This window comes from Sorangium sp. So ce693 (assembly GCF_051521375.1).
GTDB classification, from domain to species: Bacteria; Myxococcota_A; Polyangia; order Polyangiales; family Polyangiaceae; genus Sorangium; species Sorangium atrum.
This window is the reverse complement of record NZ_CP150347.1, coordinates 5,965,001-6,426,373: the sequence shown is the minus strand read 5'-3', so window position 1 is coordinate 6,426,373 and position 461,373 is coordinate 5,965,001. Positions and strand designations below refer to the sequence as shown.

Sequence of the window (461,373 nt, the reverse complement as noted above, 5' to 3'; positions counted from 1 at the left end):
GCGGCCCGAGGGCGCTCGCGAGCTTGTAGGCGCACTCCTCCTCGATCTCCTCGTCGATCCCGAGGGCGCGGCTGCGCTCTGCGAGCTGCGCGCGGAGCGAGAGCAGGTGGCGCACGTCGTCGGCCAGGTAGCGCAGCTCGGCGTCCTCGATCGGCCTGCGCCCCCAGTCGTGCTGCTGGAGCTGCTTGTCGACCTTCACGTGGAGCTCCGACAGGAGCAGCGCGGCGAGCCCCGTCGCCGCGCACCCCAGCATGCGCGCGGCGACCGAGGTGTCGTGCGCGCCCGCGAGCGGCGCGCCCGCCTCGGCGAGCATGCGCGCGTCGAAGGTGAGGTCGTGCAGCACCTTGGGCGGACCAGCGGCCCCGAGGAGCGGCGCGAGCGGCGCGACAGGCACCCGGAGCGCGTCGACCACCCCGATCGCGATCTCGTCCCCCTCGCGAAAGGCGAGCTGGACCGTGCAGAGCCGCGCCCGGTACGCGAACAGCCCGTTGGCCTCCACGTCGACCGCGAGCGCGTCGGCGCGGGCGGCGCGCTCGACCAGCCGGGCGAGCTCGCCTTCGCGCTCGACCAGGACGGGAGGGCTCTGGCTCAGCAGGCCTCCTCGCGGCCCGCCCGCGAGGCCGCGCCGCGCCGGGCCCGCGCGACCACGCCGACCAGCGCGAGCGCGGCGAGGACGAGCCCTCCACCGCGCCCGTCCTGGCCAGCGTTGCCGCGCGGCGCCGCGGCGCAGCCGCCCGACTCCTTCACCGCGGGCTGATCCGCGGCGCACAGCGAAGAGAAGCCGTGGCGCGGCGTGGGGTCGCAGCCCTCGATCGGCTCCCCGGGCGGGTACACCGCGCAGATCCCGTCGCGGTCGTCCTGGGAGAGGTCGCGGAGCGAAGAGCGGTAGTTGGCGAACATGGTCGCGTCGTGCTCGATCGAGTGCGAGAGCCCGAGGAAATGGCCGGCCTCGTGGGTGGCGATGCTCAGGAGGTCGAACGCGAGGCCGTCGGCTCCCTGGGAGAGCGCCAACGAGTTGATCTCCATGTCCGCGTCGTAGATCTCGCCGGTCTTGAGGTGGTAGGTGACGGTCGTGAGCGCGAGGGTGTTCCCGCTGTCGGCGTACGGCCACCCGTCGTCCCGGAACATGATGATGTTCGCGTTCGCCTTGGCCTTGTTGTACTCGTGCGCAGCGCACGCGACAGGGCCCAGGTAGGTGACCTCCATGCGCGGGGTCTCCCCGTCGCCGCAGTCGGCCTCCGTCCACGCCGCGAACGCCTGCTCGAAGATCGCCTCCGCCTCCTGGAGCGACACCTGGGCGGAGGCGTCCTCCTGGAGGGAGTAGCTCACGCACGGCGCAGGCCAGGCGAGCGGGGTGCCACAGTCGGTGCCCTGCGGCGGCGTGCAGACCGCCGCGGTCTCCGCCTTGCCCGACGGCGTCTTTTCCGGCGGACAGACGCTCGTGCGGCAGTAGGCCAGGGCGTCCCCGGGGTAGGCGAGCGCCGCGGCGACGAGCGCGCTGCAGGCTGCGGCGATGGCGCTGGCCCGCGCGGGGTGGCGCGCGCCCGCGGGGCGGGGCGCGAGGTCACTTCTGCGCATGCTTCGCCTTCCATGCCTGGTTCACCGCGTCGATCGCCGTGTCGAGCGTCGCGCCGACGAGCCGCTCGCTGGCCGAGATCGCGGGGCCCGGCCGGGGCAGGACGGTCCCGCTGTCGGGGCTCGCGGCGAGCCGCCGCACGGCGACGCGCCGCGCGCCGGAGCTGCCGGCGACGCTCGGCTTCTCCTCACCGTCGACGACGGGGTAGTGGCCCTGGGCCATCCCGGAGACGACCAGGGCTGATCCCACCCTGGAGACGAAGACCATCGCCTGCGCGCCGATCGCGATCTGCGCGTCGCCCGACACGTGCTGTCCGACGTCCCCGACCACGCCCCCGAGCGTCCTGACCCAGACCTCGCCGTCGGGCTGCCCGGCCACGGTCCGGTCGATCGACAGGCGGGTATAGGTGACGATCCTCCTGGCCCCGCCGAGCTCTTCCCACTGGCTGCGCTGCTCGATCGCGGTCGCGACCACGACGTACGAGGCCGCGGCGACGAGCTCGTCCAGCGAGAGCTGAACGGCCACGGCCGCCTGCGCCGCGCGCGGACCGGACAGCAGCGCGCGGCGGCTCACCCCGGCGCCTCCCTGGTCGGCCTGCGCGCGGCTGTCCGCTGTCGGGAGGGGCGTGAGCGTGAGCGCTGGAGGCAACGCGACGAGGAGGGCTATGCCAAAAGCTCTGGGAGACATGGGCGCAAAGATACCATGCTGCCGAGCGCGGCGCGCCGGGAGCGCCGGTTTTCGTCGACGCGCTGGACCCTGTGTCCCGGTCCGACTAGCAGATCGTCTGGGTCGAGACCCGAGGAGCCTGCGATGACGAGCGACGCGTTGACGATCGGCAGACACACGTTCACTTCCCGCCTCTTCGTGGGGACGGGCAAGTACAAGGACCTGGATGAGACCCGTCGCGCGCTCGAAGCGTCCGGCGCGGAGGTGGTCACGGTGGCCCTCCGCCGCGTCAATTTGAAGGAGCGGGGCGAGGGGTCGATGATGTCGCTGCTCCAGCAGGGACGCGTCACGATCCTGCCGAACACGGCCGGTTGCTATACCGTCGAGGACGCGGTCCGCACCTGCCGGCTCGCGCGCGAGCTCGGCCTGTCCGATCTCGTGAAGCTCGAAGTCATCGGCGACGAACGGACGCTGTTCCCGGACAACGAGGCGACGCTCGAGGCGGCGCGGATCCTCGTGAAGGAGGGCTTCACCGTGCTGCCCTACTGCATGGATGACCCGATCGTCTGTCGTAAGCTGGAAGACATCGGGTGCGCGGCCGTGATGCCCCTGGCGGCGCCGATCGGCAGCGGGCTCGGCATCCGCAACCCGTACAACCTGATGATCATCCGAGAGACAGCAAAGGTGCCGGTGATCGTGGACGCGGGAGTCGGGACAGCGAGCGACGCCGCGGTGGCGATGGAGCTCGGGTGTGATGGGGTATTGATGAACACGGCCATCGCGGGCGCGCGGGACCCGATCCTGATGGCGCAGGCGATGAAGGACGCGGTGAGGGCCGGTCGGATGGCGTATCTCGCGGGGCGGATGCCGAAGAAGCTCTATGCGACGGCCTCGTCGCCGGAGCAGGGCAAGATCGCCGCGCTGTAGCGCGGCGCTGCGGGTGTGGCCCCGCACCTCAGAGCCCCGCGAGCTCGCGTTCCTGGCGTATTCCACAGATGCGGGAGCCCTCGCGGGCGCGATGAGGGATGATGAACGAGCAACTCCGACGTCCAGCACGGCGCTGCCGCGACGCCAAGTCAAGCGAACAGCATCCGCATGTCATGATACGCTCACCTACCTGAGCCAAATTGACACGGAACGCTCATCGCACGGTCGACACGCTGTCGTGGCGCGTCACGGCGCTCCGACGACGACCGCGGCGACCTGACGGTCCGCTCAGGAGACTATGAGCAAGCCCAACGTCTGCATGGTCGTGAACAACCTCGAGGTCGGCGGGCTCGAGAAGGTGGTGCTGAGCCTCCTCGATCGCCTCGGCGATCACGGCTTCGACCTCTCGCTGATCTGCCTCGACGGCGAGGGGCGGCTCTTCTCGGAGGTCAAGCTCCCCCGCTCGAAGTGCCTCGTGATCACGAAGGATCTGCGGCCGGTGCTGCCGGGCCTCAAGAGCGATCCGGAGGCGCTGCTCTGGATCCGGCGCTTCTTTCACCAGCGCTCGGTCGATATCGTCCATGTCCACAACCGTGCTCCGCTCATCTTCGCTGGCTTCGCCGCGCGCCTGCTCCGGAATCGGCCGGCGGTCCTTTACTCGGAGCACAACCAGATCAACCGGGCGAAGGGCTTCGATCGGCGCAAGTTCGGCTACTACGCCTACCTCGCCGACGAGATGGTCGCGGTGTCGCACGACCTCAGGCGCATCCTTGTCGACGACGTGAAGGTCCGCGCGCCCGTCCGGGTCATCCACAACGGCATCGACGGGGCGCGCTTCGCCCGCGCCCGCGAGAGCGGCGCGGGCGCGCGCATCCGCGCGGAGCTCGGCATCGGCGAGCGGGAGTTCGTGTTCGGGTGCGCCGTCGTGCACATCGAGCAGAAGGGCCTCCGCTACCTCCTCGAGGCGGCGCCCGAGGTGCTGCGGCGCGCGCCGGAGGCGCGCTTCGTCATCGCCGGCGACGGCCCGCTCCGGGCGGAGCTGGAGCAGCGCGCCAGGGACGCGGGGCTCGGCGACCGGGTGATCTTCCCCGGATATCGCTCGGACGTGCCGGAGCTGGTCTCCGCGTTCGACGCCTACGTGCTCCCGTCGCTCTGGGAGGGGCTGCCGCTCGCGCTGCTCGAGGCGCTCGCGCTCGGCAAGCCGATCGTGGCGAGCCGCGTCGGCGGCGTCCCCGAGATCGTCGAGCACGGCGTCGACGGGTTCCTCGTCCCGTCGAAGGACCCTGGCGCGCTGGCCGAGCACCTCTCGCGCGTCGCCCGCGACGGGGAGCTCCGCGAGCGCGCGCGCGCGCGCGGCCCCGCGAAGTTCACCGAGCAGTTCAGCCTGGAAGCGATGGTCGACGCGCACGTCCGCCTGTTCGACGAGCTCATCGCCAGGCGGCGCGGGGGCGACGCCCCGTCCCGGGCGCGCGCGTGGTCGACGCCCGCGGGGGCCTCCGGGCTGGCCGCTGGACGGGACGACGGGAACCAGCGGGTCGGTCATCGAGCCGGTCTGGACGTGTAACGACATACGGTACCAGGTGAGACCGAATCGATGATGACCAGGCCGAATACGATGCTGAGCGAGGCAAATTGGGACACCGAGCGATGCTGAGCGAGGCAAAATGGGACGCTGAACGTGGCTGAGCGAGATGGGCGAGATGGGCGAGATGGGCGAGGCTGAGTGCGGCTGGCGGGATTGACGAGACTGAGCGAGACTGGCTAGACCGAATGCGAGACCGAGCGCGAACGACGTCCTTTTTAGAGGCGCTCGCCGACTCGGCTCGCTCGGAGAGGAGGTGCTCTTGCGGCGGATGCGCGTTTTGCTGATCACGAAGATCTTCCCGAACGCGGTTCACCCGGACGAGGCGCCGTACAATCGGCGGCAGTTCGCCGCGCTGTCGCGCTACTGCGACGTCCGGGTGCTCGCGACGATCCCGTGGTTCCCCGGCATCGAGCGCCTCTCGAAGTGGCCTGTCGGCGCCAGCGCGCCGCGCGAAGAGGTGATCGAGGGGCTGCCGGTCCGGCATCCGCGGTACCTCTATGTGCCGAGGGTCGCGCCCGCCCTGAACGGCCCGCTGTATGCGGCGTCGATGCTCCCGGAGCTCATCGGGCGCGGTCCGTTGCCCGACGTCATCGTCGGGGCTTTCGCCTACCCGGACGGCTTTGCCGCGGTCTGTCTGGGGCGATTGCTCGGGGTGCCGGCCGTGATCAAGACGCACGGCTCGGACATCGACGTGATCCCGCGCGACCCGCGGATGCGACGGCCGCTCGGCTGGGGGCTCACGCGCGCCGCCCGGGTGGTCACGGTCAGCCGCAAGCTCGCGGACGGGGTCGCGGCGCTCGGCGTGCCGCGCGATCGCATCGACATCGTCATGAACGGCGTCGACGTGAAGACGTTCCAGCCTCGCAACCGCGCCGAGGCGCGCGCCGCGCTCGGCAAGTCGCCGAGCTCGCGGCTGATCGTCTTCGTCGGCCACCTGAGCCGCGACAAGGGCGTGCTCGATCTGATCGAGGCGTTCGAGCGGCTCGCGCCTGTCCATCCGGACATCGAGCTGGCGCTCGTCGGCAGCGGCGCCGAGGAGCAGGCGTGCAGGGCCGCCGCCGCCCGGCTGGGCGGGCGGCTGACGGTGACCGGCTACTTGCCGCACGACCAGGTGTCGCTGTGGCTCGGCGCGTGCGACGCCCTGGCGCTGCCGAGCAAGCACGAGGGGACGCCCAACGTCCTGCTCGAGGCGCTCGCCTCGGGGCGCCGCGTGGTCGCGACGAGCGTGGGGGGCATCCCCGACGTCCTGTGCAGCCCCGAGCTCGGCGAGCTCATCCCGCCGGGGAACCGGAGCGTGCTGATGGATGCGCTGCTCCGCGCCGCCCGGGCCGACTACGACCCGGCGCGGATCGCGGAGCTCGCCGGCAGGCGCGACTGGGATGAGAGCGCGCGCGCCCTCCACGAGTCGCTCCTGCGCGCCCGCGGCGAGCCCCTGTCGAGCACCGGCGCTCAGGAGACGGGCGACGCGCCCTTCGGCGCCCCGGCCTCGAAGGGCGGGTTCGAGAACGGCGCCGCCCGGACGGGCGTCTCCCTGAACTAGCCTCCTTCCCGACCGCGCGGACGGGCGGGCCCGCGCGGCTCGGCCGGAGGAGCGGCGTCGCCGCGACGGCGGCGTCCTCTTGACGCTCGCGCTCGTTCATCGGCGAATGCCGCTCGTGTTCACCGGCTTCCGCGCGGCCTTCGGCTCCATCGCGATCTTCGCCGCCGTCGCGCAGGCTCCTTACCAGTGCGCGAGCGAGGTCGACCCGGATCGCCGCGTGTACGAGGACCCGAGCGAGGCCCTGTACACGCTGGCCCAGCGCTTCGAGGCGAGCGGTGATCGCCGTGCCCGGGTCGACACGCTGCGTTTCCTCGTCGATCGGTATCCTGCGAGCCGGTTCGCCCGGATGGCCCGGCAGGATCTCGAGGCGCTCGGCGAGGCGGTCGCCCCGGCAGAGCGCCCTCCGGGCGACGGAGCGCGATGAGGCGCCGCCGCCGGCGCGCTGGAGGACGGCCATGCTGACCCCGAAGTTGACCCTGATCACCCAGGCGGCGGACGTCCCGGAGCCGGTCCTGCTCGCGCGGCTCTCGGCCTTCGGCGCCCTGCCCCCCGAGGCCCGCGCCCGCGTGGCGGTGCAGCTCCGCGATCCCGAGCTCTCCGGCGCGGCGCTCCACGCGCTCGGCAGGCGGCTGCGCGACGCCACCGCCGCGCTCGGCGCCTCGTTCGTCGTCAACGATCGCGTGGATCTGGCGCTCCTCCTCGGCGCGGACGGCGTTCACCTGGGCCGCCGCTCGGTCGCCGTGGCCGACGCGCGCGCCCTGCTCGGGGCCGGCGCGTTCGTCTCCGTCGCGTGCCACAGCGTCGACGAGGTGCTCCGGGCGGCCGAGGCCGGCGCGGACGCCGCGGTGCTCTCGCCGATCTTCGCGACGCCAGGCAAGGGCTCGCCGCTCGGCCTCGCGGCGCTGCGCGAGGCGCGGGCCCGCCTGGCCGCGGCCTCGCGCGGCGTCGCGCTCCTCGCCCTGGGCGGCATCGACGCGGCCTCGGCGCCGGCCTGCCTCGCGGCGGGCGCGGACGGGGTGGCCGCCATCCGCGCCGACTTCGGCGGCGCGCTGCCCGCGCCGCTCACGGGGTGAGCTGCGGCTCTGCGCCGTCCGGGCCGACCGGCGGTTACCGCGCCCAGAGGTCGGCGAGCGGCAGCTCGATCGCGTCGAACGGCTCAGGCCGCACGATCTCGTCGCCTTCGTACGTGTCGAGCAAGGACCACCGCCCGTCGTCGAGCCTGTAGACCTCGAGCGTCTGCGCGACCGGGTTGAGCAGCCAGGCGTGGCGGACCCCCTCGCGCCGATAGATCCGCATCTTCTTGCCCCGATCGACGCGCTCGGTGCGCGGGGAGATCACCTCGCAGACCCAGTCGGGTGCGATGTCGTAGTGCGCGGGGGCGTCCTCGGGCCCGACCGCGTCGGGCATGCGCTCGCGGCGCCAGGCGGCGAGATCGGGCACGACCTTGTCGGGCCGCGGTCCCACCTGGAGCTCGGGCTGATCGAGGATCACCCATCCGCCAGGCTCGCCCGGATCGTCATCGAACGGCGCGAGGATCGCGCCCAGCCGCGACGCCGCGCGCGTGTGCGGCCGCGCCGGCCTCGGGAAGGTGTAGAGCTCCCCGTCGAGGAGCTCGGCGACCATCTCGTCCGGCACAGCCTGGAACGCGGCCTCGACCTCGGGCGCGTTGCGGGGCAGCAGCGGGGGCCGTGCGCTCATCCTCGGATCGTACACCCATCCCGCCGCCGCGGCCCCGCTGCCAGCCCAGCGCTTCCCTCGACGCTGGCAATGGGCCTTGCTACTAGGCCGGGCCATGTCCGAAGCGTCCTCGAAGAAACCGACCGACGGCCCGCACGAGCCCCTGTTCGACAGGGTGGCGACCGAGCTGAACTTCCCCGCCGACGAGGCGAAGATCCTCGCCTTCTGGAAGCAGCGCCGCATCTTCGAGAAGACGCTCCGCGCCGAGACCCGCGCCACCGGCCCCTCGCGGGGCACGTTCGTCTTCTACGAGGGCCCGCCGACCGCCAACGGCATGCCGCACAACGGCCACGTGCTCACGCGCGCCGTGAAGGACGTCTTCCCCCGGTACAAGACCATGCGCGGCTACGACGTGCCGCGGAAGGCCGGCTGGGACACGCACGGGCTGCCGGTCGAGGTCGAGGTCGAGAAGGAGCTGCGCATCCACGGCAAGGCCGACATCGAGCGGTACGGCGTCGAGCCGTTCATCTCGCGCTGCGTCGACTCCGTGTTCCGGTACACCGAGGCGTGGGAGAACCTGACCGACAAGATCGGCTTCTGGGTCGATCTCGACAGCGCCTACGTCACGTACCACCGGAGCTACGTCGAGAGCGTCTGGTGGGCGCTCTCCCAGCTGCACCGGAAGGGGCTCCTCTACCGCGGCCATCGCGTCTGCTGGTGGTGGCCCCAGGGCGGGACGGCGCTCAGCGCGGCCGAGGTCGGCTCGAACTACAAGACGGTCGACGACCCCAGCGTCTTCGTCGCGTTCCCGCTCGTCGACGAGCCGGACACAGCGCTCTGCGCCTGGACGACGACCCCGTGGACCTTGCCTTCGAACGGCTACGCCGCGGTCCGGCCCGAGTTCGACTACGTCGTCGTGGACGCGGGCGCGCCCGCGGGGGGCGCGGCGCCCGTGGCCGGCAAGCTCATCGTGGCCGCGGCGCTGCGCGAGGAGCTCGCCAAGAAGTTCAAGCGGGACCTGCCCGTCCTCCGCGAGCTCAAGGGGAGCGAGCTCGTCGGCAAGCGCTACCGCCCGCCGTTCGATAGCTTCGCGAGGTCGCTGTTCGACACCCCCCTGCGCAGGAAGGACGGCAAGGCAGAGCCGCTCTACTGGGTCGTCCTCGGCGCGGATTTCGTCACGCTCGACTCCGGCACCGGCATCGTCCACGTCGCGCCCGCGTTCGGCGAGGACGACTTCAACGCGCACAGGCGGCGGATCGCGGAGCTCGCCGAGCCGGGCGCCGACGTCCCGATGCTCTGCGCGGTGCGGCCGGACGGCACGTTCGAGCCGGGGCTCACGGCGTTCTCGGGCCTCTGGGTGAAGGACGCCGATCCGCTGATCATCAAGGATCTCGCGGCCCGCGGGCTGCTCGTCCACGAGGAGAAGTACCGCCACGACTACCCGTTCTGCTGGCGCGCGGACGACGACCCGCTGATCCAGCTCGCGCGGCCGGCCTGGTACATCCGGACCCGGGACAACATCGACAAGGCGATCGCCAACAACCGCGCGGTCCACTGGCACCCGTCCCACATCCAGGAGGGCCGCTTCGGCGACTTCCTCGCCAACAACGTGGACTGGGCGCTCTCGCGCGAGCGGTACTGGGGGACGCCGCTCAACGTCTGGGTCTGCGCGAACGACGAGGAGCACCAGCTCGCCCCGGCCTCGGTCGCCGAGATCGAGGCGCTGAACCCGCGCGCCTTCGATCACTTCCGCGAGGCCAAGAAGGCCGACCCCGGCCTGAACGATCACCTCATCGTCCACAAGCCGTGGATCGACAAGGTGACGTTCCCCTGTCCGACGTGCAGCGGCGAGATGCGCCGCGTGACCGAGGTGATCGACGCCTGGTTCGACAGCGGGAGCATGCCGTTCGCGCAGTGGGGCTACCCGCACGCGGAGGGCTCGAAGGAGCTGTTCGATCGCGCGTTCCCGGCGGACTTCATCAGCGAGGCGATCGATCAGACGCGGGGCTGGTTCTACTCGCTGCTGATGGTCTCGACGCTGGTCTTCGACGAGGCCACGCAGGAGAAGCTCGGGCTGTCGCGGATCCGGAGCTACCCGCACCCGTACCAGACGTGCGTCGTGCTCGGGCACGTCTGCGATCGCGAGGGCAAGAAGGAGAGCAAGTCGAAGGGCAACTACACGCCGCCCGAGGTCATCCTCGAGCGCGTCCGGATGGAGTTCGCGGCGGCCGTCGGCGCGGAGGCCGGCATCGGCGCGATGAAGGATGGAGTCGCCTACATCGCGCGCGAGGACTACGAGGGGCTCGATCTCACGGGCGACTCGGCGAAGGTGCAGGTCTACCGCGCCGATCGCGAGGGCTCGGCGCTGACGCTGGAGCTCAGGCCCACGACGGGCAACAAGCGCCTCCCGCGCCGCATCGTCGCGCTCTCCCGCGGGGACCTCGATCGCCTGGGCCTCTCGCCGGCCGACAAGGCGCTCTCGGTGATGCCCAACGACGTGCCCAGGCTGCCGCAGGACCAGCGCGTCTTCATCGAGGACCCGGCGACGCCCGCGCCCGGGGCCGACGCGTTCCGCTGGTTCTTCTACGCGTCCTCCCCGCCGTGGACGAACACGCGCCACTCGCTCACGAACGTGCGCGCGTACCAGAAGGAGTTCGCGGTCAAGCTGCGGAACGTCTACTCGTTCTTCACCATCTACGCGAACATCGACGGCTTCTCGCCCGCGGAGGGGAACCCGGGCGCGGCGGACACGTCGCCCGCGGCGCTCGCGGCGAGCGCCGGTTACCGGCCGGCGCGGGAGCGATCGCTCCTCGACCGGTGGATCCTGTCGGAGCTCGCGCTCTCGACGCGGGAGGTGACGGCGCACCTCGACGAGTACCGGCTGTACGAGGCGGCGCAGCGCCTGGTCGATCTCGTGGACGCGCTCTCGAACTGGTACGTCCGCCGGAGCCGCGCGCGCTTCTGGGCCCCTTCGATCGTCGATACTTTGGAGGTTGCGCCGGGGACCGTGCGCGCGGCGCAGGACAAGCGCGACGCGTACTTCACGCTGTACGAGGTGCTCGTCGCGATCGCCAAGCTGAGCGCGCCGTTCACGCCGTTCCTCGCCGAGGCCATGTACCAGAACCTGGTGCGGCGGCCGTGGCCCGCGTCGCAGCCGGAGAGCGTGCACCTCGTGGCGTTCCCCGAGGCGGACGCCGCCGCGGTGGACGAGCCGCTCGCGGTCGAGATGCGCGCGGTGCGCGAGCTCGTCTCGCTCGGCCTGCAGGTGCGCACGGCGAACAAGCTCAAGGTGCGGCAGCCGCTCTCGCGGGCCGACATCGTGCTGTCGCAGCAGGGGCTGGCGGCGGCGCTCGCCGAGCACGTGCCGCTCATCGCCGAGGAGCTCAACGTCCACGAGGTGCGCTTCCTGAAGCCCGGAGAGGAGGGGAGCGCGGTCCGCTACGTGCTCAAGCCGAACTTCCGCGCGCTCGGGCCGAAGCTCGGCAAGAAGGTGCAGCTCGCGAAGCAGGTCCTGGCGAAGGCCGACGCGGCGGCGCTCCGCGCGGCGCTCGCGACCGAGGGCAAGATCGCGATCGCGCTCGACGGCGAGCAGGTCGAGCTCGGCCCCGAGGAGATCGACGTCGCGGTCGAGGCGGGCGAGGGGTTCGCGGCGGCCGGCGGCCGCGCGGGGGTCGTCGTGCTGCACACGGCGCTCACGGACGCGCTCCGCGACGAGGGGCTCGGCCGGGAGATCCTCTCGCGGGTGCAGGGGATGCGGAAGGAGCTCGACCTCGGCTTCACCGAGCGGATCCGGCTCGCGCTCGACGGCGGCGAGCGGGCCCGCAAGGTCGCCGAGGCGGCGCGCGAGATGCTCATGCAGGAGGCGCTGGCGGCCGAGCTCGTGCTGGGCGCGGCGCCCGCGGCGTGGGGGCAGGCCGAGCGGCGCGAGGTCAACGTCGACGGCGAGGCGCTCGCGATCACGCTCGCGCGGACGGCGTGACGGCGCCGGGGGGGAGGCCCAGCTGCGATGATCACGAAGGTTTGCGCCCGTAACTTTCGCAGCATCGGCGAGCGGATCGAGCTCGAGCTCGGGGCGATGACGGTCCTCGTGGGGCCGAACGCCTCGGGCAAGAGCAACATCGTGGACGTGCTGCGGTTCCTCGCCGAATGCGTGACCGCGACGCTGCCCCACGCCATCCGCGCGCGGAGCGGGTTCCGGGCGTTGCAGCACGGGGGGCCGTGGGAACCTGGCGATGTGACCATCGAGGTCTGGGTAGAGCGCGAGGAGGGCAGGGGCACCTGGGGATTCACGCTCAGGGGAGATGAGGGGGACGCCGCGCGCATTGCGCATGAGCACGGCGTTTGGTTCGCGGGATCTGCGCCCGACGCTGCATCACAGCGGCGCCTGCTGGACCTTCTCGGCGGCTCCGCTCGGATGCCGAACGAAGCGGAGATCAAGGCAGCGGCCGGCGAGGACACCTACGCCTTCTCGAGCGACGGCGCGGTGACGAGCTCGAACACGTTGGCCTTCCCCTTGGCGCTCTTCGGGGACCGCACCCCGATCCTCCCGCTGATGCACGGGGGGCCGTTCGCTTGCATTGTGGAAGAGCTGAGGCGCATCGCGGTTTACGGGCTGTTTCCGAGCTTTTTGCGCGAGCCGCAGCGCCCCGATCCCTCGAGGCCCATGAGCACGTGGGGGGACAACTGGGCATCCGTGCTGGAGTCGCTGTCGAGCGACGGCGGGGGCAGCGAGCTCCTCGCGGCGCTCGGGCGCCTCGCGACCGACATCGACCGGTATCGGGTCATCCATGCGGGCGGCTTCCTGGTGCCGGAGTTCCGGCATGGCCTGGATGCGCAGGGGCGCGAGCGCTGGCTCGGAGCTGCTCAGGAGTCGGATGGAACGCTGCGGGTGGCAGCGATGCTCACGGCGCTCTTCCAGGAGCCCGCGCCAGCGCTCGTCGGCTTCGAGGAGCCCGAACTCGGCGTGCATCCTGGCGCGATCCCGCTGCTCTTCGACTTCTTGAAGGAGGCGACGACCCGCAGCCAGATCCTGCTCACGACGCACAGCCCCGACCTCCTGGACCTGGTACCCATCGACGACATCCGCGTCGTGGAGCGGCGCGACGGCGCGACCACGGTCGCGCGCGTCGAGGAGCGGCAGCGCGAGCTCGTTCGCAAGCGTCTGATGTCGACGAGCGACCTCCTCCACGCCGAAGGCCTCCGCCCCGAAGGCTCCACGAGCGATGGCTAAGGCCTACCTGGTCGTCGAGGGCCACGGCGAGATCGAGGCGGCGAAGAACCTGGTCATCCGGCTGTGGGCCGACCTCGGGCTGCCGCACGCCGTCTGGGGAGCTCCCAAGCGCGGCAAGGCGCTCAACACCCGCGCCGGCGTGCTGCAGGCCTGCGAGCTCCTGCGCAGCGAGCGCGACTGCGCGTTCGCGCTGCTGCTCCGTGACGAGGACGACGGATGCCCCGCCACCGCCGGCCCCGAGACCGCGGCATGGATGGCGGCCGCGAGCCTTCCGTTCCCGGTCGCCGTGGTGCTGGCGCACCGGGAGTTCGAGGCGTGGTTCCTGCCGTGCATCCACCTCATGGCGGGACGGGAGATCCGGCCTGGCGTGCGCATCGCCGAGGGCACGACGTGCCCGGAAGATCCCGAGGGCATCCGCGACGTGAAGGGGTGGCTCTCGAAGCATTTCCCGAGAGGCAAGGCGTACAAGCCAACGCTCGATCAGCTCAAGCTCACCCAGTGGATCGATTTCGGCGTGCTCCGCACCTCCGGGGCAAGGTCGTTCCGCACGCTCGAGAACGCGCTGCGGTTCCTCGCCGCGCCCGCCGCTCTCAAGGTCTACCCGCCTCCGCGGTCCTAGCACCCAACGCTCCGTACGAGCGTCCCCACCCGGGCGGTCGGCGCGTGCTCAGTACCGCTCGCCGTCGTTCTTCGGCGCCATCGGCCACGCCGGCGCGCTCTCGCCGTTGATCGTCGTGCCGCCGTTCATGAACGCGCCGGCGAGGCGCAGGAAGCCGGCGGGGAAGTCGAGCGCCGGCGCCGAGAGCGCGTCGAGCGCGGCCACCTGATCGGGCGCGAGCTTGACCTCCAGGGAGGCGAGGTTGTCGTCGAGCTGCGCCAGCGTGCGCGCGCCGATGATGGTGGACGTGACGCCCGGCCGGGCCACCACCCAGGCGAGCGCCACGCGCGCCGGCGTGGTGTCGAGATCCCTGGCGATCTCGACGAGCTTGTCGACGATCGCGTACGCCTTGTCGGTGAGCGCGGAGAGCACGAACGGGCCGCGATCGGTCTTGTGCTTGCCGGCATTTTCCCGCGTGTACTTCCCGGTGAGCACGCCGCTCTTGAGGGGCGACCAGGGCGTGACGCCGAGGCCCAGCTCGCGCGCCATGGGGATGAGCTCGCCCTCCACCGTGCGCTCGAGGAGCGAGTGCTCGATCTGCAGCGCGATGAACTGCGCCCACCCGCGGGAGCCCGCCAGGACGTGCGCCTGCGCCACCTTCCACGCCGGCGTGTCGGAGACGCCGACGTAGCGGACCTTGCCGGCCGCCACCAGATCGTCGAGGGCTCGCAGCGTCTCCTCGATGGGCGTGTGCTTGTCCCAGACGTGCATCCAGTAGAGATCGATGTAGTCGGTCTGCAGGCGGCGCAGCGACTGCTCGCACTGCGCGAAGATGGCCTTCCTTCCCGCGCCGCCGCCGTTGGGGTCGCCGAGGTAGAGGTTGGCTGTGAACTTGGTGGCGATCACCGCCCGGTCGCGCTTGCTCGGGTGGCGGCCGAGGTGGTCGCCGATGATCTTCTCGGAGTGGCCCCTGGTGTAGGCGTTGGCGGTGTCGATGAAGTTGCCGCCGCGCGAGAGGAAGCGATCGAGGATCGCCTCGGACTCCTTGACGCTGGATCCGAAGCCGTGGTCCTCGCCGAAGGTCATGGCGCCGAGGCACAGGGGGCTGACGCGCAGGCCGGAGCGGCCGAGGGTGACGTAGTGATCGAGGTTCATCGTGGTCCTCCTGGGGCCCCGTCTGAAGAGCCCTCGCTGGACCGCACCGTGCGCCCGTGCCGGCGTTCAATCTTGGAGGAAACGGCCGGGACGGGGCCGGGTGGGTTGATGGCGGCCCGGGGCGAGCGCACGATCGCGTCGTGCTGGGATCGATCGAACAGGCCGTCGCGCGGCGCGCCCCGCGCCCGGACGTCGGCGCGCCGGCGTCGCGCGTGCTCCGCAATTTCGTCGTCGCCGTCCGCGCCAGCGCGCCGCCGATCACGAACCTCGACCTGCTGCCCGACGGCACGACGTCGCTGGTCTTTCGCCTGCTCGACGCGGACCGCGCCGACATCGTCGTCCTCGGGCCCAAGACGCGCGCCGTGTACAAGCGCGTGCCGCGCTTCCTGCTCGCGGTGCAGGTGATCTTTCGACCCGGCGGCGCGTACCCCTTCTTCGGTGTGCCGATGGACGAGCTCGTCGATCGCATCGTCCCTGCGCGCGATCTCTGGGGCCGAGGCGCCGACGCCCTGCTCGAGCAGCTGGTGGCGGTCGGGACCGGCGTCACGCTGGACCCCGCGCGAGCTCGCCTGGAGGCGATCGAGCGCGCCCTCGAAGGCCGCATGCTCGGTCCCGACGTGTTCGAGCCCGCGTCGGCGGCCGTGGCGCGCGCCGCGCTCCGGAAGCTCTCGCTCGGAGGGGTCACCGTCGAAGAGACGGCGAGCGCGCTCCATGTCAGCCCGCGGAACCTGCGGCGCGCCTTCGTTGCGACCGTCGGCGTCTCGCCGAAGCAGTACGCGCGCATCGCCCGCTTCCAGCGCGTCGTCTCGAACGCGCAGGTCGCCCGGGGGTCGTGGTCGGAGCTCGCCCTTGCGAGCGGGTACTGCGATCAGCCGCACCTGGTCAGGGAGTTCCGTGAGCTCGCGGGGCTCTCGCCGGTGGCGTTCATGAAGCGACGCTCGACCGGCGAGGTCAGCGGCTCAGGCGGAAGCCGCGGGTGAACGCTCCAAGGGCTCCATGGCGTTCGGTGCGAGCGCGCGGATCGCGGGGCGCCGGCGCGATTACGTGCCGGGCCTTACGATCCTGCGGGGGCGATCGCCTCGCATCGCGGGGCGGTGCTCCTTCCGCAAGGATCTTGTTGCGGACATCGCTGGCGAGGCGTTCGATGATCCTCGTCGGGTGGGGCGCATCGGAGATTTTCAGGACGGTACCGAGACCGACGGCCGCGTATCGCCGGCCCTTGACGGGCGATGGCCTGCTCGGACGGGAGGCTCTCTCCGTGGCGCGAAGGACGTAGCGTTCCAGGGACCTCTCCCACGCCGTCCGGGTGTCCCTGGAGCCCGACGTGACGTCCCTGGAGCTCGACGTGATGTCCCTGGAGCTCGGCGCCATGTCCCGACAGCGGGGAGCCATGTCCCGGAAGCGCGCTGCGACGCACCCCGGGAGCGCGGCGGCGTGTCCCTGGAGGTCGTTCTGGGGTTCCCGGAGGTCGTTCGAGCGTCCCGGAGGGGCTCTCTAGCCACCCAGACCGTTTCTCTCGCGTCCCGGAGGGTCTTTCTAACGCCCCGGAAGGTCTCTCCATCGTTCCGGAAGGTCTCTCCCGCGTCCCGGAAGGTCTCCCCGGCGCCCCCGGGCCGCGGACCCGTAGCGCCGGCAGGGGGGTGGACGTCGTCGAACCGAGGCTCAGGGCCGCGATGATCACCCACGTCTACGTCAGCAACTACGGCAGCGTCGGACCCGGGCTCGAGCTCACGCTCGGGTCGCTGACCGCGCTCGTCGGTCCGCCCGGCTCGGGGAAGGGCTGCCTGCTCGATGCGGTGCGGTTCCTCGCCGAGTGCGCCAACGGGGCGTTCGATCTCGCGGCGGCGAACCGGCGCAGCGGCGGCGCGCTGGCGGGCGCTCGCGGCGACGGCGCGCTCACCACGCTCGGGGTCGCGGTCTCCAGGACCGAGGGCCACGGGTTCTGGCTCGTGCAGCTCGCGCCGGGCGAGCGGGAGGGCGAGGCGCGCGTCAAGAGCGAGACGGCCGCGTGGTGGCAGCGCAGCGCGCTCACGCGGCTGGTCAAGCCGGGGCTGCGCGAGGTCTTCGACGCCGGCAGCGACGCGCCCGAGGTCTCCTTCGATCGGCTGAAGGGCAGCCCGAAGGGGTTCTCGCGCAAGGACAAGGGGCGCAGCGGCACGCTCGCGTACCGCGGCGTCGCCCCCATCGCCGTGAGCGGCACGAAGCTCGTCCTGCCGCTGCTCTCCGATGGACCGCTCACGCCGATGCTCGACGAGCTGCGCCGGGCGGTCCTCTACTCCCTCGCGCCGCGCACGCTGCGCTCGCCCCAGAAGCTCAGCGCTTCCCGGCGCCTCAAGGCGAGCGGCGACAACTGGGGCTCGGTCCTCCGCGCGCTCGCGAAGGAGCGATGGCAGGAGCAGTTCCTCGCGGGGCTGTCCCAGGTGATCGGCGACGTCGACGGCGCCCGCGCGTCCTCGTCCGGCGGGTACCTGGTCCCGGAGCTGCGCCACGGCGTCGACGGCGACGGGCGCGAGCGCTGGCGGGCCGCCGCGGAGGAGCCGGACGCCACGCTGCGGCTCGCCGCCATGGTCACGGCGCTCTCGCAGGAGCCCCCGCTCGTGTTCGCGGGCTTCGAGCACCCGGACGCGGGCGTCGATCGCGCCGCGCTCCCCGCGCTCCTCGAGTACCTGCGCGGCGCGTCCGCCCAGCGTCAGCTCCTGCTCACGACCGAGAGCCCCGCGCTCCTCGACCTCCTGCCGCCCGACGCCGTCTACTCGGTGGAGCGCCGCGACGGCTCGACCGCCGCGTCGTCCATCGACGAGCCGCGGCGGAGGGCGCTCTGGGAGCGCCTCGGCGGCCCGGAGAGCGAGCGCTCCCTGGCGGCGCGCGCGGGGCGCCCGCCCGGTGTCTCCTGAGCCCGCCCGGGCGCCGTCACGACGCGAGCCGCTCCCCCGGCGGCGCGAGCGGCGACGCGCCGTAGCGCGCGAGGAGATCCTCCGGATCGAGGTAGATCGCCGCGCACCCGGCCTCGAGGAGCTCCATCTCGGGGAAGCCTCCGCAGAGGAGCCCCACCGAGAGGAGGCCGAGCTTCGCCGCGGCCTCGGCGTCCGACGGCGCGTCGCCGACGAGCACGACCTCGCGAGGATCGACGCTGCCGAGCCGATCGAGCGCGGCCTCGAGGACGTCGGGGCGCGGCTTCGATCTGTCCGCGTCGTCGGCCGATACCGTCCACGAGACCAGATCGCCCACCCGGGCGAGCTCGACGCTCGCGTCGAGCTCGCCGCGCGGCGTCGGCGAGGCGAGCACGATCCGGCGCCCGTCGCGCGCGACGCGCTGGAGCAGCTCGCGCACACACGGGAACGCCCGGGCGCCCGGGAGGAGCTCGCGCCCGTAGATCTGGTCGCGCAGCGACGAGATGCCGGCGCCGATCCAGCCGAGCTCCTCGGGCGAGAGGAACGTCTGCAGCAGCTGGTCCGCGCCCTTGCCGACCTGGCTGCGCAGCTTCTCCCGCGGGACCTCGCGGCCGAACCGCCGGAAGGCCTGCTGCCAGGCGGCCGCGTGCAGATCGACGGTGTCGAGGATCGTGCCGTCGACACCGAAAATGACGGCGCTGACGCTGACCATGGCGCGACACGTGGCGCAGGGCGGGACGCACCGCCATCGGAGGGCTCCCGACGGCCCCATCGCGCCGCGCCGGCTGCGCTCGGCCGGAGTCGCGATAGACTGGCCGGGGAGGGCGAGCGGGCAGGGCGATGACGACATGAATGGGCGGCTGTCTGCACTCGCGATCCTCCTCGGCGGGCTCCTCGGCCCGGCCAGCGCCCGAGCGGCCGAGCCCGCGCTGGTCGCCGTCGATCTGGACGACGACGACGCCGACGGCGTGCCGGACGGCGAGCAGCCTCGAGTGCCGCCCGCCCCGGAGCTCCTCGCGCTGCGCGCGCCGCGCGGGGCGAGCCAGGCGCCCGCGGCGATCCCCGCGGGCCTGCGGCTCCTCGTCGACGGCAGCCCGGTCAAGCCCGGCGCGGCGATCCCCGCGGGCGCCCGCCGGGTCGAGATCCAGGCGGTCCGCGCCGGGCGCAGCGAGATCGCGCTCTTCGGCGAGGCGCGGACGATCAGCGCGTTCGAGGTGCGCGCGATCGACGGCGCCGGGCGGCGCATCGACATGGCGCGCTCCCACGCCTCGCTTCAGCGGACGCCGCCGGACCGGCTCGGCGACGATCCGTTCGCGAACCTCGACGATCCCGACGCGATCCGGCTGCTCGTCATCGGCGCGCCCGAGGATCTGCCGCTCACCCTCGACGTCCACTCCGCCGCGCCGTCGGGCGGGGTGATCGATCGCCTGCCCGACGTGCCGCTCGGCCACGTGCGGTGCCCGGACGACGTGCCGCCGGGCCTCGTGTGCGGATCGACGCGCCCCCTGCGGGCGGTCGCGGACGACATCGATCGCAACCACCCGATGATCGTCGATCGCTCCGTGAAGGGCGAGGTCGGCGGGGCGCTCGTCGTCGCCCTGCCCGGCGGGCCGAAGGTCCAGATGATCCGCATCGCCGGCCCGCGCTCCTCGCCGCTCGGGCCGCTCGGGCGCACGCGCGCGCGCCTCCGGATCGTCATGGTGCGCCCCCGCGCCGGCGGCCCGCCGCCGATGGGCGGGGACGACGCCGGCGCGCTCGCCATCGCGCGCGCGGAGGTCGAGCGGGCGAACGCCCTCTGGGGCGCGTGCGGCGTGAGCTTCGGCCCGCCCGAGGCGCTCGACGTCACCTTCGTCGATCCGCCGCGCCCGCACCTGCTCGCGATCGGCTGCGACCACGGCCTGCCGGCCAGCGGCGGCGCGATCCGGGTGCGCGTCGACGGCCACGAGGTGACCGCGGCGATCGCGCCCCGCGCGCGCCCCGACGCGGCGGCCCGGGCCGTCGCCGCGGCGATCGGCGCGGCGGGGTTCTCGGTGCGGCTCTCCGACAACCCGGCGATCGGCGCGGGCGCCTACGGGACCACCGACGTGCTCGTGCGGCGGCCGGGCGGCGCGCTCGCGACCATCGAGCCGCCGGCGGCGGGAGCGCTGAGCACCGACGCGACGCTCACGGCGTGCATCGGCGCCGTGGATCTCGACGACGGCCTCCAGCACTTCAGCGACACGGACGCCATCGCCGGCACGGTCGAGGAGCGGGCGCTGCTCAAGGCGTTCGACGACGGCGACCCCGCGACCGTGGACGTCGTGATGGTCCCGAGCTTCGCGGGCGGCGGGCGGATCGGCGAGTCGTTCATCTTCGCCGACGGCGGGGCGATCCGGAACACGATCATCGAGGATCGCGCCGGCCTGCGCGCGGATCGCGCGTCGTTCGCGCTGGCGCACGAGCTCGGCCACGTGCTGCTCGACGAGCCGGGGCACCCGGACGATTTCGGGATCGACACGCCGACCCGGCTGATGGACGCCGACGCGGCCAACGCCTCGGCGTACGGGCCGCGCCGCCTCACCGTCGACGAGTGCGCGCGCGCGATCCGACAAAGCGGCGCGGCAGACCCGCGCCTGGGTCACCAGAGCGGCGCGGCAGCGCCGCGACCGGGGCAACAGAGCGACGCGGCGGACCCGCGCCCGGGCGGGCCCCCCCCGCGCGGCGGGGGGGCGCCTCCGGCGGGGGCCGCGGCGGAAGCGCCGGGCGGCGCGCCCGGGTTCCGGCCGAGCGGCCCCGTGCCGCTGCTCGCGCCGTGGCCGCTCGCCCCGCTCGGTCGAGAGAGGTGAAAGGCCGCTTCGCGCTGTGGTAGGAGCGGGCCCATGCGGGTCCCCCAGCGGAGCGGCCTCTTCAGCGGCGTCGCAGCCCTCGCGTGCGCCTCGGTCCTGCTCGAGATCTCGCTCGCGCGGATCTACGCGGCGCTGTTCGGCGAGGCCCACGCGTTCCTCGCGCTCTCGCTGTCGCTCGTCGGCGCGGGCGTGGGCGGCGCGCTGCTCTACGTCGTCCCGTCGCTCGCACGCCCGCCGGCGCTCTTCGCCCGCATGGCGATCCTCGCCTCGCTCGCGTCGGGCGCGACCCTCGCCACAGTCATCCTGCTCGCGCACCGCGAGCCCCTGTCCGTCCCCGCGCCGGGGTCGCTCCCGTGGCTCGCGCTGTGCTACGCGGCCTCCACGGTCCCGTTCGCGCTCGCGGGCCTCGCGCTCGCGGCCGCGATCCGGCACGCGGCGCGCGAGATGCCCCGGCTCTACCTGCTCGATCTCGCCGGCGGCGCGCTCGGCGGGCTCGCCGCGGCCGGCGCGCTCCGCGCAGGCGCGCCCCGCGCCGCGCTCGCGGCGGCGATCTTCTTCGCCGTGGCGGGCATCTTCTTCTACCTCGGGTCGCGCTGCTGCGAGGGCGAGGAGCGGGCGCCCGGCGGCCTCGTCGCCACGTTCGTGCTCGGCTCCTTCGTGCTGCTCGCAGGCGACGTCGGCGCCCCGTGGCTACGGCTCGCCGGCATCCGCCGGGCGTCGCCCGACCGGACCGAGCTCGAGGCCTGGACCGAGCGCTCGCTGATCACCGTCGATCGACCGAAGGCCGGCGCGGCGCTGATGCGGCTCGGCGGCGCCGCGGCGAGCCCGATCCTCGACGCGAAGACGACGCCCCCGCCGCAGCCCGAGGACATGGCGTACGCGCTGCACAAGGACCAGGGCCCCGCGCTCGTCGTCGGCGCCGGGGGCGGGCGCGACGTGCGCGTCGCGCTCAAGGCCGGGCAGAAGGACGTTGTCGCCGTCGAGGGCGACCGCGGCGTCCTCGAGGTGATGCGCGGGAAGTACGCCGCGTTCAGCGGCAACCTGTTCGACAAGCCCGAGGTCCACCTCGTGGTGAGCGACGGGCGGAGCTTCGCCAGGCGCACGCCGCTGCTCTTCAGGAACATCGTGATCCCGTCGACCGACACGGTCGAGGCGTCGACGACCGGCGCGCTCGCGCTCTCGGAGAGCCGGCTCCTCACGCTCGAGGGCGTCGGGGACCTCTTCTCGCGCCTCCTGCCCGAGGGCACGCTCGTCCTGGTCCGCGCGGACGCGGACTTCGATCGGCTGCTCTCCCTCGCGGCCGCGGCGCTGCGCCGCGCGGGCGTCGCCGCGCCGAAGGACCACCTCTTCGCGTGCAGCGCCGCGCAGAAGACCGCGCTCCTCGCCCGGCGCACGCCGCTCGCGCGCGAGGACGTCGACGCCCTGCGCCGCCACTGCCGCAAGCACAAGTTCTCGGAGGTCCTCGCCCCCGACCGCCCGGCGACCCCGGTCCGCAGCCTGCTCGTCGCGGCGGCCGCGCCCTCGGCCTCCGCGGTGGCCGCGCGCGGCGCCGAGGGCGCGGCCGCCGAGGGCGCGGCCGCGGAGGCCGATCTGACGCCGCCCACCGACGACAGGCCGTTCTTCGCGTACACCGTCCCGGCGCGCCGCCTGCCCGCGGTGCTCGGCGACGTCGGAGCCCTCCGCGCCGGGCAAACGGCGCTCTTCGCGCTCGCGCTGCTGCTCGCCGTCGGCGCGGCGCTCTTCGCGCTCGGCGTGCTGCTCCCGGCGCTCGCCGCGCGCCGTCTGCGCGCGCGCCTCGCGCCCCACGACGCCGCGGCCCTCGCGTCGTCGTCGGCGCCGCCCGCCAGAGCGCTCGCATTCTTCGCCGCGATCGGCGCGGGGTTTGCGCTCGTCGAGCTCGCCGTGCTCCGGCATGGTCTCCTCCTCCTCGACCTGCCCGCGCACGAGCTCCCCGCCGTCCTCGTGATCCTCCTTGTCTCGGCCGGCGTGGGCGGCTTCCTCACCGCCCGGGTGCCCCCGGGCGCCGCGACGGCGGTCTCCGGGAGGGTGGCGGAGGCGCTCGCCGTGGCCGCGGCGCTCTCGGCGGTGGGGCTCGTGCCGCTCGCGCGGTGGGGCCTCGGGCTCGGGACCTTCCCGCGCGCGATCCTCGCCATCGCGATCCTCGTTCCGTTCGGCGTGCTCGCGGGCTCGCTCGCGCCGCTCGGGGTCAAGATCGTGGACTCGGTCTCGCCGGCGCTGCTGCCGTGGTGCTGGGCGCTCTGCGCCCTCGCGGGCGCGACCGGGATGGCCCTCGGGGCGCTGTGCGCGCTGAACCTCGGCTACAGCGCCCTGCTGCTCGGCGCGGGCCTCGCTTACCTCCTCGCCGCGGCGACCGTGCCGCCCGCCGCGGCCGGGGCGACCGCCGCGGGCGACGACGAGCGAGCGGCGCCGTCCGGAGGCGCCGCCGCGAGCGATCCGCCGCCCCGGGACGCCGCAGGGCCGCGGCCCGAGGCCCTCGAGGCGGCGCCGATCGCGTGAGCGTGCGGCGTCGCCGGCGCCGGCGTCACCGCCGCGCGGCCAGCAGGAGGTGCGCGAGCAGGCCCGCGATGTTGTGAGCGTCGTCGACGCCCCGGTGGTGCGTGCCCGCGAGCGGCAGGCCAGCGCGCTCCAGGGCCTCGGCCATCCCCACCTCGCGCGACAGCGCGTGCGTCACCGCGAACAGGCTCTTCACGTTGAGGTGGCTCGGCCCGAACGGGAGCGGCACGCCGCGCGACTGGCACTGCCGCTCGAACATGCGCCGGTCGTAGTCGCCGTAGCTCGCCCAGAGGCGATCCTGCGCCTTGAGCTCGCTCCGGAGCGTCGCGCACGCGTCCCTGAACGACACGCCCGCGTCGACATCCGCCTGCGTCAGCGTCGTGAGCGCCGTACAGAACGGGCTCACGCGCGAGCGCTCCGGGCGCACCAGGATCGAGCGCCGCTCCCGGCGCCGGCACGAGGCGACCTCCAGCGGGCACACGCCGATCTCGATGATCTCGTTCTCCTCGCCCGGCGGCGGGTCGCCGTCCCAGCAGGTCGATTCCACGTCGATCACGAGAATGAGATCAAGACGCTTCGCCACGTCGTCGTCCTCGGCATGTAGTGATGAGTGCGCTGCGAAGGTAACGGGGATCGGGACGCAATTTCCTTCAGGATTTTCCCGACCGTCCGGAAACGCCTTGGGCGGTTCGCTTCGTCCGGGCAAAAACTGAGTAGAAACGGGACATAAGCCGGAGGTGCACCCACACGTCGTTGGTCGTTTAGGCACCCAATCCGCTTGCTTGGCGGGCCTGGTCCATGGACACTCGTCAGGTAATTTCTGACGAGGTTCTCTACGTGAATCCTGGCTCCCAACTGCGTTGCTCCTCCGGTTCGGCCAGGGAGAGGTCCATGATCGCTGAGGCGCTGCCTGACCCTGCCGACGCGGGCCGCGATCCGGCCGAGGAGCGACAGCTGCCTCGTTCCGGGATCGTCCGCCACGCCGGCCGCGAGCGGGGGGCGCCGAAGGGGCTCCCGGCGGGGCGTGGCGCCGGGGCGGTAGGCGGGATCACCACGGGGGCCCCGGCGTGTGGGCGGCTGGCGGTCGACCCGCTCGTCGGTCGTACAGAGCACGGACTGCACATCGAGCGGCTCATCGCCGAGGGGGGCATGGGCGCTGTGTACGCGGCCCGCCGCGTCGCGACGGGGGAGCCGGTCGCCCTCAAGGCGCTCCGGCGCGTGCACGCGGGGGACTCCGGGATCGAGGGCCGGTTCGCCCGCGAGGTGCGGCTCGCCCGCCGCATCGACCACCCGAACGTCTGCCCCGTGCTCGGCGAGGGGCGCCTCGAGGACGGGCGGCCGTTCTTCGTGATGCCGCTCTTCGACGGCGTCACGCTGAGCGAGGAGGTCCGGCAGCGCGGGCCCTTGCCGATCGGCCGCGCGCTCGCCCTCGCGGATCAGATCCTCGCCGGGCTCGCGGCGATGCACGCGGCGAAGGTCGTCCACCGCGACCTCCAGCCCGGCAACATCCTGCTCGTGCCCGGGGCGCGGGGCGCAGGGGCAGGGGAGGGCGCGACGACGGTCAAGCTCATCGATCTCGGCTTCGCGCACGAGCCCGGCGTCGACACGGGCGACGGCGTGACGCCGGACAGCCCCGGGTCGCTCGTCGGCACGCTGCTCTTCATGTCGCCCGAGCAGGCGATGCGGAGCCGCGCGATCACCGAGCGGAGCGACCTGTTCGCGGCCGCGCTGCTCATCTACTACGCGCTCTCGGGCAAGCTCCCCTTCCGGGGCCGGGGCGATCTCGACGTGCTCGTCGCGATCGTGCGGTCCGCGCCCGTGCCCCTCCGGCGGGAGCGCCGTGACGTCCCGCGCGTGCTCGACGAGGTGCTCTCGCGGGCCCTGTCCAAGCACCCCGACCACCGCTTCCCCAGCGCCTCGGCGATGCGCGACGCCCTCGCCGGCGTGCCGGTGTAGCCAAGGCAGCGCCCGCGCACCGCGCGCCCCAGCGCCGGCCCGCTCCTTGCCACGACGGTGCCGCCTGCACCGCGCCGCCCGGCACCGCGATCCGGGGCTGTGCACGCGCTGCTCAAGCGCGGCGGCGCGAGGCGGTGAGCTTCACGCGAGGGGAACCCCATGGACGCACTCGATCTCTTGGAGCAGCAGCATCTCGAAGTCAGCGCCCTGATGGCGCGCATCGCCGCCGAGCCCAGCCCGGGCCTCCGGACATCGATGGTCGCGCAGCTCTCCCGGATGATCGATGCGCACGTACGCATCGAGGAGACGTACCTCTACCCGGTGTGTGCCGAGCGGATGGCCGGCGACAGGAAGCCGCTCCACGACGCGTACGAGAAGCACGGCCTCGCGCGCTTCGCGGCGGACAACCTGCTGCGCACGCGCGTGACCGATGTGCGCTTCGAGGCGCGGCTCCGGCTCCTGCGGGACATTTTCGCCCACCACGCCGACGAGGAGGAGGACGTCCTGTTCCCCAAGGCGAAGCGGGGCCTGACGGACGAGCAGCTCGACGTGATCGGCAGCGATCTGGAGCGCGCTTACGAGGTGCTGCTGCGCGTCGGCGTGCCCGCGGGCACCCCGCTCGCGCGCTCGCAGCGCGGCTGGCCCCGGCGCGGCGCCCACGCCGTGCGCACCCTGCGCCCGGTGTCGCGGCGCCGGGGCGAAGCGCTCCGCGTCCGCGGCTGCTAGAGAGCGACGGTCACCCGCTTCGGATACGGACCCATCTCGACGTTTTCGGTGCTCAGCGCACCGGAGTGCGCTTCCGCGCCGAAAACGCCGATCTGGGCCCGTCTCCTGTGCGGGTGACCGCCGCTCTGCGCGGCATGGGGGCGACGCGGTCGGGCTTGGCTCTACACAGGGACGGGGCCGCCGAACGCGCCGAAGAAGCGCGCGATCCAGACGGTGAGCATCAGGATCGCGAGCGCGATGCCGAGCCGCGTGACCCACGCGCCCTGCATCCCCTCGGCGGCCGCGATGCGGCCGTCCTTCACGTAGATCGCCGCGTTGTACGCGAGCGCGGCGATCACGAGCGGCGCCATGACCGGGGAGAGGGGGTGGAGCCGCAGCGCGTCCGCGAGGTGGCCCTGCGCGAGGGCGAGCGTCGCGCGCGTGAGCCCGCAGCCGGGGCAGGGGTGGTGGGTGACGATCGCGAACGGGCAGAGCGGGGCGCCGCACGCGACGAGGATCCCGAGCACCGCCGCCACCGTGCCTAGTCGCGCGGCGCGGCCGCGCGCGTGCGCCGCGCTCCATCGGGACAGGGCCGACGGAGCGGGCGGACTGGCTTCGGTCGAGCTGGACGGCGACACGGCGGAGGACCGCGGCGCGGGTCAGCCGGCGTTCGGGTCCCAGACCTCGTTGAGGTCCTTCGCGAGCGCGTAGAGCGGGAGGAAGACGTAGAGCACGATGCCCTCGGCCTGCTGATTGCGCGAGCCAGCCATCTGCTTGGCCCGGGTCACCTGCTCCGGCACCTTCACCCAGAGGAAGTAGTAGTTGAGGAACGGGATGAAGAGGTACCAGGGCTTGAACTCGGGGTCCTTCGTCGCCTGCTGGAGCTCGTTGAGCATCGCCCACATCTGCCAGATGGCGTAGAGGAAGCAGACCATCCCGATCACGCACACGGTGACCGGGTTGCGGGTCTCACCCTTCGCGCCCGGGGCCATCGAGCCGCCGCCGCCGTACACGCCCAGGTTGCTGGCCGCCTGGCCGAACTGGCCGGGCGCCGACATCTGAGCGCCGCCGGGCGACCCGCCGTAGCCGGGATCGCTCACGCCCGGAGGGCTGCCGTAGCTGCCGCCGGGCGAGCCGCCGTAGCCGCCGCCCGGAGGGCTGCCGTAGCCGCCAGCCGGCGAGCCGCCGTAGCCGCCGCCCGGAGGGCCGCCGTAGCTGCCGCCCGGAGGGCTGCCGTAGCCGCCGCCCGGAGGGCTGCCGTAGCCGCCGCCCATCGGGTCCTGGCCCGGAGGCGGACCGTACCCGCTGGCGCCGTGCTGCGGAGGCTGCCCGTAGCCGGGAGGCGCGCCGCCGGGCGGCTGCCCGTAGCCGGGAGGCGCGCCGCCAGGCGGCTGCCCGTAGCCGGGCGGCTGCCCGTAACCGGGCGGCTGCCCGTAGCCGGGCGGCTGCCCGTAGCCGGGAGGCGCGCCGCCGAGGCCGCCCATCGGGTCCTGGCCCGGGGGCGGTCCAAAAGGATTCCCGGCCGGGCCGCCCTGCGGGGGCTGCCCGTAGCCGCCGGGCGGAGGAAACGCGCCGGCCGGCGCGCCTGCGCCCCCGGGCGGCTGGCCCGGGGCGCCGTATCCGGGCAGCTGGTCGATCGCCATGGTGCCGCCGAGCGGGTTGACGCCCTGGGGCTGCTGGCCGAACGGCGCATAGCCGCCGGACGGGCTCGCGGCCGCGCCGCCGAAGGCCGGGCCAGACGGCTGCTGCCCGCCGGGGGGCGGCGAGCCGTAGCCCATCCCGGGAGGCGGCGGGGCAGGGGGAGGCCCCGCCGAAGCGCCGAGCCCCGCCGGCGGGACACCGACCACCGTGCCCGCGAGGCCCTGCGGCGGGCTCGGGATCGCGGCCATGCCCGGCGGCGCTCCGGCCGGAGGCGCCGGAGGCGGAGGCGCCCCCGGCGCGCGCGGACCCGCCGCGCCCGCCCCGGAGGACGGCTGACTCATCAGCATGGTGCCCTTGAACTTCGGCGCGGCCGCGCTCTTCAGGTTGTAGCCGCACTTCGTGCACGTGGACGCCGTTTCCGAGTTTTGCGTCCCACAATTCGGACAGAACACGCACCACCTCCGGCGGGGGGTTCGCTGCTACGGATATCCGCGCCCCTGCGCGTCGTAATGGGCGCCGAGGGTAGTTGAAGCGCGTTCCGGTTCTCAAGTGAAAGACGAAGAACGCTGCGGACTTCTCCGCAGGCTACGCGGTCTTCGTCAGAAAACCCAGGGAGTACCGCGTGGCCACGTGCTCCAGGAGGGGGGCGGGGCGGGGCGGGGGCTGGCGGGGCGGGGCGGGGCGGGGCGGGGGGCCGCGTCTACGACCACGTCCGCGTCCACGTCCGCGTCCACGACCACGTCCACGACCACGACCACGACCACGACCACGACCACGACCACGACCACGTCCACGGCCACGGCCACGGCCACGGCCACGGCCACGGCCAGGAGCACGTCCGCGGCCACGGCCGTGGACGCGAACGCGGGCACGGCCACGATTGAGGGCACGAGCACCTCGGGGGGGAGCGGTCCGGTTTCTGGGCAGCGGCAGGCTTTGTGTGGTCCGCTTTATGTTTCCCCCCGGCGCGCCTTGACAGTGACCACCGTCGCTCACTAGCGTGCCCGCGCCTCGGGACGGCTCCGTACGACGGACAACCGAATGCCCGGCCGCCGGTGCGCGGGGCTGTCCGCCTCCGGCAGGCGCCTCCAGATCGGAGGCGCACGAGGTAGCGCCCGGTCTGCCGGGCGGACCCTCGTTGAAAGGGACCCGCGTTGCGGGGTCCCGACTGCATGTGGAAGCGGGCACGCCGCGAGCGCGGCGCGCCCAGGGAGCCAGCGGACCGTGCCAACAGCCGACATGACCGAACAATTTGCTCTGACCGCCGAGCGGCGAACCGAGCTCGAGAAGATCCTCGCGCGCTACCCGAACCGCCAGGCCGCGTGCATCCCCGTGCTCCACCTCTGCCAGGAACAAGAGGGGTGGGTCTCCGAGCGGGTGCTCCGCTGGGTCGCCGAGCAGCTCGGCCTCTCGGCGGCGCACGTCCAGGGGGTCGCGACCTTCTACACGCTCTTCAACAAGGAGCCCGTCGGCAAGCACCAGGTCTGGGTGTGCCGGACGCTGAGCTGCGCGCTGAACGGCGCGGACCAAGTGCTCCACCACTGTGAGAAGCGGCTCGGGATCCACGCCGGCGAGACCACGAAGGACGGGAGGATCACGCTGCGCACCGCAGAGTGCCTCGCCTCGTGCGGCACCGCCCCGATGATGCAGGTCGATCGCGACTACCACGAGGGCCTCACGCTCGAGAAGGTGGACGCGATCCTCGATCGGTTGACGAGGTGACGAGATGCTCCGGCTGACGCGCTATCTGACCAAGAACTACGACACGCCCGACGGCCACAAGCTCGCCGTCTACGAGAAGGGCGGCGGCTACCAGCAGGCGAAGCGCGCCCTCGGGATGACGCGCGAGGCGCTCGTCGAGGAGATGAAGGCGGCGAACATCCGCGGCCGCGGCGGCGCGGGCTTCGCGATGGGCGTGAAGTGGAGCTTCATGCCGTGGCCCCCGAAGCCCGAGCGGCCGCACTACCTCGTCATCAACGCGGACGAGGGCGAGCCCGGCACCTTCAAGGACCGCACCCTGATGGAGAAGAACCCTCACGCGGTCGTCGAGGGGTGCATCATCGGGTGCTTCGGGATCGGCGCCCACGCCGCGTACATCTACGTGCGCGACGAGCTGCACCTCTCGAAGGCGCGGCTCTGGGGCGCCATCGAGGAGGCGCGCGCGAAGGGCTACCTCGGCAAGCGCCCGTTCGGGATCGACTACCCCGTCGAGGTCTACGTCCACACCGGCGCCGGCGCCTACATCTGCGGCGAGGAGACGTCGCTGCTCAACTCGCTCGAGGGCAAGCGCGGCGAGCCGCGGCTCAAGCCGCCGTTCCCCGCCCAGTTCGGCGCGTTCGGGATGCCGACGACCGTGAACAACCTGGAGACGATCGCGGCCGTGCCCACGGCGCTCGAGCTCGGGGGGGAGAACTTCTCGAAGCTCTCCTCGCTGCACCACCTGAAGGACGGCGGCTGCCGGCTCTTCGGCGTGAGCGGCCACGTGAACAACCCCGGGATCTTCGAGGCGGCCGTCGGCGTCACGCTCCGCGACCTCATCTACGAGTACGGCGGCGGCGTGAAGCACGGGAAGCTCCTCGCGGTCATCCCGGGCGGCTCGTCGTGCCCGATCCTGCGCGCCGACGAGGTCGTCAACGCGCCGAGCGACAAGTCGCCGCTCCACCCGTGGCACGGCCAGAGCGTGCTCGACGTGCCGCTCGGCGTGGACACGTTCCGCGCGCTCGGGACGATGCTCGGGACCTGCTGCGCCATCGTGCTCAGCGACAAGGCGTGCCCCGTCCTCGCGATGCACAACCTGATGCGCTTCTACCGCCACGAGTCGTGCGGCCAGTGCACGCCGTGCCGCGAGGGCAGCGCGTGGATCCACCGGATCCTCGATCGCATCGTGCACGGCGAGGGGACGCTCGAGGAGCTCGATCGGCTGCACGAGATCGCCGACAACATCATGGGCAACACCATCTGCGCCTTCGGCGAGGGCACGGCGATGCCCGCGCTCGGCTTCCTCCGGAAGTTCCGCAAGGAGTTCGAGGCGTACATCCAGACCAAGGGCCGCTCGTCGACAGGGGTGCTCACGCCGTGAAAATCTTCGAGTTCGCCTTCTTCGGGCTGGCGTCGCTGCTCGTCCTGCTCGGCGGCCTGGCCACGGTCGCGGCCAGGAACCCGATCCGCGGCGCGATGGGCCTGCTCACGTCGATCGTCGGCATCGCGGGGCTCTACCTGATGCTCTCGGCGGAGTTCCTCGCCGCGATCCAGATCCTCGTGTACGCGGGCGCGATCGTCATCCTCTTCCTCTTCGTGATCATGCTCCTCGGCCCGTCGGCGACGTCGCCGCGCGACGCCCGCACCGCGGTGCCGCGCTACGTCGGCGCCGGCGTCCTCGGGGCGAGCAGCATCGGCGCGCTCGCCCTGGTCGCGAGCGCGTCGAAGCCCGGGGTCACGGCCATCCCGGCCGCCCCCGAGTCGCTCGGGACCATCGAGGCGCTCGGGCACGAGCTCTTCACGAAGGGGATCGTGCCGTTCGAGCTCTCGGGCGCGCTGCTCCTCGTCGCCGTGATCGGCGCCGTCGCCGTCGCCCGCGGCAAGCAGGTCGACCCGACGCTGCTGCCCGCCGGCGAAGGCCCGGACACCGCGTCGCCGGAGCCGGGCGATCAGGGGGCCGCGCAGCCGGGCGCCCTCGCGGGGCACGCCACCCTGTCGGCGAAGGAGCCGCACTGATGATCTCCGTCCCCATCGATTACTACCTCGTCGTCGCGGCGGTGCTGTTCGTGATCGGGTCGATCGGCTTCCTGCTGCGCAGGAACCTCCTGGTCCTCCTGATGAGCATCGAGCTGATGCTCAACGCCGTGAACCTCACGCTCGTCGCGTACAACCGCGTGCACCCGCACGATCACGCCGGGCAGATCTTCACCTTCTTCGTCATCGCCATCGCGGCGGCGGAAGCCGCAGTCGGTCTCGCGATCGTGCTCGCGTTCTACCGCATCCGGAAGACGATGCGCTCGGACGACGCCGATCTCCTGAGGAGTTAGCGTGGAAGCCCTGAGAGTCTTATTCCCCGCGTCCGAGTTCGCGCTGCTCGCGGTCATCCTCGGCCTGCCGGCGCTCGGCGCGTTCGTGAACGGCCTCTTCGGCAAGCGGCTCGGCAAGGACGCGGTCCGGCTGATGGCGCTCGCCGCGCTCGGCGGCGCCTTCCTGGCGGCCGTCACGACGTTCCTGATGCTGCCGCACGAGGGCGGCAAGCTCACCTGGACGGCCTGGCGCTGGTTCTCGATCACCGGCCGGATGGGCCAGTCGATCGCGATCGACGCCGCCTTCAGCGTCGACGGGCTGAGCGGGACGATGATCCTCGTCGTCACCGGCGTCGGCTTCCTCATCCACCTCTACTCGTCCGCGTACATGCGCGAGGACCCGGGGTACTACCGGTTCTTCGCGTACCTGAACCTGTTCATCTTCTCGATGCTCGTCCTGATCATGGGCGACAACCTCGCCGTCCTCTTCGTGGGATGGGAGGGCGTCGGCATGTGCAGCTACCTGCTCATCGGGTTCTGGTTCAAGGACGACAAGAACGCGAGCGCGGGCAAGAAGGCGTTCGTCGTGAACCGCATCGGCGACTTCGGCCTCCTCGTGGCGATGGCGATGCTCGCCTACTACACGGGCACGCTGAACTTCGACGGCATCGCGGCGAACGCGGGCAACCTGCTCTCCGCGGTGAAGATCTGGCCGATCGGCAACATGTCGGTCGACACCGTGCCGGGCTTCCTGAGCTTCCTCATCCCGTCGCAGCCGGTGCTCGTCTACGCGGGGACGCTGGCCGCGCTCGCGCTGTTCCTCGGCTGCGCCGGCAAGAGCGCGCAGATCCCGCTCTACGTCTGGCTGCCCGACGCGATGGCCGGCCCGACGCCGGTCTCCGCCCTGATCCACGCCGCGACGATGGTGACCGCGGGCGTCTACCTCGTGGCGCGGCTCTCGGCGGTGTTCGTGCTGTCGCCGTTCGCGATGGCGGTCGTCGCGGTGACCGGCGTGGCCACGGCGCTGTTCGCGGCCTCGATCGGGCTCTTCCAGAACGACCTGAAGAAGGTGCTCGCCTACTCCACGGTGAGCCAGCTCGGGTTCATGTTCATCGGCGTGGGCGTCGGCGCGTTCGCGGCCGGCTTCTTCCACGTCCTCACGCACGCCTTCTTCAAGGCCTGCCTCTTCCTCGGCGCCGGCTCGGTGATCCACGCGATGCACGCCCGCATCCACGACACCGACCAGTCCCAGGACATGCGCAACATGGGCGGCCTGAAGAACTACATGCCGCTGACGCGCTGGACCTTCCTCCTTGCGTGCCTCTCGATCGCGGGCTTCCCCGGGTTCGCCGGGTTCTGGTCGAAGGACGAGATCCTGTGGCGCGCCTTCTCGGGCCGGATCGAGTCGGTCTCGACGCGCGGGCAGCCGGTGTGGCAGTGGCCCGAGTGGCTCGGCCCGGCGATCTACTGGGTCGGCATCCTGGCCGCGACGATGACCGCCTTCTACATGTTCCGCGCGTACTTCCAGACGTTCCACGGCGAGTTCCGCGGCTGGACGATCGTGCGCGGCTGGAAGGACCCGCACCCGCACGGCCACCACGACGATCACCACGGGCACGCGCACGGCGAGAAGCTCGAGGGCCCGGAGCCGCACGAGTCGCCGCTGCCGATGACGATCCCGCTGATCGTGCTCGGGGCGCTGTCGGTCTTCGCCGGCTTCCTCATGGCGGAGCCGCTCGTGCACCTCACCCACAACCACGCGTTCGCGCCGCTCGCGCACCTGCTCGAGCCGGTCTTCTCGCTGACGGAGCGGGCGGTGACGGTGCGCGAGGGGGTGGAGGGGCTGCTCTTCCCGATGATGCTGCCCGGCGTCGCGGCGTGCTTCACCGGCATCGGCCTGGCGATGCTCGTGTACTGGAACAAGCGCGGCGAGCCCGAGCGGCGCTTCGCCGAGAGCGTCCCTGGGCTCTACCGGCTCATCTACGACAAGTGGCGGATCGACGAGCTCTACAACGCCACGGTGGTGGGCATGGTCGACGCGATCGCCGACATCTTCACGATGGCCGACAAGTGGATCATCGACGGCATCATCGCGAAGCTCTCGGCCGCGCTGGTCGGGTTCTTCGGCACGGTGCTGCGCGCGCTCCAGACGGGCCGCGTGCAGGTCTATGCCGCGTCGATGGTCGTCGGCCTCGCCGGCGTCGGCTGGTTCCTCGTCAAGCCGCACGCGGACGCGAACGTCGACGACGCGGAGCTGCGCCGGTCCGGCGAGGTGAGGCTCTCGGCGGCGCCGGGGCTCGGCTACCGGTACCGCTGGGAGGCGCCCGGCCTGCCGGCGCGCGAGTTCTCCGAGGCGGCCGACGTCACGGTGAAGCTCGAGCCCGGCGAGACGAAGGACGTCGTCCTCCGCGTGCGCAACGCGTTCGACCGCGAGGCGACCGAGACCTTCTCGTTCTCCAGGCCGGCGAGCCGCAAGACCCCCGCGGGTCCGACCACCCTGCTGGGCCCGGACGTGCCCGCGCTGCCCCCGGGGGCGACCCCGGCGGAGCAGATCCATGACCTGATCAAGCCGAGAGGCCTGCAATGAGCGCGCTCGACCTCGTAACGCAGTACTGGCCGGCGGTCGCTGCCGGCGTCGTGGGGGCGATCCTCCCGCCGGGCGGCGGGCAGGGCGCCCACGCAGGCGACGATCACCACGACGGCCATGGTGACGACCACCACGGCGACGACCACCACGGCGACGAGCACGGCGAGGCCCACGCCGCCGCGGGGTACACCCCGTGGCAGCGGGTCGGCCTCGGGCTCATCGCGGCGCTCACGGTGCTCTTCGTGCAGTGGCTCTGGCCGTCCGGCGCCGCGGCGGAAGCGACGGGTACGACCGACGAGTGGCCGTCGCTGCTCAACGTGCTCATCGGGCTGCCGTTCGTTGGCGCCGCCGCGGTGCTGTTCGTGCCGCGGCAGCTGCTCTCGCTGCTCCGGGGCTTCACGCTGGCCGTGCTCGGCGCGGGCTTCCTCGCCTCGCTGTGGCTGCTCACCGTGCCGATGACCGTGGGCTGGCACTTCCAGTCGATCAAGGAGTGGATCCCGGCGCTGGGCATCCGGTGGCACGTCGCCATCGACGGCATCAGCCTCTGGCTCGTCCTGCTGACGACGTTCATCGCGCCCATCGCGGCGTACGCGTCGTTCGGCTCGATCAAGAGCCGGATCAAGGAGCTCTGCTTCTGCCTCCTGTTCCTGCAGGGGGCGATGCTCGGCGCGTTCGTCGCGCTCGACCTGTTCCTGTTCTTCCTCTTCTGGGAGCTGATGCTGGTGCCGATGTTCGTGATGATCGGCATCTGGGGCGGCGTCGAGAAGATCAAGGCGGCGATCAAGCTCTTCGTCTACACGATGGCGGGCTCGATGCTGATGCTCGCGGGCATCGTGTACCTCGTCTGGGCGAACCAGAAGCTCACGGGCGCCTACACGTTCGACTACCTCGCGCTGTCGCGGGTGGTGCTGCCCCGGGGCGCGCAGATGCTCTGCTTCTGGGCGTTCTCGATCGCGTTCTTCATCAAGGTGCCGATGTGGCCGGTGCACACGTGGCTGCCGGACGCCCACGTGCAGGCGCCGACCGGCGGCTCGGTGATCCTGGCCGCGGTGATGCTGAAGATCGGGACGTACGCGTACCTGCGCTTCTCGATGGGCCTCTTCCCCGGCCCGGCCTCCAGCCTCGCGGCCAACCTGGCCGGCATCGCGATCCTCGGCGGAGTGATCTACGGCGCGCTCGTCGCCTGGAAGCAGTCCGACGTGAAGCGCCTCGTGGCGTACTCGTCGGTCGCCCACCTGGGCTACGTGATGCTCGGGCTCTTCGGCGTCACGCCGAGCGGGATCCAGGGCGCTGTGCTCCAGATGGTGAACCACGGCGTCTCCACCGGCGCGCTCTTCCTCCTCGTCGGCGTGATCTACGACCGCCGCCACACCCGGGAGGTCGCGGAGTTCGGCGGCCTCGCCAAGGTGATGCCCGCCTACGCGACGCTCTTCCTGATCGTGACGTTCGCCTCCGTGGGCGTGCCCGGCACGAACGGGTTCATCGGCGAGTTCATGATCATCATGGGGACCTACGCGTCCGAGCGCCTCGGGACGTTCAGCGGGATCCACACGATCGGCGCCGCGGCGGGCGTCATCCTCGCCGCCGTCTACATGCTGAGCGTCGTGCAGAAGATGTTCTTCGGGCCGCTCACGAACCCGAAGAACAAGCACCTGCCCGACGTGACGCCCCGCGAGGGTCTCGCGCTCGCGCCCCTGATCCTCATGATCTTCGTGATCGGCCTGTTCCCTGCGATCTTCCTCGATCGGATGAAGGAGTCGGTCCTGTCTACTTACAACCAGTTCAAGGTCGTCTCCGGGCAGGCGATCCTCTTCGCGGACGAACGGAACGCGAAGCTCCTGCCCGAGGACACGTTCTCCCCCGCCTTCCTGAAGGGGGCGCCCTCGGTGGGATCCGGTCAGGGCGCGGCGGGGGCGGGTGAAGACGAGCAGGCTCGGCGCGATCGGGGCGCGCGCCGAGGAGACGGCGCGCTCGCGGCGCGCGCGGAGGAGGCGGCGCGATGATCCTCGGACCGTACATCGCGGTGTCGCCGCTCATCGTCGTCTCGCTCGGCGGCGCGCTGCTGATGCTCGCGGAGGCGTTCTCGCACCGCCGCGAGGAGTCGCACGATCGCCGCTCCGGCCCCTCGTCCGACATGGCGCTCGGGACCGCGATCACGCTCCTCACCGGGGCGGTGTTCTCGGGCGCTGTCGGGTTCGTCGGCCCCGAGACGCTGGAGGGGTTCGACTCGCTCGCCCCGTACCTGGTCATGGACCGGTTCACGCTGTTCTTCTCCTTCGTGCTCTGCCTGGGCGGCGCGCTCGCGGCGCTGCTCGCCGGGGGCTACCTCCCGGAGCACCGGCTCGATCGCGGGGAGTTCTACCCGCTGCTGACCTTCTCGACGATCGGGGCGATCATCCTCGCCGGCGCGGGGGATCTGCTGACGCTCTTCCTCGGCCTGGAGACGATGTCGCTCGGGGCGTACGCGCTGACCGGGTTCCGCAGGACGTCGCCGCGCAGCACCGAGGCGGCGATCAAGTACTTCCTGCTCGGCTCGTTCGCGGCGGCGCTGCTGCTGTACGGCGGCGCGCTGATCTACGGGGCGACGGGGCACACCGACCTCGCGGGGATCGGCGAGGCCATCGCGGGCGCGAAGGGGGCCGCGGCGCCGAACCCGGCGCTGCTGCTTATCGGGGCGGCGCTGATGCTCGTCGGGCTCGCGTTCAAGGTGAGCGCGGTGCCGTTCCACATGTGGACGCCGGACGCGTACGAGGGCGCCCCGACGCCGGCCACGACGTTCATGGCGGTCGCCGTGAAGGGCGCGGCGTTCGCGACGCTCCTGCGGGTGCTGCTCGGGGCGTTCGGTAGCCCGGCGCTCTCGTCGTGGGCCGCGGGCTGGCCGCCGGCCGTGGCGGTGATGGCGCTGCTCACGATGACGGTCGCGAACCTCATCGCGGGCCGGCAGGAGTCGGTGAAGCGGATGCTCGCGTACTCGAGCATCGCGCACGCCGGGTACCTGCTCGTGGGCGTGGCGGCGACGGTGCGGGCGAGCGAGGACGCGCAGGCGAGCGTGATGTTCTACCTGCTCGCCTACACGGTCTCGACGGTCGGCGCCTTCGGGACGCTCATCCTCTGCGGCAGCCGCGGGGCCGAGGCGGTGAGCTACGAGGACCTCTCCGGCATCGGCAAGCGGCACCCGGTGGCGGCGCTCGCGTTCTCGCTCTTCCTGCTGTCGCTGGCCGGGGTGCCGCCGACCGCGGGCTTCTTCGGCAAGCTCTACATCGTCAAGGCGGCGATGGGCGCGGAGCTGTACACGCTGTCCGTGGCGCTGCTCCTCAACAGCGTGCTGTCGGCGTACTACTACCTGCGGGTGCTCGTTTACATGTACATGCGCGAGCCGGCCCCGGGCGCTCCGATCGCGCGGCCGATGCGCTCGGGCTACGTCAACGCGGCCCTGGTAGTGTCCGCGGTGCTCGTGATGGTCCTCGGCATCTGGCCGACGACCTCGCTCGGGATCGCAGTACGCGCGGTCCTCGCCTCCCGCTAGAGCTGGGGTCCACCCGCTTCGGATACGGGCCCACCTCGGCGTTTTCGGTGCTCGGCGTACGGGAGTACGCCTGCGCGCCGAAAACGCCGATCTGGGCCCGTCTCCTGTGCGGGTGAACCCCCGCTCGGCAACGCGGGTGCTGGCCTGAGAAGAGCGCTGCCAACTCGTATGGCAACGGGGCGCCGGCGCTCGTGGCGCTCGCAGTTCGTTCGGCGGTGAAACCGCGGTGCTGCGCGGGGCGCGCGAGTTGCTAGAGTCGGCGCCGATGCGAACCGGCGAGAAGCTGCAGAGAAGAGCGGGGGATGGATGGATGCGAGCGGCGTGCGTCGCGCTGCTCGGGGCGCTCGGGTGTCAGGGAGGGAACGCGAGCGGCGGCGCGACCGCAGGGAGCGCTGCACCGGCGGGGAGCGCGGCGCCAGTGGCCGCAAGGACCGCGGCGGCGGCGGGGAGCGCGAGCGCGGCGCCGGTGGCCGCAGGGACCGCGGCGGCGGTGGGGAGCGCGAGCGCCGGCGCTGAGGGGAGCGCGCAGGCCGGGGCGGGCGCGGCGCACGAGATCTCGCTGACCTCCGAGGAGGTCGCGAAGGTGATGAACCCGAAGCGACAGGCGCCGTACAGCGGGCCCACGGGGACGCTGCGAGGACGCGTCACCATCAAGGGCGACCCGCCGCCCGATACAGGGCTCAGCTTTCCGATCGGCAAGTGCGGCGAGGCCGCCGCGACCTACGGGCGGCTGTTCCGCGTGGGACAGCAGAACGGGGTCGCCGACGCGCTCGTCACCGTCGTCAACTACAGCGGCTACGTGCCGGAGCGCGAAGAGGCGGAGAAGGTGACCATCCACGGGTGCGCGTTCTCGAAGCGGACCGTGGTCATGTCCTATGGTCAGCGGCTCGAGGTCGCGAACCTCGATCCCCTGGAGCCGTACATGCCGAACCTCGAGGGCGCCCCCTTCATGGCGGTCCTCGTCGCCGTGCCCCAGGGCGACCCGGTGAAGTTCTACCCGCCGCAGCCAGGCTACTACCACCTCGTGGACAAGCTGCCGAAGCCGTTCCTCAAGGCCGAGGTCTTCGTGCTCAAGTTCGCGACACACGACGTGACCGGGCTCGACGGCAAGTTCGAGATCAAGAACATCCCCGTGGGCAAGGTGCTCACCGCCGCCCTGCTGCCGGCCATCGATCAGGACGTGAAGAGGGAGATCGAGATCAAGGAGGGCGATAACACGCTCGATTTCGAGCTCAACTTCGACCTCAAGAAGTACAACGAGAAGCCGCACACCAAGCCCTCGCCTTGAGGTACACGGCCGGGGCACGCGCCCCCGCCGCCACGATCAGGGCGCGCCCACGAGCTCTCGGCGGACGCGCCGCTCGACCTCCTGGGACAGCGTGTCCGGGGCGCCGAGCGCGGGGGGCGGCGGGCCGAGCCAGGTGAGCGCGGCGTCGCGTCCCACGCGACGGAAGAGCAGCTCGGCGAAGAGGAGACGGGCGAGCCGCGAGGGGGCCACCGTGGGGCCGCCCGCCGCCGTGGACAGGTCGAGGGCGTCGCAGGCCCGGGTCAGCGCGTCGAGATCGCCGCTCAGATCGGCCGCCACCGCGAGCGCCACGAGCGCCGAGGCGCTCGCCGGATCGGCCGCCGAGACGAGCTCGGCCTGCTCGCGGGCCTCGCCGAGGCGGCCCAGCGCGGCCGCGCGCACCGCGACCTCGGCGGGCGTCAGATCCGCGTCGCGCGCCAGGCGGCGGGCGCGGCGGAGCTGGCCCAGGACGAGCGCCTCGTCGACCTCGGCCAGGTGCCCGCCTGACGACACCCGCCGCCCCGGGACGGCTGCCCCCGGCGCAGCCAGCTCCCTCAGGCGCCGCGCAGCCTGCTCGGCCACCGCGCGATCGCCCGCCTCGAGGGCCGCCGCGTGCAGCGCGCGCCACGCCTCCGTCGACCACGGGCGCCGCACCACGAGCGCCCGCAAGGCGAGGCGCGCGTCGCCCGTTCGGCCCAGGCGCCGCAGGATCTCGGCCCGGAGCAGGGCGCCGTCGTCACGCTCCGGATCGAGCAAGATCGCCCGATCGATCCGCCCGAGCGCCGCCTCGAGCCGCCCCGCGGAGAGATCGCAGCGCGCCTGCTCGCGGTAGGCCGGCTCGTAGTCGGGCTCGATCGCGCGGGCGCGCTCGAAGGCGGCGCCCGCCGCCTCCCCGCGCCCGAGCCGGCAGCGCACGGACCCGATACGCGTCCAGATGTCCGCGCTGTCGGGGTCTCCATCCTCCGCCAGCTCGTACGCCTCCAGCGCCGTCGCGAGATCGCCGCGCGCCTCGGCCTCGGCGCCGATCGCGTACAGCGCATAAGCTTGCGCCGCGATGAAGCGACCCTCGATGATCTGGCCGTCGATCGAGCGTGCGACCCGGGGCGCGGCGCAGCCGGCCATGGACGTGAGCGCCGCGAGCGACGCGATCGCTGCGAGGAACACACGCGGCGCGCGCCGCGCGGCGGAGGGCGGCACGGCTACGCGCACGCGGCGATCTCGGCGAGGAGGCGATCGTTCTCCTCCGGGAGGCCGACGGTGATGCGGAGCCGGTGCGCTAGGCGTCCGCCCGCCGCGTGGAAGCTGCGCACGAGGACGCCGCGCGCGGCGAGCGCCTCGAAGACCTCGCCGGCAGGGCGGCGCGTGCCGATCCAGAGGAAGTTGGCGTGGCTCGGCGCGACCGTGAGGCCGAGCTCGGCGAGCCCGGCCGCGAGGCGCTCGCGCTCGGACGTCACGGCGGCGGCGGCGCGGCGGAGCTCGCCGCCGAGCGCCCGCAGGGCGAAGGCGGCCGCGCGCTGCGACGGGGTGGGCAGGTTGTAGGGCTGGCGGACCTTGTCGAGCTCGGCCACGAGCTCCCGGGCGCCGATGAGCCAGCCGATCCGCAGCGACGCGAGGCCGATCTTCGAGAGCGTCCGCAGCACGGCGACGTTCGGGTGCTTGCGCAGGAGGGCGAGCTGGTCGCGCGGGGCAAAGTCGATGTACGCCTCGTCGACGATCACGAGGGCGTCCCTCGCCGCGGCGACGACCGCCTCGAGCCGGTCCTCCGACATGAGCGCGCCCGTCGGGTTGTTCGGCGAGGCGATGAAGACGACGTTGGGGTGCGCGAAATCGACGGCGCGCGCGAGGCCCGCCACGTCGAGATCCCAGCCGGCGTCGAGCGGGACCTCGACGACGCGCATCCCGCGCGCGCGCGCGCTCAGCTTGTACATGACGAAGGTGGGGCTGACCGTGACGACGCTCGGCGCGTCCGCGCCCTGCCGCGGGCGGCTGAGCGCAGTGAGCACGATCGAGATCACCTCGTCGGAGCCGACGCCGGCCACGATCTCGTCAGGATCGGCGCCGCAGTGGGCGGCGATGGCCTCGCGGAGATCGAGGGCGCGCGCGTCGGGGTAGCGGCCCCAGTCCTCGGGCGCCGCGGCCCGCGCGAGGGCCGCCCGCGCCTCGGCCGAGAGCAGCGGCGGGCTCTCGTTCGCGTCGAGGCGCACGGGGAAGTGCCCCGCGACCGGGGTGTAGGCGTGGAGCTCGGCGAGCTCCGGACGAAGCAGCGCAGGGAGGAAGTCGGGCAGCGGCATGGCTCGGTCCACGATCGTCGCGGGCGCGGCGATGAGAGAGGAGGAGAGCGGTATACTACCCGCCTCCTTCCAGGACCAGAGGACCTCATGCCCACGATGAGCCGCGCGACCGTGCTCGTGCCGTCGCTGTCGTCCCCCGTCGCTCGAGACCAGAGCCTGATCTTCTCGCCGGACTTCCCGCTGGAGGAGCGAGCGGGAGAGGCGTCCGCCGTGCCGCGCGCCGCGGGGTCGCCCTGGTCGGTCGCACGCGTCGGCGCCGCCGCAGAGGCGTTCCGGGAGGTGGCGCAGGAGAGCGCGCGCAGGTTCGGGCCGCTCCCTGAGGGCGCGCTGCCGGAGAGCGCGTCCGGAGACGCCGTCGGGGCGTACGCGTTCTCGTTCGTGCGCCCGTCGTTCGCAGCGCCCTTCGCCAGCCGGCGCGAGGGCGTCCTCTTCGGCGAGCGCGTCCTGCCCGCGTTCGGGCTCTGGAACGACGTCGACGACGCGACGTGGTCGCGGGCCGCAGCGCAGCTGACGGTGCATCGCCACGGCGGCCCTGACGACTTCGTGATCGAGGTGGAGGCCAGGGGTGATGAGCGCGTGGTTGTCGCGCGATGCCCGCAGCCCGAGACGCTCGGGGCCGCCGTCGCGGAGGTCGTCGCGACGGCGCGGAGGCCGAGGGGGTGGCTCGGGAGATGGTTCGGCGTGAAGCCTTTCGACCGGCGCTGCGCGCTGAAGATCCCCCTGCTCGACCTGTGCGCGGCCCGTGTGCACGAAGAGCTCGTCGGCAAGCCGCTCGCGGGCGGGGAGGGGCGCCGGATCGGAGACGCCCGCCATACCGTCTGCTTCCGCCTCGGCTGGGACGCGCTCCCGCCGACCGAGCCCGGGCCGCTCACCCTCGGGCGCGGAGATATGTACGAGCGCTACTTCGTGTGCGACGGCCCGTTCCTCGTCGTCGTCCTGGGCGCGCCGCCGCAGGACGAGGTGCGGCTGGCCGCCTGGATCGGGTCGCCGGAGCCGCTGCAGGGCGCGGCCGCCGGCGCGCCCTGAGCGGCGGGGCGCCCGTCACTGCCCGAACGTGTACCAGCGCGGCTTGATGTCCTTGATCAGGTGCCCGCCGCCGCTGACGTGCAGGCCACCCGGGGCGTTGCCGGACCCGAGTCCCGTCGGCATCCCGCTGACCAGGCCGGAGGCGCCCGCGTTGCCCATCGCCCCGGCGGAGGCCACGCCCGGGACGCCCTTCGCTGTCGCGCCGGACGTGGTCGCTCCGGTCCGGTCCGCGACCGCCTGGGCGACGCTGCGGCCCATGAAGTTCGGCTTCGTCCCGCCGTTGCACGTGACGACCTCGACGCGCGCTCCGGGCATCTTCCCGTTGAACCCGGCGGCGTTCAGCTTGTCCGCGAGCTGCGCCCCCGAGATCTTCTTCCCCCCCCACTCGACGCTGCCCGGCCAGCCGTGGGTGTCGACGACGACATCGGTCTCCCCCTTGAGGCTGCCAGGCACGACCTGGTTCGGCTTGAGGATCGTCGCGCCCGGGTACTTCGCCGCGTACTGCGAGTAGTACGCGTTGTGGAGCTTGGGATCGTTCGAGGCCGTGATGATCGTGAGCAGCCCGAGCGGGTCGATGAAGAGCGTCGGGTTCGGGACGAAGCCGATCTCCTGCAGCGAGCCCGAGACGCCGATGGGATCCGGCGAGATGAACACGCGCAGGTCGGGCGCGTAGTAGCGGTACCGGTTGTAGTGCAGGCCGGTGAGCTCGTCGGCGCGCTGCCCGGCGAAGCGGAGCGCGCCCGGCTCGCCGCGCTTGTGGGCGACCTCGCCCCAGGTGGTCAGGTCGATCTCGGTGATCTCGCCGGCCGCGTCGAGGGTGAGCCACGGCGTCCCCGCGGCGTCGGTCGCCACGAGGCGGAAGCCCGCGCCGCCCTGCGACTCGAGCAGCGGCGTGTGACCTGACGCGTCGAAGACACGGCGCGTGACCTGCCCGCCCGAGGCGCGCTCCTCGACGATGCTGTCGCCGTCCCAGCCGAACCACGTGCTCCCCTGGCCGACGATCTCGGCCACGCGGCGGCCGAGCGCGTCGTAGATGTACTGGACCTTCAGCCCGTCGCCGCGCACGGCCTCGGTCAGGCGATCGTTCTCGTCGAAGGCGTACCGCCACGTGCGCTGCGGATCGGGCGCGTCCCGGCCCGAGAGCCGGCCAAGCCGATCCCAGTACAGGACCTGGTCGCCCGCCGCGCGCGGCCGTCCGCCGGCGCCGACCGATCCTTCGCCGCGCGCGATCGCCGTGCCGTGCGGCGAGTAGGAGAACGCCTCGGTCGCGCCGAGCCCGCGCACCTCCACGGGCCGCCCGTGCGCGTCGAGCTCGTAGCGGCGCTCGCCGCGCTCGCTGTCGATCACGGCGGCCAGCGCCCCGGTCGGGTGCCAGCGGTACGCGCGGGACCGGACGACCTCGCCCGGCGCGCCCTCCACCTGGATCTCCAGGGGGAAGCCCTCGGCGTTGCGCCGGGTCAGGATGGCGCCGGCGCCGCCGTCGCGCCGGCGGGCGCGCTCGCCGTCCTGCTCGTCGCGCTCGAAGACGAAGCGCTCGGCGGCGTCCGGATGGCCGACGCCCATCGCGGCGACCCGCCCGTACGTGTCGTGCTCCAGCGCCACGCGCCAGCCGGACGAGTACCGGCGCCCCACGAGCTGGCCGCCCTCGTCGTAGTCGTAGCTCGTGACGAACTTGAAGCCGCCGCACGTCTGCGTGTCCCGCAGGATCGCGCCGCGCTCGTCGTACGCGAGCTCCGTCGTGCAGGCGCCGTTCGTCGCGCGCGCGACGCGCCCCAGGGCGTCGTACTCGAAGCGCTCGACGAGGCCCGACGAGTACTCCCGCGCGACGACGTTGCCCGCGCCGTCGCGCGAGAGCCGCACGATCGACTCGTCGGGGCGGAGGATCGACACGAGCCGGTCCGCGCCGTCGTACTCGTAGCGGTACTGGAGCCCCGTGAACGTCGTCTCGCGGACGAGGTTGCCGGCGGCGTCGTACTCGAACGAGCGCCGCTCGCCCGCGGCGTTCTGCATCCAGCTCAGCCGGAGGAGCGCGTCGTAGCCCATGGTCCAGCGCGAGCCGTCCGGCAGCACCTGCTCGACGAGCGCGCTGGCCACGTAGCGGTACTGCGCGCGGCCGCCGCCGGGGTACGAGGTCGCCGTGCACAGCCCGAGCCCGTCGAACGCGCGCTCGGTGCGCTGCCCGGTCGGCCCCACGGCGCTGACGATGTTGCCCGAGGAGTCGACCTCGAGCGTGGTCGCCGCGCCGCCGGGCGACTCGATGCGCACGGGCATGCCCAGGAGATCGTAGACGTAGGTCCACACGCGCTCGCCCTGCGCGTACCGAACGAGGTTGCCGTGCGCGTCGTACTCGAGCGTGTCGACGAGGCCGCTCGGGTACGTGATCTTCGTGTTCTTGCCGCGCGCGTCGTACTCGGCCGTCGTCTTGCCGCGCGCGTCCTCGATCTCGACGACGCGCCCCCGGCTGCGCCGCACGGTGGAGCGGTGGCCGTTCGGGGCGATGGTGGTGACGCCCTGTTGCTCTTCGTCCGTCTGGTACCGGACCGTGCCGCCGCCGTCGCTGATGGAGATCAGCTGCCCGGCGAGATCGTGGCGGCGCCGCTGCGTGGTCCCGGCGCCGTCGGTGACGGCGATGAGGCGCCCGACCCCGTCGTACGCGAACAGCATGGCGTAGCCGCGCGGGTCGACGTAGCGCTCGACGAGGCCCAGCGCGTTGCCCTGGTAGCGATGGACGTGGCCGAGCGCGTCCGTCACCGTCGTCTGGTGAGGCTCGGGCCCGTACGCGACGCGCGTGTGGAAGATGCCGCGGGGGCCGCCGGCCACGTGCGCCTCGGGGGCGCCGAGCGCGGCGAGGAGGTCGCCGCCGGGCAGCTCGCCCCACGTCTCGACGCAGCGCCGCTCGCCGCCCACGTCCTGGTACACGAAATGGAAGACGACGCCGTCGGCCCGCGTCTCCGAGCGCAGGTAGTGCTCGTCGTCGTAGCTGAACCGGGTCTCCGCGCCGCCCACGTCGATGACCCGGACGAGGTCGCCCCGCCCGTCGAGCTCGTAGGTCACGAGGCGCCGGCGATGCTCATTGCCGCCTTCGTCGGCGACCGCGACGGACCAGATGCGCAGGTTCCCGTCGCGGGAGACCTCCGCGCGGCGGCCGACCGAGTCCGTGATGGCCACGATCTCGTCCTGATCCCAGTCGATCGTGGCCCTGTTGCCGAAGGCGTCGCGCAGCTCCGAGAGCGCGTACGCCCGCGGATCGGCGGTGGGCCGGAGGACCCGCTCGAGGTCGTCGTCCAGGTCGACGACGATCGCGTCCCCGTCGAGGTGCACCTTCCGGCCGTGGGGGAGGAGCAGCGTTTCACCGGCCCCGGGCAGCCGCATCTCGGTGCGGCGCTGCTGGTCGTCGACGAGGACGAGGCGATCGCCGCTGCGCTCGGCGCGCCAGGCGAGGCTGTGCGACCAGCCCCACCCGAGGCCGCAGCGGTGGCCCACGGCCGAGGTGCTGTAGGTGCGGATCCACTGGACCCAGAGGAACCCGGTGAGCGTGAAGTCGGCTGACGGGATCGTGAACAGCGTCCCGGTCACGACATCGATGGGGTGGCCCGCGGCCGCCTGGCCCTCCGCGCCCGGCGGCGCAGGCGGGCTCGGCGGCCCGGCGCCGCCGTTGCCCCCGCCGCCGCCCCCGCCGCCGTTGCCGCCGCCTTGCGGGCTGCCGCCGCCCGGGCCCCCGGCGCCGCCGCCACCGCCGCCTCCACCGCCGCCGCCCCCGCCTGCGCCGCTCGCGCTGGCGCCGGCGCCGACGGTGATGCTCTTGTTCATCTGGCCCATGCTGCCGGTGATGCCGGCCATGCCGAGCTCGATGATGACGTTCGGCGCGCCGAGCCACGGGAAGCAAGGCCCGCCGGTGTTGAGGCTGACCACCTCCTTGAGCGTGCCCGGCTCGTTGCCGTGGCACGCCTTCATGCAGCCGCCGACCGTGAGGACCTTCGCGCCCTCGATCTTCGTGCGCATGCACGGGTCGATGATCCCCTCGGAGACCGTGCCCATGGTGGGGTAGGGGATGGGCAAGGGGCTGGGCGCGGCCGGGGTCAGACACACGCTCACCGCCATACCGGTCATCTGATGACCGGATTTCTCGGTGATGGTGTCCATGTGGAGGGCAGTGACCTTTCCCATGGTGGGTAAGGATGCTCTCACGCCCCTGAAGGGGTCCGCAACGGCGAGCACGTCCTCAGCGCGCCGCGAGGCGCGACGGCGGGATCAGCGCGTCACGAGGCGGATCAACGCGCGACGAGGTGCACCGGGGGGCGGCTGCGCTGGATGTGCTCGGCCTCGAGCTATCCGAGCTTGCCGCGCTGGGCCGAGGTGCCGCTACGGCAGCCAGCGGCCCACCTCCGCGATCGCGGCGGCAGCGCCGACGATCGCCGCCGAGCCGCCCATCCTGCACAACAGCGGCGCGAAGTCCGTGAGCCCTCCCCAACCGATCAAGAGGCCCTCGAAATCCTGCTGCCAGCGGTTCCCCAGCACATCGCAGAGCACGCGCGCCGCGTCGTCCAGCGCCATCCACGGCGCACATGCGAGCACGGAGCGCAGCGTGTCGTCGTCGCCATGCTGCCAGTAGGCGTCCATGACCTCGGCCACGGCTCGTCCGCGGAGCGCTTCGGGCAGGTTCGGCACGATCGCCGCGAAGGCGGTGACGCGAAGGACGCCCTCCGTCCTGTCCGCCAGGCGCAAGGCTTCTTCCGGCTCAAGCCCCGCACACGCGGCCGCAGCCGCCTGATGAGGACCGGAGAGCAGAGACCCGAACTCGTTGGGAGCGGCATCGCGCAGCCGGCGCGTGAGCTCCGGATCGGCTCCTGTTGGGACGCCGGAGAACGAGGGGATCGGACATGGCACAAGCTCACCGACCTCATCGAGCGCGGCCCGCGCCTCATCCGCCCACGCCTCCACCACCTCGCGTTCGGCCCGGGTCAGGGCGCCCGCCAGCGTGACGAGCGCCACCGCCCGCGCGCGCGCCGCGCCGGTCGGCTTCGCGAGATCCACGCTCGGCTCGCTGTAGGGGTGGGCGCGATCGTCACGCGGTCCGTGCCGGCTCCCCTCCTTGGCGAACAGCGCACCCTCGACGACGGCGCACCGCATGAGTTGGTTCAACGCCGCCGCGCGCTCCGGCTCGGTGGACGCGCCGAGCAACGCGTCTTCCGCGGCCGTGCGCGCGCGGCGCGCGTCCGTGACGAACCCCACGAGCCCTCCTGGTCTTTCCATCCAGGCGGTGAGCCACGCCGGCGAGACCAGATCCATGAAGGCGGACAGCGCAGGCGGTCGCCGCGTCATGTGGGCCCCCAGGTACTCGACGAGGTAAGCAGGCCAGGCGATGGCGCTGCCCTCGGGGGTCCTGGCCGCGCGCAGGGCGGCGAGGCCTCGAGCGACGATGCCGTCTTCGAGGGACGCGATATCCACCGACGCAGCCCAGCGCGCGCGCGTCGCGTCGTCGCGGAAGCGGCAGGTCCCGTCCTCCGCGAGGACCACGAGATCACGCATCGCGCGCGGCGCGCGGTGGAGCGCCGCGAGCGACCCGCTGGACAGCCCGAACGCCGCGATCAAGTCGTCCTTCGATACCGGCGCGAGCGCCGCCGCCAGGGCGTCGAGGCACCGCTCCGCCGCGCGTCCTTCGTCCCGGCTCTCCGCCAGCGTCTCCTGCGCCAGCCCTCGCGCCGCTTCCGCTGCGGCGGCCTCCCCTGGCAGGTGGAGCACGGCGGAGCGCTCCTCCGTCCACTCGAGAGCATCACGCCAGTCCGAGCTCCGGGCGGAGGGCCCTTGCACGTCCACAGACACGAGGATCCGCACCCTGTCGCCGGCTTCATCCAGAAATGGCACCCCCCTGTCAGGCGCCCAGTCCGCCGCGCGCTCGAGCCCGTCGACGATCACGAGCAACACGGGATCTTCCATGTCCAGATCCCACCGCAGCCCTTCTGCGATCGACCACCGGAGCTCGTTGGGGCCCCGTGGCCGAGAGAACGCCGCTGACGACGAGCTGCGAAACAGGCCGAGCAGCACCTTGAGCGCCTCGCGCTCTACCGCTGTCCCGAAGCACGGGCTCACCGGAAGGAAGAGCACCTCTGCGCTGTTCCGCGCCGCCATCGACAAGGCCCATTGCGCGAGCGCCGCGGTGCGCCTCGTCTGATCTGCGCCGACGACGAGCGCGCAGGCCGGCCCTTCCGTGAACCACCTGTCGAACGCCGTCCGGAGATCGGCGTCTCGGTCGGACGCGGATCGTGTAAGGACATCGCCTTCGAGCCATCGCCAGAACTCGGCCAGGCCGGCGTGCGACCGCGCGTACCCGCCGTCCGGTCCGCGCAATCGATCCACGGCACCTGTTCGCATGTGGCCATCCTCGACGGCGCGACGCGAAAGTACAGCGGAGTTTGAGGCGCAGCGCGCGCTCCGTCGCCGCGCGCCAGCGCCGCCGATCCGCGCCCCTCAGCGCACCACGAGGCGCATCGGGGGGCGGCTGTGCTGGATGTGCTCGGCCTCGAGCTCCTCGAGCTCGAACGCCCTGTCCATGTCCATGTCGAGCTCCGCGAGCTCGCGCTGCGTGCTCTCGCCGTTGTCGAGATCGTCGAGCTCGCGCATGAACCGGTCGATCTCCACGCACGTCGCCGGCGAATCGACGGGCGTCATCGACTGCTCGTGCATGAGCTGGATGAGCTCCAGGATGGTGGCGAGCTTCTGCGACACGACCTCGAGCCCGTCGCGGGTCTGGCTCCAGCACTCGGCGCGGCGGTAGGCGATCGTGAGGCGCCGCTCGGACAGCCCGCGGGTCCGCCCCGCGGACGTGCTCCGGACCGCCTCGAGCGAGCGGATCGTGTCCATGAGCTCGCCGTGGTTGGTCATCGCGAGCGACTCCTGGCCGGCCTTGTGCGCGATCGCGAGGCGGATGTAGCTCATGATGAGGCGGCTCAGGCCGAAGCCCTCGTCGAGCAGGGGCGGGATCGCGCCGCCGCGGCGCCGGATGTTCTCGCGGGTGCGATCGATCAGCCGATCGAGCCGCGCGAGCTCCTGCTGGTGCCGGATGTCCATCTGCCGGATGAGCGACTCGCGCGCCCTCGACCAGGCCGCCCGATCCACCTCGTCGAGCTGCGCGTCGATGCTGCGCCGGAAGAACCCCCGCCAGGGGACGACGCACAGGATCACGAGCTCCGCCCCGAGCCCGAGCAGCAGGAGCAGCGGGCTCCAGCCGATGAAGCTCAGGAGGAGCGCGCTCCCCACGACGAGCAGGTTGTACGGGTGGACCAGCACCCGTCCCAGGTACGTGCTCGCGGTGCGCCTCCGCAGCGGTGCGACCTGGACGCCGAACGCTGCCAGCATCGCCCTCGACTCGGCCATGCTGGCGCCAAGCACATCCTCCAATCGGCAAAGCTCTCGATCGCACGTCGTCATGGAGCCCCCCTCCTCACCTGGTCCTGTGGTCCTCGTGCCACCTCACCCCGTTCACCACCCCCCGCGGCCGAACCGCGACCGACGGTCGGCGGTCCGGCGCGCCTGCGCGCGCCCCGCGCCGATGCGTCTCAGCGCGCTGTGAACGCAGGTCACGCCCGCCGAGCCCGCGCTGGCAGCCACCTGCCCGCGGAGCCCGCCTCGGAGGACGCGGCGCTCACCGCGCTCATCGGCCGTCCAGACGGTATCACCATGAAAACTCAAGCTTTCACGGCGGCGCCGCAGCCTCGCCAGCTCCACGAAGTCCATGCTTTCCCTGCTGTTCGCGTCCCGAAGGCCTCATGGGGGACCGCGGTGCGTCGCCCGAGCGCAGCGCCGCGGTCGATCCGGGAGCGAGCAGAGCGGGCTCCGTGCCAAGCGCTCCGGCACCGCGCGGCGCACGATCGACGAGGGGGCGCGCTCAGGCGCGGAGCGGGCGGGCTGCGTCCAGCACGTGGACGCCAGGGGCGCCGAGCGACATCGGCACGCGCTCGAGGCCCGCTTCGCGCGCCGCGGCGAGCCATGCCGTCGAGGGCGGCGCGCCGCCGACGAAGAGGGAGACGTCGCCTCCGCCCGCGCCGCTCGGCGCGAGCGCTGCCCCCTCGGCGGCCGCGGCAGGGCGGAGGCGCCTGAGCGCGGGGGTGACGATCGGCGCGCCCGCGCGGTCGCCGAGCTCGCCGAGCGCGTCGACCTGGCGATCCAGCGCGGCCACGAGCGCGCGGGCGTCCGCGGCCGCGACTGCGGCGCGTGCCCCCTCGGCGGCTGCGCCGAGCAGCGCGCGGTGCGCCTCCGGCTCGCGGGCGGCGAGCGCGCGCACGCGCTCGAGCATGGCGCTCGTGCGCGCCGAGGCGTCGCTGGCGAAGACCTCGATCACGAGCCCGCCCGGCAGGGCGTGCGGCGCCACGTCGAGCTCGCCGCCCGGCCCGAGCCGGCAGCAGAGCACGCCGCCGTAGACGCTCGCCGCGACGTCGACGCCGCTGCCTCCGCCCTGCGCGCGCCGGTGCGCGGCGAGCGCGTCGAGGAAGAGCGCGCGGGGGTCCCACGCGGGCGCGCGCTGGTCCTCGCTGAACGCGCGCGCCGCCCGCGCTTCCGAGGCCGCCGCGGCGCGCGCGGCGAGCGTCGCGACGAGGATGGCGGCGCTCGAGCCGAGGCCCAGCTTGCGGCTCGCCTCGCGGGGCGGCGCGCCCGGGGAGGCCGGAGGCGGCTCCGGCGCCGCCGAGCGGAGCGCGGACGCGTCGAACCACGCCGCCGCGTCGAGCGCGCCGGCGTCGATCGCTGCCTGGACCTCCTCGGTGACGAGCGCGGCGGGCCGCGCCGGGTCGGCGAGGACGTACCGATCGACGGCGGCCACCAGCGCGGGCGCGCCCTCGAGCACGGCGTACGCGCCCGAGAGGACCAGCTTGCCAGGCGCGCGGACGATCACGCGCCCCCGGACGAGGGCGCGAGGCGGGCTCCGCCGCCGGGGACGGCCGTGATGGTGCGGAGGACGCCGGGGACGGCGAGCAGCGCCGCGCCCACGGCGGCCTGCGCCTCGGGCGTCGTGAAGACCTTCACGTGCGGGCCGGCGTCGATGGTGAAGAACGCCGGCGTTCCCTGGGCGCGGAGCCTCCGCACCGCGGCGATCACCTCGACGGTGGCGCCGGTCCAGTAGAGCAGGCCCGGCGAGGCGGCGATGCTCGAGGCGTGCATGCACAGGGCGCTCGCCTCGGCCGCGGCGCCGAGCGCGGCGAGGTCGCGGGCGAGGACCGCGGCGCGGACCGCGTCGAAGAGCGACGGCGCGGCGTCCACCCACGCGGGGAAGTAGGGGCTCGTCATCGCGGTGTGCCGCATGCCGTCGCTGGAGCCCACGTCCTTCGGGCCCTCGCGCGTCACCGCGATCACGACCGCGAGCGGCCAGTGGTCCTCGGGCGCGAGCGGCGTCGCGGCGAGCGCCTCGTCCCCGGGGCGGCCGGCGCGGAGCTCGACGAAGCCGCCGAACGCGGAGCGCGCGGCCGATACCGAGGTCTTCCTGGCGAGATCGCTCACCAGCGCAGGCGCGGTGGGCAGGCCGGCGGCGGCGCTCGCGGCGAGCGCGAGCGCGGCGAACGCCGACGCGCTCGATGCGAGGCCCGCCGCGGTGGGGAAGTCGTTCCGGCTGACGACGCGGGCGCGCTCGCGCCGCCCCGAGGCCGCGCGGACCCGGTCGAGGAGCCCTGCGACCCGGCGCGTCGCCTCCGCGTCCGGCGGCAAGGCCGCGCCGCCGAGGTGGAGCTCGTCGCGATCGAGCGAGGCGTCGAAGGCGACCTCGGTCGTCGTCGCCATCCCGGCGAGCGTCACCGAGAGGCTCGGGACGGCGGGCAGGTTGTGGCCATCGGCCCGCTTGCCCCAGTACTTCGCGAGGGCGATGTTCGGATGGGCGATCGCTGTCGCCCGGCTCACGACGGTCATGCTTGCTCCTGTGGCTCCGTCCTCGTCACGCCCGCCTTCACCCGGGTGACGAAGCCGCTGTACCCCGCGTCGCGCCAGGCGGCGAGCACCCGGTCCGCGGCGACGTTCGACGTCGCGCCGTCGCCTGGCGGCGGGAGCAGCGCGATGACCGAGCCGCCGCCGCCGGCGCCGGTGATCTTGGCGCCGAGCGCGCCGGCCTCGCGCGCGAGCTTGCACAGGGCCTCGATCGCCTCGGTCGAGACGAACATGCCGGCGAGGAGCATCTGGTTCAGGTCCATGAGGCGGCCGAGGCCGACCGCGTCGCCCGCCTCGATCGCGAGGGCCGCGTTCTCGACGAGCGCGGTGATGCCGGCGATGGACGTCGCGGCCAGCGTGGGCTTGCGCTCGAAGAGCCTCGCCACGAGCTCGACCATGCTGCGCGTGGACGACGACACCCCGGTCGAGCCCACGCAGAGCCACAGGTCGTCGCGCGGGGCGATGGAGGTCGCGCCGTGCGCCCGGGTGAAGCGGAAGCAGCCGCCGCGGGCCGCGGCCGTCGTGTCGATGCCCGACGGGTTGCCGTGGAACACGCGCTCCCAGGCGGCCGCGGCGTCGGTGACGGCGGCGGCCGAGGTTTCGGACGCGGTCCGCACGGCGGGCGCGGGCGCGAGCGCGGCCACCGACCGGGCGATCGCGACCCCGAGCGCCGCCGAGCTGCCCAGGCCGCCGCCGGGCGGCAGATCGCTCTCCGCCTCGACGCGCACCGGGCCGACGTCGGGCAGCGCCCCGAGGAGCGCCGCGAACGCCCGCGCGACGTCCTCCTCGGCCGGCGCCGCGCGGAGCTCGCGCCCGCCCAGCCGGAGCGCGCTCGCGCCGGAGCAGCGGGTCGCCCGCGCGCGGGCGCCGCGCTCGATGCCGGCGGCGAGCGCGGGCGCCCCGTACACGACGGCGTGCTCGCCGAGCAGGATGACCTTGCCGGACGCCTCGCCGAGCGCCTCGGTCATGCGCCGGTCCACCGGAGCGCGCTCGCGGCTCCGCACAGGATCTGCCGGGCCGACGCGCTCACCGGCAGCGAGCGCGCGAGGACCTCGGCCTCGCCGCACAGGGCGGAGAGCCGCTCCTCGACGGCGCGCCGCGCGCCGCACGCCTCGAGCGCCAGCGTCGCGGCCGCCACGACGTCGTCGCTCGCGTCCTTGCGGCCGAGCGCGCGCTCGACGGCGCTCCGGCCCGCGGCGTCGAGGCGCCCCTCGGCCGAGGCGAGCACGGCGGTGCGCTTGCCGGCGCGCAGGTCGTTGCCGACCGGCTTGCCGGTCGCGGCGGCGCTCCCGAAGGTGCCGAGGAGGTCGTCGCGCAGCTGGAAGGCGACGCCCACGGGCGCCGCGAACCGCTCGAGCGCCGCCACGGTCTCGGCCGGCGCGCCGGCCAGCGTGGCGCCGAGCGCGAGCGGGCCGCGCACCGTGTAGCTGCCGGTCTTGAGCGCGTGCATCTGCTCGACGTCCTCGGCCCGGCCGACCACGTCGAGGTGCTGCCCGATCACGACGTCCTCGTGCATCTTGCAGAACAGCCGGACGGCCGCGAGCGTCGTCTCCGGCGGCGCGTCCGCGCCCGCGAGCGTGCTCAGCGCGAAGCTCCAGGTGAGGTCGCCCGCGAGGATCGCGGACGAGGCCCCGAGGTGCGGATCGCCGAGCGCCTCGGTCAGCGCGACGTGGACGGTGCGGTCTCCGCGCCGGACGGTATCGCCGTCGATCCAGTCGTCCTGGATGAGCAGGTACGTCTGGAGCAGCTCGAGCGCGACGCCGGCGTCGATCGCGGGGCCGAGCGGCGCGTCCGGCGCGACGCCCTGGTAGGCGGCGATGAGCAGCCCCGCGCGGAACCGCTTGCCGCCGCGCAGCGTGAGGCTCCGCGCCTCGGAGACCATGGCCGCGACCTCGCGGCCGTAGCGCTCCACGGAGGCCGCCTTGTCGCGCCAGCGCTGATCGAGCGCGGCCTCGACGCGGGGGCGGATGGAGGAGAGGAAGTCGAGGAACAGGCGCGCGCCGGGATCCGCCGTTCCTTCGAGCGTCCGATCGCCGGCGCCGGGCGCGCTCTCTCCGTCCTTCGTGTGCGCTGTCATGGAATGCGCGGCAGCCTAGGAGCCGGACGCGAGGCGGTCAATCTCGGCCGAGAGCGCGCGGAGCGCGGAGAGTCGCGCCGCGGAGCGGCGCGGCCGAGGTGGCTTGGGTCGTGCAATGCGTGGTGCTCGCGTCGCGGGCCGCGAGCGCCGCGCGGAGGCTCCCTGCGAGATCGCTCGCGCGGAGTTGCGCGCCGAGCCTCGCCGTCGCCGCAGGGAAAGGGAGACTTTGATGAAGAGATCACCGGATGGGGTGTTGGGCGTCTTTCTCCTCGTGACCCTCGGCGTCGCCGGGTGCAGCGGCCGCGACGCCCGCGAGGATCTCCCGGAGAGCGCCGATCGCGGCGTGCTCCGCGCGGCGTCGCCCGCTGCGGGGTCGCCTGGCAGGGAGGCGCGATCCCTGCCCGCCTACCGCGTGATCGGCGGCGGCGCCGACGTCGCCCGGGCGTCGGCGCTCGCCGGCGCGCTCGGGCTCGCGGAGGATCCTGCGCGGGGAGGCGCCGCCGCGCTCGTGGCCGACGGCGCGATTCGCTACCTCGACGGCGCGCGATTCCAGCGCTTGCCCACGAGGAAGGCCGACGCGCCGCCCGCGCCTGGGTTCCGCGACGAGCGCGGCTTCGCCACGTCGGCGGGCGATGACGCCCTGGATTTCGAGGCGCTCGCGGCGCTGCAGGTTTTGCCGGAGCCGGACGCGGCGGCGCGGGCGTGGGCCGCGCTGGACGCCGCGGGCCTGCCGGTCGGGAGCGAGCTCGCCGTCGGCCACTCGCTGCTCGAGGCGGTCGACGCGGAGGGGCGTTATGTGGCGCGGGCCGAGCTCGACACGCAGGTGAGCTTTCGCGACGAGCTCGAGGGGATCCGGCTGATCGGCCCCGGGGCCAAGGTCCGCGTGACGTTCGACGGCGAGGGCGCCGTGACCCACCTGATCTACGCGCGGCGCGAGCTCGAGCGAGGGGAGGACGTCGCGATCGTCCCGGCCTCCGAGGCCCCCGCGCTGTGCGCCGGCGCGCTGGGCAGCGGCGCGGTCATCGCGGCCGAGCCGGAGCTCGTCTATTACGCGCCGCCGCTGTCCCGCGAGGTACGGCGGATCCTGCCCCATTATGTGTGCAGCGCACGGCGGACCATCGGCGGGGAGGTGGTGGACGTCCGCAAGCGGATCGTGCCGGCCGTTATAGACGCTCCGAGGGCCGAGATCTCTGTGCGTGTGGACGGCGCGACCGCGCTCGCGGAGGCGAGCGTCACCGGAGGTACTGCTCCATACACGTACAGGTGGGTATCGTCGGCGCGCTCGCTCGATGAGCTCGACTCGGTCGGTGAAGGGGGAGAAGGCGGCTCGCAGGTGAAGGTGTCTGGCGTCTCTGGCCTTCGCGGGGAGACGGACACGCTCTCGCTCTATGTCACGGACGCCGACGGTCTTGTCGCGACGGCGTCGCAGCAGCTCTCGTTGGGCCGCGCGGCGACGGGGCTCGACGCGGCGCGCCCGCCGCTCCCGCCGCCGATCGACGACGGCCGCGCGGTGGTCGGCGCCGAGTGGGTCGGGCTCTGCGGCGGCCTCGATCACTCGGCGGCGAACGTGGATGGGCTGCTGAAGGGCTTCCGGGAGGGGGGAATCGAGTCCCGCTTCAACTGGGGCGATCAGCGCGCGTGGGAGGTCGATTTCAAGGATCCGGCGCTGGGCGGCCAGGACGCGTCGTTCGCGGATTCGGTGGACCTCACGTTCTACACGGGGCACGCGAACGGCGTCGGGTTCATGTTCTGCAGCGCGAGGAACGACCGGGTCCTCCATTTCAGCGACGCCCGCTGGGGCAACGCCAACCTGGAGTGGATGGTGGTGGCCGCCTGCGGCCCGCTCCAGGACGACGGCGGCGCGTGGCGCTACCGGTGGGCGGGCGCGTTCGACGGGCTGCACCTCTTGCTCGGCTATGCGACGGAGTCGTTCGACGACACGACCGAAGGATCGAAGTTCGCGCGCTATCTGCTCGACGACGAGAGCCCGGCGCCGGTGCGGCAGGCGTGGGTGACGACGGCGATCGAGGTCCAGCCGGACGACGAGGTGATCTACGCGGTGATGGGGGCGTACGGGCAGGGGTGGACGGTGCCCAACTACGATGACCATTTCTGGGGGAAGGGGCCGGTCGGGCCGGATCTGACGGGGGCGGCGAGGATCGGGTTCTGGCGGATCTCTGGGCCGACCTAGCCCTATTGCGGGAGGTTCGTCGCGGAAAGAGAGGAACCGCCAAGACGCCACAAGACGCCAAGAAACACAGAAAAATCTTGGCGTCTCGCGGCGTCTTGGCGGTTCCATTCTCTCGGGCCTCTCTGCCACTCCCGGCAGCGCGGCGCGGGCTCAGCTCAGTACCCGAGCCACTTCGCATCGAGCTCGATCGAGCAGTGATCGACGAACCGAAACCCGACCCCACCCCCGTCCGCGCCCCCGCCGATCGTGTACACCGACTCGTTCGCTTGCGGCCGATGGTCTTTCGCGCTGAACGAGATGGGCCCCGCCGTCATCCCGTCGAGCACCACGTTCTGGAAGCCCTCGAGCGCGGCCTTCAGGTCCTCTCCGGTCGGGTGCGTGCGGCCGGCGTCGATGGCCCGCTCGACGGCCTCTCGCCACATGAGCGCCGCGGCGTGGCCCTGGACGTAGGGCTGGTCCTGGTACAGCTCCAGCGGGTGGCCATCCTTCTCCCGGTAGGCCCTGTGGATCCGGAGCATCTCCGCCATCCCGCTCGAGTGCTGGGTGTCGCCGTAGACGGGCACGGGGAACAGCCCATAAAAGATCCCCGCGCAGTCGGCCCCGCAGATCGCCAGGGTCCTCTCGCCGATACCCCAGTTGTTCGCCATCACGCGCAGCTGCCAGCGGTTCTTCTCCGGCCCCGGGAACGCCTGCTGGATGAGCTTCTGCGCCGCGGCCGCGCCCTTCCCGACGAAGGACGAGGGGAGGACGCTGTTCCCGGCCCAGAACCAGCTCGTCGGCACATACGACGGGTCCGCCCGCTTCTTCTCGATCTCGCGCTTCACGTAGCCGAGCACCGCGTCGACGATGCGCCCCTCATCCTCGAGGGACGACGTCTGCGGGACGATCAGATCCTCGCCGAGCATCATCCCGGGCAGCTCCTCCACGTAGGCTTTGCCCGCGGCGAGCGGATCGACGCAGTAAAGACACTTGTCGAAGGTGTCGTGCACCATCGCGATGCGCCCGGGGGCGATCTTCCAGGCGGCCTTGATGCCGATGCGGATGGCGGTCGAGTAGTCCGTCGCCGGGAAGAAGATGTAGGGGTATCCAGGGCTCGTCTTGTGCTCTGTCGCGGCGGCGCTCTGGCCGAGCGCGTTGAACTCGGCATGGGAGACGTCCGCCGAGATGGGCACCGGCGTGGCGAGCGAGCCGGCGTACGAGCCGGGAATGATGAGCTTCTTCTCCTCCGTGAGCCTCGGGGCGACACGGGTGGTCGGCCCGGTGCCGAACACGAACAGCGTGGAGACCTCGCTCCACCCGGGCTGCTGCCGCCACGCCTCGATGACCTCCTCCGTCTTGGCGGGGTCGTACTGCGCGTCCTTCATGTCGACGTCGATGGGACAGCCCCGGAGCCCTCCCTGACTGTCGTTGAGGTGACGCAGGTAGTCGTAGATCCCGTAGCTGTAGGGCGGCGAGATGTCGGTGGCCGTCCCTGTGTCGCCCGTCGTGATCCGGACGCGGAGCACCCCGGTGCAGCGAGCGCCGGCGTCCGGCTCGACGAGCACGGCCGCGGCGGAGCCGGCGGCTGGCGCCTGCCCACCAGGGCGGCGCGTCGAGAACGCCGCCGCCGCGACGAGCGCGGCCGCGCCGAGCGCCCCGATCCAGTAGCTGCGCTGCTGAGGCCCGGCGGCCGTGCGGGGGTTCGACCTCAGGCTCGTCGAGTCCGAGGCAGGGCGCCCGGGGCCCGGCGTCCCCGAGGTCCGCTGGCCGAGGTCCTCGTCGAGGGCGATCACGGGCTGAATGCGCCTTCCTTCTGCGCCCTCGAAGTGGCTCACGCGAGAGGGGCGGGGCTCGGCGGGCATGCTCGGGCGGTCCACGCCCTGCGCGCTCTGATCGAGGTACGCCTTGACCTGCCGCTGCATGCTCGCCCGGCGCTCCGCGAACACCGCCAGCATGCTCGCGCCGATCTCGTCGGACCCGACGTCCTCGCCCGCCGCCCGCAGGTAGTCCTCGAGCGCCGCGCGCATCTCCTGCGCGGTCGCGAACCGCTTCGCCGGATCGCGGTCGAGCGCCCGCGCCACGATGGCGTCGAGGGCCGGCGGGATGTCCGGCCGGAGGAGCGAGGGCCGCGGGATCTCGTCCACGGCCGCCAGCTTCCAGAGCGCGCTCACGGCGTCGCCCCCGAAGAGCCGCTCCCGCGTGAGGAGCTCCCAGAGCACGATCCCCGCGACGAAGATGTCGGCCCGCCGATCGGTCGAACCGCTGCCGACGGCCTGCTCCGGCGCCATGTACGAGGTCTTGCCCTTCAGCTTCCCGGTCTCGGTGAGGTCGGTGTTGATCGACGCCTTGGCGATGCCGAAATCGAGCAGCTTCACCGCGCCGTCGTACGTGACGAAGATGTTGTGCGGGGAGACGTCGCGGTGGACGATGCCGAGCGGCGCGCCGTCGTAATCGCGGAGCTCGTGCGCGTAGTGGAGGCCGCTCAAGAGGTCGGCCACGATCCTGACCCAGACGCCGCGCGTGAAGCCTGCGGCGCCCGGCTCCCCCTCGGCCACCGCCCTCATGAGCGCGCTGAGCGGCTGGCCCTCCAGGTACTCCATCACGGTGAAGTAGCCGTCGTCGTCGTGATCGACCTCGTAGGTCTGGACGATGTTGGGATGGTTGAGGCGGGCGGACAGCTTCGCCTCGTCCAGGAACATGGCGACGACCTTCTCGCCGTCTCCGCCCACGCCGCGATGGCGCTTGACAACGACGAGCTTGTTGAAGGACCCCGGCCCCCGCGCGATCGCCAGGAACACGTCCCCCATCCCGCCCCGGCCGAGCTTCGCGATCAGCCGGTACTTGCCCAGGATCGCCGCCTGGGTCGGCTCCGCGTCCGAGGTGTCTTGACCCGTGCCCACCATGTTACCGGCCGTCCCCAGGGACGCGCGATGCTCCGAGCGGACTGGGTATGTGAGCAAAGCCGGTTATCCTTGTCAACGCCTCCGTGGGCTGGATCACGGCAGGCCGCCGGCGTCGTCCGCGTCCTCTTCACCCGCGTCTTCCCGCGTCCAAGCACACGTATCCGCGCGACATGGGAGCTCAGGAGGAAGCTGTTCCTCTCGGAGAAGGGGCGTCACGCCCGGGGGACAGATTTCGGCCGGGTTTCGGGCTGCTCGACGAGCCAGCGCATGGCGCAGGGCTCGCCCCCGGGGCGCACCTCGTGCGCGCAGCCCTGCTGTAGCGATCGGGCTCAGGAAGAATCAGTGCAGCCTCGCGGCCGCATTTCGGCCAGAATTGGCGTCGAGGGCGGGCAGGGCCTGCGCTTTGCAGAGCGCGTTCGACCCAGAGAGCCAGGAGGGTACGCAAGTGTCCGTAGCAGCCAGCCAGAACAGCCAGAGCTCGTTCCACTCGGAGCCGCCGCCGCCGGTGTCGATCCCCGGCCTGCGGGCGAAGATCGCGAACGAGAAGCTCAGGCAATGGATCGCCGAGGTCGTCGCGCTGTGCCAGCCGGACAACGTGCACGTGTGCGACGGCTCGAAAGAGGAGTACGACGCGCTGTGCGACCAGATGGTCAAGGCGGGCACGCTCATCCGCCTGAACCCGGAGAAGCGCCCGGACAGCTACCTCGCGCGCTCGGACCCGAGCGACGTCGCGCGGGTCGAAGACCGCACGTTCATCTGTAGCCGGCGAAAGCAGGACGCCGGCCCCACGAACAACTGGGCCGAGCCGCAGGAGATGAAGGCCACGCTGCGCCGGCTCTTCGCCGGGTCGATGCGGGGCCGCACGCTCTACGTCATCCCCTTCAGCATGGGCCCGATCGGCTCGCCTTACTCGCACATCGGCGTGGAGCTCAGCGACTCGCCGTACGTCGCCGCGAGCATGCGGATCATGACGCGCATGGGGCGCAAGGTGCTCGAGGCGCTCGGCGACGGCGATTTCGTCCCCTGTCTGCACTCGGTCGGCATGCCCCTCGCGCCGGGGCAGGCCGACGTGCCGTGGCCGTGCAACGCGGAGCACAAGTACATCGTCCACTTCCCGGGAGAGCGGCTGATCTGGTCCTACGGGAGCGGCTATGGCGGCAATGCGCTGCTCGGCAAGAAGTGCTTCGCGCTGCGCATCGCCTCGGTCCTCGGCCGGGAGCAGGGGTGGCTCGCGGAGCACATGCTGATCCTGGGGGTCGAGTCGCCGAAGGGCGAGAAGACGTATGTGGCCGCGGCCTTCCCGAGCGCGTGCGGCAAGACGAACTTCGCCATGCTCATCCCGCCGAAGGCGTTCGCGGGCTGGAAGGTCACGACGGTGGGCGACGACATCGCCTGGATGAAGCCGGGGCGGGACGGGCAGCTCTATGCGATCAACCCCGAGGCGGGCTATTTCGGCGTGGCCCCCGGGACGTCGGAGAAGTCGAACGCGAACGCGATGGCGACCATCCGGAAGGGGACGATCTTCACCAACGTGGGGCTCACGCCCGACGGCGACGTCTGGTGGGAAGGGATGACCGACGAGCCGCCGCCGGAGCTCACCGACTGGCAGGGGAAGCACTGGACCCCGGACTGCGGCCGCAAGGCGGCGCACCCGAACGCGCGCTTCACGACGCCTGCGTCGCAGTGTCCGTCGATCGATGCGCGCTGGGACGATCCGAACGGGGTGCCCATCAGCGCGATCGTCTTCGGCGGGCGGCGGGCGACGACGGTGCCGCTCGTCGTCCAGTCGTTCAACTGGAGCTTCGGCGTCTACACGGCGGCGACGATCGGCTCGGAGATGACGGCCGCGGCCGCCGGCACCATCGGCCAGGTGCGCCGCGACCCGATGGCGATGCTGCCCTTCTGCGGCTACCACATGGGCGATTACTTCAACCACTGGCTGCAGATGGGGCGCCAGATCGTCAATCCGCCCCGCATCTTCGCTGTGAACTGGTTCCGCAAGGACGACCAGGGCAACTTCCTCTGGCCGGGCTTCGGGGAGAACATGCGCGTCCTCAAGTGGATCGTCGACCGCGTGCACGGCCGCGGCTTCGCGGAGGAGAGCCCGCTCGGCTGGATGCCGCGCTACGAAGACATCGAGTGGCGGGGCATGGACCGCTTCTCGAAGGAGCAATTCTACCAGCTGATGGCGGTCGACCGCGAGGCGTGGAAGGTCGAGTTCGGCTCGCACGGGGAGCTCTTCGAGCGGCTCTACGACCGGCTGCCCAAGGAGATCCTGCTGATGCGCGAGCTGCTCCTGTCGCAGCTCTGGCGCTCGCCCGAGCGGTGGGAGCTCGCGCCCGAGCGCTACCTCGAGGAGCACGAGGACCACGACGACATCGACGAGCCCGGCGCGTAGAGGCCTCCTCGGGTGAGCGCGCCCGCGCGGTAAGCACCCAGCGAGAGGCGCGCCTCGGAATGGACGTGCCTCCCCCGTGGTAGTCTATCGATAGAGGGGGCGTTGGGTGGCACGACCGTCGGAGACGGTGACCCGGAACGCGGCGCCCGGCGGGCGCCACGCGCTCACGCCGCCGGCGGGGTCGGGTCGCCTCGGCGAGGCGCGCGGGCTCGACCGCGCCTGGGTCGACAGCCGCCGCCATGTCCTGCTAGACCGCCAGGCTCCAGCGCTTCGTGGCGCATCTTCCGCATGGGGCTCGCCATGGACGTGAGCGCTCCCTCTTACCTGGTCACCGAGACGCTTCACGAGGGCCGGCGGGTCAGCCTGCTGCGCGCGGTCCGGAGCGCGGATGGCCTGCCGGTGGTCTTGAAGGTCCTCGACCCGAGGCGCAGCCGCCCGCAGGACATCGAGCGGATGAAGCAGGAATACGCGATCGGCAAGCTGCTCGACCACGAGGCGGTCGTGGCGCCGCTCGCCCTCGAGACGCACGAGGGGCTGCCGGCGCTCGTCCTGGAGGACTTCGGCGGCGAGCCGCTCGATCACCTCATCGGCGCGCCCATGAACGCCGAGCGGTTCCTCGACATCGCGGTCCGCATCGCGGCCTGCGTGGCGGCGATCCACGAGCGGGACGTCCTCCACAAGGATCTCAAGCCGCAGAACATCCTCGTCAACCCGGCCACCGGCCAGGTCAAGCTCGCCGACCTCGGCCTCGCGTCCCGCTTCTCGCGCGAGCAGGCGCCGGCAGGGCCTCCACGGCTCATCGAGGGGTCGTTGCCGTACCTGTCTCCCGAGCAGACAGGGCGAATGAACCGGGCGATCGACAGCCGTGCCGACCTCTACGCGCTCGGCGTGACGTTCTATGAAATGCTCACCGGGCGCCTGCCGTTCGAGGCGCGGGACCCGCTCGAGTGGGTGCACTGTCACGTTGCCCGCGCCCCGCCGGCGCCCTCGGCGCTGGTGCCGGAGCTGCCCGAGGTGCTCTCGGCGCTCGTCCTGAAGCTCCTGGCCAAGACGCCCGAGGATCGCTACCAGACCGCCCGCGGCCTCAAGCACGACCTCGAGCGGTGCGCGACGCAGCGCCGAGCGACCGGCAGGATCGAGCGGTTTCCCCTGGCCGAGCGCGATGTCTCCCGCCGGTTCCAGGTCCCTCAGAAGCTCTACGGCCGCGAGGACGATGTGGCCGCGCTGCTCTGCGCGCTCGAGCGGGTGGTGGCCACGGGCTCCCCGGAGCTCGTCATGGTCGTCGGCTATTCGGGCATCGGCAAGTCGACGCTGGTCCACGAGCTCTACAGGCCGATCGTCCGTGAACGAGCCCTGTTTCTCTCGGGGAAGTTCGACCAGTACAAGCGCGACATCCCCTATTCCACGCTCGTCCAGGCGTTCCGGGAGCTCGTGCTCGAGATCCTCGCCGAGAGCGAGGACCGTATCGTGGCCTTCCGGCAGCGCCTGCTCGGCGCGCTCGGGAGCAACGCACAGCTCATCGTGGAGGCGATCCCCCAGATCGAGCTCGTCATCGGCCGGCAGCCTCCGGTCCCCGAGCTCCCGCCGGCCGAGGCGCAGAGCCGGTTCCGGGTCGTGTTCCGGAGCTTCATCGGGGTGTTCGCCCGGCAGGAGCACCCCCTCGCGCTCTTCCTCGACGATCTCCAGTGGGCCGATCTGGCGAGCCTCGGGCTCCTCCGTGATCTGTTGACGCACCCCGAGACGCATCATCTCCTCGTCATCGGCGCGTACCGCGACAACGAGGTGAGCCCCTCGCACCCGCTCGTGCTGGCGCTCGACCAGGTGCGGAAGGAGGGCGCGCGCATCTCGGACATCGCGCTCGGCCCGCTCTCCCGCGAGCACCTCGCCGCGCTCGTCAGCGACGCACTCCACTGCAGTCGCGAGGACGCCGCGCCGCTCTCGGATCTCGTCCACGAGAAGACGGGCGGCAACCCCTTCTTCGCGATCCAGTTCCTCACCGCGCTGCACGAAGAGCGGCTGATCGCGTTCGACGAGGGCGCCGAGAGGTTTCGGTGGGACGTGGCGAGGATCCGCGGAAAGGGCTTCACCGACAACGTGGTCGACCTGATGGTCGGCAAGCTCGTGCGGCTCTCTCCGAGCACCCAGAGGGCGCTGCAGCAGCTCGCGTGCCTGGGAAACACCGCGGAGGTCGCCCTCCTCGCGATGGTCCGCGGGCGCTCGGAGCAGGACGCGCACGCGGACCTGTGGGAGGCCGTCTCGGCAGGGCTCGTCCAGCGCCTCCCCAGCTCGTACAGATTCATCCATGATCGGGTGCAGGAGGCGGCCTATTCGCTCATCCCCGAAGGCGAGCGGGCGGCGGCGCACCTCGGGATAGGCAGGCTGCTCGCCGCGCGCACGGCGCCCGAGGAGCTCGAGGAGAAGATCTTCGAGATCGTCAATCAGCTCGACCGCGGCGCCCCGCTGATCACGTCACGGGAGGAGCGAGAGCGATGCGCCAGGCTCAACCTCGTTGCCGGCAGGCGCGCCATGGCGTCGGCGGCCTTCGCCTCGGCGCTCACCTACCTCGCCGCCGGCGCCGCGTTCCTGGAGAACGACCGCTGGGAGCGGCAGTATGAGCTCGCCTTCGCGCTCGAGCTGCGCCTGGCAGAGTGCGAGTACCTGACCGGGGAGCTCGGGGCGGCGGAGGAGCGGCTCTCGATGCTCTCGCGCCGCGCAGGGAGCCTCGTCGACGCGGCGGCGGTCGCGTGTGTGCGCGCGGACCTCTACACGACGCTGGATCGGAGCGAGCTCGCCGTCGAGATCTGCCTCGATGTCCTGCGGCGCGTCGGCGTCGCGTGGTCGCCGCACCCGACGGAGGAGGAGGTCCAGAAGGAGTACGAGCGGCTGTGGGATCAGCTCGGGAGCAGGCCGATCGAGGCGCTCGTGGACTTGCCCCCGATGACCGATCCGGCGATTCGCGCGATCATGGACATCCTCAACTGGGGCCAGGCGCCGGCCTTGTTCACCGACCAGAAGCTGCACAGCCTCCTCGTCGGTCGCATGGTGAACCTGAGCCTCGAGCATGGGAACAGCGACGGATCGTGCTTCGGCTATGTGCAAGTCGGCGCGGTCCTCGGCTCGCGCTTCGGCGACTACCGCGCGGGGTACCGCTTCGGCAAGCTCGGCCTCGATCTGGTGGACAAGCATGGGCTCGACCGCTTCAAGGCCCGCGTCTACCTGGACTTCGGAGTCCTGGTCAATCCCTGGACGAGGCACGTGCGCACCTGCATCGAGCTCCTGCGGCGCGTCTTCGACATGGCGAGCGAGACCGGTGACCTCACCTTCGCAGCCTTTGCCCGCAATGCCTCTATCGTGATGCTGCTCGCCAAGGCGGAGCCGCTCGGGGACGTGCAGCACGAAGCCGAGAGCGCGCTCGCTTTCGTACGGAAGGCGAGGTTCGGTCTCATCATCGATTGCGTCATCGCGCAGCTGCAGCTCATCCGGTGCCTCCGCGGTCTGACGCCCAGCTTCTCCTCCTTCAACGACGCGACCTTTGACGAGGCCAGGTTCGAGCAGCACCTGGAGAGCGATCCGCGCCTCTCGGTCGCCGCCTGCTGGTACTGGATCTGCAGGCTCCAGGCGCACTTCCACGCCGGCGATTACGCTTCTGCCCTCGCCGTGGCGACGAAGGTGGAGCGGCTCCTCTGGGCGGTGCAGTCGTTCTTCTACGTGAGCGATTACCATTTCTATGGCGCGCTCGCGCGGGCGGCGTGCTGCGATGTGGCGCCCGCGTCGAACGACGAGCGGCGCCAGCACCTCGCGGCGCTCGCAGCCCACCGCGAGCAAATCGAGGTCTGGGCTGCGAGCTGCCCAGAGAACTTCGGCAGCCGCGCCGCGCTCGTCGGCGCCGAGATCGCGCGCCTCGAGGGCCGGGCTCTCGACGCCGAGCTCCTCTACGAAGCGGCGATCCGCGCTGCGCGCGAGAGCGGCTTCGTCCATGGCGAGGCGCTCGCGTACGAGGTCGCGTCGAGGTTCTACCGGGCGCGGGGGCTCGACGCATTCGCCGCGACGTACCTCCGCGAGGCCCACGCCTGCTACGCGCGCTGGGGGGCGGACGGCAAGGTCCAGCGGATCGAGCAGCGGAATCCTCGCCTCTGGGAGGCGAGGACGCTCGCCCAGGCCGCCACCTTCGCGGCGCGGTCCGAGGAGATCGACCTGCTCTCGGTGATCAAGGCGTCTCAGGCCATCTCGAGCGACATCGTCCTCGACAAGCTGCTGTGCACGCTGCTCACGGTCGTCCTCGAGCAGGGCGGCGCGCAGAGAGCTTGCCTCGTCCTGGTTCAGCGCGAGCGCCTCTCGATAGAAGCCGAGGCTGCCCTCGAAGAACGCGCGGCGGCGACGACCGTCCTCCCGCGTTCGGCGGAGGAGGTGTCGCGGCGCGTCCCCGCGTCGCTCGTCCGCTACGTACACCGCACGAAGGAGCGCGTCATCCTGCACGACGCGGCGGCCGATGCGGGGAAGTTTTCCGGAGACGAGTACTTCGCGCGGCGCAGGACCCGGTCGCTCCTCTGCGTGCCCATCCTGAGGCGGGCCGAGGTGGCAGGCATACTCTACCTCGAGAATGATCTGCTCGCCGGCGCGTTCACGCAGGACAGGCTCACCGCCCTCTCGCTCCTCGCCACACAGGCGGCGATCTCGCTGGAGAACGCGCGGCTGCTCTCCGGGGAGCAGTCCGCGCGGAACGCGGCCGAGGCGGCGGAGCGGCGCGCCGCCTTCCTGGCGGAGGCCGGGGACATCCTCTCCGGGTCGCTCGATGACAGAGAGACGCTGTCGTGCATCGCGCGGCTGTCGGTCCGAACGTTCTGCGACTGGTGCATCATCGACCTCGTGGAAGGCGGGGTGATCCGCCGGCTCTCCTGGGCGCACCGAGATCCTGCCAAGGAGTCGTTGCTCGCGGAGCTACAGCGGCGGTATCCGCCTGACTGGGATTCGCCTCACCCGGCGCTCAAGGCCCTGCGGGGCGGTGAGCCGCTCCTGTTCGCCGACGTCTCCGACGAAGTCCTCCGGGAATACGCCGAGGACGACGGGCACGCGAGGCTCATCCGCGAGCTCGGGGCGGTGAGCTCGATCATCGTGCCGCTGGTGGCGCGGGGACAGAGGATCGGCGTGCTGAACATCGTCTCGTGCGTGCCGGAGCATCGCTACGGGGACGCCGATCTCGCGCTCGTGCAGGAGGTGGCGCGCCGGGCGGCAATCGCGATCGACAATTCGCGGCTCTACCGCGCTGCCCAGGACGCCATCTGCGTGCGGGACGAGTTCCTGACGGTGGCGACGCACGAGCTCAACACGCCGATGACGTCGCTCACGCTCACGCTCGAGGCCGTGGATCGGGCCCTCCAACCGGGTCGCTCATGGGATCCGCAGGCCATGCGCAGGCAGGTCGACCGCGCGCTGCGGCAGGTGGCGCGCCTGACCCGCCTGAACAGCGAGCTCCTCGACGTCTCGCGGATCAACGCGGCTCGGCTGTCGCTCGAGGTCGCGGAGGTCGACCTGGTGGCGGTCGTGCGCGAGGTGATCGCGCGGTTCAAGCTGGATCTGGCGCGCGCCGGGTGCTCGGTCTCGCTGCTGGGCGGCGGCCGGCGCATCGTGGGGCTCTGGGATCGCTCGCGGGTCGACCAGATCGTCTCGAACCTCCTCGCCAATGCGATCAAGTTCGGCGCGGGAAATCCCGTCGAGATCTCCGTCGGGGAGGAGGCCGAGACGGCGCGGCTCGCGATCAGGGATCATGGGATCGGGATCGACCCGGCGCGCCAGCAGCAGATCTTCGAGCGGTTCGAGCGCGCGGTGTCCGACAGGCACTACGGCGGGCTGGGGCTCGGGCTGTACATCAGCCGCCGGATCGCAGAGGCGCACGGCGGCTCGATCTGCGTGGAGAGCGCGCTCGGCGCCGGGGCGACGTTCATCGTCGAGCTGCCGCGGAGCGGACCGCCGCGCGGGGCCGAGCCGCGCGCCCTGCCGGGCTGAGCGGCGCGCGCTGGACGGTCCCGCGTGGTATCTCCATGTCCCGCCAAGCCGCCGGGCGCCGGCGCTTCGCGGCGTGTCTTCCCCATCGGTGTCCGCATCGACATGAGCGCTGTGTGCCCCTACACGATCACCGAGACGCTTTACGAGGGCGAACGGACCCGCCTTCTGCGTGCGGTCCGGAGCGCCGATGGCCTGCCGGTGGTCTTGAAGGTCCTCGACCCGAGGCGCAGCCGCCCGCAGGACATCGAGCGGCTGAAGAACGAGCACGCGATTGGCAAGCTGCTGGACCACGAGGCCGTCGTGGCGCCGCTCGCGCTCGAGACGCACGAGGGGCTGCCGGCGCTCGTCATGGAGGATTTCGGCGGCGAGTCGCTCGACCACCTCATCGGCGTGCCCATGGACGCCGAGCGGTTCCTCGACCTCGCGGTCCGCATCGCGGCCTGCGTGGCGGCGATCCATGAGCGGGACGTCATCCACAAGGATCTCAAGCCGCAGAACATCCTCGTCAACGCAGTCACCGGCCAGGTGAAGCTCGCCGGCTTCGGCCTCGCGTCCCGCTTCTCCCGCCAGCAGCCACCGACAGGGCCTCCGCGGCTCATCGAGGGGTCGTTGCCGTACCTGTCTCCCGAGCAGACGGGGCGAATGAACCGGGGGATCGACAGCCGCGCCGACCTCTACGCGCTCGGCGTGGCGTTCTACGAGATGCTGACCGGGCGCCTGCCGTTCGAGGCGCAGGATCCGCTGGAGTGGGTGCATTGCCACGTGGCGCGCCTCCCGCGGCCGCCCTCGGCGCTGGGACCGGAGCTGCCCGAGGTGCTCTCGGCGCTCGTCCTGAAGCTCCTGGCCAAGATGGCGGAAGATCGCTACCAGACCGCCCGCGGCCTCAAGCACGACCTCGAGCGGTGCGTGGCGCAGCGCCGAGCGACCGGCAGGATCGAGCCATTCCCGTTGGCCGAACGCGATGTCTCCGGCCGCTTCCAGATCCCTCAGAAGCTCTATGGCCGCGAGGGCGACGTGGCCGCGCTGCTCTGCGCGTTCGAGCGCGTGGTGGCCACGGGAGCCCCCGAGCTCGTCCTCGTCTCCGGCTATTCCGGCATCGGCAAGTCGGCGCTTGTGCACGAGCTCTACAGGCCGATCGTCCGGGAACGAGCCCTGTTTCTTTCGGGCAAGTTCGAGCAATACAAGCGCGATATCCCTTACGCCACGCTCGTCCAGGCGTTCCGGGGGCTCGTGCTCGAGATCTGCGCAGAGACAGAGGATCGGATCGCGGCCTTCCGGCAGCGATTGCTCGGCGCCCTCGGGAGCAACGGACAGCTCATCGTGGAGGTCATTCCCCAGGTCGAGCTCATCATCGGCCGGCAACCGTCGGTCCCCGAGCTTCCGCCGATCGAGGCGCAGAACCGGTTCCGCGTCGTGTTCCGGCACTTCATCGGGGTGTTCGCCCGGCAGGAGCACCCCCTCGCGCTTTTCCTCGACGATCTCCAGTGGACCGATTCGGCGAGCCTCGGGCTCCTTGGCGATCTGTTGACGCACCCCGATACGCGCAATCTCCTCGTCATCGGCGCGTACCGCGACAACGAGGTGAGCCCCTCGCACCCGCTCATGGTGGCGATCGAGCAGGTGCGGAAGGAGGGCGCGCGCATCTCGGACATCGCGCTCGGCCCGCTCTCCCGAGAGCACCTCGCCGCGCTCGTGAGCGACGCGCTTCGCTGCCGCCGCGAGGACGCCGCGCCGCTCTCGGCCCTCGTTCACGAGAAGACGGCGGGCAACCCCTTCTTCGCTATCCAGTTCCTCACCGCGCTGCACGAAGAGCGGCTGATCGAGTTCGACGAGGGCGCCGAGAGGTTTCGGTGGGACGTGGCGAGGATCCGCGGAAAGGGCTTCACCGACAATGTGGTCGACCTGATGGTCGGCAAGCTCGTGCGGCTCCCTTCGAGCACGCAGAGGGCGCTGCAGCAGCTCGCCTGTCTGGGGAACACCGCGGCGGTCGCCTTGCTGACGACGGTCCGCGGCGGCTCGGAGGAGGAGGTGCACGCGGATCTCCGGGACGCAGCGCACGAGGGGCTCGCCTTCCGTCTGGACGGCACGTACAAGTTCCTCCACGACAGGGTGCAGGAGGCGGCCTATTCGCTCATTCCCGAAGGTGAGCGGGCGGCGGTGCACCTCGGGATAGGCAGGCTGCTCGCGTCGCGCACGGCGCCGGAGGAGCTGGAGGAGAAGATCTTCGAGATCGTCAACCAGCTCAACCGGGGGGCCGCGCTGATCACGGCGCGCGAGGAGCGCGAGCGGGCGGCTGAGCTCAATCTCATCGCCGGCAAGCGCGCAAAGGGGTCTACGGCCTACGCGTCGGCGCTGAAGTACTTCGCCGCGGGCGCGGCGTTCCTGGAAGAGGACAGCTGGGACCGGCGGTACGAGCTCACCTTCGCGCTCGCGTACCACTGGGCCGGGTGCGAGTTTCTGACCGGCGAGCTCGGGGCGGCGGAGGAGCGGCTTTCAGCGCTCGCGCGCCGCGCCGGGAGCCTCGCCGACGTCGCCGCCGTCGCGTGCGCGCGCGTGGATCTCTACACGACGCTGGATAGAAGCGAGATCGCCGTCGAGATCTGCCTCGAGGTCTTGCGGCGCATCGGCGTCGACTGGTCGCCGCACCCGATGGACGAGGAGGTCCGGCAGGAATACGAGCGGATGTGGCAAAGGCTCGGGAGCCGCCCGATCGAGGAGATCCTCGATTTGCCCCCGATGACCGATCCGGACTGCCGCGCCATCATCGACGTCCTCACGTCGTGCGACGCGGCGGCTTTGTTCACCGACGAGAACCTGCTCTGCCTCATGAACGCTCGCGTGGCGAACCTCAGCTTCGAGCATGGCAACAGCGATGGATCGTGCCTCGCCTACGTCCGGGTCGGGACGAGCCTTGGGCCACGCTTCGGCGACTACCGCGCGGGGTTTCGCTTCGGCAAGCTCGGCCTCGATCTGGCGGAGAAGCGAGGACTGGTCCGCTTCAAGGCCCGCGTCGACCTGGTCTTCTGGTACGTGATCAGTCCTTGGACGAGGCACATGCGCACCAGCGTCGGGCCCTTGCGACGCTCCTTCTACGCGGCGGAGGAGACCGGCGATCTCACGTATTCGTCCTGTATCCCCACGGCCCTGGTCGCGCTCCTCCTCGCCGAGGGAGATCCGCTCGGCGAGGTGCAGCGAGAAGCCGAGAGCGGGCTCGAATTCACGCGGAAGGCGAGGTTCGGCCTCGCCATCGACACCATCACCACGCTGCTGCAGCTCACCCGGACGCTCCGTGGATTGACGCCGGCGTTCGGCTCGTTCAGCGACGACCACTTCGACGAGCGCCGGTTCGAGCGGCGCCTCGAGGACGATCCGCGCCTGGCGTACGCCAAGTGCTTGTACTGGATCCGCAAGGTGCAAGCGCATTTTTGCGCAGGTGACTACGCTGCTTCCATCGAGGCCGCAGCGAGAGCGCAGCCGGTTCTCTGCATGATGCCGTCGTTCCTCGATGTCGCCGAGTACCATTTCTATAGCGCGCTCGCGCACGCGGCCTGCCACGACGCGGCGGCCGCCGACGAGCGACCCCCGCACCTGACAGCGCTCGTCGCCCACCGCGAGCGGCTCGGGGTCTGGGCCGAGAACTGCCCCGAAAACTTCGGCGACCGCGCCGCGCTGGTGGACGCCGAGGTCGCGCGCATCCGCGGCGAATGGGACAAGGCGGCGCAGCTGTACGAGCAGGCGATGCGCTCGGCGCGCGAGAGCGGCTTCGTCCACACCGAGGCGCTGGCCTACGAGATCGCGTCGAGGTCCTACCGGGCGCGGGGGTTCGGTCTGATCGCGGACACGTACCTGCGCGAGGCCCGCGCCTGCTACACCCGCTGGGGGGCGGACGGCAAGGTCAAGCAGATCGACCAGCAGAATCCCCGCCTCTGGGACACGAGGCCGCTCGCCCAGGCCGCCACCTTCGCGGCGCGGTCCGAGGAGCTCGACCTGCTCTCGGTGATCAAGGCATCGCAGACCATCTCGGGCGAAATCGTCCTCGACAAGCTGCTGCGCACGCTGCTCACGTCCGTCCTCGAGCAGGGGGGCGCGCAGCGAGCATGCCTGATTCTATGTCAGGGCACGCGCCTCGCCATCGAAGCGGAGGCGACGCTCGACGAGAACGAGAGGGGGGTGACGACGACCCTCCTTGCGTCCTCGCTGGGGGAGTCTTCATGGCAGCGGGTCCCCAGCTCACTCGTTCATTATGTGCAGCGGACGAAGGAGCGCGTCATCCTGCACGATGCGGCCGTCGACGCGGGCAAGTTCTCCAGCGACGACTACTTCGCACGGCGTCGGTCCAAATCACTCCTCTGCGTGCCCATCCTGAGGCAGGCGGAGGTGGCGGGCATACTCTACCTCGAGAACAACCTCCTCGCCGGAGCGTTCACGCCGGATCGGCTCACCGCGCTCTCGCTCCTCGCCACACAGGCAGCCGTCTCCTTGGAGAACGCTCGGCTCCTCGCCAAGGAGCAGTCCGCGCGGACCGCGGCCGAGTCCGCGGAGCGGCGCGCGGCCTTCCTGGCCGAGGCGGGGGAGATCCTCTCTGCATCTCTCGATTGCGGAGGGACGCTGTCGCGCGTCGCGCGGCTGTCGGTGCTCACGCTCTGCGACTGGTGCGCCATCGACGTCCTGGAAGGTGGAGCGATCCGGCGGCTGTCCTGGGCGCACAGGGACCCGTCGAAGGAGCCGCTTATCGAGGAGCTGGAGCGGCGGTATCCCTCTCGCTGGGAATCGCGTCGCCCGGCACCCAGGGTCCTCCGGACCGGCGAGCCGCTCCTGCTCCCCGAGATCTCCGAAGAGGCTCTCCGGAAGCACTGCGAGGATGGCTATCACGAGAGGCTTATGCGCGAGCTCGGGACGCACAGCGTCATCGTCGTGCCGCTGCTGGCGCGTGGAGAGCCGATCGGGGCGCTGAGCGTCGTCTCGTCCGCGCCGGAGCGCCGCTACGGGGAAGCCGATCTCGAGCTCGTGCAGGAGGTGGCGCGCCGTACGGCGATCGCGATCGACAATGCGCGGCTCTACAGTGCTGCCCAGGAGGCCGTCCGCGCGCGGGACGAGTTCCTGACCGTGGCGACGCACGAGCTCAACACGCCGATGACGTCGCTGACGCTCACGCTCGAGGCCATGGATCGGGCCGTCCGATCGGGTCGGCTTCGGGATCCGCAGGCCATCGGCAGGCAGATCGACCGCGCTCTGCGGCAAGCGACGCGCCTGACCCGCCTGAACAACCAGCTCCTCGACGTCTCGCGGATCCACGCGGATCGGCTCCCGCTCGAGGTCGAGGAGGTGGACCTCAGGGCGGTCGTCCGCCGCGTGATTGCGCGATTGAAGCTGGATCTGGCGCGCGCCGGGTGCTCGGTCTCGCTACGGGACGGCGGCCGGATCGTGGGCCTCTGGGATCGCTTCGGCATCGATCAGATCGTGACGAACCTGCTCGCCAATGCGATCAAATTCGGCGCGGGCAATCCCATCGATATCTCCCTCGGCGAGGAGGCCGGGACGGCGCGGCTCTCGGTCCGGGATCACGGGATCGGCGTCGACCCGGCGCGCCAGGAGCAGATCTTCGAGCGGTTCGAGCGCGCCGTGTCTGACAGGCACTACGGCGGGCTGGGGCTCGGCCTGTACATCAGCCGCAGGATCGCGGAGGCGCACGGCGGCTCGATCCGAGTCGAGAGCGCGCTCGGCGCCGGAGCGACGTTCATCGTCGAGCTGCCGCGCGCCAGACCGCCGCGCGGGGCAGAGCAGGGCGCCCCGCCGGGCTGAGCGGCGCTTCCAGGCGTCCTCACGCCGGCTCGTCGCGCTCCGGGTCGATTGCACGAGCACCTCTGCGTCGGGCTCGACGGCGAGGATGGCGTCGCGCGCGCGGTCGCCGGTCGCGTGCGCGGATGCCCTGGCGCGCTCGCTCGAGGTCGAGCTGGGCAGCGGCGTTCTCCCGCGAGATCTGCCGGATGATGCAGTGACGGCCGCTCCGAAGCGGGGCGCGGTGCGGATAGAGATCCATGGCGGCCTCCGAGGCGACCCGCGGCGGCGAGCCCCGCTCGAGCGGCAAATTCCCTGTTCGAGCGGGAACGATCCCCGCTCCCTTGTGGCGCTACGGACGTGCCAGCGCCGGCCCGCTCAGTCGAGCCGTGTTTTCGACAGATCGAGCAGGCGCACGCTGGCGGTGCCTCGACCTCCGCGGCCGCGCCGCGGCGCCGGGGTGGGAGCGGACGGGCGTACACATGAGCCAGTGATCCCTGCTCGTCGGCGCCTGAGAGGCGCACTGCGGAACTGCCGGGCCTCAGCCGTGGTATCCATGGAGGGGGCCTCGGATGGCACGACCGCGGGAGACCGTGACAGGGAATGCGGTGCCCGGCCTGGGCCATGCGCTCACGCCGGTCGTGCGGCTGCGTCGCCTCGGCGAGGCGCGCGGACTCGACCGTTCCGGCGTCGACAGCTCTCATGTCCCACGGAGCTGCTGGGCGCCAGCGCTGCATGGCGTGTCCTCCTCGGGGAGATGCTCCCCATGGAGGTGAGCCTGGCCTCCTCCTACGCGATCACCGAGACCCTCCACGAAGGCCAGAAGACCAGCCTGCTTCGCGCGATCCGGAGCGCCGATCGCTGCTCGGTGATCTTGAAGGTCCTCGACCCGAGGCGCAGCTGCCCGAAGGACATCGAGCGCCTGAAGCACGAGTATGCGATCGGCAAGGCGCTGAGCCACGAGGCCATCGTGGCGCCGCTCGCCCTCGAGACGTACGAGGGGCTGCCGGCGCTCGTCATGGAGGATTTCGGCGGCGAGTCGCTCGACCACTTCATGGACGCGCCCATGAACATCGAGCGGTTCCTCGACCTCGCGGTTCGTATCGTGGCCGGCGTGGCGGAGCTCCACCAGCGGGACATTATCCACAAGGATCTCAAGCCCCAGAACATCCTCGTCAACGCAGCTACCGGCCAGGTCAAGCTCGCCGACTTCGGCCTCGCGTCCCGCCTCTCCCGCGAGCAGCCGCCGGCAGGGCCTCCCGGGCTCATCGAGGGCTCCTTGCCGTACCTGGCTCCGGAGCAGACGGGGCGGATGAACCGGGCGATCGACAGCCGCACCGATCTCTATGCGCTCGGGGTCACGTTCTACGAGATGCTCACCGGGCGCCTGCCGTTCGAGGCGCGGGACCCGCTCGAGTGGGTGCACTGTCACATCGCCCGCGTCCCGCCGCCGCCCTCCGCACTCGTCCCGGAGCTGCCCGAGGTCGTCTCGGCGCTCGTCCTGAAGCTCCTGGCGAAGATGGCGGAGGATCGCTACCAGACCGCGCGCGGCCTCAAGCACGATCTCGAGCGGTGCCTTTCGGAGTGGCGGGCCACCGGCCGGATCGAGCCGTTCCCCTTGGCCGAGCGCGACGTCTCCGACCGCTTCGAGATCCCTCAGAAGCTCTATGGCCGCGAGGAGGAGGTGGTCGCGCTGCTGCGCGCGTTCGAGCGCGTGATGGGCACGGGAGTCCCCGAGCTCGTCCTGGTCTCCGGCTATTCGGGCATCGGCAAGTCGGCGCTGGTCCGCGAGCTGTACAAGCCGATTGTCCGGGAGCGAGCGTTCTTTCTTTCGGGGAAGTTCGATCAGTACAAGCGCGACATCCCATACTCCACGCTCGTCCATGCCTTCCAGGAGCTCGTGCGGGAGATCCTCGCGGAGGATGAGGACCGGATCGCGGCCTTCCGGCAGCGGCTGCTCGGCGCCCTCGGGAGCAATGGACAGCTCATCGTGGAGGTTATCCCTCAGCTCGAGCTCGTCGTCGGCCGGCAACCGCCGGTTCCTGAGCTCCCGCCGATGGAGGCGCAGAACCGGTTCCGCATCGTATTCCGGCACTTCATCGGGGTGTTCGCCCGGAAGGAGCATCCCCTCGCGCTCTTCCTCGACGATCTCCAGCGGACCGATTCTGCGAGCCTCGGGCTCCTTCATGATCTGGTGACGCACCCCGAAACGCGTTATCTCCTCGTCATAGGCGCGTACCGCGACAACGAGGTGCCACCATCGCATCCGCTCATGCTGACGCTCGACCAGGCGCGGAACGAGGGGGCGCGCGTCACGGACATCGTGCTCGGCTCGTTGTCCCGGGACCACCTCGCCGCGCTCGTCAGCGACGCGCTTCGCTGCCGCCGCGAGGACGCCGCGCCGCTCTCGAACCTCGTTTACGAGAAGACGGACGGCAACCCGTTCTTCGCGATCCAGTTCCTCTCCGCGCTGCACGAAGAGCGGTTGATCGAGTTCGACGAGCGTGTCGAGTCCTTCCGGTGGGACGTGGCGAAGATCCGCGAGAAGGGGTTCACCGACAACGTGGTCGATCTGATGGTCGGCAAGCTCGCGCGGCTCGTTCGGCGCACCCAGGGAGCGCTGACGCAGCTCGCCTGCCTGGGAAATACCGCGGAGGTCGCCCTCTTGACGATGGTTCACGGCGGCTCCGAGGAGGACGTGCACGCGGATCTCTGGGACGCAGTTCATGAGGGGCTCGTTTTTCGCTTGAACGGCGCGTACAAGTTCCTCCACGACCGCATCCAGGAGGTGGCCTATTCGCTCATCCCCGAAGGCGAGCGGGCGGCAGTGCATCTCGGGATCGGCCGGCTGCTCGCGTCCCATACGCCACCCGAAGAGCTCGAGGCGAAGATCTTCGAGATCGTGAACCAGCTCAACCGCGGCGCCGGGCTCATCACGTCGCGGGGCGAGCGAGAGCGGGTCGCGGAGCTCAATCTCATCGCGGGCAAGCGCGCCAAGGGGTCGACCGCCTACGCCTCGGCGCTGGCGTACTTCGCCGCCGGCGCGGCGCTCCTCACCGGGGACAGCTGGTCACTTCGTTACGAGCTCACCTTCGCGCTCGAGCTTCACCGGGCCGAGTGCGAGTACCTGACCGGCGAGCTGTCGACAGCGGAGGAGCGGCTAGCCATGCTCTCGCGCCGTGCCCGGAACGTCGTCGACTTCGCCGCCGTCACGTGCGTGCGCATGGCCCTTTACGCGACGCGGGATCAGAGCGACTGTAGCGTGGAGGCGTGCCTCGAGTACCTCAAGCGCGTCGGCGTCGGATGGCCGCCGCACCCGACGGAGGCGGATGTCCAGCAGGAATACGAGCGGATGTGGCGAACGCTCGGGAACCGCCCGATCGAGGAGCTCCTCGACTTGCCCCTGATGACCGACCCGGACTGCCGCGCGACCATGGACGTCCTCTCGTCGTGCGATGTGCCGGCCTTGTTCTCCGACAAGAACCTGCTGAGCCTCCTGGTCGCTCGCATGGTGAACCTCAGCCTCGAGCGAGGCAACAGCGATGCATCATGCCTCGCCTACGTCCGGCTCGGCTCGCTCCTCGGATCGCACTTCGGCGATTACCGGGCGGGGTTTCGCTTCGGCAAGCTCGGCCTCGATCTGATGGAGAAGCGCGCGATACTCCGCTTCAAGGCCCGCGTCTATTTTGTCTTCTGGTACACCATCAATCCCTGGGCGAGGCACGTGCGCACCAGCGTCGGTCCATTACGACGCGGCTTTTGCGCGGCGCAGGAGAACGGCGATCTCACGTATTCGTCCTATCTGTCCGCCGTCTTGGTGACGCTCCTCCTCATGGAGGGAGATCCGCTCGACGAGGTGCAGCGAGAGGCCGAGGGGGCCCTCGAGTTCACGCGGAAGGCGAAGTTCGGCGTCCTCGTCGACCTCATCACCGGACAGCTCAGGTTCATCCGGACGCTCCGGGGGCTCTTGCCGGATTTCGGCTCCTTCAACGATGACTACTTCGAAGAGGGCCGGTTCGAGCGGCGCCTCGAGGGCGATCCGCGCCTCTCAATCGCCGCGGGCTGGTACTGGCTCCACAAGCTGCAAGCGCGTTGCTACGCGGGTGATTACGCCTCTGCCGTCGAGGCCGGGGCGAAGGCGCAGCGGCTCCTCCGGACGTCGCCGGTGTTCCTCGCACGCACCGAATACCATTTCTATAGTGCGCTCGCGCGGGCGGCGCGCCACGACGCGGCACCTCCATCCTCCGACGAGCGGTCGCAGCACCTCACGGCGCTCGTCACCCACCACCAGCAACTCGAGATCTGGGCTTCGAGCTGCCCGGAAAACTTCCGCGATCGCGCGGCGCTGGTCGGCGCCGAGATTGCGCGCATCGGCGGCAAATGGGACAAAGCGGAGCATCTGTACGAGCAGGCCATCCACTCCGCGCGCGAAAGCGGCTTTGTCCACAACGAGGCGCTGGGCTACGAGATCGCCTCGAGATTCTACCGGGCGCGGGGGTTCGACCTGATTGCCGACACGTACCTTCGCGAGGCGCGCGCCTGTTACGCCCGCTGGGGGGCGGACGGCAAGGTCAAGCAGATCGACCAGCAGAATCCGCACCTTCGGGATACGAGGCCGATCGCCCAGGCCGCCTCGTTCGCGGCGCGATCCGAGCAGCTCGACCTGCTCGCGGTGATCAAGGCATCGCAGACCCTGTCGAGCGAGCTCGTCCTCGACAAGCTGCTCCGCACGCTGCTCACGGTCGTCCTCGAGCAGGGGGGCGCACAGAGGGTTTGCCTCCTCCTGTACCAGGACGAGCGTCTCTCCATCGAGGCGGAGGCCACCCTCGAAGAGAGAGGGGCGGCGACGATGATCCTCCCGCCGAGGGCGGAGGATTGCTCGCGGCGCGTCCCCATGTCGCTCGTCCGCTACGTGCAGCGGACGAAGGAGCGCGTCATCCTGAGCGATGCCGCGGCTGATGCGGGCAGGTTCTCTGGCGATGACTACCTCGCGCGGTATAGGCCCAAGTCGCTGCTCTGCGTGCCCGTCCTGAGGCAGGGCGAGATGGTGAGCCTACTCTACCTCGAGAACAACCTCGTCGAGGGCGCGTTCACGCCGGAGCGGCTCACCGCGCTCTCGCTCCTCGCCACGCAAGCAGCGATCTCCCTGGAGAACGCGCGGCTGCTCTCCAAGGAGCAGGCCGAGCGGACCGCGGCCGAGGCGGCGGAGCGGCGCGCGGCCTTCCTGGCCGAGGCCGGGGAGATCCTCGCCGGGTCGCTCGATTACGCCGAGACGCTCTCGCGCGTCGCACGGCTATCGGTGCGATCGCTCTGCGACTGGTGCGTCATCGACCTGGTGGAAGGCGGAGAGATCCGGCGAATCTCATGGGCACACAGAGACCCTGCGAAGGAGTTATTGTTGGAGGAACTAGAGCGGCGGTATCCTCCTGGCCAGGCTTCGCCCCGCCCGGCCGCTAGGGTCCTGCGGAGCGGCGTGCCACTCCAGGTCCCCGAAGTCTCCGAGGCGGTCCTCCGGCAATACTGCGAGGACGACGGGAAGGCCAGGCTCCTCCGCGAACTCGGGATCCACAGCTTCATCACCGTACCGCTCGTGGCGCGGGGACAGGCGATCGGGATGCTGAGCGTCGTCTCGTCCGTGCCGGAGCGCCGCTACGGGGATGCCGATCTCGAGCTCATCCAGGAAGTGGCGCGCCGGGCCGCGATCGCGATCGACAATGCGCGGCTCTACCGCGCCGCCCAGGAGGCCATCCGCGCGCGGGACGAGTTCCTCACCGTGGCGACGCACGAGCTCAACACGCCGATGACGTCGCTCACGCTCTCGCTCGAGGGGTTGAATCGGACCCTCCAATCGGGTCGCCCCTTGGACCCGCAGGCCATGGGCAGGCAGGTCGACCGCGCCCTGCGGCAGACCGCGCGCCTGACCCGCCTGAACAGCGAGCTGCTCGACGTCTCGCGGATCAACGCGTCTCGGCTCTCGCTCGACGTCGCGGATGTCGACCTGGTAGCGGTCGTCCGTGACGTGCTCGCGCGATTCAAGCTGGATCTGGCGCGCGCCGGCTGCTCCGTCTCGCTGCGGGACCGCGGCCGGGTCGTGGGCCTCTGGGATGCTTCCCGCGTGGACCAGATCGTCTCGAAGCTGCTCGCGAACGCGCTCAAATTCGGGGCGGGCAAGCCCGTGGAGATCTCCATCGGCGAGGAGGGCGGGACGGCGCGGCTGGCCGTCCGGGATCACGGGATCGGGATCGACCCTGCGCGTCAGGCGCAGATCTTCGAGCGGTTCGAGCGCGCCGTGTCCAACCGGCACTACGGCGGGCTGGGGCTCGGGCTGTACATCAGCCGCCGGATCGCGGAGGCGCACGGCGGCTCGATCCGCGTCGAGAGCGCGCTCGGCGCCGGGGCGACGTTCATCGTCGAGCTGCCGCGGGCCGGACCGCCGCGCGGGGCCGAGCCGCGCGCCCTGCCGAGCTGAGCGGCGCTGCCAGGCGTCGTCACGCCGGCTCGTCGCGCTCCGGGTCGATGTGCACGAGCACCTCCGCGTCGGGCTCGATGGCGAGGATGGCGTCGCGCGCGCGGTCGCCCGTCGCGTGCGCGCGCGCGAGGGGGAGGTCGCCCGAGAGCTCGATGTGCACCTCCACGAACAGCGTGCGCCCGGCGATCCGCGTGCGGAGCGCGTGGTGGCCGAGGAGCTCGCCGCGCGCGCGCATGGCGTCGAGCGCGGCCGCGATGGCGCCGACGCGATCCTCCGGGGCGCTCGTGTCGATGAGATCGCGCACGCCGAGCCGGAGGAGGGTCCCCGCGGACGTGAGGATGTAGATCGCGACCGCGACCGAGAGGATGCCGTCGATGCGGGAGAAGCCGGTCGCGTACGTGAGGGCGACGCCGGCGAGGACCGCGAGGTTCGCGGCGATGTCGGTGCGGTAGTGGACGGCGTCGGCCTGGATGGCGCTCGAGCCGGTGCGCGCGGCGACGCGGCCGAGGTAGGCCACGAGCGCCGCGGTGACGAGCGCGGCGGCGGCCATCGCGCCGAGCGTGACGCCGGCGAGGCGGAGCGGCTCGGGCGAGAGCAGCCGCCGGATGCCCTCGATGAGCAGGTAGACCCCCGAGCCGCCGATGAGCAGGCCTTGGCCGGCGGTCGCGAGCGTCTCGATCTTCGCGTGGCCGAACGGGTGCGAGCGGTCGGGCGCGGCGTGCGCCAGCTGGATGGCGAGGGCGTTCGCAGAGGAGGCGAAGAGATCCGTGAGCGAGTCGACGGCGCTCGCGGTCACGGCCATCGACTGTCCGAGCTGGCCGGCGAGGAGCTTGCCGAGGGCGAGGCCGCCGGCGGTCAGCGCCGCGATGCGCCCGGCCCGCAGCGCGGCGCGGGCGCGGTCGGCAGGGTCGAGGCGGCGGTCGGCGGAGACAGGGGCGCCGGGGTCGACGACGGCGCGGCCGGCGGGCGCAACGCCGGGGTCAGGGCGGGCGGCGGGGTCGGGGCGGGCGGCGGGCTCGGGGCGGGCGGCGGGGTCGGGGCGGGCGGCGCGGGCGGCAGGACGTGGTCCGCTCATGGCCGGGAGGCTACCCCGCGACGCCCTTGCCCGTCATGCCGCCTGGAGCAGGTCCTGCTCAACCTCCTGTCGGTCTCGACCTCGGGCTCTAGTTCGCCAACGCGGAGGCCTGATGCCCTGAACCGCAGGTCTCCGATCAACGACGGGACGGCCCTGGCCGAGATGGCGGAGCACGAGCTGCTGAACGAGCTCTTCGGCTGCCTCGCTCATGGGCTGTCTCACAAGGACACCGGCGGCTCGCGCGCCCGGGACCCGAAGACGCTTGCGACGGAGAGGTCGCGCTCGATAGGTATATCCAGACGCCCCCTGCGGCGCTCCGGGGGACCTGGGTGGCAGGGGGGCGGGGGAGCTCCGATGACAAAGACACTCAAGAGGCCCATCGAGACCCGGACCGGCATCCGCGTCGTGCACGACGGCGATGTCGTGGAGACCTTCAACGTCGTTGGCGAGCGGATCCACCGCATCGAGAAGCCTGGCCGCATCCCCGGGGTCTTCGTGGCGCGCTGGTATGGCACGCCGCTCGACGAGGAGATGAAGGAGATCATCGGCGGTCATTTCTACGATGTTTTCCTGGAGTGCGGGGGCCCGCTGTGCCTCATCGACATACGCGACTGCAAATCGAGCTGGGACGGCATCAACGACTGGCAGCGAGACGAGATCATGCCGAAGGCCTACGCGGCCGGGCTGAAGCGGGTCGCGACGCTCCTGCCCAGGGAGGCCGCGCCAGGCGCGGAGCAGGTCGTCGAGAACCACGAGTTCGCCGCCAGCCGGTTCGCAGAGGACGATGCGCACATCGCCGCGTTCTTCTCCGAGGAAGAGGCGCTGGCCTGGCTGCGCAGGGCTCACCCGCCGGGGGCGGCGTGAGCGCGCAGCCCGCGAGCGAGGCACCGGCATGACCGAGCGCGACACGCCGGGGGAGGGCGCGGCGCTCGAGGCGTTGCGGGGCGTGCTCGACGCGATCCGCGACGGCGTCCTCGTCTACAGCGGAACGGGCGATGTCGCGTTCGCGAACGCGCGGATCCGTGAGCTGCTCGGGGACGGCCTCGCCGGGCCGGAGGCGCTGGTGATCCGCGGGGGGGCGCTGGTGAGCGGGCACCCTCTCGAGCCCCTCGGGCGGGCGTGGCCCGACGTGCTCGGCGGCGCGCGCAAGCGGTTCACCTGCCGCGCCGCGCGCGAGGGCGGCCGCGCGGTCGACCTCGAGGTGCTCGCGCGCAAGGTGAGCGCCGCGGGCGAGGAGCTGATCCTCGTCGAGCTGCGCGACGTGACGCGAGAGAAGCAGGCCGAGCAGGCGCTCCTCGAAAGCAAGCGACAGGCGGAGAGCGCGGCCCTCATGCGCACCGAGGAGCTGCAGAGGAAGCTGCGCCTCGTCGAGGAGCAGGAGCGGGCGCTGCTCGAGCTCTCCACGCCGGTGATCCAGGTCTGGGAAGGCGTGCTCGTCCTGCCGCTCGTCGGCACCATCGACCACCGGCGATCGTCGCTCATCCTGGAGAGCCTGCTCGGCAGCGTCGTGGAGACCGCGTCGGACCGCGTGATCCTCGACGTGACGGGCGTGTCGGTCACGGACGAGGTCGTCTCGGGCTACCTGCTCAAGGCCGTCCGGGCGGCGCGGCTGCTCGGCGCGGCGTGCTCGTTCGTGGGCATCTCGCCGGCCATGGCGCAGGCGCTCACGCGGCTCGGGCTCGACTGGTCGGGCGTGGAGACCTTCCGGGACCTGCGCGCGGGCCTGAGGGCCGCGATCGCCGTCCGGCAGCGTGCCCCGGCCGCAGCGAAGCCCGCCTGATCGCCGCGTCACGAGAGCCTGGAGGTCCCCGCTCGTCGGGGCCCGCGACATGCACAGCGGAACTGCCGGGCCTGACCCGTGGTACCTATCGATAGAGGGGGTGCTGGGGTGACACGATCGTGGGAGGCCGTGACAGAGAATGCGGTCCCCGGTGGGCGCCGTGCGCTCACGCCGGTCGTGTGGCTGCGTCGTCTCGGCAAGGCGCGCGGACTCGAGCGCTCCGGCGTCGGCGGCAGCCCCCAGGGGCCGCCAGGCCGCCGGGCGCCAGCGCCGCTCCACGGAGCGCCTCCCCCATGGGGATGAGCGCCGCCTCGCCATACACGATCATCGAGACCCTCCACGAGGGCCTGAGGACCAGGCTGCTCCGTGCGGTCCGGAGCTCCGATGGCCGCTCGGTGATCTTGAAGATCATCGACGCGAGGCGCAGCCGCCCGCAGGACGTCGAGCGCCTGAAGAACGAGTACGCGATCGGCAAGACGCTGAATCACGAGGCCATCGTGACGCCGCTCGCCCTCGAGACGTATGAGGGGCTGCCAGCGCTCGTCATGGAGGATTTCGGCGGCGAGTCGCTCGATCACTTCATCGGCGCGCCGATGCAGACCGAGCGGTTCCTCGACCTGGCGGTCCGTACCGTGGCCGGCGTGGCGGAGCTCCACGCGCGGGGCATCGTTCACAAGGATCTCAAGCCCCAGAACATCCTCGTGAACGCGGCCACCGGCCAGGTCAAGCTCACCGACTTCGGCCTCGCGTCCCGCCTCTCCCGCGAGCAGCCGCCGGCGGGGCCTCCGCGGCTCATCGAGGGCTCGTTGCCGTACCTGTCTCCGGAGCAGACAGGGCGCATGAATCGCGCGATCGACAGCCGCGCCGACCTCTATGCGCTCGGCGTGACCTTCTACGAGATGCTCACGGGGCGCCTGCCCTTCGAGGCGCGCGACCCACTCGAGTGGGTGCACTGCCACGTCGCCCGCGAGCCGCAGCCGCCCTCCGCGTTCGTCCCCGAGTTGCCCGAGATCCTCTCCGCGATCGTCCTGAAGCTCCTCGCCAAGATGGCGGAGGATCGCTACCAGACCGCGAGCAGCCTGCTGCATGACCTCGAGCGGTGCCTGGCGGAGCTCCGGGCCACCGGCAGGCTCGATCCGTTCCCCCTGGCCGAGCGCGACGTCTCCGGCTGCTTCCAGATCCCTCAGAAGCTCTATGGCCGCGAGGACGAGGTCGCCGCGCTGCTGTCCGCGTTCGATCGCGTGGTCGGCTCGGGAGCCCCGGAGATCGTCCTGGTCTCTGGTTATTCCGGGATCGGCAAGAGCGCGCTGGTGAGCGAGCTGCACAAGCCGATCGTCCGCGAGCGGGGATTCTTCATCTCGGGGAAGTTCGACCAGCACAAGCGCGATATCCCGTACGCGACGCTCGTCCAGGCCTTCCGGGAGCTGGTGCTCGAGCTCCTTGCCGAGAGCGAGGAGCGGCTCGCGGTCGTCCGGGAGCGGCTGCTCGCCGCCCTCGGGGTCAACGGACAGCTCATCGTGGACGTGATCCCGCAGGTCGAGCTCGTCATCGGGCGGCAGCCGCCGGTCGCCGCGCTGCCGCCGACCGAGGCGCAGAGCCGGTTCCGCGTCGTGTTCCGGCGATTCATCGGGGTATTCACCCGGAAGGCGCACCCCCTCGCGCTCTTTCTCGACGATCTCCAGTGGGCCGATCCCGCGAGCCTCGGGCTCCTCGAGGATCTGATGACGCACCCCGAGACGCGGTGTCTGCTCGTCATCGGCGCCTACCGCGACAACGAGGTGACCCGCTCCCACCCGCTGATGCTGGCGCTCGATCGGATGCGGAAGGGGGGCGCGAGCGTCCGGGAGATCGTGCTTGGCCCGCTCTCGCGCGAGCACCTCGCCGCGCTCGTCAGCGACACGCTGCACTGCCGCCGCGAGGACGCCGCGCCGCTCTCGGACCTCGTCCACGAGAGGACGGGCGGCAACCCCTTCTTCGCGATCCAGTTTCTCATGGCGCTCCACGAGGAGCGCCTGATCGAGTTCGACGTCTACGCAGAGGCCTGGCGGTGGGACATCACGAAGATCCGCGCCAAGGGCTTCACCGACAACGTGGTGGCCCTGATGGTCGGGAAGCTCATGCGGCTCCCGGCCAGCACCCAGGAAGGAGTGAAGCAGCTCGCCTGTCTGGGACACGCCGCAGAGATCGCGCTCCTGGCGATGGTCCATGGCCGCTCGGAGGGGGTGTTGCACGCGGTCCTCTGGGAGGCCGTCCGCGCAGGGCTCGTCGTCCGCACGGACGGCGCGTACAGCTTTCTCCACGACCGCGTCCAGGAGGCGGCCTATTCGCTCATCCCCGAGGACGAGCGGGCGGCGATGCACCTCGGGATCGGCCGTCTGCTCTCATCGCGGACGCCGCCCGAGGAGATCGAGGAAACGATCTTCGAGATCGTGAATCAGCTCAACCGCGGCGCCTCGCTGATCACGGCGCCGGAGGAGCGCGAGCGCGTGGCCGAGCTCAACCTCGTCGCGGGCGAGCGCGCCAGGAGAGCCACGGCCTACGCCTCGGCGCTGAGCTATCTCACGGTCGCCGCCGAGCTCCTCGGAGGTGAAGGCTGGGACACGCGGTACGAGCTCGCCTTCGCGATCGAGCTCCACCTGGCCGAGTGTGAGACCGTCACCGGCGCCCCGGCGGCGGAGGAGCGGCTCTCCGCGCTCTGGCGCCGCGCGCGGGACCTCGTCGACGCCGCCGCCGTCGCGCGCGCTCGTGTCGAGCTCTTCACGACCCTCACCTGGAGCGACCGCGCCGTCGGCGCGTGCCTTGAATACCTCCGGCGCGTCGGCGTCGCGTGGTCGCCGCACCCGACGGACGAGGAGGTCCAGCGGGAGTTCGAGCGGCTAGGGGAGCGGCTCGGGAGCCGCTCGATCGAGGAGCTCATCGATCTGCCCCCGATGACCGATCCGGTCTCGCGGGCGACCGTGGACGTCCTCACGTCGACCATCCCGCCGGCGCTCTTCACCGACGCCAATCTGCTCGCCCTCATCCTGGGTCGCGCCGTGAACCTCAGCATCGAGCACGGAAACAGCGACGCCTCGTCCTTCGCCTACGTCTACCTCAGCACGTGCCTCGGCCCGCGCTTCGGCGACTACCAGGCGGCGTACCGCTTCGGCAAGCTGGGCTTCGATCTGGTGGAGAAGCACGGATTGCTCCGCTTCAAGGCCCGCGTCTACGCGACCTTCGCGTTCATGGTCCTGCCCTGGACGAGGCACCTGCGCGCCAGCATCGAGCTCATGCGACGCGCCCGCGATGTGGCGCAGGAGACAGGCGACCTCGCGTATGTGGCCTATACCGGAAGCTCCCTGGTCTCGCTCCTGCTCTCGGGCGGCGATCTGCTCGACGAAGCGCAGCGCGAAGCCGAGAGAGAGCTCGAGTTCGCGCGGAGGGCGAGGTTCCATCTCATCGTCGACATCTATACGGGAAACCGCCGGCTCATCAGGGCGCTCCGGGGCCTCTCGCCGGACTTCTCCACCTTCAACGACGCGGAGTTCGACGAGGGCCGGTTCGAGCGGCACCTCATGAGCGATCCCGCGCTGACGGTCGCCGCCTGCTGGTACTGGATCCGCAAGCTGCAAGGGCGCTTCTACGCGGAGGACCACGCCTCCGCCGTCGAGGCCGCCTCGCAAGCAGAGCGGCTCCTCGGGTCGTCGGCGTCGTTCTTCGAGGCGGCGGAGTACCATTTCTATGGAGCGCTCGCGCGGGCAGCCCACCACGACGCGGCGACCGCCGACGAGCGCTGCCGGCACTGGGATGCCATCATCGTCCACCACCAGCAGCTCCAGCGCTGGGCGATGAGCTGCCCCGAGAACTTCGGGAACCGCGCGGCGCTGGTCGCCGCCGAGATCGCGCGAATCGAGGACCGGCACCTCGACGCCGAGCGCCTCTACGAAGAGGCCATCCACCTGGCGCGCGCCAGCGGCTTCGTCCACAACGAGGCGGTCGCTTGCGAGGTCGCGTCTCGGTTCTACCGAGCACGGGGGCTCCACAGGTTCGCCGACACCTACCTGGGCGACGCGCGCACCTGCTACGCCCGCTGGGGCGCCGACGGCAAGGTGGCGCAGCTCGACAGGGAGAATCCGCACCTCCGAGAGCCGAGGCCCACCCCGTTCACCGCCACCTTCGCGGCTCGGCCCGAGCAGCTCGACCTGCTCTCGGTGACCAAGGCCTCGCAGGCCATCTCGGGCGAGATCTTCCTCGACAGGCTCCTTCGCACGCTGCTCGAGGTCGTGCTCGAGCAGGGCGGCGCGCAGAGGGCCTGCATCGTCCTGAATCAGGACGGAAGGCCCTCGATCGAAGCGGAGGCCGCGCTCAAGGAGGGAGGGGCGGTGATGAGCACCCTCGAGCCGGGGCCGGTGGATTCCTCGCGGCGCCTCCCCTCGTCGGTGGTCGGCTACGTGTGGCGGACGGAGGAGCGCGTCATCCTGCACGACGCGACCGCCGATGCGGGCAGGTTCTCCGGCGACGCCTACTTCGCGCGGAATCGGCCCAGATCGCTCCTCTGCATGCCCATCCTGAGGCGAGCCGAGGTGGTGGGCCTGCTCTTCCTCGAGAACAACCTCCTCGCCGGCGCGTTCACGCAGGAGAGGCTCACCGCCCTCTCGCTCCTCGCCTCGCAGGCGGCGATTTCCCTGGAGAACGCGCGGCTCCTCTCGAAGGAGCAGTCCGCCCGGACCGCGGCGGAGACGGCCGTGCGGCGCGCGGCGTTCCTGGCCGAGGCCGGGGAGATCCTCTCCGGGTCGCTCGATTACGGGGAGACGCTGTCGCGGCTCGCGCGGCTGTCGGTGCGATCGCTCTGCGACTGGTGCATCATCGATGTCGTCGACGGTGGAGAGGCCCGGCCCGCGGCCTCGGCTCACAGCGATCCTGCGAAGCAGCCTTTGCTCGCGGAGCTACGACGGCGATACCCTCCTGGCCGGGATTCGCCCCACCCGGCGGCCCGCGTCCTCGGGGACCGCGAGCCGCTCCTGCTCCCCGAGATCTCCGACGAGCTCCTCCGCAGATACGCCGAGGACGACGGGCACGAAAGGCTCCTCCGCGAGCTCGGGACGCATAGCTCCATCACCGTGCCGCTCGTGACGCGGGGACAGCCGCTCGGGGTGCTGAACGTCGTCTCGTCCGTGCCGGGGCGCCGCTACGGGGAGGCAGATCTCGAGCTCGTGCAGGAAGTTGCGCGCCGGGCGGCGATGGCGATCGACAATTCGCGGCTCTACCGTGCCGCCCAGGAGGCCGTCCGGATGCGGGACGAGTTCCTGACGGTGGCGACGCACGAGCTCAACACGCCGATGACGTCGCTCACGCTCACGCTCGAGGCGATGGATAGGGCCATCCGGTCGGGTCGGATCTGGGATCCGCAGGCCATGGGCAGGCAGGTCGACCGCGCGCTGCGGCAGGGAGCGCGCCTGACCCGCCTGAACAGCGAGCTCCTCGACGTCTCGCAGATCGACGCGGCTCGGCTGAGGCTCAGCGTCGCCGAGGTCGACCTCAGGGAGGTCGCCCGCGACGTGCTCGCGCGACTCAGGCTGGATCTGGAGCGTGCCGGGTGCTCGGCCTCGCTCCTGGACGGCGCCCGGATCGTGGGCCGATGGGATCGCTCTCGCGTCGATCAGATCGTGACGAACCTGCTCGCGAATGCGATCAAGTTCGGCGCGGGCAAGCCCATCGAGATCGTCCTCGGCGAGGAGGCCGGGATGGCGTGGCTCTCGGTCAGGGATCACGGGATCGGCATCGATCCGGCGCGCCAGGAGTGGATCTTCGAGCGCTTCGAGCGCGCCGTGTCCAACCGGCACTACGGCGGACTGGGGCTCGGCCTGTACATCAGCCGCAGGATCGCCGAGGCGCACGGCGGCTCGATCCGCGTCCAGAGCGCGCCCGGCGCCGGCGCCACGTTCATCGTCGAGCTGCCGCGCGCCGGGCCGCCGCGCACGGTCGATCCGAGCGTCCTGCCGAGCTGAGCGCCGCCGGCAGGGGGCGGGCGGGCGCCGCGCGCCGCCTCGATCCGGCGGCCCGGGCTACGCGACGGCGCGGTCCAGGTGGGCGGGCGCCCCCGCCCGCGACGGGCGGAGCTCGACCTTCACCCACCCGGCGTCTCGCCGATCGAAGGCCTTGTAGGCGTCGATCGCCGATTCCAGGGGCGCTTTCTTGGTGAGGATCGCGGTGGGCTCCACCTGCCCCGTCTGCACGAGGTCCACGAGCTTCGGGATGTACTTCCTGTGATTGCAGTTGCCCATCTGGAGGGTGAGGTTCTTGTTCATGGCCTCTCCGATGGGGAAGGTGCGCGACGTCTGCGGATAGACGCCGATGACGGCGATGGTCCCCGCCTTGGCCACGCACCGGACGGCCCACTGCAGCACCTGCGACGGCCCGTCGCCGGCGCGGAAGGCGTCGCCCGTGGTCCGCGCGTCGGGGGCGATCTGCTTGACCTCGAGGTCGAACGCCTTGGCCTGCTGCTTCGCCTCCTTGTGGGCGGGGCCTTCGTGCGGGCGCTCGGCGTCGACGCCCACGGCGTCGATCGCCCGGTCCACGCCGATGCCGCCGGTGAGGCGCAGGATGGCCTCGATCGGGTCCTCGGCGGAGAAGTCGACGGTCTCGGCGCCCTGCTCGCGCGCCATCTCGAGGCGGTCGGGCACGCGATCGACCGCGATGATGCGCCCCGCGCCCATGAGCTTGGCGCTCGCGATCGTGAACAGGCCGACAGGGCCGCAGCCGAAGATCGCGACCGTGTCGCCGGGCTTGATCTCGGCGAGCTCGGCGCCGAAGTACGCCGTCGGGAAGATGTCGGAGAGCAGGATGGCCTGGTCGTCGCTGACGCCGTTCGGCAGCTTGACGAGGCCGACGCCGGCGAACGGGATGCGCGCGAGCTCGGCCTGCAGCCCGTCGAACGGGCCCGATGCGGCGGGGCCGCCGAAGAACGCCGTGCCCGCGTGCTTGCCGTTCGGGTTCGCGTTGTCGCACTGCGCGTAGTACGCGGCGCGACAGTACGAGCAATAGCCGCACGCGATCGTCGAGGGCACGACGACGCGATCGCCCTTCTTCAGGTTCCGCACGTCGGCGCCGAGCTCCTCGACGACGCCGACCGCCTCGTGGCCGAGGACCGTGCCCGGCACCATCCCTGGCATCGTGCCGCGGACGAAGTGGAGATCGGTCCCGCAGATGGCGCTCGCCGTGATCCGGACGATCGCGTCGGTCGGCTCCTTGATCTTCGGCTCCTTGACGTCGTCCATCCGGATGTCGCCGATGCCGTGAAACACTACCGCCTTCATGGGTTCTCGCTTTCTCCCTTCAGGGGGGCGGCGCGCCGGCCGGCCGAGAGGCGCAGGCCGCCGCGCTCTGCAGAGATGCGCCGAGGTTCTGGACGCCGCGTGTCCGTGCCGATCCCGTGCCAGCCTGCGCGTGCAACCGCGGCGCGGAGCTCCAACAGAAGCTGCAGCAACCGCGGTGCCAGCGGGACATCGCCGGGAGATCCGGCCCCAGCGCGCTGCTCGCATCCGCGGCGCGCTGCTCCTCGGGCGGCGGGGCGAACGTGACAATCTGCCCCGTCCGGGGCCGCTCGCCGCGGGCGAGCCCCGTTATCCGGGCTCGCCGCCCTGGATAACGGGTCTCAGCCATAGGCGGCCTGTCCGATAGGAGGTCAAGCGAGCCGCGCCGCTGGCCGCTCCCCGCGCCCGATACGGCCGCTGGGCCGACGCCGTGGCATCACCGCCCTTCGCGCCGCCCATCCGCGGCGTTCCCCCGCGCAGGCCCCGCGGCGTACCGCGCGATCGCGCGCCGGACCGGGCCGCGATCGGCGCCGCCGGCGCGCACCGGATCGGCCTCGCCGACAAGGACCGACAGCGCGCGCGCCTGCGTCGTCGCCGCGGCCGCGAGGGCGCGATCGCCGTTCCGCGCGGCGAGCGCCGAGAGCCGCCGCGCGACGCCGAGCGCCGCCGGCAGGGCGCCCGCCGCCACGTACGCGGCCGCGAGCTCCTGGAACAGCCCGCCGTCGTCGCCGCGGAGCGCCGCCGCCGCTTCCAGGTCGGCGATCGCCTCCTCGCGCCGCCCCTCGCGCGACCGCAGCGCCGCCCTGGCGCGGTGGCCCTCGACGAAGCCGCTCACGTGGTCCAGCCCCACGGTATACGCGCGCTCCGCCTCGCGCGGATCGCCCGCCCGCTCGTACAGCGCGCCCAGCCCGAGGTACGCCGGGCCGTAGGTCGCGTCGAAGCGGACCGCCTCCAGGTACCGCTGCAGCGCCACGTCGGCCTCGCCGGCCGCGGCGCGAGCCTCGGCCTGGCGCGTCAGCTCGGCGGCCTGGGCCGTCGCCCAGCCGACCCCGTCCGCCCGGGCCGGCGCGGCCCCGTGGAGCAGCGCCGCGGCCAGCGAGGCGGCGGCGAGGGCGCGCGCTCGGCGGCGCGCGCCCCCCGCATCTACGCACCGCGCCGCGCACACAGGGCCGAGCGTACCGGCGCCCGGCCCGTCGAGCAAACGGACGGCTGCTCCGGAAGGCAGCCGCCCGGCGCGAGTTCGCGTAGGATGCGCGCTCATGGGTGAGGATCTGCGCTTCCCGGACGGGTTCCTGTTCGGCACTGCCGCCTCCGCCACACAGGTCGAGGGGCACTGCGCGCAGAGCGACTGGGCCGCGTTCGCGCGCGAGCCGGGGCGCGTCCGCGGCGGCGACACGCCGGACGACGCGTGCGACCAGCTGCACCGCTTCCGCGAGGACGTCGCGCTCCAGGCGCGGCTCTGCATGGGGGCGCACCGGCTCTCCATCGAGTGGGCCCGCGTCGAGCGGGAGCCGGGCGAGTTCGATCCCGCCACGTGGGACCACTACCGGGACGTGCTCGGCGCGCACCGGGAGGCCGGGATCACCCCGATGGTCACCGTCCACCACGTCACCCTGCCGCGCTGGGTCGCGCAGCGGGGTGGCCTGCTCTCGCAGGATCTGCCGGCGCTCCTCTCGCGCTTCGCCGAGCGCGCCGTCGAGGCGCTCGGCGACCTGTGCCAGCTCTGGATCACCATCAACGAGCCCAACATGCTCGCCCTGCAGGCCCACCTGCTCGGCGTCTGGCCGCCTGCGCGGAGCTCGCCCGTCGAGGCGGTGCGCGCCCACCAGAACCTCTTCCGCGCCCACGCCGCCATGTACCGCGCCATGCACGAGGCCGCGGGCCGGCGCGGGCATTCCATCTCGGTCGGCGTGGCGCACCACCTGCGCGTCATCGAGCCCGAGCGGTTCGGGCGGCTCGCCGACCGCATGTGGGCGGCCCTCTTCGAGCGGCTGTTCAACGACGCCTTCGCGCGCGCCGTCTGCGACAGCGGCCTGCACGACTTCTTCGGCGTGAACTACTACAGCCGCGACCTTGTCCGCTTCTCGCCGGCGCACGCGCGCGCGGGGTTCCTCCGGCGGCTCGTCCCCGAGGGGGCGGAGGTCAGCGATCTCGGCTGGGAGATCTACCCCGAGGGGCTCGGCCACGTGCTCGACGCCTGGTGGCCCCGCGCCCGGGTCCCGATCTACATCACGGAGAACGGCATCGCCGACGCCGACGACGACCAGCGCCCGCGGTTCCTCGTGCGGCACCTCGCGGAGGTCGCGCGGGCCATCGAGCGCGGCGTCGACGTGCGCGGGTACATGCACTGGTCGCTGCTCGACGGCTTCGAGTGGGCCGAGGGGTACGCCCCGCGCTTCGGGCTCGTCGAGGTCGACCGCGTGACCCAGGAGCGCAGCCCGCGGCCGAGCGCCGAGCTCTACGCCCGGATCGCGCGCGCGCGCCACATCGACGCCGACGGCCCCGGCGGCGCGCGGAGCGAGCGCGGCGCCGCGCCCGCGTGATCGACGGCACCGGAAAGGCAGGAACGATGCGCATCGCGCTGCTCTACCCACCGCCCTGGAAGATCCCCGCGCCCGGGGAGGCGCTCGACGCGAGCGGCGACGGCCCGCCGGCCGAGTACCGCGAGGGCGATCTCGACCCGGACTTCCACCAGACCCCGTACGGGCTCTTCTCGCTGGGCGCGCAGGCCATCCGCGCGGGCCACCAGGTGAAGGTGCTGAACCTCTCGTCGTACCCGTTCTCGCAGGTCGAGCGGGTCGTGCGCGAGCTCGGCGCGGACGTGTTCGGCCTGTCGTGCTGGACCGCCAACCGGCGCGGCGTGGCGCTCACCGCCCGGTGCATCCGGCGGCTCCACCCCGGGGCGCACATCGTCGTCGGCGGCCCGCACGCGACCCCGCTCGCGGCCGAGATGCTGCGGCACCACCCCGAGATCGACACGGTGACGCTCGGCGAGAGCGAGCACTCGTTCCTCGAGCTCCTCGAGCGCCTCGAGGCCGGCCGCCCCGCGCTCGGCGTCGCCGGCACGGCTTACCGCGTCGACGGCCGGGTCGAGCTCGGCCCGCCCCGGCCCGCGATCGAGGAGCTCGACGCGCTCGCGTCGCCGCACGACCACTTCGCCACGCACATCGTGATGACCTCGCGCGGCTGCGCCTGGGCGTGCACGTTCTGCGGCGCCGAGGCGACCTGGGGCCGCGGCTTCCGGGGCCAGTCGGTGCCCTACGTGCTCGACTCCATCGAGGCCGCCGTGGCGAAGCTGCCGGTGAAGATGGTCCAGATCAAGGACGACACCTTCACGACGAACCGGAAGCGCGTCATCGAGATCTGCCGCGGCATCCGCGATCGGAAGATCTCTTTCCTGTGGAGCTGCGACACGCGCGTCGACGTGCTCGGCGAGGAGCTGCTCCGCGAGATGCGCCTCGCCGGCTGCCAGCGCCTGAGCCTCGGCGTCGAGTCGGGCTCGCCGTCCATCCTGAAGAACATCGACAAGAAGATCACGGTCAAGAAGATCATCGAGTCGACAGAGCTCGCGAAGAAGTACGGGATCCAGGTCCGCTACTACATGATGCTGGGCAACCGCGGCGAGACGGCGGAGACGTTCCGCGAGACGCTCGCGTTCCTGGAGGCGGCGAGGCCGCACCAGTATATCTTCTCGTGCCTGTCCATCTACCCCGGCACGCGTGACTTCGACGACGCCGAGGCGGCGGGCTGGCTGGAGCGCGACGTCTACTTCCGCGGCGACTTCCAGGAGCTCAAGACGCCGTTCGACGCCTCGGAGGAGGACACGGCGCTGATGAGCGCCTGGTTCGAGAAGAACAAGGGGCTGCGCGAGGTCTACCGCGAGGGGGTGGAGGAGCGCCTGGCGATCCTCGAGCGGCTCGGCGATCACCACGCGGCGCACCTGGAGCTCGGCGTAGCCTACCTCGACGCGGGGCGGCTCGACCTCGCGGAGCGGCACGCCGCGCGCGCGCTGGAGCTCGGCCATCCGCTGCCGGGGCTCGCGCTCAACGCGCTCGCGTGCGTCGCGGCGGGCCGGCGCGACTGGCAGGCGATGCAGGACCACTTCACGGCGGCGGCGAAGCGCGACCCGCAGCACGCCGTGCTCATCCGCAACGTGCAGGCGGCGCGCGCGTGGTTCGCGAAGGGCGGGCCCGGCAAGGGGCTCCCGCTCGATCTCGTCGCGCGCTGCGACTTCCAGCTCCTGGAGCGGACCGCGCAGCCGGCGCTCCCGGGGCCGCTCCCGGAGGACTTCGCGGCGTGGCCGCAGGCCGTGGCGCGGCCCGCGCCTGCGCGTCCGGCCGAGGCGGGCGGACGCGACGTGGCAGCGCAGCGAGGGCGGCTCCGGGTGCTGCCGTCGTAGCGCCGGGCGGCGCGGCGCCCCGGTTCCTCCGGCCCTCCCGGCGTGCTACCCGCCCTTCCATGTCGACGAGCACAGACCATGGCCGCCCCGGCGCCGGCCCGGAGCCGGCGGCGGATCCACCGCTCCAGGGCGCGAAGGCACCGAGCCACGCCGAGCGCTGCCGCACGCTGGCGCAGCGGGCCCGCGCCGCCACGCTGTGCACGCTCGCGCGGGATCCCGCCGGCTATCCTTACGGCTCGCTCGTCGCCGTCACCGTGGACGCGCACGGGCGCCCGCTGCTGCTGCTCTCGGCCCTCGCCGAGCACACAGGCAACCTCAAGGTCCGCGCCGAGGCGTCGCTGCTCCTCGCCGAGCCCGCCGAGGGCCTGGCCGACCCGCTGGCGCTCGGCCGGATGACCCTGATGGGCCCGTGCCGCCCGCTCGAAGGCGCGGAGGCGGCCGCCGCCCGGACGAGCTTCCTCGCGGCGCACCCGCGCGCGTCATACTACGTTGATTTCACTGACTTTTCTTTCTACCGGCTCGACCCGGTGTCGATCCGCTACGTCGGCGGCTTCGGCCGCATGTCCTGGGTCGAGGCCGACGCGTACGCGGCCGCCGAGCCCGATCCGCTCGCCGCCGACGCCGCGGGCATCCTCGAGCACATGAACACCGATCACGCCGACGCGGTCCTCGCATACGCGAAGGTCCTCGCCGGCATCAAGGACGCCACCGGCGCGACGATGACCTCGGTCGATCGTTACGGCTTCGAGCTGGATGTCATCACGCCGGCGGGGCCGAAGGCGGCGCGCCTCCCGTTCGGCGCGCCGGTCTCGGCGACGGACGAGGTGCGGAAGGCGATGGTGTCGCTGGTGCGCGAGGCGCGCGGCCGCACCGCCTAGCGGCGCGCCGCGCGGGCGCCGTCCTGCCGCCGGCGCGGGGGAGGCCGCCGTCCGCCATGGCGGCGCCAGCCCCGAAGCGCGCCACGCCCCGCGGCACCCGGCTGATTTCGGCGACTCGCTCCCTGGTACGCGATCTGCCGAGGTCGCGCTCCATGGGAGATGCCGACATCACGTTGCGCCACATCGCCCGGAGGTGCCCCGGCGACCTGACGCGCGCCTTTGTCCCCGAGGGCACGCCGGTCGAGGTCCTCGGTTGGATAGACACGCAGGTCACGAAGCTCGAGCGGCGCCTCGACAAGGCGCTGCGCCTGCGCGTCGGCGCCGAGCTGCGCGTGCTGCACGTCGAGTTCTGCTTCGCGTGGCGCGACGACGTGCCCGACCAGATGTTCGAGTACCTCGGCTTCCTCTTCGCCGCGCTTCGGCGCGAGGCCCCCGGAGAGCCGGTGCCGCCCATCGAGAGCGTCGCCGTGGTCCCCTCGGGCCGCAGGCAGCGCCTGCCCGCGACAGGGACGCGCCGCACCGCCTGGCGCGAGCGGCAGTTCAGCGGCGCGCGCTTCCGCATCGACGCGGTCTACCAGCGCACGGTCGCCGAGCTCAGGGCGCGCGGCAGCGTGTTCTGGCTCGTGTTCGCCCCGCTTGCCCGGGACGCCACCGCCGCCGCGATGCGGGAGGTCGTCGCGGAGATCCACGCGCGGGTGGCGACCGGCGAGGAGCGGGTCGAGTTATATACAGCGCTCCTCGTCATGGCGGCCATCGACCCCTGGGGGCACAATCTGCGGAAGGAGATCGTCATGCTGATGGACGACAGGGAAACGGAGAAGGACCTGCTCTGGAGCGTACCGTGGATGAGAGAGGCGCTCGACGAGCGCGTGCGGGAGGCCGAGCAGCAGGCCATCGCCCAGCTGCTCGGCCGCCTCTTCGCGCGGCGGGTCGGGCGCCGGCCCACTGCCGAGGAGGAGCGCTCGATCGTCGAGCGCGCACAGGCCATCGGGCTGGGCGATTTCGACGATGCCCTGCTCGATCTCGACGGCGATGCGCTGGTGCGCTGGCTCGCCGAGCCGATCCGCCGCTGACCCCAGCGCGATCCTGACGGCGACGCCCCTCCGGGGAGGCGCTCTGCAGCCCGTCACCCGTCGCGGCGCCGCGGGCCGCCCGACCTCCTCCCGACGCCACGGCGAGAGCGCCCCAGCGCGTGGTGGAGCCCGCTCTGGAGCGAGCTCAGCGTGACGATCTCCCGGAGATCGATGCCGATGCTCACCATCGTCTGCGCCACCTCCGGGCCGACGCCGGTGAGGATGACCTCCGCGCCGAGCAGCTTCACCGCCTGGGCCGCCCTGATCAGCGAGTCCGCGATCTCGGCGTCCACCACCGGCACGCCGGTGACGTCGAGGATCACCGTGACCGCGCGCTGCGCCACCACCCCCTGGAGCAAGCGCTCCAGCAGCTGCTCGATGCGCACCCGGTCGAGCCGCCCGACGAGGGGCATCACCAGGATCCCCGCGTCGAGCGGGATGAGCGGCGTCGAGAGCTCCCGGATGGTCGCCTCCTGCGCGTCGATCATCTGCGCTTGAAGCGCCGCGCGCTCCGCCTCGGCCCGCCGGAGCTCGGTCACGTCGTACCCCTCGGCGATCAGGAGGACGCTCTGGCCCAGCGTGTCGAGGATCGGCTTCATCTTGAGGTCGAGCGTCGCCACGCGCCCGCCGGGCCCGTGGATCTGGACCTCGCACGACGACGGCGCGCCCGCCGCTGCCCGGCGGACGCACTCCTTGATCCGCTCCCCTGCGCTCGCTCCGCCGACCCAGAACGGCGCCTGCCAGAGCGGCCCGCCGCGCGCTTCGCCCGGCCGCGCCCCGGTGAAATCGGCCATCGTCCGGTTGCGCTCGATCAGGTCCCCCTGCGGGGTGAGCAGGCCGATGAACATCGACGTCTCGTCGAAGATCGCCCGGAACTTCTGCTCGCTCTCGCGCAGCGCCTGCTCGCGCCTCAGCTGCTCCGTGAGGGGGCGCGAGAAGGCAGAGAAGAACTGCTCATCACCGCTCTGGACGAGGTGAGAGCTGACCTCGACGTCGATCAGGTGGCCGTCCTTGTGGCGGTGCCTCGCGAGGAAGCGGAGCGACCCCTTGGCCTTGATCTCCTCGATGACCATGACGACCTCGTGCGGCGGCCGCGGGTCGATCTCGCCGATGTTCATCGTCAGGAGCTCGCTCCGGTCGTAACCCACGATGCCGGCGAAGGATGGATTGCAGTCGAGGATCTCGCCGTTCAACCCGACGACGTGGAACCCCTCGACGGCCGCTTGCAGGATGAGCCGCGTCCGTTCCTCCCGGCGCCCCACCTGCTCATGGAGCCTGTCGATCTCCTTTCGCAATCCGGCGTTCTCCACCCGGAGCCGCTCGATGCTGTCCTGATCCGTCGCCACGTTCGCTCTTCCTTCCATCCTTCCGACCGCCCCCTCCCACCCCGCCGAGGAGCCGCTCTCCGCTCCCGCGCGTCTTCAGCGAACCAGGAAGATAGCCGATCCCCGCGTCACGCCGCGCGTTCGTCGGCTGCTCGAGCGCGTCGGACGCGCTCGACCGGAGCGGACGGGCTCGACACACGACCGCGCGTGTCGCGGCGTGCCGCGACGTGTCGCCGCGGCGTTGCGCCCATGACATCAGCGCGCGACGCGCCTGCGCGATACGAGCATGCGCCCTCGGCCTCAGGCCCTCGGCCGGCGCCGGAGCGCGAACGTGCGATGCCCCTCCTTGCCCCTGACGCTGCCCGTGACGCCCACGATGAGCCTGTCCCCGGGGCGCGATCCCGCCCGGGCGCGGGCGCCGTCGCGCTGAGGTGGCTCGGGGTCGCCATCGCGGCGGCGGCGCTCTGGAGCACGCTGCGCGGCGCGGATCTCCCGAGCGTCGCGGCGCTCATCGCCTCGGTGGGGGCGCCGATGATGGCGCTCGCCCTGGTTCCCAACCTCGTCGCGCGGCTCTTCCAGGCCGAGGCGAGCCGGCGCGTCTTCGACACGTGCAACCCCGCGTCCGGGCGGCCGGCGCCGTTCTCCCGGTACCTCGCGCTCACGCTGTCGACCGAGGCGCTCAACATGAGCGTCCCCGCCGGCGCTGCCCTCTCCGAGTCGGTCACGTTCTATCTGCTGCACCGGTGGTGCGGGACCCCGGGGCCGCAGGCCGTCGCCGGCATCGCGGCGCGCAGGGCGCTGATCGTCCTCGCGAACGCCGCCTACGTGGCGATCGCCCTCGCGCTCGGCTTCGGCCACCTGGAGCGCGCCTCGCGCCCCCTGATCGGCGGGCCGGGGCTCCCGTGGCTCGTGGTCCTCTCGGGGCTCGGCCTGCTCGCCGTGGCGCTCGCGCTCGCGGGCGCGCTCCTCTCGGGGACGGTCGCGTCTCGGGTCTTCGCGTGGCTCAAGCGCCTGCCCGGCCAGCGCGTGAAGGCCTATATCGACGCGAGGGCCGCGGCCTTCTCCGCGACCGACCGGCACGCGGCCGCGCTCGGGGAGCGCCGCCCCGCGCTCGCGGCCGCGGCGCTGCTGCTGCTCGGGATGTGGCTCGCCGAGGGCGCCGAGACGTACTTCTTCCTCCGGCTCCTCGGGGTCGACGTCTCGCTCCCCGAGGTCCTCTCGTTCGAGGTCGTCCTCGCGCTCCTCCGCGCCGCCGCCTTCATGGTGCCTGCCGGGCTCGGCGTGCAGGACGCCGGCTATGTCGCCTTCCTGACCGCGCTCGGCGTGCCCGCCGCCGCCACGGTGGGCGCCGCCTTCGTCCTCATCAAGAGAGCCAAGGAGCTCGTGTGGATAGCGCTCGGCTTGCTCGTGTTCTTCGGCGGCCGGGCGGCGTTCCGCCCCGCGCCCGCCCCCATGGCGGGAAGCGAGGCGACGAGATGATGAGACCGCGACCTCTTCGTCCACCGCGGCGTCCGGCCGGAGAAGGTCGTCGTCACCGGGATACCGACCTTCTGACGAACCCCGCCTGAGAGGGAGCCTCGCTCCCTGCGCACGAACCCCGCCGTCCCTGAGCCGTTGCGAGGCCGCAAGACTCACATGGGGCGCGCAGCGAGGCAATTTGCCACACATCCGACGTCCGCTCGCCGGCTGAATTCCGGGGATTTTGGCCCAGGTGAAGTCGTTCGCCAGCGGCCACAGCCTGGGCACGCTTGCTGCCGTCGAGGTCGGTCATGTCGACCGAGCGCGAGGTGCGCGATGCCACAAAGACAAGACCCCGCACAGTCCAGCCAGACGTGGCGCCTTACGTCGTAGGGATCGGCGCTTCGGCGGGGGGACTCGAGGCGCTCGAGCACTTCTTCGAGAACATCCCGAAGGAGAGCGGGATGGCCTTCGTCGTGGTCCAGCACCTGTCGCCAGACTTCAAGAGCCTGATGGACGAGATCCTCGGGCGCCGCACCGAGCTGCCCATTCACCTCGTCGAGAACGGCATGCTGGTCGAGCCCGACCACGTCTATCTGATCCCGCCGAAGAAGGAGATGATCATCTCCGGCGACCGCCTCCTCCTGAGCGAGCGGGATCGCGACCAGGAGCTCGCGCTGCCCATCGACGTGTTCTTTCGATCCCTCGCGCAGGACTGCGGCCCGCGGGCGATCGCCGTGGTCCTCTCCGGGGGTGGCAGCGACGGCTCACGGGGGATCCGCGCGGTCCACGAGGCGGGCGGGCTGGTCGTCGTGCAGGACGTCGACAGCGCGCAGTTCGACGGGATGCCGAAGACCGCGCGAGACGCCGGTGTGGCCGACTGCGTCCTGCCTCCCCAGGACATGCCGCGCGTCCTCCTCGATCACGTGAGGTCCAAGGGGCGTAGCCCGGAGCGGGACGCGGTCAGGGTCGATCAGGGGATGAGCGCGGTTTACAGGATGCTCGAGGAGCAGTTCGGCATCGACTTCACGCACTACAAACCGAGCACGGTCACCCGGCGCATCGAGCGGCGGATCCAGCTCGCGCATACGGACGATATCGAACAGTACGTCAAGCGCTTGAGGAGCAAGTCGAGCGAGCTCGACGTGCTCTACCGCGATCTCCTCATCGGCGTGACGCGCTTCTTCCGGAACGAGGAGGCGTTCGGCATCCTCGAGAGCTCGGTGCTCCCCGAGCTCCTGCGCGCGGGGCCGCGCGACGCCCCGTTCCGCGTCTGGGTCGCCGGCTGCGCGACGGGCGAAGAGGTCTATTCGCTCGCCATCCTCCTCCACGAGCTCACCTCCCGGACCGGCCACCGCCCGTTCAAGGTCTTCGCGACCGACGTGCACCATGGATCGCTCGAGATCGCGACGCGCGGGCTCTACGAGGAAGAGGCGGTGGTGAACGTCTCCCCCGAGCGCCTCGAGCGGCATTTCATCCGGCGCGGACGCAGCTACCAGGTTGTCCCGGATCTCCGCCAGGCGGTGGTCTTCGCGCACCACAACGTGATCAAGGACGCGCCGTTCACGCGCGTCGACTTCATCAGCTGCCGCAACGTGCTCATCTACCTTCAGCCGGCGGTGCAGCAGAAGGTCCTGAGCCTCTTTCACTTCGCGCTCAACCGCGGGGGCGTGGTCTTCCTCGGGCCCAGCGAGACGCCGGGGCACCTCGCGCACGACTTCGAGATCGTCGACAAGCAATGGCGGATCTACCGGAAGTACAGCGACCGGCGGATGCAGGTCGAGCCCCGCTTTCAGCCGGCATCGACGAAGGCCCGGAGCGCCCCGCGCTCGGGGATCACCGCGCCCGTCACGCGCAACCCGGCGTCGTACCTGCTCGGGACCTACGACGCGCTGCTCGACGAGTTCATGCCTCCGAGCCTCCTCGTCAATGACACAGGGGAGCTCGTCCACGCGTTCGGCGGCGCGAGCCGGTTCCTGAAGGTCAAGGATGGCAGACAGGGGCTCGACGCCTTCGAGATGCTGGACGGCGACCTCAAGCTGGTGCTGACGGGGGGCCTCCGGCGCGTCGTCAACGAGCGCACGGCGATCGTGTTCAAGGGGGTGCAGGCGGAGGGCGGCGTCTACAAGATCACGATGCGCCGGGTCGAGAGCCGACGAGGCTCCTTGCCCCACGTCCTCATCACGTTCGACGCGATCGACGCGAACGACGGGGCGCCGCGCCGGGCGGCGGTGCCGGTGAAGGAGATCGACCTGGACGACGTGTCGCGCGAGCAGCTCGGCGCGCTCGAGGCGGAGCTCGGTTACACGAAGCAGACCTTGCAGGCGACGACCGAGCAGCTCGAGGCGAGCAACGAGGAGCTGCAGGCGGCGAACGAAGAGCTCCTCGCTTCCAACGAGGAGCTGCAGAGCACGAACGAGGAGCTCCAGAGCGTCAACGAGGAGCTCTACTCGGTGAACGCGGAGTACCAGCGGAAGATCGCCGATCTCACCGAGCTCGGAAACGACATGGAGAACCTCCTGTCGAGCACGGACATCGGCACCATCTTCCTCGACAGGGAGCTCAAGATCAGGAAATTCACGCCGCAGATCGCGGAGAGCTTCAACCTGCTCTTGCAGGACGTTGGCAGGCCGATCGAGACGTTCACCTATGCGGTCGACCACCCGGAGCTCACCGCGGATCTCAAGCGCGTGCTCGCGACGGGGGAGCGCGTGGAGCGCGAGCTGCGCGACCGGCATGGTCGCTCGTTCTTTCTTCGCATCCTCCCCTACCGGGCCAAGGGCACCATCGCGGGGGTCGTGCTCACGCTCATCGACGTGAGCGGCTTGAAGTCGGCGGAGGACGCGCTCTTCCACGAGCGCTATCTCCTGAACAGCCTGCTCCGCAGCGTGCCCGACGCGATCTACTTCAAGGACGCGCGCGGCCGGTTCATTCGCACGAACAACGCCATGGCGGAGCGCCTCGGCCTCTCCGATCCAGGCGAAGCGGCGGGCAAGACCGGCTTCGAGCTGCCTGGGTACGAGGCGGCGCTCGCCGTTCACAAGCAGGACGAGGTGGTGCTGCGGACCGGCGAGGCGCAGCATTACAAGCTGGAGAAGCGCGTGCGGCAGGATGGCGTCGTGGAGTGGGACCTCGTCACGCGGCTCCCGCTCATCGACGCGGCGCGCCACATCGTGGGTATCATCGGGATCTTCAGGAGCGTCACCGCGCAAAAGCGGTCGGAGGAGCAGATCAAGGACGCCGTGCGCAGGCGCGACGAGTTCCTCGCCATGCTGTCGCACGAGCTCCGCAACCCTCTTGGCGCGATCGTCCACGCCACGGCGCTGCTCAAGGAAGACTGCTCCGCGCCTTCCGGCGCGTCCGGGATCGACGAGAAGATCGTCCAGATCCTCGAGCGTCAGTCCGCGCAGATGGCGCGCCTGCTCGACGATCTGCTGGAGGCGAGCCGCGTCACGCAGAACAAGATCGAGCTTCGAAAGCGCGTGCTCGACCTCGGCTCGGTGGTGAAGGACGCCGCCGACGCGGTCAAGAACCTCATGGACACGCGCGGCGTCGATTTCGCGGTCATCGTCGATCCCGAGCCGATCTGGGTCGAGGGCGACCCTGCGCGGCTCCAGCAGGTTCACGTGAACCTGCTCAACAACGCTGCGAAGTACACCTCGCGAGGGGGTCATGTCACGCTGGAGGCCAAGCGCGTGGACGGACACGCGGTGGTCCGCGTGAAGGACGACGGCGTCGGGATCCCGAAGGAGATGCTCGACACGGTGTTCGAGCTCTTCGTGCAATCGAGCCGCACCCTGGACCGATCGGCGGGGGGGCTCGGCGTGGGGCTCACCCTCGTCCGAGGCCTCGTCGAAAAGCACGGCGGCACCGTGAGCGCGCGGAGCGAGGGAGAGGGCAAAGGGTGCGAGTTCGAGGTGCGGCTGCCGATCTCCGAGCCGCCATCCGAGCAGGAGGCGGCGCGCGGCTCGCTTTCCGGGAAGCTCCCCAGGAGATCGCGCGTCGTCGTCGTGGAGGACAACGACGACGGCCGCGAGGCGCTCTGCGCGCTCCTGACGCGCGCCGGGTTCGAGTGCCATTCGGCGAATCACGGGATCTCGGGGATCGAGCTCATGGACGAGGTGCTCCCGCACGTGGCCATCGTGGACATCGGGCTGCCGGGGATCGACGGCCTCGAGTTCGCGCGCCGCGTTCGAGAGAAGCCCCAGCACAAGAACGTCTATCTGATCGCGCTCACCGGCTACGGGCAGCAGGGCGACCGCGAGAGGGCGCGTGGAGCCGGGTTTGACGAGCACATCGTGAAGCCCGTCGATCTCGGCACGCTCAAGCGGCTGCTCGCCGAAGGCGAGCCGGTGACGGGCGAGAGCGGCGCCTGAGGCGCTCGACCGACGGGCAGGATCAGGCGCCGCCGGCGCGGCTCGACGGTCGCGCTGGCCGACGCTGGCGAGCTGTCAGAGGCACTCGACGAGGCCGTCGTAGAGCGATCGGTCCGTTCCAGGGAGCGCCGCGTTGATCGCCCGACCTGACGGCGCCGAGAGCGCCTCGACGAGGTCGGTCACGGCGGTGTCCGGGGCGACGGGCATCTCGCAGAGGAAGATCCTCGCGTCCACCTCCACATCGCCCGTGGAAGGCACGACCTCCTCGTTGCTCGCGGCGAGGACCCACACGCAGCTCCCTATCGTCCCGGCGTGCTCCTCGACGGAGCAACGGAGTCGAAGCGGCATGTAGTTCGTGAAATCGCCTTCGCAGAACGTGTCGCCGCACACGACATCGAAGTCGTCGTTCAGCTCGCGGAGCAGCCCGTACCAGGCGTCGATCTCGGCCGAGCTCGTGAAGTACGACTCGGCGTCGACGAAGCTCTTCGCGCTTGTCGAGCTGGCCGGCGCCGCTGCGTCGTCGCGCTGCGGTGTGGTGCTCTCCGGTGGCTCCGGGGCGCCGCCCTGCGCTGCGGAGCAGGCGAGCGCGAGGACAGGGAGAAGCATGGACATGGCATGATGAACCGACATGGGTGCCTCCATCCGAGCGCGGCGCGTGACGCCGGCTCGGGCTAGCACGCCGCTTCCGGGCCTCGCGCCGTCCCGCAACGGCGGGACCAGCGCGAGGTCGGACCTCGCGGCGTTCTGGTAGGCACGTCGTGCGAGCGGTGTGCCGCGGCCTTTTTGCCGGATCTTCTGGCCCTCTCCGCGCTCCGGGACCTGGCGGCCGCCACCCGCGCCGCCAGTTCCGCCAGCTCGGGGCCATCGCGCGCGCGGCGATCAGATCAGGGCGGCTCCCGGCGTCGCAGCAACGCGCGTGATCGGGCGAGCCCCCGGCCTCACAGAGGGTGGTGTCGAAGCCAGGTCTCGAAGTTGGTGAGTGGAATGCCAAGCGCCCGTGCCGCCTCGGGCGTGGCCGGGCTGCCGTGGTGGTTCAGCCGCTCGTGCGGGCGCGCAATCGTGGGCATCAGACCCCGGGCGATGGCCTCGTCGGCCGTGAGCGACGGAGCTTCGATGGGAAGGTCGAGCGCACGGGCCAGGGCACGGGCAATCTCGCGCATCGTCAACCGTTCGCTCGCGAGCTCGAGCTCCACGCCGTGGAACCGTGACGGCTCCTGGACAGCGGCTGCGGCCGCTGCCCCGATGTCCTGCACGGCGACCAGGGCCAGCTCCGTGTCAGGCGCGATCGTGGTGAGCAGGCGGTCCCCCGTGCCCCCCTCGAACATGATGGAAGGGCGGACGAAGTTCTCCATGAAGAAGGACGGCTTGATGAGGGTCCAGAAGCGGAATCCGGCGTTCTTCACAAGCTCTTCGGTGTACGCCTTGCTCTCCCAGTAGTTGCGTATATGGCCTCGCTCGAGCTCCCAGCCCGGCGCTCGCCGGTGGTGCGCGCCGGCTCCGGACACCGAGGTGTGGATGAACTGGGGCACGCCGACGGCCCGGGCTGCCTCGACGAGGTTCTTCCCCTGTATTCGCTCGGAGTCCGACTCGGGATCGGCCATGCTCGGGTGCTGCACGGAGAACACCGCCCGCGCCCCCTCGCAGGCGACGCGCAGCGAGCCGGGGTCGTCGAAGTTGCCCCGCACGAGGGCCGCGCCTCGAGCGCGCAACGCGATTGCAGGAGCCGCGCCAGGGTCACGAACGAGCGCACGCACGGGGACGCCTCCCTCGAGCAGCGCAGCGGCGACGGCCCCGCCTTGCCTCCCCGTGGCGCCGGTGACCAGCACCGGCTCGGTGGTCGCTTCAATGGACATGAGTTACCCTTCCCGAGGCGAATGAAGGCCTCGAATCACCCCCCAACCATGCGGCGCTCGAGCGGCTGCGACCAGCCGAGCGCGTCCACGTTGTTTGCGAAATCGTCCAGCCGGGGCCGCTCATGGACGCGCTGAGCGAACTCCTGTCCTCGGTTCGAGCGAGGTCGGCGTCGTGGGCTTGCCTCGACGCGAGGGCGCCATGGGGCGTCGCGCTTCGAGGTAGGCCTTCGGCCTTCTGCGTCCACCACGTGGTGAGCGGCGCGGCCTGGGTCTCGGCCGAGAACGACGGCCACGCGCTCGCCCTGGCGACCGGTGATGTCGCCGTGGTACCGCACGGCCGGGCGCATTCGCTCCGGGATCGTGCTGATACGCCGGTGGTCGCTTTCGAAGCGCTGCCCGGGGTCCGCGCGGGCGGTGACGAGCGCGTGTGGCGCCTGACCCTGGGCGGCGTGGGGACCGAGGCGAGGGTCACGTCGGCGCTCGTCGAGCTCGAGGATCCGTTCTCCGTCCCGATCGTGTCGTCGTTGCCGGCCGTGTTCCGGCTCGCGGGTGCGGGCGCGGGTCAGACGGCGCTCGTGGAGCACCTCCGTCTCCTCGCGCGCGAGATCGAGTCGAGGCCGTTCGGCTCCGATCTCGCGCTCGCCCGCATGGCAGACGTGCTGTTCATCCACGTGATGCGGGCCTACGTCGAGACGCTGGGCGACGAGCCTTCGCACTCGTGTCGATCGCTCGAGCTGGTGAGCGCGCTGCGCGATCCGGGCGTGGCCACGGCCCTGGGCCTGATGAGCGGCCGACCGGAGCATCCGTGGACGGTCGCCTCGCTCGCCGAGCAGGTCGGGCTGTCGCGGTCCGCCTTCGCTGCGCGCTTCACGAGCCTCGTCGGCGAGCCGCCGCTCGGCTTCCTCACGCGGATGCGCATGCAGCGGGCGACGATGTTGCTGCGCGAAGGCGCGACGCTCGCGTTGGCGTCTCAGCTCACCGGCTACGCATCGGAGGCCTCGTTCAGCCACGCGTTCCGACAATGGTCGGGCATGGCGCCGGGGGCCTACCGTCGCCAGCAGCACGTGCGCCAGACCAATCCACCAGCTGAGCCAGGCGCCCGGCCCCGAGCCGGGGGAGGCCAGGATCCGCCAGCCCGACGAGCCGCAAGGGCGTGAGGCGCGGGTAGGCGAGAGGCGACGGCAGAGGTGATTCCCCGTGGACGAATCGCGCCGGGACCGGCACGATGCCTCGCCATGGGACGACGGAAGGCGCATGCTGCGGCGATCCAGGATAAGGGGTGCGCGCCGGGCTCGACGCAGGCCAGCGAGGCGCCCGCCCTGCCGCTCGCCGCGCGCGTGATGGTCTGTCTCGGCGGTCGGGCGCGGAGGTGCAAGGTCCGATGCTGAAATGGCTGCTCGTCGGGCTCGTTGTGTTCCTGGTCTACCGGTTCGCGATGAAGCGGCCGCGTTACGATCGGCTGTTCTCGCCGGACCACCTGATCGAGCTCTCGCGCGGGGTCGGCCGCGCCAAGGAGACAGCGCTCAGGCGCGCCGGGGAGGGCCCGCCGGCGGACCCGTTCGCCGAGGGCAATGCGTTCATCACGTCTGCCGACATCGCCGTTGTGTATACAGTCGCCGAGGCCGGCAAGGACGGACGCGAGCACCACGTCTCGCTCTCGTTTCGCGGCGGCGCTCTCGCTCGTGCTGCCGCGGGGTTCCTTGCCGCGGCGCTCTGCCGATTGCTCGGCCTGGGGGAGATGCAGCGCGTGCTCGCGGTCTCGAACAGCGGCGTCTACCACCTGATCTTTCAGGTCTCCTCCGCGGACGAGGCAGGATTCGCAGCGCGATCCGTCCCGAAGCTCGACGATGCGTCTGCGCGGAGGCTCGTCGGCGTGGCCATGGAGGATCGGGGCCCGCTGCTCGCGCGCCTCGGCAAGCTCGACGTCAAGGTCCCGAAATGACGCTCTTGCTTCTCGACCTCTCCGCCGTGCGCTGACCGGCTGCGCCGTCAGTTGCCGTCGGATACACCCCATGAAAACCCCTGGGCCTCGATCGCGTCGAGCAGCGATGCCGTGGCGCGATGGGCGGCGGTCAGGGAATCGACCAGGGGGCGGGCGGTGGTCCACTGCCCTGCGTTGGCGAGGATCCTCTACTCGCAGTCGACGAACACGACGTCGTAGGCGATGGTCGCCGAGATTCCGGAGACGCTCACGGAGTAGGTGTTGCCGGCTTCAGGGTCCCAGCCGTTCGGCACGATGCGGATGGCGTTCGTGGAGCCGTAGCGCCCCTGGAGCGGCTCGACATCGACGGCCAGAGGGGCTCCGGCGCTCGTGATCGTCACCTCGGCGTTCTCGAGCTCGATGTCCTCGCTCTGGATCGACCAGCCGGTGTCGCTGAGCGTGCTCCAGCGGTCGCCGTACGCCTGAATCGGGAACACTCCGGGCGGAGGCCATGCCGTCCACTCCTTGCCTGCGCGCCCCGTCCCTCCGATGTTCTGCATGCAGGAGGCGCCGCTCTTCCCGGTGGAGCCGAGGCCGATCGGACCGAGATCGTTCGCAAGGATGATGCGCCGGTGGCCGAAGGTCGTCTCGTTCCCGGGGTCGATCAGATAGCCCTGAACGCTCGCAACGCCGGGGCCGCTCGAGATGTTGCTTGTCCTCGCGCCGTCCGCGCCTGTCTTCGAGTAGCACTTCCAGCTCTCCGGCGGCTCGTGCGAGAGCGAGTTGTTCGCGTCCATCATGAGCGCGCAGGCCTGGGCCTGAGCGTCGCGGGTGGGCTCGGTCACGACCGGGGGCAAGTCCGCCAGCCAGCGGTACAGGTTGAAGAGCCGGAGCGCGTTCGCTCGACCCTCGGCAGAGATGTCTCCCGGGTCGCACTCGGGATCGAGCGAGCCGCTCCACGTGCCTTCGCTCATGTCGGCCGTGTCGGCGTTGAAGCGCGCGCAGGTGCCCTCCGGCGAGCGATCGCCCGTCTCGGGCGTCGACCCTCCCGAACCCCCCGATGCCGCGCCTCCGCCCCCTGCGCCTGTGCTGACCGCTGACGACCCTCCCGTAGAAGTGCCGCCGGTTCCTTGGGCACTCGAGGCGTCCGAGCCCGAACCCGCACCGCCGCTGCTCGCGGCTGCTCCACCCGTCCCGCCCGACCCGCTCGCTGGCGGTGAGCCGCCCGACGAACCTGGCGTGCCAGGAGCGGCATCTTCGCTGCTGCAGGACGCGGCGGCCGCGACGAGGAGCGCCGTCGATGCGACGAGTCGAAAGCGAGTGAAAGCCGTTTTCATGATGAGAGAAGGAAATCCAAACGCCCCGGAAACGTCAAGCCCCGATTGCGGGACCTGCACCGGGTTGACAGGACGTCTTTCGACGCGATCCGCTTCCTTCCTGAAAGGAGGCGGGGAGCTCCCGGATCCATCGGTCGACCCGGGAGCTGAACGGTGAGTCCGTCTTACGCCGCAGATCGGCGACGACGACGGGCCAGCGCGCCAAGCCCTGCCACGAGCAATCCGACGAGCGCGCCGCCGGGCAGCTGACCCCTGGAGGCCACGTTGAAGCTGCACCCACCGTCGTCCGACGCGCTGTCGCCGCCTGTCGTGGTCGGATCGCTGTCTCCGGAAGAGGTGCTTCCACCCGCGTTGCTCGTCGAGCCGCCCGTGGTGGCTCCGCTGGTGCCTTGCGCCGCGCCTCCGGTGGTCGCTCCGCTACTAGTCGCTCCGCTGCTGGCAGTGCTGCCGCTCGCGTTGCCACCTGCGCCTGAAGTGGCGCCGTTTGCGCTGCCACCTTCGCCACCTGCGCCGGAGGCGCTGCTGCCTCCGCCCGACGCGTCGCTGCCGCCGGTGCCATCACCGCCGCCCGCGCCTTCTCCGGTGGACGGAGGGTCCATATCCAGCCCGAAGAAGCGCACGGCGTCGGCCCACAAGCCTCGCCCCGAGAGATCGTGCGGGGCGCCTTGCGCGGAGTTCGTCTCCAGGACGAGCGTCCCCGCAGCATTCGAGTAAGAGGCCCGACTCCAGGTATCCGAGGAGCCCTTGAAGCTGCTCGTCTTGCTGTCGGACTGACTCAGACCCAGGACGTTCGTCCACTGCGCGATCTCGGCAGGAAAATTCGGGTCGTAGTTGAGGGTGGTGTCAGCCGTTCCGTGCCAGAGCTGAATCCGAGGCCGCGCGCCCGTGAAGTTCGGGCTCGCCTTGCGCACGATGTCACCCCACTGGGCAGCGGTCCTGTTGGCAGGGGTCGTCCAGCCATAGGCGTTTCCTCCCGTCCAGGCGCCGGCGGGAACACCAGCCAGCACCGAACCCCCGGCGAACACGTCGGGGTAGGCAGCGAGGAGCGCGTTCGTCATGCAAGCGCCGGAGGACGCCCCCGCAGCGAAGACCCGGGTCGGATCGGCGTGGTGCTGTGTGATGGCGTACTGGACCATCTTGGTGATGGCCTCTCGCTCACCGCTGCGCGCGGGCGTTGCGTCAAAGCAGTTGCCGCCCGCTTGCGGAGTGATGATGAGGAAGCCGTGCTGATCCGCCAGACCCTGGAACCAGCCATGCGCGTTTCCTGCGTTACCGCTGCAGTAGTGCAGCGAGACCACGATCCCCGGCGAAGCGTCGACCTTGTCCGGGACGTAGAGGTCCATGGGCGTGTTCCCGCCGTAGTTGACCCGGGTCTGCCACGAAGCCGCCAATGACGGCGAGATCGCGAGCAATACAGTTGCGAGGGAAGCGGCGGCGGGCGCGACGAATCGAAGGGTGGTGGTCATTGGCTACCTCGCTATCGATATATCAATAACAGTCGACGAGTAGAGCAGAAATCACGACGGACCGAACTCCGAACTGTCGCTTCCGATCCTGATGTGAATTGCCGCGGTGCGGCTTCCATGTGTGAGAGCATTTGTATCATACTTTCAGGCAAGCCGAGGCGCGTAGTCGAGGCAAGCCACGATCGCTGGGCGAGGAGGTGTGTCATTTCGTAACAATCGGTCGGGGTGTGTCGTTTCGTAACAATCGGTGGAAGGATATGGAAGGGCCTGTCAGCGCCGCGGCCATCGCTGAAGATTAGGTCGTCGTCGCTCTGCTCCCGGCGGGTCGCGACGAGTCAGGGTTGAGCGACCGCGACAGGACAGCATGGGCCAATCCATGGCAGCGCTGCCCGGCCGAGGCCGGTGCAGTGGAAAATTGCATGAGTCTCTGACCACGGCGTGGCATAGTGGATGCCCTTCTGCTGCCCTGGCCTGCCATGTCGAGCCCCGACGAGACCACGATTGCCCCCGGGGATGTCCTCCTCGGCAAGTATCGCGTGGAGAGCGTCCTCGGACGGGGCGCCATGGGGCTCGTCGTCGCCGCGCGCCACCTCGCCCTCGACGAGCGCGTCGCGATCAAGGTGCTGTTGCCGAAGTACGTGCGCGATCCGGAGATCCTCCAGCGCTTTCTGAGGGAGGGGCGCGCCGCCGTGCGCGTTCGCAGCCAGCACGTCGTGCGCGTCGCCGACGTCGGCACGCTCGAGAGCGGCGCGCCGTACATGGTGATGGATCACCTCGAGGGGAGGGACCTCGCCGCCGTGCTCGCGGAGAGCGGGCGCCTCGCGGTGCCCGTTGCCGTCGAGCTCGTGCTCCAGGTCTGCGAGGCGCTCGCGGAGGCGCACGCGCAAGGCATCGTCCACCGGGACGTGAAGCCGAGCAACCTGTTCGTCACGCGGAACGCGGACGGTTCGCCGTGCGTCAAGGTGCTCGACTTCGGGATCTCCAAGATGACGCACGCGGAGGACCACGCGTTGACGCGGGTGGGGGGAGTGCTCGGCTCGCCCCTCTACATGTCCCCCGAGCAGCTCCGCTCCTCGAGCGACGTCGACGGCCGCGCGGACATCTATTCGCTGGGCGTCGTCCTCTTCGAGCTGCTCACGGGGCGGACGCCGTTCTTCGCGCAGGAGCTCGCGCAGCTTGTCTACCTGGTCACGCAGGGGGAGCCGCAGCGGCCGCGCGCCCTCCGCCCGGACCTCCCGGAGCCGCTGGAGCAGGTGATCCTCGCGGCGATCGCGCGCGATCGCGATCGCCGGTTCCCGACCGTCGCGGATCTCGCGCTCGCGCTCGTGCCGTTCGCCCCGCCGCACGCGCGCGCGGCGGCCGAGCGCCTCTTCGGCGCGCTGCGCGGCGCGCTCCCGGCCGGGACCCTGACGCCCGGCGCTCCTCGCGTGGCGCCGGCGGTCACGGCGGCCGGGGCGACCCTGCCCGCGGCGACCGTGCCCCTCGACGGGGGAGCGCTCACGATCGCGCCGCTCGGTACGACGAACCGCAAGCCAGCGTCGCGCGACAGGCGCGCCGCTTCGATCGCGATCGGGATCGGGCTTGCGGTCGTGAGCGGCGGCTTGCTCCTCTGGCGCCTTCCGGACCGGGCCCCGCGCGACATCGAGCGCGAGGCCGCGTCGGCGGCCGGCCCGCAGGGCGCGGCCCCGGAGCCGCGCCCCGCGCAGTCGAGCGCCGCGCCGGACGCTGCCGTCGAGCCTGCCGCCAGCGCCGCGCCGGACGCTGCGGTCGCCGCGGCCGCCGGTGCCGCGCCGTCCAGCGCCGCTCCCCGCGCGTCGGCCGAGGGGCCGCCGCCCGAGGCGCGCGCCACCGCCCCCGCCGCGCAGAAGCCCGCGAGGCCGGGCGGCTCCGCGCAGCCGGCGAAGCGCGGCGCGCCGCAGGTGAAGCGGCCCTCCAGCACCGACCCGTTCTCGCGCGATGTCTTCTGATACCTTCGCCGACACGATGACGCTGCCGCACACGAAAAGCCGACCGAAGCGCGGGCGCGCCGCGCGCCTCTGCGCGATCGGCATCGGCCTTGCGGCGGCGATCGCGGGAGGGCGCGCGGCGAGGGCCGAGGACAAGGCGGGCGCCGTGGCGCTGTTCCGGGAGGCGGGAGCGCTCGTCGACGCTGGCCAGGCGTCGCGCGCCTGCCCCAGGTACGAGGAGAGCCTGCGCCTCTACGACAGCGTCAACACCCGCTATTTCCTCGCCGATTGCTACGAGCGCATCGGCAAGATGGCCTCCGCGTGGGCGCAGTTCCTCGAGGTCGCCGCGCGGGTGCACGCGAGCGGCGACCGCGTGAAGGAGGCGAAGGCGCGCGAGCGCGCGGCGGCCGTCCAGCCGAAGGTCTCTCGCCTCTCGGTGGTCGTCGAGGCCGCGAGCACGCCGGGCCTCGAGGTGAAGCGCGACGGCACGCCGGTCGGCCCCGGCCAGTGGGGCGTGCCCATGCCGGTCGACGCAGGGACCCACGTGATCCAGGCGAGCGCGCCGGGCAAGCGGGCCTGGACGGCGCAGGTCGAGGTGAAGCCGGGCGGCGAGACCTCGACCCTCGTCGTGCGCGCGCTGGAGGACGACCCTGCATCGAGGGACGCGGGCGGCGCGGGGGATGGGCGCCGCACGATCGCGCTCGTCACGGCAGGCGCAGGGGTCGTGGGTGTGGGCGTCGGGGCGGCGCTCGGCTTCGCGGCGAAGTCGAGGTTCGACGAGTCGCGCCCGTTCTGCAACGGCGACCGCTGCGATCGGCGCGGCATGGACATCCGCGGCAGCGCCGTGGCGCGCGCGAACGTCGCGACCGTGGTCTTCGGCGTCGGCCTCGCGGCCATCGCCGGCGGCGGCGTGCTGTGGCTCACGGCGAAGAGCTCGACCCAGGGCGTGTCGCTCGGGCTTTCGCCCGCGGTGGGCGGAGCGCTCGTACAAGGCAGCTTCTGATGCGCTTCCAGGTGCTCTCGGTCGCTCTCTGCGCGTCGGTGGTGCTGAACGGGTGCGGCCTCGTCCTTGGCATCTCGCCCGGCGAGTACGACCCCGATCCGTTTGGCCTCGCTGGAGGGGCCGGGGGAGCCGGCGGCTCGGACGAGGGTAGGGGCGGCGCCGGCGGCTCGGGCGGCTCGGACGCGGAGCCCGAGCTCCCTGCCTGCACCGCGCTCCTCGACGATCTGGAGGACGGCGACGGCGCGATCGTCCGGTGCAAGGACCGCGTCGGCAGCTGGTACACGTACAACGACGGCACCCGGGGCGGCACGCAGACCCCTCTGCCCGGCCGCCCGTTCGTACCGGTCGCGCCCGGGCACGGCCCGAGCGAGTACGCCGCTCACGTCGCGGGGAGCGGCTTCGTCTCGAGGGGGGCCGGCATGGGGTTCGATCTGAACCTCGCCCCAGGGGGCGCGAAGCTCACCTACGACGCTTCTGCCTACTCGGGCCTGACCTTCTGGGCCAAGGCGGCAGCGCCCACGCACATCTACGTGAACTTCCCCGACCGCAACACCGATCGCGAGGGCGGCGTGTGCGAAGGCACGGGCTGCGGCGACCACTTCGGTGAAGGGATCGACATCACGACCGAGTGGGCGCAGTACACGGTCATGTTCGATATCCTCAGCACGGACGGCTGGGGTGTGCCTGCGCCCCCGGCCTTCGACGCTGCGCACGCTTACTCGATCGAGTTCCACACGGCGAAGTCGACCGTGTTCGACATGCTCGTGGACGACATCGCGTTCGTCCCGTGACGGTGATCCGACTCGGCCGTTCCCAGGTAGGTTATCGCGCCTGACAAAGCCTCCCGTCGCCAGGCGGTCGAGGGCTCAGGGCACGAAGCCGCCCCCCACCATCCTTCACCGTCGTGGTCGTGGTCGTGGTCGTGCCGGCGCCGCGTCACATCGCGGTGATCGCGATGTTGTCGACGAGGACCGGATCTCCGGTCGTGACGCGGATCTGCAGGTTGTTGTCGTCCGACGGCGGGGTGAACGACGCCGAGCAGGTGGTGCTCCAGGCGCTCGAGGGCGAGAAGCTCGTCCACATCACCTGGGCGCCGCCGCTCACGACGCGGAGCTCCGCCTGGGAAGACCCGCTCGCGGTGGTCCTGCGCGCGTCGAAGCAGATCTGGTACGGCCGCCCCGCGGCCAGCGCGAGCTGGCGGTTGCGCACCGGGTAGCCCGTCGCGCTCTGCGTCACGCGAACCGCCCAGTTGGGCGCGCCCGTCACCCGCCCGTCAGGGACCACCTGCGCCCGGCTCCCGTCGATGTCATTGCGCCAGTTCGTGCGCTCGTCGAAGGTGTCGAAGTTCATGACCGCGGTGCTCTTCACCACGCTCGGCGCGGACACGAGGATATCGGCGGTCCCGTACACGCCGAGCCCGAGCGTGAGCCCGTCGGACGGGGCGTTCACCTCGAACGTGTGCATCTGCCAGCCCGAACCCACGGTGTTCGCCACGTACTCGCCCCCGACCCACGTCGCGCCGCTCTTCAGCCCCACCCACAGCGAGCTCGAGTACTGGCTCGCCTGCGTGTAGGTCATGAGCGTGATCCGGTAGCTGCCCGCGGCCAGGTTCAGCTTGCCGTGCGAGAGCGCGTCGACATAGCCCGCGCCGGTCGTGCGGTTGATGCGCGCCCACCGGTTCGCCACGTCGAGGGTCGCGAGCGCGGTGAGGTCCCAGAGCGCGTTGCGGCGCTGGCTGTCGAAGCCGAGGTTGTACCAGTCGCGCCGGGCCTCGCCGCGCAGCCGCTCGAGGTCGCGCTGGATGTCGAACTCCCAGTCGAGCTCCTTGTCCGCCCAGCCGTAGTAGCTGGCCGGGGTGAGGCCGAGGCTCGTGACGAGCGAGACGTTGACCGTGGGGCCCTGGGCCGCGGGGTCGAAGCTCGGGTTGATGTACCCCCAGTAGAGCAGATCGCGCATCGAGAGCGCGTTGCGGCCCCAGCACCCGGCGGAGCACGCCGTGGAGAGCGGGGCGATGATCATCTTTCCGTTCGCCGCGTTGAAATGGGGCGAGCCGCTCATGCCCCCTTCTCCCCAGACGTTCATCTCGACGCCGGTGTTCGGCGCCGAGGACGGGGTGAACCAGTGCCCCGCGCCGGTGACGCTCGTGACCTGGCCGTTCGCGAACATGCGCGTGTCGAAGGGGAGGCTGCCGTTCTGCTGGTTGTTCGCCGAGATGCTGTAGATCTGCTGTCCGACGACGGGCGGCGACACATCGAAATCGACGTAGCCGTACTTGTCGCCCGGGTTCTCGCCGGCGGCGTTCGGCCAGCAGAAGAAGAGCACGCCGTCCGTGTCGTTGAACGTCTGCTCCATCGCGTCGCACGTGAAGGCCTCCGTGTCCGACGTGGCGGTGCTGCCGTTCCGGTACGTCCGGAAGGTGATGGTCGTCGGCCCGCCCCCGCAGTGGGCCGCGCTGAAGAAGACGTTCGGGCCGATCATCACGCCGTTGCAGTAGCCGCCCAGCGACGCCTCGGCGAACTGGCTCACCGCGATGTCCGGGTTAGCGGTGTATAGGCTTGCGGCGTTGACGATCCGCTGGTTCGGGCTGAGCGTCATCTCGGCGGCGAGCGCGCTCTCGGCCTCTCCGACCGGCTCATCGTCGAGCTCATCGACGCCGGCTGTCGCGGCGCAGCCGGTGGTGATCAGGATTCCGAGGAACGGTGCGGTGCGGAAGAGGTGCTTCGACATGATCGTCTCCATGGCTCCTGCGCTCTCGCGCGGCGCCGCGGCGCTGGTGGGCTGACACGCAGCGACGCGCCTGGGTCGCTGTGCGTTCGAGGCCCGGCCAAGCAATCGACGTACCGTCCGCGAACCGCGGAATTCGCGCTGCCTTTGGCGAGTTTGTCGCGCGGCCGTCGCACCGCGCCGCGCGGGTGTGGCCTGCGCGGCCACAGCTCGATCTGCAGCCCCAGCCCGAGACATCGAGCACGACGACGGCGTCGCGACGCGAGCCGTCGAGAGGGTCAAAGAGACGAATTCACTGAGCCTGCACGTAGAGCGAGAACGGGAAATTGCCCTCCCCGCCGACGAACGTCGCGTCAGGGACGTCGATCACGAATTCGTGCATGCCGGCGCTCGCGGCCCCCCACGGGACGATCCGGGTGTCGATCGCGTCGCCGGGGCACCAGTTGCTGAACGACTGCCACTCTGCGTTCGACCGCGGGGACCGCCCGTAGATGCCGTTGCCCTGGGTGTTGTACTTGCGAAACGGCTCGCACGACGTGCGCCCGGGCTTGTACTGCAAGGCCAGCTCGCCGTCGACGTACACGTAGTGCTCGCGGCGAATATACTCCTCGCCGCCCTCGTTGGCGCCGTGGTTCGACGTGATCAATACGAGCTGCGCGTTCTGTGTGTCTGCCGGCAGCTCGAAGCGGACGGTCTTGCGGGTCGTGCCGACCTTGTCGCTGGCGCCCGTCGCGTAATTGTTGAAATCTTCGCTGATCGCGAGCGGCAACAGGACGCTGAAGTCCTGGGCCTCCTTCGTGCTGTCGGTGTACAACAGCAGCGATCCGAGCTGCGTGTCATTGCGACCGGCGCAGCCGGGGACCTCGTCGTTCGCGGCGTAAGGCACGCCGAAGATGCCCAGCTCGAGCCAAACATCGTGATCCGCCAGGAGGTCGGGGTCCTTCAAGATCGGTACGAGGTTGCTGGCCTCCCATTCGTAGGGGACCGTCGTCGGCTGCTTGTTCATATCCATGAACGGCGTGACGAACCGCGCGACCTCGATCCGGTCGACCTCGCCGGGAACATAGGTCTGGGCGCCCTTGGGGACCAGCGCCAGGTTGACCGAGCCGAGTCGGTCGTAGTTGTCGCACAGCGCTCCCACGACCACGCGGACCTTCAGGGTGGTTTGGACCTTGGCGAGCAGCTCGTCGGTCAACCTGGTCGCGACCAGCGAGTTGTTGTGGCGGATCACGCCGTCCGGGATCGGTTCGTCGACCGTCTCGGCGTAGCCGTCGTAGAACACGACGTTCTCCAGCACCGGGACCTCCTCGGGGTCCCGTGGCGGCACGCCTCCACTGCCGCCGCTGCCATCGCTGCCGCCAGCGCCTGCGCTGGTCCCGGTCGCTCCGCTCGTGCTCCCGGTGCTCTCGGAGGTCCCGGTGCCTCCGCCAGCGCCCACGTCAGAGGGCTGTTCCTCCGTGCACGCGGCGAGCAGGGCCAACGGACAGAGGCATGGGATCGCGCGACGCAGGGTGCGGCCGAAGGTCATGCGCCGCAGGTTACGCCGCCGCGCCAGTGTGGTGTAGACAAACCTGCGCAACCGGGTGAACTCGTTGGATCTGTTGGTCTTTTGGCTCAGTTGCAGGTGCCGCCCGGGTAGTTGCCCCTCACCTCGAGGGTGGCCGTGCCGGGTTCGATTTGACCGGCGATGTCCCAGGCCTGGCAGCTCGGAAGCGACGTATTGTCCGTGATCGAGAGCCTTTGGACCACGGTATCGAGCGAGCCGAGCGCCGCGATGTCCGTGAGCGCCGGATTTTGCGTGACCAGGAGCGAGGGGACCGAGGTCAGATTGTCGAGGCCCGAGAGGGAGACCAGTCGACCGTTGTCGATGATGTAGATGGTTCTGGTCGCGGCCTCGATCATTTCGAGTCCGACGAGATCGCTCAGGTTCGGATTTCTCATGACCCCCCACGACATCGAGGACGTGACTGTCGGGGTTGAGACCGGTGAGGCTCTGGAGATTTGCGTTGTCGGTGACGGAGAGCTCCACGTCGATCTTGGCGTTCTCGAGGCCCTCGAGGTTCGTTACGCCCGTTTCATGGATCGTAACGATGCCTGCTCGCGTCAAGTTGCTCAGGGTTCGGAGGGACGTGATGCTCGGCTGGTTGAGGATTAGAATGGCTCCGATGCTCGTGAGGTCCTGCAGGCCATCGATATTCGTGAGCGAGGCGTTGCGCTGCAAACAGAGCTCGTCGAACTCGACGCCCGCGAGCGCGTCGATGTTTTCGAGAGAATCGTTCTGGCTCACGCGAAGCAAGCTTATCTTGTTCATGTTTTGCAGGCCGGCGAGATCGCGGAGCTTGTCGTTGCCGTCGATGACCACCTCGACTCCGCGAGTGAGACCGTGGAGGCCGGCGATGCTCAGCAGCTCGCGATTCTGGCTGACGTGAAGCTGAGCGCGGACCTCGGTCAGTGACGACAGGGCGTCGAGGTTCGTGAGGGAGCCATTTCTGGCGATCAAGAAGCTGGCAGCTCGCTCCACGCGGAGACCGTCGAGGCTTTCGAGCGCCGGGTTGTCCCTGATGGCGAGCTGTTGCGCGTCCGTGTGGCCAAGGCCGTCCAGGCTCTCGAGCCGCTGATTCCCGATGATCTCGAGGTAGTTCGATTCCTCGACGTAGAGCTCGAGGCCGTGGAGAAGATCTCGCGCTGCGCCCCCGCCGCATCGGTGTAAAAATAGGCGTTCTGCACGGTCGGCACCGCGATCCCGAGCCCGACGGCCCCGAACAGCGGCCCCACGAAGCGCCGCCGCACGCGCGTGTCGAGGCTCAGATCGAACACGAGCCGCTCGTGGCGGAACCTGCTCGGCACCGCGAGCCCCTCGACGCGCAGCGATCCGAGCATCGCGCCAGCGCAGCCCGAGAGCGCCGTCCTGCCGCGCGCGATCTCGATGGGGCACACGGACAGCCTCCCGTAGGCGAGCGAGAACGCCGGCGATCCGGGCGCCTCGCGGACGTCCGAGCTCATCCGCACCCACGCGAGCGATGAGGTGCGCGGTCCGGCGTCGGCAGGACGATCGAAGGTGCCCAGCGCGGCCCCGACGAGGAGCGCGAGCGCCGCGGATCTCATGTCAGGATCTCGACATACCCGTCCGTTCCATGCACGCGGATGCGTTGTCCATCCCTGATCAACCTGGTTGCATTCTCCACGCCGACGACGGCCGGCAGGCCGTATTCCCGGGCGATCACCGCGCCATGGGTCATCAGGCCCCCCACCTCGGTCACGAGGCCCTTGATGGACACGAACAAGGGCGTCCAGCTGGGGTCGGTGAAGGGGGTGACCAGGATGTCCCCCGGCTCCAGCTCCGCGTCGGCCATGTCCAGGAGGACGCGGGCTCGTCCCTCGACGACGCCCGACGAGACCGCCAGGCCGACGATCGCTCCGGCGGGGAGATCGGCTCGTCTGTGCGCAGCTGCCACGACCTCCCCGTCGGACGTGATGACGAGCGGCGGCGACAGCTTCTTGTGGAGCGCGTGTTCCGCTCTCCGTTTGCCGACGAGCTGGTCGTCCAGCCGATGGGTGCGCACGACCTCGCGGAGCTCGTCGAACGTGAGGTAGTAGATGTCTTCGGCGTCGTGGATCACGCCGGCCTGCACGAGCCGCTCGGCTTCTTGCAGCAAGGCCTGCTTGTAAACGAAGTAGCGATTGACGAGGCCGTACTTCGGATACTCGCGATAGCCGATGAAGTTCCGGAGCCGGTCGATCATCCGCTGGGCCTCGCTGGCCTTCTGCTCCCCGTCCGGCAGCTGCCTCAGCCGGTCGAGCAGCGCTCGCGCTCGCTGCGAGGCCTCCTGCCGCCCCTGCTCGAACCTCCGCGCGCCGGCGCGAGGCTCGAAGTTCTTGATGTTGCTCAGGATCAAGGGGACCAGGGTCGCTGGCTCCTCGCTCCAGCGGGCCCTCGTGATGTCGATTTCCCCCGCACATCGCATACCGTATTTGTCGAGGTAAGCCTGGATGGCGTCCCGGGCTTCCTTGCCGCCGTCGAGCTCGACCAGCTCATCCAGGAAGCCATCGTGCTTCACGCTCTGCAGATGAGCGACGACGTCCGGATAAGGACGGATCACGTCGGCGACATCCAGCAACGCCAGGCCCATCTCCGACGTGATGTTGTTCGACACGGACTGGGAGAGCGTATCCGCGACGCTCTTCTCGCCGAGCCACGCCATCATCTTCTCGTTGATCCACGATGAAGCGTTCATGCCCGCCATGATCACGCCCATGCTCTGCGGACCGAACATGGCCACGCTCCGTCGCTGGATGTCCTCCTGGATGAAGTCGAATAACGCCGTTCCGGTCTTGGTCCGGATGTCGCGCTTCAGCTCCGCCAGCGCGGCCTGGGTGCGCTCGATCAGCTCCGCCACGATCGCCGGGTCGTCATCGACCTGCGCGTCGAAGCGCCCCGGCGCCTGCTTGCCCTGGCCGGGGCGCGAGCCCGTCGGCTCGTCGGGCAAGGGCTCGATGAAGTCTCCCCGCTCGATGATCGTCGAGAGGGCGTCCCTGAGGGGCGGATGGGAGCGCCCAAGGAGATCCAGGAGGGCGTCGCGGCTGGCCGGTGAGGCCAGCTGCTTCGTGGGATCGACGAACAACCTGCCGCCCGCCGCGAGCATGCGGCCACCCGAGGTCAGCTGGAACAAGGACAGCCCCAGGGGCTTCATCGCGTCGGTCATCATCTGTTGATGGCCGACGGAGATGTAGACGTGGTTGCCTCGATCACCGGCTTCGGGGATGGGGTACAGGGTCGTGATCGGCCGGCTCTGGACGATGTGGAGCTCCTCCTCGACCAGGCACCACTCGATGTCCTGCGGGTGGCCGAAATGCCCTTCGATCTGCCGGCCCAGGCGCTCGAGCCGCAGGATCTGCGCGTCCGTCAGCACCTGCCCGTCCTGCCGCTCGGGCTCGATCGCCCGCTCTTCGGTGCCGCCCTCCTCCAGGGCACGCGTGGCCAGCGTCTTTCTGGCGATCGCCTTCTCGATGATCTGGCCGTTCCGCACCTTGTAGCGATCGGCGCTCGCCAGGCCGGCGACGAGGGCCTCCCCCAGGCCGAAGCCAGCCTCGATCGACGACACCTTCCGGTTCGAGGTGACGGGATCGGCCGTGAAGACGATCCCGGCCGCCTGCGGGAAGACCATCTTCTGCACCACCACCGCCATGTGGACCTTGCGGTGATCGAAGCCGTGCTGGATCCGGTAAATCACCGCCCGCTCGGTGAAGAGCGATGCCCAGCACCGGCGGACGTGCTGCAGGATCGCCTGCGTCCCGATGACGTTCAGGTATGTATCCTGCTGGCCCGCGAAGGAAGCCCCAGGCAGATCCTCCGCCGTCGCGCTGGACCGTACGGCGTAGGCGTCGCCCGCGCCGAGCCTCGAAAGAACCCGGGTGAGCGCCTCTTGCAGGTCCTCGGGGATGGCCGTCCCTTCGATGATCCCGCGCAGCTCGCCGCTGAGCTCCCGGATCCCGTCCCGGTCCTCCGCCGCGAGCGACGACAACCGATCGAGCAACCCGTCGATCGACGGCGCTCCTCCCATGATCCGCTGGAAGGCCTCGGTCGTGACGCAAAAGCCAGGGGGCACGCGGATCCCCTCGATCCTGGAGAGCTCCCCCAGGTTCGCGCCCTTCCCCCCGACCAAACTGGCCTTCGTTCGATCGACCTCCTGGAGACCAAGCACAAAGGTCCGCATCCGTTCACCTCCATCTGAGCGTCAGCAGCTCGTTCGCCTCGACGGATCGTCACGCCCCCTCCGCCGAAGCGCGCCACTATAACGCGAACCTGGATGGGCTCTACCGGACGAAACCCCAACCTGGATGGGCTCTACCGGACGAAACCCCGGGATGGCGACCTCTTCGGGTCGGGGGGAGGCATCCATGCTTCCGGTGGCTCGACGCGCGCAGTAGCATCGCCCCGGAGGAAACCCCTCGGATGCGCTGCACCCTCTGTCACCGCAGGATCGGTGTCGTCGCGGGGTGCCCCCTGCACGGCGGCACGGCCGCGAGCGCCGCGAAGGAAGAGCCCGGGGCGGGGGAGGTCGTGCCCCGGGTCCCGGGGTTCGATGGGCTCCGCCTCCTCGACGAGGGCGGCTTCGCCCGCGTGTTCGCGGCCTCGCGGCGCGAGGACGGCCTCGCGGTGGCGCTCAAGATCGCGCGCCATCGAGGCGATCCGCGGTTCTCGCGCGAGGCGGCGGCGCTCCGCCGGGTCGGTCCGCCCGCGGTGCCGCGGCTGCTCGGGGAAGGCGAGATGGAAGGAGGTTTTCCTTATCTCGTGCTCGAGCTCCTCGACGGCGAGACGCTGGCGCGATGGATGGAGGCGCTCCCCGGGGCGGGCGCCGCCGCGCCGGCGGAGGCCATGCGGCTCGTCGACGCGATCGGCGCCGCGGTCGACACGGTGCACGCGGCCGGCGTCGTGCACCGGGATCTGAAGCCGGAGAACGTGATGCTGCGGCGGATGGAGGGGCCGGAGGTCGCGCTCCTCGATCTCGGGCTCGCGCGGCCGGGGGCGAACGGCGCGGTGGAGGAGGGGAGCGAGGTCACGCACACGGGGCTCCGGCTCGGCAGCGTGCTGTACATGGCCCCGGAGCAGTGCCTCGACGCGCGCGACGTCGACGGCCGCGCGGACCTGTACGCGCTCGGGATCGTCGCCTTCGAGCTGCTCACAGGGCGGCCGCCCTTCGCCGGGGACGCGTCGGCTGTCGTGCACGCGCACGTCTCCCAGCGCCCGCCCCGGCCGTCGGAGATCGCGCCCGTGCCCCGGGGCGCCGACGAGGTGCTGCTGCGCGCGCTGGCCAAGGCGCGCGAGGAGCGCTTCGGGTCGGCGCGCGCCTTCTGCGAGGCGCTGCGGGCGGCGCTCGAGGCCGTCACGGCCCCCTCGCCGCGCCACGCGGTCGATCCGGGGATCGAGGGAGCCGCCTCGCCCCTCCAGGGCGCCGCGGCGAGCGGACGCGCCCCGCCGCGGCGGAGCCCCGTCGCGCTCGTCGCGGTGCGCGGCAACGCGCCGATGGACCGCGTCGTCGGCGTCGCAGCCCCCTTCGGCGGGCGGCTCGCCAGGGTGCAGGACGGCCTCTACGTCATCGCCTTTCCCGGGCCGGCCCGCCAGCGCGCGCGCGCCGCTTTCCAGGCGGCCCAGCGGCTCGTCGCGTCGCTGGACGACGTGACCTCGGCGGCGGTGCACGTCGCCGAGCTCCACGCGCGCGAGGGCGCGGGCGGGATGGTGTTCGCCGGGGCCGCGCTCGCGCGGCCCGCCGACTTCTGGCCTCCCGGCGCGCCGGATCCGGTGGTGGTCACCCCCGAGGCCGCCGCCCTCCTCGACGAGGGCGCCGAGGCCGCCAAGGAGGGCGCCGAGGCTTCGCCGAGCGCGAGCTCCGCCGCGCTGGACACCCCGGCGCTCGCGCTGCCGCTCCGCGGGCGGGACGATCTCGTCGCCGAGGTCGTCGCGCACGCGCGCGGGGCGTTTCGCGACGGCGTGCCGCTGCTCTTCACGCTGCTCGGCGAGGTCGGCCACGGCAAGACGCGCCTCTGCGAGGCGGTGACCGCGGCGCTCTCCGCCGAGCCGGGCGCGCGCGCGATCGCGGTCGCGGCGAGGCCGCCCGACCTCGCCGAGCCGGCCGGGCTCGCGCGCGCGCTGCTCCGCGCCTGCCTCGACGTCGACCCCGGCGCGGCGGCGGACTCCCTGCGCGACGCCTGCGTCGCGCGGCTCGGCCCCGAGCTCGGCCTCGCCTCGTGGTCCGCGGTCGCGTTCGCGCTCGACGCCCTGCCCGAGACCGAGCCCGCCGTCGCGGCCATGCTCGCCGCGCCCGGCGCGCTCCGCCAGACGCTCGCCCGGGCCGCCGGCGAGGCGCTCCAGCGGCTCGCGCGGGAGCGCCCGCTCGCGCTGGTCGTCGACGACGCGCAGTGGGGCGACCAGGGCGGCCTCGACGCGATCGAGATCGCGACCCTCGCGGGCGCGCGCGCGCCGCTCGCCGTCATCGTGGCGGCGCACCCCGCGCTGGCCGCCGCGCGCCCGCTCCTCGGCGAGCGGGCGGCGCGCGCCCGGCAACGGACGCTCCCTCCGCTGGACGCCGACGCCGCGCGCGCGTTGCTCCTCGACCGGCTGCACCCGGTCGAGTTCGCGCCGGAGCCGGTCGTCGCGAGCCTGCTCGGCGCCGCGCAGGGGGTCCCGCTCTTCGTCGTCGACCTGGCCGCCGCGCTCCGGCAGGCGGGCGCCATCAGGAAGGCGCGCGGCGGCCCGGGGTGGTACCTCGCCGGCGACGAGATCGCGCGGGGCGAGGCCGCGCCGGTCATGAGCGGCCTCGCGAGGCGCGCGCTCGCCGGCCTGCCGCCGCCGCTCGCCGAGCTCGCGGAGGTGTGCGCCCTCGCGGGTGACGAGCTCGCGATCGACGAGATCGGGAGGCTCCTCGACGAAGCGGCGCGCGAGCGCGCGGTCGACGCGTGCGCGGAGCTCGACCCCGGCGTCGGCCTGTCGCGGCTCCTGCGCCGCGGATTGCTGCGCGCCGCGGACGGGGGGCGGCTCGCGTTCGCGCACCCGCTGCTCCGCCGGGCGATCGAGGCGGAGGTGCCCGCCGCGAAGCGGCGGCGGCTGCACGGGATCGCGCTCCAGGGGCTGCTCGCGGCGCCCAGGGAGGGCGGCGCGGCGCTCGCCAGGATCGCGCGGCACGCGGCGGCGGCGGGCGCGCACGCCGAGGCGGCGGCGGCTTGCTTCGAGCTCGCCGAGGAGGCGCGGCGGCGGCACCTCTACGTCGACGCCGAGCGGCACTACACAGCGGCCCTCGCGGCGCTCGCGGAGACCGAGCGCGCGGGCGCGGCGCCTGCGGAGGCCGCGGCGGCGCTCCGAGGCCGCGTGAGCCGGGGCGCGGCCCTCGCGGGCCGCGGCAAGGTTCGTTACCGCATCCAGCGCTTCGACGACGCCGCGGACGACCTCCGCGGCGCGCGGGCCATCGCCGAGGCTTCCGGGGACGACGCAACGGTCGCCGATCTGCTCCTCGAAGAGGCGACCATCCTGGACTGGTGCGACGACTTCGCCGGCTCGCAGGCCCTCGTGGACCGCGCGGCGCCCCTCCTGGAGCAGCGCGCGGATCCCGGCCTCGACGTGCGCTGCGACGTGGCCCTCGGCCGCGGGCACTTCCGCCGACAAGAGCTCGAGGACGCCATCGCGCGCCTCGCGCCCGCGGCGAGGCGCGCCGAGGCGCTCGGCGACCACGAGAGCCAGGTGATCGCCCTGCTGCTGCTCGCGCCCGCGCTGGTCTACGCCGGCCGGTTCGAGGAGGCCGAGGCCCGGTTCGACGAGGTCATCGCGCGCTGCGAGCGCGTGGGCGACCGCCTGCACCTCGGCGGCGCCTACCAGAACCGGCTGACGATCCGGCTGATGCGCGAGGACCCGGAGGGCGCCGTGAACGACCTCAGGACCGCGGTCGCGCTGGCGCGCGAGCTCGGCAACGCGTACCTCGAGCGCGGCCCGGCCCATAACCTCGCCGAGCTGCTCTACTGGGGCGGCGAGCTCGCCGAGGCGCTGCCCCTCGCGCTCCGCGCCCTCGAGCTCCAGCAGCGGTTCTTCGAGGCGAGCGCCATGCCGGACTACGCGCTGCTCGTCGCGCGGATCCAGTGCGCGCGCGGCGAGCTCGCCGACGCGAGGCGCCACCTCGACTGGGTGCGGACCCGCTGCGATCTCGGCGCCGCCCCGCCGGTCACGCGGGTCCTGGTCCGCCTGTGCGCGCAGGTCGTGGAGGGCGCGGGCGCGCCGGCGGAGGCGTGGGCGGCGCTCGTCGCCGAGGTGCGGGAGGCCGCGCTCCTCAGCGAGCACATCGAGGTCCTCTGCTTCGCCGCGGCCGCCGCGCTGGAGAGCGGCAGGCGCGAGGACGCCCGCGGCTTCCTCGGAGAGGCGACGCAGAAGACCTGGGGAACACGGTTCTGGAAGGGGCGGCTCTCGCGCCTCTCGGCGCAGCTCGACGGGCACGAGCTCCCGTGAGCGGCCTCCCGACACCCTCTGTCGCCGCCCAGGCGACAGGCCCCCGCCGGCTGTCGCGGCGCGCGCCACATCGCGCCCGGCCCACGGAGAGGAGAGCCCGCGTTCCCGGGGCCGATCGGCGTGGCGCGAGGCGTGCTTTGACGTGGACGTGCAGCTGACGTGTCCAAGACCTGCGTTAGACGTGCTTCCGACTCGATGACCGGAAAGGGGCAACGATGAATCGACGAACGGCTTGTCTCGGAGTGGCCACCCTGTCGCTGACCGCGGGCATCGTGCTCGCGGCCAGCGCCACGAGCGCGAACAGCGCGGTCCCCGTGCCGCTCATGGTGATCGCCAACCACCTGACCCTCGACCACCTGGGCCACAACCTGCTGACGACCAACCGGCAGAGCCTCCTGGCGCTCGACCGCAATCCGCTGACGACCGCGTCGTTCGCCGCCGGCCCCCTCCATGACGCCCTGCTCGACCCCTGGGCGCGCGATGTGATGAAGGATCTCGTCGAGTGTGCCCTCGCCACGAAACAGCGCGTCGAGTGGACCCCGCCGGCGTACGAGGGAGCATGGGCCCCGACGGCGGAGGAGCGCGCTGCGCGCGCGCAGCCCGACAGCCCTCTCTCTTATTCCGGATCCATGGGGCTCTGCCCTGCGTGGGCTGATCCGCTGTGGCCCGAGCGGGACAAGGCGCATAACGCCATGAGGGCGAGCTGCCAGGAGCTGGTCTCGGCCTGCCTGCTCGCCAAGAACAACGCCTTCGGCGTGCGGGTCAATATCTCGGCTCGCGGACGTGTGCCCTCGGACAAGCCAGGGACGACCAGGATGCTCCAGGTGGATGCGGCGGAGAAGACGAATTATCCCTGGCGGGAGGGCGCGTTCTTCGGCAACCTCTTCAATGCGAGCGCGCTCAACACGGATTTCGAGGTCACGTTGGTCGCGGGCAAGATCGTCCGACCGAGCCTGACCACAGCGCACCTCGACGATATGATCTACAAGGAGGCGTTCGTCTGTCATCCGCAAGAGCACGCCGCGGGCCCGCAGTACGACGACACCATTTACATGCAGCGGCGCGTGTGTGCCAGATCCACGGGGGGAGGTCAGCCGGGGTGCCTCGCGAAGCATGTCGGCGCGTGCCAGAGCTACGCGGCTAGCGTGCCCGGGGCTGCAGAGATGGGGCGCGCAAACGTCTGCGAGGGAGCGCCGGTCGACGGGACGTACACGGGCCCCTGCACCGGCGAAGCCGGCGACGCCAAGCGGTGGATGAACCCCGTGACCGTGTACCTGCGCGCGCCGTGTGATGTCTTCGGCCCCAAGGGGTGCCAGGAGCTCAACGAGAACGGCTCGGGCCCGGTCGCCGTTCGCAGGCCGCCCATCATCGCCAGGCAGCCGCCGGATCCCATCATTCGCGTCCCCAAGGGGGACCCTCCTCCCACGGATGGTCTTCCCGCCCAGCGCAAGGCCGTTCCGACGCAGCTCAGCGGGCCGACGAAGCCGTGAGATTGCCGTCCGGCGGTCGCCCGGCCGGAGCCGCGCTCGGAAGCGCCACCGTGGGGCTTGCGCTCTCGGGCCAGCTGCTGCGATCTCGGCGATGCAGTGACCGCACCGACCCGATCCCTCGACCCCGCCTCCACCCTCCTCGACGAGGAGCCGGGCGCGCCCGATGACCTCGCTCCCGGCACCCTCGCCGGGGAATTCCTTGTGGAGGCGGCGCGGAGCCACGGGGGCTTCGCCGTGGTCTACCTGGCCACGCAGATCGGAACGGGCCGGCCCGTCGCGCTCAAGGTCCTCCGGCGCCGGCTCGCCGCAAGTACGCGTATCCTTGAGCGATTTCAGCAAGAGGCCGCGGCCCTCCGGGGCCTCGCGCACCCGCACATCGTGGCGAGCGTCGGCGTGGGCGACCTGCCGGACGGCAGGCCCTACATCGCGATGGAATGGATCGAGGGCCGCACGCTGAAGCAGGAGCTCCGCGCGCGCGGCGCGTTCTCGGCCGCGGAGGCGCTCGCCGTGCTCGAGGAGATCGGCGGCGCGCTCTCCGCCGCGCACGCGGTGGGCATCGTCCACCGCGACGTCAAGGCGCAGAATGTCATGGCGATCCCGAGGGACGGGTGGTTCACGACGCGGCTCGTCGACTTCGGGATCGCCAAGCTGCTGGAGCCCGAGCGGCTCGGCCGCGGGCCGATCTTCACGCAGAGCAGCGTGCTCGGGACGCCAGGCAGCATGGCCCCCGAGCAGATCGCCGGCCGCCCCGTCGATGCGCGGACAGACGTCTACGCGCTCGGCCTCTTGCTCTACGAGCTGCTCACCGGGCAGCCCGCGTTCCACGCCGACAACATCGTCGAGCTCGAGGAGCTCCAGCTCTTCGCGCCGCCGCCCCGGGCGGGCGATCTCGTGACCGTGCCGCGGGCCTTCGACGCCGCGATCGCGCGCTGCCTCGAGAAGTCGCCGGACGCGCGCTACCCGAGCGTCGCCGAGCTCCTCGCCGATCTTCGCGCGGCGTTGCTCGCCGCGAGGGACGAGGCCCGCGTCTGCCCGGCGGCGGCGCTGCACGTCGCGGTGCAGATCGAGGGAGAGGAGGAGCTCGACGAGGCGGCCTTCGACGACGCCGAGGCGGTGCTCGCGGCGGCGCGGCGCGCCGTGGCCGGGGCGGGCCTGGTCACGCTGGTCGACGGCGGCGGGGTGCTGGTCGGCGCGACGACGCTCCCCGGCGATCCGGAGGGCAGCCGCGCCGCCCGGGCCCGGCTGGTCGGGGCGGCGCGCGCGCTCGATGCGACCCTCGCGTCGCGGCCGCGGCCGAGCCCTGCGGTCCAGGTCGCGCTGGTGCTGCACGCCGCGCCGGCGACGGTCACGGGCCCGGACGGGCGGGAGCGGGTCGCGGGGGGAGAGCTCTTGCGCCTCAATGAATGGACGGCAGGGCATCCCCGGCGCGGCCTCGTCATCACGAGAGCCGTGCGCGCGGGGGTCGACGAGGGCTAGCCGGCTGCGTGAGGGCGCCTGTTTGAGATTTCAATTCAGGCCGGCGGCGGCCGAGGGCGATTTCACCTCACCACGAGCTTCCCGGCCGACGTGACGCACGACTTGTTGGGCTCGGGCGGCGTGTCGCCAGATTCGCAGTCCACCGGCACCTTGTAGTCCTTGCCGACCGTCCCCTTCGGGTACCAGCACTCCGCGTCGAGGTAGCGTGTCAGGTAGTGGTCCCCGTCGGTCGACGACGCCTCGTTCGTCTTCCAATCCGTGCCCGTGTAGAGGATGATCGCGCCTTCCCCGCACATCCTTTCGGCCTCCTTGACGAGGTCCGGCCTCCAGATGGGAGCAGGCGCCGTGCCCTTCTCCGGCACCTTGTCGCACGCCGTGAGCTCGCGCGAGCCGTCGTCCTGGGCGCGGAGGTTCGTCCGCTCGTTCGTACCGAAGTTCAGGGCGCCGCTCACGGTGGTTGTCCAATCCATGCCGGGGCGCTGCTGTCCGCCTTCCACGCGGAGCGAGGCATAGCCGCAGCCCTGCTCTCCCGAGTCCTTCTTGCGGAGCGCCGTCAGCATCTCGGCGCATTTGTCACGCGCCTGCTCCACGTACATCTTCCCGTCCACGGTCTCGGTCATCCACTCGTTGCCCACCGCCAGCTTGGTCTTGTCCGCACAGCTCGCGGCCACGATGATCGCGTTGAAATACGCCTCGTTCGTGTCGAGGCTCTTCTTCGACGCGGCGGACGTCTCGTTGTACCTCCTCGCGAACTCGTCGAGCTGAGCCTTCTCCTCGGGGCCGAGCGACGCGATGAACGCGCCGCAGCCGAGCGGCGCCGCGCACAAGAGGAGCAGAATCGCCGTCAATGCCTTTGACCTGTATTCATTCATGGGGCGGTGCGATAGCGTTGTACGGATATGGCGTCAACGTGAATGCGCGCCGCCGCGCGAGCCGGCGCGCGCCTCCGCAGGTCGCGCGCCGCCGTCCTGTGCGGCGGCGCCGCATCTCCGCCTACCCGCGCCGGGTGGATTCACGAAGGAGCTCTTCTCCCTGGTATCAAGCTACTTCGTCAGGACGACGTGGGTGGCGTGGTCCGTGGACGCGTGCTCCGTGCATCGATAGCCGAGGCTCACCGTATCGATGCCGGCGAGGAGGTGCTCGCCCCGGCCGAGGAGCACGGGGGAGATCGCGAGGTGGAGCTCGTCGATCAGCCCCGCGGTGAGGTACTGCCGAACGGTGGCGACGCCGCCGCCGAGCCGGATATCCTTGCCCTGGGCCGCCTCCTTCGCGCGCTTCAGCGCGGCGTGGATGCCTTCGGTCACGAAGTGGAATGTCGTTCCGCCCTCCATGGTGAAGGACTCACGAGCGTGGTGCGTGAGCACGAAGACGGGCACGTGGTAGGGCGGGTTCTTGCCCCACCATCCCTGCCAACCGTCGTCGGGCCAGGGGCCCCGCTGCGGCCCGAACATGTTGCGGCCCATGATCCAGGCGCCGAGGTTCTCGAAGCCGCGCGCGGCGAAGTCGTCGTCGACGCCTGCTCGGCCGACCGTGTCGCCGATCAGCGAGCCAGCGAAGTCGGCGTGCATCTTCTGGAACGTCTTCGTGCCTAGGACCCACTGGTGCAGCGCCATCCCTCCGACACCCATCGGATTGGCCAGATCCTGGCCGGAACCGGCGCCATGACCGTCGATCGAGATCGAAAACGCGTTTACCCGAAGCCTCGACATGAGCGCAACTCCTTCCGGCGCAGGCATCGCCTGCGACCCTCGTGACGACCGTTCTTCTGAAGTGGCGACGAACGAGCCGGGGCCGGATCGACACGCCGGCGAATTTTTTTTTTCTCGCTGGCCGACTGTTACATGAAAGTGCTGTGTATTCAATGATTTAGGAGGTCCCGGGCCGGTGGACGGACGGACGCGCTCCCGCGGCTACGGCCACACCACGTCGGTCGGGCTGCTTCGATCCATCATCGTTCCATCGCCGAGCTGCCCGTTCGAGTTCGAGCCGAAGCAGCGGATCGCACCGGCGTCGACGAGCGCGCAGGTGTGCAGATCGCCGAGCGCGACCTCGACGACGCCCTCGAGGCTCGTGATCTGGGTCGGCACGTGCCGCTCCGTTTGCGTGCCGTCGCCGAGCTGACCGACGTCGTTGCGACCCCAGCACCAGAGAGTTCCGTCGGACTGTACCGCGCACGTGTGCTTGCGCCCCGCCGCGATCTGCACGACGTCGGTGAGGCCCTCGATCGTCGTGGGCGCCGTGTGGAATACGGTGCTGCCGTCACCGAGCTGACCGTTCCGATTGTCGCCCCAGCACGCGACTCGACGGCTCTGGAGCAGGGCACATGAGAACTGCTGGCCGGCCGCGAGCTGCAGCGGATGGTCGATCCCGCTGACGAGCGTCGGTGTCGGCACCGGCTCGTCGCTGAACGTGCCGTTGCCGACCTCGCCCCAGCCGTTGGAGCCCCAGCAATGTACCGAACCGTCGTCGCTCGCCGCGCAGGTATGAAAATAGCCGAGCGCGAGCCGCTCGACGCCGTTGACCGAGAGCGCTGTCGGCGTCGGGTGGTCGTTCATGTCGACATGGCCGAGCCCGAGCTGCCCGCGGGAGTTGTCGCCCGAGCAGGAGAGCGTGCCGCCGCCATGGATCACGCAGTTGTGCCAGTGGCCGAGCGCGAAGTCGCCGAGGCGCTCGACGCCGGCGAGAGCGACCGGCGCCGGCGACGGCTCGATGGCCGTCCCGCCGTTGCCGAGCGCGCCGCTCGGATTCGCCCCCCAGCAGCTCGCGGCGGCCGCGTTCGTGCGTACGCACGTGAACTCGTACCCGAGCCCTATCTGGACGACGCCGGTGACGCCCGGAACGGCGAGGGCAACGCTCGAGTCTCCGGAGCGTCCCTGGCCGAGCTGGCTCGCGTTGCCTGCGCCCCAGCACCGCACCGTGGTATCGGAGAGCACGGCGCAGGTGTGTTGCCCACCGGCGGCGATGTGGTTCGGCATGTCGCCCGATGCGCCCCCGGCGCCTGTGCCGGAGCCAGCGGAGATCGAGCTCGTGGAGCCGCCGGTGCCGGAGGCGGCGGAGCTCGTGGAGCCGCCGGCGCTGGACGCGCTGGAGCTCGAAGTTGTGGAGCCGCCGGCGCCGGACGCGCTGGAGCCCGAAGTTGTGGAGCCTCCGGAGCCGGACGCGGCGGAGCTCGCGGAGCCTCCGGAGCCGGACGCGGCGGAGCTCGCGCTCGTGGAGGCGCCGGAGCCTGAGCCCGGGCCTGTGGAGTTGCACGAATAATCGGTCAGAGCGAGGGAGAGGAGAACGGCGCTGTGCAGTGTGAAGGTGCCGTTCATCTGGGATCGAGAAGGGGTGGACATGGGAACGAAACCTCCGAAACGCGCAGTATACGCCGGCGGGGTTTGGTCGAACATCCCTCGAATGACGTCTTGAGCGACTCGTGGATACCTGTCGGCGTGGTGTGGATAACATTGCTCAAACGAGTGATCCCGCTGGAGCTGTGGGTTCTTGTCCGCGGATCAGGGATTCGTACGTTTTGAACGTTTTGCTGGCCGCGCGCGACGCGCGCTCCACGCGGGCCGGCAACGTCCGGCCGCGCGCGCAGCCCCGCGGGCGATCGCGCTTGACCGATGTATGCACCGTGGTGTATATGTTCCGGCATGCAACTGGACGTCTTCCAGGCCCTGGCCGACCCCACGCGCCGCCGCATCGTCGAGGCTCTCCTTTCTGGCGAGCAGCAGGTGGCCGAGGTCGTGGAGAAGGCCGGCATCCACCAGTCGGGCGTGTCGCGGCACCTGCGCATCCTCTCGGACTCAGGCTTCGTCTCGATGCGACCCGACGGGCAGCGGCGCCTCTACTCCCTTCGTCCCGAGCCTTTCCGCGAGCTCGAGGACTGGCTCGGCCGCTACCGGCAGCTCTGGGAGGAGCGCCTCGATCGTTTCGGTGCAGCGCTCGAGAAGAAGCGCGCGTCAGCTCAGAAGACCCCGGCCACTCAAGACGGCCCAACCAGGAGAAAGCGATCATGAACAGCGCAGTCAAAGCCCAGGCCCGATCAAAAGTCAGAGTCGAGCGCACCTACCGCGCCACGTTGCAGGAGGTCTGGGACCTCTGGACCACGCGCGAGGGCTTCGAGTCCTGGTGGGGGCCGCGAAATTTTCGGGCCGCCGTGGCGGAGCTCGACGCGAGGCCGGGCGGCACCCTGCGCTACGAGATGATCGCCGCCACGCCCGAGATGGTCCGCGCCATGACGGAGATCGGCCAGCCGCCCTCGCACGCCGTGACCTCCACCTTCGCGGAGGTGAGGCCCATGACACGGCTCGTGCTCCGCAACGTGATCGACTTCTTGCCCGGCGTACCGCCCTACGAGGCCGACATCGAGGTCGAGCTCACGGAGCTCGGCGACCGCGTGAAGATGGTGGTGCTGCTCGACACCATGCACAGCCCCGAGTTCACCGAGATGCAGAAGGAAGGCTTCACGAGCCAGCTCAGCAAGCTGGACGAGAAGTTCGGGGCGGCGTGAGCGTCACCCCCACCGGGCGAGCGGCGTCGCGTCAGTAGGCGAAGGCCTGGTAGACCTCGGTCTCCTCGGGCACGTCGAGCGACTCGATGACGGGATTGAAGCGCAGCATGCGCTTCGCCCGCTCCGACAGGTGGGAAAGGCTCTCGCGGGGCACCCGGATCGAGACCTCCGGGCGGAAGAGCCAGCGGCGGCTGTAGCCGATGACGACCATGGGCCGCGGCTCGCGCGAGCGGTTCGGGGTTCCGCGGTGGAGGCCGCGAACGTCGCGGACCATGACGTCGCCGAGCTCCATGGGGATCGGATCGAGCGCGACCTCGCCCTGCTCGAGGCGCCGCATCCCCTCGGCCTTGGAGAGCATGTGCGTGCCGCGGGCGATCTCGATCGGGCCGTTCTCGGCGGTGACGTCGACCAGGGGGAAGTTGACGGCGATCTGGAACGCGGGCGTCTCTTTCCCCGTCTCGGGGAAGAGCGGCGGCGCGTCGCGGTGGACGTCCTGGTAGTCGGACCCGAGGAGCGGGGTGTCGGTCGCGAGCTGGACCATGGTCATGTCGGCGCCGACGAGGCGCTCCACCACGCCCAGGATCGTCTCGTCTTCGTAGATGCGCGGCTCCGCGAAGGGGGCCCTGAACGGGAGCGTCACGTAATAGCGACCCGGCCCCCGGTTCTTGAGGTGCCCCTCACGCGCGATGTGGGCGTCGAGGAGCGGCGCGAAGGCCTCACGCCACGAGAGCAGCAGGCGCTTCGGAATGAGGTTCTTGATGAGGCAGAACCCATCGCGCTGCGCCGCGTGGGCAAGCTCATCCATCTCGGCGCTCGTGTGGCGGGCGTGGCTCATGACTCGCGCCAAGCTTGGAATGGCTCGAGCGGAATCGTCAAGGCCAGCGCTCGCTCCCCGGCGGGTTTATCCCCATCCCGCCGTTGCCGGAATCATCGTCTTGGGAGGAGAATGCGGCGCTCCAGGCGCCCGGCCCACGGGCGTAGGACGGGCAAACGATCTCAGCCTGACAAGGCCGACGCGCGCGCGGCCCCGCTCTGCGTCGGCTCAGGCCGATCGCTCCGACGCCTGGAAGCATGGCGGCCTCGACGCCGCCTTCGCGGGAGCGCGTGGGTCACAGCTTCGAGGCGGCGTGGTCCCAGTTCACCAGGTTCCACCATGCCTCGACGTACTTCGCCCGGGCATTGCGGTAGTCGATGTAATACGCGTGCTCCCACACGTCGCACGTGAGCAGCGGCGTCTTGCCCTCCGTGAGCGGGTTCCCGGCGTTGCTCGTCTGCACGATCTCCAGCTTGCTCGAGCTGTTCTTCACCAGCCAGGCCCAGCCCGAGCCGAACTGACCGATGGCCGCAGCGCTGAACTTCTCCTTGAACGACGACACGCTTCCGAACGCCTCCTCGATCGCCGCACGGAGCGCGGCGGAAGGCTCACCGCCGCCCTGCGGCTTGATGCTGTGCCAGTAGAACGTGTGATTCCACACCTGAGCTGCCTGGTTGAAGACCGCGCCGGACGTCGTGCGGACGAGATCCTCGAGGCTCTTGCCCGCGAGCGCCGGGTCCGCTGCCACGAGCTCGTTCAGCTTCGTGACATAGGCGTTGTGGTGCTTGCCGTGGTGGAAGTCGAGCGTCTCCGCCGAGATGTGGGGGACCAGCGCGTCTTTGGCGTAGGGGAGCTCGGGAAGAGTGAAGGCCATGGTTCTGTTCCTCGTGTTGCTGTCGACGGCTGCGCGCTCGTCGCAGCCCGTTGTGAATAGCTCGGCGAAGACCTTCGGGTGGCGCTCCGGCCACGGATCGAACGTCCGCGCATCGCGGCCAGACAGCCGCTCCACGTCGCCGAACCGGCGGCAACGTAGCAGCCCCGGTGGATGCGTGTGGCGCCTTGCCAATGAGTTGGCAGTTTTCCATCCATTTGGAGAGGCGACCTCCCGGCCCGCGGTTCCGTTCGCCTGCCAGACCCGACAGATGGCGCCCTGTTCCATGCCTCGAACGCGGCCGTTCCAGATCGCCGTCTGGCGTCGCTCCGGGTAACGCCGCATACTCTGGACGTGATCCTTGAGCGGTCGTGGGCGGGTCTCGTATGCCCGCCTCCGGCCCTCCCGCACCGGTGGTCCCCCACCACCGTGGGTCGACCCGGTGTGCCCGATGGGCCTGCTCGGAGACGCCGTTGCCGGGTCAGGCATAGCGCGATCACAGGGGCCGTCAATCTGATTGCTGAGAACGCTTGCTCGACCTCGATGACGCTGGCAGCCGCATGGCAGAGGCGGACTCCTCCGGCGCGAACGAGCGTCTGGGCAGAAGGACGATGCGGAGGCAGAATGAAGACGAAAGAACTTGGGAATACGCTGGGTCTCGTGGTCTGCGCCGGCGCCGCGCTCGGCCTCTTCACGGCCTGCTCGGGCGCCGACGTGTCGGACGAGCCGCTCGAGGAGCTCGGGACGGCGTCGTCCGAGATCATCGCCGCCAGCGAGGTGGTGCTCCACGATCTCTCGAACTTCTCCGGCGCCTCGCAGGGGTTCGGGATCGGGCGCTACACGCTCGCGGACATGGCGATCATCGGCGACAATACAGCGAGCGCGATCACGGTCCCCGCCGGGCTCCGGGCGACGGCCTTCTTCGGCGACAACTTCGGGTGGGATGTGCGCGTCTTCACCTCGGACACGGACCTCGCGGCCGCGGGCTTCGACAACACCATCTCGAGCCTCGTCGTCGCGCACGCCTCGGACCCGCAGCTGGACGCCGTCACCTTCTACGAGAACGCCAACTTCTCGGGCGACTCGTTCGCGTTCGGCGTCGGCGCCGCCCTCCTGTTCGCCAGCCCATGGACCGCATGGGACTTGCGGATCAGCTCCGTCCGCGTCCCCCCCGGCTTCAAGGTGACGATCTCCGACGGGTGGATCGGGTATCCTACGAATACGCGCGTCCTCACGGCGGACGCGAACCTCGCTCCCCTCAGCTTCGACAACAAGGTCCGAAGCTTCATCATCGAGCGCTTGTAGGAGCGGGCGCGCGGCGCGGCCGGCGCGCCTCGGCACGGAGGCCGCCGCGCCAGGCTGCTGCCGCCGACGCACGAGAACAACGCATCGATGGCGGAGTGCGACAGCTTCGCCGCGTAGGCGTGGCCTCGCCGATTGCGGATGCGCTTCTCGACGCTCACGGACCTCCCCTGGGCTGCTGTCAGCTCCACCTCGGTGATGTCGCGGTCGAGGACGAGATCAGGTATTCGCCATCCACCGCGTGCGCTGCGGCAACGGGCGAGTAGGAGCCGCACAGGATAGCCCGGGGACTTTCCCTCCACACGTCGTCCTGCGCCTGCCCCGGGGACAACCCAAGCAGCCATTGATGGATCGCCCCGAGCGAGCATGCCTAGGCGGACGAGGTGCAGCCTCGCCCGATTTCGCTGATCACGTCGAGGAGCGCGGTGAAGCCGTACTCGTAGCCGCCGTAGCGAGCCGGCCGCATCAGCCGAAAGAAGCCGGCGCGCGGGCCGACGGTGCGCGCTCTGCCTTCAGGGGCCTCGGGGAGACCGGCATCGCGATGGCGGCCCGTGCATCCGCGCGGATCTCCGCGAGGCGGGACGCCGCGCCGGCGCCGCCACGCTTAGGGATCACGTCCGGAGTATGCGAAGATGCCCGGGACGGCGCTAGAGGGCGCCCTGGAACGGCCGCGTTCGAGGAGTGGAACGTTGAGGGAGCCCGATGATCTGTCCGGTCTGTCGATGTTCGTGCGCATCGTCGAGGAAGGCTCGCTCAGCGCGGCCGGCCGGGCGCTCGGCCTGCCCAAGGCGACCCTCAGCCGCAACCTCGCGCTCCTGGAGAAGCGGCTCGGCGCTCCGCTGCTGATCCGCTCCACGCGCGCGCTCAGCCTGACGGATACGGGCAGGCGCTTCTTCGACAAGGTCCAGCCCATCGTTCGAGAGGCGCAGCAGGCGACCGCCGAGGTCAAGATCCTCCACGCGTCTCCCTCGGGGCTGCTGCGCATCACCGCGCCCGTCGCCTACGGTCAGGCGGCGATCGCGCCCCGGCTGCTCTCGTTCATGAGGCGTTATCCGGCGGTCCGCATCGACCTGCATCTCCATGACGGGCGCGTCAACCTGGTCAATGGCGGCTACGACATGGCCGTCCGCATGGGGGCGATCGAGGACAGCGAGCTGATCAGCCACAAGCTGGCCGATATCACCATGGTCATCGTCGCCTCGCCGACCTGGCTGGAGCAGCACGACGTGCCCCAGAGGCCCGCCGACCTCGCCCGGCATGCCGCCATCGTCACGCGGCCCGAGCTCGTTCACTGGAAAGTCGGCGGGGAGACCGTGCGTGTCCCCTGGCGCATGAGCACTGGCAACATGATCGTCACGCGGGATGCCGCGAGGGCGGGGCTGGGCATCGCTTTCGTACCCGAGTTCCTCGCGTTGCCTGACCTGGAACGAGGGTCGCTGGTACGCCTGCTCCCCGACCTCGATCTGCCGATGATCCAAGCGACCGCCCTGTATACGCGGGCCGCCAGCCAATCGGTGGCGCTGCGCGCCTTGCTGGACGACCTCCTGGCCAGCCGGCCCATCGAGGCCGATGCCGCGCCGCCGTGACCCTGCCCGGGCGCGGGTGTAACCCCCCTCTGCTGCGACATGCGATGTGGTTACACCGGCTTTTTATCAGGTGGGGTGAGGGGGAACGAGCCGGCGCCCTTCAAAACCTGTCTGCCAGCGTGAGCTGCGGGTGCTGCGCCGGGAAGAGCACCGGGACGAGCCGGGCGGCGTCTCCGGTGAGCCGGAGCTTCCCCGCGTCGCACACCTCCAGCGGCGCGTCCGACCCGAGGAGGAGCCGCGCCCCCGCCCAGCCGCCGCGGACGGCGCTGCGCGCCCCCGCGGCGCTCCGCCCGTGGACGACCTCGACGCGGCCGCGGTCGAGGCGGAGCGTCGCCGTCTCCTCCGGGCTGGCGAGGGTGAGCGCGCCGCGGTAGCCCGCGAGCTCGGACGCGGCGAGCCGGGCCGCGAGCTCCGGCGCCATCGCCGCGAGGCATCCCGGGAGGTCGACGACCCGGACCATCGCGGCGCCGCTTTCGACATACCGCTGCTCGTAGCGGCTGTTCAGGGTCCGGAGCCGCGCGGCGAGCGCCGAGCGGTAGGGGAGCGTGTCGAAGCGCAGCTCGGGGAGCGCCTTCCGCCGGCAGAGGGCCCCGAGCGCCGAGAGCGCCGCGTCCGGTGCGCCGGTCGCCTCGGCGCACACGAGCCGGTTCCTGCCCGCCTGGACGACGACATGCCCTTCGGGGCGCTCTCGATCAGCGCCCCAACACCAGGCCTCGACGTCCTTGCGCATGCCGCTCCAAGAGCGCAGAAAGGTCGGCCGCACCGCCGTGCCTGTGAGGCCGGCGTTCCACCGGTTGTGCAGCCGCACCAGCGCCTGCGTGGGCGCCGCGGGGATCCGGCGGAGCCCCCGCGGCGGAGGCAGCGTGGCCGGGAGGTCGGCGAGCTTCACGCGCCACCGCGACTCGGGCCAGGCCGGCACGTAGCCGAACCGGTGGTAGAAGTCGTCGATCCCGAACAGGATCGAGAGGTGATAGCCGCAAGCGCGCATGCGCTCGAGGCTGTGCGGGGCCGTGCGGGCCATGAGCCCTTTCCCGCGGTGGGCCGCCTCGGTGGCCACCGCGCCGATGCCGCCGCAGCGCACCTCCGCCCGACCGATCCGCATCCGGTAACCCCACACGCCCCAGTGGGTGACCAGCGCATCACCGAGGAATCCGACGGCCGAGGCCTCCCAGTCGTAGTGGCTGTGGTTCACGTACCAGGCGGCGCAATCGGCGCGGAAGCTCGCGTAATTGCCAAAGGTGCGCGCCGCGATCTCGATCACCGCCGCCGCGTCGGCGACCGGAGCGGGGGAGCGGACGGCGAGGGGCGGAGTCTTCAGAGGCATACCCGCCCTCGGTAGGAGCGGTTCGTCCACGGCGCGGGATCGAGCATGGTTCCCTCCTATCCGGCCCCCGCCAACCCTGTCCAAGTTTCTGACGCCGCGGCGCTACCCCTCGGGATCGCGCTCCGGCCCCAGCCCGTGCCGGTGGAGCAGGCGGTACAGGTACCGCCGATCCAGCCCCGCGGCGGCCGCGGCCCGCGAGACCTTGCCGTCGTGGGCGCGGAGCAGCGCCTCGAAGTAGCGGCGCTCGAAGTCCGCGAGGATCCGGTCGCGCGCCTCGGCGTACGGCACGCTCGCGTCGACCGGCGGCGGGGCGTTCACCGGCGCGAGCTCGCTCACGGGCGGCGGCGCGCGGAACACGAGGTACTGCTCCACGTAGTTCCTGAGCTCGCGCACGTTGCCCGGCCACGCCGCGCGCTTCAGGCGGGCGATGACCTTCGGCTCCCGCAGCGCCGCGGCCTCCTCCGGCGTCGCGTGGAGCGCGGCGAGGAGATCGTCGAGCAGCGCCGGGATGTCCTCCGGCCGCTGCCGGAGGGGCGGCATCGGGATCCGCACGACCGCGATCCGGAAGTAGAGATCGGCCCGGAAGCGGCCCGCGTTCACCTCGGAGCGCAGGTCCCGGTGCGTGGCCGCGATGACGCGCACGTCGACCGTCCGCGCCGTGTTCGTCCCGACGCGGCGGATCTCGCGCGCCTCGAGCGCCCGCAGGAGCTTCGGCTGCAGGTCGAGCGGCAGCTCGCCGATCTCGTCGAGGAAGATGGTCCCGCCCGACGCCTCCTCGAAGGCGCCGACGCGCTGCTCCGCCGCGCCCGTGAACGCGCCCTTCGCATGCCCGAAGAGCTCGCTCTCGATCAGGTTGCCGTGGATGGCCCCGCAGTCGACGACAACGAACGGCTTCTCGCGCCGCGCGCCCCGCTCGTGGATCGAGCGGGCCGCCTGGCTCTTGCCGGTGCCGGTCTCGCCCTCGAGCAGCACGGTGACGTCGCGCTCCGCCGCCCGGGCCAGGAGCGCGAACACCCCGCGCATGGCGGCCGACGCGCCCGAGAGCGCGCCGAACCGCGCCTCGTCCCACAGCGGGAGGCGGTTGTGCTCCGTGCCGAACTCGAAGCGCGCCACGGTCTTGCCGACGCGGATGAGGCTGCCGGTGCGCAGAAACGCCTCGACGACGGAGACGCCGTCGACGGCCGTGCCGTTGCGGCTCTTCAGGTCGCGGACGCGCGCGCCGGCTTCGTCGATGCGGATCTCGCAGTGGAAGCGCGAGACGGTGGGGTCCGCGACGACGAGGTCGTTGCCTTCGTCCGATCCGAGCGAGCACCGATCGGCGGAGGAATCCCACACGACGCCCCGGGCCGGCCCCTCGACGAGCTCCAGACGGAAGCGGCGCACCGCGCCCGCGCCGTCATCCGCGGGCGAGCCGGTGTGCGTCAGCGTCTCGGGGCCGCCTTCGGCCGCCTTGCTCGGAGGTCTGCTGGGCACGCGGCCACGGTATCACAGCGGGCGCGGGGGCCATCGCGCCGCGCTCGGGCGGCTCGAACGCGCGCCGGCCGGATCGAGCGCGCGCCCAGCGTCCGTGGGGCCAGCGCCGCGCTCAGAAGAACCCGATCGGCCCCGGCGACCACGGGAACTCCACCGCCTCGCCGACAGCGGGCGGCGCGACGCGGCGGAGCCTCCCGTCGCGCCACGCCAGGATGACGAGCCCCGGATCCTCGAGCGGCGCGCCCAGGTCGACCTCAAGCCGCGTCGGCCTCCCGTCCGCGACCTCGGCGACCCGGATCGTGGCGCCGCACTGGCCGACCTCGTAGCCCGCGGCGATCGGCGAGGACGGCGCGCGGTAGAGGGTCTCGAACGCCCCGGTCAGCATCGTCCCGCCGATGGGCCCGAGGGAGAACGAGGACGGGCCCGTGCGCGTGAGGCGCTGCGTGCCCTTGTTCATGGAGAGGATCGACCAGCAGGAGAACGACTCGGGCGACTCCAGGGCGCGGATCGCCTGAGGGTACATGGACGCCATCGGATCCGAGGCGGCCGCGATGAAGACCCGCTTGCGTGGCGGCGCCTCGATCTCCGCGCTGCGGGCGATGTCCTCGACCTTGCGCGCGATATCGATGCTCGATGCCGTGGCGGCGAGGAACAGGAGCGGCGCGAGCCCGAGGTGCACGGCGGCGAGGAACCAGGCGCCGGCGCGGCGGGGCCATGACGCGACCCCGGGCGAGGCGGCGCGGCCCAGCCCGCGCAGGACGACGACGGCGAGGAGCGGCGCGATCCCGAGGCCCGGCATCAGGAGCAGGCGCGACCCGGGGAAGCCCCCGAGGCTCGTGAAGAAGGCGAGGAGCGCCCCGGGGACGAGCCAGCGCAAGGCGGCGCGCTCGCGCTCGGGGACCGCGGGGAGGCAAGCGCGGTAGAGGAGGGCGACGCCGGCGGCCGCCGCGAGCCCGACCGCGATGAAGGGGAGCTTGGGGAGCGGGACGGAGAGATCCGCGGGCACGGCCACGAGGGCGCCGCCGATCAGGATGGGCAGCCGCTCCGCCGCGGCGGCCACGAAGGCGAGGGGGCTCGTGAGCGGGTCGATATACCCGCCCGTGTGCGCTGCGCCGCCGCCGAACGCCTTGTACGCGGCGAAGTACCCGAGGAGGCCGAGCGCCGGGAGCACGCCGGCCGCCCGGGCGCGCCAGCCGTCCGCGCGGCCCGGCGGCACGGGACCGGCGAGCTGATAGGCGATCCAGTACGCCGCCCCCCCGAGCGCCGCCTCGCCCCCGAGGAGCCCGATCCCGAGCCCGAGCGGGCCGAGGTACAGCCCGGGCCGCCACCCTTCCTCGCGGTAGCGGAGAACCGCAAGCAGCCCGAGCACCACCGGGAGCGCCGCGAGCAGCAGGTGCTGGCACGCGATCCAGCCGGCCGGGTGGACGTGGTTCCCGCTGATCGCGAAGATCAGCAGCGCGAGCGCCGCGGTCGCGCCCGGGAGCACGCGCAGGAACAGCCTGCCTGCGGCCGCGACCAGGGCGACATAGAGCGCGATCGAGACGAGGTGGTACCCGAGCGAGGTGTCGCCGAAGACCGCGCGCTCCAGCGTGAGCAGCGCGCTCGCCAGGGGGCGGACAAGGTGGATCCTGAGCTCCAAATCGGTCCACCACGGCAGCCCGGAGATGGAGACGGCAGCCCGTGTCTCCTCCGGGGCGCCGGGGAAGAAGTTGTAGAGATCGTACCAGGGCGGCGAGCCAGGGATCAGCTTCGCGAGGTAGCAGAACAGGATGTAGTCATCGGCATAGAAGGCGATCGCCACCGTGGGCAGCGCCAGGGCGAGCGCGGCGAGCAAGACAGCTGGGAAGAAGCGAGGGTGGCTGAGCCACCGCGCGAAGCGATCGGAAGGATCCGGTTTCATTCGAGCCCGCAACGTAGGGTATGCCGCGCGCGCCGTGTAGATGGACCGGGGCGCTACGCGCGGCGCCGTCGTATCCACGGATTACTCGGCCCTCAGGCATAGGCCGCAGGCAAGTGTGATTTGCATTACGTTTGTGCGAAGGCGACGTCTCCTGGAGCGCTGCGCTGATCGAGCTCTGTTGACGAAACGTGCGGCGTGACCCGGACACGTGCTCCCTCCGTTCCGCGCGCAAGACGGCCAGCGCGCGCAGATCCGTGACATACATGGTTGCGCTCGCGGCGAGCGTGACATCGCGCATCGTTGCCGATGTTCCGGCTGGACCCGGACAGAGCGACTGAGGCGCGTCATCGCTCCTAAGCCTGTCTCGGCTCCTGCCTGACTCCTCTGTTTGAGAATTCACATGACGAGCGCCCACGGCGCTGTCAGCACGCGTCGAGCGGCGACCAAGACGCACGACGCCGCGGTGTCCCGCGACGCTCCAGAGCCCTCCAGTCTGCTCTGCGCGCACCATCGTTTGACGGCGTCGGAGAGGAGATGGCAGCGTCGGAGAGGAGAAAGTCAACACCATGAAATTTGTTGATCCTCGGAGTCTCGCGACTACGTTTCATGACCGTGGTGAGTTGACGATGCGTCGCGACGACGCGTGCGGCGTGTTAACAAGGGGGTTGATTCATGAACAAGATCATCGGTTATGGCGCTTCGCTTCTCGTGCTTGCCGCTGCCGGCAGCGTCTTCTTCGGCGCGTCGCCGGCGCAAGCCGGCGACTCTCACTGGACCGAGCCCGGGCCGTCCGGGGGCGATGAGTGCAAGGACAAGCTCAGCGGCCTCTGTGAATGCGTGAAGATGGTCCTGAAGGATATCAAGTACGCTGAGAAGAATGGCTCCGGCAAGATCAAGCATCCCGAGGATGTCCTGGATGACGCCAAGGACGATCTCAGGCAGTGTGTGAAGATGTTCTGCAAGGACGACGAAAGCAGCTGTGATTGGTAGCCGGTCCTGAGCCAGATGCGAGCGAGCCAGGCGGGGTGTGGCCGGCTGCCTTCGGAAAGGGCCGTCCGTAGCCAGCCTGCAACGTCCGGTGCTCGCCCGCGCTCTCGGCGTCGAGGTCGAGGCGACCGCGGCGTCAGGGCAGGGTCAACGTCGTCCGGTAGATGATCGTTGGCCCGCCCTGCGCCCGGAACCAGTCGAGATCCTCTGCGTCCAGCGGAGAGGTGTAGTTGTACACCGTCATCTCGTGCTCGCCGGCGTCGAGCGCCGAGGCGAAGCACGTGTCCCCGCGCGACGGCAGGTCGAGGACGAAGGAGACCGACAGCGCGTCCGGGTCGACCTTCCAGAGCGAGCAGCGCCTGGGCTCGAACGAGGACTCGACGAGGTACTTCTGCGCCTGCTGCGCGGGCGGCAGCTCATCCATGTCGAGATCGTAATTCCCCGTCTCGTTCAGGTTGCGGCGGCCGAACAGGTGGATCTCGTCGCCGGCCGGGCCCCTCGTACACGGCGAACGTCGTCCCCTGCGGCTCGAACTTCGTCGGATCCTTCCCGAGCACGGCGAAGTAGAGGTACAGCGCGCCGCCGTAGGAGAGCAGCCGCGGCTCGCGCACGTCGGTCCCGAGGGCGACGCGGGTCTCCACCGTCCAGCGCGCCTGGTCGGTCGAGCTGACCACGTAGATCTCGGCCTTGTCGCTGGCGAAGTGGTTCGGGGCCGTGCGGAACGCGAGGAAGTAGCGGCCCTCGTGGCGAGGGGCGCAGCTGTGCCCGGACGGCCGTCAGCGCATCTCGGCGGCGGCGTCGCGGATGAGCTGCAGGAGGTCGCGCCGCATCTCGCCGCTCACCGTGTGGCCGACGCCAGGGTAGCTCGCCAGCCTCGCCCTTAGGCCGCGCGCGTCGAGCGCCGCGATCGCGTCGCGGGTCGGGCCGATCGGGACGCGGCGATCGTCCTCGCCGTGGAGCGCGACGAGCGCCGGAGCCGCCGCGCCTGCGCCGGGGAGCACCGCGGGGGGGACCCAGCCGCCCATGGGGAAGGCGGCGCCGACGACGCGCGGGTGGTGCAGGGCGAGCGCGAACGTGAGCGCGCCGCCCTGGGAGAAGCCGGTCACGATGGCCTTCCCCCGCGTCGGCCGCTCGGCGGCGACCCGCTCAATCGCCGCCGCGAGCGCGGCAGCCGCGCGCAAGATGCCCTGTCCCACGTCATCGCTCGCGAGCGCCTGCTGGAGCGGAAACCACGAGTAGCCGCCGCCGTACGGCGCGAGCCCGCGCGGCACGACGAGGCGCACCTTGAAGTCGGCGCCCGACAGCAGACCCGCGAACGACTCGGGCCGGTCGCCGAGCCCGTGAATCGCGATGACGAGGGGGAGCGCCTCGTTCCGGTCCGCGCCGCCCGTGACCTCTTCGAGGTACTCGACCGCGGCGGCGGGGGCCGTCGCGCTCGCGGCAGGCGCGGGGGGAGGCGCCTGCTGCTCGGTGCCCGCCGCGCCGCCCCCGGGCGGGGCTGCCCGTCGCTCGCACGCGGCGAGCAAGACGAGCGACGCGAGCGACGCGAGCGCCAGCGCAGACGAGGCGTGGCAGCGGCGGAGGCGAGCGGGGCGCATCGCGGAGATGCTTGCTGAACCCGCTGCTCGGCAGCAACAGCGAACTTCCCGGCGGCAACACCGCACCCGCCTCGGCGGGCCTGGCCAGCCATCGAGATCTCCTGCCATGGCCGCATGCATGGGAGATCACACACACGAGTGAGGAGAGTTTTGGGTGCCGTTGGATTTGTCTGCTCCAGGGCGATCGCCGCGCATCTGCCATCGACCAAGATTTTTTTGGGTTGTTAGTAAAGTGTATTTCCTACATAACTGGATCTAGCTGCTTGGCTTAGAGCGAACGAAACCTCTTGTCGCCAGGCAGCCGATGGTCGGCGCGTCGCGTCGTTGCTCCGCGACGCCCTGCTTCAGCAGGGCGCCTCGTTGCACCCGGCGTTGCGCCCACCGTCGGCTGCCTGGTGCAGTCCGGATTTGTTCGGAGCCTTTCTTCAGGAGAGGTCGGCGACCTCACCGGCTTATCGATTGACCATCTCGTCGCGGTGGCGGCCAAGGTGTGTCTCCTGCGTACACAATCGATCTGCTCATCAGGAGAGCTCGATGATCTCACCGGCTTGTCGATTGACCGCCTTCCCGCGGTGGCGGCGGCTGTTCGGCGCGCAGCTGAGCGTCGCTGCGCTCCTGATCTCGGGGTGTACGGGCGCCGTGGGTGATCCGCGGGAGGGCGAAGGGGATGGCGTCATTCCGGGCGGGCCGACAGGGCCCGAGGTCGCCGAGCGCAGCATGTTCCCGCGGCTGACCCACGCGCAGTGGGAGAACACGGTGCGCGACCTCCTGCGCCTCGACGACCGGCCCGGGCTCTCGGCGTCGTTCACGAGCGACCCGCTCGGCGGCGTGTTCGACAACAACGAGGCTGCGCTCCTGGTGGCGCCGGGCCTCTGGGGCGATTACCAGCGCGCCGCCGAGGAGCTCGCGGCGATGGTGACCGCCGACCAGGGCAAGCTCGATCGGATCGCGCCCGCGGACCTGCCGGACGCGCCGGAGGCGCGGGCGCAGGCGTTCGTCGAGCGGTTCGGCGAGCGGGCGTTCCGGCGCCCGCTCACGGCCGAGGAGCGGGATGCGTACGTCGCGCTGTTCCAGCGCGGCGAGGAGCTCTTCGAGGGCGAGGACCCGTTCGCCGCGGGCGTCCGCGCGGCGATCGAGGCGTTTCTGCAGTCCCCCCATTTCGTCTACCGCGTCGAGATCGGCGCCGGGCCGGCGGAGGGGGGGCTCATCCCGCTCGGCGGATACGAGATCGCGACCAAGCTCGCCTACACCCTGTGGAACACGATGCCCTCCGACGAGCTCCTCGAGGCGGCGAAGGCGGGCGAGCTCTCGAGCCGCGAGGCCGTCCGCGCCTACGCCGGGGGGATGCTCGAGGACCAGCGCGCCCGCGAGGTCGTCGGCGCGTTCCACCGGCAGCTCTACGACTACGAGCAGTACCACGACCTCAACAAGGACCAGGCGCTCTACCCCGAGTTCGTCCCCGAGATGGGCGACGACATGCAGCGCGAGGCGGAGCTCTTCGTGGATCACGTCGTCTTCGACGAGGAGGGCGGGCTCACCGACCTGCTCACCGCGCGCACGGCGTTCGTCAACGATCACCTCGCCGCGGTCTACGGCGTCGAGGGCGACTTCTCGGACGAGTTCAAGCGGGTGGAGCTCGACGAGGCGGAGCGCTCGGGGCTGCTCACGCGCCTCGGCTTCCTCGCGGCCAAGGCGACGGCGCGGCAGCCGGACTCGATCCACCGCGGCGTGTTCGTGAACCTCAGGATCCTCTGCGCGGCGCTGCCGCCGCCGCCCGACAACGCGACCTCGCTGCCGCCGGGCGAGCTCGCGACCAACCGCGAGCGCGTCGAGGCGCACACGGGCAAGGGGACGTGCGGCGCGTCGTGCCACGGGGTGCTCATCAACCCCGCCGGGTTCGCCTTCGAGCATTACGACGCGATCGGCAAGTACCGCACGACCGACAATGGCGCTCCCGTCGACTCCGCGGACGTCTACACCCTCGGCGGCCAGCCGAGGAGCTACGCGGATGCGGTCGAGTTCAGCCAGCTCCTCGCCGAGAGCAGCGAGGCGCACGCGTGCTACGCGCAGCGCTGGATCGAGTTCTCCCACGGCCGCGGCGTGCGCGCGGAGGACCGGGCGCTCGTCGAGGAGCTCGGCGAGGCGTCGCGCGGCGGCGCCTCGACCAAGGAGCTCCTCCTCCAGATCGTCTCTTCGACTCCGTTCCTCGCTCGCGTTCCCGCGGAGGCGCCATGATCACCCGACGACGTGTGCTTCGAGGCCTGTTCGGCGTCACGGTGGCGCTCCCGTTCCTGGAGACCTTCGCGCCGCGCCGCGCGGCGGCCGGTACGGGCGACGTGCCGCCCTTCGCGATCTTCATGCGCCAGGCGAACGGCGTGGCGCAGCAGGTCGGCGACGAGCCGGAGATGTTCTGGCCCAGCGCGACAGGCCCGCTGACCGCCGAGTCGATGGCCGCGGACGCCGATCGGGCGGTGAGCGAGCTCAAGGACTACGCGAGCCGGCTAATCATGGTGCGCGGCGTCCGCTTCGCGTTCCAGGGCAACGGGTGCGGCCACTCCGGCGGCGGCAACCAGTGCCTGACTGCCGCGCAGGTGTCGGAGGATCCGGCGGGCAACGAGTCGCTGGCGATGGGCGAGTCGATCGACAACCGCATCGCGACCGAGCTCAACCCGGCGGGCGTCGAGCCGCTGACGCTCTACGCGGGCAGGATGGCCGGCTACATCAACGAGGTGCTCTCGTACCGCGGGCCGAAGCAGCTGCGCGCCGCCGAGCGCGACCCGTACAAGGCGTACCAGAAGCTCTTCGGGCTCGCCGAGGTGGACGCCGCGGCCGCGGAGGCGCTGGCCGCGCGCCGCGCCAGCGTGAACGACCTGGTCCGGGAGCAGATGCAGGCGCTCATGCGCCGGACGGACCTCAGCAAGGGCGACCGCGAGCGGCTACAGCTCCACTTCGACAGCATCCGTGACCTCGAGGTCGGGCTCGCCTGCGCGCTCCCGCCGGAGCGGGTCGCGGAGATGGAGGCGATCTCCCCGAACGTCGGCAGCTACGACAACGTGGAGACCGTCACCCGCATGCAGATGGACATCATCGCGCTCGCGATGGCGTGCGGCGCGACGCGCGCGGCGACCCTGCAGGTCGGCGACGGCAACGACTCGACCGAGTACACGATCCACGGCGTGCGGCAGAAGAGCTTCCACAAGATCTCGCACCGCATCGACGGCGACGGCGAGGTCGGCCCGCCGATCGAGGGCGCGCAGGAGCTGCACCACCAGATCGACCGGATCCACGCGCGGATGTTCAAGCACCTGCTCGACAGGCTCTCGTCGTACGACCTCGGCTCGGGGACGCTCCTCGACCGCGGCGTGGCCGTGTGGCTCAACGACCTCGCGGACAAGTACCACGCCTACTCCAGGGTCCCGTACATCCTCGCCGGCGGCGCCGCGGGCTACCTGAAGACCGGCCAGTTCATCGACGAGCGGATCACCGTCAACAAGCTGCTCAACACGATCGGCGCGGCCGTCGGCTGCACGAACGGCCAGGGCGGCCCGCTCGACGACTTCGGCGACGAGAGCCTGGAGGGCGGGCTGGTGGATACGATCGTGGCCTGAGAGAGGAGCCCGCCCGCAGCGGGCGAGCTCCGCCAGCGCTTGGGTATATCGGGGATAGGGCTGGGGAAGGGGAGGGCGGCTCAGCCGAGGAGCTCTACCGCGACCTCGATGGTGGCCTTCTCGCCGCTCGGGCCGCGGAGCACGTCGACCTTCACCTTGTCGCCCGGCTTCTTGCCGTCGAGCACCTGGTACAGCCCGTCGTAGTCCGCGACGGGCGTGCCGTCGATCCCGACGATCACGTCGCCGAGGACGAGCCCGCGGTCGCCCTCGGAGAGGCCGTGCAGGCCCGCCTTTTCGGCGGGGCCGCCCGGGACGACGCTCATGATGATGAGGCCGCGGATGCCGTTGCGCCGCTCGAGGCGGCGGGACTGATCGAGCTGGATGCCGAGGCCGACCTGCTCGGCCTTCCCGGTCCGGATGATCTGCGGGACGATCCGCGCGATCGTCGTCGACGGCACGGCGAAGCCGATGCCGGCGGAGCTGCCGCTCTTCGAGAAGATCATCGTGTTCATCCCGATGAGGTGCCCGCTCGAGTCGAGCAGCGGGCCGCCGGAGTTGCCGGGGTTGATGGCGGCGTCCGTCTGGATCATGTCGCGGATGGTCACCTCGCCCACGCCCTGGACCTGGCGCCCGAGCGCGCTGATGATGCCGGTCGTCAGCGTGTGATCGAGGCCGAACGGGTTGCCGATCGCGATCGCCTTCTGCCCGACCTCCAGCGGCTCGCGCAGGGGCGCGACCTGGATCGGCTTCAGCATGTCCTTGGGGGCGTCGATCTTGATGACCGCGATGTCCTTGCGCGGCTCGACGCCGACGAGCTTCGCCGGGAACGTCTTCTCCCCCTGGAGCCGGACGACGAGCGACTGGGCGCCGGCCACGACGTGGTAGTTCGTGACGACGTGCCCGTCGGCGTCCCAGACGAAGCCCGAGCCCGAGCCCGCGGGCACCTCGACGGCGGTACCCCAGAAGCGGTCCACCACGAGCCGCTGCTGAGTCACGAAGACCGTCGAGGGCGCGACGTCGCGGAACACGGCGATCGAGTTGCGCTCGTCCTCGATGAGCGCGCCCTTCGACGGCGGGACGGGCGGCGGCGTCGTGTCGATCGTCGCCGACGCCGTCGGCGCGTCGGGGACCTTCGTCGCGTTGGGCGACGGTCCGCTGGGGCCGGGCTTCCCCTTGCATCCAGCGGAGGCGGCGAGCGCGGCGACGACGAGGACGGCAGGGAGTCGAGCGTGTCTGCGGTGGCGCATGCGGCGCAATCTAGCTTGCTATCGGCGAGGCGTCTCCCCTGCGGCGCGCGGCGGGGCGGCGCGGCAGTCTGCCGCGCGCAACGGATGCGCGGAACGGATGCGCCCTGGCATCGGCGTCGCATCGGATCCTGGGATGCAAAAGGGCGAAGTTGCGGTAGATGTGGCCTTGACGGATGAAGCCCATGACGCCCTCAGCAACGAAATTCCAGACGACCCCCCCTGTCGTGAAGGAGCCCGTCAAGGTGCTCCTGCTCGAGAACATTCACCAGAGCGCGCACGAGCTGTTCCGGTCGCGATCGTTCGAGATCGAGACGCGGAGCTCCGCGCTGAAGGAAGACGAGCTCATCGCCGCGCTCGCGGGCGTGGACATTCTCGGCATCCGGAGCAAGACGCACGTCACCGCGCGCGTGCTGGAGAAGGCGGACAAGCTGCTCTCCATCGGGTGCTTCTGCATCGGCACGAACCAGGTCGACCTCGACGCGGCGAACCGGCGCGGGGTGCCTGTGTTCAACGCGCCGTTCAGCAACACGCGCAGCGTCGCCGAGATGATCATCGGCGAGTCCATCATGCTGGCCCGGCAGCTCGGGGACAGGTCGCGCGAGGTGCACGCGGGCACATGGAAGAAGGTCTCGAAGGCCTGCTACGAGATCCGCGGCAAGACCATCGGCCTCATCGGCTACGGCCACATCGGCCAGCAGCTCGGGGTGCTCGCCGAGGCGATGGGCATGCGCGTCGTCTACTACGACATCGCCCAGAAGCTCCCGATGGGCAACAACCGCGCGCTGCCGACGCTGCAGGCGCTGCTCGCGGAGTCGGATTTCGTCTCGCTCCACGTGCCGGCCACGCCGGAGACGCGGGACATGATCGGCGCCGCCGAGCTCGCGCAGATGCGCAAGGGCGCGTACCTGCTCAACGCGAGCCGCGGCTCGGTCGTGGTGATCCCGGCGCTGGCCGAGGCGCTGAAGAGCGGCCACCTCGCGGGCGCGGCGATCGACGTCTACCCGGAGGAGCCGGAGTCGAACTCTGACGGCTTCCTGACCGAGCTGCAGAAGCTCCCGAACGTGATCCTGACGCCGCACATCGGCGGCTCGACCGAGGAGGCGCAGGAGGCCATCGGGCGCGAGGTGTCGCGCGCGCTGACGCAGCTCGGGACGACCGGGGCGACGACGGGCGCTGTGAACTTTCCGAATGTCGAGCTCCCGCCGCTCAAGGGCACGCACCGCGTCCTCAACGTCCACCGCAACGTGCCCGGCGTGCTCCGCGACGTGAACCGCATCGTGTCGGACGTGAACGCCAACATCGACAGCCAGGTCCTGTCGACCGACGCCAACATCGGTTACCTGATCATGGACCTGTCGCAGGACGTGTCCGCCGAGGTGAGCCGGCGCATCGGCGCGCTGGAGACCAGCATCCGCACCCGCGTGCTCTACTGAAGCCGCGTCGAGCCGGGGCGCCGCCGCGCCCCGGCGCTATTCATTCCAGACCGGGACGCTGACGCGCTCTCCGGCGCTGCGCCGCGAGGCCGGGTCGTCGCCCGCGAAGACGACGGTGAACACGACGAACGCGGCCCACAGCACCGCGAGGTGGTAGATCATCGCGATGCCGCCCGCGGCCTGGTAGATGGCGCTCGACGCGGGGGGGCCGAGGAGCATCCCGGCGGCGTAGAAGACGTTGTAGATCGAGTTCGCGCGGCTGTAGTCGCGCGGCGCGGTGACGACGCCCTGGAGCGCCAGGCTGAGCGGCGATATCGACGCGAGCGTCGCCCCCGCGACGAACACGGCCGCGCACATCGCGTCGTAACGATCGAGGTACACGAAGCCGAGGATCATCAGCGTGCCGATCGTGCCGAGCACGCGCATGAGCAGGAGGTGGCCGCGGCGGTCGCCGATCCGGCCAAAGACGTTGGTGAAGAGGAGCATGCCCACCGCGAAGTAGGCGGGGATCTGGATCGTCTGATCGCGCGTGACCCCCTTTTCCGCCATCAGGTAGAGCGGGAGGAACAGCACGACCGACGCCTGGAAATACCCGTAGGCGAAGGTCGCGAAGCACGCGGTCTTGATGCGCCAGAGGATCGAGGCGGAGGACGACGAGGGATCCTCCGCGCTCGCCGCGCCGGCCTTCCCGTGGGCCTCGGACATGCCCGGCAGGTCGCGGTCGAGGCGCGCGAGCACGAGGACGGCCGAGATCAGCGAGATCACGCACGAGAGGAGGAACGCCGCGGGCATCGAGGAGAGCGCGACGATGTGCGGCGCGCAGAGCGGGCCGAGGACGTAGCCGAGCGCCATCGAGACGGCGTAGAGGCTCGTGACGAACGCCTTGTTGTCCTTGTCCGACCGGGCGAGCAGGATCGTCTCGCAGCTCACCCAGATGCCGACCGAGCAGGCCCCGTCGAGGAAACGCACCGCGGCGATGGCGGCGAAGCTCGGCAGGAAGGGGAAGGCGCCGACCGCCGCCGCGTACCCGGCCAGCGCGAGCATCAGCGTGGTCTTCGCCGAGAACCGGCGGATGAGCGTGTCCATCGGCAGCGAGAGCAGGACGATGCCGAGCGCGAAGCACGACGCGAGCAGGCCGATGTCGGTCTTGGTGAACCCGCGCGCATCGAGGAAGACCGCCGTGAGCGAGATGGCGATGCCGTACGCGAGACCGAGGAGGAAAATCGCGCCAAAGACGAGCCAGATGTTGCGATCGGGGATGCGGCGGAGCATGAGCGCCCGCCAGGTTCGATCGGTCGCTCCGCCGTGTCAAACGGGTACGTACGGCAGAAAACGCGCCTCTCTGGCGGTCGCGTCGCGCCGCGCGCGCTCGCGCGAGCGCCGCTCGCGGGACAGCGCGGCGCGACCGCGCTGCAGCGAGCGCGTCAGCGCAGGAAATCGAGGAGGATCTGATTGACCTTCTCGGGCCTGTCGTAGTGCACGAAGTGGCTCGCGTCGGGGACGCGCGCGACTCGGGCGTTCGGGACCAGGGCCGGATCCGGCTCGGCGAGCTCGGAGCCGAGGTAGCGATCGTGCTCGCCCCAGATCACCAGCGTCGGGGCGTCGATGCGGGGCGGCCTGCCCAGCCCGCGGAGGCTGGCCGGACGGAAGAGGGCGCGGTAGTAGTTGATCATCGCCGTGAGCGCGCCGGGCTGCGACCACGCCTCGACGTAATGGGCGAGATCCTCGTCGCTCACCGCGCCCGGACGCCGCGGGTCGTCCTTCACCGCCGCGCGTAGCCACGCGAAGCCGTCCCTCCGCGCTGCGAGCTCCGGGAGCTTCGGGAGCTGGAAGAAGAACATGTACCAGCTCTTGCGGAGCTGCTGCGCCGTGCGGAACCCGGCGAGCAGCCGCGCGGGGTGAGGGCAGTTGAGGACCACCAGCCGATCGAGGAGCGCCGGATACCGCGCCGCGAACTCCCAGGCGACGCCGCCGCCCCAGTCGTGGCCGACCACCGCGGCGGCGCGCTCCGCGCCCGAAGCCTGGACGAGCGCGGCCACGTCCGCGGTGAGCTCGTTAACCCCGTAGGCCGAGGCGCCCTCCGGCTTGTCCGAGAGGTTGTAGCCGCGCATGTCGGGCGCGATCACGCGGTAACCCGCCTCCACAAGCGCGGGTATCTGATGGCGCCACGAGTACCAGATCTCGGGAAAGCCATGGAGGAGCACCACGAGCGGCCCGTCGCCCGCCTCGACGTAGTGGAGGCGCACGCCGCCGTGCTCGGTGAACCGGTGCGAGAGCTTGGATTCGTCGAGGGTCATCGTCTCTCCTTGCGCTGATTCCATCGAACGGCCGCCGGCGCTCTGCCGTGCGGTCACGGGTTGAATCGCTGGTTGCACCATGGGGGTCCGCGTGCGTCGCGAGCGAGCCGGAGGGCACTCAGACGTCGATGATCTTGCCTGGGTTCATGAGGTTCAGCGGATCGAGCGCCCGCTTGATCGACCTCATGATCGCCAGCTCCTCGGCCGAGCGAGAGTAGGGCAGGTAATCCTTCTTGAGCAGGCCGATGCCGTGCTCGGCGGAGATGCTGCCGTGGTACTTCTTCACGAGCGAGAAGATGGCGTGATCCGCCTCGTGGGTGCGCTTCAAGAACTCCTCGCGCGTGAGGTCGTCGGGCTTCATCACGTTGATGTGGAGGTTGCCGTCGCCGATGTGGCCGAAGAGCGCGATCTCCCACCCTGGATAGCGGGCCTCGAAGAGGCTCTCGAGCTCGGAGCAGAAGCCCTCGAGCTCCTGGATGGGGAGGGACACGTCGTTCTTGTGCGGCAGCCCGGTCGCCGACAGGCTCTCGCTGATCCCCTCGCGGAGCGCCCAGAGCTCTGCGGCCTGCGCGCCGTGCTGCGCGAGCGTGCCGTCGGTGACCAGCCCGCGCTCGAACAGCGAGGTGATCCACGCCTCGAGCGCCTCGGGCTCGCCGCGCTCGACCTCGATGAGCACGTAGTAGTCCGACGGCGCGGAGAGCGGCACGCGCACGTTCCGGTGGCGGCGCAGGCGCGCCTGGCACTTCTCGGTGAAGAACTCGTAGGCCATCACCACGAACGGCCCCGTCCGGGCCTCGCGGAACAGCGCGAGCACGCCGGCGAGGTCGGGCACCGCGAACAGGAACACGTTGAGCGCCTCGGGCACCCGCGTGAGCTTGAGCGTCGCCTCGGTGATGATGCCGAGCGTGCCCTCGCTGCCGATGAACAGCTGGCGCAGGTCGATCCCCGTGTTGTTCTTCTCGAGCGCGCCGTTCAGCTCGAGCACGGCGCCGCTCGCGGTGACGACGGTGAGCCCGAGGACCCACTGGCGCGTGAGGCCATAGCGGATGACCTTCACGCCGCCGGCGTTCGTGGCGATGTTGCCGCCGACCTGGCTCGACCCCTTCGAGGCGAAGTCGACAGGCCAGGTGAGTCCGTGCGGCGCGACGTGCTGGTGCACCGCCTCGGTGACCGCGCCGGCCTCGACGCGCACGGTCGCGCCGAGGACGTCGACCGGGCCCATCTTGCGCATCCGCTCGAGCGACACGACGAGCTCGCCCCTGGCCGCCACGGCGCCGGCGGCGAGCCCGGTGCGGCCGCCGGAGGGCACGACCGGGACGCGGTGCTCGGAGCAGAGGCGGAGCAGCCGCGAGACCTCGTCCGTTGAGCGCGGGAGCGCGAGGGCCGAGGGCCTGGGCTCGTGGACCTTGGTCCAGTCGCGGCCGAACGTCGCGAGATCGGCGGCGTCCGTCGAGAGGAAATCCGCGGGGAACTCGCGCTGGACGGCCGCGAGGAAGGGGCCGGAGAGGCCGGGAAGCGGGGTCATGGCTGGGTCGGTAGTGCGGCATCGCCGGGAGGGCAAGGGCAGGCGGTCTTCGCCCTCACCCCGGCGCCGGCGCGCCGAGCGGGTCGCTTCGCTGGCGGGAGTCGTCGCGGCGCAGCGCCGTGCGAGCGTTGCGGCGCCACGGCCGACAAGGCATCTTGGCCGCGCGCATGGACAGGGCGGACCGCGCGGCAATCGTGGCGAGCATGGCGGTGCTGGCGCTGGCCGCGTGCGAGCGCGCTGCCAGCGAGGCGCCGCGCGGATCCAGCGCCGCGGGCGCTCCCGAGGGCGGCGGGGGCGGCGCCGCCGCGGACCCGATCGAGGCGAGCAGCGGCGCGTCGGGCGCGAGCGAGCAAGGCAACGCGGGCGGCCAGGGTGGCGGGGGCGGGCAGGGCGGCGCGGGCGGGGCGCTGAGCTGGGAGCCGGTCGAGACGGACTGGTGCTCGGCAGGGTGGATCGGCCTGGACGACCACACCTGCTTCCATGTGCCGGAGACCGCGCTCCGCGGCGCGCCGATCCTTTATGTGCTGCACGGGGCCATGGCGCCCGACTCGCTGCCCGTGGACCTCCAGGCGACCGCCGCCGAGGCCGCCGAGGCGCTCGGCGCCGTCGCCGTGTTCCCGCGCGGGAAACCAGGACTCTGCACATGGGATCCGTCCGTGGAGACCTACTCCTGCTGGCCAACGCGCCGCGAGACCGTCGACGCCGCGGCGCCCGCCCTGCTCGAAGAGTGGATGCGCGCAGAGGCGCTGATGGAGCGGATCCTCGGCCAGACGTTCGGCGGGCGTTATGTCATGGGCTTCTCCAACGGCGGCTATTTCGCGAGCTACGTGGCGCTCGAAGGCCTCGTCGCCGTCGACGGCGCGGCGCTCGTCGGCGCGGGGCGCATGGTCATCGAGGAGGACCTGTTCTCCGAGGAGAGGCCGCCGATCTTCATCGCCGTCGGCGAGCTCGAGCTCGCCTCCACCATCGCGAGCGCCGAGAACCTCGCCGACGTGCTGACCCAGCACGGCTGGGAGCACGAGCTCGTGGTGCACCCGGAGCGCGGCCACGAGATCCACGCCGACGACTTCTCTCGAGCCTGGGAGACCTGGATCGCCGCGCCCTGAGCGGCCCCGCGCCGCCGCCGCGCTCGCCCGGCGCCGGCGGAGGATGAGCCGATTCGATAGGACCCCTGACGCTCTCAACGCAGGACGCCCGGAGCGTCCTTTTTGAGCACTCCTGCGTACACGGGCGCAGAGGAGATGGGCTGAGCGCGCCGCGCGGCGCGGCGCTGATCGCCTGAGGACGGCCAATGCATCTGCGGCGCTATCGCTCCTTGTCTCATGTTGTCGGCGTGGAGGCTCGACATCGTCGGAGACGCCTCGTCGAGGCGCGCTGCGCCGAATAATCCGCAGCGCGCGAAAGGCGTGTTATTGCCGGAGCCGCCGCGTCGCGCGCGGCGCTCCCGGCGGGCGCCGAGCGCGCCTGGAAGCGCCTTCTCTGCGCAGTGATCCGGCGCGGGGAGACGCGCCGGATCACCGCGGGGTCGTGCGCTGTTTAGGAATGTCGGTTTGTCGTTGCCTCGCGCCCGCCGCGCGCGCCCTTGGGCGGCAGGCTCTGCACACCAGCTCTCGGGCATGAGCGCTGCTCTCTCCGCAACCCGACTGGCGCGACGGTCTTGCAGACGTCGCGGGCAGGGCAAGGAGGAGAAATGATCGAGCTGTTGAATACCAGGTTGATGTGCGTCGCGATGGCGATGGCGGCGCTGACCACCGGGTGCGCGGTGGGCGCGGGCGACGAGGGCGTCGACGAGAGTGGCGCGGACGAGGCCGTGACGGTGGAGGAGACCTCCCAGGCGCTGTGCGGCGGCTCGCGGAGCTGCGGGGCCCCCGGCGGCTTCACCGACCCGAACTGGGGCTGGAACAACGCGGGCTGGGCCAACGGGACCTGGGGCGGCGTCCCGGGCTGCGGCAACAACTGGGGCAACCCGGGCTGGAACAATTGGGGCAACCCGGGCTGGAACAACTGGGGCAACTTCGGGAACTTCAAGCCTTGCGGCTGGAGCCCCTGGGGCAACAGCTGGAGGCCGGGGTGCGGCGGCTCCGGCATCGGCGGCTTCGCCCCCGGCTGGGGCGGCGGCTGCAATAGGTTCTAGCCCAGGGGCCCGGAGTCCATCCGCGGCGACGAAGGCGAGCGCGGGCCCTGGCTCGGCGCGTGACGGGCCCTCGGAAGGCGAGGGGGCCCCTGCGCGCCCGATGCCTGAGCAGTGGGTCGTCTGACGGGTCGCCCGGGGGAAGTCACCGGGACCCTGGCCTCCGGGAGCTCGCGGCAAACGCGCAGCTCCTGGAGGCCAGGCGCCCCGGGGAGCCATGCGGCTGACGGCCACGTTCCGGGGCCCCCACCTGTCGCATTTTAGGACATCGCCGCCTGGCACGCCCACCTGGGTCTGGCGGCCCAGCCGCTGCCCAGCCCGTTGCACACCTCGGCGCAGATCGCGCGCCAATGCGCGGTGCCTGCGCGTGTGCCAGGCCCGGCAGCCCTCGTCGCATGGCGGATCGCTTCTTGCTCCCTCGGAGCGCGCCGGTTCGCCGGCGTCCTCGAGGAATGTTCGCCATGATGTCTTTTGCGACACCCGTCTCGCGTTACATGACCTGCGAAGTCATCGCGGCGTCCGACACGACGCCGCTGCCCGAGGTGCACCGCACGCTGGGCGAGCGCGCGATTTCCTGCGTTCCGATCCTGGACGCGGCGTCGCGCGCGATCGGCGTGCTGTCCCGCACCGACCTGCTGCGGCTCGGCAGGTTCGAGACGAAGACGAACAGCCGAGGAATGCTGCTCACCTTGCCCGACGTCCCGGCGCGGGCCGTGCTGCGCCCGGGCATCATCACCGTCGGGCGCGCGACGCTGGTCGTCCAGGCGGCGAGCGTGCTGCTGAAGCACCGTATCCATCGCGTGTTCGTGCGCGAGGACGAAGCCTTGACCGGAGTCTTCAGCACCAAGGATCTCCTGCTCTCCCTGGTCGAGGCGCGGGACCCGACGCCGATCGCCGGGCTCATGTCGGCGCCCGCGTACACGATCCCGCTCGACGCGCCGCTCGCGCTCGCCGCAGACCGGCTGACGACGGCGCAGGTGAGCGGGCTCGTGGTCGTGGATCCCGGCGGGTGGCCGGTGGGGATGTTCACCCAGACCGAGGCGCTGCTCGCGCACGGCGTGCTCTCCGATTCACCGGTCGAGGACGTGATGAGCCCGGCCATGGTCTGCCTCGACGTCCGGACGCCGCTCCACCGCGCCGCGGCCGCCGCGCACGCGGCGCAGGCGCGGCGCGTGCTCGTGGTGCAGGGGCGGCGGCTCCGCGGCGTGCTGACGGGGCTGGACTTCGCGCGCGCCGTCGCAGGGACGGGCGTGATCTCCGTGGCCGCGAGATCCAGGGCGGGATGACGCCCGCCGCGCGAGCGCGGCGTCACCGTGCGGCGCGGGTCGCCGTCCGCTCGACGACCCTGTCGGCGTCGCCGGTCAGGCGCGCGGCGAGCGCGCGGGCGGCGGCGGGCGAGGCGGACGCGACCCCCTGGACAGCGCCGAGCCGCGCGCGGCGCGGGAGGCGCGGATCCGCGGCGAGGGCCTGGAGCTCGGCGACCACGCGCGCCGAGGCGGAGGAGCGCGCGGCGGCGCGGCCCGCCGCGGTGAGGGCGCGCGCCCTCATGTACGCCGGCGCGCCGGGATCGCGGCCGACCGCGAGCAGCCGATCGGGGTCGGCGCCGCCGGCCGCGCGGAGCAGCTCGTCGAAATCCGCGCCTCGGGCCGCGCTCTGGCCGCAGAAGTGCCCCGCGAGCAGCGCCGCGGCGTGCGGCGGGAGCGCGGCGGTGGAGGCGAGGCGGTCAGGCGCAAATGAGCGAGCACGCTCGCCCGGAGCCGGCGGCGCGATGGGCGCTCCGCTCGCCGGCGTGTCCGCGTCGGCCGGGAGCGGGACGGCCGCCCCGCCGCCCTGCTCGACGATCCCGCGGTAGAGCGCGCTCGCCCGCACGATCGTCGTCTGTTGCGGCGTCAACGCACCCGAGAAATCGCCCCCTGTCGGGAACATGAGATTCCCGAAATCCGGGCAGCGCTCCATCAGCGCATTCACGTCGCTGCACTGCGAGGTGTCGTCCAGCGGGTCGCCGAAGTCGGCGTCGAACTCGGTGGTGTGGAACAGCCCGGCGAGGTGGCCGAGCTCATGGCGCAGGATCACGGTGTCAACAGATGGCTCCTCGTAGAGCGTGACCACGATGCCGCTCAGGTGGGTGCCGTGCTCGACCGCGACCGCGGGCACGGCGGGCGTCACGCCGGACGCCTGCGCAAGGCTCCCCCCGAACGCCGTCACCGCGATCACGTTGAGGGCCGGCCTGCCGGGGGCGCCGGCCGTCTGCTCGAGCACGCCGGGGAGGACCTCTTCGTCGACGAACTCCCACTCCGAGCCGATGTGATGGACGTTGATGCTGCCCACGCCGAGGCCCACGTACCCCTCGTACGCAGAGGTCAGCACGCGCCGCATGTACTGCTCGGAGACCGCGTCGCCGGCGATGAAGGCGTTGATGTCGATCTTCCCGCCGTGAAAGCGCCCGTCGAGCGTCTGGCGGTGCCACACCGTGAGGCGCGCCGGCTCTGCCAGCGGGCCGGCTCCGCCGTTGCCGAGCTTGACCCAGTAGACGCCCGGCGCGAGCGGCGAGGATGCGTCCGCGCCAGTCTGGGGGACGGCCGCCGTGCCGATGCCCTGATTGAAGAACGCGGCCATCGTGCCTGGGATGGTGTAGTCGGCCGCCAGCAGCCTGCCGTCGGGGCCGCGGATGCTCTCGATCCCGATCGGATCGAAGCTCGGCGATGACGCCATGATCTCGGCGACGGCCGTGAAGCCCAGGGTGCCCGGCTGGACGATGACCGGGATGGACCCGTCGACGCCGACGTTGTTGTGCTCTTCCTTGACGAGGGGCGGAATCGGTGGCGCCCCCCCCTCGCCGATGCTCCCGCCTTGACCGGCCCCGGAGGAGCCTTGCGGCGCGGCGCTCGTGGTGTCTCCCGAGCTCCAGGAGCCGCCGGTGCCGCCCGTGCCGTCGGGCGGCGGCTCGAACCCGTCGACCACCACCCTGCCGCCGCAGGCGCCCGCGACGAGGGCAGCGAGCGCGCCCGCGGCGAGGAGACCGCCACCGCGCATCCGCGTTGCCCGGCGCTCGCCGCCCGGCTTCCCGTCCACGCGAGACGGATCGATGGCGCTCGATGCCGGTGCAAGCGACGTTGACATAAGCATGCTCCTGCGTCGGTAAGGGCCCTCCCTCACCGCGCGCGCAGTATGCGCGGGCCCTCGCGCGGTGTCACGCGCTGCGCACGCTCGTGACCTCGGCGGGGTGCGCGATGGCGCATGCCGCGCTCATTCCACTTGCTTGACGCGCATTCTCACGCGACCTGGCGATGCTTCCGTTGCGCCCTCGAAGCGCTCGATGACGATCACGAAGCGCGATACGCCGTCCGCGCTCTGGACGAGCCACGCGGCGTCCCTGGCCGGCGCGGGGGGCGTCGCGCCGGGCTCGAGCCACCGCCCCGTGAAGGCGGTCGCGATGTGGTCGCCGCGGTACGGGACGGCGGGATCGGTGAGGGCCGCGTGGTCGGCCGCGTCGAACCGCGCCTGCTCCGACGCGGCGGTGCGCGCCTTGACGTCGGCGAGCTCCTCGGAGGCCGACGCCTCTGCCTGGAGGTCGGCGGCGCGCGTGGTCCCGGGGCCGCCGAGCTCGCCGTTGACGCTGACGAGCGATCTTCGGAAGCAGACGTTCCAATCGGTCGACGCGCGCGCCTCTTCCGGCGTGAGCATCAGCTGCCGGTTGCCCGCGAGGTCGAGGCAAGCGCTCGGCTCGGTCTCGACCGCGTCGATGCCGCCCGCTGTCGCGTCGAGGTCCTGAATCTCGACGGTCGGGCCGGAGCCGTCGGGGAGCACCTCGGCGTAGCGGAGCTGATAGAGCGCCGTGACCGGCGTCCCGTTCACCTCCCCGTAAAAGGAGGAGATCTGGAGCTTCCAGTACCGGCCCTCGTGCTCGATCGCGTGGACGTGGTAGCGGCTGAAGGCGACGTGCTCCTCGCCGTCGTAGGCGTACCAGCGCGAGAAGGCGCCGCCGGAGTCGTCCGTGAGCAGGAAGGGGGTGCTCGGCAGGTCGCCCGCTCTGTAGTCGTCGAGGCCGATGGGCAGGGCCCCGCCGTCGCCGGGGCCGCTGAGGCCGCTGTTGGTGAAGACGTCGTAGCCCGAGAGCGCGAGATCCCAGTCGGTGGACGCCGCGCCGTCGCCTTCCGGGACCACGATCTCCGGGGTGGCGAGGTGGAGGAAGACGCGGCCGGCGGCCGGCACGTCGACCTCGAGGAGCGCGCCGTCGTTCGGGGGCTCGGGGTCTCCGGTCGAGCTTCCGGCTCCCGTGCCGCTGCTCGTTGTCCCGGGGGTTCCGGTCGAAGTCCCGTCCGCCGTGCCGTCGCTGCACGCCGGGGTGAGCAGGAGAAGCGCCGCCGTCATCGATGCTCTCGTCATGAGTCCTCCCACGGTAGCTCGGCGCGGACGCCGACGTAAAAGGTGCGCCCCTCGAGGGGCCGGTGGTCGCCGCGGCGATCAGGGTCCTTTTGCGCGCCGAGCAGGTTCCTGACGCCGATATATGCCTGCGACGAGGGCCAGAGCGGCCGCGCGAGCCGCGCGTCGAGCGTGGTGAACCCGGGGGCGCGCACGTCTCTCGCCTCGCTCGGGTCTCTCTCGACGAACGCGCTGCTGATGGTCCGTAGGCGGGCGACGAGCTCGAACTGGAACGGCAGATCGGCGCGGAGCGCCGCCTGCGCCGTGTGCGGCGGTTTGCCGGAGAGCGGCTGTCTGGGATCGGCCGTGTCGTCGCGCGTCCAGAGGTAGGCGTAGCCGGCCTCGATGCGGAGCCACGGTGTGGCCTGGAGCGTGGCCGAGAGATCGAGGCCCGCGGTGCGCGCCTCGGCGATGTTCATGTAGGTGTACGTGTCGACGCCGGCGGAGGAGCTGAGGGGCTTCGGGTTGACGTCGATCAGGTTGTCGACCCAGTTCGCGAAGGCGCCGGCGCGCGCCGTGAGGCCCTCTCGGGGGATCCACGTGACATCGCCGTTCACGCCCCAGGACGTCTCGGGGGCGAGCGCCGGGTTGCCCTCGAGGATGTAGCCGAGGCTCGAGTGGTCGAATGAGAAGCCGAGCTCCTTCGCGCTGGGGGCGCGGAATCCCCGCCCGCCGGAGACGCGCAGGGTGAGGGACGGGGCGGGCCGGTAGGCGAGGGCGAGGCGTGGGGCGATGACGCCGCCGTAGCGGAGGCGGAGCTCGCCGCGGACGCCGGGCATGAGGGTGAGCTCGTCGGTGAGCTTCCACGCGAGCTGGCCGTAGAGCGCGGCGCTGCCGAGCCGGGTGTCGGGCACCTCCTCGATCGGCGGGGTCTCCTCGGTGCCCGAGGGGGTTACCTTGGTGATCTCGAGCACCTGGTCGAGCGTCTCCACCTCGGCGCGCGCCCCGGCGACCCAGGTGCGCGGCCCGTCGGCGATGGTGGCGATCGCCTCGTAGCTGTGGAGGGCGCCCGAGCGCTCGCGCTGCTCCTCGTCGGGCGAGCCGCGCAGGTCGCGGCCGCTCGCCCGCAGGGCCCATTGCCGGCCTGCGGCGAGGCGCAGGTTCGAGCCGCCGCCGAGGTCGATCGTCTCGGCGAGGTGCAGGGTGACGCGGTCGGTCACCTCGGGGAGGTCGTAGAGGTAGGCCCCCAGGACGGGCCACACCTTCTGCTCGACGCCGTTCTGCTCGTCGTGGATCCATCGCGCGCGGAGCCGCACGTCGATGCCCTTGCCGAGCGTGGCGCCGGCGCGCAGGCCGAGGAGGCGCTGCGAGCGCTCGGGCAGGACGGTGGGGGCGTCGGCGCCCGCGCCGGGATCGGCGAGGTTGTCGCTGGGCTCGACGAGGGAGAGGCTGTCCTCCCGCTGGAACGAGGCGTCGGCGCTGACCCAGGCGCGCTCGCCGCGGTAGGCGCCCGAGCCATGGAGGACGAGCCCGGCGCGGCTCCGGCCTTCGAGGCGGGCGCGGCCGCTGAAGCCCGGGTGCTCGGGGGGCGCGGAGAGCACGTTGACGACGCCGCCGATGGCGCTCGTGCCGTAGAGCGAGCTGGTCGGCCCGGTGACGAGCTCGATGCGGGAGACGTCACCGAGCGGGAGAGACGAGAGGTCGATGGCGCCGCCGGCGTCGCCGATGACGCGCTCGCCGTCCTCGAGGACGAGGACGCGGTCGAGGTCGAAGCCCTGGATCTGGATGGCGCTCGGGTTGCCGAGCGCGCCGTAGGCGCTCGGGTTGACCTGGACGCCGAGCTCGCCGTCGAGCGCCTCACCGACGTTGGTGGCGCCGCGGCGCTCGGCCTCGTCGCGGGTGACGACGCGCGTGCGCACCGTGGCGCGCTGGCTGCTCTCGGGGGTGCGGGTGCCGGTGACGACGACCTCGAGCAGCGGCGGCGCGGCGGGCGAGGGGGGAGGCGGTGGAGCGGGAAGAGGCGAAGAGGAAGGGGGCGCGGCCGAGGGCTGCTCGGAAGAGAGCTGCGCGAGCGCAGGGCGCGAGAACGCGGCTGGGACGAGCGCCGGGAGCGGGCAGAAGGCGAGCAGCGCGGCGCGCGTCAGGCGCCGACGCCGGGGCACGGTCCTCCCTGGGACATCGGAACGGCAGGCTCGAGGCGCGGGGATGGCAGCATGGGGAGAGCTCGGCCTGTGCGGCGTTCCGTGGGTCGGGTGAGGTGGGGGATGGTCGCCCGATTCAGAGCGGTCGTCCAGCGGTTCGGGAGGCCGCGGGCGCCGTGGGCGGGGCAGATGGCGTGCAGCGAAGCGGGAGCAGGGAAGGAGCTCGCGTCGGGACGGAGGCTCGTGGCGGGCGAGCGGCGAACGGCGGCGGCGCCGAGCGACCGACGCCTCGGCGGGTGGCCTGCGGTGCGCCACGAGAGGCCGCGCGGTCGGCGCTCGCCGCGGCCGCGGGGGTCGCGGGGCGGGAGCGGGCCCGACGGCGGAAACCCCAACGGGCGACGCGAGTTGGGCTTGCATTGCTCGACGACGGACGGTAGGGTCCCGCGCCGAATCGCCGGTCCCCATCGTCTAGCCCGGCCCAGGACTCAGCCCTTTCAAGGCTGCTACGCGGGTTCGAATCCCGCTGGGGACGCAGAGTTAAGACATCCCGCATCGGTCGCGAGCATCCGCCCGACCACCGCGGCGCCCTCGATCCAGAAGCACCTCCCCTCGGCGGTCTCGACGGGCGTGACGTTCAAGGGAGTCTCGAAGAGGGGGGCGAGGACCTGCCGGGCATCCTCGGGGTTGCGGTGCTTCTGGTCGGTGCTGGCGAGGGCTTGCACCAGGCGGCTCCTCTCCGTCCGGAGCCGCACCGCTTCCTTTTCGAGCTGAGGGACGTCGGACGTCGTCAGCTTGGCTCGCTCCGCGAGCCGATGGCGTGGCTGTTTGAGCACCGCCAGGATCAGCTCTTCCGAGAGGGCTTTGGTGAGCAGGTGCTCGTGCGTGCGCTCGGAGATCTTCACGCGTTCGAGCTCCGCTTCTCAGTCGTTGACCACGGGGATGGTGAACGACACGCCATCACCGCCGTAGCCTGATCCATGTCCGTTCTTGCAGAGCAGCTGAACCGCGAAGACACGGCTTACTAGATCAGCAGCCCTCTTTATCGCCATCGTGAGCTCGATGTCCTCAGGACTGTGCATCGGATCCGCCGCCCGGCGGTTGTGCCAAGCGCGCGTCTCTCCCTGTAGCCTCGCCCCCTCGAAGTCGTCGTACAGCTGCACCAGCACCTCCGCGTCCAGCGCGGCATAGGCGACCTGGCCTTCGGTCAGCGGCCGTCGCGTCCAGTCCCCTGTCTGCTAGCCGAGCGTGTCGATCAAGTATGTCGCGGTAGAGTCGGCCACCGCCGCGCTCGACGATCACCTACAGAAAGTGGAAACGACCGCGAACGGTGGTCTTGAGATAACTGATACGTCAGACGATGGGCCTCGCGCAGCCACCTCGACACGGCGGGCTGCGGGACACCGACTTGCTTGGCGTCGCGGCGAGGGCGCCCAGCCCGGCCATCCGCTGGACCATCTTTCTCGAAACGCCTCCTCGTACGGCGGCCTCAAGCGAGCTATCCGGGCTCGCCCTGATCGAGATCTCCTGAACTCCACAGGCCGGACTGCCGGACCGAGGAGACGGCATCCTCTCTGACATACAGGGCGACCCGCGCCGCCGGTCGGATCCATGTCCTTGCTCTCGGTCGTCAAGCCCTGGGTCATATCCGCGCCAGGGTGGCCCCATGATCCTGGCGAGCGGCCGGCCCCATGACCCTGGCGAACTTATGTCAGGCCACCTCGCGACTGGCCCCATAAGGGTGGAAAAAACGCTGCAGGCTGGTCCCATGTGCGTGGCGATCAACACTCTAGACGGCTTGCAATCTCCACGCCGATCGCTGATCTCACCCCGGCAAGCGCGATCTTCAACGCGTTGCTAACTGGGCGGCACAAGAAGTGATTCAGCGTTGACGCGGACTGACGCGCACCGCTGGCGGTCGAGGTCCGGAGACGGGACTCCGTCCGCTCACGCCGCTCTTGGGAGATACAAATGAGCTTTAGACAACTGAGCATGACGGATGTACGAGGCGTAATCCATCGCTGGCAGGAAGGGCAGAGCGCCCGGCAGATCGCACGCGCCGGCGTGGTCGATCGAAAAACGGCGCTCCGGTACATCGAGACAGCGCGCCGATGCGGGATCGAACCGCGGAGCGATATAAGCGACGAGCTCGTCGCCGAGGTCGCGCGGAAGGTGCAGGCGCGCCCGCACCCCCCGCCGTCATCGGCGTGGCAGACGCTCGAAGCCCGCCGCGCTCAAATCGAAGGGTGGCTCATGGGCCCAAAGCCGTTACAGCTGGTCCGCGTGCAGAAGCGATTGGCGCTCGAGGGCGTGCAGGTGACATACAGCACGCTGCGGCGGTTCGCGCACAGGGAGCTCGGCTGGCGCGAGCGGCCTTCAGGGGTGTCCGTGAGGGAGGCGCCCCCGGCCAGCGAGGCGCTCGCCCAGAGCGCGGTCAGCGGCCGTGACGAACAGGAACATCCTGACGAGCTCTGACCGGGGATCCGCGGAAGAGCCGGAGGCGGAACTCGCACTGTCCGCCTCCGGCGAGGGGCCCGGGGGAGCCGCCCCCCGGGCACCTCTCCGTCGATTCTCAGACGGTGGCGCAGGCTGGATGATGCGCGTGGTGGTGGGCAATCCTCCGAGCTCCAGGAGAGCGAAGAACCAATAGACATGCGCTTCTTCTTTCCTGGCCTGTTTCGCTGGCCCCATGACGCTGAAAGAGGGTCGGCCCCATCACTCTGAATATTGGTGTGCTGAGCGCGCACGGATTTGTGTTGACACGGCGGACATGCGCACGGGCGAGCTGGATACCTCGTGGCTCGAGCGCTATCGTAGCTCCGGGCGAGGCCGCTTGACTCGACAAGCCGTTTGCCTTCCTATCCCCGATAGGCTCCCGATACCCCATGAGCAAGCAAGCCATCCGCCGCGAAGGCGCTTCTGCCGTGAACCGCGCACCGACGATTGCGAGGCCGGTCCCAGAAGCGGCGCCGGCGGCCCGGGGAGCCCCGGCGGCCTCGTCCGCGGCTTACCCTGTGCTGCAGCTCCAGGCGAGGATCGGCAACCGCGCGACGCGGCACGTGATCCAGCGGCTGTCCGCCGGGCGAGCGCCTGCGGAGACCGAGCGCGACGTGCCCGCGTCGACGTCGGGCCGGCCGCTGCCGGAGGCGGTGCAGCAGAAGATGGAGGGGGCTTTCGGCGCCGGCTTCTCGGACGTGCGCGTACACCCGGGCTCGCCGCGCGCGACGGCGCTGGGGGCGGCGGCATACACCCAGGGGAGCGACATCCACGTGGCGCCGGGGCGCTGGGCGCCGGAGACGACGCGGGGACAGGAACTGCTCGGGCACGAGCTCGCGCACGTGGTGCAGCAGCGGGCGGGGCGCGTGCGGGCGACGGCACAGATGAAGGGGGTGGCGCTCAATGATGACCCGGCACTGGAGGCCGAGGCCGACGCGATGGGGGCCAGGGCGGCGCGGGGGAAGGCCGGCGGGCCGTGGGTGTCTGCGGGGGTGGGGAGGACAGAGGGACACTCAGCTACCCCCCCAGCCGACGCGGCCGTCCAGCGGTTCCCGGTCAAAGCCACCTGGGGAAAGCCAAGCCCCTACTACGGGGGCACCAGGATGGAAGCCGAGGTCGGCGCGGAAAGCGAATGGAAATATGGGTCCAAGCCCGACGCGAACACCCCGACCATCATCAAGAAGGTCGGTAAGATCGTGGGCGGGAAGCCTCGGTACATCGCGGGGCATCTGCTCAACGACAACATGGGCGGGCGGGGCGAGAACCAGAACCTGACCGTGCTGAGCTCGGACGCCAACAAGAGGCACCGTGGCGTGGAAGGGAAAGTCAAGGCCCTCGCGCAAATTGCGGATCAGATCAGGCCAGGGAGCCGGCTGGGCGACTCCCGCTACCAGCACGGGGCAGAGTACACGGTCACCGTCCTGCCTCCCAGCCCGAGCGGGAGCGTTCCGTACGACCCGAGCGAGAAGAAGCTGGCTTCCGGGCTGGAGATCACCCTCAAGCCCATCCGCAAGGACATCGCGGGCAAGAACCACCCCTGGCCGGAGCAGCAGGGTGGCCCCAACGAGCTGACGAAGCACCGCGTAGACAATGTGCCGCCCTATCCGAGCGTGCCAAATGTGACGAAGGTGAGCCCTCTGGAGAAAGAGGTGATCGACGCGATCAAAGCCCTCGGGCCGACGCACCCTTTCAAGGACATCCTGAACCACATCAACGCAAATCGAGGCGCCAGCACTCCTCAGCTCAAGCCCGGAGCGCTCAAGGTTGCGTTGAAACGGGCCATAAAGAACCGGCGTATCACTCGCAGCCGAGGCGGCTTCAAGCTCGCGGTGTGACAGCATGCAACCAGGGGCAAAGTCGATGGACCGTGGAGGATTCCTGCATCAACGTGAACCACTTCAATAGCGTCGAACCTGGAGACGAGGTGCGTTAGATGGCACAGAGACAGACGGCAGCAGCCCGAGCAGCCACCGTTCGAAAGGCGGCGGTAGCGGCCGCCCCGGCGGCCCCGTCCCCGGTTCACCCGGTCTTGCAGCTCCAGGCGAAGATCGGCAACCGCGCGACGCGGCACCTGATCCAGCGGCTGCCCGACGGACAAGCGGCGGCCGCCAAGGACCCATGGGCGGTGGATGAAGAGACCTGGAAGGGGCGCAGAAAAGGGCCGGACGGCGAGCACACCGAGTCCGAAGAGGACTTCATGGTGCGCCAGCTCAACGAGATTGACCCGGCGGTCATGTTCCAGACGATGTTCGCCGATCCCAAGGGGTCGGACAAGAGCATGAGCGCCAGCGCGAGGCAGAAGCTGGAGGCGTCCGCGGAGATGACGCTCGCGAAGCAGAAGTTCATGCGACGGCTCCACCTGACCATGGCGCTCGGCGGGGTGGACATGTCGACGCGGAACAACCCCGATCTGTCGAAGTCCGAGGACCTGGTGACCGAATATCCGTGGCCGCTGGCGAGCGTCCTCGGTCACGGGCAGCGGCAACTCTTCGAGATCCAGGAGAAGAAAGGCCTGGGCGAGGCCTTCTATGACTACCTGGGGCGCGGACCTTCGCAGGATGGCCGCGACGTGCTGGACAAGAGCGCCTGGCGCGGGTTCGCCTCCCACGCGACGAAGGTCGGCGAGATGCGCAAGGACGGGACGAGGCGCGTCGAGGAGCTGAAGCTCCCATTCCACGCGCAGATGGGTCTGCGCCGGCACAGGGGCGTGAACGTCCCGCTGGGGGGCATCGGGAACCGCAACGTGAAGGGGGACATCATCGGCCCCGGCGGCCACCCGATCGACCCCGCGACCGGAGAGTACCTCCGGAAGCGCCAGCTCGTGGCCATCCCCAGGAAGAATCAGCACGGCCACATCTACATGAACAAGCACGTGAGGGGCGACACGATGGCCCTGATGGTCGGCCTGGAAGGGTCGGCCCCCCTGACCGCGAACATGTACGGCACGGCGCACACGGCCTCGAGCGGCGCCGAGGATCAAACCACGAAGCTCTCGGCCACGGGCGGGCAGAAAGCGTCGAAGCTGTTCGGCGCGAAGGCGCCCGCAGAGTATGGCGGGAAGCGGACCGTCGTCGACGAGGAGCTGCTGACCAGCCTCAAGATGCTTGAGAGGCTCCTCGATTCGCTCCCGCGTGAGCAGCAGGAGAGTTTCTTCAAGGAGATCCTCGTCCTCCCCCCCAAGGAAGCGAAGAAGAAAGCGATAGAGCTCGTCCGGCGGCAGAGGTACTAGCACTACAGCCGTACTCCTCGACCGCAATCACAGGCGAAGATCCGTGATAACGCAAGGGCCTTCGACGCTCAAGCGTGGAATCTGTCTGTCATGAGCCTCATGGGGCCACTTGAACCCCATTTATGCAGCCTCATGGGGCCAGTCGATCGTCACGATCATGGGCCAGCCGAAAAGTGACATGGCAGCGCCGCTTCTGCCGATCCCTCTATTGCGCCTCGCCCCCTACCCGGGTGAATATGAGAGCCACGGAGCGAGCCCAAAAGCTTGGAGCGAGCCGCCCCGCGTCCCACGACGACCGCCTCTTCTATGCTGGAGCCGCATCACAACATCGCAGAAGAGCCGGAAGGCGCCCCGGACCCAGCGGGCGATGCGCCCTTCGCGCGGTCGCTCGATCACCTCATGGCCGAGCTCGACCGCGTCGATCGGATGGTGCGCCTCGGCGTCGCTCAGGCACGTCTCGTGGCAGAGGAGGATTCGCTCCCCGGCCTTACCATCTCCGAGGCCGAGATCGACGCGCTGCTCGAGCGGGCGCCGGGCGAGCCCCACTGGACGACCGGGCCCGAGGGGCCGGAGGTGATCGCGGTCAAAGAGGCGATCGAGAGGCAGGCCGCCGTGCTTTCGCGCCGCGCGGCGGAGAGCGGGAGGCGCGGCGTCCATCTTCGCCTCGTGGCGCTCGCGGAGCGGTTCGGGCTGACGCGCTTCGACCTGGATGTGCTCCTGCTCGCGCTCGCGCCCGAGATCGACCTTCGCTACGAGCGCCTCTTTGCGTATCTCAACGACGATATCACGCGCAAGCGCCCGACGGTGAACATCGGGCTCTTCCTGGTCGCTGCTTCGTTCGAGGAGCGCATCGCCGCGCGACGCCATTTCGCGCCGCGCGCCCCGCTCGTGCGCCATGGCCTGCTCCGCGGCCTCGATGCCGCCGCCCGGCAAGGCTCGCTCCTGGCCGCCCCGCTCGAGGTGGAGGAGCGCATCATCTGGTATCTGCTCGGCAGCGAGGAGCTCGACCCGCGCCTCGGCCGCGCTGTGCGGCTCGTGCATCCTCGAGCGCGGCTCGAGGATCTGCTCCTGCCCGAGGAGACCAAGGCGAGCCTGCTCCGGCTCGCCGCGTCGCATCGGGGGCAGACGTGGCCCGTGGTGACGCTGAAGGGGCCGGAGAGCGTGGGGAAGACGTCGCTCGTCGAGGCCCTTTGCGGGGAGATCGGCGTCCCCGTGCTCGTTGTGGATCTCGAGGCGCTCCTCGCCGAGGGAGACGCGCCCTTTCGCGCGGCGCTGCCGCTCGTCGCGCGCGAGGCGAGGCTGTGGAGCGCGGCGCTTTGCTGGGATGGATCCGGCGCACTCGGCGCCGCGGACCGGAAGGCGCTCGAGCTCGCCGTGGCGGCGGCGATCGCCGAGCACGATGGGCCCGCGTTCCTTCTGGAGCGTGCGCCGTGGGCGCCTGCGGGCGCGCTGGGCGGGCGTCCGCTCCTTCGCCTGGAGATCCCCCGGCCTCGCATGGCCGAGCAGGCAGCGCTGTGGAACGCCGCGCTCCGCGCCGGCGACGCGCCGGCGATGGCCATCGACGTCGCAGCGCTGACGAGCCGCTTCCGCTTGACCGGCGGGCAGATCCACGACGCTGTCGCCGCGGCGCGTGCCCTCTGTCTCACGCGCGGACAGGGCGCTGTCATGAGCACGGCCGATGTGCTCCAGGCGTGCCGGCTCCGGCACGGCGGCAAGCAGAGCTTCCTCGCGCGCAAGGTGCCGCTCGTGCATCGGTGGGACGACGTTGTCCTCCGCGAGGATCGGCGGGAGCTCCTCCGTGCCATCTGCCGGTTCATGCAGCAGAGAAACCAGGTTTTTGTCGCGTGGGGCTTCGATGACAAGCTCTCGCTGGGCAAGGGGCTCTCGGCCCTCTTCTCGGGCCCGCCGGGGACGGGCAAGACGATGGCCGCGGCGGTGATCGCGAGCGAGCTTGAGCTCGACCTCTACCAGATCGATCTGTCGCAGGTGGTGAGCAAATACATCGGCGAGACGGAGAAGCACCTCGGCGAGCTGTTCGACGAGGCCGAGGCCACGAGCGCGATCCTGTTCTTCGACGAAGCCGACGCGCTCTTCGGCAAGCGGACGGAGGTGCGGGACGCGCACGACCGCTATGCGAACGTCGAGACGAGCTATCTGCTCCAGCGCATCGACGCGCACGAGGGGGTGGTGATCCTGGCGACCAACCTCTTGAAGAACATGGATGAGGCCTTCATGCGGCGGCTGTCCTTCATCGTCGACTTCCCGTTCCCGAGCCCCAAAGAACGCGCGGCCATCTGGAAGAGGGCTTTTCCTGCCGAGACGCCGCTCGATCCCGACGTCGATTTCGAGCGCCTCGGCGCCCGGCTGGAGCTCGCCGGGGGCTCGATCCGGAACGTGGCGCTCGCCGCGGCGATGCTCGCGGCGGAGCAAGCAGCGGCGGTGGGGATGTGGCACCTCTTCCGGGCGGCGCGGCTCGAATTCCAGAAGATGGGCAAGGTGATGAAGGACGAGACCTTCGGTTAGGTCACAGCTCACAGCCGGTGAAGATCGATCGGCCGGCCATGAAGCGCGGTCGAGCGCGCACGAGGGAGCGGTTTACCATGAGAGATCCCGCAGGATGGGTGCTCCGCCAGGTGAGCGAGAGCCTGGGCACGCTGATCCGCGAGAACGTATTTCTCAACGATCCTCCGGGCCCGGCGTCTCCGGTTGATGACGATCATGATTCGCTCTACCACGGCCGCCGACCTGGAGACCTGGAGGACGTGGACAGGGTGGAGGTCAAGTATCACTCTCCCTCGGACGAGCCTGATTCAGGGCAGGGGCGCTCTCCGCTTATCCTGGTCTATCTGTATCGGGTAGCCGACAATCCCTACCTGATCAACGAGCCCCCGTCGATCGTGAGAACGGGGACCGGCTTCGTGCGTCGCGCGGCGCCGCTCGCCGTCGATCTCTCCTACATGATGGTCCCGTACGCCCAAAACGCGGAGAACGAGCTCCTGCTCGTGAGCAAGCTCAAGCGGCTGTTCTCCGACTGCCCCGTGCTCGAGGACAAGAGCTCGAACGGCGTGCTGTTCGTTACAGGCAACGAACGGTTGCCCGTCCTGTCAGACGCGCCGAGCATGGAGCAGATCCATCAAATCTGGGCGGGTTTTCCGAACAAACCCTACCGACTTTCGCTCTTCTATACGGTGACGCCCGTGCGCATCCCGCGCGCCGTCACGGAGGAGGGAGCCCTCGTCCGCAAGGTCCAGTCCACCTTCCACGTGAACTCGCCCACCGAGGCGAGCCCGCCCTCCCCGGAAGAGTGGGTGATCGACGCGGATCCCCGATCGCCGGGGTGACCCCATGAGGTTGACGAGATCACCGTTCCACAAGGCACTGCTGGTCCCATGAGGGTGACAAAACGATCGCCTGGGGGATAGGCCCGGCCCCATGATTGTGACGAAAGATCGGATCGGGCATCCTCAGACCGCGTTGACAACTCCGGCAAAGGAAACCTAATGTCCAGGCTCTCTTCGGGGGGATAGCCGAGATCAGCTGGCGGACTCCGCCCTCGCGATCTTGTCTTCCCAGCATCTCCCTCTCCTCAAAGAGAGGTGGAGGGAGATGCCCTCGAAGGCGGCCTCCACCGTTCCCTCCATGGGGGAGAGGCCGTGGGGAAGAGGCCATGGGGAAGAGGCCGAGGTCTGTCGCGATGCGGTGTGTGTCGAAGAGGATCTGGCAACCTCCTTCGTCCGAATCGTCTCTGGAAAGGTTGAACCCGTGTCCAACTACTTGTATCCGGGCGTCTACATCGAAGAAATCCGGGGACCGCAGCAGATCTCTGGCGTCGGCACCAGCACCACCGCCTTCGTGGGATGGACAGAAAAAGGGCCGGACGAGCCCACGCTGATCGATAGCTGGAACGCCTTCCTGGCGAAATTCGGGAACTTCACGTGGGGCTATAACGTCCCGTTTGCGGTATACAACTTCTTCGCCGAGGGCGGCGCGTACGCGTACGTCGTGAGCGCGAAGGCGAGCGATGGCCTCGCCGCGGCGACGGTCGTGCGTGCGCCCTTCAAATTCACGGCGTCGTCACCTGGCCTGTGGGGCAACGATCTCGCCATCGCGATCGAAAATTACCCTTGGGAGGACACCCCCAGCACGACCCTCACGCCCACCTTCGGCGTCCGCGTCCTCTACTCCGCCGCAAAGGTGGACCAAGACGACAGCAAGAAGACTGTCCTCGAGCGTCTCATCACTCGCTACATCAAGAACAACAGTCTCGATTCTGCCAAGATCACCCGCACTGTCGACTATTACGTCATTGAAGAGTTCCCTGGGCTGACCATCAAGGATCTCAAGAAGGGAGCGAACGGGCAGCCTAGCTCGCTGGAGGCCAAGATCAACGGCCAATCGCTCTTCCTCCGTGTCACGGTCAACGCCGAGACGCCACCGGCGCCGACCGCCCTCGCCCCGGCGTTGCTCGTGACCGGCGCTGACTCCACGTCGGGCACTCCGGTCGACTACCAAGACGCGCTCGCCAGGCTCGATCCGATCACCGACGCAAGCCTCCTCGTGATGCCCGACACGGGCATGTTGGACGATCTCAAGACGCAGCAAGCGACGATTCAGCAGGGTATAAATTACTGCGAAGGTCGGACTCCTTGCGACATGTTCATGATCGCAGACGCCCCTTTCTGGCTGGACCCGCCGACGCTCAGGTCGTTCAAGAGAGGCGAACCGATAACTCCCCCGGGAGCAACCGCGCCCATTGACCTGGAGAACGCGCTCAACTCGGACCGCGGCGCGATCTACTATCCATGGATCGATTTCTTCAATACGTCGACGGCGCGCAGCATCACGATCCCTCCCGCCGGGGCCATCGCAGGGACCTATGCCGAGACCGATAGCCGCGTCGGCGTGTTCAAGGCTCCGGCGGGTATCCGCGACGGCAAGCTGTCGTCGGCGGTGAGCCTCACGGCGCTCGTCACGGAGAAGGCTCAAGGTATCCTCAACCCGGATGGCATCAACGCCATACGGAGCCTGCCGACCTACGGCATCGTGACGTACGGCGCGCGCACCTTGTCGACGGACCCGAGCCTCATCTACATCAGCGTACGCAGGCTGCTGACGTACATCGAAATGTCGCTCTACCGGGGCCTGCAATGGGTCGTGTTCGAGCCGAACGATCAGAAGCTCTGGGGCACGGTCCGTCGCGACGTGACCGTGTTTCTGACCCAGGTGTGGACGGCAGGGGGCCTCTTCGGCGCCAAGGACTCGGACGCGTTCGAGGTGAAGGTGGACGCGTCGAACAACCCTCCGGCGACGAGGAACCAGGGGCTCCTCTACATCGACATCAAGGTGGCCCCCGTACGGCCTGCGGAGTTTGTCGTGCTCCGCATTCAACAGCAGACGCTACCATCGGCTTGATCGAGCCTGATGTGAAGCCCTCCGGGGCCGGGCATCAAGAGAGGCTATAGTTATCATGGCGGAGAGAACGGACCCTTACAGGAATTATCGGTTCCGCGTCGAGATCGCGAGCATTCAGGTCGCCGCCTTCGCAAGCGCGACGATCCCGGACGAGTCGTCGGACCCGATCGAGTACCGCGAGGGCACCGATCCCTTCACGCGCAAGCTCTCCGGGTATCCCAAGGTGGGGTCGCTCACCCTCAAGCGCGGCATCACGACGTCAATGGAGCTTTACGAGTGGTGGCAGATCATCCGCCAGACCGGCACCGGTGTGCCGAACGCTCGAAGGAATATATCGATCATCCTCGTCGATGACGCCGGTAACGACGCCGCGCGCTGGGACCTGGTCGGGGCCTGGCCGTCGAAGTACCAGGCGGGCGATCTCGACGGCAAGGGGAACGACGTCCTCATCGAGACGTTCGAGGTGGCGGTGGAGACCATCAAGCGCACGCAATGACAGCGCCGGAGAGAGGAGGCTGAAATGACCGCGCTAATCACCGAATTCCCATTTGTCTTGAAGCTCGGCTACGCTGACGAAAATGGCGATCTTCACAAGGAAGGCACCATGCGCCTCGCGACCGCGGCCGATGAGATCCTGCCGCTGCGCGACAGCCGCGTTCAGCAGAATCAGAGCTACCTCTCCATCATCCTCCTCTCGCGCGTCGTGACGCGGCTCGGCTCGCTGCCCACCGTCACGCCCAAGGTCGTCGAGGGCCTGTTCGCGGCGGACTTCGCCGCTCTCCAGGAGATGTACAACCGCATCAACGAGCGGGGGCGAAACACAGTCGAGGTGCTCTGTCCGAAATGCAACCATGCGTTCGAGTTCGAGGTGGACACGTCCCGGGACCAATGAAGGGCTATCCCCTCGATGCGATGCACGAGGAGATAGCCTTTCTCGCGTACTATTTTCACTGGGAGTATGACTCGCTGCTCAGGCTCGAGCACCGCGAGCGCAGGCGGTGGTGCGAAGAGGCGAGCAAGATCAACCGGGAGATCATGGGTTCCGAAAAGAAGGAGCGGTCGCTGCTCGACTTCTGATCGCGAGGCGAGCGCACGGCCTTCGGTCCTGGGTGTAACCGTGGCGTGAGGGAGGCGGTATGGCGAACGGCGGCAGGGGCTCGTCGTCGGGCGGACGCGCGGCTCGGAAGGATCCGTACCTGGGCTTCAACTTTCAGGTCGAGATCGGGTCGCTGATCGTGGGCGGGTTCAGCAGCATCAGCGGCTTGCGGATCCAAACGGCGGTCGAGTCGCGCCGCGAGGGCGGCGTCAACACGCATGAGCACCGGCTGCCCGGCCCCACGTCGTACACGGATCTCGTCCTTCGGCGTGGGATGTCCGATATGGACAATCTATGGAGCTGGTACCAGCAGGTCATCGCCGGGAAGTTTAGCCGCCACGACGGGACCGTCCATCTCATGGACCGGACCGGTGCATTCCTCAAGCAATGGCACTTCCGTAGCGCGTACCCGATCGCTTGGGAAGGTCCCGAGTTCGACACAGCCTCGAACCAGGTGCTGTTCCAGTCGCTGACGCTGGCGCACGACGGGATCTTCGAGGCATAGGGGCCTGAGCGATGCTGGATCGGGTTCAGCGCGAGCAGGTCAATCGTCCAGCGTGGCCGAGCGCGGCTCGGGCCGCCATGCGCTCATCGCGCGAGATCCGCGAGCGGTACGGGCGAGGCGAGCCGCTCGGACGTCGTCCGCTCGGCCTGACCCACGTTGCCGTCGGGGCATCCACGGTCATCCAGCCGGTGTGGCTCACGCTCAAGCTTGCGGTGTTTCAGGCGCTCGGCGCCGCGCTCCGGGCGAGCGCCCGCCGGAGCTCGCCCGGAGCGCGGGCCGAGCGATACGAGCGATACGCGCTGCGGCGGCGGACGATGGACGAGGTCGGCCCGGAGGTGGGGCGGCTCGGGCGGCAGTTGCGGCCAGCGATCGGTGCCTCGCACGCGCGCCCTCGGATCGCCGCCACGGGTGGCCGAGCGGGGGTGACCCACCACGATGCCCGCAGCGTGAGCGGTGGTGCCCGCAGCGTGGGCGGCGGTGCCCGCAGCGTGGGCGACGATGCCCGCGGCGTGGGCGACGATGCCCGCAGCGTGGGCGCTGCGCTCGCGGTGAGCCTACAGCGCGCCGTGGCGACCGTGCTGCGCTCCACCCTCGCGGCGCGAACATGGCGCTCCCCGGAGCCCCGGCGCGTGCGAGCCTCTGCTGCCCTTCTGCGCCGGACCGTCGCACGCCTGCTGCTCACGCGCTTGCCACTCCTCGGCTCGTCGCCCCCAGGCGTGCTGCTCGTGCGAAAGCGCCTCGACGAGGGGCGCGTTTCAGAGCACGCGCGACCGGAGATGCGCGGCGAGCGTTCGTGGCATGTACCCGCTGCCTCCCCGCAGGCGCCGCGCCGGTATGGCACCGGCCAGGCGTGGCGAATGTCGGCAGCGCCTCTCCGGCTGTTGCTCTCGATCGTCACGGAGCAAGCCACGCGGACAGCGCCTTCTGACACGCCGCGCCGCCTGGCGACGGCGCTGATTGCCTTGCCGTTTCAGCTCGTCGTTCGCCCTCCCTCCGTGATGCTCCCCCGAGCTCGAAGCGTGCCCGCGACCTACCCGAGACAGGACGGGATCAGGCGCGAGAGCACCGCGTCTCTCATGCTCTTCCCTGGAGCCCCAGACGCAGCCCCCGTCCGCTCGGCGCCGAAGAGCGCAGCTCCTCGCGCTGTTGCCGTGCGCCGGCGCGCGAGGGAGGGGGAGCGAGGGGCGCGGGGTTCCCGGCTATCTCGTCCCGGAGAGGCGCTTCGGGAATACCGGACGAGCGCCGCCCATCAAGCGTTCAGGCGCACGACGGGCGGCGGCTTCGAGGCGGCGTTGCGCGCGGGCCGAGCCTTGTTTCCCTGGCGCGAAGCTGGGAACCCCAGCATCCGCTTCGCGGCCGCTCGAGCGGCACCCGGGCGCAGCGCGGCCGGCGCTGGAGCGGCGCTCGGGCGCCTCAGCCAGCATGTCTCTCGGCATCGGCCGGCGGCGGTGCACGTTGCCTCCACGACCCCACTCTCGCTCCCGGGCCCTTCGAACGGCCGTCTCGGCGGCAAGGGGCAAACACTGCAAACGTTGGCTGCTCCCTTCCGGCCGTTGTCCTTGACGACCACCCATGTAGCCGCGCCGGCAGCCGACGCCCGCGCGTCGCACCGACCGACGGCAGCGTTCCGCGCGCCTGCCGATCGCGTACTCACCCATCCTTCGCAGCTCCTGCAGGTTGGTCCTTTGCCCTCGCTCGAGCACCGGGGGGCTCCCGCGGCTGCCCGCCCGACCGAGAGCGCGCCCGCCGCGGCGCGCGCCCGCTCACCGCTCTCTCTTCCGCACATGCAGGCCGAGCTCGAAGGCGCGCGGGCGCCTCGACCGGCTGCCTCGAGAGCGCCACGGCTCGCCGACCAGCCCTCGCAGGCGGAGCTGCGAAGGCTCGTCGATCGTCTGATGGCCGAGATGGACAAGCGGATTCGCCACCGCGAGGAGCGGACGGGGCTGCGATGACCCTGAGCAAAGCGATCATCAAGAATATCGACACGGGCGAGCAGATCGAGGTGATGTACAACCCGGATCAATACACGAGCTCGTCCCAGGTCCTGTACTCGGGGAGGGCCGGAACGTTGCAGTTCGACCGCCTGGAGCGGCTGCCGTTCACCGTGAAGCTCTTCTTTGATACGTACGAAAAGGGCACCGACGTGCGCGCGTTGATCAAACCCATCGCCGCCCTCCAGAGGCCGACGGTCGGTGAGGGGGAAAAGCGCCGGCCGCCCGTCTGCCTCTTCAGCTGGGGAGGTTTTTCTTACCAGGGGATCGTCAGCCAGCTCGACCAGCACTTCACCATGTTCCTCTCGACCGGCACCCCGGTCCGCGCCGATCTCACGGTCACATTTCAGGAGCAGCTCCTGCCGAGCGAGGTGGAGAAGGACGCCGGCCTCGATAACTGCCCAAAGCTCCACCTGGTCAAGGTGGGAGAGCGGCTCGACGCCATCGCGGCCCGGGAGCTCGGGGACGCGAGCGCATGGCTCTGGATCGCCAGGGCCAACAACATCGATGATCCGCTGCGCTTCCCGATGCCGGAGCAGATCGGGACGCTCCTCGCGATCCCTGACGCGGCCGATCTACCGAAGAGCGACGCACTCTCTCAGGGCGGCAACGCTGCCGGAGCGGATCGGTAATGGGCGTCGTCTCGGTCACCGTCGCGGGCAAGCCGCTTCCGGACAGCATGAGCGCCGCGCTCGCCCGCGCCGAGGTCGATCAGGAGTTGAACCTCCCCTCGACGTGCGCCGTCGAGGTCGGCAGCGTCGACTTCGAGCGCTCTGTTTTTCAGGGGATCGATCTGACCTCCGCCCGCATCGGCGACCCTGTCGTGGTGGGCTTCGGCATGGAGAGCACGAAGCCCATCTTCGAAGGCCGCCTCGGCGCGCTGGAGATGGTCTTCGGCGACGAGAGCGCCGTCGAGCTCCAGGGCTATGACGCGCTCTACCGCCTCCAGTTCGGGACCACGACGCGCACGTTCGAGAGATCGAGCGACACCCAGATCGCGACCCGCATCGCCCGCGACAACGGGCTCGACATTCGCGCCGACGACAGCGGCGTCACCTACCCGTACGTGATCCAGGCCGATCAGAGCGACTTCGCGTTCCTCTCCGCGCGCGCGGCCCGGATTCATTTCGAGCTCTTTGTGACAGGGCGCACGCTCTACTTTCGCCGGAGCATCGCGGGCCAGTCGCCGACGACGAAGCTGCGCCTCGGCCTGGATCTCACGACGCTGACCGTGCGAGCTCGGGCGCTCAAGCGAGGGTCGCGCGTGACGCGCGTGGGCTGGGATCCGAAGAAGAAGCAGTCCATCGTCGCGACCGTGAGCTCCGGCCCCGCGTCGCTCCGCATGGGCGGCCAGAAGACGGGCTACGAGCTGTCCGCCGCCTACGCGGCCTCACCCGTGTCGGCGATGGACCCGGAGATCCTCGACCAGAAGAGCGCGCGCGCCATCGCCGAGGCGACGTACGAGGCCGACATCGAGGGGTTCATCGAGGTCGAGGCGTCCGCGACCGGAAACCCCGCGCTCAGGCCCGGGGTCAACGTCGAGATCGAGGGCATCGGCGACCGCTTCAGCGGCCTCTATTACGTGACCGCGGCAAAGCACATCTATACGCAACAGGATGGCTATACGACCAACATCTCGCTGCGGAGGACCGGCGTATGAGCGCGTGGCAGGGGAGCAATGCGCACCATGAGCGATCCATGACCGGCGTGATCGTCGGGATCGTCGAGGAGACGACGGGCGACCCGGAGAGGCTCGGGCGCATCAAGGTGCAATACCCGCTGTTTGGCGCCACGATCATGTCGAACTGGTGCCGCGTCGCATCCTTCTTCGCCGGCAAGGACGTCGGTGCGTATTTTCTTCCCGCGAAGGGCGACGAGGTGCTGGTCATCTTCGAGGCGGGCAACTTGAACGTGCCTTATGTGATCGGCTCGCTGTGGAACGGGCAGGATCGCCCTCCTGTCGCCAGCGAGCAGAAGCAGCAGGACGTGCGCATGATCAAGACGCGGAGCGGCAGCCAGATCTGCATCGACGACACGCCCGGCGCCGAGAGGATCGAGGTGACCGACAAGAGCGGTGGCAAGATCGTCCTCGATTCCAAGCCTGGCGCCGAGAAGATCGAGGTGACCGACAAGAGCGGCGACAAGGTCGTCCTCGACGCCGTGAAGAGGAGCGTCACCATCGCCGCGGGCGGGGACATCGACGTGTCCGCTGGACCGGGGAAGATCACGCTGAAGGCCACGCAGATCGAGCTGTCAGCGACGGCGGCGGTGAAGATCTCGGCGCAGGCTCAGGTGGAAGTCTCGTCGACGGGCGATGTCGCCGTGAAGGGCGCGCTCATCCGGCTCAACTGAGGAAATCTATGGGACTACCAGCAGCCAAGCAAGGAGATCGCGTGCAGGCGATCGACACGCATATCGTCCTCGTGCCTTCGCCCACGGGCCCGGTGCCTGTCGCGCAGCCGTTCCCGTTCACCGGGATCATCACCGGCGACCTCTGCCCGAGCGTCCTCATCGAGGGGAGGATGGCCGCCGTCCTCGGATCGATCGCGACCAACATCCCCCCTCACATCCCGGTCGGCGGTACGTTCGCGGTGCCGCCAACGAACCAGGCGCAGATCGTCAAGGGCAGCGCGACGGTGATGTTCGGAGAGCGCCCGGCCGCGCGAGCGGCCGACCGCGCCCTGACCTGCAACGATCCTGCGCCGCTGCCTTCCGGGACCGTCCTTGCGCAGAGCAGCGTCCTCGTCGGAGGGTAGCGTGAAAGGGTCGAAGAGCTTCCTCGGCGCAGGGTGGTCGTTCCCCGTGACGCTCTCGGGCGGGAAGGTGGAGCTCGCGTCCGACGAGCTCAAGGTGCGTCAATCGATCCAGCTGATCCTCGGCACCTCGCCCGGAGAGCGGGTGATGGAGCCGGAGTTCGGCAGCAGGATCTGGGAGCTCGTCTTTGCTCCGCAGAGCCCGGCGACGTTCTCCCTCGCCTCGTTCCACGTGAAGCAGGCGCTGGAGCGGTGGGAGCCGCGCGTGGAGGTCGAGGACGTCCGCGCCTCGATGGACCCGAAGCGGCCGGGGGTGATGCTCATCGCCATCGATTATCTCGTGCGTTCGAAGAACCAGCGCGGAAATCTCGTTTACCCGTTTTACCTCAACCAGAAGTGAGCACGACCGGTAGATCGGATGTGACGACAGGCGCAAGCCAGAATCGGAGAGATGGCATGAGAGACTATGTGGAGCAGAGGCTCAGGGATCTTCGCGAAGAATTCGAGAATGGGCAAAAGCAGCTCGCGGCCATGGAGGTCCGTACGAATGACCTGAAGAGCACGCTCTTCCGCATCAGCGGCGCGATCCAGGTGCTCGAGGAGGTCCTGTCGCAGCCGCCGCGCGCCCCGGGCGCCGCCGCGGAGAAGAGCAACGGCACGCAGCTCCGCTCCGCCCTGCCGGAGAGTTGAGTCGCAGCCCATGCGCCGTGAGCCTTACACGCTGGATGCCCGCTCCGCGGATGACGTCTACCGCGACGCCATCAGGCTCGCGCGTTACTACCTCCCCGAGTGGTCCCTCCTCTGGCCGGACCCAGCTGCGGCGGAAGGCCAGAGCTACTTTGACCCGACCGATCCTGGGCTCGTTCTCCTCAAGCTCCTCTCGCGGCTGCACGCCTCGCTCGCCACGCAGCTCAACCGGGCCCCTGACAAGCACTTCCTCGCGTTCCTGAGCTTCTTCGGCATGGACCTGCGCGCGCCGCGCCAGGCCAAGGTCGTCTTGACGTTCACGCTGGCCGAGGGGAACGCGCCAGTCCTCATCGCCGAGAGGACGCAGGTCGGGGCCGCCGCCGACCCCGAGCTCTTGTTCGAGACGACCGGCGAGCTCCTGGCGCTCCCGGCCGAGCTCGAGGCGGCGTGCACCCTCCTGCCGGCAGCAGACGCATGGATCGACCGCGGCGATGTCCTCCGCGAGGACGTCCTCTCGGAGGCGGACGACGTGGAGCCCCAGCTCCAGCCGTTCGAGCACGCCCTTCACCTGGGCAGCGAGGCGCTCTTCAAGCACCGGATCGCCCTCAAGGAGCTGCGTGTCCGGCTCGAGGGCATCAATCTGTTCCAGGTTTTCTTTGCCCGATGGTCGGACGGCGCGGGCCGCGAGCTCAGGCCGAGGTTCGGTGTCGAGCCCGATGTGGCGGTCGACGAACCAAATCAGGCGGATTCACCGTACTCGCCCCCGGATTGCTCCGACACCGAGGGGGATGCCGAGCGTTATGCCGTGCTCGAGGCAAGCTTCGTTGACTTTTTCCAGGCGTCTCCGGCGGAGGTCAAGGGCATCTCCTCGTTCTGGATCGCGGTGAGGCCCGCCGAGACCGTCGGCGTTCGCGCCGCCGATGCGGAGATCCTGCCCCAGATCTTCAGCATCTCGGTGACAGCGAGCTCGCAGCGGCAGAAGACCGAGGCGGCGTACGCCAACAACACGCCGGTCGACCTGATGATGGGTGGCCGCCCGTTCGGCGAGACCCCCGCGGTCGAGGACGCATTCTATCTCGCGTCCGAGGAGGTGTTCTCGCGCGCCGGGGCCACGGTGACCATGGAGGTCCAGGCGGAGACCATCACCCCGAGCCCCTCGGTCCAGCTCGCCTGGGAGTACTGGACCGACGCCGGCTGGCAAACGCTCCTCACGGTGCAGGACGGGACGAACGCGCTCACCCAGGGCGGCACGGTGACCTTCACCTGCCCGGCCATGGATCCCGTATCGATCCACGGCCTCGAGAGCCGCTGGGTGCGCGCGCGCATCGCGGCGGGCGGCTATGGATCGCCCGGGCAGGTTCGGGTGATCCCGCCGCAGGCGGATGCCCTCAACGAGTGGCTCGACAAGTACGTCGCCGACAAGAGCGCGGCGCTCACCGATCTCCGGACGAAGAACATCAACTTCGGCGTCTACCTCCCTCCGGCCTACACGCCGCCGTACATATCGTCGCTATGGCTCTCCTACGAGCTGATCGGCCGGCCGGACACGACCATCGCTCACAACGCGTTCGACGTCGTGGAGATGCCGCTCGGGATCGTCGCTCCTTATCGGCCCGAGCTCGAGCCGGTGTCGTCGTACTCGTTCGGGTTTTCGCCGGCGAGCTTCCTCCGTCATGTGCTGGGCCGCACGATGTCGCTCTTCATCGTGCTCGACGAAGACGCGCCGAGCCGAGGCGTCGAGCAGCAGATCGAGGACGAGCTTGTCTGGGAGGGCTGGGACGGCACCGCCTTCCGCCCGCTCACGGTCACGGACCGCACGGACGGTTTCACGACCAGCGGGTTGGTCGAGATCCAGATCCCGACCTGGATCACCGAGAGCACCCGGTTCGACAAGACCCTTGTATGGCTGCGGCTGTCGGCGCCGCAGAGAGAGCCCAGGTGGCTGCCGCGGATAAAGCGCGTCGTGCCGAACGCAGTCCTGGCCGAAAATGCCCTCTTGTGGAAGAACGACGTCATCGGCTCGGGCACGGCCGCGCCGGGGCTCGTGCTCGAGTTCCCGCGCAAGCCGATCCTCGACGGCGAGGTCGTGGAGGTACGCGAGCAGGTGACAGGGCAGGCAGGCGCGGCGCCGGCGGAGCTCTACGCCTGGCGGCGCTGGGAGAAGGTCACCACCTTCGCGTTCTCGAAGGCGGACGACCGGCATTACATGCTCGATTCCACGACCGGAGAGCTCTCTTTCGGGGATGGGATTCGCGGCATGGCCCCGCCGCTCGGCGAAAACGACATCCGCGCGGCGAGCTATTCGAGCGGCGGCGGCGCGCGCGGGAACCTGCCCGCCGGACAGTTGACCGTGCTCGAGCAGGCGATCACCGGCGTCGAATCGGTCACCAACGTCCTCGCAGCCAAGGGCGGAATGGACGCAGACGACCTCGACACCCTGCGGAGGCTCGGGCCGAAGCGTCTCAAGGCGATGGACAGGGCCATGAGCGCCGAGGACTTCGCGACCCTGGCGCTCGCGTCGTCGCCGAGCGTCGGGCGGGCCACGGCGTACGCAACGGGCGAGCGGCTCATCGTCGCGATCGTGCCGCGCGAGGACACGGAAGAGCCCATGCCGACGTCGTTTCTGATCGAGGAGGTCGAGGCGTACCTGCACGCGAGGGCCTTCTTCGCCGTCGCTGATGCGATCACCGTGGTGGAGCCCGAGTACGTGACCATCGACGTCGAGGTTTTCGCGTCGCTCGAGCCGGGCGCGAACGAGACCGATGTCCGCGCGAGGATGATCAGCCGCCTCAAAGACTTCTTCAAGCCGCTCGGCGGCGAGAAGCAACCAGCGGGCTGGGATTTCCGCGCGACGGTGACCTGCGACATGGTCGCTCGGGGCTTGCAGGGCATCCCCAGGGTCGCCCGGATCCACGACGTCGCGATCTCCAGGCGCGACCCGATCCAGCGGGCCGTCGTCACGATGGTGGACCGCCAGCTACCGGCGGCGGGCGCTCTCCGACTCGAGGTGCGCCGTGGCGGTTGAGCGGAAGCTCCCGAACCTCGCGCCCGAACGCTACGCGGAGATCTTCCGGTGGCTTCGAGAGACGATCCCCGCGCTGAGTTCGAACTGGACCGACTACAACGCGTCCGATCCAGGCATCACGCTGCTTCAGCTCTTCGCCTTCATCGCGGAGGGGACATCCTACCGTGTCGATCGGGTCCCGGCGGGGGCATATCGCAATTTCGCCCTGCTTGCCGCCGGCACGCCGGAGCCGGGCCTCGAAGAGACGCTTCAAGAGGCGGAGCAGGACGTGCTGAGGGATGCGGACGACGATCCGCTAGAGTTCGCGGGCAACGTGGTGCTGCGCGATCCCTCGTACGTCGAGCTCTTGCGGGCCCTCCGCTCGAGCTCTGGCCGAAAGAACCCCGATCCGGCCGATCTGTATACGGCATTGTCAAGGTTCTGGCGCTCCCCGTACCGGGCGATCACGGAGCAGGACTTCGCGGAGATTGCCCTGGAGTGCAGCGCGAGCGTCTCCGAGGCCGCGTCCAGAGCGGAGCGCGCCATCGTCAGAAAGCGCGGGGAGAGCGTCGAGGTGACCATCGTCTCCGGAGCCAATTTGTCCTACGTCATGGGCGGACCAAGCGTGTCTGATTCGTCCAATTGTTTGGCTTCGATCTATGACTTTTACGACCCCATAACTGACTCTAACTATTATGACAAGTACGGCGCTTTGACGGATGTCATCGGCCGGTACCTTGCGCCACGCTGTCTCATCGGCACGAGCGTGTCCGTCGTGAGGCCGCAGTTCGATCCGACCCGGGTGGTCGCCACGGTCGCTGCCCTGGTCACGAAGGCGCCCACCAACCGTGACCCGAGCATCATCGACGCGAACCCGACCACCGTGCTGCGCAGAGCGTGGGAGCGCATCACGGCGCTGCTCGATCCCTTGATCGGAGGCTTTTCAGGGCAGGGCTACCCGTACCGCCGCCCCCTCACGAGCGAGGACATCGCGTCCGCCCTGCAGGGCGTCGACGGGCTCGATGCCAGCCAGCCGGTCCGTGTATATATCGAGCGGATGACCGGGCTGCGCGTAGGGAAAGCGAGCGTGGGTCAGACGACGGTCGTGCTGCGCTCGGCTCGCGATCTGGGCTTTCCATGGCTCGTGTCGCTATCGCTCCAGGCCGTGACTTCCACGTATGGCATGTTGGTAGGTGCCAGTCAGATCGGCAAAGACACGATGGTTGCGAAGGTAGGTGGAACGTGAGCGATGAGGAATCCGAGTACCTGCGCTTGCTCCCCGCGGCTCACGCGAGCCGCGGCGAGGATGGCACACCGTCGTTCGTCGAGCGCTACCTGATGATCGCGGAGAGCCTGCTCGGGCGGAGGGATGGGGGCGAGGCCGGCGTGCAAAAAGGGATAGCGGCGCTCCTGGATGCGCTACCCTCGCTCCTCTCTCCGCGCCTGTCGTTCCTGTTCCCTGATTCGACGGAGCTTCTACCTCTGATCGAAGTCGCGGACACGGCAGCCCAGTTCCCCCTGGCCCCGACGGAGGACGTCCTGGAGGTGCTGAACCATTTCCTGGGCATCGTCCCCTTCGTTCCCCCGGAGTCCCTGGAGACCCTCGCCGTCTCGAAGCGCCGGCAGCGGATGAGCCTCATCCTGGAACCTCTGGCACAACTCCTGGAATGGCTCTCGGGGTGGATCGCCCTCGTGCCTATCCGCGACTGGAGCGTTGATAAACGGCGAGATGTGCTCTCAAGGATCATGCCTCTTTACCGGAAGCGTGGGACGCTGGAAGGGCTGAAGGGGCTCATGGAAGCATTTTTTGACAACGTCGTTGTTGATGAATCTGGCAGGCAGACGGTATGGATCAAGACCAATGTGGTCGATATGACTCCGGCGCAGCCCGTCGAGCTCGGCACGAACACGACGCTCGCAGAGACGGCCGCGCCCAAACAAGAAAAAGAAGCTCTCAAAAATATTGAAACGCTGCCCATGTGCCTGCCAGTGCTCGATGGCATGCGCCCACATTATTTTGTTGCGGGGATCTATTTGAATACATCCAAATATAATATTCAGGCGCAGCTGGGGCGGCTCAAAAGTGCGCTGGTTTCGTTTGTGGACGAGGAGAAGCCCATTCACGCGCACTGTACTATCATTTACGTGAGCAAGCCGGACTATCTCGGCTGATGCACTCCGGTGTGTACGCGAGATGAAGCGCCCAGGTCTTCGGCGCCAGTACAATTAGGCGGCTGTCAGAGGGAGCATGACGGAAAAGTTCGATTGGTTCGCAACAACAAACCAGTTAATTCGCACATATTATTATGATGGAGAGCTGCTCATTGAGGATGATTTTAATCGGGAGCAAAAGTATTTGCGTGATCTGATTCGTCAACAGAACTTGTTCCTGTTTGGTCCCGGTGTTGTCTCTGGTCTTGAGTTGAACTGGGATGAAGATACTGGCGTCACTGTGACTCTCGGCATGGCTTTCGATTACCAAGGGAGACCGCTGATCCTCGACTATGCTACCGAGGAAAGTATGAGTTACCCTTTAAACGTAGGTGAGCTTGATCCTGGTGCAAGTTACACGGTCTACATGGCATATGGCGAAGATCCCGACGACGACCAGAGTAAGCAAGCTGGTCATTTGGTTGCCGAGAGTGTCCAGCTGGCGTATGTCAAAGGCGATTCGGTACCTACGGATCCTGACCGTGAGGATGAGAACGGGATACAGATGCCGATAGGGATTGTTCTTGGCACCTTCACGACCGACGAGAATTCACAGCCCAATGGTGCGGATAGTTCTGGACGGGAATCGGTCGCGTGGGGCCCGGAATCGGCCACATCTTCACCCAGTGACGCCGCGCTGAAGGTCGAGGTATCTCCTATCGATGGCGCCCTCGCTCGCGTCGCCAAGCTGAATCCCGTGTCCTTCGCCTGGCGCTCCGATCCCGCACGCCGGCGCCGGCTGGGGCTCATCGCGCAGGAGGTCGCGGGCGTCGTGCCCGAGATCGTGGGGGAGAACGCCGCGGGCTTGAAGACGGTCGCATACCAGGAGCTTGTGCCCCTGCTGATCCGGTCGATCCAGGAGCTCAGCGCCCGTGTCGCGGAGCTCGAAGCCGAGGGCGCTCAGCGAGGCGGAGGGCGAGGGTGAAATCGCCGGAGTGCGAGCGTATCGCCTTCTTCGACGGCCAGCTGCTCACCGCCTCGGTCTTCCGCGCGGACCAGCGCTACTTCGAGCAGCTGATCGCGGAGCGCCACGCTGCGCTTCACTCTGCGGGCATCGTTCAAGGGCTCACGCTCTCGCTGACGGTGGGCCCGAAGAATGCCGTGAACGTGAACCCCGGGATGGCGATCGACGACCAGGGGCGTCCGCTCTTCCTCGACAAGCCGAAGAGCCTCGACCTCGGGCATCGACGGGGGACGGAGCTCTACGTGCTCCTCGCCATGGCGGAGCGACCGGACCCTGCTTCAGCTTCCTCCCAGTACGAGGCGCAGGGATTCAAGCGGTTCTTGCTCGAGCCGCGCATCAAGCTCGTGGAGAAGGGCGAGGCTCAACGCGAGGCGAGCATCGTGCTCGGAAAGTTGACGATCGACGACGACGGCAAGGTGGCGATGGATCCTAACACGCGCGCGTGGAGCGGCGTGCGCGTCGGCCAGGCGGCCTTCGTGCTCGACGGCACGGACCCCGAGCCCCCGAGCCTCTGTGCGAGCGTCGACAAGGAAGAGCCTCGCGCCTCGGCGCTGGAGGTCAGCGCGGACCAGGTCTCGTTCACGGGCGCGCTGAAGATCACGGGGACGCTCACCGTGTCGAACGCGCTCGGCCTGGACAGCCCCACCCTCCTGGGCGGCCCGCCCGGTGAGGAGAACCTGCTCGGTCCGGCGCCGCGCGACTGGCCGAAGGCGCAGCTCGACGTCACCGGCACGGGCGGTCCGCTGGACAAGGTCCTGTTCGTGGGGACCGAAACGAACACCTCGCCGGGGATGATCGAGCCGGTGCTCGCTCTTACCTGCGAGGGCAATCTCGGCGTGGGCGTCGAAGCGCCGACGGCCAAGCTCGAGGTTGACGGGGACCTCCTCCTCGACGGCGACAAGACGATATTCTTTGGAAAAGAGGGTTCGCTTCGTGGCCCGAAGGGGGAGACCGTCACCTTCCGCAAGCGCGGCCTGAAGGTGGCCGTCCCGTGGCCTCTGACGATCACGCTCCAGGCCGGAGGCGACTCGGGGAGCGGACGCTCGGTTCTGGAGATCTTCCCTGACAGGGTGAATATCGACCCGAGCGATCAGCTCGTGTCTCCCGACGCTGGCGCGTCTCTCGACGCGATGCTCAACGTCGAGGGAGCCGTGCAGTCGCTGCGTGGCGGCTTCCTCATCGGAGCCCAGCAGACCCCGCAAACGACCGCGCACCCCACGCTCCCCATCGGCGCCGTGATCGATTGGTGGTCGGATCCGAGCTCCCCCACGCCCCAATGTCCCGAGAACTTCCAGCTCTGCGACGGTGAGACCGTCTACGATAAGGATAGCCCGCTCCACGGGAGAGCGGTCCCCGACCTCCGGCGCTATTTCGTCCTGGGCACCACGGACTCCCGAAAGGTCGGAAAGACAGAAGACGGTGCTCACCGGCACCAGCTGGTCGTCCCGCCGCACAAGCACTCGGTTGACCATGGTCATGGCGGCCCGCTCCCCTTCGCCTCGGGCGAGGCGAGCACCACATCTCCATCCAAAGGCGGCGGCTCCAACGGGCTCAGCGGAAAAGAGCATACGCATATGATCGACGTCACCGTCGATCCCACGAGCGGGCTAGAGTGTGACGAGTCCGCTATACCCTCCGGCGAACTGCAGACGGGCCCTCCAGTGGCAGAGGGCTCTGCAGAGGGTGAAGGCTCTCCACCGGTGGGTAGTGGCTCCGACGAGGTTCTGCCGCCTCACTTTGACCTGTTGAAGATCATACGGATCAAGTGACCGAGGTGCTCCTGATGGCGAATGAGACGTCGCTGCGCCGACCCAACTATTTCCCCGGAGAGTTCCTCACCGTGGGCGATTACACCGCCGAGCAAGGCTACGTGGACGCCCTCCGCTGTGCGCACGACTTCGGGCTGCACACGTGGGGCATCGCGGTCGGGCTCGACGTGACGCTCGAGAGCGGGATGGTGACCGTTTCTCCGGGGATCGCGTTCGATAGGAGCGAGCACATCCTGGTCGTCGACGATCCGTGGTCAGGCCCGACTCCGTCGGATGACGCCTGCCTGGTCGCCAGGAGCACAAGGACGTCGGTCTATGCCACGAACAAGACCAGGGTTCCGTGGACGCGCGAACAAGTGAAATTCTCCTGGTACAAAAAGGCCGAAATCAACGTAGAGAGAGAGATCGTCCTCGCCGAGCTCAGCCATCCGTCCTCGTCGCCGGTCCTCACGACGCGCTGCCGCCGCTATGTCAGCATGAGCGCCGGGGCGCTGCGCTTCGCGCACGCGCTGCTCCCCAGCGACAGGGAGCCGAGGATCGTCGGCTGGTCGGCGGGCGACCAGGAGAGCGCGACGACGGGGCTGCGCGCGAGCGCCGACGAGGTGCGCTTCCGGCCGCGGAGCGGAGGCGCCCCAGCCGTGAAGCTCTCGGTGAAAGGGCCGGTCACGATCGGCACCACGGTCCACAGGGCCGTGTTCGAGGTGAGAGCCCCCAACGCGCCGCTCGCCGGCCCTGGGACGATACGGAGCAGCGGCAAGGCCGTCTCGGCCACCGTCCCCGGTAACGGCGCTCCCATCCGCATCCCCATCGATCGGATCGTCGCGCCCGGAGACCGGATCTTCACCCAGAACCTCGCCGGAAATCCGGTCCAGGCCGACGTCAAGGCCTTCGGACCGGGCGAGACGGTGTCCACGAGCGAAGAGCTGAATGCCGAGGACGCGACGTGGACGTTCCAGCGGGCGCGCGTCGCGCGATTCGCGCGCGGCGGCGAGGCTGCCCTGCTCGTGTGCAATGTGGGTGATGGGGAGCCACGCGTCGGGCTCGGGACGGAGAGCCCCGAGGAGTGCCTCGCGGTGTCCGGCGGCGACGTTCGGCTGACACGCCCCGAAGCCAGGGCAGGGCAAACGCACCAGAACCGGTATGATGACAGTGAATCGGGAGGAGGCAACGTCGTCTTTGCCGGCGGCGGTGGAATCCAATCAAGAGCGTCCATCGCGCCAGAGATCCGCTTCGAGGAGCGCGGCGGTGTCGAGCTGCGCACCGAGAAGACAATCGAGCTGACGGCGCGGCCATCGGCGAGCCCGCCCGATGCGCGACAGGTGGCGCTTCACCTCTCCAAGGACGGTACGGTAAGGCTCAGCGATGTGCACGGAGGGCACGGCCAGCTGAGCTCGAAGCCGAAGCTCATCGTGGAGGGCGCCATCCGTGCGTCGAAGGGGTTCATCTTCCCCGACGGCACGGAGCAGAAGGAGGCGGTGATCGCGGTGCCTATCGGAGGGATCATCGACTGGTGGCGTCCGGATGCGAAGCGCCAGATCCCGGATGGATTTGCGGTCTGCGACGGGTCCAAGGTGAGCGCGCCGGGGAGCTCGCTCGACGGAAAGACCCTCCCCGACCTGACGGGCTACTTCGTCCGCGGCGCGTGGGACGGGAGCCAGATCAGCACCCAGGGCAACGACGGTACACAGCACGTTCACACGTTCGGCGAGCTCACGCATCAGCACCTCTTTCGGCATTCGCACACCAGCTCGGCCACGGTCGATAGCGGCGCCGACGGCGCAGGCCAGGGGACAGGGCCCGGGGCGAGCTGCGTCCTCGCGCACGAGCACACACCGGTCGTTCTCGTGGATCCGGCGGATAACGTGATGACCGGCGCCAGCAGCGAGGGCGGATCGCGCGCCCCCGGGTCGACGGGCCCCTATCGAACCGGGCCAGCGGCCATCACGCCGCCGTATATCAAGCTGCTCAAGCTCATGCGGATCCAGTAGGAACGAGAGGGTCGGGAATGGAGAGGCCTAGCTTCACCGCGGACAAGCTCCTTCGGGCGATCGATCTCTCGCAGGAGCAGCGCTATCAGATCGACAGCTACCGAGCGGCCAATCGGGCGCTCCACACATGGGGCATCGCGAGCGGGCTCGACGTCGTCCTCGACCCGGAGGACCCGAAAGGCGTCGTGGTGCAGCCGGGCTTCGCGCTGGACTCGCTCGGCCGCGAGATCGCCCTCGCCGCGCCCGAGAAGATCGACTTTGGTGCGGTCCAGCGGCCGGAGTCCTTTGTAGCGCCGTGGAATTTTCGCATCACGATCTGCTACCACGAGGACGCCGCGTCGCCGGCGCGCGACGCGCGCGGGCTCGAGTTCAGAGCGTGCGTCGTCGCGCCGCGCGTCTCCTCCCGACGCGTCTCCGCCCGCTCCACCCGTCGCGATCGCGATGAGGAGCCATCGATCGAGATCCTGCTGGCGACGATCGGTTTATCGAAGGAACGTTACGTTGCCTCCATCGACGTAGACGGCCGGCGATACAGCGGCGTGAGGCTCCACCAGGTGACCTTCAACCCCACTGGTACGGGGGACGACGGAACGAATATCTCCGCGATAGAGCCTGGTGAGCTCCAGTTCCAGGCGAGCGAGATGGACGTCTTCGGCTCCGTGGTCGTCCACGGGTCGATGAGCGTCGGCAGCGGCGTGGCTCCTTCGAACGTGGGCCTGGAGGTCGTCGCCAAAGCTTGTAACAAGCTGCTCGCCGTGGTGAGGTTCGGCGACGGGCGGCCGTTGCTCGCCGCGGCGAGCAACGGGTGTGTCGGTATCGGCACGGAGAACCCACAGTCCAGGCTCCACGTCAAAGGCTCCCTCGCGCTCGGCGCCGGCTGCGCGCTGGTGCTCCCGGAAAATGGGCAGGTTGGGATCTTAAAAGGCGGTTCGGGGCAGAGCCATCATCTCTCCGACGGGATCGCCTTCAAGGCGAGCTCGCTCGCGGTGATCTCGAAGGGGGATATCCGGCTCATCTCGGGCGCGAACGCTCAGACGACCGACGCCACGCTCGTGGTGTCCGCAAAGCACGGCCACGTCGGGATCGGCACGTCTGACGCCGAGAGCGAGCTGACCGTCAACGGTATCATCTATGCGAAGGACGGGCTCGTTTTTCAGAACGGAGAGAGGCAAACAGAGGGCGAGCGCGAACTCCCGATCGGCGCGATCCTCGACTGGTACCTGTGGCCGGAGGAGCGCAGCAGCCCCAGGCTCCCCGCGGGGTTCCAGCTCTGCGATGGCTCGGAGGTCGTCGATGCGAGAAGCGAGCTCGCAGGCCTGCGTGTCCCCGATCTGAACGAGAGGCTCGTGTTGCCGATCGCCGGCGATCAGACGCCCGGGGAGGTGGGCGGCGGAGCGGCGCACACGCACCAATTCAAGTGGCAGACCATGCACAGCCATGGGATCCAGCACACGCATCCGCTGAGCATCGAGCTCGAGCGCACGGGGCCGGAGGGGACGGCGAACGAGAGCTCCTACTACGGAACGGAGGAGCTCGCCGGAGCGGACCACGAGCATCAGGTCACGGCGAGCACGTCAGAGTATTACCCCCTCCAGTCAGGCACCTTCAACGGCGAGTCCACGCAGGAGACGGAGGGCGCAAGCTCGCTGCCCAGATGCATGCGTCTCCTCAAGATCATACGCATCTGGTGACAGGGGAAAGCCGTGCCGAACGTGATCCTCGTGGCGAGCGCGACGGAGATTCTTGCGACGGAGATCGAAGCGGGGCTCTCGGCCTTCGCTCACGACGTCGAGCGCATCGACGCCGGCCGCGCGTCGCTGGGCGAGCTCGCCGCGGCGTTCGCCGGGGCTGACGCCGTGGTCGTCGTGCGCCCTCGGAGCGGCGCGGAGATCGTCGCTGTCGGCACCGCCTTCGGCCTCGGCAAGAGGCTCGTGCTGCTCGACGCCGGGCCCGATCTCGCTGCGGTCCCGGGCGCGGTGCACGCTCCGAGCATCGACGCCGCCGTGACGAGCGTCCGCGCGCTCGAGCCGATGCCCCTGTCTCGAGAGCAGGCTGGCTCCTCCGGCGAGATCGACACCCCGAGCTGGCTTCGCCGTCGTTACCCCGAGGGGCTCTCGGAGAGCGACTGGACGGTCGAGGAGCAGGTGCGCGCGCTCGCGAGCGGCGGGGCCCGCTTCCTCGTGAGCGCACACCGCGCGGGCTATTTCCCGCTATGGCCGATGGACGGCGTCGATCTTTGCGGCGCGGACCTCCGGCGCGCGGACTTTCGAGAGCTCAGCTTCGCCGGCGCCCGCCTCGACGGGGTCGACCTCAGCGAGGGCGATCTCCGCGAGGCGAGCTTCCGCGGCGCGAGCCTCGTGGGCGCAAAGCTCTCTCGGGCTCACCTCCGCGGCGCCGATTTCCGCGAGGCCAACCTTCGCTCCGCGGTCTTCCACAGGGCGGAGCTCGTGCGGGCGCGCTTCTCTCGCGCCGATCTGCAGCGCGCCGACCTCTCCCTCGCCGATCTCTCGGGCGCCGATCTCTCGGACGCCGACCTCCGCGGCGCCTTGCTGAAGGGCGCGTGCCTGGCCCAGATCGTCGCTCAGGGAGCGAACATCGAGGGCTGTTTCCTCGAAGGCATTCTCCTCAGCGACGCGGACCTGAGGGGGGCGCGCCTCTCGGGCGCGCGCCTCTCGCGCGCGAACCTGACCCGGGCGAACCTCTCGGGCGCGCTGGTCGACGGCGCAGATTTCAAGGGCGCGCACCTCGCCTCCGCGCTCGGTGTGGCCGCGCCGGCCGCCCGATCTCGATAGGAACCCACAACGCTCTTCAACCGCTCCAGGGGAACGACGTGCAGCTCATCTATCGCCGTGTTCGCGTCATCCTGCTCAACGCGACCAATGAGGCGCTCACCGTCGAGGGGGCCGAGGTGCTCGTCGGGGCTTGGTCGGCCGGGCGGACCATCAGCCATGGTGAGACCGTCGCGCGGCAGAGCGCGCGTACCTTCGGGACCGAGTCGAGCACGCTAGGGCGCGGCACCGAGGCATTCGTTCGGTTCGCCTCGACGACCGGATATTTTCAACTTCATTGGCATCTGCCGTGGGTGGGCGAGCTTCGCTGCGAGCCCGTACACGACGACTTGGCCCGACGCATCACCGTTTACACGAACGACGACGACCCGGCCGATGTCGCCGTGCTCATCACGCTGCCTCCTCACCGAGACCCTCTGCGGTGAGGCGCGCGGGCTGGGAACCTTCCAGACGAGGTACGTATGGCTGCCATTCGGAAGAGCATCGATCTCATCCTGCAGAACAGCACCAACGAGCTTTTGACGATCGAGTCTTTCAACTTGATTCGCGGCGAGTGGGGCCCGGCAGGGCCGCCCGTCCGCGGGGACGTCATCCCGAAGCAGGGCTCGAAGAGGTGGATGAGCCTGTCGAAGGCGTTCACCGGCGTGGACGGCTACCTGCACCTCGGGTCGACGAAGGGGTACATCAAGATCACCTGGCATGTCCCGCTGTCTGGCATGCAGAACCTCGCGGTCGATGTCACCGTTCCGGACAGGCTCGCGTCCCTCGCTCCGTGCTACAACACGGAGCTGGCCGATTATCCTGTCGTCCTGGTGACGCTCGTCCCGAGCCTGGTGGGGTCTCCGCCAGACAGGGGCGAATGAGCGACGGAGGGACGACGGGGGGCCCGGGGGAGCAAGGGTTCGGTGAGGCGAGCGGCGCCCCGCGCCGCTCGCAGGAGTGGAACACAAGGAGTGCGCGCCTCGAGCGCGCCGGAGGGTGCAATGGCGACCACGTATCGCAGCGTGAAGGTGATCTTTCAGAACAACACGAATCAGACTCTGACGGTGCACGGCTGCGCCGTCCTCCGGGGGATCTGGACGAAGGACGTGGAGGCGAAGCAGGGCGCTGACATCCAGAAGCAGTCGGTTGCGGTCTGGGGCAGCGAATCCCAGGAGATCGTGGCCGGCACGAGCGCTTTCGTGCGGGTCGGGTCGGTGCACGGGTATGTCAAGGTGTCGTGGTCCCTCCCGTGGGTCGGCGCGTTCGATTTCAGCGCTCAACCCGAGGAGACCCTGAAGGACGTCCTCCGGGTGCTCCCCTACGAGGTCGATGACAGGCGGCCCGACGCCGTTGTCGTCTCGGTAACGCTGGAGGAGGTGCCGCGGCCCGAATCGCCGCCAGCGGGATGAGAGGCCAAGGGGACGCGCTCGATGGAGAGGTCCGCCTCGCCGAGGCTGCACCGCCTCCTGCTCCCTGAGCTCACCTGAGCTGCTCGCGCTCTGCCGGCCGGCGCTCTCGCCGTGCAGCTGCCCGGGGCTCAGCGGAGCCGGCCGGCGCTGCACGGCGAGCTCGCCTGAAGGCGGCGGCGCTGCCCGGCTCCTCCGGAGGCGGCACCGACGGGCGAAGGATCACCCCGTACGGGCGGCAGAAGCTGCCGGGGCACCTGCTCGTCGAGCGCCTCGGGCTGCTTTCGCCCGAGGTGCGCGACAAGCGCGCCACGGAGGTGGTCCGCATCGGCGAAGAGGTGTCCGAGACGCTGGAGTGGAGGCCCGCGAGCTTCGTGCTGCTGTGGATCGGGCGACCCAGATCTGCCAAAGAGGGCGAGCCCGAAGACGGCGTCGTCAATCGCGGACGTGGCCGACAGCCCTGTCCGCGGTACGAGGGCGACGTCCACGCGGACGCATCGAGCGTTTACGAGGAGCTGTTCCGGATCGAGCAGGTCACGGAGGTGGGCTGCTGGGCGCATTGGTCTGCCCGATGCGGCGGCAGCCTCCGGACGAAGGAGTGTATGCGCTCAGTGGGAGGGAGCGCCGCTTCCGGATGGCTCCTTCGTGTTACGTCCCAGAGCTCTAGGTGCCGTAGTTTATCGATACGGCAGTGGTGTTGTAGTTGCCAGTCGGGTTTGGGATCACGGGGTTAGGAATATTAAGCCCCGGATGCGCTTGCGGCGTAATCACTACCGTTGCCGCGCCACTCTTCGGCTTGTTCGCCGTGATCGTGATCTCCTGGCCAGCGCAGAAAAGCTTAACGGTGAAGCCGAATTGATTGAAGTTGATAGTGTCTATGTAGCTTCCGACCCAAATAGAGTTGTTGCCATCAGGTGGGACGACCTGGCCGTCGTAGGGCTGCTGACCGTCACACCAGTCCGCCTCGTCATTGGCCAGGCTAAAACTCACCACCTGGAGTGCTTCGCGGAGGTTGTTTACGATCTGAACGGAAATGCTGCGTTTGCCCTGAGCCGCTGCCACCAGCCATTTAGCACCAGGAACTGATTTGTCGCCAATCGGTCGCAGATCCAACATGTTTATCTCCTTCAGCTATCTCGGCTAGAGTGTGTCTTGCCTCGGTCTGAGTGCGTCTCGGACTGTATATATCACAACCGAGAGCTGTCAAGTGATATGCAGGCACTGACGTCGAGAATGTTGCTTTTCACGACGTTCGAATAGTTTGCGCGGCCAGGCCGGTCCCCCGAGTACTGCTGGATCTGAGCAGCTATGGTCTCGCGAAGGTCTTCGGCGATCTCCTCGGCGCTGGCACCGGTGACCGTCGAGCAGCTCACGCTATCCGTTGGATCGCCGGTGTCCAGGTTGATGTGAGCGCCCGCCTGGATAAGGGTACCCTGGTCGTCGAACCAAAGCATCAGCACGCAACAGTCCGATGTGGGCGGCGTGTCCGGCCGATCGATCCTGGTCGAAACGAACAGACCCTTTTCTCCATAGGAGACCGAGGTGTCCGGCTTCCACACCTCGTAGTAGAAGCGGTTGTTACTATAACTCGCGGCATCCCCATCCTGTTGATCCCACCCGTAACCAGCATTGAGCCGGGCTCCCAGTTGCTCCATGTTCAAGTGGATCATGGCTTCGACTCTCCATTCACATGGTCTCGCTCTCGGACGAAGATGCACGCGTCGATTTTGTTGATCACGTGGTTGATGATGGCGGGGAAGTTGAGTTGACCCGGCTTGGGCCCGAGCTGGACGAGGAAGCCGCCGGCGTCGTTGAAGAGCTTGCCGGATAGCTGCACGACCAGAGGGATCGCGGGCGATGGTTTCGGCGCGCTCCAGTCGAGATTCAGCGATTGCGGGGTGCCGCGGGCGGTCAAGGTGCCCTGAGCGCTCTGCAGGGCTCCGTTCGCGGTGAACACCAGGTTCAAGGTGCATTCATCGACGACGCCGTTGCGATCGACATGCTGCGCTGTCGCAGCGACTGTCAACCTGGTGACTTGGTTGTGGTCGTCAAGCTGCCACGTGCACACCGGTAGCCGCAGGCGGTAGTCCCTGGAATAGATCGTGAACGTGGCGGAGGCGCCGCCCTCGTCGTTCCAGCCGTTCGGGAGCCTCTCCCCGAGCTCACAGTAGTCGAGGAGGATGGGGTAGCTCCGCTCGAGCGTCCTCTGCCATGGAGTGTTGGGATCGTTGGGTTGGGAACCGTCCGACCCAATCCAGGCGTTGCACGGGAACTCGCACGGCGTCCGCGGGATATTGTCTTGAATGGTGAGCTTGACCAGCCACCAGCCTGCGTTCGAATTTTCGTTGTCGGTGCGGACAGTGACGGAGATGGGCTCGCCGATCTCCTCGTCGATGTCAATGTCGAAGACGTCGGTCTTGCCGAGTTGAAAGGGCGGGCCGCCCCCCTCGCGGTCTTTGAGCGGGTACTCCTTGGAGGACGCCTGCCTACCGTGGATGGTAACGAAGATATGCGAATATGTCTGAGCATACTGCATAGTCCCGGTTACGGTTGTTATCTTGTATTGTGTCATGGAGTGTCCGCCCTGTGTACAGATGTTGTACTAGCGTCTTCGCAAGAGGGTCCAGCCGCATCGCCAACCGGGTAGACTCCGCCGCGTCTTCCCATGAGGCGAGGCTATTGCCGCCTGGGGGCCTTCGTGGCTCCGGTGACCTGGGCATGAGACTCCAGGCAGGTTTCTCATGTCAATTACAAAAGCAATCGAGGTAACAGGTCCGGACGACGTGGCGCTGCTTCCGTACCGTGCGTCGTCATGACATTGGGGTTCAACATGGACGGTCGCGCGGTGCCGACTGGGAAGGCCCGAGCCGCCTCTCCCGGTGATGGCCCTCGCCCTCTGAGGCACCGGGACCTGAGACCGCGATGTGCCGGACCACCGCTCAGGTCTCCGCAGCGCGCCTGGGTACGCCTGGCTCTCACCCGCTGGCGCCCGCCCTTGGTCGCAGCCCGCCAGCGCGTCTACGAGCGAGCCTGGCGGCGCCATGCCAAGCGCTGGTCGGGCGAGGCGCGCACCGGACACCGGTCAGCGCTGTCCGTTTCGGACGGCGCCAACCCGACGAGCTCAGGGTGGCTTCAGGCAAGGGGCGCTCGCTGCCTGAGTGCAGGCCCGTGCGACGACTATCCTGACGTCCACCGGACAGGGGCTCCGAGAGGTCGGCCCCGAGCGCCACCGTGTTCTCCCGCGCCGCTTGCTCTGGCATGTCGAGGCTGAAGGGCGCGGTGAAGTCGACCGCTCCCGGTCATCCAGGCCGCCTCGGACCGAGGCCGCCTCATTGGCTGCGCTCGCTCGCGAGCAGCGCCCGGTACGCCTCGAAATCGTCGCCCATCACCGTGCGGATCCGCTCGGGGGCGAGGGGCCGGAAGGCGTTGTTGCCCACCCGCTTCGGGCTCACATTGGCGCTGTGGATGATGCCCACGATGAAGGAGTCGTCCTCGAGCGCCGTCATCGGACTGGCCCGATCGCTCCAGACAAAGCGCGCGTCCTCGCCGACGTTGATGTCCGGAAACGGGTTCTTCGCCCAGAGCGCCTTGCGGTAGCAGAGCGTATTGCCTCCGAACCACCGTGACGGCCCGCCGCCGTAGACGAATTGCCACGTTTTCCCGGAGGCGGGCTGGTAATAGAGGATACGCGAGAGGCCCGAGAGCGCCGCGCGCTCGGCGAGCAGGCGCTCGACCTGGTAGCGGATGCGGTTATCGGCCATCCAGTCGTCATCGTCCCAGTGGATGATCACCTCGCCTCGCGCCTCGCGGCAGGCATAGTTGCGCTTCCACCCCACCGTCCGCCTGGAAGGCAAGCGCAGGTAGCGAATGCACGGATCGTCGGGGACGATGTCGTTCACGGGATCCGCGCCGTCATCGACGATGACGAGCTCGCGGTTCGGGTAATCCTGCTTCTGGAAGTGGCGGATCGCGTGAGGGATGAAGCGGCGGCGATCGGCCGTGGGCATGATCGCGGTGACGAGCGGCTGCTCCGAGAGCTCGATTCGCAGCGGTGGAGCGGGCAGCGGCGGGGCATGCAGCGCTGGAGCGGGTGCCTCCGATCCCACACCTCGCGCAGCCAGAGGCCCGGCTTCAAGCGGCGCAGCCCGTTTCTTGAGCAGGATCATGCTGCCTTCGGCGTGCACCTGGACGTACGCGCCTGCGCAGAGGATCGCGTCCACCACCCGCGTCACCCCGGGATATCCACCGCCGTAATCGTGGAAGAGGACATACCCGCCCTCGACGACCCACGGATCGAAGTGCGCGAAGTCACTGCGCACGCTCGCCTCATCGTGCAGCCCGTCGACAAGGAGCAAGCTGACCGGGCCTGCCCACGCCACCTCGGGCGCGCGCCTCTGGAGGGGCACGATGTACGCGCCGAGCTCCGCGTGGGCGATCGTGCGGTCGAATTTGAGCCGCGTCGGCGGTGTGCTCACGATCCGCCAGTCGCGGGCGCCCACGCGGCCGTCATGCGGATCGATGGCATAGATGCGGGCCTCCGGCCGCAGGGCCTGGACCACGCGGCCGAGGACGACGGTAGCCTTGCCGCAATAGCTGCCGATCTCCACCATCGCGTGCGACGCTGGCAGCTCCTCGAGCGCGCGAGCGGCCGCGGTGATGACCAGATCGGCCTCCTCTTCCGAGAGCCAGCCCTCGATGGCCTTCATCTCGGCGAGGATCGGGCAGCGTAGGAGCAGGCGCGGCGCCTCGCCCGCGGGCTGCGCCTTCTGGAGCACGACCATGGTCCCCACGGCCCCGATCCGGCGATAGGAGCCGGATGCGCAGAGCTCGTCGACGACCTGGATGACGCCAGGAAAGTAACCGGCATGATCGTGGAAGGCCACGTACCCGAACGGCGCAATCCATCGTTCGAAGTGCTCGAAATCCTCGCGTACGCTCTCGTAGTCGTGCAGGCCATCGACGAGGAGCAGGCTCACCGGCCCCTGCCACGCCACCTCGGGTGCGCGCTTCTCGATCGCCACGACCTGCTCGCCCAGGCCCGCGGCCGCGACGGTGAAATCGAACCGCGCGCGCGTCGGGGACGTGACCGACAGGCCGGTGTCGCGGGCGCCGACCCTGCCGTCGTGCGGATCGATCGCGAAGAGCCGCGCCTCAGGCTGGATCGCCTGTGCGGTGCGGCCAAGCACGAGCGTGGCCTTGCCGCAATAGCTGCCGATCTCCACCATCGCGTGGGTGGCTGAGAATTCGTACAGGGCGCGGCCGGCGGCAGCGATGAGCAGATCCGCCTCGTCGTCCGAGAGCCAGCCTTCGATCGGCCGCATCTCGCCGAGGACGCGCGTGGCGAGGAGGACATCCCGTCTGTCTCGGGGGGCGCTCTGCGCCCACGAGAGAGCTTCGGGCCCAGGGGGCGGAGCGGGGCCGTTCTTGCCAGCGCGCTCTGCCGCGGCGTTCGCGGGAGGCAACGCCGCGGCGGGCTCGCCGTAGTTGCCGAAGCGAGCCCGGATATGGCGCCGGAGCGGGTCCTGCGAGCGCCTCGGGATGGGGTGGACCCAGTAGACGCGCGGATCGGCAAAGGCCGTGTTGAGCTGCGCGACCGAATACTGGACGCGAAACTTGACATACTCGTAGCTGCACGGGTTCTCGGCGACCTCGTAGCCGAGGAGCGCGGTGAGCGTCGGGAAGAGCACCTCCTCCGTGGCCCACATGCGCGAGCGCTGCAAGATGGCCTGGAGCTCCACGTCATGGAAGAGCGAGACGATCTCGCGCGCGGCCGCGGCGGTGATCACCGTCGAGGGCCAGAACGTCCAGTGAACGAACTTCGCCTCCCCGTCAGGGAAGCGCCGGAGAAAGCGCCGCCAGAGGTCGATCTCGCGGCGGGCGGCGATCGCCGGCGGCATCGTCGGGACGGGACCCTGCGGAGCGGGGGAGTTGCCGAGCAGGCCCACACGCGGTCGCGAAGCGAGGAACGCCTCGAGGTGGCCCGAGTAGCCGGGCCTGGTCGCGAGCTGGTCCGAGTCGACGATCGTCATCGCGTCGAACGGAAGCGACTCCAGCGCAAAGCGCATGCAATCGACGGCGAATCCATGCAGGTAGCCCCACTTCATCGGCCGCGGCGCCGGGTGGACCATGGCGCCGTACTGCTCGAAGGGGAAATCGTCGCCGAGGAGCTTGCGGTTCGTGCCGCCGTTGTAGAGGAGGATTGCCGATGCAGGATCGAGGTAGTGGAGATTTCGTATCAGGTCGATGACGCTCTCACGGTCCTCGTGCACGAGGCAGGCATAAACGTTCCGGAAGGGCATGTGCTCACTCGAAACGAGACACGAACTATGGGGCGCGGCGAGAATCCGCTCGTCAGGCAGATTGACGGAAACTGCCATAACATGCCTTCGAGATAACTCAAGACCCGATCCGAGGCACGCCGGACGAACAATCTTCAGTCTCATGGGGCCGCGCGAGCTCCGATCCTTCGCCCGCGGGCCCGGCGAGCCTTGCCATCGACGCGCGTGCGCCGCTAGTGTCGTGCATCATGCCGACCGCGAACCGCCGCCGGCTCGTAGCGCACGCGATCGGCCGCTTCCTCAAGCAAGATTGTGCCGTGCACCGCCCAGAGCCCCGCGGCGGAGATGCGCCCGTAAGGCAGGAGACGCCCCGATGAGCGAGGTCATGTCGAGGCGCGACGCGCCGCCCGTGTGGACGTACTGGGAGGGTCCCTGTCCGCCCTACGTGGAGCTCTGCCTCGACAGCCTCCGCCGACACGCGGGCGCGCGGGTGCTCGATCGCGCCTCGTTCGACAGGCTCTGGACGAGCGATCGCGATCTGCCCATCGACGCGCTGTATGTCGCGCATCGCGCCGATTACATCCGCGCGTATCTCCTCCGCCACTACGGCGGCTTCTGGATCGACGCCGACTGCGTGGTCCTGCGGCCCGTCACGCCGCTCGCCGCGCTGCTCGACCAGCATGATCTCGTGACGTACCGCGAGCCGGCCGGGACCATCGCCAACAACTTCCTGCTGGCGCGGCCTGGCGCGCCCGTCGTCGCGGACTTCTACGCGCGCGTCGCCACGCACCTGCGCGCGCGCCGGCCGATCGACTGGCTGGAGATCGGGAGCGTGCCGCTGATGGCGGCCATCGAGGCGCACCCGGGATCGACGCACATGCTGCCCACCGCGTGGATCATGCCGGTCTGCTGGAGCCAGGCCGCCCGCTTCCTCGACGAGGTGGCGCCGGAGCCCCGGGACGGCCTCGTCGACTTCCACGCGCGTTTCGAGCCGGACGCCTACTGCTACATGCTCTCGAACCACTCGATGCCTGCGTGGCTCAAGGGGAGCAGCCGGTCCGAGGTCCTGTGTTCACCCATGTTTCTTGGCCATCTGCTCCGCACCAGCCTTTCAGGAGACCCTGCCATGTCGAGCCATCCTCCCAATTACGCGTACTGGCATCAGAGCGGCGGCGAGTGGGCGTCGGAATACGACCGGCGCAAGACGAGGCACTCGTTCTATCACATCGCCGAGATGATGATCGCCGACCACGTCGCGCACCACGCGCCCTGTCGCGTGCTCGAGTTCGGTTGCGGGCCGGGGCGGCACCTGCTCAACCTGAGCCAGATCGAGGGGGTCGACGTGCATGGCTTCGATCAGAGCCCGACGATGGTGGAGGCCGGCTTCGGCTGGGCCTCACCCGAGTGGCGGGCCGCGCACGTCACGGTCGGATCGCCAACGGGGGCGCTGCCGTACCCGGATGGCCATTTCGATATCGTCTTCACCTCGGAGGCGCTGCTCCACACCCGCCCCGAGGACCTGAAAGGCCGCCTCGCCGAGCTGCTCCGCGTCTGCCGGGGGCACGTGCTGCACCTCGAGAACACGCCGTCCTGGACCGGGTACTCGGCGTGCCACAACGGCTGCTGGGGGCACGATTTCGTTACGGCGTATCAGGAGCTCGGGCACACGTGCGAGGTGCTGCCCTCGGGGTTCACGCGGCAGACGCCGTACCGGACGGCGGTGCGGCCCGAGTCGGTGAAGTGGACGTGGCGGCCGGCGATGCTGGCGCTCTACCGGCGCATGGAGGAGCAGCTCGAGGAAGGGTTCCAGCGTGCCGGGGCGGCGGGGTACGCGTGAGCGAGGCCGGCGCGCGGGCGGGTGCGAGGCTTCCTGGAGGCGCCGACGACAACAGCAAGTACAAGTCCCTGATGCAAGGCGCCGCCCCGACCATCGAGAGATGGGGGCTTCAATAAGGAGATCGCCGCGATCAAGGCGTCCGTGAAGACAGCTCGGCGTCTCGAAGGCGCGCTGGAAAGAACAGGTGATGACCTTGAGATGTCAACAGGTCAGCGGCCCAGCGTCGAGACTGCATTGTGGAAAAAGTAGGGGCCTCCGTGTCGTGACAATGACGAAAAAATCACGTTTCTATGCGTTCACAGTGGGCGCGTCGCGAAACACCTGATCGTCTGTCCACTGCAGCTCCGATACGCAACTGTGGAGTTCAGCTCCTCGATCCGTCGTCCGGATTCGCCCTCCTGTCTGAAAAAAAAGCGAGCCGAAGGGCGCTGCCTCGAACCGCGCTATTGGCGCGGGACATAAAATTGTGTTAGGGACATTTCGATGGAATGCGCAGCTGCCGTTGACGGTCGAGCTGTTCAATGAATCAGGGTTTTTCCGGAGGTTCCTGGACGGCGGAGGCCGTCCAGGCCTGGCTGATTGAGCACCTCGCCTCATGCCTCGGGATCGACCCGAGCGCGATCTCGATCGGGGAGCGATTCAGTCGTCTGGGCCTCGACTCACGTCGCGCGACGGGCCTCCTCAGCGATCTCGGCGCCGCGATGGGACGTCCGCTCTCACCGACGCTCGTGTGGGACCGCCCGACCATTGCCGAGCTCTCTCTATTTCTTGCGGGTGTCGCTCCTGTTTCGTATCTGTCACAACCAGTCGCGCCTGTTTCGCCTCTGTCACAGCCAATAGACGCGCCGGCGTCCATCGCCGGCGATGATCTCATTGCCATCATCGGCCTCTCCTGCCGCTTCCCGTCGGCGAACGATCTCGACGCTTTCTGGGCGCTGCTGCGCGACGGCATCGACGCGATCACCGAGGTCCCGGCGGATCGCTGGAATAAGGAGGCCTTCTACGATCCCGACCCGTCGGCGCCCGGGCGCACGAGCACCCGATGGGGCGGCTTCCTCGAACAGGTGGATCGGTTCGATGCGCAGTTCTTCGGCATCTCGCCGCGCGAAGCCGTCCAGATGGATCCGCAGCAGCGCCTGGTCCTCGAGCTCGCGTGGGAGGCGCTCGCGGACGCGGGCGTGCCCGCGGAGGCGCTCCGCGGCAGCAAGACCGGCGTCTACATGGGCGCGATGTGGAGCGATTACGCCCGGTGCGCGGCCGGGAGGGCCTCGCACATCACGCAGCACACGGCGACCGGGCAGGACATCAGCATCATCTCCGCACGGGTCTCCTACGGGCTCGGCCTAGAGGGCCCGAGCCTCACGGTGAACACCGCCTGCTCGTCGTCGCTCGTCGCCATCCACCTCGCTTGTCAGAGCCTTCGGGCGGGCGAGTCGACGATGGCGCTCGCGGGTGCCGTCAACCTCCTCATCGATCCCGAGAGCACCGTGGCGATGACCAAGTTCGGCGCGATGGCGCCCGACGGGCGCTCGAAGGCCTTTGACGCGCGCGCGAACGGCTACGTCCGGGGGGAGGGCGCCGGGGTCGTCGTTCTGAAGACGCTCCGCGGTGCCCTCGCGGACGGGGATCCCATTCGTTGTCTGATCCGGGGCAGCGCCGTCAACAACGACGGCTTCTCGAACGGCCTCACCGCGCCGAACCCGCAGGCACAAGAGGCGGTGCTGCGCGACGCCTACCGCGCCGCCGGCGTCGCGCCGGAGCGGGTGCACTACGTCGAGGCGCACGGGACCGGCACGATGCTCGGCGATCCGATCGAGGCCAAGGCCATCGGGGCCGTGCTGGGGCGGGCGCGGGACGACGGTCGACCGCTGCTCATCGGCTCGGTCAAGACCAACATCGGACACCTCGAAGCGGCCGCGGGGATCGCAGGGCTGATCAAGACCGTGCTCTCGATCCAGCACCGGAAAATCCCCCCCAATCTGCACTTCGAGCGGCCGAACCCCTATATCCCCTTCGCAGAGCTGCGCCTCGCGGTGCCGCCGAGGCTCCTCGACTGGCCCCATGAGGACGAGGCCGCGCTCGCGGGCGTGAGCTCCTTCGGCTTCGGAGGGACGAACTGCCACGTGGTGCTCGAGGAGCTTCGCCCGAGCCCGGCGCAGATCCTCCCGCTCGCGGCCGACGCGCCGGAAGCCCTCGCCGCGCTGGCGCGAGAGATCCGCGCGCTCGCGGGCGCGCCCGGTCCGGAGCCGGGGCTCTCCGATCTGTGCGCGACGGCCGGGGCGACGCGGAGCCGGGGGCGGCACCGGATGGCCGTCACGGCCAGCTCGCGCGCAGAGGCTGCGGCGGCGCTCGATAACTACCTCGCCGCGGTCCCGCAGAAGGGGCTCTCGGCTGGCGACGCGGCGGCGCACCACGGGCGGGTGGTGTTCGTCTTCGCCGGCAGCGGCTCGCAATGGCCGGGCATGGGGCGCACGCTGCTGCTGCAGGAGCCGGTCTTCCGCGCGGTGATCGAGCGCTGCGATCGGGCGCTGCGCCGGCTCGCCGGCTTCTCGCTCCTCGACGAGCTCCTCGCCGACGCGTCGCGCACGCGGCTGCGCGACGTGAACGTGCAGCAGCTCTCGCTCTTCGCCGTCCAGGCGGCGCTCGGCGCGCTGTGGCGGTCATGGGGCGTCGAGCCCGCGGCGGTGATCGGCCACAGCGGCGGGGAGATCGCCGCGGCGCACGTGGCAGGCGCCCTCGATCTCGAGGACGCGCTGCGCATCGCCCACCACAGGAGCAGGCTCCAGCAGCGACTGAACGGCAGCGGCGCGATGGCCCTCGTGGAGCTGCCCGCCGAGGAGGCCGAGCGCCTCTGCGCCGAGCGCCCGGGGCGCCTCTGCGTCGCCGGCTACAACAGCCCGATCTCGACCGTGATCTCGGGCGAGGAGGCCGCGGTCGTCGACGCGCTCGCCGCGCTCCAGCGCGAGGGTCGCACAGGCCACCGGATCAAGGTCGACTTCGCGGCCCACAGCCCCGCGATGGATCCGCTCGTCCCCGAGCTGCTCGCTGCGCTGGGAGAGCTGAGGCCCCGGCGCGCGTCGGTGCCCATCGTGTCGACGGTGACCGCCGCCGCGCTCGACGGCGCCGAGTGCACGGCGGCGTACTGGGCCCGGAACCTCCGGGAGCCGGTGCGGTTCGCGGCGGCGCTCGAGCTGTTGATGAGCGAGGGGCACGACACCTTCCTGGAGATCGGGCCGCACCCGGTCCTGCTCCACAACATCGAGCAGACCGTGCAGCGCGGCGGCCGGCGCGCGGCGGTGCTCGCGTGCATGCGCCGCGGCGAAGACGAGGCGGCGACGCTGCGCGAAGCGCTCGGCGAGATCTACGTGCGCGGCGCGTCGATCGACTGGCCCCGCCTGTTCCCGGCCGACGCCCGCGCCGTCGCGCTCGCGGACCCCGCGCCCGCCGCGGCTGCCCGGGCGGAGGTGTCGCTCCTGCCCCTCTCGGCGCACACGCCGGAGGCGCTGCGGGCCCTCGCTCGAGCGGTGGCGTCCCAGCTCCGGGGCCGCCCTCCGCTTGCGCTCCACGATCTCTGCTACACGGCCGCGGCACGGCGGGGGCACCAGGACCACCGGCTCTCGGTGCTCGCCGATTCCGTCTCGGGGCTCGTCGAGGAGCTCGACGCCTTTGTCGCGGGCGAGGTGCGCCCCGGGCTCACCGTCGGGCGATGCCCTCCGGGGTCACGTCGCAAGATCGTGTTCGTTTTCGCAGGGCAGGGGGCGTCGTGGGCCGGGATGGGGCGCGAGCTCCTCGCGAGCGAGCCGGTGTTCCGCGAGGTGATCGAGCGCTGCGACGCCGCCCTCCGCCCCTACCTCGGCTGGTCGGTGCGGGAAGAGCTGCAGGTCGACGCCTCGCGCTCGCGCCTGTCGCGGTCGGACGTGGCGCAGCCCATGTTCTTTGCCCTCCAGGTCGCGCTCGCGGCCCAGTGGCGCGCGTGGGGGGTCGTGCCCGATGCGGTCATCGGCCACAGCGTCGGAGAGATCGCGGCCGCTCATGTCGCCGGCGCGCTGGAGCTCGAGGACGCGGCGCGCATCGTGAGCCACCGCGGGCGGCTCGCGCACCGGGCCGCCGGGCAAGGGCGGATGGCCGTCACCGCGGTGTCCCGCGAGGAGGCCGAGCGGCTCGTCGCGGAGTTTCCCGGGCGGCTCTGGGTGGCCGCGATGAACAGCCCTTCCTCGACGGTGCTCTCGGGCGAGCCGGACGCCCTCGCGGCGGTGATCGTGCGCCTCGAGTCCCAGGGCAAGAACTGCCGCTTTCTCGACGTGGATTTCGCCTCTCACAGCGGCCAGATGGTGCCGCTCGCCGATGAGCTCGAAGCCGCGCTGGAACGGCTCGCTCCGCGGAAGGCGGCGCTGCCGATGCTCTCGACGACCGTGGGGCAGCCGGTCCTGGGGAGCGAGCTCACGGGCGCCTACTGGGCGCGCAACATGCGCGAGCCGGTCCGGTTCGAGGCAGCGGTGGTCGAGGCGATCGGGCAAGGGTACGAGATCTTCGTCGAGATCGGCCCGCACCCTGCGCTCGCACGGCCGATGGCCGAGTGCCTGGAGCGCTCCGGGCGGAGCGGGACGCTCCTCGCCACGTTGCGGAGCGAGCGCGGCGAGCGCGCCGTGATGCTCGAGTCGCTCGGGGCCCTCTATGCGCTGGGTCACCCCGTCCACTGGCGGGGGCTCTATCCGTACGAGGGGAGGCTCGCGCCGCTGCCTTCCTACCCGTGGCAACGGCAGCGTTTCTGGCTGGAGGCCACGCGCGTCGCGGAGCAGCGCGAGGCCCCGGTGTCGCCGGCGGCGGAGGAGCAGGACGCGGGCTTCGGAGCCTACGAGATCCAGTGGGAGCGAAGCGCTGCCCTCGACGCCCATGAGCCGTCGCGACCGGCGTCCAGCGAGCGCTGGATCGTCCTCGCCGATCGCGGGGGCCTGGGCGATCGGCTGATCGAGCGGATCGAGGCGCTGGGCAGCCGCTGCGTGCGCGTCGATGCGGGGGCGGCGTTCGAGCGCCCGGCTCCGGACCGCTATCTCGTCGATCCAGAGCGGCCCGAGGACCTCGTACGCCTCGTCGCCGAGGCCCTCGGGCCGGATCAGCCGGCGTGCGCGGGGATCGTGGATCTCTTCGGCCTCGACGCCGCGGCGCCCGAGGAGACCTCGGCCGCGAGCCTCGCCTCGGCGGAGGCGCCGGGCTGCGCGGGCGTGCTGCATCTGGTCCAGGCGTTGACCGCGGCCGGCCGAGCGCCGCGCCTCTGGATCGTGACGCGCGGCGCGCAGGCGGCAGGCGAGGAGGTCCTCGCCGTGTCACCGGCCCAGGCGTCGCCGTGGGGCCTCGGGCGGGTGATCGCCCAGGAGCACCCGGAGCTCCGCGCGACCCTCGTCGATCTCGCCCCGCGCGGCGGCGCGGACGAGGCGGCGTCGCTCGCCGAGCTGCTCCTCTCCGCGACGGACGAGCCGCAGTGGGCGCTGCGCGGCGATGCGCGCTACGTGGCGCGGCTCGCCCGGCGCCCGATGGCGGCGCTCGCCGGCGCCAGGTCGGCCGGCGCTGCAGCGGCGGACGAGCTCCGGTTGCGCCCGGACGGCGCGTACCTGATCACGGGCGGCCTCGGCGCTCTGGGCCTCGAGGTCGCGCGGTGGATGGTCGAGCGCGGGGCGAAGCACCTCGTGCTCGTGGGTCGGAGCGGCGGCTCGCCTGCGGCGCAGGAGGCCGTGGGGGCGCTGGAGCGAGCCGGCGCCCGCGTCGAGATCGCCCGGGCCGACGTGGCGAACGCGACCGAGCTCGCGACGGCCCTCGCGCGCGTCGCGCTGCGTATCCCGCCTCTCCGCGGCGTCGTGCACGCCGCGGGCAGCGTCGACGACGCCCCGCTCGTGGAGCTCACGCGCGAGAGGCTCGCGGCGGTGATGTCGTCCAAGGTCGCCGGCGCCTTCAACCTGCACAGCCTGACGCTCGGCGCTCCGCTCGATTTCTTCGTCCTGTTCTCGTCCGTGGCCTCGATGCTCGGCACCGCCGGCCAGGGGAACTACGCGGCGGCGAACGCCTTTCTCGATGCGCTCGCGCACCACCGGCGCGCGCGCGGCCTGCCGGGCCTCAGCATCAACTGGGGTCCGTGGTCCGAGGTGGGCCTGGCGACGCGCGCGGAACGCTCTGCCTTCCTCGCCGCGCGCGGGATTGCGAGCCTCTCGCCCAGTGACGGGCTCCATGCGCTGGGGCGCCTGCTGCGGGCGGACGCCGCCCAGATCGGCGTTGTCGCGTTCGACGTGGAGCGATGGTGCGAGGCCCACCCGTCCGCCGCCGCGTCGCCGTTCTTCGCGCGCCTGCGCGCGGCTCGGCCGGCCGCGCCCGCGGCGCCCGCCGCGGCGCCCGAGCACCGGCTCCGCGAGGCGCTCGCGGGCGCGCCGCCGGGGCGAGCGCGCCGCCTCCTGCTCGAGGCCCACGTCTCGCGATACCTCGCCTCGGTCCTGGGCCTCCCGCCTTCGTCGCCGATCGATCCGGACACCCCGGTACGCAAGCTGGGGCTCGACTCGCTCACCGCCGTCGAGCTCCGAAACCGCCTCGGCGCGAGCGTCGGGCTGACGCTGCCGGCGACGTTCGTGTGGAACCACCCGACGATCTCCGCGGTCGCGCGTTTCCTCGCGGATCGGCTGGGGGTCTCGCTCGAGCCCGCCGCGGCAGCCGGCTCCCACGGGGAGGAGGAGGCGATGGGGCGCGACGGCCACGTCCTGGTCGACGGAGACGGCTCCTCGCGCGCGCAGAACGGCGCGGCGCGGGAGCCGCTGAACGGCCACGCACCGCCGAACGGCGCGTCCGCCGCGTCGGCCCCGGCGATCGCCATCATCGGGATGGGCTGCCGCTTCCCCGGAGGGGTCGTCGATCCGGCCTCCTTCTGGGCGCTCCTGCGCGACGGCGTCGACGCGGTCACCGAGGTCCCCCTGGAGCGCTGGAACGCTCAGGATCTCTATGATGACGACCCCGCCGCGCCGGGGAGGATGAACACCCGCTGGGGCGGCTTTCTCTCGGGCATCGGCGACTTCGACGCCGACTTCTTCGGGATCTCGGCGCGCGAGGCGGTCTCCATGGACCCGCAGCAGCGCATCGCGCTCGAGGTCGCCTACGAGGCGCTGGAGGACGGCGGGCAGACCATCGAGCGGCTGGCCGGCAGCGCGACCGGCGTCTTCCTCGGCGTGCAGAGCCACAGCAACGACTACGCGCGGCTCCAGCTCGCCGATCCGGCCAAGATCGACGCCTACAGCGGCACCGGCACGTCCCACAGCATCCTCTCCGGGCGCCTGTCGTACATCTTCGATCTGCGCGGCCCGAACGTCGCGCTCGACACCGGGTGCTCGTCGGCGATCACGGCGATCCACCTCGCGTGTCAGAGCCTGCGCGCCGGCGAGAGCGATCTCGCGCTCGCCGGCGGGGTGAATCTCATGCTGACGCCCGAGTTCACCATCGCGGCCTCGAAGGTCGAGTTCCTCTCGCCGGACGGGCGGTGCAGGACGTTCGACGCCCGCGCGAACGGCTTCGTGCGCGCGGAGGGGTGCGGCGTCCTCGTGCTCAAACGCCTCTCCGACGCGCTCCGCGACGGCGATCGCGTCCGGGCGGTGATCCGGGGCACGGCGCTGAACCAGGACGGGCACTCCAACGGCATCACGGCGCCGAACGGGTTGTCGCAGGTGGCCGTCCTCGGGCAGGCGCTCCGCAACGCGGGCGTCGACCCGTCCGGGGTGACGTACATCGAAGCGCACGGCACGGGCACGACGCTGGGCGATCCGATCGAGGTGGAGGCGCTCGCAGAGGTCTACGGAAGGGCGGGCGCCGATCGCTGCTTGCTCGGCTCGGTGAAGACGAACATCGGCCACTCCGAGGCGGCGGCCGGCGTGGCCGGCGTCATCAAGACGGTGCTCTGCTTCGAGCAGGAGGCCGTGCCTCCTCACCTCCACTTCGAGACCCTGAACCCGCACATCACGATCGACGGCACCCGGTTCGCGATCCCGACCGAGCTCTCTCCCTGGCCCTCCCGGGGGAGCGCGCGCCGCGCCGGCGTCAGCGCGTTCGGCTGGTCCGGCACCAACGGCCACCTGATCCTCGAGGAGGCGCCGCGCGGCGCCGACGCCCGCGCGCCGGTGGAGCCGGTGGAAGACGCGCGCCCGCTCCTGCTGCCGCTCTCGGCGGCGAGCGCGGACGCGCTGCGGGCCCGCGTCGAGGCGGTGCGGAGCGTGCTTGGCCGCCCCGAGGGCGCCCCCGCGCTGCAGGATCTCTGCTACACGGCCGCGATCCGCCGGAGCCACCTCAGGCACCGCCTCTCGCTGGTCGTCCGCAGCCGCGAGGACGCGCTCGCGGGCCTCTCGGCGTACCTCGACGACAAACCGCACCCCGGCCTCGTGAGCGGCCGAAAGGCGCCGGAGAGGTCGCGCCGCCTCGCGTTTCTCTTCTCGGGGCAGGGCTCCCAGTGGCTCGGGATGGGGCGCGAGCTGCTCGCGCGTGACGGCGTCTTCCGCGCGATGATGGAGCGGTGCGAGCACGCGATGCGGGAGCACGTCGCGTGGTCCCTGATCACGTCGCTCACGGCCGAAGGCGAGCGCGCCCGCTTCGACGAGATCGACTTCATCCAGCCGGCCCTGTTCGCCATCCAGGTCTCGCTGGCGGCGGTCTTCCGCTCGTACGGCGTCGTGCCCGACGTCGTGGTGGGGCACAGCATGGGCGAGGTCGCGGCCGCCTGCGTGGCAGGCGCGCTGCGCCTCGAGGACGCGGCGCGGATCATCTGCCAGCGCAGCCGCCTGCTCCGGCGCGTGAGCGGGACCGGCGCGATGGCCCTCGTGGAGCTGCCCGAAGCCGAGGCCGAGGCCGCCATCGCCGGCCACCGTGACCGGCTGTCGGTCGCGGTCATCATGAGCCCGCGCGGGACCGTCCTCGCGGGCGATCCCGCGGCGCTGGACGAGGTGCTCGAGGAGATCAAGGGCCGCGGGATCTTCTGCCGCCGGGTCAAGATCGACGTCGCCTCGCACAGCCCGCAGATGGATCCGCTGCTCGGCGATCTGGCCGCGGCGCTGTCGGGGATCGCGCCCCAGCGCGGCTCGATCCCGATGGTCTCGACCGTGACCGGGCAGCCGACCGACGGCAGCGATCTCGACGCCGCCTACTGGGTGCGGAACCTGCGGGCGCCGGTGCTCTTCTCCGGGGTCATCCAGCGGTTGCTCGCGGAGGGCTTCAACGTCTTCGCGGAGCTGAGCCCGCACCCGGTCCTGCTCCCGGCGATCGAGTCCGGCCTGCTCGACGCCCGCTCGGGCGGCGTGGCGCTGCTCCCGTCGCTCCGCCGGGAGACGGGCGAGCTGGACATCCTGCTGGAGTCGCTCGGCGCGCTCTACGTCCGCGGGCACGCGCTGGACTTCCGCCGGCTCGTCCCGACGGGCCGCAGCGTCCCGCTGCCGTCCTACCCCTGGCAGCGGCGGCGCTTCTGGATCGACGACGCGACCTCGGGAGAGCCCGTCGCGGCGCAGGGCGACGCGCCGGCGGCGCTCGACGCCTCCGCGCTGCTCGCCGCGGCTCCCGACGAGCAGCGCGCGCTGCTGGAGCGTTACCTGCGCGATCTGCTCGCGCGGACCACGCGGCTCTCGGCGGCCCAGATCGCGGCCGATCGGCCGCTCAGGGAGCTGGGCATCGACTCGCTCATGGCGGTGCAGCTGCGCAACCGCGTCGACGCCGATTTCGGCGCGACGCTCTCGATCGTGCAGATCCTGACGGGGGCCAGCGCGTCGCTGCTCGCCGCGGATCTGCTCTCGCAAATCAAGTCACGCGCGCTCCTCGACGCCGTGCACCAGCGCGCCCCGGCGCCCGATGCAGGCCAGCAGGAATGGGAGACCACGCTCATATGAACGAGGGCGTCACGGAGCTGCTGGGCGCGCTCGCCCAGCAGGGGATCAAGCTGTCGGTCGAGGGCGACCAGCTCGCCATCGGGGCGCCGAAGGGCGTGGTGACGCCGGAGATGCGGGCGCTCATCGGGCAGCGCAAATCCGAGCTCGTCGCGCTCCTCCGCCAGAGGAGCGGCGCGGGCGGCAAGCCCGTCGCGCGGATCACGCCGGCCCCGCAGGATCGCTACAAGCCCTTCCCGCTGACGGACATCCAGCAGGCGTACTGGATCGGGCGGAGCGCCGCGTTCGACCTCGGAGACGTCTCGATCCACGCCTACTCGGAGATCGAGGCGACGGGGATGGATCTCGGGCGGCTCTCGCGCGCCTTTCAGCGGCTCGTGGAGCGGCACGAGATGCTCCGGGCCATCGTGCTCCCCGACGGACGGCAGCAGATCCTGGAGCGTGTGCCCGCGTATTCGATCGAGGCGCACGATCTTCGCGGGCTCTCGCCGGAAGCGGCGGAGGCGGAGCTCGCTGCGACGCGCGAGCGCCTCGCGCACCAGCTGCTCCCGGCCGACGCGTGGCCCACGTTCGAGATCCGCGCGTCGCTGCTCGACGGGGATCGCACCCGCATCCACATCAGCCTGGATCTGCTCCACATCGACGGCGGCAGCCTGCTCAAGCTCGGCCACGAGTGGGCGCTGCTGTACCGGGATCCGGGTGCCTTCCTGCCGCCGATCGAGCTGTCGTTCCGCGACTATGTGCTCGCCGAGATGGAGCTCAAGGGCTCGCCGCAGCACCAGAAGGCCATGGAGTACTGGCGCGAGCGGGTCGCGGTGCTGCCTCCGCCGCCGGAGCTCCCGCTCGCGATGAACCCGGCTGCCCTGCCCCAGACGCGCTTCACCCGCCGCATCGCCAAGCTCGATCCAGAGGCGTGGGCGCGGCTGAAGACGCAGGCGCTGAAGCACGGGCTCACGCTGTCCGCCGTGATGATGACCGCCTACACGACGGTCCTCGCCGCGTGGGGCGAGCGCCCGGATTTCACGATCAACGTCACGATGTTCAACCGCCTGCCGCTGCACCCGCAGGTGAACGATCTCCTCGGCGACTTCACCTCGCTGGTGCTGCTCGGCACGAGCAACACCGCCGGGGACACGTTCGAGGAGCGCGCGAGGCGGGTCCAGGAGCAGCTCTGGAACGATCTCCAGCACAGGTCGAGCGGGATCGAGGTCCTGCGCGAGCTGGCCCAGGTTCGGCGGCGTCTCTCGGGCGGCATGATGCCGATCATCTTCACGGGCATCCTCGGCCTCGCGTCGGAGGGCTTTCCGCTCTCGCTCTCGCTCTTCCACGAGCTCGGCGAGGTCGTCTTCAGCAGCGTTCAGACCCCGCAGGTGTGGCTCGACCTCCAGGTCGCGGAGGAGCGCGGCGGCTTCATCGCCCACTGGGACGCGGTCGCCGCGCTGTTCCCGCCCGGGATGATGGACGACATGTTCAACGCCTTCTGCCGGCTGGTCCGGGGGCTCGCCGACGATCCGGCGACGTGGAAGAAGGACGCTCGCCGCCTGATCGAGCTGCCGGAGGAGCAGATCGAGCGATGGGCGGAGCTCAACGCAACGGACGCGCCCATCCCCGCGGGCACCCTGCCGGAGCGCTTCGCGGCCCAGGCCGCGCAGACGCCGGAGGGCGTGGCCCTGGTGTCGTCACGCCGCCGCCTGACCTACGCGGAGCTGTCGCGGCTGGCCAACCAGATCGGCCGCTGGCTGCGCGAGCGCGGCGCGCGCCCCGACGCGCTCGTGGCCGTGGTGATGGAGAAGGGGTGGGAGCAGGTCGCGGCCGTGCTGGGCGTCCACGCGGCAGGAGCGGCCTATCTGCCCGTCGACCCGAGCCTGCCGCGGGAGCGCCGTGACTTCCTCCTGGAGCACGGCCAGGTGGAGCTGGTCCTCACCCAGTCGTGGCTGGACGGGTCGCTCGAGTGGCCCGAGCGCGTCCGCAAGCTCGCCGTCGACCAGATCCCGCCCGACCTCGACGCCTCGCCGCTCGCGCCGGTCAACCGCCCGGAGGACCTCGCCTACGTGCTCTACACGTCGGGATCCACGGGCGTGCCGAAGGGGGCGATGATCGAGCACCGGAGCGTGCTGAACCGCATGCTCGACGTCAACCGGCTCCTCGAGGTCGGCCCCGGTGATCGCATCGTCGGCCTGACCGCGCTGCACCACGATCTCTCGGTCTACGACGTGTTCGGCGGCCTGCTCGCTGGCGCGACCCTGGTGCTGCCCGACGCCGCAAAGCTCCGGGATCCGGCGCACTGGGTCGAGCTCCTGGTGAGCGAGCGCATCACGTTCTGGAACTCGGTGCCGGCGTTCCTGGAGATGCTGGTCGAGCACCTGGAGCACGCGCCGCACGACGCGGCGAGGCTGCCCGGCGCGCTCCGGCAGGTGGTCCTGTCCGGCGACTGGATCCCCGTCACGCTGCCGGACCGCCTGCGCGCGCTTTCGCCGGGCGTCCAGATCCTCGGCGCCGGCGGGCCGACCGAGACCACGGTCTGGGACATCTGCTACCCGATCGGGTCGGTCGATCCGTCGTGGAAGAGCATCCCCTACGGCCGGCCGATGACGAACGCCCGGTACCACGTGCTCGACGACGCGTTCGCGCCGTGCCCCGAATGGGTGCCGGGACACCTCTACATCGCCGGAGCGGGCCTCGCCCGCGGCTACTTCCACGACGAAGAGCGGACCGCCGCGAGCTTCGTCCGGCACCCGGAGACCGGCGAGCGCCTCTATCGCAGCGGCGATCTGGGGCGACGCCTCCCCGGCGGCCTCATCGAGATCCTCGGCCGCGCGGACTTCCAGGTGAAGATCCAGGGGCAGCGCATCGAGCTCGGCGAGATCGAGGCGGCCCTGAAGCAGCACCCGGCGGTGCGCTCGGCCGTGGCGATGGCCGTGGGAGAGGAGCGCAACAAGAAGCGCCTCGTCGCCTACGTGGTGCTGGACGCGCCTCCGGGCGCAGGAGAGGGCGCCCCAGCGGCGGGGCCAGCGAAGCCGGAGGGCGGGATCGACGATCCCCTGGCTCGCCTCGAGTTCAAGCTCAAGCAGCACGGCCTGCGCGCGGACGGCCCGGAGCGGCGCCGGATCTCGCTGCCTGTGCCGCCTGTGGACGAGGCGACGCGGGCGCACTTCCTGGAGCGCCGGACCCACCGCCAGTTCTCCCGCAGGCCGATCCAGCTGGACCGGTTCGCTGCGCTCCTCTCCTGCCTCCGTCAGATCGACGTCGATGGGCACCCCAAGTACCGCTACCCGTCCGCGGGGAGCCTGTACCCCGTCCAGACCTACGTCTACGTGAAGCCGGGTCGCATCGAAGGGGTGGCCGGGGGGACCTACTACTATCACCCGCGCGAGCAGAGCCTGGTGACCCTCACGGAGGGCGCCGTCATCGATCGGCGGATTCACTACGCGCACAACCAGGCGCCGTTCGAAGAGGCGGCGTTCTCGCTGTTCCTCGTCGCGCAGCGGAACGCCATCCTGCCCCTGTACGGCGACGCATCGCACGACTTTTGCGAGCTCGAGGCAGGCTACATGGGCCAGCTCCTGATGACGGCCGCGCCCGGCCTGGGGATCGGCTTGATGCCCGTGGGCAAGCTGGACTTCGCGGCGGTCCGCGACCTCTTCATGCTCGATGAAGGCCATGTGTACGCGCACGCGCTGCTCGGCGGCGGCGCGGTCGACAGCTCCGTGAGCGGGTGGTCGGACGACATGCAGGCCGCTCCGCGCTCGCCGGAGGACGCGCTGCGCGATCTCCTCAAGGCCAAGCTCCCGGCGCACATGGTCCCTGCCTCGATCGTGGTGCTCGACGCGATGCCGCTCACGGCGAACGGCAAGATCGATCGCAAGGCGCTCTCCGAGCTGAAGGCCGATGAGCCGGAACAGAGCGCCGCCGTGGTGCCGCCGCGCGACGAGACAGAGCGGGCGATCGCCGCGGTGATAGGGGAGATCCTTGGGCTCGATCACGTGAGCGTCGAGCAGAGCTTCTTCGAGCTCGGAGCCAACTCGATTCACGTGGTCCGCATCGGCGCCCGGCTGAGAGAGGCGCTGGGCCGTGAGCTCTCCACGATCGAGCTGTTCCAGTACCCGACCGTCCGCGCGCTCGCGGCGCGCCTCGCCGGGGAGGCGAACGAGGGCGCCTCCCTCAAGCGGGGCCGAGACAGGGCAGCGGCGCGGCGCGCGGCCCGCGCCGGGCGCGGAGGCATGGGCGGGGGCGGAGATGAGTGATCCGGTGTCCGCGGAGGGGAGCGAGATCGCGATCATCGGCCTCGGGTGCCGCTTCCCGGGGGCGCGAGGTCCGGAGGAGTACTGGCGCAACCTGCGCGATGGAGTCGAGTCCATCTCGTTCTTCTCGGAGGCGGAGCTCGCGTCATCGGGCGTCCACCCCGCCGCGGCGCGGGATCCGAGCTACGTGCCGGCCGCGGGCGTGCTCGACCGGATCGAGCAGTTCGACGCGTCGTTCTTCGGCTTCACGCGGCGCGAGGCGGAGCTCACCGATCCCCAGCACCGCCTGTTCCTCGAATGCGCGTGGGAAGCGCTGGAGAGCGCGTGCTGCGTCCCCGACAGCTTCGATGGGTCGATCGGGGTGTTCGCGGGCTCGAGCTTCAGCAGCTACCTGGTGTCGAACATTCAGCCCGATCTGAGCTATGTGCGCCTGCTGCAGTGGACGCAGGCGCTCGTCGCCAACGACAAGGACTACCTGTCGACGCACGTCTCGTACAAGCTCAACTTGAGGGGCCCGAGCGTCGGCGTGCAGACCGCCTGCTCCACCTCGCTCGTCGCCGTGCACCTCGCCTGTCAGAGCCTCTTGAACCGCGAGTGCGACGTCGCGCTCGCCGGCGGCGTGACCGTCCGTGTCCCGCACCTCGCGGGTTACGTCTACGAACCGGACGGGATCGGGTCGAGCGACGGTCGCTGCCGGCCCTTCGACGCGTCGGCGCGCGGCACGATCTTCGGGAGCGGCGTGGGCGTGGTGGCGCTCAAGCGGCTCTCGGATGCGCTGGCCGACGGCGACTGCATCCGCGCGGTGATCCGGGGCTCGGCCATCAACAACGACGGTTCGGTGAAGGTCGGGTTCACCGCGCCGAGCGTCGAGGGGCAGACACAGGTGATCGCGGAGGCGCAGGCGATCGCCGGCGTCGCGCCGGAGACGATCGACTACATCGAGGCCCACGGTACGGGTACGCCGCTCGGCGATCCCATCGAGATAGCCGCTCTCGCAAAGGTGTTCGGCGAGGCCCGTGGCGCGAAGCGAGGGTGCCTGATCGGCTCGGTGAAGGGGAATTTCGGCCACCTCGAGGTGGCCGCGGGCGTGGCCGGCCTGATCAAGACCGTGCTCGCGCTCGAGCATCGCGCCTTGCCCCCCAGCCTCCACTTCGTCGAGCCGAACCCGCGCTGCGAGCTCTCGAAGGGGCCGTTCAACGTCAACACGAAGCTCACGGAGTGGAAGCGGACGCGGACGCCGCGCCGCGCAGGCGTGAGCTCGTTCGGCATGGGGGGCACGAACGCGCACGTCGTGCTGGAGGAAGCGCCTGCGCGGCCGGAGGTGAGGGCAGCGGCGGAGCGGCCGGCGCAGCTGTTGTGCATCTCGGCGAAGCGGGAGGAGGCGTTGCGCGCGCTGGCGGGGGAGTACGCGGAGCACCTCGCGTCGCACCCGGAGGAGCGGGTCTCGGACGTGTGCTTCACGGCGCGCGCGGGGAGAGCGCACTTCGCGCACCGGCTCTCGGTGATCGGGGCGTCGCGCGAAGAGATGCAGGAGCGGCTCCGTGTGTATGCGCGTGGCGAGCCAGCGGAACAGACGGAGCAGGGGCGGGTAGAACGTCCTGACGGCCCGCGGGTGGCGTTCCTGTTCACGGGCCAGGGGTCGCAATACGTGGGAATGGGGCGGGAGCTGTTCGCGACCGAGCCTGTGTTCCGGCGGGCGCTCGAGGAGTGCGACGCGCTGTTGCGGCGCCACCTGGAGAGGCCACTGATCGAGGTGCTGTATCCGGCGGAGGGGCATGCGAGCCCGCTGGACGAGACGGAGTACACGCAACCCGCGCTGTTCGCGGTGGAGTATGCGCTGACGGCGCAGTGGAAGGCGTGGGGGATAGAGCCGATTGCGGTGCTGGGGCACAGCGTGGGCGAGTACGTGGCGGCGTGCGTGGCGGGGGTGATGGGGCTGGAGCAGGGGCTCGAGCTCATCGCGACGCGAGGGCGGCTGATGCAGGCGTTGCCGAAGCAGGGAGCGATGGCGGCGCTGTTCGCGGACGAGGCGACGGTGGCGGAGGCGGTGGAGCCGTACGCGGCGGAGGTGTCGGTCGCAGCGGTGAACGGGCCGTTGGAGACGGTGGTGTCGGGGGCGCGCGGGGCGGTGACGGCGGTGGTGGAGGCGCTGGGAGCGCGCGGGGTCAAGAGTCGTTGGCTGAACGTATCGCACGCATTCCACTCGCCGCTGATGGGGCCGATGGTGGAGGCGTTCGAGCGGGCGGCGTCGAAGGTGAAGCTTGGGTTGCCGCAGCGGAAGCTGATCGCGAACGTGACGGGGAGGGCGGCGGGCGAGGAAGTGACGCAGGCGTCGTACTGGGCGAGGCACGTGCGCGCGCCGGTGCGGTTCATGGAGGGAATACGGGCGCTGCACGAGGCGGGGGCGGAGGCGTTCGTGGAGGTGGGGCCGGCCCCTGTGCTCTCGGCGATGGGGCGGCGGTGCGTGCCAGAGGGGTCGGGGGTGTGGCTGCCGTCGCTGCGGCCGAAGCGCTCGGATTGCGCGCAGATGCTGGAGAGCCTCGGGGCGCTGTACGTGCGAGGCGCGAAGGTGGACTTCGCGGGCTTCGACCGCGACCGAGCGGGCCGGAAGATCGTGCTCCCGACCTATCCCTTCCAGCGCGAGCGCTGCTGGATCGATCCACCTCCGCGATCGCAGCCTGCGCGGCCCGTGCAGAGCGAAGATCCGGCGGGTGGACACCCGCTCCTCGGGCAGCGGCTCCGGTCTCCGGCGATCCGCGGCGTCGTCTTCGAGGCCCGGCTGAGCTCCCGAGCGCTGCCGTTTCTGAACGATCATCAGGTCTTCGACGTCGTCGTCTTTCCGGCCACCGCCTACCTCGAGCTGGCCTTCGCCGCAGGCGCCGCCGTGCTCGGATCTACGGCGCGGGTCCTCGAGCAGGTCGTCATTCACGAGGCGTTGCCGCTCCCTGCCGGCGAGGAGCGGGCCCTGCAGATCGTCCTCGTGCCCGGCGGCGCCGGCGAGGCGTCGTTCGAGATCTTCAGCGCGCGCACCGAGCCGTTCGGCGGCGAGGTCGACTGGCGGCTCCACGCGTCGGGCGCGATCCGGAGCGAAGATCCCCGCGACGTCCGCGCGGCCCCGTCTCTCGACGCGATTCGCGCGCGTCATGCAGGCGAGGTGACGGGAGAGAGCTACTACCGGCAGGCGAGCGCCCTCGGCGTCCACTACGGCGACGCCTTCCGCGGGCTCTCTGCGCTGTGGCGGCAGGACGGAGAGGTCGTGGCGGAGATCTGCGCTCCCGCCGCGCTCGCCGAGGACGAGGGCCGCTACTGCTTCCACCCGGCGCTCCTCGACGCCTGCCTGCACATCGTGGGCGGCGCGCTCCTCGGCGCGGACGGGTCGATGAGGACGAGCGCGCCCTACCTCCCGGTCGCCTTCGACCGCGTCCGGCTTCACGGCCGGCCCGGCAACCGGCTGTGGAGCCACGTGACCTTGCGGCCGAGCGCCGGGGAGCATGGCGCGGCGCTCCATGGCGAGATGCGCGTGCTGACCCCGGAAGGGGGGCTCCTGCTCGAGGCCGAAGGGCTATCCCTGCACAAGGCCTCGCCGGAGGCGCTGCGGATCGCGACGGGGACGCGGCTCGAGAGCTGGCTTTACAAAGTCGAGTGGCAGCCGCGCCGCCGCGCCGTCTCGGAGTGGGCGCCGGACGCTGCAGCCGGCGGGCGGTGGTGGATCTTCGCGGATCGCCGTGGCGTCGGCGCCGCGCTCGCGGAGGCGCTCCGGCGCCGCGGAGAGCGATGCCTGGTCGTCCCGAGCCCGGCGGAGCCGCCGCGCGCCGGTGAGGTCGCGCGGTTCGAGGACGTGGTCCGCGCGCTGGAGCAGGATACAGCCGACCGTCCGCTCCGCGGCGTGGTGCACCTCTGGGGCCTCGACGCGCCTTCCGCGGGCGAGCTCACCGCCACGTCGCTCGCCGCCGCCGAGGAGCGGTGCTGCGGCAGCGTCCTTCGCGTGGCGCAGACGCTCGGGCGCGCGAACCTGTCCACGCGCGTCTGGCTCGTCACGCGGGGGACGCAGCCGGTCGAGCCCGGCGCGCAGATCGAGCTCGCCGCCGCGCCGATCTGGGGCCTCGGCCGCACGATCGCGCTCGAGCATCCCGAGGTGTGGGGTGGGATGATCGATCTCGATCCCGCGTACGACGCGGAGCGCGCGGCGGCGATGCTGCTCGGCGAGATGGATCGGCCGGACGGGGAAGATCACGTCGCGCTCCGCGACGGGCAGCGGTACGTGCAGCGCGTCGTGGCCGGCGGCGCGCTGGATCTCTCGGCGCAGGTCGTGCCCCTCCGCCCGGATCGCACCTACCTCGTCACGGGCGGGATGGGCGGCCTCGGGCGGCGCGTGGCGCGCCGCCTGGTCGAGCGTGGGGCGCGGCACCTCGCGCTCATGGGGAGGCGCGAGCCCACGGCCGAGGCGGCGGAAGAGCTGCGCCGGATCCGGGAGAGCGGCGCCGAGATCGCGATCTTCATCGCGGATGTCTCCATCGAGGAGGACGCGGCTCGCGTGCTCAACGCGATCGCGCGCGAGATGCCGCCGCTCGCAGGCGTCGTCCATGCGGCGGGGCTCCCCGGCGATTCGGTGCTCCTCCGGCACACCTGGGAGCAGTTCGCCGCGGTCCTCGCGGCGAAGGTGCAGGGCGCGTGGAACCTCCATGTCCTGACGCGCGACCTGTCCCTGGACTTCTGCGTCTATTTCTCGTCCCTGGCGGCGATCGCCGGCGCGCCCAGCCAGAGCAGCTACGCGGCCGCCAACGCCTTCCTGGATGCGCTCGCGCACCATCGCCGCGCGCTCGGGCTGCCCGCCCTCAGCGTCGACTGGGGCCCCTTCTCCGAGGTCGGCATGCTGGCGACGCGCGGAGCGAGCGTCCTGTCCGACGCGGACCTCGTCCGCATCCCTCCCGATCTCGGCGTCAGGATCCTCGACCAGCTCATCGAGCGGGGCGGCGTCCAGACGAGCGTCGTCTCGGGCGATCTGGCCAGCCACATCCATGGCCTCGCGGCGGGGCGCCCCGTCCCGATCTTCTCGTCGCTCCCGCAGGTCGCCCGCGCGAGGCGCGCGGCCGGGGAGGCGTCGGCCGGCGCGTCGCTCGCGCTGCAAGCGCAGATCGAGCGGGCGCCGTCGAGCGAGCGGCGCGACCTCGTGTTCCGCCATGTCCACGAGCTGGTGGCGCGGGTCCTCGGGGTTCGCCCCGTGGAGCTCGTGGATCCGCTCCGGGGCTTCTTCGAGATGGGGATGGACTCGCTCTCGTCGATCCTCCTGAAAAACCAGCTGCAGGCCGGTCTCGGACGGCCGCTCCCGTCGACGGTGACCCTCGACTACCCGAGCGTGACCGCGCTCTGGCGGTTCGTATGCGATGACGTCCTCTGCCTCGAGCGCGGTGAGCCTGCGCCGTCCGCCGCGTCCGCCGTGTCGGAGGACGAGAAGCTCCTGGCCGAAATCAAGCAGCTCTCGCGGTCCGAGCTGGAAGCGCAGCTCGCGGAGCTGGCCTCGTTCGACGAGGGGAACGTCCTGGGATGAGCGCCACCTCCGACGCCGGGTCCGACGAGCTGTCGCCGCTCCAGAGCGCGCTGTTCGCGCTCAAGAAGATGCGTGCTCGCCTCGACGCGATCGAGCGGGCGCGCCGCGAGCCGATAGCCATCGTCGGGGCGGCTTGCCGCTTCCCCGGCGCATCCGATCCGGAGGCTTTCTGGAGCGTCCTTCGCGAGGGGCGCGATGCGGTCCGGGACGTGCCGAAGGACCGATGGGACATCGACGCGTACTACGATCCGACGCCGGGCGCGCCGGGGAAGATGTACACGCGCCGCGGCGCCTTCCTCGACGAGGTGGATCGGTTCGACGCGGGCTTCTTCGGGATCTCGCCGCGCGAGGCCGAAGGCCTCGATCCGCAGCAGCGCTTGCTCCTCGAGGTGAGCTGGGAAGCGCTCGAACGGGCTGCGATCGCCGCTCCCGATCTGGCAGGTACGGCGACCGGCGTGTTCGTCGGGATCATGAACGGGGACTACGGGCTGCTCGTCGCCGACCACGTCAGCGAGGAGCGCCTCGATGGCTATGTGGGCACGGGCAACGGCTTCAGCTTCCAGGCGGGCCGGATATCCTACGCGCTCGGCGTGCATGGCCCCTGCATGGCGCTCGACACGGCGTGCTCGTCGTCGCTGGTCGCGATCCATCTGGCCTGCCAGAGCCTGCGGGACGGCGAGTGCCGCGTGGCCCTCGCCGGCGGCGTGAACCTGATCCTGTCGCCGCGCCCCAACATCGTGCTCTCCCACCTGCGGGCGCTCGCGCCGGACGGGCGGAGCAAGGCGTTCGACGCGTCTGCGGACGGCTACGGCCGAGGCGAGGGGTGCGGGGTGGTGGTGCTCAAGCGGCTTTCGGACGCGCTGGCGGACGGCGACCCGATCGTGGCGCTGATCCGAGGCTCGGCGGTCAACCATGACGGGCCGAGCGGGGGGCTGACGGTGCCGAACGGGGTGGCGCAGCGGGCGCTGATCCGGCGGGCGCTGGCGGCGTCGGGGGTGGAAGCGTCGCAGGTGAGCTACGTCGAGGCGCACGGGACGGGCACGTCGCTCGGGGACCCGATCGAGCTGAACGCGCTGGGTGAGGTGTTCGGGCCGGGCCGCTCGCCGGAGCGGCCCCTGTGGGTGGGAGCGGTCAAGGCGAACATCGGGCACCTGGAGGCGGCGGCGGGGGTGGCGGGGGTGCTGAAGGTGGCGCTGGCGATGCAGCACGGAGAGCTGCCCGTGCAGCCGCACTTGCGGCAGCCGAGCCCGCACGTGGCGTGGTCGGAGCTGCCGGTGCGGGTGCCGATGGAACGGACGCGGTGGCCTTCGGCGAAAGGCGAGCGGCGCGTAGCAGGGGTGAGCTCGTTCGGAATGAGCGGGATCAACGCGCACGTGGTGCTGGAAGAGGCGCCGGAGCGGCCGGAGGTGAAGGAGGAGAAAGAGGGCGGGGCGGAGCGTCCGGCGCAGCTGTTGTGCCTCTCGGCGAAGCGGGAAGGGGCGTTGCGTGCGCTGGCGGGGCGGTACGCGGAGCACCTCGGGTCGCACCCGGAGGAGAAGCTCGGGGACGTGGGCTTCACGGCGCACACGGGCAGGGCGCACTTCGCGCACCGGCTGTCGGTGGTGGCGTCGTCGCGGGCCCAGATGCAGGAGCGGCTCAGTGCGTTCGCGCGAGGCGAGCGAGGGGAGCAGACGGAGCAGGGGCGGGTAGAGCGTCCTGACGGCCCGCGGGTGGCGTTCCTGTTCACGGGCCAGGGGTCGCAGTACGTGGGAATGGGGCAGGAGCTGTTCGCGACCGAGCCTGTGTTCCGGCGGGCGCTCGAGGAGTGCGACGCGCTGTTGCGGCGGCACCTGGAGAGGCCGCTGATCGAGGTGCTGTATCCGTCGGAGGGGCAGGCGAGCCCGCTGGACGAGACGGAGTACACGCAACCCGCGCTGTTCGCGGTGGAGTATGCGCTGACGGCGCAGTGGAAGGCGTGGGGGATAGAGCCGATTGCGGTGCTGGGGCACAGCGTGGGCGAGTACGTGGCGGCGTGCGTGGCGGGGGTGTTCGGGCTGGAGCAGGGGCTCGAGCTCATCGCGACGCGAGGGCGTCTGATGCAGGCGTTGCCGAAGCAGGGAGCGATGGCGGCGCTGTTCGCGGACGAGGCGACGGTGGCGGAGGCGGTGAGGCCGTACGCGGCGGAGGTGTCGGTCGCGGCGGTGAACGGGCCGTTGGAGACGGTGGTGTCGGGGGCGCGGGGCGCGGTGACGGCGGTGGTGGAGGCGCTGGGCGAGCGCGGGGTCAAGAGTCGTTGGCTGAACGTATCGCACGCATTCCACTCGCCGCTGATGGGGCCGATGGTGGAGGAGTTCGAGCGGGCGGTGTCGAAGGTGAAGATGACGGCGCCGCAGCGGAAGCTGATAGCGAACGTGACGGGGAGAGCGGCGCGGGAGGAGGTGACGCAGGCGTCGTACTGGTCGAGGCATGTGCGGGCGCCGGTGCGGTTCATGGAGGGGATACGGGCGCTGCACGAGGCGGGGGCGGAGGCGTTCGTGGAGGTGGGGCCGGCCCCTGTGCTCTCGGCGATGGGGCGGCGGTGCGTGGCGGAGGGGGCAGGGGTGTGGCTGCCGTCGCTGCGGCCGAAGCGCTCGGACTGCGCGCAGATGCTGGAGAGCCTCGGGGCGCTGTACGTGCGCGGCGCGAAGGTGGACTTCGCGGGCTTCGACCGCGACCGGGCCCGGCGCAAGCTCGTGCTGCCCACTTACCCCTTCCAGCGCGAGCGCTACTGGGTCGAGATCGAGAGGCACCGCACCGCCCGCGCGCCGGCGAACGACGCTTCTCGGCAGGACGGCGCAGGTTGCTACGAAGTCGACTGGCAGCCTCGACCCCACACGCCCGGAGCTCCGGTGCCGGCGGGGAGCTTTCTGCTGCTCGCCGATCGGAGCGGGGTGGGCGAGGCGCTGGCCCGGAAGCTCGCCGAGCGCGGGCATCGCTGCGTGCTCGCCTTTGCCGGTGAGCGCCTGGAGCTCGGCGCTCATGGGGTGTTTCGCGTCGATCCCGCGAGGCCGGACGACCTGAAGCGCCTGCTCGTGGAGGCTCTCCCCGAGAGCACCTCCGCGTGGCAGGGCATCGTGCACCTGTGGAGCATCGACGCGGTCGCGGCGGAGGGCGCCTCGCTCCTGGACGACGCGGACCTCTCGCTCGGCGCCGGCAGCGTGCTGGGCGTGATCCAGGCCCTCGCGGGCTCCACGGAGGGAGGTCGGCTGTGGGTGGTCACCCGCGACGGCCGGCCCGCCGCGGGCCGCGCCGGGCAAGGAGCGCTCTCGTGGGGCCTCGGTCGCGTGATCGCCCTCGAGCACCCCGAGCTGTGGGGCGGGCTGATCGACCTCGACGCCGCGCCGGCCGAGGTGCAGGCCGAGCGGCTGGGCGAGACGCTCCTCGGACCCGACGGGGAAGATCAGATCGCGTGGCAGGACGGCGCGCGGCTCGTGGCCCGCCTCTCGCGGCTCCGCGCTCCTGCGATGCCGCCGGGCCCGGCGGCGCTGCGGCAGGATGCTTCCTACCTGATCACCGGCGGGCTCGGGGGGCTCGGGCTGCAAGTCGCGCGCTGGATGGCCGAGCGCGGCGCGCGGCATCTGGTCCTGGTCGGGCGGCGCCCTCCGCCGGAGGGAGCCCGGAGGGCGCTTCAGGAGCTCGAGGCGAAGGGCGCGAGGGTGCTCGTTGCGCAGGCCGATGTCGGGCGCCCGGAAGATGTGGCGCGGGTCCTCTCCGAGATGGCCGCCGGGATGCCTCCCCTCGCGGGCGTCGTGCACGCCGCCGGCGTCCTTGACGATGGGGTGCTCCAGCAGCTCGACGGAGAGCGGCTTCGTCGCGTGCTCGCCCCGAAGGTCGCCGGCGCGTGGAACCTCCACGTGGCGACCAGGGATCGAGCCCTCGACTTTTTCGTCCTCTTCTCGTCGACCGCCGGGGTGCTTGGATCGCTCGGACAGGGGAGCTACGCCGCGGCCAACGCGTTTCTGGATGCGCTCGCGGTTCACCGGCGCGCCCAGGGGCTCTCGGCGCTGAGCATCGCGTGGGGGCCGTGGGAGGGCGCCGGGATGGCGGGGACGACCGGCCAGCGAGAGCGCGAGCGCTGGCGCGAGTGGGGCATCGACATGATCCCTGGCGCGGACGGGCTCGCGCTCCTCGAGCGCTTCCTCGCCGAGGACAGGTCGCACGTGGTGGCCGTGAACGCCGACTGGGAGCGCTTCGTGCGGAGCGCCCGCGGTGGCGCGTCGCTCCGGCTGCTGTCCGATCTGGTGGAGAGGCCGGGTGAAGGGCCGCCGGCCGAGGCGCCGCCCGATCTGATGCGGCGGATCGCCGAGGCCGAACCGGCAGATCGGCGGGGGATCCTGCTCGCCCACGTGCGCCAGGAGGTCGCTCGCGTGCTCGGCTTCGGCGACGATCGCGCGCTCGACGCCAGGGGCCGGTTTGCCGACATGGGGATGGACTCGCTGATGGCCGTCGATCTGAAGAACCGCCTCCAGCGCAGCGTGGCGCGCGCGCTGCCGGCGACCCTGGCGCTGAATCACCCCTCGATCGAAGCGCTCACGAGCTACCTCGAAGCCGAGGTGCTCGCGCCGGAGCCGGCGGAGCGGGCGACCGAGGCGGAGGCGCTCGGGGGGCTCACCGAGGCGGAGGCGCTCGGGGGGCTCCTGGACAGGGTGGAGCGACTCTCGAACGACGACGTCGAGCGGATGCTGGCCCGGATCGCGTCCGGAGGACCTTCGTGAGCAGCTTTCTGGACCGCATCAGCCGCCTCGAGCCCCGGCAGCTCGTGCTGTACGCGTACGAGCTCAACGCGCGCGTCGAGCGCCTCGCGCGCGCCGAGCGCGAGCCCATCGCGATCCTCGGAATGGGCTGCCGGGTGCCCGGTGGGGCCGACAGCCCCGAGGCGTTCTGGAGACTCCTCCGGGAGGGCGTCGACGCCATCGCCGAGATCCCCCGCGACCGCTGGGACATCGACGCGTACTACGACCCGGATCCCGACGCTCCGGGGAAGATGTCTACCCGCTGGGGAGGCTTCCTGAACGATGTGGATCGCTTCGATGCCAGCTTCTTCGGCATCTCGCCGCGGGAGGCCGCCGGGATGGACCCGCAGCAGCGCCTCGTGCTGGAGGTCGCCTGGGAGGCGCTCGAGCGGGCCAACATCTCCGCGGATGGGCTCCTTGGCAGCCGGACCGGGGTGTTCATCGGCATCGGCACCAACGACTACCTGCGCCGGGCGCAGCGGCTCATGCCGACGCCTGCGAGCATCGACGCCTACCTCGGCACCGGCAACGCGCTGAGCGCGGCGTCGGGGCGCCTCTCCTATGTTCTCGGCCTGCAGGGGCCGAGCATGTCCATCGACACCGCGTGCTCGTCGTCGCTGGTGGCGATCCACCTCGCATGCCAGAGCCTGCGCGCAGGCGATTGCACGCTGGCGCTCGCCGGGGGGGTCAACCTGATCCTCGAGCCGGACGCCAACATCGCCTTCTCTCGCGCGCGGATGCTCTCGCCCGACGGACGGTGCAAGACCTTCGCAGCCTCCGCCGACGGCTACGTGCGCAGCGAGGGCTGCGGGGTCCTCGTACTGAAGCGGCTCTCCGACGCGCGCCGCGACGGCGACGACGTCCTCGCGATCCTCCGCGGCTCGGCGGTGAACCAGGACGGCGCGAGCAGCGGGCTGACGGTGCCGAGCGGACCTGCGCAGGAGGCCGTCGTCCGGGCAGCCCTCGAGCGCGCCGGCATCGAGCCGTCGGTGGTCAGCTACGTCGAGGCGCACGGGACCGGCACGTCGCTCGGCGATCCCATCGAAGTGGAGGCGCTGGGCGCGGTGCTGGGCGCAGGCAGGCCTCCGGATCGGCCGCTGCTGATCGGCTCGGTGAAGACCAACATCGGCCACCTCGAGCCGGCGGCGGGCGTGGCCGGCGTGCTGAAGGTCGTGCTCTCGCTCTTGCACCGGGAGCTCCCGCCGCACCTGCACTTCGTCGCGCCGAACCCCCTCATCGACTGGAGCAAGGCGCGCATCTCGGTGCCGGCGACGGGCGCTCCCTGGCTGCCGGTCGAAGGGCGGCGCGTGGCGGGCGTGAGCTCGTTCGGCTTCGTCGGCACGAACGCGCACGTGGTGCTGGAAGAGGCGCCGGAGGAGCCGGAGGTGAAGGAGGCCGGAGCGGAGCGTCCGGCGCAGCTGCTGTGCATCTCGGCGAAGCGGGAGGAGGCGTTGCGTGCGCTGGCGGGGCGGTACGCAGAGCACCTCGGGTCGCACCCGGAGGAGAAGCTCGGGGACGTGGGCTTCACGGCGCACACGGGCAGGGCGCACTTCGCGCACCGGCTGTCGGTGGTGGCGTCGTCCCGGGCCCAGATGCAGGAGCGGCTCAGTGCGTTGGCGCGAGGCGAGCCAGCGGAGCAGACGGAGCAGGGGCGGGTAGAGCGTCCTGACGGCCCGCGGGTGGCGTTCCTGTTCACCGGACAGGGCTCGCAATACGTGGGAATGGGGCGGGAGCTGTTCGCGACAGAGCCCGTATTCCGGCGTGCGATCGAGGAGTGCGACGCGCTGTTGCGTGGGCAGCTGGAGAGGCCGCTGATCGAGGTGCTGTATCCGTCGGAGGGGCAGGCGAGCCCGCTGGACGAGACGGAGTACACGCAGCCCGCGCTGTTCGCGGTGGAATATGCGCTGAGCGCGCAGTGGAAGGCGTGGGGGATAGAGCCGATTGCGGTGCTGGGGCACAGCGTGGGTGAGTACGTGGCGGCGTGCGTTGCGGGGGTGATGGGGCTGGAGCAGGGGCTCGAGCTCATCGCGACGCGAGGGCGTCTGATGCAGGCGTTGCCGAAGCAGGGGGCGATGGCGGCGCTGTTCGCGGACGAGGCGACGGTGGCGGAGGCGGTGGAGCCGTACGCGGCGGAGGTGTCGGTCGCGGCGGTGAACGGGCCGTTGGAGACGGTTGTGTCCGGGGCGCGGGGCGCGGTGACGGCGGTGGTGGAGGCGCTGGGCGAGCGCGGGGTCAAGAGCCGTTGGCTGAACGTATCGCACGCATTCCACTCGCCGCTGATGGGGCCGATGGTGGAGGCGTTCGAGCGGGCGGCATCGAAGGTGAAGCTTGGGTTGCCGCAGCGGAAGCTGATCGCGAACGTGACGGGGAGAGCGGCGCGGGAGGAGGTGACGCAGGCGTCGTACTGGTCGAGGCATGTGCGGGCGCCGGTGCGGTTCATGGAGGGGATACGTGCGCTGCAGGAGGCGGGGGCGGAGGCGTTCGTGGAGGTGGGGCCGAGCCCTGTGCTCTCGGCGATGGGGCGGCGATGCGTGCCGGAGGGGTCGGGGGTGTGGCTGCCGTCGCTGCGGCCGAAGCGCTCGGACTGCGCGCAGATGCTGGAGAGCCTCGGGGCGCTGTACGTGCGAGGCGCGAAGGTGGACTTCGCGGGCTTCGACCGCGACCGGGCCCGGCGCAAGCTCGTGCTGCCCACCTACCCCTTCCAGCGCGAGCGCTGCTGGATCGAGCCGCCGCGGTCGCATCCCGCGCAGGGCGAAGGTCCGGGGGGCGGGCACCCGCTCCTCGGGCGGCGGCTCTACTCGCCGGCGCTGCGGGAGATCGTCTTCGAGGCCCGGTTCGATCCCCGGTCGACTTCGCTGCTCAACGATCACTGGGTGCAGGGCATGGCGATCGTCTCGGGCACCACGGAGGTCGCGATGGTGCTGGACGCCGCGATCCGGAGCCTCGGCCCCGGGCCGTACGCGCTGGAGGACGTCTTCTTTGCCCAGCCGATCGTCCTGGCCCCGGAGCGACCGCGCAACGTTCAGCTCGTCCTCTCCGCGGACGAATCCGGAGAGCGCACTTTCCGGATCTTCAGCCACGATGCGGGCGAGGAAGAGCCGGCGTGGACCCTGCATGTGACCGGCAAGCTCCGCGCAGCGGCCGATACGACCGCCGTCGCGCCGCCGTCGCGGGACGACGTGCGGAGGCGCTGCCGAGAGTCGATGTCAGGAGAGGCGTTCTACGGTGATCTGATCGGGCGCTTCGGCTTCGAGTTCGGGCCCTCCTTCCGCTGGATCGAGGAGATCTGGCGGCGTGACGGAGAGGCGCTGTGCCGGATGCGGCTCCCGGAGGAAGGCGACGGCGTGGACGCCTATGGTTTCCACCCCGGGCTGCTCGACGCCTGCTTTCAGCTCGCGATGGCCGCGGTCTCCCGCGTCAAAGTGGGCGTCCCCCTCGGGATCGAGCGCTTCATCTTCCATGGCCCGCCCCGCGATCGCCTGTGGAGCCACGTCACGCTGCGCGGCCCCGATGACGCCCAGGCCGAGGTCGTGAGCGGCGATCTCTGCATCGTCGACGACGCGGGGCGGGTCGTCGCGGAGATGATCGGCTTCCGCGGCCGGCCGGCGACGCGCGACACGCTGCTCCGCTCCGGAGGAGAAGCCGAGCGCGCCCGCGAGTGGCGGTACGATCTCGCGTGGCGGCCGAAGGCGCGCGGGGGCCCGGCGCCGGGCCGCGCTGGCTCGGGGCCGGGCCGATGGCTGATCTTCGGCGACAGCCAGGGCGTGGGCGCCGCCCTCGCGCGGCGCCTGACGGAGCGCGGTGACGATGCGGTCGTGGCGCCGGCAGACGCTCGCGAAGCCCTCGCGGACGCGATCCGCGCGCAGGCGTGGCTGGGGGAGCTGGCCTCTTCGCCCGGCCTCGCATGGCGCGGCGTGGTGCACCTCTCGGGCCTCGACGGCGCGACACCGGAGGCGGCCGGCGCCACGTCCGCGGGCCTGCTCCACCTCACGCAGGCGCTGTCCCGCCGTGGGGACATGGGACGCCTGTGGGTGGTGACCCGGCGCTGCCAGCCCGTGGCCTGCGCACCGGACGAGGCGGCGCTCGGCGTCGCCCCGCTCTGGGGGCTCGGCCGGGTCATCGCCCTCGAGCATCCGGAGCGCTGGGGCGGCCTCGTCGACCTGGGCCCGGAGATCGCGCCCGAGCAGGAGGCCACGCTGCTCTGCGAGGAGATCGAGGAGCCCGACGGCGAAGATCAGATCGCGCTGCGGGGCGGAGAGCGGTTCGTGGCGCGCCTCGCGCGCGGCGCGGCCGGTGAGGGGAAGGCGGGGACAGCGCTCGACGGCGGCGCGGCCTACCTGATCACCGGCGGCCTCGGCGCGCTCGGCCTGCACGTGGCGCGGTGGATGGTCGAGCGCGGCGCGCGGCGGCTTTACGTCGTCGGGCGGCGCGAGCCGCTGGAGCCGGCGCAGGCCGCGCTGCGCGAGCTCGCAGAGGCGGGAGCAGAGGTCGTACCGATGCAGGCGGACGTGGCCGACGACGCGGCGCTCGGCCGGGTGCTGGACGCGATCTCCGCCAGCGGTCGTCCGCTGCGCGGCGTGGTGCACGCCGCCGGCGTGCTCGACGACGGCGTGCTGGAGCAGCAGAGCGCGGAGCGCCTCGCGCGGGTGATGGCGCCGAAGATCGCGGGCGCGTGGAACCTGCACCGCCGCACGCGGGCGCTCGATCTCGATCTGTTCGTGCTCTTCTCCTCGGGCGCGTCGCTGCTGGGGGCGGCCGGGCAAGGCAACTACGCGGCGGCGAACGCCTTCCTCGACGCCCTTTCGCACCACCGGCGGGCCCAGGGGCTCGTGGGGCTCAGCATCAACTGGGGCGCCTGGGCCGGCGCCGGGATGGCGGGCGGGGTGAAGGCGTCCGCGCAGCGACGTCAGGCCGCCCGCGGCGTGGGAGCGATCCCGCCGGCGGAGGGGCTCAGGTGGGTCGAGCGGCTCCTGGCCGAGGGCGCGACCCAGGCCGCGGTGCTGCCTGTCACCCGGTGGTCGCTGAACCTCGAGCAGCACCCTGCCGGAGCGCCGCCCGTGCTGGCCGAGCTCGTTCGCGAGGATCGCCGCGACGGCGCGGCCGGAGCGGATCGCGAAGATCTCCGCCGAAGGCTCGCGGAGGCCCCGGCGCCCGCGCGCCGCGGGTTGATCGACGCCTTCGTGAAGGAGCAGGTCGCCGCGATCCTCGGGCTCGGGCCCGCGCACCCGCTCGAGATCCGGCAGCGGCTCTTCGATCTGGGGCTCGACTCGCTGATGGCCGTCGAGCTCCGAGGCCGCCTCCAGCGCCACGTGGGCCGCGCGCTCCCCTCGACGCTGCTATTCGACTACCCGACGGTCGAGGCGCTGACCGGCTACCTGGCCGACGAGGTGCTCGCGATCCCGGTCGCCCCGGCGCCTTCCGCGGCCGTGCCTGCCCCCGCGACCGACGAGAGGGGAGCGCGGCTCGAGAGGCTGAAGGAGATGTCCGAGGGCGAGCTCTCGGAGCTCCTGCTGGAGAAGCTCGATGCGATCAAGAAGAGGTTGAAGTGAGCCAGAGCAAGCAGGACCAAAGCACGGCGCTGCTCCGCGCGCTCGTCGTCATCGAGGAGCTGGAGGCGCGGCTCGCGTCCGTCGAGCGCGCGCGGACCGAGCCCGTCGCCGTGATCGGGTCGAGCTGCCGCATGCCGCTCGGCGCCGACAGCCCGGAGGCCTTCTGGGAGCTGCTCCGCGAGGGCGTGGACGCCACGAGCGACATCCCCTCCGACCGGTGGGACGTGGAGGGGTTCTTCGATCCAGACCCGCAGCAGCCGGGCAAGAGCTACACCCGCCGGGGCAGCTTCCTGCGCTCCGTTGATCAGTTCGATCCATCCTTCTTCGGGATCTCGCCGCGCGAGGCGCAGAGCCTCGATCCCCAGCAGCGCCTGCTGCTCGAGGTGAGCTGGGAGGCGCTCGAGCGGGCAGGGCAATCCCCGGACGCCCTGTTCGGGAGCTCGACCGGCGTGTTCATCGGGATGATGAGCAACGACTACGCCCACCTGATCAGCGCGGCGCAGACGCGCGGCGGGAGCGACGGGTACGCCGCGAGCGGGAACGAGTTCAGCTTCGCCGCGGGCCGCCTCTCGTATGTGCTCGGCCTGCAGGGCCCTTCGATGGTGGTGACCACCGCGTGCTCGTCGTCGCTCGTGGCGATCCATCTGGCCTGCCAGAGCCTGCGAAACGGCGAGTGCCGCGTGGCCCTCGCGGGCGGAGCGAGCTTGATGCTGTCGCCCGATCCATGGGCCGCGCTCTCGCGGCTCCGGGCGCTCGCGCCGGACGGTCGGTGCAAGACGTTCGACGCGTCTGCGGACGGCTACGGCCGGGGCGAGGGGTGCGGGGTGGTGGTGCTCAAGCGGCTGTCGGATGCGCTGGCGGACGGTGACAACGTCCTCGCGATCATCCGAGGCTCGGCGGTCAACCACGACGGGCCGAGCGGGGGGCTGACTGTACCCAATGGGGTGGCGCAGCGGGCGCTGATCCGGCGAGCGCTGGAGGCCTCGGGGGTGGAAGCGTCGCAGGTGAGCTACGTGGAGGCGCATGGCACGGGCACGTCGCTCGGGGACCCGATCGAGCTGAACGCGCTGGGTGAGGTGTTTGGGCCGGGTCGCTTGCCGGAGCGGCCGCTGTGGGTGGGAGCGGTCAAGGCGAACATCGGGCACCTGGAGGCGGCGGCGGGGGTGGCGGGGGTGCTGAAGGTGGCGCTGGCGATGCAGCACGGAGAGCTGCCGGTGCAGCCGCACCTGCGGCAGCCGAGCCCGCACGTGGCGTGGTCGGAGCTGCCGGTGCGGGTGCCGATGGAGCGGACGCGGTGGCCTTCGGCGGAAGGCGAGCGGCGCGTAGCAGGGGTGAGCTCGTTCGGAATGAGCGGGATCAACGCGCATGTGGTGCTGGAAGAGGCGCCTGCGCTGCCGGAGGTGAAGGCGGCGGGAGCGGAGCGTCCGGCGCAGCTGCTGTGCATCTCGGCGAAGCGGGAGGAGGCGTTGCGCGCGCTGGCGGGGCGGTACGCGGAGCACCTCGGGTCGCACCCGGAGGAGAAGCTCGGGGACGTGGGCTTCACGGCGCACACGGGCAGGGCGCACTTCGCGCACCGGCTGTCGGTGGTGGCGTCGTCCCGGACCCAGATGCAGGAGCGGCTGTCTGCGTATGCGCGAGGCGAGCGAGGGGAGCCGCCGGAGGCTGGGCGGGTGGAGCGGGCAGAGGGGCCTCGCGTGGCGTTCCTGTTCACCGGACAGGGCTCGCAGTACGTGGGGATGGGGCAGGAGCTGTTTGCGACGGAGCCTGTGTTCCGGCGGGCGATCGAGGAGTGTGATGCGCTGTTGAGGCCGCACCTGGAGAGGCCGCTGATCGAGGTGCTGTATCCGTCGGAGGGGCAGGCGAGCCCGCTGGACGAGACGGCGTACACGCAGCCGGCGCTGTTCGCGGTGGAGTATGCGCTGGCGGCGCAGTGGAAGGCGTGGGGGATAGAGCCGATCGCGGTGCTGGGGCACAGCGTGGGCGAGTACGTGGCGGCGTGCGTTGCGGGGGTGATGGGGCTGGAGCAGGGGCTCGAGCTCATCGCGACGCGAGGGCGTCTGATGCAGGCGTTGCCGAAGCAGGGAGCGATGGCGGCGCTGTTCGCGGACGAGGCGACGGTGGCAGAGGCGGTGAGGCCGTACGCGGCGGAGGCGTCGATCGCGGCGGTGAATGGGCCGTCGGAGACGGTGGTGTCGGGGGCGCGCGGGGCGGTGACAGCGGTGGTGGAGGCGCTGGGGGCGCGCGGGGTCAAGAGCCGTTGGCTGAACGTATCGCACGCATTCCACTCGCCGCTGATGGGGCCGATGGTGGAGGCGTTCGAGCGTGCGGCATCGAAGGTGAAGCTTGGGTTGCCGCAGCGGAAGCTGATCGCGAACGTGACGGGGAGGGCGGCGGGCGAGGAAGTGACGCAGGCGTCGTACTGGTCGAGGCATGTGCGGGCGCCGGTGCGGTTCATGGAGGGGATACGGGCGCTGCAGGAGGCGGGGGCGGAGGCGTTCGTGGAGGTGGGGCCGAGCCCTGTGCTCTCGGCGATGGGGCGGCGATGCGTGCCGGAGGGGTCGGGGGTGTGGCTGCCGTCGCTGCGGCCGAAGCGCTCGGACTGCGCGCAGATGCTGGAGAGCCTTGGGGCGCTGTACGTGCGAGGCGCGAAGGTGGACTTCGCGGGCTTCGACCGCGACCGGGCCCGGCGCAAGCTCGTGCTGCCCACTTACCCCTTCCAGCGCCGTCGATGCTGGATCGACCCGCCTTCCGTCACCAAGAACGGCGCGGCCGCGCCGGCCGGCGCCGATACGTCGGTTGCCCGCTACTACGATGCGCTCTCCACGGTGGACGCGGGCGACGCGCCCGAGAGGGATTCGCTCGAGCAGGCCTACCTCACCTTCCCGCCGTTCCGAGAGGCTGTTCCGGAGTTCTCCTGGCTCCGGACCATGGCTCGCCCGCGAATGCACGCGGCGGATTTCGCGCGCGTCAGCGCCGCCCAGCGCGAAATGCGGCAGGTCGCGTTCCGGCACGTCGATTTCCTTTCCTGCTCCAAGGTGCTCGACTTCGGGTGCGGCCACGCCGCGGATCTCATCGCGCTCGCGGAGCAGCACCCGCACCTCGAGCTCCACGGCTACACGATCTCCCCGGAGCAGGCCCGGAACGGTCATCGAAAGCTCCGCGCCCGCAGGCTCGAAGATCGCGTGAAGATCTTCAACTGCGACAGCACGCGGCACGACTTCCCGTCGCAGTACGACGTGATCCTCGGGTTCGAGGTGGCCGCGCACATCGCGGACAAAGACGCGCTCTTCGCGAACGTCAGCCGGCACCTCCAGCAGGGCGGCTTCGTCGTGATGGCGGACTTCGTCTCCAACGGCGCGTCGTCCATCGTGCACGAGGAGACGTCGTCGTACCTCGTGACCCGGGACGAGTGGTGCGACCTGTTCGCGCGCTACCGGCTCAGCGTGGCCGAGTGCGTGGACGTCAGCCGCGAGGTCGGGAACTTCTTCCACGACGAGCGCCTGGAAGAGCGCTTCGCCGAGGTCGGTCCGGGGCTCGATCCGCTCGTCCTCCAGAGCTTCCGGTCGTACGCGAACCTCGGCCGGATGCTCGAAAAGAAGCTCGTGAGCTACGTCCTCCTGGTCCTGCGCAAGGACGGCTACGCGCGCGCAGAGCACGTCTCCCGCGCCGCCCGGGGCCGGATGAGCGCGCCGCTCCCGTATGCCGCGGCGGCCTGGGGTGAGGAGATGCCCGCCGCGCTCGAGAACGGCGCGCTCCATCCGCTCTCCGCCGGCGCGCGGGCCGAAGCCTCGCTCGACGCCGGGGTGTACGCGGTCGAGTGGTCGCCGCTGGAGTACCGCGCGGCATCGCCGCGGCCCGCGTCGGAGAGCCCGGGCTCGTGGCTCGTCGTCGCCGATCGCGGGGGTGTGGGCGCCCGCCTCGCGAGCTTGCTGGAGGCGAAGGGCGAGCGCTGCGATCTCGTCCGTCCGAGCGACGCCGCGCGCCGCGAGCGGCTCGCGGAGATCCTCCGGGACGCGGCGCATAGGGACGATCGACCTCTCCGCGGGCTCCTGCACCTCGGGAGCCTCGACGCGGGGACGGCGGAGCCAGCCTCGACGGAGGCGCTCGACGCGGCGCAAGCGATGGGCTGCGTGAGCCTGCTCGCGTCGATCCAGGCGCTCGCGGACGTGCCGGAGGCTCGCTCCGCCCGGCTCTGGGCCGTCACGCGCGGCGCGCAGCCGGTCTCCGGCGCAGGTCCGGCGATCGCTGCGGCGCCGGTATGGGGGCTCGGGCGGGTGGCGGCGCTCGAATACCCCGAGCAGTGGGGCGGGCTCCTGGATCTGGCGCCGGAGGCGTCCGACGCCGACGCGGCGCTGCTGCTCGACGTCATCGAGCGCCCCGACGGCGAGGATCAGATCGCCTTCCGGGGCGGCCAGCGTCATGTCGCCCGGCTCGCGCGGCAAGCCGTCCAGGAGGCGCCGCAGGTCGAGGTGAGCGCCGACGCGATCTACCTGATCACGGGCGGGCTCGGCGCGCTCGGCCTCGCGGTGGCGCGATGGCTCTTCGCGCGCGGCGCGAGGCACCTCACGCTGGTCGGACGCCGCGGGCTGCCGCCGCGCGACATGTGGGCCGATCTGCCGCCGGATCACCCGCTCCAGCCGGCGATCTCTGCCGTCCGCGCCCTCGAGGTGGAGGGGGCGAGCGTGCGGGTGATCGCCGCCGACGTGGGGGACGAAGCGCGGATGACCGAGCTCTTCGCGTCGCTGCGCGCAGAGGAGCTCCCGCTGCGCGGCATCGTGCACGCCGCGGGCTTCGCGGACACACGGCCGATCCCGGCGCTCGACGAGGGCGCCGTCGAGGCGGTGCTCCGCGCCAAGGTGAGGGGCGCGTGGCTCCTCGATCGGCTCGCGCGCGGCGCGCCCCTCGACTTCTTCGTCTCGTTCTCGTCGATCGCGTCCGTCTGGGGCTCGGCGGGGATGGCGCACTACGCCGCGGCCAACGCCTTCCTGGACGCCCTGGCGCACGCGCGCCGGCGCGAGGGCCGGCCCTACGTCAGCGTGAACTGGGGGCCCTGGGCGGGCGGAGGCATGGCCTCGCCCGAGCTCCTGGCGGAGCTCGAGCGGATCGGGATCACTGCCCTCTCGCCTGGAGACGCCCTCGCGATGCTGGAGCGCCTCGCCGGAGGCGACGTCGCGCAGGCGGTGATAGCCCGGGTCGACCTTCGCGTCTTCAAGGCGATCCAGGAGGCGATGCGGCGGCGGCCGCTGTTCGAGCGCCTCGAGGTCGAAGGCGCGCCTCGCGGGCCGGCGCCCGCGGCCGGCGAGGAGGATGGCCTGCGGCGCCACCTGTCCGAGTCGCCCCCGCGGGCGCGCTCCGCGATGGTGGTGGAGCACGTCCGCTCGCTGGTGGTGAAGATCATGAAGCTCGAACCCTTGGACCCCCTCGATCCGCGCCGCCCGCTCCGCGAGCTCGGCCTCGACTCGTTGATGGCGGTCGAGCTCCGGAACCTCGTCGAGCGCTCCACCGGCCGTCGCTTCTCCGCGACGCTCCTCATCGACTATCCGACGCTCGAGGCGCTCTCACGGAGGGTCGCGGAGGAGCTGCTCGGGCCCGACGTCGGGTCGGACGGGCTCGATGCGGAGCCGCCGGGAGCCGGGCCGCCTCCGCCGGAGGCCGCGGCCGATCTCGACGATCTTTCGGAAGAGCAAATGGCCGCGGCGCTCGCGGAGGAGCTCGCCGCGATGCGGACTCTCAGGCTGAGCACATGAGCAATCCCGTCGATCGCATCGATTACCGCGGGCTCCTCAAGGAGGCGACCCTCGAGCTCCGGGAGATGCGCGCCCGCTACGAGGCCCTGCAGCGCGCCCGCACCGAGCCCATCGCCATCGTCGGCATGGCCTGCCGCTTCCCGGGCGCCGACGATCCCGAGGCGTTCTGGCGGCTGCTCCGCGACGGCACGGACGCGATCCGCGAGGTCCCGCCCGAGCGCTGGGACGTCGACGCCTACTACGACCCCGACCCCGGGACGCCGGGGAAGATGTACACCCGCCAAGGCGGCTTCCTCGACGGCATCGATCGCTTCGACGCTGCGTTCTTCGAGATCGCGCCGCGCGAGGCCGCGAGCGTCGATCCGCAGCAGCGCCTCCTCCTGGAGGTCGCCTGGGAGGCGCTGGAGCGCGCCGGCCGCGCGCCGGACCGGCTCGCGGGCACCGAGACGGGCGTGTTCGTCGGGATCAGCAACACCGATTACGCGCAGCTCTGCATCGGCGGCGGAGATCCGACCCGGATCGACGCGTACCTGCCGACCGGCACCATGTTCAGCGTCGCCGCGGGTCGTCTTTCCTACGTGCTCGGCCTGCACGGGCCCTGCATCGCGATCGACACCGCCTGCTCGTCGTCGCTCGTCGCGATCCACCTGGCCTGCCAGAGCCTGCGCAGCGGTGAGTGCCGCGTGGCGCTCGCCGGGGGGGTGAACCTCATCACCTCGCCGCTCTCCACCGTCGCCGTCTCGCAGCTGCGCATGATGGCCCCGGACGGCCGCTGCAAGACGTTCGACGCCGCGGCCGACGGCTACGTGCGCGGCGAGGGGTGCGGCGTCCTCGTGCTCGAGCGCCTCTCCGACGCGCTTGCCAACAGGAGCCCCATCCTCGCCGTCGTCCGGGGCTCGGCGGTCAACCACGACGGGCGCAGCGGCGGGCTCACCGCTCCGAACGGCCCGGCCCAGGAGGCGGTCATCCGCCGCGCGCTCGCGAGCGGCGGCGTTTCGCCCGCGGAGGTGAGCTACGTCGAGGTGCACGGAACCGGCACGTCGCTCGGCGATCCGGTCGAGGTGGGCGCGCTCCGGGCGGCGCTGCGCCACGGGCGCTCACCGGCGCAGCCGCTCTGGCTCGGCTCGGTCAAGACCAACCTGGGGCACCTCGAGTCGGCGGCGGGCATCGCGGGCCTGATGAAGGTGGCGCTCGCCTTCCAGCACCGAGAGATCCCGCCCCACCTGCACCTCAAGGAGCTCAGCCCTCACATCACGCTCGACGACATCCCGGCGTCCGTCCCGACGCAGCGGACCGCCTGGGAGGTCTCCGTCGGGCGGCGCATCGCCGGCGTCAGCTCGTTTGGCTTCGGGGGGACCAACGCGCATGCCGTGCTGGAAGAGGCGCCGGCGACGGCGGAGGAAGCGCCCCCGGAGGAGCGCCCACCGCACCTCCTTTGCCTGTCGGCCAAGCAGCCGGAGGCGCTCGAGGCCCTGGCCCTGCGCTACGCCGCGCACCTCGAACAGCACCCCGCGGAGCGGCTCTCCGACGTCTGCTACACCGCGGGCGTCGGGCGCGCCCACTTCGCGCAGCGGCTCGCGATCGTGGCGGACACGCACAGGGAGATGCGCGAGGCGCTCGATGCTTTCGCCCGCGGGGCGCTCGGAGCCGGCGCGGTGCGGGGCGAGGCGCCGATCGAGGGGCCTGCCCGGGTCGTGTTCCTCTTCTCGGGCCACGGCTCTCAATGGGCAGGCATGGGACGAACGCTCCTCGACGAGGAGCCCGCCTTCCGCAGCATGCTCGAGGCGTGCGACGCCGTGATCCAGCGCGAGGCGGGCTTCTCGGTCGTGGACGCGATCTGCGCCGATGAGCGAAGCGCGCGGCTCGATCCGATCGACGTCGGCCAGCCTGCGCTGTTCGCCCTCCAGGTAGCGCTCGCGGCGCTGTGGCGATCGTGGGGCGTCGAGCCCTGGGCGATCCTGGGGCACGGCGCGGGCGAAGTGGCCGCGGCGCATGTCGCCGGAGCGCTCACGCTGGAGGACGCCGCGCGGATCATCTGCCGGTGGAGCCGGCTGCTCCGCCAGGTGAGCGGGAAGGACGCCACGATCCTGCCCGAGCTCCCGACGGAGAAGAGAGAGGCGCTGGGCGCGGAGCTCTCCGCCGCGCTGCGCGGGATCGCTCCGAAGAGGGCGAGCCTGTCGATGCGCTCGACGGTGACGGGAGAGCTCGCGCACGGAGAGGAGCTCGGCGCGGCGTACTGGGCGAGGAGCCTCTGCGGCCCCCTGCTGCTCGAGCGCGCGACGCACGCTTCGATCGAAGGCGGCACCACGGTGTTCCTCGAGGTGAGCCCCCATCCCATCCTCGCGCCGGCCATCGACGAGGCCCTGCGCGAAAGGAAGCGGAAAGGGGCGGTGATCGCCTCGCTGCGGCGGCACGCCGACGAGCGGCGGAGCTTGCTCCAGGCGCTCGGCGCGCTCTACGCCCACGGCGGCGGCGTGGACTTCCAGCGGATCCATCCGGAGGGCCGCGTCGTCGTGCTGCCGACCTATCCGTGGCTGCGGGAGCGCTACTGGGTCGATGTCGAGCGCTCGTCCGGGGGCCCTCCAGGGCCGCGGGGCGCCGGGGAAACCTCGCCGTTCCTCCTGCAGAGGTGGCGGCGCGCGGAGCCGCAGGCCGCGCCGGAGGTGCCGGCGCCGAACGGGTCCTGGCTGCTCCTCTCGGGCGAAGCGGGGCTGGCGAGCGAGGTGCAGTCGCTCCTCGAGGCGCGCGGAGAGACGGTGGTGCGCGTCGGGCTGCGGGGCCCGGAGCAGGGCAACGAGCGCGGCTGCACGCTGGATCCAGCGGCTGCGGCCAGCTTCGATTCCCTGCTGCGCGACGCCTTTCCTGGCAATGCCCCCCGCCGCGGCGTGATCCATCTGGGGAGCCTCGACGGCCCCGCGCCGGAGCCGATCACCGCGGCGTCCCTCGACGCCGCGCAGACGCGCGGCTCCGGCTGCGCGCTGCACATCGTGCAGGCGCTCGCCCGCGCAGGCTTTCGCGATATGCCGCGCCTCTTCCTCGTCTCGCGGGGGACGCAGGCGATCGACGGCGAGCCCCGCGACGTCGCGGTCGCGCACGCGCCGCTCTGGGGCCTCGGGCGCACCGTCGCCCTCGAGCACCCCGAGCTCCGGTGCACGCGCATCGACCTGGACCCCGCGGGCTCCGCGGGCGAGGCCGAGGCCCTGGTTCGAGAGATCCTCTCGGAGCGATGGGAAGAAGAGGTCGCGCTGCGGGCCGAGCGCCGCTACGTCGGCGCGCTGTCGCGGCTGTCCGATGAGGAGGTGCGCGGGGCGGAGCAGGGCGGCGCGCGGCCTGCCGTTCGCGCCGACGCCACGTACCTGATCACCGGCGGCCTGGGAGGCCTCGGCCTGCTCGCCGCGAAGTGGCTCTCGGACGCGGGAGCGAAGCACCTCGTGCTCGTGGGGCGGCAGGGGGTGACCTCGGACGCGCAGGCCGCGGCGATCGCCGCCCTGGAGTCGACCGGCGTCGAGGTGACGGTGGCGAAGGCCGACGTCGCCGATCCGGCGGAGCTCGCTGCGCTCGTGCGCGACGTGAGGGCGCGCCTGCCAGAGCTCCGCGGCGTGCTCCACGCCGCCGGCGTGCTGGATGACGGGCTCCTCATCAACCAGGACATGGAGCGCTTCCGCAAGGTGTTCGCGCCGAAGGTGCTCGGCGCGTGGAACCTCCATGCGGCGACGCAGGACGCGCCGCTCGATTTCTTCGTCCTCTACTCGTCGTCGGCGTCGCTCTTCGGCCCGCCTGGCATCGGGAACTACGTGGCCGCGAACGTCTTTCTTGACGCGCTGGCCCACCATCGCCGGCGCCGCGGGCTGCCTGCGTTGAGCATCAACTGGGGGCTCTTCGCCGGCGTCGGCATGGGGATCACGGCCGAGCGCGAGGGGCGCATGACGCAGCGCGGGTGGCGCAGCATCACGCCCGAAGAGGGCGAGGCGCTCTTCCGCCGCCTGCTCTCCGTGGACCGCGCGCAGATGGGCGTCGTTCACTTCGACGCGCGGCACTGGGTCGATCTCCACCCGCTGGTGGCCTCCTCGGAGCGCCTGTCCTCGATCGTGGAGGAGGCCCGCGCTGCCCGGCGCGCCGCCGCGCCGCGGCTCGCCGCGCTCGTGCGCGCGCTCCGTGAAGCGGCGCCGGACGAGCGCCGGCGGAGGGTCGAGAAGCTCGTGCGCGAGCAGGTGGCCGCGGTGCTGCGGATCGACGGCGCCCGCGTCGACGCGCGGGCGCCCTTCAGGACGCTCGGGTTCGACTCGATCATGGGCCTCGAGCTGCGCAACGGCCTCGAGTCCGCGCTCGGCCTCACGCTGTCGGCGACGCTGATATGGACCTACCCGACGGTCGCCGCGCTCTCGGAGCAGCTCGCCATGGAGCTCGAGCCCGTCGATTCACCGAGCCCGGACGCGAAAGCCGGGCCTCTCGACGGCTCGCCGCCGGCCGAGGTGGCCCTCGAGGCGCACGCCTCGGACGACGATCTGCTCGCGGCCTTCGACGCGTCGATGAGCAGGATCGAGAGGGGACGCAAAGGATGACCACGGCCCTGCTGGAGGAGTACCGGGCGCGCCTGCGCAAGGCGATGGTCAAGCTCGGGGAGCTGGAGGCCGAGCTCGAGGCGACGCGGCGAGCGACGGCCGAGCCGATAGCGATCATCGGCATGGGATGCCGCTTCCCCGGGGCGGCGGACAGCCCGGAGGCGTTCTTCCGGCTGCTGGAGCGAGGCGCGGACGCGGTCGCCGAGGTGCCCAGCGAGCGCTTTCGCCTGGGCTCCTCCGCGGCGGATTCCGCCGATCCCGGGGCGAGGGCGGCGCGCTGGGGCGCGTTCTTGAAGGAGGACGTCGGCCTCTTCGACGCGGCCTTCTTCGGTATCGCTCCCCGGGAGGCGCGGGCGATGGACCCGCAGCAGCGGCTCCTGCTCGAGGTCGCGTGGGAGGCGCTGGAGCGCGCCGGACAGGTCCCGGAGAAGCTGTTCGGCGGCCGGGTCGGCGTCTTCGTCGGCACGTCGATGACCGATTACGCCGAGCTCAGCGGCGCCAGCATCTCCGAATCGGGTGACTTCTACACGGTCACCGGGACGGGACACTGCTTCGCGGCGGGCAGGCTGTCCTATGCGTTCGGGTTCCAGGGGCCGAGCATGATCGTCGACACGGCGTGCTCGTCCTCGCTGGTGGCGGTCCACCTCGCCTGCCAGAGCCTGCGGAGCGGCGACAGCGCGCTGGCCCTGGCCGGCGGCGTGAACCTCATCCTCTCGGCCACGCCGATGCGGCTCCTGGCGAGGAGCCAGGTGCTCTCGCCGGACGGCCGCTGCAAGGTGTTCGACGCCGGGGCGAACGGCTTCGTGCGTGGAGAGGGGTGCGGGATGATCGTGCTGAAGCGCCTGTCGGACGCGCAGCGCGACGGCGACCCGGTCCTCGCCCTGATCCGCGGATCGGCGGTGAACCAGGACGGCCGGTCCACCGGCATGACGGCGCCCAACGTGCTGTCGCAGAAGGCGTTGCTGCAAAAGGCCCTCGAGAACGCGCGGACGGCGGCGTCGTCGATCGGGTACGTCGAGACGCACGGGACGGGGACGTCGCTCGGCGATCCGATCGAGCTCGATGCGCTCAAGGCCGTGCTCGGAGCGCCGCACGCGGACGGCTCGACGTGCGTCCTCGGCGCGGTGAAGACCAACATCGGACACCTCGAGGCGGCGGCCGGCGTGGCGGGGTTGATCAAGGCGGTGCTCTGCCTGGAGCGCGAGATCGTTCCGCGGAACCTGCACTTCAGGGCGCTGAACCCCCGGATCACGCTGGAAGGGACGCCCTTCACCATCCCCACGGCGCCCGTCCCCTGGAAGCGCGGAGAGAAGCCGCGGCTCGCGGGCGTGAGCTCGTTCGGGCTGAGCGGGACGAACGCGCATGTCATCGTGGAAGAAGCGCCCAGGCTGGAGCCTGCGGCGGAGGCGCGAGAGGCGTCGAGCTACCTCCTGCCGCTGTCGGCGAAGAGCCCGGAGGCGCTCTCGGCCCTCGCGAGGCTGTACCGCGAGGCCCTGGTCGCCGAGGCGTCCCAGGAGAGCGGGGCGCGCCTGCACGACATCGCGTACACGGCGAGCGCGCGGCGCGGTCACCACGAGCACCGGCTGGCCGTGGTAGGGCGCGGCCGAGCGGAGGTGGCCGCAGCGCTCTCCGCGCTCGAGCAGGGTGAGCCGCCGGCGGGCGCGGTCAGCGGCGCGGTGCCTCCGGGGGGTCGCGGCCGCGTCGCCTTCGTCTTCTCGGGGCAGGGCTCCCAGTGGGTCGGGATGGGGCGCTCGCTCCTCGGCGAGGAGCCCGTGTTCCGCGCCGCGATCGAGGCCTGCGACGCGCTCGTTCAGGGGCACGCGGGCTTCTCGTTGCTCGAAGCGCTCGCCGCGCCGGAGGCGAGCTCGCGCCTGAACGAGACCGAGGTCGCGCAGCCTGCCTTGTTCGCGATCCAGGTCGCGCTGTCGGAGCTGCTGAGGTCGTGGGGCGTCACCCCGGACGCGGTGGTGGGCCACAGCGTCGGCGAGGCGGCGGCGGCCTACGTGGCCGGAGCGCTGAGCCTCGAGGAGGCGGTGCGGCTCGTCTGCCTGCGCGGACGCGTCATGCAGAAGGCGACGGGGCTCGGGAAGATGGCCTCGGTCGCGCTCGGCCCCGAGGACGGGGCGCGCGCCCTCCAGGGCTACGAGGACCGGCTCTCGATCGCGGCGATCAACGATCCCGGCTCGGTGGTGCTCTCCGGAGAGGCCGCGCCCCTCGAGGATCTCCTGGAGCGGCTCCGGGGGCAGGGCGTGCTCTGCCGGATGCTGCGCGTGGACTACGCGTTCCACAGCCCGCAGATGGCGCCGCTGGAAGGCGAGCTCGCGCGCGCGCTGGGGCGGCTCGCGCCGCGCCGGGCGGCGATCGCGATGTACAGCACGGTGACAGGCGCGCAGATCGAGGGCGAGTCGCTCGATTCCGGGTACTTTGCCCGGGGCATCCGGGCGCCGGTGCTGTTCGCGCAGGCGGTGGAGGCCGCGGCTTCGGACGGCTGCCGGATCTTCGTGGAGGTCGGCCCGCACCCGGTGCTCGCCGTCAACCTGAGGCAGTGCCTGCGCGAGGACGGCGAAGACCGGAGCGTGACCACGCTGCGTCGCGGGCAAGACGAGCGGGAGAGCCTGCTGCGCGCGATGGGCGAGCTGTACGTCCGCGGCCAGACGGTCGCGTGGCCAGCGCTCTTCTCTCCGGGCGGCCGCACCGTGGCGCTGCCGACGTACCCCTGGCAGCGACAGCGGTACTGGCTCGAGACCCCCGGCGCGGCGCCGCGCGGCCAGGGGACGCCGCGGCCGGAGGCGACGGAGGGCTCGTTCGGCGCCGCGCCCGCGGACTGGCTCTACGAGGCCGAGTGGCGTCCGGCGCCGCTCTCGCCCTCGCGGCCTCCGGCGCCGGCGCACTGGGTCGTGGTCGCGGACGAGGGGACGACAGGAGACCGGCTGGCCGACGCGCTCGAAGCCGAGGGGGCGACCTGCTCGCGGCTTCGCCCGCGGACCGCATCGGATCCGCAGGGGCAGGGCGGGGCGCCCCTGGATCCGGCCTCCGCGGCGGAGCTCGGCGCGTGGTGGGCGGACCGGATCGCGGCGCGCGGACCGGTCCGCGGGGTCGTGTACCTCGCTGGCGTCGACGCTGTGCCGGAGGGAGGCGACGGTCTTTCCGCGGCGATCGCGCGGAGCGTGACCCGCGCGCTGGCCTGGGTGCAGGTGGTGGCCAGGAGCGAGCTCAGCCCGCCGCCGAAGCTCTGGCTCGTGAGCCGCGGGGCCGTCGCGGTGGCGCCGGGCGACGCCGTGCCGGCGCCGTGGCAGGCGCCGCTCTGGGGCCTCGGTCGGGTGCTTTCGCTCGAGCACCCGGAGGTATGGGGAGGGCTCGTCGACCTGGCACCTTCGGCCGAGGACGGCGAAGCGGCCGCGCTGGCGGCCCACCTGCTCGCGTCCGACGGCGAAGATCAGATCGCCCTGCGAGGGGTCCAGCGCTACGCGGCGCGCCTCGTGCGCGGCGCCCCTGGCGAAGGCGCGCGCGAGGTGGCGCTCGATCCCGGCGCGGCGTACCTCCTCACGGGCGAGCTCCGCGCGCCGACGCTCGACGTGGCGCGGTGGATGGTCGACCGCGGCGCGCGGCAGCTCTGCATCCTCGGGGCGGACGAGCCGGACGAGGGCGCCCAGGCCGTGCTGCGCGCGCTGGAAGCGAAGGGAGCGCGTGTCACGGCGATCCGGGCCGACGTCGCCGACGCCGCGGCGCTCGGGGAGGCGCTCGCCGCGCTCACGGCCGGCGGCTGCCCGCTGCGCGGCGTTGTGCACGCCGCGGGGGCGCTCGACGACGGGGTGCTGCTCCAGCAGAGCGCCGACCGCTTCGCTCGCGTCATGCGGCCCAAGGCGGAGGGGGCGTGGAACCTGCACCTCTGCACGCGCTCGCTCGACATCGACTTCTTCGTCCTGTTCTCGTCGGGCGCGTCCCTCCTGGGCGTGGAGGGGCAGGGCAACTACGCCGCAGCGAACGCCTTTCTGGATGCCCTCGCGCACCACCGCCGCGCCGCGGGGTTGCCCGCGCTCAGCATCAACTGGGGCGCGTGGGCGGGGACGGCGCTCGCCGAGGCGCTCGAGAGGCAGACGCTGCGCGGGCACGGAGCGCGGGGCGCGGGCGTGATCGCGCCCGCCGAAGGGCTGCGCTGGCTCGAGCGGCTCGTCGCCTCGGGCGCGGTCCAGGCCGCCGTGCTGCCGATCGACACGTCCCGCCGCGCGGAGCCCGCGGACCACGGCGCTGTGCCTGCCCTGTTCGCCGAGCTCTCGCCGGAGGGGCGCGCGCCCGAGGCGGAGGCTCGTCCGGATCTGCACGCGCGCCTCTCGCAGGTCGCGCCGGGGGCCCGACGGGCGATGGTCGCGGAGCTCGTGCAGGGCGAGGTCGATCGCGTGCTGGGCATGGATCCTTCGCAGAAGGCGCCCCCGCAGCGGGGTTTCTTCGACATGGGCATGGACTCGCTCATGGCGGTCGAGCTGAAGAACCGGCTCCAGCGCGGCGTGGGGCGCCCGCTCGCCTCGATGGTCGTGTTCAGCCACCCGACCATCGAGGCGCTGACCGAGCACCTCGCGTCCTTGCTGCTCGGCGACAGCGCCCCCGCGCCCCCGCTGGAGCGTGCCGAGGCGCCCCTGCGAGCGGAGATGATCGACGAGGTGGAGCAGCTCTCGGACCACGAGATGACGGCGCTCATCGATCGCGAGCTGTCGAGCCTGCTTTCCGCATGAGGAGTGGGGTGAGTGATCCGCCGAACCCAGGACGACACCGCGTCGAGGAGCCGACCATGAAGGATGTTCGTGACCGCCTCGATCAGCTGAGCCCCCTGCAGCGGGCGACGCTCGCGCTCAAGGAGATGCGCGCCCGCCTCGACGCGGTCCTGCACGCGCAGAAGGAGCCGATCGCCATCGTCGGGCTCGCGTGCCGCTTCCCCGGCGGGGCCAACAGCCCCGAGGCGTACTGGCGCATCCTGAGAGATGGCGTCGACGCGACCTCGGATGTCCCGCGCGATCGCTGGGACGGCGACGCGTTCTTCGACCCGGATCCCGACGCGCCCGGCAAGATGTACACGCGTCGATCAGGGTTCCTGAAGGGGCACGACGTCGACCGGTTCGACGCCCCGTTCTTCGGGATCTCGCCGCTCGAAGCCGCCATGATGGATCCTCAGCAGCGCCTGCTGCTCGAGCTCTCCTGGGAGGCTCTCGAGGACGCGGGACAGGCCCCCGATCGGCTGGTCGGCAGCCGCACGGGCGTGTTCGTCGGCGTCGCGACCGCCGACTACGCGCAGATCGCCGGACAGGGCGGGCTCTCCGCCCTCGACCCCTATATCGGCACCGGAAACTCGGTCAACACGACGGCGGGGAGGCTGTCGTTCGTCTTCGGGCTGCACGGACCGGCCGTGGCGCTCGACACCGCCTGCTCGTCATCGCTCGTCGCCTCGCACCTCGCTTGCCAGAGCTTGCGCGCGGGCGAGTCGGACATGGCGCTCGTCGGCGCGGTGAACCTGATCCTCACCCCGTCGGTGAACGTGCTCTATTCGCGGATGCGCGCGCTCGCGCCCGACGGGCGGTGCAAGACCTTCGACGCGTCCGCGGACGGCATGGTGCGCGGCGAGGGGGGCGCGGTCGTGGTGCTCAAGCGCCTCCGCGACGCGCAGCGGTGCGGCGATCGCGTCCTCGCGGTGATCCGCGGCTCCGCGGTCAACCACGACGGTCGCTCGAGCGGGCTGACGGTCCCGAGCGGAAGCGCGCAGCGAGCGGTGCTGCGCGCCGCGCTCGCCAGCGCCGGCGTCGCTCCGGCCGAGGTCCGCTTCATCGAGGCGCACGGCACCGGCACGCCGCTCGGCGATCCCATCGAGGTGAACGCGCTCGTCGCGGAGATGGGCGAGGGGCGCCCCGAGGACGCGCCGCTCTTGCTCGGCTCCGCGAAGGCCAACCTCGGGCACCTGGAGGCGTGCGCCGGCCTGGCAGGGCTCATCAAGGTCGTGCTCGCCCTGCGCCACGGCGAGATCCCGCCGCAGATCCACTTCCAGCGCTTGAACCCCGAGATCACGGAGGGCCGCTTCCCGCTCGTCATTCCGACGAACGCGGCCCCATGGCCCGAAGGTGGCGCGGCGCGCATCGCCGGCGTCAGCGCCTTCGGCGTGAGCGGCACCAACGCGCACGTGATCCTCGAGGCGCCGCCCCGCTCGGCCCCCGCCCCGCTCGAGGACGCTCCCGGCCAGGGAGCCTCGCCCGAGATCGCCGGTTCGCCTGCCGCTGCGGAGCCCGTCCCCGGCGATGCGTGGCTCCTCCCCATCTCGGCGAGGAGCGCGGACGCCTTGCACGACCTGGCGCGGGCCTACCACCTGCTGCTCGCGGACGGGGCCGACCTGCGGCTCGCGGATCTCTGCCACGCCGCGTCCCTCCGGCGCGCGCACCTCGAGCGGCGGCTCGCGGTGGTGGGCGGATCCCGCGAGGAGCTCGCGGAGGCGCTCTCGGCCTTCCTGCAGAAGGAGGTCCATCCGCGCTTCTTCGCCGGCAACGTGCAGCTCGGCCGCGCGCCCCGGATCGCGTTCGTCTTCTCCGGGCACAGCGGCCACTGGGTCGGCATGGGCCGCGGGCTCCTCGAGCGCGAGCCGGCGTTCCGGGAGGCGCTGCTCGCGTGCGACGGCGCCCTCGCGCCGTACATCGCGGGGTCGGTCGTCGAGCAGCTCGCCTCCGCGGACGCCGAGGCAGCGTGGGAGCGGCTCGAGATCGTGCAGCCCGTCGTGTTCGCGATGCAGGTGGCGCTCGCCGCGCTGTGGCGGTCGTGGGGCGTCGAGCCGCAGGCCGTCGTCGGCCACAGCATGGGGGAGATCGCCGCGGCGCACGTCGCGGGCGCGCTGAGCCTCGACGACGCCGCGCGCCTGGTCTGCCGCCGCAGCGAGATCATCGGGCGGGTGCAGGGCAAGGGGGCGATGGTGGTCGTCGCGCTCTCGGCGGAGCAGGCTCGCGCGGCGCTCGCCGGCTTCGAGGACCGGGTCGCCGTGGCCGTCTGCAACGGCCGCGCGTCCACCGTGCTGTCCGGCGATCCGGCGGCGCTGGAAGAGCTCCTTCCGAAGCTCGTGCGCCGCAACATCTTCGCGCGCAAGGTCAAGGGCGCGACCGCGGCCGGCCACAGCCCGCAGATGGACCCGCTGCTGCCGGAGCTCGTGCGCGCGCTCGCCGGCCTCGCGCCGCGCGCGGCGGCCGTGCCCTTCTATTCGACCGTCACCGCCGCGCCGCACGAGCCCGCGGCGCTCGGCCCCGAGTACTGGGCGCGGAACCTCCGGGAGCCGGTGCTGTTCGCGCAGGCGATCCAGCAGATGGGGATCGATGGATATGACGCCTTCATCGAGATCAGCCCGCACCCGCTGCTGCTCGGCGCGATCGAGCAGGTGCTCCGGCCGCAGGGCGGCGAGAGCACGCTCGTGCCGTCCACCAGGTCCGACGAGCCGGAGCGGATGACCCTGCGGGCTTCGCTGGGCCGGCTCTACGCCGCGGGCGCTCCGCTGGACTGGTCGCGCCTCGATGCGCCGGGCGGCCGGTTCGTTCCGCTGCCCACCTATCCCTGGAACCGGCAGCGGTACTGGGCGTCGCCCCCGGCGCCCGCGCCCGCGCAGGCCCCCGCGGTCCCGGCGTCCTCACGGCCCGGAACGTCGCATCCGCTGCTCGATCGGCGCGTCGTTTCGGCCCGCCTCTCCGGCGAGCAGTACTGGGAGCTCGATCTCGATCGGGAACGGCGCGCGTCCCTGTGCGCGATCCGCCTTCAGGGGATCGCGCTCGTGCCGTCCGCGATCTTCGTGGACATGGTGCTCGGCGCCGCGGCGGCGCTCCTCCCCTCCGGCGGGCGGGTGTTCGAGGATCTCGTCCTCCGCGACGCGCTTCTCCTCGAGGGGGACGAGGACGTGACGTTGCAGCTGATCCTGACGCCCGGGCCCGCGGGCGCGGCGTCGTTCGAGATCTGGAGCCGCGCCGCGCGGCCCGGGGGCGATCCGAGCGGCGGGATCCTCCGGGCGTCGGGCCGCGTTCGGGCCGCGGAGGCCGACAGCGACCCCACGGGCGACGGGCCTTCGCTCGACGCCTTGAAGGCGAGCGCCGGGACGACGTGCGACGGCGCGGCGTGTTACGCCCAGATCCTGGGGCGAGGGCTCGATGTCGGCCCGGCGATGCGGGCCATCGAGCACGTGTGGCGCGGGGAGGGCGAGGCGCTCGGCCGGCTCCGCCTCCCGGACGCGGCGACCGCGGGCCCGGGCGCCTGCGGGCTGCATCCAGCGCTGCTGGATGCGGCGTTCGAGCTGCTCGCGTCCCTCGCGCACGATCCGGAGACGCCGCCGATCGAGGGCGAGGCGCTCCTGCCGACGGGGATCGAGCGGCTCGTCCTCCATGCGGCCGGGCCGTCGTCCGGCGCGGCCTCGTGGTGCCACGCCACGGTCCACCCGCAGCCTTCGGGCGCGGGCTTCTCCGGCGATCTCCGCCTGCTCGACGCCGAGGGCAGGCTCCTGGCCGAGGTCCGAGGCCTGCGCCTGGATGTCCCCGATCGTCAGGCGGCGCGGCGCATCGTCGGGGCGCGCCTCGACCGGTGGCTCTACGAGCTCGCATGGGAGGCGGCTCCGCTGGCGGCGACGGCGGCCCCGGCGCCCGCTCCAGCCGGCCGCTGGCTGATCCTCACGGACGCGAGCGGGCTCGGCGAGGATCTGGCGCGCCTGCTCGCGCGGCGCGGCGAAGGCGCCCTCCTGGTGCGCCCTGCTCCGCGCTTCGTGGCGCCGCCGGAGGGCCCGTGGACCGTCCCGCCCGAGGAGCCGGAGGCGTTCGATCGCCTGCTCGCGGAGGCGCGGCTTTCAGGCCCTCTGCGCGGTGTCGTCCACCTGTGGAGCCTCGACGCGACCCCGCCTGCGCAAACGAGCGTCGCGTCCCTCGCGGCGGACGAGGCGAGGGGGACCACGGCGGTGCTCCACCTCGTGCAGGCCCTCGCGCGCTCGAACCAGGCGTCGCCCCTGTGGCTCGTGACGCGCAACGCGCAGCCGGTGCCGCGCGGCTCCGAGGATCTCGCGCTCGCCCAGGCGCCGCTGTGGGGGCTCGGGAAGGTGATCGCCCTCGAGCACCCCGAGCTGTGGGGCCGCGCGATCGATCTCGACCCCAGGGCGAGCAGCGATGAGGCACGGGGCCTGCTCGGCGCGATCGACGCCCGCGACAGCGAGGACTTCGTGGCCCTCCGCGGCGGCGAGCGCTACGTGGCCCGCCTGGTCCGGAGCGACGGGCCCAGGATGCCCGCGCAGCCGCTCGCGCTCCGGGCCGACGCCGCTTATCTCGTCACCGGGGGGCTCGGCGGGGCAGGCCTCCAGGTGGCCCGATGGCTCGTGGACCGGGGCGCGCGCCACGTCGTCGTCCTGGGCCGGCGGGGGCTCCCGCCGCGCGAGCTCTGGGACACGCTCGCGCCCGGCAGCGACGCGCGGCAGAAGGTGGAGCTCGTGCGATCGCTCGAGGCGCGCGGCGCGACCGTGCGCGCCCTGTCCGCGGACGCGGGCGATCCAGCCGACATGGCCGAGGCTCTCCGTTCGGTGCGCGCCGCCGGTCTGCCGCTGCGCGGCGTCCTCCACGCCGCGGGGGTGACGTCGAACACGTCGCTCCTGGAGACGGACGTCGAGATCCTCCGGTCCGTGCTCCACGCCAAGGTCGCTGGCACGTGGATCCTGCACGAGCTGACGCGCGATCAACAACCGCTCGATTTCTTCGTCTGCTTCTCATCGCCTGCCGCGGTCTGGGGCGCGGCGAGGCTCGGCGCGTACGCCGCGGCCAACCACTTCATGGACATCTTCGCGCACTACCGCAGGGCGCTCGGTCTGCCGGGGCAAAGCGTCAACTGGGGCGGCCTGGGCGGCGGCGGCATGATCACCGCCGACGTGCAGCGCTTCGCGGCGCAGATGGGCTTCGGCGTCATGCCGACGGCGCAGGCGCTCGAGGCGCTCGACGCGGTGATCCAGGGGGGCCCGGCGCAGCGCGCGGTCGCGCCGGTCGACTGGCGCATCTTCAAGGCGATCTTCGAGGCCCGGCGGCGCCGGACGCTGCTCGATCGGATCGAGATCCCCGCGGAGCCGAGCGCGGGGAGCGGCGAGGCGAAGGGCGCGTTTCGCAGGCGCCTCGACGAGGCCGAGCCGGCCGATCGGCGAAAGCTCCTGACGGCGCACGTCCGCGAAGCGGTGGCGTCGATCCTCGGCATGGAAGACCCGCTCGCGCTCGATACGGACCAGGGATTTTTTCAGATGGGCATGGATTCGATGATGAGCGTTCGATTGCGTAACCGGCTGGAGGTAAGCCTCGGCAGCTCGCTGCCGCCCACGCTTGCGTTCGAGCATCCGACGGTGGACGCCATGACCGGCTTCCTCGCGCGCGAGGTCCTCGCCATCGCTGCGCAGGCCGAGCCGCTCGTGCACGCTCCGCCGCCTGCCGGGGCGCAGGCGCGCGCCGAGGACGCGTCGCTCGACCGGCTCTCCGAGGACGAGCTGGAGGCGCTCTTGGCCGCGGAGCTCGGCGGCGCGCCGCAGGACGCCGCACCGTGAGCGCCGACGCTGACCGTTCGCCCGTCCTCAAGCGGGCCCTGCTGGAGCTGCGCGACCTCCGCGCGCGGCTCGCTGCCGCGGAGTCGGCCCGCAGCGAGCCGATCGCCATCGTCGGCATCGGCTGCCGGTTCCCCGGCGGCGCCGACACGAAGGAGGCCCTCTGGCAGCTCGTCCGCGACGGCGTGGACGCGACCCGGGAGGTGCCTGCAGATCGATGGGACGCGGCCGCGTTCTACGACCCGGACCCCGACGCGCCGGGCAAGATGTACACGAGCCGCGGCGGCTTCCTCGATCAGGTCGACGGCTTCGATGCGCGCTTCTTCGGCGTGTCGCCGCGCGAGGCGCAGAGCCTCGATCCGCAGCACCGCCTGCTCCTCGAGGTGAGCTGGGAGGCGCTCGAGGACGCCGCCGTCGCCCCGGATCGCCTCGCGCACAGCCGCACGGGCGTCTTCGTCGGGATCTCCTCGAGCGACTACGCCCATGTCGTCGGGGCGAGCGCGACGCTCTCCGGTCTCGACGCCTACTTCGGCCCCGGCACGGCGCTCAACTTCGCGCCGGGCAGGCTCTCCTATCTCCTCGGGCTCCAGGGGCCCAGCGTCGCCGTGGACACCGCGTGCTCCTCCTCGCTGGTCGCTGTCCACCTGGCCTGCCAGAGCCTGCGCAGCCGGGAGACCGACCTCGCTCTCGCGGCCGGCGTGAGCCTCATCCTGACGCCTGCCGCGCACATCGTGCTGTGCAAGACGCGGGTGCTCTCCCCCGAGGGCCGCTGCAAGACCTTCGACGCCTCGGCAGACGGCTACGCGCGGGGCGAGGGCTGCGGCGTCGTCGTGCTCCGCCGCCTGTCCGACGCGATCGCGGCGGGTGATCGCATCCTCGCCGTCATCCGCGGCTCGGCGGTGAACCAGGACGGCCCGAGCAGCGGCCTCACGGTCCCGAACGGGTCGGCGCAGCAGATGCTCGTCCGCGAGGCGCTCGCGAACGCCGGCGTGGAGCCGCACCACGTCGACTATGTCGAGGCGCACGGCACGGCGACGCCCCTCGGCGATCCGATCGAGGTGCGCGCGCTCGCGGCTGCCCTCGGGGCCGGGCGCGAGCCCGAGCGCCCGATCCTCCTCGGCTCGGTGAAGACCAACATCGGCCACCTCGAGGCAGGCGCGGGGATCGCGGGGCTCATCAAGGTGGCCCTCTCGCTCCATCACGGGGAAATCCCGCCGCACCTGCATTTCAAGACGCCGAACCCGTACATCGAGTGGGACCGGCTGCCGGCCCGCGTGGCGACGACGAGGATCCCGTGGCCGTCGGTCGACGGCCGTCGCATCGCGGGAGTGAGCTCGTTCGGGGCGAGCGGCACGAACGCCCACGTCGTCCTCGGCGGTGCGCCCGCGCCGCAGGCGGCTGCCGCCTCGGCGCCCGAGCGACCCGCCGACATCCTCTGCGTCTCGGCGCGGAGTGAAGAGGCGCTGCGCGTGCTCGCCGACCGTTACGAGCGCCACCTCGGATCCCACCCGGAGGAGCGGCTGGCGGACGTGTGCTTCACGGCGCGCGCGGGGCGAGCGCACTTCGCGCATCGGCTCTCGGTGGTCGCGTCGTCGCGCGAGCAGCTTTCCGCGCGGCTCGGCGCGTTCGCGCGGGGCGAGCGAGCGGAGCAGGCGGAGCAGGGCCGCGTGGAGCGAAAGGAGGCGCCGCAGGTGGCGTTCCTGTTCACGGGGCAGGGGTCGCAGTACGTGGGGATGGGGCGAGAGCTGTTCGCGACCGAGCCCGTGTTCCGGCGGGCGCTCGAGGAGTGCGACGCGCTGCTGAGGCCACACCTGAAGAGGCCGCTGCTCGAGGTGCTGTACCCGGCGGAGGGGCAGGCGAGCCCGCTGGACGAGACGGAGTACACGCAGCCCGCGCTGTTCGCGGTGGAGTATGCGCTGAGCGCGCAGTGGAAGGCGTGGGGAATAGAGCCGATTGCGGTGCTTGGGCACAGCGTGGGCGAGTACGTGGCGGCGTGCGTTGCGGGGGTGATGGGGCTGGAGCAGGGGCTCGAGCTCATCGCGACGCGAGGGCGGCTGATGCAGCAGCTGCCGAAGCAGGGGGCGATGGCGGCGCTGTTCGCGGACGAGGCGACGGTGGCGGAGGCGGTGAGGCCGTACGCGGCGGAGGTGTCGGTCGCAGCGGTGAACGGGCCGTCGGAGACGGTGGTGTCCGGGGCGCGGGGCGCGGTGACGGCGGTGGTGGAGGCGCTGGGAGCGCGCGGGGTCAAGGGCCGGTGGCTGAACGTGTCGCACGCGTTCCACTCGCCGCTGATGGCGCCGATGGTGGAGGCGTTCGAGCGGGCGGCGTCGAAGGTGAAGATGACGGCGCCGCAGCGGAAGCTGATCGCGAACGTGACGGGGAGAGCGGCGCGGGAGGAAGTGACGCAGGCGTCGTACTGGTCGAGCCATGTGCGGGCGCCGGTGCGGTTCATGGCGGGGATACGTGCGCTGCAGGAGGCGGGGGCGGAGGCGTTCGTGGAGGTGGGGCCGGCCCCTGTGCTCTCGGCGATGGGGCGGCGGTGCGTGGCGGAGGGGTCGGGGGTGTGGCTGCCGTCGCTGCGGCCGAAGCGCTCGGATTGCGCGCAGATGCTGGAGAGCCTTGGGGCGCTGTACGTGCGCGGCGCGAAGGTGGACTTCGCGGGCCTCGACCGCGACCGAGCGGGCCGGAAGATCGTGCTCCCGACCTATCCCTTCCAGCGCGAGCGGCACTGGGTAGAGGCCGGGCCGATGCAGCGCTGGGGAGAGGCGGCGGCGGTCGGCCCATCGCCCGTGGGGGCGCCTGCGACGCTGCTCGGGAAGCGCCTCGTGTCGCCAGCGATCCGGGACGTGATCTTCGAATCGCAGCTCGCCTCCGAGACGCTCTCGGTGCTGCGCGATCACCGCATCTACGGCCGCGTGGTCGTGTCGGGCGTCGTCCACCTTTCGCTGGTCGCTGCTGCTGCCGTCGCTGCGTTCGGCCCCACGGTCGGCATCGAGTACGAGGATATCTCGTTCTCGCAGCCGCTCATCCTGCCCGAGTCCGGCGCCCGTACGGTCCAGACGATCCTCACGCCCGGCGAGCCCGGCGTCGCGTCCTTCCAGCTCGTCAGCCTTGCGCCGGAGGCCTCCGGCGCGGACCGCTGGACGCTTCACACCACCGGCCGCGTGCGCGTCTCGGGCACGGCTCCGCCCCGCCCGGCGGCTCGCTCGATCGAGGCGCTCAAGGCGCGCTGCAGCGAGGAGCGGGACGGCGCCGATTATTACGCGCGCCTGTGGCGCTGGGACGAGCACTACGTCGGCGCGAGCTTCCAGGTCATCGAGCGGATCTGGCGCAGGGACGGCGAGGTCGTCGCGCGGCTCGCGCTCCCTCCGGAGGACGTCGTGCGCCCGCACGGCGTCGAGGTCGATCGCGACGCCGTGATGACCATGTGCATGGACGAAGTCTACGGCCAGGTGCTGATCGCCGCGGTTCCCGGCTACGAGGCGCTCTTGCTCGAGTCCGGGCAGACGTTCATCGGGCAGCGCGTGGATCGCTGCCAGGACTACGCTTCCGCCTCGCACAACGCCGCCTATGCCCACGCCGTCCTGCGCCCGTCCGAAGGCGAGGATCTCTGCGGGGACGTGTACCTCCTCGCTGAGGGCGGAGAGGTCCTGGCCAGGGTCGAGGGCATGCGCCTCCGTCGAATCGGGCGGACGCAGCTCAAGCAGGCGATCGAGCGCAGCGCCCGCCGCGCTCGGCGAGGCGCGGTGTCGCTGGACGAGCTCCGCGCCCAGGGCCCGGGCGAGATGCCTCGCCGGCTGGACGACTACCTGCGCGGGCAAGTGGCCGACGTCCTCTCCGTCCCGGTGTCCGCCGTCTCCTCGCTCGACTCGCCGCGCGATCTCGGGCTGGACTCGCTGATGGCCGTCGAGCTCCGGAACGGCGTGCAGGCCGATCTCGGGGTAGCGTTGCCGCTCGCCGACCTCTCGCAGGGGGCGACCCTCACGCAGCTCACCGCGTGGCTCGTGAAGGAGCTCGGCGCCGAGCGCCCGCCCTCGTCCGTCGCGCCGGCGCCGTCCGCGGGGCCCGGGGGCGCGTCGTCTTCCCCCCCAGTGATCTCGGCGGCAGCGCCTCCGCCCGCTCCCGCCGCCGTGCATCGCGCGCCGGCGCCCGATCGCGGCGATCGATGGATCCGCCGCTTTGCGACCGGCGCCGCAGGAAAGCCGCGGCTTCGCCTCTTCTGCTTCCCGCACGGCGGCGGCAGCGCGTCGGCCTACAGCGCCTGGCCGCGGAGCCTTCCGCCGGACATCGAGGTGTGCGCCGTCCAGCTGCCCGGGCGCCAGGAGCGGCTCGCGGAGCCGCCCATCACGCAGATCGGGCCGCTCGTCGAGGCGGTGGCCGCGGCGATCGAGCCGTACCTGGACGGCCCCTATGCCCTCTTCGGCGCGAGCAAGGGGGCGCTCGTCGCCTTCGAGCTCGCGCGCGAGCTGCGCCGCCGCGGCGCCCCCGCGCCGGAGCACCTGCTCGTCGCGGCGTACCCGGCACCCCACCTGCCGAACCCGCTCCGCGCGAGGGCGGACATGGTCGCCTCGCTGCGGGCCGAGGACGCCTCGGCGATCGACGCGCTGCGCCGCTTCGGGCTCGTGCCCGAGGCGCTGCTCGATCCCGACGTGCTCCGGCTCGCGCTGACGGCGCTGCGCGCCGATGCCGAGGTGATCCTTGGCTACGAGCACCGGGAGGAGCCGCCGCTGACGGTCCCTGTCTCGGTGTTCGGCGGGAGCGAGGACGTCGACATCCCCCGCGACGATCTCCTCGGCTGGGCGCGCCACACCGACGGCGCCTTCGAGCTCCAGGTGCTGCCCGGGCCCCACCTCTTCTTCCTGACCGGCGCGACACGGCTGCTCCGCGCGATCGCGCGATCGCTGTCCGGAGCGCCGAGCGCGGCGCCCCGACCGAGCGCGCCGCAGGCCGCGGCGGCCGACGAGCCGATCGCGATCGTCGGGCTCTCGTGCCGGTTCCCCGGGGGCGCGGGCGATCCCGAGGCTTACTGGCGGCTCTTGCGGGACGGGGTGGACGCGATCCGCGAGGTGCCGGAGGGGCGCTGGGGGCCCTGGGCCTTTGCGGGCCTCCGCTCCGGAGAGCCCTGGGAAGCGGCGGTCCGTCGCGGCGGATTCGTGGACGGGATCGAGCAGTTCGACGCGCAGCGGTTCGGCATCTCCGACGCCGAGGCGGAGCAGCTGGACCCGCTGCAGCGGCTGGTGCTGGACCTCTGCTGGGAGGCGCTGGCGCACGCCGGGCAGGCGCCGCTCGAGTCGGCCGGGCGCGCGGGCGGCGTGTTCGTCGGGGCGTGCGGCGGGGAGTACGCGCAGCTGAAGGCGCAGCACGGCGCGGCGATCGACGCCTTCCGGCTGACGGGCGAGAGCGCGAGCCTGCTCGCCGGCCGCGTCTCGCACGTGCTCGGGTGGCGCGGGCCGAGCCTGGTCGTGGACACGGCGTTCTCGTCGTCGCTCATGGCCGTGCACCTCGCGAGCGAGGGCCTGCGGAGGCGCGAGTGCGACGTGGCGCTCGCGTGCGGGGCGCACTGGATCTTGAGCCCGCTCGGGAGCGTGAAGCTCTGGAAGATGGGGGTGCTCTCGCCCGACGCGCGCTGCCGCACGTTCGACGTCGGGGCGAACGGGTTCGTGCGGGGCGAGGGCGGCGGCGCGCTCGTGCTGAAGCGGCTGTCGGACGCGCAGCGCGACGGGGACCGCATCTGGGCGCTGATCCGGGGCGGGGCTTCGACCCACGATGGCCGTACGGAGGGGCTGCTCGCGCCGAGCCCCGAGGCGCAGGAGGCGATGCTGCGGGCGGCGTGGGCGCGCGCGGGCGTGACCCCGGAGCAGATCGGCTACATCGAGGCGCACGGGACGGGCACGAGAGCGGGCGATCGCGCGGAGGCGCGGGCGATCGGGCGCGCGCTGGGCGACGGGCCGGGCGTCCGGTGCGCGGTCGGATCGGTGAAGACCAACCTCGGGCACCTCGAGGCCGCGGCCGGGATGGCGGGCCTGATCAAGGTCGTGCTCTCGCTCGCCCACGAGGAGATCCCCCCGCACTTGCACCTCAGGCAGCTCAACCCGAGCCTCTCGCTGGAAGGCGGGAGGATCGACGTGCCGACGTCGCGGCGGCCGTGGCCGCGCGGCGGGCAGCGGCGCATCGCGGGCGTGAGCGCCTTCGGGATGAGCGGGACCAACGTGCACGTCGTCGTCGAGGAAGGGCCTCCCCCGACGCGCGCGGTGGTCTCAACGGCGGGCGCGCAGCTCCCCGACGGGCCGGCAGAGCGCGGCGCGTCGCAGGCGCTCGCGCGGAAGCGGTACCCGCTCATCCAAGGCAGCGCGACGGACGGGGCCCTCGCCGAGCGAGGCCCGGAGCAGGCCGGGGGCGCGACGCGGGAGCCCGCGCTTCGAGCGCTGCTGCGCGGGACGGCGGCGATCGAGCGGCGCCGCGCGCTGCTCGATGCGGTCACCGCGTGCGTCGCGCGCCTGGTCCCGACGCAGGGCGCGCTGGATCCCTCGCGGCCGCTGCATGATCTCGGGCTCGACTCGCTCGGCGCGGTCGAGCTGCGCGGCCTGCTCGATCAGCGATCGGGCCTCACGAGCTCGGACACGCTGCTCTTCAGCTATCCGTCGATCCAGGCGCTCGCTGGCTACCTCGACACGGCGCTCCAGGAGGATCTCGCTCCGCGCGGCGAGGCCGAGGCCTCGAGCCCCGCGCCGCTCCCGCAGCCCACGAGCGCGGCCGCGCCGCTCGGGCATGCCGAGGAGCCGATCGCCATCGTCGGGCTCGCGTGCCGGTTCCCCGGCGGAGCGGACGATCCGGGGACGTTCTGGGAGCTCCTCCTCGAGGGGCGGGACGCGGTGACCGAGATCCCTGCGGACCGCTGGGACGTCGAGGCTTTCTACGACCCGGACCCGGACGTACCCGGCAGGATGTCCACGCGGTGCGGCGCGTTCCTGCGTGACGTCGATCGGTTCGACGCGGGCTTCTTCGGGATCTCACCGCGCGAGGCCGAGGAGATGGATCCACAGCAGCGCGTGCTCCTGGAGCTGTGCTGGGAGGCGCTCGAGCGGGCAGGGCAGCCTCCTGATCGGCTGCAAGGTCGGTCGGTCGGCGTGTTCGCCGGCGTGTACCGCCACGACTACGGCTGGGTGAGGCAGGCCCGGCTGGGAACGGACGGCATCACGACGTACAGCGCGACGGGGGATCTGCTGAGCGTGGGTCCCGGGCGCGTCGCGTACGCGCTCGGGCTGCACGGGCCGAGCATGGTGGTGGACACCGCCTGCTCGTCGTCGCTCGTGGCGGTGCACCTCGCCTGCCAGAGCCTGCGCTCGGGGGAGAGCGAGATGGCGCTGGCGGCCGGGGTCAACCTCATCCTCTCGCCCGAGGGGCACATCGAGCTCTCGCAGATGCGCGCTCTGTCGCCGGACGGCCGTTGCAAGACGTTCGACGCGCGCGCGGACGGCTACGGCCGCGGCGAGGGCTGCGGCGTGCTGGTGCTGAAGCGGCTCGCGGATGCCCGTCGAGACGGCGACGAGATCTGGGCGCTCATCCTGGGCTCGGCGGTCAACCAGGACGGCCGGAGCAACGGGCTCACCGCGCCGAACGGGCTCGCGCAGCAGGGCATGCTGCGCAAGGCGCTCGCGAGCGCGGGCATCCGGGCGGAGCAAGTCGACTACATCGAGGCGCACGGGACGGGCACGTCGCTCGGCGACCCCATCGAGGTGGAGGCGATCAAGGACGTCTTCGGCGCGCCGCGGCCGGACGGGTCGCCGTGCGTCCTCGGCTCGGTCAAGGCGAACATCGGGCACCTCGAGTCGGCCGCGGGCGTCGCGGGGCTCATCAAGGTCGCGCTCTCGATGCGGCACGAGACGGTGCCCGGGCAAGCCCACTTCGAGCAGCTGAGCTCGCGGTTGTCGCTCGACGGCACGCCGCTCGTGATCCCGCGGGGGCCGCTCCCGTGGCGGCGCGGCGCCCGGCGGCGCGTCGCCGGGGTCAGCTCGTTCGGCATCAGCGGCACCAACGCGCACGTCGTGCTCGCGGAGGCACACGAGGCGCAGCCGCCTCCGGAGGCAGCGGCCTCCGGCCCGCTCGTGCTCCCCGTCTCGGCCCGCAGCGCCGGGGCGCTCGCGGCGCTCGCCCGTGCCTACAAGGACCTGCTGTCCTCCGGAGACGCGCCGCCCATGGCCGCCGTGTGCAGGACGGCGAGCGTCCGCCGCAGCCACGAGCCTCACCGGCTCGCGGCGGTCTTCGCCACGCGCGAGGAGCTCGTCGAGCAGCTCGACGCCTTCCTGACGGGGCGCCCCGGCGTAGCGTCGGGCGTCGTCGAGGAGAGGCCGCCCCGGCTCGTGCTCGTCTTTCCGGGGCAGGGCTCGCAGTGGGTGGGCATGGGGCGCGCGCTGCTCCAGGCCGAGCCTGCGTTCACCGCGGCGATCGAGGCCTGCGAGCAGGCGATGCGCCCGCACGTCGACTGGTCGCTGACGGCCCAGATCGGCGCGGACGGGGCGGCTTCGCGGTTCGGCGAGATCGACGTCGTGCAGCCTGTTCTCTGGGCCATCGAGGTGGCCCTCGCGGCGCTGTGGAGGTCCTGGGACGTCGAGCCGGACGCGGTGCTCGGGCACAGCATGGGTGAGGTGGCCGCGGCGCACGTCGCCGGCGTCCTGAGCCTCGAGGACGCGGCCCGGATCATCTGCCGGCGCAGCCGCCTCATGCGCCGCGTGAGCGGGCGCGGCGCCATGGCGCTGGTCGAGCTCACGATGGCCGAGGCCGAGCGCGCGCTCGCCGGGCACGAGCAGCGGCTCTCGATCGCGGCGAGCAACGGTCCCCGGTCGACGGTGCTGTCGGGCGACGCGCAGGCGCTCGACGAGGTGCTCGCGCGGCTCGAGGGGCGCGGGGTCTTCTGCCGGCGCGTCAAGGTCGACGTCGCGTCGCACAGCCCGGAGGTGGAGGGGTTGCTCGACGAGCTCGTGGGGGAGCTCGCGGGGATCCGGCCGCAGCGAGCGCGCGTGCCGATGCTCTCGACCGTGACGGGGCGGTACGTCGAGGGACCCGAGCTCGACGCGCGTTACTGGGCGCGAAACCTGCGGGAGCCCGTGCGGTTCGCCGCGGGCGTGGAGGCGCTGAGCGCGGAGGGGCCCACGGCGTTCCTCGAGGCGAGCCCGCACCCCGTGCTGCTGCCGTCGATCGAGGACGGGCTTTCGGCGTGGTCGCGCCGGGGCGCTTGCCTGCCCTCGTCGAGGCGCGACGAGGACGAGCAACGTGTCCTCCGGACCTCGCTCGCCGCGCTCTATGTGCTCGGCTCGGGCGTCGCGTGGAAGCAGCTCTACCCTGGGGATCACCCGCCGGTCGCGCTGCCTTCGTACCCGTGGCAGCGCGAGCGCTTCTGGCTCGACGCGCCGCCCGGCGGGCCCTCGCGATCGCGCGCCCGCGGCGCCGCCCTGCTCGGTGAGCGCCGCGATCTCTCCGCGGATCCGGCGGTGCACACCTGGGAGGTCGAGCTCTCGGCCGCGCACGTGCCGTACCTGGCCGATCACCGCGTCGACTCGGCGGTCGTCCTGCCGGCCACCGCCTATGCGGAGATGGCGCTCGCCGCTGCGCGCGCGGTCCTCGGCCCCGGTCCGCACGCCGTGGAGGCGATGCTCCTGGAGCGCGCGCTGGCGCTGCCAGACGCGGGGGAGCGGCTCGGACAGGTCGTGCAGACGGTGCTGCGCGTCGACCACGCCGACCGTGCGACCTTCGAGATCTTCAGCAGGTCCGGGGCTGCCGCCGGCGCGGATCGGCGCGACGCCGGGTCGCCCTGGACGCGGCACGCTCGAGGCGCCGTGCGCGCGGCCGCCGGCGCGGGGGAGCGGCCGCCGATCGACCGGGCCGCCGTCGAGGCGCGGTGCACCCGTGTCCTCTCGCGGGAGCAGCACTACGCCCATATGGAGGCGATGAGCCTGCGCTACGGCCCCCGCTTCCAGGGCGTCGTCGAGGTCCGCTGCGGCCTGGGCGAGGGCCTGGCCCGGGTGCGCCTGCCCGATCGGCTCGCGACGGCGGGACACGTGGTTCATCCGGCCCTCCTCGACGCATGCTTCCAGGCTGCGCTCTCCGTCGCGACCTCTGGCCAGGGCGGCTCCGCCTGCATGCTGCCCGTCGGCGTGGAGCGGCTCCGCGTGGGCGAGCGGATCGAGACCGACCTCGCATGCCACATCGTCGTGCGCGATCGTGACGCCGGCGCCGTGGCGGACCGCGCGATCGCAGACGTCCGGCTGATCGACGCCGGCGGCCGCGAGGTCGCGGAGGTGCTCGGCCTGTCGTTCCAGCGCGTGGAGCTCGGGCAAACCGAGCCCGCGAGCGCCTGGTACTACGAGGTCGCGTGGAGGCCCGCGCACGCGGACGCCGCGGAGCGAGCGCCCGCCGAGCGGCCCTCCGCCGTCCTCGTCCTCGCGGATCGGGGGGGCGTCGGCGAGGCGCTCCTCGGGCGCCTCACGGACGCCGGCGCCGCCTGCGTGCTGGTTCGGCGGGGGCCGCGCTACCGCAGGATCGCGGCCCGCGAGCTCGAGGTCGGGCTGGAGGACGCAGACGGGCTCGCGACGATGCTCCGGGAGGCCGCCGCCGAGCTGGGGCGGCCTGCGCCGGACGCCATCGTCCACCTCGCCTCGCTCGACGCGGTCCCGGCCGAGGCGGCCACGGCCGACGCGCTGAGCGCCGCATGCGCGCTCACGTGCGGCAGCGCCCTCGGGCTCGCGCAGGCGATCGCGCAGGCCGGTTACCGCGACGCCCCCCGCCTCTGGCTGGTCACGCGCGGCGCACAGCCCGTGGAAGGGGAGGGGGCGGCGTGCGCGGTGGCGCAGGCGCCGCTCTGGGGCTTCGGGCGGACGCTCATGCACGAGCACCCCGAGCTGCGCTGCTCGCTCGTCGATCTCGATCCGCTCGCGGAGGGCGGCGACCTCGACGCGCTGGCGCGCGAGCTCAGGGCCGACGGCGCGGACGACCAGGTAGCCTTCCGGAACGGAAGTCGTCATGTCGCGCGGCTCGTGCGCGCGGATCGACGCGCGGAGGCGCCGCCGCGCGCGCGCGCGGGCGACCGTGCGTTCCGCCTGGAGGCCGATCGGCAGGGCGTGCTCGACGGGCTCGTGCTGCGGGCGCGCCCGCGCCGCGCGCCGAGCGTGGACGAGGTCGAGATCGAGGTCGCCGCGGCAGGCCTCAACTTCCGCGATGTCCTGCTCGCGCTGGGGGCGCTCCCGGACCCGGGCACGGACGCCTCGGGGCCGCCGCTTGGCCGGGAGTGCGCCGGTCGCGTCGTCGCGGTCGGCGCCGGGGTCGAGGACCTGCGCGTGGGGGACGAGGTGATCGCGCTCGCATCCCGCTGCTTCGGCACGCACGCCGTCACCCCGCGCCGGCTCGTGCTCCGCAGGCCTCCCTCGATGAGCGCCGAGGACGCCGCCTCGATCCCGCTCGCGTTTCTGACCGCCTTTCACGCCCTGCACCACGTCGCGCGGCTGCGGCGGGGCGAGCGCGTGCTCATCCACGCCGCGGCGGGCGGCGTGGGGATGGCGGCCGTGCAGATCGCGGCGCGCGCCGGGGCGGAGATCTTCGCCACGGCCGGCTCGGCGGAGAAGCGGAGCGCCCTCTCCGCGATGGGCGTCCAGCACGTCCTGAGCTCCCGCGATCTCTCCTTCGCCGACGAGATCGAGGAGCGCACCGGGGGGCAGGGCGTGGACGTCGTCCTGAACTCGCTGGCCGGCGACTTCATCCCGAGGAGCCTCGATCTCCTCCGGGACTACGGGCGCTTCATCGAGCTCGGCATGCGCGACTACGAGGCCGATCGGCGGATCGGGCTCCGGCCCTTCCTGCGCAAGCTGACCTTCGCGCTCGTCGACCTCCGCGGGATGATCGTGGAGCGGCCCGACCACACGCGCGCGCTCTTCGAGGAGGTCATGGCGCTCTTCGAGGCCGGCGAGCTCAAGCCGCTCCCGCGCCGCGTCCTGCCGATCGCGGACGCGAGCCAGGCCTTCGCGCTCATGGCGCGCGCCGAGCACATCGGCAAGGTCATCCTCTCGCTCGACGGCGCAAAGGACGCGCCGATCGCCCCTGCCCGCAGCGAGGAGCAGCGCATCATGGGAGACGCCACGTACCTCATCACGGGCGGCCTCGGAGGCATCGGCTTGCGCCTCGCGGCGTGGCTCGTGGCGAGGGGGGCTCGCCACCTCGTCCTCCTCGGGCGGAGCTCCGCCTCGGAGCAGGCCGAGGAGGCGCTCGCCGCGCTCCGCGCGGCGGGGGCCGAGGTGCGCGTCGCCCGCGCCGACGTCGCCGTTCGGACCGAGCTCGACGCGGTGCTCGACGACATCGATCGCTCGATGCCAGAGCTCCGGGGCGTCATCCACGCCGCGGGGCTCCTCGACGACGGCGCGATCGCTCGGCTCCGCTACGAGCGCGTGGAGCGCGTGATGGCGCCGAAGGTCCTCGGCGCGTGGAACCTGCACGAGCTCACGCGGACCCGGCCGCTGGATCTCTTCGTGCTCTGCTCTTCGGCCACCGCGCTGCTCGGCTCGCCGGGGCAGGCGAGCTACACCGCGGCCAACGCGTTCCTCGACGCACTCGCGCACCACCGGCGCGCGCTCGCGCTGCCGGCGACGGCGATCAACTGGGGCACCTGGAGGGAGGTCGGGCTCGCCGCGGCCCAGGAGAACCGGGGCGAGCGGCTCGCCTCGCGCGGCCTCGATGGGCTCGCGCCCGACGAGGGCGTCGAGACCTTTGCGCGCATCCTCTCGCAGGGCGCCGCCCAGCGCGCTGCCATGCGCTTTCACCCGCGCCGCTGGCAGGAGTTCCACCTCGCCGCGGCGCGCTCGCCCTTCCTCGCGGAGCTCGCGGGCGACCTGGCCGGTCAGGCGGACCCGCGGGGCGCCGCTGGATCCATCCGATCGCAGATCGCCTCCGCGCCTCCGGGAGAGCGCCGGGCCGCGCTGGAGGCGCACCTCAGGGATCAGATCGCCCGGGTGCTGCGCTGCGAGCCGTCGCGCGTGGGCGCGGGCACCCCGCTCCAGCAGGCCGGGCTCGACTCGCTCACGGCGATGGAGCTCAGGAACCGGCTCGAAGCGAGCCTCGGCGTCTCGCTGACCGCCACGCTGATCTGGCGGCATCCGACGGTGGTCGACCTCTCGGAGTACCTCGCCTCCGCGATGGACATCCCGCTCGGCGCCGCCGCCGAGCCCGCGCTCCCGCCCGTCCCCGAGCCGTCCCCGGCGGCGGCCGCGTTGACCGATGACGGCGCGCAGAAGATCGCGAAGGTGCTGCGCGCGCTCAAGAAGCTCTCGGCGAGCCGCCGAGGCCCTTCGGAAGAGGGCGGAACGGACCGGTAGGCAGCGCATGAAAGAAGAATTGTCCGAAGCCATGCAGGCGGTTTCCGAGCTCGTCGCGGAGCTCTCGCCCGACGAGCGCGCGGTGCTCTCGTCGCTGCTCGCACCTCGGCCGGAGCCGATCGCCATCGTGGGCATCGGCTGCCGTCTCCCCGGGGGCGCGGGCGACCCGGCGTCCTTCTGGCGCCTGCTCGCGGAGCGGGGCGATGCGGTCCGCGAGATCCCGGCCGATCGCTGGGACGTCGATGCCTTCTACGACCCCGACCCGGACGCTCCCGGGAAGATGTACACGCGCTACGGCGCGTTCCTCGACCGCGTCGACGGGTTCGACCCCCGGTTCTTCGAGATCACGCCGCGCGAGGCCGCGCGCATGGACCCGCAGCAGCGGCTCTTGCTCGAGGTCGCGTGGGAGGCGCTGGAAGACGCAGGGCAGCCTCCGGACGGGCTGCGCAGGAGCCGGACGGGCGTCTTCGTCGGCGGCAGCTGGCGCGACTACGAGCTCTTGCACACGCGGGGCGGGGGCCTCGCCCAGGTCGACCCCCACACGCTGACGGGCGATCTCGCGAGCGTCCTCGCGGGCCGCGTCTCGTACACGCTCGGGCTCGAGGGCCCCAGCATGATGGTGGACACGGCGTGCTCCTCCTCGCTCGTCGCGATCCACCTCGCGTGCGAGAGCCTGCGGGGCGACAGGTGCAACCTCGCGCTCGCGGGCGGCGCGAGCCTCATCCTTGCGCCCGACGGCTTCGTGAAGCTCTCGAAGATGCGGGCGCTCTCGCCCGACGGCCGCTGCCGGACGTTCGACGTCCGCGCGAGCGGGTTCGCGCGCGGCGAGGGGGTCGGGGTGCTCGTCCTCAAACGCCTCTCCGACGCGCAGCGCGCGGGGGATCGCATCTGGGCCGTCATCCGCGGCTCGGCGGTCAACCACGACGGCCGCAGCGCGGGCCTGAGCGCCCCGAGCAGCCTCGCCCAGCGCGGCGTGATCCGTGCGGCGCTCGAGGCCGCCGGCGTCTCACCCTCCGAGGTCGGGTACATCGAGGCGCACGGCACGGGCACCCCGCTCGGCGATCCGATCGAGATGGAGGTGCTCAAGGACATCTTCGGAGACCCGCGCCCGGATGGATCGGTCTGCGTGGTCGGCTCCGTCAAGACGAACATCGGTCACCTCGAGGCTGCCGCGGGCGTCGCGGGCGTCATCAAGTCGGTCCTCGCGCTCCGGCACGGCGTCATCCCGGCCCACCTGCACTGGACGCAGCTCAACCCGCGCATCTCGCTGGAGGGCACGCCGCTCGTCATCCCTGTCGAGGCGCGGTCCTGGCCGCGCGGCGGCGCGGAGCGCATCGCGGGGGTCAGCTCGTTCGGCATCAGCGGCACGAACGCGCACGTCGTCCTGGCCGAGGCGCCCGAGCCCGAGCGAAGGCCCGAGGGCCAGCGCCAAGGCCACCAGGTCGTCACGCTGTCGGCGAAGACGGAAGCCGCGCTCGGGGAGCTCGCGGCCCGCTACGCGGCGGCGCTCTCGGCCGACGCCTCGATCGAGCTCTCGGACGTGGCCTTCACGGCGAACCTCGGCCGGGCGCGGCACGCGTTCCGCGCCGCGATCGTCGCCGGCTCGACGGCGGAGGCCGCGCCGCTCCTTGCAGCGTTTTCCCGGGGAGATCGGCCGGCGGGCGTCCTTTCTGGCGAGGCGACCGCGCGCCCCAAGGTGGCGTTCGTGCTCTCCGGCCGCGCCGGTGACCGGGCCGGCTTCGGTCAGCACCTCTACGACACGGAGCCGGCGTTCCGCGAGGCGCTCGACCGCTGCGACCAGCTCTTCCGGCCGTTGCTCGACGGCTCGGTGCTCCGCGCCTTGCTCCCTCCTGCGGGCGCCCCGTCGGCGTTTCCGGCGGGCAGGTACGAGCGCCCTGCGGTATTCGCGCTCGAGGTGGCCTTCTGCGCGCTGTGGCGCGCCTTTGGCGTCGAGCCGGACCTCGTGATGGGGTGCGGCATCGGCGAGCTCACGGCGGCGTATGTGGCCGGAGCGCTGTCGCTCGAGCAGGCCGCCGCGCTCGCGGCTGGCCGCGAGCCGCGCGAGCCGCCGAACGACGCGCGTCCACCGGCGCGCATCGGGATCGTGTCGTGCTCGATCGGCCGGTTGATGAGGCCCGACGAGGTGTCGGATCGCGCCACATGGGCTCGCATCCAGCGCGGCGCCGCGGAGCTCGAGGTCGGCGTGCAGGCGCTTCACGCCGAGGGGTGCGGGATCTTCGTGGCGCTCGGGCCGGCAGGCGGCCTGCATCCAGCCGCCCCCGCGGTCTGGATCCCCACGGTCGTGGCCTCTGGGGACGAGGTGGTGCCTTTGCTGCACGGCCTTGCGGCGCTCAGCGTACGGGGCGTCCAGGTGGACTGGGCGAAGCTCCACGAGCGTCGCCTTGGCCGGCGCATCGGCCTGCCCACGTACCCGTTCCAGCGCGAGTCCTTGTGGCTGCCGGTGCGCCGGCTCTCCGGGGGAGATGCGCGGCGGCTCCTGCCGCGAGCGGGCGCAGAAGCGGGGGATCCGCTCCTCGGCGAGCGCGTCGCCTCGCCGATGTCTGCGCTCCAGTTCGAGGCCCGCGTGGCCGCTTCCTCGATGCCCTTGCTGAGGATGGAGTCGCGCCCGGGTTCAAAGGAACCCACGGCGTCCCACCCCACGTCGACGCATCCGCTGCCCGAGGAGCCCATGCTCGTCCCCGTGGCGCTCCACCTCGGGCGGCTCCTGGCTGCGTCGACGCAGGCGCTCGGGTGCGAGGCGGTCCTGCTCGAGGACCTCGCGTTCCCGGAGCCGATGCTCCTGCGCCGGCGTGACGAGGAGCGCATCAGCCATCTCACCCTCGTACCGGAGCCAACCGGGGCGTTCTTTTCCGTGTCGATCGCCAGCATCCCCGGCGACAGCCCGCCCGATCGCGCCCGCTGGACGACGCACGCGACGGGGAAGCTCCGTGACATCGAGGCGGGACCGGCCCCGGCCGCCATGAGGCCGGAGGCGATCGGCGGGGGTGCCGCGGCGGTCGTGGACCGAGACGGCTTCAATGCCCGCCTCGAAGCGAGCGGCCATCGACCCCTCGGGGCAGCCCGCTGGGTGGAGCGCGCCGCCCTGGGACCTGACGGCGTGCGCGCGGAGATAGCGATCCCTGACGGCAAGGAGGGTGTGGCCGTTCCGCTCTCCGTCGCTCTGCTGCACGCCGCCCTGGAGGTCGTCCTGGCGGCGGCGCTGGCGCATCCGGCCCCCGAGGGCGCGCTGCCCGTGCCGCTTTCGCTGTCCTCGCTTCGCTATGCGCGAGCGCGCCGAGGGGAGGGCCCATGGACCTGCGCTGCGCGTGTGGTCCCGGGCGCCCCGGGCGATCCGTTGACCGTCGCGTGGACGCTGCGCGACAGCGCTGGCCGAGCCGTCGCCGACGCGGTGGGGCTCGCGATCGGCTGGCGCTCGCGATCGGACCTCCTGGGTCAGCTCACCGCGCGCCAGGCCGAGCTCCTGTACGAGCTCTCGTGGCGCCCGAAGCCGCAGGAGTCGGACCGATCCGTGCGGGCTCCTGCTCGCTGGATCCTCCTCGCGGGCGGCTCCGAGCTCGGGCGGGGCCTTGCGGCGCGTCTCGAGCAGCAGGGCGGAGCGCCGATCCTCGTGCGAGCCGAGGCCGGCGGCGAGCGCGACGCCCCGCTCGCCGAGGTTCTTCGCCTGCTCGAAGTGGATGACGGACCTTCTGGCGTGCCGGTGGCCGGCATCGTCGATCTTCGAGCGGCGGACGACGCTCCCCTGGGCGGGCAGCGCGCGTCCGGCGACCACGCCGATCCGCGCCTTTGCGACAGCGTGCTGCGGCTTGCGCGCGCTCTCGCGAACCGAAAGGGCCGCGCCGGGACCGGCGCGCCGCCGCGGCTGTGGCTCGCGACCCGGGGTGCGCAGGCGGTGCAGGTGGAAGGGGACGGCGAACGCCGATCCCCGACCCATGTGGAAGGGGACGGCGAACGCCGATCCCCGACCGACGTAGAAGCCGCGCGCGGCTTCGCAGGGGCCCCGCTCTGGGGGCTTGGCCGTGTGCTCGCCGCCGAGCACCCCGACCTCTCGGGTGGGCTCATCGACCTCGATCCGGCGAGGCCGCCCGCGGAGGCCTCGATGCTCGCCGATCACCTGCTCGGGGCAGACGTCGAGCCGGAGATCGCCTTCCGCGGCGGGGCCCGTTACCAGCCGCGCGTGGCCCGCTGCCCAGGCCTCGCCGGCGCGGGCGAGCCCACCGCGTTGCGCGCCGGAGCGACCTACCTGATCACCGGCGGCCTGGGCGCGCTCGGGCTTGTCTGGGCGGGGTGGATGGTGTGCCGCGGCGCCCGTCACATCGTCCTCGTGAGCCGGCGTTCGCCGGGCCCCGAGGCGCAGGCTGCGCTCTCGGGGCTGCGCGCAAGCGGCGCGCGCGTCCACGTGGTGCAGGCGGACGTCGCGAAGCGGGACGACGTGGCGGCCCTCTTTCGGCGCATCGATGCGATGCCGCCGCTTGCCGGCATCGTCCACGCGGCGGGCGTGAACGAGGACGCGGTCCTGACCAACACCGACGCGGCGTCGTTCGACCGTGTCCTCGCGCCCAAGGTGCGTGGCAGCGAGAACCTCTGGGCGGAGGCGCGCGGCCGCGAGCTCGACTTCTTCGTCTTTTTCTCGTCGGTGTCGGCCTTGCTCGGCAACCCCGGGCAGGCCGCCTATGCCGCCGCGAACGCCTTTCAGGACGCCTTCGCGGCTCATCTTCGCGCGCAGGGCGCCCCGGCGCTCAGCATCGCCTGGGGGCCGTTCGCGGGCGCCGGCATGGCGCGGGACGTCCTCGATGCGCTCGGCAGGCGCTGGGGTCTCTCGGGCCTTGCGCCCGACGAGGCGCTCACCCTCTTCGAGCACATGCTGCGATCGAATCGCGCCCACCTCATCGCGATGGACCTGGATCCCGTACGGCTCTCGAAGCGCGCCGCCGAAGCGGCCCTGCCCGTCCTCTTCGCCGGCATCGCCGCCCCTGCGGAGCTGCCCGAGGCCGAGAGCCCGCGCGGGGAGGACGACCTCGCGCGGCGTATCCTCCGGAGCTCCCCGGACGAGCGCATGGGCATGTTGATTCACGAGATCACCGCCGTCGCGCAGGGCATCATGGGGCTCGATCAAGGCTTGTCGTTGAACCCCAATCAGCGCCTGGACGAGCTCGGGATGGACTCGATGCTCGCGATCGAGGTGGTGCAGGGGCTCAGTCAGGCGTTCGGCATGACGCTGCCGGTGACGATGGCGATGGATCACCCGACCGTCGCCGCGATGGCCCGTTACCTCGAGCGCGAGCTCGGCGTCCTGGCGTAGCGGGCGCGGGCGCATCGCACAGGAGAGGTCTTGGCAAATCGTGTCCATTCAGAGCGCGGCCCCTCTTTTCGACGGAGTTCGATGGAGGTCCGACGGAGGTTCCCTTGCCGCACAGCGTGAAAGCTTGGTTCCTTTATCCGGGTACGGGGACGGACATCGGAGAGCTCGCGGAGCTGGTCCAGGAGGATTTCGATCTCCGCGACATCGCCAGCTCCGAGGTCCTGGCAGAGCCGCTGTTCGGGTGCTGGGAGGGCAACATGAACCATGCGCTCTCTCGCAAGCCCGTCGACATCTGCAAGCAGCGCGGCGAGCCCCGGGTGATCATCGGAAACACCGGCGTGGTCCGCGTGCTCGAGGTCGGCTCGGGCGTCGAGGGGCTCGAGCCTGGTGATGTCGGCATCATCTTCTGCGCCTCGGTGGTCGACGCGTGGGGCTACCCCGAGAAGGCGATGGCGTACGACGCGCCGGGCACCATGGGCTGCCTCGCGACGAGGATGATCCTGCGGCCGCACGAGATCATCCGCCTCCCGGACGACACCCGTCATTCGCTGCCCCAGTGGGCGGCGTTCTCGGGGCGCTACGTGACGGCGTGGTCGAACTGGGTGCAGGCCCATGGCTCGTTCCGTCTCCAGGTCCCGCGCGAAGAGCTCCCGTCGCCGCACGTCTGGGGCTGGGGCGGGGGCACGACGCTCGCGGAGCTGGATCTCGCGCGGCGGCACGGGTGCACCACCGTGATGCTCTCCGGCAACGACAGGCGTCTCGAGCTCATCCGGAAGACGGGCGTGACGGCCCTCGATCGCCGCCAGTTCGGGGAGCTCAGCTACGATGAGCGCCGGTTCGTGACCGACGCGGCCTACCGCCGATCGTACCTCGAGGCCGAGGGCAGGTTCCTGGAGGAGGTGGAGCGGCGCACGGCCGGGACGAAGGTGCAGATCTTCATCGACTACATCGGCACGCCGGTCTTCCGTGCGACGCTGAAGGCGCTCGGGCGCCAGGGGGTGATCACCAGCGCTGGGTGGAAGGAGGGGATGGTCCTCTCCATGCTTCGCGCGTCGGAGTGCATCGCGCGTCACCAGCACGTCAACACGCACTACGCGCGCTACCCCCAGGGCGTGGAGGCGGTCGCGTACGCAGAGGCCGAGGGCTGGATGCCCGAGGTCGACGAGCGAATCTACGGCTTCGACGAGGTCCCCGAGCTCGCCCGGCGGTTCTCCGAAGGCGACGTCGGCTTCTATCCGATCTTCTCCATCAACGCGCGTTGAACGTGGATTTCGCGTCCAGGGGCATGCGTGGGCCGATCACCGCACGCGCCTGCGCGATGGGGCCCCGACACCAGCGCTGGCATCGCCCCTTCGGGTTCGGTGCCATCGCCGGCGTGACGGAGGCGCCCGGCGCCTTCGCCGCTTGCAACCGGTCCGCGCTACCCCGGTCAACCCTGTGGGCGACGGGCGCCGAGCGGAAACGCGGTGTGCCTCCGAACCAAAGGGCACGACGACCTCAGGAAGAATTCGTGGGCTTCTCTTCCTGCCTTCCCGCCTTCCTATTGATTCTCTCTGGCTCTCAACCTGATTTCAACGCGCCGCGACGATCTCGTGCCTGAGTGGAATCTTCTACTCCGCGAGTTCGGCGTCGGGGGTCCGTTCCATCTCCGCAGGGCTGGTGGGCCCCGCAGCTTTCACGCGCTTGAAGGGCCGGATCCCGCCCGACGAGACGAGGCTGTACTCGGCGCCCCTCGCTGTCCCGGCTCTCGCCACGCGGCCGCGAGCCACGAGCGCGCGAAGCGCGACGTACACGCTCCCGTTCGGTAGCCCGCTGCGCGTGGCGATCTCCGTCGCCGTCCCTCGCACGAGGGACCGCACAGTTTCGAGCACCACGGCCTCCCGATCGCTCGTCGAGGCTCCCGTCGCGGTGATCGTGCCAGCCGTGGCTCGGTCCGCGCCGGATGCCGGTGCCGAGGTCCTCCTCGCGGACGGTGCCGAGGTCCTCCCCGCGGACGGTGCCGAGGTCCTCCCCGCGGACGGTGCCGAGGTCCTCCCCGCGGACGGTGCCGTCGTCGAGGAGCTTGACGCACCCGAGAGCGCGCCCTGCTTCCCGCTCCTCGTAGGCCTCGCCACGCTCCTTTTGGCGCGCGCGGGCGCCTTCCGGGGCTTCGGACGGCGCTCCGAGGAGGCGTTCGTCGCTGGCCGTTCCAGATCGGCCAGCATCGTCGTCACCGTCCGGTGCGCTGCGGCGCGGTGCTCGTCCTGAACCCGTTCGACCAGGCTCAGGATGTCCTTGACGAAGCGGTCCACCCGCTCCTTGATCGCGTCCGAGGCGTTCATCGGGGGCGCCGTAGTAGCACGAACGCTCCGACAGTCGAGAGCTTGCAAGCAGGCTGGGCCGGTCTGGGCAACCGGTGGCGTCGACCACGTGAGCGAGGACCCGGATCCCGAAGGCCATCCGCGCGCCGCGCCGGCATGTCTTCGGCAACGTCGAGCGCGCTCTCGGGTCAGCCCCGCCGAGCGGACTCGCCAGGCGTGCGGGAACGAGCGTCCGGTCGAATGCCTCTGCCGCGCGCCTCCCGGCACCCGCTCACGCCATGGGGGCGAAGGGAGCGGGGAGGGCCTTCCGGGCATTCCGAAGATCACGAGCCCAGGGCCCGCGCAGCGCGTGTCCGGCAATGCGGTGTTGAACGTAGAGGTGCTTGCCCCCCGGATCTCTCGCCGGCGACGTTCACCCGGGGCTGGCTCGCTGGCGCCGATCGCGGGCCGCCTGGGCAATGGCAGCGCCCTGAGCCTTGCCGTGGGAGTTCGCGGATCGACACCGGCGTCGGGCCCGGTCGGGGAGCTACCCCGCAGGACGCCGCGGGCGACCGGCCTCTACCGTTGACACCGCATGGGCGGTGCAGGAGGATGAGCTGACGCAGCGACCGTGAAGGCATCGCACAAGCCCAGTCGCTGCCTCGTCGTCTCGCCCTGTTCAATCGTTGACGGCGGATAAATCGGATGAAGACAGACGCGGTGTCGTGAGGGGGCGCGCGGCACGATGGGGGTGGGGGGAGGATCACCAAGGGGCAGCAGACGGATGACGCCCATGGGCGAGCGTGGCATTCGGCTCTTCCTTAACAGCGGTCGTGACTCTCGCTCCTATGCGAGCGTTGGAGTCAGCATTGCATGCAAAATACATCTCGACCGCAGGTGGACAGCAGCGCTCCCCAGCCTCTCACCGGGCGCACCCGGCGGAAGATCGTGCGTGCGCTCGTCCGCGCCGAGCCCCGGTCCAACGGGGCGGGGCCGCCGCGGCTGGGGGTGATCGTGCCGGGCATCGGCGCGGCGATCGCGCTGCTGGCCGACCCGACCGAGCTCCAGCGCGCAGGCCACGAGGCGCTTGGTGATGTATTTACCCTATCGCTGTTCGGGCTGCCTCTCACGTTCGTCGGCGGCAAGGACGCCGCAGAGCGCTTCATCGACGCGGGCGAAGAGCTGAACCTCGTGGACGCGTACCGGCGGCTCGCCGGCAGGATCCTCGGCGAAGACCTCTTCGTCGAGGTCCAGCCCCACGTGCTCCGCGCGCTCTCCGGCGCGTCCGTGCGTCGCCAGAGCGGCCCTCTCGCGGATTTCACGGCGCGGTTCCTGCGCGCGCGGCTCGCCGGCGTCGGCGAGATCGACGCGCTCGCGCTCGCCAACGACCTCGTGCTGCACATGGCTTGCCGGTTCGTGTGCGGCGACGCCATCTCCGAGGCGCTGTGCGACGAACTCGCGCGCCAGTTCCACATCCTCGAGAGCGAGCTGAACCTCACGGGCTTCTTTCTGCCCATCGAGACGCCCTCGGCGAGGCGCCGCAAGCAGGCGCGGGAGCGCATCCTCTCGATCTTCACGAGCGAGGTGCGGCGCGTGGCGGCCGAGGGCGGCGCCGATCCGGAAGGTTACCTCCACGCGGTCATCAAGAGCTCCCTCGGGGACGAGCCCACGGCCGCGACGCCCGAGCAGCTCCGCAATGCGGCGCTCGCCGTGATGGGCGCGGTGCTCGGCGCGCACACGAACACGGCCATGAGCCTCGCCGCGAGCCTGTCGGAGCTGCTGGAGCACCCGCGGGCGCTCGCGGCGGTGCTCGAGGAGCAATCTCGCGCCCTCCAGGATGGGCAAGCCCTCGATCTCGGCGCGCTCTGCCGCATGCCGGTGTTGCTCCGCTCGATCAACGAGTCGCTGCGTCTCCATGGCAACGGCGGCCTCTGGCGGCTCTCGCGGAGGCCGGTGGAGCTGGGCGGCCACGTGATCCCGGCCGGCAGCCTCATCGGGATGTCGATGGGGCTTGTCAACGGCGACTCGTCCTTCTACCACGATCCGGCTCGCTACGAGCCCGAGCGGTATTGCGACATGAAGACGGACGCCTTCCAGAGCCCGGCAGTCAAGGATCGGCGGTTTGGCGCGTTCGGGCTCGGCCATCACCTCTGTCCTGGCCGGACGCTCGCCTACACGATGTTGGGAATTGCGCTCACCGTGCTCCTGCGCGACTTCCGGATCGAGGTGCTTCGCCGGCCGCGCGCATGGCTCGACCTCATGATGGGCGGCATGGCACGCCCGATCGGTCAGCTCCGTATCCATCTGACGCCTGCGCGCTGCGCGCCCGCAGGCGTGATCCAGCGCTCGAGTGCAGTGAACGGTGAGGTCGGTTTACCATGACCCATCAAGTAGGCGACCCCCTGGACGTTGGCTTCATGCAGCTCGCCGTGGACGCCGCGAGCGACACCCTGCGCGCCGGCAACATGCCGTTCGGCGCGGTGCTCGTGCAAGGCGGTCAGGTGCTCCAGGTGAGCAGCAACCAGCGGCGCACTGCCAACGCTGGGCAGGGAGACTGCACCGCACACGCCGAGGTGGTGTTGATCCGTGAAGCGACCGCGGCGCACGGCCCGGAAGCGCTCGAGGGTGGCACCGTGTACGCCAGCGGGGAGCCTTGCGCCATGTGCTCGGGGGCGTTGTTCTGGGCGGGGGTGAGCCGCATCGTCTACGCAGCCAGCACGCAGGACATCATCGCGGCGCTCGGCGGGCGGGCGCTGCCGGTGCGCTGCCACGAGGTGCTTGCGAACGCCTCGCCCGCCGTGCGCGTGGACGGGCCGGTCCTGCGAGAGGCCGCCGTGGCGCTCCTGCGAAGCGCCGTGGAGCGTTCTTAGCCCGCTCCGCGTCCCGACGGGCCATCACCCCGCCCGCGCGGCGCCCTTGCCGATCTCCACGATCCGCGCCGCCAGCCGTTCGGCCGCCGGAGGCAGCTCGGCGCCGCGGCGGGTGACGAGCCGATAACACACGGTCCCCAGCTCGGGCACGGGCCGCAGGATCACCCCGCGCGGCGGCGCGCAGATGCCGTTCACGACGGCGACGCCGAGGCCGAGCGCCGCGAACTGGAGCATGAGCGGCCAGCCGTCGGCCTCGATGGGCGGATCGACCTCGTGGCCGAGGCGCGCGATGGCGCGGCCGATCAGATCGCGGTGCGATCGGCCCGCGGGGGGCAGCACGAGGCGCTCGCCCGCGAGATCCATGAGGCGCAGCGAGCGGCGGCGCGCGAGGCGGTGGCGGCGCGGCATGGCCACGCAGAGCGGCGTGCGCAGCACGTCGCGCGCAACGAGCTCGGGCGGCACGAGATCGAGCACGCCGACCGCCAGGTGCGCCTCGCCCGCGCGCACGGCCGCGCAGGCCGACGGCGCGCCCAGCGTGAGCAGGCGGAGGCTCGCCTCCTCGGCGGCGAAGCGCGCCAGGGCCGGGCCGAGCAGGTAGAGGAAGGCGCCCTCGCCGGCGGCGAGCGTGACCGACTCGCGCTGCGGCTCGCCGCGGAGATCCCGCGCGAACGCCTCGGCCCGCGCGACCGCGTCGCGGGCGTGCGCGGCCACGCGCAGGCCGCGATCGGTGAGGCGGATCTGCTTGCCCGCGCGCTCGTAGAGCGGCGTCCCGAGCTCGTCGCCGAGCCGGCGCACCCGCTCGAAGAGCGCCGGCTGCGAGAGCCCCACGCGCCGCGCGGCGTGCGTGAAATTGAGGGTGTCGGCGAAGGCCACGAAGGCGCGGAGGAGGTCGCCGTCGAGTATCGGTCCAGCCGATGGCATATCCGATCATTCTAGTCGACGTCGATGGTCCGGTCCCCCAGATCGAGCGTCGAAGGAGGCCGCCATGAACGCTTCGAATCCCGTCGTTCTCCGAGACAGCCACGCCTGGTGGGAGGCCGTGAAGAAGGATCCGGAGGCGCTCGTCGCCTGGCTGCTGGATCAATACCGCGGCGAGGCCACCGCGGCCGGCCGCATCGAGATGCTGCGCGACGCGTTCGCCGAGCCCGGAACGCGCGCGCACCGGATCCTCGGCGTCATCGCCGGGCAGGAGCGCCGCCACGCCGTCTGGGTGGGGGACCTGCTCACCGCCCGCGGCATCGAGCCGAAGATCGGCGCGAAGCGCGAGCGTTACTGGAAGGAGACCCTCGATATCGTCCGCGATCTCGAGACCGGGTGCGCGGTGGGCGCGCACTCCGAGCGCATGCGCCTCGAGCGCATCGAGGTCATCGCGGCCGACCCGGAGGCGCCCCCCGACGTGCGCGCGGTGTTCGAGCGCATCCTGCCCGAGGAGCGCTTCCACGCGCGCGCCTTCGCGGAGCTCGCCGGCGCGGAGGCGCTGGCGACGACGCAGGGCGCGCACGATCTCGGCCGCCGCGCGCTCGGCCTCGCGCCGTGATCCGCGCCGCGGCTCGTTCACGGCGGCCCCACCAGCTCGGCCGTCACGCAGCGCGCGGGGCGAGCGCGACGTATCCGCTCAGAATGCGATCGTGGAGTACGGGCAGCGCTTCTTGATCTCGTCCACATCGCACGCCTGAGGTGGCATGCAGTTGAACGAGGGCGGGCAGCTCGGGTCCTGCTCGCAGCCGCAGCCGCACTCGTTGGAGACGTAGGTCAGGCCTCCGGTGCAGGCGAAGTCGATGAGCGCGCACTCCTCCGGGCTGGTGCTCACGTACTGGCGCCACCACTCGCTCGACGCGTCGCAGCCGCAAGCGCGCTCGGTGCACGCCACGCCCCCGCCGGCGGTGCAGGTGCAGGTGTTGCAGCCGTCGAGGGAGGGGAAGCTGTCGCCCTGCTTGTACTTCACACCTCCGTAGGTGCAGGACTCCAGACAGCCCTTCTCCGTGCATGCGACGCTGCCATCCTCGCTGCACGAGCAGGTGTTGCAGCCGTCGAGAGCAGGGAAGCTGTCGCCCGGCCTGTACTCCACGCCTCCATACGTGCAGCCTTCCGGGCAAGCCACGTCCGTGCACACGATTTCGCCGTCCGCGTTGCACGTGCAGCTGTTGCAGCCGTCGTCCGGTGGGACCGGCGCCCCCGCCGCGTAACCGATGCCGTCTCGTTCACAGCCGTGACACGCGATCTTGGTACAGCCGACGTTCCCGGAGCCCGAGGGATCGCAGGTGCAGGTGTTGCACCCGTCGGACGCCGGGAACGACTCACCGGGCGGGTAGGCGAGCCCGTCGTAAATGCAGCCTCCGGTGCAGTCGATCAGCGTGCAGGCGACGTTCCCGTCCTCCATGCAGAAGCAGCTATTGCAGCCGTCCCCGGCAGGGAACGACTCGCCCGGCGCGTGCGTGACCCCTCCCCAGGTGCAGTCGGAGGTGCAAATCATATCGGTGCAGGCGACGTTCCCGTCCTCCGTGCAGGAGCAGCTGTTGCACCCTTCCTTGTCACGAAATTCGTCGCCGGGGCTGTACTCGACGCCGTCGTACTCACAGGTCGTCCAGCCGATCGGCCCGCAGCCCGCGAGCGCGCCAGAAAGGGCGATCGCGAGCGAGAACACGGGGCCCAATCGAAACCAGGTTGGTCGTAGGTCTGTCATTGGATTCGCTCCTGTGCCAAAGAGTGCCAGGGCCGCGCGCGGGAGGATCCCGACAAAACCGCGCGGTTTGATGCAAGACAGCGTTCAAGGAAAACCTGTGCCAGGTGCGTCGAGCGCCACGCGTTCCGACGCACGCGCGAGTTCGTCGGCAAGAGTAGGGGCTTGTACTGTAGCGGATGTTCGTCTAATATAACGGATATGGCTCCTCTGCGCCCCATCCCTGCTGGCCTGCTCCGCGCCGCGTTGCGTGCGGTCCTCCTCTTCGCCCTGCTGGTGTCGTGCGGCGCGGCGGGCTGCTCGCGCGACGACGCTTCGCGTGCCTCCGACGCCGGATCTGGGAGCGAGTTCGAGACGCTCGAGCTCCGCTATCAGGGCAACAACGGCACGGTGTCGCCGATCGAGCTCGCGGAAGATCTCGGTTACCTCGCGCCGATCCGCCTGCAGTTCGTCGGCAGCACGGTGAGCGGCCCCCAGAGCGTGCAGGCCGTGGTCACCGGCGACACCGACTTCGGCGGCGCCTTCAACGGCGCCATCATCAAGCTGATCGCGGCCAAGGCGCCCATCATCGCCGTCGCGGGCTACTACGGTGTCGACGAGCAACGCCAGAGCGGCTTCTACGTGCTGAACGACAGCCCGCTGCGCACCGCGCGCGATCTGCTGGACAAGACGATCTCCATGAACACCCTCGGCGCCCACAGCGAGTTCATGGTCAAGGAGTTTCTGTCGCGAGGCCAGCTCACGCCGGAGGAAGCCCGGCGCGTCACGCTGCTCGTCATTCCCCCGGTGAACGGCGAGCAGCTGCTCCGCGAAAAGCAGGTCGACGTGGCGACGCTCGGTGACATCTACCGCGATCGCGCGCTCGAGCGCGGCGGCATCCGTTCGCTGTTCTCGGACTATGAGCTCTACGGCAAGTTCACCGCGGGCAGCTACGTGATGAAGACGAGCTTCATCAAGGAAAACCCCAAGACCGCGCGGCGCTTCGTCGAGGCGACGGCCAAGGCCATCGAGTGGGCCCGGGACACCCCGCGCGAGACGGTGGTGGCGCGCTGCATCGCGCTGATGAAAAAGCGCGGCCGGAACGAGGAGGACTCGGCCATCAAGTTCTGGCGCAGCTACGGCGTCGCCGGCAAGGGCGGCCTGATCACGGAGCGCGATTTTCAAGTATGGATCGACTGGATGGTCAAGAGCGGCGAGCTCAAGCCGGGGGAGATCGCCCTGAGCCGCGTCTACACGAACGAGCTCAACCCCTACGCGAACGACCAGGCCGCGAAATAGGCGACGTCGGTCGCCGAGGGGATGGCCTGGCGTGCGCCGTTGCTCAAGACAGCGGCGCGGAGCGCCGGACGAAGGCGTCGATCAAACGGCGCGCGATGCTGACCTTGGGTGGGAGGTCGGGCAGCTGCTCGCGCGAGAACCAGTCGGCTTCGACGATCTCGTGGCCGTCCGGCGTGAGCGCGCCGCCGGCATACGTGGCCGAGAAGCCGATCATCAGCGAGCGGCCGAACGGCCACGGCTGGCTGTCGAAGTACTTCAGATCTCGGATCTGAACGCCGACCTCCTCGCCGACTTCGCGCGCAGCCGCTTGCTCGAGCGACTCGCCGATCTCCACGAAGCCCGCCACCGCGCTGAAGCGCCCGGGCGGAAAGCGCGCGCTGCGCGCCAAGAGCACGCGATCGTCGCGCTCCACCAGCACGATCACGGCGGGCGCGATCCGCGGGTGCACGCTCAGCCCACAGCTCGGGCAGCGCCGCGTCTGCTCACCGACGCTGAGTTCGCGCCCGTCCGAGGCCGCGGCGTCCTGTTGGGTGGCCGTTCCGCAGCGCCCGCAGTAGCGGTGCGTCTCGTCGAACTCGACCCCAGCGAGCGCGCGCCCCAGGATGTGCAACGTGGGCTCGGGCAGCTCGGAGAAGAGGGAGCGGACCGAGGCGAACGCGAGCTCGGCCGGAAGCTCGACGCTGGGCCGAGCTCGCGCCGCGTACCAGCCGCGACCCTCGAACCTGCCGAGGAACACGGGTGGATCGGCGAACGCCTCGATGGTGTCGCGCCGGCCGAGGAACAGCCCGCCGGCGCGCTCCACGACCACCTCCAGCCCGCGCACGATCACCACGACATCTTCGTCGACCCTCATCGCGGGGCCAGGGTACCAGGCTCGCCGAGCGCCGCCAGCGCCGCGCACGACAGCGCGCGGCAGAAGCTCGGGTCGCCTCACCCGGCAGCTCCGCTTCGAGCTCCTGGCTGCGTCAGGGCAGCGTGCGGGGCTTCCAGAAACCTTCGAGCTTCTCCTCTCTCAGGACTTGATCGAGGAAGCTGCGGTCGACCCAGGGCTCGAAGTCGAACGTCGCGCGGATCAGGCCCAGGCGCTTGGCGTCGGCGATGCTCGTCTTGTAGCGAGCGATCACGTACGCGTCCACGAGCGGGCTGTCCCTGTCGCGCACCGACTCGCCGGCCCAGTCCTCCTTGAAGGCGGCGAACGGGACGCCGGAGCGCGACCAGACGCGGTATGCCGCGCTCAGGTCCTTCTCCTGATCCGCGAGCCACTTCGCTGCCAGGACGTACTGCCGCACCACGCGCTTGGTGATCTCGGGGTACTTTCGGATGAAGTCGTCCGAGCCGATGATGGTGCTGTTGCAGGTGTAGCGGGGGTCGCCCTTGGTCGAATAGATGATGCGCACGATGCCTTGATCGCGCTGGGCGAGCAGGTCAGGGCCGCCGATGGCGGCGTCGACGTCCTTGGTCGCCAGGGCCGCCTTGGTGGTAGCGTTGTCCATGTTGATGGCGCGGGTGTCGCGCTCGCTGAGCCCGTTGGCCTCCAGGATGCGCGCCGCCGAGAGCTGCAGGCAGGTGCCCTTGAACACCGCAAAGCGCTTGCCCTTGAGATCCTTGACGCTCTGGATCGGCGAGTCCGCGGGCACGGCGATGTACAGGTTGCTCTTCGGCCCGCTCGCGAGGATGCGCGTCTTCAGGCCGCCGGCGCGGCCGATGATCGACGGCAGATCGCCGAGCAGCGAGAAATCCGTCAACCCGTTGGCGTACGTCTCGTTCACCGCCGGTCCGGCGCCGCGCAGGAAGTTCCAGCGCACCGGCACCCCATCGCTCTTGAATTCACTCTCGAGCGCGCTGTTCAGGTTGAGCAGCGACCAGGCCGAGCCCCCCACCACCGGGCGATTGCCGACGCCCACGCCCGGGTTGGCGACGCGGATCTCGCTCGGTTTTTCTGCAGCCTGGGCGCTCAGCGCGATGACGAGCGGCGCGAGCACCAGGGCGAGCAGCTTGAACAGCTGTTTCATGCAAAGCTCCCTTCCGTTGGGCGTCCGTCGCGAACTATCGAACGGACGATTCGTCCACTATAACGGATGAGCTGTCCGAGCGAAAGTGGACATCGCGTGGTGACGTTCTTCTCTGGGGAGAGCGATGGTCGGAGGCGACGAGCTTGCCGCTCAAGCTGCGGAGGAGCTGCTGCTGGAGCAACAGTGGCGGCGAGGGGCTGCTCGAATCCGTGCACTGGCGCAACAGCAGAAGGCCGCTCCTGCGGCCCCAGGACCACCCTCCACGGCGGGAGACGGGCGCTCCGCGTCGCGGCACCTGGATTGCTATTACTGCCATGCCTGGACAAGCCGCCTCCTGTCGATCCAGGAGTTCCTGCCACAACCTCCCTCTTTGCCGCGCGAGCACGTCAGGTACGCCGCTCCAGGTCGAGCCCGACGCGCGACTGTCCGCTTCATGGCGCTCTTCCTGCTTCACCGCGCGCGACAGCGGCGACCGGCCTGCCTCGCGGCGGCGCGCGGGCGGGATGGCGGAACGCGCGCTGCCCCAGGGGAACCTCGGTGCTCACGCCGACGCGCGCAGGAGACGCACACAGCGCCGCGCTAGGCCAGGCCGATGACCCCAGCGGAGGAGCGTCGGCCATGCGTTGAGGGCGGTGGGCTGGGCGTCAATGGACCGGGCGTTGCACGCTTCGAGACCGACGCGCGGCGCGTTCATCGCAGGTCGGAGCCGGTCCATGCGAATTCTCGGGAGAACGTTGCTGTTCGCAGCCCTTGGCGCCTCGCTCCCGCTCGCTGGCGTGGCGCGCGCCGCAACGCCCTCGGGCGCGGCGCCCGGGTCCTCGTCCGCGGGAAGCTGGTCTCAAGGCTCCAAGGATCTCTTCGGCGCCGCGTACGAGAGCTACGACGAGGACCTGAAGTACTCGGCGCGCTCCGACACGGCCCCGATCAGCAATGTATGGTTCACCGGAGCGAGCGGCATCCTGACCGAGGTGTTCTGGCCGACGAACGATACCCCGCAGACGCGGGACAGCCAGCTGCTCGTCACGGCGGCCGACAGAGGCCTCTTCGAGGAGCGGCGAGACGCGCGGCGGAGCGTCCGCTGGATCGAGCGCGGCGTGCCGGCTTTCCGGGTGATCACGGAAGATCCGGGCGGCAGGTTCAGGATCGAGAAGATCATCTTCGCCGATCCCGACAGGGACGTGGTCCTGCAGCGCCTGAGGATCACCAGGAAAGTCGGAGGGCTCAGGTTCTTCGTCCTTCACAACCCCAGCGCGGGGAACACGCCGCTCGGTGACAGCGCGATGGCGAGCACCGGAGGCGCGCCGGGAGCGGGGCTGTTCGCCTGGCAAGGCCCCTTCGCCCAGGCCCTCGTGACCTCCATCCGCTGGCGCGACGCCACAGCCGGCTTCTCGGGGACCGAGAGCGACGGCTATCGGGACCTGCAGAACCACCGCACGTTGACCGCGCACTACCGCGACGCGAAAGACGGGGACGTCGTGCTGACCGGGGAGCTGGATCTCCCGCTCTCGCCCGGGGTCTGTGAGCTCACGCTGGCGCTCGGCTTCGGACGCGACATCGACGAGGCCCACCGCGCCGCCCAGGCGTCGCTCGGCGAGGACCCCGACGCGCTCCTCGACAGGTACCGCGCCCAGTGGCGCGCCTATCAGGCGTCCCTCCGCCCGCTCGGGAGCGCTTCGCCCGACCTCGCGCGCCTCTACCGGAGCTCGGTGGCGGTGATGAAGTCCCTCGAGGACAGGGCGCACCCTGGGGCCTTCATCGCGTCGCCGTCCGTGCCCTGGGGCGACGTCAGGCTCGACCGGGCGAGCGCGATCTCGCCGAGGACGTCGAGCACGATCACGGGCGGTTACCACCTCGTGTGGCCGCGTGATCTCAGCCAGATCGCGCTCGCGCTGCTCGCCGCAGGCGACACGCGCTCGCCCGTGGCCGCGATGCGGTTCATGAAAGGTATCCAGCTCTCCGCGTCGGACGGCACCTGGGATTTCGGCTCTCTCCATGTCTCGAAGGAGGGTTCGTTCTACCAGAACACCTGGTCCGACGGAGAGCCGTACTGGCGAGGCCTGGAGCTCGATCAGGTCGCGCAGCCGATCGACCTCTGTTATCACGTGGTCGAGGAGCGGCTCGTCGCGGCCGGCGCGTGCTGGGATCTCGCGCGCCGCGCCGCCGATTTCCTTGTCGCCTTCGGCCCCTGGACCCCGCTCGATCGATGGGAGGAGGTCTCGGGCGTCTCGCCGTCGACCCTGGCCTTCGTCTGCACAGCGCTCGTCCACGCCGCGGAGATCGCTGGCGCGATGGGTGACCCCGAGCGCGAGGCCCGGTACAGAGAGACGGCCGAGCGCTGGGCCCGGCAGATCGACGGCTGGACGTTCACCACCCAGGGGGGCACCGCCAACGGGCGGTATTTCGTGCGCGTCGACGGGACCGGCAGCCCGGACGCACCGAGGGACCCGAACGACGAGCGACGCTACGTCTTGCGTGGGCGCTCCTGGCTGGAGCGCGACATCGTCGATTGCGGCTTCCTCAGGCTCGTCGTCCTCGGGGTGCGCCCGGCGCTCGCGGCGAACATCGCCGATTCGCTCGCGGCCTGCGACGCCGCGCTGCGCGTCGAGGTCCCCGGGGTCGGCCCGGGATTTTATCGCTATGTCGGCGACGGGTATGGCTTCGACCCGCTCTCCGGTGAGCGGACAGGAGGCATGTTATGGCCGATTCTCACGGGCGAGAGGGCCGAGTACGAGCTCGCGAGGGCGCTCGAGAAGCCCAGCTCGCCGGCGGCGGCGCGCAAGAGGATGCGCCCCTACCTCGACGCGATGGGGCGCTTCGCGACCTCGTCCCAGATGCTGCCGGAGCAGGTCTTCGATCGCGGGCCCCGCGCCGGCCAGCCGACCGGCTCGGCGGCGCCCCTCGGGTGGGCGCACGCCGAGCTCGTCCTGGCCCTGCGCGCGCACGACGACGCGACGCTCTTCCGCCGGCCGATGAGCAGCGCCGGAGGCGCCACCCGAGGGGACGCGACCCCTCGCGGGACGAGCGCGGCTCCTCCGCTCCGCGACTGATCCGCATCGGGGGCGCCTCGTCCACGCCACAGGCAGCCTAGCGAGGCACCTCGCCGTGGATCACCTGCCGCACCGTCAGGACGACGAGGCGGCCCGCGTCGCGCTCCTCCGCGAGCCAGTCCAGGAGTGTGGAGAAGTCCTGTCTGGAGATGCTGTACTTGCCGCAGGCGTCACAGACATGGTGGAAGATGAGCTGTATCCATCCGCCGTCCTGCTGCGCGCTGCGGATGATAGCCTGGATCGTGGAGACGCCCTGGCTGCGGCTGAGGGAGCCGGGCGCGCGGGTGGCGGTGGGGTCGCGCGGAGGGATGGACTCCGCCCGTGGACACACGATGCACGAGGGGAACGCGAGCCCGCCCGCGCGCCTTCCGCTGTCGTAACCGCAGGAGCGCACCAGCTCGACGCTGACGCTATCGTGAGCGCCCCAGGGGTAGGCGAAGTCGCTCACGGCGAAGCCCAGCGCGAGGAGGGCGCGGCGATCATCGCAGATCTGCCGGCGCTGCTCGCTGACCTTGAGCCCGGGCAGCCGCACGTGATTGATGGTGTGGCCGCCGATCTCATGGCCGTCGGACGCGAGCGCGCGGAGCTGCGCGACCGTCAGGTGGCCGGGGCGGTCGAGCGCACCGCTGTTCACGAAGAACGTGGCATGCATCCTGTGCTCGGCGAGGATGGAGCGCGCGGAGAGCTGATCCGCCAGCGTGTCGTCGAACTCGATGGACACGACAACGGCGCCCGGGTGACGCCGCGTCAGGTGGACCGGGGAGAGGAGCACGGCGGCGAGGCACGCCACGATGAACGCCAGCACCGCCTGCTGTCGGCGCGTCGCGAGGCGCCGCGCACAGCCCCTGTCCGTGGGCATGATCTCCACGGAACACGTCGCCGTATCATCGACCGTGCCCGGGCCTCCGGCGCCCTTCCGGGAAGACCAGCGCGCTCTGCGCCTTCCAGGAACGCCTGGAGATGCTCCCGGGACGGCGAGCGGCTGCGACGGCGTCGAGGCATAGGCCGGTATGCCCATGCCGCAAGCCAACGGCCTCGGATATGACTGCCACGTGCATCGGGTCATGTGACGACGGACGGCGAGCCGGGACGACGAGGGCGGCGCTGTCCCACGCTTTCGAGGACGTGACCCGAGCACCGGATGGCGGTCTTGAACCCACCGGACAGAGGTGCTGACCAATGACGTACGGACGAACGAGTTTACCGAAGCTGATTCTGGTACTGGGAGCGCTCGGCATCTCCCTTTGGGGCTGCGGCGGCGATAGCGACGGGACCACCAGCGCCGGCGGCGACGGCGGCGGCCCCACCGCGGGCGCCAGCACGAGCAGCACCTCGGGCAGCGGCAGCGGCAGCGTGTCGGGAAGCACGACGGGCTCGGCCAGCGGCAGCACCAGCACCGGCAGCGATGGCGCCGGTGGGAGCGGCGCCGGCGGCGACGCCAGCACGAGCAGCGCTGGTGGGGGCGCCAGCACGAGCGGCGCAGGTGGGGGCGCCAGCACGAGCGGCGCGGGTGGCGGCGCGAGCACGAGCGGCGCGGGTGGCGGCGAGGCCATCACCTGCCCATCGCCCGCGCTGAGGGCCGGCGACACGAACAAGACGATCACGATCGGCTCCTCGAACCGCAGCTATGTCTTGCATGTCCCTGCCGCGTACGACGGCAGCAAGCCGGTGCCTCTCGTGGTGGACCTCCACCCCCTCGGCGGCTCTGGCCCGTCGGAGCGATCGGGCTCGCCGTATCCGGCGCAGACCGACCCGGAGGGGGTGATCATGGCCTTCCCGTCAGGGCTGTCCGGTCCGTCGGGCGGCGCCTGGAACGTGGGGCCCTGCTGCGTGAAGAACACCGACGACGTGGCCTTCGTCAAGGCGATGGTGGCCGAGATCCAGGAGACCGCCTGCATCGACCCCAAGCGCATCTACGCGGTCGGCTTCTCGATGGGAGGCGGGATGTCCCACTACCTCGCTTGCCACGCGGCCGACACGTTCGCCGCCGTGGCGCCCGCCGCCTTCGATCTCCTGCAGGAGAACATCGGCGACTGCAAGCCGTCGCGCCCCATCACCGTGATCTCGTTCCGCAGCACCGGGGATCCGATCGTGCCTTACGCCGGTGGATACTCCGCGGTGGTGAGCGGCATGCCCATCACGTTCCTCGGGGCGAAATCGACCCTCGAGAAGTGGGGCCAGATCAACAAGTGCACGGGCTCGCCATCGGCCGAAGACAGCAAGGGCTGCTCGACCTTCTCGAACTGCGAGGGCGGCGTCGAAGTGGCCCTCTGCACGAAGCAGGGAGGGGGTCACGACTACGGCAACGCCGCGGTCGGCTGGCCGGTCCTGAAGCGGCACACCCTGCCGTAACCGCTTTCTGACGCGCGCTCTGAGTGCTCGACGCGGCGCGTCCCCTCCACTCCGCTGCACGGCGTCCCCCGATCGTCGCCGTCCTGCTCACACCCGCCTCCACGTTCGAGCGACTCCGCTGACATCGAGATACGACCCGCTGTGGGATGCAATGACGCTGCGCATCCACAGCGCGGTCTGTCAGCCTGCAGCGCCATCAGAAGAATCTGCTGTTGGTGTGCAAATACCGCTTGATCGTAGCTGCGGCGTGACACGCGAACTCGCACGTTGGCGGCCGACGCCTTGATCGTTCGACGTGACGAGTGATACTTTGGGAGCCTGCCTCCCGAGCGGCTTCGTCGTCCAGCGGGAGGCGCCAACGAGCTTCCCATGAAGGTCAGCGGAACCACAATCCTGACGCGAAAAACCTTGGTGAGCCGGAGATTCGGCTCGGAAGCGTGGCGCGGCCTCTTTCGTGACATGGCGCTGAGCCATCCGTGGTTCAGGCAGCCGATCACGGCGACCAGCCTGGTTCCGCTGCCCGAGTTCCTCACGTTCCACGACGAGCTCGTTCGGAGATTCTATCCGGACCGCAAGGACGCCCTCTTCGAGCTCGGCGCCGAGTCGGCGCGCTGGGCGCTCGTCGATGGCCCGCTGAAGCGCTTCGTCCGAGATCCGGAGATGTCCTCGCTGGTCACGGCCATTCCGACCCTCTGGCATCGTTATTTTTCCGAGACCGACAGCCGCTCCGAAGCGGCGCTGCGGGACGCCGGCGTCGAATTTCGAGTTCGCGACCTCCCGGCCTGGCACCCGTATTTCGAGCATTTCGTGATCGGGTACACGAAGGAGATGCTGGAGCTCTATTGCGCCAACCCGATCTGGACCCATCGCCTCGCCGGGGGACGCGGGACGACGTACAACTATCTGCTCGCGACCGATCCCGTTCCGAGCGCTCCTCCGAGCGGCGAGTGCGCTCGGCCCGTCCGGTCACGAAGGGCGCTCACGGAGCGCGAGCTGGAGGTGCTGCGGCTCGTCGGGGTCGGCAAGACCAACCGCGAGATCGCCGTCGTCCTTCACATCTCCCAGAAGACCGTGCAGCATCACATCGCCCACGCCTATGACAAGCTCGGCATCTACAGCCGCGCCGGCGCGACGCTGTGGCTGGGCGAGCGGGGGCTCCTGGGCTGAGGGGCGACGCGAGCGCGCGCCGCTGGCCGGCCCGCAGAGCGACGAGCGCTCGCCGGGAGAGCGCGAGCCTCACGGTCGCCTGGCATACGGCGGCGCGACGGTCACATCGGCGATGGACGCGCTCCCCGTCAGCACTGGATTGGCTCGTGGCTCACCTCGCCGTCGGTGATCGTGAGAGGGCCGCGCAGGCCACGCTGCGAGGGCAGGTTGCGCAAGCCCTTGCTCACGTTGCGCAGCTTTCGCCCGATCCGCGCGGCCCCTGACGCCGCAGCCGGACGTGCACGCGGTGGAAACCGCCCCGCCCGACGTGTGGCCTGACTCCTGCCAAGGAGACTGTCCAAGGAGACCGTGCCCCCGCGGCGCTGCGACCGTCGGTTCGAGGTCTCATCGCACGTAGGTCGCGTCGAGCGGACTCTCATGCTCGCCGACCGATCGGCAGGGGGATGACATGGATGACGCGCCGCGCTCGCGCTCGGCGCAAGGCGCCCTTTCTCTCCAGAGGAGGGGCTCGCGCACGAACATCGCTTTGCCGGGAGCGGCGAGGCGACATTGGAGGAAACATCATGAACGTTCAGGCTTGGTTCAAGGACAGTCGCATTGCATCCGTCGTCTGGCTCGCGCTCGCCATGGCCCCGCTCGCCGCGGGCTGTCAGCTGGAGGTGGCCGACGATGCGCCCGAATCGATCGTCTCCGAGTCCAGTGAGGTGAGGGGAGGCGGCGGGTCACAGGGCGGCGTCTGCGGCGGCATCGCCGGGATCGCGTGCGAGCGCGGCTTCTTCTGTGACTACGACATCAAGGCGCAGTGCGGCGCGGGCGATCAGACGGGCGTCTGCGCGCCCATCCCGAAGGCGTGCACCCAGCAGTACAATCCCGTTTGCGGCTGCGACGGCAAGACGTACAGCAATGCATGCTTCGCGAACGCGGCGGGCGTCTCGGTCGCGTCGCCCGGCAAGTGCGGCGCGCTCCCGTGAGCGCGCGCCGCGGGGGGCCTGATGGGCCTCGTCCCCCCGCGGCGTCGACTCGATAGCTCTCGCCGTCCTCCCGCGTCGATGTCGACCTACCTTGCTCTCCTCGGGGAGCGGAGGGGCCTGCACGATCGCCGCGGGAGGGCGCGCGGCGCGCCTGCGCCGCCCTCCTTCCATGTGGAAATCTCCACTGCATCATCGATGGAAAAATTTGTTGCGATTGATATGGAAAATTGCACGCACCCCAGCCCTGCACTTCGGGCCGATCTGGCTGATCACGGCATGCCGCACGCTTCTGGCGCGAGGTTTCGTCACACAATCGATGCATAGTTGACATAAGATTGCCCCGAAACGCGAGCTGAGGAGCGATCGATGACCTTGAAAATTCTTCGTTGCCTGTTGCCTTTCGCCACGTTGGCGGCCGCGCCTCTCGTGGGCTGCGGCTCGTCCGACGACCCCGGCGCGACCGGGACGGGCGCCGGCGCGAGCAGCAGCACCGGAGGGCAGGGCGCGGGCGGCGACGGCACAGGCGGCGACGGCGCAGGCGGCGAGGCGGGCGGTGTCTCCACGGAGCCGCCGGATTACGCCGCCGCGTTCCCACAGGACCGGGTTCCCCGCATCGACATCACCGTCACGCCCGAGCAGTGGCAGCAGATGGTCGACGACATGACGGACATGGCCGGCGAGTTCGGCTCGCAGGGCGGTCCATTCACGCCGCCTCCGGAGTGGGTCACGGCCTGCGATGGTCTCGTGGCCGGCGACGCCTGCACGATCTCGCTCTTCGGATCCGACGCCGCGGGGACGTGCACGGAGCTCCCCGGCGGCCTGACCTGCCAGCCGAACCCGCAGGACCCCGACGAATTCACGCCGCCGCAGGACTGGATCGACGCGTGCGAGGGGCTCGCGGCGGACGCCGGCTGTACGATCGACATCTTCGGGACCGAGACCGAGGGGACGTGCACCGACGTCAAGGGCGAGCTGGCCTGCATGCCGCCCGGCCCTGGGGGCGGCGATCCGGGGCTCGTCAGCAGCGTCGAGCTGCTCCCGCGCACGCCTGTCTACGTCGAGTGCGACGTCGCCACCGAGGATCGGCAGTGGAAGCACGTCGGCATCCGCTTCAAGGGCAACTCGAGCCTGCTCCTGCCCTGGAACGCGGGCAACTGGAAGCTGCCGCTGCGCCTCAACTTCGATCGATTCGAGGATGCGTATCCCGAGACCAAGAATCAGCGCTTCTACGGGTTCGACTCGATGTCGTTCGCGAGCGGGTACCTGGATCCCTCGCTCCTGCGCGAGAAGATCGGCACCGACATCTTCGCCAAGGCGGGGATCCCTGCGCCCGCGACCGCGTTCTACCGGGTCTTCATCGATCACGGGGAAGGGCCCGTCTATTTCGGGCTGTACACCGGCATCGAGCTCCCGTCGGACGAGTCGTTCCTCGATACCCATTTCGGCGGCCACAAGGGCAACCTCTACAAGCCCGATGGCACCGGCGCGCGGTGGGAGACGTGGGACCCTGACACCATCGTCAAGGAGAACAACGAGGACGACACCGATCTCTCGGACGCGCGGGCGCTGTTCGACGCGCTGCAGGCCGACCGGACCGACGCCGCCGCCTGGCGCGCGGGGCTCGAGGCGCGCCTCGACGTCGACGGCTTCCTGCACTGGTTCGCGCTGAACGCGGTGATCGAGGACTGGGACGTGTACGGCCGCCTGCCGCACAACTACTACCTCTACGCGGACCCGAACAAGGGCGGGCAGTTCACGTGGATCCCCTGGGATCACACCTTCGCGTTCTCGGACGCCGACGCGGGCGTGACCATCGGGCTGACGGCGCTGCCCCTCTCGATGGCCGAGGTGACCGAGCAATGGCCGCTCGTCCGCTACCTGCTCGACGATCCGGTCTATCTGGAAGTCTACCGCGGCTACGTGGCGCAGGCCGCCACCGAGGAGTACGAGGCGGCCGCTTCAGCGGCGTGGTTCAAGGCGGCGCACGACCTGATCGCGCCGTACGTCGTCGGGCCGGAGGGCGAGATCGAGGGGCACACGCACCTCATGACGCCCGAGGACTTCGACAACGGACTCGCCACGCTGATCGCCCACGCCAAGGGACGGACAGCGGAGGTGGCCCTCTACCTCGAGCAGTGAGGGTCGAGCCGTCACCTCGCAGTTCCTGGCGGGTGTGGCATCTCTGGTGGCGGGTGGCGACCGCGCGAAGCGCGGCTGCACGAACCGTCAGCAGGATTGGCTCGTTTGGAGCCTGGTCGGGAAGAACGAGTCTCGTCTCGGCCGTCGCCGATTTTGGCTTCGAGGCGTCATCTCGAAGGGCTGCGCGGCTTTCGCCGACGCGCCGGCCGTCTCTGCGAGGCCGCCCCGAGGCGCTTTTGAATCGCCGCCTGGGTCTCGCGAGGCAGCGTCGCGATGTACTCCACGGACAACGCGCGGAGCATCGCGTCCGGCAGGGCGAGAACCGCCTGCGCCTCGGTGAGCCCGGCGAGCCGCTGCTCGGGGGCGAGACCCGCGAGGCGCTGCTCGGGGGCGAGCCCGGCGAGGCGCTGCTCGGGGGCGAGCCCGGCGAGGCGCTGCTCGGGGGCGAGCCCGGCGAGCCGCTGCTTGGGCGGCACCCGCGCGACGAGGCGCGCGAGCACCTTCTCGAAGCTCTCGACCACCCGCTTTTCGTCCTTCATGTGCCGCTTCCTCTGCCCCGGGAGCGGACGTCGAAGCTGCTCGACATGCTCCAGGAGCGCCCAGAACACCGCGATCTCCGCCGGGGAGAGCGCCGGGATCCCGCCGGGGTCGGCGACCATCCCAGGCGTCACAGTGTACAGCAGATGGTCGCCCTCGCGAGCGTTCGCCGGCACCGTCTCCACCACCCGCAGGGGGAAGATGCAGAGCCGACCCTCGTGTGTGCCCGGTCCCGTCGGCGTGAGCGCGCAGTCGAGCGATCTCAGCGCCTCGACGAAGCGGGGGGTCAGCCGGGGCGCGAGCACGCGGAGGGCGACGGAGGCGGGGTCCTCAATCTCTGCAACGACGAGGTACTGCAGCGCGTAAGCGAGGAGCATGCGGGCGTCGTCGCGTTCGAGCTCGTCGGTCGGCCCCTTGAAGTGCACGAGGGTGTGCTCTGCCAGCTCGCCCACGACGCTGGTGAGCAGGCTCGGCCTGGGCGGGGCGCCGCGCCGCCGGCGCCGAAGGATGACGAGGTCGACGCGGAGCGGCTCGCGCGCGAGCTGAAACTCCGAGATGCACTGATACCAGCCCGCGGGCAGCACGTGCTCGAGGAGCGCGACGAGCACCGGGTGCCATGCCGTGTAGACGCGAACGCGACGGCGCCCCTGCGGGGAGCGCGTCCCGCGCTTCGTCGTCGTGCGTGCGGCCTTCGCCATGAGGAGCAGCGCTACCACGACCGCTGAAGACAGGCGAGTTCGTGCCATGAAGCGGTGACACCGGCGTCGCAGCGCGGTGCCCTGCGTCGTTCCCGTCCCAGATCAGGTGTCCGGGTGACGATGACGGCCCGATCGACGCTGGCGTGCACGAGCAAAACATTGGCTTGCGGGAGGAAGCGCGCCAGCGCGGATCTCCGCATCTTCTCCCCATCTCCGGGGCAGGACGCCCCGCGATGCCATCGAGAGAGGAATCCCCCATGTCGAAGCTCATCCGCGCCGCCGCCGTCGCCTCGTTCACCGCCCTCGCCGCCTGCGCCTCGGAGGCCGCGGGCCCGAGCGTGCCCGCAGAGGGCCCCGCCGGCGCGCCGGCCGCGCGGCTCGCCGCGTTCACGTCGGACGCCGCCGGCTTTGATACGCGCTCGTATTACTACGACACCGGGCGCGAGGTCGTCGTGTTCGATGCCCAGTTCACGGGAGCGTACGCCAGGAGCGCCATCGCGCAGATCCGCAGCGAGACGCAGAGCCCGATCACGTACGTCGTGGTGACGCACCCGAATCCGGACAAGTTCAACGGCGCGTCCGAGTTCCAGAAGATCGGCGCGAAGGTCGTCGCGAGCCGCGCCACCGCGGGCGCGATCGACGAGGTCCACGCCTACAAGAAGGCGTACATGGTCGGCGCGGGCATGTTCACCGAGGAGACGTACCCACCGAAGGCCGTCGTCGACGTGACGTTCGAGGGGGCGTACTCGCTCCCGCTGCAGGCCGGCGCGGTCGAGCTGCGCGAGCTCGAGCACGCCGGCGTCTCGACGACGCAGACCGTCGCGATCGTCCCCTCGGCGAGGGCGCTCGTCGTCGGCGATCTCGTGCACCACAAGGCGCACGCGTGGCTCGAGGGCGGCATCCGCAACGGCAAGCCGTCGCCGGACCTCGCCTCGTGGCGCGCGGCGCTCGACGAGCTGCTGGAGTTCGACGGGCTCACCGTTTACGGCGGCCGGGGGCAGACCGCCCCGGTGCGCGCCGCGGTGGACGAGCAGAAGGCGTACCTCACCGCGATGGAGTCCCTCGTCGAGCGCTACGTCGCCTCGCTCGGCGAGAAGAAGAGCGAGCTCTCGGGGGCCGAGGCGCCGAGCCACCACAAGAAGATTGCGGCCCTCGCGAGCGCCGAGTTCCCTGACTACGATCTCGCCTACATGATCGAGTACGGCGTCTACGGGCTCGCGAACGCGATCGCGAGCAAGTGAAGGCCTCGGCGCGGCCGCCTGGGCGCGCTGTTCGCCCGGGCGCGCCGCGCCGGTTCACCCCGTGCTCGCCTCGTTCGCCTGCGCGCGGGCCCGGTAATCCTTCGGCCGCTCGCCCGTGAAGGCGGCGAACGCGCGGGTGAACGCCCCCAGGCTGTCGAACCCGACCGCGACCGCGGCGTCGGTGACGCGGGCGCCGCCTCCGGCCAGCAGCTCCATCGCGCGCAGCATCCGGGCGGTGCTCAGGTACTCGGTCCACGTCGTCTGTGCCTCCTCGACGAAGCGCCGCGACAGCGTGCGCGTCGAGGTGCGCGCCGCGCGAGCGGCGTCGTCGAGGGTCGGGTGCTCGCAGAGGTGCTCGCGCGCGAACCGCATCGCGCGAGCGAGCTCGGGCGAGCGCGCGACAGGCAGCTTGAAGGGGAGCGGCTCGGCGACCCACTCCCGGCAGAGCGCCCCGAGCGTCTTGAAGAAGAGCGAGGCGGTCGCGTCGCGCCCGCCGTGGTCTGGCCCCCAGCGCATCGCGTGGAGGATCATCTCACGCGCGAGCGGCGTCACCGCGAAGACGCGGCAGTCGACGCGCTCCTCGCCTTGCGGGTCGCCGGAAGGCAGCGGCACCTGGGTGAGCCGCGGCGACAGGTACACCGTCCGCAGCGCGACGGGCCCCGCGGCGTGCGCGCGGTGCATGACGTCGGCCGCGATGAACGCCGCGCGCTGCGGCGGCAGGATCCAGTGGGCGCTGCCGACCTCGAGGTGCAGGACGCCCGCGCTCGCGTAGAGCAGCTGGTGCTTGCGGTGCGCGTGCACGTCGCCGCTGAACGGCAGCACATCATCGGCGAGGCCGAACGCGGGCAGGTCGACCGCATCGACGTCGACCGGCGCGCGAGACGCTTCCGGCCTAGGCGAGCCGGCGAGGAGCGGGGTGGATGCCGTCAAGACGCTCCCGGGCGGAGGGGGCGTCGTGCTCACCCCGCGCGCGGGCTGCCCATGGGCACGGCGGGTTGCACTTCTCGATCCCATGCTCGTCGAGAGGATAGGGCGAAATTCGCCGCGAGGACGCTCGGCGAGGCGGTCGCCCCGCAGCGCGGGATGCTTCGGCGGGCAGGTGCTGCGCCGGGAGGGCCAGGCGGGGGTGTGGTCATCCTGATGTTCCCGCCCCACGCGCATCGAAGGTAGGATGGCGGAATGACGCGTGTGATCGTCGCCGGCGCTGTGGCGTGGACCGACGTGGGCGCGATCCGGCGCGAGCTGGCGAAGCTTCCGGTGGGGGCGACCGTGATCCACGGCGACTCGCCGGGCGCGGATGCCCTCGCCGGGCGCGTCGCAGCCGAGCTAGGGCTCGCCGTGGAGCCTATGGCGAAGAACGAGGCGGACTATGCGAAGTACAAGCGTGGTGCCTGGAAGGGGCTCAACAAGCGGATGCTGGCGAGCGGGGTAGTGCGGGTGCTGGTGTTTCATCCCGCGATCGAAAAGAGCCGCGGGTCGGGACACCTCGTCGAGCTGGCGAACGCGGCTGGTGTCGCGGTGAGCGTGTTCGCGGAGTGAGGGGCGCGGAGGGCGCGGCTGGCACGAGCGCACCTGTTGAGAGGTTCTGGGACATGACGGCAGCTTGGCGACAGCACCCGAGGCTTGAGGGCCGCTTCCACGTCGACCACCCGGACGACGTGCAAGTCCTGGTTCACGATGGTGGGCCGCGGCTCACCGATCGCCGTCCGGAGCTTGTCTGGGTGCGCGTTACCGCATGCCACGGCGATGTCTTTACCGCCCGGGTCCTGAACCAACCGCACCAGTTGAAGACCGTCAACGAAGGCACAGAGGTTCGGTTCATTGCGCCGACAGGCGGCGAGAACCTGCTGCAGGTCCGCGGGCAGTACCTGCGAGAGCGCGCAGACTGGACCATCGGCCCGTGCAGCAAGTGCGGCCTGGACGAGCTGTTCGACGCGCCTTCCGAGCTGATCGCGAGAGTCTTCCCGAATATTCCTGCTGGCGCAACGATGGACGCGTTCAGCGCCTTCTGCGGTGCATGTGGCGGTGTCCAGATGGTCCAGCACAAGGACTTCAGAGAGGACGACGGCGAGGGGCCGGACGAGCAAGCGGAACAGCAGCTTCCGGGCAAAAAGTGGTGGCAATTCTGGAAGTGAACCATCGGATGAATGGCCATCACGGGACGTCATCCAGACGTGCGAAGGGCAGGGCGTTTCATGTTTCCCGCCTCCCGCGATGACGCCAGGTCGCTGCTCGCGACCCTGGGCGCTCCGCCTCACTTGTTGCGGCACGTCGAGCTCGTCGGGGAAGCGGCCGATCTGCTTATCATCCTCTTCCGCGAGCAGGGCATTCCGATCGACGAGGACTTTGTTCGGGTTGGCGTGGTGCTCCATGACGCCGGCAAGATTGAGCACCCTCGAGAGCTCACGGGGCCGGGCAGCGAGCACGAACCCGCAGGCGAGCGGATGCTCCTCGCGGCCTCGGTCACGCCGGCGCTCGCGAGAGTGTGCTTGTCGCACGCACGCTGGCAGCAGATGGCATCTACACTGGAGGAGCTCATCATCGCCCTGGCCGACAAGCTCTGGAAGGGAGTGCGCGCGCCGGACCTGGAGGAACGAGCGCTTCTGGAGGCCACGGCGCGCGGCGGCCGTGATCGCTGGGGCCTGTTCATCCCCTTCGACTCTTGCTTCGAGAGGATCGCTGAACGAGGGCATGTGCGATTGGAATGTAGCCGACACGAGCGCTAACTATCGGGTGGAACCGCCGGCGCTTCGGGCCGGGGCTCATCGGAGCGATGGGCAGACTCGAGCAGACTCATGGGCATCTACCTGTTCCGCGTAACCTGCACAGCTTGCGCGTTCGAGGGAATGCTGCGCGAGGGTCCTTCTGGAGCCTACTACCAGCTTCCTGATGGCGACAGCGCCGTCGCGAAGACCGCGCCCGCGTGGTGCGCGGAATGCGCCACGGTCGTGGACGCGGAGGTTTTGCCGTCGCTCGACGATGCCAGGCGCGAGCTGGCTGAATTTGAACGCCAAGGTCCCGCCATGCACGCGTTTCTCAACGATGCCGCCGGCTTCCGTCATCCCATGATGCTGCTGGAACACCACATCGCAGGTCTGCAGTCGACGTTGAAATGGCGAGCGCTCCGTCAGTCGCCGCCGCGCTGCCTCACGTGTACATCGCATCATGTTGATTATCTCCCATGGAGGATTGGGAGTGAGAATCAAGCCATGCAGCATCCGTCGTGCCCCGGAATGCTGAAATTTGCGACGCACGCTCATGCCGTCCCGCGCGCTTGCGGGTACTCGGTGGAGGGGTACACGCTTGCGTTGTGACGTGGGCAGAGGAGCTTGCGATGAGGCCCGGAGGCGATCGGCGGGACGGCGCGGAGAGCGCCGCTGGCCGTGCACAGTCAGCGGGTCCGGTGCGTCGGAGACGCGCGCGGGTCAGCGCGCAGCCATGCCGGGAAAACCCGCCGAGTGCACGGTGCGGGTCCCCTCGATCCCCTTCAGGTCGACGTGCGAGGCGCGCGGCGGCGTCCAGCCCTCGGCGGTCAGCAGACCGACGAGCTCGGCATCGGCGGCGAGCGGCGCGGACACGGTGAGCTCGCCGCCTGTTGAGACGCCGAGCAGGCGCGCCGCCGTGTTCACGGTGCGGCCGAAGTAGTCGAGGCGCTGGTTCAGGTTGACGAGCAACGCCGGGCCGCGGTGCATGCCCGCCCGGAGCACGAGGCGCTCGCCCTCGGGCCGGCCGGCGTTGTGGCCGAGCATGCCGCGCATGGCTGCGCTCAGCGCCGTCACCGCGGACCGCTCGTCCAGGAAAGTGGCCATGACCGCGTCGCCGATGGTCTTGACCACCGCGCCGCCCTGAGCTTCGACCGCGCCAATCACGACGTCGAAGTGATCGCGCACCAGGTTGTACGCGGGGGCGTCGCCGATCCGCTCGTACAGCCGCGTGGAGCCGCACAGATCGGTGAAGACGACGAGGACCGATCGGACCGTCAGCCGCTCCCGCGCCGACAGCACCATGCCGCCGAAGTAGCGCCGGTACTCCGGGACGTGGAGCAGCTCGAGCCCGCTGAGCCGCCGCGGCAGGCTGGCCGGATCGAGCTCGTCCTTCAAGACATCGTGATGAACGACGAAGCCGCACTGCGGCCAGCCCACGTTGGTGAGCGCGATCTTGAGCGGGCCGGGCCGCACCGCGAGCTCTGTCACGTCATAGTGGGGTCCCGCCAGCTGCGAGATCGCGACGGCCTGCACCTCGTCCGTGGGCTCACCCTCGACGCGAAGGATGCCCTTGGCGCGGGTCAAGGGGCAGAAGTAGCGGTAGCGGCCCGGGGGGAGCACCTCGGTCGCCGCCGCGGTCTCGCCGAGCGCGGCGGTCATGCCATAACGGGGATGGAGCGCCGACGGCGGCGGGCAAACGGGGGGGAAGCCGAGGTCCTCGATGGACCGGCCGAGCGAGAACGTCACCTCGACGCGCGCCGACATGTCGACGTCGAAGGAGTACTCGCACATCGGGCAGAACGAGACGGCGGCCGCCGCGGCGAGGTCGTCGATGGCCTCGGCCAGCATGTTGCAATGGCTGCAGTGGACGTCCCAGTGCATGTCGAAGAGGCCAGTCTGGGTGCCGTGCAGCAGGACGCGGATGACCGCGTGCGCGTCGAGCGCGGTGTCCGCCGCGACCACGTGGGGGTTGATACGGTAGCGACGGATGAGCGGCGCGTCGTGGAGCCATCGCTCGACCGCATCGATCTCGCCTGCGTTCGCGGGGTGCTGCTGCCTGAGCCGCTCGAACAGGGTCTTCAGACGGTGGGTATCCATGGCTGCGCTCCGAGCATGCGCATGTCTCGCAGGCGGCGGGAAGCGCCACGTGCGAGCCCGGCCGCGTCGCCCCCCACGTTCCCACGGGCGCTCCAGCAGCGCGGCTGTCGCACACGACAACTGGGCTCTCGATGCGACGCCGATGAGCGTCCGTCGCCCCGCGGTTCCAGGTCGGCTGCGGCTGCGCGCCTACAGCGTCAGCTCCGCCCTCGCGGTCGAGTCCCCGATCTCGCGCGTCACCTGGAAGCCGAGCTTCTGCGCCACGCGCTGCATCTCCACGTTCTCGGCCAGGATGTCGGCGCTGATGCGGGAGAGCCCCTCGTCGCGGCCGATCTGGACGAGGAGGCCGAGCAGCCGGGAACCGAGCCCCTGACGCTGGTGCTCATCGCTGATCAGCAGGGCGAACTCCGCGTCACGCGTGCCCGGCAGCTTGCTCAGCCGGCCGACGCCGATGATCTGCCGCTGCGCGCCGCCCGCGGGCGGCTTCTCGACGACGAGCGCCATCTCGCGGTCGTAGTCCGCGAAGCAGACGCGCGTCAGCCGCTCGTGCGCGGTGCGCAGATCGAGCTGCATCGGGTAGAAATACCGGAGCCGCACGGTCCGCTCGGACAGCTTCCGGTGGAACTCGACCATCTGCGGCTCGTCCTCGGGGCGGATGGGCCGAATTGTGAACGACGCCTGCCCGTCCTTGCTCTTGAGCTCCGTCACATACTGCGTGGGATACTCGCGGATCGCCGACCTGGGGAGCGCGGACTCCGGCGTGTCCGGCGGGTGCAGGACGACGCGGGCGTCGAGGGCGATGGCGCCCTCCGAGTTCACGGAGAGCGGGTTGATGTCGATCTCGCTTATCCATCGCTGCTCGATCACGAGCTGCGAGAACCTCACGAGCAGGTGCTCGAGCGCCGTGAGGTCCACCGGCTTGCGGCCGCGCACGCCCTTGAGCGCGCGGTAGATCCTCGTCTGCTCCATCATGCGCCGGGCAAGCGTCGCGTTGAGCGGCGGCAGGCCGAGCGAGCGGTCCTTGAAGATCTCGACGAGCTGCCCGCCGGCCCCGAACAGCAGCACCGGGCCGAACTGCGGATCGATCGAGCTGCCGAGGATGATCTCGTAAGCATCCTTCAGCGAGATCATCGGCTGGACCGTCACGCCCTGGAAGTGCTGCGCGCCGGCCCGCCGCGAGACGCTCTCCTGGATCTCCTCGAACGCCCTGCGTACGGCGTCGTCGTCGCGCAGGTCGAGCTTCACGCCGCCCACGTCGGTCTTGTGGGTGATCGTCGCGCTGTACAGCTTGAGGACGGCCGGATACCCCATCTCCCTGGCCGTGGCCACGGCCTCGTCCGTGCTCCTCGCGACGGCCGTCGGCACCGTCGGGAGGCCGTACGCCGCCATGAGCTGCTTCGACTCCACCTCATCCAGGAGCGTCCGGCCCGACGCGCGGACGCCGGCGATGAGCTCCCTGGCCCTCTCGCGATCGACGTTCAGCGCCCGCTCGTCCGTGCTCGGGGTCTCGTACAGCGCCCGGAGGGCGTACGCGTAGCGGAACATGGAGCAGAACGCGCGAGCTGCGGTGTCGGGGTACTCGAACGTCGGGACCCCGGCGCGGTTCAAGATCGCCTTGCCCGCCTCCACCTCCACGCCGCCCATCCAGCTGGCGAGGACCGGCTTGCCCTCGACGTGCGCGTGCTTGCGCAGCGCCTCGGCGGTCTGGGTCGGCTCGGTCATGTCCTGCGGCGTGAGGATGACGAGCACGCCGTCGTTGTTCGGGCCCTTGGCGCAGATCTCCAGCGCCTTCGCGTAGCGGTCGGCGCCGGCGTCGCCGAGCACGTCGACCGGGTTGTTGCGGCTCCACGCGGGGGGGAGGAAGCTGCTCAGCTCGCCCAGGATCTCCGGCGAGAGCGGCGCCAGCTCGCCGCCGTTCGCGACGAGCGCGTCCGTCGCCAGCACGCCCGGGCCGCCGGCGTTGGTGACGATGCACAGCCGGTTGCCGCGCGGCCGGGGCTGCTTGGCCAGCGTCTCGGCCATGGAGAACAGGTCCGCGATGTCGTTCACGCGCAGCACGCCCACGCGCCGGAACGCCGCGTCGAGCACCTCGTCCGAGCCGGTGAGCGAGCCGGTGTGCGAGGCGGCCGCCTTCGCCGCCGCCTCGCTGCGGCCTGGCTTGATCACGATGATCGGCTTGGTGAGCGCCACCTCGCGGGCGGCCGACAGGAACGATCGCGCGTCGCGCGGGTCGCCGATCGACTCCATGTAGATGAGGATGCTGCTCGTCTTGGGGTCGTTGCCGAGGTGGTCGATCAGGTCGCCCCAGCCGACGTCGAGCATCGAGCCGACGCTGACGAACGCGCTGAAGCCGACCTGTTCCTTGAGGCTCCAGTCGAGCACCGCCGTGCAGAGCGCGCCGGACTGGCTGACGAACGCGACCTTGCCCGGCCGCGCCTGCCCCTTCGCGAACGTCGCGTTGAGCCCGCCGATCGGGTTCATGACGCCAAGGCAGTTCGGGCCGATGATGCGCATCTTCCCGCGGGCGCGCTCCATGATCTGCTGCTCGAGCCGGATGCCCGGGGGCCCCATCTCCTTGAATCCGGCCGAGATGATGATCGCGCCGGGGACGCCGGCGTCCACGCACTCGCCGATGAGGCCCGGCACGCTCGCGGCGGGGGTGACGAGCACCGCGAGATCCACCTTCGCCGGCACGGCCGCGATGCTCGGATAGGCCTTGATGCCGAGGACGCTCTGCCGCTTCGGGTTCACCGGAAAGACGGTGCCGCCGAACGGGTTGCTGATCAGGTTCCAGAGGAGCGTGCGGCCGACGGCGCCGCTGTTCTCGGTCGCGCCGATGACCGCGACGTTCCGCGGCCTGAAGATGGGGTCGAGGCTCTGAGGCTCCTGACGGAGGACATCGTGGGCACGGTCGGTCGTGGGTACGGAGTCAGCCATGAAGCTCCTCGAGGGGTGATGGGGCGAACGCCACAGGGGCCATTGCGCAGGACGACGATGGCCGTCGTGCCACGCGGCCGGGCTGGGTGCATGGGGGAGTCTCTGCGAACAGAGCAGGGGCATGTTCCGTGCCCTGAGCGAAGATTGCCCGGCCGCGCGGCGCTTTGATACCCTGCGCCGGCGCCATGAACCGCTCTCGACTTTTTCTCTTCGGGCTCCTCGGTCTGTGTGCCATCGCCTGCGAGGACGCTGGGACAGCGGACGACGCGGGCGCCGAGGCGTCCAGCGGCGCCTCGACCGCCGGCGCTTCGACGAGCGGCGGATCGACCGGAGGCAGCTCGACCAGCAGCGCGGCATCGGGCGGCGGCGGGTCGACCAGCAGCGCGGCATCGGGTGGCGCGGGAGCGGGCGGCGCCGGCGCGGGAGCAGGCGGCGCCGGCGCGGCCGGCGGCGGCGGCGAGGGCACCGGCGCGAGCCAAGGCGACGGCGGCGCGGGCCCGGTCGATCTCCCGGCCGGCGTGAGCGCGCTGTTTCCCTCGCCAGGCGCCCGGGGGCTGTGCCCGGATCCGCCGCTCCGCATCACGTTCCCCGGCGCTCCGACGCTGGGCCGCGCGGGCGCCGTTCGCGTGTTCAACGCCGCCCGGCCAGGCGCGGCGGTCGCGACGGTCGACATGTCCTCGATGACCGTGAGCGCCACGATCGGCGGCCGGACATTCAACGTACCTCGCCCGGTGTACGTGGACGGCAACGATGCCGTCGTGTCCTTGCCGGCGCGCGCGCTCGACTACGGCGAGTCCTATTACGTCACGATCGATCCCGGCGCCATCGTCCCGCCGGGGGGCGGCTCCTTCGCGATCGCGGACGCGACGGCGTGGCGCTTCGATACGGCGGATGCAGGCCCATCGAGCCTCTCGTCGCTCGAGGTGGCGCTCGACGGCTCCGGCGACTTCTGCTCCGTGCAAGGCGCGCTCGACGCGATCCCGGCGAACAACCGGGACAGCGTCGTCATCACCGTTCAGCGCGGCGTCCACCACGGGGTCGTCTACTTCGAGAACAAACACAACATCACGCTGCGCGGGGCCGACCGCAAAGGCACGGTCCTGTCGGGCACGAACAACAACAACCTGAACCCGAGCACCAGGGGGCGCGCGCTCGTCGGCGCCGACAAGGTGAGCGGCCTCGTCATCGAGAACCTCACCATCCACAACCTCACGCCGCAGGGCGGCTCCCAGGCGGAGGCGCTGCGCATCCAGGACTGCGACAAGTGCGTCGTGCGCGACGCCGACATCCTGAGCCTCCAGGACACGCTGCTCTGGTCCGGGCGCATCTACGCGGACAACTGCACGATCGCCGGCAACGTCGACTTCGTGTGGGGCACGGGCGCGGCGTATTTCAACCGGTGCGAGATCAAGACCGTCGGTCGATCCGGCTACGTCGTGCAGGCGCGCAACGGCGACGCTGGCTATGGCTATGTCTTCGTCGACTCGCGCATCACCAGCGACGCGGGCATCACGGGGAGCACGCTGGCGAGGATCGACGTGAGCCAGTATCCGGCGAGCCACGTCGCGTACATCAACTGCACGCTCGGCAGCCACGTCTCGCGGGCGGGGTGGACGATCACCGGCGGGGCCGCGCCGCGCTCCCTCCGCTTCTGGGAGTACCAGAGCCGGGACGCGGAAGGGCGCCTCATCGACACCAGCGGGCGTATCGCCGGATCGACGCAGATCTCCGCGGCGCAAGCGGCGATGATGCGCGATCCAGCGATCGTGCTCGGCGGATGGGCCCCTCCGCGCTGAGCCGGCCGCGCGGCCCCTCGAACGCTGAACTCTGCGCGGGATGACCCGTGGTGCTGGAAGGACCGAAACGATGAAGATGACCTTTCGCTGGTACGGCGAGAACGACCCCGTGAAGCTCGAGTACATCCGTCAGATCCCGGGCATCTACGGCATCGTCTCGGCTATTTACGATGTGCCGGTGGGCGAGGTGTGGCCGGTCGAGCGGCTGCAGGCGCTCAGGGCGCGCATCGAGGGCGCCGGCCTCCGGTTCGAGGTGGTCGAGAGCGTGCCGGTGCACGAGGACATCAAGCTCGGCAAGCCGACCCGCGAGCGGCTGATCGACAATTTCTGCCAGAACATCCGCAACTGCGCGGCCGCCGGCGTGAAGGTGATCTGCTACAACTTCATGCCGGTCTTCGACTGGACCCGCACCGAGATGACCAGAGAGCTCCCCGACGGCTCGCTGACCCTGGCCTTCGACGCCGCGGCGGTGGCCGAGATCGACCCGGAACAAGGCATCTCGCTGCCCGGCTGGGACTCGAGCTACAGGCCGGAGCAGCTCCGCGCCGTCCTCGACGAGTACAGGAACGTCGGCGAAGAGGCGCTGTGGGCGCACCTCGAACACTTCCTCCGGCGCATCATCCCTGTCGCCGAGGAGGTCGGGGTCCGCATGGCCATGCACCCGGACGACCCGCCCCGGCCGATCTTCGGCCTGCCGCGCATCGTCAAGAACCGGGACGACCTGATGCGCCTCGTGAAGACCGTCGACTCTCCGGCCAACGGCATCACGCTGTGCTCAGGCTCGCTCGGGGCCGACCTGTGCAACAACATCGTATCGCTGGTGCGCGAGTTCGGCGGCATGGGCCGCATCCCCTTCGGGCATCTGCGCAACGTGGCGGTCGAGGAGGACGGCACCTTCTTCGAATCTGCCCACCTGTCCTGCGAGGGCTCTCTCGACATGGCCGCCATCGTGAAGGCGTACCATGACGTCGGCTTCGACGGCTACGTGCGCCCGGATCACGGACGCATGATCTGGGGTGAGACGGGCAAGCCGGGGTATGGGCTGTACGACCGCGCGCTGGGCCTCGTGTATCTCAATGGGCTGTGGGAGGCCACGTGCAAGCTCTCGCCCGGACCCGCTCCCAAGGCGCCTGCACCTGGATGAGCGGGTGAGCGGGCAGGGGAGGCGGGGACGCCGGCCTCGACCGGGGTCCGTCGCGGACGCCGCCCGCCGGCGGAGACCTTTCACTTCCCGCGCAGCGGAGGCTAGAGTGTCGGCACCGTGCCTGCCACGACCCTCGACGACGCCTACCAGGCCCTCGAACTCAAGGCGCTCGAGCCCGATGACCCGGTCTACGTGCAGAACACCATCCCGGTCGGCAGGGGGCGTCAGCTGCCACCCCTCGCGCGGCTGCGGGGCCAGCTCCTCAAGGCGAACGAGCGGGACCGGTTCTTCCTGTCGGGGCACATCGGCAGCGGCAAGAGCACGGAGCTCAAGCGGCTCCTCGCCGACCCCGACATCCTGCGGCGCTTTTACGTCGTCGCATTCGACATCGAGCCGGAGCACCTGCCGAGCCTCGCCTCACACGAGCTCTTGTTCCTGATCGCGGCGCAGCTCTACGCGCGCGCCAGCGCCGACAAGACGCTGGTGAAGTTCGATCGGTCGGACCGATGGCTCGGCATCCTGCAGCGGCTCGACGCCGCGCTCTACGGCCCGACCGGGGTCGTGACGAAGGGCGGAAAGTTCGGTCTGAGCTTCGATCTCTTCTTCGTCAAGCTCAGTCAGGAGCTCGCCGTGGAGCAAGGCCGCCGCCGCGAGTTCCGCGGGTTTGCCGAGGCCCAGGGGAGTGTGCTCGTCGAGCTCATCGAGGCCCTCGTCGAAGACATCGGGACGGCGCTGGTGCACGCTGGCCTCCCGCACCGCGTGCTCATCGTCGTCGACGATCTCGAGAAGCTCCGCTCGAATGAGCAGTTCACCGAGATCTTCGACACCAACCTTGGCGCGCTCCTCGCACCGCACGTTCCCATCCTTCTCACGGTGCCTCCTTCCGTCACCTTCGGCGGTCCGGGCGGCACCCTCGGAAGGAACGTCAACCACCTGCGTCCGATCCTGGTGCTGCGCAAGACCAACGCCCTGGACCCGACCAACGCCGAGGACTCGACCGGCGTTGCTGTCATGCGGAGCATCTTCGACGCGCGCGTCGGCCCTGGTCTGTTCGACGCCGAGGTCGTCCGCGAAGCCGCCCTGTACTCCGGCGGGGTCGTGCGCGACTTCTTCAACCTCTTACGTTTCGCGATCATCCAGGCGCAGCTCTACAGTCAGGATCACGTCGATGAGATCGCGTGGGAGGATACGCTGACCGAGGAGAAGACCCGGTTCATCGCCACGCTCTATCCAAAGGACAAGGAGGCGCTCCGCGCCATACGCGAGGTGCACGAGCTGGCCGACGCCGAACAGCTGGAATATGCCCGGCGATCGGTCGTGATCGAGCACAACCACGACGGCATCTGGTGGGAGGTGGCGCCGATGCTCTGGGAGTGGCTGGACAAGGTGTGAGCCGGGTCGTGCGCAAGCTGCGGCGAGCGGACGAGCAACAGCTCCGCGGCCTCGAGGCTGCGCTGGGACGGGGGCATTTCGTGATCGTCGTCGCCGACGACGCGGCCTGGCCGCTCGTGCGCAGCGCGATCGGGGTCGAGGCGAGCGGCGAGTTCACGCTCGAGACCGGCGGCGATGTCGTGCAGATGTTCGACTCGCCCGCCGCCGCGGGCGAAGGTGTCGTCTTCCTTCATGTCGGCGGGCTCGCGGCGGAGGCGATGCTGGCCCTGAACCTCAATCGCGAGAAGCTCCTCAGCCGGAGATGCCGCTTCCTGTTGCGCCTGCGTGGTCTCGAGGCGTTTCAGCGCTTCGTGCGGGAGGCGCCGGATTGCTATTCGATCCGCGACGCCGTCGCCCTCATCGAACCTCAGGAGGCCATCGATCTCGAGCCCTTGCGGGAGCCTGAGCCCGACGTCGAGCACCAGATCGCCAACGAGCGCTCGCCCGATGCGCTGCTGGCCCTCGGAAAAGATCTGATCATGCAGAATCGCCTGCATGATGCGCACCGCGCGCTCGACCGCGGGATCGCGCTCCTGGAGCGGAAGAAACGGCTCGTGGCACTCGACCGGTTGATGCTGGCAGCGCTCCACTTCCACCGCTGCGATGGCGCCACCAAGCAGGAGCGTCGCATCCACGTGCAGGAGGCGCTGCGAGTGCTCGGGCCGGTGCGGGAGGAGTTCAGCGAGGAGTACACCAGGCTCCTCTCGCATCTCTCGGACTACTATGGCAGCGAGATCACCGCGGTACGTGAGGCCCGCGATGCCGCAGAGCAGGCGGACCCGCGCAACCCGGATTTCGTCACGCAGCAACTCATCGTGCTCGTGGGCGCCTACCTTGACCGTGAGGACGTGCGGGGAGCTCGCGACGCGTTAGGGCAGACGCAAATGGCCTGGTTCGCGACCGAGAATCGCCTCTTCATGCACAGGCTGGAAGCGTTTCTCCTGAGCTATGAAGGGCGCTGGAAGGAGGCGACGCACAAGCTCCAGGATAGCCTCCGTCAGACCGCGCAAGCGGGGCCCCGCGCCTGGATCCATTCTTTCGCTGCGATGCTCTCCGAGCTCCTCATCAGCCAAGGGGAGCTCGGGGCTGCCGTCGACGTCATGGCCTCCATCAAGTCCGAGCAAGCCGACCAGCTTCGCCTGAATGTCCGCCGTTCGCAGGGGGAGCTCGCCGCCTTTCGCGGCATCGAGGATCTCGCCGACGTGACCGCGGCCGACGGCGATCTCTCTGGTGCGCTCACCCGCGCCAGCGCCAGCGCCGGGTGGGTCCGGCTCGCCGTGCGCGCCGGGCTCCTCGAAGAAAAGAGCCTCGAACGCATGGACGCCGCCCTCGAGGCGCTCGTTTCGCGGGTCGTCGCGGTTGCGCCTGCGACCCCTCCGTGGTCGCGGATCGAGGCGGAGCTGCTCGCAGCGGACAACCTCCTCGCGCGCGCCGGATCGGAACACGCGGCCACGGAGCCGGCCGAGCGTGCGCTCGCGCTCGCGCGTGTGGGTGCGCCCGAGCTCATCGCGGCGTGCGTGCGCCGCGTCGCCGTCGCCGCGCTCCGGTCCGGCTCGGTGGAGCGGCTCGATGTGCTGCTGGACGACGCCGCCCGTGCGGCGGAAGCTCACCACCTCCCCGGCGAGGCAACGCGGATCGCCGGCCTCCGGCTCTGGTACACGGTCCAGCGCGGCGCCGCCGTCGGCGACGCGGAGGAGGCCCTCGAGGCGGCCTTCGCTCGCTCGGGGAACGTCCTCGTGCAGGCCGCGGTGCTCCTGCGCGTCGGGCGCGGCGCCGGGAGGCGCGACCTCGTCAGTCGCGCCCGCCGCATCTACCACGCGCTGCCCTGGCCCGAGCGCGAAGGCGCGTGCCTCAAGGCGCTGGGCATGCCGCAGGCGGCGCGCGACCGGTACGAGGCGTTCGGGCTGCGGCTCGCTGCGCTGGCCGTCGATCGGAGCCCCGTGCCCGTCGATGCGTGAGCGGCGGCGGGCCGGGCGAGCCACCCGCCCGCCGCCAGCGAAGGGCACCTCCCACGGTGCCAGCCGTCCTCAGGCGGGCGCTCCGTACCCGCCGCCCCCCGGCGTCTCGATCACGAACACATCGCCGCTCCCCATCTCGACCGATCCGATGTGCCCCAGCACCTCGACCGAGCCGTCCGCGCGCACCACCAGGTTGCGCCCGGGCGCGCCCGCCCGCCCGCCGGCCAGCCCGAACGCGGCCGTCGAGCGCCCGTTCGACAGGATCGACGCCGTCATCGGCTCCAGGAAGCGCACGGCGCGCGTGCCGCCGTTCCCGCCCGGAAAGCGCCCGGCCCCGCCGGAGCCCTCGCGGATCTCGTAGCGATCCAGCCGCACCGGGAAGCGGTGCTCCAGCACCTCCGGATCCGTCAGGCGCGAGTTCGTCATGTGCGTCTGCACGACGCTCGTCCCCGCGAAGCCGCGCTCGGCGCGCGTGCCGCCGCCGCCGCTCCCGCCGATCTCGATGCCCGCCCCCGAGCCGCCCGAGATCGTCTCGTAGTACTGGAGCCGCTCGTCGCCGAACGTGAAGTTGTTCATCGTCGGCTGGCTGCTCGCGAGCACGCCGAGGGCCCCGTACAGCGCGTTCGTGACGCAGGTCGACACCTCGACGTTGCCGGCCACCACCGCGGCCGGCGGGCGCGGGCTCAGCATCGAGCCCTCGGGGATGACGACCTCGATCGGCTTCAGGCACCCCGCGTTGAGCGGGATGTCGTCGTCGACGAGCGTGCGGAAGACGTAGAGCACCGCGGCCATCGTCACCGCGCGGGGCGCGTTGAAGTTGTTCTCCATCTGCCCGGACGTGCCGGTGAAGTCCACGACCGCCGCGCGGCGCTCCCGGTCGATCCGGAGGGCCACCTCGATCGTCGCGCCGTTGTCGAGCGGCAGCGAGAAGCGCCCGTCGTGGAGGAGCGCCGGGTCGAGCCGCGCGATCGCGAGGCGCACGCTCTCCTCGGCGTTGTCCTGCACGTGCTTCATGTACGCTTGCACCGTCGGGAGGCCGAACTGCGCCACCATCGCGGCGAGCTCCTGCGCGCCCTTCTCGTTCGCCGCGATCTGCGCGCGCAGATCGGCCAGGTTCTGCTGCGGGTTGCGCGCCGGGTACGGCCCTCCGCCGAGCAGCGCCAGGATCTCCGCCTCGCGGAGCCGCCCGGCCTCGACCAGCTTCACGTTGTCGAGGAGGACGCCCTCCTCCTCGATCGTCCTGGAGAACGGCGGCATCGAGCCCGGCGTGACGCCGCCGATGTCCGCGTGATGGCCGCGCGACGCCACGTAGAACAGCACGCGCTCGCCCGCCTCGTCCCACACCGGCGTCACCACCGTCACGTCCGGCAGGTGGGTGCCGCCGCGGTACGGATCGTTGAGAGCGTACACGTCCCCCGGCTTCATCCCTGGGTTCCGCGCGATCACGGTCTTGATCGACTCGCCCATCGAGCCGAGGTGCACCGGCATGTGCGGCGCGTTCGCGATCAGGCTGCCCTCCGCGTCGAACAGCGCGCACGAGAAGTCGAGCCGCTCCTTGATGTTGACCGAGTGGGCGGTGTTCTGGAGCCGCAGGCCCATCTGCTCGGCGATGTTCATGAACAGGTTGTTGAACACCTCGAGCATCACCGGGTCGACCTCGGTGCCCACCGCGCGCCGCTCGGGACGCGGCGCCACCCGGGTGAGCACCATGTGGCCGAGCGCGGTGATCTCCGCCTGCCAGCCCGGCTCCACCACGGTCGTCGCGTTGGCCTCGGCGACGATGGCCGGCCCGTCGATCACCGCGCCGCGCCCGAGCCGCTCGCGCCGGTACAGCGCCGCGTCGTGGAACGCCCCCTCGGCGTACATCCGCGCCCGGGCGTCGGCCTCGGGGCGGTGCGGGCGCGCCTCCGCGGGCCGCTCCTCGGCGGCCTCGCCCGGCCCGATCGCCTCGACGGAGACGCTCTCCAGGACGAGCGCCTTGTCCGGCATCAGGAAGGCGAACCGCCTGCGGTAGGCCGCGTCGAAGGCGGCGCGGATCGCCTCCGCGCTGCCGTCGGGCACGACGAGCGCGGTGTCGGTGCCCTCGTAGCGCACGTGGACGCGCCGGACGAGCCGCACCCGCTCCGGCGAGAACCCTTGCCCCACGAGCTCGGCCTCCGCGTCGCGGCCGATGCGCGCGAGCGCCTCGCGCGCCGCGGAGAGCCCCGCCTCGTCGAGGCGCCGCTCCACGGCCGCCTCGCGGATCGCGCTCTGGTCCGAGAGGCCCATGCCGTAGGCGGACAGGACCCCCGCGAGCGGGTGGACGAAGACGCGGCGCACGCCGAGCGCGTCGGCCACCGCGCACGCGTGCTGGCCGCCGGCGCCGCCGAAGCACTGCAGGGTGTACTGGGTGACGTCGTGCCCGCGCGCCACCGAGATCTTCTTCACCGCGTTGGCCATGTTCGCGACCGCGATCTGCAGGAAGCCCTCGGCCAGCTGCTCCGGCGTGATCGGGCGCGACGTGTCGCGCTGCACGTCGGCCGCCATGGCCCGGAAGCGCTGCTCGACGACCTCGCGGTCGAGTGGCGCGTCGGCGCCCGGGCCGAACACGTGCGGGAAGAACTCCGGCTGGATCTTGCCGAGCATCACGTTCGCGTCGGTGACGGCCAGCCGCCCGCCGCGGCGGTAGCACGCCGGCCCCGGGTTCGCGCCGGCCGACTCCGGCCCCACGCGCAGCCGCGCGCCGTCGAAGCCGAGCAGCGAGCCGCCCCCCGCGGCCACGGTGTGGATGCTCATCATCGGCGCGCGCATCCGGACGCCGGCCACCTGCGTCTCGAAGGCGCGCTCGAGCTCACCGGCGTAGTGCGACACGTCGGTCGAGGTGCCGCCCATGTCGAAGCCGATCACCTTCTCGTGCCCGCCCGCGACCGCGGTGCGCACCATGCCGACGATGCCGCCCGCCGGGCCGCTCAGGATCGCGTCCTTGCCCTGGAAGCGGCCGGCCAGCGTCAGACCGCCGCTCGACTGCATGAAGTAGAGCGGCACGCCGGGCATCTGGCTGGCCACCTGCTCGACGTAGCGCCGCAGGATGGGCGACAGGTACGCGTCGACCACCGTTGTGTCGCCGCGCGAGACGAGCTTCATCAGCGGGCTCACCTCGTGCGACGCGGAGACCTGGGTGAAGCCGACCTCGCGCGCGATCTCGGCCGCCCGCCGCTCGTGCGCGGCGAACCTGTAGCCGTGCAGGAAGACGATCGCGCAGGCGCGGATGCCGGCCTCGAACGCCTCCGAGAGCGGGCCGCGCAGCGCCTCGCCGTCGAGCGGCTCCACCACGTCGCCGCGCGCGCCGACGCGCTCGCGCGCCTCGATCACGCGCTCATAGAGCAGGTCGTGCAGCGCGATGTGGCGATCGAACAGGCGAGGGCGGTTCTGGTACCCGATGCGCAGCGCGTCGCGGAAGCCGCGCGTCGTGACCAGCACAGTGCGGTCCCCTTTGCGCTCGAGCAGCGCGTTCGTGGCGACCGTGGTGCCCATCTTCACGCACTCGACGTCGGCGGGAGAGATGACCTGACCGGGCGCGAGGCCGAGCAGGCGGCGGATCCCCTCGACCGCCGCGTCGGCGTACTGCTCGGGGTTCTCCGACAGGAGCTTGGCCGTGGTGAGCGAGCCGTCCGGCCGCCGGGCCACGACGTCCGTGAACGTGCCTCCGCGATCGATCCAGAACTGCCACTTGTGCGAGGTCGAGGTCATGGAACCCACTCGTTGCCGGACGCCTCCTCCGCCGCGCTCCCGCGCAGTTCTGCCAGCCGAAGGACGGCAAGACTAAGTTTTCATTGAACAATCTTCAACCGTCGGGAACCGTCGGGAGGGGGCGCCCACGCCGCTGGACGCTCGCATCGCCCCGCCGCGCGCAAGGGGGCGCCGCGCCATGACCCCGTGACCTCGCGCCGCGTGCCGCCTCGCGACGACGCCATGGCCGCGTACGCCCGCCCGGGAACCGACGTTCAGCGCTGTACAACCGTTCGTGCGGCGTGATAAGCGCTCGATGAGCTCTCCAAGCGAGAGAGTCTGCTCGAATGTCCAGCAAGCAACCACCTCCGCACGTCACCGCCGCCCACGCGGCGGGGCTGGCCGCGCTGCTCGGCGCGACGGGCGCTGCCGCGGAGAACGAGCGCGCGGGGAGGGCGGAGCGGCACTTCGAGCGGGCACGGCGGGGGCGGTCGGCGCAGCCCGGGCCGCGCGCGAAGCCCGCCGCCGGCCCGCACCCGCCGGGCGGCCCGTCGAACGCGGGCGGCGCCCGGGAGTACGTGCGCGCCGCGCCGACGCGCTCGCCGGTGCTGAACGCGTTCCTGAGCGAGCTCGGCACGGAAGGCGGAGCGCTCGTGCCGGCGAACGTCCACGTCTTCGACGAGCACGCCCTCGCGCCGAGGCTCGTCGAGCTCGCACGCCAGCGGGTGGTCTCCATGCTGCTCGCCGTGGGCAGGACCGAGGTGGCCATGACCCTGGCGCAGATGCCGTCGATCACCAACGAGCGCGCCGCGCGGCTCTTCATGAGGCAGGCGGTCCACGTCGGCGGCGATCTCGGGGCGATCACGGGCGACTACGCGCGGCACTACCGGCGCTCGGGCGCGCCGGAGCGCGACGACCAGCGCGCGGGCTGCATCATGGCCGCGTTCGCAGGACGCCTGAGCGCCATGGCGGAGAAGCTCCTCGGCCCGCACGTGCGCGCCGAGCTGCGCGCCGCCCTGGAGGCGCTGACGTCGCACGGCAGCCCTCCCGCGCGGCGGGCGCGCGCGAGCGACCTCCGCGCGCCGCAGGGCGCCGGGCGAGGCGCCCTCGCGACGGCGCCGCGCGACGCCGCGAGCTCGGCGACACGGCCGAGGCGCAAATAGGCCGCGCGCTCGGCGATCCGGTCGAGGCGCAAGGACGCGGCGCGCGGTCCGGGTCGGATCCTGTTGCGGTGGGCCCGTTCGTTTGCTTCGTTGGGCGCGAGGCGCCCCGGCTGCTCGATTCCTGAGCCCTGGGCGCGCGTTCCCAGCGAGAGGCCGAGGCTCATGAATTCGCTCGCAGAAGGCAGCGTCGTCGCCGGTAGATACCGCCTCGAGCGCACGCTCGCGCGGGGCGGGATGGGGGCCATCTGGGTGGCCCGGCACCTCCAGCTCGACGCCACGGTGGCGGTCAAGCTCATGGCGCCCGAGTACGCTGCCTCGTCCACCGCGCGGGCGCGCTTCGAGCGCGAGGCGAGGGCCGCGGCGCAGCTGAAGATACCGAACGTCGTCCACGTGCACGATTATGGGGTCGAGGGCGACACGCCTTTCCTCGTGATGGAGCTCCTCGACGGCGAGGATCTCGAGACGCGGCTCTCGCGGGAGGGGCGCCTCTCCATGGCGGCCACGCTCGGCATCGTCACGCAGGTGTGCAAGGCCCTGCGTCGCGCGCACGAGATGGGGATCGTCCACCGCGACCTCAAGCCGGCGAACCTCTTTCTCTCGCGGCAGGACGAGGACGAGCTCGTGAAGGTCCTCGACTTCGGGATCGCCAAGGCCCAGGGCACGCTGCTGGCCGGCAACGAGACGAAGACAGGCACGCTCGTCGGCTCGCCCTACTACATGAGCCCCGAGCAGGTGCGCCGCAGCAAGACCCTCGACTGGCGCAGCGATCTCTGGTCCGTCGGCGTGATCGCCTATCGCTGCCTCACTGGCGGTCTTCCGTTCCCGGGCGAGGAGATCGGCGAGGTGTTCGTGGCGATCTGCACGGAGGACGCCCCCCTCGCATCCAGCGTCGTGCCGGAGCTCGGGCCCGATGTGGATGGGTTCTTTTCGCGGGCGCTCGCGCGCGACCCGGCGCATCGGTTTCAGGGCGCGAGCGAGCTCGCCGAGGTGTTCGGCGCGGCGATCGGCGCGGCGCGATCGGAGACCCGACGTCTCCAGCCGTCGGTTCCTGCGGAGGGCCCGTCTCCGCTGCTCGCCGTCCGTGGCGGCACGATGGCCGCGAGCCCAGATGCGATAGGGGCGCGTCCAGATGCGATAGGGTCGCGTCCAGATGCGACAGGGTCGCGTCCAGATGCGACAGGGGCGCGTCCAGATGCGACAGGGTCGCGTCCAGATGCGGCGAGCCCTGGAACGATGGGACCGAGCCCCGGCACGATGGGCGCCGCCTCCAGCGCGTCCGTGCCCACGCTGCCGAACCAAGCAGGCCCCCCCTTCCACGGCTCTCCACGCGGCGGCGCCTCGGAGGGCGTTGCGCCGGCGTTCCAGGGGGCCGTCAGCACGTTGACGTCGGCTGGAAATACCCTCGCCCCGACGAAAGCCGACAGCCGCCGCGCCTGGATCTCGCTGGCCCTGGGCGTGAGCGCGCTCGTCGTGGGGCTCGTCACCTACGCGGTCCTTCGCGCCCCCGCGCTGGGCGGCGAACCGACGTCGCCGCCCGACCCGGCCGCCTCGCCTGCCTCCGCGTCCGCGCTGCCCGCCGCCGCGCCGTCAACCGCGTCACCGGAGCCTGCGCCGCCGCCCTCCCACAGCGCGCCGGCCGCCCCGGGCGCGCCTTCGGCCTCCGAGGCGCCGACCAGCGCGCCCGCGCCGCTGGCGCCGTCATCGTCCGCCAGAAAACGGGCGCCGCTGCCCCCGAGGCCCCGGATCCCTCGGGACGATCCCACCGACCACATGTGACCGGCCGCCGCGCAGCGAGGAGCCCGTGCGCTCGCGCCCGCCGCCGCGAGCGAGCTCACTCCCACCGACCCCATGTGACCGGCCGCCGCGCAGCGAGGAGCCCGTGCGCGCGCGCCCGCCGCCGCGAGCGAGCTCACCCGCCCGGGTGGGTGTTCTTGTAGAGCCGCAGGCTGTTTCGGATCGCCATCGTCACCGTCATGGGGCCGACGCGGGGCACGAACACGCTCGCCTTGCTCTGGATATCGTCGCTGAAGTTCTTGAAGGTGGAGAAGTTGATGCAGAGGGCGCCCTCGCGGATCTCGGCGCCTTGCACGACCGGGAAGCTCCGTGAGGGCACGCCGGTCACAACGACGTCCGCCTGCCGCAGCGCGGTCGCCCGGTCCACCGTCGTCTCGCGCACCTCGTGCGAGTCGCCCGAGGCGCTGGGCACGAAGAGCAACGGACCGTCGATGTCGAACGACGTCACGTGGGCTCCGTCGTGCGCCATCATGCTCGCGAGCGGCCTCCCGACGACCTCGCTCCGGTTGAAGATGCACACGCGCCGGCCCTCGAGCGGCCGCTCCCCCTCGCCGAAGAAGCCGGCCGCCTCGACCAGCTTGAGGATCGCCAGCGGCGTGCACGGCAGGATCGCCTTCCTGGTCTTCGCCTCGTCCAGGAAGCGCTGGTTCTGGTACAGGCAACGTGCCCAGAACGTGTGGAGCCCCTCGATGTCCTTCGCGGGATCGACGCTGTCCCGCAAGTACACGTCCTGCTCCGTGCCGAAGATCGGGTAATACACCATCATCCCGTGCACGCGCGCGTCCTCGTTCGCCGCGCGGATGGCCTCCTCGGCGTCGAGCCGCGTCGCGTGGCGGATCTCGAAGCGGACGCCCACGTCCTCGCACGCCTTGCGCGTGTACTCCGCGTACGTGTACGACGGCCCGTGATCCGCCGCGAGCACACCGACCAGGACCAGCGGCTCGGGCAGCGCCGCGAGCTCCGCCCGGATCCCGCTGCGGAACGTCTCCGCCACCGCGGTCGGATCGAGGACGCTGGCCGTGCGAGCGCCCGGGCTCGGCGGAATGTGGTGAGGGTCCATCCTGGGGCGGAGACGAGCACGCGCGAGCATCGGTGTCAAGTTTCCGGCGGGGCAACACTCTCGACTCTGCCTGCGCTGCCAGCCCTGCCGACTCTTACGTTCCTTCTCGCAGGTTCCGTCGATTCCCTCGCAGGTTCCGTCGATTCCCGTCGATTCCCGCCGACGCGATCCGCGGTCGTTGACTCGGACGCTTCGTGGGATGGAGTTCCCCGCAGGGCGGTATCGCGCCGCGCTGGACGCGCGACGTGCCCCAGCCCAGCCATGGCTCCTGCAGGGGCGGAGGAGGGGAGCGCGCCGGGGGCGGAGACTCCAGCCCTCCGGAGCGCCGCCGCGCCCGGCTCACGAGCTCATCGCGAGGAGGACCGCTGCTCCGGGCCCGTGTCCACCGCGGGCGCCGCCACGCGGTTGCCCTCCGCCTCGGTGGGGCTGCCGGCGCCGGGCACGCGGAGGACCATACCGCTCTTGCCGCGCAGCTCATCGACGAAATTCGCTCCGAACACCTCCTCGGGCGTGTCGCCGTCGCGTCCGCCCATGCCCGAGAGCCCCTCGAGGCTCGCGACGTTTCCGTCCCGGCGTCTGGGCGCCGGACGAGAGCGCAAAACATCGTCCCGGGTCACCTTCAGCGCCACCACGTCCTCGCGCATCACGTCGATCCAGGATGCGGGGAAGTCGGCCTCGGCGCCCGCGGGGCCGCGCACGCGGATCCGCGAGATGTCATTGCCGGGATCGTTCGCGCCGATGCCCACGAGCTGCGCCTCGGCCTCGTCGGCGGTCATCACCCGCGTGTCAGGGCCGAGCTCGACCGTATCGTCCGTGACCCCGAGCGCCTCCTCCAGCTCCTGCCTCCGCTCGGGCGGCTGCGGCACGAGCGAGGTATCGACGCGCCCCGGCGGCTGCGCCGTCGTCCGCCCTTCGTAGTACCGAGGCAGCGCCAGGAGCTCGTCACGGCCGGGCCGTAAGCGGAGGCGCCCGTCCGCCGTGCCCTGCACGAGATTCATCGAGATCAGCAGCTCCTCGCTCGCCAGCGGAGAACGGAGCACCACGTGGGTCAGCACGCCCCGCTCCCGGTCGACCAGGACGCGGTCGAGCACGCCCGCATCGAGGCCTCCGTCGGCCAACACGGGCATCTCGAAGTCGAACTGCATGGTCCCTCCTCGGCGGCGAAGCGCCTCGCGCTCGAGCGAGAACCTGAGACGGTCGGATCCCGATGTCCAGGGGAGCACGGCGCGGACCCTCGTGACCGGTCGACCCCATCCCATGGGCCGCAGCGCGGCCTCGCCATCACGGGGGGTCGGCGGTCCTCGGCTCGTCGAGTCATCGAGTCATCGAGCTGTCGAGTCATCGAGTCACAGAGGCGTCGCTATTCCCCCGTGTGAACGGGTACACGCACGCCGTAGAGGTGCGCGCGAGCCAGGTCCTTGGCACAACGTGGCCCATCTCCCGCGCGCGGTCTGCGTCTATTCCCGCGGATTTGCTGCTCGAAGGCCGTGGAACATCTTGGTACGTCGTATGCAACCTACGCGCCGGCCGCTGGGGATGTGCCAGCGCCGCTCGGGAGGATTTGGACTTATGCGCGTACGCTTCGATGCTCTCCGCCGCCGCTGGAGCTCTCCCCACCTGCTCGCCGCGCTGGCGCTGGCGAGCGCGTTCGCGGCGGGGTGCTCCTCCGATGAGGCCCCGCCAACGACGCTCGGTCGCCCCGATCAACCCCGGAACGGCACGCTCGAGATCGACGAAGCGAGGCTGCTGGGCGTGATCGACGGGGGCGATCTGCGCCTCCAGATCCCGGTGCGCAACCTGACCGCCGGCGCGACGAGCGGCCACCTGCGCGTCACGCTCGTCGATCTCGACGCGGACAAGGAACAAGGCACGACCGAGGTCGACCTGGAGATCGCGGGCGGGACGGCGACGACCGCGGAGGCGCGCCTTCCGGCGCCGGCCGTGAGCGCGCAGCCGGGCCTCGCGCGGTACCTCGTCCGCGTCGACGACGGGTCGGAGGAGGGGCTGCTCGTCACGCGCAGCCTCCTCCGCGTCATCCCGCCCTACGACGTGCAGCTCGAGGGGCCGGCGCGCGTCGTGCGCGGCCGCACCGCGAGCTACCGCGTGCGCGCGACCGACGCCTTCACCCACCAGCCGGTGCCCAAGGTGGATGTCGAGCTCGCGGTGGGCGAGGGGGCGCGGCCGCTCCGCGGGACGACGGACGCGCTCGGCGCCGCGGTGTTCGAGGTGGAGCCCGGCGCGCTCGGGGCGCACCCCGTCTCCGCGCAGGCGCTCGGCTTCGGCGTCAACGCGGCCCTCACCGCGAGCGTCACCGTCGAGGGACCCGGCCCGAAGCTGCTCCTCACCACCGACAAGCCGCTCTACAAGCCCGGCCAGACGATCCACCTGCGCGCGCTCGCGCTCGAGCGGGGGAACAACGCGCCGCTCGTCCGCGAGCCGATCACGTTCGAGGTGGAGGACGGCAAGGGCAACAAGATCTTCAAGAAGCCGATCGAGACCGACGCTTATGGCGTCGCCGCGACGACGTTCCGGATCGGCTCCATCGTGAACACCGGCGAGTTCAAGGTGCGCCTCGTGAGCGGGGAGACCACGACGGAGAAGGTCGTGACCGTGGGGCAGTACGCGCTGCCCAAGTTCGAGGTCGCCGTGAGGACCGACAAGCCGTGGTACACGGCGGGTGACACGCTGACAGGCACCATCGACGCGCGCTATTTCTTCGGCAAGAACGTCGCCGGCGGCAGCGTGACCATCGAGGCGGCGTCGCTGGACGTCGGTCAGACGACGTTCCAGCGCATCGTGGGCGAGCTCAACGCCGAGGGCCATTACGGGTTCAGCCTGACGCTGCCGCCGAGCCTCGCGGGCCTGCCGCTGGAGCAGGGCGACGCGGCCGTGACGCTCACCGTCACCGTCGCGGACACGGCCGGGCAGGAGGTCACGAAGGCGATCCCGGTCAAGGTCGCCGCCGACGCGGCCTCGATCGTGCTCGTGCCCGAGGCGCGCGAGCTCGTCCCGGGGATCCCCAACACCCTTCTTCTCTTCGTCACCGACCCGCTCGGGGCGCCGCTCCCCGACACGGACGCGGTCATCACGGCGCCGGACGGCACGCAGCTCACCGCGCGCACCGACGCCTTCGGCCAGGCCGTGGTGAGCTTCACCCCGCCGGGCGCCACGGCAGACGGCGCGTTCGAGGTGCGGGCGACGGTGGGGGCGCGGGCGGTCACGCGGAAGTTCTCGTTCGCCACGCAGACGGGCGGCGAGCACCTCCTCGTGCGCACCGACCGGGCCGTCTATGAGACCGGCGAGACGGTCGAGGTCACCATCGAGTCCAGCGAGGAGGCCGGCAGCGTCTATGTCGACTGGCTGAACGACGGCCAGGCCGTCGACATGCGCTCTCTCGAGCTCGAGGGCGGGCGCGCCCATTTCAGCATGCCCGTCGACGCCGGCCTGCTCGGCAGCAACCGGGTCGAGGCGTACCTGGTCGACGACGATGGCAATCTGGTCCGCTCCGGCCGCACCGTGTTCGCGCGCGGCGACTCCGCGCTGAGCGTCGAGGTCGAGGCCGACAAGCCCCTGTATGCGCCGGGGGAGACGGCGACGCTGCGGCTGTCGGTCAAGGACGACGCGGGGAACCCGAAGGTCGCCGCGCTCGGCGTCCAGGTGGTCGATCAGGCGGTCTTCGCGCTCGTCGACGCCCAGCCCGGGCTGCTCCGCACCTACTTCGAGCTGGAGGACGAGTTCGCGAAGCCGAGCTACGAGATCCACGGCCCGGCCGCGAACCTCCAGGACCTGCTGTTCAACGCGACCGCGAGCGAGGACCCCGAGAAGGCCGAGGCCGCGCAGGTGAAGACCCAGGCCTCGCTCGCCGCGCTCGCCGGCACGTCGCTCACCGGCCTCCAGGCGCGCACGTGGCCCGCCGTGCTGGCGAAGGTGCCGGAGGAGCTCGCGCCGTTCTACGAGCGCCAGAAGGGCGTGATGAAGCCCTGGCTCGCGGAGGCCACCGCGGCCGCCGCGCAGGAGCTGAAGGCGCTCGGCTGCGACAGCACCCAGTTCAGCTGCAACGGGCAGGGCGTCTACGTCGAGCTGCTCGGGAGCCGCGTCGCCGAGCGCCTGCGCGCCTTCGACGTGTGGGGCAACGCGTACCGGGTGGCCTCCAGCTGGAGCGGGTTCACGCTGCAGTCGTCGGGGCCCGACGAGGTGGAGCAGAGCCAGGACGACGCGACGTTCGCGTTCACGTTCGGCGATCTCGGGGTCCAGGTGCCCCCGCAAGAGTGGAATGAAGGGGGCATCCCCGACGCGGACGGCGGCTGGGCCAATGGTGGCGTCGCGAGCGCGAGCGGGGCGGGGACCGGAGCGGGCGGCGGCTCGGCCGGGAATCCCACCGAGGAGCCCGGCGGCGCCGGCGGGCCGCGCGTCCGGCGCGAGTTCCCGGAGACCCTCTACGTCAATCCGAGCGTGATCACGAGCCCCGACGGCACGGCCACCCTGAGCATCCCGCTCGCGGACAGCATCACCGAGTGGCGGCTCTCGGCGCTGGCGAACTCCACGGACGGCAAGCTCGGCGGCATCCAGAGCGGCTTCAAGGTCTTCCAGGACTTCTTCGTCGACGTGAGCTTCCCGGCCACGCTCACGCGCGGCGATGAGGTCGAGTTCCCGATCGCGGTCTACAACTACCTGGAGACGCCGCAGACGGTCGAGCTCAGCCTCGAGCCGGGGAGCTGGTATACGCCGCTCGGCGCGACGTCGACGACGGTGTCCCTCGCGGCGGGCGAGGTGCGCGGCGTCCGGTTCCCGGTGAAGGTGAACACGGTGGGCGTCAACTCGCTCACGGTCACCGCGCGGGGCAGCGCGGGCGCCGACGCCGTGGCCCGCACCGTGCGCGTGGTCCCGGACGGGAAGCCGTTCGCAGAGAGCCAGTCTGGCATGCTCGCGCCGGGCAGCGCCGATCACGCGCTGTCGTTCCCTGCGGACGCGGTCCCCGGCTCGAACCAGCTCTATCTCGAGATCTACCCCGCGTTCCTGTCGCAGGTCGTGAGCGGCATGGACAGCATGCTCCAGGTCCCGAATGGCTGCTTCGAGCAGACCACCTCGACGACCTGGCCCAACGTGCTCGTCACGCAGTACATGAAGCAGACAGGCCAGATCACCCCGGAGATCCAGATGAAGGCCGAGTCGCTGATCTCGGCCGGGTACCAGCGATTGCTCACGTTCGAGCACTCGGGCGGCGGCTTCTCGTGGTTCGGCGAGCAGGACGGGCATCCGTACCTGTCGGTCACCGCGTTCGGCGTCATGGAGTTCGCCGACATGATCAAGGTCCACACCGTGGACGAGGCGATGCTCGCCCGGACCGTCAACTGGCTCGCCGGGCAGCAGAAGGCGGACGGCACGTGGGAAGGCGACCAGACCGAGTTCTTCAGCTTCCACACGGGCACGCTCCGCAACAGCGCCTTCGTGCTCTGGGCGCTCGCGAGCGCGGGGTACACGGGGCCCGAGATCGGGAAGGGGCTCGCCTACCTGGGCCGCTCGCTGAAGCCGGCGACCGACGACCTGTACACGCTGGCGATCGCGGCCAACGCGCTCGCCGTGGCCGACCCCTCCGCGGCGCTGACGGACCAGGTGCTCGACGCCCTGGATGAGCGCAAGACCGCGGAAGGAGACGTGGTTTACTGGGATGACGGCGGCACGCAGACCTCGTTCTACGAGTCCGGGAACGACGCCAAGGTCACGACCACCGCGCTCGCGGCCCACGCGCTGCTCTCCGCGGGCGCCCACCGGCCGAGCGCCGACGGCGGCGTGAAGTTCCTGACCCAGTCGAAGGACCCGAACGGCAATTTCGGCTCCACCCAGGCGACGATCTGGAGCCTGCGCACCCTGCTCCTCGCCGCGAGCAAGGGGACGGAGGGCGCCACGGGGACGGTGACCGTCGCGGTCGACGGCGCGGCGGCGGGCACGGTCTCCCTGCGCGAGGACCAGGCCGACGTCATGACGACGGTCGACCTCACGCACCTCGCGACCGCGGGCGCGCACGACGTCGCGCTCTCGTTCTCGGGGGAGGGGAAGCTCAGCTACAACCTGGTGAGCCGCCACAACCTGCCGTGGGCCGCGGTCCCGAGCGACGCGGGAGGCCCGCTCGCTGTCAGCGTGGCGTACGACAAGACCCAGCTGTACGTGGACGACATCGTGACGGCGTCGCTGAGCGTCCAGAACAAGACGGACTCGGTGCAGAGCATGGTCCTCGTGACCGTCGGGCTGCCGCCCGGCTTCCAGCTCCTGACCGAGGATCTCCAGGAGTACATCGCCGCGGGCCAGCTCTCGAAGTTCGAGATCACGGGCAAGCAGCTGATCCTCTATGTGAAGGAGATCCCCGCGGAGCGCGCGGCCACCTTCGTTTACCGGCTGCAGGCGACCATGCCTGTCAGGGCGGAGGACGGCGGCGCCGAGGTCCACCCGTACTACCAGCCGGAACAGCAGAGCTACTCCGGAGCGCAGCTCCTCGAGGTGGCGGGGGAGTGAAGGGCTGACCGGGCGAGGGCGCTGACCGCGGGTGCGCGGCCAGCGCCGCTGCGCCGGCGGGGCGCTGGCGCGTGGATCAGGGGCAGGCGACGCGCCAGGCGTCGAGGTCGAGCTTCTTGATCAAGGTCGAGAGCCCGAGCGGCTTCGTGGCGGAGCAGACGGCGTTTGCCTTCGAGGCGTCGACGTACTCCGCGTGGAACACCGCCTTGCCGGCGCGGATGAACGGGGTGAGCATCTCGCACTCCCCGTATTCGTGGCACTCCTCGTTCAGGGCCCAGTCGAAGCTCCCCACCAGATCTTTCACCTGATCGAGATCGTTCTTCAGCCCGATGGACAGCCCCCGCGCGTGCGCCTCGGCGGCCAGGAAGCGGTTGTAATCGAGCTGCGTCGCCGCCGTCAGCGGGAAGCCGGGGCTGTTGGTGTAGCCGTCGACGTTGTCGGGCTCCACGCCGTCGCAGCGCTTCTGCACCGCCAGATCCAGCCGGGCCTTCATGACGTCGCGCGCGCCGGCGTTGCGGGTGTCGAGCCACCGCTCGCCCGGCCAGCCGTCGAGCGGGTTGCCGAGCGCCGCGGCGGGGAACTTCGACGCGTCGTCGCGCCAGTCCTCGCTGCTCCCCGCGCTGAAGTAGCAGATCACCTTCTTTCCGGCCGCGCGCAGTGTGTCGATCTTCGCCTGCGGGGCGTCGAAGAGGTCGATATCGTACATGGCGACATCGAGGCTGGTGTCGATGGTGCCCGTGAGCTGCCATTGCCACGTCGTCCCCGGCGCGGGGACCCAGATGCCGCCGGTGGAGCCACCGGTGCCGGTGGAGCCGCCAGCACCGGAGCCGCCGGTGCCGGTGGAACCGCCGGTGCCAGTAGAGCCGCCGGTGCCAGAGCCGCCGGTACCGGTGGAGCCGCCAGCGCCGGAGCCACCGGTGCCGGTAGAGCCGCCGGCGCCGGAGCCGCCGGTGCCAGTGGCGCCGCCGGCGCCGGAGCCACCGGTGCCAGTGGAGCCGCCGGCGCCGGAGCCGCCGGTGCCAGTGGAGCCGCCGCTGGTCGTGCCCGTGAGGACGAGCTTGTCGAGCATCGAACTGTCGGTGGAGCTGCTCGTCGCGTACCGGATCTTGAGGGTACCGCCCGCCACGAACCGCCCGAGCGGCCCCGGCAGGGTCAGGCTCGCGCTCGTCCAGGACCAGTCGCGCGCGAACGTGTTGTCGCCGACCGGGACCCAGGCGCGGGCGGCCGCGTCCCACGCCTCGAAGGTCCAGCGCATGGCCGTCCTGGCGGGGCCGCGATAATTCACGCCCAGCGCGAGGGACGCGAGCTGTGCCGCCGAGGTGCCCGAGGGGAGCGCGTACTCGCACGTCGCGCTCGTGCCGGGCGCGAACTCGACGTACTTGCTCCACACGTCCTGCTGGCCCGTGAGATCCGCCGTCGCGAGCGCGGCGGCCGTCTGCCCGGCGCCGATGCTCCCCCGGCTCACCGTCAGCTTGGAGCAGGTCATCGTGAGGGCGCCGGTGACCGCGTCGCCGCTCGCCGCCGAGGCGATCTCCGCGTCGGAGCCCGAATCCGCGCCGCACCCTGCGGCGGCGAGCGTCGCGACCAGGCTCACGAGGGCATGGCGCAGGGCGCCGCAGATCGCGAGAGAGGACGCCGGTCGGATGGGATAAGTCATGCTCGTCTCCTGTCGTGTTGGTCGTAGGTGAAGCCAGGCGCACGTCGGCGCGACGCGTCTCCAGACGCTCCGGTCCCCGCGATGGCCCGGGCGATGGCGGCTCCCGCAGCATCTCCGCGCGCCGCAGCGGCGCCGGTCCGTGCGCGCCGCAGAAGCATTGCAAGGCGGGGACCAGCGCGCGCTCCGCGTCTTCCGCGCGGCGGTGCGCGCTGCCGTTGCCGCGGGTTGCGCAAGCGTCGTACACTTGCGCAACCTTCGAACGGCATGGCGGAGCAAGACCCTCGTCGACAGGCAGCTTCTCCGCCGAGCGCGGAGCCGCCGCGCGCCGCGGCCGAGGTCGCGACAGAGCTCGACGCCGCGGAGAGCGCGCCCGACGAGCGGACGCCGCAGGGTCAGGCCTCCCTGATCATCCGCGCCGGTGATGGCGCGGCGCGGGTGATTGACCTGACCGAAGGCGACGTGGTCGCGATCGGCCGCGCGCCGGAGTCCGCGGTCCACGTCGACGATCCCCGCGTGTCGCGCAACCACGCGATCGTCGCGCGGCACGGCGACGCCCTCGAGGTCATCGACTGCGGGAGCCGCAACGGCACCTCGGTGAACGGCGCCGTCTTGCGCGACGCCGTGCGGCCCCTCGCCGGCGGCGACGTGATCCGCATCGGCCCGGCCGAGATCGTCGTCGCGATCGCGGCGCCGGCGCCCGTCGAGGCGGCGCCGCCGGGGGCCGCGCCGGAGGCGCTGGAGGGCCCGCCCTCCGGCCCCGGCTTCGTCGTCGCGGACGAGGCGATGGTAAAGGTCTTTCAGGTGGTGCAGCGCCTCGCGCGCGCGCAGACGACGGTGCTCGTGCTCGGCGAGACGGGCGCGGGGAAAGAGGTCGTCTCCGAGCAGCTCCACCGCGCCAGCCCGCGCGCAGGCGGCCCGTTCGTGCGGCTGAGCTGCGCGGCGCTGCCCGAGGCGCTGCTCGAGAGCGAGCTCTTCGGGCACGAGAAGGCCGCCTTCACCGGGGCGGATCGCCGCAAGATCGGCTACTTCGAGGCGGCGCAGGGCGGCACGCTGCTGCTCGACGAGATCGGCGAGATGCCCCTCGCCATGCAGGCCAAGCTGCTGCGCGTGCTCGAGAGCCGGCGCGTGGCCCGGATCGGCGGCACGCAGGAGATCGAGCTCGACGTGCGCGTCGTGTGCGCCACGCACCGGGACCTCCAGGCCGAGGTCGCGGCCGGGAGGTTCCGGCAGGATCTCTACTACCGCATCAGCACGTTCGTCCTCCGCGTCCCGCCGCTGCGCGAGCGGCGCGCCGAGATCGCGCTGCTCGTACACCGCTTCGCGCAGCAGGTCGCCGGGCGCATGGGGGAGCGAGCGCCGCGCTTCGCGCCCGCGGCGATGCAGGCGCTCGAGGCGCACGTGTGGCCCGGCAACCTGCGCGAGCTGCGCAACGCGGTGGAGCACGCCGTCGTGCTGGCCGAGGGCGGCGTCATCGACGTCGAGCACCTGCCGGCCTCCGTGGTGGAGGGCGCCGAGGGCGCCGCGCCCCCCGCGAGCGCGGGCGCGCCCCCGGCGAGCACGGGGGCGCCGCCGCCGTCCGCCGACGGCGGGACGATGCCGGCGCGCCTCGCCGAGCTGGAGAAGCGGAGCATCGAGGACGCCCTCGCCGCGGAGGGGAACAACCAGACGCGCGCGGCGAAGCGGCTCGGCATCTCGCGGCGCGCGCTGCTCTACAAGCTGGACAAGTACGACATCAGGCGATGAGCCTCGGGGAGCGCACCTGCGGGCCGCCTGATGGCCGGATTCAGTGGCCGGGTTTCTTCGGCACGATCTGCGGCTTCGCCGCGGACTGGGGCGCGTGGTGGACCATCGTGTAGGCGTACTCCTTCGCCACCTTCGCGAGGAGCGTCACGTTGTTGATCAGCGTCGCGCGATCGATGTTGGCGACGCCGAACATCATCTGCGGCTGATGATCGATGAAGACAACGGCGGTGTCCTGGGGTGTATACAGCTTTTGATACTGGTTCATATCTCTCATCGCTCCTGCCATTGACGATCGAATGGTCGACGTCGCCGAGCACGAGCGGCGTCCGCGCCCCCTCGGGCCGGTGCGGTCGTCACCCTGCGCGGTCGTGACCGCACGTTCCTGGACGAAACTGCCGGGAGCCGGGGGCTCGTGGTCCTCGAGCGGCCGAAGTCGAGCGACGAAGATCGCAGGTTCGTCCTGGACCGCTGCCGCCGGCCGGCCGCGTCCGGAGGTGGCCCTTCGACGAGCGCGCGCGCTCCTCTCGGCCTCGAAGGGAGAGGGCGAGCGGGCTCGGGCGCCGTCGCGGCGCTACCCGCTGCAGCAGCGGAACCCGATCGTATGATCGGTGTCGGCGCGCTCGCGCTCGTCGCGCGCGTCGCACCGGAGCTCTTCGAGCGCTCCCCCGCTGTCGAACGCCCCGCCCCGGGTCCTGCAGAGGTCGCCTGGGCCGACGTCGTCGGAGCACGCGTCTTCCCACTCGCGGACGTTTCCGCTCATGTGCTGCAGGCCGAGATAGCCCCCCTCGCACGCCAGGCTGGCGTCGTCGCCGACCGGCACCGTCTCGGTGCTGTCACCGTTGCACTGGAGAGCGTCGAACTCGCCGGTGGAGTAAGCGAGCGCGCCGTGCTTGCTGCACGCGTCGAACCACTCGCCCTGCGCCATGTCGCCGCGGAACGGCAGCGGGCCGCCGTGGCGCTCGCCGCAGAGGCGCTTGCCCTGGCTCCTGCAGAAGGCGCGCGCGTCGCACCAGTCGATGCAGGTGGCGGGGTGCTCGTCCTCCTTGCGGCGCGTCGTGCACACGAGGGGCGCGTCGGGCCCGGTGTCGTCGAAATCGAAGGTGCTGTTGAAGGAGCAGAACGGCTCCTGCGCCGCGAGGTCCGGCTGCGTGGCGAGGAAGGCGCGGTAGGCGGCGTTCGACACCTCGGTCTGGTCGATGCAGAACGAGCTCTCGATCGTCACCATGCCGGCAGGGCACTGGCAGACGCCCTCGGTGCATGCGGCCGTCGTGCAGTCGGCGCTGGCGTCACAGGGCTGGCCGTACAGGCACGAGGCGTTGCGGGCCCCGGGCTCGCAGGTGAGGCCGTGCAGCGGCCGCACGAGCGAGCACGCCGAGAGGAGGGCCGCCGCCAGGGCGGCGGCGCCGCCACGGGCGCGGGCCGACGCGCGCATCAGAAGGACCCCGCGACGCCCGCGGCGTTGCCGGCGACGAACGGCCAGAGCGCCGCCGCGCCGGCCTTCGGGGGCTGCGCCGCGGCTGGCCGGGTCATGTAGAGCCACGCCGCGGCGCCCAGCGCGACGACGCCCACGCCGAGGCCGATGTCGGCGACCGCGTGCTGGACCCGGATGGCGCGCACCTCGTCCTTCGTGCAGCGCGGGGCGCACGTGGCGCGCAGGTCGGCCTCGGCGCTCAGCGAGAGGGCGCCGGCGACGGCGAACACGGCGAGCCCCGCGACGCCGACGGCGCCGGAGGCCCACACGAGCCCCGGGACCGAGGGCTCCGCGGGCGGCGCGGCGCCCGGGGCGAGCGGGCGAGGCGAGGAGGGGGGCGCGCCGGTCGAAGCCCCGCCCAGGATCACGGTGAGCGGGCGGTTCTTCTCGCCCTCGCGGATCAGCACGCGCTCCTCGACGGCGGGGCCGGTCGCGGGCTCGAAGCGGAAGGTGTGCGGGCCCGGGTCCACCGGCAGCGCCTTGCCGTCGAGCGCCGCGGCGAGGGGGCGCCCGTCGACGAGCACGCGCACGTCGAGGCGCTCTCGCCCGTGCGCGTCCCTCGCGGCGACGACCACGGAGGGCAGGCTCTGCTCGACCTCGGCGAGCCACGGCCCGCAGTCGGCCACGGCGGCCGCCGGGCACGTCGGCTGCGAGCAGGCGACGAGCGCGTCGCGCGCCTCGATCAGCCGGCCGTCGCGGCGGAGGCCCTGCGCGCGCTCGTAGGCGGCGGCGCACGCCTGCTTGTCCGGCGCGGCGTGGGTGCGGGCGCCGGTGAGCGAGAGCGCTGCCGCGGCGGCGAGGGAGAGCGCGAGCCGGGCGCGGGCGGGGCACGGAGGGGTCATCGGTTCACAGGCACTCCGGCTTGAGCCGGCGTATGCCGGCCTTGTCCACGGTATAGGGCGGGGAGCAGCGCTGGGCGTCGGCGCGGGTCGCGCGCGCCGCGGGTATGGGCACGCGCGTGCCGGCGGCAGGGCGCGCCGAGCGCTGTGCGGGCGCCGGCGCGACCGCGTTCGCCGGGGCAGCCGCGGCAGCGCTCGCCGGGGCAGCCGCGACGGTGCTGGTTGGGCTCGCCGCGGCGGCGCTCGCCGGGTCAGCCGCGACGATGCTGGTTGGGCTCGCCGCGCTCGCCGCCGAGGCGCTGGCCGGCTGCGCCGCGGGCGCGTGGACCGCGCGCGCGGCGTCCTCCGGGCCGGGAGGGGCGCGGCGCCACGACTGCGCCGCGAGCACGGCCGCGCCGCCGAGGACCAGCGCGCCGAGCAGCGCGAGCCGCGGACGCGCGCGCTTCCTCGCCATGGGGGGCGGACCGCCGCGCCGCGTGCCGTCCGTCGCGGGGAGTCCCAGCCAGACCACGCTGGACGTCACCGAGCCGGGCGGGGGCTCGGCTGCGAGCATCCCCTGATCGAGGGCCCTCGACGGGATCGCGGGCGCGGTCTCTGCCAGTCCGCGCCCCGGATGGCTCTGCGAGATGGACTCAAGGCCGCTCCCGCCGCTGGGCTCGCTCGGCCCGCCCAGCGCGGCCGCGCCCGCGCTCGGCGTCGCGGGGGCGCTCGGGATCGCCGCCGACGCGCTCTCGATCGCGGCGACGCGGGCCGCCCGCCGCGCGAGCGCGTCGCCGGCGAGCTCCTCCACCCACTCGCCCACGGCGCGCGGCGACGCGAGCGGGACGGCGTCCTCGATGGCGACCGCGAGCTCGCGGGCCGTCGGGTAGCGGCCCTCCGCGTTCCGCTCGAGCGCACGGAGGACGATGGCGTCGAGCGCAGGCGGCACGTGCGCCGCGAGCGAGCTCGGGGGCAGGATCGGCTTCTCGAGCACGGCCCGGATGAGGGCGCCCTCGTCGCCGCCGTCGAAGAGCCGGCAGCCTGCGAGCGCCTCCCAGAGGACCGCGCCCGCCGCGAACACGTCGGTCCGCCGGGTCACGTCGGCGCAGAGGAGCTGCTCGGGCGCCATGTACGCGAGCTTGCCCTTGATCTGCCCGCCGCGGGTGGTGCTGAGCCGCCCGCGCGCCTTGGCGATGCCGAAGTCGAGCAGCCGCGCCGTTCCGTCGACGCCGACGAGCACGTTCTCGGGCGAGACGTCCCGGTGCACGATGCCCAGCGGATCGCCCGACTCGCTGCACGCCTCGTGGGCCGCGTGCAGGCCGTGGAGCGCGCCGCACGCGATGCTCGCGACGATGGGGACCGGCGCCGGCGCACCGCGCGCGCGCGCCGCCCGGAGCAGCCGCGCGAGCGACTCGCCCCGCACGTACTCCATGACCAGGAACGCCTCGTCCTCGGCGAGGAGGAGGTCGACCATGGCGACGACGTTGGGGTGCTGGATGCGCGCGACGATGCGGGCCTCGTCGCGCAGGCTCTCGGCGATCTCGGGCGCCTCGGCGAGCGCGGGGTGCAGCCGCTTGATGGCCACGGTGCGCGAGAAGCCCGCGTCGCCGACGAGCCGGCCGAGGTGCACGGACGCCATCCCGCCGGACGCGATCGGGCTGTACAGCAGATATCGCCCGATGGGCCTGGGCTGCGACGGCTCCGGCGACATGCCGATGGGATGATACACGAGCACGCCCGGCGCCGCCTCTGGGAGGCGCCGGCGCCGGGCCCACCCCTGTGAAGGAGATGGAGCGACGGGCTCGTGTCGATTGACGTCGTTCGTCTTCGTCTCTGCGCGCGTGCCGTCAGCCCTGCAGAGGCGTGCTCGGCTCGACGAAGCAGACGCGGTAGCCGTCGGGGTCGGTGACGACGACCTCCCGCGTGTGCCACGGCTGGTCGCGCGGCCCATCGACGGCGGCGCCGGCCGCCGCGGCGCGCGCGGCGATGGTCTCGATGCCGCGATCGCCTGCGGCGCTGAAGCAGACGATGACGCCGAGGCCGCGCTGCCCGGCGAGCGAGACCCCCGGCGGCGTCGCGACGAGGAAGAGATCGGCGTGGCGCGCCCAGCGCAGGTGGACGAACACCGGATCCTGGTGGACGCGGGTGAAGCCGAGGAGCTCGTAGAACGAGGCGGAGCGCTCCGCGTCGGCGACGAGGAGCTTGACGTAGGAGGGCATCACATAGGGATCGTCGCTGGGCATGGTCGCTGGGCGCGAAGGTGCGCTGCGCCGGGCCGGAAGGCAAGGCGCGAGCGCCGGGCGGGGCAGCGGCCGCCCGCGAGCCCGGCGGTCTGCTCGCTGCGCGACCGGATCGAGAGAGCGGAACGGACTCTGGTGCGGATAGGCAATGCCGCTCTCCGGGCAGATTCTGCGCTGGCTTCTCGACGCACAATGCGTTTGCGCAATCAGGCCTCAGGCTCGGGCGACGTCCGCGTGACCGGCGCGCCGCCCGAGCGCCTGGCCGACGCCTCGGGCATCGCCGACATCGTGCATGAGCCGATCTCGATTGTGCCTCCGACGTCGACCACGACCGGCACCGACGGTTGCGGCGGCGGCTGCCTCGACCCGGGCCAGTGCCACAGCAGCTCCGAGTGCGCAGCGAACGAGTATTGCCTGAAGATCAACTGTTACCCGATCGGCGATTGCACGCCCGTCCCCGCCGACTGCCCCCCCGACGCGGACTCCGTGTGCGGATGCGACGGCGTCTCCTACGACAACGCCTGTGCCGCCGCCGCGGCGGGCGAGAGCGCCTATCTCTCCGTCACCGAGTGCGGCGTTCCCCCGGCCGGCCAGTTCCCCTGCGGCACCGGGTACTACCGCCACCCCGGCGACACGGGGTGGCCGGCGTCGGTCGCGCCCATCACCCGCGCCGATCTGCCGGCGACGCTCCAGGTCGGCATGATCGCCTACACGGGCGTGCCGTCTCCCGACTACGTCTCCATCTTCGATCACATCACGTTCGAGCTGGTCGGCGCAGGTTGCGATCGCTGACATGACGTGCCCGGCGCGCCTCCACAGTCGTTCGGCCCGCGAACCTTCCCGTGACCGAGGCAGCTTTCGCTCCCGGCGAGCGGTCCGCGCCAGGTGCTCGTCGCGACCCTGACGCAGACCATCACCGCCGCCCACGCGACGGGCAACCTCACGACCGCGCAGATCGCCGCTCGCACCCTCTCGGGGCTCGTCAGCGCCCCGCAGGCGATGCCGCGGGTAGTGCGTGTCGTCGACCTCGCTAGCACCAACGATGAGGCAGCCTTCACTCCATAGCCTGCGGGCGCGCCGAAGGCGAACTCGCGCTCGGGCGGCGAGAGATCGCCCAGGAGGGAGAGGTTAGCGCGCGCGCGCCCTTCGCCCTCGCGGGCGCACGACCGTGGCGGCCCGCGCGCGCAGATGCCACACTCGCGCGCGGCCGGCCACACGCCTGTCGCTGCGCCCACACGCCGTGTCGCAGAACGTCAGCCTGCAGCTGCTCCACCTCGCGCCGCGCGTCCGCGCGCACGTCGCGCGCGCGCCCGACCCCGCCCTGCAGGCCCTCAGCCCCGCGGCGCCGCTGCGGGCGCTCGTCGCGGAGCGCGCACGCGTCGGTGGGCTCGGCGCCGTCTTCGCGCTGGGCGACGGGCTCGACGCGCTGACCTTCTCGCCGACGCTCTACCTGCTCGAGAGCGCCGCGAGCGTGGCGCAGCTCGCGCATCGCTGGAGCGCGCTCGAGCGCGCGTGGGGCGTGCGCCACCAGACGCGGTTCGCGCCCGACGGCGCCGGCGCCCTGCAGCTCGCGGCGCAGCCGTACGCCGGCGCGCTCGCCCCCGCGAGCCAGACCGTGATGATCACCGGGGTGCTCGCCGCGTTGCTGCGCCGGATGGGCCACGGCGAGCTCGTCGTCGCGGCGCGCGCCGCGCGCGGACCGTGGCGCGAGCTCGCCTGCGACGCCCATTGGCTCGGGCCCGCGTCGCTTGCCGAGCCGCCGGTCGCGCTCCGCCTCGCGTGGTCGCGCCGGACCGCGCCGGCGCCGTCCGCGCGCCAGACGTTGCACCCGCCGAGCGCCGCGGACGACCCGGTCGCCGCCACGCTCGCGGCGATCGTGCGCGAGCCGCACGCGCCGTGGACGCCGCAGGGCCTCGCGCACGCCACGCGCCAGTCGGTCCGCACGCTGCAACGCCGGCTCGCGGCACACGGCACCACTGCCTCGGCGCTCGCGCGCCGCGTGCGCATGCGCGACGCCACCGTCGCGATCGCCGGCTCGCTTCGGCCGCTCACCGAGATCGCGCACGCGTACGGGTTCAGCGACGCGGCCCACCTGGCGCGCGAGTTCCGCGCCGCGTCGGGCATGCCGCCGAGCGCGTACCGCGCGGTCGCGCGCACGCGCTAGCACGCGCCCACGGCGCGGTGCGCGCGCTGCGGCCGACGATTGGCGCGCAGATTCAAGCCCGCCGCGCGCCCCGCTGCGACGGTGAGCACGCACCGGCGAGCGACCATGCCCCCCGGTGCAGAAAGGCACGCCCCCTCCGTATGAACCCCGAACGCAACAAGCGGATGCTGCTCGAGCTGTACGACGCCGTGGTCGGCAAGCACTGGGACGCCGTCCGCGCGCTGTTGACCGCCGACTTCGTCGACCACAACCCCGACGCGCGCGCCGCGCCCGGGACGAACGGCTGCGAGGCCTTCATCGCCTATTTCCGCGACGGCGAGACGCCGCTTCACGGTGCGCAGGTCGAGATCCAGCGCATGATCGCCGACGCCGAGTACGCCGTGGTGCACTACAAGCTCGTGAACCCGCGGCGGCCGCGCGGAGTCGCGGTGGTCGACATCTTCCGCATCGCCGACGGGCGCTTCTGCGAGCACTGGGACGTGCTGCAGGACATCCCGGCCGACGCGCCGAACCCCCGCGCCATGTTCTGAGCGCGCCGCCTCGCACCCGCCGCGCCTACCCCTCGCCGAGTTGACAGCCGATCACCAATCGGCGCACGACACACGGCGACGCCACTCGGGCGGGGAGCAGCGCCCTGCGCCGCTGGCGCGGGGTTTTGCCGGGGCGCCCAAAGCAATCACTCAACGGCCACCCACGCGCCGTCGCGAAAGGTCAAGGGCGTGCTCTGAACAAGACCGTCGGGGCTGCTTGAAAGGCGCGTGCCCTCCGCTGCCAGAGCTTCGCGCCAGTCCGGGTCCTCGTCGTCGATACAGCACAGCTGATCGTTGAAGAGTTGCACGATGGGATTTCCGCGGGCGCGTCGCGTGAGCTCGAGGCCGAGCCACGGTAGCAACAAGAGCGAGGATGCGGAGAGCTGCGGGCCTGTCAGGTCGCGCAGCGACGGGCTCGTCGACTGCCGCATCTCGGTGTCCTCGACGGCGATGGCGACGCTGCGCCAGATCCGGAGGGCTTCATCGTATTTCTCGCGAGGAAAGCTGAAGCGCAAGTCTCCTTCCTCGCGATCGCGCAAGACGCCATAGAGCTCGGGCGCGACGTGCACCGCGGTGTGCTGCTCGGGGAGCAGACTGCGATGCACGACTTCGGGTGGCCATACCTCCGGCGCGGTCGACGCGCGCCACGGGGATCCAGCGATCCATTGGGCTTTCTCCAGTGGCCTGGCGAAGCGCCGCGTTGGCGTGACGCCGAGGCTCACGGTCTGCGAACTGACGAGGCAGGGGCCGCTCGTGGTGCGCTGCTCCGTCAAGCGCACTTCCAAGCCAAACCAAACCTCACCCGGGAACTCGAGCACGGTGAATTCGCGCGGCTCGACGGCAAAAGTCCGTCCCTCGAACTGCGCGTCCCCGCCAAGCCCTGCTGTGAGCGCGAACGGATACGCCGACCACGTGGCGCCGTCCAACGTCTCCAGCGTCGCGGGGCCGACCCGCAAGTCGAAACGTCCACCGGCTTCGACCACCCGCACGGGACCGCGCGCGCGCAAGGCGTGGATCCCGACGCCCACGATGAGCTCCGTGCCCACGATGTCGACCAAGCGCGCCGGCTTCAAGAATTCGAACATGGTCCAGCCTGGTACCACAGTTGCAGTTGATTGGAGTATCCGGCCCAGCGCGACGCCAACGGGTCGTCGCAGTGGGAGGCTAGGACGTCGAATGCGCCTTCTACCGCCCAGTCGCCGGCTGTCGGGGCGCCTCGGGTCGGTGGGCGCTGCGCGACCGAGCGCGTTTGCCGCGAACCTGTGGCGCGCGCAGCCTCCCTCGACGCTCTTTTCGAAAACGCCGCCCCGCGCGAGCCGTAAGCCGCGTGTCCGTTGTCACCGGGTCGGGTCAGCGTAGCATCGCCGTTGCAGCGCGCCGCCTCGGCCCGCTGCGTTCGAAAAGGGGAACATCCTATGCACATGCAACTAGCTCGCGCTTGTTTTCGCGTGCTGTCGGTCGCTTCGGTCGTCGCCCTCGTGGGGTGCAACGTCGGGGTCGAGAGCCCGGATCAGGGCAACGGCGACGTCGACGGGGGCGAGGACGAGGCGATCGGCACCGCCGAGCAGGCGTTTGCCGCGTTCGGGTACAGCAGCGCCACCGCGACGTCGGGCAACGCCTTCCAGAACCTCGGCACCTGGAGCGGGAACGCGGCCTACATCATGGGCGTGACCGGCAACCTCCGGGACGGTGGCAACGTGGCGATGTACAGCTGGCTCGGAACGGCGCGCGTGTTCGCGCACGCCGACTCGGGTGTGTCGGTTCGCGCCTACGGCGGGCTCGCCAACCCAGGCACCATGATCACGCAAGTCGGTTACTCCAACAACAGCTACACCACGACCAACCCCAGGGTGTACCTCGCGTCCACCAGCAACAACCGACGCTGCTTCCTGACGCAGGTCATCAACTACGAGGGCAGCGACAATTTCGCCAGCGCGTCGGACTACATCGGCGTGGAGAAAGACGGCGGCTCCTGGTACCTCCACGGGCAGGGGAAGGTCGCCGGCTACGCGAGCTGCGTACAGGTGACGGACTACCTCGGCGAGGCTTACCACGGCATCCAGGCAGGGTCGGTGGACCTCGGCCCCGCGGTGACCGGCAAGACGTGCTGGCTCAAGGGGATTGGCGGCATTCTCCGCGGCGGCGTCTCCACCGGCGTGGTCGTCCAGTACGACGCCGCCCAGTCCAGGTGGGAGATGAACGTCTCCACGAACACGCAGGGCTTCGTGGAGTGCAGCATCTGATCGGCCGAGGTCCGGCGCCGGCGATCCTCTCGAGGACCGTCGCGCGCTCGGCTTCGTTGGCTGCTCGCGCTCAGGCGGTCGCTTTCTTGCGCTTCCGCGCCGGGAGCGCGCGGCCGCTACGAGGAGTCTGAATTTCAAATGGATGCCACCCCCGCCACGCGACGGCGGAGCTGCTCAATCAGTGGTCCGTCGACGCGAAGATGCGCAGCCCCTGCGGCGTGCGCAGCAGGTTGTAGCTCTCGCGCCAGGTCGACAGCACGCCGCCTGACGCGTCCAGCAGGTCCCACGACACGGTGGCGAGCAGCGCCTCGCCCCCCATCGTGACCACCTGGAGCCCGCGGTGGCGGCAGGCCGTGCAGCCGTCGCCGCGGTACTGGTCGACGATGCGCTGGAAGTAGGCCCCGACGGCCTCCGCGCTCGTCAGCAGGTCGTGCAGGCCGGCGGCGTGCATCGCGAGGTACGGCACGTGGTAGCGGCGGGCGATCAGCGGCCCGTCGAAGTGCGCGAACGCGGCGACGAAATCGTCGAAGAAGGCGGTGGCTTCGGCGTGGTGGACGTCGGTCATCGGCAGGGCTCCGGGACGGGCAACCCGCCATCGTGGCGGGCGCGGGGGACGACAAGACTGCTGCCGCCATGGATAACACACGCCCGGCCGCCCGCTCCTGGACTGTGGCCTGCGGTCACGACCCGACGCCTCGCGCGTTGGGGCGAATGGACAGGAGGTACCGATGGACGAGCCCTGTGGACAAGATCTGGCGAACGACGCGGTGGTTCCCGAGCGGCTGGCGGAGCTGTTCCGACACGTGGCCGACAACCTGGAAGCCCACGCGCGCTGGGTGGGCAGCGCAACGCCCGAGGCCCGCCTCGAACACGACGCGATGCGCCGGGTGGCCGCCGGCTACCGCGAGATCGGCGAGGCGGCGGGCCGCGCCGCGGAGACGATGCGGGCTGCGGGCGATTTGCCCGCCGCGCCCCACGACCTCGCGCGCTTCGACCGCGGCGCCTTCGAGGCGTGGATGCGCCGCAAGATCGAGCTCCAGCGCGGTTTTGCGGCGCTGCTGCTCGAGCACGCCGAAGCCTCCGAGCGCGTCCTGCGCTCCATCGCGGCCGACGATCGCGGGTGACGGCCGCGGCATCCACAGCAGCGACCCCCGCCTCGCCGGCCTCGCGCGCGCCTGGATCCGTTTCGCCAACACCACCGGTCTTCAGAAGCTTTGGGGGCCCACCGACGGCTGCATCGGCCTGACCAATGAGGATGTCGATGTGCTCTATGCGCTCGTGACGGCGTCAACGTGGCTTGCAACCGAGGGCAGGTCCCACCCGCTTCATGAGCCACGTGGCGCGAGCCGCGCTCACGGATTGGGCGCGCGAGGTCCCCGACCTCCGCGAGCCCGAAATTGCTGGGGCGTTCGACGAGAGCGGCTCCCTGGAGAGTGCGACGCTCGGCGAGCGTCCCGGTCATCGCCCCGGTTGACGGTCGGGGCGGCCGTGATGTTATAAACACCGCTCATGGGAAAACCGGCCAAGCTGTTCTCGGTCCCGAAAGAGCGGCAGATGGAGGCGCTCTTCGCACGCAGCGCCGAGATCCGCGACGAGTTTCGAGCGTGCTTTTCCGTGTCGCCCGGACACCCGAAGACGCACGAGGAGCCGCGAGAGGCTGAAGCGCCGCATTTCGACGGGCTCTGGGTCTTCGGGGATGGGCCCGGCGTCGAGGTGGGCGACACCGGCGCGTACGTCGAAGCCGAGCTCCTTTGCAATCGCGCGCTCGGGGAGCGCTCCTACGTGCAGTACGGGTACCGCATCGAAGCGCTCGATCTCCGGTACAAGGGCGACTACGCGCCGTATACCAGGAATCGCGGCAGGATCCTGAAGCACATCGGAAAGCGCCTCGAGCTCTTCTGCGCGTACTCGCTGCTCGAGCTCCACGAGCTGGTGAAGAGCCGCGGGGTCGAGGACACGACGCTCGGCGCTCTCTTCTCGCCCAGGCACGTGAAGGCCATGTTCACGGCGTTCCGCGTGCCGATCCGCTTCACCGGCGACCTCGGTTGAGGTGCGGCCCGACGCCTCGCGACGCGCGGCATGTCGCCCGGGAGCGGCGAAGGGAGGCGTCCGCGCCGAAACGACCTGCACTGACGACGCCGAGCGCCGCCGCTGCCGAGCCGAAGCCGACCAGCTGCGCAAAGAGAGCGCTCAAGCCCTTGAGCTCATGGCTGCCTCATCGTCGATTCATGGCTAATATTTTGATACGGCGCCACTTTTTCAGAAGGAAGGTCGATCGTGGAAGGGGGTTTCTATGTTAACCAACGTGTGTAGCGTGGCTGTACGGTAGACGGCCGCTACGACGAGCTTGACGCTCGGATCGCTCTTGGATTCTCTGGATCCCACCATGCGCCTGCCTCTTTGCTGCAGGTGTGAGGTTCCGCTGATGGTGGGAGCGATCAGCGCTTTTGCCTACGACGATCAGCAATCTTTCTGCACGGCCAGCGGCGCTGGTGGGATGAACTGCACCTCTTCCACCGAGGCCAGTTATACATCGTACCACCTCGCGGAGAACGACCTGGAAGCGGGCTGCGAGCAAGCCCTCGCGCTTGACCGGCGCGACCAGCGCCGTATTCTCGAGCCGTTCGGGCGCGCCGACGACCGGCTGAGCCACGCCGCCATGAAAAGACATCAGCGCTTCTTCGGTCACAGGAAACACGCCGCGGTCTTCGTCACGCTCGCCCTCGCCGCTGGCGCGGTCGCCTCCGGCTGCGACGGGAGCGACTCTCCCGAAGAGCCCACGGGCGGCACGGGGGGAACGTCGAGCTCAAGCGGAACGGTGAATGGCTCTGCGGGAACGGGCGGCTCCCCCTCCACGCAGGGATCCCCTTGCCCGGAGCCGACGGGAGACGGCACCGTCCACGACACGTTCCTCATCGAAGCGGACGAGACCTGGACGGCCGAAGGGAGCCCGCATCACGTTCCTTCGAGCATCGCCATCCGCGGAGCGACGGTGACGGTCGAAGCGTGCGCGGTCGTCGTGATCGGTGAAGACCAGACCATCGAGATTGGCGATTCGTCCGGCGAGCCCGCTGCGCTGCGCGCCACGGGAGAGGTCGACGCAGGCACCCTTCGCCCCGCCACCTTCACCTCGGAGGGCGAGGGCTCCTACTTCGGCAGCCTCTGGGTCGACGTGACGGGGTCGCTCGAGCTCGAGAATACCGTCATTGTCGGAGGCGGCAGCGTCAATACGGGGACCATGAACGGCGCCATCGTCGCCATCGGCCCGCTCGGCCTGCCAGCGAACGACAGCGTGCACCTGGTCGACGTCACCCTCTCGGACTCGGCCGGGATCGGCGTCCATCTGGGGGACTTCACGGCATTCTCGGCGGCCTCGGATGGTCTCGTCATCGAGGGTGCCGGCGCCGTGACGCCGGTCGGCAGCGAAGAGACCCTCTACCCCCTGGCGGTGACGACGGCTGCGCTGAGCTCGATCCCGCGCGGAGACTACGTGAACAACGCGCGCGACGCGGTCCTTGTCGACGCGGCCGATCGGTATCCCGCCGACGTCGTGCTCCGGGATCGCGGCGTGCCTTATGTCTCCTCAGGCGACTTCCACCTCGAGCCCGACGGCGCGAACGCCCTCGATTTCACGATCGAAGCGGGGGTCACCGTGGCATTCCCAGGCGATTCCCGTCTGGCGCTCGGCTCGGCCTCGGGCCCCGTGCGCGTCGTCGCGCAGGGCACGGCGGCCAAGCCCATTGTCTTCACCTCGGCGAAGGACACGAAGGCCGCCGGTGATTGGGTGGGTGTCGATTGGGGGGGCGCGCCGGCACGCGGCAACGTGTTCGACTTCGTGCGGATCGAGTATGCGGGCGCTCCTTCGCAGATCGCGAGCTTTGGATGCGGCCCGAACGCCAACGACGCGGCGCTCATCCTCACCGGCTGGCGTCCCGACGACGCTTTCATCGAGAATTCGAGCTTCGTCGAATCGGCGGGAGGCGGCATCGTGAGCGGGTGGGACTCGGACCAAGCGGGCCCCGATCTGACGTCGAACAACGGTTTCGAGGGCCTCGCAGCGTGCAGCGTCACTCAGCCGAAGGTCGACGGGGCTTGCCCCGGTGGCGACGCCACGCCGGACTGCTATTGACGCCTCGGCGCGGCTTACTTGGTCGCCTGGGCCGCCGGCTCGACGACGCAGCGGATGCCGAGGAACCCGCAGCGGTACGTCGCCTCGAAGCCGCCCGGCCGCGCGGTCCTGACGAGCGGCGCGATGCCGTCGCGCCAGCTGCCGCCGCGGGCGATGCGCATCTTGCCGCTACCGTCGTTGGCGCTGGTGGTCCACTCGAAGACGTTGCCCGCCAGGTCCTGGATTCCCTGCGGGCTCGCGCCGGCCGGGAAGCTCCCCACGTCGCACGCGGTCTTGCGCGCGGCGCCGCCGCCGGACCAGCAGAGCTGATCCTTCGGGGCCTCCTCGCCCCACGGATACGGCCGCGCCTCCTCGCCGCCGCGGGCCGCCCACTCCCACTCATCGTCGCGCGGCAACCGCTTGCCCTGCGCCGCGCAGTAGGCCTGGGCCTGCGAGAAGTCGACGCAGACCATCGGCTGCTTCTCCTTGCCGGCCACGCCGTAGGTCGACGCCTCCTTGGCGCAATTCGCCAATGTATCCGTGCACTTGCCATCCTTGACGCACGCCGCGAAGGCCTCGGCGGTGACCTCGGTCCTGTCGACGCAGAGGTCACCCACGGTGGCCTTCACCTTGAGCGGGCCCATCACGAAGCTGCCGCCTGGGACCCGGGCCATGCCGTCGGGGCAGCCGTCCGATGGCTTCGCCGCCCCCGCCGGTGCGGCAGTCGGCTCGGCGCCGGGCTGCCCGGCGCTCGCCGGCGCCGAGGCCACCGCCGGCTCGGACGGGGGCGGGGCCGCCGGGGCGAGCGCCGCCCCTGTGGAGGCGGGGCTCGTGGCCGTGGGCTGCGCGGGCGCCTGACCGGCGGGCAGGCCGCCGGGAGCCGCGGGGGCGGCTCCGCATGCGGCGACCAGGACGCCGCTCGCAGCGGCGAGGAGGAACAGCGAGGAGATGGCGCGGAGCGTGGTGTGGGATCGCATGGTGTCTCAGGAGGCGGTCACGGTCGGCGCCGGCTCGTCTTCCAGCCATTGCTCCTGGATGACGATCGCCGGCAACAAGGTGAACGGCCCGTCGTAGCCCGGGCCGAAGGTCAGGATCTGGATCACCCGCCGATCGCCGCGGCGGATGGGGAACATCACCTCGCCCCCGCGCGGGAGCTCGCTGCCGGCGCGGGGCGGATCGATCCAGAAGGCCACGCCCTCGGGCTTCCCGCCGAGCAGCGAGATGGCCGAGACGGTGAGCTCCGGGCAGCGGATGCGCAGCCACTCCCTCGCCCTGTACGCGCGGCAGCCCGCGGCCGCGGGGCCGGCGCGGGAGAGGCGGACGCGAGGCGCCGCCTTCCACTCGGCGGCCGTGGGCTGCTTGGACGGCTCGGGCGGGAAGGGCGCGGCGTCGAGGGGCAGCTCGTCGCCGGCATCGGTCGCGCCGGCATCGGTCGCGGCGGCGTTCTTCGCGCCGGCGTCGGTCGTGGCGCTCGCCGAGGTCTTCGCGGCGCCTGCCGCGGCCGTGGGCGCACCGGCGTCGGTCGCGGCGCCCGCCGCGGCCCTGGACGTGCCGCCGGGCTGCGTGGCAGGCGCCGCGGCCTTTGCGGCGCCGCCGGCCTGCGCGCCGGGCGCCCCGGATGCGGCGGCCAGGACGGAGGCCACGCCAGCGCCCATCAAGGCGAGCAGCACGGAGCGCGGCCTCATAACGTCTCCAGGAACGCCACGAGCGCCACCCTGTCCTCGGGCGACAGGTGGCTGGTCTTGCCCATCCAGTCGGCGTTCTGCTCGATGAGCTCCGCCAGCGTGCCGGCGCGCCCGTCGTGAAGGTAGGGCGGCCGGCCTCCCACGAAGCGCAGCGACGGCGTCTTGTACTCGGGGCGCGGATCCTCGTCGTAGCCCGGCGGCGGCGGTCGCTTCGGCATCGGGTACGCCGTGCGATCGGTGTAATCGCTCGTGGGCACGTGGCAGCGGGAGCACTTCGCCTCGTCGCTGTGGAAGATCTCCCGGCCGCGCTTCACGCGCTCGTCCGGCGCCCCCTCGGCGCGCGGCGGCGTCTCGAGGCCCCGGCGGAGGAACATCGCGAGATAGGTCGCCCGCGCCGCGAGGCCGGCCGGCGTGTGGTCGATCGGCAGCCCGCCCCAGCGGTGCAGCCCCATGCCCGTCTGGAGCCTGCTCACGAGGTCCTCGCTCTCGCCGTGCCAGCCGTACGGCCCGGCCGCGCCCACGTTGCCGGCGAGCATCGGGGTGCGCCGCGGAAACCCTCGCTTCTTGGCGACCTCGGGGATGTTCTCCGGCCGCCCGACGAAGTTCGCGTGCTCGCCGTCGGCCGTGCTGAAGGTGGCCTCGCGCCAGACGTACCCGTCGTCGCGCCCGTCGGGGTGGCACCCCGCGCAGCCGAGGTTGCCGCTCACCGTGGCGTCGAGCGCGTTGTAGAAGAGCCGGCGGCCCTTCGCGACCTCCGGGCCGAGCGGATCCTCGGCGAGGTGCACGAGCGCCGACGGGCCTTCCGCCGCGCCCGCCGCTCCAGCGGGCGCCGCGTCCGGGCCCGCCGCCACATCGTGCAGCCGGATCGCCGCCACGTCGCCGGTCGAGCGGCAGAAGACCCACGCCGTCGCCTCGTCCGCGGAGAGCGCGAGGCCGGTCGGCGCGCCGCATGTGCCCGCCACCCGGAGGTGCGGATCGTAGCGGCCGCCCACAGGGTAGCTCTTCACGATCGCGAGCGTCGGATCCACCGCGGTCGCGTCCACCTCGAGCACGAGGTCGTCGCCCTCGCCCGCGACGAGCAGCGTGCGCGCGCGCTTGCGGTACGCCATGGCGCGCGGCTGCGTGACGGGCGTGACGCCCGCGCCCGGCAGGGTGATGACGCTCTCCGGGGTGATCACCTGCTCCGCGAACGCCGACCGGAGCACCGGCAGGTTGCCGTGGTGCGGCGGGGCGAGCGGCTCGTCCCGGCCGGTGATCAGCACGTCCACCGTCGCGGCGCCGAACCACGCGGCGTGGCCCATGGCGCCGAGCGCGTGCCGCGCCGCGAACAGGCGCCGCCCGTCCTCGGAGAGCGAGAGCGCATACCCCAGCGACGCGGCGAGGCGCTCGCCCGATGGGGCGCGCAGCGGCGAGGCGGGCAGGGCGACGCGCCGGACCTTCGGCGCCCCGCCGAGATCGTCGATCCTCGTGAGGTCGGCGCCGACGAGGTGGCTCACGTACGCGGCGCTGCCGTCGGGCAGCACCGCCACGCCCCGCGGCTCGCGCGCCACGTCGACGGTCCACCGCGTCTGCCTGGTCTCGAGGTCGACGGCCGAGACCTTGTGGGTCCACGCCGAGGTCACGATCGCGGTCTTCTCGTCGGGCGTGACCGCGATGCCCCACGCGTCGGCGGGCAGCGGCACGCGGCCCACCTCCACGAGACCAGCCGCGGGATCCGGCCGGAAGATCAGCAGCAGCCCCGGGTCACGGACGGTGGCGAGGACGCGCGCTTCGTGCTCGCCGCGCCCGCCGAGCGCGAGCACCTGCGCGGGCCTGCCTGGTGTGGGGACGCCTGCGCCGGCCCGCGCAGGATCGAGTGGCAGCGGCACGACGCGCACCACGCCGTGGTCCTCGTCGGCCACATAGAGCGCGTCCTCGCGCGCGGCGCGGGACAGGGCGCCGCCCTCGCGGACCGGCGCGCGCAGCGGCGCGGCCGTGGACGGAGGCTCGGGAGCGGCCGGAGCGCCCGCGCCGCTGGTCGAGGCGCTCGCGCTGCTGGCCGGGCCAGGCCCCGCGTCCGTGCCGGGCGTGGACCCGCGGGAGCAGGCGCTCGCGGCGAGCGCGAGGAGCGCGGCGAGGTGGCGTGTCGCAGGGAGGGGCGGCAAGGGATCGCCGGATGTTCGCGCGCCCTCGCGCCCCGGGTCAACGGCCGCGCTGCGGGAGGGCGCGACGGCGCTGCTTCCTCACCCCTCTCCTCCTCCGGTTCCGGTTCCGGTTCCGGTCCCGGTTCCGGTCCCGGTCATGGAGTCGTTCGCGGACATCCGGGTGACGCTCGCCTCGCCGAGATCATGTCGTGGCTCCGGCATCGGCGCGCGGCTCGGCGTCGCGCCACACGAGCGCGCGCCACGCGCCCCGCTCGAAGATCTCCGGTCGACGCCCGGCGAGGAGCGGCGCATAACGCGCCACGATCTCCGGAACGTCGGTGGACACGAGCCCCGAGAGGATCAACGTCCCGCGGGGAGCCAGGCGAGCCACGATCCGAGGGGCGAGCGCCGTGAGGACGTCGCGGAGGATGTTGGCCACGACGATGTCGAAGGTCCCGTCCGGCCACGTCGCCGAGAAGCTCACGCGCGCTTCCACCGCGCTCCGCCGTGCGTTGTCCGCCGCGATCGCGTTCGCGGCGGCGTCGATGTCGACCCCGATCGCCTCGCCGCCGAGCTTCGCGGCGCCGATCGAGAGGATCCCCGTCCCGCTCCCCACGTCGAAGAGGCGGAAGCCGCTGCGTGGCGCGAACGACGCGAGCGCCTGGAGGCACATCCGCGTGCTCTCGTGCCGGCCGTCGCCGAACGCGTGGCTCGGGCCGAGGACGATGGTGCGCTCGTCGACAACCGCGTCACGCGGATCGGTGATCACGCGAAAGCGAGGCGGCACTTCGATGATGGTCGAACGGTCGCTCATGCGTCGCCGGAGTCTGCCACCGTGGGGCTCGAACATCACCCGGATCGGAGAGGGCAGGGGGCCGAGCGGCAGGCGGGCGTCGGGCAGCGTGAGGTCGCCGAGCCCGCCGCCGTCCCCCGGAGGCCGCGGTCACGCGGCGGCTACTTCGGATCGAGAAAATCGCACGCGGTGAGGTTGCGCCCGTTGGTCCAGCGGAAGCTGTCCATCCATCCGTCGAGCACGCTGCGCGCATAGGGATCGCCGTACGCCTGAACGAACACGATCGACCCCGTACCGGCGCAGATCGGGACGAGCACGAGCCGGAGCTCCACCGATGTGCCGGCGACCCGCCACGCCCGCTCGACGCCCGCGCCGAGCGCCGTCGTCACCGGGCCGCCGCCGAGCGCCTCGACCCGCATCGAGAGCTCGGCGACATCGCGGACGAACGACGCCTGCACTTCGCCGAAGGTCTTCTCGTTCTCGGCGTCGCTGGTGATGCGCGTGGACACCGACATCCCGCCGCGCACGAGCGCGTCGGGCCGCTCGATCACGAACTCGACGTCGCCGCCCACGTGGCCGAGCATGCCCTGCGGCACGCGGCCGACGACGTCGAGCCAGCCGTTGCGGTACACGTCGCCTTCGAGTCGGCCCGGCGTCGGCTCGGGGAGGCGGACGCGCGGCGGGATCGGGCGATCGGTGAGCGGCGTCGGCTTCGGCTCCGGCCCAGCGAGCGTGAAGAGGTGCGACGCGAGCGCAGCTTGGGCGCCCTCGGGGAGGCCGCGCACGAACGGACGAGCTTGCCCTGACGGCGGACGGCGATGTTGGCGCCGATCGTGTAGTCGCCTCGCTCGACCCCGAGCGCGTTCTCGTGCCAGCAGGCCGCGCTCTGGCCGAGCGTCGCCTCGAGCTCCTCCGCGTCCTTCTCGGTGTCCCACGCGCTGATCCACGCCGTCGCGAGGCGCCGATCCGGCCCGGCGAACACGCCGAAGCGATCGCCCGCCCAGCCGGCGGCCGCGCGCTCGGCGACCTCCGCGGCGACGCAGCGCTCTAGGAGGATGCGCGTGTCGAGCTCGCCGAGCGTATCGGCGGCAGACAGCGCGTAGCCCGGCGGCGGCCGGGGATCGGCGAACGGCCGCGGGGGCTCGCCTGCCAGGTACTTCTCGGGGTGCAGCACCTGCTCGGTGCTGCGCGGGAGGCGCGTGTACATCCTGTCGACGAGCGGGAAGCCGCCGGCGCGGTACACGTCGGTGACCAGCAGCATCCCGTCGCGGTACGGGAACTCGAGGCGCTTCTTCGTCAGATCGAGCGCCTTGTCGAGCTTGGTGCTCGCCTCGCCGCGCGTGACGCTCGCGAGCGGGATGCGCCTCGTCACCTCGACGATCCGCCGCAGCGTGCGCCCCACCGGCGCGCCGGCCTCGGCGCCGAGCCATGCCCCCATCGCCACCATGGCGTCGCCCTCGATGAGCGCGAGCTGCGCGATGGCCTCGTCCGAGCTCTTCGGCTCGGGCATGTCGGGGAAATGCTGCGCCTGGAGCGCGTGCTGCACCTCGTGCGCGAGCACGGCGCGCTGCTCGAGCAGGTCGTCTTCGGACGCGAGCGCCACGTCGGGGATGAAGACCTTGTCGGCCGCGCGGCTGTAGAAACCGACGACCTGCTCCTTCAGCACCTCGTCGACGGTGGAGAGCCCGCCGCGCTGCCCGGGCTGCGGGAGGAAGTTGAAGCCGAGCAGGAACGCGGCCTCCGAGCTGAGCGACCCCTCCGAGGAAGGCTCCTCGTCTCGGCTGCCCAGCAGGCGCTCCACGAAGCGCGCGTGATCGAGCCGCTCGACGGCGACCGGCCTCTGCGGCGACAGCTGCCGCGCGGCGCTCACGGCGCGCACGACCTCCTCGATGGCACGATCGCCGAGCGTGAACGCCCTCCGTGGCGTCGACGCCGCGGGCTCTCCGGGGCTGCGCGGCGGGCCGGCGGGCGTCGCGCCGTGGCTGCAGCCCGCGGCGAGCCAGAGCGCGAGGAGCCCGTGGCGTCCGCGCCGGCGCATCAGAACTCGCCCAGCCAGTAGCGCGGCTTGACCTGCGCCGCCTTGCCAGCCGGCTTCTCACCGCGCTGCTCGACCGTGACCGACGTGCCCGACGTCGCGACCAGCACGATGCCGCCGACGAGCGCCGCGCCGCCGCCGATGAGCGAGACGAGGCCCGCGGTCATGAAACTCCCGCCCACGTCGCTCGAGGAGTCGTCGGCCCCCGAGCTCAGGCCGCTCAAGAGCATCAGGGTGCCGCCCGTGACCACGGCGGTGGCGCCCAGCACGTTCAGCCAGGCCCCGGCGGTGCGGCGCCCGTAGCTGCCGGGCTCCACGCGAAGGGTGACGTCGCCCGTCATCTGCGCGAACGTGAACGGATCCGGCGGCGGCACATCCTCCGGCGAGAGCGAGAACCGGCGCCCGTCGCTGCCGTCGATCACCTTGTCGCACGGCGAGGCGCAGACGTGCCGGATCTCCTGGATGGCGAAGCCGTAGCCTCGAACAGCGCCGTAGGTCGTGGCGCCTTCCGTGACCACCCGCACGGGCTGCGGGCTCTCGACATGCAGCCTCACCACGCCGGGCGCGCCGAGCGCGGGCTCGGGGGCCGGGATCGCCTTCGGAGGTGGTGCGGCGCCATAGCCCGGCCCCGCAGGCCCGGGCTGCGGGGCGCTCTTCGGCGCGAACTTCCCGCGCTCCACGTCCGACACCTGGGCCCACGGGACGACGCGCACCTCCTTCGCGCCCAGCTCGATGATCTTCACGCTCTCCCCGGGCTCGGAGGAGACGACGGTGCCCCGGATCGTGCCGCCGTTCTTGAGCGTGACCTCGTCCTCCCCGTCGTCGGCGCGGGCGCTCCCGCCGAGCAGGAGGGAAACAGCGGTCAACGTCGCGATGATGGGAAAGCGATGGCGCATGAAGGCTCCTGTGGCGTAGGTCACGCAAAGGTCACCGAATCCATGATTGAACGTCAAGGGCGAAGCCGCGTCATGAATCGTGCTCAACGCGGATGTCGCTCGCGAGCGCCGTCGGCGCGCTGAACCGGCGGGCCGCGATCACCAGCGCGTCCAGCGGGAGATCCGCTGCACGCGCGTATAACCGCTCCCGTCGTCGGAGAGCCCGTACGACGTCGCGTCCGGAGTGCTGACGTGCGGGCCCCAGCCCTCGTCCTCGATCGGATCATCGTCGTCCGCGCCGAGGTTGTAGACGAAGCAGTGCCCGTAGTGCTGCGTGACGCCCGCATAGGCGCCCGCGCAATTGCCGTCGTCCTTGGTGTCTGCGTCGAAATCCGGCGACGACCATCCGGTGGCGAATTGCCACGAGAAGAGGGGATCATCGCCGCCGACGCGTATCGGCGTGAGGAGGTGCATATCCCCGGTGTCGATGCCCTCGGCGGTCGCGCGCATCACCTCGGCGACGGTCCCTGCGATGTCCTCGATCTCGTCGCGGTATTCCCGGCCGGCGATGTACAGCGACGGCTGGTAATGGTTGTCGTCGAGCGACGGCGTCCCCTTGGCGGCGAGCCGATCGGCGTACAGGATCTTCCAGAACGGGAGCGTCGCGCCGTCCGTTGACCCGACGCTGTTGTAGACGAGCGCCCAGCGATCGCCGTCCACCGGCTCACCGCAGTAGACCTCGATCTGCTCCTGTGGGCCGGACCCGTCGGGATCGAGCGCGTAGACGCCGCTCGGGGCGCTCTCGGGGACGGCGCCGCACCGGTCATAGACGCACCCTGCGCTCGCCTCTTCGGCGCAGTCTTGCCCGCCGGCGCCCCCGCCACCCCCACCTCCACCACCGGCGCCCCCGTCCGCCTCCAGGTAGTAGGGCCTATCGAGCCCGGCGAGGGCCGTACACCCGCACGCCAGAAGGCATGCCGCCGCTCCCACCCACGTCGCGGACCCGCTCGTCATCCTCGCTCCCATGACCTGCTGCCTGCCGCGTCGCACCCGCCGGAGCGGCGTGGCGCTCCTCCTGCGCCGCGCGGACGCTACAGCCTCACCCCGGGCCTGGCAAGCAACCGGTCCGTTCGCGACGCTCCCCGACCGCGCGCACGGGCGCGCCGCTGCCCCGCAGGCATTGAAACGGAAGACGAAGGCGACGTGACGAACGCAACCAACGTGACGAACGCAACCAACGTGACGAACGCAACCAACGTGACGAACTCAACAACGCGAAGTGAATGAAGAAAATATCCTACAGAAACTTCATAGAAACACGGGCCCATGCATCGTCCTTGGCAAATCATGGGCCCGTGGTTGGCTGAGGCCATCCAGGCAAAGGATCTTTGGAATGAAGAGACGACAATCTTCGCGTGAGGCCCCGAGCGCCGCGCCCCCGGGCCGCCGACGTTTCCTCGGCGGTGCGCTCGCGCTCGGGGGAGCCGCCCTCCTCCCCGCGTGCGAATCGCGGTCCGAAGCGTCGGCGAAGCCCGAGGCGAACTCCGCGCCTCTCGTACCGGACGCCGCCAGGCCGGAGGTGTCCGACCTGCGCTTCGGCATCATCGCGCTGACCGATTGCTCTCCTCTCGTGATCGCCCACGAGAAGGGGTTCTTCAAGAAGTACGGCATCAACGCGACCATCGTGAAGGGCGCGAGCTGGGCGGCGATCCGCGACTCGCTCACGAACGGGGATCTCCAGGCGACGCACATGCTCTTCGGCATGCCGCTCGCCTCGACGATGGGGCTCCTCGGATCGCCGAAGAAGCCCATGGTCATCCCGTGGCTGCTCAACCGCAACGGCCAGGCGATCACGATGAAGAGCGACCTCCGGGGCAAGGTGGCCGGGGATCCCAAGGCGCTCAAGCCGTTCATCGAGGAGGCGAAGGAGAAGGGGGCGCCCATGACCTTCGCGATGACGTTCCCGCCTGGAACGCACGCCATGTGGACCCGCTATTACCTGGGCGCGGGCGGCGTCCACCCGGACAAGGACGTCGCGCTCGTGACCATCCCGCCCGCCCAGATGGTCGCCAACATGAAGGTGGGCAAGATGGACGGCTTCTGCGTCGGCGAGCCGTGGGGCGCCAGGGCGATCTCCGACCAGATCGGCTACACGGCCGTCACAACGCAGGAGCTCTGGAGGGACCACCCCGAGAAGGTGTGCGCGTTCACCGCGGAGTTCGCCGACAAGAACCCGAAGACGGTGAAGGCGGTGATCAAGGCGCTCCACGAGGCGAGCGTCTGGCTGGACAAGCTCGACAACCGCCCCGAGCAGGCGGACATCGTGTCGAGGCCCACGTACATCAACTGTCCGCCGGAGCTCATCCTCGGCCGGCTGCAGGGGCATTACGACTACGGCGACGGGCGCAAGAAAGAGGACAAGGACTACATGATCTTCAGCGAGCGGGGCTGCAACTACCCGCAGCCCAAGTACGCTCTCTGGTGGCTCAGCCAGTTCCGCCGGTGGGGCATGGTCGAGGGGAAGCCGGACTACGAGGGCGTCGTCAAGCAGGTCATGCGCCCCGATCTCTACGAGGAGGCGATGAAGGAGCTCGGGGTCGCCCACGGCGGCCGGAGCGACGCGCCGGAGACGCTGTTCGACGGCGTGACGTTCGATCCGAAGGACCCGGAGAAGTACGCGACGTCGTTCCCGGTCCATGCCCTGAAGGGATGAACCCGCATCGCCATCGCCGCGCCGGCGCGAGGCGCGGCGGCGGAAGCGGAAGCGGAAGCGGAAGAGGAGTGTTGCATGAGCGAGGCGAAGGCGATCTCTCCGAGGATTCGAGTCGACCACATGATCCTGCCCCTCTTCGGGGTGGCCTGCGTGATCGGGCTATGGGCCGCCGCGAGCAGCCTGTGGACCCAGACGCTGCCCTCTCCGCTCAAGACATGGGAGGTGAGCAGGCCTTATATCTTCGAGCCGTTCGAGAAGCGGGGAGAGCTCGATCAGGGCATCCTCCGCTTCACCTGGTACTCGCTCCAGCGGGTCGCCAAGGGCTACACGCTGGCGATCCTCCTCGGGACGCCGATCGGGTTCTTCCTTGGCGCGTCGAGGCTGTTCAGGTCGAGCTTCGATCCCATCATCCAGATCCTCCGTCCGGTCTCGCCGCTCGCGTGGCTCCCGCTCGGCCTCGTGCTCTTCCAGAAGCCCGACCCCGCCGGCGTCTTCACCATCGCGATGTGCTCGATGTGGCCGACGGTGCTGAACACCGCGCTCGGGGTGCGATCGATCCCGCAGGACTACATGAACGTCGCCCGGGTGCTCCGGCTGTCGCGCATGAAGACGCTGTTCAAGGTGCAGCTCCCCGCGGCGCTGCCCTACATGTTCACGGGCTTCCGGCTCAGCCTCGGAATCGCCTGGCTGGTCATCGTGGCTGTGGAGATGCTGACCGGCTCGCCCGGGGTCGGCGGCTTCCTCTGGCAGGAGTACAACAGCCTCATCTACGAGCACATCATCCTGTGCATCATCACCATCGGGGTCGTCGGCTTCCTCCTGGACGCCCTGATGAGCCTCGTCGAGCGCCGGCTCAAGCTGGCGGGAGCGTGACGTCCATGCCGCTGGTCGAGCTCTGCAACGTCGGGAAGAGCTATGGCGGTGGGGACACCCGCACCGAGGTGCTCAGGGACATCCACCTGGAGATCGAGAAGGGCGAGTTCGTCGCCGTGGTCGGCTATTCGGGCGCCGGCAAGACGACGCTCATGTCCCTCATCGCCGGGCTCCTCAGGCCGGACATCGGGGAGGTCAAGCTGAACGGGAAGGCGATCGAGGGGCCGGGCCCCGACCGCGGCGTCATCTTCCAGAACTACTCACTCCTGCCCTGGCTCACCGTCTACGAGAACGTCTACCTGGCCGTCGATCAGATATTCGGCGCGTGGTCCACAGAGAAGAAGCGGGAACATACCGAGCGCTACATCGCCATGGTGAAGCTCACCGAGGCCCGCGAGAAGAAGCCGGCGCAGCTCTCCGGCGGCATGCGCCAGCGGGTCTCGGTGGCGCGGGCGCTCGCCATGGATCCGGAGGTCCTCCTGATGGACGAGCCGTTCGGCGCGCTGGACGCGCTCACGCGCGCGACGCTCCAGGACGAGCTCGCGCGGATCTGGCGCGCCACCCGGAAGACCGTGCTCCTCATCACCAACGACGTCGACGAGGGCATCCTCCTCGCCGACCGGATCCTGCCGCTCAGCAAGGGCCCTCGCGCCACGCTGGGGCCCGGGATCACCGTCGATCTCGAGCGCCCTCGGGATCGCAAGGCCCTCAACCACGACCCGCGCTTCAAGGAGATCCGCGGCGCGGTGATCGGCTACCTGCTCGGCCCGGGCGCCGGGCCCAGGGCGGGCGAGAGCGCGCCCGGTGAAGCGCAGAGCGCGGAGGCGGTCGCATGAAGAAGTACCTCGAGATCTGGAATATCACGAAGACCTTTCCCACGCCGAAGGGCTTCTCGGTCGTCCTCCGGAACTTCGACCTGAACCTGAGGAAGGGAGAGTTCCTGTCCCTCATCGGCCACTCCGGGTGCGGGAAGTCGACCGTGCTGTCGATGGTCGCGGGCCTCTCCGAGATCACGAGCGGTGGTATCGTCCTCGCGGGCAGGCAGATCCAGGGGCCTGGCCCGGACCGCGGGGTCGTGTTCCAGTCGCCCTGCCTCCTGCACTGGATGACGGCGCTCGAGAACGTCCTGCTCGGGGTCGAGCAGGTCCACCGGCAGAAGAGCAAGAAGGACTGCATCGAGATCGCGACCCACTACCTCGAGCTCGTGGGGCTCGAGGAGTCCATGCACAAGAAGCCGCGCGAGCTGTCGTCGGGGATGCAGCAGCGCGTCGGGCTGGCGCGCGCCTTCGCCCTGTCGCCCAAGATGCTCCTCCTCGACGAGCCCTTCGGCATGCTCGACTCGCTCACCCGGTTCGAGCTCCAGGAGGTGCTCATGAACCTGTGGGCGGAGGACCACAAGACCGCGCTGATGGTCACGCACGACGTCGACGAGGCCCTGTTCCTGTCGGACCGCATCGCGATGATGACGAACGGCCCGGGGGCGCGGGTCGGCGAGATCCTGGAGGTCCCGTTCCCGCACCCCCGGGACCGCCAGGAGGTGCTGGAGGACCCGATGTACTATCCCCTCCGAGAGCGGCTGATCACCTTCCTCGAGGGCCAGGCCCACAAGGAGAAGCCCGCCGCGGAGAGCGCCCGAGCGTCCGCCCCGGAAGGCGCCGTGAAGACGGGGCGGTTCTGGAGCGCGCTCTGGAAGGGGACGAGGACATCGGCGTAGAGCGGGGTGCAGATTCGTGGGATACGGGCTCAGCCGCTGGGCAGGCGAGTGAGGCGTACGAAAATACGCCGCAGCGAGCCGAACGACGCGGAGCACGCTTTCTTCTCGAGGCCTGCACAGCGTCGCTCCCTCGTGGAAGGGCTCTTTGCGACGAACCTCACCAAAGCGCGGATTGCTGTCCAGCTGACCGTTCGGGGCAGAGCTCATCACGGCCAGGCGAGCGCGAGCTCTGCCCTGCGCGCGCCTGTGCGCGCAGGGCTCACGAGGCTCACCACCTGCGACAAAAATGGAGGGAGAGGCGCACGCCCTGAAACAAAAGCCATACGGACAAGCCGGAGTTGCGCGAATGTATCTTTGCTCCGACTGCGTCGGTTGCGGCAAGCGATCAAGCGAGGAAAGTGTATGCGCGTATCTCGAATCTTCGCGGCTGTCGGCATCGTATGGCTCTCCGGCGCCTGCGGCTCGTCCGAAGGCACGGGCTCGGGAGGCGAAGGTGGCGTCGCCAACACGTCAGGGCCCTCCAGCAGCGCAGCCGCGGGCAGCTCCTCCGCCAGCGGCTCCGGAGGGGCCAACGCTGGCGGCGGCGGGATGAGCGGAACGGGCGGCGCCGGCGCGGCGGGCGGCTCTGGAGAAGGCGGCGCGGGCACAGGCGTCGGTGGTGCGGGCGCCGGCGGTGCGGGCGGCGCGGGCGGTGCGCTCGCCGGCGGCGCGGGCGCCGGCGGCACGGATGGCGTCGGCGGCGCGGGCGGTCCTGACACGGGGGTCGAGGTGCCGACCTGCGAGCCCTACGGGGCCACGTGCGCGCGCTCCGGAGATTGCTGTTCCGGCATCTGCGACAGCGCGACGAGCACCTGCGCCTCGCCGCTCAGCGTCTGCCTCGGGACCGGCGCCGCTTGCGAGGGATCCTCGGAGTGCTGTACCCTCAACTGCGCTTCGGGCAGGTGCAGCGCGACCGCCTGCCTCCCCGATGGATCCGACTGCACGGCAGGCGGCGCCGCGTGCTGCAGTGGCATGTGCGTCGGCGGGACGTGCAGCGACGTCAACGGCGCCACCGCATGCCAGACGGGCGGCAACCCGTGCACCGAGGACAGCCAGTGTTGCTCCAAGCTCTGCGGGCGAGACAACCGCTGTGTCCTCTACTCCTCGTTCTGTGTGCAGCGCAACGACGTCTGCAAGGGCGACAGCGACTGCTGTACCGGCGTGTGCGTGAAGCGGAACACAGCCGACCCCGCGGGCTACTGCGGCGCGGAGCCGTCGACGGCGAGCCGCTGCAGCAGCGGCGGCATCGACGGCGCGGTCTGCGACAGCTGCGGCTTCTGCTGCAGCCGCGTCTGCGCGCCGTACGGCCCCACCGGGATCGCTGTCTGCCAGCCGCCGAGCGGCTGCCGCGTGAACGGCGCCCTGTGCCGGCGCAACGAGGACTGCTGCGGCGGCGATCCCACGGCCGATCTGCCCGGCGCAGGCAATGTCGTCTGCGACAAGTCGGGGGATCCGGACGGGGAGATCGGCCGCTGCCGCAACCCGAACGGCTGCACGCCCCAGGGGGGCGTCTGTCACTTCAAGGACAGCTATTGTGCGGATACGTCCACCAGCGCTCCCAACAACTGCTGCAGCTACCTGGGCCACGCCAGCAACTGCCGCCTCGACGCCCTCGGCGTGCCTCGGTGCAACGCGCTCACGGCCTGCCGCCAGGCAGGCGAGGACTGCGCCTCCGCCGACGACTGCTGCGACGGCGCTCCCTGCGTTCGGAATAGCGAAACTGGCAAGCTCCAGTGTTACGACACGCCCGGGGGGACGACGCCCCGCTGTGTCACGGCGGGCGGACCCTGCACGAACAACGGCGACTGCTGCGTCGGAACGACGTGCGAGTACGAGCCGGGCTCCCTTTCAGGCACGTGCACGACGGACTCCCCGTCAGGCGCGACCGGGAGCTCGGGCGCGACCGGGAGCTCGAGCGCGACCGGCGGAGCGGGCGGCGCCGGCGGCGGCGGTGGCTCGGACGGTGCGGGCGGCACCCCGCCGCGATGCGCCGAGTACGGGCAGCTCTGCGGCGCGACGTCCGACTGCTGCAACGCCGGAACCGTGCAGTGTTACAACGGCATCTGCCGCATTCCTCCGGGCTGACGCCGCGTGCGGGCGCGTTGACTCGCGTCGATTCACTCGTGTCGAGGAGAATGGATATGACCGGCAAGAACCGCGGGATCTACGCCCGCTCCTTGTTCCTGACATCGCTCTGGTGCCTGGGCTGGGCGCTCGCGTCGGGATGTTCGGTATCGGACGGCGGAACGGGTAGGGGCGGCGGCGGTCCCGGAAACGGCGGCTCCGGCGGAACGGACTCCGGGGGAACGGGCGGGGAGCCCTCCCTCGGAGGCGGCTTCATCGCGTCCGGGCCGGGCGCCAGCTCGGGCGGGGGGGAGGGCGGCGGCGACTGCGGCGGCCAGCAGGTCGAAGCTCAGCCGCGGCAGGCTCACCTCGTGATCGTGCTCGATCGCTCCGACAGCATGACCAAAGCGTGGGAAGCGAGCGACCGCTGGACGATGATGAAGGGCGCCCTCGGCACCGCGCTCGACGTGATCCAGGACAGGATGTCCGTCGGGCTTCAGCTCTTTCCCTCCGACGACCACTGCGGCATGGAGGCGGGGGAGGACCTGAGCGTGGCCGTGGCGCCGGGCGAGACATCGGTCCCCGCCATCAAGACCCTCCTGGATGCCACCGACCCCGGCGGCGCGACGCCGACCGCGGACGCCCTCGCGCGCGCCCTCGGGTACCTCACCGTGGGAGCCGGCGGCGCCCTCGAAGGTGACAAGTACGTCCTCCTGGCGACCGACGGCGGTCCCAACTGCAACCAGGATCCGGCCATGACCTGCGAGGCCGCGACCTGCACCACGAACATGGATGGGGACTGCCCTTCGGGCGTGCCGAACTGCTGCGTCGCGGGCCTGACGGACGTGTGCCTGGACGACGCGCGCACGGTGCAGCGGGTGAAGGACCTGCGCGCGGCCGGTATCAAGACCTTCGTCGTCGGCATCCCCGGCGCGACGGCCTATGCCGCCGTGCTGGACCAGCTCGCCGTCGAGGGCGACACGGCCACGTCGGAGACCTCGCCCCGTTATTTCGAGGTGGTGGACGCGGCGAGCCTCGGCGATACGCTGACCAGCATCACGAGGGATCTCGTGAGGACCTGCGAGCTGTCGCTGGAGGCCGAGCCGCCGGACCGCGCGAAGGTGAACGTCTTCATCGACGACGAGGTGCTGCCGAGGCCGGGCGACGACGGCTGGGATTACGACGATTCGACGACGCCGCCCACCCTCGTGATCAAGGGCGCCACGTGCGAGCACGTGAAGTCCATGGGAGCGGAGAGCGTCCGTGTCGAGTTCGGCTGTCCCACCGTCGAGGTGCCGCAGTGACCTGCGCCCGTGACGCGCCCTCCCGGCGCGCCGCGTGATCGATCCCCCGTCCAGCCCTCCGAGGGCCAGCCCACATCGCATGGAGCGCCGCGCCAGCGCCGCACTGCCGCGCTCGGCGAGGGGGCGCGAACGCCAGACTCCGTCCAAGTTGGATATCTAGCGCACAAATGCTGAAAAATATCACCGTGGACGAATCAATGTTCCGATTTCGGTGGTGACTCGGGGGCAGCGATCTAGACATAATCCGCCCATGGTGCGCTTGTGCGAGAACACCGTCCGTCCTGCCTGCTCGATGCGAGCAGCAGCGCCGGCGGGCCCGCCCGGCGCCCCGGCGAGGTGAGATGCTCTCCGCGACGTGTTTCGTGAGCCAGCCGATCTATGTCGACTCGAGCATCGAGGTGTTCGAAGGAACCTGGGGTGACGAGCGCAAGCCTGCTGTCTTCAAGGTCCTGAAGAGCGAGTTCCCGAGCGCGCGTGAGCTCGCGGCGCTCCGGCACGAGTACAACGTGCTCTGCGCGCTCGACGTCGAGGGCGTCGTCAAGGCCTACGGGCTCGAGAAGCACAGGAACGGCCTCGCGCTCGTGCTCGAGAGGCCGAGCAGGACGACGCTCCACGACCTCCTGCGCGCCGGCCGGCTGGAGCTCAAGGCGGCGTTGACGATCGCCCGCTCTGCGGCCCGGGTCCTCGACGAGTTCCACCGCCGCAAGGTGATTCACAAGGACATCAAGCCGCACAACCTCCTCGTCGACCCGGACACGCTCGAGGTCCACTTCGTCGGCTTCGGCATCGCGACGCTCCTCCCGCACGAGACGCAGCAGGCGATAAGCCCCGAGGCGCTCGAGGGGACGCTCGCGTACATGTCGCCGGAGCAGACCGGCCGGATGAACCGCGTGATCGACCGCCGCACCGACCTCTACTCGTTCGGCGTGACCCTCTATCAGATGCTCACCGGCGTCCTGCCGTTCACCGGCAGCGACCCGCTGGATCTCATCCATGGCCACATCGCGCGGACGCCGGTGCCGCCGCCCGAGCAGGTCCCGGGCGTGCCCGACGCGGTGTCCCGGATCGTGATGAAGCTCCTCGAGAAGAACGCGGAGGACCGGTACCAGAGCGCCTTCGGGCTCTTCGCCGACCTCGACGCGTGCCTCCGCCAGCTCTCGACGTCCGGCGCCGTGGCGCCCTTCGCGCTCGGCCTGCGCGACATCCCGGATACGCTGCGCATCCCGCAGAAGCTCTATGGCCGCGCCGAGGAGGAGCGCGCGCTGCTCGCCGCCTTCGAGCGCGCCGCCGGCGGGGAGGGCGAGCTCCTGCTCGTGTCGGGGTACGCGGGCATGGGCAAGTCGGCCCTTGTGAACGAGATGCACAGGGCCATCGCCCAGCGAGGTGGCTACTTCACCGCGGGCAAGTTCGAGCAGCTGAACCGCGGGGCGCCGTACGCCTCGCTCGCGCGCGCCTTCCGGGAGCTCCTCCGGCACATCCTCACCGAGCGACCGGAGCAGCTCGCGCGCTGGAGCACGGCGCTCGGCCGCGCGCTCGGGAGCAGCGGCCAGCTCCTCGTCGACCTCATCCCGGAGCTCGAGTGGATCGTCGGCCAGCAGCCCCCGGTCCAGCAGCTCCCGCCGGCGGAGGCGCAGGGCCGCTTTCACGCGATCTTCAAGGCGTTCGTCCGCGTCTTCGCGACCGCCGAGCACCCCCTCGTCCTCTTCCTGGACGATCTGCAATGGGCCGATCCGGCCTCGCTCAAGCTGCTCCAGGTCCTGGCCGCCGATCCGGAGCGCGGCCACCTGCTCCTCCTCGGCGCCTTCCGCGACAACGAGGTCTACGCGGCTCACCCGCTCCGCGTCGCGCTCGGCGAGATCGAGAAGGCAGGCGCGCCGCTCCGCGAGCTCAAGCTGAGCCCGCTCGCCCTCGCCGACGTGATCGCGCTGCTCTCGGACGCGCTCTCCGCGGCCCGCGCCGACGTCGAGCCGCTCGCCCGCGTCGTGTTCGATCGGACCCAGAGCAACCCGTTCTTCGTGCGGCAGTTCCTGGGCTCGCTCCACACGGAGGGCCTGCTCCGCTTCGAGAAGGGCGCCTGGACATGGGAACTCGACGGCATCCGGCGGCGCACGGTCACCGACAACGTCGTCGACTTCATGGCGCGCAAGATCGGGGAGCTCGAGCCCGAGCTCGTGCGCGTCCTCCGCCTCGCGGCCTGCATCGGGCACGAGTTCGACCTGCGCACGCTCGCGGTCATCAGCGAGCGGCCTGCGCACGAGACCGTGGCCGCGCTGTGGAAGATCCTGCAAGAGGGCCTGATCGCGCCCGTGGACACCGACTACCGCCTCGCGCACGCGACCGACGACGAGGCGCAGACCGGCGTCGACTGGCGCGTCAACTACCGCTTCCTGCACGATCGCGTCCAGCAGGCGGCGTACTCGCTCATCAGCGAGGATCACAAGCGGGAGGTCCACCTCCGCATCGGGCGGCTCATGCTCGCCAGCTGCGAGGGCGCGGCTCGGGACGAGGCGCTCTTCGACATCGTCAACCACTTCAACATCGCGGCGCCCATCGTGAGCTCGCCCGCGGAGCAGGCCACGGCCGCCGAGCTCAACCTCGCCGCCGGCAGGAGGGCCAAGGCCGCCACCGCCTACGAGGCGGCGGCCGGCTATCTCCGCGCGGGCATGGGGTTTCTGCCCCACGGCGGCTTCGACGACCATCACGAGCTCGCCCTCGCGCTCCACAGGGAGCGCGCCGAGGTCGAGTCGCTGTGCGGCGCCTTCGAGGAGGCCGAGCGGCTCTGCGCCGCGGCGCTCGCGCGCGCCCGGACGGCCATGGACAAGGTCTCCGTCCTCCTCGTGCAGGCGAACCAGTACCTGCTCCAGTGGCGCAATCACGAGGCGACCCTCGTCCAGAAGGCCGGCCTCCGGCTCCTCGGCTGTCCGATCCCCGAGGCCCGGGAGGAGGTCGCCGCGCTCCTCGAGCGGGAGCTCGAGGCGGTGCCCGTCCTCCTCGGCGCGCGCAGCATCGAGGAGCTCGCCCACGCCCCGAGGACGACGAACCCCGAGCACCCCGTGACGCTGGAGCTGCTCGTGAACCTGTTCTTCGGGGCCTACAACTCGAGCGACCAGACGCTCGCGAACCTCGCCATCGTGAAGATGGTGACGCTCTCGCTGCAGCACGGAAACAGCGATATGTCCGCGTTCGGATACGTCGCGTACGGCATGGTGGTGGGCCCGCTGCTCGGCGAGTACGAGACGGCCTATCGGTTCGGCAAGATGGCCGTCGAGCTCGCAGACCAGCTCGACAACCTCGTGCTCCGGGCGAAGACCTACCACATCTTCTCCGCGGACGTGCACAGCTGGACGCAGCCGCTGCGGAGGGCAGATCCCTATTACGACCGGGTCTACGACCTCGGGCTCCAGGCCGGCGACTGGACGGCCATGGGGTACATGATCAGCCAGAGCGGCTCGGACCGGCTCACCTACGGGATGAACCTCGCAGAGCTCTCGCAGCTCACCGAGACGCACCTCGCGTTCCTGCGGCGCGCCCGCAGCCACGACATCATCGATATCCTCCTCGCGGGCGTGATCCAGCCCCTCCGGTGCCTGCAAGGGCTGACGAGGAGCCGGCTCAGCTTCGACGACGACGGGTTCGACGAGGCGGCCTACACGGCGAAGCACGGCGGCTCGCCCTACCACATGGGGTGGCTGTACTACGCCAAGATCCGGAATGCCTACCTGTTCGGCGACAGGGCGAGCTTTGCCGATCTGATGCCGAAGCTCGCCGTGATCGAGGGCGCCTTGCCGACGCACGCCAAGGTGCCCGAGGCGACGTTCTACGCGGCCCTCATGCGGATCGCCGCGTGGGAAAGCGCCGAGGGCGCGGAGCGGCGGGAGCACGAGGAGCACCTGCTGCGGCTCCTCGGGCGGATGAAGCGCTGGGCCGACGCCGGGCCGGACAACGTGCTCCACAAGCACCTGCTGCTGCTCGCCGAGCAGGCCCGCGTCGAGGGGCGGAGGGCCGAGGCGATGGACCTCTACGAGCGGGGCATCGAGGCGGCGCGGCAGGCCGACTACATCAACAACCAGGCGCTCGGCAACGAGCTTTACGGCAGGTTCTGGCTCGCCCAGGGCAGGGTCGAGTTCGCGCACATCTTCCTGCGAAGGGCGGTTTACCTGTACGAGCGCTGGGGGGCGACCGAGAAGGCCAAGGCGCTGCGCGAGGAGCTCGCGCCGGCCGACCCCTCGGCCCTGGGCCAGCCTCTGCCGCTCTCGCCGACCGGCACCGCGCTCCAGGGCCTCGTCGCGGGGGAGAGCTTCGATCTCGCCACGGTCCTCAGCACCGCGCAGGCCATCTCGAGCGCGATCGTGCTCGACAAGGTGATCGAGCAGGTCTTGCGCAGCGTGATCAAGAGCGCCGGGGCGAGCCGGGGGTTCCTCATCCTCGCGCGCGGCGAGGTGCTGACGGTCGAGGCGATGATCGCGGTCGGCCCCGATACGGTGAGCCTTGGCCTCTCGATGCCCCTGGAGGCGCGCCTCGATCTGGCCCGCTCGGTCGTGCATTACGTGACGCGCTCGCGCGAGGCGCTCGTGATCGGCCGCGCGGAGGACGACCCGCGCCTCGCCGGCGATCCGCACGTGAGCGCGCGCCGGCCGAAATCGATCCTGGGCTTGCCGCTCCTGCACCAGGGCCGGCTGAGCGGGGTGCTGTACCTGGAGAACCACCTCGCGGAGCACGCGTTCACCGCCGATCGCATCGAGCTCTTGCGGCTCCTGTCCTCGCAGGCGGCGGTGGCGGTCGAGAACGCGCTGCTCTACGCGGACCTCACGGCCGTGAGCGCGGAGCTCCGGGAGGCCAACGAGCGGCTGGAGCAGGAGGTGAAGGAGCGGACGGAGGAGCTCTCTCTGGCCAACGTGCGCCTCTCCGCGCAGAGCGCCGAGCTCCGGGACGCCAACCTGCGCCTGTTGCACGAGCTCGGCGAGCGCGAGCGCGCCGAGGCGGCCCGGGCCGAGCTCCAAGAGGAGGTGATCCGGTTCCAGCGGGCGAAGATCTCCGAGCTGTCGACCCCGCTCGTACCGATCACGAGCGACGTCATGGTCATGCCGCTCATCGGCACGCTGGACGAGGAGCGCGCGCACGACGTGCTCACGACCTTGCTCGACGGCGCGACGAGGAGCGGCACCCGCACCGTCATCATCGACGTCACGGGGATCAAGGGGGTCGATCAACGCGTCGCGAACGCCCTGCTCAACGCCGCGAACGCCCTCCGGCTGCTCGGGGTCCAGGCGGTGCTGACGGGCATCCGCGGCGAGGTCGCGCAGGCGCTCCTCCGGCTCGACATCGACATGTCGCGCATCGTGATCCGCGGGACGCTGCAGAGCGGGATCGCCTACGCCGTCGGCCGATCGGGCGGCATGAGCGCGCCGAGCACGCGGCGCTAGGGGCGCGGCAGGCGCGGTAGGAATGTCCGCGTCGAATCGTGTAGACACGTCTGGAGCGGATCGCGCATCATGAGCTGGCCAGTTGGCTGGGGGTGCCTGCTCCGTCGTGCGCCGTGCGTCGGCACGAGGCGCCCAGATCCGCCGCGCGAGGCGGCTCTTGTCGGGTGGAGGGGAGAGCGCATGTCGAACAGCATCGGTCGGTTCATCGTCGGGGTCTGCGTGGCGGCGGGGCTCGCGGCCCTGGGCTGCGACAACGGCGGCGCGCCGGCGGCGGACGCGTCGGCGGCGGGGGGCAAGCCGAAGCTCGCCTACATCACGAACGGCGTCGCCCCCTTCTGGACCATCGCCGAGAAGGGCGTCATCGACGGCGCGAAGGAGTACGACGCCGAGGTGAGCGTCGTGATGCCGAGCGACGTGAACGACCAGATGCATCGGGTCGAGGATCTCCTGATCCGCGGCGTCGACGGCATCGCGATCAGCCCGATCGACGCGGAGAACCAGGTCCCGCTGCTCAACAAGGCGGCCGCGAAGACAAAGCTCATCACGCAGGACTCGGACGCTCCGAAGAGCGAGCGCATCGTGTACATCGGCATCGACAACTACGTCGCTGGCCGGATGGCGGGGCAGCTCGTGAAGGAGGCGATCCCCGGCGGCGGCAAGGTGGCCATTTTGGTCGGGCGGCTCGAGGGGGACAACGCCCGCAAGCGCCGCCAGGGCGTGCTCGACGAGCTGCTCGATCGCCCGGACAGCAGCGCCGGGAGCGACCCGCTCAACCAGGAGATCAAGGGGGCGAAATACACAATCGTCGCGACCCTGACCGACCAGATCGACGCAGCCAAGGCGAAGAGCAACGCCGAAGACATGATGTCGGCGCACCCGGACCTCGTGGGCCTGATCGGCCTGAACGCGTACCACACGCCGGCCCTGCTCGAGGCGGTCAAGCAGGCGGGGAAGATGAGCTCGATCAAGGTCGTCGGCTTCGACGAGCAGGACGCGACGCTGCGCGCGATCCAGGACGGCGAGGTGGTCGGCACCGTGGTGCAGAATCCGTACATGTATGGCAAGGAGTCGGTGCGCGTGCTCGCGGCGCTCGTGCGAGGGGATAACTCCGTCGTGCCTCAGGACAAGTTCATCTCCCTGCCGGCCCGTCAGATCCGCAAGAGCAACCTGGACGAGTTCTGGGCTGATCTGAAGCAGAAGGCCGCCAAGCAACAGTGAACCCGGCGTCGGGCAGCGCGGCGCCGCGCGGCGCGCGCCCCGGGCCGGCGACGCTCGACGCGCTGACGCGAATGACAGCCTCCTCGCCCGAACTGGACGCGACGCCGCTGCTCGAGGCGCGCGGCCTGACCAAGCGCTTCCCCGGCGTGCTCGCGCTCAGCGGCGTGCACCTCGCGCTCGGCCGCGGCGAGGTGCTCGGCATCGTCGGCGAGAACGGCGCCGGCAAGAGCACCCTCATGAAGATCCTCGCCGGCGTCGAGGCGCCCGACGCCGGCGAGATGGTCTTCGACGGGCGGCCCGTCGCGCTCGGCTCCGTCAGGGAGGCGCTCTCCCGCGGGATCGCGCTCATCCACCAGGAGCTCAACCTGGCGGACAACCTCGATGTCGCAGCCAACATCTATCTCGGCCGGGAGCCGCGGCGGGGCGGCTTCATCGACGAGGGCAGGATGGAGCGGGAGGCGCGGGCGATCATGGCGCGGGTCGGCCTCGCGTGCTCGCCGCGCGCGGTCGTCGGCGGCCTGTCGCTCGGGCAGCGGCACCTCGTCGAGATCGCGAAGGCGCTCTCCGCGAACGCGCGGGTGCTCATCATGGATGAGCCCACGTCGTGCCTGTGCCCGCACGAGGCCGAGGCGCTCTTCCAGGTGGTGAGGGAGCTCCGCGCGGGCGGGATCAGCGTCGTGTACATCTCTCACCGCCTCGGCGAGGTGAGGGCGCTCTGCGATCGCGTGCTCGTGCTGCGCGACGGCGAGAACGCGGGAGAGCTCTCGCGCGGCGAGGAGATGAGCCACGATCGCATCGTGAGATTGATGGTGGGCCGCGATCTCTCGCAGTTCTATCCGCACGTCCCGAACCCGCCCGGCGAGCCGGTGCTCGAGGTCTCCGGCCTCCGGACGCCGAGGCACCCCGAGCGCGCGCTCTCCTTCACGGTGCGCGCCGGGGAGATCGTCGGCGTGGCGGGGCTCCTCGGCGCGGGGCGCACGTCGCTGCTCCGGACGCTGTTCGGCGTCACGCCGGCGGCCGGGGGCGCCGTCCGCGTGGCCGGGCGGGCGATCATGCCGCGCGCCCCGCGAGACGCCATCGCCGCCGGGATAGGCCTGGTCCCGGAGGACCGCCAGCAACAGGGCATCATCCTGGAGATGGCGATCCGGGCGAACGTGAGCCTGCCGAGCCTCGGCAGGGCGCAGCGCTACGGCGTCCTCGACCGCGCGGGCGAGCGCCGGATGTCGGCGCAGATGATCCGGGAGCTCGGCGTGCGGACGCCGAGCGACGTGCAGCCGGTGCAGCACCTGTCCGGCGGCAATCAGCAGAAGGTCGTCATCGCAAAGTGGCTGTCGATGTCGCCGCGCGTGCTCCTCCTGGACGAACCGACCCGCGGCATTGACGTCGGCGCCAAGCACGAGATATACCAGCTGATGGAGCGATTGGCAGCGAGCGGCATGGCCACCCTGTTCGTCTCCAGCGACATGGAAGAGGTGATGGGCATGTCCGACCGTGCGCTGGTGATGCACGAGGGGCGCATCGCCGGCGAGCTCGGCCGCGCCGAGCTGAGCGAGGAGGCGATCATGCAGCTCGCGACCGGCAGCGACGCCGCGGCGTGACGCGGCGTGACGCGGCGTGGCCACTAACCATCGAGGCCAGAGAGCATGTCTGTGACGACGACACAGGATCTCCGGGCGCGCGGCGCCGCGCCGGTCGCGCCGGCCGCGCCGCTCGCGCACGGCACGCGGCGGAAGGTGCTCGGCGTCTTCTGGCTCCTCCTCGCGGTGTCGCTCGGCACCGCGCTCATGAACGGGAGGTTCCTCCTCGCGGAGAACCTCGAGAACCTGATCCGGAGGACGGCGCTGTTCGGCATCCTCAGCATCGGGGCGGGCTTCGTGATCATCACGGGCGGTATCGACCTGTCGATCGGCTCGGTCGTGGCGCTCGCCGGCTGCATGCTGCCGTGGCTCCTCTCGGTGCAGCACTGGCCGCCCGCGCTGGCGGTGCCCGTGCTGCTCGCCATCTCCCTCTGCATCGGGCTCGCGCACGGGCTGCTCATCACGAAGCTCCGGCTCCAGCCGTTCGTCGTGACGCTCTGCGGGCTCTTGCTCTACCGGGGCACCGCGCGCGGGATCTCCGGCGATCAGACGCAGGGGTTCGGCGTCGGGTTCGAGTCGCTGCGCTACCTGTCGGTCGGCAGCCCGCTCTCGATCCCCGTGCCGTTCCTGTCGTGGATCTCCGAGGGGCACTTCAGCCCCTACGCGGTGCACCCGTTCACCGGCGTGAAGACGCGGCTCGATCTGATCACGTGGCTCGACATCCCGATGCCGTTCCTCTTGTTCCTCGCGATCGCGGTGGCGGCGTCGATATTCCTGAACCGCACCGTCTATGGCCGCTATCTGATGGCGCTGGGCCGCAACGAGCAGGCGGCCCGCTACAGCGGGGTCGATACCGACAGGATGACGATCCTCGCGTATGTCCTCTGCTCGGTGCTCGCCTGCTTCGGGGGAATGCTGTTCGCGCTCGAGGTCAACTCGGCCCAGCCGGTCGATTTCGGCAATTTCTACGAGCTCTACGCGATCGCCGCGGCCGTGCTGGGCGGCTTCAGCCTGCGCGGCGGCGAGGGCGCGGTGCTGGGCGTCATCCTGGGCACCGCGCTGATGCAGGTGCTGCGCAACGCCATCAACATGCTGGGCGTCCCGACCCAGATCGAGTTCGCTGTCATCGGCGCCGTCATCCTGACCGGCGTCATCGCGGACGAGCTGGTCAGGCGCTACGCGGCGGCGCGGCGCAAGGTGGTTGGCTCGTAAGGTCGTGAGCTCGCGGCGCCGAGGTCGACGCCGCGCTCCGTCGAGCCCGCGATGGGCGCGGCGTCGTTTGCGTCGATCGCCGACCCGCGGATGATGGTCTCGGTGCTCGTGGATCCGCGCCGACACGGCGCGTGAAGCGCAGCGTCGCTGTCCTCGCCAGGAGCTCGGCATCGCGGCGCGCGAGCGCGCGCAAGCGCGCGAAGATCGCGTGCTACGCTACAGCATTGCTGGCGTCCCACGCGGAGCCGGAGCGAAGCGAGCGCAGGGGGCCCGGGCCGCGATCCGCAAGCACCACGTAAAAATATCAACCAAGTCGCTGACTTACGGTAGCCGTGGAGCGGTCTTCACGCGACGGCCACCCGATGGAAAGGGAGTGGCGTGATGCTGGAGCGCATTTCTTGTGGCACTACAATTCTTTACCTGACGCTCGGGCTCGCGGGCTGCGCGCTCGAACCAGATGCAGAGGAGGCGACGGCCGGGGAGTCCGCTGTTCCGTTCGGCACTGCCGGCAGGGCCCCGCCAAAGGGGGAGGCCCTGAAGGCCATCGGCGCTGGCATTGCCGCCAAGGGGGGCGGGGTACCCTCTGTGTGGGGACCTGCTGAGAAGTCGTTCCTCGGCACCTCGACGACCGCGGCCTCGAGGGTCTACTTCACCGGACATCGCGGCATCGTGTCCGAGGTGTTCTATCCGGTGCTCGACACCGTGAACACCGTCGATCTGCAGTTCCTGGTGGGGGACACGGCAAAGACGTTCGTCGACGAGGAGAAGCAGCAGAGCTTCTCCGTGACCCAGCCGGACAAGCGGTCCATGCGCTGGCAGGCGACGACAACGAACAGCGCCCACAACTGGCGGATCACCAAGACGATCTTCACCGATCCGGGGCGCAACGCGCTGATCCAGCGCGTCCAGTTCGACGCCCTGGGCGGCAGGAACGTCACCCAGTTCGACCTCTACCTGCTCCACAACCCGGCGATGGACAACTCCGGGGCCGGCGACACGTCGAGGACCGTGGCGGCAGGGGGGCGCACGCTGCTCGTCGCCTCGGAGAACAGCCGCGCCTCGGCGCTCGCCGCGTCGCGCCCGTGGAAGGTGGTGAGCGGCGCGCCGATGGTGTCGAGCGGCTTCGTCGGCGAGTCGGACGGCTGGACAGACCTCCTCGGCGGGAACGTCGACAGGACCATGACCTGGCGAAACGACCTGGCGAGCGGCGGCAACGTGGCGCAGATGGGCTGGATCGACCTCGGCACCAGCGCCGTCACCAGCGTGTCGTTCGACGTCGTGCTCGGCTTCGGCGCGACCGAGACCGAGGCGGCCTCCACCGCGAACGCGACGCTCGGCAGCAGCCTGAGCACCCTGCAAACCACCTACGACAACGGGTGGAAGACCTACGCCGCCGGGCTCAGCAGCCAGAGCGCCACCGCCGACGACCAGTATTACCTCGCGGCGATGTCGCTCAAGGCGATCCAGGACAAGTCGAACGGCGCCATGATCGCGGGCATGGGCACGCCCTGGGGCGAGACCAACGGCGACGGCAACAACGGCGGCTATCACCTGGTCTGGGCGCGCGATCTGTTCAAGTTCGCCAGCGCGCTCGTGACGGCCGGCGACACCGCGACCGGGGCCTCGGTGGTCAACTACCTGTTCAACACCCTGCAGCAGTCGAGCGACTGCGGCGCCGCCGAGTACGACGCGCCGAGCTGCCCGCAGGGCTACAGCCGCGTCGGCCGCTTCCCGCAGAACGCCTGGGTCAGCGGCTGGCAGTACTGGCAAGGCACGCAGATGGACGAGCAGGCGATGCCGATCATCCTCGCGTGGCGGCTCGGGCCTTCCGTCTACAACCCGCTGTGGAAGAAGATCAAGAGGACCGCCGACTACATCGTCAACACCGGCCCATGGACGCAGCAGGAGCGCTGGGAGGAGAACGCCGGGTACTCGCCGTCGACCATCGCCGCGGAGATCGCGGGCCTCGTCTGCGCCGCCACGATCGCCCGCGCGAACGGCGACACCACCAGCGCGGCGCGCTACATGGCCGCCGCCGACACCTGGCAGCAGAGCGTCGACCGCTGGACGTTCACGACCACGGGGTACCACGGTGACGGCCGGTATTACATCCGCATCAACCCCTCCGCGCGGGGCAACACCGGCAGCGGGCCGCAGGTGTACAACCCGGTGTCCGGGCCGGACGCGGCGACCACCTTCACGATCGGCAACGGCGGCGGCACGCACGATCAGCGTTACATCGTCGACGGCGGCTTCCTCGAGCTCGTGCGGATGGGGGTGAAGCGGCCGGACGATCCCTCGATCGTCGCGACGCTGCCCGAGTACGACGCCATCCTGAAGCGGACCATCGCCGGCAAGGGCGACGCCTGGTTCCGCTACAACTACGATGGATACGGCGAGAAGAACGACGGCGGCAACTTCGACGGCAACGGCGGCCGGGGCCGGCTGTGGCCCATCTTCACGGCCGAGCGCGGCATGTTCAAGATCGCCAGCACGGGTGTCGGCGCCGACGGCAGCCCCTTCCTGACCGCGGTGAAGGCGTTCTCGACGCCTCAGGGCTTCATCCCGGAGCAGGTGTGGAGCGAGACGACGGACGTCACCGGCTGGTCCGTCCAGAAGCCGGGCAACGTCTCGGCGGGCACCCCGACGCGGTCCATGAGCCCCCTGAACTGGGCCATGGGCGAGTACATCAGCCTGGTGGCGTCGATCCGTGCGGGCAGGGTCGTCGATATCCCCTCGGTGGTCTGCGGCCGCTACAACGCGTGCGCGGTGCCGCCCGCGTCCGGCGAGGCCGGCGTCGCGGTCAACGTCACCGCGACCACCGTGGTCGGCCAGACCATGTACGTCACTGGCAACACCGCGGCGCTCGGCAACTGGAACACCGATCTCGGCATCCCGGTCGATCCGCGCAGTTACCCCGTGTGGACGAACCGCGTCAACGTGCCGGCCAGCAGCGCGCTCCAGTACAAGTACTATCGCAAGAACGCCGACGGCAGCGTGACCTGGGAGAACCTCCCGGGCGGCGGTAATCGCACGATGAGCACGCCCGCGTCCGGCGGCACGCTCACGCTCAACGACACCGTGAGCTGGTAACTCGGGCGCGGCGCGCGCGGCGAGCCTACGCCGCGGAGCGCTCCGGCTCGCAGGAGCACCCAGCCTTCATCGGCAGCGTGAAGAACACCCGCGTTCCCCGGCCGAGCTCGCTCTCCACGCGGATCGTGCCGCCGTGGCGCTCGACGAGGTTCTTGCAGATCGACAGGCCGAGCCCCGTGCTCTTCTCGCCGCCTGTCGATCGGGTGCTCGTCCTCCGGAACTTGCTGAACACGCCGCTGATCTCGTCCGGGCGGATGCCCAGGCCCTGATCCTCGATCATCACCTCGACCGCCTGGCCGATCCTCCACGCGCGCACCGTCACCGTCGTGCCCGGATGAGAGAACTTGAACGCATTGCTGAGCAGGTTGCTCAGGACCTGCTCGATCCGCCCTACGTCGCAGCAGACGAGCGGGAGATCCGCAGGCACGTCGACGTCCACCGTGATCCCCTTCCGGCCGGCGCCGTGCTCGTTCAGGGAGACCGCCGCCAGGACGATGCCTCTCAGGTCGGCCTCCTGCAGGCGCAGCGCGCCGTGCCCGTGCTCCAGCGTCGTGATGTCGAGCAGGTTCTCGATCAGCTGCAGCGCGAACTCGGCGTTGTCCTGGATCTTCAGGGCGTAGCGCCGCGTGTCCTCGAGCCCCGCGCCGACGCCGGCCAGCTGCATCTTCGTGAACCACTGGATCGCCGCGAGCGGATTGCGCAGATCGTGCGCGGCGATGCCCATGAGCTCATGGGTCTTCTGGGTCGCCTCGGCGAGGTGCTGGTTCTCGAGGTGGAGGGCGTCGGCGCTCGTCTTGAGGCTCGATAGGAGCCGCTGGCAGCTGCTGATGCGCTCGTGATGGGCGAACGCGTCGCTCACGACGCCCGCCAGCGCCGGCGGATCCCATGGCTTGGAGATGAACCGGTACACGCCGCCCTCGTTGATGGCCTGGATGGCGGCGCTCGTGTCCGCATAGGCGGTCATGAGGAGTCGGACGGTCTCCGGGTATTCGGCCTTGACCCTCGCGTAGAACTCCGTGCCTGTCGTGCCCGGCATCCGCTGGTCGCTGAGGACGACAGGGATGGTCCGCTCGCGCAAGATCGCGTGACCCTGCTCGGCGCTCTCCGCGATGAGGACATCGTAGTCGCGCCGGAGCTCGCGGCGGAGCGCCTTCAAGGTCTCGCGCTCGTCGTCGACGATGAGCAGCGCGCGCCGCTCGCCGGAGGCGCGCGTCATCGGTCGAGCTCCTTCGGCAGCGTGATCGTGAAGGTGCTGCCCGCCCCGGGGGTCGATCGGACGGCGATCGTGCCGCCGTGCTGATCGACGATGATCTTGTGCGAGATGGTGAGGCCCAGCCCCGTGCCCTGGCCGACAGGCTTGGTCGTGAAGAACGGATCGAAGATCCGGCCGAGGACGTCAGGGGTCATCCCGGCTCCGTTGTCCTCGAACTCCAGGACGATCCCGCGCCCTTCGTCGCGCACGCGGATCACGATGCGACCGTTCCCCCGGCCTCGGCACTCGACCGCCTGGGCCGCGTTGATGAGGAGGTTCAGGAATACCTGGCTGAGCTCCGCCGGCTTGCAAAGCAGCTTCGGCAGCTCGGCCCACTCGACCGTCACTTGGACGCCGCCGTCCTTCAGCGCCGGGCCCGCGATCGCGAGGGTGCTCTCCAGGCACTCCTTCAGATCGCAGCATTCCTCGTCCGCCCGGTCGATCCGTGTGAAGATCCTGAGGTCCTCGACGATCTTCTGCACGCGCGCGAGGCCGCCCAGCGTGCCCTTCACGAGATCCGCCGTATCCTCGCGCAGAAAGTCGGGCTCGACCTCCGCGCGGAGCGCCTCGGCCAGGCCCTTCACCTCGTCCGAGCCCGCGCCGACGGCGGCCCGCTCGAGCGCCTCGTAGGCGGCGAACAGCCGATCGAGCGACTCTCCCAGGGTGTGCACGTTGCTCCGGACGAAGGCGAGCGGGTTGTTGATCTCGTGGGCCACGCCGGCGGCGAGCTTGCCGAGCGCGTTCATCTTCTCCGAGTGGACGAGCATCGACTGCGTGGCGCGCAGCTGCTCGAGCGACCGCTCGAGCTCCTTCTGCTCGGCGACGAGCCGCCGCTGGAGGCTCGTGATCCGCGAGTTGAGCGCGGACACGTCGGCGACGACGCGCTCGAGCTCGATGACGTCGAACTCGGCGAGGAGCAGCAGGTCGTGGCCGAGCCGCCAGACCTCTCCCCGGAGGCTGTGCGCGATCGACCGGAGGTCCCCGAAGTGCAGCATGCCGCTGAAGATCGGCTCGTCGGCGCCGCGCTCGGCCGCGGCGAGCTGCGCGAAGCTCGGGCTGACGAGGCGAGCCTCGGCGCGACCCGGCTCGCCCACCCCCCCGAGCAGCCGGCGCATGCCGCGGTTGGTGAGCCTCGGCGCGCCGTCCGGCGTGAACACGCCAATCGCGAGCGCGGTCGAGGCCATCAGGAAAGCGACGGCGAGCTCTGCGACTGGACCGCTGAGCTCGCGTCCTGCCGGCGGGGCCGCGAGCGGCGCTCCCTCGTTTTCTCCTGCGCTTTGCGTCCTGCGCGGTTCCATCGGAATCATCGGAGGCCGAGCCTCTCCCTCGCTCGCGGCGGAGGCGATCCGTCTTTGGCAGGCCGGCGCGGCGCTCGCTATGCGAAACGCACCCCCGCGGGGCCGGCGCCTGAGCGCGCGGAGCGGGGTCATGCGCCCCGCGCCGCGAGGAGCTGCTCCGCCGTGCGGACGGCCCGCTCCGCGTTCGGCGCCGAGCCGTCGGCCCCGAGCTGCCTCCAGAGGTCGTCGACGACGCGGAACGGGTGGCCGCCGACCAGGATGACGACGCCCCTGCACCGGTCGTCGCCGCGCGCCGCGGCGATCACCTGGCGGACGCTCGAGAGCTGGTCGCTCAGCGCGGCCGAGATCGCGAGGACGTCGGCCTTCCGCTGGACGACCTCCTGGATCACGTGCTCGGCCGGCGTGCTGGCCCCGAGATAGAACGTGTCCCACCCAGCCATTTCGAAGAAATCGGCGACGAAGCGCGCGCCGATCTCGTGGAGGTTGCCGTCCACGGCGGTGGCCACGAGGCGACGGCCGGCGCGATCGCCGCTGACGACGTGCGGATAGAGCTGGCCCAGGATCATCTGCGTGACCGCCGTGCAGTAATGCTCCCCGGCGATGCTGAGCTGACGGAGCTGCCAGCGCCGGCCCAGCTCGTACTGGCACGGCTGCAGCACGTGAGCATAGATGTCCTTGACCGACGCGCCCGCGTCGAGCGCTTCCCGGATGGCCCGCACCGCTCGCCTCCGGTCCCGATCGAGCAGCGCGTCGAGGTAGCTGCACGCGACGGCCCCGAGCGGCGCCTCCGGGCGGACGAAGCTGCGATCCTCGGCGCGCATCGAGGTGAGCCGCTCGAGCGCCGCCGCCAGGTACCGCCGCGGCGCCTCGGCGAGGCGCTCCGGCAGCGTGAGCGCTACGACGTCGTCGAGCGCGCGGAGGTAGGCCGCGAGCTCGGCGGGGTCGAGGCCGTGCTGCACCAGCAGCGTTTGCGCCCACTCCGCATAGGCGCTGAAGAGCTCCGGCGACTCCTGGTCGACCGCCGCGGCGAGCTGCGCGACGTGGCGCCTGGCGTCGTCGAGGCAGAGGGCGCGCTTCGCGTCGGCGACGAGCGCGTCCGCCGGGCGCCGCACGAAGCTGAGCGCCACGCTCATCGGCGCGATGCGCGCCGCCGAGCGCTCGATGGCCTCCGCCGCCGAGCCGGCCTCGCCGGCGGCGCACGGGGGCTCGGGGATGGCCGCCAGCGCGGCCGGCGTCACGAGGGGCGAGGCGCAGAGGCGCTCCCGGCCCGCGGCCAGCGCGTCCTGCGCCACCGAAGCGAGCGCCGGATCGAGCTGCTCGCCGATGCTCTCGCTCAGGGCGTCGAGCGCGGCGCTGAGCGCGCGCCGGGGCACCCCGATCGCTTCGAGGAACACCGCGGTGAACGCGCAGTACTCGCAGAGCTGCTGGGCGCCCGCAGCGCGGAGCGCCGCCGCGAGGGCGTCGATGTGCGCCGCGAGGTCCACGTGGCAGCGCGAGAGCGCCTCGCGCTCGCCGCGCGCTCCGAAGGCGCGCGGCGCGACGGACGCGGCCTCGAGGCGGGCGAGCGCGGCGTCCCTCAACGATTCACGGCGAGCGACGAGCTCGTCGGCCGCCCTGTCACGCTCTGTGGTCACCATGCCCGCGTATGTGGTGACGCGCCGTCGTCGCCGCACGCGCGATATCGCACGGGCTCGCCCGACGACGCACCGGCGGGCGGCCGCCGCCGGTGCGTCGTCGCGCGCCGCGGGCCGAAGGGCCCGCCAGGCTTGAGCCGGCGTCGTGCTTCAAGCTACCGTCTCTCCCGCGTCGCAAGGGAGCGTCGTCGCCCGGCGCGGGAGCTGAAGAACGATGTCAATCTCGTTGGTGCGGAACGCTTACGGCAAATCGAGGGTGCGGCTCGTGAAGGTCCGCCGCGCGGGCGCGCGGCACGAGCTCACCGACGTCCAGGTCGATATCCAGCTGGAGGGCGAGTTCGACGACGCTTACACGAAGGGTGACAACAGCAAGGTGCTGCCCACGGACACGATGAAGAACACCGTGTACGCGCTCGCCAAGGGCCACCCGGTCGAGCCGATCGAGGACTTTGGCGCCCTGCTCGCCGAACACTTCCTCGGCAAGCCGCACACCCGGCGGGCGACGGTCGTCATCGCAGAGAGTGTGTGGTCTCGCGTCGAGGCGGGCGGCGCGCCGCACCCTCACGCGTTCCTCCGCGCGGCAGGGGAGCGGCGGACCGCGGAGATCTCCGCGGCTCCTGGCGGGGTCGAGATCACGTCCGGCGTCGCGGATCTCCTCGTCCTCAAGACCGCCGGCTCGGCGTTCTCGGGCTTCCCGCGCGACGAGTACACGACGCTCAAGGAGACCGGGGACCGCATCCTCTCGACGCTCATGGTGGCCCGCTGGCGCACGGCCGGCCGCGACCCGGCGCCCACGGCGACGTGGGAGCGCGCCCGCCGCGCCCTGATCGAGACCTTCGCGGAGCGACATAGCCTCTCGGTGCAGCACACCATTCATGACCTGGGGGAGGCGGTGCTCGCCGCCTGTCCTGCCATCGACGAGGTGAGCCTCTCGCTCCCCAACAAGCACTGCCTGCTCGTCGATCTCACGCCCTTTGGGCTCGCCAACGACAACGAGATATTCGTCCCGGTCGACGAGCCGCACGGGCTCATCGAGGCCACGATGAAGCGAGGGACCTGACCGTCGGGCGTGGCCGTTTTTCTCGACATGCCGATGACGTGCCCGGTACAGTGCGGTGCATGGACCAGGTGGCGGGCCCGGACGAGCTTGAGGTCGCGACGAGCTACATGAACGCGGTCCTCAACGGGCCGTTCATCGCCGTCGAGTGCACGGGCGACGCCGATGATCTCGAGATCGCCGCGTGGAGCGCCGGGGCGGAGCGGCTGCTGGGTTATACCGCGGAAGAGGTGATTGGCCGCCGCCTCGCGGACACAGCGCTGGGCGGCGCCGACGTCGACCTCTGGCGACGCGTCTGCGACGGGCGGGGCGGCGCGCCGCTCTCCGCCGAGCACCGGCGGAAGGACGGGCGCGTCGTCGCGTGCGCGTGGGTGCACGAGCCGATGCGCGGCGCCGAAGGCCAGGTGATGCGCAGGCTCTTCATCGGGCAGGACGTGACCGACCGCGGCCGTCTGGCGGAAGCGTCGCGGGACGACTCCATCATCCTGCGCTCCATCCTCGATCACGTCCCGATCGCCGCGTGCAAGTATGATCGCGACGGGGTCTTCACCCATCATGACGGCAAGGGGCTCGAGAACTCGGGCGTGAAGCCTGGGGCGCTCATCGGCAAGAACGTCTTCGACCTCTACGGGTCCAGCCCCGAGGCCGCGGACGGGATGCGGCGCGCGCTGGCGGGAGAGATCGTGCAGAATCAGATCGAGACCCACGGCGTCACCTGGCGGTCCTGGCTGCTCCCCGTCTTCGACGAGCGCGGCGCGCCGGACGGCGCGGTCTCCGTGACGTTCGACATCACGGAGATGAAACGCAAGGAGGTCGAGCTCCAGGCGAGGCTCGACATGATCCAGGCCCAGCAGCAGGTGATTCGCGCGCTGTCGACGCCCATCATCGAGGTCTGGGATCGCGTGCTGACGCTCCCGATGGTCGGTGTCGTCGACAGCTTGAGGACCTCCGAGGTGATGGATAGCCTCCTCGACGCGATCTCGAGCAAGGGGGCGCGCTTCGCGATACTCGATCTGACCGGGGTCGACGCCGTCGACACGAAGACGGCGAGCTACCTCATCGAGATGGTCCGCGCGATACGGCTCCTCGGCGCCGAGGGCGTGATCACGGGTATCCGCTCGAACGTGGCGCAGACGATGATCGCGCTGGGGCTCGATCTCTCGGGGATCATCACGATGGGCAACCTCCGCGCCGGCCTCAAGCTCTGCATCCAGCGGATGAACGGCGCCGACGCCGCCGCGGCCAACGGCTCGAGGCGGGCCGAGGCACGCTGATCGGGGGCTTCGGGGTCACGATCGCGCTCGGCGCCCGACCGGCCACGAGCCCGAAGCAGGGGAGTCGACGCGGCCATGGCGGCGCGCTCGGAGCGGGCTATGGCGCTGGCGCCGGCGGCGGCGAGCCGTCGAGATCTGCCATCTTCCCCTCTCGCTCCAGCCGCCAGATGTCCTCGTCCGTGACGAACTCCTGCGCCAGGAGCTCTCGCGCCCGCTTGATCTTGGCGAGGAGGACGGGCTCCGTGACCGGTGTGCTCGACTCCTTGGTCGGCGCGGGCGGCGGCTTCATCAGCGAGAACGTCCCGCGCGCCGCGTGCCCCTCCGCCGTCTCCCCATCGAGGATGTATGTGATGGTGAAGACATCCGGTTCACGCACCGTGTCGAGCCTCACGTCCACATCGACCCCTTGCCCGGGGGGGATCTCGACCAGGCCGAGCGAGGCCTTCTCGAGCGGTGAGGCGCTCGACGCCCCCGCGTAGTGCCGCACCGCCGTGACCGTATCGATCCGGACCGGCGCGTCGCCGTGATGCCAGAGGCGGAAGGTCTGCCGGACCACGCCGTCGCCGTCCTGCCGGGGAAAGCGGGGCGTCGGCGTCGCCGCGATGGTCACGATCCCCCGCTCGGCGAGGTCCTGAAACATCGTGTTCGGGATCTGGAGCAAGGCACGGCCGGTGAGCTTCTCGCCCGCTTCGCTCTGGACCTCCACCCGGATGAGAAACTCGGAGACGAGCGCGGTTTGCGGACGGCGCTCGTAGCTGTGGGTCACGAACGGCGCCTTCGTCTTCTCCGAGCCGCCGTCGTCGAACACCCAGGCATAACTCGCGGGCTTGAACGGCGTCGCGTCGGGCTTGTCCTTGAGCCCGACGCCGACGATCTGCGCCGTGAGCTCGAATTCACCGGGGGTGCTCGGCAGGAGCCTGTGGGTGATGACGACGATCCGCTCCGGCTTGCAGGCGTTGACCTTGTATCTCGGGACCTCGATCCGAGTCACAACGTTGTTCCGCCCGAACACGGAGATGGTGGGCATCTCGTACGATCCGTCCATCTCGGGCCATACTCGGAGCGGCACCCGCGATCCGGTGCGCGTGCCAATGACGCTGTGGAGGTACTCATCTGTCCCGTTCGTAGTATGGGATCGCACGGTGATGAGGTTCTCCTCGCCGGCGCACACCTCCGGCTTCTCGACCTCGATCTCGTCGATGATGGGCGCCGGGTCCTCCGCGGGCGCCCTCGTGCTCGCGGCGGCGGCGCTCGCCGCGCGTCTGGCGCTCGGCGGGGCCTCCTGCGCGCTCGCCTTCGGCGCTGCCGGCGCGGGCTCGGGCGCCCTGGAAGGGTGGACCGACCAGACCAGGACCCAGCAGAGCGCGGCGGCGAGCACCACCCCACCGACCCATTGCGCCTTTGACCGATGCTCGCCGATCCTGGTCGTCATGGCCGGAGCTCCTCACGTCATTGTGCTCGAACGTCCGTCAGTACCAGCACCCGTAGACGTTGCCTCCGGAGTTCCACTGGACGTTGTGGTTCGTATCGGCGGACCAGACGGTCGCGCCGGCCTGCGTCCCCCAGGGGTGCCCGCTCCAGCCGCCGATGCGGTCGGGGCTGATGGACACGGCGACGGTCTTCGGATCGTCTCGGACCCCTCTCCACACGCTGCTGCTGCCGGTGTCGCATGCGTGCGAGGCCATGCAGTTCGCGACCTGATTGGCGGCCTTGTCGCAGACGTCCGTGAGGCAGGCGAGCGAGGTGCCGAGCGAGCCCCAGAACCCCAGGCTGTTCTCGCAGCTGTCCATCACCCCGTCGTGAAGGGCGTTGGCCGCGCTGGCGAGCTTGGCGTGGCTGTACGTGTACGGGGGGATGGCGCCCTGGCCGTCGAGGTAGTGCGCGTAGGCCAAAAATGAAGAGCAAACCATACCGTTGTTCCACGCCGGCCCGCCGGTGGGCGTGCCCTCGGTGCTGCGGTACTGGAAGAACGAGTAGTGCACCCGGTCGCCGCGAACGCTCAGCCGAGGGATCTCGACCCCTTCGTCGATGATCGAGCGCTCGGCGTAGTAGGGCACCTCCCACCAGATGGTTTCGCCGATCGACGCGGCCCGCTTGGGATCGCCGACCTGATAGGTCAGCGCGACCGGGCCGCTCCCGCCGCTCCCGTAGAGGAAGCGGTAGATCCCGCCCTGGTTGACCTGCGCGAGCCCGGGATACCCATCGAGCAGATCGTTCGTCACGATGGGCGTGCTGCACACCTCGGGCCAGGAGTTTTCACGCGGCTGCTTCATGGTGGCATGCGTCACCCACCGGCCGGGACCATGCGACAGCATGGAGTGCGTACGGAACTCGCCGACGGCGTTAAGGACGTCTCCGATCGGCCCGGAGCCTGCGCTGAACACGGCCGCGCCGTTCGGCGCGTTCCAGCCGGCGCTGGAGTACCCGCACGCCTGCTCGGCGGCGGCAGCGGCGGAGGCGAGGCACGACGATACGACGACGAGCGGCAGGACGAACGCTGACTTCACGGGCACACCTCCGATCGAGAGCATGGCCGGCGGGACACGAGGCATTGACGCGCGCGCTCGGAGCGCGACGGACGAACGTCGCGAGCGGCCCGAGCTGGAGGGAGCGCTCGCTCGAAATGGGGAAGGATCACACTCCGAAAGAGGCGCACGCGGGCGCCCCTTCACGGAAGAGAGTGTGGTCTGGAGAAACGGGGGGCAAGAGGAAAATGAAGGCGGGATTGCCTTCTTCCTTCCACCGCGCTCGATCGCGTCCCGTGCTCGGGTCTAGCTGACGCACAGGACGGACTGGCGAGACCGGGGAGCGCCTCAGCAGCTCGCCCCGCGAGCGATCATCGATTGACAGGAGGGGGCGAGCCGCCTCCTGGAGCTCCGAGCACCTCGACCGCGCCTTCCGCCGACAGCAAGATCTGCGGGTTGGCCTGCGCCGGTGAGATCACGTTGAGCACGCCCCTCGCGCGCACGCGCAGGCCTGGTTTGATGAACTTGTTGCGCGCGTCCACCGGCGCGCCGGGGTGCGCCGCCCAGCCCCGCGCGAGCTTGTCCCGGATCGCCTTGAAGAGCTCGGGATCGCCGAAATTGACCAGCGTATACTCGCGCTCCACCCGATCCCTGTCAACGACGCGCAGCGCCCAGATATCGAATTTGATCTGTGGGCTCCTCGGGAAAAGTACGAGGTCGCCCTCCAGCTCGATCGGCTGGCCATGGACCGCTTGCATGCGCTCCAGCACCTCGATGGGCTTGTCGACGTCCGGATCGAGCCGCAGGTGGATCGGGCGATCGGGGCGCCCGGCGATCACGTAATGCAGCCGGATCTTGTCATTGCGCCACAGGTCTCGGACGTGCTCCGGGCGGGTCACGAAGACCGGCACCACCTTGTCCGCGAGCTCGACCACGAGGACCTGGCCGTCGGCGTCGACGCCGTGCACACGGCCCACGAGCTCGCGCGCCCCGAGGAGCGCGGCGTCGATGGTCGTGTCGTGCGCATAGGACGGGGCGTCCACGCCGGAGGAAAACCGCGTGATCACCTCGATACGGCGCGCGCGGACATGGCGCTGAGCGCCCTTCTTCTCGAGGCTGCCGAAGACGCGCAGCCGGTCGTGCCGCTGGAGCCCGGCGAGCTCCCGCGCGACCTCGGCCGACCCCGGGATCATCGGAAAGTCAGCGTAACGAAAGAAGTCGTTCGGGAGCCGGTAGGTGAATACGAAGAGTCCGGCCTCGGGCGCCGCGCCGTGCATCCATCCGTCGAGCCCGCCGCCCGCGAGCGCCGCGGCGATACCGGCATCATCGTCCGGGTCAATCACGGCCGACGGATCGCGAGGGGCCGGCGCCGCACGATGGATCGGAGTCGCGCGCGCGGGCAGCGCGGCAGGAGCCTGTGCCGACGAAAGATTGCAACCGGACGGAACGACCAGGAGCGCGAGAAGCCAGCCGAACACCGCGACCACACGCTGACCCATGCACCAGCATAGCAGCATCGGAGTCGGACCTGCACGGCGGCCGGGGAGCGCGTGAGTGGCGCTATCGCCTGCTCCGGTCGAATCGTGCCAGCGGAGCGAGCCACGCGAACGTTGCGGGCTCATGCGGACGCCCTGGAGCGGCCCCTCGCGGCGGAGCTGGAGATCAGGCTCTCCCGGAGGGTGCGATGGCGCGGGTCAGTCGTCCAGCGCGGGTGGAACACGACGTGAAGCGTGAACGGCTCGACCTCGAAAGGGAGCTGTCGGGTCGTGAGCGGGAGCCCCGAGGCGCGGACGATGCGCGCGGGCAGGGTAGCGACGAGATCGGTCTCCGCTGCCAGCGAGAGCGCGAGCAGCAGCGACGGCACGCGCGCCCGCACGTCCCGCGATCGTTCGAGCCGCGCGATCGCCCGCTGCACCGGCGAGAGCCCCGGCAGCGAGTTGCCCACGACGACGTGCCCGCACGCGAGGTATCGCTCGAACGTCGCGCGCCCCCGCGCGAGCGGGTGCCCGCGCCGCGTCACGATCACGTGCTCGTCGTCGACGATGGGGCGGAACACGAACTGCTCCAGCCCGTCGATGTCCACCCTCGGGACGAGCGCCAGGTCGACCTCCCCGCGCTCGAGAGCGCCGATCGTCTCCAGCGAGGGCTGGACGATGCGCAGCGTCGTCATCGGCGGCGCCTTGGCCTGCTGCGCGAGCCACGGCCTCAGCACGACCAGGGTGCCGTAATCGGACGTCGCCACGCGCAGCGGAAACGGCTCGTCCTCGCGCTTCTGGCGGACCATGGGATCGAAGACCACGCGCAGCGCCGACAGGGCGCGCTCCACGTCGGGCTGGAGCGCGAGCGCCATGGGCGTCGGCTCGAGGGCGCGGCCGGTGGACACGAACAAGGGATCGCCGAAGACCTCTCGGAGCCGCGCGAGCGAGCGGCTCATGTTCGGCTGCGTCGTGCCGAGGCGCCGCGCCGCCTGGGTCACGCTCCGCGTCTCGAGCAGGTGGTGGAGCGCGCGCAGCCCGTTGAAATCGACGTCCTCGATCCGCATCGCCGGATCATATCCTGCACGACATATCAGGCATCACGCCGGAGCATGACCCGCGTGCGGCCGCGCGCCGTACAACCGAGGCATGCGTGATGTTCCGCTCGATGAAGCTCCTTCGATGACGCCGCCCGAGCCGCCGACCGTGCCTCGCCGGCCCTCCACGTCCCTCCGCCCGTGGCTTCGCCGGATCGGCGCCGGGCTCGGCGCCGTCGTCGCGATCGGGGCGGCGCTCGTGATCTGGGCCGGCCTTGGCAGCCCGTCGAAGCTCCCACGCGTGGAGCTCGCCGTGCCCCCGCAGCGCGCCTCCGCGTGGGAGGACGTGTTCGCGCGCGGCCAGCGGGTGCGCCTGTGCACCCTCGAGACGGGCGAGGTCAGCGGAGCGCGTTCGATGTTGCTCCGCAGCGACCACGTCGAGTTCGATCGGGCCCGAGAGCACGAGCCGCTGCCGATCTACGCGCACCTCGTCCGCCATCCAACGCGCGGCGACGTGCTGATAGACGCCGGCCTCTCCGCCCCGTTCGAGCGGGATCCGTTCGGCGACGTCCGCGCGCCGGTGAGCTGGCTGCACCGGGCGATGGGCACGCGGTTCACGCTCCCTGCAGGGCGCTCGCTCGGCGCTCAGCTCGCGCGCCTCGGCTCGCGCCCGCGTCAGGTCTACCTGACGCACGTTCACGGCGATCACACGGCCGGCCTCGGCGAGCTCCCGCGCGACGTGGAGATCGTGACCGGCGAGGGCGAGGCCGACGATCTCGCGGGGCACCTGGGCTACGGGCACTTCGCCGAAGGCGCGACGCTCTCGGAGCTCTCGTTCGCGCGCGGCGCCCCCATGCCGCCGTTCGACATGGCCATCGACGTGTGGGGCGACGGCGCGCTCTGGGCGCTCCCGACGCCCGGCCACTCGCGCGGTCACCTCTCGTTCGTGGTCAACGCCGAGTCCGGCCCGGTGCTGCTCGTCGGCGATGCGTCGCATTACGCCTGGGCATTCGAGCGCGGCATCGGCCCGCGCGGGCCCTCGGCGAGCGACGAAGCCGCGGGACAGCAGAGCCTGGATCGCCTGCGCGAGCTCGTCCGCGCCCACCCGAGCCTGCGTGTCGTCTACGGGCACGAAGCGCCCCAGGTGATCTGCGAGATCTCCACCACCCCGTGACGCGACGACGCCCGCGGCGGGCGTGGAGTCGCTGGTCAATTGGAGGGTTTTCGGAAGCTCGTGATCAATCCGAGCCGGAGCGGGAATTCTTCCAATAACTGTTCGTGTGCGCGGCGTGGGTGGCGTGGAGAGATGCGACGGATTCGCGCTCTCGCCTCGCTTCCAAGGCCGGAGTGCGCCCGGTCCTGCTGGTCTGACGCGGCGCGTGCCGCGTCAAGTGGCTGTCAATCGAGATCGATAATATGGCGGGAGTGGAGTCTTCGGTCAGTATCAGACTTCGCCGGCGGATGGTCCGTTGTTGACCGCTGTCCGGCGATTGAACGCTGACTGAACGCTGGCTGAACGCTGGCGTCTCGCGCTGTGGATTGGTGGGAGCAACGCTTGACGTCTGGCGAGGCTTCACCGTAGGTTGTGACCGACGGTAGGAGGTCACGGTATGGCTGACTTAGGATATCGTCGCTGGCGAGCCGGTCATGCGCTCATAGCGACGCTCGCGCTGACGGCCGCGGCCGGGTGCGGTATCGGGCAGATCGGAGCGGCGGACTCCAGCTCCAGCTCCGGGTCCGGCCCCGGGGGGGACGGTTCGACGTCCGGACAAGGAGGAGATCCCCCGGTGTGCGGCGCCGAGCGGATCCTCGCACCCCAGCGGCGTTTGACGCGATTCGAATACAACAACACGGTCCGAGATCTCCTCGGAACGTCCCTCACCCCTTCCGATCAATTCCCCCCGGATGAGATCGCCGGAGGCTTCAACAACAACGCGACGGTGCTGACCGTGTCCGCGCTGCACGCGGAGAAGTACCTCCTGGCTGCCGAGGCGCTCGCTGCCGAGGCCGTCGCGGGCGATCTGTCGAAGCTGGTGCCGTGTGATCCGGCCGCGGTCGAGGGGCAGGTCGCCCAGGAGGAGGCGTGCGCGCGGCAATTCGTCCAGGACTTCGGCCGTCGCGCGTACCGTCGACCGCTCGAGACGTCGGACGTCGAGCGGCTGATGCGCGCCTACGCCGCGGGGCGCACGGACGGGTCGTTCCGTGAGGGCATCGAGGTCGTCATCCGGGCCGCGCTGCAATCGCCGAAATTCTTGTTCCGCCTGGAGCTGCGTCACGATTCCGATGCCTCCTCGTCGCGGGTGCGCCTCGACCCGTACGAGATGGCGTCGCGCCTTTCGTACCTCATCTGGGCGTCGGGCCCCGACGACGAGCTGCTCGACGCCGCGGAGGCGGGCCTGCTCGATACCCGCGAGCAGCTCGCCGAGCGAACCCGCCAGATGCTGGAGCACCCGCGGGCGCGCCGGGCCATCACGGAGTTCTACAAGCAATGGCTCAACCTCGGGAAGCTCGGGACCATCGTCAAGGAGGAGAGCAAGTTCCCCGGGTACAACGACGAGCTCGTCGCGGGGATGAGCGCGGAGACTCCCGCGTTCATCGAGCACGTGCTGTGGTCCGGGGACCACAAGCTCTCGAGCCTGCTCACGCTGCCCGTCGGCTTTGCCACCGAGCCCGTAGCCGAGCTGTACGGCGTGACGGTCCCGCCCGGCTCGACCACACCCCAGCTCGTGGATCTCCCGCCGGACCAGCGCGCAGGGGTGCTCACGCAGCCCGCGTTCCTGGCCGTCCACGCGCACCCCGATCAGACGTCTCCGGTGCTGCGCGGCAAGGCCATCCGCGCGAAGTTCATGTGCCAGGACCCGCCGCCTCCTCCTGACGATGTCGACCTCACGCCGCCCACGGGCGAGGAGGGCGTCACCGCGCGTGAACGGTTCAACCAGCACGCCTCCAATGACAGGTGCGCCGGCTGCCATCAGCTGATGGATCCGATCGGCTTCGCGTTCGAGAACTTCGACGCCGTGGGCGCGTACCGCACCGAGGAGGGCGGGCAGGTCATCGACGTCTCCGGGCAGATGGTCCTGTCCGACGACATGGACGGCCCGTTCGTCGGCGTCCGCCAGCTGGCGGAGAAGCTCGCCGGGAGCGCGCAGGTCCGCGAGTGCCTCGCGACGCAATGGTTCCGCTACACGGCCGGGCGCTTCGAGAACATCGACGACGAGTGCTCGCTCGACGGGCTGCGCGCAGGGTTCCACGGGTCGGAGGGCGACCTCGTGGAGCTCATCGTGGCGACGACGCAGACCGACGCGTTCATGTACCGCAGCGCGATCGCAGAGGAGGAGTGACATGAGACAGCGAATGATCTCTCGACGGCGGATGCTCCAGGGCGCGCTGGCGGCGACCGCGACGATCCCGCTGCTGAACTCCGAGCTGGCCCGCGGGCAAGAGACCACCGCGCCCAAGCGCTTCGTGGTGTTCTATACGCCGAACGGCACCAGCGAGTCGAAATGGATGCCCACGGGCACCGAGACCAACTACACGCTGAGCCCGCTGCTCCAGCCGCTCTCGCCGTTCAAGGCGAAGATCATGCCGCTGCGCGGGATCAACATGAACGTCGTGGTGAACTCCAACATCGGCTCCGAGCACGCTCGGGGCATCGGGGGCCTGCTGACGGGGCGGGCGCTGCTCAAGGGCAACTTCAAGAGCTTCATGTCCACCAACGCCGGCTGGTCGTCGGGGATCTCGCTCGATCAGCACCTGGCGAAGAAGCTGAATCCCCCGACGCTGTTCAAGTCCCTGGAGCTCGGCGTCCAGGTCCGTGACGCGGAGGTGCGCGGTCGGCTCTCCTACGCCGGGCCGGACCAGCCCGTCCCCCCCCGCGAGGACCCCTACGACACGTTCCAGCAGCTCTTCGGGGCCTCGGTGCCTGGCCAGGGCCAGGACCCGGGCGGCTCCACCGCGCTGGATCGGCTCCGCGCGCAGCGGCGGACCGTGTTCGATATCCTCCGCGAGGACATCGCGGACGTGCGGCCTCGCATCGGCAAGGAAGATCGCCTCAAGCTCGACGCGCACATGCAGTCGATCCAGGACATCGAGGCGCGCCTGGCCGGTGGCGGCTCTTCGAACGGCGGCGGCACCCCGACCACGGGCAGCTGCCAGGCCCCGGCGCTGGGCGACCGCATCGACCTCTCGAAGGACGACAACATGCCCGTCATCGGCAAGCTCCAGATGGATATGATGGCCGCGGCGCTCGCGTGCGATCTCACCCGGATCGCCACGATCCAGTGGTCGTACGCCGAGAGCGAGCACCTTTACCCGTTCCTCGGTCTCACCGAGAATCACCACGCCATCTCCCACCAGTGGCCGACGAACGCGAAGTACGAGAAGATCCACACGTGGTTCGCGGAGCAGCTTGCCTACCTGCTCGGGAAGCTCGACTCGTACGCGGAAGGGGATCGCACGCTCCTCGACAACACCGTCGTCCTGTGGGTCACCGAGATCGGCGAGTCGATGCAGCACGCGCTCACGAACATACCGTTCTTGCTCGCCGGCAGCGGGGGCGGGGTCTTCCGCACGGGCCGCTTCGTTGACTATCTGGCGAACGGCGGCTCTGCCCGCCAGCACAACGATCTGCTCCTCACGATAGCGAACGCGATGGGGACCGACGACAAGACCTTCGGCGACCCGAACTACAGCACCGGCGCGCTTCCCAGCCTGACGTAGCCAGCTCGCCGAGGCACACTCGGGCTCCTTCAAGGCCCTGGGAGCCCACAGGCGTTAACGAGGCTCGTTCGGTCACGCTCAGGGCACGAAGCCCGCCGCCTTCCGCCCCACCACCGGTCACCAATGTGAACGTTTACGTGAACGTTTACGTGAACGTTTACGTAAACGTTTACGTAAACGTTTACGTGAACGTTTACGTGGTCGTGGTCGTGGTCGTGGTCGTTCACGGCCTACCGTTGACGACCACGACCACGACCACGACCACGACCACGACCACGACCACGACCACGACCACGACCACGACCACGACCACGACCACGACCACGTAAACGTTCGGATGTAGGAGAAGGCGGCGCGAAGCTTGGTTAACGCCTGTGCCCCAGGGAGCCCCGGGTCGCGCAGAACGCGCGGCCTGCGTCTAGGTCTTGCATTTTTGCCGCGATGGATTGCGTTCCTGGGCGTTGTCTTGCGTGATTGCAAGACCCATCCTGGCGCCCATGAACAACGCATCGCTCGTCTCCAGCCCGTCGTCTCGCCTCCACGTCGTGCTCGGCGCCGGCCAGATCGGCCCGCGGGTCGCGGATCTCTTGCTGGCGCAGGGCCATCGCGTGCGCCTGGTGCAGCGCACCCGCCGCGCTCCTGAGCGGCCGGGGCTCACGTCGGTGTGCGGCGACATCACCGACCTCGCCTTTGCCGAGGAGGCCACGCGCGGCGCGAGCGTTGTCTACGATTGCATGAACCCGCCCTACCACCTCTGGGCCACGCAGCTCCTGCCCATCGCGCGCGGCGCGCTGCATGGCGCGACCAGGGCGGGCGCGAAGCTCGTGGCCCTCGACTGCCTGTACATGTACGGCGTGCCCGACGGGGCCATGCGAGAGGACTCGCCGCGCCGCCCTTGCAGCAGGAAAGGCGCGCTGCGCGTCGAGCTGGAGGAGATGCGCCTCGCGGCCCAGCGCCGCGGCGACGTGCGCGTGGCCATCGGGCGCGCCAGCGACTTCTTCGGCGCCAACGTGCCGCTGTCGGCCTGGGGCGATCGCTTCTACGCGCGCGCGCTCGCAGGAAAAGCCGTGGAGTGCATGGGTGATCCCGAGATGCCTCACTCGTATACCTACGTGGAGGACGTGGCGCGGGGCCTCGTGACGCTGGGTGAGCGGGAGGAGGCCATGGGCCATGTCTGGCACCTGCCGACGGCGCCGGCCGAGAGCACGCGGGCGCTCGCGCAGCGCCTCGGGCGCGCTCTCGGCGTCGAGGTCGAGGTGGCGCGACTCCCGCGCATCCTGCTGCGCGCGGTGGGCCTGTTCTCGCCCTTCATGCGGGAGGTGGCCGAGATGGCGTACCAGTGGGACGTGCCCTATGTCATCGACGACGCGCGCTTCCGCGAGACCTTCGGCTGGTCGGCGACCCCCGTCGAGCGGCAGGTCGCCGACATCGCCGCCTGGGCCCGCGACAGGTACAAGATCGCCGCCCCGCGCGGAGCGGCGGCGATCCCCGCCGCGCGGGCCTGATCGGGCCACGAGCGCGCGGCCGAGATCTCGCCGGGGCGCAGACTGGCAGATCGCACGGGAGCGGATCAAATCACCCAGGCCGCTGCGCGCGAGAAGGACTTGACTCGTCCGGTTGAAGGCCCGGAGATCTCGCTCTTTCTGGAGGGCGTCATGCGTCTCGGTTCCTTGTCTCCGGTGATGGGCCTGCTGGTCGTGGGGCTCGGCGTCGCGTCTTGCGCTTCCGGCTCGGAAGAGCTCCCGGGGGGCTCATCGGAGGGCGGTGGCGGGGCTCCGGGGGTCGGCGTTTCTGTCGGCTCGGCGTCCGGCGGCGGCGGGGCGCCCGGCGCGTCTGTCGGCTCGTCGTCCGGCGGCGGCGGGGCGCCCGGCACCTCCAGCGCTTCGGGGGGCGGGGCGCCCGGCACCTCCGGCGCGTCCGTCGGCTCGTCGTCCGGCGGCGGCGGGGCGCCTGGCGAGGGTGGGGGACCGGAGCTGCCGCCGGCGGTCGGCCCCCTGGTGAACGGCATCCAGTGGGCCGACACCTCGGGCAAACCCATCCAGGCGCACGGGGGAGGGGTGATCCGGGTGGGCGACTATTACTACTGGTTCGGGGAGAACCGGAACCCGGACGGGACGTTCTATGCCGTCTCCTGCTATCGCTCGACCGATCTGCGGCGCTGGGAGTTCAGGAACCATGTCTTGACGATGGACTCGGACAAGGACCTCGATCCGGCCAACATCGAGCGTCCGAAGGTCGTCTACAACGCGTCCACGGACAAATTCGTGATGTGGATGCACTGGGAGAACGGGGTGAACTACGGCGAGGCCCGCGCCGCGGTCGCGAGCTCGAGCACCGTGGACGGCGACTATACGTATCACGGCAGCTTCCGGCCGCTCGCCGGCAGCGGGGTGACCGATCACGGCAAGCCAGGGTACATGTCCCGCGACTGCGGGCTCTTCGTCGATGACGACAGCAAGGCGTATTTCATCTCCGCCACGAACGAGAACTACGATCTCAACCTCTACGAGCTGACCCCCGACTACCTGTCCGTCGCCCGCCTCTCCGCCACGCTCTTCCCCGGCGGGCACCGGGAGGCTCCGGCGCTGTTCAAGCGGAACGGCACCTATTTCCTGCTGACCTCCGGCGCCACGGGCTGGTCGCCCAACCAGGCGAAATACGCGACCTCCCGCTCCCTCGACAGGGGCTGGTCGGCGATGACCAACGTCGGCGACGGCACGACGTACAACTCCCAGTCGACTTACGTGCTCCCGGTCCAGGGCAGCTCCGGGACGGCCTACCTGTACATGGGAGACCGGTGGGCAGGGGCCTGGAGCGGACCGGTCAACAACTCGACGTATGTCTGGCAGCCGATCTCCTTCCCGTCGGACACCACCATGAGCATGCGCTGGAACAACACGCTGGCCATCGACACGTCGGCCGGCACCGTCGCCGGGGCGACGAACAATTTCAAGCTCGTCAACAGGAAGAGCGGCAAGGTGATGGATGTCGTCGGCGCGTCGGGCGAGGACGGGGCCGACATCGTCCAGAACGCGGACAGGGGAGGAGACAGCCAGAAGTGGAGCTTCAACTACAATGGATCGGGCTACTTCCGGCTGACCAACGTCAAGAGCGGCAAGGTGCTGGATGTGCCTGACGAGTCGACGAGCGACGGGGTAGCGCTGGTGCAGTGGGAGAACCATGACGGCGACAACCAGGCATGGCTGTTCATCGATCTGGGCGGCGGTGATTTCCAGATCAGGAACAAGAAGAGCGGCAAGCTGATCGGGGTCTACCAGGGCTCCACCGCGGACGCTGCCGCGATCGAGCAGCGCGCGGGCGGCGGCGGCGAGGAGCAGCGATGGCAGATCGTGATTGCCGAGTGATGGGTGGATGACCGGCGGAGCGGCCGCGAGGGCGGGGCCGCGACGAGGCCGGCGCCGACGAGCGCGGCGGCCCGGCCCGATCGAGGTCGACCGGGCCGGCGGGAGGCTCGCGGCGCCGCTACGACCGCAGGCGCCGACGGCGGGCGAGCACGAGGCCCGCGGCCGCGGCCGCGAGCGCGGCGGCGCTGCCCGCAGAGCCAGCCGATCCAGAGGCGCTGCACCCGGCCGCGGCCGGTGCGAAGCCGCCGTCCGTGTCCGCGTCGGCCGACGCCGGCAGCGCGTCAGGCTCGTGCAGATCCCGAGCCCACATCGGCTCATCGAGCACCTCGTCCACGGCGAACGAGGTGGACAGCACCTCGCGCTCGCCGCCCAGGCCCTCTTCCGGCGCGAACGCCGCGCTCCCCGGCGCGGCGAGCTGCGCGACGGCGCCCTGCGTGCTCGAGACCTGGAAGATCGTGTTGCCGATGGTCACATACCAGCTCCCGTCGAGCCAGCGACCGTGTCCGAGCGCCGTGCCGATGCTCTCGGGCGCGCCCCCCGCCCGGCCGAGGTAGCGCTTGCCGCCGTTCAGGAAGAGGACCTCGCCGGTGTCGCTGATCCCGTCGTGGCCGACCCGGAGCTTCACCTGATCGAACTGGCTCGACGCCGTGAAATCGCTGATCTGATGCTGCTCGCCGTCGGGGGTCCGCAGCCAGACCTGGTTGACGGCGCCGTCGCTCTTCAGGAAGGCGGCGTGGCCTGCGTGAACCAGCAGCCCGGCCGAGGTGCCGGTGATCGAGTCGCCAAGGAACACCTCCTCACCATCCGCCGTGTACAGGTAGCTCGAGCTCGTCATGCCGTCCCACCACCGGCCGGCGACGTTCGTCCCGTCGGTGATCGGCCGCTGCAGGTTGCCCTCATGATCGCCGAGGCGCAGCCTGCTCGGCCCGACGATGGAGGCATCCTCGTAGGTGCCGAAATAGATGCCGCCGGAAGGCGTGATGTCGGCCTGGAACGGCGACCTGCTCCCGTCGCTGCGCCAGAGGGTCCTGTTCGTCCCCGTCGACAGCGAGGTAGCGACGGCCCAGTCGTCGCTGTTCGTCGTCCACACGATGGTGTCGCCGTTCACCGCGTCGAGGCGCGCCGCGCTCGTGATGTTGCGCCGGGCGCCGTTGACCCAGGCGAGGATGTGGCCCGTCGTCGACTGGTGCACGGACCCGGACGGCGTGAGCGCCCCGTAGACCTCGCTGATCGGGAGATCTCCTTGCGGGATGGTCGCGACCCACGTCACCTGCTGCGTGGCGCGCTCGAAGATCCCGAGGCGCTGGTACTGATCGCGGAAGAGGATCCGCGCGGCGTCGAAATCGAGGATGGTGCCGGGCGCGCGCTGGACGGCGGTGAGCCTCGGGCTCCGCTCGACGTAGATGGGGCCGATGGTCTTCGTGATGGTGGGGCCCACGCCGTCGCTGGCCTCGATGGTGAGCGTGTACGCTCTGCCCGACGGGATCTGGTAGCCATACCAGGCCTGCTCTTCCTTGAGGTAGAGGTGCCCCGGCACGGGCTGCGGGTTGTTCGCCGAAAGGGTGACCTGTCCTTCGGCGCTGCGGAACGTCGCCTGGAGGCTCTGGCACGTGTACGGCGGCGTCGGGACGCACTTCGCGGCGAAGCGCCAGCCCTCTGTGAGGGTGTCGTGCGCGAGCGCGTTCCATCCGAGCGTCGGCGCCGCGTACCGGTGCACGGTGCCCTGCGCGCTCGCCACCTCGCCAAACGTGTTGTACGCGTGGACCGTCACGACGTGAGGCCCGTAGGCGAGCTCGCCCGCGAGCTCGCCGAGGTCGAACGCTCCCTGGAAATGCCCCCCTTCCGTCGGCGTGAGCTCGATGGTGAGTCCTTCGAGCTCCGCCTCGACATAGTAGATGTCCTCGGGGGACGACGCCGTCGCGTGCACCGGGATCGTGCTGCCCTCGATGATCGCGTTGGTCGGCTCGATGAGCCCGACGGTGACGGCGGCATCTGCGGCCTGGGCAGAGAGGGATAGGGCAAAAGCAACGGTTATGCCAATGTGCTGGCGATAAGCTCTCATGGATCCTCCGTATTTTGAACGCTTCGGTGCATCCGCGGCACCGAACATTCACTCACCGGGTAGTCGCCCTGCGAGCGGGCGTGAAGCGGAGCGACGCGCTGGCTGCTCGGGATAACAGCGCGATGAGCGCGCTGCTCGTCGGCTTCTTGCTTTACTGCGTTGGACTGAACGTGTCAGGAACGCGCCGCTCCTGCTGTGTCCGCCAGCGCGAGCCCGCGCGTGCCGGTCTACCGCCGACCGAACGCGCGGAGCCGGAGGGAGTTGCCGAGCACCGACACGCTCGACAGCGACATCGCCGCGCTGGCGAGGACCGGCGAGAGGAGCCATCCGGTCAGGGGGTACAGCAGCCCCGCGGCGATCGGGATGCCGATCACGTTGTAGATGAACGCCCAGAACAGGTTCTGCCGGATCGTCCTCAGGGTGGCGCGGGCGAGCCCGAGCGCCACCGGCAGGCCCGCGATCCCGCCGCGGATCAGCGCCACGTCCGCTGACGCCATCGCGATGTCCGTGCCGCTGCCCAGGGCGATCCCCACGTCCGCGCCGGCGAGCGCGGGTGCGTCGTTGATTCCGTCGCCGACCATGGCCACCCTGCGGCCGGCGGCCCGCTGCTCGCGGACGATCCTCGCCTTGCCCTCGGGCCTCACCTCCGCGAACACGGTGCGGATGCCGAGCTCATCGGCGACAGCGCGCGCGGCGCCCGCCCGATCGCCGGTCACCATCGCCACCTCGACGCCGAGCTCAGCCATGGCCGCGACGGCGCGGCGCGCTTCCTCCGTGGGCCGGTCGGCGACCGCGACGAGCCCCGCGAGCCGCCCGTCGACGGCCACGAACGACGGCGTGCGGCCCAGCCCGGCCAGGCGATCGGCCTCGGCCTCCAGCGCGGCCGTGTCGATGCCCACCCGCTGCAGCCACGCCGCGGTCCCGACGCGCACGGGGCGCTCCGAGACGCGCGCCTCGATGCCGTGGCCGATCTCCGCGCGGAACGCCGAGGCCGGCGCCGCGCCGACCCCGCGACCGCGGGCTCCCTCGACGATCGCCCGTGCCACCGGGTGCTCGCTCTCGCGCTCGGCGCCCGCCACGAGGCCGAGGAGCGCCGCCTCGCCGTTGCCCGCGAGGTCCACGACGTCCGTGAGCTCGGGCCGGCCCGACGTCAGGGTCCCTGTCTTGTCGAGCAGCACCGTGTCGACGCGGCTCGCCGCCTCGAGCGCCGCGCCGCCCTTGACGAGGACGCCGAGCTCCGCGCCGCGCCCTGTCCCGACGGCCACGGCGGCCGGCGTGGCCAGCCCGAGCGCGCACGGGCACGCGATCACGAGCACGGCGACGAACCGCTCGACCGCCGTGGCGAGCCCCGCGGCGGTGGGGTCGATCGCGAGCCACGCGGCGAAGGCGAGCGACGCGACGCCGAGCACGACGGGCACGAAGACGCCGCTCACCACGTCGGCGAGGCGCGCGATCGGCGCGCGCGACCCCTGCGCCTGCTCGACGGCCTCGACGATGCGCGCGAGCGCGGTGTCCGCACCGGTCTTCGTGACGCGGAAGGTGAGGGCGCCGCTCTGGTTGAGCGTCCCGCCGAGCACGGCCGAGCCCGCCGTCTTGTCGACGGGCATGCTCTCGCCGGTGAGCATCGCCTCGTCGACCGCGGACGCGCCGTCGACCACCTCGCCGTCGGTCGCGATGCGCTCGCCGGGCCGCACCCGCACGAGGTCGCCCGGTCCGAGCGAGGAGGCGGGCACCTCGTCCTCGGCGTCGCCGCGGACGCGCCGGGCGGTCTTCGGCTGGAGCGCCACGAGCCCGCGCACCGCGTCGGCGAGCCGCTTCCGCGCGCGCGTCTCGAGGAGCTTCCCGAGCAGCACGAAGGTGACGATCGCGGCCGCGGCCTCGAAGTAGACGGGCGGCGCGTGGCCGTGCTCGGCGTGCGGGAAGAGGCCGGGGGCCGCGACCGCGGCGGTCGAGTAGAGCCAGGCGGCGCCGGTCCCGAGGCTCACGAGGGTGTTCATGTCCGCGGCGCGGTGCCGGAGCGCGCTCCAGGCCAGGCGAAAGAACCGGCGCCCCGGCCCGAAGACCACGATCGTCGCGAGCGCGAGCGAGAGCCAGCGCGCGGGGGCGCCTTCGAGCGCCGGGATCGCGCCGTGGGACATGGCCACGACGAGCAGCGGCGCGGTGAGCAGCGCGGCGATCGCGACGTCGCGCCGGAGCGTCCGCTGCTCCTTCGCCTCGGCCGCGTCCATGGCGGCGGCGCGCTCGGCCGCGCCCGATTGCTGGCGCGGCGGTGGGGCGTCCGCCGTCGCTGCCAGGCGCTCGGGCGCCGTGGAGGCCGCGCGGACGTCGGCGATCGGCGGGGTTGCGGGGGCGCCGTTGGTCTGCGTTTCTGCGGGAAGGCCGGTGATCGGCGCGGCTTTAGCGACGCTGGCCGCCGGGGGGACCTCGGGCACCTCGTATCCCGCCTCCACGATGGCGCTGGCGAGCGCGGCCGGCGTGGTCGCCCGCGCGTCGTAGGTGATCGTCGCGCGCCGGGTCACGAGGTTGACGGCCGCATCCTGGACGCCGGGCGCGGCGCGCAGCGCCTTCTCGACGCGGCGCACGCACGCCGCGCAGGTCATGCCCTGCACCGGAAGCTCCGTCCGGGCGCGCTGCGCGGCGGGCGCGGCCTTCGCGCTGGTCGGCTGCACGGGCTGGGGAATCGTCGCCATGGCTTCTCCTTACACGAGCTCGTGGCTCGTCTCCTGTCGCCTGCGCAGACGCGCCGTCGCTCCGGTGATTACGGTCTACCTCTGCAGGCCCGGGTGGGCTCCAGCGCCGGGCGGTTCGGAGCGGCGCCGGCGCCCCGCCGAGCGGACGCGCGCCGCGGGAGGTGGTACGTCCGCGGGCGCGCCATGGAGCAGATCCTTCCGATCCTCGGGGTGAGCGTGGTCGTGTTCGTGTCCACGAACATCGATGACATCCTCCTTCTCTCGGCCTTCTTCGCGGATCCAGGCTTTACCCCCGCCCAGGTGGTGGCCGGCCAGTTCTTGGGCAATGCGGCGCTCGTGATCGCGAGCGTCGCGTGTGCGCTGCTCGCGGTCCGCGTGCCGGACGGATGGATCGGCCTGCTCGGCCTGGCACCCCTCGCGCTCGGCCTGCGCGGCCTCTGGGCGCTCCGGCGGGGCTCCAGGGCGAGGGAAGCAGGCGTGGCGGACGAAGCAGACGCAGCAGACAGCGCGCGCGAGCACCATGGCAGCGCGTCGCGCTTCAAGGTGATCGCCGTGGCGAGCGTGACCCTCGCGAACGGCGGGGACAACCTCGGCGTTTATATCCCGCTGTTCTCCAGCTCCCCGGCGCACATCCCGCTTCATGCTGCCGTGTTCGCGGCCATGACCGGCGCCTGGTGCGCGCTCGGACACCGACTTGTCAACCACCCGATCCTGGGCACGCGCATCCGGCGTTACGGCCGTTCGGCGCTGCCGTTCGTGTTGATCGGCCTCGGGCTCTGGATCCTGTCCGACGCCCTCGTGCTCGTCCGTGCAGGGTAGCGCCCGGGGACGCCGTGAGCTCACCTTGGTGAGAGGCGCCAGTTCCACCCACGCGGAGTCCGGCCACGGATCCGGAGAGAGATTTGAACGCAAAGGCACAAAGGCGCAAAGACGCAAAAAAGCAAATTTTGTGCAGGTTTGCGCCTTCGCGCTCTTGGCGTCCTTGCGTTGAAATCTCTCGTCGATCGCGAGACAGATCCCTGGGAGGACAGCTCCGCGGGGTTGAACCGTCGCGATTCGTCGGGACGATGATGACAATCGCAAACGAGCCTTGCACACAGCTCCACGCAGCGATCCCCTATCCCGGGCGTGGCGTGCTGGCCGGATCATGGCCCGGCGGCGGCGCGCGCGAGCCGCGTCACCAGCGGCCGCGCACCACGACGCCGCCACCGGCCTGGCCCGCCGTCAGCTCCCAGCTCACCTCGGGCGCCGGCTGGCGGCGCGGGGATGGCTCCAGCAGGAAGACCAGCGCCGACGCGCCGGCGAGCGCCACGCCGGCGCCGAAGCCGACCGTGCTCACCAGCCCAAGCCGCTTCGCGCGGTTGCCAGCATCGAGCCCGTCGGGTTTGCATCGCGCCCGGTCGGGGCTCACATCCCTGCAGTTGTCGGCCGCGACGCCGCTCGCGTCGAGCGCCATCCACCCGGTCACCGATCCGACGATCAGCCCGGCCACGCCGAGCCCGCCCGCCACATAGGTGACCACCCGCAGGCCGCTGGGCCCCTGATCCGGCGCCGGCGCTGGCGCTGGCGGTTTGACGGGCGGCGGCTTGGCGGCCGCCGGGGGCTTCACCTCGAGCACGATCGCCTTCGACTCCGACCGGTCGATCGTGAATCGCGTCTCGGTCGCGGGCCATCCCGGCGCCTGCGTCGTCACGACGTGCTCTCCGGGATCGACGGGGAGCGCGACGCCGAGCGAGGGTTGCTCCAGCGTCATGCCGTCGCACTGCACGCGCGTCCCCGCCGGCGCGCCCGGCCGCAGCGACAGCGTGAGCTGCGGCACGAGCGGCGCGAGCGCGCTGCGCTGCCCGAGCGCGATCTTCTGTCGTGCCGATTGCTTGACTCGCTCGGCCTCACTCATGCGATCGACCATCGCGAGATAGTCGTTGTAGCGCGCGAGCGCGGTCGCGATACGACCCCATTTTGCCTCGCACTCGGCGAGCGTGAATAGCCGTCCCGGGCGAGGATCGAGACGCTGGCTTTCGGCGAGGGCAGGGCAGCCGGTCTCGTACCGGCCTGCCAGCATGTCGGCGCGCCCGCGGTCGAAATGCGACTCCGCGACGGCGAGCGCCTGCGCGCTGGCCGGCGCCGCGACGGCGACGCCCAGCACGCCAAGGCAGATGGACCGGAACCAGGAGAAGCGCATGAGTGAGCCGCCAAATACCATCGTTCCCGCTCGCTCCTGGCAAAGAAGTGTCCGCCCTGCCATCGTGCTCAGTCCGGCTTGTACAGCACCTCAGGGCTCGGCTCTGCGGCCGACCTGGCCGGCGCGAGCCTGCGCCGTGAGCCGAGCGCCGGCGGCGGCGACGCGCTCGCCGCCCCCGTCGCGGGGGCGAGCGCGCGGCTGCCCTCGCCCACCGGCACGGAGGCCGCGGGAGCGGGCGTCGGGACGCCCGGCGCCGTGGCTGTCGCCGAGGCCTGGGGGAGAGGCGGCGTCGGATGGACTTCAGGGGGCGCGGAGGCGGGCGAGCGCGCGTCCCCCGCGGTCTGCGCGGGCTCCGCGCTCCTGTCGGCGGGGAGCGCGCCGCGGCTCAGCGAGGCGAAGGCGCCAACGCCGCCCCCGAGGAGGACGAGCACCGCGACGGTGATGGCGGCTCGGCTCCGTTGCTTCGTCGGAGGCAGCGCGGTCACCACGGCGGCGGCCGGGAGCTGGACGCCGCTCGGCGGCGACGAGGAGCGGGAGCTCGGGGGTCCACCTCCGCTCGGCGCCTCCGCGGAGAGCAGGCGCGATGATCGCACCGGCGCGGCGGGCAGGTCGAAGACCTCGGCGAGCGCCTCGACTGCGGCCGAAGCGGTGGCGAAGCGCGCCTCGGGGGCGCGGGCCGTCACCTTGGTGAACCACGCGTCGAAGGCCGGGGGCAGCTTCACCCCCTCGGCGTCCGCGCGCGCGGACGCGGGCTCCTTCGGGCCGTTCACGGCGAGGGTCGCGAAGGCGAGCGCACTGTCGTACTTCCGCCTGTCGTTCAGCCAGTACGCTTTGCCGACGAGGAGCGTGTACGCGATCATGCCGAGGGCGAAGATGTCGGCAGCCCGCGAGACCGACTCGCCGCTGAATTGCTCGGGCGCCATGTAGAGCGGCGTGCCGAGGACCGCGGTCGCCGCCGAGTCCGTCGCCGTCTCGACGACGAGCTTGGCAATGCCGAAGTCGAGCACCTTGATCCGCGGCGCCCCGTCGTCGGTCTCGGCCAGGAAGAGGTTGGCAGGCTTGAGGTCGCGGTGGACGACCCCGGCGGCGTGTGTCTTGTCGAGGGCGACGGCGGTCTGGCGCAGGAAGGCGACGGCCTCTTCCGGCGGCAGGCGCCCTGCGTGGCGGAGGCGCTCGTTGAGCAGCGTGCCGCGGAGCAGCTCCATCACGAGGAACGGCTTGCCGGTCTCGGCGTCGATCCCGGCGTCGAACACCTCCACGATGTGGTCGCTCTCGATGCGCGCGGCGACGCGCGCCTCCAGCTTGAACCGAGCTTGGAACTCGGGGTTGTCGGCGAGGTGCGAGTGCATCACTTTGAGCGCCCGCCGGCGCTCCGTCTCGATGTGCAGAACCTCGTAGACCGCGCCCATCGCGCCGCTGGCGATTCCGCGCACCACGCGGTACCTGCCAGCAAACAGCATCCCGTCGTCCAGACTCAGCGACATGGGTTCCACCAGCAGGCGAACTTATACACCAGCGTACGCGACGCCTGCACTCAGGAACTGACGGATCGAAGTGCTGTTTACAGTATTCCAGTAAAGATCTAGGGCGCGCTCCGTCGATCTGCGCCATCGCGCGGCGGAATGGCCGGTGGTCGCTCGCTGACTGATCGGTGACAGCCGTATGACTCGATGGGGGCATCATTCCATTTCGGCGGCCACCCTGATATCCTCCGCGACCAAAACCTCTCGAAATTTCACATGAAAATGAAGACGATGCTGGCTTTCGTTCGGTGCGCCGGCGGATGTGCCATGGCGTTGCTCGGGCTCGGATGTGCGCAGCTCTTCGGCTTCGACAAGGTCTACGAGCCTGAGGACCAGATCTCCGCAGGCGGCGGCGCGGCGGGCTCAGCGGTCGGGAGCGGTGGCGACGGCGCGGGGGATCCATGCGAGATCCTCGCGGTGCTTCCCGGGGAGACCCTCGCCCTGTCGACGATCGACGACATGGAAGACGGAGATACCCGGATCTCCGGAGGGAACGGGGCGAACCCTTGGGCAGGGTTCTGGTTCGAGGACAACGACGAGTCACCGGATGGAACGCAGGAGCCTGCGGACCCGGCGGACCTCGTGAGCACCCTTGACCCTCCGCGCGGCGCCAGCACCAAGGCCGTGCACACGAGCGCCGATGACGGCTTCCTCCTCTGGGGAGCCGGCGTCGGCTTCCATCTGGACGACGAGGCCTACTACGACGCGTCCGAGTACCGTGGCCTCACGTTCTGGGCCCGCGCCGAGGAGGGCTCCACCAGGAAAATGAAGGTGCTTTTCATCGATCAGCAGACCTATCACATGGGGGGCATCTGCAACGACGCAGAGGGGGAATGCAACAATCACTTCCACAAGCCGGTCATGCTGGAGAGCGACTGGAAGCACTTCAAGATTCCGGTGGAGTGCCTCAAGCAGGAGCCCTACGGTAAGCAGTTGCTTTCGCCCGCCCTGGAGCGGCTCTGGGCCATCGAGTTCTTCTTCGACAAGGAGCTGGCTTTCGATATCTGGATCGACGATGTCGCCTTCTACCGATAGGCGCAGATCTCCTTCAATCAAGGGGAGCGCGCGCCGTCCGCGATCGGCGGGCGGAATCGCCGCGCGCTCCACGCGATCCCGCTTCAGTCCGTGACGAGAGGTCCCACGCCGTTGGCGAACTGCCACCCCTTGCTCTCGTCGATGTTGATCTCCCAGTCGAACACGCCGCGGAGCGCCGGGTGGTTGCTCTCGACTTGATTCCACGTGGGGATCGCCTCGTCGATCGACATGTAGTATTGCTGGTCCGAGATCCCGAACCCCACGACGACGTGCGTCGGACCGAGCAGCGAGACCCACTCGTTCACGCTGTTCACGATGTAAGACTGCTCGGCGAGCTCGGGGCCATCGTAGTACTGCGGGGCCGCGTAGTCCAAGGCGCCGGCGTCCACCATCTGCTGGCAAAACGTCTTGTCGCGGCTGTTCCAGGGGGCCGGAGGCGCGGTGATGATGAAGCCGGGGATGCGCCGCTTCAGCTCCTGGCTGATCCAGATCATCTCGGAGGTGTCGGGGGCCTGATCGGCCTCGAAGGTGTTCCAGTCGAGGCCGTCGAACCCACCCAGGCGGTCGTAGATCCCGATCACGCTATTGACGAACGTCTCCGACTTCTTGCGCGTCGGGAAGCTCATACCATTTTTGGCGCCGCCGACGGAGAGGATGATCCTGCGATCCTGGATCGTCCGTGCGTACTCGATGTCGGCGTTCAGGTTCGTCGCTGCTCCCTTGCCATCACCCGGCGCCTCCCAGTAGACGGCGCCCGTGGTGCCGGGCGATCCTCCGAAGGGCTTCGCGGCAAAGAGATAGATCACGTTGTAATTGCTGTTGATTTCCCGGATGCGGACGGGCGCTTCCGTCCAGTTGGGGTAGTAGCCAGCGACGACCTTTTCGGGGAGCCCAAAGCCCGCGCGGGGTCTGCCGTCGTCGCCGGGGCTGCCGCTGCAGCCGGAGTACGGCTCCCAGAAGTACGTGCTGACGGTCGGGATGAAGCCGGGATTGTCGTACTTGGCGATGTAGACCGACCCCTCGTAATTCACGATGTCCCCCGCGGCATACGGCTGACCCTCTTGCCATTGCGGATAGCTGCACGAGCCCTCGGTGGGCTCGGAGCTGGAGCCCTCGGTGGGCTCGGAGCTGGAGCCCTCGGTGGGCTCGGAGCTGGAGCCCTCGGTGGGCTCGGAGCTGGAGCCCTCGGTGGGCTCGGGGCTGTCGCTGCAGCCGGAGTACGGCTCCCAGAAGTACGTGCTGACGGTCGGGATGAAGCCGGGATTGTCGTACTTGGCGATGTAGGCCGACCCCTCGTAATTCACGATGTCCCCCGCGGCATACGGCTGACCCTCCTGCCACTCCGGAAAGTCTGCGCACGCGGCGGATTCGTTCTGATCCACCTCGAGCTCCTCCGGCGGACTGGAAGCAAGGCATCCGAGCCCGCTCGCGGTGAAGGCGACGAGGAGAAGTGAAAGCTTGGGAGCAATCTTAGAAAGATGGAGAGACATGGTGGCCTTTCTTCGACGAGAGATGAACGATCGCCGATGGTGGTCTCGCCGGACGCAGCATTGCCATGCTGCGATCCGGCGCCGCTGGGCCGTGACTCGCCGCTGGGCTCGACCTCGATCACCACCCGTTGATGGGGACATCGTGGTACCGAGCGCGGCCGGGTCGTCGTGGCCCGATGCAACTGCGCTGCTGCTACTGCTGCGCTGCTTCTGTTTCCCGGAAGAGCAAGCGATGTACCAGTCGTGATGATGGCCCCGACGATGGGCGCACGGCTTCGCGGCAGCCCGTCGCTGAGCTCTTCCTGGAGCCGACGCGCGGCGATCGCGCTCGGCGAGCCGGGGGCGCGCGTGGGCGATCGGGGAGATCGCACCGCGATCGCCTCGATCGCGAGAGTGGGAACTCCTGGATCGCCCCCGGCGATCCGGCGCTCTCGGGCCGCCTGGAGCTAACCCGCGGCCTGTCGCGCGCCTGTCGTCCCGCGCGCCGGCGCCGCGGGTGTCAGGTGGAGCGCCGTGCGCGCAGGATCTGGAAGTACCGCCGCGCGATGCCCGACGCGGCCGCCGCGTTGCTGACGTTGCCCCCGTGCTGCGCGAGGACGCGCTGCACGTAGCGCCGCTCGAAGTGATCGACGATCCGCTCCCGCGCGCGCGGCAGGGGCAGGTTCAGCGCGAGGATCTCCTCGACGATGTCGCCGGATGTCCCGGGCTCCGCGCCTCCGCGCGTGGAGGCCGGGGCCGGCGCGCCCGGGGAGGCCAGCCCGGCCCGGGTGGTCTCGATCGGCGCGGCCTCGCCGAGCGCCACGCGCCGCGCCACGGCGTTGTAGAGCTCGCGCACGTTGCCCGGCCAGTCGTAGTCTTCCAGCCGCTCGCCGAACCCCTGGGGGAAGGGCGCGCCGCGGCCCGCGAGCTGCTGAAAGAAGTGGTGCGCGAGCACCGTGACGTCGCCCCGCCGCTTGCGCAGCGGCGGCAGCTCGATCCGGGCCACCGCGAGCCGGAAAAACAGATCGTCCCGGAACCGACCCGCCTGGATCTCACGCTCGAGATCGCGCCGCGTCGCCGCGAGCACCCGGATGTCCACGCGGATCCAGCGGCTCGAGCCGACGCGCTGCACCTCCGATCGCTGGATCGCGCGCAGCAGCTTGGCCTGTAGGCTGAGGTCGAGATCGCCGATCTCGTCGAGCAGCAGCGTGCCGCCGTGCGCCTCCTCGAAGACGCCGCGGCGCGTCTCGTTCGCGCCGGTGAAGGCGCCGCGCTCGTGCCCGAAGAGCGCCGACTCCACGAGCGTCGGCGGCACCGCGGTGCAGTCGAAGACCACGAACGGCCCGGCCGCCCGCGGCCCCTGCTCGTGGAGCGCCTCCGCGAGCACCTCCTTGCCGGTCCCCGTCTCGCCCTCGATGACGACGGGGACGCTCGAGGCCGCCAGGCGCTCGCACAGCGGATAGAGCCGCCGCATCTCCTCGCTGGCGCCTAGGAGCCTGCCGAACTGCACGGCGGGCGACAGCTCGGCCGCCTGCGTGAGGCCGAGCGCCTCGACGCGGAGCACCGTCTCGCCGATCCGGACGAGCTCGCTGCCCTGGAGGTACGCGTCGCCGACGCGGATCCCCTGGACGAAGGTGCCGTTCGTCGATCCGAGGTCGGTGACGCGGAGCCGGGCGCCGGCGAGCTCGAAGGCGGCGTGGCGGCGCGAAACGAGCCGGTCGGTGAGGGCGATGTCGCAGGCGGGGCTCGTGCCGGCGAGAACGCGCGAGGGCAGCCCCGGCGCCACCGTGAACCGTCGGCCCTCGTCCGGGCCCGCCATGACGGAGAGGGCGAAGCTCTCGGCCGTGGCCGCAGCGGGGCGCACCGGTCCGGGCAGGAGTTCGGTGGAGGCGGCATCGTCGTCGCTCAACGGAGGCATGCTTCCATCTCAGCAGGCCTCCGCGCCGACGTCACGTGAGGCCGCGCGACGTTCGTGCATGGATGGATCAAAGAAGATCCATAGGGCAGCTTTATTGAAGTTATCCAGCATTTGAACCCCCGAGCCGCTGTGCGACCCCATGACGGCGGGTGCGATCCCGTCGATCGCCCCTTTGCCCCAGAGATCGCACCCGAGGGATCGCCGAGATCGCCCTCGCACACACTCCCGGCAATGCTCCGTTGAACTTGTCGCTTCGAAGCCCAATTCGGCGCCGCTCAGCGCTGGCACACGCTGTGCTTCGCCACGTGGCGCAGCAAGAGTGTCCATACGCTGAATTTCTGCGCGAAGCGGACGCCGCTCGACACGATGCTGGAAGTCGACCACGGCTCGGCGACGTTGCGCGATGCGGGCGCGAAAGGAGCACGATTGACAATCATGAACTCGAGATATCTACATGCTGTCGAGCAGACGACGCGGACTGGCCGGCGCCAACGCGTGACGTTCCTCGAAAGGACGGCCATTTTCTTGCGGGCTCGCGCCCTCCGCCTTGCGTGCTTGAGCATCTTCATCGCGCTCTCGACGTGCGGTCACTCGAGCGATAGCCTCGCCGGAGCGGCCGACTTTACCGTTCAATACAGCAACTATGACGCCGCCGCGCCGAACGACTCCATCATCGAGGCCGGGATAAAAATCCGCAACAACACCGCGGCCTCGATACCGCTGAGCAGCATCGTCATACGCTACTGGTTCACGAAAGACAGCGCGACGACCGTGACCCCGGCGTGCTGGTGGTGGAGCCCGGGCTGCAGCCGAATCACGCTGACGACCGGGACAGTGTCCTACACTGGCGCCGATCGCTACGTGCAGATCGGCTTCACCAGCGCCGCCGGGAGCCTGGCTGCGGGGGCGACGACCCAGCCGATCGACCTCGGGATCGAGTTCAACACGAACGTCGTCGAGACCGACGATTACTCGTATGGAAGCCAGACGACCTTCTCCAACTTCAGCCGTATCACCGTGCACGACGCCGGCTCCGCGCCCACGGGCGGCCTGCGCAGCGGTACGCCGCCGAGCAGCAGCGTGTCGCCGCCTCCGGCGCCGATCTCCCTGACGGCCACGGCGTCGAGCGCAAGCGCGATCTCCCTGAGCTGGGCGGCGAGCGGCGGTGCGACGAGCTATGACGTCTACCGATCGACCACGTCGGGTTTCACGCCTGGCGCGGGGAACCGCATCGCCAGCGGCGTGACCTCTACCAGCTACAACAGCACCGGCCTGGCGGCGTCGACCACCTACTATTACAAGGTCACGGCCCTGAACGCGGGCGGCGCGTCTGCCGCCTCCAATCAGGCGAGCGCGACGACCCGGGCCGGCAGCGCGGTCACGGCCGAGTTCTTCGACGATTTCAGCTACAACGGGACCAGCGACGCCAACTTCACGAGCTGGTGGTCGGTGCGGAGCTGGTCGGGGGCACCGGGCGTGAGCGGCGCGGCGTGGCTGGAATCCAACGTGTCGATGGTCGCTGACCCGCAGAGCTCCACGAACAAGCTGATGCGTCTCAAGGCGAGCACGAGCGGCACCGGAGCGACCACGTCGCAGGCCGAGGTGATCACCCATGCCCAGAAGTTCCGCTTCGGCACCTACGCTGCGAGGGTCAAGTTCAACGACACCCCGCTGTCCGGCACGCGCTTTTACGCCGACAAGCCCGTCGAGACCTTCTTCACCTTGACCGAGTGGGCCGCCGGCGACCCGGACTACTCGGAGCAGGATTTCGAGTACATGCCCAACGGCGGTTGGGGCCAGGGCAACACGAGCACGATGTGGCTGACCTCGTGGGAGACGTCGGACGTGAACGTCTCGAACTCGGTCTCCGCGAACTTCAACGGCTTTCACACGCTCGTTGTCCAGGTCACCAGCGCCTCCATCAGCTATTACATCGATGGAGTGCATCGCGCGACGCACGGTTCCATGTACGCTCCAGAGGTGGATCAATTCATCTTCTTCAACCTCTGGTACGATGAGCTCGACGCCGCGAAGGGCAGCTCGCGGACATACAACGAGGACGTCGACTGGGTCTACTTCGCCGAGGACGCGATCCTGTCGTCCGCCGAGGTCGACGCGAAGATAGCTGGCTTTCGCTCTTCGTCGATCTCCCGTCGGGACACGGTGCCTTAGAGCGGAGATCGCTCCCTTCGGATACAGACAGACTCTCCTGGTTCACGGCGCCGGGACGATGATGGGGTTCGCCGCCGTCCAGATCGCGCTCCTGCGCGGCGCGCGGGGGCTCGCGACCGCCGATGACACCTACGCCGAACGGCGGCGCGCCTCGGGCGGGGATGTTTCCACAGGTCTGGAAACTTCTGTCGGAGCGGCGACCCGACGACGAGCCAACCTTCCAAGGGTTCGCCTCGCTTGATCACCATGTGCAACCCCTGGCATGCTCCAACCATGAAGATTCTCGTTTCGTCCCGCTGGTCGCTGGGTACACTCGCCGCTTGCCTGGCTGCCGCGGCGTTCACGGGCTGTTCCGGCTCCGGGGAAGGGAAGGACGAAGACGGGAGCGGCGGATCGATCGCAGGATCCACCGGCGCGAGCGGAAGCGGTGGTCAACCGGGCGCCGGGGGCACGGGCGCTGCCTCCGCTACTACCGGAGGCGTCACGGGGAGCGGCGGCGCGAGCAGCAGCAGCGGTGGGCCCCCGGGTGCGGGCGGAGCGACGGGTGGAGGTGGCTCCACCGGCGACGGCGGGTCCACCGGCGAGGGCGGCGGGTCCACGGGCAGCGGCGCGAACACCTGCCCGCCGGCGACACCCCTGACCGGAGGCAAGGAGTATTGCTCGAACAGCCGAGGCAATGCGGGCAATGGTTACGGTTATGAGCTCTGGGCGGAGGGAGGCGGGAAGGGCTGCATGACCGTGCACGGCGTCGACGCCGCGTTCAGCGCGGAATGGAACAACGTCGAGGATTTCCTGGCGCGCGTCGGGCTCGACTTCAACCAGACCCAGAAGCACACCCAGATCGGCACCGTATCGGCGGAGTTCGCGCATACCAAGACGGAGGAGGACGGCGGCTTGACGTACATCGGCATCTACGGCTGGACCGTCAACCCGCTGCGCGAGTTCTACATCCTCGACGACTGGGGCAGCGAAAAGCCGGCAGGTTTCTCTTCCGACGGGACGCCGCGGGACGAGGTAGGAACGCTCACTGCCGATGGTGAGACCTACGACGTGTGGAAGAAGACCCGCGTGAACAAGCCGGCCATCACGGGCGCGAGCGCGACGTTCGATCAATATTTCAGCATCCGGCGGACGGCTCGCACGTGCGGCACCATCTCCGTCTCCGAACACTTCACCAAGTGGGAAGCGCTCGGCCTTTCCCTGGGGAATCTGCACGAGATCAAGCTGCTGGTCGAGTCCCAGAACAACAGCGGGACAGTCAAGTTCACGACGGCGAAGTTCGTCGTGAAAAAATGAGCCGAGGCGTCCAGGGGCCTCGAGCTCGGCATGGCCAGAGCGAGCCTGCGCCTCCCAGAAATCGTGGCAGGATCTCTGACCCGCTGGACTAGGCCGGCTCCGCCTCGAGGTCCTGCGTGACGGTGACGCCCGCGGCCCGGTAGGGGGCGAGCGCCTCCTGCGACACGCCGCGCTCGGTGAACAGCCATGTGAGCTCGCTCAGCGGCGCGACCACGTACGGCGACACGGTGCCCAGCTTGTCCGCGGTCACCAGCGCGACGACCTCGGCGGAGGCCTCCACCATCGCCCGCTTCACGTACGATTCGTCCAGATCCAGCGTGGTGACGCCGAACGTCGGATCGAGCGTGCACACCCCCAGGTAGCAGAGGTCCGCCCGGATCTGGCGCACCCCCGCGATGGTCACCCCGTCGGCGGCGGCCAGCGGATCCTTGCGCACGCGCCCGCCCAGCAGGACCACCTCCACCCGCGGGTGCTCCGAGAGCGCGATGGCGACGGGAGGGCTGTTGGTCACGACCGTCGCCTCGAGATCGCGCGGGAGGTGGCGCGCCACGGCCACGTTGGTCGTCCCGCTGTCGATGAACACGACCTGACCCCGCTTGATCAACGTCGCCGCGGCCCGCGCGAGCTCTTCCTTGGCCTTCGGCCGCTGCCGCTCGCGCGCAGGGAAGCTCGGGTTCACCCGCGAGACCGGCAGGCCGCCGCCGTGAACCCGCTGCAAGAGCCCCTCGTTCGCCATCTCGCGCAGATCGCGCCGGATCGTGTCCTCCGAGACCCCGAAAGCACGGCTCAGCTCTGCCGCCACCACCTTCCCGTCACGTTCCAGTACTGCGAGAATATGCTGGCGCCGCTCGGCCACCATCAAGCCGGAGGTGTCTGCGTTGTTTTGCACGGTTGTTCCTGTTTGTGCACGAAGTTGCTTGCTCCGGTCCCTTCCGGCCCCATGATCTTTCCCTGATGTTCACGAAAATGCACGAACCTTCCGGGGAGCCTCCAACTTTCAACGCCGTCCTCCGGACGGCCTTCCCCGGGCCGCGGCGGTGCGCCAGCGGCTCGCCTGGTCCTGCGCGGGGGGTGCCGTGATGGGCTCCTCCCTCTCGGTCGTTGACGACGTCGCGCGCGCCCGCCGCGCCGTCTCGGTCATGTTCGTGGCGAACGGCATCGCCTTCGCGTCCTGGGCCGCGCGTGTCCCTGCGGTCCGCGAGCGGCTCGGGCTGCGCGACGGCCTGCTCGGCCTCGCCCTCCTCGGCCTCGCCTGCGGCGCGATGCTCGCCTTCCGCGCCGCCGGGCCGCTCGTCGCCCGCTTCGGGAGCCGGCGCATCACCCGGGTCTCGGCCTTGCTCCTGTGCGCGGCGCTGCCCCTGCCCGCGCTGGCCCCTTCCTTCGCCGCGCTCGTCGCGGCCCTCCTGCTGCTCGGCGTGTGCAACGGCCTCATGGACGTCGCGATGAACGCGCAGGCCGTCGAGGTCGAGCGGCGCTCCGATCGGCCCATCCTCGCGTCGGTGCACGGCATGTTCAGCCTCGGCGGGCTGATCGGGGCGGCCCTTGGCGCGCTCGCGGCCGACCGCGCGCTGTCGCCCGCGGCGCACCTCGTCGCCGTCGCCGCCGTCCTCGCCGTGGCCGTCGCGCGCGAGGGCGGGGCGCTCTCGGCCGACGCGCGCCCCGAGCCCGCGACCGCGGCCGCCCCCGGGGCCGCACGCTCGACAGGGCTCCTCCTGCTCGGCCTCGTCGCCTTCTGCTCGTCCGTGGGTGAGGGCGCGATGGCCAACTGGTCGGCCGTCTACCTCCGCGACGAGCTCCACACCACCGCGGCCTTCGCGGCGACCGGCTACGCCGCGTTCTCGCTGGCGATGCTCCTCGGGCGGTTCTCCGGGGACGGGCTGACGCAGCGGTTCGGCGCCGATAGGGTCGTGCGCGCGGCCGGCGTCGTTGTCGCGGGCGGGCTCGGCGCGGCGCTGCTCGCCAACGCCCCCATCGCCATGCTGCTCGGGTTCGGGTGCGTGGGCGCCGGCCTGTCCGTCGTGGTGCCGCTGGTCTTCCGCGCCGGGGCGAGCGCCCCCGGCGTCGCGCCCGGCAAGGCGCTGGCGACGCTCGCCACCCTGTCGTACGGCGGCTTTCTCGTCGGCCCTCCGGCCATCGGCCTGGTCTCCGATCGCCTCACCTTGCGCGGCGGCCTCGCCCTCGTCGTGGCGCTGGCCCTCGTGATCGTCGCGCTGGGCCCGGCGGTCATCCGCGGGCCCGCGCCCCGCGCCCCCGCCGCCCGCGCGCCCGCGCGCCCGCAGGCGATCAGGGCGCACTGACCGCCGGCCCTCCGCGCTGCGGGCCGCTCCCGCGCCGTGGGCCGTTCGAGCGAGCGCCGGCCCCGCGAGGCCACGTCGCGCCTCGCGGGCCGGCCGCCGCGCCCGTCAGGCGTTGATGTTCGCCTCCAGGATCGTCGGGTGGACCTTCCAGTACGCGGCGGGCTCCTTCTCCAGCTTGGACTGGAGCGCCAGGAGATCGGCTCGGAACTGGCGGAACGCCTCGGCGCCGCGCGGGTCGAGCGCGAGGTACGAGAAGTCCGTGAGGAGCTGCGTGCGGTGCACGTTCAGGTTGTAGTTGGCGTTGATGAGCCGCTGGTAGACGTCGAGCGGCTCGCGCTGGCCGTTCCTGTAGATGCGCACCGGCTGGACGTGCGTCCACGGCTGGTAGTTCCACAGCCCGGTGCCGACCACCTCGTGCTCCACCGTCACGAGATAGATGATGGCGCCGAACAGGCGCGCCGCGCTGTCGATCGTGATCTCGTCCGGGAGCAGCTTGCGGACGCCGTTCGGGACGAGGCGATCCCACTCCTCGAGCCACGCCTGGAAGCTCACGTCCTCCTGGAGCTGTCGATCGGAGTCGTAATAGACGTGCAGGTAGCGCTCCGCGTGCCTGCACATGAGCTCGAAATGCGCGATGCGGTTCGCGAGCGTCGGCGTGTCGAACCCGGCGTCGAGGAGGCCGCGGCGCTCGGCTTCCCGGACGGGATCGATGACGATCGCGTCGTACTCGGCGTAGGTCTCCTCGTACAGCTGGCACATCCCCCGGTGGGTGAAGCTGAAGGTGGTCTCGAAATCACCTCCCTTCGCCATCTGTCCCAGCGTGATGACGCGGTTGCTGAGCTGCGTGTGGTGGACGTGCGGCCAGAGCAGGCGGCGCAGGGGGTGGTCCGGCGGGAGGTCGTTGCGGGTCGCGATCGCGAGCGGCCCACCCGCAGCCAGGTGGATCCAGTTGAAGTGCCGTACGAGCGACAGGTGTGTTGTCACCGCGCACAGCGCCATCTTCTGGGCGAGCTCCCAGCGCTCGTCGCCAGGAACCGCCACGCCGAGCTCGCACTCGATGCGCGTGGCGCGGAGCCGGCGGGCGCGGTCGTCGACCTCGAACAGGACGCGCACGCCCAGCGAGCGCAGCCCCTCGTGGTGTTCGTAGCGGCCCAGCTTGCGCAGATCCCACTGGAACCCGCCCTCGGGCGCGCGCTCGAGGTAGAAGGCATACGGGCCGGCTACCGCGATGTGCCCGAGATCGACCTGACGCCGGTACTCCTCCGGGAGCAGCGGGGCGGGGAAGAGCCGCCGGTGCGCGAGCGTGTACGCCTCGTCGAGCGCCCGCCGCGGGTCGGCGTCGATCGGCGGCAATCCACGCTGCATCGGCGGAAACAGCCGGTACAGCGCGACCTGGAGCCGATAGAACCCGTCGACGACGGGCGACGCCTCGTCCGCCGGGACGCGATCGGCCACCAGGATGTTGGACACGGGGATCCCAGGAAACTGGTCGGCGAGGATCACCGGGTTGAGCCTCCGATCGCCGCGCGGCACCGGCACCGCGACGGGCTTGTTATGACGGAACTTGAGCGTCGCGATGGCGTTCCAGAACCGCTTGCGAACCGCCCAGATCGATCGCGTGAGGAGGCTGGCCTGATGTGCGCCAGCGATCGAGGGGTCGTCGCCTGTGATCCAGGGTGAAGACTGCATTGCTCTACCTCATGAGATCGGGTGGATTGACGATGCGACGCCCAGGGCTCATGCGCCCCGCTTGGACGAGGGCGGCTTCCGGGGGACAGCGCACTCCCCCGAGCGCCCGTCGACCCGCGACCACGGGGCGAACGCGTTCTTGACGCCGCGGAGCGCGGGCGCGAGCTCCGGGTGATGGCGCAGCAGGACGCTCGACATGTCATTGTCGTTGATCCAGGCCATCCCCTCGGCGGTGTAGATCTTGCTGTTGAAATCGCTGGTGAGGAACCGGTCGCTCTTGATGCGTCGGGACGCCATGAGGATGAAGATGCGGAACGCGGTGTCGCTGAACCCGAATCCCTCCGGCACGTCCTCCGAGAGCATGCCTGTCATCAGATCGACGCGGCTCACGTCGCCGTAGACCTCGCGGAGCTCGCGGGCCCACTCCTTGTTGCTCGTCATGGCCTCGAAGGACTTGACCGGCTCGAGGTGCAAGAGCGCGCGGAAGTCGTTGTACCGGGGGACGCCGCGCTCGCGGTCGCGCATGATGTCGATCGCGGCCAGATCGATGCGGGTGTTGTCGTCTCGCTCCAGGTTGCGGAGGAAGCTCGGGTAGTTGTGCAGGACCATGGCGCCGGGGTGGGCGATCCCGAAGGAATAGAGCAGGTCCGCGAGCGACAGCCCGCCGTCGATGGCGTCCCCCGTCCGGCGGCCCGAGACCTCGGGGATCGTCACGCTGCGCGCGAACGTGCCGTCGGCGATGCGCGCGAGCCGGATGTCCTCGGGCATGAGCGAGTGCATGCGATAGACGGCGACGAACTCCTCGGTCATCGCGTAGGGCGCCCCGTGGTGCTCCGTCACGGAGCCGGGGATGCCGCTCAGCACCTCGCTGCCGCTGAGCCGCCCGAACACGCGTGTGATGCGCTCCGTCGCGAGCCCCCACCAGTTCGCGTTCATGGCGATCTGCAGCGTCGGGTGCCCAAGGATCGCCGTCGTCCACTCCACGGTGTGGATCTTGGCGATGAGCGCCGTGTTGACGAGCCGCGCGGTGTGGAACAGGCAGTCTCCGTTCCAGTCCGGGTAACCCTGGCGCAGCCGGTCCACGATCGCGTTGTGCTCCTTCACGAGCAGCGTGTGGATGAGGGTGAGCCCGACCCACCACGCGTTCGAGACGTCGGCCTGCTTTCTCATGGCCGGCGAGATGAAGCCCACCGGCTGGCCATTGAACGGCATCATCTTCAGCTTGCCTCTCCCCGGCCCCTGTCGATCGTCGTCGCGCACGGACTCGAGCTCTTCCAGGCTGCTGCCGTAGATCAGGGAGCCGTCCCACCAGTGAGATGCGTGGTTGAGGTAGGTGGGGGGTCCGTCGCCGCCTCCCGGGACGCGCGTGGGGTCGGCCGGGGTGCGGCGGATCAACATCGGGTCCTCGGGCCAGCTGTCTCCGCGCTCCCTGTCGAGGGGCACCCGGAGCTCGTTGCCCTTCACGGGCGTGCCGTGGTTGAACCAGTCGCGCGTCATGAACTGGATCCACGCTGCCGCGAGGAGGTTCAGCGACGTCGCCGGGACGAACTGCCGGCGTGCGAGCAGGCGCGTGCTGACGAGCCGCGGGCTCGGCTCCAGGAGGCGCGGCTCGGGCTCGGGCTCGGTGCAGTGTAGTGGTACGTTGCGTCCGAACCGCGTCATGGCGCGGCCCATGTCCGGGTCGCCGAGATCGTTGAATGACCCGTCCGCCGTGCGCTGATTCAGCACCTCGGGGCGGAAGCACGGCGGCGGGACCGCCGCGCCGTTCGACGGAATCTGCCGCGCGTCGGCGAGGTTCTTTTGCCTGAGGACGTTGCGGAACGAGAGCAGGTTCAACACGCCGATACGTGGAGGGAGCCTGTGCCATGGGATCACGAGGTTGATCGCGTCGAACGCGATCCCCAGGATACGCGCAGGGATTTTACGCATGGTTCATCCTTCGTGGATGCCATCGAGGACGTCTCCACTGGAGCCTGCGTGCGGCTCATGGATCGCGGCCTGCTCGACGGCGTTTCTGCTCCCCGAGCGGGCTCGGGTGCCGAAACCTATCATCGCCTGCCAGGTCGGCAATCGTGTTTGGCCGCCTCGCTCGAAGGGTGGAGAGGGCAGCGCTCATGCGTCTTGAACAAGGTCGCGCGCGCGGAGGGGCGTGATCCTCTCATCGAGGTCGGGCTTGACGGACGCCCGCGGCCACGCGACCGGGGCACACAGTCATGTTCCGGCGGTCCGGCGTGGCGCGCGAGGCCGGCCACCGTGGCCGCCGGTCAGCGCTTGCGCCACACAGTCGCCAGCCAGGGCTGTTGCTCGCGCGGCCGGCCCGCCGGTCGATAGTAGTGCTCGATCTCCTCGAACCCGGCGGCGGCCACGTGCTCCCGCCACCGCTCGAGCGACCAATAACAGCCGTACCGGTCGCCCGACCACCCCTCCCGATCGTCGCCGCGCGGGTTCGAGCTGAAGAGGACGCCGCGCGGGCGGAGCGCGGCGTGGAGCTCGCGGAGCACGCGCGGCAGCTCCTTGCTCGGCACGTGGAACAGCGACGCGTTGGCGAATATCCCGTCGAAGCGCCCGGCCTCGAGGTCGAGGCGCAGGAAGTCCTGGTGGAGCACGTCGCAGCCCGCGTGCCGCCGCGCCATCTCGACGAACCGCGCGGACCCGTCGAGCCCGACCGGATTGTGCCCATCCGCGCGGAACGCCGCGAGATCGCGCCCAGGGCCACAGCCGAGATCGAGGATCGTGAACGGACCTGACCCCTCCAGCGCCGCGAGCAGCGCGGCGCGGTTCTGGGAGACGTCGTGATCGCGCGTGCCCTCCCAGAACGACAGGGCGTGATCGTCGTAGTGAGCCAGGGTCCTCTCGGTGAGCGCGGAGAGCCGGGGGGCGCTGTCGTCGTGCATGGCGGCAGTGTGGGCCGGGAGCGCCCCGCAGAAAAGGACCGCGAGGCGCTCGTGGTGCAGCCGCCGTCCGGCCCGCGTGCGCCCGGTCGGCGCTATCCCTCCGTGCGGCGCGCGCCACCCTCAGGCAGGCGCATGCGCGGACCCACGAGATCGACCCCCCATCCGTATTCCGGGCTTCTCCCTCCGATAAGCGAGGAGAGGAGAGGCGAGGGGACCGTGGAGGCACGCAGGGCGGAGGAGAGAGAAAGAGAGAGGGATGAGGGGGCGCGAGCGCTCCGTCAGGCGGCGTCCAGCCACGCCTCGAGCTCGGCGGCGAACGCCGCCGGCGCGTCGAGCATCAGCCAGTGGCTGGTCTCCGGCAGCACGACCGCCGTGAGCGCGGGCCTCAGCGCGTGCAGACTTTGCGGCCATGCGTTCGAAGGGGCGACGATGGCATGGGCGCGGGCGCCCGGCGCGGCGAGGTAGCGGTCCAGCGCGTTCACCGCCTCGAACTCCAGCAAATGCCGGGACATGCCGAGCATCCGGTCGTGCGGCGTGGCGGCGACGCGCGCCAGCACCGTCTCCCGGGTCGCGGGCGTGCTGCCCGCGAGCGCCTCGTTGAAGGTGGCAATGGCGGTGTCACGCCAGCCGTCCGCCGCGAGGGCGGCGAGGTAGGGCGGGAAGTGCTGCGCCTGGACCTCCGCCGGGATCTGCGTGAAATCCCTGGGCGGGTCCGCGAGCAGGAGGCGCGCGACCCGCTCCGGATGGGCGGCCGCGGCGGCGAGCGCCACGAGCGCGCCGTAGCTGTGGCCGACGAGCGCCACGCGGGGGAGCGCCAGGGCGTCGAGGGCCGCGAGCACGTCGGCCGCGCAGGCGGCGGGCGTGTAGTCCGCGTCGGGCGGGGGCTCCGACGCGCCGTGCCCCCGGAGATCGAGCGCCAATGCGCGCCGTCGGCCGGCGACGTGCGCGAGCGTCGCCTCCCAGAAGCCGGCGTGGCCGACCATCCCGTGCACGAGCACGACCGGCAGCGCCTCGCGCGAGGAGCCGGCGCCTGCGTCGGGGCGAGGGACGGCGGCCGGATGATCGACGATGTGGAGCGCGCCCACAGGGCCCGCGACGGTCAGGGAAGGCATGGGCGTCTGCTACCTCGGTGTATGGGTCCGCGTGAAGGGGCCGTGTTGCGCTGCGAGGGCGGAGCGTAGGCGAGGCGCTCGTTCGAGGCAAAGGTGCTCTCCCAGGGGCGCTTCGCCCTGGGTCACGCGCAGGGCGATGTCCTCGGAGCCGAGGAGAGCCGGTCGCCGAGCCGATACGGCCCCTTCAGGAGCACGGGTTCGATGTGAACGAGCCTGCCTGTGGGGAGAGCCGCTATGCCTCGGCGCGGTGCAGCTTCTGAACGAACGCCGCGAGCCCCGGCGGTGACGACGTGAAGTGGATGCGCACGACGTCGTCGGCGCGCGCGTCGAGCTCGATCACCTTCGCGTGCAGCTCGCCGCCGAGCTGCTCGGCGAGCGGGCCGGACGGGTGGATCTGGAGGTTCGTGAAGGGCGCGGGCCGGGGATGCAGCCGCAGCACGGCGCCGAAGGGCGAGAGCCCGAGGATGAAGGCGGACTGCGGCTCGCCCTCCACCCGCTTGCCCGCGAGGCGCGCGCACACGACCGGCAGCGGCGACGAGAGCGAGAGGATCTCGACCCGCCGCTCGGGCAGGTAGAGCCGCTCGGGGTTGTCGAGGCCCAGGACCTCGTGGACCAGCACACGGTTCGAGAACCCCTTGACGGCCAGCGCGTGGCTCTGGCCGAGCAGGAGGCCCGCGCCGGCGGCGCGGCGCGTGGTGTCCGCGATCAGGATCTGGCGGCCCACCGTGCACGACTCGATGCGGGACGTCAGGTTCACCTGGGCGCCGACCACGCCGTATTTCGTGCGCGCCTCGGAGCCGATGTTGCCGACGACGACCGGGCCGGTGTTGAGCGCGATGCCCATCTGCAGCGTCGGCAGGCCCTCGGCGCTGTTCTTCTCGTTCACCGCGTCCATCGCCATCTGCATCTCCAGCGCGCAGGCGACCGCGCGGCGGGTGTCGTCGCCCGCCGGGAACGGCGCGCCGAAGAGCGCGAGGATCGCGTCGCCGATGAACTCGATGATCGTGCCGCCGCGCGCGACGATGATGCGCGCCATCTCGCCGAGGTAGCCGTTCAGGAGCCGCATGACGACGTCGGGCGGCATGTTCTCGGTCATCGTCGTGAAGCTGCGGAGGTCCGTCATCATGATGGTCACCTCGCGCTCCTCGCCGCCGAGGAGCTGGGCCTCGGGCGAGGAGAGCAGGCGGTTCACCACGTCGTCGCTCAGGTAGCGGCCGAACGTCTTGCGGATGAACTCGCTCTTGACCGACAGCTCCGCCGCGAGCTGCGAGAGCTGCTCGCGCGAGCGCTTCAGCGTGAGCTGCGTGTCGAGCCGCCCGAGCAGGATGTCGAAGTCGATCGGCTTCGTCACGTGGTCGTTGGCGCCGAGCTTGAGCGATTCGACAACGTCCTCGCTCGCGCCGCGCGTGGTCACCATGATCACCGGGAGCTCGGCCTGCGACCGGCTCTGGCGCAGGGCCGAGAGCACGCCGAGGCCGCTGATGCCGGGCATGTTCACGTCGAGCAGCACGGCGTCGAAGCGCTCGCGCGCGGCCAGCCCCAGCGCGCGGGGTCCATCCTCGGCGGACGCGGTGCGGTAGCCGTTGTTCTGCAGCACCCGACAGAGGACGTCGCGGTTGCCTCGGCTGTCGTCGACAACGAGGATGGTGCCGCGCCCGCTGCCCTCGATCTCGGCGTGGACAGCGGGCTCCTCGTGCGGAGAGGGGATGCTGACCTTCACGCTCGAGGGCGCGTCCTCGTCGCCGTTCTCCATCGCCTGCACGATGGTGAGCAGCTTGCGCGACGCGAGCTCGATGTTGCGGATGTCCTCGATGTGCTGCGGCGCGACCTTGCCCTGCAGCGACGCCACGAGCAGGCGCGTGTAGCCGAGGATCTGGTTGATGGGCGTGTACGGATCGTGGCCTCCGCCGTGCGGCTCGTGGAGCCGCTGCGGCTCGCGCCCCGCGGACGGCCTGGCCGACGCCGCCGGCTGGTGCGCGGCGGGCAGCCCGCCGGTCGCCGTGCGCTTGCCCGGCGACGAGGCCGGCGCGTGGCCGCGGCCGGCGTCTTCGTGGCGCGACGCCTCCGGGATCCGCGAGCTCGGCGGTTCGGGCGGCTGGGTCGCTGGCGCAGCGGGGGAGCCCTCGGACGGGTCCCACCGATCGAACGGATCCTGCAAGGTATAGCCGGCGCGCGCCGCGGCGGCGGCCGCGGCGGTCGGCCGCTCTCGCCAGCCGCGCGCCTCCTGCGACGCATACGCGCCGTGCGGAGAGAGCGGGACGCTCGGTCGATCCCGCCGCACGCGCGCGTCGGCCGGGAAATGGCTGCCGCGCGCCGGGGGCGGCGCGTGCTGCTGAGGAGGCGGGAGGGTGCTGCCCCCGCGGTTCGATGCGGGCGCCGGCGGCAGGGCGCTGCCGCTGCCGGCGCTGCTCCGTGTCAGGGGCGGCGCCGACGGCAGGGCGCTGCTGCTGCTGGCGCTGGCGCGCGACGGGATCGTCTCTGGCGGGGTCCCTCGCGACGGCACGGGGCTGACCGTTGCCTTTTTGGGCGCGTCCTTGTCGGAGGGGGATCGGCTCATGGTTCCGGCGATTCTACGCCTGCGCGCGTAGACGCAACCATGGATGACACCTGCGCTTCATTTTTTATCGCACCCCTACGCATCAGCTTCAGTCTCGGCGCGGGTGGATTTCCTCCGCCGGCGTACGCGCGAGCTCCGTGGGCGTCCAGGCCGTCCTCGGCTGGGTGAACTCTTTCAGTGAGCCGGCACCCAGAAGACGAGAGGCTTCAATCCTCCTCCAGGGGACAACCCGCCTGTCGCGGCGCGTGATCCAGGGAGGCGCGAGCGCGCCCGCGTGGAGCTGGACAGGCCCGCCCTCCGATGTCGGACGATGTCGACCCCCAATGGGTCTCGCCCCGTCCACGTGACTCCCGCGCTGGATTGAAGACCCGAGCGCCACCCTCCATGCTGCCCGGACGGTGGTTGTGGAGGCCAAATGAAAGACTTTTTTCGAAGTCAAGAGGCGATGAGCCCTCGCGCCCCCCCGGCGGGCTCACCCGACGCCGCGAGGTGAGCCCATGGATGAAGCCGCAGCGGATCGCGGGCCATGGCCGCACGACAGGCACGCTTGTTCCCGCGCTCCCCACCTGATGATCGGGTGGCCTACCTTCAACTCCGTTGTTCGGCGCCGCCGCTCGCGGCGACGGGCGCCCTCGACCGGCTGGACGAAGCTGGCGCTCGACATGCGCTCATCCGCCGACATCAGCGCACGGTGGATGTCCGTCCCCGTGGCCGTATCGCATAGGAGTTCTCCGCGGCCCCTGGGCTCCTGGGGGATGCAAGAGACGGGTTGGCTTCAATGTGCGCGGGTGCGCGACGCGCACCTAGAACTGCCTAGAGCTGACTAGAGCTGACACACGTGGCGGACGTGGCGGAGAGCACTTTGTTTCTCTTGCAGAGGCAATGAAGGCGTCGTAGTGATCTATTTACGCCATTCGGGCGATTTTCGGCTGGAGCTGACGGAACCACCGGCTCGAGCTTGTGCGAGTGCGAGAAGGAGTAGCAGAGGTATGCCCCTGCACACCGGACAGATGGTGACGCCTTCGCTGAGGCTCGTGCGCATCCTCCGGCGCGGCGGGATGGGGAGCATCTGGGTTGCCGATCGGCTTCCGCTGAAGGCTCAGGTAGCCGTGAAGTTCATGTCGCCCGAGTACGCGGACGACCCGGGCTACGTCGAGCGGTTCCGGCGAGAGGCGGTCGCTGCGGCGCAGATCACGAGCCCGCACGTCGCGCAGGTCCTCGATCACGGCTTGACGGCGGAGGGCATGCCGTACATCGCGATGGAGCTCCTCCGCGGCGAGGACCTGAGGACCCGTATCAGCCGCCAGGGCCGGCTGCCGCTCGGCGAGGTGGCGCGTATCGTGGCGCAAGCGGCCAAGGCGCTGGGGCAGGCGCACCGGCTCGGCATCGTCCACCGCGACATCAAGCCGGACAACCTGTTCCTGACCCAGGTGGACGGGGAGATCTTCGTCAAGGTGCTTGACTTCGGTATCGCCAAGCGGGTCCGGGACCTGCGGGTCACCTCGACGGGGAACGTGGTCGGGACGCCGCTCTACATGAGCCCGGAGCAGCTCGTCACCCCGCGGGATCTCGATTTCCGTGCGGATCTCTGGTCGCTCGGCGTCGTTGCCTATCATGCGATGACGGGGCGGACCCCGTTCTCCGGAGAGACGCTCGCGGCGCTCACGCTCGCCGTGCACAGGGGGCGGTTCACGCCGCCCAGCGCGCACCGGATCGACGTGCCGGCCGCCGTCGACGAATGGATGGCGAGGGCCCTTCAGCAGGATCCGAGCGCGCGCTTCGGGTCGGCGAAGGAGATGGCCGACGCGCTGGAGCGGGCGCTGTCGTCGCGCAAGTGGGGCACCGAGACGCCGGCTCCGGCGGGCGCGGAGAGCGTGGTCGAGGCGCCGCCCGTGAGCTCGCAGGACGGCGTGGTCACCCGGCGCAACCCTGTCATGACGTCCCCGTCGATACCGGTCGTGGAGGCGGATCTCTGCGAGGACGACGGCGGCGATGGCACGACCGCGGTCCTGGGCACGGCGTCGGGCCGCAAGAAGCGCAAGAGGCCATCCGCGCGGATGGCGGCGGCCGCCGCGCTAGGCGCCGTGCTGGCCGGCGCCAGCCTGTTCTTCGGCGTCCGGTTCGCCGCGCCCGCAGCCGACAACGCCGCGCTCGCCGCCGTCGCCCCCCGCGGCGCCGGGCTGTCGAGCTCGACCGAGGCGACGCTCCTCGCCAGCGTCGTGGAGGCGCCCCGACCGCTGCTCGCGCCGGAGCTCCAGGAGCCGGTCCAGGCCGCGGCGGCGCAGCCCGAGAGCGCGCCCGCCAGCGAGGCCTCGCGGTCGACAACGAAGAAGCAGCCCACCGCGCGGCCCGCGCGATCCCCCGGGCGGATCAAGACCGCCCCGTCCACCGGGCGGCACACCCGACGCATCAAGCCCTTTCCCCGCAACGACATCGCGATGCACCGGTAGCGCTCTCAGCGCTGCCCAGGGGAGCGCAGGCAGTGCGCGGCTGGTCGATGCGCGCGCGGCGCGCGCCCTCAGAGCGGGGTTCGATGCGATTCCTCTGCTGAGGGCCGTTGTCCTCGGCGTCGCGCCGTCGCGCGCAGCGCCTCCGCGGTCGCCTGGTCCGCGGGGAAGAACGACTCGACCGCGAGCTCGGACAGGGTGACGTCGATCGGCGTGCCGAAGACCATGGTCGTGCTGAGGAAGCTCAGGATACCGTCCTCCGTCCTGAGCCGGAGCGGCACCGCGATGGTGACCGGGTCGGGCTCGCGGGCGGGCTCAGGGCGCCTCGATACTTCCGGCGATGGATAGCGGATGAGCTCTTCGAAGAGCGTCACGAGGGCGGGATCGGAGCTCACGTCGATCTGACGGCGCAGGCGCGAGAGGAGGTGCGCGCGCCACTCGGCCGAGTTCTCGATGCGCGGCGCGAGGCCCCCTGGGTGCAGGCTCAGGCGCAGCACGTTGATCGGGGGCCGGAGGAGGGCGTCGTCGGCGCCGGCGAGGAATGGGCCGATCGCGCCGTTCGCGGCGACGAGGGTCCAGTGCCGATCGATGGCGACCGCCGGATAGGGCTCGTGGCCGGCGAGCACCAGATCGACCGCCCTGCGCGCCGCCGCGAGCGCGGGATCGCCGAGGCTGCGCTCCGGATAGAGCGGCGCGTACCCCGCCGCCACGAGGAGCTGGTTGCGGTCGCGCAAGGGCACATCGAGGCGCTCCGCCAGGTGGATCACCATCTCGCGGCTCGGCTGCGCGCGGCCGGTCTCGAGGAAGCTCAGGTGGCGTGTCGAGATGTCGGCCTCGCAGGCGAGGTCGAGCTGGCTCATTCGACGGCGCTGGCGCCACTCGCGCAGGAGACCCCCGATCGGCGGGTGTGAGCTCGTCATCGCGAGTCGACCCTAGCACGCCGGGAAATGACGCCCATTACCTGGGAGGTAATCGACCCCATGCCGAGGGCGCCCCAAGGTGAGCGGTGTCAGGGGCGCTGTGGACACCCGGCGCGCCACGCGCGTCCGCTGCCCCGCAGGTCCCGCCCACCGAGGGGCGATGAGCCCCCGACCGCAACGAAAGGAGCCCACCATGTCGTTCGTGATCTCTCCTCGCTTCCTCCGCCGCGCCCTCCTCGCCGACGCGGCCCTCAGCGGCGCCACAGGCCTCCTCATGCTCGCGGCCGCGGCGCCCCTCGCCGGCCTGACTGGCCTCCCCGAGCCGCTGTTCCGCTGGGCTGGAGCGAGCCTGCTCCCGTTCGCGGCGCTCGTCGCATGGCTCGGCACGCGCGAGCGTCCGGCCCGGGGGGCCGTCGTCGCCGTCGTCGTCGCGAACGCGCTCTGGGTCGTCGACAGCGTGCTCCTCCTCGCGCTCGGCTGGTTCGAGCCGACGGCGATCGGCTATGCGTTCGTCGCGGCGCAGGCGCTCGCCGTCGCGCTCTTCGCGGAGGCGCAGGTCATCGGGCTGCGCCGCGCGCAGGCGGCCGCCTGAGAGCGCTCATCTCCCAGGCAGGAGCCGGCCAGCACCGGCGCCGATCCACGCGAGCGCGCTGCGCGTCCGGTCCTTCGCCTCGCCTTCGATGACGTCGCCGTGGGCGACGACGACGCGCTCGAAGTCCCACGCGAGGACGTCGGCGACGCTGCGCGCCGCCGCGGCGCGGTCCCTCACGAGCACGCGCCACACGTGGTCCTGGGCGGTCTTCCTCCACACGCCGCCGACCCAGAGGAAGACCTTCATGGCGAAGCTGCGGGCCTCATGCACGTTGAAGAGGAGATCCGTCACGATGAGCGTCCGCGACCCCGCGTGCAGGAACACGTGCCCTCGGCGATCACCTGCAGCATGCCGTCATGCAAAGTCGCGCGTGATCGTTGCGTCAAGGCGCGTATCCCCAGGGACCGAAGGATGCCTACCGCCTCCGCTCGGCCCCGATGGCGGCCTGCACTGCAGGGCGGGCGCCGACGCGCTCCCTGTAGCGGCCGAGGACGGGCCATCCGCCGAGATCGACGCGCGCGAACCTCGTCCACGTCATCACGGTATAGAGGTACGCGTCCGCCACCGTGAACCGCTCGCCGAGGAGGTACGTCGTGTCCTCGAGGCGGCGCGCCACGAAGGCGAAGCGCCGGCCGAGGAGCGCCCTCGCCGCGTTCTTCTGCTCGTCCGGCGCCCTCGGCTTGAAGAGCGGCGAGAACTGCTTGTGCAGCTCGGTGCTGATGAAGCTCAGCCACTCCTGCAGCCGGTAGCGATCCAGGGTGCCGGCCGGGGGGGCGAGCCCGGACTCGGGCCTCCGATCGGCGATGTACTGCACGATCACCGGCCCCTCGGTGAGCACCTCGCCGCCCTCGATCTCGAGCGCGGGCACGTAGCCCTTGGGGTTGATCAAGGTGAAGTCGGCGCCCGACCTTGTCTTCTTCGTGCCGAGGTGGACCTGCTCGAGCTCGAACTCGAGGCCGGCCTCGCGCAGCGCGATGTGCGGAGAGAGCGAGCAGGCGCCAGGGCTGAAATAGAGCTTCATCGCGTTCTTCACAGGAGGAGCGAGAGGAGCGCGGGATCCGAACGTTACTTCAGCGTGTCGGGATCGACGCCGAGCTCCCGGAGCCTCGCCGCCAGCCGCATTGCCCGCTGCTCGGCGGACTCGGCGCGCTGCTCGGCGGACTCGGCGCGCTGCTCGGCGGACTCGGCCCGTTTCGCGAGCTCCTTGCCTGCGGGCACGAGCTCTCCCTCGGGGGTGAAGAAGCGAAGCTGCCCCTCCTCGACGCCAAGGAAGAGCTCCAGCTGAGCGCTCCAGAGCCGTCCGGAAGCATCGGGGGAGAGCGGCTCGTACTGCCCGTCGACGAGGTGGAAGCCCGAGAGCTCGAGCGTCTCCGGATGGAACCAGAAGTAGTCCGGCGTCCGGAAGACGTCCTGGTAAATCTGCTTCTTGAGGCCGCGATCGGCGCTCTCGGTGCTCTCCGAGAGCACCTCCACGATCACGTTCGGATACCGGCCGTCTTCTTCCCAGACGACCCAGCTCTTGCGCGGCCTCCGCTCGGTGCCGAGCACGACGAAGAAATCAGGGCCCCGGAAGTGCTCGGTCTTGAGCTGTCTGGGGCTGAAGTAGATGGTCAGGTTCCCCGCGGCGAAGAAGTCGGCCCGGTCCTTCCAGAAGAGCTCCAGGCTCTCGAGCAGCAGGATCATCTGGACGAGGTGCTGGTAGCTCTCCATCGGCGGCTCGTTGCTGTACAGATCGCCCGGCGGGGCGACGACGCTCGGGTCGACGATCTCCGCCGGCATCGCGAAGGCGAGGGACGTCATCCCGGAAGCCTGCCGGAGGATCCCGCCCGCAGCAAGGTCCGCGGCGTACCTCGACGTGTCCGCGTAGCCGCTCGATAGCTTGCGGATCCCGGGGACGCTCATTTCGAAATCCACCATCCGGCGGAGTCCCCGCCAGCGTGCCTGCGTTCGTCCTGTCCGGCCAGCGCAGCGTCCGTCGCTGCGGCACACCGGCGCGTGGTGGCACCGCGCGCCGCGCGCTCAAGCTCAGCTCGCTCGCGTCCGGTCGCGCGAGGGGGCCGCCCTCAGCGGCGGTGCCGGTGAGGTTTGCGGGCGCGGGAGGGGTCGCGTCGCGTCCGGTGAGGGAGGACGCTCGCGAGCCTCGGTCGTCGGGCGAGCGAGCTGCCCAGGAGAGCTGAAGCTCAACGGCCGAGCGGCGGGTCGCTCCTGCCGCATGACAGGCTGTTGCTCGACCGGGCAATGTGTTGCCTATCTCTTATCGGCGCGCCTTGAACCCCTGGTTGGGCGAGGTGTGTTTCTGGCCGCCGGGACGGGCTTTCTCGTCGAAATCGGACGACGATCACCGCTGGTCCGACGCTTGCTCAACAGCCCCGGAGCAGCGCACGGCGCGTCGCTGCGGCCCCGGACGGCCGGGCGCCGGAACCGCGGAGTTGTCGCCCACCAGCACAGAAGGAGCCTCGATGCTGCTGCATAGCAGGTTCGACCACGTCGCCAGGAACACCATCGACCACTGGATGAAGCCCGATAGCATCCACCTGTCGGCGGGTGAGCGCTGAGGTGCTGCTGGCCTGCTGCATGGCCGTCTTCGTCGCGTCCATCATCCCGAGCCCATCGATGCTGCTCGCGCTCGCCAAGGGCGCCAACCACGGCTGGGGCGCAGGGGCGCTCTCCGGGGCCGGAAACATCGCGGCGACGATCGTCCAGGCGGTCGCCTCCTACCTCATGATCCTCGAGGTCGGCGGCCTGTCGAGCTCGCTCTTGCTCGGCATGAAGCTCGTGGGGGCGCTGTACATCTTCTATATCGGCTGGACGCTGATGGGCATCGCCAGTTCCGGGAGCGACCGTGAGGTCGCGGCGCGGTCCGGGTCGTCGTGGCAGCACGTCCGCGACGGCTTCATGTTCGCCGTCGTCAACCCCAAGGCGATCGTGTTCTTCGCCGCCCTCTTTCCCCGGTTCGTGGGGCGGAGCGCGGCGGGCGGCGTGATCGCGATGGGCGTCCCGATCGTCACCATCGGCTTCGCCTGCTTCATGATCTATGTCGTGGCGGGCCGCGTGATGGTGGAGATCCTCGGGAACGGGCGGCACGTCGGGAAGATCTTCGGCATCTGCATCATGCTGTGCGCGCTCGCGCTCCTCTTCGCCCGAATCACCTGATTCGCTCGAATCGCCTGATGAACACCTCGGGGACGCGCGCTCCGCCTCGACCCTGGCGCGCCGCCTCGGCTCCGCTGCGAGGAGGCTGCAGCCTCCCAGCAGGTGGGGCACGTGCCTCGGCCGCGATGCGCCGATCTCCTGGGTCGCCTCGCTGCCGCGGCCTACACTCCCTTCGCATGTCCCCCGGATCGCCCACGCCGCCTGCCACGGCCGGCTCCGCCGCGCTGATCGAGCGCGCCCGCCGGCTCGCGACGCTCGTGCTCGCCCCTTCGGCGAACGCCACGGATCAGGCCGCGGCGGTTCCCCGAGAGCACCTCCGCGCGCTCGCGGACGCAGGTCTCCTCGGGACCGCGACGCCCGCATGCTACGGCGGCCACGGCGCCCCGCCGCAGGTCGCGCGCGAGGTCCTGGAGATCCTCGCCGGTGCCTGCGGTGTGACGGCGTTCGTCCACATGCAGCATGCCGCCGCGTGCCCGCTCATCGCGCGCGGCGACAACGAGGCGCTCAAGGAGCGCGTCCTGCCTCGTTTCGCCGCCGGCGAGCGGTTTTGCACCGTCGGCTTCTCGCACGTCCGCCGCCCGGGCCCGCCGATGGTCCATGTCGAGCCCGACGGCGACCGGTTCCGCTTCGACGGCACCGTGCCCTGGTTGACCGGCCATGGGATCGCCGACGATGCGGTCATCGCCGGCGCGCTCCCCGATGGTCGCCTGATGTACGTCCTGACGCCGCTGGAGGCGGGGAACTCCATCGAGGCATCGCCGCCGCTCCGCCTGAGCGCGATGAACGCCTCGGCCACGGTGTCGCTGACGCTGCGCGATCTGCGCGTCGGCCCCGAGCAGGTGATCACGACCCTGACGCGCGAGCAGCAGGCCGCCCGCGACGCCGCGGGCCTGCTCACGCCGTCGGCGCTCTCCCTGGGCGCCGCCGGCGCCGCCGCGGCCCTGCTCGCGGACCTGGCGGAGCGCCGCGGCAGCGCGCGCCTGGCGGACGCCGCGCGGGCGTTCGAGGAAGAGAGGGAGTCCGCCCGCGCCGAGGTCGATGCATGGGCGGACCGGCCGGACGCGGAGGGCCAGGCAGAGCACGCGGTCCGCGTTCGCGCCTGGTGCATCGATCTGGGCGTCAGGGCCGCGCACGCCGCGGTCGCTGCGACCGGAGGCAGCGCCAACCTCCTCGACCACGCCGCGCAGCGCCTCTTCCGCGAGGCGATGCTCTATTCGCTCACGGCCCAGACGCGCGATCTGCAGACAGCGACGGTGCAGCGGCTGCTCGAACGGGCGACCCGCCCCAGGTCGGGGTAACGACGGCGACCCGGCGGCTCTCGCCCGCCACCCTTGTCACCGTCCCCCGACCTGGGCCGCTCGCTACGTCGATTCTTGCGGATCCGCGCGGCCGTCGGCGCCGCCCGCGCCGTTTGGGCCGTACGCGCCGACAAAGTCCCGCAGCTTCCGGGTCTGGTAGCTGCGTGCCAGCGTCGTGAGCTGCTCGATCCAAGGTCTGAGCCGCGGATCGTGCTGCGCTATCCGCTCCGCCTCCTCCAGGATCTTGTGGACGAGCCCCTTCTTCGCGAGCGCCGACAGGATCGCCAGCTCTTCGGCCGGAGGCGGCGCGAGGTGTCCGTCGCCTTCAAGCTCCTCCGCCGGCGCGTCCCGAGCGGGGGCTTCATCGCGGCGAAGCCACTCGATGCCAAGCAACCGCGATATCTTGTCGAGGAGCGCGCTCGCCACGATCGGTTTGGGCAAGAAGTCATCGCAGCCGGCGCTGGCGCACTGCTGCCGCTCGGCCTCGGATACGCTCGCCGACGAGGCCAGGATGACGACCTGCCGGAGCTCGGGCATGAGCCTGAGGCGACGCGCGGTCTCGTAGCCGTCCATGTCCTTCATGTACACGTCCAGCAGGATGAGCGCCGGCGCGCGCAGCGCCGCCATGCGCAGCGCCGCCTCACCGCCGTCCGCCTCGCACAGCTCGAAGCCGAGCGGGCCGAGGAGCTCGCGTACCACCGCGCGATTGTCGGGATTGTCGTCCACGATGAGCACCGCGCGGCGCTCCCCCTGATAGCCCACGATCGTGTCCCACCCCCTGGCTTCGCCTGGGCTCGTCGCGAGCTGCGCCTCGGCGAGCGGAAGCGTCACCGTAAAGACGCTGCCCGCGCCGACCTCGCTTTGCACCTCGATCGCACCACCCATCTGCTGCACGAGCTTCTTCGTGATGGCGAGGCCAAGCCCTGTGCCCTCGCTCTTCGCGCTCTGCTCCCCCACCTGCTCGAAGGGCTCGAAGATGCGCGACAGGTGCTCCGGGGCGATCCCAGGACCCGTATCCTCGACCCGGAACCGCACCATCCGCCCTGCGGGGACGGTCTCCTCCAGCACCTCGACATGGAGGGCCACGCCTCCCCGCTCCGTGAACTTGATGGCATTGCCGAGGAGGTTCAAGAGCACCTGCATCAGCCGCTTCTCGTCGGCGCAGACGGCCTGAAGCGCAGGTCCGCGAAGGTCGTGGGAGAATGTGATCGCCTTCGCTTCGGCGCGCACCCGGCACAGGTCGACCACGGTCCGCACGAGCGCAGGCAACCGGAACTCCGTCAGGACGGAGTCCATCTTCCCCGCCTCGATCTTGGCCAGGTGCAGCAGGTCATTGATGAGCGAGAGCAGGTGCTCGCTCGACTTCTGGATGACCCGCAGGCCCTCCCGCCACGCCGGCGGGACGTCGGGCGTTCGCTCCAGGATCTGGGCATAACCCATGATCCCGTTGAGCGGCGTTCGCAGCTCGTGGCTCATGCTGGAGAGAAAGTCGCTCTTGGCCTGGCTGGCGCGCTCCGCGGCCTCCTTGGCGATGCGGAGCTCGACGGTGCGCTCCTTGATCTTGGCCTCCAGGTCCCGGTACAGGAGGGCGTTCTCGACGGCGATGGCGGCCTGCGCGGCGAGCACCGACAGGAGCTCCACCCGCCGCTCGGGGAACGCCGCAGGCACCTCGCGATGCTCGAGGTAGAGCACGCCGAGGAGGCGCCCTCGATGCGACAAGGGAAGCGAGAGGAGCGAGAGCACGGGGCGCGAGGCCAGGTGCGGATCGGCCGCGAAGCGCGCGTCCGACCTGGCGTCGTCCACCACGACCGGCTCGTTCGTGCGCGCCACGTAGTGCACCACCGTCCTCGCCACCTCGCTGCTCTGCGAGAGCGGCTCGGACAGGCCCGTCTCGATGCGGCCTCCCTCCACCGAGAGCCGGGCCACGACCGAGAGCTCTTCGCCTTCGCCCAGCAGCAGGACGCCGCGCTGCGCCCCAGCGCTCTCCAGCACGAGCTCCATCAGACGCCCGACGACCCGCTCCGGGTCGAGCTCGCTCGACAGCGCCCGCGCCGCGCGCACCGCGGTGTTCACGTCGAGCTGCGCGCCGCCCGTGACTCCCGTGGTGGTCAGCGTGGCGACGCCCGTCGTGCGGCGGCGCTCCGCCGTCGCGGGCTGGACAGGCGCACGGAGCAGGGCGGGCCACCTCGCCTCCAGGTGAGCCACCACGGCGTGCGCTTCCCAGCGAGCATAGGCGTCCCTGGCCTCGCGCAGGTACAGCGCGGCGATACGGCGCCTGCCCGCCTCGAGGTGAAACTCGGCGCAGAGCTGAGCGGCCAGGGCTTCGATAGGAAAGAATCGCTGCTCGCGCGAGAGCTCGATGGCCTCGTCGTACCTGGCCATGGCCTCGTCGGTCTTGCCCTGCACGCGGGCGTGCTCGGCCTCGAGGAGGCGCAGCTTGTGGAGGAAATTGTCCGCGCTCCCCTCGGCGAAGTACCTCAGCCGCGCGAGGCCTCGCTCGATGTCCTCGCGGAGCCCCGCCCGCTCCGCCGCGTCCGCGGCTGTCGGCCAGCACCTCGCGGCCGCGAGCGCGAGCCAGAGCGGTATGTCCGTGACCGGAGGAAAGCCGAAGATGGACACGCGGAACTGCTCGGCCTCGCGTGCCCGCGCGAGCGCCTTCGGGTACGCGCCGGCGACGAGGAACAGGTGCGCCTCGAGGATGCGAGCCAGCTCGGCCGCCATCCCGTCTCCGTCAGCCAGGAAGGAGCGCGATCCTCGTGAGAGCGGCTCGCCCGACAGGAGCCTCCCCGCGCCGTCGGCGGTCGTCAAGAGGTCGCACCACGACGCGACCGCCTCGAAATAGTGCGTCCCGAGCGCGGTCCCCGCGCGCTGCATCAACCCCCAGCGCGCCGCCCGGTGCGCCTCGAGCTGCCCGAGCGGCTGGCCACGCCACACTCGGTAATAGAACAGGTCGCCTTCCAGCCCCCAGCTCGCCCCCTGGAACGAGCCGACCTTCAGGCCGGTCGCGCAGGTTCGCTCGAAGATGGGCGCCATTTCATCCGCGGGGCGGGAGTAGGCCGTGTACTGCCCGTGGAAGGACAGACACTCTGCCAGAAAGGGCGACGCGACGCGCTCGGCCGCGCGCACTCCAGGGCCGACCCAGCTCGCAGCGCGACGGTACATGCCCGTGGTGAGCGACCAGACGTTCGCGAAGCAAACGATGATGAAGGGAGAGACCGGCGTGAGCGCGCGCCGCTCTCGCACCCTCAGCACGGCGCGGGCGATCACGAGCCCGGACAGCAGCGGTTGACCGCCGATCGCCGCACACACCATGAGGTGCATGGTCAGCGCATCGATGAGCACCTGCTCCGGGGAGGGATCGAGGGGCATCCGCTCGAACGCGTCCGGGTCGCGCTCGAACCATCGATCCAGCTCGGCGGACTCCTCGAGGAGCGCGGCGCTGCGCGCGTCGTCGGTGCCCGGAAACGCGATGTCCTGCTCCGCGAGCGCGGCGAGCCCGAGCTCGCCCCCTCGCGCGAACTGGCCCGCCGCCTGGGCGCTGCGGACGCGGAGCTCCTGCGCCGAGAGCCTGGTGAGCGCCGGCAGCGGCATGGCGAGCAGCCGCGCGCACCGCGCCTCGACGTCGTCGAACTCCCGCAGCAGAAAGGCCGCCTCGATCTGCTCGAGCGCGAGCTCCGCGCACAGCGCCGCGTCCTTGCGCCAGGCGTCATCGCCCAGCAAGCCCCGCGCGGCCTCGGCGAGGCTCAGGAGAAGCCGGTACGAGCTCGCCGCCTTCGCGGCGCGCGCGGCCTCGAGGTTCAGCCGCGCCAGCGCCTCGCGCTCGCCTGCGGAGTCCATCCGCGCTGAGCCGAGGTTGAGGTGCCGCACCAGCTCCAGGAGCTCTTGCGGTGTGCCCCCCTGCGCCCGATGCCGCGCCCACAGCCGCCGGCCGATCTCCAGGTGCGCCAGGACGCGCTGCGCCGGCGGGGCCCGCTCGTAGCTCGCCTGCTGCACGCGGTCGTGCAAGAAGCGGTATTCAGCGTCGAGCGCTCCTTCTCCAGTTTCAGTTCCAGTTCCAGTTCCGGTTCCAGTTCCGGTTCCGGCCTCTCCCAGCGCCTGCGCGGTCCGGTAGGCTCCATCGGCCGGCACCACCAGCTCCTCCCGCAGGGCGGGCCACAGCGCGCCGGTCACCCGGGCGCGCTCCCATCCGCTGAGCCGCTCCAGGTCGTGGAGGTGGAAAGCGTGCCCCGCGCACGCCGCGAGCCCCAGGAGCTGCTGTGTCGCTTCAGGCATCTCGAGCAGCTTGTCCGTCAGGAGGGCGACGACGTTGTCGGTCACCTGCGCCTGCTCGATCTCCTTCTGGCCCCAGCGCCACGCGCCGCTCTCCGGGTCCCGCGCCACCTTGCTCTGCCGGTGGAGGGACAGCAGCAGCTGCTCCATGAAGAACGGGTTTCCTCGCGTCTTTTGCCACAGGATACGCGAGAGCGGCTCCACCCGCGCCGCCTCGCTGTTCAGCGCCCGCGCTGTCCATGCCTGCACGTGCTCCGCCGAAAGGGGGTGCACCGACATCCTCGACACCCTCGCCCCGCTCTCCTCGACCGACGCCACGAGCCTCCACAGCGGGTGCTCGGGGGGCGCCTCGTTGTCGCGGTACGCCGCGATCAAGAGGAGCTCTCTTCGCTCTGCGTCGGTCAGCAGCGTCCTCAGGATCTCCAGCGTGGCGCTGTCGGCCCACTGCATGTCGTCGAGGAACATCACGAGCGGCGCGTTCGGCGTCGTGACCGCCCGCACGAAGTTCAGCCAGGTCAGCCGCTGGCGGGCGAGCACCTGCTCGCCGTGCACCGGCGGCACCGGCGCGAGCTTGCCCATGATCAGGTCGAGCTCCGGCACCACGTCGGCGATGAGCCGGGCGTTGTCCCCCACGTCGGCCCTGATCCGCTCCTGCCACGCCGTCAGCGTCGGCTTCGGGCTCGCCAGCCACTGCTGCATCAGCGCCCCGAACGCTTGCGCCATGGCCGCGTAGGGCGTCGACCGCGCGAGCTGGTCGTGCTTGCCCGAGATCAGGAGCCCGCGCCCCGCGCGCGCGATGTCCCGGTAGACGGTCCGCACGAGCGCCGTCTTGCCGATGCCGGACGGGCCGCCGATGAGCACGAGCTCCGCCGCGCCCTCGGCGGCGCGGGCGAAGGCCGCGCCCAGCAGATCGCGCTCATGCTCTCGCCCGACGAGGACGTCCGGCAGCCGCAGCTTCTGCGAGAAATCCTTGTCCCCGAGCGTGAAGCGCTCCACCGCGCCGCGCTCGCGCCACATGCGCAGCGCTCGCTCCAGGTCTTCCGCTGCGCCCTTGGCCGTCTGGTACCGCCGGTCAGGGTTCTTCGCGAGCAGCCTGGACACGATCGCCGCGAGGCCCGGAGGCACATCGGGGACGACCTCGTCGAGGGACGGCGGCTCCTTGGCCAGGTGCGCGTGCACCAGCGAGAGCGGGTCGCGCTCGGTGAACGGTAGCCGCCCTGAGAGCGCCTCGAAGAGCGTCACTCCGAGCGAGTACAGGTCGGTGCGGGGATCGAGCGCTCGCGCTGTGCGGCCCGTCTGCTCGGGCGACATGTACGCCAGTGTCCCCTCGAGCCCTTCGGGGATGCTCGCCGCCGTCGCCTCCAGCGGCAGCGACGAGGCGATGCCGAAGTCGAGCAGCTTGATCTGCGCGTACGCCGCGTCGACCAGCACGTTCTGTGGTTTGATATCCTTGTGCGTTATGCCGGCCGCATGCACGGCCTCGAGGGCTCGAGCGAGGAGCGCTCCCAGCCTCAGCACCGCTTCCACCGGCAAGCGCCCGCGCTCGGCGAGCTCTAGATCCAGCGACCGGAGGCCGGGGTCCTCGATCACCAGCGCGGCCGTGCCGCCCCGCTGCAGGAGCTCCCGTGCCCGCGCTACCCCTGACACCTCTCCAAGCTGTGTCAGGATGTGATGCTCATGCAGGATGCGCCCCGTCACGCGCGAGCTCGGCGCGGCCGCCGCGGGGAGCTTGAGCACCACCCTGTCGCCGGAGGGACGATGGACCGCGCGACACACGCGGGTCTCGGCCCCTTCGTGCATCACGTCCCCCACAACGTAGTCTCTCAGATCCATCCCGGTTCAGCTCCTCTTCGGGTCCGGCGGAGACGCCCGGCGAACGACGGAATTCTCCGGTACTTCAGAGCTCGGGCCTGTGCCGGCGGCGGCCGCGTGTCCGCAGCGCGTGCTCCACGCCCGACTGCAGGGTGGCCTTCGTCACGAGCTGATCGAGCTGCAGGTCGAGCGCCACGAGCGTTTGCGCCACCTCTGCGCGGATGCCCGTGACGATCGTCCGTGTGCCGAGGAGCGAGAGCCCCATCGCCGCTTGCACGAGCATGCGAGCAACCGTCTCATCTACTGCTTTTATGCCGGTGATGTCAATGATGAGAGTGTCCGCCGTGCGCTCGCTCGCTCCGCGCAGCGCTGTCTCGACCGCTTGTCCGGCACGCTCGACGTCCACCGTGCCGATGAGGGGCATCACGAGGACGCCATCGATCATCGGAATGAGCGGAGCGGAGAGCTCGAGGAGCCGCTCCCGCTGGGCCGCGATGATCTGCTCTTGCAGCGCCGCCCTGGCCGCCTCGGCGCGCTCGCTCTGCACCAGCTGCTGCGAGAGCCGCTCGTTCGTGTCGCGCAGCATCTGCACGGCCTGCGCCAGCGCCTCCTCCGCCTTGGCGCGCTCCCGGATCTCCTCCGTGAGCCTCGTATTCCGCTCCTCAAGAGCCCGCGTTGCGCGCCGGAGCGAGATCTGGGTGTGCACCCGCGCCAGGAGCTCGGTCTTCTCGAACGGCTTTGTCACATAGTCGACGGCGCCCACCCGGAAGCCCTGGATCCTGAACCTCGCTTCGGCGAGCGCCGTCATGAAGATGACGGGGATGCTCTGCGTCGCCGGATCGGCCTTGATCCGCCGGCACGTCTCGAACCCGCTGAGGCCGGGCATCAGAGCGTCGAGCAAGACGAGGTCCGGCTGGACCCGGCTGGCCAGCTCGATCGCCTCCTCACCGTCGCGCGCGACGGCGACCTCCAGGCCATCAGAAATGAGCGCGCTCGACAGCACGGCCAGGTTGTCGGCGCTATCGTCCACGATGAGGACGAGCCCAGAGAGCGGAGCTTCTTGCGCTTGCATGGGATTCTGCAGGCTCAGCACGATCGAGCGAGCCTCGTGCGCCCGGTCGGCGTGCCCCGGCGGATAGCGAGCGAGCAAATGCGTACACGGTGAGCTGGCGGCCCCGTCACAAGAAACATTCCACCTTCTCTTCTTCGGTTCGTACCACGGGCTGTTCAGCCTTAACATACCTTTTGTAGGCGGAAGCGGAGAGGGTCGGAGGGTGGGCGGAGAGGGTGGGCTGAGCCACACAGGTCCTCCCTTTCATCTACGTACGCATGAGTACGCACGAGATGGGCGCTTTCCGCATCGTTCCGAGGTCCCGTGTCGGCTCGCCTCACTCGCTTTCCTTCGCAGGGAGTCCTCCGCTTTTTTCGGCGCTCACGCTCCATCCCCATCTCCAGCCGCTGGAGCTCTCACGCTCGGGCGCCCTGAGCGCTGCCGGTCGCTGGCGCCCTGAGCGCTGCCGGCCGCTGGTCTGTGCTCCTGCCCGCCTGGGGGCGCCTCGCGAGATGAATGTACGCGCGCGTCGGCGCACCTAGCGCATCGTGGCCTGCGCTCCTCCCGCGTCCAGAACCAGGGAAGCGCTCGGGGAACCCGTCGTTCGTACCCGGAAGGGAAAGGTGGAGCACGTGAGACACGGAGGTGCTCGGCTGTGGCAGGGGCTAAGAGGGGCTGCGATGCTCGGGATGGCGATGACCGTCGGCTGCACGACCGGGGGCGGTGGTGGCCAGGGGGGCGCGGGGGGAGAGCCGGCGACCGGCGGTGGCGGCGGGCAAGGAGGCGCGGGGGGAGAGCCGGCGACCGGTGGCGGAGGCCAGGGGGGCGCGGGGGGAGAGTTGGCGACCGGTGGCGGAGGCCAGGCAGGCGCGGGGGGAGAGCCGGCGACCGGGGGCGGAGGCCAGGGAGGCGCGGGGGGAGAGCCGGCGACCGGGGGCGGAGGCCAGGGAGGCGCGGGGGGAGAGCCGGCGACCGGGGGCGGCGGTGGCAGCACAGCGAGTTGCGAGCCGGGGTCGCATCTGAGCTGCTATTCGGGGCTTCCGGGAACGCAAGGCGTAGGGCTCTGCACCGCCGGTGCTCAAACCTGCCTGCCCGACGGATCCGGCTATGGCCCGTGCACCGGCGAGGTCACGCCGTCGGTCGAAGACTGCGCCACGGACGCCGACGAGGACTGCGACGGCTCGGGGCAATGCTCGCCTCCACCGCTGTGGTCCGCCGCTCTGGGCGGCGCTGGAGGTGACGCCGCCTACGGCGTCGCAACGGACGCCGCGGGCAACCTCTATGTGACGGGCGCGTTCGAGGGGACGGTCGATTTCGGGGCGGGGCCGCTCGTGAGCGCAGGATCTACGGATGTGTTCGTGCTCAAGCTCGACCCGGCAGGCCATGCGATATGGAGCAAACGATTCGGCAGCATCCCCTACGGGGAAGCAGGAACCAAGATCGCGCTCGACGCGAGCGGCAATATCTTCCTCGGCGGAAACTATGGCGGCGCCCTCTTCGACGGGCTGCCGCGGCCTGTCGACTTCGGAGGCGGCCCGCTCCCCTGGGTCAGTGACTCCTCGCGGAACGCCGTCTTCTTCGTCAAGCTCGATCCGGACGGGAACCACCTCTTCAGCCGCGGATACATCACCGGTAGCTCCGCGCTCTCGATCAACCTGCGAGGCATCGCGGTGGGCGCCGCGGGCACCTCCGCTGCGCTGTTCGTCTACCCGAGCTCCGTCGACACCGACATGACCGTGAGGACATTCGATGCGGCGGGCGAGTACATGTGGGGTTTCTCCCATCGGAGCTTCGAAAGTCTAGGCGGGATCGCCATGGATAGCGCCGGCAACGTCCTGGCGGCCATGGGGCACGCGGACGGCCAAGGGCTATGTCCCTGCGCCTACTATTTCCATGTCGAGAAGCGAGCCCCTACGGGCACGCTGCTCTGGCGAAAGCTCCTGTCCGGACCGGCGCCATTCTCGGACGATGGAGGAGAGGCAAAGGACGTCGCCGTCGACCCCGAGGACAATGTCCTTGTCGTGGGCCGCAGCCTGGGAAATCTGGATCTCGGCGGTGGGCCAATCCCTGCCAATACGCACTTCGTGGTGAAGCTGAGCCCGCTCGGCGACTACCTCTGGCATCGAGAGGCGCCGAGCGACGCCGTGGTCACGGACTCCGCCGGCAACATCATCACCCTGCGAGGACAGTCCCTCGTCAAATTCGATGCTTCCGGCGCGGAGCTCTGGCGCCGCAAGTCAGCGGACACGCGCGCCACGATACGAGGCATGACGACGTATCGCGACGGCCGTATCGCGCTTGTCGGCGACTTCATGGGCACAGCCGACTTCGGCTCCGGTCCGTTCGACGCGGCGGGCAAAGATGGCTTTGCCGCGGTCCTGGCTCCCTGACGCACGCGAGCGCGCCTGCGCCAGGGGGTGACGACCGCACCGGCGCCATTGCTTCCCGCGCCCCGGGGCGGCGGCTGTTCGCGTGACGCCGCCCGGGGGCCGTCCCCGCGCGGCGCCACGCGAGCACCCGCCGGGGCCCGTGAGCCCCAGCGGGCCGCGCGGCGGGGGTCTGCGCATGGCGGCCGATGACCGGATCGGCCAGATCTCCGCCTTCCGCCCCGCGGCTCCCGCACATCCCGCGAAAGCCTGGACAGTCACGCGAGCGCCGAGGCGCGCTCGGGCCGCTCCAGGCGCCGGGCGGCGGGGTGAGGGGCCTCGCGAAGGGGCGCGCTTCGCGACGAAGTAGGTTAGAGTGCGCGCCATGCCTGATTTCGCCAAGCTCGCCGCCGCGGCCTCGATCGCCCGCGGCCTCGCCATGGACGCCGTCCACGCCTGCTCATCCGGTCACCTCGGCCTACCGCTGGGGGCCGCCGAGATCGGGGCCGCGCTCTACGGCGACCTCCTCCGCCACGATCCGAGCGAACCGCACTGGTTGAACCGCGATCGTTTCGTCCTGTCCGCAGGCCACGGCAGCATGTTCCTCTACGCCTGGCTGCACCTCTCCGGCTATCCGGTGTCGCTCGACGACGTCCGGCGCTTCCGGCAGTGGGAGTCGAAGACGCCCGGCCACCCGGAGTACCATTACACCGAGGGTGTCGAGGCGACGACGGGCCCGCTCGGCCAGGGCGTGGGCAACGCCGTCGGGCACGCGGTGGCCGCCAAGATGCTGGCCGCGCGTTACAACACGCCGGAGCACACGATCTTCGATCTCCAGGTCTACTGCCTCGCCGGCGACGGCTGCCTCCAGGAGGGCGTGGCCGCCGAGGCGGCCTCCTTCGCGGGGCATTTCAAGCTCGACAACCTGATCCTCATCTACGACGCCAACGACGTCACCCTCGACGCGATGGCCATCAAGACCCAGAGCGAGGACACGGCCAAGCGCTTCGAGGCCTACGGCTTCGAGGTGCTCCACATCGAGCAGGGCAACGATCTGGAGGCCGTCCACCGGGTGCTCGGCCAGGCGCGGGCGTCGAAGAGCGGAAAGCCGAAGTTCGTCGTCGCCCACACCCTCATCGGCAAGGGGATCCCGGAGGTCGCCGGCACGCAGAAGGCGCACGGCGAGGGCGGCGCCAAGTTCGTGGATCAGGCCCGCAAGAACCTGGGGCTGCCCGCGGAGCACTTCTACGTCAGCGAGGAAGTGAAGCAGTTCTTCGCGACGCGCAAGGAAGAGCTCGCCAAGGTGCGCGGGGCGTGGGAGGCGACCTTCCAGGCCTGGCGCGCGAAGAACCCGGAGCTCGCCCGCCAGCTCGACGACGGCCTCGCGAAGAAGCTCCCGGCGGACCTCGACGCGCGCGTCCCCGCCTTCGCCGCCGGCACCAAGGTCGCCACGCGCAAGGCCGGCGAGACCGTGCTGCAGGCGGTCGCCGAGGCGGTGCCCGCGCTCATCGGGTCGAGCGCCGACCTCTACGGCTCGACGTTCAACTACATCGCCTCGAGCACCGACTTCGATCCGGAGCACCTCGGCGGTCGGAACATCCGCGCCGGCATCCGCGAGCACGGCATGGGGGCGATCATGAACGGCATCGCGTACCACGGCGGCCTGCGGCCGAGCGGCGCGACGTTCCTCGTGTTCGCGGACTACCTGCGGCCGAGCGTCCGCCTCGCAGCGCTGTCGCACCTGCCGGTCATCTACATCTTCACGCACGACTCGGTGGGCGTGGGCGAGGACGGGCCGACGCACCAGCCCGTGGAGACCGTCGCCGGGCTGCGCGCCATCGTCGATCTGGACGTCATCCGGCCGGCGGACGCCGAGGAGACGGCCGGCGCCTGGATCTCCGCGCTGGAGCGCAACGACGGCCCGACGGTCCTCGCGCTCACGCGCCAGGCCGTCCCGCTGCTCCCGGGCGACGCCGCCGCGAAGCGCGAGGGCGTCCGGCGCGGCGCCTATGTCCTCGTCAAGGAGACGGCGGCGCTCGAGACCATCCTGATCGCGACGGGCAGCGAGGTGCAGCACGCGGTCGAGGCCGCGAAGCGGATCGGGCCCGGCGTCCGCGTCGTCTCGATGCCCTGCGTGGAGCGGTTCGCGCGCCAGGATCACGCCTACCGCGAGGCCGTGCTGCCCGCCGCGTGCACGCGGCGCGTGTCCATCGAGGCGGGCGTCACCTTCGGCTGGCACCGGTGGGTCGGCTTCAAGGGGATCGCCCTGGGGATCGACCGCTTCGGTACGAGCGCCCCCGGCGACATCGTGATGGATCGGCTGGGCATGAATGCCCAGGCGGTGGTGCAGGCGGTGCAGGACCTCGTGCCCTGACCTCCTGAAGCAGCGAAAGACCGCCGGGAACGCCGAGAAGCGACATGCCTCGGCGCTCCCGGCGCGGTCTCCGTCTCCCGTTCCGCTGCCGGCCGGCCGGCGCTATAGTCTGCCGCGGTGCGCTGCCCGCTCTGCACTTCGCCGCTCGCCTATATCCATGGCCACGCCACCTGCGTGAACAGCCGTTGCCCCATGTTCGGCGCCAACCAGGCCGAGTGCTGCACCGGCGAGACCGCGGAGAGCTGCCCTGCCGCGGCCGACGGCGGCGCGGCGCCGCGGCCATCCTACGGGACACCGGGGCGACGCGCGCGATGACGCGGGCGCTGGTCGTTCACGAAGGCCGGGTGAGGGACGAGAGCGCTGGACGCCGCCCCCCGCCGAGCTAAAAGCCGGCCGTGCCGTCGGGCGACCTGATCTCGCAGCTCCTGGCCCTCTTCGCGGTGCTCGGGGTCGGCGTGCTGCTGCGGGCGCTGGGCCGGGCCGGCCAGGCGGACGCCGCCGTGCTGCACCGGCTGGTCATCGACGTCACCACGCCCGCGCTGATCGTCACCGTGCTCCGCCGCTCGGGCATCGGTGACGGCGCGTGGGGCGCGGTCGCCGCGTCGACGGTCGCGCTCTTCGCGTGCGCCCTCGCGGGGGTCGCGGTGGCGCGGGCGCTCGGGCTGCCTCGCGCCGCGCAGGGCGCCGCCGGCCTCGTCGGCAGCTTCTCCAACACCGGCTTCCTCGGCGTCCCCGTCGTGCTGGCCCTCTACGGCGACGCGGGCGGCGCGGCGGGGACGGCGATCCTCGTCGACAGCATCGTCACGGCGTTCCTCCTGTGGACCTTCGGCGTCGCGCTCGCCGCGCGCATGGGCGGGGGCGGCGGCGGGGGTGGGCGGGGCCTGCTCGCGGTGCTCCTGCACCCCAACGTGCTGTCGATCGCCGTCGGGCTCACGCTCCACGCGGCGCCGATCCCGCTGCCTGTGTGGTTGGAGCACGCGCTCGGCGCGCTCGGGAGCGCGACCCCGACGCTCGTGTTTCTCGCGCTGGGCCTCAGCCTCGACCTTGCCTCGCTCCGCGGCCGCGTGCGTCCGCTCGCAGCCGTCGCCGCCGTGAAGCTGCTCCTTTCGCCCGCGGTCGCGCTCGGCGCCGCGGTCGCGCTCGGCCTGAAGCGGCCCACCTCCGAGGTGGCGGTGCTGCAGTCCGCCATGCCGACGTCCATGGTGTCCGTGATCGTCGCCGCGCGGTACGGCTGCGACGGCCAGTTCGCCGCGGCCACCGCGGTCGTGACCACGCTCGGCGCGCTGGCGAGCCTGCCGATCGTGATCGAGGTGCTGCGCCGGATCGTCCCGTAGCGCGCCCTCCGCTTCCCCGCTCATCAGGCACCGATCTCTGGAGCATGCCTGTCGCAAACGAGACGAAATTCCATACCGCCACCGCGCGTCCATGAGCTTTGAAGATCGGCTCGAGGGGCCCCGCCAGGTGCAGGCGAGTTTTCGCTGTGCCTACATCAGGCGCGAGCGAGCTACCTGACGCGACCTCATTCGACGCAGAGCGCAGGTCCCGCGCAGGTGTGAGCGCCACCACGCGCCCAATCGCTGAAAGCCGAGCTCAGCAAATCGGCTTGGCAATGCTGGACGGAACATGTAAGTGTCCAGCGTGTAATAGTGAATGTACACGATCTGAGCGCGATGGCCACTCGCGAGTTGAAAGGGTAGATCCGATGATCCCGCGGGGCATGGACATCGAGGGACTGCAGGCGGAGCTGGAGCGGCTCCGCTGCGAGGTCAAGGCGCTGGAGCAGCGCGCCCAGGCCGCGGAGGCGCAGGCGGCGCTGTATCAGGGCGTCTTCGAGCACCTGCCGGTCCCGTCGGCCCTCTACGGCGCCGACGGCGTACTTGTGGACATCAACCGGCGGAACCGCGAGATACTGGCCGTGCCGTCGAAGGAGGCCATGGTCGGCAAGCATAATATGTACGAGGACCCTGTCGCCATGGCGGGCGGATACACTGCCCACTTCGATCAGGTGATCCGGAGCGGCGGAGGCGTGATCATGGCGCCGACCGCGTACAACACGGCCGACGCCGGCCTCGAGCGCACCGAGGACCGCACCGTCTGGACCGAGACCAGGATGTCGGCGGCCGACGTGGGCGACGCGCGCTACGTGATCGGGATCAACCTCGACGTGACCGACAGGATGCGCGCCCAACAGGCGTACCAGGACAGCACGGCGTTCGTCACCGCAATCGTGGAGCACGCGCCCAGCGCCGTGTACGTCAAGGATCTGAACGGCCGCTATGCGCTCGTCAACAGGCACTTCGAGCGGCTCATGGGCCTCTCCCGCGACGCGGTGCTCGGGCGCGCCGATCGCGACGTCATGCCCTCGGAGCTCGCCGAGGCTTTTGCGCAGTCGGAGCGGCAGGTCATCGCGACGGAGGCGCCGGTTGTCAAGGAGGAGCAGCTCCTGCTCGAGGGCCGCGTCCATTCCTTCGTGACAAACAGGTTCCCGCTGCTGGATTCACGAGGCACGCTGCATGCGGTGTGCGGCATCTCCGTGGAGGTCACCGAAAGCCGTGCGGCCGAGGCCGAGGCTCAGCGGCTTCAGGACGAGATCATCCACCTGCAGGAGGCCAGGCTGCGCGCCCTCTCCACGCCGCTGCTGCCGATCGCGCGCGGCGTGGTGGTGATGCCGCTCATCGGCAACATCGATGCGCCGCGGGCTCAGCAGGTGCTCGAGATCCTGCTGGCGGGCATCGTCGCCCACCAGGCCTCGATGGTGATCCTCGACGTTACGGGCGTGCCGACCATCGACGCCCAGGTCGCGAGCGCGCTTGTGCGGACGGCGCGCGCGGTGAACCTGCTGGGCGCGCAGGTGCTCCTGACGGGGATCCAGCCCGCGATCGCGCGGACGCTCGTCGAGCTCGGGGCGGATCTGGGCGGGCTCCTGGTGCGGTCCACGCTCGATTCGGGCATCGCGTATGCCCTCTCGCCTCGCCCCGGGCGCGTGAGCGGGCAAGCCGCCCCGGGCGCGTGAGCGGGCAGGCCCGCGTGTCGTCGAGCGGAGGCGATCCCTTCGATGTGCGATCAGGAGCGCCCGTTGCCAGCGCCCCATGGGCGATCGCGAGCAACCCGGTACCAGCGCGCCCTCACGCCCCGACCTGGTAGACGCGCCGGTACCCTGCCTCCACGTCGGTGATCGTCACCTCGACGATCCCGTGCGAGGTGATCGCGTACTGCTCCTCGATCAGCGGCCCCTCGCTGCCCATGCGCTCGACGGTCACCCCGCCGAGCTCGGCCGCGCGATCGCGGAGCCGCCTGTCGAAGGGGAACACGACCTCGTTGAACGCCGTGATGTCGCCGTGGGGCACGCCGAGCCGGTCGAGCGCCGCGCACTCGACGAACCGGTAGCGGCCGACGTTGTGCGCCGCCCGGTACACGCGCCGCGAGACCACCGGCGCCTCGTGGCTCGACGGGATGCGCGCCTCCCGGTCGAAGATCGGGTCGAAGACCACCTCGTCCCCGCCGCTGCCCTCCCGGAACACCCCGAAGTGGCGCGAGAGACGGTCGGAGAGCTCGAAGCCCGCGTCCTCGTCGACGGCGATGGCCAGGCCGATCGCGATCGCCGCCGAGGGGTAGGGGGAGCGATGGACGCGGCGCCCGAAGCGCTCGCGCAGCGTCCGCGCGACGACGGGCAGCGAGCTCGCGCCGCCGACCACGTAGATCCCCGCGATGTCGGCGAGCGCCTCGCCCGCGCCGGCGTCGAGGCGCGCGATCACCGGCTGCATCGCCGCGATGGTCGACTCCACGAGGGGCACGCACCGGTCGTAGTAGTCGGAGGTCGCGATCGTCACCTCGCGGGCGGGCGAGAGGTCGCCCAGGCAGGCCTCCAGGTCGATCACGATGCGCCGGGAGTTCGGGTTGAGCCGCTCCTTCGCCTCGCGGCACTGGTCCGCGAGCGCCGCGAGCGCGCGCGCCGGCAGGCCCTCGCGCTCGATCTTGCCGGCGTCGAGCGCCATCGAGGCCAGCGCGGCGTCGAAGTCGTCGCCGCCGAGGTGGTTCAGGCCCGCGGTCGTCACGGCGTCGTGGCTGCGCCCGGTCATGTGGACGAGCGACGCGTCGAACGTCCCGCCGCCGAGGTCGTAGACGACGATGTGCTCGCGCTTCGACGTGATGGTGCTGCGGTGGCGGTGCGTGTACTCGAAGCCGGCGGCCGACGGCTCGTTCAGGAGCGCGATGACCTCGAAGCCGGCGCGGCGGAACGCGTCGAGCGTCACGAACCGCTGCGACCCGTGCGCGTTGGCCGGGGTCGCCACGACCGAGATGAGGCGCCCGTCGTCGTCTTTCTTGGGCCGGTTCGACCGGTTCAGCACGGCGTCGCGGAGCGACCGCAGGAACAGGGTCAAGAGATCGAGCACCCGGAGCTTCGTCCCGCCGATCTCGACCTCGACGTCGGGCGACGCGCGCGGGCCGGAGAGCACGCGCTTGAACGACCGGAGCACCGTCCACTCGGGGTCCGAGGCGACCGCGAGGGCGTCGAAGCCGAACCGGAGCTCCCCCCGCCGCTCGGCGGCCACGGAGGGGTAGAAATCCACGGTGTCCCCCGCCGCGTCCTGGAAGCTGACGACAGGGTAGTTCCCGCGATCGCAGCACGCGACCACGGTCCGTGTGGTTCCGAAATCGATCCCGAGGCGCAAGGTGGGGTCTCCTCCGGCCCCATGCTGCCACATCCGGCCGCCCGCGGTGAAACTCTGCGAGGTCAGTCGGCTTCTAGCTCGAAGGCTCCGTCGTAGATGGCATCGACCGAGACCTGCGCGCCGTTCGCCAGGGAGATCGTGTCGCCACGCTCGAGCACGCGATACCGCCAGGAGCCGTCCCCCTCGCGTCGATAGTGCTCGATACGCACGTGCCATGGTGAGACGAGAAGGTAGTCCGTCAGGCAGGGGAGGCGCTGGTACCCCTCCCACTTCTCGCCCCGATCGAAGGCCTCGGTGCTGCGCGAGAGCACCTCCACGATGGCAGTTGGGTTCGAGAGGACGTCGCCGGTGCCTGGCTCGGTCTGCACGCCGCCGCACACGACGACGGCATCCGCGTAAACGTAGCGCTCTCCCTGCTTGGCCGAGATCCGTTGATCGGACGAGAGCACGTGGCACCCCTTGCCGCGCACGGCCGCGCGGAGCTCTGCGCCCGCGGCGGTCGACAGGAAGTTGTGCCGCGGGCTGCCGCCGGCCATCGCGAAGACCTCGCCGAGGTGGTACTCGTGCTTCGCGGGCTGCTCGCGCTCCCACGCCAGGTACTCGGCGGCGCTCATGCGTCGGCTGGCGGCGGCGTCGCCCATGGCACGCACCTTAGCGCGGCGACCGATGGCTGGCGACAGGCGAGGGAACGGCTGGAGCGCCGCCGAGCTGGCGATCGCGGTGCCGCCGCGGGCAGCGCGTGCCGCCGCAGGTCCGCGGATCCTCGTGAAGCTCAGCTCATCGGCTCGCCTTCCTCCGCGTCGGCCCAGAGCACCTCGCGCTCGTACACCCACCCGCTCGCGGACAGCTCCAGGCAGACCAGCGCGAGCTCCGCTTCATGGCCGCCGACGCAACCATCGAGCGCGTGATGCCGCTCCACGACAGCCGCCAGTCGCCGCGGGCCGTCGCCCCGCCGTGCAGCAGGTGCTCCGCGCTGCAGCTCGTCTCGGACGTGCCCCGGTGCGCGGCCGCCGAGGCGCTCCTCGACGAGCTGCTCGGCTTCTGCGCCGAAGAGCACGCGCGGGAGCGTGAATTCGTGGCTGCCGAGCCCCTTGAACACGGCGAGGATGTCCAGCACGCCGAACGCGCCTGCCGGGGGATCGAGGCGCGCGGCGTCGGCGGCCCTCCACAGATCCCGGTGTACGAGCGTCGCGAGATCGATGTCGCCTGGCTGCGGCGGCGCCTCTCCGCGCACGCGCTGGACGAGCGCCGCCCATCCGGCCCCGAAAGGGGCGCTGTCGAGCGCGCAGCCGCGCAGGTGCTCGAGGCGCATCCGCTCCGCTGGCCCCGTGTGCTCGGCCCCCTCGCGCGCCCGCTCCTCGAGGGCGTCCGGGGGCATGACGCCTTCCGGCACGGCCCACGCGAGGGCCCGCCGCGCGGGAACGTAGACGTATCGGCGCTCTCCTCGCTCGAAGAGGATCAGGTTGCGGCGCTGGTACTGCCAGAACCACTGGCTCACCCCGAGGACAGACCACGAATCGAAGAGCCCTGGAGGGTCGATGCGCACCGTATCGAGCTCGCTCGTCGTCCAGTGACGCTCCTGGGACCCGAGCATCAACGCGGTCAGCGGCGTGTCGGAGGTGCTCCATCGATCCCCCATCGGTCGAAGATAGCTGCGGACGAGGGGACGGCCAGCGTCCCCTGTTCAGCGCTTGAGCCAGTGCCCGTAGGGCGGCGGGAGGACGCGGAACGGCTGCTCCACTCCGAGCTTCTTGGCCGCGTGATAGGCCCAGTGCGGGTCGTCAAGGAGGGCGTGCGCCAGCACGATGAGGTCCGCCTGGCCCTCCTTCAAGGCTGCCTCGGCCTGCTCGGGCTCGTTGATGAACCACCCCGCGGCGACCGGCAGCTCCGCTTCCTTCCGGATGCGCCCGGCGTGCGGGAGCAAGAAGCCAGGGCCCCAGGGGATCTTCGAGAGATCGGGCACGGCGAACCCGTGGCTCGCGTCGAGGAGATCGAGGCCGGAGGCCTTGAGCCGCCTCGTCAGCTCGATCGACTCCTCGACCGTGACGCCGCCGTCCACCCAGTCCGTGATCGAGAGGCGGATCGTCAGCGGCAAGCGCTCCGGCCAGACGTTTCGCACCGCCTCGAACGTCTCGACCAGGAAGCGGATCCGGTTGTCGAACGACCCCCCGTACTCGTCGGTGCGCGCATTGGCGAGCGGCGAGTAGAAGCTGTGCGCCAGATAGCCGTGCGCGAAGTGCAGCTCGAGCCACTGATAGCCCGCCTCGCGTGCCCGCCGCGCGGCGGCGACGAAATCGCCCTTCACGCGCTCGATGTCGGCCTTCGACATCTCCCTCGGCACCTTGGGGAGGTTCGCTCCGAACGCCTTCGCCGAGGGCGCCAGCGTCTCCCATGCGCCCTCGTCCTGCGTGAGGTGATCGTCGCCCTCCCAGGGCCGGTTGGCGCTCGCCTTCCTCCCCGCGTGCGCGAGCTGGATCCCCGCGACCGCGCCCTGCTCCTTGACGAACGCGACGATCCGCTGGAGAGGCTCGATCTGCCCGTCCTCCCACAGACCGGCGTCTCCGGGGCTGATTCGGCCTTCCGGGGATACCGCCGTCGCCTCGGCGATCGCCAGGCCGACTCCGCCCCTCGCCATCGAACCCAGATGAACGAGGTGCCAGTCGGTCGCGTACCCGTTCCTGGAGGAGTACTGGCACATGGGAGAGACGACCACGCGGTTGCGCAGCGTCACGTCCTTCAAGCGAAAGGGCTCAAATAAACTCGTCACGGAGACCTCCTTGTCAAGCCGGCGCAGCTTTGCACGCCTCCGTTCCTCGCGGGATGCCTGGCGCTACTTTTTCTCGCCCTGCTTGTCGCCCGTCGCGCCGCCGCTCGCCTCCACGAGGGAAGGTGGCGGGTTCGACTGGACCGTCTTCGCGTCGCCGGGCTCGAGCGTCACCATCATGGTCCGGTTGCCGCGCTCCGGGTCCACGAACGTCACCTCGTGCGACCCGGGCGCGACCTTGCGCCCCGAGATCGGCGTCGTCCCGATGGGCTTGCCGTCCAGCAGGATCTCGGTCGGCTGCGCGGCGATCACGTCGAGCATCGGCGCGTCGTCGAGCGGCGGCTCGGGCTCCGGCTCGGGTTCGGCCGCGATCGGCGCGGGTTGCGGGGGCTCCGGCGGCGGCTTCGGGGCGCCGCCGCAGCCGGCGATGGCGAGGGTGACGAGGAAGGTGGAGGTGCGAAGCATCGACGCAACGCTAGACAGGAAACGCGCGGGAGGAAATGGCGAGCGCGATACCACGCGCGCCGAGCGCGATACCACGCGCGCCGCGCGCGACCTCACGCGGCGGCAGCCCGTGGCCAGGCGTCGCGCGACCCGGCGGATCCCCACGAAGACCGGGGGTGTGCCGCCGTCCCTCCATGCAGCCGCCGCGAGCCGGCGCCGGGAAGGAGACGCCCATCTTCGGCCCCATCATCCGCCCGGAGCGGGATGATCTCTCCCCAAAGCTGCCCGCTCGATCCCGCTGCTCGCCTTCGACGAGCAGGATCGCGCGCGGATGCGCGAGCTCGCCCAGAAGGCGCAGCTCGTCGCCTTGCCCTCATCCGCCGCCGCTGCCGTAAGGGCGGGTGAGGATCTCGAGGAAGTGCCCGTCGGGATCGGGGAAGTACACGCCGCGCCCGCCGTCATGGTGGTTGATCTCCCCGGGGTGCTGCGCCCTGGGATCGGCCCAGTACTGGATCTGGCGTTCACGGATTCGACCGAAGATCTCGTCGAACTCGGCCTCGCTGACCAGGAAGGCGAGGTGCTGGGAGCGGATCTCGCCAGGGGTGTCGATGAAGTCGAGCGTGACGTCGTTGTCGAGCCGTACCGTCAAGAAGTGCCCGAACGGCACCGGCGCCGATAGGCCCAGGATCTCGGCCAAAAAGGCGGCGGATGTCCGCTTGTCACGCGCCGGGACGATGGTGTGATTGAGCTGGACGGCCATGCTCGTTTCCTCCCTTCCGTGGGCGGTTGCCCATCTCCGGCCGATCTTGAGCGATCTCGCGGCGAGGGGCCACCTCCAGGCTGGCGCGATGACCTGGATCGAGCGGACTTTGCCGCCTCTTGGCCCTCGCCGCGGCGCGCCCGAGAGGATTGCTGGAGCCGGCGAGCGGCCTTAGGAGCCCCACCAGGATCGCGGCGCCGAAGCGCACCCCGCGCCCTCTGCGCGTCCGGGGTGGAGGGACGGTTTTACGCCGGAGCTGTCCGCGATCGAGGAGCGGCGAGAAATGGTGCGCATTCCGATGTTCGTCGTCGCCTTGCCCTGCAGCATGCTCGCGCTCACGGCGGCCTGCTCCGATCCCGCCCCGCCCACGTCGCCCGTGGCGCCGAAGCCCACCGACCCGGCGGTGGAGGAGGCCGCCCGGTTCATCGATGCGGCCGAGGCGGAGCTGCACGAACTCAGCACCTACAACAACCGCGCGGCGTGGGTGGCCGCTACGTACATCACCGTCGACACCGAGATCCTCTCGGCCGCGGCGAGCGCGAAGCTGCTCGGGGTGCAGGCCGATTACGCGAAGCGGGCCGCTCGCTACCTCGCCCTCGATCTGCCCTATGACGTCCGCCGCCGGCTCGAGCTCCTGCGAACGTCCCTCACGCTCTACGCACCCGCCGATCCCGCGAAGACGAAGGAGGTCGCGACCATCGCGTCGAGGCTGGAGGCGATGTACGGAGCGGGCAAGTACTGCCCGGCGAGCGGCCAGTGCCTCGATCTCGAGCAGCTGAGCAGGATCCTCGCGACGAGCCGCGACCCCGAGGAGCTGAAGCGGGCGTGGGTCGGCTGGCACACGGTCTCTGTCCCCATGCGCGGCGATTTCACGCGGCTCGTCCAGCTGGCGAACGAGGGCGCCCGCGAGCTCGGGTTCAAGGACACTGGCGACGCATGGCGCTCGAAATTCGAGATGCGGCCCGGCGTGCTGTCGCGGGAGGTCGATCGCCTCTGGGGGCAGGTCAAGCCGCTCTACGACGCGCTCCACTGCTACGCGCGGGGCCGGCTCGCCGCGAAGTACGGCGAGGACGTCGTCCCCGGCGCGGGCCCGATACGAGCGGATCTGCTCGGCAACATGTGGGCGCAGGACTGGAGCAACGTCTACGATCTCATGGAGCCCGAGGGCGCCGCGCCGATCTACGATCTCGACGCGGCGCTGCAGGCGAAGGGGTACACGCCGATCGAGATGGTGAAGACGGGCGAGCGCTTCTTCGTCTCGCTCGGCTTCGAGCCGCTCCCGGCCACCTTCTGGGAGCGGTCGCTCTTCGTCAAGCCGGCGGATCGCGACGTCGTCTGCCACGCGAGCGCGTGGAACATTGACGACGAGGAGGATCTGCGCATCAAGATGTGCATCGAGATCACGGCCGGCGACTTCCAGACGATCCACCACGAGCTCGGCCACAACTTCTACCAGCGGGCGTACAATCACCTGCCGCTCCTGTACCGCGACAGCCCCAACCCCGCGTTTCACGAGGCCATCGGCGACACGATCGGGCTCTCGGTCAGTCCAGAGTACCTCCAGCGGATCGGGCTCGTGGACCAGCTGCCCCCCGCCTCCAGCGACCTCTCGCTCCTCCTCCGCGAGGCCCTCGGCAAGATCGCCTTCCTGCCGTTCGCCGTCGCGGTCGACCGGTGGCGGTGGGGGGTGTTCGCGGGGGACATCCAGCCGGCGGGATACAACGAGGCCTATTGGGAGCTCCGGAAGAGGTACCAGGGGGTCGTGCCGCCGGTGCCCCGCTCCGAGTCGGACTTCGATCCTGGCGCGAAGTACCATGTGGCGGCGAGCGTCCCGTACATCCGGTACTTCTTCGCCCATATCCTCCAGTTCCAGTTCCACCGCGCGCTCTGCGAGGCAGCGGGGTACAAGGGGCCGCTCCACCGCTGCACGATCTACGGCAGCGAGAAGGCCGGCGAGCGCCTCCGGCGGATGCTGGAGATGGGGCGGAGCCGCCCTTGGCCGGATGCGCTCGAGGTGGTGACGGGATCGCGGCGAATGGACGCGGGGGCGATGCTCGACTACTTCGGGCCGCTCAAGGACTGGCTCGACCAGCAGAACCGCGGCAAGACGTGCGGGTGGTAGGCGGGGCGCGCGGGATCAGGCCTGCGGCGGCGGCAGGTAGTCCGGCGGCGGCGTGTAGAAGACAAAGCGCGTGACCGCGTGGTAGCCCATCGCTTCGTACACGGGCCGCCCCAGGTCCGTCGCGTGGAGGACGGTCCGCTGGGCGCCGGTGGCGCTCAGCGCGTCGTCGAGACAGCAGCGCATCACCGCCTCGGCGTAGCCTTTGCGCCGGTGCTCGGCTGCGGTGGCGACGAAGCCCACGTACCGGATCCCCTCCACCATGAACGTCGCCGCGCAGCAGACCGGCTGGTCGCCCACGTAGCCGACCCGCCCGAACGCCCGGTCGTCCCACAACGCCTCGTGGGCCAGGGCGGCGCGCCCGATGGGGAGCGGGAGGCTGTAAGCGGTGGAGTTGAGATCGGCGACCGCGGCGCGCGTCTCGGCGTCGCCCACGCGCCTGAGCTCCAGGCCGGCGATCTCCCGCCGCGGGGTGGGGAGCGCCTCGGCCACCATGCCCATGATCGACACCGCAGGCTGGAAGCCGAGCCCGGCCAGGAGCTCGGCGCTCGCGTCCGCGTCACCGCCGGGCGCCCAGCTGTCGGACAGCGCGAAGAACCACGGAACGCCGCCGGTCCGGGCGAGCTCGGCGCCGATGCGCGCGCGGCGCTCCAGATCCGTGCGGTTGCCGGCCGGCGAGGAGAGCGTGGCGATGTTGAGCAGAGCCATGCCCGTGCCCGAGAGGATGGCGGAGACGCCGTCCGTCTGCTCGATCCGGTGGCCGGGGAGGCAGCGGCTGAAGTGGATCCAGGCGGCCAGGAACTGCGCGTTGCACTCTGCGATCTCGTTCGGGTCGGACATGGGAGACCTCCTCTGGACGGAGATATACAGGGCCGGGCCCCCCGGCGATCGAGCTTTCGCCGTCGAGCATGGGGGCCCGAGGCGCTGCTGTGGTTTTCGGCCCGGCAGCGGCAGGGCGCTCTGGCCGGGCGGGATGACCCGATCGAGATTGGATTGACGGATCAGGGCGCTGGATGCGACGAAATCAGCCCGAAGGCGCCAATCCCAGAGGACGCGGACCGGAGAGCGGGGTTGCGCCGACGGGCGCGAGGGGGCCGAGGTCCACGCCGCTCGTCCCTGCCTCGGACGGCCTCACGGCTTGACCGACCCCAGCGTGTGGCAGTTGTTGCACGAGAAGTCGCCATTGCCGGTCGTGGGGTCGTACTGGACGCGCTGGAGCAGGCTGGCCATCTCGGGCACGACCTTCTCGAACATGAAGGTGCTCCACTCCGCGCGCTCGGGGTGCTCCGGGTCTTGCACGTACTCGAGGAACCCCTCCTCGGTGTCGGGTAGCACGGCGATCTCCGGGCTCGGCATGGCGTAGGCGCGCGTGGCCCCGTCGGCGCCATGGCACGTCGTGCAGTCCATGGTCTCGAACGCCGGGTCGTACGCCACGAACACCTCCTTCATCCGCGGCAGGACGTCGCTGTTCATGTACGTGACGCGCTGCTCGAAGCTCATGTCCTTCCACGCGGTCGGCTCCGGATCGCCGGAGTCCTCCGCGCCACCGCACGCGGCGATGAACAGGCACGCTGCCATCGAGACGCGCCTCACGACCGCGCTGCGTGTCCTCGTCCGGCGATCGGAAGGCGGCGCGTGATCCGGCTGCCCCTGCGTCGTCCTCGCGTCATTGGTGGCCGGGTCCGCGGTGATCATGGATCGCATGTCGTGTCTCCTCCTGGGTCGAGCTGGTTCGAAGCGGGTGGTCCGGACGGCACTGACCGGATGCGCCCTGGTTCTACCGTCACGACGAACGGGCGGACCCGAGATCGACACGCTCAGCGATGTTTTTTTTCTGCCGCGATCTGTCGACAACTGCTTGAAACTGCTGGGTCATGAGCGCGCCATGGCGGCGAGCCTCCACGTCGACCGGCGTCGACTGACGTCCACTGGCGCCGGCTGATATCGACTGATTTCGACCGACGCGGACAGGGGCAGGGGCAGGGATGCTCTCTTGGATCCTCTCACGAGGGCGACGCCGCGGCGCCGGGGCGGGCGTCCGGCGAGGGAGCGGAGAGGGGCGCGGACAACAGCGCCTCTGCGCACGGCGCGATCACGTCGCGCACGGCGCCCAGGTGGCAGCGCGCCCGCTCCGCCTCGGTGAGCCGGCCGTGGTCGCGCCATGCGGCGGCGTCGATCCCGGCGCGCTCGCCGAGGTGCACGCCGCGCGCCTCGGCGAGCGCCTCGTCGAACGCGCGCGCCACGGCCGCGCGCACCGGCTCGCCGCCGCGCGCCACGGCCCAGCGCACGAACGCCCACGCGAGCTCGGCGTGAGCGGCCTCGTCGGCCGCGATCCTGTCGAGCGTACGGCGCGCCTCGGGGTCGCGCGCGCGGTCCCGCTGCGCGCTGGCCAGCAGGGCGGCGAGCGTCTCGCCCACGCAGCCCTCGCGCACCGCGCTGGCCGCGGCGCCGGCGAGCGTGGGCGCGCCGAGCGCGCCGTCCATGGCCATCGCCCCCGGGCCGAGCGGCCGGCCGGCGTAGCGGCTCGCGAGCGTGAAGCACGCCCTCGCGTGCTGCAGCTCGTCCGACAGGGCGCGGTGCGCAGCGTCGATCAGGGCGGGCGGCGCGCCGAGGGCGAGCAGATCGAGCGTGAAGCGCGCGAAGGACGCGATCGAGGCGTGCTCGAGGCGCGCGTCGGCGAGCCACGCCTCCGCCAGGGCGGCGCGCGTCGCGGGATCGAGCGCGATCGGGTCGTCCGCCGCAGGATCGAGCACCCAGTCGGCGCGCGCCTCGACGCCGGCCAGGCGCGGCTCGCCGCCCACGAGGAACGGGCGGCCGCAGGCGCCGATGCCCGGGTCGTCGACGTCGTAGCAGCACTGGCCGTCCTCCAGCCGGCCGTTCTCGTAGCGCACGCAGGATACGGGGTTCGGATGGTAGTCGCTCGGGCAGGCCTCTGCGCTCCCACCCGCGCCGCCGGCCCCGCCGCCCCCGTCGCCCCCGCCGCCGGCGTTTGCCTGGATCTCTTCCGGCGAAAAGCACCTCGTCTGGACGCTGCTCTGACCGCCGGCGCCGCCCTGACCCGCAGCGCCGCCCTGACCCGCAGCGCCGCCCTGACCCGCAGCGCCGCCCTGACCCGCAGCGCCGCCCTGACCGCCCGCGCCCGTACCTGACTCCGTGCCCTCCACGGCGCCATCGAGGCAGCCGACAGCCAGCGACAGGCCGGTGAACATGCCGGCTCCCACGATGTGCATGATACGCGCGCGAAGATCTCTGGTCATGGTGCTTTGCCTCCTGCCATGTGCCGTCCCTCGGCCGGGATCGGGATGTTTCCTGATCCCCGGGACGCGGTCACGCCGCGCCGAGCGTCACCGGCACGGCCGTTGGCTTGCGGAAGAACAGGCTGGGCGCGTAGCTGGGCCGCGCCGCGGCGGCGAGGCGCAGGCCGGGGAACGCCGCGCGCAGCGCCTGCACGGCGCACCTCACCTCGATGCGCGCGAGGGGAGCGCCGATGCACGTGTGGACCCCCCAGCCGAAGCCGAGGTGCCGCCCGCGCGGGGTGGCGACGGGGCGGGTCACGTCGAACCGCTCCGGGCTCGGGAAGACCGCGGGGTCGTGGTTGGCCGCCCCGAAGAAGGCGAACGCCGTGGCGCCCGCGGGGATCTCGACGCCGCCGACGACAGCGGGCGCCGTCGCGCGCCGCGGCTCCATCTGCACGGGCGCGTCGATCCGGAGCGTCTCCTCGATCGCCGCCTGGAGCAGCGCCGCGTCGCCGCCGATGGCGTCCCAGAGCGCGGGCGCCTCGAGCAGGCGGAGCACGAGCGAGCCGATCAGGCTCGCGACGGTCTCGTAGCCGGCGAAGAACAGGACGATGATATGGGAGATCATCTCGTCGACCGACAGCGGCGCCTCGCCGTCGACCTGGGCGCCGATCAGGGCCGTGATGAGGTCGTCGGCGGGCTCGGCGCGGCGCCGCTCGATGAGAGCGGCCAGGTAGCGCTCGTAGGAGACGAACCGCCGCGCCGCCTCCACCTTTCGCGCCGTGTCGGCCGTCGGATCGTAGAGCGTGAACCGCTCGTCCTGGCAGGCCCTGAGCAGGGGCGCGTCCTCGAGCGGTATCCCGACGAGGGCGGCGCTCATCTGCAGGGGGAGCGGGAAGGCGAGCGCCTGCATCAGATCCACCGGTCCGCCGCCGAGGTCCATGGCGCGCACCAGCTCGTTTGCGGCCCGGGCGATCGCCGGCTCGAGGGAGGCGACCCTCGCCGGCGTGAACCCCTTGGAGAACAGCGCCCGCGCGCGCGTGTGCCCGGGAGGGTCGTTGTTGAAGAGCGCAGGCGGCATCTCGTAGACGCCCTGCTTGAGCTCGGCGATCACCTCCGGCGGCAGATCCGGCGGCAGGTCGAGGATGTGCGCGGAAGAGAACAGGACCGGCTCGCGGAGCACCTGCGTGAGCTCGGCGTGGCCCGTGACGAGGTAGGCGGAGAACGCCTCGCTGTAAGCGACCGGGGCCTCCCGGTGGGCCGCCTGATAGAAGGCGAGCGCGGGGTCGTCCGCATAACCCGGCGAGAAGGGCTGGAACAGCGCGCCGACCCGGCGCGCGCTCTCGCTGACCGGCGTCCCGTGAGGGGTGTTCTCGTCAAGCATCGATCCCGAGCGTACCGGCTCCGGCGAGCGAGGGAAACAGCCCGCGAGCACGGCGCCGCCTCGATCTCGACCCGGCGGTCACGCTCGGCCGGGCTTTCCCGCCGCGCGCGACCGCCTGATGGGATGGGATCCAGAGATCCTGGATGTTGTCACATCCGATGCTCGTGCCGAGGCTGTGACAGTGGATGGCGGTCTCCGACGCCAGGTCCATACGATGGATGTTCGGAGTCCGGTAACAGGTGGACTGGTCCTTGCCAACGATCAGATATGCCCACCGCCTCCCTGTCGGGGTGGGGCCCGACATCGTGCAATCGAGCCTCGTCCCTGCCACGAAGCCGTTCACGATCGCTTGCTCGGTCTCGCCGGCTTCTTCGCTGTCGCCCGACGGTCACTGGCCTCACTTCGGATATCGAGACATCTCGGCGCTCGGGGCAAAATCGTGCGACAGGGGCACGGAGAACACCGCGAGTGACAGGGAAACGAGCGACATCGACGATGGATAGGGTCGCCAGGGACACGGAGCCTGGCGACAGGACATGGAGAACGCCGCCAGGGACACGGAGTCGAACGATATGGAGGGGGAGATCTTGGCCAGGGACAACGATCGGAGCCCTGGCGACCTGCGGCGTTGGCGCCAGCGACACGGAGACCGCCGTCCGGGCCGAGGCATGGCGGGCCGGGGGCCGAGGTATGGCGGGCCAGGGACGAGGTCCGGCGTGTCAGGGACAAGACGCGACGTGCCAGGGACACCCGGGAGCGCCTTCGCCTGTCCCAGACGGCGGCCGTCACGCCGGATCGTGCGCGATCACGGGCGCCGGCGGGGGAGCGCGCCGGAAGAGGCCGCGCGCCATCGCGCGGCCCGCGCTTCACAGCACGTGGGGGAGCGGCAAGGCGATCCCGGTGAGCGGCGGCATCTGGCCGGCGCGCGCCAGGGCATCGCCGTACGCGGCGTCTCCGCTGCGGAGGTCGCCGAGCCGGCGCGGCGCGAAGCGGATGTCGTCGAAGACCGCGGTGCAGCCGTCGCCTGCCGGCGACTGGGCCGAGAAGCCGACGGCGAGCTCCGCCGTGCTGCCCAGCGAGAAGCTGCGGACGAGGTGCCATGTCGTCCCGTCGGTGGAGGCGTGGAACGCGCACACCCGCCCGAGCCGCGAGACGCGCAGCCAGACGTGATCCGCGTCGACCTCGAAGGATCGGCGGTCGTCCGACAGGCCGCGGGTCACCACGGAGACGACCGTCGGGGCGCCCTCCGGCGAGAGCTCGAAGCAGAGCTTCGCCCACGAGCGCTCGTGCGCCCAGAGGAGCAGCACGCCGGCGTCGCGCACCGCCGAGAAGCCCACCGTCACCCGCGCGCTGGCAAGGAAATCCCCGTGCGGCGTCCCGAGCAGGCGCGGCGCGTTCAGGGCGCCCCGGGTGCGCTCCGGATCGAGGAACAGGTCGGTCTTGCCGCCTGCTGTGACGGTCAGGCTCGACGCTTTCCCGGCGCTCCAGCTCCTGGGCGGTACCTCCCAGCGGAGTGGTGTGGGCCACGGCGTTAGGTGCACAGGTTCACTCACCTCGTATCCCTCCCCTGCATCGCGTCGATGGTACCGGAGTGCGCTCCTGTATTGTCGTGGAATCGTTTCGGTGTGTATGGAGGATCTCGGTTCTATGAGAATTACCGTCCTTCTGGTCTCCTGCTGCTTGGTTGGAATCCTGACGGGATGTTTGAAACCGAGGCACGGACCGCCCGAGTTCCTGCTCGGTGCGACGGCGGTTCAGACGTCGCCCGGTCGCGATGGTCATCGAAACGAGACCTCTGGCGCCGGGGTCACCGGCACCGGGTATGCGGACGCCGCGGTCGCCCTCGCCGGTGCGGCCGGGTCGACCGTCGCAAACCGCGCGGTGTACGACACGTGTTACGCGGCGTGTCCAACCGGGACGGCGTGCGACGCAGCGACGGGGATGTGTGTGCGGCAGCCGTGCGGAGGGAAGTGTCCGGCCGACTACCGCTGCAGGGTCGTCGAGGGGAAGGAAGCGTGTGTCCTCGGCGAGCCCGACCGCGGCGTGGTGTCGCCGCCGGCCGCGCCCGGGGCAGGGGAGCTCGGGCCGGGAGGGACGCCCGGGGATGCGCCGGGGCCGCGCGTGAACTGAGGAGCGGCGGCCGGCTCGATCACCGCCCTTCGATCCGCCTCATCACCTCTGTATAGACCTCGCGCCGGTCCGGACGCGCGCGGCCTAGCGCGTCCTTGAGCGCGGGGATCGCCGGGGCGCCCACGTGCCCGAGCCCCTCCGCGGCCGCGCGGCGGACGACCGCGTGCGGGTGCAGGAGCAGGCCCACGATCGCGGGGAGCGCGGGCGGCCACGGCGCAAAACAGAGGATCCGGATCGCCGAGCGGACCACGTCCGGCAGCGGATCCGAGAGGAGCGCGCACGTCGCGCGCAGGTAGGCGGCGCGATCCACCGCGTCGCGGAGCAGCCGGTGCGCGTGGAGCCGCACCCGCGGACGCCGATCGCCGAGTAGCTCCACGAGCAGCGCCGCGAGCTCCCCGTCGGGCGCCGCGGCCAGCGCCGAGAGCGCCCGGCGGGCCTGCTCCGCGTCCCCTGCGCGCGCGAGCCGCACGAGCTCGTGCCGGGACGGACCTCGGCCGCTCGCCTCGGACGCGTGCGGGTCAGGGCGCGCGCGCAGCGCCTCCAGCGCCCGCGCGTCCTCGGCCGCGCGTCCCCCTCCGGGCGGCCGGAGCGGGCCGTCGTCGAGGGAGAGCCGCCCTGCCAGATCGGCGCGCCCCTCGGCGCGGAGGCGCTCCACCACGGCCTCGAGCTCCGGCGTCCGGAGCAGCCGCTCGCCCGCGAGCAGATCGAGGTAGCCCCACGCGCCCTGCCGGAGGCGCTCCACAAGGCGAGCCGCCCGCGCGTCGGGCGCGACGCGGCGGATCGCCTGGGCCGCCGCGGCGCGTGTCGCCGGCGCGCCCGACTCCCACCACGAGAGCAGCTGCGGGAACAGGCGCTCCACTTCCGGCGGCATCAGCAGGTCCGCGAGGCGCGCCGCGCGCTCCCGGCGCGCCTCGTCGGCCGGGTCGCCCCGGAGCTCTCCCTCGGAGAGATCGAGCAGCGAGGGCGCCAGGGAGGGCAGCCCCGGGCGGTCCACGCCATCCATGTCGCCGCGCAGGTAGGCCTGCAGCGCGGCGGCGCGGGCGTCGGGCTCCGGCCACGCGAGGAGCGCGACGGCGGCCTTGCTCCGGAGCTCGGGCGCGGGCGCGGCCAGCATCGACAGGAGGCGCTCGCGGAGCGCGGCCGAGCGCGGCTGGTCGAGATCGGACGGCCGGGGCACCCGCGCGTCGCCGCGCGGCGCGGCCGCCTGCTCGGCGAGGGTCCAGGGCGGCGCGCCGATCGGCTGGAGCGCCTCCATCCAGTCGAGCAGCGCCGGCCGCGCCGCCTCGGCCGCGGCCGGGAACACCTCGGTGAGCGCGGCGAGCTGCGCGCGCGATCCGAGGCCGCCGCGCGGCTCCGCCCGGAGCGCCGCGAGCGCTGCCGGCTCCTGCGCCGCGGCACGGAGCGCAGCCCGCCACGCGGCCGCGCCCTCGGGATCCTCGCCATCACCCGCCTCGGCCGTCGCCCCGAACGCCTCGCGCAGGATCGCCGGCTCGGTCGTCCACGGATCGGCGGCGGCGCGCGCCATCGCGAGCGCCTGATCGACGTCGGCGCGCCCGAGGATCGCCCCGCACCGCCGCAGCAGCGCGAGCGGCGAACGGCGCGCCCCCGGCGCCGGCGCGAGCCCGCGCACGCGCGCCGCGACGCCGAGCGCCTCGGCGCGCGGGAGCTCGGGCGCCGCCTCCTCGAGCAGCGGGAGCAGCCCGTCGCGCAGATCGGCCGCCGCCGCGAGCCCATCGAGCAGCACCGCGGCGTGCCGGGCGAACAGGCGCGCCTCGGCGGGCGACCACGGGGCGGTGGACACGCGAGCGATCAGCCGGAGCGCCGCGTCGCGCAGCGCCGGCTCGCCCGCTGCCAGGCGGAGCCACTCCGGCGTGAGCTTCCGCAGGGCGGCGAGCCACCGCTGCGTCAGCGCCGCCTGCCGCTCGAGCAGGCGCCGCGCCGTCGCATCATCCCAACCGTCGCGGGCGAGCGCGGCAGCGAGCGCGTCCGCGGCGTCCGGGAGAGGCGCCGCGCCCGGGCGCGCTCGCTCGCGGGCGGGGAGGCCGTGCGCCTCGAGCTCCACGGCGAGCTCGTCGGCGGTCCCGGAGGCGAGGGCGATCTCGCCGTCGAGCACCCGCTCCAGCAGCCGCGCCGCCGCGGCCGAGCCCTGGCGGAGCCCGCTCCGGATCGCCTGCGCCGACAGCTTGCCGCTCAGGGCGTCGAGCAGCCGGTCGCGGGCGCGCTCGTCCTCCGCGGCCCCTGCGGCGGCGAGGATCGTCGCCTCGCAGGCCGGCCCGACGATCGACCGCAGCGCGGCCTCGAGCGCCGCGCGCAGCCCCGGGTTGTCGTGGCGGCCGAGCCAGAAGACGAGCTTCGGCACGGCCTCGGGCCCGCCCGCCCGCGCCAGCGCCTCGGCCGCCGTCTTCTTGATGCTCATGTTCGGGTGATCCAGGCACGCGGCGATGGCGGGGCACGCCCAGCGCGCCCCCATGCCCCCGAGCGCGCGCAGCGCCTGCCGCGCCGTCTGCACGTCGCCCGCGCCGGTGAGGAGCGTCAGGCTGGCCGAGAGCGCCTCGGCGCCGTCCTCGGCGAGCAGCGCGATCACGCGCTTGCGCACGTGGGGATCGCGGTGGCGGAGCAGGCGCGGGACGCGCGAGCGCGCGGCCTGACCGCGCGCCGACCGCAGCAGGTCGACGAGGAGCGCGCGCTCGCCCGCGGACACGCCGGGTCGGTCGAGGAGCTCCAGGGCCAGGCTCGCGAGCAGCGCGTCGCCGGCGGCGCGATCGCTCGCGGCGTCGAGGAGGCAGACAGGCCGGATCTTCCGGCGCTGGTGGAGCCGCCGCCCGAGGCCGCGGATCGCCTCCGCGACATCGTCCGGGATCGCCGGCTCCGCGGCTCGCGCGGGGCCCGTGTCGAGGTCGCGATCGGGCGGCTCGGCTGGCCCGCCGGGGATCCACGCCGCGGCGAGGTCCGCCGCGATCCGGAGCAGCAGATCGGCGATCGCCGGGAGGGCGCTCGCGTCGCCCGCGCGCGCGAGCGCCCTGAGCGCGTCCGCGGGCGTGCACCGCTTCACCGCGCGCTGGAGGACGGCGAGCTCCGCCGCCTCGGGCGCGCCGAGGTCGGCGGCGATCTCGGCCGGCAGGTCCCGTGGGTTCAAGCGGGCGACGAGCGCGCGCCGCTCCGCCGGATCCTCCGTCAGGTGCCAGAGCAGCGCTACGGCCCGATGGCGCTCGCCGCGGAGGTGGGGGACGATCGCCGCGTCGCCCTGGCCGAGCGCGGCCCGGAGCGCGTCCGCCGTGCGCGGGCCGCCGAGCGCGGCGAGCGCCTCCAGCGCCGCGGCGGGCGCGCGCGGCAGGGCGGCGAGCACGTCGTCCTCCGCGGCCGCGTGGCGCAGGGCGCCCAGCGCGCGCAGGAGGGGCGCGGGCGACGGCGCGTCGCGGAGCTTCTCGGCGAGCGCCTCGCCGAGCGGGAGATCCGCCGCGCCCTGCCGCGCCATGGCGACGATGATCTCGGCGCGGCGCGGCCAGCTCGCGTCGCTGCCCGGCGCCGCGGCGAGCGCCGACAGGAGCGCGCGCCGGCAGGTGAAGGCGACCGCCGCGACGTCCTCCGCGGCGATCGTGGGATCGGCGAGGGCGAGGTCGAGCAGGGCCGCCGCGTGCTCCGGGGCGGGGAAGTGCCCGCGCCGGTGCAGCGCACGCAGGCAGGCGATCGCGCTCGGGCCGAGCAGCAGCGGATCGCCCGCAGCGACGTTCAGGATGGCGCCGATGTCCTCGCGGGTCGCGTGCTCGCCGAGGAGCGTGAGCGCCCGCTGCCGGAGCCGCGGCGGCGCGTCCTCGCGCGAGACGAACGCGCGGAGCGCGGCGCCCTCGCCGTGGCGCGCCGCCGTCTCCAGCGCGGCCGCGGCCACCTCGGGGGCGCCGCCGAGGAGCTGCCCCAGGCGCGCGCCCGGGAGCGGCCCGCCGGCGAGGACGGCCCAGGGCTCGGCGAGCTCGCGCAGGGCGGCGGCGACGATCGCGGGCGCCGGCGCGTCGAGCAGCGCGGCGAGCACCGCGCGCGCCTGCTCCGGCGCGAGCAGCGCCGCATGCAGGCTGCGCCGCGTGAGGTCGAGCGCCGCGGCCGCGAGGACCGGCTCGCGGCGCGCCGCGAGCTCGGGGAGGAGCGCCTCGGGGGCGGGGATCTCGGCCGGATCGAGCGCGTGGAGCGCCTGGTAGAGGAGCTCGCCGGCGGGCTCGCCGCGGACGGCCTCCGGCCGCGTGAGGATCTCGGTCCGGAGCCACGCGACGCGAACGGCGGCGGGGAGCGAGGCCTCGCGCCACGCCGGGAGGCGCTGATCCGGGAGGGAGGGCCAGAGCTCGCGGTAAAGCCCGGCGAGGAGCAGCGCGACCTCCGGCGTCCTGTCCAGCGTGCGCGGGAGCAGCGCCGCGAGCTCTCGCCGCCCTGCGCTGCCCTCGCGCCCTGCGGCCTGGGCCATCCGCGTGAGCCCGAGGTACCGCACGCGCTCGTCCTCGTGCTTCACGAGCCGGGGGAGCATCTCCTTGCTGCAGCGCGCTTCATCGACGCGCTCGACGTGCTCGGCGAGCCACCGCACGTCCGCGCGGCGGAGCGCCGCGGCGAACGTCTCGTCCAGGTGCACCATGGCGGCGCCATCGTAGACCGGCGCGCGGCGGCGCGGCGCCGGCAAAGCGACGGCCGGCGCCTCGTCACCGAGGCCGTCGGCGCGCGGACACCGCGACCGTCAGCGCCTCGTCACCGAGGCCATCAACGCGCGGTCGCTCCGGGTCACTCCGACGGCCTGCTCCCCGTCACGGCAGCGCGCGACAGGTTCAGCAGCGCCTTCGCGCGCGAGTACGCGATGTACGGGTTGTCCGTGGAGCCGCCCAGATCGTCGGCGTCTTCCCCTGGGCCCTGCGCCCTCACCGGGAGCCAGAGGTAGTCGGGGTGCAGCTGCTTGCCGTTGATGCCGTTGACCAGGGAGGGGTTCTTGATCCACTCGCCGCCGAGCACCGCCAGCCGATCGTCGAGCTCGAGCACGTAGTGGAGCTCCACGTTCAGGACCGGGATGTTGCGCTGCGCGGGGGGCAGGAGGAGCTGCTCGGGGCTCACCTCGTCCGAGACCATCCCGTAGCGCCCGCTGACGCGGACGAAGCGCCTCGCGTACGGGTTGAACCGGTAATTGTAGCAATCCGCCCCCTGGAACCCGCCGTTACACACGAGCCGCGCTGCCTCCTGCGCGCTCACCTCCGTCATCGTGTCGATGGCGAACGAGGTGACCGGGTAGCTCCACACCTCGCGGTGCCAGGTGTAGTCGACGACGAACGCGCGCCGCGCCCGCGCGCTCGACGGCGAGCTGATGGAGCTCGCGCCCAGCCCGAGGAGGCCGGTCATGGCGATGTGCATCGTCCCGGGGTTCAGGTCGCGGCACGCCGGATCGACGGGCCTGCCGTACTGATCGCGCTGGACGAGGTCCTCCCGCGTCTCGCAGCGCCGCCCGGACACCGTGGCCGAGTCGCTGTGGTAGAGCTCGGTCATGAGCGCCTCGATGTCGGCGGTGCGGAACAGGATGCACCCCGTCTCGACCGAAGCGCACGTGGTCACCTTGCCGCCCGAGAGCTTCACGCGGATGTCGTGCTGCGGCGGCCCGCCGTCCTCGGCGACGACGTAGGCCGCCCAGCCGTTGCAGTGCCCCCACCAGTACTCCGGGGTCACCCCTTGATACAGGCCGTGGTTCTTGAGCTCCCAGTAGGTCGTCGGCCCCGCCACCTGCGTCGCCCGGGGAGCGCGCAGCCCCTCGGCTCGGCCCATCTCCAGCGCGATTGCGCCCGCGGGCGGAGCGAGCGACCGGCCCTGTCCCGCGTAGAACAGGAGATCGTACTTCTCGGCCGGCGAGAGGTTGTCTGGATCGGACGTCAGATCGCCGTAGTCCTTGACCGCGGAGTTCCACCGATCCGCGATTCCGTTCTTGTTCTGCGGCCACCACTGCGAGGCGAAGGGGCCCCCGGACTGGCCTTGCAGCAGGCTCGAGTTCAGCGCCACGTACGACCCCCTGAGCTCCGGATGCAGGCT

At 71.1% G+C, this 461,373-nt stretch carries 284 protein-coding genes, 1 tRNA gene and 3 pseudogenes (2 of these 288 only partly in view); 162 read left to right on the top strand and 126 right to left on the bottom strand.

All coding sequences use genetic code 11. From position 1 onward, the window contains the following. The 3 genes in view from WMF14_RS23780 to WMF14_RS23770 are tightly spaced (at most 17 nt apart) and all read right to left on the bottom strand, a layout consistent with a single transcriptional unit that may run on beyond the window. Positions 1–571: the 5' portion of an HRDC domain-containing protein gene (locus WMF14_RS23780; protein ID WP_437804276.1), read on the bottom strand. It extends 620 nt beyond the left edge of the window; the window shows 571 of its 1,191 coding nt (coding positions 1–571); its start codon is at positions 569–571; the stop codon falls past the left edge of the window. Between the two features lie 17 nt (positions 572–588). Then, positions 589–1,578, bottom strand: coding sequence for a matrixin family metalloprotease (locus tag WMF14_RS23775; RefSeq protein WP_437803902.1), 990 nt, complete (start codon positions 1,576–1,578; stop codon positions 589–591). Next, on the bottom strand, positions 1,565–2,263 hold the full coding sequence (locus WMF14_RS23770; protein ID WP_437803900.1) for a hypothetical protein: 699 nt from the start codon (positions 2,261–2,263) through the stop codon (positions 1,565–1,567). Before WMF14_RS23770 ends, WMF14_RS23775 begins: the two co-directional genes overlap by 14 nt. A 123-nt stretch (positions 2,264–2,386) precedes the next feature. On the opposite strand from WMF14_RS23770, the gene WMF14_RS23765 reads away from it, so the two are divergent. From WMF14_RS23765 to WMF14_RS23745, 5 genes are all read left to right on the top strand, one after another. Then, positions 2,387–3,169, top strand: coding sequence for a thiazole synthase (locus tag WMF14_RS23765; RefSeq protein WP_437330905.1), 783 nt, complete (start codon positions 2,387–2,389; stop codon positions 3,167–3,169). Positions 3,170–3,467: 298 nt separating this feature from the next. Beyond that, positions 3,468–4,733 (top strand): glycosyltransferase family 4 protein, encoded by a 1,266-nt coding sequence (locus WMF14_RS23760; RefSeq protein WP_437803898.1) that lies wholly within the window; start codon positions 3,468–3,470, stop codon positions 4,731–4,733. A 289-nt stretch (positions 4,734–5,022) separates the two neighbouring features. Further along, positions 5,023–6,294, top strand: coding sequence for a glycosyltransferase family 4 protein (locus WMF14_RS23755; RefSeq protein WP_437803896.1), 1,272 nt, complete (start codon positions 5,023–5,025; stop codon positions 6,292–6,294). 106 nt (positions 6,295–6,400) lie between these two features. Continuing rightward, positions 6,401–6,718 carry a tetratricopeptide repeat protein gene (locus WMF14_RS23750; RefSeq protein ID WP_437803894.1) on the top strand — a complete coding sequence of 106 codons (318 nt, stop codon included), beginning with the start codon at positions 6,401–6,403 and terminating at the stop codon, positions 6,716–6,718. Between the two features lie 31 nt (positions 6,719–6,749). Then, positions 6,750–7,367 carry a thiamine phosphate synthase gene (locus WMF14_RS23745; RefSeq protein WP_437803892.1) on the top strand — a complete coding sequence of 206 codons (618 nt, stop codon included), beginning with the start codon at positions 6,750–6,752 and terminating at the stop codon, positions 7,365–7,367. A gap of 34 nt (positions 7,368–7,401) precedes the next feature. On the opposite strand, the gene WMF14_RS23740 is transcribed toward WMF14_RS23745, so the two are convergent. Continuing rightward, entirely contained in the window at positions 7,402–7,992 is a 591-nt protein-coding gene (locus tag WMF14_RS23740; protein ID WP_437803891.1) for a Uma2 family endonuclease, read from the bottom strand. Positions 7,993–8,086: 94 nt separating this feature from the next. On the opposite strand from WMF14_RS23740, the gene ileS reads away from it, so the two are divergent. Genes ileS through WMF14_RS23725 form a run of 3 tightly spaced genes read left to right on the top strand, consistent with a single transcriptional unit; the run spans position 8,087 to position 13,820 of the window. Further along, positions 8,087–11,950: an isoleucine--tRNA ligase gene (gene ileS, locus WMF14_RS23735; RefSeq protein ID WP_437803889.1), complete on the top strand. Its 3,864-nt coding sequence runs from the start codon at positions 8,087–8,089 to the stop codon at positions 11,948–11,950. A 27-nt stretch (positions 11,951–11,977) separates the two neighbouring features. Continuing rightward, a complete protein-coding gene (locus WMF14_RS23730; RefSeq protein WP_437803887.1) occupies positions 11,978–13,201 on the top strand; it encodes an AAA family ATPase in 1,224 nt (407 codons plus the stop codon). Beyond that, positions 13,194–13,820, top strand: a complete 627-nt coding sequence (locus WMF14_RS23725; protein ID WP_437803885.1) for a DUF4276 family protein — start codon at positions 13,194–13,196, stop codon at positions 13,818–13,820. The genes WMF14_RS23730 and WMF14_RS23725 overlap by 8 nt, the downstream gene beginning before the upstream one ends. A 48-nt stretch (positions 13,821–13,868) precedes the next feature. On the opposite strand, the gene WMF14_RS23720 is transcribed toward WMF14_RS23725, so the two are convergent. Next, complete coding sequence (locus WMF14_RS23720) at positions 13,869–14,954, bottom strand: aldo/keto reductase (protein ID WP_437803884.1); 1,086 nt, start codon at positions 14,952–14,954, stop codon at positions 13,869–13,871. A 140-nt stretch (positions 14,955–15,094) separates the two neighbouring features. On the opposite strand from WMF14_RS23720, the gene WMF14_RS23715 reads away from it, so the two are divergent. Both WMF14_RS23715 and WMF14_RS23710 read left to right on the top strand, forming a co-directional pair. Continuing rightward, positions 15,095–15,934 carry a helix-turn-helix domain-containing protein gene (locus WMF14_RS23715; protein WP_437803882.1) on the top strand — a complete coding sequence of 280 codons (840 nt, stop codon included), beginning with the start codon at positions 15,095–15,097 and terminating at the stop codon, positions 15,932–15,934. Between the two features lie 693 nt (positions 15,935–16,627). Next, a complete protein-coding gene (locus WMF14_RS23710; protein ID WP_437803880.1) occupies positions 16,628–17,848 on the top strand; it encodes an AAA family ATPase in 1,221 nt (406 codons plus the stop codon). 16 nt (positions 17,849–17,864) lie between these two features. Here the strand turns inward: WMF14_RS23710 and WMF14_RS23705 are convergent, their stop codons facing one another. After that, a complete protein-coding gene (locus tag WMF14_RS23705; protein WP_437803879.1) occupies positions 17,865–18,557 on the bottom strand; it encodes an HAD family hydrolase in 693 nt (230 codons plus the stop codon). Positions 18,558–18,693: 136 nt separating this feature from the next. Between WMF14_RS23705 and WMF14_RS23700 the strand changes: the two genes are divergently transcribed. Both WMF14_RS23700 and WMF14_RS23695 read left to right on the top strand, forming a co-directional pair. After that, positions 18,694–20,670 carry an ImmA/IrrE family metallo-endopeptidase gene (locus tag WMF14_RS23700; RefSeq protein WP_437803877.1) on the top strand — a complete coding sequence of 659 codons (1,977 nt, stop codon included), beginning with the start codon at positions 18,694–18,696 and terminating at the stop codon, positions 20,668–20,670. Between the two features lie 33 nt (positions 20,671–20,703). Beyond that, positions 20,704–23,187, top strand: coding sequence for a hypothetical protein (locus tag WMF14_RS23695; RefSeq protein WP_437803875.1), 2,484 nt, complete (start codon positions 20,704–20,706; stop codon positions 23,185–23,187). 25 nt (positions 23,188–23,212) lie between these two features. Here the strand turns inward: WMF14_RS23695 and WMF14_RS23690 are convergent, their stop codons facing one another. Beyond that, the gene (locus WMF14_RS23690) at positions 23,213–23,767 is read right to left on the bottom strand and encodes an exonuclease domain-containing protein (protein WP_437330892.1); all 555 of its coding nucleotides are present in this window, start codon (positions 23,765–23,767) and stop codon (positions 23,213–23,215) included. A 308-nt stretch (positions 23,768–24,075) separates the two neighbouring features. On the opposite strand from WMF14_RS23690, the gene WMF14_RS23685 reads away from it, so the two are divergent. Next, positions 24,076–25,140, top strand: a complete 1,065-nt coding sequence (locus WMF14_RS23685; protein ID WP_437803873.1) for a serine/threonine-protein kinase — start codon at positions 24,076–24,078, stop codon at positions 25,138–25,140. 159 nt (positions 25,141–25,299) lie between these two features. Continuing rightward, complete coding sequence (locus tag WMF14_RS23680; RefSeq protein ID WP_437803872.1) at positions 25,300–25,866, top strand: hemerythrin domain-containing protein; 567 nt, start codon at positions 25,300–25,302, stop codon at positions 25,864–25,866. Between the two features lie 161 nt (positions 25,867–26,027). On the opposite strand, the gene WMF14_RS23675 is transcribed toward WMF14_RS23680, so the two are convergent. The 3 genes from WMF14_RS23675 to WMF14_RS23665 form a co-directional block, all read right to left on the bottom strand. Next, complete coding sequence (locus WMF14_RS23675; RefSeq protein WP_437803869.1) at positions 26,028–26,381, bottom strand: DUF2752 domain-containing protein; 354 nt, start codon at positions 26,379–26,381, stop codon at positions 26,028–26,030. Positions 26,382–26,504: 123 nt separating this feature from the next. Then, positions 26,505–27,938, bottom strand: a complete 1,434-nt coding sequence (locus tag WMF14_RS23670; RefSeq protein ID WP_272093017.1) for a zinc ribbon domain-containing protein — start codon at positions 27,936–27,938, stop codon at positions 26,505–26,507. A gap of 147 nt (positions 27,939–28,085) precedes the next feature. Continuing rightward, a complete protein-coding gene (locus WMF14_RS23665) occupies positions 28,086–28,376 on the bottom strand; it encodes a hypothetical protein (RefSeq protein ID WP_437803867.1) in 291 nt (96 codons plus the stop codon). Between the two features lie 349 nt (positions 28,377–28,725). Here WMF14_RS23665 and nuoE point away from each other — a divergent pair, with 349 nt between their 5' ends. From nuoE to WMF14_RS23625, 8 genes are all read left to right on the top strand, one after another. After that, positions 28,726–29,208 (top strand): NADH-quinone oxidoreductase subunit NuoE, encoded by a 483-nt coding sequence (nuoE, locus tag WMF14_RS23660; RefSeq protein WP_272093015.1) that lies wholly within the window; start codon positions 28,726–28,728, stop codon positions 29,206–29,208. 4 nt (positions 29,209–29,212) lie between these two features. Next, positions 29,213–30,565 carry an NADH-quinone oxidoreductase subunit NuoF gene (gene nuoF, locus WMF14_RS23655; RefSeq protein ID WP_272093014.1) on the top strand — a complete coding sequence of 451 codons (1,353 nt, stop codon included), beginning with the start codon at positions 29,213–29,215 and terminating at the stop codon, positions 30,563–30,565. Next, positions 30,562–31,200: an NADH-quinone oxidoreductase subunit J family protein gene (locus WMF14_RS23650; RefSeq protein WP_272093013.1), complete on the top strand. Its 639-nt coding sequence runs from the start codon at positions 30,562–30,564 to the stop codon at positions 31,198–31,200. Before nuoF ends, WMF14_RS23650 begins: the two co-directional genes overlap by 4 nt. After that, the gene (gene nuoK / locus WMF14_RS23645) at positions 31,200–31,511 is read left to right on the top strand and encodes an NADH-quinone oxidoreductase subunit NuoK (protein WP_437803865.1); all 312 of its coding nucleotides are present in this window, start codon (positions 31,200–31,202) and stop codon (positions 31,509–31,511) included. The genes WMF14_RS23650 and nuoK overlap by 1 nt, the downstream gene beginning before the upstream one ends. A 1-nt stretch (position 31,512) precedes the next feature. Beyond that, positions 31,513–34,077 carry an NADH-quinone oxidoreductase subunit L gene (nuoL, locus tag WMF14_RS23640; RefSeq protein ID WP_437803863.1) on the top strand — a complete coding sequence of 855 codons (2,565 nt, stop codon included), beginning with the start codon at positions 31,513–31,515 and terminating at the stop codon, positions 34,075–34,077. Then, the gene (locus WMF14_RS23635) at positions 34,074–36,080 is read left to right on the top strand and encodes a complex I subunit 4 family protein (RefSeq protein WP_437803861.1); all 2,007 of its coding nucleotides are present in this window, start codon (positions 34,074–34,076) and stop codon (positions 36,078–36,080) included. The genes nuoL and WMF14_RS23635 overlap by 4 nt, the downstream gene beginning before the upstream one ends. Continuing rightward, the gene (locus WMF14_RS23630) at positions 36,077–37,603 is read left to right on the top strand and encodes an NADH-quinone oxidoreductase subunit N (protein ID WP_272093009.1); all 1,527 of its coding nucleotides are present in this window, start codon (positions 36,077–36,079) and stop codon (positions 37,601–37,603) included. The genes WMF14_RS23635 and WMF14_RS23630 overlap by 4 nt, the downstream gene beginning before the upstream one ends. Before the next feature lie 310 nt (positions 37,604–37,913). Then, positions 37,914–38,891 (top strand): hypothetical protein, encoded by a 978-nt coding sequence (locus tag WMF14_RS23625; RefSeq protein ID WP_437803860.1) that lies wholly within the window; start codon positions 37,914–37,916, stop codon positions 38,889–38,891. A 36-nt stretch (positions 38,892–38,927) separates the two neighbouring features. Here the strand turns inward: WMF14_RS23625 and WMF14_RS23620 are convergent, their stop codons facing one another. Next, positions 38,928–40,097 carry a tetratricopeptide repeat protein gene (locus WMF14_RS23620; RefSeq protein ID WP_437803858.1) on the bottom strand — a complete coding sequence of 390 codons (1,170 nt, stop codon included), beginning with the start codon at positions 40,095–40,097 and terminating at the stop codon, positions 38,928–38,930. Continuing rightward, the gene (gene hisC / locus WMF14_RS23615) at positions 40,088–41,179 is read right to left on the bottom strand and encodes a histidinol-phosphate transaminase (protein ID WP_437803856.1); all 1,092 of its coding nucleotides are present in this window, start codon (positions 41,177–41,179) and stop codon (positions 40,088–40,090) included. Before hisC ends, WMF14_RS23620 begins: the two co-directional genes overlap by 10 nt. An 87-nt stretch (positions 41,180–41,266) precedes the next feature. On the opposite strand from hisC, the gene WMF14_RS23610 reads away from it, so the two are divergent. After that, positions 41,267–42,205: a hypothetical protein gene (locus tag WMF14_RS23610; RefSeq protein WP_437803854.1), complete on the top strand. Its 939-nt coding sequence runs from the start codon at positions 41,267–41,269 to the stop codon at positions 42,203–42,205. A gap of 15 nt (positions 42,206–42,220) precedes the next feature. Here the strand turns inward: WMF14_RS23610 and WMF14_RS23605 are convergent, their stop codons facing one another. The 7 genes from WMF14_RS23605 to WMF14_RS23575 all read right to left on the bottom strand — a co-directional run bounded on the left by WMF14_RS23605 (position 42,221) and on the right by WMF14_RS23575 (position 54,188). Further along, entirely contained in the window at positions 42,221–46,372 is a 4,152-nt protein-coding gene (locus WMF14_RS23605; RefSeq protein WP_437803852.1) for a PAAR-like domain-containing protein, read from the bottom strand. Positions 46,373–46,567: 195 nt separating this feature from the next. Then, positions 46,568–48,577, bottom strand: coding sequence for a hypothetical protein (locus WMF14_RS23600; protein WP_437803850.1), 2,010 nt, complete (start codon positions 48,575–48,577; stop codon positions 46,568–46,570). A gap of 96 nt (positions 48,578–48,673) precedes the next feature. After that, entirely contained in the window at positions 48,674–49,579 is a 906-nt protein-coding gene (locus WMF14_RS23595; RefSeq protein ID WP_437803848.1) for a hypothetical protein, read from the bottom strand. A 511-nt stretch (positions 49,580–50,090) separates the two neighbouring features. After that, positions 50,091–51,092: a hypothetical protein gene (locus WMF14_RS23590; RefSeq protein WP_437803847.1), complete on the bottom strand. Its 1,002-nt coding sequence runs from the start codon at positions 51,090–51,092 to the stop codon at positions 50,091–50,093. After that, entirely contained in the window at positions 51,089–52,096 is a 1,008-nt protein-coding gene (gene mvaD / locus WMF14_RS23585; protein ID WP_272092998.1) for a diphosphomevalonate decarboxylase, read from the bottom strand. Before mvaD ends, WMF14_RS23590 begins: the two co-directional genes overlap by 4 nt. Continuing rightward, positions 52,093–53,079: a mevalonate kinase gene (mvk, locus tag WMF14_RS23580; protein WP_437803844.1), complete on the bottom strand. Its 987-nt coding sequence runs from the start codon at positions 53,077–53,079 to the stop codon at positions 52,093–52,095. Before mvk ends, mvaD begins: the two co-directional genes overlap by 4 nt. After that, on the bottom strand, positions 53,076–54,188 hold the full coding sequence (locus WMF14_RS23575; RefSeq protein ID WP_437803843.1) for a polyprenyl synthetase family protein: 1,113 nt from the start codon (positions 54,186–54,188) through the stop codon (positions 53,076–53,078). The genes mvk and WMF14_RS23575 overlap by 4 nt, the downstream gene beginning before the upstream one ends. Positions 54,189–54,417: 229 nt before the next feature. On the opposite strand from WMF14_RS23575, the gene WMF14_RS23570 reads away from it, so the two are divergent. Next, positions 54,418–56,379 (top strand): DUF6345 domain-containing protein, encoded by a 1,962-nt coding sequence (locus WMF14_RS23570; protein WP_437803841.1) that lies wholly within the window; start codon positions 54,418–54,420, stop codon positions 56,377–56,379. Positions 56,380–56,534: 155 nt separating this feature from the next. Here the strand turns inward: WMF14_RS23570 and WMF14_RS23565 are convergent, their stop codons facing one another. Beyond that, the gene (locus WMF14_RS23565) at positions 56,535–59,318 is read right to left on the bottom strand and encodes a protein kinase domain-containing protein (protein WP_437803839.1); all 2,784 of its coding nucleotides are present in this window, start codon (positions 59,316–59,318) and stop codon (positions 56,535–56,537) included. 448 nt (positions 59,319–59,766) lie between these two features. On the opposite strand from WMF14_RS23565, the gene WMF14_RS23560 reads away from it, so the two are divergent. From WMF14_RS23560 to WMF14_RS23545, 4 genes are all read left to right on the top strand, one after another. Continuing rightward, positions 59,767–61,659: a phosphoenolpyruvate carboxykinase (GTP) gene (locus tag WMF14_RS23560; protein ID WP_373372180.1), complete on the top strand. Its 1,893-nt coding sequence runs from the start codon at positions 59,767–59,769 to the stop codon at positions 61,657–61,659. Positions 61,660–61,947: 288 nt separating this feature from the next. Next, positions 61,948–67,662: a sensor histidine kinase gene (locus tag WMF14_RS23555; protein ID WP_437803837.1), complete on the top strand. Its 5,715-nt coding sequence runs from the start codon at positions 61,948–61,950 to the stop codon at positions 67,660–67,662. 102 nt (positions 67,663–67,764) lie between these two features. Next, entirely contained in the window at positions 67,765–73,464 is a 5,700-nt protein-coding gene (locus tag WMF14_RS23550) for a sensor histidine kinase (protein WP_437803835.1), read from the top strand. A gap of 742 nt (positions 73,465–74,206) precedes the next feature. Next, the gene (locus WMF14_RS23545) at positions 74,207–79,909 is read left to right on the top strand and encodes a sensor histidine kinase (RefSeq protein ID WP_437803833.1); all 5,703 of its coding nucleotides are present in this window, start codon (positions 74,207–74,209) and stop codon (positions 79,907–79,909) included. A gap of 19 nt (positions 79,910–79,928) precedes the next feature. Here the strand turns inward: WMF14_RS23545 and WMF14_RS23540 are convergent, their stop codons facing one another. Next, positions 79,929–80,984 (bottom strand): cation diffusion facilitator family transporter, encoded by a 1,056-nt coding sequence (locus WMF14_RS23540; RefSeq protein WP_437803831.1) that lies wholly within the window; start codon positions 80,982–80,984, stop codon positions 79,929–79,931. Between the two features lie 354 nt (positions 80,985–81,338). Between WMF14_RS23540 and WMF14_RS23535 the strand changes: the two genes are divergently transcribed. The 3 genes from WMF14_RS23535 (at position 81,339) to WMF14_RS23525 (ending at position 88,751) form a co-directional block, all read left to right on the top strand. Continuing rightward, positions 81,339–81,848 carry a hypothetical protein gene (locus WMF14_RS23535; protein WP_272092988.1) on the top strand — a complete coding sequence of 170 codons (510 nt, stop codon included), beginning with the start codon at positions 81,339–81,341 and terminating at the stop codon, positions 81,846–81,848. A gap of 28 nt (positions 81,849–81,876) precedes the next feature. Then, positions 81,877–82,764, top strand: a complete 888-nt coding sequence (locus WMF14_RS23530; protein ID WP_437803829.1) for an STAS domain-containing protein — start codon at positions 81,877–81,879, stop codon at positions 82,762–82,764. A gap of 293 nt (positions 82,765–83,057) precedes the next feature. Further along, on the top strand, positions 83,058–88,751 hold the full coding sequence (locus tag WMF14_RS23525; protein ID WP_437803827.1) for an AAA family ATPase: 5,694 nt from the start codon (positions 83,058–83,060) through the stop codon (positions 88,749–88,751). Positions 88,752–88,808: 57 nt separating this feature from the next. Here the strand turns inward: WMF14_RS23525 and WMF14_RS23520 are convergent, their stop codons facing one another. Further along, complete coding sequence (locus WMF14_RS23520) at positions 88,809–90,059, bottom strand: zinc-dependent alcohol dehydrogenase (RefSeq protein WP_437803825.1); 1,251 nt, start codon at positions 90,057–90,059, stop codon at positions 88,809–88,811. A 433-nt stretch (positions 90,060–90,492) separates the two neighbouring features. Next, positions 90,493–91,257: a tetratricopeptide repeat protein gene (locus WMF14_RS23515; protein ID WP_437803824.1), complete on the bottom strand. Its 765-nt coding sequence runs from the start codon at positions 91,255–91,257 to the stop codon at positions 90,493–90,495. 58 nt (positions 91,258–91,315) lie between these two features. On the opposite strand from WMF14_RS23515, the gene WMF14_RS23510 reads away from it, so the two are divergent. The 4 genes from WMF14_RS23510 (at position 91,316) to WMF14_RS23495 (ending at position 96,406) form a co-directional block, all read left to right on the top strand. After that, positions 91,316–92,599 (top strand): glycoside hydrolase family 1 protein, encoded by a 1,284-nt coding sequence (locus tag WMF14_RS23510; protein WP_437803822.1) that lies wholly within the window; start codon positions 91,316–91,318, stop codon positions 92,597–92,599. A 26-nt stretch (positions 92,600–92,625) separates the two neighbouring features. Continuing rightward, positions 92,626–94,455 carry a radical SAM protein gene (locus WMF14_RS23505; protein ID WP_437803820.1) on the top strand — a complete coding sequence of 610 codons (1,830 nt, stop codon included), beginning with the start codon at positions 92,626–92,628 and terminating at the stop codon, positions 94,453–94,455. Between the two features lie 59 nt (positions 94,456–94,514). Next, a complete protein-coding gene (locus WMF14_RS23500; protein WP_437803818.1) occupies positions 94,515–95,333 on the top strand; it encodes a HugZ family protein in 819 nt (272 codons plus the stop codon). A gap of 152 nt (positions 95,334–95,485) precedes the next feature. Then, positions 95,486–96,406: a hypothetical protein gene (locus WMF14_RS23495; protein ID WP_437803816.1), complete on the top strand. Its 921-nt coding sequence runs from the start codon at positions 95,486–95,488 to the stop codon at positions 96,404–96,406. A gap of 53 nt (positions 96,407–96,459) precedes the next feature. Here WMF14_RS23495 and WMF14_RS23490 read toward each other — a convergent pair whose 3' ends face one another. Beyond that, positions 96,460–97,752 carry a PAS domain S-box protein gene (locus WMF14_RS23490; protein WP_437803814.1) on the bottom strand — a complete coding sequence of 431 codons (1,293 nt, stop codon included), beginning with the start codon at positions 97,750–97,752 and terminating at the stop codon, positions 96,460–96,462. A gap of 315 nt (positions 97,753–98,067) precedes the next feature. Here WMF14_RS23490 and WMF14_RS23485 point away from each other — a divergent pair, with 315 nt between their 5' ends. Both WMF14_RS23485 and WMF14_RS23480 read left to right on the top strand, forming a co-directional pair. Next, the gene (locus tag WMF14_RS23485; protein WP_437803813.1) at positions 98,068–99,210 is read left to right on the top strand and encodes a lysylphosphatidylglycerol synthase transmembrane domain-containing protein; all 1,143 of its coding nucleotides are present in this window, start codon (positions 98,068–98,070) and stop codon (positions 99,208–99,210) included. A 353-nt stretch (positions 99,211–99,563) separates the two neighbouring features. Then, positions 99,564–103,565, top strand: a complete 4,002-nt coding sequence (locus WMF14_RS23480; protein WP_437803811.1) for a chemotaxis protein CheB — start codon at positions 99,564–99,566, stop codon at positions 103,563–103,565. A gap of 75 nt (positions 103,566–103,640) precedes the next feature. Here the strand turns inward: WMF14_RS23480 and WMF14_RS23475 are convergent, their stop codons facing one another. Both WMF14_RS23475 and WMF14_RS23470 read right to left on the bottom strand, forming a co-directional pair. Further along, positions 103,641–104,177: a hypothetical protein gene (locus WMF14_RS23475; protein ID WP_437803808.1), complete on the bottom strand. Its 537-nt coding sequence runs from the start codon at positions 104,175–104,177 to the stop codon at positions 103,641–103,643. A gap of 326 nt (positions 104,178–104,503) precedes the next feature. Then, positions 104,504–105,412, bottom strand: coding sequence for an NmrA/HSCARG family protein (locus WMF14_RS23470; RefSeq protein WP_437804274.1), 909 nt, complete (start codon positions 105,410–105,412; stop codon positions 104,504–104,506). A gap of 128 nt (positions 105,413–105,540) precedes the next feature. Here WMF14_RS23470 and WMF14_RS23465 point away from each other — a divergent pair, with 128 nt between their 5' ends. Next, complete coding sequence (locus WMF14_RS23465; RefSeq protein WP_437803806.1) at positions 105,541–106,575, top strand: AraC family transcriptional regulator; 1,035 nt, start codon at positions 105,541–105,543, stop codon at positions 106,573–106,575. 224 nt (positions 106,576–106,799) lie between these two features. Next, on the top strand, positions 106,800–107,360 hold the full coding sequence (locus WMF14_RS23460) for a hypothetical protein (RefSeq protein WP_437803804.1): 561 nt from the start codon (positions 106,800–106,802) through the stop codon (positions 107,358–107,360). A 188-nt stretch (positions 107,361–107,548) separates the two neighbouring features. Here WMF14_RS23460 and WMF14_RS23455 read toward each other — a convergent pair whose 3' ends face one another. Together WMF14_RS23455 and WMF14_RS23450 are read right to left on the bottom strand one after the other, a co-directional pair. Continuing rightward, positions 107,549–108,313: a CAP domain-containing protein gene (locus tag WMF14_RS23455; protein WP_437803803.1), complete on the bottom strand. Its 765-nt coding sequence runs from the start codon at positions 108,311–108,313 to the stop codon at positions 107,549–107,551. Between the two features lie 527 nt (positions 108,314–108,840). Continuing rightward, positions 108,841–110,142: an extracellular catalytic domain type 1 short-chain-length polyhydroxyalkanoate depolymerase gene (locus WMF14_RS23450; protein ID WP_437803802.1), complete on the bottom strand. Its 1,302-nt coding sequence runs from the start codon at positions 110,140–110,142 to the stop codon at positions 108,841–108,843. A 446-nt stretch (positions 110,143–110,588) separates the two neighbouring features. Here WMF14_RS23450 and WMF14_RS23445 point away from each other — a divergent pair, with 446 nt between their 5' ends. From WMF14_RS23445 to WMF14_RS23435, 3 genes are read left to right on the top strand one after another with little or no spacing between them, the layout of a single operon-like run. After that, positions 110,589–112,109 carry a protein kinase domain-containing protein gene (locus WMF14_RS23445; protein ID WP_437803800.1) on the top strand — a complete coding sequence of 507 codons (1,521 nt, stop codon included), beginning with the start codon at positions 110,589–110,591 and terminating at the stop codon, positions 112,107–112,109. Further along, positions 112,099–113,091 (top strand): hypothetical protein, encoded by a 993-nt coding sequence (locus WMF14_RS23440; protein WP_437803798.1) that lies wholly within the window; start codon positions 112,099–112,101, stop codon positions 113,089–113,091. Before WMF14_RS23445 ends, WMF14_RS23440 begins: the two co-directional genes overlap by 11 nt. Beyond that, the gene (locus WMF14_RS23435; RefSeq protein WP_437803797.1) at positions 113,091–113,882 is read left to right on the top strand and encodes a hypothetical protein; all 792 of its coding nucleotides are present in this window, start codon (positions 113,091–113,093) and stop codon (positions 113,880–113,882) included. The genes WMF14_RS23440 and WMF14_RS23435 overlap by 1 nt, the downstream gene beginning before the upstream one ends. A gap of 145 nt (positions 113,883–114,027) precedes the next feature. Here the strand turns inward: WMF14_RS23435 and WMF14_RS23430 are convergent, their stop codons facing one another. From WMF14_RS23430 to rph, 5 genes are all read right to left on the bottom strand, one after another. Continuing rightward, on the bottom strand, positions 114,028–115,818 hold the full coding sequence (locus tag WMF14_RS23430; protein WP_437803795.1) for a trypsin-like serine peptidase: 1,791 nt from the start codon (positions 115,816–115,818) through the stop codon (positions 114,028–114,030). 289 nt (positions 115,819–116,107) lie between these two features. After that, on the bottom strand, positions 116,108–117,253 hold the full coding sequence (locus WMF14_RS23425; protein WP_437803793.1) for a peptide-N-glycosidase F-related protein: 1,146 nt from the start codon (positions 117,251–117,253) through the stop codon (positions 116,108–116,110). A 176-nt stretch (positions 117,254–117,429) separates the two neighbouring features. After that, positions 117,430–117,756 (bottom strand): hypothetical protein, encoded by a 327-nt coding sequence (locus WMF14_RS23420; protein ID WP_437803792.1) that lies wholly within the window; start codon positions 117,754–117,756, stop codon positions 117,430–117,432. 555 nt (positions 117,757–118,311) lie between these two features. Next, complete coding sequence (locus WMF14_RS23415) at positions 118,312–118,920, bottom strand: hypothetical protein (protein WP_437803790.1); 609 nt, start codon at positions 118,918–118,920, stop codon at positions 118,312–118,314. Continuing rightward, positions 118,917–121,529, bottom strand: a complete 2,613-nt coding sequence (gene rph / locus WMF14_RS23410; RefSeq protein WP_437803789.1) for a rifamycin-inactivating phosphotransferase — start codon at positions 121,527–121,529, stop codon at positions 118,917–118,919. The genes WMF14_RS23415 and rph overlap by 4 nt, the downstream gene beginning before the upstream one ends. 239 nt (positions 121,530–121,768) lie before the next feature. Here rph and WMF14_RS23405 point away from each other — a divergent pair, with 239 nt between their 5' ends. The 3 genes from WMF14_RS23405 (at position 121,769) to WMF14_RS23395 (ending at position 128,769) form a co-directional block, all read left to right on the top strand. Next, entirely contained in the window at positions 121,769–125,803 is a 4,035-nt protein-coding gene (locus tag WMF14_RS23405; RefSeq protein WP_437803787.1) for a protein kinase domain-containing protein, read from the top strand. Between the two features lie 242 nt (positions 125,804–126,045). Beyond that, positions 126,046–127,293, top strand: a complete 1,248-nt coding sequence (locus WMF14_RS23400; RefSeq protein ID WP_437803785.1) for a hypothetical protein — start codon at positions 126,046–126,048, stop codon at positions 127,291–127,293. 96 nt (positions 127,294–127,389) lie between these two features. Then, the gene (locus WMF14_RS23395) at positions 127,390–128,769 is read left to right on the top strand and encodes a serine/threonine-protein kinase (protein WP_437803783.1); all 1,380 of its coding nucleotides are present in this window, start codon (positions 127,390–127,392) and stop codon (positions 128,767–128,769) included. A gap of 62 nt (positions 128,770–128,831) precedes the next feature. Here WMF14_RS23395 and WMF14_RS23390 read toward each other — a convergent pair whose 3' ends face one another. From WMF14_RS23390 to WMF14_RS23380, 3 genes are all read right to left on the bottom strand, one after another. Beyond that, positions 128,832–129,617: a hypothetical protein gene (locus tag WMF14_RS23390; RefSeq protein ID WP_437803782.1), complete on the bottom strand. Its 786-nt coding sequence runs from the start codon at positions 129,615–129,617 to the stop codon at positions 128,832–128,834. A gap of 195 nt (positions 129,618–129,812) precedes the next feature. Further along, positions 129,813–130,478 carry a dihydrofolate reductase family protein gene (locus WMF14_RS23385; RefSeq protein WP_437803780.1) on the bottom strand — a complete coding sequence of 222 codons (666 nt, stop codon included), beginning with the start codon at positions 130,476–130,478 and terminating at the stop codon, positions 129,813–129,815. A 201-nt stretch (positions 130,479–130,679) separates the two neighbouring features. Beyond that, positions 130,680–131,744 carry an RCC1 domain-containing protein gene (locus tag WMF14_RS23380; RefSeq protein WP_437803778.1) on the bottom strand — a complete coding sequence of 355 codons (1,065 nt, stop codon included), beginning with the start codon at positions 131,742–131,744 and terminating at the stop codon, positions 130,680–130,682. Between WMF14_RS23380 and WMF14_RS23375 the strand changes: the two genes are divergently transcribed. The 3 genes from WMF14_RS23375 to WMF14_RS23365 all read left to right on the top strand — a co-directional run bounded on the left by WMF14_RS23375 (position 131,743) and on the right by WMF14_RS23365 (position 133,267). Beyond that, positions 131,743–132,027: a hypothetical protein gene (locus WMF14_RS23375; RefSeq protein WP_437803776.1), complete on the top strand. Its 285-nt coding sequence runs from the start codon at positions 131,743–131,745 to the stop codon at positions 132,025–132,027. The two genes, WMF14_RS23380 and WMF14_RS23375, sit on opposite strands and share 2 nt — an antisense overlap. Positions 132,028–132,407: 380 nt before the next feature. Beyond that, a complete protein-coding gene (locus WMF14_RS23370) occupies positions 132,408–132,773 on the top strand; it encodes an ArsR/SmtB family transcription factor (RefSeq protein WP_437803774.1) in 366 nt (121 codons plus the stop codon). Beyond that, positions 132,770–133,267, top strand: a complete 498-nt coding sequence (locus tag WMF14_RS23365; RefSeq protein WP_437803772.1) for an SRPBCC family protein — start codon at positions 132,770–132,772, stop codon at positions 133,265–133,267. Before WMF14_RS23370 ends, WMF14_RS23365 begins: the two co-directional genes overlap by 4 nt. A gap of 31 nt (positions 133,268–133,298) precedes the next feature. Here the strand turns inward: WMF14_RS23365 and WMF14_RS23360 are convergent, their stop codons facing one another. Both WMF14_RS23360 and WMF14_RS23355 read right to left on the bottom strand, forming a co-directional pair. Beyond that, positions 133,299–134,102, bottom strand: a complete 804-nt coding sequence (locus tag WMF14_RS23360) for a phytanoyl-CoA dioxygenase family protein (protein ID WP_437803770.1) — start codon at positions 134,100–134,102, stop codon at positions 133,299–133,301. 274 nt (positions 134,103–134,376) lie between these two features. Continuing rightward, positions 134,377–134,955, bottom strand: coding sequence for a superoxide dismutase (locus WMF14_RS23355; RefSeq protein WP_437803769.1), 579 nt, complete (start codon positions 134,953–134,955; stop codon positions 134,377–134,379). A 621-nt stretch (positions 134,956–135,576) separates the two neighbouring features. Between WMF14_RS23355 and WMF14_RS23350 the strand changes: the two genes are divergently transcribed. Further along, positions 135,577–136,257 (top strand): hypothetical protein, encoded by a 681-nt coding sequence (locus WMF14_RS23350; RefSeq protein WP_437804480.1) that lies wholly within the window; start codon positions 135,577–135,579, stop codon positions 136,255–136,257. 104 nt (positions 136,258–136,361) lie between these two features. Here the strand turns inward: WMF14_RS23350 and WMF14_RS23345 are convergent. Continuing rightward, a pseudogene (locus WMF14_RS23345) lies at positions 136,362–136,598 on the bottom strand (hypothetical protein); the annotation flags it as partial. Between the two features lie 378 nt (positions 136,599–136,976). On the opposite strand from WMF14_RS23345, the gene WMF14_RS23340 reads away from it, so the two are divergent. Further along, positions 136,977–137,840 (top strand): LysR family transcriptional regulator, encoded by an 864-nt coding sequence (locus WMF14_RS23340; RefSeq protein ID WP_437803767.1) that lies wholly within the window; start codon positions 136,977–136,979, stop codon positions 137,838–137,840. A 100-nt stretch (positions 137,841–137,940) separates the two neighbouring features. Here the strand turns inward: WMF14_RS23340 and WMF14_RS23335 are convergent, their stop codons facing one another. The 3 genes from WMF14_RS23335 to WMF14_RS23325 form a co-directional block, all read right to left on the bottom strand. Further along, positions 137,941–139,164, bottom strand: coding sequence for a GNAT family N-acetyltransferase (locus tag WMF14_RS23335; protein ID WP_437803765.1), 1,224 nt, complete (start codon positions 139,162–139,164; stop codon positions 137,941–137,943). 102 nt (positions 139,165–139,266) lie between these two features. After that, positions 139,267–140,637: a sigma 54-interacting transcriptional regulator gene (locus tag WMF14_RS23330; protein ID WP_437803762.1), complete on the bottom strand. Its 1,371-nt coding sequence runs from the start codon at positions 140,635–140,637 to the stop codon at positions 139,267–139,269. 112 nt (positions 140,638–140,749) lie between these two features. Further along, on the bottom strand, positions 140,750–142,537 hold the full coding sequence (locus WMF14_RS23325; RefSeq protein ID WP_437803760.1) for a hypothetical protein: 1,788 nt from the start codon (positions 142,535–142,537) through the stop codon (positions 140,750–140,752). A 672-nt stretch (positions 142,538–143,209) separates the two neighbouring features. On the opposite strand from WMF14_RS23325, the gene WMF14_RS23320 reads away from it, so the two are divergent. Next, positions 143,210–143,527 (top strand): hypothetical protein, encoded by a 318-nt coding sequence (locus WMF14_RS23320; protein WP_437803758.1) that lies wholly within the window; start codon positions 143,210–143,212, stop codon positions 143,525–143,527. A 133-nt stretch (positions 143,528–143,660) separates the two neighbouring features. Here WMF14_RS23320 and WMF14_RS23315 read toward each other — a convergent pair whose 3' ends face one another. The 3 genes from WMF14_RS23315 to WMF14_RS23305 all read right to left on the bottom strand — a co-directional run bounded on the left by WMF14_RS23315 (position 143,661) and on the right by WMF14_RS23305 (position 145,122). Further along, positions 143,661–143,948, bottom strand: a complete 288-nt coding sequence (locus WMF14_RS23315) for a hypothetical protein (RefSeq protein ID WP_437803756.1) — start codon at positions 143,946–143,948, stop codon at positions 143,661–143,663. Continuing rightward, on the bottom strand, positions 143,941–144,198 hold the full coding sequence (locus WMF14_RS23310) for a hypothetical protein (RefSeq protein ID WP_437803754.1): 258 nt from the start codon (positions 144,196–144,198) through the stop codon (positions 143,941–143,943). Before WMF14_RS23310 ends, WMF14_RS23315 begins: the two co-directional genes overlap by 8 nt. 102 nt (positions 144,199–144,300) lie before the next feature. Continuing rightward, positions 144,301–145,122: an alpha/beta hydrolase gene (locus WMF14_RS23305; protein ID WP_437803752.1), complete on the bottom strand. Its 822-nt coding sequence runs from the start codon at positions 145,120–145,122 to the stop codon at positions 144,301–144,303. A gap of 534 nt (positions 145,123–145,656) precedes the next feature. On the opposite strand from WMF14_RS23305, the gene WMF14_RS23300 reads away from it, so the two are divergent. Continuing rightward, entirely contained in the window at positions 145,657–147,357 is a 1,701-nt protein-coding gene (locus tag WMF14_RS23300) for a DUF1592 domain-containing protein (protein ID WP_437803750.1), read from the top strand. Then, complete coding sequence (locus tag WMF14_RS23295) at positions 147,354–148,730, top strand: DUF1552 domain-containing protein (RefSeq protein WP_437803748.1); 1,377 nt, start codon at positions 147,354–147,356, stop codon at positions 148,728–148,730. Before WMF14_RS23300 ends, WMF14_RS23295 begins: the two co-directional genes overlap by 4 nt. Before the next feature lie 80 nt (positions 148,731–148,810). On the opposite strand, the gene WMF14_RS23290 is transcribed toward WMF14_RS23295, so the two are convergent. Further along, on the bottom strand, positions 148,811–149,977 hold the full coding sequence (locus tag WMF14_RS23290) for a S1C family serine protease (protein WP_437803746.1): 1,167 nt from the start codon (positions 149,975–149,977) through the stop codon (positions 148,811–148,813). A gap of 173 nt (positions 149,978–150,150) precedes the next feature. On the opposite strand from WMF14_RS23290, the gene serA reads away from it, so the two are divergent. After that, positions 150,151–151,410: a phosphoglycerate dehydrogenase gene (gene serA, locus WMF14_RS23285; protein ID WP_437803744.1), complete on the top strand. Its 1,260-nt coding sequence runs from the start codon at positions 150,151–150,153 to the stop codon at positions 151,408–151,410. Positions 151,411–151,446: 36 nt separating this feature from the next. Here the strand turns inward: serA and WMF14_RS23280 are convergent, their stop codons facing one another. From WMF14_RS23280 to WMF14_RS23270, 3 genes are all read right to left on the bottom strand, one after another. Further along, entirely contained in the window at positions 151,447–152,682 is a 1,236-nt protein-coding gene (locus tag WMF14_RS23280; protein WP_437803742.1) for an MFS transporter, read from the bottom strand. A gap of 152 nt (positions 152,683–152,834) precedes the next feature. Further along, positions 152,835–153,707, bottom strand: coding sequence for an alpha/beta fold hydrolase (locus WMF14_RS23275; protein ID WP_437803740.1), 873 nt, complete (start codon positions 153,705–153,707; stop codon positions 152,835–152,837). Positions 153,708–153,825: 118 nt separating this feature from the next. Beyond that, a complete protein-coding gene (locus tag WMF14_RS23270) occupies positions 153,826–155,232 on the bottom strand; it encodes an FAD-binding oxidoreductase (RefSeq protein WP_437803738.1) in 1,407 nt (468 codons plus the stop codon). Positions 155,233–155,399: 167 nt separating this feature from the next. Between WMF14_RS23270 and WMF14_RS23265 the strand changes: the two genes are divergently transcribed. From WMF14_RS23265 to WMF14_RS23255, 3 genes are all read left to right on the top strand, one after another. Beyond that, the gene (locus WMF14_RS23265) at positions 155,400–156,338 is read left to right on the top strand and encodes an alpha/beta hydrolase (protein ID WP_437803737.1); all 939 of its coding nucleotides are present in this window, start codon (positions 155,400–155,402) and stop codon (positions 156,336–156,338) included. Positions 156,339–156,922: 584 nt separating this feature from the next. Continuing rightward, positions 156,923–157,366 (top strand): hypothetical protein, encoded by a 444-nt coding sequence (locus WMF14_RS23260; protein WP_437803736.1) that lies wholly within the window; start codon positions 156,923–156,925, stop codon positions 157,364–157,366. A 458-nt stretch (positions 157,367–157,824) separates the two neighbouring features. Next, the gene (locus WMF14_RS23255) at positions 157,825–158,649 is read left to right on the top strand and encodes a CBS domain-containing protein (RefSeq protein WP_272092927.1); all 825 of its coding nucleotides are present in this window, start codon (positions 157,825–157,827) and stop codon (positions 158,647–158,649) included. Positions 158,650–158,671: 22 nt separating this feature from the next. On the opposite strand, the gene WMF14_RS23250 is transcribed toward WMF14_RS23255, so the two are convergent. From WMF14_RS23250 to WMF14_RS23240, 3 genes are all read right to left on the bottom strand, one after another. After that, positions 158,672–160,483 carry a hypothetical protein gene (locus WMF14_RS23250; protein ID WP_437803734.1) on the bottom strand — a complete coding sequence of 604 codons (1,812 nt, stop codon included), beginning with the start codon at positions 160,481–160,483 and terminating at the stop codon, positions 158,672–158,674. A gap of 126 nt (positions 160,484–160,609) precedes the next feature. Beyond that, positions 160,610–161,734, bottom strand: coding sequence for an HmuY family protein (locus WMF14_RS23245; protein WP_437803732.1), 1,125 nt, complete (start codon positions 161,732–161,734; stop codon positions 160,610–160,612). 11 nt (positions 161,735–161,745) lie between these two features. Beyond that, complete coding sequence (locus WMF14_RS23240; protein WP_437803731.1) at positions 161,746–163,887, bottom strand: TonB-dependent receptor plug domain-containing protein; 2,142 nt, start codon at positions 163,885–163,887, stop codon at positions 161,746–161,748. Between the two features lie 436 nt (positions 163,888–164,323). On the opposite strand from WMF14_RS23240, the gene WMF14_RS23235 reads away from it, so the two are divergent. After that, positions 164,324–164,398 (top strand) — tRNA-Glu (locus WMF14_RS23235). Here WMF14_RS23235 and WMF14_RS23230 read toward each other — a convergent pair. Together WMF14_RS23230 and WMF14_RS23225 are read right to left on the bottom strand one after the other, a co-directional pair. Then, the gene (locus tag WMF14_RS23230; RefSeq protein ID WP_272092923.1) at positions 164,370–164,768 is read right to left on the bottom strand and encodes a hypothetical protein; all 399 of its coding nucleotides are present in this window, start codon (positions 164,766–164,768) and stop codon (positions 164,370–164,372) included. The genes WMF14_RS23235 and WMF14_RS23230 overlap by 29 nt on opposite strands. 18 nt (positions 164,769–164,786) lie before the next feature. Next, positions 164,787–165,089 (bottom strand): annotated as a pseudogene (locus WMF14_RS23225) (hypothetical protein); the annotation flags it as partial. A 745-nt stretch (positions 165,090–165,834) separates the two neighbouring features. On the opposite strand from WMF14_RS23225, the gene WMF14_RS23220 reads away from it, so the two are divergent. The 27 genes from WMF14_RS23220 (at position 165,835) to WMF14_RS23090 (ending at position 196,148) form a co-directional block, all read left to right on the top strand. Further along, positions 165,835–166,338 (top strand): hypothetical protein, encoded by a 504-nt coding sequence (locus tag WMF14_RS23220; RefSeq protein ID WP_437803729.1) that lies wholly within the window; start codon positions 165,835–165,837, stop codon positions 166,336–166,338. A gap of 410 nt (positions 166,339–166,748) precedes the next feature. Further along, positions 166,749–168,194, top strand: coding sequence for an eCIS core domain-containing protein (locus WMF14_RS23215; protein ID WP_437803727.1), 1,446 nt, complete (start codon positions 166,749–166,751; stop codon positions 168,192–168,194). 98 nt (positions 168,195–168,292) lie between these two features. After that, positions 168,293–169,588: a hypothetical protein gene (locus tag WMF14_RS23210; RefSeq protein WP_437803725.1), complete on the top strand. Its 1,296-nt coding sequence runs from the start codon at positions 168,293–168,295 to the stop codon at positions 169,586–169,588. 306 nt (positions 169,589–169,894) lie between these two features. Continuing rightward, entirely contained in the window at positions 169,895–172,111 is a 2,217-nt protein-coding gene (locus WMF14_RS23205) for an AAA family ATPase (RefSeq protein WP_437803723.1), read from the top strand. 77 nt (positions 172,112–172,188) lie between these two features. Continuing rightward, entirely contained in the window at positions 172,189–172,929 is a 741-nt protein-coding gene (locus tag WMF14_RS23200) for a DUF4255 domain-containing protein (RefSeq protein WP_437803722.1), read from the top strand. A gap of 421 nt (positions 172,930–173,350) precedes the next feature. Continuing rightward, on the top strand, positions 173,351–175,000 hold the full coding sequence (locus WMF14_RS23195) for a phage tail sheath family protein (protein ID WP_437803720.1): 1,650 nt from the start codon (positions 173,351–173,353) through the stop codon (positions 174,998–175,000). Positions 175,001–175,055: 55 nt separating this feature from the next. Continuing rightward, positions 175,056–175,496, top strand: coding sequence for a phage tail protein (locus tag WMF14_RS23190; protein ID WP_437803718.1), 441 nt, complete (start codon positions 175,056–175,058; stop codon positions 175,494–175,496). Positions 175,497–175,520: 24 nt separating this feature from the next. Beyond that, the gene (locus WMF14_RS23185; RefSeq protein ID WP_437803716.1) at positions 175,521–175,892 is read left to right on the top strand and encodes a phage tail assembly protein; all 372 of its coding nucleotides are present in this window, start codon (positions 175,521–175,523) and stop codon (positions 175,890–175,892) included. After that, positions 175,889–176,077 carry a DUF6760 family protein gene (locus WMF14_RS23180; RefSeq protein WP_437330783.1) on the top strand — a complete coding sequence of 63 codons (189 nt, stop codon included), beginning with the start codon at positions 175,889–175,891 and terminating at the stop codon, positions 176,075–176,077. The genes WMF14_RS23185 and WMF14_RS23180 overlap by 4 nt, the downstream gene beginning before the upstream one ends. A gap of 59 nt (positions 176,078–176,136) precedes the next feature. Next, complete coding sequence (locus WMF14_RS23175) at positions 176,137–176,601, top strand: phage tail protein (protein WP_437803714.1); 465 nt, start codon at positions 176,137–176,139, stop codon at positions 176,599–176,601. 1,948 nt (positions 176,602–178,549) lie between these two features. Continuing rightward, entirely contained in the window at positions 178,550–179,224 is a 675-nt protein-coding gene (locus tag WMF14_RS23170; protein WP_437803713.1) for a CIS tube protein, read from the top strand. Beyond that, complete coding sequence (locus WMF14_RS23165) at positions 179,224–180,252, top strand: phage late control D family protein (RefSeq protein ID WP_437803711.1); 1,029 nt, start codon at positions 179,224–179,226, stop codon at positions 180,250–180,252. The genes WMF14_RS23170 and WMF14_RS23165 overlap by 1 nt, the downstream gene beginning before the upstream one ends. Then, positions 180,249–180,944: a phage baseplate assembly protein V gene (locus tag WMF14_RS23160; protein WP_437803709.1), complete on the top strand. Its 696-nt coding sequence runs from the start codon at positions 180,249–180,251 to the stop codon at positions 180,942–180,944. Before WMF14_RS23165 ends, WMF14_RS23160 begins: the two co-directional genes overlap by 4 nt. 41 nt (positions 180,945–180,985) lie before the next feature. Beyond that, positions 180,986–181,348 carry a PAAR domain-containing protein gene (locus WMF14_RS23155; protein WP_437803707.1) on the top strand — a complete coding sequence of 121 codons (363 nt, stop codon included), beginning with the start codon at positions 180,986–180,988 and terminating at the stop codon, positions 181,346–181,348. A gap of 1 nt (position 181,349) precedes the next feature. Continuing rightward, a complete protein-coding gene (locus WMF14_RS23150) occupies positions 181,350–181,745 on the top strand; it encodes a GPW/gp25 family protein (protein ID WP_437330777.1) in 396 nt (131 codons plus the stop codon). Between the two features lie 56 nt (positions 181,746–181,801). Beyond that, the gene (locus WMF14_RS23145; RefSeq protein WP_437803705.1) at positions 181,802–182,035 is read left to right on the top strand and encodes a hypothetical protein; all 234 of its coding nucleotides are present in this window, start codon (positions 181,802–181,804) and stop codon (positions 182,033–182,035) included. Between the two features lie 10 nt (positions 182,036–182,045). Continuing rightward, on the top strand, positions 182,046–185,057 hold the full coding sequence (locus WMF14_RS23140; RefSeq protein WP_437803703.1) for a putative baseplate assembly protein: 3,012 nt from the start codon (positions 182,046–182,048) through the stop codon (positions 185,055–185,057). After that, positions 185,047–186,282: a hypothetical protein gene (locus WMF14_RS23135; RefSeq protein ID WP_437803701.1), complete on the top strand. Its 1,236-nt coding sequence runs from the start codon at positions 185,047–185,049 to the stop codon at positions 186,280–186,282. The genes WMF14_RS23140 and WMF14_RS23135 overlap by 11 nt, the downstream gene beginning before the upstream one ends. After that, the gene (locus WMF14_RS23130; protein WP_437803700.1) at positions 186,279–187,208 is read left to right on the top strand and encodes a phage tail protein; all 930 of its coding nucleotides are present in this window, start codon (positions 186,279–186,281) and stop codon (positions 187,206–187,208) included. Before WMF14_RS23135 ends, WMF14_RS23130 begins: the two co-directional genes overlap by 4 nt. 76 nt (positions 187,209–187,284) lie before the next feature. Next, positions 187,285–188,172: a tail fiber domain-containing protein gene (locus tag WMF14_RS23125; RefSeq protein WP_437803699.1), complete on the top strand. Its 888-nt coding sequence runs from the start codon at positions 187,285–187,287 to the stop codon at positions 188,170–188,172. After that, positions 188,169–189,980: a hypothetical protein gene (locus WMF14_RS23120; RefSeq protein WP_437803698.1), complete on the top strand. Its 1,812-nt coding sequence runs from the start codon at positions 188,169–188,171 to the stop codon at positions 189,978–189,980. Before WMF14_RS23125 ends, WMF14_RS23120 begins: the two co-directional genes overlap by 4 nt. Before the next feature lie 14 nt (positions 189,981–189,994). After that, on the top strand, positions 189,995–191,968 hold the full coding sequence (locus WMF14_RS23115) for a hypothetical protein (RefSeq protein ID WP_437803696.1): 1,974 nt from the start codon (positions 189,995–189,997) through the stop codon (positions 191,966–191,968). 17 nt (positions 191,969–191,985) lie between these two features. Beyond that, complete coding sequence (locus WMF14_RS23110; protein ID WP_437803695.1) at positions 191,986–193,659, top strand: hypothetical protein; 1,674 nt, start codon at positions 191,986–191,988, stop codon at positions 193,657–193,659. A 12-nt stretch (positions 193,660–193,671) separates the two neighbouring features. Further along, positions 193,672–194,760 (top strand): pentapeptide repeat-containing protein, encoded by a 1,089-nt coding sequence (locus tag WMF14_RS23105; protein ID WP_437803694.1) that lies wholly within the window; start codon positions 193,672–193,674, stop codon positions 194,758–194,760. 38 nt (positions 194,761–194,798) lie between these two features. Further along, positions 194,799–195,182: a hypothetical protein gene (locus tag WMF14_RS23100; RefSeq protein WP_437803692.1), complete on the top strand. Its 384-nt coding sequence runs from the start codon at positions 194,799–194,801 to the stop codon at positions 195,180–195,182. A gap of 36 nt (positions 195,183–195,218) precedes the next feature. After that, positions 195,219–195,620 (top strand): hypothetical protein, encoded by a 402-nt coding sequence (locus WMF14_RS23095; protein WP_272092897.1) that lies wholly within the window; start codon positions 195,219–195,221, stop codon positions 195,618–195,620. 120 nt (positions 195,621–195,740) lie between these two features. After that, positions 195,741–196,148 (top strand): hypothetical protein, encoded by a 408-nt coding sequence (locus WMF14_RS23090; RefSeq protein ID WP_437594357.1) that lies wholly within the window; start codon positions 195,741–195,743, stop codon positions 196,146–196,148. A 660-nt stretch (positions 196,149–196,808) separates the two neighbouring features. Here WMF14_RS23090 and WMF14_RS23085 read toward each other — a convergent pair. The 4 genes from WMF14_RS23085 to WMF14_RS23070 form a co-directional block, all read right to left on the bottom strand. Beyond that, entirely contained in the window at positions 196,809–197,261 is a 453-nt protein-coding gene (locus tag WMF14_RS23085) for a hypothetical protein (RefSeq protein ID WP_437803690.1), read from the bottom strand. A gap of 71 nt (positions 197,262–197,332) precedes the next feature. Then, positions 197,333–197,815 (bottom strand): hypothetical protein, encoded by a 483-nt coding sequence (locus WMF14_RS23080; protein ID WP_437803688.1) that lies wholly within the window; start codon positions 197,813–197,815, stop codon positions 197,333–197,335. Then, positions 197,812–198,717, bottom strand: coding sequence for a PLAT/LH2 domain-containing protein (locus WMF14_RS23075; protein WP_437803686.1), 906 nt, complete (start codon positions 198,715–198,717; stop codon positions 197,812–197,814). Before WMF14_RS23075 ends, WMF14_RS23080 begins: the two co-directional genes overlap by 4 nt. Before the next feature lie 757 nt (positions 198,718–199,474). Continuing rightward, complete coding sequence (locus WMF14_RS23070) at positions 199,475–202,588, bottom strand: class I SAM-dependent methyltransferase (RefSeq protein WP_437803684.1); 3,114 nt, start codon at positions 202,586–202,588, stop codon at positions 199,475–199,477. Positions 202,589–202,796: 208 nt separating this feature from the next. Here WMF14_RS23070 and WMF14_RS23065 point away from each other — a divergent pair, with 208 nt between their 5' ends. The 13 genes from WMF14_RS23065 to WMF14_RS23005 all read left to right on the top strand — a co-directional run bounded on the left by WMF14_RS23065 (position 202,797) and on the right by WMF14_RS23005 (position 275,040). Beyond that, positions 202,797–204,260, top strand: a complete 1,464-nt coding sequence (locus WMF14_RS23065) for a methyltransferase domain-containing protein (RefSeq protein WP_437803683.1) — start codon at positions 202,797–202,799, stop codon at positions 204,258–204,260. Positions 204,261–204,781: 521 nt separating this feature from the next. Beyond that, positions 204,782–214,153, top strand: a complete 9,372-nt coding sequence (locus WMF14_RS23060; RefSeq protein ID WP_437803681.1) for an SDR family NAD(P)-dependent oxidoreductase — start codon at positions 204,782–204,784, stop codon at positions 214,151–214,153. After that, entirely contained in the window at positions 214,150–218,394 is a 4,245-nt protein-coding gene (locus WMF14_RS23055) for an amino acid adenylation domain-containing protein (protein ID WP_437803679.1), read from the top strand. The genes WMF14_RS23060 and WMF14_RS23055 overlap by 4 nt, the downstream gene beginning before the upstream one ends. Then, on the top strand, positions 218,387–223,939 hold the full coding sequence (locus WMF14_RS23050; RefSeq protein ID WP_437803678.1) for a type I polyketide synthase: 5,553 nt from the start codon (positions 218,387–218,389) through the stop codon (positions 223,937–223,939). The genes WMF14_RS23055 and WMF14_RS23050 overlap by 8 nt, the downstream gene beginning before the upstream one ends. After that, a complete protein-coding gene (locus WMF14_RS23045; RefSeq protein ID WP_437803676.1) occupies positions 223,936–228,672 on the top strand; it encodes a type I polyketide synthase in 4,737 nt (1,578 codons plus the stop codon). The genes WMF14_RS23050 and WMF14_RS23045 overlap by 4 nt, the downstream gene beginning before the upstream one ends. After that, positions 228,669–234,239, top strand: coding sequence for a type I polyketide synthase (locus WMF14_RS23040; RefSeq protein ID WP_437803674.1), 5,571 nt, complete (start codon positions 228,669–228,671; stop codon positions 234,237–234,239). Before WMF14_RS23045 ends, WMF14_RS23040 begins: the two co-directional genes overlap by 4 nt. Then, complete coding sequence (locus WMF14_RS23035; protein WP_437803672.1) at positions 234,236–239,986, top strand: type I polyketide synthase; 5,751 nt, start codon at positions 234,236–234,238, stop codon at positions 239,984–239,986. Before WMF14_RS23040 ends, WMF14_RS23035 begins: the two co-directional genes overlap by 4 nt. Then, positions 239,983–244,548 carry a type I polyketide synthase gene (locus tag WMF14_RS23030; protein WP_437803670.1) on the top strand — a complete coding sequence of 1,522 codons (4,566 nt, stop codon included), beginning with the start codon at positions 239,983–239,985 and terminating at the stop codon, positions 244,546–244,548. The genes WMF14_RS23035 and WMF14_RS23030 overlap by 4 nt, the downstream gene beginning before the upstream one ends. Further along, positions 244,545–249,278: a type I polyketide synthase gene (locus WMF14_RS23025; RefSeq protein WP_437803668.1), complete on the top strand. Its 4,734-nt coding sequence runs from the start codon at positions 244,545–244,547 to the stop codon at positions 249,276–249,278. The genes WMF14_RS23030 and WMF14_RS23025 overlap by 4 nt, the downstream gene beginning before the upstream one ends. A gap of 56 nt (positions 249,279–249,334) precedes the next feature. Next, on the top strand, positions 249,335–255,106 hold the full coding sequence (locus WMF14_RS23020) for a type I polyketide synthase (RefSeq protein ID WP_437803666.1): 5,772 nt from the start codon (positions 249,335–249,337) through the stop codon (positions 255,104–255,106). Next, entirely contained in the window at positions 255,103–268,458 is a 13,356-nt protein-coding gene (locus WMF14_RS23015; RefSeq protein ID WP_437803664.1) for an SDR family NAD(P)-dependent oxidoreductase, read from the top strand. Before WMF14_RS23020 ends, WMF14_RS23015 begins: the two co-directional genes overlap by 4 nt. A gap of 31 nt (positions 268,459–268,489) precedes the next feature. After that, on the top strand, positions 268,490–273,778 hold the full coding sequence (locus WMF14_RS23010; protein WP_437803662.1) for a type I polyketide synthase: 5,289 nt from the start codon (positions 268,490–268,492) through the stop codon (positions 273,776–273,778). A gap of 116 nt (positions 273,779–273,894) precedes the next feature. After that, entirely contained in the window at positions 273,895–275,040 is a 1,146-nt protein-coding gene (locus tag WMF14_RS23005) for a hypothetical protein (RefSeq protein ID WP_437803660.1), read from the top strand. 348 nt (positions 275,041–275,388) lie between these two features. On the opposite strand, the gene WMF14_RS23000 is transcribed toward WMF14_RS23005, so the two are convergent. Next, positions 275,389–275,982, bottom strand: coding sequence for a helix-turn-helix domain-containing protein (locus WMF14_RS23000; RefSeq protein ID WP_437803658.1), 594 nt, complete (start codon positions 275,980–275,982; stop codon positions 275,389–275,391). Positions 275,983–276,930: 948 nt separating this feature from the next. On the opposite strand from WMF14_RS23000, the gene WMF14_RS22995 reads away from it, so the two are divergent. Further along, positions 276,931–278,439 (top strand): cytochrome P450, encoded by a 1,509-nt coding sequence (locus WMF14_RS22995; protein WP_437803657.1) that lies wholly within the window; start codon positions 276,931–276,933, stop codon positions 278,437–278,439. Continuing rightward, a complete protein-coding gene (locus WMF14_RS22990) occupies positions 278,436–278,927 on the top strand; it encodes a nucleoside deaminase (protein WP_437803655.1) in 492 nt (163 codons plus the stop codon). Before WMF14_RS22995 ends, WMF14_RS22990 begins: the two co-directional genes overlap by 4 nt. Before the next feature lie 24 nt (positions 278,928–278,951). Here the strand turns inward: WMF14_RS22990 and WMF14_RS22985 are convergent, their stop codons facing one another. Beyond that, positions 278,952–279,848, bottom strand: coding sequence for a LysR family transcriptional regulator (locus WMF14_RS22985; RefSeq protein ID WP_437803653.1), 897 nt, complete (start codon positions 279,846–279,848; stop codon positions 278,952–278,954). Positions 279,849–279,912: 64 nt separating this feature from the next. On the opposite strand from WMF14_RS22985, the gene WMF14_RS22980 reads away from it, so the two are divergent. Continuing rightward, the gene (locus tag WMF14_RS22980; protein WP_437803651.1) at positions 279,913–280,464 is read left to right on the top strand and encodes a ferritin-like domain-containing protein; all 552 of its coding nucleotides are present in this window, start codon (positions 279,913–279,915) and stop codon (positions 280,462–280,464) included. A gap of 78 nt (positions 280,465–280,542) precedes the next feature. Here the strand turns inward: WMF14_RS22980 and WMF14_RS22975 are convergent, their stop codons facing one another. Beyond that, on the bottom strand, positions 280,543–281,571 hold the full coding sequence (locus tag WMF14_RS22975; RefSeq protein ID WP_437803650.1) for a hypothetical protein: 1,029 nt from the start codon (positions 281,569–281,571) through the stop codon (positions 280,543–280,545). A gap of 237 nt (positions 281,572–281,808) precedes the next feature. Between WMF14_RS22975 and WMF14_RS22970 the strand changes: the two genes are divergently transcribed. After that, positions 281,809–282,885, top strand: a complete 1,077-nt coding sequence (locus WMF14_RS22970; RefSeq protein WP_437804273.1) for an ABC transporter substrate-binding protein — start codon at positions 281,809–281,811, stop codon at positions 282,883–282,885. A 43-nt stretch (positions 282,886–282,928) separates the two neighbouring features. Here the strand turns inward: WMF14_RS22970 and nudC are convergent, their stop codons facing one another. Both nudC and WMF14_RS22960 read right to left on the bottom strand, forming a co-directional pair. Continuing rightward, on the bottom strand, positions 282,929–283,738 hold the full coding sequence (nudC, locus tag WMF14_RS22965) for an NAD(+) diphosphatase (protein ID WP_437803649.1): 810 nt from the start codon (positions 283,736–283,738) through the stop codon (positions 282,929–282,931). Positions 283,739–283,850: 112 nt separating this feature from the next. After that, entirely contained in the window at positions 283,851–284,897 is a 1,047-nt protein-coding gene (locus WMF14_RS22960) for an ABC transporter substrate-binding protein (RefSeq protein ID WP_437803648.1), read from the bottom strand. Positions 284,898–285,610: 713 nt separating this feature from the next. Between WMF14_RS22960 and WMF14_RS22955 the strand changes: the two genes are divergently transcribed. Then, positions 285,611–287,944, top strand: a complete 2,334-nt coding sequence (locus tag WMF14_RS22955) for a glycoside hydrolase family 15 protein (protein WP_437803647.1) — start codon at positions 285,611–285,613, stop codon at positions 287,942–287,944. 37 nt (positions 287,945–287,981) lie between these two features. On the opposite strand, the gene WMF14_RS22950 is transcribed toward WMF14_RS22955, so the two are convergent. Next, on the bottom strand, positions 287,982–288,803 hold the full coding sequence (locus WMF14_RS22950) for a polysaccharide deacetylase family protein (protein WP_437803646.1): 822 nt from the start codon (positions 288,801–288,803) through the stop codon (positions 287,982–287,984). A gap of 494 nt (positions 288,804–289,297) precedes the next feature. Here WMF14_RS22950 and WMF14_RS22945 point away from each other — a divergent pair, with 494 nt between their 5' ends. From WMF14_RS22945 to WMF14_RS22930, 4 genes are all read left to right on the top strand, one after another. Next, a complete protein-coding gene (locus tag WMF14_RS22945; RefSeq protein ID WP_437803644.1) occupies positions 289,298–290,296 on the top strand; it encodes an alpha/beta hydrolase family esterase in 999 nt (332 codons plus the stop codon). A 411-nt stretch (positions 290,297–290,707) separates the two neighbouring features. After that, positions 290,708–291,463, top strand: a complete 756-nt coding sequence (locus WMF14_RS22940) for a response regulator transcription factor (RefSeq protein ID WP_272092862.1) — start codon at positions 290,708–290,710, stop codon at positions 291,461–291,463. 563 nt (positions 291,464–292,026) lie between these two features. Continuing rightward, complete coding sequence (locus WMF14_RS22935; protein ID WP_437803642.1) at positions 292,027–292,434, top strand: Kazal-type serine protease inhibitor family protein; 408 nt, start codon at positions 292,027–292,029, stop codon at positions 292,432–292,434. Between the two features lie 366 nt (positions 292,435–292,800). Further along, a complete protein-coding gene (locus WMF14_RS22930; RefSeq protein ID WP_437803640.1) occupies positions 292,801–294,573 on the top strand; it encodes a CotH kinase family protein in 1,773 nt (590 codons plus the stop codon). Between the two features lie 167 nt (positions 294,574–294,740). Here WMF14_RS22930 and WMF14_RS22925 read toward each other — a convergent pair whose 3' ends face one another. Then, a complete protein-coding gene (locus tag WMF14_RS22925; RefSeq protein ID WP_437803638.1) occupies positions 294,741–295,856 on the bottom strand; it encodes a hypothetical protein in 1,116 nt (371 codons plus the stop codon). Between the two features lie 209 nt (positions 295,857–296,065). On the opposite strand from WMF14_RS22925, the gene WMF14_RS22920 reads away from it, so the two are divergent. Continuing rightward, positions 296,066–297,049 carry an MBL fold metallo-hydrolase gene (locus tag WMF14_RS22920; RefSeq protein WP_437803636.1) on the top strand — a complete coding sequence of 328 codons (984 nt, stop codon included), beginning with the start codon at positions 296,066–296,068 and terminating at the stop codon, positions 297,047–297,049. A gap of 54 nt (positions 297,050–297,103) precedes the next feature. On the opposite strand, the gene WMF14_RS22915 is transcribed toward WMF14_RS22920, so the two are convergent. Then, entirely contained in the window at positions 297,104–297,979 is an 876-nt protein-coding gene (locus WMF14_RS22915) for an AraC family transcriptional regulator (protein WP_437803634.1), read from the bottom strand. 249 nt (positions 297,980–298,228) lie between these two features. Here WMF14_RS22915 and WMF14_RS22910 point away from each other — a divergent pair, with 249 nt between their 5' ends. From WMF14_RS22910 to WMF14_RS22895, 4 genes are all read left to right on the top strand, one after another. Continuing rightward, on the top strand, positions 298,229–298,588 hold the full coding sequence (locus WMF14_RS22910; protein ID WP_437803632.1) for an SLOG family protein: 360 nt from the start codon (positions 298,229–298,231) through the stop codon (positions 298,586–298,588). Between the two features lie 53 nt (positions 298,589–298,641). Continuing rightward, the gene (locus WMF14_RS22905; protein ID WP_437803630.1) at positions 298,642–299,184 is read left to right on the top strand and encodes a hypothetical protein; all 543 of its coding nucleotides are present in this window, start codon (positions 298,642–298,644) and stop codon (positions 299,182–299,184) included. Between the two features lie 12 nt (positions 299,185–299,196). Further along, positions 299,197–299,775: an HD domain-containing protein gene (locus WMF14_RS22900; RefSeq protein ID WP_437803629.1), complete on the top strand. Its 579-nt coding sequence runs from the start codon at positions 299,197–299,199 to the stop codon at positions 299,773–299,775. A gap of 69 nt (positions 299,776–299,844) precedes the next feature. Next, complete coding sequence (locus WMF14_RS22895) at positions 299,845–300,363, top strand: hypothetical protein (protein WP_437803627.1); 519 nt, start codon at positions 299,845–299,847, stop codon at positions 300,361–300,363. Positions 300,364–300,474: 111 nt separating this feature from the next. On the opposite strand, the gene WMF14_RS22890 is transcribed toward WMF14_RS22895, so the two are convergent. Continuing rightward, positions 300,475–301,851, bottom strand: coding sequence for an adenylate/guanylate cyclase domain-containing protein (locus WMF14_RS22890; RefSeq protein WP_272092856.1), 1,377 nt, complete (start codon positions 301,849–301,851; stop codon positions 300,475–300,477). 189 nt (positions 301,852–302,040) lie between these two features. Next, a complete protein-coding gene (locus tag WMF14_RS22885; protein ID WP_437803625.1) occupies positions 302,041–304,788 on the bottom strand; it encodes a bifunctional acetate--CoA ligase family protein/GNAT family N-acetyltransferase in 2,748 nt (915 codons plus the stop codon). A 185-nt stretch (positions 304,789–304,973) separates the two neighbouring features. On the opposite strand from WMF14_RS22885, the gene WMF14_RS22880 reads away from it, so the two are divergent. The 4 genes from WMF14_RS22880 to WMF14_RS22865 all read left to right on the top strand — a co-directional run bounded on the left by WMF14_RS22880 (position 304,974) and on the right by WMF14_RS22865 (position 311,117). After that, positions 304,974–306,584 (top strand): pectinesterase family protein, encoded by a 1,611-nt coding sequence (locus WMF14_RS22880; protein ID WP_437803623.1) that lies wholly within the window; start codon positions 304,974–304,976, stop codon positions 306,582–306,584. 70 nt (positions 306,585–306,654) lie between these two features. Beyond that, positions 306,655–307,728: a mannonate dehydratase gene (gene uxuA / locus WMF14_RS22875; protein WP_437803621.1), complete on the top strand. Its 1,074-nt coding sequence runs from the start codon at positions 306,655–306,657 to the stop codon at positions 307,726–307,728. A 117-nt stretch (positions 307,729–307,845) separates the two neighbouring features. After that, positions 307,846–309,120, top strand: a complete 1,275-nt coding sequence (locus tag WMF14_RS22870) for a hypothetical protein (RefSeq protein WP_437803619.1) — start codon at positions 307,846–307,848, stop codon at positions 309,118–309,120. Further along, positions 309,102–311,117: a hypothetical protein gene (locus WMF14_RS22865; RefSeq protein WP_437803617.1), complete on the top strand. Its 2,016-nt coding sequence runs from the start codon at positions 309,102–309,104 to the stop codon at positions 311,115–311,117. Before WMF14_RS22870 ends, WMF14_RS22865 begins: the two co-directional genes overlap by 19 nt. A gap of 69 nt (positions 311,118–311,186) precedes the next feature. Here the strand turns inward: WMF14_RS22865 and WMF14_RS22860 are convergent, their stop codons facing one another. Further along, positions 311,187–314,846, bottom strand: a complete 3,660-nt coding sequence (locus WMF14_RS22860) for a hydantoinase B/oxoprolinase family protein (protein ID WP_437803615.1) — start codon at positions 314,844–314,846, stop codon at positions 311,187–311,189. Positions 314,847–315,172: 326 nt separating this feature from the next. Between WMF14_RS22860 and WMF14_RS22855 the strand changes: the two genes are divergently transcribed. Then, complete coding sequence (locus WMF14_RS22855) at positions 315,173–315,988, top strand: hypothetical protein (protein ID WP_272092851.1); 816 nt, start codon at positions 315,173–315,175, stop codon at positions 315,986–315,988. 234 nt (positions 315,989–316,222) lie between these two features. Next, positions 316,223–317,764 carry a protein kinase domain-containing protein gene (locus tag WMF14_RS22850; protein ID WP_437803613.1) on the top strand — a complete coding sequence of 514 codons (1,542 nt, stop codon included), beginning with the start codon at positions 316,223–316,225 and terminating at the stop codon, positions 317,762–317,764. A gap of 133 nt (positions 317,765–317,897) precedes the next feature. Here WMF14_RS22850 and WMF14_RS22845 read toward each other — a convergent pair whose 3' ends face one another. Both WMF14_RS22845 and WMF14_RS22840 read right to left on the bottom strand, forming a co-directional pair. Further along, a complete protein-coding gene (locus tag WMF14_RS22845; protein WP_272092849.1) occupies positions 317,898–318,842 on the bottom strand; it encodes a bifunctional methylenetetrahydrofolate dehydrogenase/methenyltetrahydrofolate cyclohydrolase in 945 nt (314 codons plus the stop codon). Between the two features lie 347 nt (positions 318,843–319,189). After that, a complete protein-coding gene (locus WMF14_RS22840) occupies positions 319,190–319,987 on the bottom strand; it encodes a hypothetical protein (protein ID WP_437803611.1) in 798 nt (265 codons plus the stop codon). A 424-nt stretch (positions 319,988–320,411) separates the two neighbouring features. On the opposite strand from WMF14_RS22840, the gene WMF14_RS22835 reads away from it, so the two are divergent. Then, positions 320,412–325,352 carry an MG2 domain-containing protein gene (locus tag WMF14_RS22835; protein WP_437803610.1) on the top strand — a complete coding sequence of 1,647 codons (4,941 nt, stop codon included), beginning with the start codon at positions 320,412–320,414 and terminating at the stop codon, positions 325,350–325,352. A gap of 76 nt (positions 325,353–325,428) precedes the next feature. Here WMF14_RS22835 and WMF14_RS22830 read toward each other — a convergent pair whose 3' ends face one another. Further along, complete coding sequence (locus tag WMF14_RS22830; protein WP_437803608.1) at positions 325,429–327,009, bottom strand: endo alpha-1,4 polygalactosaminidase; 1,581 nt, start codon at positions 327,007–327,009, stop codon at positions 325,429–325,431. Positions 327,010–327,273: 264 nt separating this feature from the next. On the opposite strand from WMF14_RS22830, the gene WMF14_RS22825 reads away from it, so the two are divergent. Further along, entirely contained in the window at positions 327,274–328,752 is a 1,479-nt protein-coding gene (locus tag WMF14_RS22825; protein ID WP_437803606.1) for a sigma 54-interacting transcriptional regulator, read from the top strand. 115 nt (positions 328,753–328,867) lie between these two features. Here WMF14_RS22825 and WMF14_RS22820 read toward each other — a convergent pair. The 5 genes and pseudogenes from WMF14_RS22820 to WMF14_RS22800 all read right to left on the bottom strand — a co-directional run. Next, positions 328,868–329,017 (bottom strand): annotated as a pseudogene (locus WMF14_RS22820) (hydrolase); the annotation flags it as partial. A 306-nt stretch (positions 329,018–329,323) separates the two neighbouring features. After that, positions 329,324–330,184 (bottom strand): formylglycine-generating enzyme family protein, encoded by an 861-nt coding sequence (locus WMF14_RS22815; protein ID WP_437803604.1) that lies wholly within the window; start codon positions 330,182–330,184, stop codon positions 329,324–329,326. Then, a complete protein-coding gene (locus WMF14_RS22810; protein WP_437803602.1) occupies positions 330,184–331,065 on the bottom strand; it encodes a hypothetical protein in 882 nt (293 codons plus the stop codon). Before WMF14_RS22810 ends, WMF14_RS22815 begins: the two co-directional genes overlap by 1 nt. A gap of 4 nt (positions 331,066–331,069) precedes the next feature. Continuing rightward, positions 331,070–332,776 carry a serine/threonine-protein kinase gene (locus tag WMF14_RS22805; RefSeq protein ID WP_437803600.1) on the bottom strand — a complete coding sequence of 569 codons (1,707 nt, stop codon included), beginning with the start codon at positions 332,774–332,776 and terminating at the stop codon, positions 331,070–331,072. Positions 332,777–332,888: 112 nt separating this feature from the next. Then, positions 332,889–333,284 carry a VOC family protein gene (locus WMF14_RS22800; RefSeq protein ID WP_272092837.1) on the bottom strand — a complete coding sequence of 132 codons (396 nt, stop codon included), beginning with the start codon at positions 333,282–333,284 and terminating at the stop codon, positions 332,889–332,891. Between the two features lie 195 nt (positions 333,285–333,479). Here WMF14_RS22800 and WMF14_RS22795 point away from each other — a divergent pair, with 195 nt between their 5' ends. From WMF14_RS22795 to WMF14_RS22780, 4 genes are all read left to right on the top strand, one after another. Beyond that, positions 333,480–334,073 (top strand): Kazal-type serine protease inhibitor domain-containing protein, encoded by a 594-nt coding sequence (locus WMF14_RS22795; RefSeq protein ID WP_437803598.1) that lies wholly within the window; start codon positions 333,480–333,482, stop codon positions 334,071–334,073. Positions 334,074–334,166: 93 nt separating this feature from the next. After that, positions 334,167–334,346 carry a hypothetical protein gene (locus WMF14_RS22790; protein WP_437803596.1) on the top strand — a complete coding sequence of 60 codons (180 nt, stop codon included), beginning with the start codon at positions 334,167–334,169 and terminating at the stop codon, positions 334,344–334,346. A 175-nt stretch (positions 334,347–334,521) separates the two neighbouring features. Continuing rightward, a complete protein-coding gene (locus tag WMF14_RS22785; RefSeq protein ID WP_437803594.1) occupies positions 334,522–335,445 on the top strand; it encodes a helix-turn-helix transcriptional regulator in 924 nt (307 codons plus the stop codon). Positions 335,446–335,585: 140 nt separating this feature from the next. Beyond that, positions 335,586–335,975, top strand: coding sequence for a nuclear transport factor 2 family protein (locus WMF14_RS22780; RefSeq protein WP_437803592.1), 390 nt, complete (start codon positions 335,586–335,588; stop codon positions 335,973–335,975). Positions 335,976–336,121: 146 nt separating this feature from the next. On the opposite strand, the gene WMF14_RS22775 is transcribed toward WMF14_RS22780, so the two are convergent. Next, positions 336,122–337,060: a hypothetical protein gene (locus tag WMF14_RS22775; protein WP_437803591.1), complete on the bottom strand. Its 939-nt coding sequence runs from the start codon at positions 337,058–337,060 to the stop codon at positions 336,122–336,124. Positions 337,061–337,396: 336 nt separating this feature from the next. Here WMF14_RS22775 and WMF14_RS22770 point away from each other — a divergent pair, with 336 nt between their 5' ends. After that, on the top strand, positions 337,397–338,218 hold the full coding sequence (locus WMF14_RS22770) for a hypothetical protein (protein ID WP_437803589.1): 822 nt from the start codon (positions 337,397–337,399) through the stop codon (positions 338,216–338,218). Positions 338,219–338,396: 178 nt separating this feature from the next. On the opposite strand, the gene WMF14_RS22765 is transcribed toward WMF14_RS22770, so the two are convergent. Next, the gene (locus WMF14_RS22765) at positions 338,397–338,783 is read right to left on the bottom strand and encodes a hypothetical protein (RefSeq protein ID WP_437554706.1); all 387 of its coding nucleotides are present in this window, start codon (positions 338,781–338,783) and stop codon (positions 338,397–338,399) included. A gap of 68 nt (positions 338,784–338,851) precedes the next feature. On the opposite strand from WMF14_RS22765, the gene WMF14_RS22760 reads away from it, so the two are divergent. From WMF14_RS22760 to WMF14_RS22750, 3 genes are all read left to right on the top strand, one after another. Beyond that, positions 338,852–339,718 (top strand): hypothetical protein, encoded by an 867-nt coding sequence (locus WMF14_RS22760; protein WP_437803587.1) that lies wholly within the window; start codon positions 338,852–338,854, stop codon positions 339,716–339,718. A gap of 9 nt (positions 339,719–339,727) precedes the next feature. Then, positions 339,728–340,267: a hypothetical protein gene (locus WMF14_RS22755; RefSeq protein ID WP_437803586.1), complete on the top strand. Its 540-nt coding sequence runs from the start codon at positions 339,728–339,730 to the stop codon at positions 340,265–340,267. Positions 340,268–340,643: 376 nt separating this feature from the next. Beyond that, positions 340,644–342,347, top strand: a complete 1,704-nt coding sequence (locus WMF14_RS22750; protein WP_437803584.1) for a hypothetical protein — start codon at positions 340,644–340,646, stop codon at positions 342,345–342,347. A 14-nt stretch (positions 342,348–342,361) separates the two neighbouring features. Here the strand turns inward: WMF14_RS22750 and WMF14_RS22745 are convergent, their stop codons facing one another. The 8 genes from WMF14_RS22745 to WMF14_RS22710 all read right to left on the bottom strand — a co-directional run bounded on the left by WMF14_RS22745 (position 342,362) and on the right by WMF14_RS22710 (position 350,851). Continuing rightward, a complete protein-coding gene (locus WMF14_RS22745; RefSeq protein ID WP_437803582.1) occupies positions 342,362–343,303 on the bottom strand; it encodes a formylglycine-generating enzyme family protein in 942 nt (313 codons plus the stop codon). A gap of 6 nt (positions 343,304–343,309) precedes the next feature. After that, positions 343,310–343,996 (bottom strand): hypothetical protein, encoded by a 687-nt coding sequence (locus WMF14_RS22740; RefSeq protein ID WP_437803580.1) that lies wholly within the window; start codon positions 343,994–343,996, stop codon positions 343,310–343,312. 11 nt (positions 343,997–344,007) lie between these two features. Then, positions 344,008–346,155: a hypothetical protein gene (locus WMF14_RS22735; protein ID WP_437803578.1), complete on the bottom strand. Its 2,148-nt coding sequence runs from the start codon at positions 346,153–346,155 to the stop codon at positions 344,008–344,010. Positions 346,156–346,336: 181 nt separating this feature from the next. Continuing rightward, complete coding sequence (locus WMF14_RS22730) at positions 346,337–346,948, bottom strand: 50S ribosomal protein L11 methyltransferase (RefSeq protein ID WP_437803576.1); 612 nt, start codon at positions 346,946–346,948, stop codon at positions 346,337–346,339. 140 nt (positions 346,949–347,088) lie between these two features. After that, positions 347,089–347,511 carry a hypothetical protein gene (locus WMF14_RS22725; RefSeq protein WP_437803575.1) on the bottom strand — a complete coding sequence of 141 codons (423 nt, stop codon included), beginning with the start codon at positions 347,509–347,511 and terminating at the stop codon, positions 347,089–347,091. Next, positions 347,475–348,965: a hypothetical protein gene (locus WMF14_RS22720; RefSeq protein WP_437803574.1), complete on the bottom strand. Its 1,491-nt coding sequence runs from the start codon at positions 348,963–348,965 to the stop codon at positions 347,475–347,477. The genes WMF14_RS22725 and WMF14_RS22720 overlap by 37 nt, the downstream gene beginning before the upstream one ends. Next, complete coding sequence (locus WMF14_RS22715) at positions 348,965–349,858, bottom strand: hypothetical protein (protein ID WP_437803572.1); 894 nt, start codon at positions 349,856–349,858, stop codon at positions 348,965–348,967. Before WMF14_RS22715 ends, WMF14_RS22720 begins: the two co-directional genes overlap by 1 nt. A 138-nt stretch (positions 349,859–349,996) precedes the next feature. After that, the gene (locus WMF14_RS22710; RefSeq protein ID WP_437803570.1) at positions 349,997–350,851 is read right to left on the bottom strand and encodes a fibrinogen-like YCDxxxxGGGW domain-containing protein; all 855 of its coding nucleotides are present in this window, start codon (positions 350,849–350,851) and stop codon (positions 349,997–349,999) included. Between the two features lie 379 nt (positions 350,852–351,230). Between WMF14_RS22710 and WMF14_RS22705 the strand changes: the two genes are divergently transcribed. The 11 genes from WMF14_RS22705 (at position 351,231) to WMF14_RS22655 (ending at position 371,067) form a co-directional block, all read left to right on the top strand. Beyond that, positions 351,231–352,550 carry a CmpA/NrtA family ABC transporter substrate-binding protein gene (locus tag WMF14_RS22705; RefSeq protein WP_437803569.1) on the top strand — a complete coding sequence of 440 codons (1,320 nt, stop codon included), beginning with the start codon at positions 351,231–351,233 and terminating at the stop codon, positions 352,548–352,550. Between the two features lie 75 nt (positions 352,551–352,625). Continuing rightward, on the top strand, positions 352,626–353,423 hold the full coding sequence (ntrB, locus tag WMF14_RS22700; protein WP_272092815.1) for a nitrate ABC transporter permease: 798 nt from the start codon (positions 352,626–352,628) through the stop codon (positions 353,421–353,423). Between the two features lie 5 nt (positions 353,424–353,428). Next, positions 353,429–354,259 (top strand): ABC transporter ATP-binding protein, encoded by an 831-nt coding sequence (locus WMF14_RS22695; RefSeq protein WP_437804271.1) that lies wholly within the window; start codon positions 353,429–353,431, stop codon positions 354,257–354,259. Next, a complete protein-coding gene (locus WMF14_RS22690) occupies positions 354,256–355,137 on the top strand; it encodes an ABC transporter ATP-binding protein (protein WP_437803567.1) in 882 nt (293 codons plus the stop codon). Before WMF14_RS22695 ends, WMF14_RS22690 begins: the two co-directional genes overlap by 4 nt. A gap of 402 nt (positions 355,138–355,539) precedes the next feature. Next, positions 355,540–357,261 (top strand): hypothetical protein, encoded by a 1,722-nt coding sequence (locus WMF14_RS22685; protein WP_437803566.1) that lies wholly within the window; start codon positions 355,540–355,542, stop codon positions 357,259–357,261. Between the two features lie 56 nt (positions 357,262–357,317). After that, positions 357,318–358,544: a vWA domain-containing protein gene (locus WMF14_RS22680; RefSeq protein WP_437803564.1), complete on the top strand. Its 1,227-nt coding sequence runs from the start codon at positions 357,318–357,320 to the stop codon at positions 358,542–358,544. Between the two features lie 362 nt (positions 358,545–358,906). Next, positions 358,907–363,967, top strand: coding sequence for an AAA family ATPase (locus WMF14_RS22675; protein ID WP_437803562.1), 5,061 nt, complete (start codon positions 358,907–358,909; stop codon positions 363,965–363,967). Positions 363,968–364,147: 180 nt separating this feature from the next. Beyond that, entirely contained in the window at positions 364,148–365,185 is a 1,038-nt protein-coding gene (locus tag WMF14_RS22670) for a sugar-binding protein (RefSeq protein ID WP_437803560.1), read from the top strand. A 71-nt stretch (positions 365,186–365,256) separates the two neighbouring features. Further along, positions 365,257–366,783, top strand: coding sequence for a sugar ABC transporter ATP-binding protein (locus WMF14_RS22665; protein ID WP_437803559.1), 1,527 nt, complete (start codon positions 365,257–365,259; stop codon positions 366,781–366,783). Between the two features lie 45 nt (positions 366,784–366,828). Beyond that, complete coding sequence (locus tag WMF14_RS22660) at positions 366,829–367,974, top strand: ABC transporter permease (RefSeq protein WP_272099993.1); 1,146 nt, start codon at positions 366,829–366,831, stop codon at positions 367,972–367,974. Positions 367,975–368,394: 420 nt separating this feature from the next. Further along, complete coding sequence (locus WMF14_RS22655; protein WP_437804269.1) at positions 368,395–371,067, top strand: glycoside hydrolase family 15 protein; 2,673 nt, start codon at positions 368,395–368,397, stop codon at positions 371,065–371,067. Between the two features lie 25 nt (positions 371,068–371,092). Here WMF14_RS22655 and WMF14_RS22650 read toward each other — a convergent pair whose 3' ends face one another. The 3 genes from WMF14_RS22650 to WMF14_RS22640 form a co-directional block, all read right to left on the bottom strand. After that, positions 371,093–372,283, bottom strand: coding sequence for an ATP-binding protein (locus WMF14_RS22650; protein WP_437803557.1), 1,191 nt, complete (start codon positions 372,281–372,283; stop codon positions 371,093–371,095). Further along, the gene (locus WMF14_RS22645; protein WP_437803555.1) at positions 372,280–373,503 is read right to left on the bottom strand and encodes a sensor histidine kinase; all 1,224 of its coding nucleotides are present in this window, start codon (positions 373,501–373,503) and stop codon (positions 372,280–372,282) included. Before WMF14_RS22645 ends, WMF14_RS22650 begins: the two co-directional genes overlap by 4 nt. A gap of 242 nt (positions 373,504–373,745) precedes the next feature. Then, on the bottom strand, positions 373,746–375,254 hold the full coding sequence (locus WMF14_RS22640; RefSeq protein WP_437803553.1) for a cobalamin B12-binding domain-containing protein: 1,509 nt from the start codon (positions 375,252–375,254) through the stop codon (positions 373,746–373,748). A gap of 211 nt (positions 375,255–375,465) precedes the next feature. Here WMF14_RS22640 and pucL point away from each other — a divergent pair, with 211 nt between their 5' ends. Together pucL and WMF14_RS22630 are read left to right on the top strand one after the other, a co-directional pair. Next, the gene (gene pucL, locus WMF14_RS22635; RefSeq protein ID WP_437803551.1) at positions 375,466–376,311 is read left to right on the top strand and encodes a factor-independent urate hydroxylase; all 846 of its coding nucleotides are present in this window, start codon (positions 375,466–375,468) and stop codon (positions 376,309–376,311) included. Between the two features lie 59 nt (positions 376,312–376,370). Continuing rightward, positions 376,371–377,582, top strand: coding sequence for a PAS domain-containing protein (locus WMF14_RS22630; protein WP_437803549.1), 1,212 nt, complete (start codon positions 376,371–376,373; stop codon positions 377,580–377,582). 97 nt (positions 377,583–377,679) lie between these two features. On the opposite strand, the gene WMF14_RS22625 is transcribed toward WMF14_RS22630, so the two are convergent. From WMF14_RS22625 to WMF14_RS22610, 4 genes are all read right to left on the bottom strand, one after another. Next, positions 377,680–379,014 carry a hypothetical protein gene (locus WMF14_RS22625; protein WP_437803547.1) on the bottom strand — a complete coding sequence of 445 codons (1,335 nt, stop codon included), beginning with the start codon at positions 379,012–379,014 and terminating at the stop codon, positions 377,680–377,682. A gap of 37 nt (positions 379,015–379,051) precedes the next feature. After that, a complete protein-coding gene (locus tag WMF14_RS22620; protein WP_437803546.1) occupies positions 379,052–380,089 on the bottom strand; it encodes a hypothetical protein in 1,038 nt (345 codons plus the stop codon). A gap of 329 nt (positions 380,090–380,418) precedes the next feature. Then, positions 380,419–381,390, bottom strand: coding sequence for a hypothetical protein (locus WMF14_RS22615; RefSeq protein WP_437803544.1), 972 nt, complete (start codon positions 381,388–381,390; stop codon positions 380,419–380,421). Between the two features lie 275 nt (positions 381,391–381,665). Continuing rightward, entirely contained in the window at positions 381,666–382,589 is a 924-nt protein-coding gene (locus WMF14_RS22610) for a LysR family transcriptional regulator (RefSeq protein WP_437803543.1), read from the bottom strand. Positions 382,590–382,671: 82 nt separating this feature from the next. Here WMF14_RS22610 and WMF14_RS22605 point away from each other — a divergent pair, with 82 nt between their 5' ends. The 6 genes from WMF14_RS22605 to WMF14_RS22580 all read left to right on the top strand — a co-directional run bounded on the left by WMF14_RS22605 (position 382,672) and on the right by WMF14_RS22580 (position 390,643). Continuing rightward, positions 382,672–383,733, top strand: a complete 1,062-nt coding sequence (locus WMF14_RS22605) for an MBL fold metallo-hydrolase (protein WP_437803541.1) — start codon at positions 382,672–382,674, stop codon at positions 383,731–383,733. A gap of 652 nt (positions 383,734–384,385) precedes the next feature. Continuing rightward, a complete protein-coding gene (locus WMF14_RS22600) occupies positions 384,386–385,900 on the top strand; it encodes a DUF1592 domain-containing protein (RefSeq protein ID WP_272099971.1) in 1,515 nt (504 codons plus the stop codon). A 1-nt stretch (position 385,901) separates the two neighbouring features. Beyond that, positions 385,902–387,278 carry a DUF1552 domain-containing protein gene (locus tag WMF14_RS22595; protein WP_272099969.1) on the top strand — a complete coding sequence of 459 codons (1,377 nt, stop codon included), beginning with the start codon at positions 385,902–385,904 and terminating at the stop codon, positions 387,276–387,278. Between the two features lie 137 nt (positions 387,279–387,415). After that, positions 387,416–387,607 carry a hypothetical protein gene (locus tag WMF14_RS22590; RefSeq protein ID WP_437803539.1) on the top strand — a complete coding sequence of 64 codons (192 nt, stop codon included), beginning with the start codon at positions 387,416–387,418 and terminating at the stop codon, positions 387,605–387,607. Positions 387,608–387,775: 168 nt separating this feature from the next. Next, positions 387,776–388,783, top strand: a complete 1,008-nt coding sequence (locus WMF14_RS22585; protein WP_437803538.1) for an NAD-dependent epimerase/dehydratase family protein — start codon at positions 387,776–387,778, stop codon at positions 388,781–388,783. Positions 388,784–388,933: 150 nt separating this feature from the next. Beyond that, complete coding sequence (locus tag WMF14_RS22580; RefSeq protein WP_437803536.1) at positions 388,934–390,643, top strand: RICIN domain-containing protein; 1,710 nt, start codon at positions 388,934–388,936, stop codon at positions 390,641–390,643. A 118-nt stretch (positions 390,644–390,761) separates the two neighbouring features. Here the strand turns inward: WMF14_RS22580 and WMF14_RS22575 are convergent, their stop codons facing one another. Next, entirely contained in the window at positions 390,762–392,705 is a 1,944-nt protein-coding gene (locus tag WMF14_RS22575; RefSeq protein ID WP_437803534.1) for a hypothetical protein, read from the bottom strand. 227 nt (positions 392,706–392,932) lie between these two features. Then, positions 392,933–395,395: a heavy metal translocating P-type ATPase gene (locus WMF14_RS22570; protein ID WP_437803532.1), complete on the bottom strand. Its 2,463-nt coding sequence runs from the start codon at positions 395,393–395,395 to the stop codon at positions 392,933–392,935. Between the two features lie 183 nt (positions 395,396–395,578). On the opposite strand from WMF14_RS22570, the gene WMF14_RS22565 reads away from it, so the two are divergent. Beyond that, positions 395,579–396,214, top strand: a complete 636-nt coding sequence (locus tag WMF14_RS22565; RefSeq protein WP_437803530.1) for a cadmium resistance transporter — start codon at positions 395,579–395,581, stop codon at positions 396,212–396,214. A 358-nt stretch (positions 396,215–396,572) separates the two neighbouring features. On the opposite strand, the gene WMF14_RS22560 is transcribed toward WMF14_RS22565, so the two are convergent. Both WMF14_RS22560 and WMF14_RS22555 read right to left on the bottom strand, forming a co-directional pair. Next, positions 396,573–397,577: a hypothetical protein gene (locus WMF14_RS22560; protein ID WP_437803528.1), complete on the bottom strand. Its 1,005-nt coding sequence runs from the start codon at positions 397,575–397,577 to the stop codon at positions 396,573–396,575. Between the two features lie 68 nt (positions 397,578–397,645). Next, positions 397,646–399,061, bottom strand: a complete 1,416-nt coding sequence (locus tag WMF14_RS22555) for a protein kinase domain-containing protein (RefSeq protein WP_437803527.1) — start codon at positions 399,059–399,061, stop codon at positions 397,646–397,648. A 306-nt stretch (positions 399,062–399,367) separates the two neighbouring features. Here WMF14_RS22555 and WMF14_RS22550 point away from each other — a divergent pair, with 306 nt between their 5' ends. Further along, positions 399,368–400,135, top strand: a complete 768-nt coding sequence (locus WMF14_RS22550) for a hypothetical protein (protein WP_437803526.1) — start codon at positions 399,368–399,370, stop codon at positions 400,133–400,135. A gap of 83 nt (positions 400,136–400,218) precedes the next feature. Here WMF14_RS22550 and WMF14_RS22545 read toward each other — a convergent pair whose 3' ends face one another. The 3 genes from WMF14_RS22545 to WMF14_RS22535 form a co-directional block, all read right to left on the bottom strand. Continuing rightward, positions 400,219–401,517 (bottom strand): glycosyl hydrolase family 18 protein, encoded by a 1,299-nt coding sequence (locus WMF14_RS22545; RefSeq protein ID WP_437803525.1) that lies wholly within the window; start codon positions 401,515–401,517, stop codon positions 400,219–400,221. A 607-nt stretch (positions 401,518–402,124) separates the two neighbouring features. Then, the gene (locus WMF14_RS22540; protein WP_437803524.1) at positions 402,125–403,522 is read right to left on the bottom strand and encodes a sigma 54-interacting transcriptional regulator; all 1,398 of its coding nucleotides are present in this window, start codon (positions 403,520–403,522) and stop codon (positions 402,125–402,127) included. Between the two features lie 275 nt (positions 403,523–403,797). Then, a complete protein-coding gene (locus WMF14_RS22535) occupies positions 403,798–404,091 on the bottom strand; it encodes a hypothetical protein (RefSeq protein ID WP_437803522.1) in 294 nt (97 codons plus the stop codon). On the opposite strand from WMF14_RS22535, the gene WMF14_RS22530 reads away from it, so the two are divergent. Together WMF14_RS22530 and WMF14_RS22525 are read left to right on the top strand one after the other, a co-directional pair. Next, positions 404,078–405,694 carry a cellulose binding domain-containing protein gene (locus WMF14_RS22530; protein ID WP_437803520.1) on the top strand — a complete coding sequence of 539 codons (1,617 nt, stop codon included), beginning with the start codon at positions 404,078–404,080 and terminating at the stop codon, positions 405,692–405,694. The two genes, WMF14_RS22535 and WMF14_RS22530, sit on opposite strands and share 14 nt — an antisense overlap. A gap of 273 nt (positions 405,695–405,967) precedes the next feature. Then, positions 405,968–406,990: a glycoside hydrolase family 11 protein gene (locus WMF14_RS22525; protein WP_437803518.1), complete on the top strand. Its 1,023-nt coding sequence runs from the start codon at positions 405,968–405,970 to the stop codon at positions 406,988–406,990. 88 nt (positions 406,991–407,078) lie between these two features. Here WMF14_RS22525 and WMF14_RS22520 read toward each other — a convergent pair whose 3' ends face one another. Then, positions 407,079–407,879 carry a DeoR/GlpR family DNA-binding transcription regulator gene (locus WMF14_RS22520; RefSeq protein ID WP_272099942.1) on the bottom strand — a complete coding sequence of 267 codons (801 nt, stop codon included), beginning with the start codon at positions 407,877–407,879 and terminating at the stop codon, positions 407,079–407,081. A gap of 190 nt (positions 407,880–408,069) precedes the next feature. Here WMF14_RS22520 and WMF14_RS22515 point away from each other — a divergent pair, with 190 nt between their 5' ends. Next, on the top strand, positions 408,070–409,287 hold the full coding sequence (locus WMF14_RS22515; protein WP_437804267.1) for an MFS transporter: 1,218 nt from the start codon (positions 408,070–408,072) through the stop codon (positions 409,285–409,287). Between the two features lie 105 nt (positions 409,288–409,392). On the opposite strand, the gene WMF14_RS22510 is transcribed toward WMF14_RS22515, so the two are convergent. The 5 genes from WMF14_RS22510 to WMF14_RS22490 form a co-directional block, all read right to left on the bottom strand. Further along, positions 409,393–410,976: a lipoxygenase family protein gene (locus WMF14_RS22510; protein ID WP_437803517.1), complete on the bottom strand. Its 1,584-nt coding sequence runs from the start codon at positions 410,974–410,976 to the stop codon at positions 409,393–409,395. Between the two features lie 48 nt (positions 410,977–411,024). Continuing rightward, entirely contained in the window at positions 411,025–412,905 is a 1,881-nt protein-coding gene (locus WMF14_RS22505) for a peroxidase family protein (RefSeq protein ID WP_437803516.1), read from the bottom strand. Positions 412,906–413,240: 335 nt separating this feature from the next. After that, positions 413,241–413,870 carry a class I SAM-dependent DNA methyltransferase gene (locus WMF14_RS22500; protein WP_437803515.1) on the bottom strand — a complete coding sequence of 210 codons (630 nt, stop codon included), beginning with the start codon at positions 413,868–413,870 and terminating at the stop codon, positions 413,241–413,243. Positions 413,871–414,148: 278 nt separating this feature from the next. Then, the gene (locus tag WMF14_RS22495; RefSeq protein WP_437803514.1) at positions 414,149–414,982 is read right to left on the bottom strand and encodes an alpha/beta fold hydrolase; all 834 of its coding nucleotides are present in this window, start codon (positions 414,980–414,982) and stop codon (positions 414,149–414,151) included. Between the two features lie 232 nt (positions 414,983–415,214). Next, the gene (locus WMF14_RS22490; RefSeq protein WP_272099938.1) at positions 415,215–417,539 is read right to left on the bottom strand and encodes an adenylate/guanylate cyclase domain-containing protein; all 2,325 of its coding nucleotides are present in this window, start codon (positions 417,537–417,539) and stop codon (positions 415,215–415,217) included. 989 nt (positions 417,540–418,528) lie between these two features. Here WMF14_RS22490 and WMF14_RS22485 point away from each other — a divergent pair. After that, a complete protein-coding gene (locus WMF14_RS22485; protein ID WP_437803513.1) occupies positions 418,529–419,989 on the top strand; it encodes a serine/threonine-protein kinase in 1,461 nt (486 codons plus the stop codon). 68 nt (positions 419,990–420,057) lie between these two features. Here the strand turns inward: WMF14_RS22485 and WMF14_RS22480 are convergent, their stop codons facing one another. Beyond that, positions 420,058–420,906: a helix-turn-helix domain-containing protein gene (locus WMF14_RS22480; RefSeq protein WP_437803512.1), complete on the bottom strand. Its 849-nt coding sequence runs from the start codon at positions 420,904–420,906 to the stop codon at positions 420,058–420,060. Positions 420,907–421,099: 193 nt separating this feature from the next. Between WMF14_RS22480 and WMF14_RS22475 the strand changes: the two genes are divergently transcribed. Beyond that, positions 421,100–421,498 carry a hypothetical protein gene (locus WMF14_RS22475; RefSeq protein WP_437803511.1) on the top strand — a complete coding sequence of 133 codons (399 nt, stop codon included), beginning with the start codon at positions 421,100–421,102 and terminating at the stop codon, positions 421,496–421,498. A 6-nt stretch (positions 421,499–421,504) separates the two neighbouring features. On the opposite strand, the gene WMF14_RS22470 is transcribed toward WMF14_RS22475, so the two are convergent. The 3 genes from WMF14_RS22470 to WMF14_RS22460 form a co-directional block, all read right to left on the bottom strand. Beyond that, entirely contained in the window at positions 421,505–421,822 is a 318-nt protein-coding gene (locus WMF14_RS22470; protein ID WP_437803510.1) for a hypothetical protein, read from the bottom strand. A gap of 91 nt (positions 421,823–421,913) precedes the next feature. Further along, the gene (gstA, locus tag WMF14_RS22465; RefSeq protein ID WP_437803509.1) at positions 421,914–422,519 is read right to left on the bottom strand and encodes a glutathione transferase GstA; all 606 of its coding nucleotides are present in this window, start codon (positions 422,517–422,519) and stop codon (positions 421,914–421,916) included. Between the two features lie 44 nt (positions 422,520–422,563). Next, positions 422,564–423,298 carry a Uma2 family endonuclease gene (locus tag WMF14_RS22460; RefSeq protein WP_437804265.1) on the bottom strand — a complete coding sequence of 245 codons (735 nt, stop codon included), beginning with the start codon at positions 423,296–423,298 and terminating at the stop codon, positions 422,564–422,566. Between the two features lie 744 nt (positions 423,299–424,042). Here WMF14_RS22460 and WMF14_RS22455 point away from each other — a divergent pair. After that, positions 424,043–424,651 carry a LysE family translocator gene (locus WMF14_RS22455; protein WP_437803508.1) on the top strand — a complete coding sequence of 203 codons (609 nt, stop codon included), beginning with the start codon at positions 424,043–424,045 and terminating at the stop codon, positions 424,649–424,651. Between the two features lie 176 nt (positions 424,652–424,827). After that, positions 424,828–425,949, top strand: a complete 1,122-nt coding sequence (locus WMF14_RS22450; RefSeq protein WP_437803507.1) for an acyl-CoA dehydrogenase family protein — start codon at positions 424,828–424,830, stop codon at positions 425,947–425,949. Between the two features lie 63 nt (positions 425,950–426,012). On the opposite strand, the gene WMF14_RS22445 is transcribed toward WMF14_RS22450, so the two are convergent. Next, the gene (locus WMF14_RS22445; RefSeq protein ID WP_437803506.1) at positions 426,013–432,051 is read right to left on the bottom strand and encodes an AAA family ATPase; all 6,039 of its coding nucleotides are present in this window, start codon (positions 432,049–432,051) and stop codon (positions 426,013–426,015) included. A gap of 64 nt (positions 432,052–432,115) precedes the next feature. Next, the gene (locus tag WMF14_RS22440) at positions 432,116–433,102 is read right to left on the bottom strand and encodes a response regulator (protein WP_437803505.1); all 987 of its coding nucleotides are present in this window, start codon (positions 433,100–433,102) and stop codon (positions 432,116–432,118) included. A 659-nt stretch (positions 433,103–433,761) separates the two neighbouring features. On the opposite strand from WMF14_RS22440, the gene WMF14_RS22435 reads away from it, so the two are divergent. From WMF14_RS22435 to WMF14_RS22420, 4 genes are all read left to right on the top strand, one after another. After that, a complete protein-coding gene (locus WMF14_RS22435; protein WP_437803504.1) occupies positions 433,762–435,471 on the top strand; it encodes a hypothetical protein in 1,710 nt (569 codons plus the stop codon). Between the two features lie 361 nt (positions 435,472–435,832). Continuing rightward, positions 435,833–437,821 carry a transketolase gene (gene tkt / locus WMF14_RS22430; protein ID WP_437803503.1) on the top strand — a complete coding sequence of 663 codons (1,989 nt, stop codon included), beginning with the start codon at positions 435,833–435,835 and terminating at the stop codon, positions 437,819–437,821. A gap of 395 nt (positions 437,822–438,216) precedes the next feature. Next, a complete protein-coding gene (locus WMF14_RS22425) occupies positions 438,217–439,155 on the top strand; it encodes an AEC family transporter (RefSeq protein ID WP_272099912.1) in 939 nt (312 codons plus the stop codon). 383 nt (positions 439,156–439,538) lie between these two features. After that, positions 439,539–440,834, top strand: a complete 1,296-nt coding sequence (locus WMF14_RS22420; RefSeq protein ID WP_437803502.1) for a PAS domain-containing protein — start codon at positions 439,539–439,541, stop codon at positions 440,832–440,834. A 112-nt stretch (positions 440,835–440,946) separates the two neighbouring features. Here WMF14_RS22420 and WMF14_RS22415 read toward each other — a convergent pair whose 3' ends face one another. From WMF14_RS22415 to WMF14_RS22390, 6 genes are all read right to left on the bottom strand, one after another. Further along, the gene (locus WMF14_RS22415; protein ID WP_437803501.1) at positions 440,947–442,494 is read right to left on the bottom strand and encodes an Hsp70 family protein; all 1,548 of its coding nucleotides are present in this window, start codon (positions 442,492–442,494) and stop codon (positions 440,947–440,949) included. A 62-nt stretch (positions 442,495–442,556) separates the two neighbouring features. After that, positions 442,557–443,135, bottom strand: coding sequence for a Uma2 family endonuclease (locus WMF14_RS22410; RefSeq protein ID WP_437803500.1), 579 nt, complete (start codon positions 443,133–443,135; stop codon positions 442,557–442,559). Positions 443,136–443,266: 131 nt separating this feature from the next. Then, positions 443,267–444,133 (bottom strand): hypothetical protein, encoded by an 867-nt coding sequence (locus tag WMF14_RS22405; protein WP_437803498.1) that lies wholly within the window; start codon positions 444,131–444,133, stop codon positions 443,267–443,269. A gap of 45 nt (positions 444,134–444,178) precedes the next feature. Continuing rightward, on the bottom strand, positions 444,179–445,261 hold the full coding sequence (locus WMF14_RS22400) for an NADH:flavin oxidoreductase/NADH oxidase (protein ID WP_437803497.1): 1,083 nt from the start codon (positions 445,259–445,261) through the stop codon (positions 444,179–444,181). A 63-nt stretch (positions 445,262–445,324) separates the two neighbouring features. Further along, a complete protein-coding gene (locus WMF14_RS22395) occupies positions 445,325–445,723 on the bottom strand; it encodes a PEGA domain-containing protein (protein ID WP_437803496.1) in 399 nt (132 codons plus the stop codon). 352 nt (positions 445,724–446,075) lie between these two features. Then, on the bottom strand, positions 446,076–446,462 hold the full coding sequence (locus WMF14_RS22390) for a VOC family protein (protein WP_272099898.1): 387 nt from the start codon (positions 446,460–446,462) through the stop codon (positions 446,076–446,078). 283 nt (positions 446,463–446,745) lie between these two features. Between WMF14_RS22390 and WMF14_RS22385 the strand changes: the two genes are divergently transcribed. Further along, a complete protein-coding gene (locus tag WMF14_RS22385) occupies positions 446,746–448,584 on the top strand; it encodes a M2 family metallopeptidase (RefSeq protein WP_272099896.1) in 1,839 nt (612 codons plus the stop codon). A 15-nt stretch (positions 448,585–448,599) separates the two neighbouring features. On the opposite strand, the gene WMF14_RS22380 is transcribed toward WMF14_RS22385, so the two are convergent. From WMF14_RS22380 to WMF14_RS22360, 5 genes are all read right to left on the bottom strand, one after another. Then, positions 448,600–449,421, bottom strand: a complete 822-nt coding sequence (locus WMF14_RS22380; RefSeq protein ID WP_437803495.1) for a GNAT family N-acetyltransferase — start codon at positions 449,419–449,421, stop codon at positions 448,600–448,602. A gap of 291 nt (positions 449,422–449,712) precedes the next feature. Further along, positions 449,713–450,285, bottom strand: a complete 573-nt coding sequence (locus WMF14_RS22375; RefSeq protein WP_437803494.1) for a hypothetical protein — start codon at positions 450,283–450,285, stop codon at positions 449,713–449,715. A gap of 299 nt (positions 450,286–450,584) precedes the next feature. After that, positions 450,585–451,838 (bottom strand): ferritin-like domain-containing protein, encoded by a 1,254-nt coding sequence (locus WMF14_RS22370; protein ID WP_437803493.1) that lies wholly within the window; start codon positions 451,836–451,838, stop codon positions 450,585–450,587. A gap of 70 nt (positions 451,839–451,908) precedes the next feature. Further along, entirely contained in the window at positions 451,909–453,201 is a 1,293-nt protein-coding gene (locus tag WMF14_RS22365) for a cytochrome P450 (protein ID WP_272099888.1), read from the bottom strand. Between the two features lie 866 nt (positions 453,202–454,067). Further along, positions 454,068–454,754 (bottom strand): DUF1349 domain-containing protein, encoded by a 687-nt coding sequence (locus tag WMF14_RS22360; RefSeq protein ID WP_437803492.1) that lies wholly within the window; start codon positions 454,752–454,754, stop codon positions 454,068–454,070. A 151-nt stretch (positions 454,755–454,905) separates the two neighbouring features. On the opposite strand from WMF14_RS22360, the gene WMF14_RS22355 reads away from it, so the two are divergent. Beyond that, positions 454,906–455,331, top strand: coding sequence for a hypothetical protein (locus WMF14_RS22355; RefSeq protein ID WP_272099884.1), 426 nt, complete (start codon positions 454,906–454,908; stop codon positions 455,329–455,331). A 19-nt stretch (positions 455,332–455,350) separates the two neighbouring features. Here WMF14_RS22355 and WMF14_RS22350 read toward each other — a convergent pair whose 3' ends face one another. Next, positions 455,351–459,946, bottom strand: coding sequence for a HEAT repeat domain-containing protein (locus WMF14_RS22350; RefSeq protein ID WP_437803491.1), 4,596 nt, complete (start codon positions 459,944–459,946; stop codon positions 455,351–455,353). 143 nt (positions 459,947–460,089) lie between these two features. Beyond that, positions 460,090–461,373 carry the 3' portion of a hypothetical protein gene (locus WMF14_RS22345; RefSeq protein ID WP_437803490.1) on the bottom strand. It continues 177 nt past the right edge of the window, so 1,284 of the gene's 1,461 nt are visible here — the last part of the coding sequence; its start codon lies beyond the right edge, outside the window — the gene reads right to left on this strand; it ends in the stop codon at positions 460,090–460,092.

Coding starts and splice junctions, on each gene's coding strand:
- WMF14_RS23405 (WP_437803787.1), top strand. CDS start 121,769: ATGCGCTGCACCCTCTGTCACCGCAGGATCGGTGTCGTCGCGGGGTGC.
- WMF14_RS22900 (WP_437803629.1), top strand. CDS start 299,197: ATGGCCATCACGGGACGTCATCCAGACGTGCGAAGGGCAGGGCGTTTC.
- WMF14_RS23545 (WP_437803833.1), top strand. CDS start 74,207: ATGGAGGTGAGCCTGGCCTCCTCCTACGCGATCACCGAGACCCTCCAC.
- WMF14_RS22750 (WP_437803584.1), top strand. CDS start 340,644: ATGGTGGGAGCGATCAGCGCTTTTGCCTACGACGATCAGCAATCTTTC.
- WMF14_RS22760 (WP_437803587.1), top strand. CDS start 338,852: ATGGATAACACACGCCCGGCCGCCCGCTCCTGGACTGTGGCCTGCGGT.
- WMF14_RS22670 (WP_437803560.1), top strand. CDS start 364,148: ATGTCGAACAGCATCGGTCGGTTCATCGTCGGGGTCTGCGTGGCGGCG.
- WMF14_RS22880 (WP_437803623.1), top strand. CDS start 304,974: ATGAACCGCTCTCGACTTTTTCTCTTCGGGCTCCTCGGTCTGTGTGCC.
- WMF14_RS23635 (WP_437803861.1), top strand. CDS start 34,074: ATGAGCGCGCTCGACCTCGTAACGCAGTACTGGCCGGCGGTCGCTGCC.
- WMF14_RS22380 (WP_437803495.1), bottom strand. CDS start 449,421: ATGTCCGACCCGAACGAGATCGCAGAGTGCAACGCGCAGTTCCTGGCC.
- WMF14_RS23595 (WP_437803848.1), bottom strand. CDS start 49,579: ATGGCCGAGTCGAGGGCGATGCTGGCAGCGTTCGGCGTCCAGGTCGCA.
- WMF14_RS22570 (WP_437803532.1), bottom strand. CDS start 395,395: ATGGCGACGATTCCCCAGCCCGTGCAGCCGACCAGCGCGAAGGCCGCG.
- WMF14_RS22565 (WP_437803530.1), top strand. CDS start 395,579: ATGGAGCAGATCCTTCCGATCCTCGGGGTGAGCGTGGTCGTGTTCGTG.
- WMF14_RS23335 (WP_437803765.1), bottom strand. CDS start 139,164: ATGCCTCTGAAGACTCCGCCCCTCGCCGTCCGCTCCCCCGCTCCGGTC.
- WMF14_RS22390 (WP_272099898.1), bottom strand. CDS start 446,462: ATGGCCGTCCAGCTCAATCACACCATCGTCCCGGCGCGTGACAAGCGG.
- mvk (WP_437803844.1), bottom strand. CDS start 53,079: ATGACCGAGGCGCTCGGCGAGGCGTCCGGCAAGGTCATCCTGCTCGGC.
- WMF14_RS23055 (WP_437803679.1), top strand. CDS start 214,150: ATGAACGAGGGCGTCACGGAGCTGCTGGGCGCGCTCGCCCAGCAGGGG.
- WMF14_RS23290 (WP_437803746.1), bottom strand. CDS start 149,977: ATGCGCCACCGCAGACACGCTCGACTCCCTGCCGTCCTCGTCGTCGCC.
- WMF14_RS23075 (WP_437803686.1), bottom strand. CDS start 198,717: ATGACACAATACAAGATAACAACCGTAACCGGGACTATGCAGTATGCT.
- WMF14_RS23680 (WP_437803872.1), top strand. CDS start 25,300: ATGGACGCACTCGATCTCTTGGAGCAGCAGCATCTCGAAGTCAGCGCC.
- WMF14_RS23420 (WP_437803792.1), bottom strand. CDS start 117,756: ATGAGAAATCCGAACCTGAGCGATCTCGTCGGACTCGAAATGATCGAG.
- WMF14_RS23010 (WP_437803662.1), top strand. CDS start 268,490: ATGCAGGCGGTTTCCGAGCTCGTCGCGGAGCTCTCGCCCGACGAGCGC.
- nuoK (WP_437803865.1), top strand. CDS start 31,200: ATGATCTCCGTCCCCATCGATTACTACCTCGTCGTCGCGGCGGTGCTG.
- WMF14_RS22800 (WP_272092837.1), bottom strand. CDS start 333,284: ATGCCCAGCGACGATCCCTATGTGATGCCCTCCTACGTCAAGCTCCTC.
- WMF14_RS23200 (WP_437803722.1), top strand. CDS start 172,189: ATGAGAGATCCCGCAGGATGGGTGCTCCGCCAGGTGAGCGAGAGCCTG.
- WMF14_RS23460 (WP_437803804.1), top strand. CDS start 106,800: ATGCTGAAATGGCTGCTCGTCGGGCTCGTTGTGTTCCTGGTCTACCGG.
- WMF14_RS22630 (WP_437803549.1), top strand. CDS start 376,371: ATGGACCAGGTGGCGGGCCCGGACGAGCTTGAGGTCGCGACGAGCTAC.
- WMF14_RS23730 (WP_437803887.1), top strand. CDS start 11,978: ATGATCACGAAGGTTTGCGCCCGTAACTTTCGCAGCATCGGCGAGCGG.
- WMF14_RS22450 (WP_437803507.1), top strand. CDS start 424,828: ATGTCCCCCGGATCGCCCACGCCGCCTGCCACGGCCGGCTCCGCCGCG.
- WMF14_RS22840 (WP_437803611.1), bottom strand. CDS start 319,987: ATGCAGTTCGACTTCGAGATGCCCGTGTTGGCCGACGGAGGCCTCGAT.
- WMF14_RS23085 (WP_437803690.1), bottom strand. CDS start 197,261: ATGTTGGATCTGCGACCGATTGGCGACAAATCAGTTCCTGGTGCTAAA.
- WMF14_RS23260 (WP_437803736.1), top strand. CDS start 156,923: ATGATCGAGCTGTTGAATACCAGGTTGATGTGCGTCGCGATGGCGATG.
- WMF14_RS22435 (WP_437803504.1), top strand. CDS start 433,762: ATGCTCGGGATGGCGATGACCGTCGGCTGCACGACCGGGGGCGGTGGT.
- WMF14_RS23385 (WP_437803780.1), bottom strand. CDS start 130,478: ATGTCGAGGCTTCGGGTAAACGCGTTTTCGATCTCGATCGACGGTCAT.
- WMF14_RS22690 (WP_437803567.1), top strand. CDS start 354,256: ATGAAGAAGTACCTCGAGATCTGGAATATCACGAAGACCTTTCCCACG.
- WMF14_RS23070 (WP_437803684.1), bottom strand. CDS start 202,588: ATGAGACTGAAGATTGTTCGTCCGGCGTGCCTCGGATCGGGTCTTGAG.
- WMF14_RS23570 (WP_437803841.1), top strand. CDS start 54,418: ATGAAGAGATCACCGGATGGGGTGTTGGGCGTCTTTCTCCTCGTGACC.
- WMF14_RS22780 (WP_437803592.1), top strand. CDS start 335,586: ATGAACCCCGAACGCAACAAGCGGATGCTGCTCGAGCTGTACGACGCC.
- WMF14_RS22405 (WP_437803498.1), bottom strand. CDS start 444,133: ATGGGGGATCGATGGAGCACCTCCGACACGCCGCTGACCGCGTTGATG.
- WMF14_RS22725 (WP_437803575.1), bottom strand. CDS start 347,511: ATGCTCGGCCACGTGGGCGGCGACGTCGAGTTCGTGATCGAGCGGCCC.
- WMF14_RS22835 (WP_437803610.1), top strand. CDS start 320,412: ATGCGCGTACGCTTCGATGCTCTCCGCCGCCGCTGGAGCTCTCCCCAC.
- WMF14_RS23215 (WP_437803727.1), top strand. CDS start 166,749: ATGAGCAAGCAAGCCATCCGCCGCGAAGGCGCTTCTGCCGTGAACCGC.
- WMF14_RS23365 (WP_437803772.1), top strand. CDS start 132,770: ATGAACAGCGCAGTCAAAGCCCAGGCCCGATCAAAAGTCAGAGTCGAG.
- WMF14_RS23540 (WP_437803831.1), bottom strand. CDS start 80,984: ATGAGCGGACCACGTCCTGCCGCCCGCGCCGCCCGCCCCGACCCCGCC.
- WMF14_RS23435 (WP_437803797.1), top strand. CDS start 113,091: ATGCGCTTCCAGGTGCTCTCGGTCGCTCTCTGCGCGTCGGTGGTGCTG.
- WMF14_RS22910 (WP_437803632.1), top strand. CDS start 298,229: ATGACGCGTGTGATCGTCGCCGGCGCTGTGGCGTGGACCGACGTGGGC.
- WMF14_RS22850 (WP_437803613.1), top strand. CDS start 316,223: ATGGGGGCCATCTGGGTGGCCCGGCACCTCCAGCTCGACGCCACGGTG.
- WMF14_RS23280 (WP_437803742.1), bottom strand. CDS start 152,682: ATGCTCCGCCGCATCCCCGATCGCAACATCTGGCTCGTCTTTGGCGCG.
- WMF14_RS22640 (WP_437803553.1), bottom strand. CDS start 375,254: ATGGTGACCACAGAGCGTGACAGGGCGGCCGACGAGCTCGTCGCTCGC.
- WMF14_RS23555 (WP_437803837.1), top strand. CDS start 61,948: ATGGGGCTCGCCATGGACGTGAGCGCTCCCTCTTACCTGGTCACCGAG.
- WMF14_RS22575 (WP_437803534.1), bottom strand. CDS start 392,705: ATGAGAGCTTATCGCCAGCACATTGGCATAACCGTTGCTTTTGCCCTA.
- WMF14_RS22535 (WP_437803522.1), bottom strand. CDS start 404,091: ATGAAGATGCTCAAGCACGCAAGGCGGAGGGCGCGAGCCCGCAAGAAA.
- WMF14_RS23190 (WP_437803718.1), top strand. CDS start 175,056: ATGGCGGAGAGAACGGACCCTTACAGGAATTATCGGTTCCGCGTCGAG.
- WMF14_RS23740 (WP_437803891.1), bottom strand. CDS start 7,992: ATGAGCGCACGGCCCCCGCTGCTGCCCCGCAACGCGCCCGAGGTCGAG.
- WMF14_RS22860 (WP_437803615.1), bottom strand. CDS start 314,846: ATGACCTCGACCTCGCACAAGTGGCAGTTCTGGATCGATCGCGGAGGC.
- WMF14_RS23465 (WP_437803806.1), top strand. CDS start 105,541: ATGGACGCGCTGAGCGAACTCCTGTCCTCGGTTCGAGCGAGGTCGGCG.
- gstA (WP_437803509.1), bottom strand. CDS start 422,519: ATGAAGCTCTATTTCAGCCCTGGCGCCTGCTCGCTCTCTCCGCACATC.
- WMF14_RS23510 (WP_437803822.1), top strand. CDS start 91,316: ATGGGTGAGGATCTGCGCTTCCCGGACGGGTTCCTGTTCGGCACTGCC.
- WMF14_RS22500 (WP_437803515.1), bottom strand. CDS start 413,870: ATGCACGACGACAGCGCCCCCCGGCTCTCCGCGCTCACCGAGAGGACC.
- WMF14_RS22890 (WP_272092856.1), bottom strand. CDS start 301,851: ATGGATACCCACCGTCTGAAGACCCTGTTCGAGCGGCTCAGGCAGCAG.
- WMF14_RS23720 (WP_437803884.1), bottom strand. CDS start 14,954: ATGAACCTCGATCACTACGTCACCCTCGGCCGCTCCGGCCTGCGCGTC.
- WMF14_RS23180 (WP_437330783.1), top strand. CDS start 175,889: ATGAAGGGCTATCCCCTCGATGCGATGCACGAGGAGATAGCCTTTCTC.
- WMF14_RS23750 (WP_437803894.1), top strand. CDS start 6,401: ATGCCGCTCGTGTTCACCGGCTTCCGCGCGGCCTTCGGCTCCATCGCG.
- WMF14_RS22515 (WP_437804267.1), top strand. CDS start 408,070: ATGGGCTCCTCCCTCTCGGTCGTTGACGACGTCGCGCGCGCCCGCCGC.
- WMF14_RS22970 (WP_437804273.1), top strand. CDS start 281,809: ATGGCTCCTCTGCGCCCCATCCCTGCTGGCCTGCTCCGCGCCGCGTTG.
- WMF14_RS23145 (WP_437803705.1), top strand. CDS start 181,802: ATGAGAGACTATGTGGAGCAGAGGCTCAGGGATCTTCGCGAAGAATTC.
- WMF14_RS22645 (WP_437803555.1), bottom strand. CDS start 373,503: ATGGCCTCGACCGCGCTCGCGATTGGCGTGTTCACGCCGGACGGCGCG.
- WMF14_RS23110 (WP_437803695.1), top strand. CDS start 191,986: ATGGAGAGGCCTAGCTTCACCGCGGACAAGCTCCTTCGGGCGATCGAT.
- WMF14_RS23695 (WP_437803875.1), top strand. CDS start 20,704: ATGCGGGTCCCCCAGCGGAGCGGCCTCTTCAGCGGCGTCGCAGCCCTC.
- WMF14_RS22710 (WP_437803570.1), bottom strand. CDS start 350,851: ATGACGAGCGGGTCCGCGACGTGGGTGGGAGCGGCGGCATGCCTTCTG.
- WMF14_RS23380 (WP_437803778.1), bottom strand. CDS start 131,744: ATGCCGAACCACATCGCCGCCGGTGGGCAACACACCTGCGCCGTGCTC.
- WMF14_RS22480 (WP_437803512.1), bottom strand. CDS start 420,906: ATGACGAGCTCACACCCGCCGATCGGGGGTCTCCTGCGCGAGTGGCGC.
- serA (WP_437803744.1), top strand. CDS start 150,151: ATGAAGCCCATGACGCCCTCAGCAACGAAATTCCAGACGACCCCCCCT.
- WMF14_RS22815 (WP_437803604.1), bottom strand. CDS start 330,184: ATGCGCGCGTCGGCCCGCGCCCGTGGCGGCGCCGCCGCCCTGGCGGCG.
- WMF14_RS22555 (WP_437803527.1), bottom strand. CDS start 399,061: ATGTCGCTGAGTCTGGACGACGGGATGCTGTTTGCTGGCAGGTACCGC.
- WMF14_RS22580 (WP_437803536.1), top strand. CDS start 388,934: ATGCGTCTCGGTTCCTTGTCTCCGGTGATGGGCCTGCTGGTCGTGGGG.
- WMF14_RS23575 (WP_437803843.1), bottom strand. CDS start 54,188: ATGACAGCGCACACGAAGGACGGAGAGAGCGCGCCCGGCGCCGGCGAT.
- WMF14_RS23220 (WP_437803729.1), top strand. CDS start 165,835: ATGAGCTTTAGACAACTGAGCATGACGGATGTACGAGGCGTAATCCAT.
- WMF14_RS22665 (WP_437803559.1), top strand. CDS start 365,257: ATGACAGCCTCCTCGCCCGAACTGGACGCGACGCCGCTGCTCGAGGCG.
- WMF14_RS23455 (WP_437803803.1), bottom strand. CDS start 108,313: ATGAGCGAAGGCACGTGGAGCGGCTCGCTCGATCCCGAGTGCGACCCG.
- WMF14_RS23185 (WP_437803716.1), top strand. CDS start 175,521: ATGACCGCGCTAATCACCGAATTCCCATTTGTCTTGAAGCTCGGCTAC.
- WMF14_RS22885 (WP_437803625.1), bottom strand. CDS start 304,788: ATGGCTGACTCCGTACCCACGACCGACCGTGCCCACGATGTCCTCCGT.
- WMF14_RS23250 (WP_437803734.1), bottom strand. CDS start 160,483: ATGTCAACGTCGCTTGCACCGGCATCGAGCGCCATCGATCCGTCTCGC.
- WMF14_RS23415 (WP_437803790.1), bottom strand. CDS start 118,920: ATGAGATCCGCGGCGCTCGCGCTCCTCGTCGGGGCCGCGCTGGGCACC.
- WMF14_RS23165 (WP_437803711.1), top strand. CDS start 179,224: ATGGGCGTCGTCTCGGTCACCGTCGCGGGCAAGCCGCTTCCGGACAGC.
- WMF14_RS22905 (WP_437803630.1), top strand. CDS start 298,642: ATGACGGCAGCTTGGCGACAGCACCCGAGGCTTGAGGGCCGCTTCCAC.
- WMF14_RS22775 (WP_437803591.1), bottom strand. CDS start 337,060: ATGTTCGAATTCTTGAAGCCGGCGCGCTTGGTCGACATCGTGGGCACG.
- WMF14_RS23115 (WP_437803696.1), top strand. CDS start 189,995: ATGGCGAATGAGACGTCGCTGCGCCGACCCAACTATTTCCCCGGAGAG.
- WMF14_RS23610 (WP_437803854.1), top strand. CDS start 41,267: ATGCCCACGATGAGCCGCGCGACCGTGCTCGTGCCGTCGCTGTCGTCC.
- WMF14_RS22845 (WP_272092849.1), bottom strand. CDS start 318,842: ATGGACCCTCACCACATTCCGCCGAGCCCGGGCGCTCGCACGGCCAGC.
- WMF14_RS22925 (WP_437803638.1), bottom strand. CDS start 295,856: ATGGCACGAACTCGCCTGTCTTCAGCGGTCGTGGTAGCGCTGCTCCTC.
- WMF14_RS23605 (WP_437803852.1), bottom strand. CDS start 46,372: ATGGGAAAGGTCACTGCCCTCCACATGGACACCATCACCGAGAAATCC.
- WMF14_RS22685 (WP_437803566.1), top strand. CDS start 355,540: ATGCGCGTATCTCGAATCTTCGCGGCTGTCGGCATCGTATGGCTCTCC.
- WMF14_RS22765 (WP_437554706.1), bottom strand. CDS start 338,783: ATGACCGACGTCCACCACGCCGAAGCCACCGCCTTCTTCGACGATTTC.
- WMF14_RS22505 (WP_437803516.1), bottom strand. CDS start 412,905: ATGCGTAAAATCCCTGCGCGTATCCTGGGGATCGCGTTCGACGCGATC.
- WMF14_RS23255 (WP_272092927.1), top strand. CDS start 157,825: ATGATGTCTTTTGCGACACCCGTCTCGCGTTACATGACCTGCGAAGTC.
- WMF14_RS22420 (WP_437803502.1), top strand. CDS start 439,539: ATGGACATCGAGGGACTGCAGGCGGAGCTGGAGCGGCTCCGCTGCGAG.
- WMF14_RS23705 (WP_437803879.1), bottom strand. CDS start 18,557: ATGGTCAGCGTCAGCGCCGTCATTTTCGGTGTCGACGGCACGATCCTC.
- WMF14_RS22955 (WP_437803647.1), top strand. CDS start 285,611: ATGCGAATTCTCGGGAGAACGTTGCTGTTCGCAGCCCTTGGCGCCTCG.
- WMF14_RS22705 (WP_437803569.1), top strand. CDS start 351,231: ATGAAGAGACGACAATCTTCGCGTGAGGCCCCGAGCGCCGCGCCCCCG.
- WMF14_RS22745 (WP_437803582.1), bottom strand. CDS start 343,303: ATGCGATCCCACACCACGCTCCGCGCCATCTCCTCGCTGTTCCTCCTC.
- WMF14_RS23685 (WP_437803873.1), top strand. CDS start 24,076: ATGATCGCTGAGGCGCTGCCTGACCCTGCCGACGCGGGCCGCGATCCG.
- WMF14_RS22495 (WP_437803514.1), bottom strand. CDS start 414,982: ATGCCTTCCCTGACCGTCGCGGGCCCTGTGGGCGCGCTCCACATCGTC.
- pucL (WP_437803551.1), top strand. CDS start 375,466: ATGTCAATCTCGTTGGTGCGGAACGCTTACGGCAAATCGAGGGTGCGG.
- WMF14_RS23025 (WP_437803668.1), top strand. CDS start 244,545: ATGACCACGGCCCTGCTGGAGGAGTACCGGGCGCGCCTGCGCAAGGCG.
- WMF14_RS22365 (WP_272099888.1), bottom strand. CDS start 453,201: ATGCTTGACGAGAACACCCCTCACGGGACGCCGGTCAGCGAGAGCGCG.
- WMF14_RS23080 (WP_437803688.1), bottom strand. CDS start 197,815: ATGATCCACTTGAACATGGAGCAACTGGGAGCCCGGCTCAATGCTGGT.
- WMF14_RS22720 (WP_437803574.1), bottom strand. CDS start 348,965: ATGCGCCGGCGCGGACGCCACGGGCTCCTCGCGCTCTGGCTCGCCGCG.
- WMF14_RS22810 (WP_437803602.1), bottom strand. CDS start 331,065: ATGACCCCTCCGTGCCCCGCCCGCGCCCGGCTCGCGCTCTCCCTCGCC.
- WMF14_RS23300 (WP_437803750.1), top strand. CDS start 145,657: ATGATCTCACCGGCTTGTCGATTGACCGCCTTCCCGCGGTGGCGGCGG.
- WMF14_RS23170 (WP_437803713.1), top strand. CDS start 178,550: ATGACCCTGAGCAAAGCGATCATCAAGAATATCGACACGGGCGAGCAG.
- WMF14_RS23630 (WP_272093009.1), top strand. CDS start 36,077: ATGATCCTCGGACCGTACATCGCGGTGTCGCCGCTCATCGTCGTCTCG.
- WMF14_RS22595 (WP_272099969.1), top strand. CDS start 385,902: ATGAGACAGCGAATGATCTCTCGACGGCGGATGCTCCAGGGCGCGCTG.
- ileS (WP_437803889.1), top strand. CDS start 8,087: ATGTCCGAAGCGTCCTCGAAGAAACCGACCGACGGCCCGCACGAGCCC.
- WMF14_RS22585 (WP_437803538.1), top strand. CDS start 387,776: ATGAACAACGCATCGCTCGTCTCCAGCCCGTCGTCTCGCCTCCACGTC.
- WMF14_RS23065 (WP_437803683.1), top strand. CDS start 202,797: ATGAGCGAGGTCATGTCGAGGCGCGACGCGCCGCCCGTGTGGACGTAC.
- WMF14_RS23350 (WP_437804480.1), top strand. CDS start 135,577: ATGAAGACGAAAGAACTTGGGAATACGCTGGGTCTCGTGGTCTGCGCC.
- WMF14_RS23530 (WP_437803829.1), top strand. CDS start 81,877: ATGACCGAGCGCGACACGCCGGGGGAGGGCGCGGCGCTCGAGGCGTTG.
- WMF14_RS22445 (WP_437803506.1), bottom strand. CDS start 432,051: ATGGATCTGAGAGACTACGTTGTGGGGGACGTGATGCACGAAGGGGCC.
- WMF14_RS22730 (WP_437803576.1), bottom strand. CDS start 346,948: ATGAGCGACCGTTCGACCATCATCGAAGTGCCGCCTCGCTTTCGCGTG.
- WMF14_RS23265 (WP_437803737.1), top strand. CDS start 155,400: ATGGACAGGGCGGACCGCGCGGCAATCGTGGCGAGCATGGCGGTGCTG.
- mvaD (WP_272092998.1), bottom strand. CDS start 52,096: ATGACCGTCGTGAGCCGGGCGACAGCGATCGCCCATCCGAACATCGCC.
- ntrB (WP_272092815.1), top strand. CDS start 352,626: ATGAGCGAGGCGAAGGCGATCTCTCCGAGGATTCGAGTCGACCACATG.
- WMF14_RS23475 (WP_437803808.1), bottom strand. CDS start 104,177: ATGTCCATGCTTCTCCCTGTCCTCGCGCTCGCCTGCTCCGCAGCGCAG.
- WMF14_RS23625 (WP_437803860.1), top strand. CDS start 37,914: ATGCGAGCGGCGTGCGTCGCGCTGCTCGGGGCGCTCGGGTGTCAGGGA.
- WMF14_RS23700 (WP_437803877.1), top strand. CDS start 18,694: ATGAATGGGCGGCTGTCTGCACTCGCGATCCTCCTCGGCGGGCTCCTC.
- WMF14_RS22930 (WP_437803640.1), top strand. CDS start 292,801: ATGACCTTGAAAATTCTTCGTTGCCTGTTGCCTTTCGCCACGTTGGCG.
- WMF14_RS22660 (WP_272099993.1), top strand. CDS start 366,829: ATGTCTGTGACGACGACACAGGATCTCCGGGCGCGCGGCGCCGCGCCG.
- WMF14_RS23175 (WP_437803714.1), top strand. CDS start 176,137: ATGGCGAACGGCGGCAGGGGCTCGTCGTCGGGCGGACGCGCGGCTCGG.
- WMF14_RS23305 (WP_437803752.1), bottom strand. CDS start 145,122: ATGCGCCCCGCTCGCCTCCGCCGCTGCCACGCCTCGTCTGCGCTGGCG.
- WMF14_RS23045 (WP_437803676.1), top strand. CDS start 223,936: ATGAGCGCCACCTCCGACGCCGGGTCCGACGAGCTGTCGCCGCTCCAG.
- WMF14_RS23770 (WP_437803900.1), bottom strand. CDS start 2,263: ATGTCTCCCAGAGCTTTTGGCATAGCCCTCCTCGTCGCGTTGCCTCCA.
- WMF14_RS23000 (WP_437803658.1), bottom strand. CDS start 275,982: ATGCTGGCCGATCTGGAACGGCCAGCGACGAACGCCTCCTCGGAGCGC.
- WMF14_RS23760 (WP_437803898.1), top strand. CDS start 3,468: ATGAGCAAGCCCAACGTCTGCATGGTCGTGAACAACCTCGAGGTCGGC.
- WMF14_RS23525 (WP_437803827.1), top strand. CDS start 83,058: ATGGGGATGAGCGCCGCCTCGCCATACACGATCATCGAGACCCTCCAC.
- WMF14_RS22440 (WP_437803505.1), bottom strand. CDS start 433,102: ATGCAAGCGCAAGAAGCTCCGCTCTCTGGGCTCGTCCTCATCGTGGAC.
- WMF14_RS22650 (WP_437803557.1), bottom strand. CDS start 372,283: ATGACGCGCGCCTCCGGCGAGCGGCGCGCGCTGCTCATCGTCGACGAC.
- WMF14_RS23600 (WP_437803850.1), bottom strand. CDS start 48,577: ATGCGAACAGGTGCCGTGGATCGATTGCGCGGACCGGACGGCGGGTAC.
- WMF14_RS22485 (WP_437803513.1), top strand. CDS start 418,529: ATGCCCCTGCACACCGGACAGATGGTGACGCCTTCGCTGAGGCTCGTG.
- WMF14_RS23315 (WP_437803756.1), bottom strand. CDS start 143,948: ATGGATGAGCTGCCGCCCGCGCAGCAGGCGCAGAAGTACCTCGTCGAG.
- WMF14_RS22680 (WP_437803564.1), top strand. CDS start 357,318: ATGACCGGCAAGAACCGCGGGATCTACGCCCGCTCCTTGTTCCTGACA.
- WMF14_RS23060 (WP_437803681.1), top strand. CDS start 204,782: ATGAATCAGGGTTTTTCCGGAGGTTCCTGGACGGCGGAGGCCGTCCAG.
- WMF14_RS23485 (WP_437803813.1), top strand. CDS start 98,068: ATGCCCCTCCTTGCCCCTGACGCTGCCCGTGACGCCCACGATGAGCCT.
- WMF14_RS22610 (WP_437803543.1), bottom strand. CDS start 382,589: ATGCGGATCGAGGACGTCGATTTCAACGGGCTGCGCGCGCTCCACCAC.
- WMF14_RS22825 (WP_437803606.1), top strand. CDS start 327,274: ATGGCGGAGCAAGACCCTCGTCGACAGGCAGCTTCTCCGCCGAGCGCG.
- WMF14_RS23295 (WP_437803748.1), top strand. CDS start 147,354: ATGATCACCCGACGACGTGTGCTTCGAGGCCTGTTCGGCGTCACGGTG.
- WMF14_RS22475 (WP_437803511.1), top strand. CDS start 421,100: ATGTCGTTCGTGATCTCTCCTCGCTTCCTCCGCCGCGCCCTCCTCGCC.
- WMF14_RS23325 (WP_437803760.1), bottom strand. CDS start 142,537: ATGAAACCGGATCCTTCCGATCGCTTCGCGCGGTGGCTCAGCCACCCT.
- WMF14_RS22990 (WP_437803655.1), top strand. CDS start 278,436: ATGACCCATCAAGTAGGCGACCCCCTGGACGTTGGCTTCATGCAGCTC.
- WMF14_RS22920 (WP_437803636.1), top strand. CDS start 296,066: ATGTCGAAGCTCATCCGCGCCGCCGCCGTCGCCTCGTTCACCGCCCTC.
- WMF14_RS22715 (WP_437803572.1), bottom strand. CDS start 349,858: ATGCGCCATCGCTTTCCCATCATCGCGACGTTGACCGCTGTTTCCCTC.
- WMF14_RS22995 (WP_437803657.1), top strand. CDS start 276,931: ATGCAAAATACATCTCGACCGCAGGTGGACAGCAGCGCTCCCCAGCCT.
- WMF14_RS22935 (WP_437803642.1), top strand. CDS start 292,027: ATGAACGTTCAGGCTTGGTTCAAGGACAGTCGCATTGCATCCGTCGTC.
- WMF14_RS22410 (WP_437803500.1), bottom strand. CDS start 443,135: ATGGGCGACGCCGCCGCCAGCCGACGCATGAGCGCCGCCGAGTACCTG.
- WMF14_RS22540 (WP_437803524.1), bottom strand. CDS start 403,522: ATGCCTCCGTTGAGCGACGACGATGCCGCCTCCACCGAACTCCTGCCC.
- WMF14_RS22375 (WP_437803494.1), bottom strand. CDS start 450,285: ATGCGATCCATGATCACCGCGGACCCGGCCACCAATGACGCGAGGACG.
- WMF14_RS23450 (WP_437803802.1), bottom strand. CDS start 110,142: ATGACCACCACCCTTCGATTCGTCGCGCCCGCCGCCGCTTCCCTCGCA.
- WMF14_RS22960 (WP_437803648.1), bottom strand. CDS start 284,897: ATGAAACAGCTGTTCAAGCTGCTCGCCCTGGTGCTCGCGCCGCTCGTC.
- WMF14_RS22605 (WP_437803541.1), top strand. CDS start 382,672: ATGCGTGATGTTCCGCTCGATGAAGCTCCTTCGATGACGCCGCCCGAG.
- uxuA (WP_437803621.1), top strand. CDS start 306,655: ATGAAGATGACCTTTCGCTGGTACGGCGAGAACGACCCCGTGAAGCTC.
- WMF14_RS23520 (WP_437803825.1), bottom strand. CDS start 90,059: ATGAAGGCGGTAGTGTTTCACGGCATCGGCGACATCCGGATGGACGAC.
- WMF14_RS23765 (WP_437330905.1), top strand. CDS start 2,387: ATGACGAGCGACGCGTTGACGATCGGCAGACACACGTTCACTTCCCGC.
- WMF14_RS23535 (WP_272092988.1), top strand. CDS start 81,339: ATGACAAAGACACTCAAGAGGCCCATCGAGACCCGGACCGGCATCCGC.
- WMF14_RS23725 (WP_437803885.1), top strand. CDS start 13,194: ATGGCTAAGGCCTACCTGGTCGTCGAGGGCCACGGCGAGATCGAGGCG.
- WMF14_RS22510 (WP_437803517.1), bottom strand. CDS start 410,976: ATGCAGTCTTCACCCTGGATCACAGGCGACGACCCCTCGATCGCTGGC.
- WMF14_RS22550 (WP_437803526.1), top strand. CDS start 399,368: ATGGCGTTGCTCGGGCTCGGATGTGCGCAGCTCTTCGGCTTCGACAAG.
- WMF14_RS23160 (WP_437803709.1), top strand. CDS start 180,249: ATGAGCGCGTGGCAGGGGAGCAATGCGCACCATGAGCGATCCATGACC.
- WMF14_RS22855 (WP_272092851.1), top strand. CDS start 315,173: ATGTCCAGCAAGCAACCACCTCCGCACGTCACCGCCGCCCACGCGGCG.
- WMF14_RS23095 (WP_272092897.1), top strand. CDS start 195,219: ATGGCTGCCATTCGGAAGAGCATCGATCTCATCCTGCAGAACAGCACC.
- WMF14_RS22370 (WP_437803493.1), bottom strand. CDS start 451,838: ATGACCAGAGATCTTCGCGCGCGTATCATGCACATCGTGGGAGCCGGC.
- WMF14_RS22755 (WP_437803586.1), top strand. CDS start 339,728: ATGGGAAAACCGGCCAAGCTGTTCTCGGTCCCGAAAGAGCGGCAGATG.
- WMF14_RS22625 (WP_437803547.1), bottom strand. CDS start 379,014: ATGACGACCAGGATCGGCGAGCATCGGTCAAAGGCGCAATGGGTCGGT.
- WMF14_RS23440 (WP_437803798.1), top strand. CDS start 112,099: ATGTCTTCTGATACCTTCGCCGACACGATGACGCTGCCGCACACGAAA.
- WMF14_RS23205 (WP_437803723.1), top strand. CDS start 169,895: ATGCTGGAGCCGCATCACAACATCGCAGAAGAGCCGGAAGGCGCCCCG.
- WMF14_RS23275 (WP_437803740.1), bottom strand. CDS start 153,707: ATGACCCTCGACGAATCCAAGCTCTCGCACCGGTTCACCGAGCACGGC.
- WMF14_RS23755 (WP_437803896.1), top strand. CDS start 5,023: ATGCGCGTTTTGCTGATCACGAAGATCTTCCCGAACGCGGTTCACCCG.
- WMF14_RS23020 (WP_437803666.1), top strand. CDS start 249,335: ATGAAGGATGTTCGTGACCGCCTCGATCAGCTGAGCCCCCTGCAGCGG.
- WMF14_RS22350 (WP_437803491.1), bottom strand. CDS start 459,946: ATGGTGCACCTGGACGAGACGTTCGCCGCGGCGCTCCGCCGCGCGGAC.
- WMF14_RS23090 (WP_437594357.1), top strand. CDS start 195,741: ATGGCGACCACGTATCGCAGCGTGAAGGTGATCTTTCAGAACAACACG.
- WMF14_RS23125 (WP_437803699.1), top strand. CDS start 187,285: ATGACGGAAAAGTTCGATTGGTTCGCAACAACAAACCAGTTAATTCGC.
- tkt (WP_437803503.1), top strand. CDS start 435,833: ATGCCTGATTTCGCCAAGCTCGCCGCCGCGGCCTCGATCGCCCGCGGC.
- WMF14_RS22895 (WP_437803627.1), top strand. CDS start 299,845: ATGGGCATCTACCTGTTCCGCGTAACCTGCACAGCTTGCGCGTTCGAG.
- WMF14_RS22385 (WP_272099896.1), top strand. CDS start 446,746: ATGGTGCGCATTCCGATGTTCGTCGTCGCCTTGCCCTGCAGCATGCTC.
- WMF14_RS22525 (WP_437803518.1), top strand. CDS start 405,968: ATGAAGATTCTCGTTTCGTCCCGCTGGTCGCTGGGTACACTCGCCGCT.
- WMF14_RS23550 (WP_437803835.1), top strand. CDS start 67,765: ATGAGCGCTGTGTGCCCCTACACGATCACCGAGACGCTTTACGAGGGC.
- WMF14_RS23505 (WP_437803820.1), top strand. CDS start 92,626: ATGCGCATCGCGCTGCTCTACCCACCGCCCTGGAAGATCCCCGCGCCC.
- WMF14_RS23355 (WP_437803769.1), bottom strand. CDS start 134,955: ATGGCCTTCACTCTTCCCGAGCTCCCCTACGCCAAAGACGCGCTGGTC.
- WMF14_RS23775 (WP_437803902.1), bottom strand. CDS start 1,578: ATGCGCAGAAGTGACCTCGCGCCCCGCCCCGCGGGCGCGCGCCACCCC.
- WMF14_RS23370 (WP_437803774.1), top strand. CDS start 132,408: ATGCAACTGGACGTCTTCCAGGCCCTGGCCGACCCCACGCGCCGCCGC.
- WMF14_RS23050 (WP_437803678.1), top strand. CDS start 218,387: ATGAGTGATCCGGTGTCCGCGGAGGGGAGCGAGATCGCGATCATCGGC.
- WMF14_RS22985 (WP_437803653.1), bottom strand. CDS start 279,848: ATGCCATCGGCTGGACCGATACTCGACGGCGACCTCCTCCGCGCCTTC.
- WMF14_RS23710 (WP_437803880.1), top strand. CDS start 16,628: ATGATCACCCACGTCTACGTCAGCAACTACGGCAGCGTCGGACCCGGG.
- rph (WP_437803789.1), bottom strand. CDS start 121,529: ATGCGGACCTTTGTGCTTGGTCTCCAGGAGGTCGATCGAACGAAGGCC.
- WMF14_RS22490 (WP_272099938.1), bottom strand. CDS start 417,539: ATGAGCCGATCCCCCTCCGACAAGGACGCGCCCAAAAAGGCAACGGTC.
- nuoF (WP_272093014.1), top strand. CDS start 29,213: ATGCTCCGGCTGACGCGCTATCTGACCAAGAACTACGACACGCCCGAC.
- WMF14_RS23270 (WP_437803738.1), bottom strand. CDS start 155,232: ATGACCCCGCTTCCCGGCCTCTCCGGCCCCTTCCTCGCGGCCGTCCAG.
- WMF14_RS22950 (WP_437803646.1), bottom strand. CDS start 288,803: ATGCCCACGGACAGGGGCTGTGCGCGGCGCCTCGCGACGCGCCGACAG.
- WMF14_RS22460 (WP_437804265.1), bottom strand. CDS start 423,298: ATGACGTCCCTCGCCTTCGCGATGCCGGCGGAGATCGTCGACCCGAGC.
- WMF14_RS23375 (WP_437803776.1), top strand. CDS start 131,743: ATGTCGCCCGATGCGCCCCCGGCGCCTGTGCCGGAGCCAGCGGAGATC.
- WMF14_RS23430 (WP_437803795.1), bottom strand. CDS start 115,818: ATGTCGAAGCACCTCTTCCGCACCGCACCGTTCCTCGGAATCCTGATC.
- nuoE (WP_272093015.1), top strand. CDS start 28,726: ATGACCGAACAATTTGCTCTGACCGCCGAGCGGCGAACCGAGCTCGAG.
- WMF14_RS23245 (WP_437803732.1), bottom strand. CDS start 161,734: ATGACGGCGGCGCTTCTCCTGCTCACCCCGGCGTGCAGCGACGGCACG.
- WMF14_RS23360 (WP_437803770.1), bottom strand. CDS start 134,102: ATGAGCCACGCCCGCCACACGAGCGCCGAGATGGATGAGCTTGCCCAC.
- WMF14_RS23745 (WP_437803892.1), top strand. CDS start 6,750: ATGCTGACCCCGAAGTTGACCCTGATCACCCAGGCGGCGGACGTCCCG.
- WMF14_RS22830 (WP_437803608.1), bottom strand. CDS start 327,009: ATGACTTATCCCATCCGACCGGCGTCCTCTCTCGCGATCTGCGGCGCC.
- WMF14_RS23210 (WP_437803725.1), top strand. CDS start 168,293: ATGGCACAGAGACAGACGGCAGCAGCCCGAGCAGCCACCGTTCGAAAG.
- WMF14_RS23320 (WP_437803758.1), top strand. CDS start 143,210: ATGAACAAGATCATCGGTTATGGCGCTTCGCTTCTCGTGCTTGCCGCT.
- WMF14_RS22560 (WP_437803528.1), bottom strand. CDS start 397,577: ATGCGCTTCTCCTGGTTCCGGTCCATCTGCCTTGGCGTGCTGGGCGTC.
- WMF14_RS22980 (WP_437803651.1), top strand. CDS start 279,913: ATGAACGCTTCGAATCCCGTCGTTCTCCGAGACAGCCACGCCTGGTGG.
- nudC (WP_437803649.1), bottom strand. CDS start 283,738: ATGAGGGTCGACGAAGATGTCGTGGTGATCGTGCGCGGGCTGGAGGTG.
- WMF14_RS23140 (WP_437803703.1), top strand. CDS start 182,046: ATGCGCCGTGAGCCTTACACGCTGGATGCCCGCTCCGCGGATGACGTC.
- hisC (WP_437803856.1), bottom strand. CDS start 41,179: ATGCCGCTGCCCGACTTCCTCCCTGCGCTGCTTCGTCCGGAGCTCGCC.
- WMF14_RS23500 (WP_437803818.1), top strand. CDS start 94,515: ATGTCGACGAGCACAGACCATGGCCGCCCCGGCGCCGGCCCGGAGCCG.
- WMF14_RS23030 (WP_437803670.1), top strand. CDS start 239,983: ATGAGCAATCCCGTCGATCGCATCGATTACCGCGGGCTCCTCAAGGAG.
- WMF14_RS23340 (WP_437803767.1), top strand. CDS start 136,977: ATGTTCGTGCGCATCGTCGAGGAAGGCTCGCTCAGCGCGGCCGGCCGG.
- WMF14_RS22395 (WP_437803496.1), bottom strand. CDS start 445,723: ATGCTTCGCACCTCCACCTTCCTCGTCACCCTCGCCATCGCCGGCTGC.
- WMF14_RS22770 (WP_437803589.1), top strand. CDS start 337,397: ATGCAACTAGCTCGCGCTTGTTTTCGCGTGCTGTCGGTCGCTTCGGTC.
- WMF14_RS22695 (WP_437804271.1), top strand. CDS start 353,429: ATGCCGCTGGTCGAGCTCTGCAACGTCGGGAAGAGCTATGGCGGTGGG.
- WMF14_RS23495 (WP_437803816.1), top strand. CDS start 95,486: ATGGGAGATGCCGACATCACGTTGCGCCACATCGCCCGGAGGTGCCCC.